This is a genomic window from Arthrobacter sp. ZGTC131 (genome assembly GCF_002929275.1).
Taxonomy (GTDB): domain Bacteria; phylum Actinomycetota; class Actinomycetes; order Actinomycetales; family Micrococcaceae; genus Arthrobacter.
Genome location: NZ_PJIK01000002.1, coordinates 1,958 through 439,610 on the forward strand (window position 1 = coordinate 1,958; position 437,653 = coordinate 439,610).

Genomic DNA, 437,653 nt, shown 5'->3' on the forward strand with positions numbered 1-437,653 from the left:
CCGGGCGGCACGCCGACTACGGGCGAGGATCGCCCAACGGACGGGGATCGCGCAACGGGCGCGGAGGACCCGGGCGGCACGCCGACTACGGCCGGGGATCGCCCACCGGGCCCGGAGGACCCTGACGGCACGCCGCCTATGGCCACGGCAGAAGAGCCGGCTGACAGGACGCCGGGCACGCGGGACTGAGCTCTCTACCGGCGAGCCGTTAGGTCCCAAAGGCTGATCCGCTAAGCCCTCGAAGGGCGTGCCGTCAGGCGCCAAGCACTGATGTGATAGGCCCTCGAAGGGCGTGCCCTCGCACGGCAAAGCCTTGGGCCGCAGCACAATGCACCCGGATGGCAGTCGTCCGGGATGCAGCCGGGAAGTGTGGATAGATGGATTTCGACGGTGTGCCCGCGCCGCACCTTGGCAGCGCGGGTACAGCGTCCTTCGTGGTTCTCTTCGGAATGTTATTGCTCTGCCTTGGTGTGGGTCGCCTAGGACCTCGCAGCCCGTCCGCGCTGGGCCATCGGGTCCGGCCAGTTGCCGATGATTCCCGACATGGGATCGGGCCAGTTGCCGATGTGGCCGCGCATGGGATCCGGCCAGTTGCCGATGCCCGACCGGGCCTGGGCTGAGTGGCCGCGAACGGCTCCGGATGATTGCAGGGCAGGACGCGGGGCAGTGGGCAGTTGGGTATGTGTAGACATGACATTTTCTCCTGACTGAACATTTGAGCCGTACGCCGATGGCGCACGTGGTCATTTCTGCTGTGATGAGGGCAGAGCTGACCTGTTCAGTCGGGGGAAGACCCCGGATCGAAGGTGGGGCTGGCAGGAACGGATTGGTTGGCGTCGTGCAGCCGTGCGCCGGTACCGAGGTGTAAGCCGCTCCAGGACCCGGCAAGATCCCCTGCCTGGGCGCCGGAGCCTTCGGATCCCGAGGCCGACGATCCGGACGGGCCCTTGGCAAGGACCGCGAGGCGTTCCTGATGCGGCACGGCGCCGGGCAGGCCGGCGGGCCCGGCCTGGACCGCCCCGGCTGTTTCGGGGCGGTGCGGCGTGGTCATCTGCAGCTGTGCCAGCGACGGGCCGGAAGCACCCAGTTGCTGTCCGTCTGCGGTTCGAGCGAGTGAGGTGCCCTGAGATTGGTTGCGTGCGCCACGGGATGGCGCGGCGTGTGACTTGTCCGCTGCGGCTTCGGGGGCATTGGCGGGCGGGGAGTTCACTACGGGAGTGGTCCCGACGGTGCCCGGATCTGCGCCCGGGACGATCACTCCCCGCCGCGGCTGCCACGGCGTGGGAACGGCCTGAGGCGCCACGCCCGACACTGAAACAACCGGGGGCACCGAGTGTACGGCGTCTTCTACGACGTCGATGACTTTGTGCATTTCGGCAAGTACCGGGGCTGCCGTCTCGGTCACCGGCGTGACTGCGGCGTCTGTGACGACGGCGGCCGCCTCGCCGACGACGGTGTTGGCGGTGCCGGTTACTGAGCGGAGTGTGGTGTTGGCGGCGCCGGACAGGGAGTCTGCAGTGCCGGCCGCGGTGCCAGCCACGGCTGTGACGGTGGTGGTGACGGCAGCCTTGAGTTTCGGGAGGCCCGGGACGCTCGGCGCGGCCCGCAGCGGACTTGCCGCTGGTGCGGGGACGTGCGCTGATACGGCGCTCGAAGTGCTGGCGGCCGGCGTGGTGCCGCCGATTACGGCGGGCCCGGCGTCCAGCGTCGATGCCTCGGCGGGGGCAGCCCCCCAGATGAGCCAAGCAAGGGTGACGATAGCCGGCACCACAACGGCGCGCACGGCAGCGGAGCAAACAAGAAGCATGCTGCTGCCCATCCGATACACCCCCCAGAGGCAATGGGAGACCAGAATATGCCCGGGCCCCGGTTCCGTCTAGGCCAAGAATGTTCGAACGCCGCTTGGGCACACTCATTTATGGCCGGCAGGCAGCGATCCGCCGGTTCCGCAGCCGTAAAATTAATGCAAGAGGTGTTGGAAAAATGTCGGGTTCGATCGTCGTCGTCCTGGTTATTCTGGCAGTCATCGCCGTTGTGGCAATCGCCGCCACGGTGCGGGAAGTCCTGCGCGAGGGACGCGGCCATATGCCTGAAGAACCGTCGCAGCGCCCGTGGACGGCGGGCAATCTGCCGAGCCAGCCGTACTCGTTGATCCGCTTCTAGGACGCATCGAGCGGGCATACCGGATCGCAGGCCCTCGCAGTCCACCCACACGGCCGGGTGGATGTACAACGAACGTTCGCACCGCCCCGAGGCCGTCGCCAGGAGGCGGCTTCCTCGGTCAGCGCGGCCAGGAAAGCGGATCGGACGCCGGGGGCACCGGGAGTCCTCCGGACACAGAGCTGGTGCAGCTGCCCACGAACTTGCGCGGGTCACCTGCACCAACCGGTAGTACGAATATTCAGATTAGATATCTACTCATTCGCGGCTCCTAGTTCCCGGCGTTCGCGTTCCGGGTTTATTTCCTGTCATCGGCCAGATGACGCGAGAACATCCAGCCGGCGGCAATCATCAGTACCCCCGCCACCAAGAGGGTCCAGTTGTCCGTCATGTTCAGCGACAGGAAATTGGCCGCCGAATCCACTCCGACACTGAGCCCGTAGATGCTGAGGATGATGTACAGTGCACCGGCGCCCAGGAGGAACCTGCGGGCACCCATTTCGCTGCGGGACATGGCCCAGCCGGTTCCGCCGATAACCAGCTGCACAATGTTGAGCAGGATGGATACCTGGAACAGGCCAAACAGCAGAGCGTGCGAATTAGGCCCAAGGAACATCAGTTCGCCATACCGTGCGGTGATTCCCGGGATAAACGCCAGGACACCACCCACCATCGCGACAATACCAACACCCATGCCGACGTTCTGGACATCTGTCCTGCCAAAGTGAACGCCGTGCGCATGTGGGGATGCGGTAGTCATTTTCTGCCTCCAACCACTGATTGCGGACAACCTAATTTTACGTCGGTCCTCTCGAAAAAGCGCCGGGAACAACCGCGGTGGGAGCCTTCCCGATCCTCCCGCCACGCCGCGTTCTCACGGGATTGAGCCTGTCGGAACGGCCGGGCGAGGCCGCCCGTGGCACGATGGAGCACGATGAAACTGCGCGCTGATCAGACCGGAGACCGTGGCCTTCCCATGCCCCTGTGGCTGCAGGGCGGGCTGGAGTCAGCCCAGGCGGCAATCATTTCGGCCCTGGCGGTCATCGCGCCCATCGCGGTGGTGTGGGCAACGTCCGGTTTCCGGGACACGCATCTCGACGTCCTGGCGCGCCTTGCCGGCCAGGCGTGGCTGGTCATCCACGGCGTTCCCCTGTACCTGACCACCGTTGGCGAAGGCGCCGCGGCCCGTCCGGAAACAGGCACGCTCTCGCTCATCCCGCTGGGCCTGACGCTCATCCCGTTCCTGCTCGCCTGGCGTGCCGGCCGGCGCCTGGCCCGTGCCTCCTATACGGACCAGCTGTGGCAGGCGCTGCTGGGTTCCTGGCTCGTCTATGCGGCCTTCGGCATCACCACCGGCTTCGTCTGCAGGACGGATGAGGTGGAGGTGTTCCTTTGGTGGGCGGCCCTGCTGCCCCTGGTCCCGTTTGCCCTGGGCATGGTGATCGGCGCCCGGCGCGAGGCCGGATCCTGGAGCCGGCTGATCGGCGTCGACGCCGTGGACTGGATTGCCCGCACCAGCCAGCACTCCCGCTGGGCGGGGTCCTATCTGGCCTCCGCCGCGAAGGCGGGGTCCGTGGCGGTCATGGCGGCGCTGGCGATGGCTTCGGCGCTGCTGGCCGCGGACCTCTTCATCCACTGGAACCTGGTGGTGGCGGTTTATGAAGGGCTCGACGCCGGGGCCTGGGGAGGCGCCGTCCTCACCATCGCCCAGCTCGGCTTCATCCCCAACCTGGCCGTGTTCGCGCTCGCCTGGGTGTCCGGCTCGGGCTTTGCGCTCGGCGCAGGATCGCAGGTGGGCCCACTCGGCACCGCTGTTGGGCCGCTGCCGTCGGTCCCGGTGTTTGCCGCCATCCCCGCCGGGCCGCTGGACTTCGGGTTCGTGGCCCTCGTGGTGCCCGTGCTCGCCGGAGTCCTGGCTGGCTGGTGGTTCCTGCGCGAAGGCGAAAACCACTTCGACGAATGGCTGTCCATCAAAGTCCGCACCCGCTGGTTCACGGCCGCCGTCTCCACCCTGGCCCTTGGCATCATCATCGGCGCGGTGGCAGGCCTGCTGGCGGGGGCACTGGCCTCGATCGCGCGGGGATCGGCCGGAATCGGACGACTCACGGACATCGGCCCCGACCCGTTGTGGACGGCAGTCTGGCTGGCAGCGGAAGTGGGCATCGGCGTCGTCGTCGGATACGCGGCGGGGCCGTGGCTGGAACGCCGGCAGCAGCGGGAAGCGGACCTCGGGGCTGCGCAGGGCAAGTAGCCCGGCGGGCGCCTCTGGAGTCTCGCCCGCTGAGAGGTTACGGGCGGAACTGGCCGGGCAACGAGTTCTCCAGCTGGACGCGGCAATCGGTGCTGGCCTTGCTGGTCAGGGCATGCCGGGCGCACTGCTGGTAGTCGCGGACCTGGTTGTAGAACAGCGCCGAGGTCAGCACGATCAGGACCATCACGGCGGACACCACCAGGCCGGAGATGGTGCCGAAGAGCACGAGCTTCGACTCCTTGAGCTTGATGGCGCGGATGAGCACCATGATCCCCAGCACGATCGCGGCCACTGTCAGGATGGCGGCGAGCCACAGGTACGCGATGTCCAGCTGGAAGACAAAGAACGAGCCCAGCACCGCCACAATGAACATGCGGAACAGGGTGTGCGTCTTCAGCAGCGATGATTTTGCGGCCTCGCTGAGCGGATGCCTGGTCCGCTGGGACCCGTTCGGGCCCGGGGTGGGGTTCATGTTTTCCAGCCTACGCGAGCAGCCGCCTAAGCTGGACCAATGCGCATCGTAGTCCTCGTTTCCGGAACCGGCTCCAATCTCCAGGCCGTCATCGACGCCGTGCAAGCCGGGGAACTGGACGTGGAGATCGCCGCGGTGGGCGCGGACCGGCCGGGGACGTTCGGCGTGGAGCGCTCCGCCGCCGCCGGAATCCCCACGTTCGTGGTGGACTTCAAGGCGTACGCGGACCGCGCGGAGTGGAACGCGGCACTGACCGAAGCGGTGGAGGCATACCAGCCGGACGTGGTGGTGTCCTCCGGCTTCATGCGGATCGTGAGCCCGGAATTCATCGATGCCTTCGACGGCAAATACCTCAACACCCACCCCGCCCTGCTGCCCTCCTTCCCCGGAGCACACGGCGTCCGCGATGCCATGGCCTACGGCGTGAAGGTCACCGGCTGCACAGTGCACTGGGCCGACGCCGGAGTGGACACCGGGCCCATCATCGCCCAGGAGGCGGTGGCCGTCGAGGACGGCGATACCGAGGAAAGCCTGCACGAACGGATCAAGGTGGTGGAGCGCCGGCTGCTGGTGTCCACCCTCGCGTCCCTGGCCGCGGCGCACTCTTCCAACTAGCAGTCGGCGCTACTCGAGGCGGCGCTGCCGGGTCTCGGGGGAGAAGAACATCATCCACAGCACGGCCAGCACCACCAGGCCGCCGGCCAGGGCGAACGACGTTGCCAGCCCCAGCTGGGGCCAGAAGTAATTCGCGAAGATCAGCGGGCCGAAGCCTGCCCCCAGCCGCGAGAACGTGGACGCCCAGCCAAAGCCCGATCCCCGCAGCTCGGTGGGGTAGAGCTCGGACACGTAGGTGTACAGAACGGGAATGGCCACCTGCACCACGAAGCCGAACACCAGCAGCCAGAACACGGCCGCCGTCGGAATGTCCACCACGAACGCCACGATCACCAGGATCAGGGCGGACGCCGGCCCGGTAATGGCCAGCAGCCACTTGCGGCCCACGCGCTCCACCAGGAGCGCTGCCGCCACCACGCCAAGAAGCCCGACGGCGGCCATTCCCGCCGTTGTCAGGAACGCCTTGTACTCGGCGAACCCGGCGCCGATAAGGATCCGGGGCATCCACGTGAGGGACAGGTAGTAGACCAGCAGGATGCTCAGGAACAGCGCCCAGGACGCCGCCGTGATTTTCCAGTTGAACTGCCAGACACCGCGCAGCGTCTGCCATGCGCTGCCGGGCGAAAGGCGGGGGACGGACTGCGGATCGGGCAGGCTGTAGGCACGCGGCTCGGCTCCGGTGGCCAGGACCAGATCGTCGATCACCTTGGCCGCTTCCTCGCGGCGGCCCTTGCGGATCAGGAACAGCGGCGACTCGGGCACGCTGCGGCGCACCCAGAACACGAGCAGGGCCGGCAGCACCATCACCAGCATGGTGAGGCGCCAGTCCGCGAAAGCCGCCACCAGCCCGGCGGACACGAAGCCGCACAGCGCCGCTCCCACCGGCCACCAGCCGTCCATCGCCGTGAGGACCTTGCCGCGCTGCTTCCGCGGCGTGAATTCACCAACCAGTGCATAGTCCACCGGAATGCAGCCGCCCAGGCCGACTCCGGCCATGAACCGGAACACGCAGAACCAGGTGAAATCGGGGGAGAAGGCGCCGAGCACAGTGAAGAGCGAGAAGATCAGCAGCGTCGCGGTGAAGGCCTTCTTGCGGCCGATCGTGTCCGCGATGGTGCCCCAGATGAATGCGCCGAGGGCCATGCCGATCAGGTTGGCGGTGCCGATCCAGCCCGCTTCGCCGGGCGTGAGCTGCCAGTGGTCGGACAACAGAGGGATCAGGATGCCGTTGAGGGTCACGTCCCAGGCATCGAACATGAAGCCCAGGCCGCCGATCACGAAGATCTTGCCCTGGACCTTCCAGCGCCACGGCAATTCCTGGACCACCTGTTCGCCGCTAGGCACAGTGGTGTAAATGTTCATCTCGGCCTCCTGTTAAAACCTTACGTTGCGCCGCACCCGGAGCGAGCCGCCTTCACACTCCGGCTTGCTGGAAGGGCACGTCCGGGGACGCGATAAACTGGCCCGTATCCCACCAGCCGCGGCCTCAACCGTGTACAACGACGGAGACTTTTGTGAGCTTGACTCAGCTTGACCGTGTTCCCATCCGCCGAGCCCTGATCTCGGTCTACGACAAAACCGGTCTGGAGGAGCTCGCGAAGGGCCTGCACGCAGCGGGCGTCAAGATCGTTTCCACCGGCTCCACGGCCAAGAAAATCGCCGCCGCCGGCATCCCGGTCCAGGAAGTCGAGGAAGTCACCGGCTCTCCGGAGATGCTGGACGGCCGCGTCAAGACCCTCCACCCGCGGGTCCACGGCGGCATCCTCGCGGACCGCCGCGTGCCGGCCCACATGGAAACCCTTGCCGGCATGGACATCGAGCCGTTCGACCTCGTCGTGGTGAACCTGTACCCGTTCGTGGAGACCGTGAAGTCCGGTGCCGCGCAGGATGACGTGGTGGAGCAGATCGACATCGGCGGCCCCGCGATGGTGCGGTCCGCCGCGAAGAACCACGCCGCCGTCGCGATTGTGGTTGACCCGAACTTCTACGGCGAGGTTGTCCGCGCCGCGGCGGAGGGCGGCTTCGACCTGAAGACCCGCCGCCGGCTCGCCGCCCGCGCCTTCGCGCACACGGCCACGTACGACAACGCCGTGGCCACATGGACCGCCAGCCAGTTCCTCGACGAAGACGGCGACGGCGTGATCGACTGGCCCGCTTACGCCGGCCTCGCCCTGGAACGCTCCGAGGTGCTCCGCTACGGCGAAAACCCGCACCAGCAGGCCGCCCTGTACGTGGACAAGGCCGCTCCCGCGGGCATCGCCCAGGCCGATCAGCTGCACGGCAAGGCCATGAGCTACAACAACTTCGTGGACGCAGACGCCGCCCTCCGCGCGGCCTACGACTTCGCGGAGCCGGCCGTCGCGATCATCAAGCACGCCAACCCGTGCGGCGTGGCCGTGGGCTCCGCCGATGCGGCGGATCCGATCGCGGACGCCCACGCCAAGGCGCACGCCTGCGACCCCGTCTCCGCTTTTGGCGGCGTCATCGCAGCCAACCGCACCGTCACGGCTGGCATGGCGCGCACCGTGGCCGGCATCTTCACCGAAGTGGTCATCGCGCCGGGCTTCGAGCCGGAGGCCGTGGAAATTCTCGCCAAGAAGAAGAACATCCGCCTGCTGGCGCTACCCGAAGGCTACGACCGCTACCCGGCGGAAATCCGCCAGGTTTCCGGCGGCGTGCTCGTCCAGATCTCCGACAAGGTGGACGCCGACGGCGACAACCCGGGCAACTGGACCCTCGCCGCCGGTGAGGCCGCCGACGACGCCACGCTGGCCGACCTCGCCTTCGCCTGGACCGCCTGCCGCGCCGCCAAGTCCAACGCCATCCTGCTGGCCGATCACGGTGCCGCAGTAGGCATCGGCATGGGCCAGGTCAACCGCCTGGACTCCTGCAAGCTTGCCGTCGAGCGCGCCAACACTCTCGGCGTGAACGTGGAATCCGACGTCGATGGCGCCGGCGGTGCGTCTAACGTCGGGACGACAGAATCAGGCGCGAGCGGCGCACCGGAGCGTGCCCGCGGTGCGGTCGCAGCCTCCGATGCGTTCTTCCCGTTCGCCGACGGCCTGCAGATCCTGATCGACGCCGGCGTCCGCGCCGTGGTCCAGCCCGGCGGTTCCGTCCGGGACGACGAAGTCATCGCGGCCGCTAACGCGGCGGGCATCACCATGTACTTCACGGGAGCACGCCACTTCTTCCACTAGTCCCCACCGCCTCCCTAACCTCGCTGCGCTCGGTCAGGGAACCCGGGCGGCGTGGGCCCAGCACCACGTAGGACGGCGGTCGCCCCTCAGGGGGACGGCCGCCGTCGGGCGTTAACTTTGATTCAGTTGTCCTCGGGCTCGGGCTCGGGCTCGGTGCCGGGTTCGTCATCCGCCACTGGGACCCGGATCTCCCGGGGCTGTGCCTGGGCCATCCGCTCCGGCGTCCAGTAAGCCAGGACCTCCTCCGGCGTCTCTACGACATCGGAGTGGCTCACGGCTTCATCCGGTACGTCACGGGACGGCGACTCCGCCGGCCCGATGCCGTCAGCCGGCGGACGAGGCATACTTGAAAACCTTCTCTATGGTCTGTCCCCAGTACGGTCCGAACATCGTGGTGGACCGCGTGCCGTAGCCGTAGCTGTTGACGGAGTTCTGGTAACCGCTGGACTCGGCGTCGGTGCCGCCCTGGATAAACCACGGGCCGCCTGAAGCGCCGCCAGTCATGTCACACGGAATGCCCTGGGTTTTGAACTGGGGATTGATGGCGTCAATGCCGGCCTTGCCCGTGCAGCTGACCAGGGTCTGGCCCGTGAACGGGACCGCAGCCGGATAGCCGTACGACGTATAGGTCATTCCGCGCGGCTGGCTGAACTGGACGCCTGATGCGCCTACGACGTCGGCCAGGCTCTCGCCGTTAAGCTGGGAGACCACGGCGAATCCCGTGTCGTACTGAATGTTCCCCAACTTGCTCCACTGCGACGGAGCGTACAGCTTCCTGGCAGGCCACTTCCCGAAGGGCGCCCTACCGTCGACGTAACCAGGAACAAAGACGAAGTTCTTGACGAAGGCGCCGGGGCCCTCGTTGACGCAGTGGCCGGCAGTCGAGACGGTGCTCTCGTTCTCGGAGATCACCGAATTGCCGGAGCACACGTAATTGGCGCCGGCCATGGTGAAGAAGACCTTCCCGATGTGCTTGATGGCGGGGACGTCGGCATGCAGCGCCTGCAGCGAGGGCTGCGCCGATGTGCCCGCAATCTTCGTGCTGGAGCCTCTTTCCACGTCGTCTGAAGCGCCAGACGGGCCCTGGTTGATCTGACGGGCAACTGCCCTGTCAGCCAGGACCTCGCCGGGGACGGCGGCCCGCATGCGCTCAGGCGTCCAGTATTGGTCCGTAGATGAATTGGAAACTGCGGTGCTGGTGACCTGCGGCTGGCCGGAGTCCTGCGTCTTTGCGGGAGCAGCCGTCGCGCCGACGGCCGTGGACAGAGCCAGCATCAAACCAGTTGACAGGCTCACAAGGCTGGTCGCCAGAGTCTTCTTGCGCGTCATTGCGGTCCTACCTATCGGGGTGGAGGGCGGGCGATGGTGCTGCCGGCCGAGTGTAGGGTGATGTCGATATTTCCCCGCCGCAAGGGGTTCACTGGTGCATTCAGCCGCCGGAGCGGATTTCCTTCATGAGCTAAAGATAGGGCTCCGCAGGGTTTCGGACAATGGATTCTGGCCACGGAACGCCCAGGGGCGCGGTCACGGAACCGCGTCCGGACCATCCGGTAGGGTTCAAAACGGTCTCCTCGGGTAAGTTAAAGGTTGGTGAAATAGACCGGATTTCCATATACAAGCCGACCTTCAGGGAGACGCCCGAGCATGGCCAAAATTATCTATACCCACACCGACGAAGCGCCGATGCTGGCCACATATTCGTTCCTGCCGATCGTTGAGGCGTTTGCCTCGACCGCAGGTGTGCAGGTGGAAACCCGCGACATTTCCCTGGCCGGCCGCATCATCGCCGTATTCGGCGACTACCTCACCGAAGAGCAGCGGATTAGCGACGCCCTTGCTGAACTTGGCGAACTGGCGAAGAAGCCGGAAGCCAACATCATCAAGCTGCCGAACATCAGCGCCTCCGTCCCGCAGCTGAAGGCAGCCATCGCGGAGCTCCAGGCCCAGGGCTACAAGCTGCCCGACTACCCGGACAACCCGTCGTCGGACGAAGAAACCGTCATCCGCTCCCGCTACGACAAGATCAAGGGCTCCGCCGTGAACCCCGTCCTGCGCGAGGGCAACTCGGACCGGCGCGCGCCGCTTTCCGTGAAGAACTACGCCCGCCAGAACCCGCATTCCATGGGCGCGTGGTCAGCAGACTCCAAGACCAACGTTGCGCACATGGACGCCAACGACTTCCGTTCCAACGAAAAGTCCGTGGTGGTCCCCGCCGACGGCACCATAGAAATCCAGCTGGTCCGCGAAGACGGCACCGTCAAGGTCCTGAAGAAGGCCTTCCCGGTTCTCGCCGGCGAAGTGATCGACGGCACCGTGATGCGCGCCGCCGCGCTGGACGAGTTCCTCGCCGCCCAGGTTGCCCGGGCGAAAAACGAGGGCGTGCTCTTCTCCGCGCACCTGAAGGCCACCATGATGAAGGTCTCGGACCCCATCATCTTCGGCCACGTGGTCAAGGCGTATTTCTCGGAACTGTTTGACACCTACGGCAAGCAGCTGGCCGCTGCCGGCATCAGCCCCAACAACGGCCTCGCCGCCATTCTGAGCGGACTGGATGACCTGCCGGAGGATGTCCGTGAAGGCGTCAAGGCCGCCATCAAGAAGGGCCTGGAAGAAGGCCCCGCCCTTGCCATGGTCGATTCGGACAAGGGCATCACCAGCCTGAACGTCCCGAGCGACATCATCGTGGATGCCTCCATGCCGGCCATGATCCGCTCCTCCGGCCACATGTGGGGCCCGGACGGCAAGGAAGCCGACACCCTGGCGGTTCTTCCGGACAGCTCCTACGCCGGTATCTACCAGGTGGTCATCGACGACTGCCGCGCCAACGGCGCCTTCGATCCCACCACCATGGGCACCGTGCCGAACGTCGGCCTCATGGCCCAGGCCGCGGAGGAGTACGGCAGCCACGACAAGACCTTCGAAATCCAGGCTCCCGGCAAGGTGCAGATCGTGGACGGCTCAGGGGCTGTCCTGATCAAACACGAGGTGACGCCCGGCGACATCTGGCGCGCCTGCCAGACCAAGGACCTGCCGATCCGCGACTGGGTCAAGCTGGCCGTCACCCGCGCCCGCGCCTCGCAGACGCCCGCGGTGTTCTGGCTTGACGAGGCCCGTGCGCACGACGCCAAGCTGATCGAAAAGGTCCGCGAATACCTCAAGGAACACGACACCGAGGGCCTGCAGATCGAAATCCTGTCCCCGGAGAAGGCCACGGCATTCACCCTGGAGCGCATCCGCAAGGGCGAGGACACCATCTCCGTCACCGGCAACGTGCTCCGCGACTACCTGACGGACCTGTTCCCGATCCTGGAACTCGGCACCAGCGCCAAGATGCTGTCCGTCGTTCCGCTGATCAATGGCGGAGGGCTCTTCGAGACCGGCGCCGGCGGATCCGCCCCCAAGCACGTCCAGCAGCTGCTGCAGGAAAACCACCTCCGCTGGGACAGCCTGGGTGAGTTCCTGGCCCTGGCCGTCAGCTTCGAGCACCTTGCCAACACCACGGACAACGCCCGGGCACAGGTCCTGGCCGACACCCTGGACCGCGCCACCGGTACTTTCCTGCTGGAAGACAAGTCCCCGAAGCGCAAGGTTGGCGAGCTCGACAACCGCGGCAGCCACTACTACCTGGCGCTGTACTGGGCCCAGGAGTTGGCCAAGCAGACCGAGGACGCAGAGCTGGCATCGTCCTTCGCCGAGGTCGCCGAGGCTCTGGCGTCCAATGAACAGGCCATCGTGTCCGAGCTGCTGGAGATCCAGGGCTCGCCCGTGGACGTCGGCGGCTACTACCGGCCGGACGCCGTCAAGGCTGCCGCTGTCATGCGGCCGTCGGCGACGCTCAATAAGGTTGTTTCCAGCCTGAGCTGATCCCCGGCAGCTTGCCGTGGATTGATCACTGAAGCGCCCCGCCACTCGAACGAGTGGCGGGGCGCTTCAGTCTATTCGGCGTCGGCCCGGAGCAGGTGGTTGCCGGCCCGGACGCTGTTCCTAGCGGTCGGGCGTCTCGTCGCGGCGGGTGTCCGTATGCCGCGTCTCTGTCCGCGGCTCACCTGTTTCCGTGTCCCCGTAGGGCGCGTCGACGGCGAGATCCGGGTCGGCGTCGACCGGCCGTTCGGTGGAGGCGGCGTCGTAGGCGTCGCCAGACTCGTACGTGCGGCCGGGGACCGCATCCATGCCGGCTCCGGAAGCGTAGCCCGTGCCGTCGTCGGCAGCACCGTAGCCGGCGTCCGTACCGGCACCGGCACCGGCACCGGCTCCCGCTGTGCCGGCCCCGGCGGCACCCAGTCCTGCTCCCGCAGTGCCGGCCCCGGCACCGGTACCGGCTCCCGCGGTTCCAGCCCCGGCGCCGGCGGCGCCCAGTCCTGCTCCGGCAGTGCCGGCCCCGGCGCCTGCGGCGCCCAGTCCTGCTCCCGCAGTGCCGGCCACGCCGGCTTGGCCCGGTGCTTCGCCCTCGTTGACGCTTTCACGCCAGGCGCCGGTTTCGGAATCACGGCCCTCAATGAATTGCTTGAACTTCCTCAGGTCAGACGCCACCTGGCGCGAGTCGAGGCCAACCGCGGCGCCGATTTTCTCCATCGCCGATTCCGGCTCCCAGGTCAGCTCCACGTTCACCTTGGTTTCGTCCGGCCCCAGCGACTCGAACCAGACGGTGCCGGAGTTACGGGGCTCGTTCAGGCTCTCCCAGGTAACGCGCTGATCGGGTTCCTGGACGGTGATCTGGGCATCGTATTCGCGCTTGACACCGGCGATGCTGGTCTCGAAATGGACAGTGGTGTCATCGATTTGGCGCACGGCGTCGACGCCGCTCATGAAATGTGGGAAGTCCTCGAACTGGGTCCATTGGTTGTAGGCCTGACGAACCGGGACATTTACGTCGATGGATTGCTGAACAGTTGCCATGCGTAGTTCACTCCTTCAGCGTGCGTGCGGTTTTCAGCGTGCGGGCGGTTGGCCCGCGGTCCTGATAGCTGGGTGATCGGATGGAACACCCCCAACGTATCGGGAACCGGACAGCAATTGAAGACTGCAAGGACGTTTGCTGACGAAAAGTAGCTGGTGCCCACATAGCGAATTCCGGTTGTGAACTTCGGCCGCCGTTCATTAGGGTACTAAGCAAGCTTAGCTTTTGGCCTGCGGGCCTTGCCCGGCTAGGCCGCCGCCCTCGGAAAGGACCTTTCCTGTGCCTGATGAAAATGCTGTGAACATTCCGGGAGCCCCCTCGGCTGAGCCGCCCGCCGTCGTCGAACCCACCGCGCCGCGGGAGCCGCTGCCGCCCAAACCTGACCAGCAGGGGCCGGAGGCAGTGTCGCCGACAGGCAGCCCCACGGGGGCTCCGGTCCATGCCCGGGCACAGTCCGGCCAGTATCTGACCACTGCGCAGGGACTCAGGCTGGGCGATACGGACCATTCACTCAAGTCGGGTCCGCGCGGGCCCATCCTGCTCCAGGACCACCATCTCCGCGAGAAGATCACCCACTTCGACCACGAGCGGATTCCGGAACGTGTTGTCCACGCGCGCGGGGCAGGCGCCCACGGCGTCTTCCGGTCTTACGGAACGGCAGCAAACGTCACCAAGGCCGGATTCCTGGCCAAGGATGTGGAAACTCCGGTGTTCGTCAGGTTCTCCACCGTCCTGGGCTCCAGGGGTTCCGCCGACACTGTGCGGGATACGCGGGGCTTCTCGACCAAGTTCTACACGGACGAAGGCACCTACGACCTGGTCGGCAACAACATTCCGGTGTTCTTCATCCAGGACGGCATCAAATTCCCGGATATCATCCACGCAGCCAAGCCGCATCCCGACCGGGAGATCCCGCAGGCCCAGAGCGCACACGACACGTTTTGGGATTTTGTGTCGCTCCACACCGAGGCCCAGGCCCACACCATGTGGAACATGTCCGACCGCGGCATTCCGCGCTCGTTCCGGACCATGGAGGGCTTCGGCGTCCACACGTTCCGGCTCGTCAACGCCGAGGGTGCCACCACCCTCGTGAAATTCCATTGGAAGCCCAAGCAGGGCGTGCACTCCCTGGTCTGGGAAGAAGCCCAGATCATCAACGGCATGGACCCGGATTTCCACCGGAGGGATCTGGCCGACGCCATTGAGGCCGGCGCCTACCCGGAGTGGGAGCTCGGAATCCAGACCTTCCCCGACACCGAGGACCAGATGTTCGAGGGGATTGACCTGCTGGATCCCACCAAGTTCGTGCCGGAGGAACTTGCCCCGGTGCAGCCCATCGGGCTTATGACGCTCAACGCTAATCCGATCAACTACTTCGCCGAGACTGAGCAGGTTGCCTTCCATCCGGGGCACCTGGTGCCGGGAATCGACGTCACCAACGATCCGCTGCTGCAGGTCCGCCTGTTCTCCTACCTCGACACGCAGATTTCCCGCCTCGGCGGGCCGAACTTCGCGCAGATCCCCATCAACCGGCCGCACGCTCCCGTGAACGACATGCTGCGCGAGGGCATGCACCAGTCGGCAGTCCACGGGGGAGTGGCGCCCTACCGCCCCAATTCGCTCGACGGCGGCTGCCCGTTCAAGGCAGGGCAGGACCTGGGGGCATTCGTGGACGTTCCGGAGGCGGTGGCGGAGGCCATCAAGCAGCGGAAGTCACCCGCCTCCTTCGAGGACCACTTCAGCCAGGTGCGGCTGTTCTTCCGCAGCCTCACCCCGGTGGAGCAGGACCACGTGATCCAGGCCTACACATTCGAACTCGGCAAGTGCTACGAGAAGCCGATCCGCGAGCGTCAGCTTCTGGCCCTGGCCAACATCGATTCCGAGCTCTGCGCTGCGGTAGCGAAGGGGCTGGGCATGCCGGTTCCGGAGGCCACGGAGGACGTCCCGGATTCCGAGCCCAGCCCGGCACTGTCCCAGCTGGGCCAGAACTGGCCGGTGGCCGGACGCGTTGTCGGCATCGTCGCGGACGAGTCCAGCGATCTGGACGCTGTGAATGCAGCTCGAAAAGCACTCGACGACGCGGGAATCGTTCCCTTGGTCATCGCCCCGGTGGGCGGGACGCTGGGGGCGGAGAACGACGGCGGGATCCCGGTCCAGCGCACCTATCTCACCGCACGCTCCACCGAGTTTGACGCCGTCATCGTGGCCGGATCCGGCGCACCCGCCGACGATGCTGAGCAGGGGCTCGACGCCAAAGCCGGGGAACCCGGTGCATCGCTTGATCCCCGGATCGTGCTCCTGCTGTCCGAGGCATTCCGTCACGCGAAGGCCATTGGAGCCTGGGGTTCAGGTTCCGCGGGCGTGGACGCGGCGAGCATCCCGGAGGACTCGGCCGGCGTAGTGCTCGGTGACGGTCCCGAAGCGGTGGTCCCGAAGATCCAGGAGCTACTCGCAGCGCACCGGGCGTGGGAGCGATTCCCGACGGTCTCCTGACCGGCAGTCCGGCTGACTAGAGCATTCCGGAAGTAAGGACGTAGGGGAGTAAGGGGAGCGCCGCCGTCGCGCTTCCCTTTTCCTTGCACTGTGGAGACTAGTCCTTGCCTTTGCCTGAGCCCTTGCCGTTCTCGCCGCCGGACCCGGATTTGTCATCCCCGGAACTGTCCTCTCCGGAGTTCCCGGGTGCCGGGGCCGGTGCCGGTTCCGGGGCAACAGCCTGCGGTGTGGTCGGGGTGGGGGTTGGCGTTGCCGGCTTCGCAGCGGCCGCCTTCTTGGCCGCAGCCGCTGCCGTGAGGTCGGCACGCACGGCGTCGATGGCTACGGTGATGCTCTGGTGCCGCCGGAAGGAAACCTGGCCGTCGGCGGCGGCGGCGTCGAGCTCCGAAGACAGTCCGTCCAGCGACTTGAGGGCCGCGGCGGGGTCACTGCCGGCAGCGGTGGTGACGGCGAGAACGCGCTGCTGGAGCTGGGCCGCGGCGTTGCCTTCCAGATCCCGGGCCGGCCCCGCGCAGCCGGCGAGCCCCACGGCGAGGAGGCAGCCCGCCAGAGTGGCTGACACGCGGACCCCGGGTGCCGGACGCCGCTGAAGGCCGGGGCGCGGAATCACGGCTCCACGCTTTTTTGCAGCTCCACGAGGTGGTCGCCCAGCGTGCCCGTCACGGTGGGGTACGTGACGACGTCGGGCGTTGTTGGCGACGACACGGCGGCGGTCACCGCGGCCACTCCGCCGAGCAGCGCTGCTCCAGCAAGGACAGAGGCCAGTAGAACGCGCGGGTTGCGCCACCGCGCGCCGGCGGGACGCGAGCGGCCAGCCATGTTTGCGGCGGCGGAGTCATCGGGCGGCTGTTGGGTCGCGTCATAACCGGCAGGAAGCATGGACGACGGCGGCCGCGACGGCGGGGCGGGAAGGACCCTCGTCGGTTCCTCCACCAGTTCCCCCGGAGCTGACTCCGGTGAAACCAGGGCCTGGCGAAGGGCTATCTCAAGCTCGGCCGCTGTCGGCCTGTCCGCCGGTTCGATGGCCGTCATGGCGGCCAGGAGATGCGCCCATTCCGCAGGGAGGTCCTCGGGAATTTCCGGCGCGCGGTGCAGCCGGGCCACTGCCGATTCCACAGCGCCGCCGGGGTATTCGACTTTTCCCTTGAGGCATTCCAGCAGCACGAGGCCAAGCGAGTAGATGTCCGTGGCCGGTGAGAGCGGCGAGCCCATGGCCTGTTCGGGGCTTAGGTACGCCGCGGTGCCCACCATGGTCCCGGTTGCCGTGAGCCGGGTGGCGTCGACGATGCGGGCGATGCCGAAGTCGGTCAGCTTGGGGCGGAGGGGTTCCCCGGGACGCACCTGGACGAGGAGGATGTTGGCTGGCTTGATGTCGCGGTGGATGATCCCCAGCCCGTGGACGTAGGCGAGGGCGTCTGCTATTCCGGCACCGATCACCGCAAGCTCGTCGAGAGGGACGCGGCTATGCCTCAGGCGGCCGCGCAGGTCCTGCCCCTCCACGAGTTCCATGGTGAGGAACGGCCTTGGCTGGTCCGGGATGCGTGTGTCGACGCCGGCGTCGAACAGCGTCACCAGGCTCGGGTGGTTGAGCGTGGCAAGCAGCTCAATCTCGGCTTCTTGCCGCTTGAGTTCGTCGGCGTCCGCCGCCTGTGGTGCGAACAGCTTCAGGGCGACATCCCTGCCGAGGTTCTCATCCCGGGCCGAGTAGACCGAGGACATGCCTCCGCGGCCAATGACGTCTCCGAGCCTGTAACGCCCGCCCAGTACTTCAACTGTCACCCCGCCGGGCGAATCTTCCAACACTATGCCGTCCTTATCCGCAGTGGCTCCGGTTAAGGGTAATACGCTGACGCAAGTCCGGGGACCGCAGGGCGGTTCCCAAGACGATTCGGACGAGGAGTCGCGGGGAACATGGCCGTGCCGGCGGCCCGGCTCCGGAGCGTCTAAAGACCAGTCGGAGCCGGACCGTCGGCTGCGGTCCTGTGTTCGCCCGGGCACGAAACCTGGGCTATTTCGGTGCGGCTACGCCTTCTTCCTCCGGAGAACCAGCAGCATGCCGGCGGCGAGGAGGACCAGTGCGAGGGGCAGCAGATCAGCGTTCGCACCCGTGTTGGCGAGCGACTGCTTGCTTGCGGCCGTCTGGGCCGAGGTGACAGCCGAGGCCGAGGCACCGGTTGTTACCGAACCTGCGGGCAGAATGGCGATTCCCGAGGCTGCCCCCGGGGCTGCATTGGTGCCGGTTCCGGCGCCGTCAGTGCCCGTGCTGGTCCCGTCGGTGGTGCCGGTTCCGTCCGTGGTGCCGGTTCCACCGGTGCCTGTTCCGTCCGTGGTGCCGGTTCCACCTGTGCCCGTTCCACCGGTGCCCGTTCCACCGGTGCCCGTTCCACCGGTGCCCGTTTCGTCGGTGCCGTCTGTGGTGCCGGTGCCGTCCGTGGTGCCGCTTCCGTCGGTGGTTCCGTCACCGGGATCCGTCCCCGATCCTGTCCCGTTACCGGGATCCGTTGCAGGAGGCGTAACTACGGACCCTGCGCCGAGACCGATTCCCAGGTCGATGCCGAGATTGACGGAAGAATCCGTGCCGGTGCCGAGCCCCAGATCGATTGCACCTTCGGCGGCCGTGCCTGCATCATCCAGCAGACCCGAACCTCCGAGGTTGACGTCAACGACGGCGGAGGCATCGGTTGCCGGTGTCGTGGTGGTGCCGTTGCCGAGGTTGATGTCGACAAGGGCGTCGGCGGTGGTGCCGGTTCCTGCGGTGTTGCCGAGGTTGACGTCCACAGTGGCGGCGGCGTTGGTGGCCGGTGCGATGGTGCCTGTGCCGGTGGTGTTGCCGAGGTGGACGTCGACGAGGGCGTCGGCGGTTGTACGGGTGGTGTTGCCGAGGTTGACGTCCACAGCGGCGGCGGCGTTGGTGGCCGGTGCGATGGTGCCGGTTCCTGCGGTGTTGCCGAGGTTGACGTCGACGAGGGCGGCCGCGTTGGTGGCCGGTGCCGTGGTGGTGCCGGTTCCTGCGGTGTTGCCGAGGTTGACGTCCACAGCGGCGGCGGCGTTGGTGGCCGGTGCGATGGTGCCTGCGCCCGCGGTGTTGCCGAGGTTGACGTCGACCAGGGCGGCCGCGTTGGCTGCCGGTGCCGTGGTGGTGCCGGTGGTGTTGCCGAGGTTGACGTCGACGAGGGCGGCCGCGTTGGTGACCGGTGCCGTGGTGGTGCCGGTGGTGTTGCCGAGGTTGACGTCGACAAGGGCGGCCGCATCAGCGCCGGTTAGGGCAGTATTCGACGGCGTTGAGCCACCCAGCAGGCCCAACGACGCCGAAGCAGTGAGGTCCGCCGTGGCGGATTCAGGCGCGACTGTGACCGCGCCGGTGATGGATGTGTCCGCGTTTGCGGCGGTTGCGCCTAGGGCCAGCAGCCCGCCCGCAAACAGGGTGCCCAGTAGGCCCCTGCGAAGATTCTGTTGCATTTTGATGTCTCCTGAAGAGTTGTTGTCAGGCGCTCAAGGCAGCCCGATTGGCCGTCTTTCTGCACAAAGAGAGGCAGAGAAGGCCCAACTAGTCAGGAGAAGAGCCGGGGTCGATGGCCACCGGCGAAGGGATGTGCTGAAGGGGTCCGCTCACCGGAACGTTGCCGGTCATCGGGAGGTACTCAAAAGGGCTGGACAGCCAGGCGGCGGAGGCCGCCGGGCCGCCCGAGGACTGTCCGCTGCCGGAACCCGAGGGCGAAGCCGGAAGGAGGGCTTCTGGAAGGTGCGTGCGTCCTCCTGCCGGCGATCCTCCGCCGGCAGGTAGGGCAGGGGAAGACCCCGGACTTTCACCGGAGCCTGAAGAACCCGAACCGGCAGGATTAGTCGAGGGCGCTCCGCTGGCACTCGTGGCCGCCACCAGGGAAACTGCCGGGAAGTATGCCGTGCCAGCACTTGTGCCGCCGACACTCGTGTCACCAGTTCTGGCGACCGGGGCATTCCCATGGGCAGGCAGTACCGCCGGAACCCGATCCGCAACTTCCTGAACGCCATCGACGACAACGTCGGTGATTGGCGTGACAACCGGCGTACTCAGAGCCGGTGTACCGGCCGTAAGGTCTGTAATCGGCTCGACGGGCAGGTCAACTGGCAGAGTGTCGGTCACGGGCACAGCAACGTTTTCCGCGATGTCCGCAACCGCGGTTTCAGCCACGGTAACCACCGGGTCAGTCACGGCGGCCACAGTGTCCACGGGAAGAATGTCCGCCACCGGCAACGCGCCGACGGCCGTGTCTACCGGTTTGGTGACCTCAGCGACGACGGGCACCCAGACCGTCCCAGCTACGGCTGTGACAGGCGTCGGCACGGGCACGGAAGAAATAGCGCCGGGTGCATCGGTGATGCGCTCCGTCATAGGAAGGCTTGCCGGATGCGGAGCGGCGGCAAAACGTTTCGGAGCATGAGCAGCGGGTGCTCCGCTGGCCGCGTTGCCAACGGCCTTGCCCACGCCGTTGCTGGCGGAAGACACCGTCGAGGTGATGCCGCCAAGTAAGGAAGGCTGTTCATGATGATTGTCAGCCTCGGCGGCAGGTGCTGAAAAGGCCATCCACGCCATGGCGGCGGCCCCAGCCAGCAAGACCGGACGCAGTGGGCGGAGCACAGACCAGGACAACCCAGCATTGGCCATGCTCAACACCCCCAAGTCACCGAATAAGTCGACGATACTCTACAGCCTAAGCCCGCCGCAAAGTGAGAGTCCAGAGCCAGAGGAATAAATCTTTCGATTCGATAAAGCCGTTTGAGAAGCCGCTGGCGGCCCTCAGTGGGCATCGTTCGGGTAGCTGACGCCGAGCTGCGCGCGCACGCCGTCGAACAGCCGCATGGTGTTGAGAGAGTCTTCCAGAGGCATGACCGGGCTCTCCGTCAAGCCCTGCTGGATGCACCTCGTTACCTCGCGAAGCTCGTAGGCGTAGCCCTGGCCGGCAACCTCGAAGTGCTCGGTTCGGGGAGCCTCCCGGCCGACCCCGATCACGAGCTGTTTGGGGTTGTTGATGGACCCCAGCGTCTGCAGATAGCCCAGGCTCCCGGCGACGGTGGCGGCTCGCGGTCCGTAGGCCAGTAAGGACGAGGTGAGCTGCGCCTGTGCTCCGTCGTGGTAGCCGAAAGTCAGCGCATTCTGGGCGTCGACGCCGTCGTCATTAACGGTGCCCATGGCACTGACCGCCTGCGGGAAGCCTAAGGTGCCCAGCGCCCACAGCAGCGGGTAGACGGTCAGATCGAGGAGTGCCCCGCCGCCGTCCTTGACCGCCCAGAGCCTGGCGGTGGGGGAGTACGGGGCGGGGAATCCCAGATCGGCGGTGACCCACTGCACGGTTCCGAGTTCGCCGGAACCGGCGATCTCGAATGCCCGCTGCATGCTGGGGAGAAAGCGACTCCACATGGCTTCCATCAGGAATAGGTTCTTTTCGCGGGCCACGGCAACAAGGTCCGCCGCCTCCCGGGCATTGATGGTGAAGGCCTTCTCGCAGAGGACATGCTTTCCGGCGTTCAGGGCGGCCAGCACCATCTGATGGTGCTGGGCGTGCGGCGTGGCCACGTAGACGACGTCCACCGAATCGTCGGCGAGGAGTCGCTCGTAACCTTCCTGTCCGCCGTCGGTCCCGTACGCCGTGGTGAAGCCGTACTCGGCGGCGAAGGTGTCAGCGGTGTGCTGCCTGCGCGAGCTGACGGCGTAAAGCTCGGCGTCGGCAAGCAGCGCAAGGTCCCGTGAAACGAGCGAGGCGATGCGCCCGGTGGCGATGAATCCCCACTTCAGCGGGTTTCCGGTGGCGGCTTGGGGATCCTGATTGCTCTGGCTGAACAGCCACGGCTTCGCGATAGGTGACGTCATGACGCCATCCTCTCATCCTGGTGGGAGAGAATTGGGGGTTTGCCGGTGGGAAGTGGGAGAGCGTTGGGGGTTTGCCGGTGGGAAGTGGGAGAGCGTTGGGGGTTTGCCGGTGGGAAGTGGGAGAGCGTTGGGGGTTTGGCGGTGGGAGGTGGGAGAGCGTTGGGGATTGCGGCCGGCGGTGCGGGGAAGTTGGACCTCCCGCACCGCCCGCCGCGAACTCACTTACGCCGCCCCGCGGATCATACCGCTGCCGGGACCGCAGCCCGGTTGCGGGCGGGCTCCTCGGTCAGTTTGCCCTGCTGCAGCCTGAACCTGCGGTCCGTCTTGTTGGCCAGGGAGCGGTCGTGCGTGACCACCAGGATGGTGGTGTTGTGGTCCCGGCTGAGCGAATTGAGCAGCTCGATGATGTGCTCGCCGGTCTGTTCGTCCAGGTTGCCCGTGGGCTCATCGGCCAGGATCAGCTTGGGTTCATTGGCCAGCGCCCGGGCAATGGCGACCCGCTGCTGCTCGCCGCCCGAGAGCCGGTTGATGCGCCGCACGTGCTTGTCCGGGTCGAGCTGCACCTGCTCGAGCAATTCGCGCGCCCGCTGGGACCGTGCTGCCTTGCGGACGCCGGCGAACTCCATGGGAAGCATCACGTTGTCCAGTCCGGACAAGTTGGGGATCAGGTTGAACTGCTGGGACACGAAGCCGATGTCCCGGCGCCGGTATTCCGTCAGCTTGCCGTCCGGCATGCCGGCGAGGCTGACGCCGTTGACGACGATGTCTCCGCTGGTGGGTTTGTCCAGCGCGCCCAGGAGGGACAACAGGGTGCTTTTGCCGCTGCCGCTTTTGCCCACGATGGACGCCAGCGTGCCCTGCTCCAGCTCGAAGCTGACGTCGTTGACGGGTTTGATGGTTCGGTCGCCGGACTTGAAGGCGCGGACGAGGTTCTTGACTTCAATCATGGCTATTCTCCTCGGAGGACTTCGATGGGTCGGATGCGGGCGGTCAGCAGGGCCGGAACCAGCGCGCCGATGATGGCGACGCCGAACACTGCGGCGATGCCCGCGGCGATGACGCCGGGGGACGCACTCGCCGTGACGGACGTGAGCAGCTGCGAGGCGCCGCCGAGGGGGCCGCCCTGGCCCGGAACGCCGCCCGGAAAGCCGCCGGCAGCGCCCGCGAACCCGGGGCCACGCTGGCCGGTGGTGGCCGTCGTCGTGCTCGTGCTGGAACTGACCAGCGCGGAGGCGACGCCGCCGCTGGCGAACGATGCGATGGCGGCACCCACGACGCTGCCGAGCGCCACCAGGACCAGCGCCTCGAGAACGAACTGCAGACCGATGGTCCGGTTGGGTGCGCCGATGGCCTTCAGCACGCCGATTTCGCGGCGGCGCTCGCGGACCAGCATGACCATGATCAGCAGGATGATGAGTCCGGCCGTGCCCAACGCCGCGATGAAGGCAACCAGGGAGATGTTCTTGACGCTGTCCAGCGAGCTGACCGCGGTTTCGAGGTTGCGCTGGCCCTGGGTGACATCGGCCTTGTCGGTGCCGAGGGCTGACTGCAGCGCGGTTTTGGTGGAGTCGACGTTCTCCATGCTGTTGACTGTGACGATCATGGTGGAGAGTTCCCCGGGCAGCCCGGCCAGCGTCTGGGCCGCCGGAAGCGTGACGTACAAGGCGTTGTTGCCGAACGTCGTGCCGGCGTCAAACAGGCCGGCCACCGTGAAGGTCTTGTTGTTGATGGTGAACGTGGCGCCCACCTTGAGGTTGTTCTTTTCGGCGAGCGTGGTGCCGAGCAGGGCCCTGGTGGAATCCGCGGTGTAGTCGCCGAGGCCGGTGCCTTCCGTCAGTTCGAGGGCCTTTCCGGTGCTGTCCACTTCGGCGCCGATGCCGGTGGCCGTGATCGGCAGGGACCGTGCCGGTTGCGTGGTTCCGGTTGTCCCGGTGGTTCCTTCGCTGGCCTGGTTGCGGTTGCCGAGGGTTCCGGCGTCGACGGCGGCCGTGAGGCTGGTGGTGAGCGTCGTGGTGGGCTGCCCGCCAGGACCGCCCTGGCCTCCCGGTCCACCTGCCTGGCCGGCGGCCGCCTGGGCAGCCGCTTCGGCGGCGTTGCGGAGGCGCAGGGCCTTCGTTCCTACGACGGCGGTCACGTTGGGTACGTCGGCGGCGGTGGCCGCCTGCTCGGCGGTCAGCGGCTCGCCGCCGCCTTCGAATCCCTGGCCGCCGGCCGGGTTGACCGTCAGCACGGTCCCCACCGAAGCGTTCAGCTCCTGGACTTTTGCATCCACGGCCTGATTGGCCACGAGCATAGCCAGGGCCAGCCCGATCGCTACGGCCAGCACAGCCACCACGGCCGCCGTTCTGACCTTGTTTCTAAAGGCATTGCCTACACTTCGGGCGAGGACGCTCACTGCACTCCTTGGGATCACGCGCCGGCGGATTGGCCGGCTTCTGATCCCACACTGGTCCCCGCTGCTGTGTGGGAAACCGGCCAAAGCTATGTTTGCGCTGTGAAGGGCCCCGCTCCGGAGAAACGGCCCGTCAAACGGGCCGCGAGAAGCGGACTCCAGACGCCAAGATCCCCGGCCCTCCCTCGCGGGGGAGCCGGGGATCTTGGATGTTAGCGTCCGGGACGTTACTTGGTGATCGGTCCGAGTACCGGATCGTCCACGTAAGCCGTCTTGACGTTTTCCTTGGTCACGATGACCGGCTCCAGCAAGAAGGCCGGAACGGTCTTGACCTTGTTGTTGTAGGACTTGTCGTCGTTGATCTCGGGCATCTTGCCGGCCTGGACGTCCTTGACCATGGTGATCGCGTGCTCAACCAGCTTGCGGGTGTCCTTGTTGATGGTGGAGTACTGCTCGCCCGCCATGATGGACTTCACCGATTGAACTTCCGAGTCCTGGCCGGTGATGACTGGCGTCGGCTTGCCGGCGGCCTTGACGGAGGTCAGGATGGCGCGGGCCAGGAGGTCGTTCGGGGAAAGAACGCCATCCAGCGGGGCGCTGCCGTAGGAGCCGCTCAGCAGCGTGTCAGCGCGGCGCTGGGCGTTTTCAGACTTCCAGGCCTGGGTGACGGCCTGTTCGAAGGAAGTCTGGCCGGAGAGCACCTTGAGCGTGCCGTCGTCGATCTTCGGCTTCAGGACGCTCATGGCGCCGTCGAAGAAGACCTTCGCGTTGGCGTCATCGGGGGAGCCTGCGAACAGTTCAATGTTGTACGGCCCGGACGGCTTTTTGGCCTTCAAGCCTTCCAGCAGGGCCTGGCCCTGAAGCTCGCCCACCTTGAAGTTGTCGTAGGCCACGTAGTAGTCGACGTCGTTGGTGTTCAGCAGCAGCCGGTCGTAGGCGATGATGGTCGCGCCGTTGTCCTTGGCCTGCTTGAGCTGGGTGCCGAGCTGGGCGCCGTCGATGGCACCCACAATGATGACCTTGGCGCCCTTGGTGATCATGGCGCTGATCTGGTTCTGCTGCTCCGAGACGCCGCCGTTGGCGAACTGAACGTCCGGCTTGAAGCCGGCCTCCTTGAGGCCGTCGTTGAACAGCTTCTCCGCCAGAACCCAGTTTTCGCTGGTCTTCTGGGGGAGTGCGACGCCGATCGAGGAGTCCTTGGGGAATGCCTCGCCGCCCGCGGTGCCACCGCCCGTTGTACCGGGGTCGGTACGGCCGCAGGCTGTCAGCGCCAGTGCCGCAATGGCGGCGATTGCTGCCGCCTTTCCTGCTTTACCAATCATTCGCATTGCTTGGTTCACTTTCTATAGGGGTGGGAAATGCATCCGGGGGAGGTGCGTGCTCAGGATTCCCGGGAGATGGTTTCTTTGGTCGAGGTGACTTCGTCCGGCTGGAGCGGTGTGCCTCCGCTGGGGCGGTTGAAGCTCTGGGTCAGCATGCCGATGATGGACCTCTTGCCCTGGGACTTGTTGTAGACGTCGAATGCCACGGCGATCAGCAGGACCAGGCCCTTGATGATCTGGGTGAGGTCGGCGCCGACGCCGAGCAGCTGCAGGCCGTTGTTCAGCACGGCCATCACCAGGCCGCCGACGATCGAGCCGATCACGGTGCCCACGCCGCCGGTCACGGCGGCGCCGCCGATGAACACGGCCGCGATGGCGTCCAGTTCCCAGCCGACGCCGTCGAACGGGCCAGAGGCCGTGGAACGGCCGACGAAGATCATGCCGGCCAGGCCGGAAAGGATGGCCATGTTCATCATGACCAGGAAGTTGACCTTCTTGGACTGGACGCCGGAGAGCTCTGCGGCGTGGCGGTTTCCGCCTACTGCATAGACGTGGCGGCCCACGACGGTTTTGGAGGAGATGAAGCCGTAGATGAGGACCAGGACGGCCAGGATCAGGCCGGGGATCGGGAAGGACGTTCCGGGGCGGCCCGTGGCGAACAGGTAGGTGGCGTAGAGGATGGCGCCGCAGATCAGCACCAGCTTGGTGACGACCACCCAGCCCTCGGGAACCTCGGCGCCGAGCGCCTTGGCGGTGCGGCGGGCGCGGAGTTCGCTGAAGACCACGAAGGCGACGCCGAGCAGGCCGAGCAGCAGTGTGAGGTTGTTAAAGCCGGTGTTCGGGCCGACTTCGGGAAGGTAGCCGGAGCCGATGTACTGGAAGTCCGCGGGGACGGGGATGGTGTTGGACTTGCCGACGAACTGGTTGAAACCGCGGAACAGCAGCATGCCGGCGAGCGTCACGATGAACGCAGGGATTCCCACGTACGCCGTCCAGAACCCTTGCCAGACGCCGATCAGGGCTCCGAGCCCAAGTCCGAGCAGGATGCCCGCCCACCAGGGGATGCCCCAGTCCCTGATGGCCAGCGCCACCGTCACGCCGACGAACGCCGCCACGGAACCGACCGAGAGGTCGATGTGCCCGGCGATGATGACCAGCACCATGCCGATGGCCAGGATCAGGATGTAGGAGTTGCCGTTGAAGAGGTTGATGACGTTGCCGGGGGTGAGGGTGCGGCCCTCGGTGGCAATTTGGAAGAAGACGATCAGTGCAACCAGGGCGAAGATCATGCCGAATTGGCGGGTGTTGCCGCCAAAGAGCTTCTTGAGCGCGTTCATTGTGTCAGTCCTTGTTCTGGAAGGTTCTGGAGGATTCCAGAGGGTCAGGCGGTTTTTCGTGCGGAAGTCATAAGTTTCATGAGGCTTTCCTGGCTGGCTTCGTCTTTGTCCACGACGCCCGTGATGGCGCCTTCGAAGATGGTGTAGATGCGGTCGGAAAGGCCGAGCAGCTCAGGGAGTTCGGAGGAGATGACGATGACTGCCTTGCCCTGGTTGGCCAGCTGCTGGATGATGCCGTAGATCTCGTACTTGGCGCCGACGTCGATGCCGCGGGTGGGTTCGTCCAGGATCAGCAGGTCAGGGTCGGTGAACATCCACTTGGCCAGAACCACCTTCTGCTGATTGCCGCCGGAGAGCTTGGCCACGCCTTCCTCCACGGAGGGCGTCTTGGTGCGCAGCGATTTGCGGTACTGCTCGGCCACGGTGAATTCCTTATTGGCATCCACCACGAAGTGCCTGCTGATCTTGTGCAGCGCCGCCGAAACGGTGGTGGTCTTGATGTCATCCAGGAGGTTCAGGCCCAGGGACTTCCGGTCCTCGGTGACGTAGCCGAGGCCGGCGTCGATGGCCTGCTTGACGCTCTTGAGCTGGAGTTCCTTGCCGTTCTTGTAGATGCTGCCGGTGATGAAGCGGCCGTAGGAACGGCCGAACACGGAGCGTGCCAGTTCGGTGCGACCGGCTCCCATGAGTCCGGCGAAGCCCACGATCTCGCCGCGGCGGACGAAGAAGTTGGAGCCTTTGCAGACCAGGCGGTCCTGCACCTGCGGATGCCCGACGGTCCAGTTCTTGACCTCGAACAGCACCTCGCCGATCTTCGGCACGTGGGCCGGGAAGCGGGACTCCAGCGTGCGCCCGACCATGCCCTTGATGATGCGGTCCTCGTCAACGCCGTCGGCCTTCACGTCGAGGGTCTCAATCGCCTTGCCGTCGCGGATGATGGTGATGGAATCCGCGATCTGCTCGATCTCGTTGAGCTTGTGAGAAATGATGATGGACGTGATGCCGCGGCCCTTCAGCCCCAGCATCAGGTCCAGCAGGTGCTGGGAGTCGGACTCATTCAGCGCCGCGGTGGGCTCGTCCAGGATCAGCAGTTTCACGGACTTGCTCAAGGCCTTGGCGATTTCCACGAGCTGCTGCTTGCCGACGCCGATTTCCTTCACGGGGGTATCCGGGTTCTCCCGCAGTCCCACGCGGGCGAGCAGCTCGCGGGTCCGTGTGCGGGCCTCGGCCCAGTCGATCACGCCCCGCTTGACGGGTTCGTTGCCCAGGAAGATGTTCTCGGTAATGGACAGTTCCGGGATCAGCGCCAGTTCCTGGTGGATGATCACGATGCCCGCATGCTCGCTGGCCCGGATGTCCTTGAACTGCTGGACCTCGGCCTGGTACACGATGTCGCCCGTGTAGGTGCCGTACGGATAGACACCGGAGAGCACCTTCATCAGGGTGGACTTTCCCGCGCCGTTCTCCCCGCAGATCGCGTGGATCTCGCCGGCCTTCACCCTGAGGCTCACATCGGCCAATGCTTTAACGCCGGGGAATTCCTTGGTGATGGAACGCATCTCGAGGATTACCGGATCGCCTTGCGTGTCGAGGGACGTCATTTGCCCTTACGCCTCCAATGCGTGACTTCGTTGTCTGCCCTGCAATCCGCAGGGCCGTCTGATGAAAAAGTAAACTGGATCACAGCCCTTGTCGTCAAGTCTTTAACGCAACAGGCAGATAACAAAAAGCTTACGAGCGCCGGATTCCGGCATGTTGGAAGACCAGGGCTGCGGCGCCCAAGGCCTCGGCGCGGTCGCCCAAAGAGGACATTGTCAGGGTGGTGGTTTCCCCGATGACGGGAACTGCATGCCGCACAAGGCCCCGCCGGACGGGGTCCAGCAGAAGCTCGCCCAGACCGGCAAGCGGTCCTCCCACCACAATCACTTCCGGGTTGATCAGGTTGGCCACATTGCCCAGCGCCCGGCCCACCGCCAGGCCGGCGTCATCCACGACACGTAGGGTCGCGGCGTCCCTTGCCAGCGCTTTGCGGACGATGTCCGCGGGTGCCAGCGGCCGTTCCTCGCCCCGGCTCAGCAGCTCGATCATGGTGGTGGTGGAGGCGATGGTCTCGAGGCAGCCCCGGTTGCCGCAGCGGCAGATCAGGCCGTGCTCATGGATGGTGGCGTGGCCGATTTCGCCGGTGATCCCCACGCTGCCGTAGTACGGGGCGCCGTTGAGGATCAGGCCGGCGCCGATGCCCGAACCGATCTTGAGGAACATCAGGTTGCTGACGCCGCTGTGCGGGCCCCACGTGACCTCGGACAGCGCTCCCAGATTGGCGTCGTTGTCAATGAATACCGGGAATTGCAGCGTGTTTTCGAGGTGCTGCAGGATGTTGATGCCCACCCATTCGGGGAGGATGGCGCCCTGCGCCACGGTGCCCGTCCGGCGGTCGATGGGCCCGGGAATTCCGACGCCGGCACCCACCACGGCGCTGCGCTCCACGCCGCTGTCGGCGAGCAGTTTGGCCAGCAGCGTGACGGCGGCCTCGATGCCTTGGTCGGCATGGTGCCCGAGGGGAAGCAGGACGGATTCCTCGGCGATGATGTGGTAGCTGAGCGAGGCGAGCACCACGCGGAGGTGCCTGCGGCCGAAGTCGATTCCCACGGCCACGGCGCCGTTGCTGTTAAGGCGGACGTTGAGCGCCCGCCGCCCCGAACTGGTGATCGGTTCAGTGGACGCCAGGCCGGAGTCCTGCATGATTTTGACGATGTTGGACACCGTCGCGGTGGACAAGCCGGTTTGCCGGGCGAGCTCCGCTTGGGTGGACGGGCCGTTGAGGAGGCATTCGATGATCCGCTGCTGGTTGAGGTGCCTAAGCGCGGACTGCGATCCGGGGTTTTTGGTTCGGCTCCTCGTTGAGCGCGATGTTGAGGGCATGCTATGAAGATTGCCCTATTGGCTCTTTGTAGTCAAGAAGTTAACGCAACGCTTGCGTCGCCGCGGTTTTGGGCTCTCTGGACGATCTGTCCCGCTGGCCGGGCCTTCAGGTGCAAATAGACCGGCGCGCGTGGCGGGCCCCGCGGATACGCTGAGGGGACGGCCCGGTGTTGGGCGGGCGTTCACGAAGATTCGAGGTGATCAAGGTGCTCCTGGCGCTGTTGCAGGCAAACGCCGCTGTTTTGGATATCGAACGGAACTGCCGGGCCATTGACGAGGCTGCCCGGAAAGCCGCGGAAGCCGGAGCCGGCGTGCTGCTGACTCCCGAACTCTTTCCCGTGGGGTATGCGCCGCTGCGGATCCGCACGGAGCTGAATCCGGCCGTTCTTCCGGCCATCCGCAGCATGTTGGCGGAGATCGCCGCCCGTCACCGGATCGCGCTGGTCTACAGCCTGCCGGCGGTCACGCCCGGAGGGCAGTGGCAGATCACCGCCACGCTACTCGGCGATCGGGGGGATGAACTACTCACCTACGCGAAGGTGCATTTGTTCGGGCCGGAGGAGCGCAACGCGTTCAGCCCCGCAGAAGCAGCCCCCGCCGTCGTCGATCTGGCCGGTATCAGGGCATCGCTGGCCATTTGCTATGACGTGGAATTTCCCGAGGTTGTGCGCGCAGCCGCCGCCCGCGGCGCCGAGCTGCTTCTGGCTCCCACCGCGCTGGCGCACGGATTCGACGCCGTTCCCCAGGTCCTGTTGCGCGCCCGGGCGCTGGAGAGCCAGCTGACCGTGGCCTACGCCAACCATTCGGGCGCGGAGGACGGCTGCGAGTTCCTGGGCGGAAGCGTCATCGCCGCGCCGGACGGGTCGCTGCTGGCGGCGGCGGGCACCGGTCCGGAGCTGCTGTTCGCCGAGGTCTGCGCGGACGCTGCCCGGAACGCGAGGGCGGTTGTGCCCTACCTCGAGGACCGGCGCCCCGCTGTTTACCGGTCCTGGGAAGACGGCCTGGCCGGGGACGGCTCCGCCGGGGGCTGAGCCGGCGAATGGGCGGTGCCGGAAGGGCCGGCCGGCGGCAGCTCATCCGCATACTGCAGCGCAATCCACAGTTCCGCCCGCACCTGTGCCTCGTTGAGGTCCATGTCCAACAGCTCCGCCACCGCGTTGACCTGGCGCCGGACGCTGTTGCGGTGCAGCCCGAGCACCTTGGCGGTGGCGTCCCAGTTACCGTTTTCGCCCAGCCAGGACTTCAGCACCGAGAGCTGGGCGCGGCGGCGGTCGGCGTCCTGGCTGAGCAGCGGCTCCAGGAGCCGGCCCGCCAGCATGGTGCCGGCCTCGCGCCCCAGCAGCCCCGTCACAGTCCAGCTGACTTCGCCCACCCGCGCACTCTTACCGGTGCTCTGGACCCGGGAGCGCAGTGACGTCACGCGCTGGTAGGCGCCGCTCAGGCCGGCCAGCTCGGTGGCATCGCCGATCACCAGGCGCCAGCCGAGCTTTTCTATCTCGGCCAGCAACGCGTCATCCACTTTCAGCCTGGTGATCGCCGCGAACCCGTAGTCGGTGATTTCCACGAGCTTGGTGTCGAACAGCCGCCGCCACTGCAGCAGTTCGCGCACCGGGCTGTCGCCGGCCGGCCACATCGCCTGGTCCGCCTTGACGCCCTGGACCACCCGAAGCGGGGCCGAGCGGGTGGACGAGGTGCTCTGGGCCAGCAGGTCCCGGAGCCCGTTGATGTGCCGCGTTCCGCCGCTGGCCACGCTGTCCGGGTGCAGCAGCAGCGCCGTGGCCAGCTGGCTTGGCGCCAGGGAACCGCTGGTCCGCTGCCGGACCAGGAGTTCCAAGAGGCCGACGGCGGATGACACCACGCTGTTCTGCGCCGGAGTCAGCGGCGCGTCGGTACCCAGGACCAGGGCCCCAAGGTTGGCGTCGCGGGTGCTGCGCAGCGGATGCCCGAAGACTAGCGCGGACCCCGCGACGTCGAAGGAGTCCATCTCCACCCGGGGCCCGCTCCCGCCCAGAAGGCGGTCCAGGATCGGCTGGAGCACGGGAAGCTCGACGCCGGAGCCCGCCCGGGCGCGGACCCGTCCGTCCGCGCCCACCAGCACCGCCCACACAGGCACCCGTTGGGTCAGCGCTGCCAGGAGTTCGTGCTCGGGCCGGGCGGACAGCACGGCACGCATCAGCTGCCTGTTGGTGTCGGCCAGGTGCCGGAACAATTTGGCGTTGTCCGACTCCAGGAGCTGGGAGAACTCGAGCCCGATCGCCGCGAACGGAACCGTGTTGGGCACCTCCACGAGGGTCAGGTTGTGCCTGACGCAGGCCTCCACCAGGGTGTCCGGCACGGCGTCGAAGTACGGGTCGAGCCCGAATCCTAGTGCCCCCACCCGGGCCTGGACGAGCCGCCGCACGTAGGCGTCAACCCGGTCCGCGTCGCCGGCCTCGCCCACGAATGGCAGCCCGGCCGTCAGGAGGAACTCGCCGTCGAGCAGGTAGGGGGTGGGGTCCTCCAGCTCGCTGGGCTCTACCCAGCGCAACAGGCCGGAACCGTTGCCGCCGTCGTGAATCACCTTCAACTCCGGCGGCAACTTCGCCAGGAACTGTTCCAGGGTGACGACGCTCAGGCGCTCGGCGCCGGTTGTGGCCTCAGCCGACATGCGGCACACCGTCCCGGGGATCCTCGTAATCCGGGCACTCGTAGGCCCGGGGGAGGCGCGGGGCAATCCTGTTGATGATTTCGTCGCCGTGGCTGCCGATCGCGGCGCCCCATTCGTCCGCGCTGGCCGCACCGGTGCCCGGATCGCCAAACAGCACAGCTGCGTCGCCCACGCAGACGCCGCCCGAGTCCGCTCGCAGGTCCACCATGAACTGGTCCATGCACACCTTGCCGATCACGGGAACCCGCCTGCCCCCGATCCGGACGATGCTCCTGCCGGAAATGCCCTTCGGAATGCCGTCCGCGTAGCCGAGCGGGATCAGCCCCAGGAAACGTGCCTCGTGGGTGATGGCCTGGTGCTCGTAGCTCACCCCGGTGCCCGCCGGGACTTTCTTCACCAGCACCACGGGCGCCGTCACGGTCAGGGCCGGGCGAAGCCCGTAATCCGCCGGGTCAAGGTGGTCAGCCGGGGCCAGTCCGTAGATGGCCAGGCCCGCCCGGACCATGTCGAACGCAAATTCTGGGCGGTCCAGGATGTTGGCGGAACTGGAAACATGCCTCAGCTGCGGGTCCAGTCCGGCCCGCCGGGCCTGGCGGACGGCTTCCTCAAAAACCGCCACGGCCGCGGCGTTGCCAGGGTGGGCGGGAACATCGGCCCAGGCCAGATGCGTCCAGACGCCTCTTACCGAAAGCGTTCCGGCAACCTCGGCGGCGCGTGCGGCGGCCACGAGGTCCGGCCAGTCCTCGGCCCGTGCGCCGCCCCGGCTCAGGCCGCTGTCCAATTCGAGGTGGACAGCGGCCGGCCGTCCCAGCGACCGGGCGATGCCCGCCACCACATCCAGCTGGGCGGTGCTGCCGAGCGACATGTCGACGTCGTTGTCTACCGCTTCGCGGATGATGTCGCTGGACGCCGAGGCGAGGTACAGCCATGAAAGAACCGGGGCTGTGATGCCGGCGCGGCGCAAGGCGAGGGCCTCGGTGAGCTGGGCCGTCCCGAGCCAGTCGGCGCCGGCCGCAAGGGCTGCCTGTGCCACGTCCACGAGCCCGTGGCCGTAGGCGTTGCCCTTCACCACCGCCATGAAATGCGCTGCGGAGGTGAGTGCCCGGAGGGCCCGGACATTGTCGGAAATCGCGGACAGATCAACGCTGACCTGGCCGGAAAGCACCATGTTCGGGGTGCCTGCCTGTTGTGCATTACGTCTCATGCCAGAACACTATAGGGCATTTTGCACAACCGTGAGAGGTGGCTCACACGCCTAGTCTGAGATGAGGGGAATCGCAACTACTCACGAACGGACGTCAACGATGACTGTGCCCACGTACACAGAACAGCGGCCGGCAGCGCCGGCCGGCCGGCCCGGCCTGGCCGCGCAGCTGCTGCGCCGCAAGCCGATCGGACAGATGGTCAATGAAGCCGAAACGGGCCACGGCGGAACCCGCCTGGTCCGCAGCTTCGGCGTCCTGCAGCTGACGATGATCAGCGTGGGCGCCACCCTGGGAACCGGCATCCTGGTGATCCTTGGCGAATCGGTTCCGCTGGCCGGGCCCGCCATCTGGATCTCCTTCGCCATTGCCGGCTTCGCGGCCCTGCTCTCCGCCGTGTCCTACGCCGAGATGGCCGGCCTGGTGCCGGTGGCGGGCTCCAGCTATTCCTACAGCTACGCCACCCTGGGTGAGGGCATGGCCTGGATCTGCGGCTGGTGCCTCGTGCTGGAGTACGCCGTCTCGGTGGCGGCCGTCGCCGTCGGGGCCGGACAGTACGTCAACGAGACGCTCGCGGTGTTCGGCCAGGTCCTGCCGGACTCCATCTCCCAGCCGCCCGGTGACGGCGGCGGCATCATGAACATCCCGGCCATGGTCATTGTGGTGCTGGCCATGATCCTGCTGGTGCGCGGTGCCAAGGAAAGCGCCTGGGTCAACACCGCCATCGTGGTGGTGAAGGTGGGAATCCTGATCTTCTTCTGCGCCGTGGCCTTCACTGCCTTCAACGCGGGCAACTTCGAGCCCCTCCTGCCCATGGGCGCTGCCGGCGTTTCCGCCGCCGCCTCCAGCGTCTTCTTCTCTTACATCGGCTTCGATGCCGCCTCCACCGCGGGCGAGGAAGCCCGCAACCCCAAGCGGGACCTGCCCCGGGCCATCATGCTCTCCATGCTGATCGTCACCACCATCTACGTCCTGGTAGCCGTCGCCGCTGTTGGTGCCCGTCCCTGGGGATGGTTCGACGGCAACGAGGCAGCCCTCGTCAAGATTCTCGAGGAAACCACCGGGCAGCCCTGGATCGCCCTGGTCTTCGCCGTCGGTGCAGTCCTTGCCATCGCCAGCATCGTGCTGACCGTCCTGTACGGGCAGACCCGCATCCTTCTCTCCATGGCCCGCGACGGACTCATTCCCAAGGTCTTCGGCCGCGTCTCCAAGAGGACCGGCACGCCCGTTGCCGGCACCCTGATTGTCGGCGTCCTTGTGGCGCTGACGGCCGGCCTGGTTCCCCTGGGCGCCCTGGCCGATGCAACGAGCATCGGCACACTCTTTGCTTTCGCCCTGGTGAACGTGGCCGTCATCTACCTGCGCCGCACCCGGCCTGAGCTCACGCGGACCTTCCGGGTGCCGCTGTTCCCGCTGACCCCGATCCTGGGCGCGCTGATGTGTGCGTACCTCATGGTCAACCTCGGTGCCGACACCTGGGTGACCTTCGGGATCTGGATGCTCGTGGGACTCGCCGCCTACTTCGGCTACGGCCGCCGCCATTCCAGGGTGGCCGCGCTCAGCCAGGAGGAATACCGTGAACTATCCAGCCGTGAACTTTCCAGCACTCCCTCAATCCCCGAACCCTCAAAGGCAGACCTTTCATGACCATCGCTACCGAACTGCCGGCCTTCGATCCGTCCAGCACCTCCACCGGACCGTCACGGGAGGCGGCCGCCAGGCAGGACCTTGCCCCCATCACCATGCTGAATCCGGACTTCCCGTTCAGCTATGACCATTACCTCTCCCACCCGGACGGGCTGGGTTCCCTTCCGCCGGAACTGTACGGAACAGAAGTCGCGGTGGTGGGCGCTGGGCTGTCCGGACTGGTCACCGCCTACGAGCTGATGAGGCTCGGGCTGCGGCCCGTCGTCTACGAGGCCGACCAGATCGGCGGCCGCCTGCGCACGGCCAGCTTCCCGTCGGCCCCCGGCGTGGTGGCAGACCTGGGCGGCATGCGTTTCCCGGTATCCGGCAAGGCGTTCTACCACTACGTGGACCTGCTGGGACTCGACACCCAGGAGTTCCCCAACCCGCTGGCGCCCGCAACCTCCAGCACCGTGATCGAGCTCGCCGGGCAGAAGCACTACGCAACCACCTCCGCCGACCTTCCGCCGTTCTTCCGCGAAGTGGCCGACGCCTGGAAAGCCGCCGTGAACGACGGCGCCCGGTTCAGCGAGATGCAGGACGCCATCCGGGCGCGGGACACCGCCCGGATCAAGGAACTCTGGAATGAGCTCCTGCCGCTGCTGGACGAGCAGACGTTCTACGGCTTCATCGCCGGCAGCGAGTCGTTCAAGGAGGCGGGCTTTGCCCACCGCGAGGCGTTCGGCCAGGTGGGCTTCGGCACCGGCGGCTGGGATACGGACTTCCCCAACTCCATCCTCGAGATCCTGCGCGTCGTATATACCGACGCCGATGACCAGCACCGACTCATCGCCGGCGGAGCGCAACGGCTCCCGGAGGCACTGTGGCACCACGCGCCGTCGGGCATGGCCCACTGGCCGGAAGGAACGTCGCTGGCGTCACTGCACTCCGGCTCCCCGCGGGGTGCAGTGGACCGGATCAGCCGGGACGCCAACGGAGACCTCCGCCTCCGTGAGCGGTGGGGCCGCGAATCGTCCTACCCGGCAGTGGTCACCACCTGCCAGTCGTGGCTGCTGTCCACGCGAATCCACACGGAGGAGGCGCTGTTCCCCGCGGAGCTCTGGACGGCGATCGAGCGCTCGCACTACATGCAGTCCTCGAAGACGTTCGTCATGGTGGACCGGCCGTTCTGGAAGGACATCGACCCGGAAACCGGCCGCGAGGTGCTGTCCATGACGCTGACCGACCGGCTCAACCGCGCCACCTACCTCCTGGATAACGGCCCGGACCAGCCCGCCGTGATCCTGCTGTCCTACACGTGGAACGATGACGCGCTGAAGTGGCTGTCCCTCGACGCCGACCAGCGGGTGGAGCTCATGCTGCACTCACTCGAGCAGATCTACCCCGGTGTGGACATCGCCAGTCACATCGTGGGCCAGCCCATCACGGTCTCCTGGGAGGCGGACCCCAACTTCATGGGCGCCTTCAAGGCAAACCTGCCCGGGCACTACCGCTACCAGCAGCGCCTCTTCACCCACTTCAAGCAGGACCGCCTGCCGGAAAGCCAGCGCGGGATCTTCCTCGCCGGCGACGATGTCTCCTTCACCGCCGGCTGGGCCGAGGGTGCCGTGACCACGGGCTTGAATGCGGTGTGGGGCGTGGTGAACCACCTCGGCGGATCGTCCGCCGCCGGAAACCCCGGCCCCGGCGACCTGCTCGACGCGCTGGGACCTATCAGCCTGGACTAGCCGAAGTTAGTCTGCGTGGACCTCGCGGTGCGCCTGCGCGAGCTCGCGGTAGCGCGCCGCGTTGCGCTTCACGCCGTCGAATTCCTCATCGGTGAGTTCCCGGCGCACCTTGGCGGGGACCCCGGCCACGAGGGAGCGCGGCGGAACCACCGTGCCTTCGAGGACCACAGCGCCCGCCGCCACGAGCGAGCCTGCGCCGATCACCGCGCCGTTGAGGATGGTGGCGCTCATGCCGATGAGGCAGTCATCCTCAACGGTGCAGCCGTGGACGACGGCGCTGTGCCCGACGCTGACCCTCGCCCCGACGCTGCACGGGAAGCCCGGGTCGGCATGCAGCACCACGTTGTCCTGCAGGTTGCTGCCTGCGCCGACGCTGATCGCGGCCGTGTCCGCCCGCACGGAGACACCGTAAAAGGCGCTCGCGTCCTCGGCGAGCGTGGCACAGCCGATGACGGACGCCGTCGGCGCCACGAAAACTGAAGGATGGATGTCCGGGGTGTCGCCGGCGAAGGAGTAGATGGGAGCCATTCCCCCAGCCTAGGACACCTCCACCCCGGGCGTCAGGGGAGGACGACGGCGATCGGCGCGCCTGGCGCCGCCACTCGCTCGAGTTCACGCACGACGTCGTCCGCCTCCGCTGCGGTGAGTCCGGCCAGAGCCTGCACCGCCCACACCGCCGGAAAGACCTTGTCCGCGAACGGCAGCCGTGCGGGGTCGGCCACCGAAACGCTCAGCCGGCGGGAAACGGCGTAGCGGACGTTCCCGTCAAACGGATCCACGCCTGTGTAATGGATGCCCGCCCGGACGAACCTGATTCCGTCGTCGCCCGGGCCGCAGCACACTTCCAGCACCGCGCGGCGGCCCTGCGCCTTGAGCAGCGCGATGAAAGGTTCCAGCGAGGTCTCCGTGAGCAAGGCCATGGTGTTAACCAGTCTCAGTTAAAACAGGCCGGGTTGGAAGGCTAGAGACGGCTCAGTTGAAGACGACGGTCCGGTTGCCGTCCAGCAGCACCCGGTGCTCGGCGTGCCACTGCACGGCCTGGGCGAGCGTGCGGCCTTCCACGTCGCGGCCCATCTGGACAAACTGCTCCGGGGTGCGCGCGTGGTCCACCCGGATCACTTCCTGCTCGATGATGGGGCCTTCGTCCAGCGCTGCGGTGACGTAGTGTGCCGTGGCGCCGATCAGCTTCACTCCGCGGGCGTGGGCCTGGTGGTAGGGCTTGGCGCCTTTAAAGGACGGGAGGAAGGAATGGTGGATGTTAATCGCCTTGCCGGTCAGTTCGGTGCACAGCTCGTCGGAGATGATCTGCATGTACCGCGCCAACACGGTCAGTTCGATGCCTTCCTCAGCGATGATCTTCCGCAACTCGTCCTCGGCCTGCACCTTCGTGTCGGCAGTTACCGGGATGTAGTGGAACGGAATGCCGTAGAACTCGGCCAATCCGGCGAGGTCACGGTGGTTGGAGACGATCGCGGGGACCTCGATGGGCAGCGTGCCGGAGCGCTGCAGGAATAGGAGGTCGTTCAGGCAGTGGGCGGATTTGCTGGCCATCAGGAGCGTGCGGACCTTCTGGCCTACCGGGTGCAGGGTCCACTGCATGCCGAAGGCATCGGCCACCGGTTCCAGGGCGGCCTGGACTTCAGCCCGGGAAGCGGCGGTGGTGGCTTCCACGCGCATGAAGAACGTGCCGGTGGACTGGCTGCCGTACTGCTGTGAGTCCGTAATATTGCAGCCGGCCACCAGCAGGGCGCCGGCCACGGCGTGGACGATCCCGGGGCGGTCGGGGCAGGACAGGGTTACTACGTACGCTTTGGCGAGCTGGTCATCAATCACGAAGAACAGCCTACCCGCGTGGACGCCCGGTATTTGGTAGTCTGAGGAGGTCGCAACTGGCGTTGGGTGGCTAACCACCAGGGAGCGGCATTCACGAAGACCACGGATCGTACGCCTGGGCCGAGGGTCATGTTTTGCCGGCAGAACGCAGCTTCCCGAAGTGCGCGTTTCCCGGTGCGCTGCAGCGCCCTTGCGGACTAGTGTCCGTGACCGGTCCTTTGGACTTGTCATCAAGGGGCGGAGCGACGCCCCCAGCCGGTAGCCTGACCTTAGCAGCGCCCATCCCTAGCCAGGAGTTCCTCGTGACTACATCACCGACTTCCGTCAGCACTTCCTCCACCGTCAGCAACCAGCCGCTGGCTGAGCTCGATCCCGAGATCGCCGCCGTCCTGGACCAGGAGCTCGGCCGCCAGCGCGGCACCCTGGAAATGATTGCCTCCGAAAACTTCGCGCCGCGCGCCGTGATGGAAGCCCAGGGCTCGGTCCTGACCAACAAGTACGCCGAGGGCTACCCGGGCCGCCGCTACTACGGCGGCTGCGAGTACGTCGACATCGCCGAGCAGCTCGCAATCGACCGCGTGAAGGCCCTGTTCGACGCGGAATACGCCAACGTCCAGCCGCACTCCGGCGCGCAGGCCAACGCCGCCGCACTCTCCGCCATGATCACCCCCGGTGACAAGATCCTGGGCCTGTCCCTCGCGCACGGCGGCCACCTCACCCACGGCATGAAGCTCAACTTCTCCGGCAAGCTCTACAACGTGGCTGCCTACCAGGTTGAGCAGCACGACTTCCGCATCGACATGGACAAGCTGCGCGAACAGGCCATCGCCGAAAAGCCGCAGGTGATCATTGCCGGCTGGTCCGCCTACCCGCGCCACCTCGACTTCGCCGCCTTCCGCTCCATCGCCGATGAAGTGGGCGCCCTCCTCTGGACGGACATGGCGCACTTCGCCGGCCTCGTGGCAGCAGGCCTGCACCCGAGCCCGGTGCCGCACTCCGACGTCGTCACCTCCACGGTGCACAAGACCCTCGCCGGCCCCCGCTCCGGCGTAATCCTGGCCAAGCAGGAGTGGGCCAAGAAGCTCAACTCCAACGTCTTCCCGGGACAGCAGGGCGGCCCGCTCATGCACGTCATCGCCGCGAAGGCCGTGGCCTTCAAGATCGCCGGCACCGCGGAGTTCAAGGAGCGCCAGGAGCGCGTCCTCGAAGGCGCCAAGATCATTGCCGACCGCCTCAACCAGTCCGACGTCGCTGAGGCCGGCGTGTCCGTCCTCACCGGCGGCACCGACGTGCACCTGGTCCTGGTGGACCTGCGCAACTCGCAGCTGGACGGCCAGCAGGCCGAAGACCTCCTGCACTCCGTGGGCATCACCGTCAACCGCAACGCCGTCCCGTTCGACCCCCGCCCGCCGATGGTCACCTCCGGCCTGCGCATCGGCACCCCGGCCCTGGCCACCCGTGGCTTCGGTGCCAAGGAATTCACCGAGGTTGCCGAGATCATCGCCACCGCCCTGAAGGCCGGCTCCGGCACCGACGTGGAGGCCCTGCAGGCCCGCGTGGACAAGCTCGCCGCCGACTTCCCCCTGTACCCGCAGCACGAGCAGTGGTGAACCCGTCCATGGCGCAGACCGCGAAGGTCCTTGACGGCAAGGCTGCCGCTGCCGCCATCAAATCCGAGCTGGCTGAGCGTGTCGCGGCCCTGAAGGCCCGCGGCGTCACCCCTGGCATTGCCACTGTCCTAGTGGGCGCGGACCCGGCCTCGCAGCTGTACGTGTCCATGAAGCACAAGCAGTCTGTGGAGATCGGGATGAACTCGATCCAGCGTGAGCTTCCGGCGGATGCCACCCAGGCCCAGGTTGAGGCCCTCATTGACGAACTCAATGCGGACCCCGCCTGCCACGGCTACATCGTGCAGCTGCCGCTGCCCAAGCACCTGGACACCGACGCCATCCTCGAGCGGATCGACCCCGCCAAGGATGCCGACGGCCTGCACCCGACCAACCTTGGCCGGTTGGTGCTCAACGTCAGCGGCGAGATCACCTCGCCGCTGCCGTGCACGCCCCGCGGCGTCATCGAGCTCCTGGAGCGCAACGGCTACAGCCTCGCGGGCAAGCACGTCGTGGTGGTCGGCCGCGGCGTCACGATCGGCCGCTCGATCGGCCTGCTGCTCACCCGGCGGGCCGTGAACGCCACCGTGACGCTGACGCACACCGGCACCGAGAACCTCTCGGAGCTGCTGCGGCAGGCGGACGTCATCGTGGGCGCGGCGGGTGCCAAGCACATCGTCAAGGCTGCGGACGTGAAGCCGGGCGCGGCCGTGCTCGACGTCGGTGTAACGCGTGAAACCGACCCCGAGACAGGCAAGAGCAGGGTCCACGGCGACATCGATCCCGCCGCTGCCGAGGTGGCCGGCTGGATTTCGCCGAACCCCGGCGGCGTCGGTCCCATGACCGTGGCGCTGCTCATGACCAACGTGGTCGAAGCCGCGGAGCGCAAAGCGGGCATTGCCTAACCGCTGATCGGGCTTGCCGGCCTTCGGGTTCCGCTCCCCAACCGCCCCTAACCTCGCAGGCTCGGCCAGGGAAACCGGCGGTTGTGGCCCCATGCTCAACAGCGGAACCGCGTAGGGCGCCTACTCCTCCGGGAGTAGGCGCCCTACGCCGTTAAGCAGACGACGACCGGTACCTCCGCGGCTAGGCTCGGACTATGCAGCGCCGTTTCCGTGGACCGCCCACCGCCGTCATCGTGATCGCGGTGGCCATGGTCCAGGTTGTCGGCACGGTGTTCGCCTCCGCGAGGCAGCCGGACCACCGGCCGCTGGACGCCTTGGCCTTCGCCCTGCTGCTGCTGGGGCCGGCCGCATTGTCGCTGCGGCGGCGTGCCCCGCTGGTCATGCTTCCCGCCGCGGCCGCCGCGGTGGCGGCGTACCTGGCGCTCGGCTACGCATGGGGTCCGGTGTTCCTGTCGCTGGCGCTGGCCATCGTGTTCTCCGCGGCAGCGGGCAAGCGCTGGCAAACCTGGGCCGTGGCGGGGGCATGCGGAGCCGCGCTGGTGACCGTGTCATTCTCACGCGGTGATGAGGCCGGGTTGCTCCGGGCCTTCGCCGGCACCGCGTGGCTGGCCATCCTGGTGCTCCTGGGGGAGGGCGCAAGGCTCCGCAGCGAACGCGTGGCTGAACGGCGACGGCAGCGGGAGGCGCGGGAGCAGGCAGCCCGCGACGAGTACCGCCTTACGCTCGCCCGCGACATCCATGACGTCGTGGCGCATTCGCTCTCCCTGATCAATGTCCGGGCATCGGTGGCACTCCATCTGGGCGAGAAGGATCCCGAGCAGTTCCGCCCGGCGCTGGAGGCCATCAAATCCGCGAGCAAGGATTCGCTCGCCGAGATCCGCCAGCTCCTCGGCGTCCTGCGCGACGATGCCCCGCTCAGCCCGGCGCCGCCGCGACGGCTGTCGCGGATCCCCGAGCTCGCGGACAACGCCCGGCGCGCGGGGCTGGAGGTCACCCTGAGCCTGCCGGATCCGGACGTCGCCGCGCAGCTGCCTGACGCTGTCCAGGAGGCCGCCTACCGGATTGTCCAGGAGGCGCTGACGAACGTGGTGCGGCACGCCGGAGCCCGGCAGGCCGCCGTCGTCCTCGCCGTGGAGGCAGCCGGTACGGCGCCGAGCACGGGCGCCGGGCTGCTCACCGTGACTATTGACGACGACGGCGCCGGCGCGGCCGGGGTGCCGGACGGCAACGGCGTGACGGGGATGCGCGAGCGGGCGGCAGCTTTGGGCGGCACGCTGGAACTGGCTCCGCTGGATCCGGGCTGGCGGGTCCGGGCAGTAATCCCGCTGCCGGACGCAAACACGCCCGCCTCCTCCCGGACTCGGGTCGGCCGGCCATGATCCGCATCCTGCTGGCCGACGACCAGACCCTTATCCGCGCCGGGTTCCGCGCCCTGCTCAACGCCGAACCGGACATGACCGTGGTGGCCGAGTGCGGCACCGGCCGTGATTCCGTGCGGCTCGCGTCCCGCGAACATCCCGACGTGGTGCTGATGGATATCCGCATGCCGGACGGCGACGGGCTCGAGGCCACCCGGCAGATCATGGCCGGCCAGGACCTTGCCGGCACGCGGATCATCATCCTGACCACCTTTGAACTGGACGAATACATCGCCGAGGCCGTGCGCGCCGGCGCGGCGGGGTTCCTGGTCAAGGACACCGAGCCGGAGGAGCTGCTCCGGGCCGTGCGCGTGGTGCACGACGGCGATGCGCTGCTGTCGCCGTCGGTCACCCGCCGCATCATGGCCCAGCTCGCGGTACAGTCCCGGGCGACGGCACCGCCTGCCTCCCTGGACCTGATCACGGAGCGCGAACGCGAGGTCCTTCGGCTAGTGGGCGAAGGTCTGAACAACGCCGAGATCGCCGAGCGGCTCTTCATCACACCGCTTACGGCCAAGACGCACGTCTCCCGGATCATGACCAAACTGCTGATCCGGGACCGGGCCCAGCTGGTGGTGCTGGCCTATGAATCCGGGCTGGTGCGTCCGGGCTGGGCCGGCTGACGGCCTGACCCGAGGCGGACGGCCGGACCTCCGGGCGGCGTAGGCGCAGGCCTCCCGCCGGAGTACGCCGACCGCCGAAGGTGACTCCCGACGGCGGACGCCTGGCGGGCGCAACGCGGCCAGACTCGATGCAGAGCCGAAATACGGCCCGCTATTGAGAGTTTGGATGATTGACATGCTGACCGACCTTGCCACCACCGTCACGGCAGCCGCCTCCCGGCTTCCTGCCGATCTCGCAGCCCACGGACCGTGGGGCGCCGGCGGTTTCTCGCCGTGGTTCCTGCTGTTCCCGCTGTTCTGGATTTTGGTCATCGGACTGTTCATCTTCTTCGCCCGGCGTACCTGGCGACGGAACCACGAATGGGCCACCGCCCGGGGCGGGGAAAGCGTCCTGCGGGAGCGCTACGCACGCGGCGAAATCAACGAATCCGAGTACAACGAACGTCTTCAGGTGCTGCGGGGCGACCAGAAATAGCACTGGTTAGGGGACGCCTGCCGGGGCTACGCACAACGAATGGATTTTTTGAGACCGGGCTATTCCGTTGACCCCCCGGGCGTACTAGCTTAGGGGGGTGCCCGAACTCCATTCCGCTCAAGAAACGTCCAAAAAACCTGTGTCCGCGAAAGCAGCCGGAGCCACCCCGCCGCAATACGTGATCACCGCGGAAGACCTGACCAAGACCTACGGCGACGTCACCGCCGTCGACGGTATTTCCTTCAGCGTCCCCGCGGGGGAGTCGTTCGGACTGCTCGGCCCCAACGGCGCCGGCAAGTCCACCACCATGAAGATGATCGGCGGAGTAGCCCAGCGGACGTCGGGCAGCCTGACGATCATGGGCCTGGATCCTGAACAGCACGGTCCGGAGGTCCGCGCCCACCTGGGCGTGGTGCCGCAGCAGGACAACCTGGACGAGGAGCTCAAGGTCCGGGACAACCTCTTGGTGTACGGGCGCTATTTCGGCCTGCCCATGAGCTACCTCCGGCCGAAAGCGGACGAGCTCCTGGAGTTCGCGCAGCTCACGGACAAAGCCAAGTCCAAGGTGGACGCGCTGTCTGGCGGCATGAAGCGCCGCCTGACCATCGCGCGTTCGCTCATCAACGAGCCCCGCATCCTCCTTCTCGACGAGCCCACCACGGGGCTGGATCCGCAGGCGCGGCACATCCTCTGGGACCGCCTGTTCAGGCTCAAGGAACAGGGCGTCACCCTGATCCTCACCACGCACTACATGGACGAAGCCGAGCAGCTCTGCGACCGGATCATCGTGGTGGACAAGGGCAGGATCATGGCGGAAGGATCGCCGGCCAGCCTGATCCGGGACTACTCCACCCGCGAGGTCCTCGAGCTGAGGTTCGGCTCCGAGCGGAACGCCAGCATCGCCGGGGAACTCGAAGGCATCGGCGAGCGGCTGGAGACCCTTCCGGACCGTGTCCTCATCTACACGCACGACGGCGAGGCGGCCCTGGAGGAAGTCTCCGCCCGCGGCCTGCGCCCGCTCACCTCACTGGTGCGCAGGTCCTCGCTGGAGGACGTGTTCCTCCGGCTTACCGGCAGGAGCCTCGTTGACTGAACCGTCTTTTGCCAAGGACCTGACGGCAGGTCCGACGGCGGCACCTCCTTTGCGTGCCCACTCGCCGGAGGTTTCCGCTGCCAAGGCCCGCCGGTGGGGCGCGTTCTACTACGCCGAGCAGGTCCTGCGCGTCATGAAGGGCTACGGCTGGTCCATCTTCCTCTACAGCGTGGGGCAGCCCGCGGCCTACCTGTTCGCCATGGGAGTCGGCCTGGCCACGCTGGTGGACACCAACACCGCCGAAGTCTTCGGCGGCGTGAGCTACATTGCCTTCATCGCCCCCGCACTGCTTATTTCCGCCGCCGTCATGACGGCGGCCACCGAGTTCACGTTCCCGGTGATGGACGGCTTTAAGTGGCGCCGGGTGTACTACGGTCCCCATGCCTCCCCGTTGACGCCGGAGCAAATAGCGGGCGGACAGATCATCGCAGTGACCATCCGATTCCTGCTGCAGTCCGTCATCTACTTCGTCATCGTGGCGATGTTCGGAGCGTCGCCGAGCGGCTGGGGCTGGGCATCCGTGGTGGTGGCAACACTCGCGGGGCTGTCGTTCGGGCTGCCGTTGATGGCGTACGCCGCCAGCATCAAGGAGGATAAAGGCCAGTTCGCGATGGTCATGAGGTTCATCGTGATGCCGCTGTTCCTGTTCTCCGGGACCTTTTTCCCGCTGGACACGCTGCCCGTGCTGGTCCGCTGGATCGGCTGGATCTCGCCCATCTGGCACGGCACCGAGCTGGGCCGGGTCATGACCTACGGCTACGACGAATCCCCGGTGCTGACCATCATCCACGTCGTGTTCCTGCTCGGGCTCGCCTGGCTGGGATGGGTACTCACCAAGCGTCAATTCGTCAGGAGGATGGGGCAGTGACAGTCCTGACCCAAGGCCACAGCGTTACCGAAGAAGCGCGGAACCGGCGCTTCGGCCCGTTATATTCGCGAAACGCCAAGGCTGTGATCGGGCGCGGGCTGATGGCCACCAAAAGCAGCAACTGGATGGTCATGCTGTCCGGGTTCTTCGAGCCCGTCCTGTTCCTGCTCTCCATGGGTGTGGGCATGGGCGCCGTGGTGGGCTCCGTCCAGGGCCCGGGTGGCCAGGAGATCAGCTACGCCGCGTACATCGCTCCAGCGCTGCTCGCCGTCTCCGCGATGAACGGTGCGGTGTACGACTCCACCTGGAACGTCTTCTTCAAGATGAACTTCGCCAAGCTCTACCAGGGCATGCTCTACACATCGTTGGGGCCGCTGGATGTGGCGATGGGGGAGATCTTCCTGGCGCTGCTTCGCGGGCTGTTGTACGCCACGGGGTTCACCGCCGTTATGGGCCTCATGGGACTGATCACCACGCCGTGGGCCCTCCTGATGGTTCCCGCCTCGGTCCTCATCGCCTTCGGCTTTGCCAGCTTCGGCATGGGCATCACCAGCTTCATGAAGACGTTCCAGCAGATGGACTGGATCAACTTCATCATGCTTCCCATGTTCCTGTTCAGCGCCACCTTCTACCCGCTCAGCGTCTACCCGGAGTACATCCAGTGGCTAATCCAGGCGATGCCGCTCTGGCACGGCGTTGAGCTGCTCCGGCAGATCAATGCGGCCACCTTCACCCCGGCCACCGCCGTCCACATCGGCTATTACCTGGTGATGATCGTGCTGGGGCTCATGCTGACTACGGGGAGGCTCAGGAGCCTGTTCCTGAAGTAGCTCCGCTCACTGCCTTCGGACTGTTGTTCGCCGGGGGTGGAAGCGTACGGGGCCGGGGCCGAGGGTTTGAGACAATAGCTGCATGCAATCTCTGGGCAGCCCCAAATCTTCGTCCAACCCGGCCAAGGGCGGATTCTCCATGTTCCGCATCAGCGGTCCCGGCCTGATGGTCCTGGTCACGGCGTTCGTGGTGGCCGTCATCTTCGCCGCCAACCAGAACGACGTCGTCGGCTGGGTCGTGGCCGTCATCGCACTGTTCTGGTTGCTGCTGGCATCCTTTGTGGTTTTCAGCATCCAGAAGGCCGCCAAGAAGGCAGGGGCGAAGCTCAACGAGGCGCAGAACGCCTTCAACGCCGCTGCCGGACGCGCGCCGTCACGGGTGTCCACGGACCACGGCGGAACCCGCCTGGTGGGCGAGCGCGGCGAAGCCGAGGAAATCCGGGACATGAAGCTGGACCACTCCTTCAAGATCGTGCAGGTCCAGGTGCGCGTCGTGGAGCAGGAACGTGCCAAGGGCGCCGCCGCTGACCCGGACACCATCCGCCGCGCCCTCGAGACCATCGAGATCACCGCCACCAATGCCCGCGACATGATCAACTCCTCCGGCGACTCCGGTGAGCCCGTGACCGGAACCATCATCGACTAGAGTGGAACGGGTGAGCTCGGCATTGAAGAAGGACCACCTTCGCATCGCAACAGTCAACGTGAACGGCCTTCGCGCTGCCTATAAGAAGGGCATGGCCGAGTGGCTAGCACCCCGCGAGGTGGACATCCTCACCCTTCAGGAGGTCCGCGCGCCTGACGCGATCGTCCGCCAACTCATCGGCGAAGGCTGGCACATCCTGCACGCGGAGGCCGAGGCCAAGGGCCGCGCCGGCGTCGCCATTGCCTCCCGGGCCGAGCCGGTCGCCACACGCACACACATCGGCGACGACTACTTCGCTACGGCCGGACGCTGGGTGGAAGCGGACTTCCGGGTCACGGACGCCGCCGGCAATCCTGCCCAGCTCACCGTGGTGAGCGCGTACGTGCACTCCGGCGAGGCAGACACTCCCAAGCAGGTGGACAAGTACCGCTTCCTGGACGTCATGACCACCCGGCTGACCGAGCTGTCCAAACACAGCGACCACGCACTGGTCACGGGCGACCTGAACGTGGGCCACACCGAGCTGGATATCAGGAACTGGAAAGGCAACGTCAAGCGTGCGGGCTTCCTTCCGGAGGAGCGTGCCTACTTTGACCGCTTCTTCAGTGAGGAAATCGGCTGGAAGGATGTTCACAGGGGCCTGGCGGGTAACGTCAACGGCCCCTACACTTGGTGGTCGCAGCGCGGCCAGGCCTTCGACAATGACTCGGGCTGGCGCATCGACTACCACATGGCGACCCCGGGCCTCGCCGCCGCAGCAGTTTCGGCCGTGGTTGACCGGGCTCCCTCGTGGGACACACGTTTCTCTGACCATGCACCGCTGGTAGTGGACTACCAGCTCTAGTCTTAAGGCCTCGACGAATGACCTCCACCCCCACCGTGACTGACGCCGCCGCTTCCGAGCAGCCCGTGGCCGGCGCCGGAACCCGGCAGGACGCCGGAATCCGGCACCGCATCCTGTCGGGAATGCAGCCTTCCGCGGACTCGCTGCACCTCGGCAACTACCTGGGCGCCCTCGTGAACTGGGTGCGGATGCAGGAGGAGTACGATGCCATCTTCTTCATCCCGGACCTGCACGCCATCACCGTCCCGCAGGATCCCCAGGAGCTTGCCCGCCGCACCCGCGTCACTGCGGCCCAGTACATTGCCGGCGGCGTGGACGTGGACAAGTGCACCTTGTTTGTCCAGTCCCAGGTGCCCGAGCACGCCCAGCTTGCCTGGGTCTTGAACTGCATCACGGGATTCGGCGAGGCCTCCCGCATGACGCAGTTCAAGGACAAGGCGCTCAAGCAGGGCTCGGATGCCGCGAGCGTGGGGCTCTTCACCTACCCCGTGCTCCAGGCAGCGGATATCCTGCTCTATCAGCCTCACGGCGTCCCGGTGGGCGAAGACCAGCGGCAGCACGTGGAGCTCAGCCGCGATCTTGCCGCCCGGTTCAACACCCGGTTTGGCAAGACGTTCACTGTTCCCGAGCCCTTCATCCAGAAGGAATCGGCGAAGATCTACGACCTGCAGCAGCCCACCGCCAAGATGTCGAAGTCCTCTGAGTCGCCGGCCGGCCTGATCAACCTGCTCGATGACCCCAAAGTCATCGCCAAGCGGATCAAATCGGCCGTGACGGATGCCGAGACGGAGATCCGGTTCGACCGCGAGGCCAAGCCGGGCGTCTCCAACCTGCTGACCATTTACTCCGCCATCACCGGCAAGAGCGTGGAGCAGTTGGTCAAGGACTACGAAGGCAAGATGTACGGCCATCTAAAGGTGGACCTGGCCGAGGTGGTGACCGAGCACCTCACGCCGATCCGCAGCCGCGCCAACGAACTGCTGGCAGACCCCGCAGAACTCGACCGTCTGCTTGCTCTCGGTGCGGACAAGGCACGCGGGATTGCGTCGGCCACCCTTCAGGACGTCTATGCCAAGGTCGGATTCCTTCCATACGCCGGAGCCCTCTAGACCGATGCCGGGCAACAGGAAAGTCAGCGACGGAATGAGCCTCGGGGTCATTCTGGGCTTCCCGCCTGAGATCGCGGAGGAACTGCAGCGATGGCGGGCGTCCTTCGGGGACCCCATGGCCACGGTCATTCCGGCGCACATCACCCTCGTCACCACCACGCCCACACAGGACTGGGAAACCGCCCGGGACCACGTCCGGGAAGTGGCCCGCACGCAGGCGCCGTTCATGGTCACCATCGCCGGAACCGGCTCCTTCAGGCCCGTATCGCCGGTGGTGTTCATCAATGTGGAGGAAGGCTTTGGCGCCTGCGTCGAACTCCACGAAAAACTGCAGACCGGTCCGCTGGCACGCGATCTGCCGTTTGCCTACCACCCGCATGTGACCATTGCCCACGACGTCGCTCCGGAGAGCCTCGATGAGGCCGAAACGGTGCTGAGTGACTACAGGGCGACCTTCCCCGTGGTTAGCATGGGACTTTACGAACACGACACAGACGGTATTTGGCAGCTACGGGAAGAGCTTGACTTTGGTACCGAATCAGACGGCGAACGGGACACCCTCCGAGCAGCAGACGCCGACGGAGCAACCGCTACCCACTGAACGTGCGCGCCTCAAGCTGGAGGTTAGCCGCAAGCAGATGGAGCTGGGCAAAGCGCGCAGGTCAGGCGCAGGGCCCGTGCCCCAGACCACGGCCCTGTTCCAATGGCTCCTGGCCCGGCTGAACGCATTCCGGCCCATGCGTGCGTGGCAGCACTACACCCGCCAGCACGGCCCGCTGATGAGCGCCGGCATCGGGTTCAACATGTTCTTCTCCATCACCGGCCTGCTGACCACCGGATTCTCCGTCGCCGGGCTCATGCTCCGCGGCCAGCCGGTGCTTTTGGACCGGATCATCGCCAGCGTCTCGGAAAGTGCCCCGGGCCTGCTCAAGGTCAACGGCGGCGACGGCCTGGTGGACCCGAAGGACCTCCTGAACCCTGATGGCCTCGGCTGGACCGCAGTCATCGCCGCCGTCGTCACCGTGGTCACGTCGCTGGGCTGGATCGCCGGCCTCCGCGAGGGTCTCCGCGGCGTCATGAGGCTGGGGCCGCGGAAACTGAACCCGGTGATCATGAAACTGCGCGACGCCGGAACCCTGCTGCTGCTCGGCGTCGCACTGGTCATCAGCTCCGGCGCATCGCTCGTGTTCGGAACCGCCGCCGGCTGGGTGATGGAGCAGCTCCGGATGGACCCCGCCGTGGCCGGGCCGCTGGCGGCTTCGATCAAGATCGCCGTGCCGCTGGTGCTGAACTGGGTCACGGCAATCATCATGTTCAGGCTGGCAGGGGGCCTTAAGCTGTCCCGCCGGGCACTTCTGGAGGGAACTATCCTCGCCGGAGTCGGCACCACAGTGCTCCAGGTGTTCAGCACCGAACTGCTGGCCGGCGCGGGACGGAACCCCATCCTGGCGCCGTTCGCGATCATCATCGGGCTGCTGATCTGGTTCAACCTCGTCAGCCAGGTATACCTCGTGTCCGCCGCCTGGTCCGCCGTCCGCGAGGAGGACCTGAAAGCAGCCCCGGCTGCCAAGACCACAGGCTGGGGCTCACGCCAGGTGCAGCCCGGAAAGACGCCCGTGGAGCGGCACCACCCGGCCGAGCACCCGCGCCCGGTGGGCGTTACCGCCCGGCGTCGAGGTACTGATCGGCCCACGCCGCGATAATCTTCGCTGCCCGGGCCGCCTGCCCCTTGCCGGTCAGGAGGTGGTCGCTGCCTTCGAGGGAGACGAAGCTGCGCGGGTGTCGTGCCGTCTGGAAGATGGTGCTGGCGTTCTCAATCCCCACCGTGTTGTCCGTGGGGGAGTGCAGCACGATCAGGGGCTTGTGCAGCCGTTTGATGCAGTCGGTGAGGTCGGCGTTTTCCAGGTCTTCCACGAAGTGCCGGCGGATTTCCACACGTTTGCCGCCGAGGTCCACTTCTGCGCTGCCGTCGCGCAGGATCTTGTCCAGCGCGGCGTCAAAGACGTGCGCCACATGCTTCGGCGAGAACGGGGCGGCCACGGTGGCCACGGCGTCCAGTTCAGGGATCGCCGACGCCGCCGCGAGGACCGCGGCGCCGCCGAACGAGTGGCCCACCAGCAGCGAAATCTGCCGGCCCTCCGCGCGCATGAATTCCGCGGCACGGACCGTGTCCGCCACCTTGTGGCTGAAGGAGCCCTCGGACCACAGGCCCGCGGAATCGCCGAGCCCCAGGTTGTCGAAGCGGAGCATGCCGATCCCGCTTTCAGCCAGTGCCTTGCACATGCGCGATGCCGCGGGGCTGTCCTTGCCCAGCGTGAAGCCGTGCGAGAACACGCCCCATCCCTTCACCGGCCCGTCGGGCAGGTCCAGGAGGCCAGAGAGAAGTTCCCCCGTGGAACCTTCGAAGGTGACTTTTTCGGAACGTGACATGACGCACCCTTTCGATAGACGGGCTCTCTTGCGCTGAGCCGGATACGACGACGGCGCCCCTCACCGTGCGCTGTCCGCACGTGGTGAGAGACGCCGTCGTCCGCGGTGTCTTTTGGTTATATCTTGCGGGCGAGGATCGCCTGCTTGACTTCAGCGATCGCCTGCGTGACCTGGATGCCTCGCGGGCATGCTTCAGAGCAGTTGAAGGTGGTGCGGCAACGCCACACACCTTCCTTGTCGTTGAGGATCTCCAGGCGCATGTCGCCGGCGTCATCACGGGAATCGAAGATGAAGCGGTGGGCGTTGACGATCGCGGCCGGGCCGAAGTACTGGCCGTCGGTCCAGAACACCGGGCAGGAGGACGTGCACGCGGCGCAGAGGATGCACTTGGTGGTGTCGTCGAACCGCTCACGGTCCTCCGCGGACTGGAGGCGCTCCTTGGTGGGCTCGTGGCCGCGGTTGATCAGGAACGGCATGACCTCACGGAAGGACTGGAAGAACGGTTCCATGTCCACGATCAGGTCCTTTTCCACCGGCAGGCCCTTGATGGGCTCAACGGTGATGGGCTTGGTGGTGTCCAGGTCCTTCAGGAGCGTCTTGCAGGCCAGGCGGTTGCGGCCGTTGATGCGCATGGCATCGGAGCCGCAGACGCCGTGGGCGCAGGAACGGCGGAAGGAGACGCTGCCGTCCACTTCCCACTTGATCTTGTGCAGGGCGTCCAGCACGCGGTCCGTGCCGTACATGGTCAGCTTGAAGTCATCCCAGCGGGCTTCTGAAGAGATCTCGGGGTCATAGCGGCGGACGCGCAGGGTGATGTCGAAGGTGGGGATTTCTCCGCCGCCTCCCACGTGGGCAGGCAGCTCGATCTTCGAGGCTGGCTCAGCAAGTTCAGCGGACATATTAGTACTTCCTCACCATCGGCTCGTAGCGCGTAAATACAACCGGCTTGGTGCCAAGCCGAATCCCGGCAATGCTTTCCGCGGACCCGTCCGCGGGAGCGTGCTCGTCCTTGTACGCCATGGAGTGCTTCATGAATTTTTCGTCGTCGCGTTCCGGGAAGTCCTCGCGGAAGTGGCCACCGCGCGATTCCTCGCGGTGCAGGGCAGCAACCGTCATGACCTTCGCCAGTTCCAGCAGGAAGCCGAGTTCAACGGCCTCAAGGAGATCCAGGTTGAAGCGCTTGCCCTTGTCCTGGACGTTGATGCGCTTGTAGCGCTCCTCGAAGGAGGCAATGTCCTTGAGGACCTGGTTGAGGGTTTCAGCCGTGCGGAACACCTGCATGTTGGCGTCCATGGTGTCCTGGAGTTCCTTGCGGATCTGGGCCACCTTCTCGTCACCGTTGCCGTTGCGGGCGATGTTGAGGAGCTCAATCGTGTAGGCCTCCGGATCCTCCGGGAGTTCCACGAAGTCGGCCGTCCTGGCGTACTCTGCGGCGGCGATGCCGGCGCGCTTGCCGAACACGTTGATGTCCAGCAGGGAGTTGGTGCCCAGGCGGTTGGAGCCGTGCACCGAAACACAGGCCACCTCGCCGGCTGCGTACAGGCCCGGCACCACGGTGTCGTTGTCCTGCAGCACTTCGGTGGTGATGTTCGTGGGGATGCCGCCCATAGCGTAGTGCGCCGTCGGGAACACTGGAACCGGCTCCGTGTACGGCTCAACGCCGAGGTAGGTACGGGCAAACTCGGTGATGTCCGGCAGCTTCGCGTCGATGTGCGCCGGCTCAAGGTGGGTCAGGTCCAGGAGGACGTAATCCTTGTTCGGTCCGCAGCCACGGCCCTCGCGGACTTCGTTGGCCATGGAGCGGGCCACGATGTCACGGGGAGCAAGGTCCTTGATGGTAGGGGCGTAGCGCTCCATGAAGCGCTCACCTTCGGAGTTGCGCAGGATGGCGCCCTCGCCGCGTGCGGCCTCGGACAGCAGGATGCCGAGCCCGGCAAGGCCGGTCGGGTGGAACTGGAAGAACTCCATGTCCTCCAGGGGGATGCCGCGGCGGAAGGCGATGCCCATGCCGTCGCCGGTCAGGGTGTGGGCGTTGGACGTGGTCTTGAAGACCTTGCCGGCGCCGCCGGAGGCGAACACCACGGACTTGGCCTGGAAAACGTGCAGTTCACCGGAGGCGAGGTCGTAGGAGACCACGCCGGCAACGCGCTTCTGCTTGTACGCCGTGCCGTCCTCGCGCACTGCGTCTTCCTCGACAGTGAGGAGGTCCAGGACGTAGTACTCGTTGTAGAACTCAACGTTGTGCTTGACGCAGTTTTGGTACAGCGTCTGCAGGATCATGTGGCCGGTGCGGTCTGCTGCATAGCAGGCGCGGCGGACGGGAGCCTTGCCGTGATCACGGGTGTGGCCGCCGAAGCGGCGCTGGTCGATGCGGCCCTCGGGCGTGCGGTTGAACGGAAGACCCATCTTCTCGAGGTCCAGCACCGCGTCGATGGCCTCCTTGGCCATGACCTCGGCGGCATCCTGGTCAACCAGGTAGTCGCCGCCTTTGATGGTGTCGAACGTGTGCCATTCCCAGTTGTCTTCTTCGACGTTGGCCAATGCCGCACACATGCCGCCCTGCGCCGCGCCCGTGTGGGAGCGGGTGGGGTAGAGCTTGGTCAGTACTGCTGTTCGTGCGCGCTGACCGGATTCGATCGCGGCGCGCATGCCAGCGCCACCGGCACCGACAATGACGACGTCGTACTTATGGACCTGCATACCAGACGCTCTTTCTCTCAAAATTCGCAATAAAACTACGGGCGGGCTGAAGCCGGCTCCGCAAAACGGATGCCCGCCAGACGGGGCGGGCAGCCGCGGTTTGCTACGCGGGGCAGAAGCCGCCGGGGAGCTGGACGCCGTCCACTACCGGGCACGGGTTGAAGGTGAAGATCACCAGGGTGCCGAGGATGATGATCACGGCAGCGGCGCTGAAGAGGACCATCTTGAGCCAGAAGCGGGTGGAGTCCTTCTCGGCGTAGTCGTTGATGATGGTGCGGACGCCGTTGGTGCCGTGGAGCATGGCAAGCCAGAGCATGGCGAGGTCCCAGAACTGCCAGAACGGGTCGGCCCACTTGCCGGCCACGAAGCCGAAGTCGATGGCATGAATGCCCTCGCCCACCAGGAGGTTCACGAAGAGGTGGCCGAAGATGAGGACAACCAGCACCACGCCGGAGAGCCGCATGAAGAGCCACGCCAGCATTTCGAAGTTGCCGCGGGAGCTGCCGCCGCGGCGGTACTTCGGAGCGACGGTGCTGCCGCTGCGCGGGGACTGGATCTGCGTTGCAGTCATGGCTTAGTGACCTCCGAGTGCGAGGGACAGGTGGCGGATGGCGAAGGCCACCATGGTGACGATCCAGAGGACCAGCACTACCCAGAGCATCTGGCGCTGGTATTTGGCACCCTTCTTCCAGAAGTCGACGGCGATAATCCGCAGGCCGTTAAAGGCGTGGAACACGATCGCTGCGACGAGGCCCGTTTCACCCAGGGCCATCAGCGGGTTCTTGTAGGCACCGATCACAGCGGTGTAGGCCTCCGGCGACACCCTCACGAGGGAGGTGTCCAGCACATGGACCAACAAGAAGAAAAAGATCACAACACCGGTAATGCGGTGTCCAACCCAGGACCACATGCCTTCACGGCCGCGGTACAAGGTGCCAGCTGGTTTCGTCGGCACTGAATAAACCTCCCTGCAACACAGCGGCGCTGGCGTGGGATCCACGCGGGGGGAACGCCTACTGCGAGAGCACTCGTAGCTCAGGCCTAAATCTAGGCTTCGCTCACAGCTTATTCAATTCAGGCGGTCCTTGGTGACCACGTACTGTACGGTTTTTCGCGGATTTTGAGACGAACACCACATCCGGTTACGACTGTGTCCATGCGGCCGGCGGCGTCACAGGGGGACAGGACGGGGTCGTCGGCTAAAGTAGGCCGTGATGAGTAAAGACAAAGTGACAAGCCAGGATTCACCTATCAGCCGCTTTATTGCTGTGATTCCTGCAGGCGGTGTGGGGACCCGCCTCTGGCCTCTGTCACGTGCAGCAGCTCCCAAATTCCTTCACGACCTCACCGGCTCGGGAAGCACGCTCCTGCGTGCCACCTACGACCGCCTCGAGCCCCTTGCGGGCAATCGCGTCCTGGTTGTCACCGGAACTGCGCACAGGGCGGCCGTCTGCCGTCAACTGCCGGAGGTCCAGGACGGCGACCTGGTGCTGGAAAGCGAGCCGAAAGACTCCGGAGCCGCAATCGGCCTGGCCGCGGCCATCCTGCACCAGCGGGATCCGGACATCATCATGGGCTCCTTCGCCGCCGATCACGTGATCAGCCCGGACGAGCTCTTCCAGGACGCCGTGCGCGAAGCGATTCACACGGCCGCGGCCGGCAAAATTGTCACCATCGGCATCAAGCCGACGCACCCGTCCACGGGATTCGGCTACATCCGCTCCGGCGCGTCGCTTCACATCCCCGGTGCGCCCAGCGCCCAGGCCGTGGTGGAGTTCGTCGAAAAACCGGACGAGGAAGTCGCCCAGGAGTACGTGGACAGCGGTGAATACGTATGGAACGCCGGCATGTTCGTGGCCCCCGTCGCACTCATGCTCAAGCACCTCGAAGCAAACCAGCCTGAACTGTTCATCGGCCTGCAGGAAATCGCCGAGGCCTGGGACACGCCGCATCGTGACGAAGTCACCGCGCGTATCTGGCCCACCCTGCCCAAGATCGCCATCGACTATGCGGTGGCCGAGCCCGCAGCGGCCGCCGGGGACGTCGCCGTCGTGCCCGGAACGTTCCGCTGGGACGACGTCGGCGACTTCGCCTCCGTTGGCCGGCTGAACAGCGCCAAGGAAGTGGACGAGGTGACTGTCCTCGGCGAAGGCGCGCGCGTCTTCACCGAAAACGCCAGCGGCGTGGTGGTCTCGGACACCAAGCGCGTCATCGCGCTGATCGGGATCAAGGACGTGGTCATCGTCGATACCCCGGATGCCCTGCTGGTCACCACCAAGCAGCATTCCCAGCGTGTGAAGCAGGCCGTGGACGCGCTGAAGGCCAGCGGCGACACCGACGTTCTCTAGCAATCCGTAACGCGGCGAAGGCGATGCCGCTATTCTTTCGGCCCTCGCTACAGTTGAGGTGTGCGCAATTACACTACTGAAGCTGAACCCACCGCGCTGGTGGGGCCGTGGCTCGAACCGCTACTGCCGGAACTGATCGACTTTCGCCGGGACCTGCATGCGCACCCCGAACTGTCATTCAAGGAGTTCCGGACCACCGACAAGCTCGTGGAACGGCTGGAGGCCGCCGGCCTGGAGCCCCGGCGGCTCGAGGGCACCGGCCTGACCGTGGATATCGGCGAGGGCCCCATCGCCACCGCGCTGCGCGGCGACATCGACGCCCTGCCCATCATCGAGGAGACGGGCCTGCCCTTCGCCTCGAAGAACCACGGCGTCACCCATGCCTGCGGCCACGACGTCCACACCACCACCATGCTGGGCATCGCCCTGGTGCTGCACCGCATGCATCAGGAAGTCCCCCTGGGCGGATCGGTCAGGATCATTTTCCAGCCGGCCGAGGAAACCATGCCGGGCGGCGCACACGCCTGCATCGAGCAGGGCGTCCTGGACGGCGTGCCGCGCATCCTGGCGCTGCACTGCGACCCGCGGATCGACGTTGGCAAGATCGGTACCCGCATCGGTGCCATCACCTCGGCGTCCGACACGATCAAGATCGAACTCAGCGGCCGCGGCGGCCACACCTCCCGGCCGCACCTGACCGAAGACCTGGTCTTCGCCCTCTCCCAGATCGCCGTGAACGTCCCGGCCGTCCTGTCCCGCCGGGTGGATGTCCGCAGCGGCGTGTCGGTCGTGTGGGGGCAGATCAACGCCGGCTCGGCGCCGAATGCTATTCCCGGGACCGGCTTCATGGCCGGAACCATGCGCTGCCTGGACCGCGACGCCTGGCACGGCGCCGGCGAGCTGCTCGACGAAGTGGTGCAGCAGGTGGCCGCGCACTACGGCGTGGATGTGCACCTGGAGCACACCCGCGGCGTGCCGCCGGTGGTCAACTCGGAGCACGAGACCGCGCTCATCGAGGCCGCGGCCCGCGCCGAGATCGGCGAAGGCGCCGTGGTCCTGACCCCGCAGTCCATGGGCGGGGAGGACTTCGCCTGGTTCCTTGCCGAGCTGCCCGGTGCCATGATGCGCCTGGGCACCAAGACCCCCGGCGGTGAGGAGTACGACCTCCACCGCGGCGACTACATTCTGGACGAGCGCGCCCTGGGCTACGGCATCCAGGTGCTCACAGCCGCGGCCCTCCGCACGATCCGCGACCTCTAAGCCCCTTCGGACGAGCGCGAACGAACACTTTAGCCCCCTTCGGACGAGCGCGAACTGGCAGCTAATTCCCTCAAACTCCAGATTTGAGGGCATCAGCTGCCAGTTCGCGCTTCTCTTTTACCAATGTGAGTTGTGCACAATTGAATTGTGGGCTAGCGTTATTGCCATGACCGACGCTCCCCGCCTTGACCGCCAGGTGTGCTTTGCGCTCTACGCAGCATCGCGGGCGGCCACTGCCGTCTACCGGCCGCTGCTGGACGAGCTTGGCCTGACGTATCCCCAGTACCTCGTGATGCTGGTGCTGTGGGAAAACGAACCGCGCGGCGTGCGGGAACTGGGGGAGGAGCTGGGACTCGATTCCGGCACCCTCTCACCCCTGCTCAAGCGGCTCGAAGCCATGGGCCTGGTGGAACGCCGCCGCTCCGCAGAGGATGAACGCCGGGTTGCCGTGCACCTGACAGCGGACGGAACGGCCCTCAGCAGCAAGGCGTCCGGCATTCCCCAGCGACTGGCTGACGCCGCCGGCCTGAGCCCCCGCGAACTGGACCAGCTCCGCGTAACCCTCGGCAAGCTCACGGCCGCCCTGCAAGATTCGCACTGAGCTCACTCCGGCCTCACGCCCGGACACCTACGCACGCCGCAGGCGGACATCCCCAACCATCAGAACGGAACCTAACTTGAAGACTCTCTACACTGCCGAGGCTCTCGCCTCAGGCGAAGGCCGCGACGGCTCCGCACGCACTAAGGACGGCAAGCTGGACGTAACCCTGGCCAGCCCCGTGGAACTCGGCGGAAGCGGCTTGGGCACCAACCCGGAACAGCTCTTCGCCGCCGGCTACGCCGCCTGCTTCCATTCCGCCCTGAGGGTGGTGGGCCGCAAGGAACGCGCCGACCTCACCGACTCCGCCGTGGCGGCGAAGGTCCACTTCGGCGCCCTCGACGGCGGTGAAGGCTACGGCCTTGCGGCCGAACTCGAGATCGCCCTGCCGGCACTGGGCCGGGCCGCCGCCGAGGCGCTCATGGCCAAGGCGCACCGGATCTGCCCCTACTCCAACGTGACCCGCGGCAACATGGATGTGGCCCTGACCCTCGTGGAGTTCGCGGCATGAGCGGCGGCCAGGACCCGGCGCTGCCCGTTGTAACACGCGAAATCCAGCTGGCGTCGCGCCCCGCGGGCCGCCCGGCACCGGGGAACTTCCGGCTCGCCGAAAGTCCGCTTCCGAAGCTCCGAGACGGGCAGGTGCTGGTCCGGAACCAGTTCATCTCGGTGGATCCGTACATGCGCGGCCGGATGAACGACGTCAAATCCTACTCAGCGCCGTTTGCGCTGGATACAGCGCTCGACGGCGGGGCCGTGGGTGAGGTGATCGCGTCCCGCGCTGCCGACCGCAAGGTGGGGGACGCCGTCGTACATCAATTCGGCTGGCGGGAGCACGCGGTGGTGGACGCCAGCGCAACGACGCCCGCGCGAACTGACCTTGCCCCGGCCTCCGCTTTCCTCGGCGCGCTGGGCATGACCGGGCTCACCGCCTATGCCGGCCTGCTGAAAGTGGCCGAGTTCAAGGCCGGGGACGCGGTGTTCATCTCGGGTGCCGCCGGGGCCGTCGGTTCGCTCGTGGGGCAGATCGCCAAGGCCATGGGCGCGTCCCGGGTGATCGGCAGTGCCGGCTCCGCGGAGAAGGTGGCCCGACTCCTGGAGCTCGGTTTTGACGCTGCCTTCAACTACCGCGACGCTCCTGTTCGGGACCAGCTCAAAGCTGCGGCCGGCGAACGCGGGATTGACGTCTACTTCGACAACGTGGGCGGCGACCATCTCGAGGCCGCGCTGTCCGTCCTGAATGTCGGCGGCCGGGTGGCCATGTGCGGCGCCATCGCGCAGTACAACTCGACGGAACCGCCGGCCGCTCCGCGCAACCTCGCCCTGGCCATCGGCAAGCAGCTGACGCTCAGGGGATTCCTCGTGAGCAGCTACCGGCAGTACGCCGGCGAGTTTGCTGAGCACATGGCCGGCTGGCTGGCCGGCGGCACGGTCGCCTACGACGAAACCGTGGTGGACGGCCTCGAGAACGCGCCCCAGGCCTTCATTGACCTCCTGGACGGTGCGAACACCGGAAAGATGCTGGTCCGCATCTAGCAGAACCAAAAGCGCGAACGAACACTTGAGGCCCCGGCGATCCGGGGTCTCAAGTGTTCGTTCGCGCAGTTTTTGGCGGGGCTGCTGCCGGTTCCGCGACCCGCCCGCAGGTGCCCCGCTACTGGTAGGTAACAAGTTCTCAACAATCTTCGTTTTCGGCCTCCGATGTGTTATCCGGACGTGGCGCAGCCCACTACAGTGGCTTTCATAAGTGCGCTTCGGCGCAGTGCTGCGAAACCATCAGTGAAAACAGAGTTTCTGTGTGGAGCATTAGAAACGGACACTCATTGAATCTCCGTCGCGGCGCCTATCTCTTTCTTCCTGGAGGAAATTTGAAGAACTCACTGCGTGCAAACGTCAAGCGCGGTTCGCTCGCCGGCGTGGCTTCCGTCGGCGCTGCAGCCCTGCTGCTGACCGGCTGCGGCCCTGCCCCCCAAGCAGGCACGCCGACCGCCACCGCCAGCGACTACTCCGGTTGCATCGTGTCCGACTCCGGCGGATTCGACGACCAGTCGTTCAACCAGTCCTCCTACGAGGGCCTCAAGAAGGTTGAGAAGGAGCTTGGCATCAAGGTCAACCAGGTCGAGTCCCAGACCAACAACGACTTCGAGCCGAACCTTCGGGCCATGGTGTCAGCGGGCTGCGACCTCACCGTGACGGTCGGTTTCCTCCTCGGTGACGCTACGAAGAAGCAGGCCGAGGCCAATCCGGACAGCCACTTCGCCATCATCGACTTTGGTTACGCCAAGCCGATTGCCAACGTCAAGCCGATCATCTACGACACGGCCCAGGCTGCCTTCATGGCAGGCTACCTGGCCGCCGCTTCGTCGAAGACCGGGACGGTGGCAACCTTCGGCGGCATCAAGATCCCCACGGTCACCATCTTCATGGACGGCTACGCGGACGGCGTGAAGTACTTCAACGAGAAGAAGGGCAAGAACGTCAAGCTCCTCGGCTGGGACAAGGCCAAGCAGGACGGCAGCTTCACCGGCGACTTCGTAAAGCAGGACAAGGGCAAGCAGTTGACCCAGAACTTCCTGGACCAGGGTGCTGACGTGGTCATGCCCGTTGCCGGCCCGGTGGGCAAGGGCGCCGGTGCGGCCCTCAAGGATGCCAAGGCCGCAGGCAAGGACGTCAAGCTCATCTGGGTCGACTCCGACGGCTTCCTCACCGCGCCCGACTACAAGGACATCATGCTGTCCTCGGTCATGAAGCAGATGGGCAACGCCGTTGAGACAGTGGTCAAGGAAGACAAGGACGGCAAGTTCACCAACGAGCCGTACGTCGGCACGCTCGCCAATGAAGGCGTCCAGCTGGCCCCGTTCCACGATCTTGATTCGGCTGTTCCTGCCGAGGTTAAGACGGAGCTGGACCAGATCAAGAAGGACATCGTCGACGGCAAGCTGAAGGTTGAGTCCGCAGCCAGCCCCAAGGCGTAACTTCCACCGCTAAGCGCCACCGCCCGGATGGTCATTGACTGCACGGGAGGTGGCGCTTTTCGTTGGGCGCTTCAGGCTCACGCATGACTGCAGGCACTAGGCTGGTCCTGCAGCCACATATCCCGTCCGGCCAGCAGTTCCGGACGCAACGAGATTGGTCAGAGTTTTGAAACTTGAACTCAAGGGGATCACCAAAAGCTTCGGCTCCCTGCTCGCCAATGATCACATAGACGTGGTTGTTGAACCCGGACAGATCCATTGTCTGCTGGGCGAAAACGGGGCCGGCAAGTCCACCCTGATGAATGTTCTTTACGGGCTGTATGAGCCCACCGACGGCGAAATCCTCATCGATGACGAACCGGTGAGCTTCCGGGGACCCGGTGACGCCATGGCTGCCGGCATCGGCATGGTGCACCAGCACTTCATGCTGGTGCCCGTGTTCACGGTGGCGGAAAACGTGGCGCTTGGCGCCGAGTCCACCAAGGCCGGCGGCTTCCTGAACCTGGATGACACCCGCCGCAAGATCCAGGAGATCTCGGACCGCTACGGGTTCGACGTCGATCCCGACGCCCTCGTGGAAGACCTCCCGGTGGGGGTCCAGCAGCGGGTTGAAATCATCAAGGCGCTGGTGCGCGACGCCAAGGTGCTCATCCTGGATGAGCCGACGGCGGTGCTGACGCCCCAGGAGACCGACGAACTGCTGGACATCATGCGCCAGCTCAAAAGCAGCGGGACGTCTATCGTTTTCATCTCCCACAAGCTGCGGGAAGTGAAGGCCGTCTCGGACATCATCACTGTCATCCGGCGCGGCAAAGTGGTGGGGAGCGCCCATCCCGGCGCCTCAACCACCGAACTGGCCTCGATGATGGTGGGCCGCGCCGTGAGCCTGACGCTGGACAAGGCACCGGCCCAGCCGCAGGAGACCACGTTCGAGGTCAAGGACCTTACCGTGATTGCGCCGAACGGCCACCACATCGTGGACGGCATCAGCTTCAGCATTGCCCGCGGTGAAATCCTCGCCGTCGCGGGGGTCCAGGGCAACGGGCAGACGGAACTCACCGAGGCAATCCTCGGCTTGCAGGAGCGCGTCAGCGGCTCCATCCTGCTCGACGGAAAGGAACTCCTGGGCCGAAGCGTCAAGCAGGTCCTGCACGCGGGTGTCGGCTTCGTGCCGGAGGACCGCAAAGTGGACGGGCTGGTGGGGACGTTCTCGGTGGCTGAAAACCTGGTGCTTGACCTCTACGACAAAGCTCCCTTCGCGAAGGGCATCGGCATGAGCCCGGCAAAGGTCCTGGAGAACGCCAACTCCAGGATCGGCGAGTTCGACGTCCGCACCCCGTCCGCTGCTGCCGCCGCCGGAACGCTCTCCGGCGGCAACCAGCAGAAGGTAGTGATGGCCCGGGAGCTCTCGCGGCCGCTGCGGCTGTTCATTGCATCCCAGCCTACCCGTGGCGTCGACGTCGGCTCCATCGAGTTCCTGCACCGCCGCATCGTGGCGGAACGGGACACCGGCACACCGGTCATGATCGTCTCCACGGAACTCGATGAGGTCATGGAACTGGCCGACCGCATTGCCGTGCTCTACAAGGGCAAGCTCGTCGGCATCGTGCCAGCCGGAACCGGCCGTGACGTGCTGGGCCTCATGATGGCAGGGCTTTCGCCCGACGATGCGCATGCGGACACCGTCCACCACCGCCCTGTCCACCGCGAGCAGGAACCGACGCCCACCTCCCACGCCGAAGGAGGCGACCATGACTGACCAGAACGAGCCGCAGCACCCCGGCAGGCCCGCAGGCCCCGACGCTGACAAGCACAACGCTGACAAGCACAACGCTGACAAGCACAACGCGGACAAGCACGATGCTGTGAAGCACCACGCCGACAAGCACCACCTGCCCAAACCCGCCGACGAGGAGACCGCGGCGGTGGTGTCCCTGGACACCGCCGGCGGAGCCATGGGACCCTCCGCGGTTCCGGCCACGGCCCAGAGCGGCAAGATCCCCGGCGGGCCGGAAACCCTGGTGCGCAGGATCTTCACCGGCAGCGGCATGGTGTCCGTCCTGGCCGTGCTGCTCGCACTGGTTCTCGGCGGCCTGCTGATCGCATTCACGGACAAGCAGGTCGGCGCCACGGCAACATACCTGCTTGCCCGCCCCACCGATTTCCTGTCCGCGGTCTGGACCGCCGCCACCCGCTCCTACGTGGCGCTGTTCCAGGGATCCGTCTTCAACCCGCGCGGCGCCGGCATCGCGGGGCAGTTCGCCCCGTTCATGGAAACACTGACCATCGCCACGCCGCTCATCACCGCCGGCCTCGGCGTCGCCCTGGCCTTCCGGGCCGGGCTGTTCAACATCGGCGCGCAGGGCCAGATCATCATGGCCGGCATCCTGGCCGCGTGGGCAGGTTTCGCCCTGCACCTGCCCCTGGGCCTGCACCTGCTGCTGGTCCTTTTGGCCGGAGTCATCGGCGGCGCCTTCTGGGGCGGCCTGGTGGGCTACCTCAAGGCCCGCACCGGAGCCCACGAGGTCATCCTCACCATCATGTTCAACTACATTGCGCTGTACCTGCTCAGGTATCTCCTGAACACTCCGGCGTTCCAGCGGCCGGGGGAGTCCAACCCGATCTCCCCGGTCCTTGACGCCAGCGCGGTCTACCCGCAGATTTTCGGCAGCCAGTACCGGCTCCACCTCGGATTCCTGCTGGCCATTGCCGCCACGGTCTTCGTCTGGTGGCTCCTCAACCGCTCCACGGTGGGCTTTGAGTTCCGGGCCGTCGGTGCGAACCCCAAGGCAGCCCAGACCGCCGGGATCAACGTCTCCCGGTCAACCATTCTGGTCATGGCCATCGCCGGTGCCCTCGCGGGCCTGTCCGGCGTGGCCCAGGTTGCGGGCACCGAGAAGGTCCTCACCGACGGCGTCGCCGCGACCTACGGCTTCGACGCCATCACCGTTGCCCTGCTGGGACGCTCGACGCCGTGGGGGACTTTCGCCGCCGGCCTCCTGTTTGGCGCCTTCCGCGCCGGTGCGGTCCAGATGCAGATCCAGACCGGAACACCGATCGACATCGTGCTGGTGGTCCAGTCGCTGATCGTGCTCTTCATCGCGGCTCCGCCGCTGGTCCGGGCGGTCTTCGGGCTCAACCCGCGGCGCAAGAAGCGGGCAACCGCCGGCAAGTCCAAGACGCCAGCAACCACCGGAGGTGCAGCATGAGCACAACATCAACGTCGCCCCTTCCGGGTAAGCCGGACGCCCCGCAGCAGGCTGGGGAGCGCGTGCAGGCAGCATCAGCGAAGCCCGTCACCTGGAAGACGCCCGTCCTCCTCACGGCCCTGGGCATTGTGGCCTTCATCTTCTTTGGCCTCATGGGGCCCAACCAGACTGCCCGGTTCGGCCTGTCGTCCAGCGGAGACTTCTTTCAGCTGCCTGCTCTGGAAGTCCCGGCGTTCCTGGGCGGGATCATCCTCTCTGTCCTCATGCTTGGCCTGGCCGGCTATGCCGTCTACCTCAAGACGAAGGACCAGGCCGCGCCCCGCTGGGTGCCTGTCACGTTCATCGTCCTTTTTGTAGCCGCCTTCCTCATCTGGGTGGTGGGCGGTGCCCGCACCCCGAGCATCTCCCTGGCCGGCCTCATCGCCGGTTCGGTGACGCTTGCCGTGCCGCTTGTCTTCGGCTCGCTTTCAGGCGTGCTGTGCGAGCGGGTGGGCGTCGTGAACATCGCCATCGAGGGCCAGCTGCTCGGCGGAGCCTTCACCGCGGCACTGGTTGCATCCATGACCAGGAGTCCTTTCCTCGGGCTGCTGGCGGCGGCCGTGGCGGGCGCCGTCGTCTCCATGGTGCTGGCGCTGTTCAGCATCAAGTACCTCGTCAACCAGATCATCGTCGGCGTGGTCCTGAACGTGCTGGTCTCCGGCCTGACCGGCTTCCTGTTCAACACGGTGATGCAGGCGGACAAGGCCACGTTCAACTCGCCGGACCAGCTGCCCATCATCGACATCCCGGTGCTGTCCAGCATCCCGGTCATAGGTCCCATCCTCTTCAAACAGTCCGTGGTGGGCTATCTCATGTACATCGCCGTCATCGTGGTGTGGGTGGGGCTGTTCAAGACGAAGTGGGGCCTCCGGGTCCGTGCCGTCGGCGAACACCCACAGGCGGCCGACACCATGGGCATCAAGGTGAACACCACCCGGTTCTGGAATGTCACCCTGGGCGGCGCCATCGCCGGCATCGGCGGATCGTTCTTCACGCTGGTGGCGATCGACAGCTTCACGGAGGAGATTTCCGGCGGACGCGGCTTCATCGCCCTGGCCGCCCTGATCTTCGGGCGCTGGAACCCCATCGGTGCGTTCTTCGCCTCCCTGCTGTTCGGCTTCGCGGACAATTTGCAGAGCATCGTGACCATCATCGGCACGCCGGTTCCGAGCCAGTTCATGGCCATGCTGCCGTATCTCGTGACTGTCCTGGCGGTGGCCGGCCTTGTCGGCAGATCACGTCCGCCGGCAGCCAGCGGCATCCCCTACGTCAAGGGCTGACGGCCGTGCACAGCCGGGCCCCAAGCTCCACCGCCGGGGGCGGAAAGTTCGACGTCGACTGGCAGGCACTGGAGGCTGCCGCCGTCAGCGCCATGAAGAATGCCTACGCCCCTTATTCCAAGTTCCCGGTGGGGGCGGCGGCCTTCACCGCTGACGGCCGGATCGTGAGCGGCTGCAACGTCGAGAACGCCAGCTACGGGCTGACCCTGTGCGCCGAGTGTGCGCTCGTGGGCAACCTGCAGATGACCGGCGGCGGGCTGCTGCGGGCCTTCTACTGCGTGGACGGCGGCGGCAACGTGCTAATGCCCTGCGGGCGCTGCCGCCAGTTGCTGTACGAATTCCGGGCTCCAGGCATGGAGCTCATGACCACTCAGGGAATCAAGACCATGGACCAGGTGCTGCCCGATGCATTTGGTCCCCAAGACCTGGAGGAAACCCGGTGACCAGCACCACACAGAAAACCGAAGCCTTCGACGCCGTCGACATCATTCGAACGAAGCGTGACAAGGGCGTCCTCAGCCCCGAACAGATCGACTGGACGATCGACGCCTACACGCGCGGCGTCATCGCCGACGAACAGATGGCGGCGCTGAATATGGCCATCCTGCTCAACGGGATGGACAGGTCGGAGATTTCCCGCTGGACCGCGGCCATGATTGCCTCCGGCGAGCGGATGGACTTCTCCGCCCTCCGGAGGCCCGACGGCGGAGTCAAGGCCACGAGTGACAAGCACTCCACGGGCGGCGTGGGGGACAAGATCACCCTCCCGCTGGCGCCCCTCGTGGCGGTCTTTGGCGTGGCGGTTCCGCAGCTTTCCGGGCGCGGGCTGGGCCACACCGGCGGCACGCTGGACAAGCTGGAGTCCATCCCGGGCTGGCGCGCCGCATTGAGCAACGACGAGATGATGGCCCAGCTCCAGGACGTCGGCGCCGTGATCTGTGCCGCCGGCGCCGGCCTCGCCCCGGCGGACAAGAAGCTCTACTCACTCCGCGACGTCACGGGGACCGTCGAGGCCATCCCGCTGATCGCCTCGTCCATCATGAGCAAGAAGATCGCCGAGGGCACGGGCTCGCTCGTGCTCGACGTCAAGGTGGGCAGCGGCGCCTTCATGAAGGACGAGGCCCGCGCACGGGAGCTGGCCGAGACCATGGTGGCCCTCGGCAAGGACGCCGGCGTGAACACGGTGGCGCTCCTGACCAACATGAACACGCCACTAGGCCTGACCGCGGGGAACGCCATCGAGGTGGAGGAGTCCGTCGAGGTCCTGGCCGGCGGCGGCCCCGAGGACGTCGTCGAACTGACTGTCCGGCTCGCGGAGGAGATGCTGGCGTGCGCCGGGATCCGCGACGCCGACCCGGCCGCCGCCCTGAGGGACGGCCGTGCCATGGATGTGTGGAACCGGATGATAGCGGCGCAGGGCGGAGATCCGCGGGCGAAGCTGCCGGTCGCGAAGGAATCGGAGACGATTTACGCGCCGGCTGACGGCGTCCTCGTGGAACTCGATGCGCTGGCAGTCGGCGTCGCCGCCTGGCGGCTGGGTGCCGGCCGTGCCCGCAAGGAGGACGCGGTGCAGGCAGGCGCAGGAGTCCGGTTGCATGCCAAGCCCGGAGCCGCCGTGCGCGCGGGGGAGCCGCTCATGACCCTGCTGACGGACACGCCCGAGAAGTTCGCCCGGGCCAAGGAGGCACTCGGCAACGCCGTCACCATCGCCCCGGAAGGCTCGCGCCCGGCGCAGCAGCTCATCATCGACCGTATCGCCTGACGCCGTGCAGGCCATCAACGACTTCATCCTTGCTGCCGCCGGGCAGCCGTGGGTCCTGTTGCTTGTCCTCGCCTGCTGCGTCATCGACGGCTTTTTTCCTCCCATTCCCAGCGAATCCGTGGTGGTGGGGCTGGCCGCGGTCGCTGCGACGGCGGACGTCCCCAACCCGTGGCTCCTCATGGCCGTTGCGGCCTTGGGGGCGTTCACGGGAGACAACACCGCCTACCTGATCGGACGCAGCGTCGGCACCAAACGGTGGCGCTGGATGCGGGGGCCGCGCATGCAGCGGGCGTTTCGGTGGGCCGGACGCGAACTCCGGAAGCGGCCGGCCTCACTGATCCTCGTGGCCCGGTTCGTTCCGATCGGCCGGGTTGCCGTCAACCTGACCGCGGGCGCCACGCATTACTCCCGTCCCCGGTTCGTCGGGATGACCGTGTTGTCCGCCACCTTGTGGGCCACGTACTCCGTGGCGATCGGGCTGTTTTTCGGGCAGTGGTTTGAGAACAATCACCTGCTGGGGGCCGTCATCGCCATCGTCTGCGCCATCGTGCTGGGAATCCTGGTGGACATTGCGATCGCGCGGCTGCGGGGCAGGATGCCGGACCCGTCCAGCGAGGCGTAATTTCGTGGACGGGGCGTAGCGGACTCTGCTGCGGCCATGGGACACTAAAGAGCGATTTGCGTCACTAATTGTTTTAGTTATTTTCCGCTAGGAGCAACACCAGCGTGGAGTTTATTAATGAGGCCGTGCTCCATGCAGCGGGTCAGTGGTGGATTTACCCTGTATTGCTCGTGTTCTTTTTTGTGGACGGCTTCGCAATGGTCGTTCCCAGCGAGACACTCATCGTCGCGCTGGCCGCCTTCTCACGCCACAGCGGTGAGCCCAATCTCCTGATCCTGGGGCTGACGGCGCTCGTGGGTGCCATGGCCGGCGACAACATGGCCTACCTGCTTGGGCGGAAGATCGGCCTGGACCGCTGGAAGTGGATGCGCCGGCCCAAAGTGCAGAAGGCCTTCGGCTGGGCGCGCTACGAGCTGGAGAAGCGCGGCGCCGTGCTGATCTTCACGGCGCGCTACATCCCCTGGGGGCGCGTGGCGGTCAACTATGTGGCGGGCACCACGGGTTACCCGCACCGCAGGTTCTTCCTGCTGGACGCGTTCGCGTGCCTCACCTGGGTTGGGTACTCGATCGGCATCGGCATCATCGCCAGCTCCTTTCCGTGGCTGCACCACAACCCGCTCCTTGGCGCGGGCATTGCCGTGGTCTTCGCCATCGTCCTGGGAATCTTCATCGACCACGTGCTCCGCTGGTGGCACAAGCGGCTCGGACGCAATGACGCGGTGGCACCGGAAGTCCTGGCGGATGAGCCCGAACGGGACGCTGAAAGGGCTGGCGATGGGTCAGGCGACGCCGGTCGACTAACGGGCGCCATGCCGCTGACGGCTGCGGCCGAGGCGGAATCCGGACGCTGAGCCGGGCGCCTCACCGGGACGCGGGAGGGCCGCTGGCATTTGAAGGCGGTCCAACCCTAGAGTTGGTACGTGACTGAGCCAATCGTTGACGCCGCCCCTGCCCTTGACTTCGACCTGAAGAGCCTTCCCAAGGTTTCCCTTCACGACCACCTGGACGGGGGACTCCGGCCCGCCACCATCATCGAGCTGGCGGGGGCCGCTGGCCACACCCTCCCATCGACGGATCCCATTGCGCTCGGCGAGTGGTTCCGCGAGTCGGCGGACTCGGGTTCCCTGGTCCGCTACCTCGAGACCTTCGACCACACCGTCGCCGTGATGCAGACCAAGGAAAACCTGGCCCGGGTGGCCAAGGAATTCGTGGAGGACCTTGCGGACGACGGCGTGGTGTACGGCGAGGTGCGCTGGGCGCCGGAGCAGCACCTGCAGAACGGATTGACCCTCGACGAAGCCGTCGAGGCCGTCCAGGAGGGCCTCGAGGCCGGAGTGGACGCCGTTGCCGAGACCGGACGTGAAATCCAGGTCGGCCAGCTGATCACCGCCATGCGCCATGCCGACCGCGGCCAGGAAATCGCCGAGCTCGCCGTCCGCCACCGCGACAAGGGCGCCGTCGGCTTTGACATCGCCGGTGCCGAAGACGGCTTCCTTCCCTCGCGCTTCCGCGAAGCCTTCACGTTCCTGGCGGAGAACAACTTCCCTGCCACCGTCCACGCAGGCGAGGCCGCCGGACTGGAGAGCATCCAGTCGGCACTCGTTGACGGCCGGGCACTGCGCCTTGGCCACGGCGTCCGCATCGCCGAGGACATCATGGTGGAGTTCGAGGACGAAGACGGCGTCGACGACGACGAAGCCGATGACAACATCGGCCTGGTGACGCTGGGCAACCTGTCCAGCTGGGTCCGCGACCGCGGCATCGCCCTGGAAATCTGCCCCTCCTCCAACCTGCAGACGGGCGCCACCGCGGGCTTCGGAGACGGCATCGAAAGCCACCCGCTGGACATGCTCTACCAGCTCGGCTTCAACGTCACCATCAACACGGACAACCGCCTGATGAGCGGTGTGACGCTCACCGACGAGTTCGAGCTGCTCGTGGAGACCTTCGACTACGACCTCGACGACCTGCTGGAGCTGACGCTCAACGCCGCTGAGGCCTCCTTCCTGCCCCTGGAGGAAAGGGAAGCCCTGGTGGAGTACATCAACGACGCCTACGCCAACCTTGGCTGAGACCCCTTCGCAGGTGTCCCCTGAGGAGCCGGTGGGGGAGTTGGTCGGCGTGATCGCGGCCCTCCGCGAACACTGCCCGTGGATGGGGGCGCTCACCCACGAATCGCTGGTTGAGTACCTCCTCGAGGAGGCGTATGAGGTGGCCGAGACCATCGAAACCGGCGCGGAAGAAGCGGAACTCAAAGGCGAGCTGGGTGACGTGCTGCTCCAGGTGGTGCTGCACGCCCGGCTCGCCGAGGAACGCGGCACCTTCGACTTCGGCGACGTCGCCCGCGGCATCACCGCGAAGATGATCCGCCGCAACCCCCACGTCTTCCGGCCGGACGGCTCCCTGCAGGATTCGTTCCCCGCCACGGTGGAGGAGATCGTGCTCAAGTGGGACGCGGTCAAGAAAGCCGAAAGGCCCGAACGCCTCGACCACTTCGAGGGCATCCCGGGCGCGCTGCCCGCGCTTGCCCGTGCCCAGAAGACCCTGGACCGGGCTGCCCGGGCCGGGCTTCCCGCGAACGTTGAGCCTGCCCATCCGCTGGTTGAGCTTGCCGAAACCTGTGACTCCGAGAACCAGCTCGGCGACCTCCTGCTCGCCGTCGTCGGCTCCGCCCGGAGCAGGGGATTCGACGCCGAACGCGCCCTCCGCGGGGCCGTGCGGCGGTACCAGAACACGGAATCACCGGGATCATGACGTCCGGGTGATGGATAGGTTTCCGTAACGTGCACCACTCTCGACTACGCTAGTCCCTGACGAGGACGTCGAGATTTTCCGCTAGTTTCCCAGTAAATCGCTTCACCATAAGGAGCATATTCATGGCGCTTATCGATGCCATCCACGCCCGCGAGATCCTCGATTCCCGTGGCAACCCGACCGTAGAAGTTGAAGTTCTGCTCTCCGACGGCCAGATCGGCCGCGCGGCAGTTCCTTCCGGCGCTTCCACCGGCGAGCACGAGGCTGTTGAACTGCGCGACGGAGACAAGGGCCGTTACCTCGGCAAGGGTGTCCAGAAGGCCGTTGACGCCGTCATCGACCAGATCGCACCTGCCCTGACCGGCTTCGACGCCACAGACCAGCGCAGCATCGACCAGGCCATGATCGACCTGGACGGCACCGCAAACAAGGGCAAGCTCGGCGCCAACGCCATCCTCGGTGTTTCGCTGGCCGTTGCGAACGCCGCCGCCGCGTCCGCCGATTTGCCGCTGTACAAGTACCTGGGCGGCCCGAACGCCCACGTCCTGCCCGTGCCGCTGATGAACATCCTCAACGGCGGCTCGCACGCCGACTCCGACGTCGACATCCAGGAATTCATGGTTGTTCCGCTGGGTGCCGAGACCTTCTCGGAGGGCCTGCGCTGGGGTGTTGAGGTCTACCACGCCCTCAAGGCCGTCCTCCAGGCCAAGGGGCTCGCCACGGGCCTCGGCGACGAAGGCGGCTTCGCGCCGAACCTGCCGTCCAACCGCGCTGCGCTTGACCTGATCCAGGAAGCCATCAAGAACGCCGGCTACACCCCGGGCACCGACATCGCCCTCGCACTGGACGTTGCCTCCTCCGAATTCTTCAAGGACGGCGCCTACCAGTTCGAAGGCAAGGCGCTGAGCTCGGCCGAGATGAGCTCCTACTACGCGGAACTCGTTGCCGACTACCCGCTGGTGTCCATCGAGGACCCGCTGGACGAGAACGACTGGGACGGCTGGAAGACCCTGACCGACGCCATCGGTGACAAGGTGCAGCTCGTGGGCGACGATCTGTTCGTCACCAACCCGGTCCGCCTGCAGCAGGGACTGGACAGCAGCACGGCCAACTCCCTCCTGGTGAAGGTCAACCAGATCGGTTCGCTGACGGAGACGCTCGACGCCGTGTCCCTCGCCCAGCGCGCCGGTTACACCACCATCACCTCGCACCGTTCCGGCGAGACCGAGGACACCACGATCGCCGACATCGCGGTCGCCACCAACGCCGGTCAGATCAAGACCGGCGCCCCGGCCCGTTCGGAGCGTGTGGCAAAGTACAACCAGCTGCTGCGCATCGAAGAGGAACTCGATGACGCCGCACGCTACGCCGGACGCAGCGCCTTCCCGCGTTTCAAGGCCTAGTAGCCCGACAAACAACTGACCGGTGGCTATGGTGGAAAGACCATAGCCACCGGTCGTCGTTTAAGGCGGCTGCCCGTCCAGGCCACAGACAAGCGCCACACGTTTACAGGAGTGTCATGGCTACCCGCCGTCCCAAAGTTCCCCGGGTGACCCCATCAGCACCGCAGTCCCACGCCGGTTCCGCCGGTGCGGACGTCATCCAGGCGGACTTCGGCGGCCACCGCCCGGGAGACGGGCACCGTCCGTCGGACGCTGCTCACGGTCCGGCGGAAGCAGCCCGGGACGCGGCCGCCGGCAGGAAATCTGCCGGCCCGGCGAACGCCAATGGCCCGAAGGCCAAGAGCGCGGCGGGGCGGGCCAAGGAGCCGGCGAAGGAAACCGCCGGGAGCAGCCGCGGCAAGTCCGGCCCTGCCGGGGCGGCCGCGGGGGACGAGACCCTGGATCCGGTCCCGGCAAAAGCCTTTTCCGGGCGCATGCTGGCGCTGGCCGTCGTCATGATTGCCATCACCATCATGCTGGCACCCACCGTGAAGATCTTCATTGACAAGCGCGCTGAGATTGCGGCGCTGGAAGCGGACATCGCCGCCAGCAAGGCGGACCAGGACAACCTCAAGCGGCAGGTCTCGCGGTGGCAGGATCCGAACTACGTCAAACAGCAGGCCCGGGACCGCATTAACATGGTTATGCCGGGAGAGACCGGTTACTGGGTGTTCGGCAGCGACCTGCCGGCCGGCGCGTCAGGCAGCCAGCCCGGTGCAGCAGCAGCACAAGACCCGGCCGACATGCCGTGGGTGGATTCCCTGTGGGAGTCCATCAGGCGTTCGGCAACAGACTAGGAGCGGCGCCCGCCGCGGGACTGCCTCACGGGAGACAGCCAGAACCGGGCAGGAAGGATGGCCGCGCCAGTGGACCACAACACGGCAACCGCGCCGGAGGAATCCCGCCAGCCATCGGCACACGACCTTGATGTGCTCAGCCGCCAGCTCGGGAGGCCGGTCCGCGACGTCGTTGAGATCCCGGCGCGCTGCGTCTGCGGCAACCCCCTCGTGGCCGCCACGGCTCCGCGCCTCAGCAACGGGACACCGTTCCCCACCACGTTCTACCTGACGCATCCCGTCATCACGTCTGCCGTGTCCCGGCTTGAAGCCGCCGGCCTCATGAACGAGATGAATGACCGGCTGACGGCTGACGAGTCGCTGGCAGCCGCCTACCGGGCGGCCCACGAGGCGTACCTGGCGGCCCGCGCTGAAATCGGGGCCCGCACCGGCATCGGTGGGGTTCCCGAGATCGACGGCGTCTCCGCCGGCGGGATGCCCACCCGCGTCAAGTGCCTGCACGTCCTCGTGGGGCACTCGCTCGCGGCCGGCCAGGGCGTCAACCCTCTCGGCGACGAGGCCATCGCCGCCATCGCCGAGTGGTGGACAGCCGACCGGTGCTACTGCGACGGCGCCTGGGACACCGGCGGCGAAGCGCCGTCCCGGGACCTCAGCCGCCACGGGCCCCAGGGGCTGCCGGCCATCGTTGGCCGGCCTGCACCTGTCCGGAAGACCACGACGGAGGCAGGCGAATGACCACCGTTGCAGCCATCGACTGCGGCACCAACTCCATCCGCCTGCTGATCGCCGACGTCGACCGCAGCAACGGGACGACCAAACTCACCGACCTCGTGCGGGAGATGCGCGTGGTGCGGCTGGGCCAGGGCGTGGACGCCACCGGCGAACTGGCGCCCGAGGCGCTGGAGCGCACGTTTGCGGCCACCGCAGAGTATGCGGAGCTGATCCGCCAGTACCGGGCAGTGAAAGTCCGCTTCGTGGCCACCTCCGCCAGCCGGGACGCCCGCAACCGCCAGGTCTTCGTCGACGGCATCCGCGGCCTTCTCGGCGTCGAGCCTGAAGTGATCTCCGGCGACGAGGAGGCCGCGCTGTCCTTTGCCGGAGCCAGCAGCGTCCTGCCGATCGCCGGCGATGACCGCGTGCTGGTTGTGGACCTCGGCGGCGGCAGCACGGAGTTCGTGCTGGGCGACGCCGGCGGCGTGCTGGCCGCAAGGTCCGTGGACATCGGCTGCGTCAGGCTGACCGAACGCCATCTCAAGTCCGATCCGCCCACCGCGGAGCAGGTCGCCGCAGCGGAGGCCGACGTCGACGCCGCCATCACCGAAGCGGGACTGGACGTTCCGCTGGAACGCAGCACCGCCGTCGTCGGGGTTGCAGGTTCCATCACCACCATCACCGCCCATGCGCTGAAGCTTCCCGAGTACCTGCCGGCGGCCATCCACGGAGCCGAACTGTCCATCGGAACCATCCAGGCGGCAGCCACGGACCTGCTGGAGATGACCAGGGCACAGCGCGCCGAACTGCCCTACATGCACCCCGGCCGGGTTGACGTGATCGGCGCCGGTGCCCTGGTCTGGCGCCGGATCCTCGCGAGGATGGGCGAGCTGAGCGGCGGCCGCATCATTACGGCCACGGCCAGCGAGCACGATATTCTTGACGGAATTGCCCTGAGTGTCAGCTAGCCAGGCACCAGCCAACCGAGTATGGGATCTTGAATGACCAGAGCAACAGCCCGGTTCCGCCGGACGGTCTCGGCTCTCCTGTCGGCGACGCTCGCCGGGGGCATCGCCGCCACGGCGATCGCAACAGCCCCCGCGGCGCGGGCCGACACCTGGCGCGACAAGCAGTATTGGCTCAAGGAAGCCGGCATCACCAAGGCGTGGGAGGTCTCCAAGGGAGCCAACGTCAAGGTGGCCGTGATCGACAGCGGCGTGGACGGCAACCATCCGGACCTCAAGGGCGTCCTGGCCGGCGGGCACGACGCCTCGGGCGCGGGAAGCAGCGACGGGCGGAAGAGCATCGGTTCCAAGCCCGAACACGGCACGCTCGTGGCCACGATGCTCGCGGGCCGCGGGCACCAGCCCAAGAAGGCCGCCAGCGCGAAGCCCAGCCCCAGCGCCACGCCGGCGAAGAACATGCCTGACGGGATCATGGGTGTGGCGCCTGAAGCCCAGATCCTCTCCGTTTCCACGTGGCTCGGCTCAGCCAATCCCGGCGGGAAAAGCGATCAGGACCAGATCCCCGAGGCTGTCCGGTGGGCGGTGGACAACGGCGCGAAGGTCATCAACATTTCGCTCGGCAGCACGTCGCCGGAATGGCCGCAGAGCTGGGACGCCGCTTTCCTGTACGCCGAACAGAAAGACGTGGTGATCGTTGCGGCGGCCGGCAACCGGGTGGGCGGAAACGCGCAGGTGGGGGCGCCTGCCACCATTCCCGGCGTGCTCACCGTGGCCGGTCTGGACCGCAGCGGAGCCGCCAGCACGGACTCCTCCTCCCAGGGCATCAGCATCGGGGTCGCGGCACCTGCGGAGAAACTGGTCGGAGGCCTTCCGGGCGGCAGCTACGCGGAGTGGGCCGGAACCTCGGGCGCCACCCCCATCGTCTCCGGCGTGGCAGCCCTGATCCGCTCCAAGTGGCCGCAGATGAGCGCCGAGCAGGTCATCAACAGGATCGTCTCCACTGCCAAGGACGCGGGCGCCGAGGGCAAGGATCCCCTCTACGGGTTCGGCGTGCTCAACGCAGAGGCCGCGCTGAAGGATGACGTCGCCGAGACCCAAAACAATCCGCTGGGGTCAATCTCAGACTGGATCCGCGTCCACCGCCGCGGAAACCTCGCCACGCCCACCCCTGTGCCTCCGGCCGAGGCGCCGAGCGCCCAGGCCACGCTTCCCGAGGCGACCGTGCCTGTGGCCGAGCCTCCGTCCCCGCTGGACGGCGCCCTCCCCGCCGCCGTGGTCATTGGTTTCGGCGGCCTTTTCCTGGCCATCATTGCGGCCGGCGCCATCCAGCTGCGCCGGGTGTACCGGGCCTCAGGGGGAAGCCCGGAAGATCCGGAAACCGGTGCGCTGGGCAAGGTGGAGCCGGGCGGACCGCCTAGTTAGTGAAGATTTTCACAAACTAATGTATCCTTGATGCATGGCAACCACCCCTCAGCTCCAGGACCGTCCCCGGGTGCTCGTCGTCGGCGGCGGGTACGTCGGCCTGTACGTAGCACTGAAACTGCAGAAGAAGATCGCGAACGCCGGTGGCATCGTCACCGTCGTCGATCCGCTGCCCTACATGACTTACCAGCCCTTCCTGCCGGAAGTTGCCGGCGGAAACATCGAGGCCCGCCACGCGGTGGTGTCCCACCGCCAGCACCTCAAGCAGACCGAGCTCATCCAGGGCCGCGTCACCTCGATCGACCACGCCAACCGCACGGCCGTGATTGCCCCGGCTGACGGCGGCGAAAACTTCGAGCTGCCGTACTTCGACGTCGTTCTTGCAGCAGGAGCCATCACCCGCACGTTCCCCATCAAGGGTCTGGCGGACAAGGGCATCGGCCTGAAGACCATTGAGGAAGCCGTTGCGCTGCGCAACAAGGTCCTCGAGCGCATCGAGGTCGGCTCCGTCATGACCGATCCCGTGGAACGTGCCAAGGCGCTGACCTTCGTGGTTGTCGGCGGCGGCTTCGCCGGCATCGAGTGCATCACGGAAATGGAAGACCTCGCCCGCGCGGCCGTCAAGAACAACCCGCGCGTCCAGCAGGAGGAAGTCCGCTTCGTCCTTGTCGAGGCCATGGGCCGCATCATGCCCGAGGTCACCGAGAAGCAGGCAGTCTGGGTCGTCGAACACCTCCGCAGCCGCGGCATCGAGGTCCTGCTCAACACCTCGCTGGACAACGCCGAGGGTGCCCTCAAGCTCATCAACCTGCCGGACAAGTCGCTGGCCCAGGAATTCGAAGCAGACACCCTGGTGTGGACTGCCGGTGTGCAGGCCAACCCGATGGTCCGTTCCACCGACTTCCCGCTCGAGCCGCGCGGACGCGTCCGTGTTCTTCCGGACCTGCGCATCGCCGGCGACGAAGGCATCGTCGAGAACGCCTGGGCCGCCGGTGACGTTGCCGCGGTCCCGGACCTCACGGGCAGTGGCCTGCCGGACGGCACCTGCGTCCCCAACGCCCAGCACGCGCTGCGCCAGGCCAAGCGCCTCGCCAAGAACCTGTGGGCCTCCCGCTGGGACAAGCCGCTGGTCGACTACAAGCACAAGAACCTTGGTGCCGTGGCCGGCTTCGGCGAGTGGAAGGGCGTTGCCAACATCAACCTCCTGGGCCGCATCGGCCTCAAGGGCGGTCTCGCATGGCTGGCCCACCGCGGCTATCACGGCATGGCCATCCCCACGGTGGAGCGTAAGGTCCGCGTGATCATGGGCTGGATCCTCGCCTTCTTCATGGGCCGCGACACCACGCAGCTCGAAGACCTGGACAACCCGCGCGGCGCGTTCGTGGCAGCTGCCACGCCGGCTCCCAAGCCGGCTGCCGCCCCCGTCGCTGCGGCGCCGGCGGACAAGCCCGCAGCCGCTCCGCAGGGCGGTTCGAAGGACGCTGTTGCGGCGGAAGCCAAGTAACGCGCACTGATTGACGACGGCGGCCGTTCCCTTACGGGGGAACGGCCGCTTCGTCGTTTGGCCGCCTTCCGCCAGAGCCTGCGGTCCGCCAGACCCCGCGTCGTGGCCGGGTCCCAGGCGGCGGCGGCCGGGAAGCTTAGACTGGCTGCATGACGGGCGAAAAGAACCTCCAGACCCTGCTGGCCGCAATGCATCCCGCCCTCCGCGAAGGAGAGTACGTTTACGTGCTCTGGCCGCACGGAAAGCCCTTGGCGGGCGGCATCGAGGCGGCTGTCCGGGAGGCCGAGGGGCTGACAGTGGTTCTGCCCCGCGCAGAGGCGGACAGGCTGGATCTCCCTTACGACTTCGTGGCCGCGTGGATCACCCTCGAGGTCCATTCGGAGCTGGAAGCGGTGGGCCTCACGGCGGCGGTCAGCAGGGCGCTGACGCAGGCCCGGATCAGCTGCAACGTCCTGGCGGGCTTCCACCACGATCACCTTCTCGTGCCGGTGGGTGACGCCGCGCGGGCCCTGGAGGTCCTGGCGGAGCTCTCGGCCGCCAACGCCCCGGAGCCGGAGCCTGTGCGCGAACTGGTGCTGCGGAACGAGAACCCACAAGACCGCGCAGCCATCCTCAGCCTGACGGCCGAAGCCTTCGCTGTGTCGCCGGTGACGGGACTTCCCGTGGAAGGCGAGCCGGTGGAGGTGGAGTTGCTGCGGCGGCTCTTCGACGCCGACGAGTACCTGCCGGAGTTCAGCGTCTTGGCGGAGCTTGACGGTGAAATCGTCGGGCACGCCATCAGCACGCGGGCCTGGGTGGATGACCTGGAACTGCTGGGACTCGGCCCTATCGGGGTTACGCCCAGGCTGCAGCGCCACGGCATTGGCTCTGCGCTGATGCGCGAAACTGTCGTCCGCGCGAACGCGGCGGGGGAGCGCGGCATCGCGCTGCTTGGCAGCGCCGACTACTATCAGCGCTTCGGCTTTGTGCCGGCGTCGTCGCTGGGCATCGAGGCCCCGGACAGGGACTGGGGGGACAACTTCCAGTTTCTTCCCCTCGCTCTATGGCCCGGCGGCGTCCACGGCATCTTCCGCTATGCCGCACCCTTTGCCGCCGTGGAAGGCGATACCATTGACCGGGCGCCCCAGTAGCCCAATTGGCAGAGGCAGCGGACTTAAAATCCGCGTGTTGTGGGTTCGAGTCCCACCTGGGGTACAAGTTGCCTGCACCGAAAGGTGCCGTGAGGCACCCGTTCGGGCCTTTAGCCTGCGCCGCATGTCCGGCGGCCAGCGCCATCATCGTCACCTTTCGAGCTGCGCTTCATCAGCCGTCTCCCGCCATCGCTGCCCCGGAATCCGCAGGTGTCCCATATGCAACGAGTGTTATAAGGATGTGACCTTACTCACTTATGTTCGGGCCTGATTTGCATTAGCTTGAAGTTAACTCAGGAACACCTGACCAATCGCATCAAAGGCCGTTCGCACCTTTCGATCGAGGAGACTCTCAATGATTTCACTCCCCCAGGCGGCGCCCCGAGTCGCTAAGCTCACAGCGCTTAGCATCGGCGTCGCCCTTCTGGCTTCGGCTTGTGGTGGCACCTCCACCCCAACCGCCACCACCTCCGCAGCCGGCGCGGCCGGCAGCATCGCATGTCCGGCACCCAGCGCGACTGCTGGTGCCACCAGCACCGCGACCGAGACCGGCGCCGTGCCGGAGTCGACGACCACCACGCCGACGCCACTGAAGATTGGATCGCTTCTGCCGACGACGGGGTCGCTGGCGTTCCTGGGCCCGCCCGAGATCGCCGGTGTTAACCTCGGCATCAAGGAAGTCAATGATGCAGGCGGCGTGCTCGGCAAGCCCGTCCAGGTGATTCACCGCGACTCCGGTGACACCAAGACGGACATTGCCACGCAGTCCACCACGGCACTGCTCGGCCAGGGGGTCAGCGCCATTGTCGGTGCCGCGTCCTCGGGCGTTTCCAAGACCGTGATCAACCAGATCACCGGTGCCGGTGTTGTCCAGTTCTCGCCTGCGAACACGTCACCGGACTTCACCACTTGGAACGACAAGAACCTCTACTGGCGTACCGCTCCGTCGGACGTCCTGCAGGGCAAGGTCCTGGGCAACTACATGGCCACCTGTGGCGCGCAGACCGTGGGCATGATCGTGCTCAACGACGCCTACGGGACCGGCCTGCAGAAGAACGTCAAGGAGGCCTTTGAGGCAGCCGGCGGCCAGGTTGTGGCCGAGGAACTCTTCAACGAGGGCGACTCCCAGTTCAGCAGCCAGGTGGACAAGGTCATCGCCGCCAAGCCGGACGCCATTGCCCTGATCACCTTCGACCAGGCCAAGAGCATTGTTCCGCTCCTGACCGGCAAGGGCGTCAAGCCCACGCAGCTGTTCATGGTGGACGGCAACACGTCCGACTACAGCAAGGACTTCAAGGCCGGAACGCTCAAGGGCGCCCAGGGAACCATCCCGGGCACCTTCGCCAAGGATGACTTCAAGAAGAAGCTGCTGGCGATCGACCCGGCCCTGAAGGACTACAGCTACGCAGGTGAATCCTACGACGCCGTCAACCTGATCGCGCTGGCTTCAGAGGCAGCCAAGAGCACCAAGGGCACCGAGATTGCCAAGCAGCTCAAGGCGGTCTCCGAAAGCGGCGAGAAGTGCAACACCTTCCCGTCCTGCGTGACCCTGCTCCGCAACGGCAAGGACATCGACTACGACGGCCAGTCCGGCCCGGTGACCTTCTCCGACGCCGGTGACCCGACAGAGGCCTTCATCGGCATCTACGAGTACCAGGACGACAACAAGTACCAGCCGTCCAAGGAAGAATTCGGCAAGCTGTAAAGCCGCCTTCTCCCAGCCACGCAAAAGCCCCCGTCCAACAGGACGGGGGCTTTTGCGTGCCCTCAGAGGGTTGTACCGACCCTGGGAGCGTCACGCGAAGCAGCTTTTTGATCACGGAGGGACGGCCCGACGGCGGGAATCCGGCAATGCACTTCTCGCATCATCGCAAAAGACCGCGCTGCGTGACGCCGTCGGGGAGGAAGAGGCCAGGCACGCAAAAGGGCCGCCACCGGATCGGTGACGGCCCTGGCGCAAGGTGCTTGCCCTGCGGGTTGCTACCTACTTTTCGTGTTCGTCGGCGAGCGTTCCCAGGTACAGCTGGATGACCTTGGGGTCCTTCATGAGTTCCCGTCCTGTGCCCGTGTACGCGTCCCTGCCCTGGTCCAGGACGTAGCCGCGATCGCAGATCTGCAAGCAGCGGCGCGCGTTCTGCTCCACCATGATGACGGACACGCCTGCCCGGTTGATCTCGTGCACGCGCAGGAAGGTTTCATCTTGCTTGACGGGGGAGAGGCCTGCCGAGGGCTCGTCCAGCAGCAGCACGGCGGGGTCCATCATCAGGGCCCGGCCCATTGCCACCATCTGGCGTTCACCGCCGGACAGCGACCCGGCACGCTGGGCACGGCGCTTGCCGAGCTCAGGGAAGAGGCTGGTGACAAAGTCGAACCGTTCGGCAAAGTCCTTGGGCCTCTGGAACATGCCCATCTGCATGTTCTCCTCGATGGTGAGGGTGGCGAACACGTTGTTATTCTGCGGGACGAAACCCACACCCTGCGTCACCAGCTTGTTGGCCTTGAGGCCGGTCAGGTCCTGGCCGCGGACGACAACCGAGCCTGAGTGGACCTTCACGAGGCCGAACATCGCCTTGAGGAGCGTCGATTTGCCCGCGCCGTTGGGCCCGATGATGCCGATCAGCTCGCCCTTGCGGGCCTCGATGCTGCAGCCGTTGAGGATGTTGACCCCGGGCAGGTAACCGGCAACAAGGTTGGTGACCTTGACGACCGAGTCATCCGATGCTGCGGTGCTTGCGGCCGGGGCCGCGCTGGTGGCACTCATTCTTTGTCCTTGTCTGTACGGACGTGTTCCGTGCCCGCCTGTTCTGTTCGGGCCTGACGTGTAGTCGCCTGTTCTGCACTGGTCTGGTCTGTGCGGGGAGCGTCATCGCTGTGGACCTCCCGCAGTTCCGGCGCCACGGCGTCCACGGAGATGATACCGGCGTTCTCCGTTCCGACGATCGATTCCTCGTCTGCGACCAATTCCTGCTCGAGCGCCTTGATGCCTTCGGAATCGCCAAGGTCGACGTCGTGGTGGGCGCCCAGATAGGCATCGATCACGGCCGGGTTCTTCATGACTTCACCGGGGGGTCCCTCGGCCACGATCTTTCCTTCGGCCATGACAACCACCCAGTCTGCGATGTGGCGCACCATGTTCATGTCGTGCTCCACGAAGAGGACCGTCATGCCTTCGGCCTTCAAGTTCTTGATGTGGTCCAGCAGCGACTGGGTCAGTGCAGGATTGACGCCGGCCATGGGTTCGTCCAGCATGACCAGCTTGGGGCTGACCATGAGGGAGCGGGCCATTTCGAGGAGCTTACGCTGGCCGCCGGAGAGCGATGCGGCGTAGTCGTCCTTCTTCGTGTCCAGTTTGAATTTCTCCAGCAGGACGTTTGCCTGGGCCGTGATTTCCTTTTCGCGGCCGCCCCAGATGCCCTTGAACAGTGCCTTGGACAGGCGTTCGCCGGGCTGGTTGGAGCCGCCGAGCCGCATGTTTTCCATCACCGTCAGCTTGCCCATGACCTTCGTGAGTTGGAAGGTGCGGACCATGCCCATGCGTGCCACCTTGTAGGAGGAGACGCCGGCGATGCTTTGCCCTTCGAACTGCCATTTGCCGGAGTTCGGAATGTCGAATCCCGTGAGCAGGTTGAAGAGCGTGGTTTTGCCGGCGCCGTTGGGGCCGATCAGGGCGGTGATCTTGTGCCGCGGAATTTCAAGGTACTCGACGTCGACGGCGTTGATGCCGCCGAAACTGCGGGTAACGTTTTCGGCGACGACGATGGGGTCCCGCTTCTTGCAGCCCGGGGTGTTCTCCCCGACGGCTATTGCGCGGGCGTCCGTCATGTAGTCGACGCCGTCTTCAGTGAATTCTTCGCTGTGCTTGCTCATGCGAACGCCAGCTCCTTCTTGTTGCCAAAGACGCCCTGCGGCCTGAAGATCATCAACAGCATCAGGGCGATGCCCACCAGGATGTAGCGCAGCTGGCCGGCCTGGACTGTGGTCAGCCAGGTCACCGCGCCGGATTCGATGAGCCCGTAAAGGATTCCCTGGGTGAGGGACAGGACCACCCAGAAGATCATGGCGCCGATCACCGGCCCCAGGACCGTGGCCATGCCGCCGAGCAGGAGGCAGGTCCACAGGAAGAACGTCAGTTCCGTGCCGTAGTTAGCGGGCTGGACCGCGCCGCGGGGGAGCGTAAACACCATGCCCGCCAGCGCCCCGACGATGCCGCCGATGACCAGTGCCTGCATCTTGTACGCGTACACGTTTTTGCCGAGCGAGCGCACCGCATTCTCATCCTCGCGGATGCCCTTCAGGACACGGCCCCAGGGGCTGCGCATCAGCAGCCAGACGATGACGCAGCAGACAACCACGAGGCCCCAGCCAATGACCCTGATGAAGAAGTCACGGTTGTTCATGCCGAAATAGGAACCCTCCGGGAAGGGGTTCATGCCGTAGAACCCTCCCTCGAAGGCTGCCAGGCCGTTGGCGGAACCGGTCACGGCAGTGAGCTGGTTGGTGGTGACAACGTAGCGGACAATTTCCGCCGCCGCGATGGTGACGATGGCCAGGTAGTCGGCCCGCAGGCGAAGGGTGGGAATGCCCAGGATCAGCGCAAAGAGCACGGAACTGACGACGGCGATCAGGAGCCCCACAAAGAAGGGAACGCCGAAGCTCAGGGTGGAGATGGCGAAGCCGTAGGCACCCACCGCCATGAAGCCGGCCTGGCCGAAGTTCAGCAGGCCGGAGTAGCCGAAGTGAACCGCCAGGCCGAGGGCGGCAAGCGCGTATGCAGCCGTCGTCGGGCTGAAGATTTCGCCGGCTGCGCTGGAAAGTATGAATCCGAAGTCCATGGCAGTCTCCTAACCCACGCGCTCGCGTCGGCCCAGGATGCCCTGGGGCCGGAACAAGAGGACAACAATCATGATGAACAGTGCTCCCACGTACTTGAGGTCGGCTGCGAGGCCGACAACGGTGGTCAGTTCGACGAAAATGCCGACGATGACGGATCCGATGAGGGCGCCGAAAACGGTGCCGAGGCCGCCGAGCGTGACGCCGGCGAAGATGAGCAGCAGAATCTGCGAGCCCATGTCGAACGTGACGCCGGGACGGTAGTAGGCCCAGAGGATGCCGCCCAGGGAGGCCAGGACGCCGCCGACGATCCAGACAATCCGGATGACGGAGTCGACGTCGATGCCGGAGGCTGCGGCCAGCGCCGGGTTGTCTGCCACCGCGCGGGTGGCCTTGCCCAGGCGGGTCTTCAGGAGCACGATCCCGATCAGCACGATCACGACTGCACTGATCACCAGCGACCACAGGTTGTTGGGGGAGATGGAGACCGGGCCGATTTGGATTTCCGCACTCTGGGCGAACGGCAGCTGCTGGGTGGCGCCGCCGAAGTAGAACTGGATGATGTAACGGACGGCGAGGGCCAGGCCGATGCTGACGATCATCATGGGCACCAGTCCGGTGCCGCGCCTGCGCAGGGGCCTCCAGAGGCCCGCATCCTGGGCATAGCCGAACAGTCCGCCGCCGAGGAGCGCCAGGATGATGGCCAGCCAGAACGGCAGGTTCATCGCGCTACAGGCAAACACGAGCACGGCGCCTAGCGTCACCATCTCGCCGTGGGCGAAGTTGGTGAGGCCCGTTGTGCCGAAAATCAGGGACAGGCCGACCGACGCGAGCGCCAGCAGGAGGCCGAAGCTGAGGCCTGCCACGAGCCTGTTAAGCAGGTTTTGGCCGAAGTCCTGCTGTTGGACGACGATGCCCTTGCCGAAGGCGAAAATGACGGAGAGATTGGAGGTCTGGCTAAACGTCACGGAACGGGGGTTTGCTTGCCCCTCGGCGAGCTTGATGCCCTCGGGCAACGTAGATTCGTCCAGCTCCACTTCGTAGGTGCCCTGCGTGGGAACCCCTATCCGCCAGGATCCGTTGGCACCCGAGGTTGCTGTTCCAGTGAAGTCGCCGCTTTTGGCAGTGATCTTCACACCTTCGAGCGGGGCGCGTGTGTCGTCGCGGAGGAAGCCGCTAATGCTGTTCTGGAACTGCTGGTTCGACGGGGGTTGTGTCGGAGAAGGAGTTGTAGCCTGCGATGCTGGTGCAGCGACAAGCAGGATGGCTACGACTGCGGAGGCAATTGCCCCCATGGCCTTAAGCAATCCGGCTGGCCGCCGGCGCGGCAGGCCTCTCGGTGTGCGTCTCAAATTGAAAACCTCCACATGGGGATGGTCTGGGTTGCGTCGTTGCAACCGCTGCGAACGGAGAAGGTGACGGATGGTGGTGCGGGTAGTGCGGTGGTGCGATGCGATACTGAATGGCTTGACTTCTTGTGATATCCGTCACCCTACTTCGCCCCATGTTACAGCGAGAGCAGTACAAACTTTGCCGGGGAAGCCGGCCGCCAGATAGCGATCCGGTAACAACTGTGAAGCTGGCTGCAACCATTAATTCAGCTGAGCTTATGAAAACTTTTGTTGTATGCGAGTATTCCTAAACAGTCTGCCGCGGCCGCTCTGACGAGGGCCGTCGTCGGATATCGCCCATGTCACGATTCCGTGTCGACGGGGAGGTTCGCGGAACTTTACCTGCCACTGACGCGTGGAAATTGGTAGTTTGAACTTAGGAATTCCCATCACCACCCATTATTTGGAGGAGACACCCGCAATGGCACTTGGCGGAAACCCGATCTTCAACGGAAAGAATTTCCGTGAAGCCACCCAGGCACCGCCTGTCCCGCAGGCGTACGGCCAGAACCAGTACGGACAGGGCGCCTACGGCCAGGCGCCCGTGATGGACGCACCCAGGGGCTGGGGCGCCCAGCAGCCGGGCATGACGGATGACCAGCTGCAGCAGATGTACAACCGGCCGGCCGCCGGACCGGTGGAAACCGGACGGATGTCCTACGACGACGTCATCGTCAGGACGGCGATCTGCCTCGGCGCCGTGATGGCCGGAGCTGCGGTCACGCTGTTCGTCAGCATGCCGCTGGCCAGCCTGCTGATGATCGTCGGCGCGCTGGGCGGGTTCGTCCTGGCCATGGTCAACACGTTCAAGAAGCAGCCTTCCCCGGCGCTCATCCTGGCCTACGCCGGACTCGAGGGGTTCTTCCTGGGCGGACTGACCCGCATCCTTGACGGCATGTACCCGGGTGTCGGGCTGCAGGCCGTGATCGGCACGCTGTCCGTCTTCGCAGTGACCCTCCTGCTCTTCAGGAGCGGCAAGGTCCGCGCCACCCCCAAGGCCATGCGGTTCTTCATGATCGCCATGATCGGCTACGCCGTGTTTGCCCTCGTCAACATGGTGATGGTCTGGACCGGAGCAGTGCAGTCCCCGTTCGGCCTCAGCACGAGCATCGAAATCATGGGCATTCCGCTGGGCGTCTTCATCGGAATCCTGGCCATTGGCCTGGCCGCTTTCTCGCTGATCATGGACTTCACCAGCATTGAAGCCGGCGTCCGTGCCGGTGCCCCTGAGCGCTTCGCCTGGACTGCGGCCTTCGGCCTCACTGTCACCCTGGTCTGGCTGTACGTGGAAATCATCCGCCTGCTGTCCATCCTCCGCGGCGAGGAATAAAACAAAAGCGGCTTACGCCGTCGTGATTGATCAGCCGTAAACTGATCGCAGGAGAGGGTCCCGCTTCCGGCGGGGCCCTTTTTTGCATGTCCATCCCGGGCCCGCTCAGGCGCTGGCCGGGCCCAGTCCTTAGCTGAGGCGTTCCAGAATCACGGCCATGCCCTGTCCGCCGCCCACGCACAGCGTTGCCAGGCCCAGCGATCCGTCGGTCTCGCGAAGCCCGTTGAGCAGCGTGGCGGTCAGGCGGGCCCCGGTCATGCCAAAGGGGTGGCCCAGGGCAATGGCGCCGCCGTGGACGTTGAGTTTTGCGGAGTCGATCCCCAGTTCGCGGGCGCTGGCCACCACCTGGACCGCGAAGGCCTCGTTGAGCTCCACGAGGTCGATGTCACCGATGCCCAGCCCGGCGGAGGCCAGTGCCCGCCGCGTGGACTCCACCGGGCCCATCCCCATCAGCTCGGGCGAGAGCGCACTGACACCGGTCGATACGATGCGGGCCAGCGGCTCGAGGCCCAGTTCTTTGGCCCGGGAGTCACTCATGATGACGACGGCGGCCGCGCCGTCGTTGAGGGGGCAGGCGTTTCCGGTGGTGACGGTGCCGTCCCGCCGGAAGACGGGCTCCAGGGCGCTGACGCCTTCGAGGGTCACGCCGGCGCGCGGCGAGTCGTCGCGGTCCACCACGGTGCCGTCCCGCCGCACATAGGGCGTGATTTCCCGGGCGTAAAAGCCTGAGGCGATGGCGGCCTCCGCGCGGTTCTGGCTCAGCACGGCCCACGCATCCTGGTCGGCGCGGCTGATGCCGTAGGACGTGGCCACGTTCTCCGCCGTCTGCCCCATGGCAATGTAGATGTCCGGCATGCGGCCGCCCAGCCTCGGGTCCGTCCAAGGGGTGTTGGAGGCAGCCCGCGCGGCGGTGCGCTGGCGTGCCGGTTCGAACAGCGGGTTGTGGTTGCCGGCATCGGTTTCGCCGGCCCCGGCCCAATCCCGGTACCGCGACACGGCTTCGACGCCGGCGGCCACGAACGCCTGCCCTTCGCCGGCCCGGATGGCGTGGAAGGCCATGCGGACGGTCTGCAGGCTCGAGGCACAGAACCTGTTGATGGTGGCGGCGGGCACATGGTCCAGACCGGCCAGGATGGTGACCACGCGGGCCATGTTGGAGCCGGCTTCGCCGCTGGGTTCGGCACACCCGAGGTAAAGGTCGTCGAGCCCGGGCCCGCCGTCCCCGGTGGGGTCGAAGGCCGGCAGCTTGGCCAGCGCCGCACTCACCATGGCGGCGGCGAGATCGTCCGGACGTTCGTCCTTCAGGGACCCCTTGAAGGCGCGCCCGATCGGACTCCTGGCGGTTGAAACAATGACTGCTTCCGGCATGCGCCCAGCCTACGCCCGGTGCTATGCCAGCCGCATCGCCCCGGCAGCCGGGGTGACGGTGAAGATGTCAGGCGCGGTGTAGCCCGCCCGGGCAAAGGCCTGTTCGACGGCGGCGCGCACCTGCTGCTCCGCCGTCGCCGGCGTCAGGGCGATTGCGGCCCCGCCGAAGCCGCCGCCGGTCATCCTGGCGCCGATGGCACCGTTTGCCCGGGAGGTTTCGACCGCAAGGTCCAGTTCCGCGCATGAGATTTCAAAGTCGTCGCGCATTGATGCGTGGCTGGCGTCCAGGAGCCCACCGATCGCGGCCGGGCCCTGCCGGCCGAGGAACTCCACGGTCTGCAGCACGCGGTCATTTTCCGTGACGATGTGCCGGACCCTGCGGAACGTGACTTCGTCCAGGAGCCCGCTGGCTTCTTCCAGGTCATCCGGTCCGACATCCCGCAGGGCCCTGACCCCGAGCACCTCGGCGCCCAGTTCGCACGATGCCCGGCGTGAGGCGTAACCGCCGTCGGCGTGCGAGTGGGACACCTTGGTGTCGATCACGAGCATGACCAGTCCCGCGCTCTCCGCCTCGAACGGCACCAGCTGCACGCTTTGGTCGCGGCAGTCCAGGAACACGGCATGGCCCTTCGACCCGCGCAGCGACGCGGACTGGTCCATGATGCCGGTGGGCGCGCCCACGAAATCATTCTCGGCCCGCTGGGTTGCGAGCACCATCTCCTCAGCACCCAGTCCGGCTCCGGTGAGGTCGTTCAGGGCGGAGATGACGGCGCATTCGATGGCGTGGGACGAGGAGAGCCCGGCGCCCAGCGGGACGTCGGAATCCAGCAACAGGTCCAGGCCCGGGACGTCGATTCCACGTTGCTGCAGGGACCAGATGACGCCGAGCGGGTACTTGGTCCACCCCTTGGCCGCCCGGCCGTCGAGTGAGGCGGTGTCCGCCGTCGTCATGCCTTGGTCTCCATAAGTGGACAGGAGCCTGACGGTGGAGTCGGGACGCACGCCGACGGCGACGCGCGCCGTCTTGTCGATGGCGAACGGGAGCACGAAGCCCTCGTTGTAGTCCGTGTGCTCGCCGATCAGGTTTACCCGGCCGGGCGCCTGCCAGACGCCGTCCGGCAGGCGGCCGAAGGCTGCCTTGAACTGTTCCGCGAGGTGGGTGGTGCTGACGGCGGCGGTCATGCTCGGGCTCCTTCGGTGAGGCTGCGGGCGGCGTTGACATCTGCCGCTGAGGCGGGAATGGTGACGGCGCGCAGGCGCTCCGCGACCAGCTCGGGAGTGGTGTCGTTGATGAAGGCTCCCATGGCCGCTTCCGATCCTGCCAGGTACTTCAGCTTGTCGGCGGCGCGGCGGGGGGAGGTGAGCTGCAGGTGCAGGTAGCCTGCGGGGCGGAGCAGCTGGTCCACCGGGGCCTGGTGCCAGGCGGAGATGTACGGAGTCGGCGTCGGATAGAGGGCGTCCAGGCGTTTGAGAAGGTTGAGGTACACGTGCGCCAGTTCATCCTTCTCCCCGCCGCTCAGGGCGGCGAGATCGGGGACCTGGCGGTTCGGGACCAGGTGGACTTCCAGCGGCCAGCGTGCGGCGAACGGTACGTAGGCGCTGAAGTTCTCGCTCTCCATGATCATGCGGCTGCCGTCCTCGCGTTCCGCGCGCAGCAGCGAGCCGGTCAGCGTCTCCCGGCCGCCGGCGTCGTCATAGAACCTGCGCGCGGCCGCCCCCATCACGGCTGCCCGCGGCGTGACGTAGGGGTAGGCATAGATCTGGCCGTGCGGGTGGTGCAGCGTGACGCCGATGTCGGCGCCGCGGTTTTCGAACGGGAAGACCTGCTTTATGCCGGGCAGTGCGCTGAGGGCGGCGGTGCGGTGTCCCCACGCCTCCACCACCGTGCGTGCCCGAGTTTCGCTCAGGCCGCTGAATGAGCCGGTGTGCTCGGGCGTGAACGTCACCACCTCGCACCGGCCGAAGGCGGGTCCGGTGGTTCCCCGGCCCGGGCTGTCCGGAACGGGACCCACTGCCGGTCCCAGGGAGGGGAAGCGGTTCTCGAACACGGCAACGTCGTAGTCCGGCGCCGGAATCTCCGAGGGGTTGGCGTCCGTGGTGGGGCAGATCGGGCACTGGTCTGCCGGCGGCAGGTGCGTGCGGCTCTGGCGGTGCGCCGCCACGGCCACCCATTCGCCCGTGAGGGCATCGAACCGGACCTCACCGGGTTCGCCGCGGGGCGGCAGGTCCCGGTGGTCCCGGGTGGTTTCCACGGACCGGGGCCGGGCGGAGCCGGCGTCGTCGAAATAGAGCAGTTCGCGGCCGTCGGCTAGCTGTGTGCTGGTGATGTGGGTCATGCGTCGTGTCCTTTGTGCGCGGTGACCTGCGGCGTCCGGCCGGCAGGGAGGTGGGAAGGGAGTTGTGCCTGTTCGGCGCGGGCAGGGACCGCCGCTATGCGCAGATGGCCGACAGCTTGTGCGAGCATTTCAGCGGCCGCGTGCCCGGCGCCGCGAGTAGTGATTCCGGAGTCGGTGATGAGGGTGCCGATTGACGACAGCGGCGCGATGCCGGCCAGGCCGACGACGCCGTACTTGGAGGCATCGGCGAGAACCACCAGCACTTCGGAGGCGGCAATCATTGCCGCGTTGACTTCGGCTTCCAGAAGATTCGGTGAGGTGATGCCGGCCTCGGGGTCAATGCCGTGGACGCCCATGAAGCAGAGGTCAGCATGGAGGTTTTCCATGGCGTGCATGGTGACCGGTCCCACGAGCGCCTCCGAGGGCGTCCGCTGCCCGCCCAGCACGAGCGTCCGGATGCCGCCGTGTGCGCCAGAGCCGTTCGCGCCGGGGCTCGGAGGGCCCGGGACAAGGGCGTTGGCCACCATGATGGAGTTCGTCGCCACGGTCAGGCCTAGGTCCCGGGGGAGGAGGCGGGCAAATTCGTAAGTGGTGGTGCCGCCGGAAATGAACAGGGTCATGTCCGGCCGGAGCAGGCTCAGTGCTTCCGCTGCGATGGCCCGCTTAGCGTCGGATTCCTGTGCAGACTTGCTCACAAATTCGGGTTCGATTGCGCTGAAGGTGCCGGTCCGGGTGGCCCCGCCATGGACGCGAAGCAGCTGGCCTTCGGCGTCGAGAGAGTCGATGTCACGCCGGACTGTCATTTCCGAGACGCCGAGCACGGCGGCAAGGTCCGCCACACGGACGGTGCCGCTGGCTTGGAGCTCCTGGAGGATCCGGTGCCTCCGCTGGGTGGCTAGCAAAAGGGTCCTCCTTCCTGACGTGTGGGTTCCTAATGTGGGGCGTATCACCATTGTGGCACAAAACGATCAAAAACAAATACTTTCTAACAAAAGATAACAATGAGTTCGCCGGGCCGGGACGCCCTCAGCGTTGTACGGTAGGTTCCATGACTGCCGCCGCCGCACCTGATGCCAACGAAATCCCTTCGGAACCCAGGCGTTATGCCTCCGGCCGGCAATACGAGCTGAGGCGCGGCGACGCGCTCGCGGTAGTGACCGAGCTCGCCGCGGGCCTGCGCTGGTACAGCCGCGGCGGCGTCCTGCTGACCGAGACATACGGCGACTCGGTCATCCCGCCCGGAGCCACCGGGATCACGCTGGCACCCTGGGCCAACAGGGTCGAGGACGGGGTCTGGCACCTCCACGGAAAGAAGCAACAGCTGGATATCACGGAGGTCTCCCGGAACAACGCCAGCCACGGGCTCCTGCGCAACGCGTCGTATGCGCTGGCTGCGGAATCGGAGTTCTCGGTGACCCTCGAGGCCCCCGTGTTCCCCCAGCACGGTTATCCGTTCCTGGTGCGGCACCGCGTGGAGTATTCGCTGGCAGATGACCTGGGGCTCGTGGTCCGGCAGACGCTGGTCAACGATTCGCAGGCCGACGCGCCGTTCGTGCTGGGCGCGCACCCGTACCTCCGCCTCGGTGAAACGCCCAGCGAGGAGCTCACCCTGACGGTCAGTGCCGGGACACGGCTGGTGGCGGACGACAGGCTCATTCCCCGCAGCTCCGAACCCGTCAGTGCCGATGCCGACCTGCGGCACGGGCGGAAAGTCGGGGACCTGGACGTCGACGTCGCCCTGACGGATCTGCAGTTCGACGGCGGGATCGCCCGCCACACGCTGGCGGCGGCGGACGGCCGTAGCGTCAGCCTGTGGCAAGACGAAACATGCCCGTTCGTCCATGTGTTTGTGACCCGTAAATTTCCGGGCCGCCCCAAGGCTGTGGCCCTCGAACCGATGACCGGTCCGGCGAACGCCTTCAACTCCGGCGACAGCCTGCGGTGGCTGCCGCCCGGCGAATCCTTCACCATGACGTGGGGGATCAGCGCCTCTGTGGATGCCGGGGCCTAGCGGTTCACTGAGCCAGTCGGTGCCGTGCCGGCGTCCGGGGGGCTAGGTTCCGCCGCCCTACCGTTTCCCATTGCCGCGTGGCTAGGGAATTATTGGGCTATGACGCCAGCTAAGGACGCCACACCAGAAGAATTCCCCACTGCAACGATCATTCCGCCGCCCGTTGGAGCGGGGCGGCCGGTCAAATCCGACCGGGACCTGGAGCAGGATATTCCGTACGGCGTCCGCATCGCGGCCGCATGGGCGTGGCGGCTTGGCTTGATCCTGCTGATCAGCGGGGCCCTGGTGTGGCTGCTCGCCAAGGTCAGCTTCCTTATCATCCCCGTTATGGTGGCGGCGCTGCTGGCCGGCCTGCTCAACCCGGTGACAGAGTGGCTGCGGAAGCGGCGCTTTCCGAACGGGGCGGCCGTTGCCCTGACAGTCCTGGGCTTCATCGGGCTCATCGCCGGGTCGCTGGCGCTCGTCGGGCGGCAGCTGGCGCTGGGCTTCCAGGCGCTGTGGAGCGAAGCCCTGACCGGAGTCCAGCAGGTCCAGGACTGGCTTGCCGAAGGGCCGCTGCACCTCACCGCCGCGCAAATCGACCAATACATCCAGGAAGCAACGGCTGCTCTGCAGAACAACAGCAGCAGCATCCTGAGCGGGGCGTTGTCGTTCGGAAGCACCGCCGGGCATTTCGCGGCCGGGCTGGTGTTGGCGCTCTTCATCCTGATCTTCTTCCTCCTGGAAGGGAGCCGCATCTGGGGCTTCCTGGTCCGGCTGCTGCCCAGGCGCGCGAGGATCCCCGCCGACGGCGCCGGCCGGCGCGGTTGGGCATCGATGGTTAGCTACGCCCGGATCCAGATGTTCGTGGCCTTCGTGGATGCTGTTGGCATCGGAGTGGGCGCGGCCATCATCGGCGTCCCCCTGGCGCTGCCCCTGGGTGTGCTGGTCTTCATCGGCTCGTTCATTCCGGTAGTCGGTGCCCTCTTAACCGGCGCCATTGCGGTGCTGCTGGCGCTGGTTGCCAACGGCCCCGTGAACGCGCTGATCATGCTGGGGATCGTCCTCCTGGTTCAGCAGCTCGAAAGCCACATCCTCCAGCCGTTGGTGATGGGCAAGGCCGTCGCGCTGCACCCTGTGGCGGTGATCCTGTCCGTCGCCGCGGGTTCCTACCTCGCCGGAATTCCCGGCGCGCTGTTCTCCGTCCCCATCCTGGCCGTAGCAAACTCGGCGATTCGGTATATTGCCGGCAGAACGTGGGAACATGAACTTGTGCCGGCAGCCGCCGATGGCAGCGCCATTGCAGGCTCCGCCGGCGCCGGGCTGGACAACACCTTCAAGGACGTCCGGCTGCCGGGCGTCCATCCCGGCCATGGCAAAGATGCAGATCGTACAAGGGCTCCGGGCCGCAGTGCCGCTCCGGACTCCGATGTCGAATTCCCCAAAGGAGAATAGTTCGTGAACACCCCTGAAAGCCTTCCCGTCACGCTGGACGATGTCCTTGAGGCGCAGAAGCTGCTTGACGGGATTATTACCCGGACTCCGGTGGAATCATCCAGGGCGCTGGGCAGCATGGTGGGCGGGGACGTCTTCTTCAAGTGCGAGAACCTCCAGCGCGCGGGTTCCTTCAAGGTGCGCGGTGCCTACGTCCGGATGGCGCGGCTCTCCGAGGCCGACAAGAAGCGCGGAGTAGTGGCCGCCTCGGCAGGCAACCACGCCCAGGGCGTGGCCGTCGCCGCCAAGAGCCTCGGCATCAAAGCGCGGATCTATATGCCGCTCGGTGTTGCACTTCCCAAGCTCGCTGCCACCCGGAGCCACGGCGCAGAGGTGGTTCTTCACGGTCACAACGTGGACGAGGCACTCGCGGAGGCCCAGCGGTACGCCGACGAAACCGGCGCCGTGTTCGTCCACCCGTTCGATAACGTCGACGTCGTGGCCGGCCAGGGGACGGTGGGCCTGGAAATCCTCGAACAGGTCCCGGACGTTGACACCGTCCTCATGGGCGTTGGCGGCGGCGGCCTGCTGGCGGGTGTTGCCGTTGCCATCAAGGCCAGGGCCAAGGAGCTGGGCCGGGAGATCCGGATTATCGGGGTCCAGGCCGAAAACGCAGCCGCATACCCGCCGTCGCTGGCTGCTGACGCGCTGGTGCCGTTGAAGAAGGTGTCCACCATGGCCGACGGCATCGCCGTCGGACGCCCCGGACAGCTGCCCTTCAGCATCATCCGCGAACTCGTGGATGATGTGGTCACGGTCAGCGAGGACTCCCTCGCCAGGGCACTCATCTTCCTGCTGGAGCGGGCCAAGATGGTAGTGGAGCCGGCCGGCGCCGTGGGCGTCGCCGCGCTCATGGACGGCAAGATCGAAAACCCGGGAACGACGGCGGTGGTCCTGTCGGGCGGCAACATCGACCCCATGCTGATGCTCAAGGTCATCCAGCGCGGCCTGTCCGCGGCCGGCCGCTACATGACTGTCCGCATGATGCTCGATGACCGGCCGGGCTCGCTGGCTACCATCGCCCGTATCATCGCCGAGAACGACGCCAACGTGACCGGCCTGGACCACACGCGCGTGGGGGGCTCGATCAGCATGGGCGATGTCTCCATCACGGTGAACCTGGAAACCAAGGGCCACGAACACTGCGAACAGGTCCTGGGCGCCCTGCGTGCCGAGGGATTCCAGCCGATCGTGGTGCACTAGGAGGCGGCATGCTGCATACCCCGGGAGACGCACCGGCCACGCGGGAAACTACTGCGGCGCGGGCCAAAGGCGGGTTGTTCGTCGTCGGGTCCTTCGTCGTGCTGCTGTTCGTCATTGAACTGGTGAACATGCTCACGCTGCACGCCCTGAACGGGGTATTCGGCCTCAGGCCGCGCAGCGCCGACGGCGTCCTGGACGTGTTCACTTTCCCCCTGCTGCACGCAAACCTGAACCATGTCCTCTCGAACGCGCTTCCGCTGATCATCTTCGGATTCCTGGTCTTCATGTCCGGACTGCGCGTCTTCCTCACCGCCGTGGCCTGCAGCTGGCTGGGTTCCGGTGTGGCCGTCTGGCTGATCGGCGCAGGGGGAGTCACAGTGGGCGCGTCCGGCCTGGTCTTCGGACTGTTCGCGTTCCTCCTGGTGCGGGGCTTCTTCAACCGTAGCTGGTGGCAGATTCTGCTGTCCGTGGTGCTCTTCATGGCCTACGGCAGCATCCTCTTTGGGCTGATTCCCAGCGTGGCAGGCTACGTTTCCTGGCAGGCACACCTCGGCGGCGCGGTCGGCGGCGTCCTCGCCGCGGTGGTGTTAAAGGCACGGGGAGCTGCCCGCGCGCGGTAGGCGCCCCAATGTCGGTCCACCAAAGAGATTAAAGCGCGACGCCGGCCGTCCCCGTGGAGGGGAGGCCGGCGTCGCGCGTTAGTCAGTACCGCCGGGAGAGGCGGCAGGGCCGCTTAGCCCGCGTACGGCTTGGCAGACATGATCTCCACGGTGATGTCTTTGCCATTGGGGGCGGTGTAGCTGAGCTTATCGCCCTCCTTGTGTCCCATGATGGCCGCACCGAGCGGGGACTTCTCGCTGAAAACGTCGAGATCGGAGTCTCCGGCGATTTCGCGTGAGCCGAGCAGGAAGGTTTCTTCGTCGCCCGCGATCCGGGCAACCACGACCATGCCAGGCTCCACGATTCCGTCATCGGCGGGGGCTTCGCCCACGTGGGCGTCGCGGAGCAGGGCGGTGAGCTGGCGGATACGGGCCTCGATCTTGCCCTGTTCCTCCTTGGCAGCGTGGTAACCGCCGTTTTCCTTGAGGTCTCCCTCTTGGCGCGCAGCTTCGATTTTCTGGACGATTTCCGCCCGGCCGGCGCTGGAAAGGTGGTCCAGCTCTGCCTTCAGGCGGTCAAAAGCTTCCTGGGTAAGCCAAGCTGTAGGCGCGCTGTTGGTGGTAGACACGGACTTCTCCTCTAGTGGTCAAAACAAGCAGTCATACAAGCAAAGACCCCGCCACGGTGGCCACTTGTGGAACTCAGCAACCAACTCAGCGGGGCAAAGGTATTGATCCATTGTAGTCAATCCTGTGGACAAAACCCAACGACCGAGCGGCGTGGGTCACATTCCTTCCCTACTGTGCCGCGTCCTTCGCGGCGTCGGGTATCCAGCAACTGTCCACAACTCCGGACACGGACAGCGATTCGGTGCGGAGGACCGCGCGCTGGGCCGTGGTGCGGCCGCCGTCGGCGCCCTGGTCCTGCTGGGATTCCGGCTGTACAGGAGGAATATCAATGACTTTCCAGCCGACGACGGCGAACTTGGAATCGAGGGCCTTGATGGCGCACTTCACGGCAGTTCCGGGTTCCCGGGTGACCTGGAAGTCCACCTCGGCCTGGGTGGCATCAACGGTGCTGTAACCGATGTCCTTAAACGTGACGGACGAGGTGGCCGAGGACGTGGAGACCCATGCCATGAAGCCGATCCCGGCCGCCAGGGCGGCAATTCCCGCCCGGCGTTTGGTTTTCGCGGACAGCCCGCGCTTTGGACGGCCATAGCGATTGGCTAGGCTAATGTCTGCAGGCTGGGGAGTGCCCGACTTGTCCTCGGTAGTCACCACTCCAGTTTAGTGGCGATCCGCAGGGGAATTATCCGGCCAACACCGCAACCGGCAACAGCAGAAAGAGGAGCAGTCCCAGATGACAGCGTCCACGAGCCAGTCACCTTCGCTTCGCCTTTTGTCCGTCCATGCCCACCCTGATGATGAATCCAGCAAGGGAGCAGCCACCATGGCCATGTACGCGGCCAACGGTGTGGAGGTCATGGTTGCGACCTGCACGGACGGCGCCCGCGGCGACATCCAGAATCCTGCGGTGGAAGGCGAGCCGCACCCGAAGCGGGACATGGCCGGTGCCCGCCGGCTCGAAATGAACAGGGCTGCCCAGATCCTGGGCGTCCGGCAACGCTGGTTGGGTTTCGTGGATTCCGGCCTGCCTGAGGGTGATCCGCTGCCGCCACTTCCGGCAGGATCTTTCGCCCTGCAGCCCTTGGAGCGGGCCGCCGCGCCCCTTGTTCGGCTGGTCCGTGACTTCAAGCCGCACGTGATCGTCAGCTATGACGAAAACGGCGGCTACCCGCATCCTGACCACATCATGGCCCACCGTGTTGCGGTGGAGGCCTTCGACGCGGCGGGGGACCCCGGCAGGTACCCCGGCACCGGGGAGGCCTGGGAGCCCAGCAAGCTCTACTACGACCGCGCCTTCAGCCCCGAGCGGTTCCGCGCCCTGCACTTCGCCCTCGAGGAGGCCGGCCTCCAGTCGCCCTATGCCGAGCGCCTGGCCGCGTGGCTCGAGACGGATGCCGAGGGGCATACCCCGCCCGCGCCGGCCCATGAGACTACGACCCAGGTTGACTGCGGCGACTACTTCGAAGCCCGCGACGACGCCCTCCGCGCCCACCGCACGCAGGTGGATCCGCTGGGGTTCTTTTTCGCGGTGTCGCCCGACATGCAGCGGCGCGCCTGGCCTTGGGAGGACTACACGCTCATCCGCTCCCGGGTGCCGGCCGAACTCCCTGAGAAGGACCTGTTCGCGGGGCTAAGATAGAGACAAGAGATCATTTCTATCCCGCGTAGAAATACATAGGGTAGAAAAGCGGGTAGAAGCTGCGGGCGCAGCAATGTGTTAGAGCAGGACGCGCCCGCCCAAAAATTCAGCCCCGTGCAGTCGTCGAATGACAGGCTGCGCGGCCAACAAGGCCAGGCGTCCTGTGCCCGGCCCCTGAGAAGGTTCCCACAGTGCATCACTTGCTCACCGTCCTTGCTTCGTCCCCGGCACCCTCGCCGTCGCTGCGCCCCGGCATTACCGAGGACCAGGTGACCCCCGGCCTGCTCGGATTCCTGCTGACGGCGTTCATTGTGGTGCTCACTGCGCTGCTGATCGTGGACATGGTGCGGCGCATCCGGCGCGTGCGCTACCGCGCCCAGGTAGAGGAAGAGCGCATGGCAGCGGCCGAGGCAGCCGACATCGCCCACGACGACGCCGCAAACGGCAATGCAGGCCGAACAGACACCTGACCCCGGCACGGGTGACAGCGGCCGGGAGACCAGCCAGCCCGGGGAAGCCCGACTGTCCGGCGAAACGCCGCCGCGCGGACACAACGCGCTGGCCGCGGAACCGTCGGCATATCTCCGCCAGCACGCCTCCAACCCGGTGCACTGGCAGCCGTTCGGCGACCACGCCTTCGCTGACGCCGCCGCCCGGGATGTTCCCGTGTTCCTCTCCGTCGGTTATGCCGCGTGCCACTGGTGCCACGTCATGGCCCACGAGTCCTTCGAGGACCAGGCAACGGCCGACTACCTGAACAGCCACTTTGTCGCGGTCAAGGTGGACCGCGAGGAGCGTCCGGACGTCGACGCCGTCTACATGGCTGCCACGCAGGCGATCAGCGGCCAGGGAGGCTGGCCCATGTCCGTGTTCCTGACCCCGGACGGGCTCGCGTTTTACGCCGGTACGTACTTCCCGCCTCGGCCGGTGCCCGGCCGCCCGTCGTTCCTCCAGGTACTCGAAGCCGTGCACGATGCGTGGACGGAGCGCCGGGACGCGGTGGAACAGAATGCCCGCTCACTCGCGCGCAACATGGGCCACGCGCAGGTGTCCGCTGCGGTGGACCTCTCCGGCCCGCCGGAGTTGATCGACGCTGGGCTGTTGTCTGCCGCTGTCCGCTCGCTGGCCGACGACGAGGATGCCGACGGCGGATTCGGCAACGCCCCCAAGTTCCCGCCGTCGGCCGTCCTGGAGTTCCTGACCAGGCACGCGGCGGTTCCCTCGGAAACGGCGGAGGAGGCCCGGGGCATGGCCGGCCGGACCCTCGCGGCGATGGCCCGTTCCGCGCTGTTCGACCAGCTCGACGGCGGGTTTGCACGGTATTCGGTGACCAGGGACTGGTCCGTTCCGCATTTCGAGAAGATGCTCTATGACAACGCGCAGCTGCTGCGGGTTTATGTGCACTGGATCCGGCTCGGCGGGACTGCAGGATTCCCTGCGGCCGAGGCGGCCGACGTCGCCGGGCGCACCGCCGACTGGATGCTGGCGTCACTGGGGCTGCCGCCCGCGGACCGCCACGAACCAGGCGTCGCCGGATCACGCACCCCGGCGTCAGCTGCCGCCGATACGGAGGCCGGCCTGACGGCGCAGGCAGAATGCGTTGCACTGGCGTCCTCGCTGGATGCTGATTCGGTGGTGAACGGGGAACACCACGAAGGTGCCAGCTACCTGTGGACGATCGGTGGCCTGGAGCAGGTGCTCGGCGCCGCCGACGCCGCCGAGGTTGCCTGGATCATGAACGTGGGCGCCGCCGGCACCGTCTCCGAACTGGGGTCGCCGCTGCATCCCGGACGGCCGCTGGCCGGAGAAGCGGCCGAGGCCTGGGCGCGCGCGCAGCCCCGGCTTCGGGAGGCCAGGGCATCCCGGCCCCAGCCGGCCCGCGACGACAAGGTGGTGGCCGGCTGGAACGGCCTGGCCGTGTCGGCACTCGCCGAAGCCGGGGCCGTTCTGGGCCGCCCGGACCTCGTGGCCGCCGCCGTGCGGATCGCGGCGTACCTCGAGCAGGTCCACTGGCGGGCTGGGGCCGGGAATGCAGCAGAGGGGGAGCTCATCCGCGTTTCACATGACGGTGAAGCCCGGGGGATCGGCGGCCTGCTCGAGGACTACGCGTTCTGCGCCGACGGCTTCCTCGCGCTGTACTCGGTGACGGGCGATGCCCACTGGTACGTGCTGTCAGAGGCGCTGATTTCCGCGGCCAGCATGCGGTTCGTGGCTGACGGCAGGCTTGCCGACTCAACCGGTGAATCGGAACAGGTTTCAAACGCCCAAGGCGGCCGGCCGGGCCTGGACCCCTTCGACAACGCCACGCCCAGCGGTTCCGCCGCCTTTGCCGGGGTGCTGCTCAGCTACGCCGCCCTGTCAGGGTCAGCCGAGCACCGGACCATGGCCGGAAACATCCTGTCGCTCCTGCCGCCCATCGCCGGCCGTGCGCCTCGGGTGGCCGGCTGGCTGCTGGCCACCGGGCAAGCGGCGCTGGCGGGCCCGGTGGAGGCCGCCGTCGTCGGTCCTTCCGGTCCCGAAAGGGACACCCTTCACCGGGCGCTGTTACTGGCCCCGAGCCCCGGGCTGGTGGTGGCGGTATCCGGCGCCGATGCGGCGGCAGCTGCCCCGGGGCTGCCGGAGGCCGTGCCGCTGTTGCGCGGCAGGACGGCAGGCCCCGACGGGACCCCGCTGGTGTATGTGTGCCGCAACATGGTCTGCGACAGGCCGGTGGCAACAGTGTCCGAGGTGCTGGAAGGGATCAGCTCAGCACGGCAATGACAATGGCCACGAAGTGGGCTGCGAAGGCGAGGACGGTGAAGGCGTGGAACAGCTCGTGGAAGCCGAAGTGCTCGTAGCTGATGTTCGGCTTCTTGAGGGCATAGAACACCGCGCCGGCGATGTACAGGGCCCCGCCGACGCAGATGAGCAGGGCCGCCGGGACGCTTGCGGCGAAGAAATCCGGCAGGTAGAAAAGCGAACCGCAGCCCAGGGCAATGTAGATGGGCACATAGAGCCAGCGCGGCGCATTGGTCCACAGGAGCCGGAACAGCACTCCCAGAATGGCGCCGGACCAGATCAGCCACAGCAGAAGCACCGCTGTGGGCCGCTCGAGCAGGCTCCAGGCCAGCGGCGTGTAGCTGCCGGCGATCACCAGCATGATGTTGGTGTGGTCCAGTCGTTTGAGGACGATCTTTACGCCAGGGGACCAGTTGCCGCGGTGGTACACGGCGCTGATGCCGAACAGCAGCACACCGGTGAGGGCGTAGATGGAGGACGTGACCTTGCGGTCCGGAGTGGGTGCCAGAACTACCAGGATGATCCCTGCGGCGAGGGCCAGCGGCGCTGTGACCGTGTGGATCCAGCCGCGCCATTTGGGCTTGATCATCAGCAGTTCGGCGATGCGGACCGCGGCGCCGTCTACGGCGCTCGGCTGTGGTTCCGGGGCGCCGGGGCTTCCGTCCGGGGCGTTGCTCTTCATGGCTCCAGAATAACCTACGCTCCAGTAAGTTACCCAGCGGTAACGTGTCGTTCCGGCCGGGCAGCCGTCCCGAAGCTGAGCTTGCTGTCCCGTTGTGTGCACGCTCCCGCGTCCTCCGGGCGGTAGCCTAGGATTTGCATTGAAGTCATTGAGCCAGGAAGTCAGGTGAATCTCCGGATGGAATTGCCCGGGTTCCTCTATGGCTTCTATGAGCGCCGGCTGCTCCGCTCGCTGGAACCGGAACGCATTCCCAGGCACATCGGCGTCATGGTGGACGGCAACCGGCGCTGGGCCCGGCAGTTCAACGCACCCACCAGCCAGGGCCACCAGGCCGGCGCGGACAAGATCCACGAATTCCTCGGCTGGTGCCAGGAACTGAGGGTCAGGGTGGTCACCCTCTACATGCTTTCGACCGACAACATGAACCGCTCCGGCGAAGAGCTGGACCTGCTCATGGGGATCATCGCGAACACGCTCGACCGATTGGACGAGGACGCCGACATCTCGGTCCATGCCATGGGGGCGCCGGAACTCCTGCCGGACTACCTCGCTGACAGGCTCACCTCGCTGACCGCCCGGACGCCAGTTCGTGAGAAGCTCCACGTCAACGTGGCAGTCGGTTACGGCGGCCGCCGTGAAATCGTGGATGCCGTGCGTGAGCTGCTGCATGATGCCGTCGCGCGCAAGGCTGATATCAGCGAACTCGCCGACTCCCTGTCGGTGGACGATATTTCCCGGTTCCTCTACACCCGGGGCCAGCCGGATCCGGACCTGGTGATCAGGACCTCCGGCGAACAACGGCTCTCCGGCTTCCTGATGTGGCAAAGCGCCTACAGCGAGTTCTACTTCTGCGAGGCCCTTTGGCCCGCGTTCCGGAAGGTCGATTTCCTCCGTGCCCTGCGGGACTACGCCGGCAGGCAGCGGCGGTTCGGAGCCTAGTATCCCGCGGTCCTCTGTGCCGGTGGGCCTGCCACGGCGCGCCGTCGCGGGGTGTGGCGGGGGTGCGGCGGGGGCGTGGCGGAGGCCGTGCGCGAGGGCATGGGTCCCGCCGTTAATCTTGAATTCACATGATGGCAACGGGAATCGCCGGACGAAGACTTTGGAAATTAGTTCGGGGAGATTTACGTTAAGACCATCAGCAGGCAAACCGCCGGCTGATCGGGGAGGCCAGTACATGGAGCGATTCTTCGCACCGGTTGTATGGGAGGCCGAGCCCGGCCTCCAGGCCGAGCCGCCTCACCAATAACAATTCCGGGCATGCGCCCCGGGGCTGGAGTCGATGTGGCTATTTCTGAACAACTGCCCGAAGTCATCACGGACAAGGGTGAGAAGGCTACCTCTCGCGCCAAGCGAGCTATCTCAAAGACCGGTGCGGCCACGAAATACGCCGCAGCCGGTCTTGCTGTTTCCGGCCCAACCGCTGAATCCCAGCCCGCCGTCTCCACCTTTGTCATTGATACCTCGGTGTTGCTCTCCGACCCCCGCGCACTGCTGCGCTTTGCAGAGCACGAGGTCATTGTGCCCATCGTGGTGATCACCGAACTTGAAGGCAAGAGGCACGACCCCGAACTGGGGTACTTCGCCCGGAAGGCACTCCGGCTCCTGGATGACCTGCGCATCCAGCACGGCGGCCTCAACCGGCCCATTTCACTCGGAGAAGCCGGCGGCACCCTCATGATAGAGATGAACCACATCTCGGCGGAGGTGCTACCGGCCGGGTTCCGGGCCGGCGACAATGACAGCCGCATCCTGGCCGTGGCGAAGAACCTCTCCAACGAGGGGCGTAACGTCACCGTGGTCTCCAAGGACCTTCCCATGCGGGTCAAGGCCTCGGCCATGGGCCTGCTCGCCGACGAATACCGCAACGAGCTCGTCAAGGACTCAGGCTGGACCGGCGTCGCGGAAATTGACGCCAGCGAGGAGGAGATCTCAACGCTCTACGGCCACGAGCCGGTCTTCATCCCGGCAGCTGCCGAGATGCCCGTCAACACCGGACTCGTGCTGCTCTCCAACCGGGGATCCGCCCTGGGACGCGTGGGCGCGGACAAGCAGGTGCGCCTGGTCAAGGGTGACCGTGATGTGTTCGGCCTCCACGGGCGTTCCGCCGAGCAGCGGCTCGCCATTGACCTGCTGATGGACCCGGCCGTGGGCATTGTGTCCATGGGCGGCCGGGCCGGCACCGGCAAGTCAGCCCTCGCTCTGTGCGCCGGGCTCGAAGCGGTGCTGGAACGGCGCGAACACCGCAAGGTGATCGTCTTCCGCCCGCTCTACGCCGTCGGCGGCCAGGAGTTGGGCTACCTGCCGGGCTCGGAGCAGGAGAAGATGAACCCCTGGGCGCAGGCCGTCTTCGACACCCTGGGCGCACTCGTGAGCCAGGAAGTCGTGGAAGAAGTCATGGACCGCGGAATGCTGGAAGTCATGCCGCTGACCCACATCCGCGGCCGCTCCCTGCACGACGCCTTCGTGATCGTGGACGAGGCCCAGTCGCTCGAGAAGAACGTCCTGCTCACCGTCATGAGCCGCATCGGACAGAACTCGAAGATCGTCCTCACCCACGACGTCGCCCAGCGGGACAACCTCCGGGTCGGCCGGCACGACGGCGTCGCAGCCGTCGTCGAGACCCTCAAGGGCCACCCGCTCTTCGGCCACATCACCCTCACACGCTCCGAGCGCTCGCCGATCGCCGCGCTGGTGACGGAACTGCTGGAGGGGGCGGAAATCTAACCTGCGTGTCGGAAGGGCCGTGGCCGGGTTCGCCGGGCCACGGCCCTTCGCCGTCGCTTAGACACGACGCATATGGGCCTGCTCCGGTCGCTGGGCGACCTCCGCAGGTCCGATGCGCCGCGATGCGCTCCTTTGCGAAGAACCGCGTCCCGGCTTGTTCGGCTGGTGGATGCTCGAAACCGCGTACCGGCTAGTTGCGCTGGTTGAGCTTGGCGGAACCTGGGTGGCCCGTCCGCTGGTTGAGCTCGTCGAAACTCCGCTAGATTCCCAGGAAAGTGGCTGTGGGTTCGTGGCCTTCGACGTTTAGGTGCCAGTCGGGGCGGTTGAAGGTTTCCGGGGTCAGGCGGACGCGCTGCACTGTCTCCATCTTGCCGCCCCACGACATGCGCGTTATGCCGTTCAATTCGTAGCCCAGGGACCGCGACACCCCCAGGGACGGGGCGTTCCAGGCCGCGGCTTCGGACTCCGCCACTTCTGCTTTGAGCCAGTCAAACGCATAAAGCGTGACGGCGGCGCGCATCTCCTTGCCGAACCCCCGGCCGTGCGCGCTGGTCCTCAGCCATGATCCCGTGGTCACTGTCCGGAGCGTTGCGAAGTCCTTGGCCTCCACGTCCTGGCAGCCAAGGAGCGTGTCCCCGTGCCAGATGCCGAAGATGAGCGTCCAGGCCTCCGGCGAGGTGTTGGCACGGCACCGCCAGTACCACCGGGCCATGTTGGGCCCAAGATCGCCGGCAACGGCCTCCGCCCATGGTGTGCTGAACGGGTTGCGGCCGCGCTCGTGGACTCCGCTCGCAGCAGCCTCCACCGCCGGGGGAATGTCGTCGTCGCGGAGCGGCCGCAGGATCAGCCGGGGCGTGGCCAAGGTGAGGGCGAAGGGAGGCCAAACGGAGAGCAGCTCAGTCATTCGGGAAGCCTAGCCGATAGCCGCGCGCGGATAATCCGGCGTGCCGTATAAGTGCTGACCTGCCGTTACCTTCCCGTGTGGTGCGCAACGCCCAGGGACAGCCGCGTATTGTCCGGGCCCTTCAGGACCAGGGCGATGGCCTTGTCCGGAAGTTCGAAGACCAAGGTGGCATCGAGCGATTCGCCGTGGCGGATCTCCGCAGTGAACGGGGACGCCCAGAGCGGCAGCAGCTCGCTGCCGCCCAAGCCGCTGACCACGAACCCGGACGTGTCCAGGAAGATTCCGCCGGCTTCGACGGCGCTGAACTGCACGAGTACGCGGACCCTGTGGGCGCCCGCGGCCGGGCCCTCTTCCAGGAGCTGCACATGCTCGGGAGGTAGCCAGCCGTCATTTTCCAGGGGAACGATTCCCTTGATCCTCGCCGTTCCGCCCGGGACCACGGCACTCGCCCCGAGCGGCGTACCGGGCTCGGGCTTGGCGCTGAGGAACAGATAGCCGAGAACCAGGCCCAATGCACAGATCAAGGCAACGGGGATCACCTTCAACCGGCGGCGCCTGTCCAGTGGGGAGGCCAGGGCCGCGGCCGCCGTCGGTTCCTCCGGGACAGTCGGGGACATGGCCCGAGTCTGCGCGCCACAGCTTGGGAAAAACCTGCACGGCGAGTTTTATCAGGCGGGGTTGGGCCGTAACGGCCACTGGATGTGGGAGCGCACATCCGTGAGGTTCATCGGCTCGGCCACGAACAGGTCATCCAGCATGTATTCGTCCACGGCCAAGATGCGGATCCAGTGCCCCGGGCGCCGCGCTTCGCCGTCGAGGGGTTCGCTTGCCACGCAGACCCCGGTTCCGGCGTCAACCCGGACCCGGGTCGGGCCGGGACCGCATAACGGGGCCTCGGGATCGAGCGGACGGTAGCTGAGGTTGGGTGAAACCACGGTCTCAAGCGCCCGCCTCCCCTCATGCTCGACGTCGTGCACCGGTTCGAGGATCTCCACCGCGTTGGCGTTGGGGAACTCCAGGGGCACGGGCGCGTTTCCTGCCAGTTCCACGGGGTCGAGGGCGGCGGCGAAGCGGCCGTTTCCGAACGACGGTTCGCCGTACGCAGCCTCCGGGCGGCGCCTGACCAGCCCGCCGTCGTCGTACACGGGCGTGACCAGGTGGGCGGGCAGGAGCCATGACTTCCTGGTGGCGCTGATGTACAGGCCGTCGCGGGAGTCGTTGATGCCGGTGGTGCTGTTGAGCAGCGTTCCGTCGGCGGACTCGAGGCGGAGAGCCCCGGGACGCCGCAGCCAGGCGCGTACAGGGCCCGTGCCGCTGGCTGAATCGGAGTATTCGAAGCGGAGGGACTGCCATTTCCACGGGGACGACCGGCAGAGGTTCCGGAAGGATGCGGCCGAGTCCGCGGGCGTGACGGCCCCGCCGTGTTCCTGCCGGTGTTTGGCGTCCCAGGTCCCCATATCCACAGTTTACGCGTGGGGCCAGCGGCGGGCCGGGCAAATCCAGTAGCATCCGAGAGTGATCCAACGACTTGGCGAACTATGGGAAGCAGTTCCGTTCGCGTTCTGGCTGGTGCTCGCGGCGTGCGCCTATTTTGTGGTGATGGCCGTCAGGCTCACGGTGATCGACGTGCGGCACCACCTCCTGCCGAACCGGATCGTGTTTCCGTCGTACGCCGTTGCCGGTGTGTTGTTGCTGGGCGCCGTGGTCAGCGTGGCTGTGTGGGGGACTGCCGGCGCGGGCGTGCCCGACGGCGGGGCGCAGCTGTTCGGGGTTCCTGCCCTGAGGATCGTGGCCGGGGGAGCTGCCCTGTGGCTTTTCTACTTTGTCCTACGGCTGGCCTATCCGCCGGGGATGGGTTTCGGCGACGTGAAACTGGCCGGGGTGCTGGGCATGTATCTGGGCTACCTGGGGTGGCCGCACGTTTTCGCCGGCACGTTTGCCGCCTTCCTGCTCGGCGGCATATGGAGCATCGGACTGCTGGCGCTGCGGCGCGGCACACTGAAATCGGCCATCCCGTTCGGGCCCTTTATGCTCGCCGGCGCCGCCGCGGCCATGACGCTGCTGCCAGCCTGAGCGCGAACGGGCAGTTAAGCCCCCTTCCGAGCGCGAACGGACACTTGCGGCCGCAGTCCGCCACGGCTCTCTTAAACGCAGCGGCCGCCCGCCTTCGCTGGGAAGGTGGGCGGCCGCCGTCGTACTTAAGCGGTGGGGACCTAGGCCTTGTGCGGCGGGCGGGTCATGGACATGACGTCCAGGGCGGTGTCGAGCTGCTCTTCGGTCAGGTCGCCGCGCTCCAGGAAGCCCATGGCGACGACGGTCTCACGGATGGTGAGGCCCTCGGCGACGGCCTTCTTGGCGATCTTCGCGGCGTTTTCGTAGCCGATGTACTTGTTCAGCGGGGTGACGATCGACGGTGACGCCTCGGCGAGGAAGCGGGCGCGCTCGACGTTGGCGGTGATGCCGTCGATCATCTTGTCCGCCATGACACGGCTGGTGTTGGCGAGCAGGCGCACGGACTCAAGCAGGTTCGCGGCCATGACCGGGATGCCGACGTTCAGTTCGAAGGCGCCGTTGGTGCCGGACCAGGCGATAGCGGTGTCGTTGCCGATCACCTGGGCGCAGACCATGATGGACGCTTCGCAGATGACGGGGTTGACCTTGCCCGGCATGATCGAGGAGCCCGGCTGCAGGTCCGGGATGGCGATTTCGCCGAGGCCGGTGTTGGGGCCGGAGCCCATCCAGCGGAGGTCATTGTTGATCTTCATGAAGGAGATGGCAATGTTGCGCAGCTGGCTGGAGGCTTCGATGAGGCCGTCGCGGTTGGCCTGAGCCTCGAAGTGGTCGCGCGCCTCGGTCAGCGGCAGGCCGGTGTCCGTGGCGAGGAGTTCGATGACGCGCTCCGGGAATCCGGCCGGGGTGTTGATGCCGGTGCCCACCGCGGTGCCGCCGAGGGGAACTTCGGCAACGCGGGGGAGGGCGGCGTTGATGCGCTCGATGCCGTAGCGGACCTGCGCGGCGTAGCCGCCGAACTCCTGGCCCAGGGTGACCGGAGTGGCGTCCATGAGGTGGGTGCGGCCGGACTTGACCACGTCCTTGAACTCGAGGGCCTTGCGCTCCAGCGATTCGGCGAGGTAGCCGAGGGCCGGGATGAGGTCGTTGATCAGGGCCGATGTGGCTGCAACGTGCACCGAGGTGGGGAACACATCGTTGGAGGACTGGGAGGCGTTGACGTGGTCGTTGGGGTGGACCACCTTGTCGCTGCCGGCGGCCTTCAGGGCACGCGAGGCAAGTTCGGCGAGGACCTCGTTGGTGTTCATGTTCGAGGACGTGCCGGAACCGGTCTGGAAGACATCGATGGGGAAGTCGCCGTCGTACTTGCCCGCGGCTACCTCGTCGGCAGCGTCTGCGATCGCCTTGGCCAGCTCGCCGTCGAGCACGCCCAGTTCTGCGTTGGCTTGGGCAGCGGCCTTCTTTACCCGCGCCAGGGCCTCAATGTGGGCACGCTCAAGGGTTTTGCCGGAGATGGGGAAGTTCTCGACTGCACGTTGCGTCTGCGCGCGGTACAGGGCGTTCACGGGGACGCGGACTTCGCCCATCGTGTCATGTTCAATGCGGAACTCTTCAGTGGAAGTCATGGGGCTAGCTTAGGGCGATCGGGCGCCCGACCGAAAACCGTGAACCGCTTGCTACGGGGCTCCTGGCGGGGCCTCGGTAACGCGGGACTAAAGCTCGCCGATTCCGGAAACCAAGTCCGCGCGGCCCTCTTTGAGGCTGTACGAGAGGCCGATCACCGCCGCGCGCCCGGATTCGATTGCGTCCGAAATCACACGGGAGCTGTCCACGAGCCGCTGCGACGTCTGCTTGACGTGCTCCACCACCATGTCATTGACTTCGGTTTGGTTATTGCGCAGCGAGGTCAGGACCGACGGGGTGATCCGCTCCACGAGATCACGGATGAATCCCACGGGCATCTGGCCCGTTTCCACGGCGGTTTTGGTGGCGCTGACCGCGCCGCAGCTGTCATGGCCCAGGACCACGATCAGCGGCACGGAGAGGACACCGATGCTGTATTCAAGGGAGCCCAGCACGGCGTCGTCGATCACCTGGCCGGCGGTGCGCACCACGAAGGCGTCGCCCAGGCCCAGGTCGAAGATGATCTCGGCGGCCAGCCGTGAGTCCGAGCAGCCAAAGATCACGGCGAACGGGTGTTGGTTTTCCACCAGGGAGGACCGTCGCGAGGCGTCCTGGTTGGGGTGTGAGGATTCGCCGTTGACGAAACGTTCGTTGCCTTCGCGCAGACGGCGCCAGGCCAGTGCAGGGGTCAGATAAGTTGCCACGGCCCCTACCTTACGGGGCGGGGCTCGCCGAAGGGGAAACCGTTACTGCCGGATTACTGTCCAGGGACTTGACGACGGCGGCGGCCAGGACCGCGAACTCGTCCAGTTGGGCGTCGCCGCTGAGGACGACGGTGGTGCCGCGGTGGTTCAGCACCATGCTCTTTTCACCCTTGCCGGTGTCGCGCAGTTCCCATTCCTGCCCGCCGGCGTTCCTGTTTCCGGTCACGGGCGCGTTCTTGGTCTGCTGCAGGAGCCACGTGGGATTGGCCTTCTGCGTCTGGACCAGACCGATGAAGGCGTCCTTCGGAGTGAGGTAGCCAACTTCCCACGTGGGCACCCCGGTCCCGGTGCCGGCTTCCCAGCGGGCGTAGTTGGGGCGGAATGTGTCGCCGGCTTGCGGGGTCACCGGTGTGAATCCTGCCACACCCGCGGCGTTGCGGGCCACGGTGCTTACATCGACGTTGGGACGGAAACCGTCGGACTTCGGGGCGGGGTTCATCAGGACAATCGGCAGGAAGGCGGCGATGCTGACCACCAGGGCGATGATCATGCCGAGCACGGAGGCGTTGGCCCGCTTGGCGGCAGCGGCGGGGATTACCGGCTTGACCGGCGGTGCTGCCATGGCGGGGGAGGCGGCATGGCCGGCTTCCGGGGTCGTGGGGGTGGACTTGTCCTGCGTTTCACTCACACCTCTATAGTCGCCCATGCGGGGGCCGAACTCACATTCCGTGCGTGCGGCGGTGAGGGAAATCGGTGCGTTACGCGGGCGGGTCATCCCATGACCTTGTTGGTCCGCCGCGACTATGATCAGTTACAGAGGAATCACCGCGATGGCCGCATCAGGCGTTGCGGGTCCAATGATCGCCACTCGAAGAAGAGGTTCACGTGTCACCAGCGTCCATGACCCAGAAGTATTCCACGCTTTCCCCATCGCTTGCCGTCGGCATCGACGAGCCGGACCGCAACCTTGCACTTGAGCTTGTCCGCGTCACCGAGGCAGCGGCGATTGCCGGCGGCCACTGGGTGGGCTTCGGTGACAAGAACAAGGCCGACGGCGCCGCCGTCGACGCCATGCGCTCATTCCTCCAAACCGTCCACTTCAATGGCGTTGTGGTCATCGGCGAAGGCGAAAAAGACGAAGCCCCCATGCTCTTCAACGGCGAGCAGGTCGGTGACGGCACCGGCCCCGAGTGCGACGTCGCCGTCGACCCGATCGACGGAACCCGCCTGACGGCCCTGGGCATCAACAACGCGCTGGCTGTCCTGGCCGTGGCCGAGCGCGGTTCCATGTTTGACCCCTCGGCAGTGTTCTACATGGAGAAGCTTGTTACCGGTCCCGAGGCCGCCGACATGGTGGACCTGCGCCTGCCCGTCAAGCAGAACCTGCACCTGATCGCCAAGGCCAAGGGCGTCAAGGTGAACCAGCTCAACGTGATGATCCTCGACCGTGACCGCCACCGCCCGCTGGTGGAGGAAATCCGCGAGGCCGGAGCGCGCACCAAGTTCATCATGGACGGTGACGTCGCCGGAGCCATCGCGGCAGCCCGCGCCGGCACTGGCGTGGACGCACTGATGGGCATCGGTGGAACGCCCGAAGGCATCGTCGCCGCATGCGCCATCAAGTCCCTCGGCGGCGTCATCCAGGGCCGTCTCTGGCCCACGAGCGACGACGAGAAGCAGAAGGCCATCGATGCAGGCCACGACCTCGAGCGGGTCCTCTCCACGAACGACCTCGTCAAGAGCGACAACTGCTACTTCGCCGCAACCGGCATCACCGACGGCGACCTCCTCAAGGGTGTGCGCTACGACAAGGACAAGGTGCTGACCCAGTCCATCGTCATGCGCTCCAAGTCCGGCACCATCCGGTTCGTGGACGGCGAGCACCAGGCCAGCAAGTGGGAAGGCTACGCCCGCCGCTAGCCCCACCCTCTTCACCGGCGCCCAGCGCCGGAGCCGAGCGCGAACGAACACTTGTGGCCCCTCATCCCGCCCGATGCGGGGCCACAAATGTTCGTTCGCGCTCTTCAGTTAACCGATGGACTCTGCAGCCGCAACGTCTAGCCGCCGCTGCCGTGCCTGAAGTACCGCCTTGACTTTCTCGATGACGAAGGGCTTGTCGCCTTCAAGGTCGTCCTTGAATACCCGGACTTCAGTCCAGCCCAGTCGCTGGGTGACGGCCCTCCGCTTGCTGTCCAGCTGGCGCTGGTGCGGATCCGAGTGGTGGGCGCCGTCGTACTGGAGTGCCAGCCGATGCTCGAGATAAGCGGCGTCAGGCCACACGGCAGGCTGTCCCCAGCTGGTCAGGATCACGTGGTTCAGAACTGGCTCGCCGACTCTTGTGCGGGAAAGCAAGAGGCGCATTTTCGTTTCCTGAGGTGAATCGGAGCCGACGCGGATCTCTGAGAGGGCAAGCCGCGCTGTTTTCATGCCGCGCATGCCCGGATGGGCCGCCACCATTCGCCGCAGGTCCTCGATTGTGGCCAGCGGAGTCTTCGGCCGCGGGAAGTCCGGACCGTGTGCCGCGACGATGGAGTCACCGGCGGAGATCAGTTCGTCGATAGTGAGCAGACTCGCGAGATCCAGCCACGTTCTGGCGGGCGAGGTGACCCGAACGCCGTCGTGCATTACAACCTCACCTGGTTTGAAGGTCATACGGTGTCCCACGACATTGCGGCGCCTGGGCTTGCTGGAGTTCCGGTCGCGCGCGATGTGAATTCTCCAGTCCTCCTGCATCCAGGCCGGCAGGCTGGCGGACCAGATTCGTGCTCCGGAGTGATGGGTCAGGACCGACGCGTCATCCAGTGCCGTGTAGGCGTGCAGGTTCGCAGGCGCGTTGGCGCTGTCAGCCAGGGGGATCCGGATGCCACGCGAGGGAATGGCGATGTCAGACTGCCGCTGCCGCTTGCGGGACATCCCGGCGGATGCCGCGGCAGCGGAGGTGAAGGATCCAGCGAGGCATTCTTCCGGGAGGGTTTTTCGGGCCATGATTCAGTGTGAATGGACTGAAAGGCTCCCAGGATGTTATCCACAGGTCAGATCCCTCCGGATAGCGCGAACGGACACTTGGGGCCCTTTTCACATGGCAGACGGGGGGCTTAAGTGTTCGTTCGCGCTCGGGGGGTGGGGCTTAAGTGTTCGTTCGCGCTGAGGAAGTGGGGCGTTTGAGGGCCGAGCGCAGGGCGTCGCGGAGTTTGCGGGCCACCTGGTACGCCGCGTAGCGGGGCTTATTCACCGGCAGGTCCCACGTTCCGGGGTAGGCGATTTCGCGGCCGCCGAAGGACTTCTTGAACGCCGTGAAGCCCGCCCACTTGTGATCGGGCTGGTCGGCGGGCGCCACGCCCCAGAGGTCCACATGCTTGAGGCCTTTGTCCCGGGCATCAGCCATCAGCGTCACCAGCAGCGGAATGCCGGCACTGAGCTTCCGGTGCGTGTCGTCCATGGCGGCGTGGGCGTAGGTCCGGGTGTCCGCGGAGTCGTAGGCCAGGGCAGCGGCGATGGGCCCGCCGTGGAGCTCGGCGATGAACAGCGTGGCCGCGCCGGCGGGCATCATGGCGGCGGCAACCTGGCTCAGGTACTCGTCACTCTGCGGCTTGAAGCCGTTGCGCCTGGCCGTCATATGCAGGAAGTTCAGGAGGACGCGGATGTCCTCCGGATCCTGCGACGAGCGGAAGGTGACGCCCTTCTTGTGGATATTCCGGTACAGGTTGCGGTTGACCGGTTTCATGTCGGCCAGGACGTCCTTGAAGTCCCGGTCGAGATCCACAATCCAGCTGAGCTCCGGCTGCTGGTTGACCGGGGCGGGCTGCAGGCCGCGGCTCCGCAGCTCCTCCGCCGCCTTGGAAGGGTCCAGCCCTGCCGCTGCCGGCTCGATGCGGATGAAGACGGCGCCACAGGACTTCGCCACTTCCCGAAGGGCTGCCAGCGCGGCATCGAACGCATCGACGGACTCGGCCACGGGACCGTACGGCGCGTACAACACCTTGCCCGCCGGGTTCTTTTCCTCGACCGCGAGGAAGCTCCACCCCGGGCCGGAGTCCCGGTGAACCGTCCGGCCCAGCGACTTCAGGAAATCAGCCCATGCCTGGGTCTGCAGGAAGTATTCCACCGGCTCAGGCCTTCATCGAGGTGGTCACGGCGAAGGCCACGGCCGTTTCTCCGGAACCGGAGACAGGGTGGACATTCACGGGGGCGTCAGCGGCAGGCAGGAAGGCGCTTCCGCCGCGGCCCAGCTGAAGGTCACCCTTGGGCGAATCAAGGTAGACCGACCCCTCAACCACGATGATCACCGCCGCGCCCGCCTGCGCGAGCGGCACGGGGGCGGCATCCGGCAGCAGCTCGATCCGCTGGAGCTGGAATTCGCGGAAGGGCGGCCGGTACAGCTCCTGGCCGAGGTCCGAGACCTCCGCCCGGAGCATGGGGACGCCCACCGATTCGAAGGCAATGGTGTTCAGCAGCTCGGGAACGTCGACGAACTTCGGCGTCAGGCCGCCCCTGAGCACGTTGTCCGAGGAGGCCATGACCTCGACGCCGAGGCCGTGCAGGTACGCGTGCACGTTGCCGGCGGGGAGATAGACGGCTTCGCCGGGCTCCAGCGAGAGCCGGTTCAGCAGCAGCGAAATGAGCACGCCCGGATCCCCGGGGTACTCGCTGTTGAGGCTGAGCACGGTGGACAGCTCCGGCTGGTGCGGGGCCATCGGCGCGCCGGACGTCAGCGCCTCAACAACCCTCGATGTCGCCTCGCGGACGCCCTCTCCGCCCGCGATCAGCCGCTGGAAAGCTGTCCGCAGGGCGGCGTCCTCCGCCGGCAGGGAAAGATCGTCGATCACCTGGGTAAGGACCTCCGGCACGCCGGAGCCGGAGAGCTCCAGGCAGCCCGCCAGGTGAAGGAAGACATCCCGTGACTTCGCCGGTTCACGGAAACCGCACAATGCATCGAACGGGGTGAGCGCGAAGATCATTTCCGGCTTGTGGTTGTCGTCGCGGTAGTTGCGGTGCGGGGCGCCGGCGGGGATGCCGTCGGCGTTCTCGCGGGCAAAGCCGGTCCTGGCCTGCTCAATGCTGGGATGGACCTGGAGCGAGAGCGGTTTGGCTGCGGCGAGGACCTTGGCAAGGAAAGGGAGGCGCGGGCCGAATTCCGCCACCGAGGCCTCGCCCAGGAAATGCTCCGGATCCTCGGTGATCAGCTCGTTCAGCGGCGCAGTTGTGCCGTCCGGGCGGGTGGCCACCGACGGGGAGCCAGGGTGCGCCCCGATCCACAGCTCCGCTTCCGGGCCGCCCGACTCAGGCCTGCCGAGCAGTCCGGCGATCGCCGTCGTCGATCCCCAGGCGTACGGCCTGAGGACATTGTCGATTTCGTACACGCCGGGTGTCCTTCTCTCTTAAAGCAGGTGTGACTTAAAGGGGAGCGCACTGGCCGTTGGTGGCCACGAGATCGCGGATGGCCTGCTCGTTTCCCTCGCGCTTGAGCTGGTTCAGCATCTCTTCAGTGATGGGTTCACCGGCCGGTGTCGTGGTCACCGGTGTGAAGTCCGACGACGACGACGGCGACGGCGCGGGGGTGGTGGCCGGTACGCCCAGCGGGGGACCGGCAGCCGTCAGCCCGCCGCCGCCTGCGCTCCGGGGCTCGAGGACGGAGTCGTCAGGACCGGCGGCGGCCGGTGACGAGGTGGAACTCTGGGACTCGAGGAGTTTGCGTACCCGTTCGTGGATGACGTCGAAGTCGGGCACTGTGGAGAACGACACATCGAAGTCCGGAGGCCCGATGGTGAGCCGGCCGATGTCTTTGCCCTTGGCCTTCATGGCCAAGTCGACGAAGCTTCCCAGCTGGCTGGCCGAGATGTTGGAGTCCACCACCTTGGTGCCGGCGTTGGCGATGTCCTCGAACTTCGAGAGGAGGGTCGCCGGGTCCAGCTGCCTCAGCATGGCCTGCTGGACGCACTGCTGCCGCTGGATCCGTGCGTAGTCGTCCACGAATTCCCGGGAACGTCCGTACCAGAGTGCATGGTAGCCATCCAGCTTCTGTTCGCCGGCGGGGATCCATCCGAGGGGCATGCCGTGGATGCCGTTGGCCTCGTCGATCATGTCGCCGCTGATGGGCACCCAGCCGCCGGCCTTGATCCGGATTCCGCCCATGGCGTCGATGAGTTTCGCGAAGCCGTCCATGTCCACCAGGACGTAGGCCTGGACGGTGATCCCCAGGGTTCCGGACACGGCTTCCAGCGTCGCCTGCGCGCCGGGATCGGCCACACCGGGGTAGAGGTCCTTGTGTTCGTTAGTGACCTCGGTGTTGATGGCGTTGATGAGGCAGTCATTGCCACAGTCGTAGCCGTCGGGATACACCTGCAGCATGGGCGAGCCCTCGCTGAACCGTGCGTTCTGCAGGTTGCGGGGGATCGAGATAATCGCTGTCTTGCCGCTCTCGGCGTCCACGCTGAGGACGGAGAGGCTGTCCGGTCGCCGGCCGGTGCGGTCGGCTCCGGCATCGCCGCCCATCATCAGGAAGTTATACCGGCCGTCCACAGGGTCGATCGCCGGACCGTTGGCATTGAAAATGCTGCCGATAGCATTGCGGCTCACGTTGAGCAGATAGGCCGCGTAGCCGAGCGAGCCGCTGCTGAGCACCATCGCGAGGGCCAGTGCGATGCCGACTGCGGGCCGCATGCGGGGTGCCAGCAGCACCGGCCGGATCAGCCGCAGGGTATTGACGAACAGCACCAGCCAGCCGACGGCCAGGGCGGCGAGGATGAGGACGATGAGCAGCGAGGCGGTCTGGTTGGTGACGACGCTGATGAGCAGGGTCCGGTTGGTGAACAGCAACACCAGGGCAAGGATCACCAGCACCCAGACGCTGAGCGTGATGCGCAGCGCAATGCGGCCAAGCCTGCGGTCTCCGGCCACGATCTGGGCGCTTCCCGGCACGAAAAGCGTCAGAAGGATCAGCAGGAAGGCGCGCTTCGTGCGGACGGGCTCCGGCGCGCTCGCCGGATTCCGGACCGGGTCGGTCAGCAGGCCCTTGGATGGCACTTCGGTGTTGGACATGACGGATCCCTAACGGCTACCCCGGATACCGACGTTGTTGTCGGAGAAGACTTCAGTGACTTTCTGCCGGAGGTTTGCGCCTTTCCGGCTGGCCACGTCGTTCAGTTCCTGCGCAAAGTCCAGGAGTTCGCCCCTGAGGCGCACGGCGAGGTCATCGGTGCCCGCGGCCAGCATCCGCACCGCCAGCAGGCCTGCGTTCCGGGCCCCGGCAATGGAAACCGTGGCCACAGGGACTCCGGCCGGCATCTGCACGATGGAGAGGAGCGAATCCATGCCGTCGAGGGTCTTGAGCGGGACAGGCACGCCGATGACGGGCAACGGCGTGACGGAAGCTAGCATGCCGGGCAGGTGGGCGGCGCCGCCGGCGCCGGCGATGATCACGCGCAGGCCGCGCTCATGGGCCGACTGTCCGTACTTGATCATCTCGGTGGGCATGCGGTGGGCCGAGACAACGTCGGCCTCGAACGGGATGCCGAACTCTGCCAGGGCGTCCGCAGCGGCCTCCATGACGGGCCAGTCCGAGTCGGACCCCATGACGAGGCCGACCAGTGGGGCCGCGGGTGTTTCGGGGCTCATGCGTTCTCCTCGGTTGTTGCGGCTCCAGGACCGGTAGGCAGCCTGCCGTCCCGGATGATGCTGGCCACGGCGGTGGCGCGTTCCCGCAGCGATCCGACATCCGCAACGGATGCGCCCACGAGGTTCACGTGACCTATCTTCCTGCCTGGCCGCACGGATTTCCCGTAACAGTGGACTTTCGCGGCGGGTTCAGCCGCCAGCGCCACCGGATAGGCGGAGAACAGATCCTGGTTGTCGCCGCCCAGGAAGTTCTTCATGACAACCACCTGGCCGAGAACGTCCGTGGCGCCCAGCGGCAGGTTGAGGACCGCCCGGAGATGCTGCTCGAACTGGCTCGTTACGGAGCCGTCCTGGGTCCAGTGCCCCGTGTTGTGCGGGCGCATCGCCAGTTCGTTGATGAGGAAGCCCGCCCCCTTTCCGGGCGTTTCGAAGAGCTCGACAGCCATGACTCCGGTGACACCGAGTTCGCTGGCGATCCGCAGGGCCGCCTCTTCGGCGGCCGCGGCCACCTCGAGGGGGATGTCCTGGGCGGGAGCAATCACTTCATCGCACACGCCGTCGACCTGGATGGTGTGGACCACAGGCCAGGCCCGGGAGGCGCCATCCGGGGTGCGTGCCACGAGGGCGGACAGCTCACGGCTGAACTCCACCTTGGCTTCGGCGAGGAGCGGGCTCATGGCGTCAAACCAGTCCGCGGTGGCTGCGGCGTCCTCGGCGGAGCCGACTATGCGGACGCCCTTGCCGTCGTAGCCGCCGCGCGGCATTTTGAGCACCACGGGCCAGCCGGTCTTGTCGCCGAAGGCAATGAGTCCGGCAACGTTGTCCACCGGGGCCCATGCAGGGTTGGGGAGCTCAAGGCTGTCGATGGCGGCACGCATGACGAGCTTGTCCTGGGCGTTAATGAGTGCGTCGGGCCCCGGCTGGACGTTGACTCCGGCCTCGATCAGGGCGTAGAGGTGCTCGCCGGGAACATGTTCGTGGTCAAAGGTCATCACGTCCAGGCCCTTGGAGAACTCCAAGAGTGCGTCGAGATCCCTGTAGTCGCCCACGGGTGCGTTCGCCACGGCTGAGACTGCGGAAACGTCGTCGCCTTCAGCGAGAACGCGGAGCTCGAAGCCCAATGCGGTGGCGGCTGGGGCCATCATGCGCGCAAGCTGGCCGCCGCCAACCACGCCGATTACTGGAAAAGTCACATATGCCAGCCTACAGAAAAGGATGGCCGTTACCGGCTTCCGCGGCGGCCAAGCTCCCTAAATCGCCCAATATCCGGGCTGCCGGCAGCCGCGGGGGCACCCAAGAGGGCGCCCCCTTTGAGGCTACTCACGGCAAACCGGGCTAAAATGGGAGCTTGGCCCAACGGCCCCCAGTATTCAGACGGCCACGGAGGGTCATGACTAACACACTTGCAGAGCGCATCCGGGGACTCGCCTCGCTGTTTTGGCGCGAGGTGGCGAAGTTCGGTGCCGTGGGCGGTGTGGCGTTCGTCATTGACAACGGACTGACCTACTACCTGATGCATGGACCCATGACGGACAGCGAGGCAAAGGCCCGGTTCGTGGGAGCCACCGTGGCCACCGTGTTTTCCTGGATCGCCAACCGCCTCTGGACCTTCCGCCACCGCCGGCAGGCCAACATTCTGCGTGAGTTCCTGATGTTCGTCCTGATCAATGGCATCGGAATTGGCATCTCCACCGGCTTTACCGCCCTGGCCAAGTACTCGATGGGCGTGACGGACAAGAACATGCTCTTCGCCGCCGGCATCGTGGGCATTCTGGTGGCTACAGTTGTCCGCTTCTTCGCGTACCGGTTCCTCGTGTTCAACCAGGAACTGGACCAGGAGCCGGAATTTTCGCACGACCACGAACTCATCGAGCACCACCACGTCGCCAGGCCGGCCGGCCGCGAGGCGCAGCCTGCGCCGGAGGATCCGGAAGTTCGCGCCCGCCAGGAGTGAAGCGGCCGCGGCGGGTGTCAGCCGCCGTGGACGCGTTCCGCCGCGAGCAGTTTGTCCGTGAGCTCCACGTCGCCGTGAACCAGCACCACCGACCCGTCGTTCTTCCACACACCGAGCGCGTCGGCCAGCGCCGCCTCAAGCCCGTCGTCCGCCTTGACCAGAAGCCGGGTGCCGCCGTCGTGCCCGGCTGCGAATCCGTCCAGCAGTTCCGCATGGCGCACTGCTGTCCCGCCGGAGCGTCGGACGGCCGACTGACCAGGATCCGGATCGCTGTGGGCCATGAACACGTCGCCGTGCGAGCGCACCTCGGCCGCGTAGTCGATGACGCCGGCGGGCAGTTCACCCGGCCACCGCATGGCAAGGGCCGGCAGCGGCACCGCAATGACGGCGTCGAATCCGCCCCCGGCCTGCGTTGGCTGGGACGTCGCCAGCAGGTCCGCGCCGTCCCCGTCCAGGATCACCTCCATGCCGAGCTGCCACGCCGCTAGGGCCCAAATGATGGATTTCCAGTGCGCCGGAAGATCAAGCCGGAGCCGCGTTCCGGGACCGGCGTCGAGTTCATCCTGAAGAAGGTTGCTAGTCTTCGCCACCCAATTGTCCAGAACCCGGCCGGACAGCTCCACGCGTTCCGAGTCGGGCCCATACCAGGTGAGGCGGGGCGACGTGGAGTGGCCCGAGCGCAGGGCCGTCATCAGATCAATGGCCGGGATATTCATGGCTACATCTTGCCACGCACGGCATTGGTGTCTACCGGGAGCCGGGCCGCCAAAGGCGGTGCGGGTGCGGAGGCGTGCACCCTCATTTCTGACGGCTACGGTAGGTCCCGCCCGGCGAGCCGGCCGGCTGGGGGCTGTGGGATCGCACACCCGAGAGGCAGTGATCTCCGCCACACCGTTTTTCTAACGTCATTTGCGTTAATGTGCCGTATTCCTGCCGTTTCCGCGGATTTGCGGTGCAATCCAAGCAAACACTAAGCTTGCTGTCAAATTTGTACTGCGTCTAAATCGCTTCGGGAAAAAATTCCCGGGCGTGGCGCGGCCGGCAATCAGCGCCGGCATTGATTATTATTCCGGCGACGGCTTGACTCCCCCTACTTACACGCGTGTAATTAGTAATCAAAGCCACCGCGAAGTCTCGGACACACAAACCTAGTGTCCCGAGTGTCCGGGCAAAAGGCTGCACTACTCGGGGAGGGGACGCCATGGGGCAAGCTGAGCGTATCCATGAAGAAGCCGTTGTGGCCGGCCAGGCCACGGCAAAATACCGCTCGCGCGGCGTGCCGAGTGACTGGTATGTAGATCCGGCCGATCCGGATGCCGCCGAGCGGTACAACCTGGACACGTCTGCGTCATTGCAGGACCAGGCCACCGCTTTCCTGGCAGAACACGAAGCGCTGGTGGGCGGCCAGCCGGAGCTGGACGAAGACGTTATTGACCCGCCGATGGAACTGCGAATCCCGGGTGCGGGCACGCTGGCCCAGCCGGTGTGGATCGGGTTGCCGCGGGAGCAGGACTTCGACGACGAAGGCGAGCTCGGCTGGCAGACTGACGCTTTGTGCGCGCAGACTGATCCCGAAGCATTTTTCCCCGAGAAGGGAGGCTCCACGCGGGACGCCAAGAAGGTCTGCGGAGCGTGCAACGTACGGTCGCAGTGCCTTGAGTATGCTTTGGCGAACGATGAGCGTTTCGGTATTTGGGGAGGCCTCTCCGAACGTGAGCGCCGTCGGCTGAGGAAGCGAGCAGTCTAATTCTTCAAGAAGTACACGTCACTGCCGTTGTGGTTGCCCATAACGGCAGTGACTATCTCCCCAGGACACTCGCGGCATTGGCGGGCCAGACCCGGCCGGCGGACATGGCGATCGGGGTGGATACAGGTTCACAGGACAATTCGGCTGCCCTCCTCGAGGATGCGCTCGGCAGAGCCAGCGTCACCCGCGTCAGCGGAGGTAAATCAGGGATGGGCGCGGCCGTAACCGCCGGACTTGCCGCCCTGGCCCCGTGGAATCCGAACGCCCAGGAGTCGGCCTCCGAGTGGATCTGGCTCCTCCACGATGATGCAGCCCCCGCCCCGGAAGCGCTGGCGGAGCTGCTGCAGGCTGTGGAGCGGGCGCCGTCGGTGACTGTGGCGGGCTGCAAGCAGCTGGACTGGGACGTCAAGCGGCGGCTCATCGACGTCGGACTTTCCACGAGCCGCTGGGCCGAGCGGCTTACCCTGATCGAGGCCGACGAGCTCGACCAGGGCCAGTATGACGGCCGCTCCGACACCTTCGCCGTCAACTCCGCAGGAATGCTGGTCAGGCGCGACGTCTGGGAGCACCTCAAGGGATTTGATCCGGCACTCCCCGGCACCGGAGACGACGTCGACTTCTGCTGGCGGAACCGGCTGGCCGGGCACCGCGTGGTAGTGGTGCCCAGCGCCAGAATGTTCCACGTCGCACACCGGCCGCATGCACTTGGCACCGCCACGGCCGCGCGCCGGGCCCAGGTCCACCTCCGGCTGAAGCATGCACCGCTGTGGGCAGTGCCCCTGCATGCCGCGGGAGCGCTGCTGGGGAGCATCTTCAAACTGGTTTTCAGCATCGCCGTGAAGGATCCGGGGCACGGTTTCTCCCAGCTTTTGGCCACACTGGCTGCCCTTGGCAGGCCCGCGGCGGTTTTCCGCGGGCGGCGGAGTGCCGCCCGCACCCGCCGCGTGCGGCGCTCCGTGGTCAACGCACTGCAGACCGAGCGGCGTGAAGTGTGGGGCCACCGGCGTTCCCTCATGGAATCCCTGGGCGCGGACGATGCAGAGGCCGGTGACGGCGAAACCGATTCGCTGGCGGACCAGCCCAGCGGCGACTCCACGAACGATTTCGCTGCGCTCACCACCAGCGAACGCGGCTGGGTGGGCAACGGCGCCATCGCCGCCGTGATTATTTCGGCGGTGGCTTCCTTCGCCGGCTTGGCTGCCCTCTTCCGGGCGGACGCCGCCGCCGGAGGCGCACTCCTGCCGGCTTCCGCGAGACTTGACGACATCTGGCATCATGCCTCCAGCTGGTGGATCGGGCTCGGCGCCGGGTTGCCGGGCCACGGCGATCCCTTCGGCTACGTCCTCTGGATTTTGGGCGTGCTGGGCGGCGGCAACGCGAACGGCGCCCTGATTTGGCTGCTCCTGCTTGCCATGCCGCTGGCCGGCCTGGCCGCCTGGTTCGCCTCAGGCGCCGTGACTTCTCTCCGCCGGCTCCGGTTCGCCGCAGCCGTGGTGTGGGCAGGTGCGCCCGCCTTGCAGATCGCCGTAAACCAAGGGCGCGTGGGGGCCCTGGTGGCACACGTCATGATGCCGCTCCTCGTGCTCGCGCTGCTGCGCGCCACGGGCTCGGCAATCGGACGCGGCCGCTTCGCCGTGCCCGCCCGTGGCGAACGGCATCGTTCCGTTGACGCCGGGCTGCCGGTAAAGCCCGGCGTCAACGGAACACCGTCATGGACGGCAGCAGCGGCGGCAGGGCTCGCGTTGGCCGTGATCACGGCCGCCGCCCCGTCGCTGCTGGTACCCGCCGCCGTCGTCGTAGTCCTTTTTTCCCTCCTGCTGCGGAGCAGGGGACGCACCCTGTGGTGGGCCCTGCTGCCGAGCGCCGCGCTGTTCGTGCCGTTCGCCCTGTCCACGCTGGACCGCCCCAGGGCTCTTCTCGCGGATCCAGGACTGCCACTGGACTTCGACGCCGCTCCGCTCTGGCAGCAGGTTCTGGGCCAGCCGCTCAGCTTCGATTCATTCGGCGGGCTCTCTGGCCTGGCACTTTTCGCCGGCGGTCCCGTGCCGTGGGCACTGGTGCTGGCGCTCCTGATCGGTGTGCCGGTGCTCGCACTGGCGGTGGCCGCGCTGTTGATTCCCGCACGGCGCGCCCGGGTTGCCCGCGCCCTGTGGGTGAGCGCGATCGCAGCGCTGGCCGGCGGCTGGCTGGCCGCGCACGTCGCCACGGGAACCACTGCGCAGGCGCTGGTGACGCCGTTCGCCGGGCCGGCGGTCTCCGCCGCCGTGTTCGCGCTGCTCGGCGCGGCACTCATCGGCGGAGACGGACTGCTTTCCCTCGCTGACGCCGACGCCGGCGCTTCAGTCGCGAAGTCACCTGATACTGAACGGCACGGCAGGCGCGCCGTCCTGATCCGTTCCACTGCGGCGCTGGCCACGGCGCTCCTCCTGGCTGGTCCGGTGGCGGGGCTCGCCTCCTGGGCGGCCCAAAACGTGCTCCAGCCTGCCGCCGCTGCACGGGCCGCTGCCGACACGCCTGCCCTCGGAACTCCGCGGCTGGTCGCTGCCACGAATCCGCGAAGCCTGCCCGCCACGGCAATAGACCGTGGCGAGGGTCCGGAGCAGTCGCGCACCCTGCTGATCGGCACCGGTGAGGACGGCACGTTCGATGCCTCGCTGATGCGTGGTGCCGGCACAACCCTTGACGGCCTTTCCGCCATCGCAGCGGCCCGCGACATCCGGGGAGATCCCGGCCGTGAATCCGTCCGCGAGGACGACGAAGTTACGGCAGCGCTTCGCACCACCGTGGCCACGCTCGTCGCCGGCCAGGGCGTCGATCCCCGGCCCGAACTCGAGAAGCTCGGGGCCGGTTTCGTGGTGCTCCGCGCGTCAGACACCGCGGCCCAGCTGACGGCGAGCCGCATGGACGCGGTTCCCGGACTCGTGGCGGTCGGCCAAACGGACTCAGGCTGGCTGTGGCGAGTCAGCCCGCTGAACCAGGCCGTCCTGCAGCCCGCCGATGTTGCCCACCGCGTGCGCATCACTGACAGCAAGGGAACCACGACCAACCTCCTTCCATCGGGTCTGACCGACGTCGAAGCGGCCGTTCCCAAGGGTCCCGAAGGCCGTCTCCTGGTGCTCGCAGAGCGCGCGGATCCGGGCTGGACCGCCTGGCTCGACGGCCGTAAGCTCACGTCCACCACCTCCGGCTGGTCCCAGGCATTCACGCTGCCCACGCAGGCGGGGCAGGTCACCGTCCGCTACGAGAGCCCTTGGGTGCCGTGGGCGGGAATCATCCAGGCCGCGGTGATCGGCCTGACAATCCTGCTGGCGCTGCCCATGCCGGCACGCCGCCCTAATACCGGCCTGTCCAGGGACGAAGGCTCCCTGCGTAAGGAATACCAGAATGCATAAGGAAGAGAACGACGGCGGGACGCCGGCGGCGCCTTCGCCCGCACCCGAGTTCCGCGCAGGGACCGCCATTCGGAACGAGGAACGGGCGAAGCCTGCGAAAACGGGCAGGCGCCCCGACCGCCGCGGCATGGTTACCGGCCTGCTGTCGGCGGCGGCGATCCTGGCCGCCGGGGGAGGGCTGGTGGGAGCTGCCTCCCTCGCTCCGCAGCCCTCGCCTGACCGGCAGCTCGAGATCCCGCTGGCCTCAGTCCCCGCAGGAAGCAGCCAGGGCGTGTGCCCCGGCCCGGCGAAATTGCTCGAAGGAACGCCGGTGGGGACGGACCCGCAGTTCAGCCCGGAATCGGCCACGGCCAGCACTTCGGTGTCGGCGGCCGTCGTCAGCGCGGCCGGCGGATCGCTGCCGGGCAGCAGGCTGTCCGCACTAGGCGGCTCGGAGCTGCTGCGCATCGCCGACGTTCCCGGCGCCGCAACGGCACCCGCCGGCGTTTCCAGCCAGCTTGCCGGGATCATCGCCCAGCGCAGCGTGAAGGACGTCAGCGTCCTTAGTGCCGACGCGCTGGGCAACCGGCAGCCGGCCGCAGCCGCCGTCATGAGCTACACGGCAACGGACGGGGATCTTCAAGGCCTGGCCGCCGCCGCCTGCCAGGCGCCCTCGAATGACCTTTGGCTCACGGGAGCCAACACGGCAGTGGGCCGCAGCAGCGTCCTGCACCTGACCAACGCCTCAACCACGCCCGCCACGGTGAACCTGGAGCTTTACGGCAAGAATGGCCAGATCCAGGCCCCCGGCAGCAGGGGGCTGCTGGTTGCCCCAAAATCCACACGGTCCATTGTGCTGGCAGGCCTGGCCCCCGGTGAAGAGCGGCTAAGCGTCCATGCCCGCAGCACGGGAGGGCCGGTGAGTGCCTTCATCCAGCAGAGCGTGTTGCGCGGGCTGACACCGGGCGGCGTCGATTTCATTGCTCCGGGGACCGCCCCCGCGCCCCGGCAGGTCATGACCGGAATCGACATCCAGGACCCGGAGGACGTGGCAGCACTCATCGCCGCGCCCGGCTACCTCGACGCCGCACCTTCCCTCCAGATCACCGTTCCGGGGCCGATCGATGCCGTGGTGGAGGTCAAACTGTTCGGAAGCGCGGGGCAGAAGGCGCTGCCCGGTGGGGGTGTCGTCACTGCCAAGGCCGGCACGGTCACAGAGGTTCCGCTGGCCGGCGTTCCAGCCGGCCAGTACACGGTGTCAGCGACGTCGGATGTGACGATCGTGGCCGGCGCCCGCGTGAGCCGCGGCCTGAAGGCCAGTCAAAGTTCGGACTTCGGCTGGGCGCCGTCCACTGCCCAGCTCGGCAGCCAGCACGTCGTGCCGGTTCCGCAGGGCGGCGAACGAATGATCGTCTTCGGGGCGCTGGATGACCGGGCCACCATTTCCTACACTCCCATCACGGCCGACGGGAAGCTCCGCCCGGCCGCCAGCGCGAACATCGCCGGGGGCACCACAACGTCCCTGAAGGTGCCGGCGGAAATCGGGAAGTCGCCGGTCGTCGCCTATCTGGTGTCCGCCTCCGGCGGCGCGGCCTACGGCACTGTGCTCCTTGAACGGGAGGGCCGCAGTGACGTCTCCACCGTCGCCATTGCGCCGGGCGCCGAGGGACAGGAAAAGGTGCCGGTGACGCTGGGTCAGTAGAGCGGGGCCGCGGGCATGCGGCACCGCTCAGTGGCGATGCCTCAGTAGCGACGCCGGTAAACAGGGTCCAGCGTCTCGGGCGCCACACCCAGCATTTCAGCGGTATGTTCCACCACGACGTCGTGCACCAGGTCCTGCAGCTCTTCCGGGACCGGGCACGCCTGTTCGACTACCCTGCGGTACAGCGTAATGACGGGTCCCTCGTCCTCGGTGGCCGGCGTGTAGGAGCCCAGGGGAGCGGGCGAGCGGTCAGCGACGAGCTGTTCCAGGTTCGGCGGAATCTCCTCGACGGCGAACCGCACGCCGTCGAGCGGCTTGCCCCAGATGTCGTGGAGGCGCTCGGCTGAGTCCATGACGAATTCGTCGAACCGGTCCGAGCGGGTGCGGTAAGCAGGCAGCGTGGGCAGCATCAGCTCGCCGCGCAGGCCGCGTCCGTGCCGGTTGCGCCTGCGCTGCACAAAGCTTCGCGCGGGGACCGAGCCGGTGACGTCCAGGGGAGCGTCGTGGTCAGCCAACCGGACCGTAAAACCCGAATCATGGTGCGATGACTGCATATACAGACTCTAAACCCGCCGGATGATTTGCGCGACATAATCGGCGCCGCGGCGCACGGGCGCGGCGTGAGCCGCCGTCAATGTCGGAAAATGTTCCCCACCCGGAGTAGTCTGTGATGTCGTGGGTGCTATCCGTCAATGTTCCAGGTCAGCCTGCCGCCAGTCCGCGGTGGCAACTTTGACGTACGTCTACGCTGATTCCACTGCGGTCCTCGGGCCACTGGCCACTTACGCCGAGCCGCATTGCTATGACCTCTGCGAACAGCATGCCGGCTCCCTGACTGTGCCGCGGGGCTGGGAAGTCCTGCGCCTGGCGATGCCCTCGCAGCCGCCGCAGCCGGGCCCGGATGACCTGCTCGCGCTGGCCGACGCCGTCCGTGAGGCGGCCTCCCGGCCGTCGTCGTCGGCGCCCGCCCCGGGGCAGCGCGGCACGCACTCGGCGCTTGAGGCGCCCGCCGGCACAGAGGGTGCCCGCCGAGGGCATTTGCGCGTCCTGCGCGAACCGTCCTGACACCCGAACTGGCGGTAGGCTGGGAGCTGCAAATCCGTCAGCCACGCGCGCCGCGCCCAGCAGGGAGCATCCACCATGCCAAAGATCAGTCCTGAACTGTTGTCCGTCCTGCGGTGCCCGGTCACCGGCTCAACCCTGACCCAGGAAGGCGAGGAGCTCGTCTCCACGGCCGCGGCAGAGGGCGGCGAACCGGTGCGGTACGGCATTGAAGACGGCATTCCGCTGCTCCTTCCCCCTGAGCTGCTCGCCGCAGCCAACGCTGCCCGTTCGGACCAGCACGACGGCCCCGCAGCGGCCGCGCCCACAGCCTAAACTCCAGCCCGCACCGCAGAACGCAAGACGCCGGATACAGCAAAGGATCCCCATGACTCTCGATTACAAGGTCGCCGACATCTCCCTCGCCGAGGCCGGTCGCCACCAGATCCGCCTCGCCGAGCACGAAATGCCTGGGCTGATGTCCCTGCGCCGGGAATTCGGGCCGAGCCAGCCGCTGAAGGGCGCACGCATCGCGGGTTCGCTGCACATGACCGTCCAGACGGCCGTCCTCATCGAGACCCTGACTGCGCTCGGGGCCGAGGTCCGCTGGGCATCGTGCAACATCTTCTCCACCCAGGACGAGGCCGCGGCCGCCGTCGTGGTCGGCGCGGGCACCGTAGAGGACCCGCAGGGTGTTCCGGTCTTTGCCTGGAAGGGCGAGACCCTCGAGGAATACTGGTGGACTGCCGAGCAGATCCTCACCTGGCCAGGCGCGGACACGAACCCCGAGCTGGGGCCGAACATGATTCTCGACGACGGCGGCGACGCCACGCTGCTGGTGCACCGCGGCGTCGAGTTCGAGGCCGCCGGGGCCGTTCCGGCCGCCGGGGCGAACGACCCCGAGGAATATGCCATCGTTCTTGACGTCCTCCGCCGGACCCTGGCCGAGGACCCGAAGAAGTGGACGCGCCTCGCCGCCGGAATCCACGGCGTCAGCGAGGAAACGACCACCGGCGTGCACCGCCTCTACCAGCTGGCGGAGCAGGGCAAGCTGCTCTTCCCCGCCATTAACGTCAACGACTCCGTGACCAAGAGCAAGTTCGACAACAAGTACGGGATCCGCCACTCCCTGCCGGACGGCCTCAACCGCGCCACCGACGTCCTGATCGGCGGCAAGGTCGCCGTCGTCTGCGGTTACGGCGACGTCGGAAAGGGTGCGGCCGAGGCGCTCCGCGGCCAGGGCGCCCGGGTGATCGTCACCGAGATCGATCCCATCTGCGCACTGCAGGCGGCCATGGACGGCTACCAGGTGGCAAAGCTTGAGTCGGTACTGGCGCAGGGCGACATCTTCATCACCACCACAGGCAACAAGGACGTCATCATGGCCGAGCACATGGTCGGGATGAAGAACAAGGCCATCGTGGGCAACATCGGCCACTTCGACAACGAGATCGACATGGCCGGCCTGGGCCGGGTTCCCGGCATCAGGAAGGTCGAAATCAAGCCGCAGGTCCACGAGTGGGTCTTCGAAGGCGACGTAGCGGACGGTGCGGATGCGCGGTCCATCATCGTTCTTTCCGAGGGACGGCTCCTGAACCTGGGCAACGCCACCGGCCACCCGTCGTTCGTCATGAGCAACTCCTTCGCGAACCAGACGATCGCGCAGATCGAGCTGTTCACGAAGAAGGACCAGCCCGAGGGCGCCAAGGAGTACGACAACCAGGTTTATGTCCTGCCGAAGATCCTGGACGAAAAGGTGGCTCGACTGCACCTCGGTGCGCTGGGCGTGGAACTGACCGAGCTGTCCAAGGACCAGGCTGACTACCTGGACGTGGACGTGGCAGGCCCCTACAAGCCGGAGCACTACCGCTACTAGGCTTCCGCACGCCGGGTGCCCCGGAGGGCGGCACACGGCGGATCTGGCGTCCGCCGCACGCCCCTCTTCATGGCCCGTCCGCAGCACCCCTCCGCACCGCGCGGGCGGGTGCTGCCCCGCCGTGCGATAAAATTGACTCGTCAGCGTTACTGCTGGGCACACGGACGGACGCCGACTGGCGGCCCGGCGGGGGACATGGAGAATCACTCATGACGGATAAAAGCACGCGGAAGATCGGCAAGATCCTCGCCGTCGTGGCGATCTGCGCTGCGGTCGCCGCAGGCGGAATCGGCGTAGCCACCGCACCCGGCTGGGCCAACCCCGCGCCTGAATCCGAGGCCTCCACGCCCGTCCGCAATGAACCCGGCCTGGCCGCCCCTGTGGTCAAGACCGTCGAACTGGGTGTCACGCCCACGGACGGCGCCAAGGGCGTCAACCCCGCTGTGGCACCGTCGGTCAAGGCGGTCAACGGCCTCCTCAAGGACGTCGTGCTGGTGCCGACGGCGGGCGGCGAGCCGGTCAAGGGCACGGTCAGCGCCGACGGCAGCACCTGGACCACCCTGGACCCGCTGCTCTTCAACACGGCCTACACCTACAGTTTCACGATTGTGGATGAGGCAGGCCGGGAAACCAAGAAGACACAGACCTTCACCACCGTGGAAAGCGCCAACGAGGCGGATGCCGCCGTCTATCCGGAGAACGGCTCCACCGTCGGCGCGGGGCAGCCTATCGAGATCGTGTTCAGCGAGCCTGTTGCCAACAAGGCGGCGGTGGAAAAGGCCGTCAAGATCACCGTTTCTTCCAAGCAGCCCGTGGCCTGGCACTGGTACTCGGACCAGCGCGTGCGCATCCGGCCGGAGAAGTTCTGGGCCTCCAACAGCCAGGTCACTGTGGACATGAAACTTTTCGGCGTCGACTTCGGCAACAAGATGATCGGCAACTTCAACGCCAAGGTGCAGTTCAAGGTCGGCACGCAGCGCTTGGCCGTCGTGGACGACATCACGAAGACCATGAAGGTTTATTTCGACGGCAAGCTCGTCAAGACGGCTCCCGTCACTCTCGGTGATCCCGAGTGGCTGTCGCCCACGGGCTACGCCGTGATCATGGAGCAGGAACGGCGCTCCAAGTTCAACGCCGGCAGCATCGGCCTCAAGCCGGGGGATAAGGGCTACTACCCGCCGCTCACCGTGGAGTACGCCAACAGGCTCACATCGTCCGGCGTGTACGTTCATCAGGCCCTGCAGTCGGCCTGGGGCGCCGTCGGTGTTTCCAACGTCTCCCACGGCTGTGTGGGCCTGCTGCCCGCGGATGCCGCCTGGTTCTTCAACAACATGAAGACCGGCGACGTCGTACAGACCCTGAACACCGGGGCGCCCGCCGTCGAACCGCTTGAAGGCTACGGCGACTGGAACATCCCCTGGGCCCAGTACGCCAAACGCTAGTCCGCGGAGGTTTCCCTGCCTGCGCTGAACGGAAGGCCGTGGAGGCGTTCGCCGATCCTGAGGCTCTGTTTCCGGGCTTCCTCGAGGCGCCGGAGTTCGCGGCTGCGGCGCTCGGCCAGGACCGCCGCAAGGTAATCGTCGGGAGTGGTCCCGGGCGGCGGGGCAGGGGCGACGAAGCCCGCCATTTCCGACGCCAGGGACGCGGCCATGCCGCTGCGTGACAGCGGGGACATCCGCGGTGCCTGCCGGATGAACTGCGCCGCGCGGCGGCCAAGGGAATCCGGCATCCGGCCGATGTCCGCCGCAGCCGCCCAGGCGTGAAGATACCGCGGCGTGACTGCCACCACCGGCGGTTCCACCGGGACCCGCCGGCGCAGGGAATACGTTCCGGCCACAATGTCACCAAGGCGCCGGGACTTGTCATCGAAAAGGGCGACGGCGATGGCGATGCCGCCGAAGGTGAGGTAGATCTCCAGGAAGCCAATCAACGCCCGGATGACGGCGTGGCGAAAACGGATGGCGCCGCCGTCGTCCCGCACGATCCGCAGCCCCGCGGCCAGCTTCCCGAGCGAGAGGCCCCGGGTCAGCGTTTCCACGGCCACGGGAATTATGACGAGACAGAACACCACGCTGACGAGGATGAGCGCCTGCACTGCAGCTTCGTCCAGTTCGTCGCCCGCGGCGGCCACTGCCATCAGAATGAGCACCAGTAGCGCGGCGTTTACCACCACGTCGAGCAGCAGTCCCAGAGCGCGGGCCGCAAACGACGCCGGGCGCAGTTCAAGGACAACTGCCTCGCCTGTGATGAGTGGACTCAATTCCTGCCCCGTACCTCGTGCGGCCTACCGGTCGACTAAAGTCTAGTTCGCGGCAGGCTAGGGTAGTGGCGTGGACATGGATGCCTTCTCCGCCGTCAACTCGGACACGTGGTCGAGACTGCATTTCCTGGCGCACAAGCGGCGGCTCAACGGGGCTGAAGCAGACGAACTGCTGCGCCTCTACCAGGCGGCCTCCGCGCATCTGTCCCTGCTGCGCTCCACCGGTCCCGAAAGCGGGCTCTCGGCGTCGCTGTCAGCCACGCTCGCGCAGGCGCGCACGCGATTCACCGGCGCACGGTCGAACTTCTTGGAGGACCTTGCGAAGTTCTTCGTTGTTGCGCTGCCAGCCGCACTGTTCCGTATCCGCTGGCTGACCCTGGCCTGCGGGATCGTGTTCTGCATCATCGGCTGCGCCTATGCCTGGTGGGTAGGAACGTCCCCCGAGGCCCTGCGCGCCGTGGCGTCGGAGGCAGAGGTCCGGCGGTACGTGGAGGAAGACTTCATCGACTACTACTCGGAGAACCCGGCAGCCTCGTTCGCGGGGGCGGTGTGGACCAACAACGCCTGGATCAGCGCCCAGGCCGTGGCGCTCGGCATCACCGGATTCTGGGTCCCCATGATCCTGCTCGCCAACGCGCAGGGGGTTGGCGTGGCAGCCGGAATATTCGCTGCCGTGGGAAAGGCTGACGTCTTCTTCAGCTACATCCTGCCGCACGGACTGATGGAGCTGACGGCGGTCTTCGTGGCGTGCGCCGCAGGGCTCAGGATCTTCTGGGCAATGGTATCGCCGGGGGCGCAGACCAGGTCCCGCGCGGTGGCGGCCGAGGGGCGGTCCATGATTACCGTTGCCTTGGGACTGGTCCTGGTGCTGTTCGTGTCAGGCCTGGTGGAGGGCTTTGTTACGCCCAGCGCGCTGCCCGTGTGGGCGAAAATCAGCATCGGCGGGACCGTGCTGGCCGCCTTCTGGATGTACGTGCTCGTCTGCGGCGGCAGGGCGTACCGTGCCGGGGCCCGGGGCGACCTTGACGCCCAGGACGCAGGCTACGGAGAAATAGCCGCGTGATTCCCGGCGGACGCGGGGTGGCATCTCGCGGTGCCGGAGGGCCTGACGGTAGGCTCTTCAGGAGATACACAGCGCTGCCTGGGCCCCAGACCCGGAGCGCGGACGCCTACGGAAGTGAAGCTGCAGTGAACGACAATACTCCGACCCCGTCCAGACGGCTCGATCCGCAGCTGGATCCGGCCAGCGAACCGGCCCTTGATCCTGCCCACGATTCAGACGAGCCTGCATTTGACTGGATGAAGCCGGCCCCCGCAACCCGGGAGACCACCGCAGGCACGGACGGCGCTTCTGTTGGCGGGGAGGATGCCACTGCCAGGACCGGCGGATCCAGGAACGGTGCTGCGACTGGTGCAGCAGCCGCTCCAGCCCAGCCCGGCAGCCGGGCCGACCGCAAGGCGGCGGAGGCGGCCGCTGCGGACACGGCAGAGGACTCGGATGCCGGATCGGCAGATGCCACAGCATCCTCCGGCCCAGCCCGCGGCACCCACTTCAGCGAACCGCTTCCCACCTCTGCCCTGCAGGTGCGTCCGCCGCGTGAGGACGTGGAGCGACGCAACGCTGAACGCGAACAGGCAGCGAACGCCAAGCCGGTGCTGCCGCGGATCCTGCAGGTCCTGCTGGCCGTTTTCTACCCGGTAATCCTCCTTGTCCTGGCCGTGCGCGCCGTGACCAGCCCCCTGTTCCTCTGGGTCGAATACCACCGGCCGGGCTTCCCCGGCGACGGCTACGGCTTCAACGCCGACGACCGCATGACCTACGGGTCCTACGCCGTGGACTACCTGAGCAACTGGTCAGGCTCGCGTTACTTGGGCGAACTGGTCAACCGCAGCGGCGACAAGCTGTTCAAGGACGGCGAAGTCAGCCACATGGCCGACGTCAAGCTCGTGATCCTCTCGGCCTTCGGCGCCGGAGCACTTCTGGCTCTCATCAGCATCGCGGCTGTCATCTACCTGCGCCGCCGCACCCCGGGCGGAGTCCGCCGGGGGCTGTTCGCCGGTTCCATTGTCACCCTGGTCATCATCCTCGGCCTCGGCACGCTGGCGGCGCTGGGCTGGCAGCAGTTCTTCACGGAATTCCACCGCATCTTCTTCGCCAGCGGCTCCTGGACGTTCGCGCTGGAAGACACCCTGATCCGTCTCTTCCCGGGGCAGTTCTGGATCGATGCCGGCATCGTCATCGCGGCCCTCGTGCTCCTCACGGCAATTGTGACCCTGGTTCTGACCTGGCCCACCCGCCGGCGCCGGGGACTGCCCAAAGCCGTCAAGAAGGACCGCAAGGGAGACACCGGAGAAGCCGGCACCGAAGCACCCACCGAAGTCGGCGCGGACCAGCCTTCCCGGATGTGAGCCGCCGCGGGCGAGCGGCCGTAAGCCGCTGAGCGGGAATCTGCTGGTGCCGGCGCGCGGTTGTCAGTAGTGTCCGCATATGGTCGGTGAAAGATGGGACGCGCTGCTGAAGGATCTTAGATCCTCCTTGCGTGATGTTGCGACCATCGTCATGTGCGCTGGCCGATTTTCATCCAAGGGATGACGCGGGAACACAAATGAGCCTGGCCTGCCTGGGCGCGAATGAGTTGTTGCTGTCTTACGGCGATGGGCGCGCCAGATGGGAGGTGGACTGGGCCGATGAGGACGTGCAGTCCGATGTGGTGCGGGCAGTTTGTACAGGGAATTCCAAAGCGGTTCATGGCCCCGGCCGCGTTCACGTCGTCGTGTCCTTGCCCGATGGATCTACAGTGAAGACCTCCACTTACGAATTTCCGTCCGGACTCATTCCCAGGCCCGGCTGGAAAAAGCGGGGACCAACAGGCCTAGGCCGCCTCTTCAGGAACGGCATCCGAGAACCGCCCTGTGGCGCACAGGTGCCGTGCGCCGGATCCTGCCTCAGATCCAGGAGGGCATCCACATCCTGACCCGCCACTCCTGGTACGGGATCATCTCGGCTGTCCAGACCGGATAGAAGAAGGCCGAGATCAGCACCGCCCCCACAACGAAGAGTGCAACGCCGTACAGCCCTGACCGCCTGCGCCACGGCGGATCCGTCCGCCGTCCCAGGACCAGGCCGAGGCAGTACACGAGGGCGAGAATCAGGTACGGCTCAAAGGACACGGTGTAGAAGTAGAACATGGTGCGTTCCGGATAGAGGAACCAAGGCAGGTAGCCTGCTCCGACGGCGGCCAGTACGGCACCGGCACGCCAGTCGCGGCGGCCCGCCCACCAGAACAGCAGGACCACCAGGGAGACTGCCGCGCCCCACCAGATCAGCGGATTGCCCACGGACAGGATGGCCGACGTGCAGCTGGAAAAGTCGCAGCCGGGGGTGCCCTGCTTCGGGGACTCGTAGAAGAAGGACGTGGGCCTGCCCATGACCAGCCAGCTCCACGCACTCGCCTCGTACGGGTGCTCCGAGCTCAACCCCTGATGGAACTTGAAGGCCTCGAGGTGGTAGTGCGCCAGGGACCGGACCGAATCCGGCAGCCAGCCCCATTCCGCGCTCGGAATCGAAGCGGCCCACTGCCGGTAGTAGGCATCCGTGGAGCGGAACCAGCCTGTCCAAGCGGCGGCATAGGTCAGGGCGGCGACGGGCACGATGCTCGCGAATGCCAGGAGGCCGTCCTTGATGATGCCGGCGCTGATCCAACCGCGGATTCCGGCGATCCGGCGGGCACTCAGGTCCCAGAAGACTGTCAGCAGACCGAAGCCCGCCACGAAGAAGAGGGCCGACCACTTGGTTCCCACCGCTAAGCCCAGACACACGCCCGCCACGATCCGCCACCACCGGATGCCAAGCCACGGGCCGGACAGGAGCTGGAGCGCCGACGGCCGCCCGGCCGGCATGGCGGCCGCCTGCCGGGCGAGCCGAAGCGCGAGCCGGCGCCGGCCGTCGTCGCGGTCCATCAGCAATGCCCCGAAGGCGGCCAGGACCCAGAACATCAGGAAGATATCCAGCAGCGAGGTGCGTGACATCACCAGGTGATGCCCGTCGACGGCGAGCAGCAGCCCCGCCAGCGCCCCGAGGATAAGGGAACTGAAGAGCTTCTGGGCGATCAGCGCGATCAGCGCGATGGACAGGACTCCGGTCATCGCCGCTCCAAACCGCCAGCCCACGGGGTTGTCCGGTCCGAACAGCCACATGCCGGCGGCGATCATCCATTTGCCCACGGGAGGGTGCACGACGTACTCGGGTGTGTCCAGCAACACTCCGGGGTTGCCCGCAATGAACGAGTCGTTCGCTTTCTCCGGCCAGTTCCGCTCATAGCCGCTCACTAGCAGGGAATAGGCGTCCTTGACGTAGTACGTTTCATCGAACACCAGGCTGCGGGGAACATCCAGGCGGACGAACCGGAGTACGCCCCCCACCGCGGCGGTCAGGGCGGGAACCAGCCAGAACCAGAGCCTGAGCGACGGCGGGTAGTCCCGCCAGCTGCGGATGTCGCCGAGTAGCCGGCGGGTAAGCGCCTCAGCAGTGAACGCTTCCGTGGGACGGCCGATCCAGCGGGCACCTTTTTCCGGCTTGCCGGCAGGGGCTGGTGCCGAGGCTGAAGCCGGCGTGCTGGGTGATCCGGCCCCGTCAGGCCGCACGGAGGTCTGCGTCACCTGCCCATGCTACCTTTTGCCCCCCGCAGTCATGTGACGTCGAGCCACGCGCCCCCGCTTTGAAGCGCGAACGAACACTTGAGGCCCTTCTCCTTGGGCCTCAAGTGTTCGTTGGCGCTGCCGCCCGTGCCGTCCGTTTCCCGTGAAGTCCTGTGCCGTGAGGGTTCCGGCCGGCAGTAGGCTGGACCTGTGGACCAAGACCCGAGCAACCCCCAGACCAGCAGTTCCGAACCGTCAGCAGGCTCGGGGCAGGCCGTCACCGCCGGCGGTCCCGGACGGATTGTCCTTGCGGCCACGCCCATCGGCAATGTGGGCGACGCGTCAGCGCGGCTCATCGAGCTGCTGTCCTCTGCGGACATCGTTGCCGCCGAGGACACCAGGCGCCTCCACCGGCTCGTGCAGAGCCTGGGCATCACCGTCGCTGGTCGCGTCATCAGCTACCACGAGCACAACGAGGCCACCAAGACAGCCGAGCTGCTGGACCAGGTCCGCGCGGGGAAAACGCTGGTCATGGTCACCGACGCGGGAATGCCATCGGTGTCCGATCCCGGCTTCCGGCTCGTTGAAGGAGCGGTCGCCGCGGGGCTCACCGTCACGGCCGTTCCCGGCCCCTCCGCGGTGCTCACGGCACTGGCTCTGTCCGGACTTCCCACCGACCGCTTCTGCTTCGAAGGATTCCTTCCCCGGAAGGCCGGTGAACGCGCCTCGCGCCTGGCGGACCTCGACGCCGAACGCCGCACCATGGTCTTCTTCGAGGCGCCGCACCGGCTCGAGGTCATGCTCCGGGCCCTGCACGAGCGCTTCGGGCCTGACCGCAACGCGGCCGTGTGCCGTGAGCTGACCAAGACCTATGAGGAGGTCATCCGCGGGACCCTGCGAGAACTGCTGCGGTGGGCGGAAAGCAACGAGGTCCGCGGCGAGATCGCCGTCGTGGTGGGAGGCGCGCCGGAACGGGCTCCGGGGACGCCCGAGGACAGCGTGGCCGCCGTCAACGAACTTGTCTCACAGGGCATCCGGCTCAAGGATGCGGTGGCGGCCGTCGCCGAAGAGGTGCGCGTAAGCAAGCGCGAGCTCTACGCGGCCGTGCTCGCTGCCCGGTAAATTCCGGCAAAGGCTTCGCCGGGATCCCGACGTCATGGGCTGTGCAGTTGCACAGCGGCTGCTGATTTCTGTAGTGCGTGCATGCGTAGACACTGGCGGAACCCGGGCAGTAGCGTGGCATTAAACCAGCCAAGCATGCGGGCGGCCCGAAGCCGGATGCAGGAGCTGCAGAATAACCCGCCAAACCCGAATTGCTGACGAGGGAGTCACCGTGTCTGCTACTACACAGTCCACTGTTACCGCGGAACGCGAAAGCGAACTGCTCGCATCTGTTCCCACCGGCCTGCTCATCAACGGTGAGTGGCGTCCGGCGGCGTCAGGCAAGACCTTCGACGTCGAAGACCCCTCCACCGGCAAAGTGCTCCTCAGCATCGCCGACGCCGGCGCCGAGGACGGCATGGCTGCCCTTGATGCCGCCGCGGCTGCCCAGGATTCCTGGGCCAAGGTGTCTCCGCGGGAGCGCGGCGAAATCCTGCGCCGGGCATTTGAACTGGTCACCGAGCGCGCGGAAGACTTCGCGCTGCTCATGACCCTCGAAATGGGCAAGCCGCTGGCCGAGGCCCGCGGCGAGGTCACCTACGGCGCCGAATTCCTGCGCTGGTTCTCCGAGGAAGCCGTCCGCGCATTCGGCCGTTACTCCGTTTCCCCGGAGGGCAAGACCCGCCTGCTCGTCCAGAAGAAGCCCGTTGGCCCGTCGCTGCTGATCACCCCGTGGAACTTCCCGCTGGCCATGGCCACGCGCAAGGTGGCCCCTGCTGTCGCGGCCGGCTGCACCATGGTGCTCAAGTCAGCCAACCTCACCCCGCTGACCTCCCAGCTGTTCGCGGCCGTGATGCAGGAAGCCGGCCTGCCCGCCGGCGTCCTGAACCTCATCCCCACGTCCACGGCCGGCGCCACCACAGGCCCGCTGGTCAAGGACGCCCGGCTGCGCAAACTGTCCTTTACCGGCTCCACCGAGGTCGGCCGCCGGCTGCTCTCGGACGCCTCCGAGAATGTCCTGCGGACCTCGATGGAGCTCGGCGGCAACGCCCCGTTCGTGGTGTTCGAGGATGCCGACGTCGACGCCGCCGTCGCCGGGGCCATGATCGCGAAGCTGCGAAACATGGGTGAGGCCTGCACGGCGGCCAACCGGTTCATCGTGCACGAGTCCGTCGCCGACGAGTTTGCCGAGAAGTTCGCCGCCAAGATGGCGGACATGACCACCGCCCGCGGCACCGAACCGGAGTCCAAGGTGGGCCCGCTGATCGATGCCAAGAGCCGGGACAAGGTCCACGAACTGGTCAGCGACGCCCTCGCCTCCGGCGCCACCGCCGTGGTGGGCGGCGCCCCTGTGGACGGACCGGGCTACTTCTACCAGCCCACCATCCTCAAGGGCGTCACCGAGGGTACCCGGATTCTGTCGGAGGAAATCTTCGGCCCGGTCGCACCGATCATCACCTTCTCCTCCGAAGACGAGGCCGTCCGCCTGGCCAACAACACCGAATACGGCCTGGTCGCCTACGTCTTCACGAGGGACCTGAACCGCGGCATCCGGATGGGCGAGCGGCTCGAGACCGGCATGCTCGGCCTGAACGCCGGCGTCGTCTCCAACGCCGCGGCACCGTTCGGCGGGGTCAAGCAGTCCGGCCTGGGACGTGAAGGCGGCCTCGAAGGCATCGAGGAATACCTCTACACCCAGTACATCGGCATCGCCGACCCCTACGCAGGTTAACCTTCGCGCAAGCGCCGCACGCCGTCGCGGGCTTTGTTCCAGAGCCCCGCGACGGCACGGCGGACGCGCGCAGCCACGCCACGCACCGCGCGGAAAGGCGTTCCGGCGATCCAGCCCCAGCGGGACATAACCGACGGCGGCAGCCAGTCCGCGCGGAGCCGCGCCATGAGCCCCGCATTTCGGTGCAGCGCCTTCCGCACCAGGGCGATCTGCTGGGCAGGTGTTTGGTTCCCGGTATTTTGGTCCCGCGCGCCGTTCCATTCAGACTCCCCGGCGTCTGGCCGGCCGTACTGGTGCCGCTCGAAATCACTGGTCAGGGCGGTCACCGCCCGGCGCCCGGCGTCGATAATCCCGGTGTCCGCGCCTCCGGTGGATGCGGTCCCCGCGGAAGCGGCACCTTGCGGCACGCCGCCGTCGTCCGTATTCAGGGCCGGCGCACTGCGGAGCCGTGCCGAGAAGTTCCGGGGCGTTTCACTGGCCACGGGCGGCACGCCGTAATCCGCGGCGAGGTCCAGCAACTCTGACCACGCAAGCGGCACCGCGTCCTGACCGTTCCTCCCCGAGGCCGGCCTCCGGAGCCGGCGGGCACGGATGCTGCCCCGGACAAGCCGCGGGGAAGCTGCAACCAAAACCAGCACGAGAGCCGCGGCAGCACCGAAGAGCAGGGGCGTTGGCTGGCTGCCGGCGTCGGCTTCCCCCGTTCCCGGCAGGGGGAGAGCCGGGGTTTCCGTCGCAGGAGGCGGCGTTGGGCCGCCGCTCGGCACGAGGCCGTCATTGTTCCCGTCGTTCGTGCTGGTGCCGCCCGAGGACGGATCCTGGGCGTAGGGCGGCACCCAGCCGCGTGAGGGCGTGGGCTCGAACGGTACCCAGCCCAGCCCCTGGAAGTACAGCTCCGGCCACGCGTGGGCATCCCTGGCATCGACCTCGAACTCGGGGAGTGCGCCCTGGCCCGCGACGGACACTGTTGCCCCGGTCAGCCGGCCCGGCGCGTAGCCCACGGCGATCCTGCTGGGAATGCCTTCGACCCGGGCCATGACCGCCATGGCAGAGGCAAAGTGGATGCAGTAGCCGCTCTTCTGCGTCAGGAAGTCGGCCAGCACGGACAGGCCGTTGCCGTCATAGCCGCCCTGAACCGGTGATTGCAGGGAATACGTGAAGTCGCCGGCGCGCAGGTACCGCTGGATGGCCATTGCCTTGGCGTAGGCCGTCCCGCTGTTCTGGGTCACGGAATCGGCCGTGGTGCGGACGATTTCCGGGAGGTTTGCCGGTGGCCTGATGAACTCTTCCGGAACGCCCTGCACCGGTGCGGAGGACTCGTTCAGTAGCTCCGTCGTCAGCTTCGGCGAGGATGACACGACAAGGTATTGCTGGTTCCGGGAGTTGGTGTCTGTCCCTTTGATGGACAGGGTGGCGGGGTCCCAGCTCCACCGGCCCGTGAGGCCGTTGACTGCTTCGGGCGCGTAGGGCGCGGGGAGATAGGGGCTGGTGAAATCTCCCGTGTTGACGGCCGTTATCTGCCGCACCTGCTCCGGAGCGAGGATCTGGTGCCCCACGTCCATCCGGCCAGGCCCGGCCCGGCGCGTGGAGTCGCGGTCGTCCGGGGACCAGGATTCGCCGTCGAACCGGTCCACCGTGACGGAACGCAGGTACAGGGGCGCGGTGGCATTCGTGGCATAGGTGATGCGGCCATCGCCTGACGGGCTGCGCAGGCTATTGCCCAGGCTGATCATGGGATTCAGCCCATTGGAAGAGCCCCAGGGATTCAGCCGGGAACCTTGGGGGAAAGTGCCCTGGTCGAAGCCCGGAATGACAAGCTGCAGCAGCAGGGTCCCCACCAAGGCCACCGATCCCGTGAGGGCCGCGCGTTTGACCTGTCCGGGATTCCGGGCCGTATCCGCCTGTGTGCGCGCATCGGGGGCGAACCACTGGCTGCACGCGAGAATGACGAGATATCCGGCCGCTGCCCCCAGGAATCCCGCCAGCCCCACGCTCTGCGGCTTGATCATGGCCGGCACCACGAGCACGGCCAGGAGGCCCAGGCCGCTCGTGGCAGGCATGCCCAGCGGCAGTGCCAGGGCGTCCACAAGGATGACGACGAGGCCAAGCGCGGCGCACGTGACCAGGACGATGCCGGCGTTCGGTGCCACCGGTGAGCTTTCAGCCAGCACCGTTTCGCTGGCACGCCGGAGAAGCCGGCCCAGCGCGGCGGGCGTCTTGTCGGAAGGAATGAACCAGGCGAAGCTGTCCCGCCGGAAGAAGGTGAAGGTCAGGATGAGCACCAGCGATGCCAGGCCACCCAGGGGCACCAGCACCGGCTGAGCCCTGACGGTGCGCAGCAGGGCCATGGCCAGGGACACCACCACGACGGTGGTGAGGACCGGCAGGTACCAGGCCCATCCCCGCAGGACGCCGTTCAGGGACAGCGCCGCGCCGCAGACCGAGACCGCTACGGCGCCCGCCATGACCCACGGATAGGCGCCGGCGCCGAAGCGTTTGGGGCCGCGGTAAGGCTCCGTTTGGGGCTGCCGTTGTTCGGCGCTGACCTGGCGTTGGGGCGTAAGCGTCACCGGGCCACCCCCGCACCGCGGCGAACATCGGCTGCCGCCGTCCAGAGCGTTGCATCGCCTTCATCGAAGTACGTCCAGGCGGCGGGCAGCGAGGTGGCGGCTTCCACCGCCACCGCACGCCAGCCGCCCAAACGCAGGGCCTCAAGGGCGTCATGGCACTCTGCGGGCCTGTCGGCGATCACCATGGCGAACGCGTTCGCTGCGTAACCGGCCGCCGGTGCCAGGGCCCGGGCCTCCGCCATGGAAATCTTTCCGAGGACGGCAACCACCGGACCGCGCATCCGGTGGGCCGCGAGTTTGTCCATGAGCCGGTCGTCGAACACGGACTGGCCGGAGTCAAAGCCGCCGGCATGCTCGCGGCGGGCGGTGTCGTGCTCCCGGCGCATGTGGTGGGGACCGGAAAGCTGGATGGCGGCCAGGCTCTCGGCAACGGACTGCAGGCCGCCTGTACCGCTGTACTCCTCGGAGTCAGGTTCCGGCGCGGACTGCGAGCGGTGAAAGGCGGGATCGCCCGCCGCGTCAAGGAACCTGAGGGAGTAGTTCCGTTCGGCGAGGTGGGCGCTGACGGACATGGCTGCCGTGACGGCCCACTCGAAGGTGTCGCTGGTGACAAGGTCTTCGCCGTCGTCGCTGCCGAAGACCGAGCCGAAGCCCGTGGCGAAGGAGACGAACCGCTGGTCCAGGATGATCGTGGCCTCCGGCGTGGTGACCGATTCCTCCTGCCTGACCATCAGCGCGCCGTGCCGGGCCGTGGCCGGCCAGTGCACCCGGCGCATCGGGTCGCCATGCCTGTACTCGCGCGTCATGACGTCGTCGTCGCTGGGATTCGCCCGGGTACGGGTCGCTGTGATTCCGTCATTTCCGCGCGCGCCGGCCAGTCCCGTAGCGGGCAGTTCGACGGCGGCCGGCGTCACGGTGAGCGTGTCGCCGTCGTCGATTGCGTGCCTGTGCAGCGAAAGCCCGAACGGATCAGTGAACTCAGCGGTAACGGGCCCTATGGTGAACTGTCCGCGTTTTCCGGAACGCAGATGGTACTCGTAGCGGCTGGTGCCGCCGGAGGCGGACCGTGCGGGAAAGCGGAACGCCGGGGACTCACCGAACCTCGGCGGCAGGCGCTCCTCCATGATGACCCTGCCGACGCCGGTCCCGGTCCGCGCGACAGCCAGCCGGACGGTGGTGATGGAGGCGGTTTCAACCGTGGAGGGGCTGAATTCGCGGTATACCCGGAACTTTGGCTTGACCAACCTGATGCTCGCCAGCGAAATGAGCGGGAGGACAATCAGCAGCACGCCGAGCGCCAGGAGGTCCCGGCGGCCCATGACCTGGGCGCATAGCAGCGAAAAGACACCGGCGGCCAGTAGGCCCCAGCCGCGTGTGCTGAAGAGGTGGCGGGGAAGGCTGTCCAGCAGGGCCACGGCAACGATCCTGACTAGCGGCTGTGGCGCAGTTCGGGCGCCTGCCGCCCGGTGCGGGGAGCCGGCTGCCCGGAGCCTGCTGGCTGCCGGTGGGCTTTGGCGGAATCAGCCGTTTCCTGGCTGACCGGCAGCTTGGCCAGCACGCCGCGGATCACGCTCTGCGGGGTCTCGCCGGTGCTGGCCGCCTTCCGGTCCAGGATGATCCGGTGCGCCAGCACCGATTCGGCCACGGCAACGACGTCGTCCGGCAGGACGAAATCCCTGCCGTCCAGCGCAGCCGTGGCTTTGGCCGCGCGGAGCAGCTGCAACATGGAGCGCGGGCTGGCGCCGAGGCGGAGCATAGCGCTGTCCCTGGTGGCCCGGCCGACGGCGACCGTGTACTCCTTGACGGACTGAGAGACGAACACCTGCTGGACCGTGGCGATCATTGCCGCCACGTCTGCCGAGGTGACCACAGCAGTGACCCGCTCCAAGGGCGAGGTGGCCTGGTGAGTTTCCAGCATCTCGATCTCCGAGTCCTTATCCGGGTAGCCCATGGAGATCCGGGCCATGAAGCGGTCCCGCTGCGCCTCGGGCAGCGGGTAGGTCCCTTCCATCTCGATGGGGTTCTGGGTGGCCACCACCATGAACGGCGCGGCGAGCCCGTAGGAGTGTCCGTCCACCGTCACCTGGTGCTCCTCCATGCATTCGAGCAGGGCGGACTGCGTCTTCGCCGAGGCGCGGTTGATTTCGTCCCCGATTACGATGTTCGCGAACACGGCACCGGGCCGGAACTCGAACTGGCGCGAGGACTGGTTGTAGATGGAGACGCCGGTGACGTCCGAGGGGAGCAGGTCAGGGGTGAACTGGATGCGGCTGACGGAACAGTCGATGGTTCGGGCCAGGGTCTTCGCAAGGAGCGTCTTGCCAACGCCGGGCACGTCTTCGAGGAGCAGATGGCCCTGGGCGAGCAGGACCGTCAGCGCCAGCTTCGCGGCTTCCGCCTTACCATCGATGACGGTATTGATGGCGGTCAGGATGCGTTCGCTCGCAGCGCGGAACGCCACGGCATCCAACGCAGTCGGCTTGTGGCCGTTGAGCTGGTGACCGCTGTGCGCAGCACCCCCCGCGAAGCCGTGCCCGCTCTGGAGTACTTCGTTGATCGCGGTGCGTCGGTGCGGTTCCATCGGCAACCTTTCAGCCCTGAGTGACGCCCGGAACGGTGCGGCGGAAATCTGCCGATGCCCGTTGGCGGGCGTTCACATCTTTCCGTACCAGCGTACTAAGATAACTGCCGTGGCTAACAGAGAGTTCCGGGTAATTCTCCGAGCCGTGCAAGGCCGGCCCGCCGCGCCGTCGGCCGGCGGTCCGCCGGGCCCTGTCCGCCCATGAGCGACGGCGGGGCTGCCGCCGCTAGGCTGGAGGGATGCGCCATTCCCTGACCCCCAGCCCCTACCGAGCGCCCGGAACCGACGGGTCCGGCAAGCACGGCTACCCGCCGGCGCCCCAGCCCCTGCCGGTGCCGGTGATGGACAACCACACGCACCTCGATTTCCCCGGCGACGACGTTCGCGTGGAGATTGCTGCTGCGCTGGACGCCGCGGAGGCCGTGGGCGTGCGCGGCGCAGTCCAGGTTGGCTGCGACCTCGAATCGTCCCGGTTCACGGTACGGGCCGTTGATTTGGACGCCCGGCTGCTCGGCGCGGTGGCAATCCACCCCAACGACGCACCCGCCTACGCCCAGCGCGGTGAGCTGGAGGCAGCCTTGACCGAAATAGAGGAGCTGGCCGCCCACCCCCGGATCCGCGCCATCGGCGAAACCGGCCTCGACTTCTTCCGCACCGAGGGCGACGGGCTGGCCCACCAGCGGTACTCCTTCCGTCGGCACATCGACATCGCGAAGCGGCTGGACCTGACCCTTCAGATCCACGACCGCGACGCCCACAGCGACGTCGTCCAGGTCCTGCGGGAGGAGGGCACCCCGGAACGGGTGGTGTTCCACTGCTTTTCCGGCGATGAGGACCTCGCCCGGATCTGCAACAGCGAAGGCTGGTTCATGTCGTTCGCCGGCACCCTCACGTTCAAGAACGCAGCCAACCTCCGTGCGGCGCTGGCCGTGGCGGACCCCGAACTGGTGCTGGTGGAAACCGACTCCCCGTTCCTGACCCCGCATCCGCACCGCGGCCGGCCCAATGCGAGCTACATGGTTCCCTACACAGTCCGGGCCATGGCCGAATTGACAGGGTCTGACCTCGCCGGCCTGTGCACCGCCATCAGCCGCAATACCGTGCGGGCGTACGGATCCTGGGACTGAAGGGTGAGGTGGCCCCCGTCCGGCGTGCATACCGCGTAGGTAATAATTTTGGTGGCTTTATAACGCTTCGGTTACAGTGAAAAACTATTAGCCGGGGTCGGGGAAGGCCTCCGGATGATGTCACTCACTTCTTTCAGGCAGGGCGCCTTCAGATGCCCTGCCATGTGAGTGTGGCGGCGCACATGCCTGCTGCAGGCTTCGGAACGGTCCGGAGCCCACCCTTAGGGTGACTGCCTCAGGTGCCTCTGTGCGTTTTTCCCCGTGCCCGGACAGCTCAACAGTTACGGGCAATCGTGGTCAACTTCTTCAAGTCGGACGGCAAGTTTAGTTTCGTCAAGGTCGGCACCCAGCTTGTTGTGCTCTCGGCACTCGTGCTCGGGCTCGTCGCCTTTGTGGGCAACAACAAGACAGTCACCCTGAATGTCGACGGCAAAGTGAGCTCCGTCCAGACGTTCGGCGGAACAGTGGGCCAAGTGGTCAAGAGCGCCAAGGTTGAGCTGCAGGCCGCCGACCGCGTCACGCCCTCGGTGGAGGCCCACGTTGAGAACGGCTCCGTCATCAACGTGAACCTGGCCAAGGCCGTGAAGGTGAGCCTGGACGGGGCGGAGAAGACCGTCAGCACCACGGCCCAGGACGTGGGCGGGCTCGTGACGCAGCTTGGCGTCGCCAGCGCTTCCGAGCTTTCCGTGCCGAAGGACGCCCGGCTGGCCGTCGATGGATCGTTCGTGGCGATCTCGACACCCAAGACCGTGAGCATTCTCGCCGACGGCAAGGCCGCCAAAACCACCACCACTGCCCGCAACGTCGGAGAGGTCCTCAAGGACGCCGGGGTCAAGCTGGGCGCGGCCGACCGGACCTCGCAGCCGGCGAACGCGCCGGTGGTCAACAACATGGTGATCAAGGTTTCCCGTGTTGTGACCGGCAAGACCGCAACCACCACTGAGGAAGTCCGGTACGAGACGCTGTCCACGGACAGTGACCAGATGCCCAAGGGCGAGGAAAAGGTCACCCAGGCCGGCGTCCCGGGTTCGGTGACCAAGACGTACAAGCTGGTGCTCGTTGATGGCCGCGAAGCCTCCCGAACGCTGGTCTCGACGAAGACCACGCGGGAACCGGTCACCGAGAAGATCACCGTGGGCACCAATGAAGCGCCGAAGGAAGAGCCGAAGGAAGCCGCGGCAGCGAACACCGGAGCAGCGGCCCCCGCCATGATGAACGTGGCCATGTGGGACAAGATCGCGCAGTGCGAATCGACCGGGAACTGGTCCATCAACAACGGCAACGGCTACTACGGCGGCCTGCAGTTCGACATCCAGACCTGGATCGGCGCCGGCGGCGGAGCTTACGCCCCCAACGCCAGCCTTGCCACGAAGGCACAGCAGATCGACATTGCCAACCGGGTCTATGCAGAGCGCGGCCTTCAGCCGTGGGGCTGCGGCTGGGCCGCAAGCAGCTAGCCACTAACACCAAAGCCGCGCCGCGGCAGCTGACCACAGCTGCGGAGCCGCGAATGGCCGGGTCCGGAACCTCCGGGCCCGGCCATTGCCGTGCCGCCGGGCGGTTCCCGCAGTGTCTGCCGTTGCCAACCGGTGGCGCCCGCCGGGATAGGATACCTAGGTGACTGACCCGACTCCCTCCACCTCCGGTACTGCGCCAGCCCCACTGTTTGGCGCCTCTGATATCCGCAGGCTGGCCGAGGAAATCGGCGTCCGCCCCACCAAGACCCTGGGCCAGAACTTCGTCATCGACGGCAACACCATCCGCCGGATCGTGGCTGCGGCCGGCATCGGCGCCGACGAAACCGTCCTCGAGATCGGCCCCGGCCTCGGTTCCCTCACGCTCGGCCTGCTGGACGCCGCGAAGTCCGTTGTCGCCGTCGAGATTGATCCCGTCTTGGCGGCCAAGCTGCCGGAAACTGTCCGGCAGTGGCGGCCCGACGCCGCGGCGGAGTTCCACCTGGTGCGCGCCGACGCCATGAAAGTGATGGAGCTGCCCGCCGAGCCAACCGCGCTCGTGGCAAACCTGCCCTATAACGTGGCTGTGCCCGTGGTCCTCCACCTCCTGCAGCACTTCCCGTCCATCCGGCACGGCCTGGTGATGGTGCAGGATGAAGTGGCGGACCGGCTCGCCGCCGGCCCCGGCTCCAAGATCTACGGCGTGCCCTCCGTCAAGGCCGCGTGGTACAGCAGCATGCGCAAGGCCGGGGTCATCGGAATGAACGTGTTCTGGCCGGCACCCAAGATCCAGTCCGGACTGGTGGCTTTTACGCGCCGCGAGCCGCCGGTCACCACGGCCAGCCGCGAGCAGGTTTTCGCCGTGATCGACGCCGCCTTTGCCCAGCGCCGGAAGACGCTCCGCGCCGCACTCGCAGGATGGGCGGGGAGCGCTGCCGAAGCGGAGCGCTGCCTCGTCGCGGCGGGCGTGGACCCCACCGCGCGCGGCGAGGTCATCGACATCACCGCGTTCGCCCGGATCGCCGAAGCCCGGCCCGCCGCAGGCGCCTGATGCGGCGGAGCCGGACGGCGGCAACAGTGTCCCCGGACGACGCCGCGCTGCCGGGCCTTTCTTGGAGCCCGGCACCACCATGCCCTAGCTTGGACTCATGAACGCAGTGAGAGGGCGCTTTGCGGCAAGGACCGTCCGGGTCAAGGCTCCGGGCAAAGTGAACGTCTCACTGGATGTAGGACCTTTGCGTCCGGACGGCTACCATTCCGTGGCCAGCGTGTACCTGGCCGTCTCCTTGTATGAGGAAGTGGCCGCCACCAGCACGGCGGGCGACGGCATCACTGTCAGTATCAGTCCCGCCAGCACGCTGGACCTCGACGGCGTGGACATTCCGCTGGACGAGCGGAACCTGGCCTACAAGGCGGCCGCCATCATGGCTGACGTTTCGGAACACTCCACCGGCGTGCATCTGGAAATCACCAAGCGGGTGCCGGTGGCCGGCGGCATGGGCGGGGGATCGGCGGACGCCGCCGCCACACTCCTGGCCTGCGACGCACTATGGAACAGCGGCCTGTCCCGGGACGAACTGGCCCACCTCGCCGCCGAGCTGGGTGCGGACGTGCCGTTTGCGCTGCTGGGCGGCACGGCAGTGGGGCTGGGCGTGGGCGATGACCTGTCGCCGGCCCTGGCCAAGGCGCAGATGGACTGGGTCCTGGTCACCGCCGAGTTTGGCCTCCCGACCCCCGAGGTGTTCCGGACGCTGGACAGGCTGCGCGATGCCGAGGGAATTGACGTTGCGGAGCCCACGGCGGTGGACCCGCAGATCCTGCAGGCACTCCGGAGCGGCGACGCCGACGCCCTGAGCCGCGTGCTCGTCAACGACCTTCAACGGGCTTCCATCGAGCTGGCCCCGAGCCTCCGGGACACCCTGGGCCTTGGCGAGTCATCCGGAGCCATTGCCGGGATCGTGTCCGGCTCTGGCCCCACCGTTGCCCTGCTGGCCCACAGCCCCGAGGCCGCGGAGGGACTTGCCGAGGAGCTGCAGCACAAGGGCCTCAGCGCCATTGCCGTCCATGGCCCGGTGCCCGGCGCCCGCATCATCTCCGATACCCTCCTTTAATACCCTTTCACGTTTCAGATTCCCCGTTTGCAGAAGAAAGCAGTTCCCCGTGGCACACCTGCTCGGCGGCGAGAACCTCTCGGTCTCGTACGCAACCCGCACCGTTCTCGATGGCATGACCCTCGGACTCGAAGAGGGCGACCGGATCGGCATGGTGGGCCGGAACGGCGACGGCAAGTCCACGCTGATGCGCCTGCTTGCACTGCGGTCCACCCCTGATTCCGGCCGGGTCACCAAGCGCGGGGACGTCAACATCGGTTACCTGGATCAAAGCGACGTGCTCGACGGCGATCTGACCGTCGGCGCCGCAATCGTCGGTGACCAGGCCGACTATGAATGGGCCCGCAATCCCCAGATCCGCGAAGTCATGGGCGGGCTCGTGTCCGATGTGGACTGGCACGCCAACGTGCATGCCCTGTCCGGCGGCCAGAAACGCCGTGTTGCGCTGGCGAAGCTCCTCATCGAAGACCACGACGTCATCATGCTCGATGAGCCCACCAACCACCTTGACGTCGAAGGCGTCGCGTGGCTGTCCCGGCACCTCAAGACCCGCTGGCGCGCCAACCAGGGCGCCTTCCTCGTGGTCACCCACGACCGCTGGTTCCTCGACGAAGTCTGCACCAAGACGTGGGAAATCCACGACGGCATCATGGACCCGTTCGACGGCGGCTACGCAGCCTACGTGCTGGCCCGCGCCGAGCGCGACCGCTCCGCATCCGTGGTGGAAAGCAAGCGTCAGCAGCTCGTGAAGAAGGAACTGGCCTGGCTGCGCCGCGGCGCCCCCGCCCGCACTGCCAAACCAAAATTCCGGATCGAGGCCGCGAATGCCCTGATCGCCGACGTTCCCGAGCCGCGAGATTCGACAGCCCTGAGCAAGATGGCCACCGCTCGCCTGGGCAAGGACGTCCTGGACCTGGAAAACGTGTCACTGGATTTCCTGGGCGGCGACGCCGGCCAGAAGCTGTTCGACAACATCACCCTCCGGCTCGCCCCGGGTGAGCGGCTGGGGCTCGTGGGCGTCAACGGCGCCGGCAAGACCACCCTGCTGAAACTGCTCAACGGCGAAATCACGCCGACGTCGGGCAAGGTCAAGCGCGGCAAGACCGTGGTCACCGCTGTGCTCACCCAGGAGGTCAAGGAGCTCGACGACGTCTCGGACCTGCGCGTGATCGAAGTGATCGAGCGCGAAAAGCGCTCCTTCAACGTCGGGGGCAAGGAATTTACCGCCGGACAACTGGTGGAGCAGCTCGGCTTCACGAACGAAAAGCAGTGGACGCCCGTCCGCGACCTCTCCGGCGGTGAGCGGCGCCGGCTGCAGCTGCTGCGCCTGCTGGTGGGCGAGCCCAACGTGCTGATGCTCGACGAACCGACCAACGACCTCGACACCGACACCCTCGCCGCCGTCGAAGATGTGCTCGACGGCTGGCCGGGCACCCTGGTGGTGGTCAGCCACGACCGCTACCTGCTCGAGCGCGTCACGGACCACCAGATGGCCCTGCTCGGCGACGGCAAGATCCGCGCCCTGCCTCGCGGCGTGGACCAGTACCTCGAACTCCGCGAATCCGCCCTGGCCGGTTCCACGGTCACCGGCGGCGGAAACCCGGTGACCTCCGCCAGCTCCGGCCCGGCACAGGCCGTATCCGGAGCGACCGAAGCGGAGAAGCGCGACGCCCGCAAGGCCAAGAACCGCATCGAGCGGCAACTCGGCAAGATCACCCAGCAAGAAGAAAAAATCCACGCCCGCATGACCACGGCCTCCGCCGACCCGTCCGCAGTCGGTGAGCTCGCCGAGCTCAACAAGAAGCTCAAAGACCTCGCCGGCGACCGCGAAGCCTTGGAGCTCGAATGGCTGGAGGCCCTCGAAGTTCTCGGCGAGTAAGCGTCGCGCCGGCGGGACTGGTTGGGTGCCGGAACCGGCCCTTCCGCGTCGCTTAGCGCGTAGGTCCCTTCCCAACACTCGCAAGCTCGCGTCGGGGCCCTCGGGACGACGCTTTACAGGGCAAAAGGGAGGCTCCGGTCGCCGGGCGACCTCCGCGCTCCGATGTGCTGCGATGCGCTCCTTTCGGAAGGACCGCCTCCGGCGCGGGAAGTCACCTTTCCGCTGTGGAACAGTGCGCGTCCCGGAACGGAACTATCGCAGTAGGGGCGCGGTGAGTCACGTCATCGCTGTGGAACAGTGGGCATTCCGGAACGGAACTTCCGCAATAGCGGTGGGGGGACCTTCGCGTAGGAGCGCATCGCGGCGCATCGGGCTCCGAAGGTCGCTCAGCGACCGTAGGGGCCCATTTGCGTCGTGTCTAAGCGACGGCGAAGGGCCGTTGCACCGCGGACGTGACCACGGTGGACGGCGAAGGGCCGTTGCGCCGCGTAGGTGACCACAGGCGGCGTTGACCGGAAGGCTAAGCGTCGGATCGCAGCTCGGGTTCCTTCTGGAGACCGGTCAGACCGTTCCAAGCTAGGTTGACGAGGTGGGCGGCAACGGCGCGTTTGTCGGGCTGGCGGCTGTCCTGCCACCACTGGCCGGTCATCGCCACCATCCCCACGAGCATCTGGGCGTACATGGCGCCGTCGGCGGAACTGAAGCCGCGGCGGGCGAATTCGTCGGACAGAATGTGTTCCACCCTGGCGGTAACGTGCGAGAGGAGGGTGGAAAAGGCGCCTTCGGGCTGGGACGGGGGAGCGTCGCGCATGAGGATCCGGAAGCCGTCGGTGCGGTCCTCGATGTACGTCAGCAGGGCCAGCGCGGCGCGTTCAACAAGGACCCTCGGTTTGGCTTCGTCGGTCAGGGCGTCGTTGATGGCGGCCAGCAGGATCTTGAACTCAAATTCCACCACCTGCGTGTACAGGCCCTCCTTCGAGCCGAAGTGCTCGTAGATCACCGGCTTTGAGACGCCAGCCGCTGCGGCGATCTCCTCGATGGTGGTGCCGTCCAGGCCGCGCATCGCAAAGAGGCCCCGCCCCACTTCCACCAGTTGGGAACGCCGCTGGGGCCCGGTCATCCGGGACCGCGGGATACGCGCGGGGACCGCCTCGGGCTTTGCTGTCCGGTTCCCCGTGCCGTCAGTAGTCCCTGTGCTGTTGCTCACGGTCCCATCATGCCTTACGCCAAGCGGTGCCCGGCGGTCCGTGGCCCGTCCCGGCGCGCTGCCCGGACGGGACCGGCGGCCGGGCGGGCCGAGTCGCACGACCCTCAACGTTCGTGGCAGAATTGGTTCTCGTGCCTCGGCCTCTGGGCCTTGGCGTGGTCCGCCCTGGTGTAATGGCAGCACCCCGGCCTTTGGAGCCGTGGAGTATAGGTTCGAATCCTATGGGCGGAACTGCTGCATCAGAGGTGTCCAGTAGGATAAGCCTGTTGCCCGCTCCGGGCACACGCTCGGACGCCGCGCATGTAGTACCGCGCAACCGAACAAGGAGAGCCCGTACGTGAGCCCCGAGAAGTCCGGCCCAGCCGCCGTAATCGTCCTAGCTGCAGGTGCCGGTACCCGGATGAAGTCCCGTACCCCTAAGATTCTCCACGAAATCGGTGGCCGCTCCATGGTCGGCCACGCCTTGCTGGCCGCGCGCAGCATTCACCCTCAGCGGCTCGCCCTCGTGGTCCGCCACGAGCGGGACCGCGTGGCAGCCCACCTCACGGAGCTCGATCCCGATGCCCTCATCGTGGACCAGGATGACGTTCCAGGTACCGGAAGGGCCGTTGAAGTGGCGCTCGAGGCACTCGACGCCGACGCCCCAGTGGCCGGTACCGTGGTGGTGACCTACGGCGATGTCCCGCTGCTCACCGGCGAGATGCTCGCCGAACTGGTCAACACTCACGAATTCGAGGGCAACGCCGTCACGGTGCTGACCGCGCTTCTCGAGGACGCCGCGGGCTACGGCCGCATCCTCCGCGGAGAAGACGGAACGGTCACCGGCATCCGCGAGCACAAGGACGCCACCGACGCCGAGCGGGAGATCCGCGAAATCAATTCCGGAATCTACGCATTCGACGCTGCCGTGCTGCGGGACGCGCTCCGGCACGTCACCACCGACAACTCGCAGGGCGAGAAGTACCTGACAGACGTTCTGGGGCTCGCCCGCGAAGCCGGCGGCCGGGTCGCCGCCGTCGTCACCGCGGACCGCTGGCAGGTCGAGGGCGCCAACGACCGCGTGCAGCTCGCCGCCCTCGGCGCCGAGCACAACCGCCGGGTCGTGGAGTCGTGGATGCGCGCAGGGGTCACCGTGGTGGATCCCGCCACCACCTGGATCGACTCCACCGTCACCCTGGCGGAGGACGTCCGGATCCTGCCCAACACCCAACTGCACGGCAGCACCGCAGTGGCGAGGGACGCCGTCGTCGGCCCCGACTCCACCCTGACCGATGTCCGCATCGGCGAGGGCGCGAAAGTGACCCGGACCCACGGTTCGGGTGCCGAAATCGGCGCGGGCGCGAGCGTCGGACCGTTCACCTACCTGCGCCCCGGCACCATCCTGGGGGAGACCGGCAAGATCGGCGCCTTCTACGAGACCAAGAACGTGAAAATCGGCCGGGGCTCCAAGCTCTCGCACCTCGGCTACGCCGGGGACGCCGAAATCGGCGAGGACACCAACATCGGCTGCGGCAACATCACGGCCAATTACGACGGCGAGAAGAAGCACCGCACGGTGATCGGCTCGGGCGTCCGCACCGGTTCCAACACAGTATTCGTCGCACCCGTCACGGTGGGGGACGGTGCCTACAGCGGCGCCGGAGCCGTGATCCGCAAGGACGTGCCCGCAGGCGCCCTGGCACTGTCAATGGCCGCGCAGCGCAACGCCGAGGGCTGGGTCAAAGCCAACCGCCCGGGCACGCTGTCCGCGGAGCTGGCAGAAGCCGCAGCGGCCCGCGAAGCCCGCACAGACTCCCCAAATTCCCCGGTATCTACAGAAGAGGGCATGCAACCATGACCGAAATTACGGCTCGCGGCGAGAAGAAGCTGGTGCTCGCCGCAGGGCGTGCCCACCCGGAGCTTGCCCGGGAAATCGCCAAGGAGCTGGGCACGGAACTGCTGCCTGTCGACGCCTATGATTTTGCCAACGGCGAGATCTACGTCCGCGCCGGCGAGAGCGTCCGGGGAACCGACGCGTTCGTCATCCAGGCCCACCCGGCACCGCTGAACAACTGGCTCATGGAACAGCTGATCATGATCGATTCGCTGAAGCGGGCCTCCGCAAAGCGGATCACCGTGGTCTCGCCGTTCTACCCCTATGCGCGCCAGGACAAGAAGGGACGCGGCCGCGAGCCCATCTCGGCCCGCCTCGTGGCGGACATGTACAAGACCGCCGGTGCCGACCGCATCATGAGCGTGGACCTGCACACCTCCCAGATCCAGGGCTTCTTCGACGGCCCCGTGGACCACCTCATGGCCATTCCGCTGCTCGCGGACTACATCCGCACCAGGGTCGAAGCCGAAAACATCACCGTGGTCTCCCCGGACACCGGCCGCGTCCGCGTCGCGGAGCAGTGGGCGGAGCGCCTCGGCGGCGCACCGCTGGCCTTCGTCCACAAGAGCCGTGACCTCACGGTCCCCAACCAGGCCGTCTCCAAGACGGTCGTGGGCCAGATCGAGGGACGAACCTGCGTCCTCATCGACGACATGATCGACACCGGCGGAACCATCTCCGGCGCAGTCCAGGTGCTCAAGAACGCCGGCGCGAAGGATGTCATCATCGCCGCCACCCACGCGGTCTTCTCCGATCCGGCCGCGCGCCGGCTCTCCGAGTCCGGTGCCCGTGAAGTGGTGGTCACCAACACGCTGCCCATCACGCCGGACAAGCGCTTCCCCGAACTCACGGTCCTCTCGATCGCACCGCTCATTGCGCGGGCCATCCGTGAAGTGTTCGACGACGGTTCGGTCACCAGCCTGTTCGACGGCAACGCCTGACGCACCTGCTGCCTGACCTGGCTGCCTGACCTGGCTGCCTGAATGTCGCCGGCCGGCGTTGTGCCCGTTTTCAGTAATGGGGCACAACGCTGGTAGGCTTTTCCCGATACCTTGGCGAGGGAGAGCACCTCCGGACATCCGGACTGCTGGTCTCCGTTATCGACTGGGTCTGCAACTCCCTTCTGGAAGGGCTGCCTGAGGCCGCCCGGCGTTGAAGGTCGCTACAGACCTCCGCCCTTGCTGACAGAGTCTTTGTTAAACGCAGTAAAGCCACCCCAGGAGAAACACATGTCTGAGCAGAAGCTCGCAGCAGAAGTACGCGCCGAATTCGGCAAGGGCTTCGCCCGCCGCGCACGTATGGCCGGTAAGATCCCGGCTGTCATCTACGGCCACGGTGCAGAGCCCATCCACATCACGCTCCCCGCCAAGGCCACCACCCTGGCCGTGCGCACCGCCAACGCCCTGCTGTCCCTGGACATCAACGGCGAGGCACACCTTGCCCTTGTCAAGGACATCCAGCGCAACCCGATCAAGCAGATCATCGAGCACATCGACCTCCTGACCGTCCGCCAGGGCGAGAAGGTCACCGTGGACGTTGCCGTCCACGTGACCGGCGAAACCGCCCCGGGCACCGTCCACAACCTCGAGCTCACCGTTGTCTCCCTCGAGGCCGAGGCAACCCACCTGCCCACCGCCGTCGAGGTCGACATCGAAGGCCGCACGGCCGGCGAGCACATCCACGCCTCCGACCTCGTCCTCCCGAAGGGATCGGTGCTGCTGACCGACGCCGAGGCACTGGTCATCAACATCTCCGAAGCCATCGAGGCTGAAGAAGAAGAAGGCGAAGCTGCTGCCTCAGTAGGAGCCCCCGCCGAAGCCTCCGCAGAGTAATTACCGCGCTTCACTACGCGGTGCGGTCACGCACCGCGCAGCAGTGGCCGGGTCCCGTTGGGGCCCGGCCACTGGCGTACCGCCCCTACTTCTGTTGGCGGCCCGGTTCCGTTGCCTGCCCGCTTCTGATGCCGGCGCTGCTCTCCCGGCCCGCCGGATGACCACTTTAGGATTGATGCATGACTGACACCTGGCTGATTGTAGGCCTCGGAAACCCCGGACCCGAGTACAGCCGCAACCGGCACAACGTGGGCCAGATGGTCCTCGACGAACTGGCCGCCCGCATGGGCGGGAATTTCAAGGCCCACAAATCCAGGGCCCAGGTTTTTGAAGGCCGGCTCGGCATCGGAGGCCCGCGCCTCGTGCTCGCGAAACCCAGCACCTACATGAACGTTTCCGGCGGCCCCGTGTCCGCCCTGGCCAAGTTCTACGACGTTGATCCGTCCCGGGTGGTGGCGGTCCACGACGAAATTGATATTCCCTTTAATACGGTGAAGCTCAAGATCGGCGGTGGTGAAGGTGGCCACAACGGCCTTCGGGACATTTCCAAGGCGCTTGCCACCAAGGACTACCTTCGTGTCCGGGTGGGTGTCGGCAGGCCGCCGGGCCGGATGGACACCGCAGACTACGTCCTGCGCGACTTCGCCCCTGCCGAGAAAAAGGAGCTGCCTTTCCTGCTGGACGACGCCTCAGACGCCGTCGAACTGCTCATCACCGAGGGCCTGACCGCTGCACAACAGAGGTTTCATCCCGCCAAAGTCTGAGTGTGCCGGCGCGGTGCTATTTGCCTGCCCGGAAGCCTGAGAATTCATATTCCGCATGCCGAATATCAAGGTCGCCTCAAGGTCTGCGAAATGTAATTCAATGCCCTGTTTTACTGCCGGGGTAACGGGGTAGTCTTCTTCTAAGCGGGGGAGGCGATGGGGCCTTTATCCTGCCAAGCGGGATGTAAGGAAAAGTTCATGTCAATTGAGCCACTGAGCTGGGGACGTGGGTCTACGGCGGGCGTGCTGGCCGGGCCAGCGGCTGCCGGCGGAACGGACCTTCAACGATGGTCGGTTCCGGCGCGCAGTGCAGACCTTGAAGCCATCCGCAATGCGCTGACGGATCCCGATTCCCTGGGGGTAGTCATCACGGGCGCCCGTGGCGTGGGCAAATCCTCACTGGCCCGCACCGCGGTCGCGGAACTCGGCCCGGACGTCTGGGCGCTTCAGCTCCGCAGCCCACTGACAGGTTCCCAGACATCCTACGGTTGCCTCGCTTTCCTGCTCGCCAGGCTTCCGCAATCCGCGATGGGTTCACCCACGGCCATCCTTCAGGGAATCACGTCCCTCATCCGCAGCGATGCCGCAGGCCGGGACTGCATCATCACCCTGGACACCACCGGCATGATCGACGACATGAGCGCCGGCGTCCTCCTGAACATCATGCTTACCCGCACCGCTAAGGTGATCGCCATTGCCCCGGGCACCAGCGACCTTCCGGCGGATTTCCACTGGCTGCTCACAGACCGCCGGCTCACCGAGGTGCGGCTGGAGAACCTCAACGAACTCCAGACCCGGCAGGTGCTGCTGACCCTGCTTGGCCACCGTGTGTCAGCGTCGCTCGTGAGCACCTATCACGCCATCGTCGGCGGCAACCCCTTGCTGCTCAAAGCGCTCGTCACGGAGCAGCAGCAGTCCGGCAACCTGGTCCTGTCCGATTCCGTGTGGACCCTGCGGGACAAGGTGGTGCTCGACGGCGCAACCGGCCTCGATGACATTGTCCGCTCCCGGTGGTCCCGTGAAACCCCGGAAACCCGCGAGGTCATCGAAATGCTGTCCTGCGCCCGCAGGGTGAGCCTGGCCAGGCTCACGGAAGTCTATGGCACCGCCACTGTGGCCGACATGGAGGACGCCGGCCTGCTCACCGTGGGGGACACCGAGGCCCGCTGGGTATCACTGCGGGAACAGTACCTCGGGGACGTCGTCCGGTCCTGGCTGAGCATTTCACGGCGTCGGGAGCTCCGGAACCAGCTGCTGAACGGGGCGGAACCCGAGCTGTCCAACCTGTCCATGGAAGAGCGCATCGAATTCGCCGCCTGGACGCGGGAATGCCAGGCAGAACTCAGTCCGGCCCTGGCAGTGGCCGCGGCCGAGGCCGCCGTGCAGCTGTTCGACCCGCGGTTTGCGCTCAGCTGCCTCGAAAGCCTCAAGAGGACCGACGCCGAATGGGTCGTGGGGCAGCAGCACAAGGCCTCCGCCTACCTGCTGCTCGATCTGCCGCTCCAGGCCATGGCCGCCCTCGATGACATTTCGCAGGCGCAGCTGGACCAGCTCGGCGTCGAGGATTTCGCCAACGCTGTGGCAGCCAAGTGCCGTGTCATGGTCTGGCTGCCGGAACTGAAGGAAAAAGTCCCGGCAGAGCTGGAAAAGGCACGCGCGCGGCTGGGTGTGTCTCCCGGCACGGCCACCATCTGGCCCGAACCCCTGGGCGCGGCCATGAACCGCCTCATGCTGACGGAGTTCGAATACAAGGCCTTCATCGGCGACTATGCCCCCATGATCGAGGCACTGGAGGAAGCCGCGGATCCGGCCGCCAACAGGGACACGGGGTTCCGCATCCAGGCCTCCATGATCCTCATGCAGGCCCTGTCCGCCGTCGGCAGGGAAATGGACGCCCTCCAGCTGATGAGGCGGATTGGCGGCCAGCTTTCGGACGCCGGCCCCATGACCGGGCTGCGCGAGAGGTTCGCCATGACGGCCTTCGGTGTGCTGTTGCAGGCAGGCCAGTGGCAGCGCTGCCTGGACCTGGTCGGTCCACCCAAGGGGCAGGCGGATCGCCGCCTCGCCCACCGGACGTCAGCCACCGAGCTGGCCACCGGAATCGCCTACGTATACTCCGGCCGTGGCGCTGTTGCGCTCGATTCGCTGTTGTCTGCTGTGGCCCAGCTGGAACTGCGCCCGGTCCTTAACCTGCTCCAGGCAGCCTATGCGGCGACGGCCTTTGCGTACGCACAGATCGGCAATGCCGGACAGTCCCGAAAGTATCTCGACAAATTGAGCGGGGCGAGGGGCCCGTGCGACTTCGGCACTCGGACCATCACCGATTTCTGCTCCGATATGGCCGGCAGGTGGCTTGGCGACACCGACGCCGTCAAGCGCCTGCTGGAGACAGCCCGGCGCGACATCGCCGCGGGCCGGTACACCCTCGCGGGAATCAGCCTGCTGGGCGCTACGGTCAACGGTACCGACGACGACTTCCGACTGCTGGAGGAGGTCGCCGGCCATCGCCAGGGAAAGCTGGCCGAGATCTCGCGCTTAATTGCCGTGGGCAGCCGCACCAAGGACGCCAAAGTGCTCCTGGAGGGCGCGCACCTCTCCGCCGAGCTGGAGTTGGATGCGGTGGAGGCCCGGTGCGTTGCGCTCGCAGTGGACTTTGCGCGGCACTCCGGGGACTCCGCCTCCGCCCGCATAGCGCAGGCCCGGCTAGACAACCTCACTGCCACAGTGCCCAGCCTGCCTATCGTCCCGAGCAGCGGCAGCCCACTCCTCACCGCCCGTGAGCGGCAGATTTCCCGGCTGGCAGGAAAGGGCGTCTCCAACCGGGACATTGCCCTGGAGATGGGCGTTTCCGTCCGCACCGTGGAAGGTCACCTGTACCAGGTCTTCACGAAGCTCGGCGTGACCTCCAGGGGTGATCTGCCTGGACTCGTCTAATGGCCGCGTGAAAGCGGAATCCGATCAGAGGCAGCTGACTGGCCGCCGGGAAGTGATTGAGCACGTCTGCACAATCATCCGCAGCCGGGCGAGCCAGGCTGTCTACCTTATGGCGGGGCCCGGCATCGGGAAGTCCTCGGTCACGGATGCCGTCAGCGAGCGGATGTCCGCGGAAATGACCATCCTGCGCATCCATGGCAGCTCGTCGCTCGCCAAGGTCCCTTACGGCGTGCTGGCTCCGTACACCGCGGAGCTCCCCGCAGAAGATGCGGACTCCCCGGTTGCCGTCCTCAGGGCGGTCTGGACCTATTTCCAGCAGCTCAAGGGGCTCAAAGATGTGCCCCTGCTCCTTGTAGTGGACGACGCACACCACCTCGACGATGCCACTGCAAGCCTTGTGGTGGACATGATGTCGGCGGGGTGGGCCAGCGTCCTGGCCGCAGGCCGTCCACGTCCCGGACTGCCGCAAGCCCTGAACCAGCTGTGGTACGACGGCCTCGCTGAGCGCGTGGACCTCAGGCCCCTCACCGGCGATCAGGTGACGGAGGTGGTGGAACACACCTTGCAGGGGACTGTCCCGGCCAGCACGGTGCAATCGCTGTGGTCCGCTTCGGGCGGCAACCCGCTGCTCCTGAACTGCCTGCTCAGTGATGCGGTCGCGGACGGGACCCTCGCCAAACGGAACGGAATCTGGCTGCTCCTGGGACCTTTGCCCGCCGATGGGCCCAGGCTCTCCGACGTCGTCGTCAAGGACCTCCTCCGCAGGACACAGGATGAACAGGATGCCCTGCGGGTCATCGCCCTCGCCGAACCCGTCCATCGCAGCCTTATCGAAGACGTGTGCGGGGCAGCTGTGGTGCGGTCCCTCCTGGACAACCAGATCGTGAGCGAATCCACCGGCCGGCAAAGCGAACTGCGGCTGTGGCATCCCATCCTGGGTCAGTCCATGCGGCACCAGGTGTCGGTCTCCAGGAGCCTGCAGCTGCGACAAAAACTGGACGAATTCCTTGACCCCCGGAATGCCGGAGCCGAGGGCAGGCTGAGGATGGTGGAGTGGTCACTGGAGTGCGGCATGGACGTGCCTGATCCGGACCTGCTGGACGCCGCGCTGCTGGCTGTGACGATGTTCAACAATGCCGGTGCCCGCCTCATGACGGCACACGTCCGCACCCCCGAGCTGCTGGCGCACGCGCAGTCCATCACCGCGAGGACACTCTTCAACGAAGGCAAATACCGGGAAGCCGCGGCGCTTCTGGACGGGTGCTGGCTTGAGTTGGCAGGGGATCCCGAAGCCCCGCACATTCTGATGCTCAGGGCGTCGGCCCATCTGGCGCTGGGCAAGTCCGCCCAGCTCCTTCGCGCCGAATCCCGTCACCAGCTCGAAAGCGCCGGACTCGAGGTGGCGGATTCCTGGCAGGACCGGATCCACGGGCTGCTCGAGCTGGCTGACGCCGGCGATCACGAAGGCATACGCAAGGTCATTGCCGCGCTCGGGTACGCGTCCGTTGCCGGCGGGTCCGCGGCAGCGGACGCTGGCGGTGGCACCACCACGGGGACGGAAGGCGAACGGTCCGGGACTGAGCTCCGCGGCGCGTCTGTCATTGAGACCACCCACGCGTTGGCCCAGACCCTGCTCGCCCAAACCCTGGTATCGGCCGGGCTGGCCCACCAGGCGCACGCTGCCGCCCTCGCCGCGGCACCTTCGTTGCCGGTGCTGCATGGCGGCCTGTACTTCTTCGATGAGTTTGTCCTGACCCGACTGGTGGCGGCATCGCTGGCCGCCGGCAACTGGGAATCGGCCGAGCATGAGCTGTCCACGTACCCGCCGGAGCGGGCCGAGGGGGCGGCCACGTTTGGCGGCGGAATCCAGGTGCTCCGCGGCTTGGCGTTCCTGCGGCAGGGCCAGCTGGAACGCGGCTACCAGGTTCTCCTGCCTGCTGTCGAAGCCCTTCGCGTCAACGATCCGCTCCAGGAGTTCAGGTTCGGCTCGGCGCTGGCCTTCTACGCGGCGGCGCGGCTGGGAGATGCCCCCCAGGCCAAGCGGCTCGAGCAGGACTTCATCGCCGCACGGCATGCCAGCGGCCCGGGCTGCGAGCTGTTGGCGGAGGCGTACGCGGCGGCAGCGGCGGAGTATCTGGACCGGAAGGGCAGCGGGCTGGATAAACTCCGGGAGCTGGCGGCGTCGGATCCTGTTGCCGCCCAGCCGGGCATCCGGATGGAATGCCTGATCCTGTGTTCCGATCTGGGGGACCGCTCGGTCATCGAGGAGCTTGCTTCGCTGGCCGGTGCCGTTGAAGGCCGGTGGGCGGCAGGGTGGAGGCAGCTCGCCCAGGCATGGGCCTCGGCGGACGCTGACCTCCTCATGGAGACCGCCGCGGGACTTGAAGAAGCCGGCCTGATCAACCTGGCGCGTGAGGGGTACGCCCGGGCAGGTGCTCTGCTGGACGGCGCCGGGGAGCGGCGGCGCGCCCGCCAGGCCGTGGCCCACCGGGAAAAGTGCGACGAAGAACTGGGCGAGCGGTTCAGGGAGAGCCCGTTCGTCGCCTCGGTCCCGAGTGTCCACCTGACCCGCCGCGAGCGGGACATCGTGGAGCTGGCCGTTCAGGGGCTGTCCGACCGCGAGATCGCCCAGCAGCTCATGGTGTCGGTCAGGACCGTTGAAGGCCACCTGTACAGAAGCTACGTCAAACTGGGCGTCCGCCGGCGGGACGAGCTGGCCCTCGCCCTGCCCAAGAAGTAGCCCGAGACGTAGCTCTCCCCGAAGAGGTAGCCGCCTGCCGATGTGGCTGCCTACCGATGCAGCGGGTCAGCCCGCCGCCTGCGCAGCCCCTCCATTCCCTCTGATGCCCCACCATCCTGCTGCCAGCCCGCGCGCAGACCTGCCAAATTTCCGCGCCATCCCGGTCCCGTCAGGGCCGCCTGCGCGAACCAGTAGTCGAGTACCTGAAAAAACGAGTACACAGTACTCGTGCCGGAAATGGTCGTGCGCGATTAACTGAGAGTGGCAGCAGAAGCGGTGTCCAGAACACCGCCAAAGCTGCCGCCAAGGCAGTGCAGGTCTCGATCCGCGTACTTCCGGCCCAAAGCGGTCCGGGTTCAGGCGGGGCCGGCGACGTCAGAGCCTTCTGAGACCGAGGCTCTCCCCCCAGCCGTCGCCGGCCCTTATAAGTGGTAGACGTGCCGGAAGATTCCGGCACAGTGCGGGCGGCCTTTCCCGGGGAAGGGCCGCCTTCACTGTGCTGTGGGACAATTGAGGGGTACCTCAAGGCACCCAAGGAGTCCCATTGGCCGTCGTATCAACGCCACCCACGCTCTCGCGTGCCCTCCCCGCCATGGACAACGCTGAGGTCCTGCGGATCCGGAACGACTTTCCCGTGCTGGACCAGCTGGTCAATGGCCGTCCGCTGGTCTATCTGGACTCCGGTGCCACGTCACAGAATCCGCTGAGCGTCATCGAGGCCGAACAGGAGTTCTACGAGCAGCGGAACGCAGCCGTGCACCGCGGCGCCCACCACCTTGCCGTCGAGGCGACGGAAGTGTTTGAGGACGCCCGGCAGACTGTCGCCGACTTCATCGGGGCGCAGTACGAGGAAATTGTCTGGACGTCTAACGCCACCGAGGGCCTGAACCTCATCAGCTATGCGCTTTCCAACGCCAGCCTGTGGGCCGCGCAGGGACGCGGGGACGCGCGGCTGCGGGACCTGGCACTTGGGCCGGGCGACGAGATCGTGGTCACCGAAATGGAGCACCACGCAAACCTGATTCCGTGGCAGGAACTGGCGTACCGGACCGGCGCCAGGCTGCGGCACATCCCAATCGACGACTCAGGGTCGCTGCGCATGGACCAGGCCGCGGAAATCGTGGGGGAGCGCACCCGGCTGCTGGCCTTCACCCACGCGTCCAACGTGCTCGGCACCATCAATCCGGTCAGCCACCTTGTGGCCTTGGCGCACCGCGTCGGTGCCTTGGTGGTGCTGGACGCCTGCCAGTCGGCGCCGCACCTGTCCCTTGACGTCAAGCAGCTCGACGTCGACTTTGCAGTGTTCTCCGGCCACAAGATGCTCGGCCCCACGGGAATCGGCGTGCTGTACGGCAAGCAGGAGCTCCTGGACGTGCTGCCGCCCTACCAGACCGGCGGTTCCATGATCACCACCGTGACCATGGAACGGGCCGAATATCTTCCCTCGCCCCAGAGGTTCGAGGCCGGGACGCAGAAAATCTCCCAGGCCGTGGCCCTCGCGGCAGCAGTCAACTACCTGACGGAGACCGGAATCGACCGCGTGCACCGCTGGGAGTCCGAACTTGGCCAGCGCATGGTGGCGGGCCTGGAAGGCATCGACGGTGTCCGGGTGCTGGGCCCCGCCGCCGGCATGGACCGCATCGGCCTGGCGGCGTTCGACGTTGCCGGTGTCCATGCCCACGACGTCGGCCAGTTCCTTGACGCACGCGGAATCGCCGTCCGCGTGGGCCACCACTGTGCCCAGCCGCTGCACCGGCGCCTTGGCCTGACGGCCACCACGCGGGCCAGCGCCTACTTGTACAACACCACCGACGACGTCGATGAATTCCTGGATGCGGTGTCCGGGGTCCGCGCCTACTTCCGGGCTTAGTGCCCGGCTATCAGAAGACAGGTACTTGAGCATGAGTCTCGACCAGCTTTACCAGCAGATCATCCTGGACCATTCCAAGGCCAGGCATGGCAGCGGCCTGTCGGAAACGGCGGCTCCCGACGGCGCCTCCACCGGGCAGTCGCACCAGCTGAATCCAGTCTGCGGCGACGAAGTCACCCTGCGGGTTGCCGTGGACCACGGGACCGTTGCCCAGCTGGCGTGGGACGGCGCCGGCTGCTCCATTTCCATGGCGTCAGCGTCCGTGCTGAGCGAGATGGCAGAAGGCATGTCCGTGGAGGAACTGCGCTCGGTGATCGGCAACTTCCGCGAAGTCCTGCGCTCGCGCGGAAAAGTCCACGCGGATCCCGAAGTCCTGGGCGATGCCGCAGCGTTTGAGGGCGTGGCCCGCTATGCAGCGCGGGTGAAGTGCGCCATGATCTCCTGGGTTGCCGCGGAGGACGCCCTGAACCAGGCCGCGTAGCAAGTTCCGGTCAGCTCTGTCCGGTCCGCTCGAAAACATCAGGCACGCCGTCGCCGTCGTCGTCCCGCTTTTCCTCGATTTCCACTTGGCGGTAGTGCCCGTTTCGGGCCCTCAGTACGACGGCGGCAATCACCGATGCGGTCAGCGAGCCGGCCAGGATGGCCACCTTCGCGTGGTTATCGTGCACTGAACCGGGGCCGAAGCTCAGTTCCGCGATGAGCAGGGACACCGTGAAGCCCACCCCCGCAAGGAGGGACAGGCCGGCGACGTCGATCCACTTCAGCCCCTCGTCGAGCTTTGCCCGGGTGGTTTTGGTGACTAGGAAGGTGGCACCGAAGACGCCGATCGCCTTGCCCGCGACCAAGGCAGCCATGATGCCCAGTGCCACGGGGTCGGCAAGGGCGGAGGCGATCCCGGCCGTTCCGCCGATCGCGACGCCGGCGGAGAAGAAGGCGAAGACGGGCACAGCGAAGCCGGCGGAGACCGGCCGCAGCGAGTGCTCCAGGCGTTCTGCCATGCCTGGCACGTGGCCGTCGCCATGGCCGGCGGCGGCCCCGGCTCCCGCCGGGAGGGGGTCCCGCCGTGAGACGAGCACCGGGACTGTGAACCCGAGCAGGACGCCGGCCACGGTGGCGTGGATCCCGGAGGCATGCACCAAGGCCCAGGTGGCCGCCGCCAGCGGCACCAGGATGTACCAATGGCTGATGCGTTTCCGGACCACCAAGGCAAAGAGCCCCAGCGGGACTAGGGCGGCCAGCAGGAAGACCGGCTGCAGGTCGGCGGAGTAGAAGAACGCGATGATGCCGATCGCGATCAGGTCATCCACCACGGCGAGGGTCAGCAGGAAGGTCCTGAGCGCCGCCGGGAGGTGGGTGTTGATGACGGCCAGCACGGCCAACGCAAACGCGATGTCCGTGGAGCCAGGGTGCCCAGCCCCTGAGGGCCTCGGCACCCTGGCTCCAGGTGACGGCGGCGTAAATGATGGCCGGTACGGCCACGCCGCCCATTGCCGCGGCGACCGGAACGATCGCCCTGGACGGCCTGCGGAGCTCGCCGGAAACAAACTCCCGCTTCAGTTCCAGTCCGGCAATGAAGAAGAAGATCGCCAGCAGGCCGTCCGAGGCCCAGTGGCCAACGCTCAGCCGGAGGTGCCACGGCTCGAACCCCAGTTCCAGGTCCCGCAGGCCGAAGTAGGCGCCCGCAGCCGGGGAGTTGGCCCAGACCAGGGCGGCTGCCGTGGCGGCGAGGAGCAGGGCCCCGCCCACCGTCTCCAGCCGAAGGATGGCGGCGATCCGGACGTATTCCTGATAGGTGGAGCGGCTAAACACCGGGCGCGCGCGGGACGGAAGGGGCGGTCTGGCCACTGGGGCTCCTTGCTCAGGGGTTGGCAAACGTATTGCCGACCAGACTTCCCGGCGCACCTTTTGTTGCCAGCTTAACCGAGTCAGCCCGGCCCCGCAGCCGGGCAGGGCCGCTCAGCCGAGCAGGGCCGCTCAGCCGAGCAGGGCCGCTCAGCCGAGCAGGGCCGCGATCCCGATTCCGGCCGTGGCGGCACCCAAGACCATGGATACCGCCACGAGCACCACGTGGACCGTGAGGAACTTCGTGGCCTTGCCGGCGGTGTCCCGCGCCCGCGGGTCCTTCATCACCCGGCGCAGGAACTGCGGCCACACGACGAGCGACCAAACGCCGGAGATGATCAGGATCCAGGCAAGTACGGCGGGGACGTCCACGGCCTTAGTGGCTTTCGAGCCAGGACTGGGCCTGCTGGGACTGGATGTTCAGCGCCTTGCCCACCATAGGCTCGGCTGCTTCGGCAATCTTTCCGCCCAGGAACGGGACGGAGGACGTGACGTTGCCCTCGAGCTCCACGCGGGTGCTGCCGCCGTCGGCCACGAGCCGCTGGACTGCCGTGACATCGATGGGGGCACCGGCGATCTTGAGGGAGATGTTGCTCCGGCGGGAGCCGTCGGCGCCCGGAGCCTCCCAGTTCTCCACCTGCGTCACCTTGAGCGTTTCACCCACGAACTTGCGGGCGATTTCCGGCAGGCGGGTGGTGGGCAGGGTGCGGACGGAAGTGGTGCTGAAGGCTCCCGCAACGTCACCGTCCACGGTGAAGGACTCGAGGTTGCCGCCCACGAGTTCGCTGGTGTGGCGCTGGAAATCCTCATTGACGAAGACTTCAGCGACCTTGTCGACGCCGTGGGGAAGGGTAGTGGATGCACTCAGTGCCATGGATCCTCCATTGTTGTGGGGTCAGAACGCTTTTTGCTCCCAACATCCTACGGGCTTGCCTGTGTCTCCTTGTCACCGGGCCGCCCGTCGCCGGACTTTTCCGCAGCGGCGATCTTCCTGGCCGCTGCGGTGATGTTGCGCGACATGGCCGGAAAGATGAGGCTGTGGAACGGCAGGACTGCCAGCCAGTAGAGCCGGCCGCTGAGTCCCTTGGGGAAGAAGATGGCCCGCTGACGGTACCGGCTACCGGCACCGTCGGGTTCCACTGACAGCTCAAGCCAGGCACGGCCCGGCGCGCGCATCTCGGCCCGCAACCGGAGCAGGTGGCCGCGCTCGATCCGCTCCACCCGCCACCAGTCCACCACTTCGCCGGAGACGAGGTGGTGGGGGTGCCGCCGGCCCCGAAGCAGGCCGGCGCCGCCCGAAAGCTTGTCGAGCCAGCCGCGGACGCTCCATGCGAGGGGCAGGGAATACCAGCCGTTCTTGCCGCCGATGCCCTCGATGACGGTCCACACATGCGCAGGGTCGACGTCGCCGTGGAAGGTCCGCTCATCCACGTAAACCTTGTGGCCGGCCCATTCGGGATCGCTCGGCAGCGGATCGGCATCCACGCCGGCGCTGGCCCAAGTGGTTTCCACCTGCGCGTCGCGTTCCTTGCCCAGCGCGAGGGCAACGGCCTTGCGGTAGCCGGTCAGGCCGCCGTCGGGCTGTTTGATGTAGTTGTCGATGTCGTGTTCGGCCGAGACGGCGTCGTGCTGCAGCGACTGCACCAGCGGGACGGACATGGACAGCGGAATCGGGGTGACCAGCGCCACCCACAGGCCGGCCAGCCGGGGCGCCGGGATGGGCAGCGCCAGGACCAGGCGGTGCGGCAGGCCGGCCTCGGCTGCGTACTCCTGCATCATGCCGGCGTAGCTCAGCACGTCCCTGGAACCGATATCGAAAGTCCGGTTGAGCCGCTCCTGCAGTGAGGCGGCTCCCACCAGGTAATGCAGCACGTCCCGGACGGCGATGGCCTCGATGCGGTTCCGCACCCAGCTGGGTGCGGGCATGAGGGGAAGCGTCTCGGCGAGGTGCCTGATCATCTCGAACGATGCCGAGCCCGAGCCGATTACCACGCCGGCTTGGAACACCACTGCGTCCACCGGGCCGGACAGGAACACCTTGCCCACCGCATCGCGGGAGCGCATGTGCGTGGACAGCTCGGTGTCGTGCGGGTGCAGGCCGCCGAGGTAGACGATCCGCTGCACATCGGCCGCAGCTGCGGCCTTCGCCACGAGCTCGGCCATGGATTTTTCCTTGGCCTCGAAGCCAGACCCGGCCGCCATCGAGTGGACCAGGTAATACAGGACGTCGACGCCCTTCAGGGCATCCTGCAGGGCAGCGGCGTCGTCGAGGCTGCTGCGCACCACCTCCACGTCGTCGAACCAGGGCACGCCGGCGATTTTCTCCGGGGACCGGACAAGCACTTTCACGCGGTGCCCCGCGTCGAGCAGCCGCGGGACCAGCCGACCGCCGATATATCCTGTGGCGCCTGTGACCAGCACCGTCCTGCTGTCATTTCCGGTGTGGTCGCTCATGGGAGTCTCCTTAGGATGGCTGCAGTGCCGGGCCAGCTTCATCTGCCAAGCAAGCTTAGCAACGGGGCGCCGTGACGCCGGCGGCCGCCTCTGACGCCCGGATGCCGCCCTGCGGCTGCGGGGGTAGGCTGGGAACTCCCGGTATTCTCGCGAATTTCGGGTTTTCGTGTTGCCTGCGTTCCAAGTGAATACCCCAGGAGATCCAGCCATGAGCCCCACCGGCCCGTCCCTCACCGGCCTGCGCCGCATCCTCGCCGCAGACAAGACTTTCGCCCGCGTTCAGGCCGAAGCGGCGAGGAGCTTCGGCGTTCGCAGCGAGGACTACCAGATCAGTGCCCCCGCGGGTCTGCGCGCGGTGCTGCTGGCGGAGATGGCGGACGGGCTGGCACAGGCACAGGGCGGGGATAGCGCGCCCGGCGTGGTCCTGGCCGTCACCGCCACCGGGCGCGAGGCGGAGGACCTGACGGCGGCCCTGCGGGCCTACCTGCCGGCCGACGCGGTGGCCGAGTTCCCCAGCTGGGAAACGCTGCCGCACGAGCGGTTGTCGCCGCGGTCGGACACCGTGGGCCGGCGTCTTTCGGTGCTGCGCCGGCTGGCGCATCCGGAAAGTACGACGGCGGGACCCCTGCGGGTGGTGGTGGCACCCGTTCGCGCCGTGGTCCAGCCGATCGTGGCCGGCCTGGGTGAACTGGTACCGGTCACCCTGAAAGTGGGCCAGGAGGCCCCCTTCAGCAGCGTGGTCAAGAGTCTCGCCGCCGCCGCCTACGCCCGGGTGGACATGGTGACCCGGCGGGGCGAGTTCGCCGTCCGCGGCGGCATGCTGGACGTCTTCCCGCCCACCGAGGACCACCCCATCCGGGTGGAATTCTTTGGCGACGAGGTGGACCAGATGCGCTGGTTCGCCGTCGCCGACCAGCGCTCGCTGGCCTCGCCCGGCCTGCACCACCCCACAGAACTCCACGCCCCGCCGTGCCGCGAAATCCTGATCACCCCCTCCGTGATGTCCCGGGCAGCCACGCTGAAATCGCAGCTACCGGCCGCCGCGGACATGCTGGAAAAGATCGCCGGCGGCATTGCCGTCGAAGGCATGGAATCGCTGGCCCCGGTGCTGGTGGACGCCATGGTGCCGTTCATGAAGCAGCTCCCCGCCGGGTCCGTTTCGGTGGTCATAGAACCGGAGAAGGTCCGGACCCGGGCGCACGACCTCGCCGCCACCAACGAGGAGTTCCTGGAAGCGGCATGGTCCACGGCGTCCGACGGCGGCACGGCACCTTTGGATCTCAGCTCCCAGGCCTCGGCGGCGCTGCACTCCGCCAGCTTCCGCTCGCTGACCGAGACCCGTTCCGCGGCCTTGGGCCATGAGGTGTCCTGGTGGTCCATCACCTCGCTGGCCACCGATGAGGAACTCACGCCGGACATCAACGTGCTTAACCTCCATGCCCGTGAACCCCGGGGCTACCAGGGCGACGTAGCCGAAATGATGGACTTCATCGGTTCCCACGTGCGGGACCAGTGGCGCATAGTGGTGGCCACGGAAGGGCCCGGGCCGGCGCAGCGCCTGGCTGAGCTCTTCCACGACGCCGATATCCCGTGCGCCCGCGTGGACTCCCTGGACCACGAACCCCAGGCGGGCATCATCGAGGTGACCACGGCCGCCGTCGGACGCGGTTTTGTCCTGGACGGGCTGAAAACCGGGCTGCTGACGGAGGCCGACCTGCTGGGACGCACCTCCGCGGGCTCCACGAAGGACATGCGCCGCATGCCGTCCAAGCGGCGGAACGCCGTGGACCCGCTGCAGCTGCTGGCGGGGGACCACGTCGTCCACGAACAGCACGGCATCGGCAGGTTCATCGAACTGATCCAGCGTAAGGTGGCCGGCGGCGGGGACGGCGTCCGCGAGTACCTGGTGCTGGAATACGCGCCCTCCAAGCGCGGAGCGCCCGGGGACAGGCTCTTCGTCCCCACCGACCAGCTGGACCAGGTGACGCGCTATGTGGGCGGCGACACCCCTGTGCTGAGCAAGATGGGAGGCTCTGACTGGGCCAGCACCAAGTCCAAGGCGCGCAAGGCGGTCAAGGAAATCGCCGGCGAGCTCATCCGGCTCTATTCGGCCAGGATGGCCTCCCGCGGCCACGCGTTCGGACCAGACACTCCCTGGCAGCGCGAGCTCGAGGAGGCATTCCCCTATGTGGAGACGCCGGACCAGCTCACCACCATCAACGAGGTAAAGGCTGACATGGAGCGGGAGATCCCCATGGACCGCCTCGTGTCCGGCGATGTTGGCTATGGCAAGACCGAAATCGCCGTGCGGGCCGCGTTCAAGGCCGTGCAGGACGGCAAGCAGGTGGCCGTGCTGGTGCCCACCACCCTGCTCGCACAGCAGCACTACGAGACGTTCACCGAGCGATTCTCCGGCTTCCCGCTGAAGGTGCGGCCGCTGTCCCGGTTCCAGGCGTCGAAGGAGGCGAAGGAAACGGCCGAGGGCGTGAAGAACGGGACCGTGGACGTGGTGATCGGCACGCACCGGCTGCTCTCCAAGGACTTCGCGTTCAAGGACCTGGGCCTGGTGATCGTGGACGAGGAGCAGCGCTTCGGCGTGGAGCACAAGGAAGCGCTGAAGAAGATGCGCACCAATGTGGACGTCCTTGCCATGAGCGCCACCCCGATTCCCCGGACCCTGGAGATGTCCCTGACGGGCATCCGGGAAACCTCCACCCTCGCCACGCCGCCGGAGGAACGGCACCCGGTGCTGACCTACGTGGGGCCCTACACGGACAAGCAGACCTCCGCCGCAGTACGCCGCGAACTCATGCGCGAGGGCCAGGTGTTCTTCGTGCACAACCGCGTTTCCACGATCGAGCGGACCGCCGCCAAGATCCGCGAGCTGGTGCCCGAGGCCAGGGTTGAGGTGGCGCACGGGCAGATGTCGGAGAGCCGGCTGGAGCAGATCATCGTGGACTTCTGGGAGAAGCGCTTCGATGTGCTGGTCTGCACCACCATCATCGAAACCGGGCTGGATATTTCCAACGCCAACACACTGATTGTGGACGGAGCGGACAAGTACGGGCTCTCGCAGCTCCACCAGCTGCGCGGCCGCGTGGGCCGCGGACGCGAGCGGGCCTACGCCTACTTCCTGTATCCGTCGGAAAAGCCCTTGGGTGAAGTGGCACTCGAACGCCTGAAGGCCGTGGCCACGCACAACGAGCTCGGTGCCGGCATGCAGCTGGCCATGAAGGACCTCGAAATCCGCGGCGCCGGCAACCTGCTGGGCGGCGAACAGTCCGGCCATATCCAGGGCGTGGGCTTCGACCTCTACATCCGGCTGGTGGGCGAGGCGGTGGCGGACTACCGCGGCGAGGCCGAGGAAAAGGCCGCGGAGATGAAGATCGAGCTTCCGGTCAACGCGCACCTGCCGCACGACTACGTTCCGGGTGAGCGCCTCCGGCTGGAGGCCTACCGCAAGCTGGCTGCGGCCATCACCCATGAAGCGATCGACGAAGTGCTGGCCGAGCTCGTGGACCGTTACGGGGAGCCGCCGCTGCCCGCGCAGAACCTGGTGGCAGTGGCACGGTTCCGGGTGGGTGCCCGGGAGGCCGGCCTGTCCGACGTCGCACTGCAGGGCAACTTCATCAAGTTCTCGCCCGCACAGCTTCCGGAGTCCAAGACCATGCGCCTGAACCGCATGTACCCGGGCGCCCAGTCGAAGCCGGCGCTCGACGCCGTGCTCATCCCCAAGCCGAAGACGGCGAAGATCGGCGGCCGGGACCTCCAGGACGCCGAGATCCTGGAGTGGGCCAACGGCGTGATCCGCAACATCTTCTCCGACGCGCCTCTATCCGTCTCACCGACGGGGAGCTAGCCGGATGATGGGAGGACACCACGCCGCGTCGGGAGCCGCGGCGTGGGTAGCCGTTGCCTCGACGGGGCCGTACACCCTGGGCTGGTATCCGCTGGACGCCACGGGCATCCTGATCGGCGGAATGGCGACGGCGGGCACCGCCTTGGTCTGCGACTGGGACCACCGCTCCAGCACCATCGCGCACTCGCTGCCGCCGCTGTCCAACGTGATTGCCGTGGGTATCGAGAACGCCAGCGGCGGTCACCGCCAGGGCACGCACTCGCTGCTCGGAGGCGCGTTTTTCGTGCTGCTGGCCACGATGGCCGGGCAGATCCAGGTGCAGACCGACTGGGGACTGCTGTCCGTGGGCGCCGGGCTGCTGTGCATGTTCATGATCAACATAGCCGCCAAGGCGCTCAAGCTGTTCCCGAAGTCGGGCTTCATCAGCAACTGGATCTTTGCCCTGACCATGGCCGGCCTGGTGACCTGGTTCGCGCCCGACCAGTGGACCTGGCTGCCCGTGTCCATGCTGATCGGCGTCGTGGTCCACATTGTGGGTGACCTGGTGACCACCGGGGGAGTGCCCCTCCTGTGGCCGCTGGTGATCAGGCCGCCCAAGTTCCTGCGCCGGCTGCCTGTGCTGAAGACGTTCTGGCGGCCCAACGGCGCGCTGTCCATTCCGATCCTGGGCCGGGCCGGCTCGCGGCGGGAATGGCTCGTGCTGATTCCGGTGAGCAGCTACGCCATGGTGGGCATGTGCATGGCTGCGTGGTCACTGGCAGGCGCCCACTTTCCGGCCGCTCTGGCGCTGGCTGCCAGGCTGGCCAACAGCCTGCTGGGCTTGCTGTAACGGGCTGACAGGACACGACGGGATGACCCCGCGGCGGCCTGACCGCCGTGCATACTTAAACAGCTGAAGCTCCGGACCGGGTCCGGAGCTTCAGCTGCTCTTACGCTTTGACTGCTCTAAGAATTTCGGCTGTGTACACAGCCGGCGGCTTAGTACTCGCCGGCGGAGTCCGAGCGGCCCAGGATGGTCTGCGGGATCCAGAACGCGAGGGCGAACAGGCCAAGGCAGACAGCCATCGGCCAGGGGTTCTCCAGCGTCAGGAAGGACAGCGAGTAGATGGAGCCCAGGAACAGGGCCATCATCACTGCGAAGAGAACAATGCTGGTGACCAGGCTGTTCTCATTCTGGGGTGTCTGCGTCTCGGACTTGCTGGACATTCGTTCCTCCTCGGCCCCGCGGGGCTCAAACTGTGGCGGCTTCGGCGGATCAGTATGCGGACGAACCCTGTTCGCCCTTGACGATCGCAATTCCGGAGCTGGCACCAATACGTGTTGCACCTGCAGCAATCATAGCCTGTGCGTCGGCCAGGGAACGCACCCCGCCAGAGGCCTTGACGCCCAGGTCCGGACCCACGGTCCGGCGCATGAGGGCGATGTCCTCGGCGGTGGCGCCGCCGCCGTTGAAGCCCGTTGACGTCTTGACGAAGTCGGCACCGGCCTCCACAGCCGCCTGGCACGCGAGGACCTTCTGGTCGTCGTTCAGGAGGGCGGTCTCGATGATGACCTTCAGGATTGCCTCCCCGCCGTGCACGGCGTCTGCCACAGCCTTGATGTCGTCCACGAGGGTGCCTTTGTCGGAGGCGCGGGCCGCGGCGATGTTGATGACCATGTCGACTTCGTCCGCGCCGTCGAGCACGGCGCCGCGGGCTTCGAAGGCCTTGACGTCGCTGGGCGTGGCGCCCAGGGGGAAACCGACCACGGAGCATGTCAGTACGCCCGAGCCCTTGAGCGCCTTTTTAACCGTCTTGACCCAGACGGGGTTCACGCACACCGATTTGAACTTGTATTCGGTGGCCTCGGCACAGACTTTGAGGATTTCCGCCTCGTTGGCCTCCGGCTTGAGCAGCGTGTGGTCGATGAAGGAGGCGATATTGGACGCTTGGGCACCGGTAGCGGGGGTCCCTGTGGGGCTTGTCGCGGTGCCCGCTCCGGGGCTGGCTTCGTTGCTCATGCTGGTCCTTTCCGTTGGCCTTGTGGGCCGCAGATGCCGCGGTGGTCGCGGTCCTTGCGTGACCATCTTGCCACAGCGCGGGGACCACAGCGTGGGTCACGGGGCGGTCACGGCACCGGGCTGCTGCCGCGGGTTAGGCGGCTGCAGCCAGCCTCGCGGCGGGAACCGCCATAAGCTGTGCAGCGCAGACTCCTGCAGCGGAACCGGAGGCCACCAGCAGCCCCAGTCGCACGCCGTCGAACGACGCCGCATCGCCGATGGCCCAGATACCCGGCACGGAAGAACGGAAGTCCCGGCCGACCACCACACCGCCGGACTCGGCGGTCCTTACCCCTGCGCTGGCGGCCAGGCTGTCCCGCGGGACCCTGTCCTCTGCGAGGACCACGAGGTCGCCGTTCATCCGGCTGCCGTCCTCGAATACGACTCCGGCGGCCGCAAGGACGGAGCCGGCCAGGGTGGGCACCACCGCTGCGGGGCGGGCCGTGGTGCGCACGGGGCGGACGCCCTTGGCACGCAGCACTGCCTCGGCCTGGCCGGCGGCGGGGCCGGTGCCAACGAGGATTCCCAGGGGCCGCCGCCCGAGGACACGGGTGACCTCCTTGACGGCGTCGCCGATCTTCGCGGCGTCATCGATCGTGGAATAGCTGAGGCAGCGGCCGGAGCCGGTGACGGGGGAGTGGACTGGGGCGGAGCCGGTGGCGATGACCAGCTGGTCGTAGCTGAACTCCATGCCGTCGGCCGTGGTCACCACGCGGGCTTCGGCGTCGATGTGGCTGGCAGGCTGGCCGAAGCGCACGGAGACGAACGGCAGTGCGGCGAGTTCGAGCAGCTCCTCCGGCGCGTCGTCCCGGCTGCTCAGGACGGTGACCGTTCCGGCGAACCGTGCGGCGGCGAGCTGGGTGACCAGGGCCTGGGCGGCGGGGCCTGCCCCGGCGATGAGGATCTTCGGTGCTGCCTCCGGTGCGGGGTCGGAGGTGCGTGCTGTGGGGATGACGGGAAGCTGTGCCGGAGCGGACATGTGCGGGCCCTTTCAAAAAGCTGCACCAGGCGGGCCGGATCTCGGGCCCTGTTGTGCTGATGGGACCACTGTAAGCGGGCGGCTTTACGCCCTTGTTTCCCGTCTGTTGCGGAAATGTCCCTGGCCGTTCGCCAGTTTTTACCCGCCGGTAATACAGCAAAACGCGGGGCCGTTCCGGTTCCATCCGCAGGCCGGGATGGAACCGGAAGACCCCGCGTTGCGCGGAGGACAGCCGTGGTGCTGCTTGCTGGTGGCGCTAGACGCGGATCCGGTAGCCGCGCTTGACCACGGTCTCCACCAGGCTGCCGTCCGGCAGGGAAGAACGCAGCCGGCTCACCGTCATGTCCAGGGCGTGCACTGAGCCGCGAAGTTCCAGGAGTTCGGAGAGCGACTCACGGGAGAGCACCGCCCCGCCGGCGCCCAGGAGCGCGCGCAGGAGCAGGAGCGGCGCCGGGGCCACTTCCACGAGCTCGCCGTCGATCCGCAGTGAACGGCCGCGCAGCTCCACACTGCCGGAGCGTGTTTCCAGCCGGCGGACGTGGTTGAGGGCGAGGTGTTCGCAGACGAGCCGGATCAGCGCACCCATCCGGAACCGCTCAGGAACCAGGGGATGGATCCCGGCATCCAGCAGCGGCTGCGCGGTCACAGGACCGACGACGGCGGTGGTGACGGTGGTCTGCAGGCTCTCCACGAGCTGCTTGTACAGTCCCATCTCGTGCGCCGTGCTCCACATGGCGTCCACTGCCGGGGCGCTGGTGAACGTCAGGACGTCCAGGTTGCCGCTGCAGGCGGCCTCGATCAGCCGCGGAAGGCGATCGGCGCCGTCGGGCTTGACCCACCGGTACGGGGTGACGGTCAGGACGGTGGCGCCGGACATCCGGAGGCGTTCGAGCTGGCGGACGTCCGTGTAACCGTGCAGCTGCACGGCCACGGTCTTGCCGCGCACCCCCTCGGCCAGCAGCATGTCCACCAGCGTCGCGGTGGTTTCGTCGCTGCTGATTCCGACGTCGGCAAGCCCGGCCGCGCGGACCGCGCCGCGGGCTTTGGGCCCGCGGACGAACATGCGGCAGGCGCCCAGGGTTTCCAGGAGCTCCTCGCCGATGCCGGAAGCGTCCGCCGCCTCGCACCAGCGGCGCATGCCGTACGCCGTGGTGGCGATGCACAGGTCGGGCTTGGCGGCGATGATCGCCTTGGTGTCCTCAATGAGGCTGATGTCCTCGTTCACCGGCGCAATCTTCAGCGCCGGCGCGTGCAGCACTTCAGCGCCGCGGCGTTCCAGTGCCTCGATGAGGTCGCGGGAACGGCGGTGCGAAGTGACGCCGATCCGGAAGCCTTCCAGGGGAGCCTCGGCCGTTTCCGGGGCGGCTGCCTCCCGCGGCTCCGAGCCGTCGGGTCCCGTCGCTGCGGTTGAGGAGCGGGCGGGTTTCGATGTTGGGCCCGTTGCGGGGGCCAGGGCGTTCAGTGCGCTCATGTCGGTCACGAACCCAGCAGCGAGGCCGCCAGGCGGTCAAGATCCGCGGCGGCCTCGGCATGCCCTCGGTTGGCCTCAGCCACGCGCACCACCTCGCCGATCACCAGGACGGCAGGGTTGCTGCAGCCGGCAGCGGCGCTGGCAATGGTGCCCAGCTCCGCGATGGTGGTCCGCTGCCCGGGACGGTAGCCCCGCTCCACCACGGCCATGGGCATGTCGGCGCGCATGCCGGCACGGCGCAGGCCTGCGGCAAGGTGGTGCAGAGTTCCGATGCCCATGAGGACCACGATGGTGCCGCCCAGGCCGGCCAGGTGGGTGAGTTCCTTCTCAGTCAGCGGTGCGTGGCCGGAGACCACGGTGAACATGTGGCTGACCTCGCGGTGCGTCACCGGGATGCCGGCCGCGGCCGGAACGGAGATGGCACTCGTGACGCCGGAAATCACCCGGACGGGAACGCCGGCGGCGACGCAGGAGGCAACTTCCTCGCCGCCGCGGCCGAAGACGTACGGGTCCCCGCCCTTGAGGCGGACCACGTTGTTTCCGGCGAGGGCGCTCTCCACCATGAGCTTCTCGATGTCGCCCTGGCTGACCTTGTGGTGCCCCGGGCGCTTGCCCACGTCAATGAGTTCGGCCGACGTCAGGGACGGCAACTCCTGGTAGGGGGCCAGACGGTCGTAGAACACGACGTCGGCATCCCGCAGGGCGTTGACGGCAGCAACTGTGAGCAGCTCGGTGGTGCCCGGGCCGCCGCCAACCAGCGTGACGTGGCCGATCGGGCCGGCTGCCGGTTCGGCGGCGACCGGAATGCCGGTTGCGCGGCACCTGTCCAGCAGGGCCTCCCAGCCGGGCTGGCCGTCGTCGATCGCGGCGACGAGGAACGGGCGCTCGGGCAGTGGGCCGTCGTGCCCGGCTCCCTGCGGAGCGCTGAGGCGGAAGACGACGGCGCCTGCGGCTTCGTAGCGGCGCACCGCCTGGCGCGCGGCGTGGTCGGAGCCGGTGACCAGGACGTCGCGTCCGGTGAGATCAATGCTGAGCTGCATGCCTATACCTCGTTCTCATCGCGGGGCCTCATCGGGATGGAGGCCCCGATCAGGACCTTTCCCTTTTCTTCTGCCGTGGCCGGGCGCATCTGGCCGCGCTCGTCGGGGACGAAGGTGATGGAGTCGTCCTTCTGGTCGGGAGCGTTGACGAAGGAGCGGAACCGGCGCAGGCGCTCGGGATCCTTCAGAGTATCTGCCCACTCGTCGACGTACGTGTCAACATGCTTGGCCATGGCCGCCTCGAGTTCCTCGGCGATGCCCAGGGTGTCCTTGACCACCACGTCTTCGACGTGCTTGATGCCGCCGTCGAGCTCTTCCTGCCACCGTGCGGTGCGCTGCAGGCGGTCGGCGGTGCGGATGTAGTACATGAAGTAGCGGTCGATGTACTTGATCAGTGTCTCGTCGTCGAGGTCCTTGGCCAGGAGCTGGGCGTGGGCCGGGGTGGCACCGCCGTTGCCGCCGACGTAGAGGTTCCAGCCGTCAGCGGTGGCGATCACGCCGACGTCCTTGCCGCGGGCCTCGGCGCATTCGCGGGCACAGCCGGAGACGCCCATCTTGAGCTTGTGCGGGCTGCGGAGGCCGCGGTAGCGCAGCTCCAGCTGGATGGCCATGGCCACCGAGTCCTGCACGCCGAACCGGCACCAGGTGGAACCGACGCAGGACTTCACCGTACGGAGGCTCTTGCCGTAGGCCTGGCCGGATTCGAAGCCGGCATCCACCAGTTGCTTCCAGATCTCCGGAAGCTGCTCCAGCCGGGCGCCGAACATGTCGATCCGCTGGCCGCCGGTGATCTTGGTGTACAGGCCGTACTGTTCGGCGACCGCAGCGATCACGCCGAGCTTCTTCGGCGTGATTTCACCGCCGGCGATGCGGGGAACCACCGAGTAGGTGCCGTCCTTCTGCATGTTGGCCAGCGCGCGGTCGTTGGTGTCCTGCAGGGTTCCGCGGCCGGCGTCGAGCACGTAGGCGCTGTTCTGGCTGGCAAGGATGTTGGCGATGGTGGGCTTGCAGATGTCGCAGCCTGCGCCGGTGCCGTACTTGGCCATGATCTCTTCGAAGGAGGTCAGTTCCAGGACGCGGATCGCGTCGAACAGTTCCTGGCGGGACAGCTCGATGTGCTCGCACAGCGCCTTCGAAACTTCGACGCCGGACTTGGTGAGCTCGGTTTCCAGCAGCTTCTTGAGCATCGGCACGCAGGAACCGCAGCTGGTTCCGGCTCGGGTGCAGCCCTTCAGCTCGCCCAGTTCCTGGACGGGGGCGTTGCCGTCGCAGGCGCCGCAGCCGTTGACGGTGTCGCGGATGGTTCCCGCTGACACGTTGTTGCAGGAACACAGGATGGCGTCGTCCGGCAGCTCGGTGTCCGGGGCGTCGCCGCCGCCGGCCGCGGTCAGGTACGCGCCGGGTTCTGCCGCGAGTTCACGGCCCAGGAGCGGGCGAAGGCTCGTGTACGGAGTGGCGTCGCCCACGAAGATGCCGCCGAGGAGGGTCTTGGCGTCGTCCGTGGTGACGATCTTCTGGTAGACGCCGCGGGCGGGGTCTGCGTAGACAATTTCGAGGGCGTGCTCGGTCCTGGCGAACGCATCGCCGAAGCTGGCCACGTCCACGCCGGACAGCTTGAGCTTGGTGGCGGTGTCAAAGCCCGGGAAGGTTGCCTGGCCGCCGTGCAGGCGGTCGGCCACGATCTCGGCCATGGTGTTTGCCGGAGCCACGAGGCCCAGGCACATGCCGCCGAAGTTGGCCACTTCACCGATGGCCCAAATGCCCGGCACCTGGGTGGAGCAGTCGTCGTTGATGACCACGCCGCCGCGGGGGCCCAGATCGAACTGGGGTTCCTCACCCGCGGCAGCGCGGAAGAGTTCGTCGCGGGGCTTGACGCCGATGGCAACAACCACGAGGTCGGCCGCGATGGTGCGGCCGTCGGCCATCAGCACACCGGTGACCTGGCCGTCGCCGTCCGCGAGGATTTCGGAGGGGAACACACCGCCGTGGACTTCGAAGCCCTTGGCCTCGATCAACCGGCCCAGCGCCTGGCCGGCGCCTTCGTCGAGCTGGGTGTTCATGAGCCAGGGGGCGCCGTTGATGACGACCGGGGTCGCGCCGAGCTGTTCGGTGCCGGCCGCGGATTCAAGGCCCAGGAGGCCGCCACCGATGGTGACGGCGTTGATCTTGCGGCCGAGCTTCTCGGTGAGCTCGGTGATCGACTTGTTGATCGCCCAGACGTCTTCGAGTGTGCGGTATACATGCACGTGCTCGGCGCCGGGGATCGGGAGCCTGGCTGCATCCGAACCGGTGGCAACCACCAGTTCGTCGTATTCGTACGTGCTGCCGGCTGCGGTTTCAACGGTCTTGCCCGCGGTGTCGATCTTCACCACGCGCTCGCCGGTCTTGAGGTTGAGTGCGTCGTGGTCCCACATGGACGCAGCGCCAAGCGTGAGGTCAACGGTGCTGTCCGTGAGGGCCTTGCTCAGGGCAACGCGGTCATAGGGCAGGTGCGCTTCCTCGGTGAGAACAGTTACCTGCCAGCCTTCGAGGCCACGTGCATGCATGGCGTCGGCAAAACGGTGGGCTGCGGGGCCGCCGCCGGCGACCACGATGCGGCGTGGTGTCTCTGTGCTTGAAGTCTGTTCGGTCACTGTGGGCCTTTCGCTGGGCCGCAGACGGTGCTCTGCAGCTTGTCCATCCAGACTAGGCAAAGGGAATTTCGCTTCAGTTTCCCTTATGTTTCGTGAACTTAACTTCTGCATCACGAACACATTTCGGGTCAGGTGAGGTGTCTTTTACGTTCCGGACACATTGACTGCACCCCTTTGAAACACCTGCCGCCTAGCTTGGATATACGGCCGCACTGGCGGCTGAAGCAGGCGGACATACGCCTCGCGGAACCGGCCTACCGCCGGGAAGCAGGAAAAAGGGAGAGGAGCCGACATGACGGCAACACTGGAACTTGAGGATCTGGCCACCGAGTACGCCGCGGGCTGGCACCAGGTCTGCGCCGTGGATGACCTGGAGATCGCCTGGGGCGAAGCGGCACTGATCGCCGGCCTTCAGGTGGCGCTTTTCCGCACCGGCGCCGGTGAGGTCTTCGCCGTGGCGCAGGAGGACCCGGCCACCGGTGCCTTCGTGATGGCCCGCGGCATCCTCGGATCCCGCGGCACGCGTCCCACCATTGCATCGCCGCTGCACAAGGAGGTCTACGACCTCGAGACCGGCGAGTGCTTCGGTAACCCCGGGCTGCGGCTGGCCACGTTCAACACGCGCGTCGCGGACGGCGTCCTCGAGGTTGAGCTGTAGGACTGCCCTGACTTACAGCCCCAAAGCCTCGCGGACATCGCTCAAGACGTGGTCCAGGGCGGTCCGCGCGGCCAGCCGGGCTTCGGGCAGTTCGGCAGCCGATCCCACGCTCCGGATCACCTCCAGGTAGCACTTGAGCTTCGGCTCGGTGCCGCTGGGCCGGATGATGACCCGGCTGAGGTCGCGGGTCAGGTAGAGCAGCCCGTCGGTCGGCGGCAGCTGTTCGCTGCCTTCCGCCAGGTCAATGGACGTCTCGACGCCGGAACCGCCGAATGATTCGGGCGGACTGACCCGCAGCCGGTTCATCATGGCATCCAGCAGGCCCAGGTCCGCCACTCGGATGCTCAGCTGGTCGCTGGCGTGCAGCCCGTGGACCAGGTACAGCTCGTCCAGGGTGTCGAAGATGGTTTTCCCGTCCGCCTTGGCCGTGGCGGCGAGTTCCGCGATCAGCACGGCAGCGGAGATGCCGTCCTTGTCCCGGACCAGGTCCGGGGCCACGCAGTAACCCAGCGCTTCCTCGTAGCCGTACAGCAGGCCCGGCACCCGGGAGATCCACTTGAAACCCGTCAGGGTTTCCTCGTGCGCATAGCCGGCCGCGGCTGCGATGCGTGAGAGCAGCCGCGACGACACGATCGAATTGGCGAGCACGCCGTCGGGCCTTTCCTCGCCGGTGGCAGAGAGCCGGGCCACAACATGTGCCCCCAGCAGGGCGCCCACTTCATCGCCCCGCAACATCCGCCATGCCCCCGTGTCCGGGTCCTTGGCGGCGACTGCGGCGCGGTCGGCGTCGGGGTCGTTGGCCAGGACGATGTCGGCGTCGGCCTGCATGGCCGCGCCGAGCGCGAGGTCCAGGGCCCCGGGCTCCTCGGGGTTGGGGAAACTGACGGTGGGGAAGTCCGGGTCCGGTTCGGCCTGCTCACTGACCAACGTGACGTCGGTGAAGCCGGCCGCGTTGAGGACGGACACGGCGGTTTCGCCGCCCACGCCGTGCATGGGCGTCAGCACGATCTTGAGGTCACGGGCCGGAAAGAGTCTGCGGTTGGCCAGCGCCGCAGTGGCGGACTCGTAGTCCCGCGCGATGCCGGCGTCGAGCACCGTCCATCCGCCGGCGGCCAGCGGGATGGAATCCAGGGCGCCCACTTTGGCGATCTCCGCTGCGATGAGGGCGTCGTACGGGGCCACGATCTGCGCGCCGCGACCGCTTTCCTCAACGGCGTGGCGGCCCAGGTAGACCTTGTAGCCGTTGTCCTGCGGCGGGTTGTGGCTGGCCGTGACCATCACGCCGCCGTCGCAGTCCAGTGCCCGCACGGCATACGCCAGCAGCGGGGTGGGCAGCGCGCCCGGCATCAGGAAGGTGTCGAACCCGGCCGCGGTGAAGATCGCGGCGGTCTCTTGGGCGAAGATATCGGAGTTGTAGCGGGCGTCATAGCCGACGACGGCGCGCGGCCGGGTCCCGGGGGAGGCCTGCGCCACCGCTCCGGCCAGGAAGCTTGCGAAGCCGGCCGCTGCGCGGCGGACCACCACCCGGTTCATCCGGTTGGGCCCGGGGCCGAGGGCGGCCCGGAGCCCGGCGGTGCCGAACTCCAGCGTTCCGTTGAAGCTGTCCGCCAGTTCCTGGCGCGCTGACGGCGTGCCGGCTTCGGTGAGCGTGACGAGTTCCGTCAGCGTGGTGGCGGTCACGGGATCCGGATCCTGCGCGGCCCAGGCGCGGGCGTCGTTGAGCAGCTGGAAGTCGGCATCGGAAGACGTCATAGGAACCAAACTATCGTCAAAGCGGCGGGGAGCGGTGCCGGACCAGCCATCGGCCAGGTCATATCTTGCCGGCCCCACCGCTCCATGACTGCGAGAATTCGTTCCTTGACATTGAAAATTCCGGACACGTACGGTCTCGGAATGAAGATGAACCAGGGCGTGGAGTGGGCGCTGCACTGCTGCGTGAACATGGCCTGGTTGCCCGGGGATGCGTCAATCAGCAGTGCTCGGCTGGCGGAGCTGTACAAGCTGCCGCCGGCCTACCTGAACAAGCAGCTCCAGGCGCTGGTGCGGGCAGGAATTCTGGTCTCGGTTTCCGGCCCCAAGGGCGGCTTCCAGCTGGCGCGCCGGCCGGACAGGATCACGGTGCTGGATGTGGTGGTGGCCATCGAAGGCCGGGAGATGGCGTTCCGCTGCGATGGCATCCTGAAGAACGGGCCGGGAGGGGAAATGGATGAGGACTACGCCCGGAGCTGCCTGATCTCACAGTCCATGCGCCACGCCGAGCTGGCCTGGCGGACTGAACTTGCCAGGCAGACCGTGGCGGGCATTGCACAGTCCATCGAGCGAAGGTTCCCCGAGGCGCGCCCCAACACCGTGGCGCACCTCCTGGGGACGGGCAGCGCGGGGTAGCCGCAGCTAGAGCTTGGCGATGATTTCCGCGAGGAGCTTCGAGATCCGCGGGCCGGCGGCCTGGCCGGACTCGATGACTTCCTGGTGGCTCAGCGGCATGGGGCTGATGCCGGCGGCGAGGTTGGTGACCAGCGAAATGCCGAACACCTCCATGCCCGCGTGGCGCGCTGCGATGGCCTCCAGCGCCGTGGACATGCCGACGAGGTCGGCGCCGATCCGCTTGGCGTACTGCACTTCGGCAGGGGTTTCGTAGTGGGGCCCGGTGAACTGGGCGTACACGCCCTCGTCCAGGGAAGGGTCAACCTCACGGGCCAGGCCGCGGATCCGGGACGAGTAGAGATCCGTCAGATCCACGAACGTGGCGCCTTCGAGCGGTGATGCCGCGGTGAGGTTGATGTGATCTTTGATGAGCACGGGCGTGCCCGGAGTCCAGTTTTCGTTGAGCCCGCCGCAGCCGTTGGTGACCACCAGGGTTTTGCAGCCGGCAGCGGCCGCCGTGCGCACCCCGTGGACAACCGCACGGACGTTTTTGCCCTCGTAGTAGTGCGTGCGGGCGCCGAGCACCAGCGCACGCTTGCCTTCCCGCGTCAGGACCGAGCGGATGGTGCCCACGTGGCCTTCCACCGCCGGTGCGGAAAAGCCCGGCACTTCCGATGCCGTCAGGGTGGCCGTGGTCTCGCCGATGAGTTCCGCGGCGTCGCCCCACCCGGAGCCCAGGACCAGGGCGATGTCGTGCGATTCGACGCCGGTCTCGGTTGCGATGTAGTCGGCGGCCGTGCGGGCTGCCTCGAAGGGGTCAGTGTTCAGGAATTCTGTGTTACTCACTGGTACAAGCTATCGTGCGGGCGCCGGTGTGCCCAGCGAAAGCGACTGTAGCGGGCACACCGCCGGGCTGCGGGAGCAGCCCGCGTCTGTTGGTGGTGGGGCGAGGGATGGGCGAGAATGGTTGATTGTGACTATGCATCCTGATTTCAGTGCCCCCCGAATCGCAATTCTCGGCGGAGGCCCGGGCGGCTACGAAGCCGCCATGGTGGCCGCCTCCCTGGGGGCGCAAGTCACCATCATTGAGCGCGCCGGCCTCGGCGGCTCCGCGGTGCTGACCGACGTCGTGCCTTCCAAGACCCTGATCGCGACGGCGGACCTGATGACCCGCGTCGGCGAAGCGGGGGAGCTGGGGGTCAAGTTCGACGTCGACGGCGGGGATTTCGTCCCGGTCATGCGCGCGGACCTGAAGCACATCAACGACCGCCTGCTGGGCCTCGCGCGCCAGCAGTCGAGGGACATCACGGCGGGCCTGGAGCACCAGAATGTCCGCATCCTCATCGGTTCCGGCAAGCTGGTGGACAACCACACCATCGAGGTCCTGACCGCCGACGGCACCGAAACCGTTGAGGCTGACGCCATCCTGCTCACCGTGGGCGCCCACCCGCGCGAACTGCCCACCGCCCGGCCCGACGGCCAGCGGATCCTGAATTGGGCCCAGATCTACAACCTGGACGAGCTGCCCGAGGAACTGATCGTGGTTGGCTCCGGCGTCACGGGTGCCGAGTTCGCCTCGGCGTACAACGGCCTGGGTTCCAAGGTCACCTTGATTTCCAGCCGCGACCGCGTCCTTCCCGGCTCGGACACCGACGCCGCGGAGGTGCTGGAGGAAGTCTTCGAACGCCGCGGCGTCAAGGTGCTTTCCCGCTCCCGGGCCGAGACCGTGGAGCGCACCGAGGACGGCGTGGTGGTCACCCTCGGTGACGGCTCCCAGGTGACCGGCAGCCACTGCCTGGTCTGCGTGGGCTCCATCCCCAACACCGCCGGGATCGGACTTGAGGAGGCGGGTGTTGCGCTGACCGAGAGCGGCCACATCAAGGTCGACGGCGTCTCCCGCACCACCGCCCCCAACATCTACGCCGCCGGCGACTGCACGGGCGTCCTGGCGCTCGCCTCCGTTGCGGCCATGCAGGGCAGGATCGCCATTGCGCACTTCCTCGGTGACGGCGTGACCCCCATCAAGCTGCACCAGGTGGCATCGAACATCTTCACGTCGCCGGAAATCGCGTCCGTGGGCGTCTCAGAGGCCGAGATCGACTCCGGCAAGTACCAGGGCGACATCGTGAAGCTCTCCCTGAAGAGCAATGCCCGCGCCAAGATGCGCAACCACAAGGACGGCTTCGTCAAGATCTTCGCGCGCAAGGGTTCGGGCACCGTGATCGGCGGCGTGGTGGTGGGCCCCAACGCGTCAGAACTGATTTTCGCGATCTCCATCGCGGTCAAGCAGAAACTGCACGTGGACGACGTCGCCAGCACCTTCACCGTGTACCCGTCGCTAAGCGGCTCCATCTCCGAAGCGGCAAGGCGCCTGCACGTTCACATGTAGCTGCTGCCGCTCAGCTGTTAGGCGGCTGCCGCCTGGAAGTGTTTTTCGATGAGCCCCTTGATGTCCTCGTGGCAGCCGCCGCAGCCGGTGCCGGCGCGGGTTGCCGAGGAGACTTCGGCCACGGTCGAGCAGCCGCCCGTCACAGCCTCCGTGATCTTGCCGCCGCTAACGCCGGCACACCGGCAGACCGTGCTTTCGGGGTCGTTGGAGGCGCCGGACGGGGCCAGCTGGTCCGGCCCGTCTAGACGCAGGAGCAGCGAACGGTCCGCGGGCAGTTCCGCGCCCCGCTCGAAGAGCTGCACCAGCTCGCCGGCGGTGCGGGGCATGCCCACGCTGACCAGGCCCTCGAGCACGCCGCCGCGGGTGGTCATCTTCACGTAGCGGCCATGCTCGGGATCGGCCCACTGGGCGATCTGGAGGCGGGGCCGGCCGTTGACCGCTCCGGCGGTCAGGGCTTCCTCGTCCCACGGATCCGCCGCGTTGTCCCCGGCCACGGCCATGTTCATGCCGCGGGCCTTGAGGACGATCACGCCGGGCTTCTCCTGGGGGAGCGCGGGCAGCGAATCCGCGTCCTCCTGCGAGCCCTCGTTCAGCAGCAGCAGGTACTCGGCGAGCCATTCGGCCTGCCGCCAGCCCGGACCCACCAGGCCGGACGGTCCGCGCGCGGTGCGGCATTCGACGCAGTCCGGTTCCGGGCAACGGACCTCGGCGCAGTCGCCGATGGCGAAGATGTGCGGTTCGTGGTGCGCGCGCAGCCGGTGGTCCACCAGGATGCCCGTCGACGTGGATAGCCCGCAGCCTTCGGCCAGTTCGGTCCTGGGGCGGACACCGCACGAGAGGACCAGGAGGTCGCCGTCGATCGCCGAACCGTCGTCGAGCAGCAGGGCCGAGAACCCGCCGTCGGGAGCGTTGTGTTCCACGCCCGTGGAACGGGCGTTGCCGGCGACGCGCACGCCGCAGTTGCGCAGGCTGGCGGCGAGCACCGCGCCGCCGCCGCGGTCGATATTCCGGCCCAGCGGGTGGGGTCCGTTGTGCACCACGGTGACGGTGGCGCCTTCTTCGGCGGCGGCCAGGGCCGTTTCCAGACCCAGCACGCCGCCGCCGAGCACCACCACGCGCTTGCGGCCGGCCACGGCCTTGCGGAGGACCTCGGCGTCGCGGAGGTCGCGCAGCGCGGTGACGCCGGCGGGCAGGACGGGTGCCGCGGGGTCCGGGTTGATCCCGGTGAGGTTGGGGATGACAGGACGGGAGCCCGTGGCGAAGACCAGCCGGTCGTAGTGGGCCGACGTGCCGTCGGCGAGGAGGACCTGCTGCCGGGCCCGGTCCACGCGCTTGACCTTGACGCCCAGCCGGACGTCGACGCCTTCCGCCATGAGGGCGGCGGCGTCGGCCAGGGCCAGGGCTTCGGCGGTGGTGCGGCCGACGCCCAGGTCGGCGACCAGCACACGGTTATAGGCGGCGTCGATTTCCTGGCCGATGACCGTCAGCCGGACCTGCCCGGCGCGCACCGCCGGCAGCAGTTCGTCGACCAGCCGCGCCGCCACCGGACCGAATCCCACAATTACAATCTGCTCGCTCATGAGGCCTCCGAGGTCTGAAGAACACTGTTGCTTGGTACGTTCGCGGCCAGCCGGACCCATACCTTGTTGAACTTGAATTCGGGCATCCCCGAGATGGGGTCCGTGGCTGCTTCCGTGAGACGGTTCGCGCTCTCCAACTCCGGGAAGTGGAAGGGCAGGAACACGGTTTCGGGGCGGATGGCGGTGCTGAGCTCCGCCCGGCAGACCACCTCGCCGCGCTCATTCGCCACCGATACCCGGGCACCGTCCGCGATGCCCATGGCAGCCGCGGCCGCGGGGTGGATCTGCAGCCTGGCTTCGGGCTGGGACGCGAGGAGTTCGGACACTCGCCGGGTCTGGGCTCCGGACTGGTAGTGCTCCAGCAGCCGGCCCGTGATGAGGGTCATCGGTTTCGCGGCCGGGGCTCCGACGTCCCGGCCGGGGTTAGCCATGGGAGTACGACGACGGCGGGGCGTCACCGGGGTCATGACGGCTTTGCCGTCGGCGTGCGCAAAGGCGTCCAGGAACATCCGGGGCGTGCCGGTGCTGCCCGTGGGGTACGGCCAGTAGGCGGCCTCGCCGCGGTCCAGCATGGCGTAGTCGATGCCGGAGTAGTCCGCCGCGCCGCCGGCGGACGCCAGGCGAAGCTCCTCGAAAACCGTCTCGGGGTCGTCGCTGTACGTGGACGGCGCCTCGAGTGCTTCGGCCAGGCGGGCCATGATCCACAGTTCGCTGCGGGCCCCGGCGGGTGGCTGGATGGCCTTGCGGCGGCGGAGGACGCGGCCTTCGAGGTTGGTCAGGGTGCCCTCCTCCTCGGCCCACTGCAGGACCGGCAGGACGAGGTCGGCCTCGGCGGCCGTTTCAGACATGAAGAAGTCGCAGACCACCAGGAAGTCCAGGCTGCGGAGTCCGGCGATGACGGAGTTCGCGTCGGGGGAGGCGACGGCGATATTGGAGGCGTGCACGAATAGGCAGCGGACGCCGTCGGGCTGGCCGAGCGATTTGAGCATTTGGACGGCCGGCAGGCCGGGCCCGGGGATCAGCGACTCGGGCACATCCCAGACTTTGGCCATGTGGGCGCGCGCCGCGGGATCCGTGATCTTGCGGTAGCCCGGCAGTTGGTCGGCCTTCTGGCCGTGTTCGCGCCCGCCCTGGCCGTTGCCCTGGCCGGTGAGCGTGCCGTAGCCGCTGCGGGCGGAGCCGGGCAGGCCGAGCAGAAGGCTGAGGTTGATGGCGGCCGTGGCGGTGTCGGTGCCGTCGACGTGCTGTTCTACGCCGCGGCCGGTCAGGATGTAGCTGCCGCCCTTGCGTGCGCCGTCGGCCAGCCTGCGGGCGGTCTCGCGGATGAGTTCGGCGGGCACTCCGGTGAGGGACTGGACGCGTTCCGGCCAGAACGCGTTGACGCTGCGGACCAGGGCGTCGTAGCCGGTGGTGCGCGCCTGGACGTAGCCGGCGTCGACGAGTCCTTCGTGGATGACCACGTGCGCCAGGCCGAGCAGGAGGGTGAGGTCGGTGCCCGGCAGGGGCTGCAGGTGGAGGCCGCCGCCGTCGGACGTGAAGTCCGCCGTGGCGGAACGGCGGGGGTCCACCACAATCAGGCCGCCGGCCGCGCGCACGCCTTGCAGGTGCTGGACGAACGGCGGCATGGTCTCGGCGACGTTGGAGCCGAGCATCAGAATGGTGCTGGCACTGTCCAGTGCCTCAAGCGGGAACGGCAGGCCGCGGTCCAGGCCGAAGGCCCGCATGCCCGCGGCGGCGGCCGATGACATGCAGAACCGGCCGTTGTAGTCGATGCGGGAGGTGCCCAGCGCGAGGCGGGCGAACTTTCCCAGCTGGTAGGCCTTCTCGTTGGTGAGCCCGCCACCGCCGAACACGCCGACGCCGTCAGCCCCGTACTTGGCTCGGGCGTCTTTGACTGCGGTGGTGATGCGGGCCAGTGCCTCGTCCCAGGTAATGGGGCGGTGGACGCCGTCGGACCCTTTCAGCAGGGGCTCGGTGACGCGGCCGGGGTGCTGCAGGAGCGAGGCCGAGGTCCACCCCTTGCGGCAGAGGCCGCCGCGGTTCGTGGGAAAGTCGCGGCCGCTGACCTCCAGGGCCGGCGCGGCCGGCACGGGGTCTGACCCCGGCTGGACAGCCGGGGTCAGAGCCGCTGGGGACTTGAGCGTCATGGCGCACTGCAAGGCGCAGTAAGGGCAGTGCGTGTCGGCGCTTTTGGTCATGTTAGACGTGTCCCATCGCATTTCGGTTGGCGTTGCGGATGTAGAAGAACCAGCAGACCGCCAGCATCACAACATAGGCTCCGACGAAGCCGTAGAACGCCGGGGTGTAGGAGCCGCTCGCCGAGTTGGAGGCGTTCAGCACCTGCGGGATCACGAACCCGCCGTAGGCGCCGATGGCCGAGATCAGGCCGAGGGCCGAGGAAGCCAGGCGCTGGGTGGTCACCGAGCTGGCACCCGAGCGGGCGGCCTTGCTGGAGATTGCAAAGATCACCGGGATCATCCGGTAGGTTGCCCCGTTTCCGAAGCCGCTGGCCGTGAAGAGCATCAGGAAGAGGGCCAGGAAGAGCCAGAAGTTCTTCAGCGGCAGGGTCCAGATCATGGTCAGCGTGATCACGGCCATGGCTGCGAACGCGGAGACTGTCATCCGGGCGCCGCCGAGGCGGTCAGCCATGCGTCCGCCGTAGGGGCGGGCCAGCGAGCCGACCAGCGGGCCGAGGAAGGCCAGTGAGAGGGCCACCGTGCCGACTCCGATGGAGGAGAAGGCGGGGAAGTAGTCCTTGATGAGCTTGGGGAAGACACCGGCGAAGCCGATGAAGGAGCCGAACGTGCCGATGTACAGCAGGGCCATGATCCACAGGTGCGGTTCCTTGAGCGCGGCCAGCGATCCGGCCACGTCACCCTTGGCGCTGGTGAGGTTGTCCATGTACTTCCAGGCGCCGAAGGCGGCGAGGAGGATCAGCGGTACCCACATGAGGCCGGCTACGGGCAGGTTGACGGTACCAGCGGCCAGCAGCGTGATGGCGATCGGAACGGCGAGCTGTGCGACGGCGGCACCCATGTTGCCGCCGGCCGCGTTCAGCCCCAGTGCCCAGCCCTTTTCGCGGGCCGGGTAGAAGAAGGTGATGTTGGCCATCGAGCTGGCGAAGTTGCCGCCGCCGAAGCCTGCCAGGGCCGCCACCAACAACATGACGCCGAACGGTGTTTCCGGGTTGGAGACGCACATGGCCAGCCCGACCGAAGGAATCAGGAGGAGCAGAGCCGAGACGATGGTCCAGTTCCGGCCGCCGAAGCGGGGGACCATGAACGTGTAGGGGATCCGGAGGGTGGCGCCGACGAGGCTCGGCATGGAGATGAGCCAGAAAATCTCCGAGGTGCTGAACGTGAACCCTGCGGCGGGCAGCTGGACCACCACGATGGACCAGAGCTGCCAGACGACGAAGCCGAGGAATTCGGCGAAGATGGACCAGTTGAGGTTCCGGCGCGCAATGGTGCGGCCCTGGGTTTCCCACTGGTGCTTGTTCTCAGCGTCCCAGTTGGCGATCCAGCGGCCCGGACGGACTTCAAGGGCGGGTGCGTCGGTGGCGGTGGCGGAAGCGGAGGCGCTCCCGTACCTCGGTTCGGCGGCAAGATCGAGGGAATTGCCGGTGCCGGATTCTGCGGGGCGGTCAGCAGTCACGGTGTACCTCCTTGGGGGATGTTGTCCTTCCAAGGTAGGGAACGCGCATTTCACGGACGGTCGCCGTTTGTTAACGTGCTGTGACATTTGCCTATCAGCGCGCTGGAGACGGCGTTAGGCTATGCGGAGGTGCTCATTTTGAGACGGCAGAAATTGCCCGCATTCTGGACCTTTTGTCCATTGAGTGGACTTTACTAAGTAGTATTGAAGTCTCTGTATTCTTCTGCCGGGCCGCCTTTTGGGGGCGCCGGCCCGGTTCTCACGAAAGCGTTACTACATGTCATCCACTGCCACAACACCGCAGCCGGGGTCAGCCAAGCAAGTGAACTCGCGCGGGCGCGTGATCGTCGCCAGCCTGATCGGCACCACTGTTGAGTTCTACGACTTCTACGTCTACGCCACCGCCGCGGTACTCGTTTTCCCCAGGCTGTTCTTCCCCGGCCAGAACGAAACCACCCAGCTGCTGAGCTCCTTCGCGGTCTTCGGCGTCGCTTTCATCGCCCGGCCGCTTGGGTCGATCGTCTTTGGACACTTCGGTGACAAATTCGGACGCAAGGGCACCTTGGTGGCATCGCTGCTGACCATGGGTATTGCCACCTTCCTCATCGGTTGCCTGCCCACCGCCCTCGTTCCGGGATGGGAATTCTGGGCCCCGGCACTGCTGGTGGTCATGCGGTTCGCCCAGGGCCTTGCCCTCGGCGGCGAATGGAGCGGTGCAGCCCTGCTGGCCACCGAGAATGCCCCGGCGAACAAGCGCGCCATCTACGGCACGTTCCCGCAGCTGGGTGCGCCGATCGGCTTCATCATCGCCAACGTGATCTTCCTGGTGGCCAGCTACATACTTTCCCCGGCCGCCTTCGAATCCTGGGGCTGGCGTGTGCCGTTCCTGCTCAGCGCCGTGATGGTCATCATCGGCCTCTATGTCCGCCTCAAGCTGATCGAAACGCCTGCGTTCACCAAGGTGCTCGAATCCAACGAGGTGGCCAAGCTGCCCCTCGCCCGGGTCTTCAAGACCAGCTGGCGTCCGCTGATCCTGGGCACGTTCATCATGCTCGCCACCTACGTGCTGTTCTACCTGATGACCACGTTCACGCTGACCTACGGCACCCGGGCCTCCAGCCTGGATGCGGCCAAGGCCGCCGCCGAGAAGGCCGGTAAGCCGATGACCGAGGCCGCCGCGGCCGCGTTCGTCCCCGGCCTGGGCTTCGCCCGGAACGACTTCCTCTGGATGCTGATCGCCGGCGTCGTGTTCTTCGGCATCTTCACCCTGGTCTCGGGTCCGCTCGCCGAGAAGTTCGGCCGCCGCAAGATGCTGATCGCCGTGACCACAGGCATCTTTGCCTTCGGCCTGCTGTTCGTCCCGCTGTTCAGCGGCGGCTTCGTCGGCACCATGGCGCTGCTGGTCATCGGCTTCTCGCTGATGGGCCTGACGTTCGGGCCCATGGGCGCGTTGCTCCCGGAGCTGTTCCCGACGAACGTCCGGTACACCGGATCGGCAGTCAGCTACAACGTGTCCAGCATCCTGGGTGCAGCAGTGGCGCCCTTCATCGCTGTGTGGCTTTGGGAAATGGCGAACGGCAGCCCGGTGCTGGTCGGCGTCTACCTCACCGTCATGTCGGTGCTGACGCTGATCGCGCTGTTCCTTAGCAAGGAAACCCGCGACCTGGACTACGAAAACAACGTGGCCTAATTCCCTGCCCCCGCCGGACCGCTGGTCCGGCAGATGAAAATGCCCGGTGTGATTCACACCGGGCATTTTCATGTGTTCCTACACCACCTAGTCCTCGATCGTTGCGATGACGGCGCCCGCGGCCACCGTCTGGCCGGCCGCGGCCGCCAGGCCGGTGACGGTGCCGGACCGGTGCGCGGTCAGCGGCTGCTCCATCTTCATCGCCTCCAGCACGACGACGAGATCGCCTTCAGCGACGACGTCGCCGTCGGCCACGGCAACCTTCACGATGGTGCCCTGCATGGGGGAGGTCAGCGCATTGCCGCCGACCGCCGCGGTGGCACCGCCCGAGCGGCTGCGCTTCTTGGACTTGGCAGGCTTCGCGCCGGCGCCGGAGGCTGCGCCGCTGAATCCGAGGGAGGCGGGAAGTGCCACTTCGAGGCGCTTGCCGCCCACCTCGACCACCACAGTGCGGCGTTCGCCGGCTTCCTCGGCGTCGGGAGCGGCGCCGTCGGGGGTCCACGCGGGCAAGTTGTTGACGAATTCCGTCTCGATCCAGCGCGTGTGGATGCTGAAAGGTCCTTCGGCGGGGGCGAAGGCGGGGTCGCTGACCACGGCCAGATCGAACGGGATGACGGTGGGGATGCCTTCCACCACCATCTCCTCGAGGGCGCGGCGCGAGCGCTCCAGGGCCTGGGGGCGGCTGGCTCCGGTGACGATCAGCTTGGACAGCATGGAGTCGAAGTTTCCGCTGATGACATCGCCCTGCTCCACGCCGGAATCTATGCGGATGCCGGGTCCGGTGGGGTTCTTCAGCGTGGTGATGGTGCCGGGGGCGGGCATGAAGTTGCGGCCCGGGTCCTCGCCCGTGATGCGGAATTCAATCGAGTGGCCGCGGACCTCGGGGTCGTCATATCCAAGTTTCTCGCCGCGGGCCAGCCGGAACTGTTCGCGGACGAGGTCGATTCCGGTGACTTCCTCGGAGACGCAGTGCTCCACCTGGAGACGGGTGTTGACCTCGAGGAAGGAGATGGTGCCGTCCTGGCCCACCAGGAATTCGCATGTTCCGGCGCCGAGGTATCCGGCTTCCTTGAGGATGGCCTTGGAGGACTCGTAAAGGCGGCGGTTCTGTTCTTCGGTGAGGAACGGTGCCGGTGCCTCTTCCACGAGCTTCTGGTTGCGCCGCTGCAGCGAGCAGTCACGGGTGGAAACCACCACGACGTTGCCGTAGGCATCAGCCAGGCATTGGGTTTCAACGTGCCGGGGCGCGTCCAGGAAGCGCTCGATGAAGCACTCGCCGCGGCCGAAGGCAGCGACAGCTTCGCGGACCGCGGACTCGTAGAGTTCCGGAATTTCCTCGCGGGTGCGCGCCACCTTGATGCCGCGTCCGCCGCCGCCAAAGGCAGCCTTGATGGCCACGGGCAGGCCGAACTTGTCCACGAATTCGAGAATTTCTTCGGCTGACTGCACCGGGTCCGCTGTGCCGGGAACCTGCGGCGCGCCCACCTTTTCGGCGATGTGGCGTGCCTGGACCTTGTCGCCGAGGGCGGTGATTGCCTCCGGGGACGGGCCGATCCACGTGATGCCGGCTTCGATGACCTTCGCAGCAAACTGGGCGTTTTCGGCCAGGAAGCCGTAGCCGGGGTGGATGGCGTCCGCTCCGGACTGGCGGGCCGCCTCGATCAGCTTGTCCATCACGAGGTACGACTCGGCGGCGGTGTTGCCGCCCAGGGAGTACGCCTCGTCGGCCAGCCGGACGTGGAGGGCGTCGCGGTCGGGATCGGCATAGACGGCGACGGAGGCGATGCCTTCGTCGCGCGCTGCGCGGATAATGCGTACGGCGATCTCACCGCGGTTCGCGATCAAAACCTTCGTGAGGTTTGCGTGCACTGGACCTGCGGACTGCTCCGGCTTAACTGACAAGGCGTCTCCTTCTTTCCTTCAGGGAGCCTAGCTTGATTTTGAGGATTCCGCCGATATTACTGGCGGAATCCGCGCGTAGGAAGCCTCTGCTTTGTAGGGTTGCTACAAGAAGCCGCCAGATGGCTTACTCGGCCCGGACCTCAGCGGGATCGACGGCGCCGGCCGTCCAAAGTTCGGTGACATCCACCTTCGCCTGGCCCAGCAGCCCGCGCAGGGTGGAGATGGAAAGCCCGACGACGGTGTGGGGGTCGCCGTCGACCTTGCGGATGAAGGCTCCGCCGTAGCCGTCGATGGTGAAGGAGCCGGCGCACTGGAGCGGCTCGCCGGTGGCGATGTACGTGTCGATCTCAGCTTCGCTCATATCCATGAAGTGGACCTCGGCGGAGGACACGGAACCGAGCGTCGCGCCGGAGCCGGCGCTGCCGCCGTCGGAGTCGTCTGTATCCCGGCAATCCACCAGCCAGTGGCCGGTGTGCAGGACGCCCATGCTGCCGCTCATCCGGAGCATCCGTTCCTTGGCCACCTCGGCGGTGTACGGCTTGCCGTGGGCCTCGCCGTCAAACTCGAAGACCGAATCGCAGCCGATCACCAGCGCGCCGTCGGCCTCGGGCAGGGAGGCCACGGCCTCAGCCTTGGCACGGGCCAGCAGGAGGGCGGTGTCATGCGGATCGGTCACGCCGTAGCGGGCCTGGACGGCGTCCTCGTCCACATCGGAGACGAGGACTTCGTGGGCGATGCCGGCGTTGCTGAGCAGTTTGGTGCGGGCGGGGGACTGGGAGGCAAGAATGAGGCGGGTCACCGCTCCAGACTAATCCCGGAAGCCGTTTCGGGTCCTCCGCAAAGCCCATCCTAAATTGTCAGTGCCCCCATGGACACTTGAGCTATGGACGGTAATGGGGGCTTCGAAGCGGTTCGTGTCGGGGGCGTGGACGAACAGGACGGTGCCCGCCTGATTGATGAGATCCGGGCACTGGAAGAGGAAAAGTCTGCCTTGGCTGCCCGTCAGGCCCGCCTGACCGTGGCATTTGATCAGCACCAGCGCCGGCAGCAGTCCGACCTCGGGATCCCGGCTGACCGGCCCGGGGCAGGCATCGGGGCGCAGATCGCCCTTGCACGTGGCGAATCCCCGGCCAAGGGCAACCGGTTGTTGGGCTTGGCCAAGGCCCTGGTGATCGAGATGCCGCACACGCTCGCCGCCTTGGAGGCGGGGCAACTGAACGAGTGGCAGGCCACGTTGCTGGTGCGCGAAACGGCATCCCTGTCCGCCTCGGACCGGTGCAGCGTCGATGAGGAACTCGCCCCCGACGCAGGAACGCTGACCGGAGCGGGAGACCGCGCCGTCGTGGCCGCGGCCCGGACCGCCGCCTACCGCCGCGACCCGCGCTCCGTCACCCAGCGCGCCGCCCATGCCGCCACCGAACGGCACGTCAGCCTCCGCCCGGCACCGGACACCATGTGCTACCTGACCGCCCTGCTCCCCGTCTCGGCAGGTGTCGCCGTGCACGCCGCGCTCAGCCGCCACGCCGACACCCTGCGCTCCTGCGGGGATGAACGTTCCCGCGGGCAGATCATGGCCGATGACCTGGTTGAATGCGTCACCGGGACGCCGGGCGGGATCACCGGCATCGAAATCCAGCTCATCATGACCGACCGGGCACTCTTCCAGGGTGACTCAGAGCCGGCCCGGCTCACCGGCTACGACGTGGTCCCGGCGGGCTGGGCACGCGATGCCCTCACCCAGGCACAGGCACAGGGCCAGGGCCGGGCCGGGGCCAGCAGGATGACGTCAGGACAACCGATGGCGGAAACGCAGACGGGCTGTGCGAAGCCTGCAACCACACCAAAGAAACCCCAGGCTGGAAAGCCCAGCCTAGGCCGGGCCCACGGCACACCATCGAAGTCCAGACACCCACCGGCCACAGCTACCACTCCGCAGCGCCGCCGCTGCCGGGGACGCAGCTTGACGTTTCGAACACGGAAGTATGCAGGCTCAGACGTGAACTACGGCGGTACGCAAAGGTTCGTATGCTCGGCCGAGGTTTGCTCGCGGCGGAAGGTACGCGCGCGGCCTGAGCCGGCCGCGCGTGGTCTGCCGGTCATGCAGCGGTGCAGCTCTACTGTTGCGGCACCTTTACTGTTGCGGCGCGCGTGTCCGCGTGCTCGGGCGGCCAGACCACTTCGAAGGCTACCCAATGGGTTCCGATGCGGGGCATCTGGTCGCCGCGGCCGATGAAGTCAGCGATGATTTCCGCCGTCGCGCGCTTTCTTCCGCTGAGGACAACGCCGAGGAGTTCGTTGGCGAGCCGTTTCGAATCACCGAGGTGTTCCACCGTGTAGTCGGGCGATGCGGCGACGGCCTCGGGATGCGCGGCGGCGTAGGCGTCCCACATTCGATCAGCTGCTTGAACATCAGGTGGGGCGACAGGATGGGAATTCACCCCTATATCGTCGCAGGAGCGGTGCGAAAACTGCCAGCAGCGGCAGAAGAGATCAGCCGGCCGGGACCTCGGCGGGTTCGGGTGCGGAGGTGACGGCCGCCGTCGTGCCTGGCTTGCGGAGCCTCGCGCCTTCCACGTCCACGTCGGGCAGGATGCGGTCCAGCCAGCGCGGCAGCCACCAGGCCTTGTCGCCGAGCAGGTACATCACGGCCGGGACAATTGTCATGCGCACCACGAACGCATCCACCAGCACGCCGAACGCCATGGCGAAGCCCAGCGGCCGGACCATGTTCAGGTGGGAGAAGATGAAGCCCGAGAACACGCTGACCATGATGATGGCGGCGGCTGTGACCACGGCAGCGGCATGGCTGAAGCCGGAGCGGACCGCGTGCCTTGCCGACTCGCCGTGCATGAAGGATTCGCGCATACCCGAGGCAATGAACACCTGGTAATCCATGGCCAGGCCGAACAGCACGCCGATCAGGATGATGGGCAGGAAGCTGAGCACGGCACCCGGGTTATCGACGCCGAAGATTGTCCCCAGCCAGCCCCACTGGTAGACCGCCACAACGGCGCCGAAGGCGGCAGCCAGCGAGAGCAGGAAGCCGCCTGTTGCCAGAAGCGGCACCACGATCGAGCGGAACACCAACAGCAGCAGGATCAGCGAGAGTCCCACCACGATCGCGAGGTACGGCGGCAGGGCATCGCCGAGCTTGGCGGAAACGTCGATGTTGCCGGCGGTCTGGCCGGTGAGCCCGATGCGCACGCCGGTGGATTCCTCGATTGCCGCCTTCTCGGCGCGGAGCTGGGAGACCACCTCAACCGTGCTGGCGCTGGCCGGTCCCTCCTTGGGAATGACCTGGAACACCGCCGTGCGGCGGTCCTCGCTCAGGGCTACAGGGACGGCGGCGGTCACATTCTCGGTGCTGCGGAGGACGTCCGCGACGTCGAGCTGCTTGGCCTGGGCATCGGTTTCGCTGAGGCCTTCGGGAAGGTCCCCGACGATGACGATGGGGCCCGTGGTGCCTTCGCCGAAGCTGCGGCTGGTCACGTCGTAGGCCTTGAATGCCTGGGAATCGACGGGCTCCGAACCGCCGTCCGGCAGGGCGAGCCGTAACTGGCCGGCCGGCAACGCGACGATGCCGAGCAGCAGGACGCCGGCCAGTGTGGCCATCACGGGGTGCTTGGTGACGAGTCCGCCCCAGCCGTGGCTGCTGCGGTGTTCGTCCTTGGCGCGGTCCGCGGCCTCGTGGTTGGGGTCGGCATTGTGCTTCTCGGCCTTGGCCCACGCCCGCTTTGAGATCAGCTTCCTGCCGACGAGCGACAGCACCGCGGGGGTCAGGGTCAGGGCCACGACGACGGCGACGGCCACCGTGGCGGCGGCGGACAGGCCCATCACGGCCAGGAACGGCAGGCCGGGAACGACGAGGGCTGCGAGGGCGATGATGACCGTCAGGCCCGCGAATAGCACGGCGTTGCCGGAGGTTCCGGTGGCAAGGGCCACGGATTCTTCGCCGTCCATGCCGGCCAGTAGCTGGCTGCGGTGGCGGTTGACGATGAACAGGCAGTAGTCGATTCCGACGGCGAGGCCGAGCATGAGCGCCAGCATCGGGGAGATGGAGCTCATATCGACCACCCCGCTCAGGGCAAAGGTGCCGCCAACGCCGGCGGCCACGCCCAGCAGTGCCATGAGGAGGGGCAGGCCGGCGGCAACCAGGGTGCCGAGCATGAGGATCAGGACGAGGGCCGCGACGGCGGTGCCGATGATCTCGGCTACGCCAAAGACCTCGGAGACGTCCTCGGTGATTTCCTTGCTGGGCAGGGCTGTCACCCCGGCAGAGGAAACCTCGTTGGCTATGTCCTGGACTTCCTGGCGGACCTCGGGGTCCACGCCGTTGATGGACGTCTTGAACTGGATCTGGGCGATCGCGGCCTTGCCGTCCTCGGATACGAAGCGCATGCCTTGGGAGGCCTCCAGCTGGCGCTTGCCGAGGGCGAGCTTCTGGTTGCCGGACTCGAGTTCCTTGGTTCCGGCGTCGAGCTTTTCCTGACCGGCGGCGAGGGCCGCCTTCTGCTGGCCGAGCTGGGCGTCAATGGCTTCCGGCGGAAGTCCCGCCGCGGCCATCTGCTGTTCGGCGGCCTCCAGCTGGGCTTTGCCGGCGGCGAGATCGGCGGCGGCTTTGTCCAGCTGTACCTTGCCTGCAGCCGCCTTCTGCTCGCCGGCCGCGACGTCCGCGGCGGCCTGGTCCAGCTGCGCCTGGGTGGCGAACGGATCTACTGTTCCCTGCACGTCCGGCAGGCTCGCGAGCTTTGTCAGCGTGGCGGACACCGCATCCTTGCCGGCCTGGGTGAACTGGGCATCGTTGGCTTCGAAGACAATTCCTGCGGAGCCGCCAGAGGCTGAGGGCAGTTCCTTCTTGAGCTTGTCCGCCATCTGCTGGGTTTCTGTGCCAGGGATCTGGAAGTTGTTGGACATGGTGCCGTGGAACGCCGCTGCGGAACCGCCGACGGCCATGAGGACCACGAGCCAGAGCGAGAGGACGAGCCACCGGTGGCGGTAGGAAAACTTGCCGAGGCGGTACAGGAGAAGTGCCATGTCAGGACCGTTCTGGTGAGTTCGGGACGGAGGAGGTGGACGCTTGCGGCTCTGTGGGCGGCGGCGGATCTTGGCGCGCCGCGGCCGGGCGGTTCTGCTGCGGGGCGGCGAAGCCAGATCCGAGCAGGCCCATCGAGTCGATCAGCAACTGCCGGAGGATGGACAGTGATTCCGCTGACAGGTCAGTGCCGCAACGGCTGAACCACACTTCCATGGCAGCCTTGCCGCAGGAGATGACAGAGCCGGCCAGGGCGCGGAGGTAGAGCTCGTCCATCTCCGCCGGAGGATTCTGGGCGGCGCGATTCTGGGTGGCGCGCTCGCGGGCGGCGGCGATGATCTGCTCCGTGCAGTGGTCCCAGGCCTCGAGTTCGGAGCGGGCCAGCAGGGGACTGGCCTGGGTCAGGCTGAAGAGCTCGGCCATCGGTGCGACCGTCATGGGGTCGGCCAGCTCAACCAGCGCAGCACGGGCGGACTCAAGGATGGGTTCATCCGCCGGGCGGCGGCGGAACTGCTCCAGTGCGGTGTCCAGGAAGCCGTGCGTGACTGACGCGATGGCGGCCTCAGTGCTGCCGAAGTAGTTGAAGAAGGTGCGTCGCGAGATGCCGGCCGATTCGGCTATGTCCTCGACCGTGAAATTGCCGGGCCCCTGGCTGCGCAGAAGTTCCAGGGTGGAGTCTGAGATGGCTTGCCGGGTGGCGGCTTTATTGAGTTCACGCCGGGACGGAGGATCGGCAGATGGCATGGCTAGTGGAGAACTGGAAGTTGGCACGCATTTACACTACGTGCATATTTGCACTCTGCGCAAGAATTTCCACGACATCTGGCTCACAGCTTCGCCGCGGGATTCACATGTGGTTCACAGCCCTCTCATAGGCCCGGTCTATGTCCGCAGTGCAAGCTGATCCCATGGCCGGCACGGCCAGCGAGGACAGCGCCGTCACGGTACGGCAGATCCAGGAGAAAGATCATGAAGCGTTCTAAGAAGCTGGCACTCAGCCTCAGCGCGGCGGCTGTGGCGCTCGGTGCCGGATTCGGTGTGACAGGAATGGCGGCGGCGACGACGGCCACCCCGACCCCCACCCCCAGTTCCAGCAGCCCGTCCGGCACTCCAGTTCCCGACCGGCATCTGCCGGGCGGCGGCCGGCATCACGGGCACGGCCACGGCCACGGTGATAGCGGCGCACACGCTGCTGCGCTCGCCGCCAAGCTGGGCGTTGACGAGGCCAAGGTGGCGGATGCCTTGCGCGCGTTCCGCGATGCCAACCGGCCCGCGGCGCCGCGAACGGACGGACAAAAGCCGGACCGCGCGGCGAGGGAGGCAGCCCTGGCCGCGTCCCTGGCACAGTCCCTCGGAATCGACGAGGCCAAGGTCAAGACCGCACTGGAAGAACTGCGCGCCGAGGCACAGAAGAGCCGGGCGGCAGCGCTGAAGCCGCGCCTCGATCAGGCAGTAAAGGACGGCACCCTCACGCAAGCCGAGGCGGACGCCGTGGCCAAGGCAGTGGAAAAGGGTGTGATCGGCGGGAGGCACTGACGTTGCGGCGGGCCAGCCGGCCTGCCGGCCTGCCGGCTGGCCGTGCGGCGTTCAGGCCGTGCGGTCCACTGCGGCAAGGATCGCCGCACCCAGCTCGGCCGGCTTGGTGAACTGCGGCCAGTGCCCGGTGGGGAGGTCCACGAACTCGACGTCGTTGATGCGCGCCAGTTCGGCCACGTACGGGTGGCCGGCATCGATCCATTCCGTGAGCAGGGAGGACGGGAACTCGCACGCGATCACCGTGGCCGGCACGTCGTAGCGGCGTGTGTCGTGCAGGCGCTGCTGATCCTGGGCCACGCCCCGCGGCTGGGGGATGGCCCGTGCACGGAACGCGGCCCGCAGCCCGTCATCGAGATCCACCAGGTCCGCATCCTCGAAACCGTTCCACGGCGGCAGCGGCACGTCATCGCCCTCGGCCGGCAGGTCGTCGTTGATCACTCCGCCTTCGCCGAGCGGGCCGCTGTCTACGTACACGGCGCGGGCAACACGGTCTGGGCGCGCGTCGACGGCACCATGGATGATGGCGCCTCCGCCGGAATGGCCAACAAGAACCACCTGGCCGTCGATGGCGTCGACCGCCTCCACGACGGCGTCAATGTGGCTGCGTAGTCCGATGCCCGCCCGCGGTGCATCGACGGACTCCAGTCCGGGCAGCGTGAGTGGGTGAACGCGATGTCCCGCTGCAACCAGCGGCGGCGTGACCTCCGACCACGACGATGCATCCAGCCAAAACCCGGGAACCAGAATGATGTCCATGGCGGTACCCTACCCCGGCCCGCCGACGATTTGGGGACGGCGATTTGGGTTTAACGAACTGTTCCCCGGGAATTCCCGGGGAACAGTTTTTTGAGGGCCGCCGTCGCTAGGCTTTGGAACCTGCCAGCTCCCGGCCTTCCCGTGCGGACTCTGAGCGTGGTGCTTCCGAGGCGTCGGCCGCGGGGGTGTCCGCCGTGGTGTCCTCCGCGAACGGGTCGCCGCTGCGGGGCGCGTTGTAGAGCGCCTCGTCGAGGATGCCCTGGCGCTTGGCCACGATGGTGGGGACCAGCGCCTGCCCGGCCACGTTGACCGCCGTGCGGCCCATGTCCAGGATGGGGTCGATGGCCAGCAGGAGTCCGACGCCGGCCAGCGGCAGTCCCAGCGTGGAGAGCGTCAGGGTGAGCATCACTACGGCACCGGTGGTTCCGGCCGTGGCTGCGGATCCGAGGACGGAGACGAGGGCGATGAGCAGGTACTGGCTGAAGTCCAGCTGGATGCCGAAGAACTGGGCCACGAAGATGGCGGCGATGGCCGGGTAGATCGCGGCGCAGCCGTCCATCTTGGTGGTGGCGCCCAGGGGAACGGCGAAGGAGGCGTAACCGCGAGGAACGCCGAGGTTCCGTTCGGTGACGCGCTGGGTCAGCGGCAGCGTGCCGATGGACGAGCGGGACACGAATGCGAGCTGCACGGCCGGCCACACGCCGGAGAAGTACTGCTTCACGGAGAGCCCGTGGGAGCGCACCAGGACGGGGTACACACCGAAGATCACCAGGGCCAGGCCGATGTAGATCGCGACGGTGAACTTGCCCAGGGAACCGATGGTGTCCCAGCCGTAGACCGCAACCGCGTTGCCGATCAGGCCCACGGTGCCCAGGGGTGCGATGCGGATGATCCACCACAGCACCTTCTGGATGACGGCCAGTGCCGAAGCGTTGAGTGCCAGGAACGGTTCTGCCTGCTTGCCCACCTTGAGGGCGGCGACGCCGACGGCGATCGCGATCACCAGGATCTGGAGCACGCTGAAGCTCACCGACGTGGTCACAGCGCCGGATTCAGCAACGGTGGAGCTTGCGCCGAGGCCCAGGAAGTTCTTGGGGAAGAGGCCGGTGAGGAACGCCCACCAGTCGCCGGACTTGCCGGCGTACTCCTTTGTCTCGCCGGAAATGCCGGTGTTGGCGCCCGGCTGCAGCAGCACGCCGAGTCCGATGCCGATCACCACGGAGACGAGCGCTGTAATGGCAAACCACAACAGGGTGTTCCAGGCCAGCCGCGCCGCGTTGGATACCTCACGGAGGTTGGAGATCGAGCTGACCACTGCGGTGAAGATCAGGGGGACCACGGCGGTCTGCAGCAGCGAGACGTAGCTCGATCCGATGGTCTGCAGCGTGGCGCCGAGCCCGTTCGGGCTGGCCTTGGTGCTGCCGGTGTACTTGGCCAGGAGGCCGAGTCCGAGCCCGACGATCAGGGCGGCGATGATCTGGAAGCCGAAAGAGCCTGCCCACCGGGGCAGCTGGAAGCCGGTCTGTCCGGCCGGGGAAGGAGTGCTGATTTGAGTGCTCACCGGAACACGCTAGGCGCGGGGTCCCTAGCACCACCAGCGCACGTTGAGAAATGTTACGGGAAGAAATCAATGACGCAGCTCGCAAGTCCCTGAAGCGCGGCGAAGTTAGGCGCTTTTGTGAAGTTATTCCCGTAGCAAGTGTGGCAAACGTCTCCCAGTCGCGGGAGCCGAGACCCGACGCAGCGGCCAAGCCGCTGCAGCCAGCCTCGAAACCTACCCCAGCATCGCGCGCTTCAACGTGTCGAGCCCCACGGAGCCGATGTTCAGGGCCTTGGTGTGGAACGCCTTGAGGTCGAAACCGGGGCGCACTTCGAGGTCGGCGCGGATCTGTTCCCAGAGCCGCTGGCCCACCTTGTAGGACGGAGCCTGGCCCGGCCAGCCCAGGTAGCGTGCGAATTCGAACTGGAGCTGCCCCTCGCTGATGTCCAGGTTGGCTTTGAGGAAGTCGAAGCCCTTCTCCGGCGTCCAGGTGCCCGACCCCCAGCGGTGCGGCATCTCGAGCTCGAGGTGGACGCCGATGTCGAACACCACCCGGGCCGCCCGCATCCGCTGCATGTCCAGCATCCCCATGTGGTCGCCGGGATCCTTGAGGTAGCCGAGTTCTTCCATAAGCTTCTCGGCGTACAGCGCCCAGCCTTCGCCGTGGCCGGAGGTCCAGCAGACATTGCGCCGCCAGCTGTTGAGGAGCTCGCGCCGGTAGACGGCGGTGGCGATCTGGAGGTGGTGCCCGGGCACCCCCTCGTGGAACACGGTGGTGGTCTCGGCCCAGGTGGTGAAGGTGTCCTCGCCGGCTGGCACTGACCACCACATGCGCCCGGGCCTGCTGAAATCGTCGGACGGGCCGGTGTAGTAGATGCCGCCGTCGTCGGTGGGGGCAATCCGGCATTCGAGGGTTTTCATGACGTCCGGGATCTCAAAGTGGACGCCGGCCAGCTCCGCGACGGCACGGTCGGAAAGCCCCTGCATCCAGGCTGTCAGGGCGTCGGTGCCCTTGAGCTGGCGCGAGGGATCGTTGTTCAGGATTTCCTTCGCCTCGGCAACGGTGGCTCCGGAGCGGATTTCCCCGGCCACGGCTTCCTGCGCGGCAATGATCCGGTCGAGTTCGCCCACGCCCCACGCGTATGTTTCCTCGAGATCCACCGTGGCTCCGAGGAAGGACCGCGACGCGAGGGCGTACCGTTCCCGGCCCACGGCATCCTTGTCCGGTGCCACCGGCAGCAGTTCATTCTCCAGGAACGCGGCAAACTCGGCGTATGCCGCCCGGGCGGCGGCCGTGCCGTCGTCGAGCTTTTTCTGCAGTTCCTCCGGCAGCGGGCCGTCCGCGGTCCTGGCGCCGGCCGCCAGCTTCGCGAAGAAGCCGTCCTCAGCGGCGTACCTGGTGGTCTGCTCAATCACGATGCCCACCTGGCGCCTGGCGGAGACCCGGCCAGCCGCCTTGGCCGCGCGGAGTGACTCGATGTAGCCGCTGAGCGCGCCCGGAACGTTGTTGGCGCGGCCGGCGATGTGCTCCCAGTGCTCCTGAGTGTCCGTCGGCATCAGGTCGAAGATGGAGCGGATGTTCTGCGCCGGGGATTCGATGTTGTTCAGCTCGGCGGCGTCCCAGCCTGTTTCGTGGATTTCCAGCTGCAGCCCGAGCCGCTCGCGCATGGCGTCCAGCGTGACGGCATCCACGTCGTCGGCGGGAGCCAGCCCCGCCAGTTCGTCGAGGGCTCCGCGCGCCGCCGCGGCGAATTCCGCGATTCCGGCAGGGGAGAAGTCCTGGAATTCCGTGTCGTGGCCCGGTACGCCCAAAATCGTGGCGAAGCTCGGATTGAGCCGGATGAGGGTGTCTGTGTAGGCGTCGGCGACGCCGTCAATGGGGGTCTTAGAGCGCACAGAGGCTGCGGTTTCACTAGTCACCCCACGAGACTAACGGCGCACGCCCAGTTATGAAAGACTTACTGAACTACTCCGAGGTGGTGGGGACGGGTTCAGCCGCGGCTGCGCTTCCACGAGCCGGGACCGGGCGTCGGCCCGAGCCGAAGCTGCTGCCGCCGGACCCAGTGGCGGACGCTGGGCTTCTGAAGCTCAGCCTCTTCGGCTGACCCCAGGGAAAGGACGACGGCGGTCAGTGCCGCCAGCTCCTCGGGCGTCGGTTCGCCCTTGACGACGGAGAAGAGCGGGGCTTCGGCGGGCTCAGCGGTTTCGGCAGGCTCAGCCGGCGGCGTCCCGGCGGGATCGGTTGCCGGGCTCACAGCGGGATGTTTCCGTGCTTCTTGGTGGGGAGGCTGGCGCGCTTGTCGCGCAGCGCCCGGAGCCCCTTGATGATCTGCAGCCTCGTGTCCGACGGGGCGATGACGGCGTCCACATAGCCAAGCTCCGCGGCCTGGTAGGGGTTCAGCAGCTCCTCCTCGTACTGGCGGATGACGTCGGCACGCTTGGCCTCGACGTCGCCGCCGGCCTCGGCGACGGCAGCCAGATCGCGGCGGTAGAGGATGTTGACGGCACCCTGCGCGCCCATGACGCCGATCTGCGCCGTGGGCCAGGCGAGGTTCAGGTCGGCGCCGAGCTTCTTGGAGCCCATGACGATGTAGGCGCCACCGTAGGCCTTCCGCGTGATCACGGTCACCTTGGGCACGGTGGCCTCGGCATATGCATAGAGGAGCTTGGCGCCGCGGCGGATGATGCCTTGGAACTCCTGGTCCTTGCCCGGCAGGAAACCGGGAACATCCACCAGCGTGATGATGGGAACGTTGAAGGCATCACAGTGCCGCACAAACCGGGCCGCCTTCTCGGAGGCCGAGATGTCCAGGGTGCCGGCAAACTGCATGGGCTGGTTGGCAACGATGCCCACCGTGTGGCCCTCGACCCTTCCGTAGCCGATGATCACGTTTGGGGCGTACAGCGACTGCATCTCCAGGAAGTGGGCATCGTCGACGATCTGCTCGATGACCTTGCGCATGTCGTACGGCTGGTTGGCGGAGTCCGGGATCAGCGAGTCCAGGGCGAGGTCGTCGTCATCGAGCTCCAGCTCCTGCTGGTGCTCCAGTACCGGCGCCTCGGAAAGGTTGTTGGAGGGGAGAAAGTCCAGCAGTTCCCGCACGAACTCGATCGCATCGGCTTCGTCCGACGCCAGGTAGGTGGAGGTTCCGGTGGTCGCGTTATGCTGCCGGGCACCGCCCAGGGTCTCCATGTCCACGTCCTCGCCCGTGACGGTCTTGATGACGTCAGGGCCGGTGATGAACATGTGGGAGGTCTTGTCCACCATCACCACGTAGTCGGTCAGGGCGGGGGAGTAGGCTGCGCCGCCGGCGCAGGGGCCCATGATGAGGGAGATCTGGGGGACGACGCCGGATGCGTGGACGTTGTTGCGGAAGATGTCCGCAAACATCGCGAGCGACGCCACGCCTTCCTGGATGCGCGCGCCGCCGCCGTCGTTGATGCCCACCACCGGGCAGCCGTTGCGCAGCGCGAATTCCTGGACCTTGACGATCTTTTCGCCGTTGACCTGGCTCAGCGAACCGCCGTAGACGCTGAAGTCCTGGCTGTAGAGCGCTACGAGCCGTCCGTCCACCGTGCCGTAGCCGGACACCACGCCGTCGCCCAGCGGCTTCTTCTTCTCCATGCCGAACGCCGTGGAGCGGTGCACCGCCAGGGCATCGAACTCCACGAAAGATCCCTCGTCCACGAGGAGCTCGATGCGCTCGCGGGCCGTGTTCTTGCCGCGGGCGTGCTGCTTCTCGATCGCTTCCGGGCCGGAGGGCTGCTCGGCACTGGCCTGGCGGTCGCGGAAATCGGCAATCTTTCCCGCCGTCGTGGTCAGATCGTGGCTCATGAATGTCTCCGGCTCTGTAGCTGATCGGTGCTGTAGCAGCGTAACGCGGGGCCCTTGGTGCAGGCTTAAGTAGCTTCCGCACAAAACCAAGGCCCCGATGGCTAGTCTAGTGACGCTTATTCCCCGCACCGCTGTAGGGTTCCTACAATTTTCGTCCGCGACGTCGGCCGGATGACCAATGTTACTCACCGGTAACATAAAGCGGCTAGAGTGTCCCTATGACTTCCAGCGACGATGCTTTCCGCGCCCCGGCAACCCCCTACCGCGCCGCCGGCTCCCTGCAGGGCCGCACCATCCTGATGTCCGGCGGGAGCCGCGGGATCGGCCTGGCCATCGCCCTGCGCGCTGCCCGCGATGGCGCCAACGTGGTGCTGCTCGCCAAGACGGGGCAGCCCCATGCCAAACTCCAGGGCACTGTCTTCAGCGCCGCTGAAGCCCTGGAAGCAGCCGGCGGCAGGGCGCTGCCGCTCGTCGGGGACGTCCGCAATGACGAGGACGTCGCGCACGCCGTGGCGGCCGCCGTTGAGCATTTCGGCGGGATCGACAGCGTCATCAACAACGCATCCGCGATCGACCTGTCCACCACGGACGCGGTGGACATGAAGCGGTACGACCTTATGCAGGACATCAATGTCCGGGGCACCTTCCTGCTGTCCAAGCTGGCCCTGCCGGCCCTGCGGAAATCCGGCGGCGGGCACATCCTCACGCTCTCGCCGCCGCTGAACCTGGATCCCAAATGGGCGGGCAAGCACCTGGCCTACACGATGGCCAAGTACGGCATGAGCCTGACCACGCTGGGCCTCGCCGAGGAACTCAAGACCGAGGGTATCCGTGTCAATTCGCTGTGGCCCTGCACCCTGATCGATACCGCGGCTATCAGGAACATGCCGGGAGGGGACGCCATTGTCCGGGCGGCCCGCGGGCCGGAAATCATGGCGGACGCGGCGCACGCCGTGCTCACCGGCAGCAACCTCGAGAAAGGGACGGGCAGCCCCACCGGAAACTTCTATACGGACGAACAGGTCCTGTCCGCGTCCGGAGTGACCGACTTCCGGCCCTACAGCCTGGGCGCGGCCGAGGACAGCCTCGTCCCTGACATCTTCCTCTGAATCCCCTGACCGCCTTCCGAATCAGGCCGCTCCTGCCCGGCAACTCGATAGGATTCAACTATGGAAGCCGCACGCCCTGACGATAGCCGTGAACCGCAGGAGAACCTGGCCGGAGCGAAGGGGCTGCCCGAGCGGCCGGCACTGGACCGGGACGCCCTGTCCAGCACCGAGTTCCTGTCCGCCAACGGGATCCCGCAGCTGACGGTGGTGGACACCACAGGTTCCACCAACGCCGACCTCCTGCGCGCGGTCACCGTGGAACCCAAGGCCTGGCCGGACCTTGCTGTCCTGACCGCTGAGCACCAGACGGCCGCCCGCGGACGGCTGGACCGGTCGTGGGAGGCGCCCGCCCGCAGTTCACTCCTGGTTTCCGTGGTGCTGCGGCCTGTGAACGCCGACGGCCGGCCACTGCCCACCCAGACCTACTCCTGGCTCTCATTACTGGCGGCGCTGGCGCTCCGCGATGCGCTGATGGAAACGGCGGGAATCCCTGCCGAGCTCAAGTGGCCGAACGACGTCCTGGTCCGCGGCAGGAAAGTCGCCGGCATCCTGGCCCAGCTGGGGCCGATGGGGGACGGCACCGTGCCGCCGGTCATCCTGGGCACGGGCCTGAACGTCACGCTCACGGACTCCGAGCTTCCGGTTCCCACGGCCACGTCCGTACAGCTTGAAGGTGCGGGGACCGTGGACCGCACCGTGCTCCTGAAGAGCTACCTCTCCCGCTTCTGCACGCTCTATCGCAGCTTCTGCAACGCCGACGGCGACCCCACGGCAGGGCTGGCCGGCGGACCGTCGCTCCACAAGCGGGTGGAAGCCGTCATGGTGACACTGGGCAAGCAGGTCCGTGCCCAGCTGCCGGGCGACCACGAAATCATCGGCCACGCCACGCGGCTGGATGATGCGGGCGCCCTGCTGGTGGTGGATGCCGCGTCCCACGAGCACGTGGTGACCGCCGGAGACGTGGTCCACCTGCGGGCCTGGACTCCGCCGGGGCAGTCCGCGGAAAGCGGCTATGCGTAAAGAGCTCCTGCCGGGCGAGCAGGTCATCGTGATGACCCGCCCGCAGCCCAGGATGCTGTTTGTCCCGGCGGTGGTGTTCGTTCTGATGCCTGCCCTGGCCGCCTTCGCCAGCGCCTGGATCATCCGCGGCGGACTCACCGCGCTGGTCCCGGCGGTCTCCGGCGAATGGACGTTCTGGATGGTTGCGGCCTGCGTGCTGACGGCCGCCTGGGTCCTGTGCGGATACTGCCTTCCGAGGCTGATGAGGTGGCACGCGACCCGCTACTTCCTGACCAGCCAGAGGATACTCGCCCGCTACGGCGTGCTGCGGCGGCGGGACCAGCAGCTGTTTCTGGCCTCAGTGCGTAATGTCACGGTGAGCCAGACGATGCTCCAGCGGATGTTGCGCTCCGGGAATATATCCTTGGATGCCGGGCACCAATTTAGCGCCGTGCTGCGGGACGTGCCGGAAGTTGCCACGTTCCACAGGTTCTTGCTGGATGCTATTGACGAGCTCCCGGATGAAGAAATTTTTGGAATGGGTCATGCGCCGGAGGATTTCGACGCCGGTTTTCCGAGGGACATGAGAGAAGGTGGAAGAGATGAACGATGATGATCCGCGCAGCAGCCAGGAGGCGGGCACCGGTGGGGTGAGCGACGCCGTCGTCGAACCTCCGCACACCGGAACCCTCTCTGCGGAACGGATCGCGGCCAAATCCCTGGAGGCGCGTCTTCTCGGCGGGGAGCGCAAGCTCCGCCGCCGTGAAGTGGCGGCCGGTGCCGGGCTATCGCTGCTGTCGGCCCGGAAATTGTGGCGCGCCCTGGGCTTCCCCAACCTGGGCGACGACGACGTTGCCTTCACTGAGCGCGACCAGGCCGCCCTGAACACCGTGGTGGACCTGGTCAGGTCAGGAAAGCTCACCGAAGATGCCGCCATTTCGGTGACCCGGGCCATCGGCCAGATGACGGACCGCATGGTGGTGTGGCAGATCGAGGCGCTCGTCGAGGACATGGTCCATGAGCAGGGCCTCACGGACGCCCAGGCCCGCAAGCGCCTGGTGCATGAACTTCCCGCGCTCGTGGATCCCCTCGAGGAGATGCTGGCCTACTCGTGGCGGCGCCAGCTCAACGCCGGTGTGCAGCGGCTGGCCGTCCGGGCCGAGGCCGGCCTGCAGGCCAGCGAGGAAGGCCGCGAAGGCGACGAGGACGACGCTCCGCTGCCCCTGGCGCGGGCCGTGGGCTTCGCAGATTTGGTGTCCTACACGAGCCTCTCCCGGCGGATGAACGAAAAGACCCTGGCAAAGCTGGTGCAGCGGTTCGAAAACAAATGCGCCGAGATCATCTCCGTGGGCGGCGGCCGCCTCGTGAAGACGGTGGGCGACGAAGTCCTCTACATCGCCGAGACCCCTGCTGCCGGCGCTGAGATTTCGCTGGCGCTGGCCGAGGCCTTCACCCGGGACGAAATCCTCCCCGAGGCCAGGGTTGCCATGGTCTGGGGGCGCATTCTGTCGCGCCTGGGCGACATCTACGGGCCGACCGTCAACCTTGCCGCCCGGCTCACCACGCTGGCCGACCCGGGCACCGTGCTGGTGGATTCGATGACCGCGGCGGCCCTGGACCAGGACGAGCGGTTCGTGCTGGTTCCCCAGGAAGTGGAGAACGTCCGCGGTTTCGGCGAGATCCAGCCCGTGGTGCTGGCCCGGGGCCAGGGCAAGGGCCTGGTCCTGGACTGAACTGGTCCTGGTCTGAACTGGTCCTGGACCAGGTGCTCGAACGGGGGAGTCCTCCCCATCGCGGATCACAACGGCCGTGGGTAGGCTTGCCCGGGTACGAGGGCCCGCGCCGGGCCTTCTTGGACAACCCGCCTGCGCCCATGTCATAGTCGAAACTCAGAATTGTTCCGGCGTCTCGATGGGGGAGTGGCGGAATGTCACGGCTTCTGATGAACATCAGGGGCCAGTAAGCCGCGCTCAGGCGGCTGTGATTTTCAGGGGAATAATAACGCTGTGTCAACTTTGTTCGGCAGGCTGGGGCTGAGGAAACGCCGCAACAAGCTCATCACTGGTACTGCGTTTTCGGCGGCAGCAGTAGCGCTCGTTGCCGGCGCCGTCATCTACCCGGGGTTCAAGACCACCGAGGTGGACCTGAACGACGGCGGCGTATGGGTGGTCAGCAAGGCACGCAACGCCGTGGGCCGGCTGAACTACCCCTCAAGGGTCCTCGACGGGGCAGTAACCCCGGCAAGCACCACCTTCGACGTCCTGCAGAACGCCAGCAAGGTGTTTGTCGATGATGAGTCAGGCTCCACCCTGAACCAGGTGTCGGCCGCCAACATGAGGCTCGGCGGGGACAAACAGCTCCCTGGCTCCGCACAGGTCAGCTTCGGCACCGAGGTCATTTCCGTCACCGACCCCGCCGCCGGCAAGATGTGGGCGTTGTCGCCCTCCACCGTCAATGCTTTCGACGAGGAATCCAGCGAACCGGCGGTGGCAGGCTCGCAGGGGCTGGTGTCCGCGGTAGGCAGCGATGACCGCATCTATTCGGCGGATCCGAAAACCGGGCAGGTGACTGTCACCTCCGTGGACGCCGACGGCGAGCCCACCGCCACGGAGTCCAGCACCTGGGAAGGACTGAAGGGCGCGGGCGACCTCCAGCTTGCCGTGGTCGGGGACCAGCCTGTTGTCCTGGACGCCGCCGCCGGCCGGCTGTTCCTTCCGGGCGGCCGCGAGCTGGCACTGGCGGACGCGGGGGAGGCGAAGCTCCAGCAATCAGGCCCGGCGTCGGACTCTGTGGCCCTGGCCACGCCCAATGCGCTCCTGAAGCAGCCGCTGGATGGCTCGACGGCGAAGTCAGTAACCACCGGCGGCCAGGGCGTACCGGCGGCGCCCGTGCAGCTGGGCGGCTGCGTTCACGCCGCCTGGTCCGGGGTGAACAAGTACGTCCGGGACTGCGCCAACGACGCGGACGACAAGAACGTCGCCGTTCCCAAGGCCAGTGCGTCACCGAACTACGTGTTCCGGGTCAACCGGGACCTCGTGGTGCTGAACGACGTGAATTCGGGGAACGTCTGGCTCGTCAACCAGAACATGCAGCTGGTCAACAACTGGGACGACGTGGTTCCGCCGAAGAACCAGGCCGATGACCAGGACGAGGAATCAGCGGACGACAACACCATCAACGTCCTGCCGGACCGCACCAAACCGAACCGCCCGCCGGAAACCAAGCCCGACGCCGTCGGCGTCCGGCCCGGCCGCACCACGGTCCTGAGCGTCCTGGACAACGACTCGGACCCCGACGGCGACGTCCTCACCGCTTCGGTGGGCAGCGAGGGCCCCGAGGCAGGCAGCCTTGAGAGCATCCACGGCGGATCGGCATTCCAGATCACTGTCCCCGCCGACGCCGCACCCGGAACCGAGACGTTCGACTACAGCGCGGCGGACGGCCGCGGCCTGTCCGCCGGCGGCAAGGTCACCCTGAACGTGGTGGGTCCCGACGAGAACAGGCCGCCCGCGTTCAAGCGGAGCGATCCCACCACCCTGCTCGTGGAGCAGGGGAAGACGGTCAGTCAGAACATCCTGACGGACTGGGCGGATCCCGACGGCGACGACCTCGTCCTCATGTCCGCCACCGCCGACAATGAACAGGACCAGGTCAAGGTCCGGCGGGACGGGCTGCTCACCTACCAGGACTCCGGCGCCTCGGCCGGCAAGAAAAGCGTCACAGTGTCCGTCTGGGACGGGCAGGCCACCTCCACCGGAAAAGTGGTGGTGAACGTGCAGCAGCCGGGCGCGCTGGCCCCGGTGGTCAACGCCGACCACGTGACCGCCGTCGTCGGCCAGGACCTGGTCATCGCACCGCTGAAGAACGACGTCGACCCCAACGGCGGCGCCCTGCGCCTGGCTCAGGTGGAAGCCGGCGGGCCCGCCGAGCTTGGTCCCATCACCGACGGCGGCACCTTCACCTTCCGGAGCCGGACGGCCGGGCCTGTTTACCTGACGTACCTTGCGAGCAACGGACCCCAGAGCAGCCAGGGCCTCATCCGGGTGGACGTCGAATCCGGCAAGGACACGGGAAAGCCCGTTGCAGTCCATGACGTGGCACTTCTGCCCGTGGGCGGCAGCGTGCTTCTGGACCCGCTGGCCAACGATTCCGACCCGTCCGGCGGTGTCCTGGTGCTCCAGTCCGTCTCGCTGCCGGAAAATGCCACGGCCTCTGTCAGCGTGATTGACCACAGCGTCCTGCGGATCACGGACATTGCGGGGACCAAGGACCCCTTCGTGTTCCGCTACACCATGTCCAACGGCAGGGATTCAGCCACCGGAAGCGTGTCCGTGGTGCCCGTGCCGGCCCCCGCGGTGGTGGAGGCTCCGCAGCCCAAACCCGATGAGGTCAACGTCCGCGTCAATGACGTGGTCACCATCCCCGTCCTGGACAACGACACCCACCCGCAGGGCGAGAAGCTGAGCGTCGATCCGGTCCTTCCGCAGGCTGTGCCCGCGGAGGACGGCAAGAGCTTCGTTTCCGAAAACACCCTCCGGTTCATCGCCGGCAGCCAGCCGAAGACCGTCCGCGCCATCTACAACGCCGTCGACACGCAGGGCCAGAAGAGCGCGGCCGCCGTCACCATCCACATCCTGCCGCTGGAGGGCGCCGAGAACTCGCGCCCGCAGCCCAGGAACCTCACGGCCAGGGTCGTTGCGGCCGGCACGGTCCGGATCCCGGTGCCGCTGGACGGCATTGACCCCGACGGCGACTCCGTCCAGCTGACCGGAATCGACAGCACTCCCGCCATGGGCACCGCGACGGCCGGCAGCAACTTCATCGACTTTGTCGCGGCGGGTGACGGAGCCGGAACGGATTCCTTCCGGTACAAGGTGGTGGACCGGCAGGGCGCCGTGAACACCGGTACGGTGACGGTGGGCATCGCGCCCCGCGGCGACACAAACCAGAAGCCCACGCCCGTGGATGACCAGGTCAAGGTGCGCCCCGGCCGGCAGATCGCCGTGGACGCGACCGGAAACGACACCGACCCCGACGGCGACCTGATCCGCATCCTCGGCGACGGCATCGAGGCGGACGCCGCGCTGAAGGCGGAGGTCAGCAAGCAAAGCGGGCGCATCATCCTGCAGGCCCCGGCCGCCGAAGGCACCGTCAACGTCCGGTACACCGTTGCCGACGAGCGGGGCGCCTCCGCGCAGGCGGCCATCCGGATGATGGTGGACAGCAAGGTCCCGCTGCAGGGGCCCATTGCCAGGGACGATCGCGTGACCTCGGCGCAGACGCTGGGCAAGACCGCCGTCGACGTCCCCGTCCTGAAGAACGACGAGGATCCTGACGGCGTCGGCGAGAACCTGAAGGTGACCAGCGGAACCGAAACGGCCCGCCCGGGACCGGACGGCAACATGATCGTCGAACTGACCGAGCAGCCGCAGCTCGTGCCCTACACCGTCGAGGACGTGGACGGCCAGACGTCCACGGCTATCATCTGGGTGCCGGGTGTCGGGCAGCAAGTGCCCACGCTCGCCAAGGACGATGTGCTCGAGGTCGTTGCCGGCCAGTCGGTCACCGCCGATTTGGCCGAATGGGTGAAAGTGCGCGGCGGCCGCTCGCCCCGCCTGACCCAGACTGACCGGATCAAGCTGATCGGAGCGGACGGCGCCGATCCTGTGGCGAACGGCGGCACAGCCATCAGGTACACCGCGGGCAAGGACTACGTGGGCCCGGGGTCCATCAGCTTTGAAGTGACGGACGGCGCCGGTCCCGATGACCCTGCCGGACTCAAGTCCACCCTGAGCATCCGCACCAGGGTCCTGCCGGATCCCAACCGGAACAATCCGCCAACGCTGCTGGGCGGCGCGGTGGACGTGCCGCTGGGAGACTCCGCCGCGACCGACCTGGCACAGCTGACATCCGACCCCGACGCCGACGACGTCCGGAACATGAAATACGAGGTGCTCGGCGCCGTGCCGCAGGGCTTCAACGTGGACATCGACGGCGCATCCCTCAGGGTCTCGGCGAAAGACGGCGTGCGTCCCGGCGAGGGCGGCGCTGTGCAGGTCAGGGCGAAGGACCCGCGCGGCCTGGAATCCGTCGCCACCTTTCGCCTCTCCGTGACTGCCTCCAACCGTGCCAAGCCGGTGGCCAACGACGACGTCGAGGCCGACGCTGCCGCCGGCAAGCCCGTGACGGTGAAGGTGTTGGCGAACGACTCCAACCCCTTTCCGGACGCGCCGCTCAAAATCGTCGGCGTGGCGACGGAAACAGGCCAGGGCTCGGCTGCCGTATCCGGGGATTCGGTGACGGTCACGCCGTCGGCCGGTTTTTCCGGAACGCTCATTGTGTCCTACACCGTGGCGGACAAGACCGACGAAGCGTCGCGCTACGCCACGGCCCGGATCCGGCTGACGGTCAAGGACAAGCCGCTGGCGCCCACCACCCCGCAGGCACAGAGCGTGGGCGACCAGACCGCCCTGCTGAACTGGACCGCGCCCGCGGACCGCGGCTCACCCATCACCAAGTACACGGTCTATGGCGAGGGCGGCTACCGGCAGGACTGCCCGGCCAATTCGTGCACCCTGAACAACCTGGTGAACAACACCAAATACCATTTCCAGGTGACGGCCACGAACAATCTTGGCGAGTCCGAACGTTCGCCGGTTTCAGCTGAGGTCCGCCCCGACGTCAAGCCCGATACCCCGCTTGCTCCGGCGATGAAGTTCGGCGACAAGCAGCTCGCCATCACGTGGAAGGCGCCGGCCAGCAAGGGCTCGCCCGTCAAGTCCTACGACCTTGAGATCTCGCCGGCGCCCGGCGGGCAGAACGCGCAGATCCAGAACCTCACGGCCGCCAGCTACGTCTGGAAGGGCCTCGAAAACGGCGTGGCCTACAAGGTCCGCGTCCTGGCCCGGAACGACGCCCGGGATCCCTCCGAATGGAGCCCCTACTCGGCAGCGGAAACTCCGGCCGGAGTTCCCGTGACACCGGCCGCGCCGACAGTTTCAGGTGCGGCACCGGTGGGCAACCAAAGCCAGTTGCAGGTGAACTGGACCGCACCCGACAACAACGGCGACGCCGTTTCCGCCTACACGCTGACAACGCTGCGCGGAGGGGCCGCGGTCAAGAGCCAGCAGGTGGCCTCCGGAACGTCCCTGAACGTGTCGGTGGCAAACTCAGAAACCGACTACACCTTCACCGTGTCGGCCACCAACAAGGCGGGAACATCCGGGACGAGCGCCCAGTCGGCGGCTATCCGTGCTGCCGGAAAGCCTGGGACGGTGAACGGCGGCACCGTGCGCGCGCCGGGCAACAGCGGGGAGCTGGATGTGACGTTCACGCCCCTGACCGAGGCCCAGCGCAACGGGTCCCAGGCCGATGAAATCCGCTACCGCTGGTCCACCGCGTACGGTTCGGGGCCGATCAGCGCGGGCGGGGGAACCATCACCAACCAGCCCAACGCCAGGGAGGTGACAGTCAACATCATCGCTACCTCGATCAAGAACAACGTGTCCGGTGACGCCAAGGCCATCGGTTCAAACGTTCCGTACGGTGCGCCTGGCACGCCGGCCGTCACCGGCGACACGTCCGCCAAGGGAGACCCGCAGGTGCACTGGACGTGGACCGCGCCCAACCCCAACGGGCGGCCCATCAACCGCTATGAGGTCAATGTTGACGGCACCGGCTTCAAATCCGTGGGCACGAACAGGCAGTACAGCCAGTCCGGCGGCGGCTGGAGCCAGCGGCACACCCTGGCGGTCCGCGCCTGCAACGGAACCGACGGGACCAAGGACTGCGGCGCGGCCGACTCCGCCACGGCCACGTCAGGTGCCGATCCCACGCCTCCGCTGACGGAAGTCAGAGTCAAGCGGAGCGACAACAACAGCTGCCCCGGGAAGCCCGGCGTCGCTGACCGGTACAACTCTGCAACGCGCAGCTGCGGCGGCAGCGACGCGAATTGGGTGTCCTATTCGGATGGCTGGATCCCCACGCCGTGCTGGGCGGACATCTACAACAACAACGGCCGCTGGTACCTGATGGACGGCGGGCCGCACCGGGGCTGGTACGTCAAAGCCGTCACGGTGGACGTCAGGGGCCCCGGCGTGGGCCAGTGCTGAATTTGGGACGCCGTCCCATGACGAACGAATGAACCGCCCCGGATTTGCCGGAAATATGTGCCACACAGAAGAGGAACCCATCTCATGACCATGACAACCGAGCAGGCCGACTGGTTTGCAGGCACGTTCGAAAAGCTCGTTGCCAACGTGGGCCAGGCCGTCCTGGGCAAGGCACACGTCATCCGCCTGACGTTCACCGCCATGCTGGCCGAGGGCCACGTGCTGTTCGAAGACGCACCGGGAACCGGCAAGACATCGCTGGCGCGCGCCCTCGCCGCCACCGTCCAGGGGTCCAACAACCGCATCCAGTTCACACCGGACCTGCTGCCCTCCGACGTCACCGGCGTGACCATCTATGACCAGAAGACCCAGAAGTTCGAATTCCACAAGGGCCCGATCTTCAACAACATCGTTCTCGCCGACGAAATCAACCGCGCCTCGCCCAAGACGCAGTCGGCGCTCCTGGAGGTCATGGAGGAATCCCGCGTCACCGTGGACGGAACCACCTACGAGGCGGGACGCCCCTTCATGGTGATGGCCACCCAGAACCCGATCGAGCAGGCCGGCACGTACCGGCTGCCCGAGGCCCAGCTGGACCGGTTCCTGATCAAGACGTCCATCGGCTACCCGGACCACGCCTCCACCGTCCAGTTGCTCGGCGGCAGCAACCTGAAGGACCGCTCCCGCGACCTGCGGCCTGTCATCACCACGCAGGCGGTGGCGGATATGGCCGATCTCGCCGCCACCACGCACGTGGACACCGCGGTGCTCGAATACATCTCCCGGCTCTGCGAGGAGACCCGAAACGCCCCCGAGACGCGGCTGGGCGTGTCCGTCCGCGGCGCCCTCGCCATGGTCCGGGCCGCCAAGGTGTGGGCAGCCAGCCAGGGGCGCAACTTCGTCCTGCCGGACGACATCAAGGACCTCGCGGGGGTTGTGTGGACCCACCGCTTCGTGATGGATCCCGAAGCCGAGTTCTCCGGTGCGACGCCGGAGGCCGTGCTCTCCCGGGTGCTGGCGGAGGTCGCCGCCCCGCAGCAGCGCGCGGCCGTCTGATACGCGGGCTCCGGCCCGCCCTGCCGATCCGATACCCACCGAAGCACTGCTAACAAAGGTTCCAACATGTCCACCGGCACTCCGCTCACCAGGCTTGCGGACCGCTTCCGGCCGCCCTTCCCGAAGGACGGCATGCCCTCATCCAAAAGCAGCCGCCTCCGCCGCCCGGCCGTGTGGCGCCTTGCCGGCAGCACCGCCGGCCAGGCGCTGGCACCGGCCTGGGGCGCCGTCCGCGGCATCTGGGCCCGCCGCGTCCGGCCGGTGCTGTCCGTGGTGAGCGTCCTGGGCTGGTCCGTGCTGGGGGCGTCGGCCTTCCTCTGGATTGCGGGACAGGCCTACGGCTGGCAGGAAGCAAAGGCCGCGGCGGTTGCTGCGTTGGTGCTCTTCCTGATCGCGGTCGGCTTCATCCTCGGCCGGTCCTCGTACGGCGTCCTGCTGGACCTGGCCCGGACCAGGGTGGCCGTGGGGGACAGCGCCGTGGGAAGCATCGCCGTCTCCAACACATCCGCACGGCCGCTCCTGCCCGCCGACCTGGAGCTGCCGGTGGGCGGTGCGACGGCCATCTTCCACCTGCCGCGCATGAAGCCGCAGCAGGTGCACGAGGACCTCTTCACCATCCCCACCGCCCGCCGGGCCGTCATCGCGGTGGGGCCGGTGCGTTCCGTCCGGGCCGACCCGCTGCATCTCCTGCGCCGCCAGGTGCTCTGGACCGAGCCTGAGGACCTTTATGTCCACCCCCGGACGGTGGCCCTGGCAGGTTCCGCCGCCGGATTCATTCGCGACCTGGAGGGCATGCCCACCACCGATCTTTCCAGCGCGGACGTCTCTTTCCACGCCCTGCGCGACTACGTGCCGGGTGACGACCGCCGGCACATCCACTGGAAAACCACGGCCCGGACCAACAAGCTCATGGTGCGCCAGTTCGAAGAAACCCGCCGGGCGCACCTGGCCATCTCGCTGTCCATCAACACGGACGAATACGCCAACGAGCACGAATTCGAGCTGGCCATCTCCGCGGCCGCCTCCATTGGCCGCCAGGCGATCCGCGAGCAGCGTGAACTGGACGTCCTGACCCAGGCGGGACCGCTCCGCTGTGAAACAGGCCGCAACATGCTCGACGGCATGACCCGGATCGTGGGCGCCCCGATGCGGAAGACCGCCGTCGACCTCGCCCGGACCCTGGCCGACACCGTCCCCAATGCCTCCGTCGTCTTTTTCGTGGTGGGCAGCCAGGTGATGCCCGCCCAGCTCCGCTCGGCCGCGGCCTCGGTGCCGCCCGGTGTGCGCAGCATCGCGGTGCGGCTCGACGCCGGTGCGGCGCCGGCGCGGGCCAACATCGCCGACCTCACGGTGCTGACCCTCGGCGACCTCTCCGACCTTCCCGCCGTCCTCCGAAAGGCTGCCGCATGAGCCAGGCAACCGGCCTCCGCCCGCGGCGGCAGGCTCCGTCCGCGGCGCCGTCCGCCTTCGCCACCGGCCAGCCGCGGTGGCATTTCCTGCTCGACGGCGGCGCACTCACCGTCCTGCTCGGGCTGGGCGTCCTCGGGTTCAGCCTCAGCTTCGGCGGCGACCCGTACTATCTGGTGGCGGGGTTCGGCGGGATCATCCTCGGCCTGGCCATCGCCGCCTGCAACGCGCAGTTCCGGCTTGGCCTCCTGATCACCACGGCCCTGGCCCTCGGTGCCTACCTGGTCCTCGGCACCGCCCTGGCCGTGCCCGGCGCCGCCATCGCCGGCGTCATCCCGAGCCTGGAATCGCTGCGCACCCTCCTCCTCGGGGTGGTCTTCGCCTGGAAGGACATGCTCACGGTCGGCGTCCCCGTGGGCACGGCCGGCGGGGTGCTGATTGTCCCCTTCCTGAGCTCGCTCATCGCGGCGGTGGCTGCGGGCGTGCTGACCTGGCGGCTCAGGAGCCCCTACTGGCCCCTCCTGCCGGTGCTGGCCCTGTTCGTCACCGGCATCGCCTTTAGCACCAACGCCGGGTTCCTCACCGTGGAACGCGGCATCGCCCTCACGGTGGTGGGCATTGCCTGGGCCACGTTCCGCCGGGACTGCCTGCGCCGCACGGACACCGCCAAGGTGTCGGTCAACCGTCCCCAGCACGACGCCGATACCGCCAGCCGGGCGCGGATGCGCCGCCTGGCGGCGGGGGCCGCCGTGATTGCCGCGACAGTGGCCGTCACCGCGGTCGTGTCGCCGCTGTTCGCCGCCGGTGACGAGCGCAAGGTCCTCCGGAACGTCGTCGTGCCGCCGTTTGATCCGAAGGATTACGTCACGCCGCTGGCCAGCTTCCGCAACTTCGTCAAGGACAAGAAGGACGACGCCCTGTTCGTCGTCAAGGGGCTCCCCAAGGACGCCCGGGTGAGGCTGGGGGCGCTGGACGCCTTCAACGGCACCAACTACACCATGGATCCCAACGGCTCCGGCAATTTCAGCAAGGTGGGCGACGCGAAGTCGATCAATACGCTCGCCGATTCCGCGGCATCAGTGCCGACGAACGACTACACGCTGGACATCACGGTCGAGGACTATCAGGGGTACTTCGCTCCGGGCGGCCGGAAGACCACCGGCCTCAGCTTTGCCCAGGGCTCGTCCAGCCCGGCCTCGGGACTGTACTTCAATTCCGGAACCGACACGGCCGTCACCACCAAGGGCCTGGCGAAAGGCGATTCCTACAGCGTCCAGGTCTCGGATCCGGTGAAACTGGAGCATGGCCAGCTGACGCAGTACGACTTTGCCAAGGTCACGCTCCCGGACACCGCCGAGGTCCCGCCGGTGGTGGGCGCCCAGGCCAACGACTTGTCGGCGGACGCGCCCACCGCCATAGACCGGGTCCGGCAGATCGAGGCCCATTTCCAGAAGAAGGGCGCCTTCAGCAACGGGCTCATTGCCGACGGCCAGCTGCCCAGCGTGTCCGGGCACGGCGCGGCGCGCATCCGTGACCTGCTGACCGCCAAGCAGATGCTCGGCGACGACGAACAGTATGCCGTGGCCATGTCCCTCATGCTCCGGCATCTGGGCATCCCCTCCCGGGTGGTCATGGGTTTCTATCCGGACCCGAAGAGCCCGGAGAACGGCGCCGGCGAAATCAAGATCATGGGCAAGGATGTCCACGCGTGGGTCGAAGTGGCCTTCGACCGGGTCGGCTGGGTCACGTTCGATCCCACGCCGCCCAAGGACAACATCCCCATTCCGCCGGACCCCGAAAGCAAATCCAAACCCAAGCCCCAGGTCCTGCAGCCGCCGCCCCCGCCGCAGGAACCTGCCGACCTGCCGCCGGACTCCTCTCCGGACGCACTGGACGCGGACGAGAAGAAGAACAATCCGTGGCTCTTCTGGGGTCCCATCCTCAGCGCCATCGGCATCGCCATGATCCCCATCGGAATTCTTGCCCTGCCGCTGCTGCTCATAGCCCTGCTCAAATCACGGCGAAGGAAGTCAAGATTCGCTGACGGGCAACCGTCCCAGCGCGTCGGCGGCGGATGGAATGAAGTCCTGAGCCTGGCCACCGATATGGGCGCGGCCGTTGACGGCCGTGCCACGCGGCGCGAGACGGCCGCCGTGGTGGCCGAGGCCTTTCCGGCCACCGGTGCCACCACCACACTGCTGGCACACCGGGCCGACGCCTCCATCTTCGGGGCAGGCCAGCCAAGCGAGGACGAGGTCCGGGAGTACTGGGAGATCGTGAACGGATCGCTCAAGGAAATGACCGGCACAGTCGGGTTCTGGCGGCGCCAGCAGGCACGGTTCTCGCCTCGGTCATTGCTGGCCGATGCACGGGCTGCCCTGAATTCGCGCGGCGCAGCCAAGCCACGGGCTGCCCTGGACGCACGGGCTGGCCTGCACGGACGAGCTGGCCTGCGGGAACGTTTCTTCGGCCGGAACGCGCCCAAGGACGGAACCGGCCATGAGTGACAGGGCGGAGCTGTGTGTGCACTGCCGGCAGCCGGTCCGTCCCGGGGCAACCTTCTGCGGTGCGTGCGGGGCGCCGCTGGCCAACCGGGCGGCCCGGTCCAGCCGCTCGGGCCGGCCCAGCCTGGCGGGCCGAGTCCCGGGGAGCGGAGCTTCGGCGAGCGGAGGCCCCGGAAGCCGGGGCGTGCCACATGCGGGTCCGATTCCCGGTAGCATCCCGGTAGGGCCGGGGGAAGGAACAGGAATGGGAGGCACACTCGCGCTGGTGCCGGCTGCGCCGGGCAAGCGTCTCGGCGCCGCCGTGCTTGACTGGCTGGGGCCGGCAGTGGTCCTGGTGGTCCTTCTCTCCGTCGGATTTGCGAGCGTCACCAGCACCCGGAGCTCCGGGTTCATCGTGTACGACACCGGCATGCTGGTTCTCCTCGGAAGCGTCGGTGTAGCCCTGACCCTCGTCTACACGTTCGTCGTTGCAGGAATCGAGGGGCGCACCGGCAACACCATCGGCAACCGCCTCATGGGCATCCGCAGCGCAGATAATGACGGCTATGCACCCGGCGCCGGTGCTGTTTTCCTGCGCGGCATCGTCACCGGAGCGGGAATGCTGCTGGCGGTCCTCGCCGCAGCGCTCGTGGCCATTTTCAAGTGGTTCGACGCTGCACCGTGGATCCTGGCGCCACTGGTGATCGTCGCGATTGCCTGGGCCTTCGTGGTGGTGCTGTCCAACACCTGGGACAGAAATGGCGGGCTCCGGGGATGGAATGACTTCGCTGCCAAGACCCTCGTGTTCGACGTGGGCGCCGGCCGCAATCCGGTGACCACCGGCGGTATCGAGGGCCCGTACAGCTTCGCGCCGCTGGACCTTCCGCCCGTGCAGCCGGTGGCCTCGCCGGTCGCCTCGCCAGTTCTTTCGCAGGCTGTCGCGCCGGCTGCCGCAGCGAGCAGCCCCGGCAACCATCCCGACGATGCCCTGGACCGTACCCAGTTGCGCGGCGACGCCGGCCGGCACGCACCTGTGGCAGTACTGCGGATACAGCTCGACGACGGCCGCGACTTCCGGCTGGACCGGAACGTGCTCATCGGGCGTAATCCCGCCGCCAACAGGGGCGAATCCCAGGCCCAGCTGCTGGCCGTTCCGGATCCCGGGCGGACCATTTCCAAGACCCACCTTCACCTGCTTACGGACGGCGCTGGCGTGTGGGTGACGGACCGGAACTCCACGAACGGCAGCGCCGTCACCACACCGGACGGCGTCCGCACCGCGCTGCAGCCCGGCGTGCCATCATTTGTCAGCCCCGGAACCACGGTTCATTTCGGGGACCGCACCTTCACCGTAGGACAGGCATGAACTCACAGCAGGCGGCCAGCACTCCAAAGGCCGGCCGCGAGCCGGGCCCCAGCCTGAGCTACGGCTACGGCACGGACCGCGGCCTTCGCCGCGAGCTCAACGAGGATTCCTTCATCGCCTCCGATCCCGTCTTCGCCGTTGCGGACGGCATGGGCGGCCATGAAGCCGGCGAAGTCGCGAGCGGCATGTGCGTCCGCGCACTGGCAGGCATGCCGCAGCTGGCCACGGGGCAGCGGACAGCCACGGCTTCCGTGGTGCAGCACTTCCTGGCATCCGCGGATGACTCCATCCGCGCCGCCACAGGCTCGCGTGCGGGCACCACGCTGAGCGGCGTGGTGGTGGTGGAGCAGATGGGCGTTCCTTACTGGCTGGTCATGAACATCGGCGACTCCCGGACCTACCGGCTGAGCCAAGGCCGGTTCGCCCAGGTCAGCGTGGACCACTCCGAAGTCCAGGAGCTCGTGGACACCGGGGAGATTACGGCCGAGCAGGCCACGGTCCACCCCCGCCGGCATGTCGTGACCCGCGCATTGGGCACGGGCGACGACACCGAAGCCGACTACTGGCTGCTCCCGATCGAGGAGGGCGACCGCGTCATGGTCTGCTCGGACGGGCTCAACGGCGAACTGACGGACGACCAGATCCTGGGCATTCTGGGCGCTGTGGGGGACCCGCAGGAGGCCGTGGATGCGCTTATCCAGGCAGCGCTGCGAAGCGGCGGCAGGGACAACATCACTGTGATCGTCATTGACGCCAGGAACGTCCTGAATGATGCAGGCGTGGCCACCACGGCGCCGAGGACTGTGTCCGCCGCCGAGGACGAGGACACCCTGCCGCGTGCAGCCGCGAGCGAGGAATCCCATGACCGCAGCTAGTTACATTCCGGGCGGTTGGTTGGGGCTGGTCCGCTCAGGAACCGCTGTCATCCTTGGCCCTGACACGCCGCCGCCACTGGTCAACACCGTGTGGAGCCTGCTGGGCGACGGGCCTGAAGTCCATGACGTGCTCCACGCCGTGACCACCGGGTTCGGCGTACCGCTGTCCCGTGCACCTTGGTTCGGCATTGTTGGTTTCGGGGAGTCGCTGAGGGTGTTCCTTCGGGGTGACCTCGACCTGATTGTTCAACTTCCGGGCGGGCCGGTGGAGCTCGACGGCCGAAATGTCACCACCTGGACCGAGCGGTGGCTGGACTCGCCGGAGTGGTTCAGCCTGGCGGTTCCGGGCCCGTCCTCAGCTTTGGAGCTGCCGGTGACGGAGGGTGCCGTACTGCTCCAGACCCTCCGTGTGGATGTCACCGGCGGTGGCAGCCTGGCAGCAAGACGCCACGAGACTGACCTTGCGAAGGAAGCGGCCGCCGAAGTCATAGCGGAACCCGTGCTGGAAGCCTCGGCCGAGATCATGGCGGAACCCGTGCTCGAAGCCTCATCCGAGACCGTGGTGGAACCCGTGCTGGAAGCCTCGGCCGAGATCATGGCGGAACCCGTGCTCGAGGCCTCATCCGAGACCGTGGTGGAACCCGTGCTGGAAGCCTCCGCCGAGACCGTGGGCGGGCCTGCCGAAGACGGGCCCAACGAGGAGAGGCCGGATGAAGGCGGGCTCGAAGAGACCCGCCTGCCCGAGACCGGGCTAACGGTCACCGGAGCCGCCGACCTGGCCGGCCGGCAGGAGGACGGCCAGCAGGTGCCTGCGGCGGCCACCGAACTCACCGGATCGTACGACCACCTCTGGGACAAGACCGTGATGCGCAGCATCGAGGATGCGGCCGTCCGGGACGGTGAGGACCACGACGGGGACCTGCCCGCAGCCAGCCTGGAGTCGGGCACCAGCCTGGCCATGGCAGGCCCTGCGACGGAAGCCGAACAAACCAACCAGGAACCCGATGGCCAGGCCGCACCCGGCCCGGATGCTGATAAGCACGGCAAGCCCGCCCGCGACGCCGCGGCCGCCGAGCCCGCCGAGCCGGCGGCTGCGCCGGCCAACCGTGCCCCCGTGTCCGGCGGGCTGATTGATTCCGTGCCGTGGGCCACCGGTGGTAACCGTGCGCCGCGCCCCGAGGCCCCGCCGTCGTTCGTTTCCCTGCCGGACGCCCGGCCGGCGGCGGAGTTGCCGGAACAGGAACTGCCCGCGCAGCTCCAGCCAGTGCAGATCGAGCCGGAGCGCCCCGGCTCGCCGTCGTCGTCCCCGTCCCCGTCGCCGTCGTTCGTGCCAGACGGCGACCACGACGGGCAGACCATTCTCAAGAGCGACCTGGCGCCGGCATCCGCGCAGCCTGCCTCAGCCCCTGCCTCGGGCCCGGTTCCGGGGGCCGGCCCGCTGGGCGCCGGTCCGCTGGTACTGGCCCGCGTGTGCGCTCGCGGCCACGCCAACCCGCCTACCAGCGCGCAGTGCCCTTCCTGCGGTTCCCCGCTCCCGGACGTCGCAGTGCAGGTGCCCCGCCCCCGGCTCGGCCGGCTGCGGCTGTCCACCGGCGAGCTGATTGACCTCGATGAGTCGCTGGTGATCGGCCGGCAGCCGTCGGTGTCGCGCGTCCAGGGCGGCGTCATGCCGCGGCTGATCCAGGTGGCGAGCCCCGGCGGCGACATTTCGCGGTCCCACGTCGAGGTGCGGCTGGAGGGCTGGCACGTGATGCTGTGCGACCTGAAGGCCACCAACGGCACCGTGCTGGTCCGGGAGGGGCAGCAGCCGCGGCGCCTGGCCCAGAACGAGATGGCCATTGTCCTGGACGGTGACATCGCCGAACTTGGCGATGACATTTCCTTGCGCTTTGAGGAGATCCTGTGAGTTCCAAGCGGCCAGTTGCACCGCCGCCCCGCATTCCCGGTTTCACATACGTCAGCCTGCTCGGATCGGGCGGGTTCTCCGATGTCTACCTCTATGAGCAGGACCGCCCGCGCCGCAAGGTGGCAGTGAAGGTGCTCCTCTCGGGGCTGAAAACGGAGGGCGCGCGGCGCCGGTTCGAGTCAGAGGCCAACCTCATGGCCCAGCTGTCGTCGCATCCGTTCATCGTCACCATCTTCGAGGCCGAGGTCACGGAGGACGGGCACTCCTACCTGGCCATGGAATACTGCTCCCGGCCCAGCCTGGACGTCAGGTACCGGCGGCAGCGCTTCAGCGTGGACGAGGTCCTGGCCGTGGGCATCCAGGTGGCCTCCGCCGTCGAAACGGCCCACCGCGCCGGCATTGCGCACCGCGACATCAAACCGGCCAACATCCTAGTCACGGACTACAACCGGCCGGCACTGACCGACTTCGGCATTTCCGGCACGCTCGGCGGCGATGCCGATGAAGACGCCGGAATGTCCATCCCGTGGTCCCCGCCCGAACAGTTCCGGGAAGGAAAGGTCGACGGCGTCATGGTGGACGTGTGGGCACTCGGCGCCACGCTATACACCCTGCTCGCCGGACGCTCGCCGTTCGTCCTGCCGGGGGCGGACAACTCCCAGCGGGAACTGATCTCCCGCATCACCGGCTCGCCCGTCCCGCGCCTCGGCAGAGCCGACGTCCCCGAATCGCTGGAACAGGCGCTGGCCACGGCCATGGCGAAGTCGGCGTCCTCCCGCTATTCATCGGCTCACGCCTTTGCGCTGGCACTTCAGCGCATCCAGGCCGAGCTCAACCTGTCGGTCACGCCCTTCGAGGTCCTGGAGGAGCGCCATCAGGAGGACGTCCACCCCGACGACGGGTTCGAGGAAACCCGCGTCCGGAGCATCGCCGCCATAGACCCCGACAGAACGGGCAGCGCGCCGACCTTCCCTGCGCGGACCTGGCCGCTGGACGGCGGACAGCCCGCTCCGGCGCCGGCGCCGGCTCCCTCGCCCTCCGCCGCCCAGACGGCAGCGCCCGGACCGCGCCCGGGCGGCCCGCTCGCGCCGTCCGGAGCGGCCGCCGCGCCTGCCGTAGCTGCCGCAACAGCGCCCGCCGCTACTGGCGCCGCCGGTGATGACTGGGCGCAGGCAACTGTCCTCCGCAGCAGTCAGCCCAAAGCCCCGGACCAGCCCGCGTCCGACGCGCTGCCGGTGGATCACGGCAAGCGCAACCTCTGGCTGGCCATCGCCGGCGGAACGCTCCTGGTGCTCGCCGTCATTGTGGGCATCGTGGTGGCGTCAGCAGCGCCGCAGCCCCAGGTGCAGCCCACCGAACAGGTCAGCAAGCCGCCGGCAGATGCCCTGGACGACGGCTCAGTGCCGGACGTCGCGAAGCTCGCGGGCGCGGCAGCAGCGGCCGGGAAGGTCAAGTTCACGTGGACCAACCCGCAGCCGAAGCCGGGAGACATGTACAAGTGGCGGGTCAAGACCGTCAAGGGCGGCGGGAGCTACCTCACCACGTCTGCGCCGCGCGTGGACGTGACCGCCAACCCCACCGAACCCACCTGCGTCCAGGTGATCATCGTCCGCAGCGACGGTTCCGCGTCCCCGGCGGGCGAGGACTCCATCGCGTGCGTCTGACAAAACAGCCCAACGAGGAGACACAAGATATGGGTGATTTGGCCATAGATTTCTGCGGCGAATGGTATGAGCCGACGGACGAGGACATCTTCAGCATCGGCCGCGAAGGCGACCTGGAAGTGGATGACAACCCGTACCTGCACCGGCGCTTCCTGCAGATCGCCCGCTACGACGGCATCTGGTGGCTCAGCAATGTGGGCAGCATGCTCTCGGCAACCGTGGCCGACGGCTCCGGCGGAATGCAGGCCTGGCTGTCCCCGGGCGCACGCCTGCCGCTGGTCTTCAGCCACACCACCATCATCTTCACGGCCGGGCCCACCACCTACGAATTCGCCGTCCACCTGAAGACGCCGTCGTTCCGGCAGGAGGCTCCCGGCGATTCGAGCGCCGGGGACACCACCATTGGGCCCGTGGTCTTCACGGACTCCCAAAAGGCGCTCATCGTGGCGCTGGCTGAGCCCATGCTCCGGCGTGACGGGACCGGATTCAGTGCGATTCCGTCCTCCGCGGCCGCCGCCAAGACCCTCGGCTGGGCGCTCACCCGGTTCAACCGGAAGCTGGACAACGTGTGCGACAAGCTGGACCGCGTAGGCGTGGCGGGCCTCCGGGGCGGCGGAGGAAAACTGGCCACCAATCGGCGTGCCCGGCTCGTGGAACATGCGGTCACGTCCCACCTGGTGACCGCCGATGACCTGTACCTGCTTGAAAAAATGAGAGGGACCGACGAAGGATGAGAATCCGACTGACGCTTCGCCGGGACCCCGCGGAGGCCAAGGACCTGGCCGTCACGGTGGACGGCCTCGCCACCGTGGCGGACATCGCCACGGAACTCTGGACAGCAGACCCCGGCCGGCGGGATGAGCCCGCGCCGGCCAACCTCTCGCTCCGGATCGACGAGGCGTTCGTTGCCGGCGGCATGCGCGGGATCGTCCTCAACCGCATGGACAACCTCCTGGAATCGGGCCTGCGGCCGGGATCGGTTGTTTCGCTGACGCAAGTCAGCGAGCAGTTCGGAGTTCCCGGAACCGGCGGCGGCACCGCCGCCGGCCGTGGACCCGCCGCCGCCACCCTCCGCATTCTTTCCGGGCCCGACGTCGGCCGGGAGTTTTCGCTGCCGTCCGGCACCAGCTACATCGGCCGGGACCCGGACGTTGACGTCAGGCTCACCGACCCGCTGACGTCGAAACGGCACGCACGCATCACCGTGGGGGAGAGCGTCGAGATCGTCGACACCAACTCGGCCAACGGCCTCCAGATGGACGGGCTGCCCGTCACCCGCGCCACCCTGAATTCTGCGGACACCGTGACGTTGGGCGACACCGAGCTCACCGTGGTGCCGCTGGCCCGCAGCGGTGCGGCCGCCCCGACGTCGCCCCTCGTTGACTTCAACCGGTCCCCGCGCGTGGTTCCCCGGTTCAACCCGTCAAAGCGGGTGCCGCCTGCGGGGCCGAAACGGCAGGACCACCACCCTTTCCCGTACATCATGCTGGTAGCCCCGCTGATGATGGGCGCCGTCCTCTTCGCCGTCACGCAAAGCCTGATTTCCATGCTGTTCATGCTCATGATGCCGCTGTTCATCGTGGGGCACTACGTGGACCAGAAACTGCAGTCCAAGCGGGAACGCAAGGAACAGCTCAAGCAGTTCCGCGAAGCGATGGCCGCGTTCCGGCAGGACATCACCGAGCTGCAGCGGGTGGAACGGGCGGTCCGGCTCCAGGAGGCGCCGTCCGTCAGCGACACCGTCGATTCGATCTACAAGCTCGGCCCGCTGCTCTGGACCCACCGGCCCGAGCATCAGGGGTTCCTGGGTCTCCGGTTCGGACTCGGCACGGTGCCGTCGCGGGTGCCGTTCGAGGAACCGAACTTCAGCGAAACCGAAACGGAGTACCGGCGCGAGATCGAGGACTGCCTGGCACAGTTCCGGGAGATTGAAGGCGTGCCCGTCGTCTCGCAGCTGCGGTCTTCCGGCTCGTTCGGCCTCGCGGGTTCCCGCGGGCTCGTCGACGACGTCGCCAGGGGCATGGTGCTGCAGCTCGTCGGCCTGCACTCGCCAGCCGAGGTTGCGGTAACAGCCATCACCTCCACCCGGTCGAGGGAGCGCTGGAACTGGCTGCAGTGGCTGCCGCACGTCGGGTCAAGCCACAGCCCGCTCACCGGCGACCACCTTGCGGCCGGCTCCGCCAGCGGTTCCAGCCTCCTGGCCCGGCTCGAGGACCTCCTGGAACTCCGCGAAGCCGGGCGGCAGCCGTCAGCGCCCGCCCACCGGCCAGGCATCCACGACGAAGCCGGGGACGTCCCCGCCCCGGTGCTGCCCGCGGTCCTGGTCATCATCGAGGACGACGCCCCGGTGGACCGCGGGAGGCTGACCCGCCTCGTGGAGCGCGGGCCCGACTCCGGCGTGCACGTTCTGTGGGTAGCCACCGGCGTTGAGGCCCTGCCGGCCGCGTGCCGCGACTTCATGGCGGTCGACGGCGAACACGGGACCACCACGGGGCAGGTCAGGCTGGGGCGGCACACCTACCCCGTGAGCTGCGAAAGCCTCGACGCCGAACTCGCCGGCCAGCTGGCGCGCATGCTTTCGCCCGTGGTGGACGCCGGAAAGCCGCTGGAAGACGAGTCGAACCTGCCCCGCGCCGTCTCCTACGCGGCGCTCATCGGCAAGGATTTCCTGGACAGTCCGCAGGCTGTCGCGGAACGGTGGCAGGAAAACAACTCCGTCCGCACCGCCGCCGTCGCGAACCGCAAGGACACCGGGTCGCTGCGGGCGCTGGTGGGATCCAAGGGCGTTGAGCCGCTGTACCTGGACCTCAAGAACGAGGGCCCCCACGCCCTGGTGGGCGGCACCACGGGTGCGGGCAAGTCCGAGTTCCTGCAGTCCTGGGTCATGGGCATGGCCACCGCCTACAGCCCGGACCGGGTCAGCTTTCTCTTCGTCGACTACAAGGGCGGTGCCGCATTTGCGGACTGCCTGCACCTGCCGCACACGGTGGGGCTCGTCACGGACCTCTCGCCGCACCTTGTCCGCCGCGCCCTGACCTCGCTGCGCGCCGAACTGCACTACCGGGAGCGCCTGCTGAACCGGAAGAAGGCCAAGGACCTGCTCGCCCTGCAGCGCGAGGCCGACCCCGACGCGCCGCCGTACCTGGTGATCGTGGTGGACGAGTTCGCCGCCCTCGCCACCGAGGTGCCCGAATTCGTGGACGGCGTGGTTGACGTCGCCGCCCGCGGCCGGTCGCTCGGGCTCCACCTCATCCTCGCCACGCAGCGGCCCGCCGGCGTCATCAAGGAGAGCCTTCGCGCCAACACCAACCTCCGCGTGGCGCTGCGCATGGCCGACGAGGACGACGCAACCGACATCCTCGGGGTGCCGGATGCCGCCTACTTCGACCCCTCCATTCCGGGCCGCGGCGCGGCAAAAACCGGACCGGGCCGCATCCAGGGATTCCAGACCGGCTACGCCGGCGGCTGGACCACCGAACGGCCGCAGCGCCCGCAGATCGACATCGTGGAAATGGCCTTCGGATCCGGTCCCGCGTGGGCCACACCTGCCCCGGAATCCCCGGTCAAGGACGAGCCGTCCGGTCCCAACGACATTGCGCGGATGACGGCCAACGTCATCCGCGCGGCGGACCTCCTGGCCATCAGACCGCCCCGCAAGCCGTGGCTGAACGAACTGGCCATGACCTACGACTTCTCCCTGCTGCCGAACCCGCGGACGGACGAGCGGCTGCTGCTCGGCGTCGCCGATGATCCCGCCCGCCAGGACCAGCCCACGGTCTTCTACGAGCCGGACCGGGACGGCAACATGGCCATCTACGGCACCGGAGGCTCGGGCAAGTCTGCCGCGCTCCGCGGGATCGCCATTGCCGCCGCTGTCACCCCCCGCGGCGGCCCGGTGCACGTCTACGGGATCGACTGCGGCTCCGCCGGGCTGAAAATGCTCGAAGAGCTCCCTCACGTCGGCGAGATCATCGACGGCGACGACGTCGAGCGGGTGGGCCGTCTCCTGCGCTGGCTCCGTGACCTGGCGGAGGACCGTTCGGCACGCTTCGCCGAGGTCCGGGCGTCCACCATCGTGGAGTACCGTAAGCTCGCCGCCATGCCCGACGAGAAACGCATCTTCGTGCTCGTGGACGGCATGTCCGCCTTCCGCGAGACGTACGAGTACAGCCGCCTGTCCTCCTTGTGGGACCTCTTCCTGCAGCTGGCGACCGACGGCCGTCCCCTGGGCATCCACCTCGTGGTCACCGGTGACCGCCCCAACTCCGTGCCGCCGTCGTTGCTTGCGTCCATCCAGCGCCGGCTGGTGCTGCGCCTGTCGTCCGAGGACGACTATATGGCCATGGACGTTCCGAAGGACGTCCTGGGCAAGGCCTCGCCTCCCGGGCGCGGCCTGCTGGGCAGCCATGAGGTGCAGCTCGCCGTCCTGGGCGGCAACTCCAACCTGGCGCTGCAGGCCCGGGAGGTCCACAAGCTCAGCGAGGCCATGCTGCGCCAGGGCGTCGAGAAGGCCCCGCAGATCGAGCGGCTGCCGGAACAGGTGGACCTGGACATCCTTCCGGCCGGCCTGCCGGACCTCCCCGTGATCGGCGTCGACGACGAAACCCTGCAGCCTGCCGCGATCATGGCCAAGGGCTCACTCCTGCTGGCCGGTCCGCCGGGCGCCGGCAGGACCGTGGCGCTGGTGACCCTCGCCTACGCGCTGCGCCGGTCCAGCCCCGAAACGGAGCTGGTCTACATCGCGTCGCGGAAGTCGGCTGTGGCGGGGCTGCCGGTCTGGGACCGTTCGCTCGTGGGCCCGGACGACGTCGAGGAAGCGGTCGGGGCGTTGACCGACCATTCCTCGGCCAACCCGGGGAAGCTCGCCATCTTCATCGAGGGCCTCACCGAATTCACGGGCACCCTTGCTGAGTCCGGCGTGGAGCGGCTGGTGGCGGCCTCCATTAAGGCCGATCAATGGGTGGTCGGGGAGTCCGAGACGTCCACGTGGTCCTCGGCCTGGTCACTGGCCCAGCCCTTCAAATCCGGGAGGCGCGGGCTGCTGATCAACCCGGGGGACATGGAGGGGGACAGCCTGCTCAACACCTCACTCGGCCGGGTCAGCACCGACTTCATTCCGGGCCGCGGCTACATCGTGGGCCGGGGCAAAGTGCGCAAACTGCAGGTCGCCCTGCCTCCGGAGAGCCGGCAGTGAGGGATTTGCTACGCCGCGCCGCCCTGTAGGAAGATACCCGGGACAAGACTCGGTGCGGGACTGTCCTGCGCAGCTGCAAAGGTAATCCATGATCCGAACCCATTTCCTGCGGACTACGCTGGTGCCCGGACTTGCTGCGACGGCGCTGGCCTTCGCCGCGGCGGCGGGCGCTGCGGGGGCCGCGCACGCCGGACCGTTGTGCCTGCCAACACAGCACTGCCCGTCCGGCTCGCCCACGCCGGCTCCGACGACCGAGCCTTCGAAAACACCGCCGGCGAAGAAGGCCCCGGCCCCGGCGCCCGCACCGCCGGCGGCTCCGGCCAAGCCTCCCGCGGCCCCTGCTCCTGCTGCGCCCACCACCGTTTCCGCTCCGACCGCGCCAGCCGCGCCGGCCGCGGAGAGGTCGACGGCGACGCCGTCACCGTCCGAGACTGCCGCCCGCAAGACGGCGGTCCCCGCCACTGCCAGCGGCTCGCCGAGCCGCTCGGATGCCAGCCCTACGGCCGAGTCCAACTGGAACAAGCCGATTGAAAAACCCGCCAAGGCGAGCCAGGCGGCCGCCGTCAGCACCGGCGACCGGGGCACCGGCGGATCCTCGGGTGTCTTCGCCATCATGGGAGGCGTCCTGCTGGTGGGCTTCGCCGGACTCGTGTTCGCCCTGTGGAGCAGGAACCGCCTCGCCGGCCACTGGTGAGCCGGCCACTGGTGAGCCGGGCGCGGGACCGCAGGTTCACAGCCTGCTTGGCCGGAAGCAAGCTGACTTAAGGCAAGATAGGTCTGTGAGCACAGCATCAGGCCCCGCAGACAATGCAGCTACCGGAACTGACCAGCTCGAGCCGGAAGTGATTCCGTCGGAGTCGGTCCGCGAAGAGTATGAGAACCTGGCGGACCTCGTCCGGAAATACCGGTTTGCGTACTACCAGGAAGCCGAGCCGCTGGTCTCGGATGCCGAGTTCGATACGCTCTTCCGCCGGCTGGAGGAACTCGAGGCGCTGCACCCCGAGCTGGTATCCAACGATTCGCCCACCCAGGAGGTGGGCGGGGAAGTGTCGGCGGCCTTTGCCGCCGTCGAACATCTCCAGCGCATGTACAGCCTCGAGGACGTGTTCTCCCTCGAGGAACTGGAAGCGTGGATCGCCAAGGCCGAGGCTAGCATCGCCAAAGTCGGGGACCACCAGGTGTCCTGGCTGACCGAACTGAAGATTGACGGCCTCGCAGTGAACCTGCTGTACCGGGACGGAAAGCTCGTCCGGGCAGCCACGCGCGGCGACGGCACCACCGGCGAGGACATCACCCACAATGTGCTCACCATCAAGGAAATCCCGCAGGAGCTCAGCGGCAGCGGATTTCCCGCCGAGATGGAGATCCGCGGCGAGGTGTTCATCCCGTCCAAGGCCTTCGCGGAGTTCAACGAGGCACTTATCGAGGCAGGAAAGGCGCCGCTGGCCAACCCGCGGAACGCCGCTGCGGGTTCGATTCGCCAGAAGGATCCTGCCGAGACCGCCAAGCGCCCCCTGAAGATGTTCGTCCACGGGATCGGCGCCCGCGAGGGTCTCGCAGTCGCCAGCCAGTCCGAAACGTACAGGCAGCTCGAGGAATGGGGGTTGCCTGTCAGCCCGTACTTCGAAGTGCTGGGTAGCCTGCCCGAGGTGCTGAAGTTCATCTCCCGCTACGGAGACAAGCGGCACAGCCTGCTGCACGAGATCGACGGCATCGTAGTGAAGGTGGACGATTTCGCCACCCAGCGCGCCCTCGGCTACACCACCCGCGTCCCGCGCTGGGCTGTCGCCTACAAGTACCCTCCCGAGGAAGTGCACACCAAACTGCTGGACATCGCGGTTAACGTCGGACGCACTGGACGGGTCACCCCGTTCGGGATCATGGAACCGGTCAAGGTGGCGGGCTCCACTGTGGGAATGGCCACGCTGCACAACCAGGACGTGGTCAAGGCCAAAGGCGTGAAGATCGGCGACATCGTGGTTCTGCGCAAAGCCGGCGACGTCATCCCGGAAATCGTGGGGCCCGTCCTGGCATTGCGCGACCACCAGGATCCGCCGGTGCGCGACTTCGTCATGCCCACCGAATGCCCGTCCTGCGGAACGCCGCTTGCTCCCGGGAAGGAAGGGGACGTGGACATCCGCTGCCCCAATGCGCGGTCCTGCCCCTCGCAGCTGCGTGAGCGGGTCTTCCACCTGGCCGGCCGGGGAGGTTTCGACATCGAAGCACTGGGCTGGGAGGCCGCCATTGCCCTCACCCAGCCGGCGGAACCGGAAGTTCCGCCGCTCACCACCGAAGCCGCCCTCTTCGACCTCACTCCGGAGGATCTCGCTCCGGTGAAGATCCGGCGCGAGAAGCGGTCCAAGGGGGTCGGCACCGGGGAGTACGAGCTCGTGCCGTACTTTTACAGCAAGGGCACCGCGAAGGCGCCGTCCAAACCGACGGCAACCACCGAGAAACTCTTCAAGGAACTCGAAAAGGCCAAGACCCAGCCGCTCTGGCGCGTGCTGGTGGCGCTCTCCATCCGGCACGTCGGGCCGCGGGCGTCGCGGGCACTGGCCAACCACTTCGGCACCATGGACGCGATCCGGCAGGCCTCCGAGGAGGAGCTCGCCGGCGTGGACGGCGTGGGCCCCACCATTGCCGCGGCGCTGAAGGAGTGGTTTGCCGAGGACTGGCACCGGGAAATCATCGACCGCTGGGCGGCGGCCGGGGTCCGGATGGCGGACGAGCGGGACGAATCCACGCCGCGCACCCTCGAAGGGCTGACCATCGTGGTGACGGGAACCCTGCCCGGCTTCAGCCGGGACGAGGCCAAGGAGGCCATCCTGATCCGCGGTGGCAAGGCTGCCGGTTCGGTGTCCAAGAACACCAGCTACCTGGTGGCCGGCGAGAATGCCGGCACCAAGCTGGACAAGGCTGAGCAGCTGGGCGTTCCGGTCCTCGATGAGGACGGGTTCCGGGAGCTGCTGGCCAGCGGGCCGGCTGCGGATGCTGCCGAGGAGGGGGCTGCTCCGCAGGCTCCGGACGACGACGCGAACGGCCCGAAATGAGCGCAGATCCCGCTGACCTGCTCGGCGTTGCCAAGGCAGCCGCCGCGGCCGGCGCCGCAGTGCTGTCCACCCGGAGCAGGGGTTCCCTGGCCGACGGTGCCGTCAGCAACAAGGGCGAAGCGGGGGACTGGGTCACCGCGTTCGACGTCGCTGCAGAGAACGCGGTCCGCAGCGCCATCCATGGCGCCTGCCCGCAGGACACCATCACCGGCGAGGAGCACGGGACCACCCGCCCGGAAAATCCCAGCGGGATCCGGTGGTCCATCGACCCGCTGGACGGCACCACCAACTTCATCCGCAACATCGTCTACTACGCCACCTCCGTGGCAGTTGCCGATGCCGACGGCGTATGGCTGGCCGGCGTCGTCAACGCCCCGGCGCTGAGGCGCGTCTATTACGCCGCCAGGGGCCACGGCGCCTGGCTCGAACAGGACGGCCACCGTGTTCAGCTCACCGGACCCGTGTCCGGCCGCGCCGGCCGGATCCTGGCCACCGGATTCAGCTACGACCCGGCCGTCCGGGCGGAGCAGGCGGCGGCGCTGGGCGGCTTCATGGAAGGGTTCGCTGACGTGCGGCGGCTCGGCTCAGCCGCCCTGGACCTTTGCCTCGTGGCCGACGGCACCCACGATGCCTTCGGCGAACGCGGCCTCAACGAACATGACTTTGCCGCCGGAGCCCTGATCGCTGAGGAAGCCGGCTGCTGGGTGCGCCGGCCCCGGCTCACCAGCCCGCTGGACGGCGGCCCTTCCCTTAACGAACGGCTCGCCGCATGGACGTGCGCGGGAACACTGGAGATGTCCGGCAAGTTTCCCCTCTGACGCGGCACACTTCTTACCCGGCCTGCCAGGCCGGCCCGGACAACTTCAGCCCGGGGGCCTCAGGTTGTAGCGCGAAATGATGTCCGGCAGCCAGGGTGCCTCGGCGAAGTACAGCCCGTAGTCGGACGCCAGTTTTTCGATGACCGCGGGGTCCGGCAGGCCTGCCTCAATTTGGTCCGCGATGCCCCAGAAGAAGTGCTCAAACCCGGCGGGGCTGATCACTTCGATCATGCGCGCAGGAATCTTGCCTGCGTTCCACATGGCGTGCAGTTCATTTCGGGGCTTGGTGATGTATCCGCCTGCACCGAGCACAGCTTCGCGGTCACCGGACCGGAAGCCTATTTCTCCCCCGATGACGATTGAGTACTCGTCTTCACGCGTGTGGATGTGTGGCTGTACGAGCGCCCCTACCGGAAACGGATGCTCCACTATAGAGAGCTGCTGGTTTGTGTCTTCCCCGAAAAGTTTGAAGACGACGCCGATGCTGCCCAGCGTCGCTTCGCGTCCCTCACCAGGCTGCACGACGGTTAGCCGCGGAGCCTCCTCTTGTCCCATGGTCCTTCCCTTCGTTTCGCCTTGCGGGTGACCACCGAATTATCTTGCTGGGACAACGCGGTGTACAGAGCATTCTGGCTGCCGGCCGACGAGTGATAGTTCAGTCACGGAAACAGCTGTTTCGCGCTGCGCATCCAGCCGCTGGAACTAGCATTGACGGGTGCAGCCGCAGATCATTGTCCGTCCAGCCGTCCCCGCCGATTACGAGGCGATAGCCCGGATCACCCGCGATTCCTATCTGGCGGCAGGATACTTCGACAGCGCCGACCACCCCTACATGAAGCAGATCCAGGACGTGGCCAGGCGGGCGGCGCAGGCCACCATCTGGGTGGCCGAACGGGATGCCCGGATTGTGGGGTCCGTGACGCTGGCGGTTGCCGGCGAGCCGTATGCGGACATCGCCCTCGACGACGAACTCGAATTCCGGATGCTCGTGGTGGACCCGGCCGTGCAGCGCAGCGGTGCCGGGCAGGCCCTGGTGGAAGCGATCATCGCGCACGCCAGGTCGCTCGACGGCATCCGCGCTGTGGCGCTGACCACCGGCGGAACGTGGGAGAGCGCCCACGGCCTCTACCGGAAGACCGGCTTCCGGCGGGTCCCTGAGCGCGACTGGTTCGTGCCGGACACCGACATAAAGCTGCTGGTTTTCCGGCTGGACGTCTAGCCGCCCTAGAGTGGTGCCGACTCATTTCCCTCCGCCCCATTCCCCGGCTGCCACAGCGCCGCTGGCATGCGGCCCCAGTGAAAGGCGCACCATGCGCAAGACATTCGGCACCGGTTCCGTCTGGGAACAGACCCTTGGCTACTCCCGCGCAGTCCAGGTGGACAACACGCTGTACATTTCCGCCACCGCCGCCAGCGGTGAGGACGGCATCGTCGGCAGCGACTTCTACGAGCAGACCAAGTACATCCTCCAAAAGCTGGAAGCAGTCCTGGCCGACGCCGGCTTCGGGTTCGCCGACGTCGTGCAGTCCAAGCTCTACCTGACGGACATCAGCAAGTGGGAAGACGCCGGCCGTGCCCACGGCGAAGTGTTCGGGGAGATCCGCCCCACGCTGTCCCTCGTGCACGTGCTGCCGTTCCTGGACCCGAAGATGCTCGTGGAGATCGAGCTCGTCGCCCAGAAGAGCGCCAGCTAAATAAGCGCGAACGTACACTTGAGGCCCCTTCCAGGCGCAGTTCAGGGGCCTCAAGTGTTCGTTCGTGCTCTTAGGAGGCTGGCAGGCCGTAGCGGTGTTCGGGCCGGCCCGTGGTTCCGTAGCGGAGCTGGATTTCGACGGCGCCGTCGTCCGCCAGCGAGGACAGGTACCGCTGGGCGGTGGCGCGGGAAACGCCCACCCGCCCGGCCACCTCGGCTGCGGAATACTGCTCGCCCGATTCCAGGGATTCCAGCACTGCCGCCTCCGTGGCGGACCGCGGTTTGGCCGACGGCGACACGTCGCCGGGGATGAGGGCACGCTTGGCCCGCTCCACGGTGTCCTGGTCCAGCGAACCCGGCTGGGCCAGGATCCGCCGGTACCGGGCATAGGAGCGCAGCTGCTGGGACAGGGACTCGGCGGTGAACGGCTTCAGCAAATAGCCCAGGGCGCCGCGCCGGAACGCCGTCCGCAGCGAGGCGGCATCGGAAGCCGCACTCAGGATCATGGTGTCCACGTCCAGCTGGTGTAGCAGATCCAGGCCGGAAGCGTCGGGCAGGTAGACATCCAGCAGGACCAGGTCCGGGCGCAGGCTGTGGATAGACTGCAGCGCCAGCGACGCCGAACCCGCCGGCGGCAGCGCCAGGAACCCCGCCACCGAGTCCACGTAGGCCGCGTGGAGCTTGGCCACGTGGAAATCGTCATCCACAATCAGCACCCTGAAGTCCTCAGACATCATCGTCCCATCCTCGTCTGTTCCTCAGTCTTTCCGCGCCGTGGTGGTACCCGGCAGCATGGCCATGAAAACGGCACCAGGCCCGCCCGCACCGCCGGGCTCCAGCACCCTGACATCGCCGCCGCGGCGCCGCGCCAGCTGCCGCGCCAGGGCTAGCCCCAGGCCCTGGCCGCCTGCGGAGCTGACGGAACCGCCCGCCGAGCGGACCGGGCCGGCCGCCGTCGTGAATCCTTCCGCGAACACCGCCTCCGGGTCCGCACCGTCCGGGAGCCCGTCACCGGAATCGGCGACGACGATGTGCAGGGTCCCGCCGTCGTCGGTCGGCTCGTCCAGCAGTTCCAGCTCCACCCAGCGCTCGCCGGCAGAGCCGGCCACGGCGGCGTTGACGGCGTTGTCGATCAGGTTTCCAAGGACCGTGGTGACGTCCTGCGGATCCTTCACCTGGCCGCGCACCAGGGTCTCGGGCCCGATCCGCAGGGTGACGCCGCGTTCGTCGGCCTCTACGCCCTTGGCTCCGATGAACGCCTGGAGGTAGGGGTCCTGCAGCAGTTCGGCCTGGTCCACCGGGAACTTCAGCGGTCCCGTGGCGGCGAGCTGCTCGAGGTACTCGCGTGCCTGCTGGTGCTGGCCGATGCTCATGAAACCCGCAATGGTGTGCAGCTGGTTGGCGAACTCGTGCCGCTGCGCGCGCAGGGCCGTGGACATGGTTCCGACGGCGTCGAGCTGGCGCGTCAGCTGCTGCAGCTCGGTGCGGTCCCGCAGCATGACCACCCAGCCAAGGTCCTCCTGGCGGTGCAGTGCCTTGCGGGCACTCGCCACCAGGACCTGTCCGCCCGCGATCAGCTCCACGGCCTCGCCTTCCCTCGCGTCAGCCTGGGTGAGTGCCTTCAGCTGGGGCGGGACCGGCGCCGCCTTCCAGAGGCTGCCGGACAGGTCGGGCTGGCCCAGGAGCCGCTGGGCTGCGGCGTTGAAAACGCTGATGCGGCCTTCCGCGGAGATGCCCACCACGCCCTCGTCCACGCCCTCCAGCACCGCCACCTGATCGTGGACCAAAGTGCTGATTTCCTCGGGTTCGAGGCCCAGGGTGAGCCGCTGCAGCCTGCGCCTGAGCAGGAACGAGGCCAGGACTCCCGCCAGCAGTGAACCGGCCGCCGTCAGGACGATTGGCCCGATGTCCCGGCGCAGGCTCTGGCCGATAGTCTCCGTGGAATAGCCCACGCTGACCTCGCCCACCACACTGGGGGAACCGCCGCCGCTGCCGGCGCCCGGCGCGAACACCGGCACCTTCGCGCCGGCCGACGGCCCCAGCGTTCCCGTGTTGCGGGTGGTGACTTCGCGGCCGGCCAGTGCCTCGGACGGATCCGTGCTGACCCGCTCGCCCAGCCGCTCGGCGTCGGGATGGGCCAGCCGGAGTCCCGTTTCGTCCGTGATCACCACGAAGAGGGCGCCGGTGCGCGTGCGCGCCCCCTCGGCGGCCGCCATGAGCGGGCCGGCCAGCAGTTCGGCCGGCGGGGGAGTGCCGGCCTGCCGGCTGATGGCCTGTACCTCTGCCCGGACGGACGGGTCCGAAGCCACCGTCCGTGCGAGCGTCAGCGCCTGGTTTTCCGCCTCGCGGCCCAGGCGTTCGTAGGTCAGCCAAGCATGCACCGCGCCGCTCAGGAGCACCACCAGCAGCACCACGCCGAGCTGCAGCAGCAGCGTCTGCGTGGAGAACCTGAGCGGCAGCCTGCGGGCGGGGCTCTTCATCGGACTCCTAGATCGGGATGTGGGCGGGCTTGTGTGCAGACCGCTGGCGGTGCGTGAGCAGAATGCGCAAAATGCTCCCAATAAGCAGTATGCCAATCAATTGGGCCAAAGGCACTGCCGTGACCGGCGCCACTCTAACGTCTGTAGTGCGCATCACATCGAGGTGGTGCCATTCATTAAGAAGGAGCCGGCTGTGCTGGTATTACTTGGATTCGCCATGATCGCGGTATTCATGGTGCTGATCATGACGAAGAAGTTGACGCCAGTGCTGGCGCTGATCATTGTCCCCACCGTTTTCGGACTCTTTGCAGGAGCCGGCCTCGGGATCGGTGACATGGTGATGGAGTCGATGAAGTCCATGACCTCCACCGCTGCGCTGCTGATGTTCGCCATCATTTACTTCGGCCTGATGATCGACGTCGGGCTGTTCGATCCGCTGGTCCGGTTCATCCTGCGGAAGCTCGGCAATGATCCCGCCAAGGTGGTCCTCGGCACCGCGATCCTGGCGGCGGCCGTGTCCCTCGACGGCGACGGCTCCACCACGTTCATCCTCACCACTGCCGCCATGCTGCCCATCTACCTCCGGCTGAAGATGAGCCCAGTGGTCCTCACCTGCGTCGCCGGCCTGGCCAACGGCACCATGAACATCCTGCCGTGGGGCGGCCCCACCGCCCGCGCCGCCACCGCGCTCAAGCTCGACGTCAACGACGTCTTCGTTCCCATGATCCCGTCACTGATCGCCGGCCTGGCCGTTGTCTTCGCCTTCTCCTGGCTGCTCGGCCTGCAGGAACGCAACCGCCTCCGCGCCACCGCGCCGGAAATCTGGGCCGTGCCGGATACTGCTGAAGCGTTCGACGGCGGAACTTCCGACGGCGGCACCGGCACCTCCCGCCGTGGTTCCGGCACCGGCGGTTCCGGAAGCGGCACCGCACCTGTTCCCGCAACGGGCGGCCCCGCCGTCGGCGGCTCTTCCGTGGCAGTCCTGGAGCGAACCGATGAGCTCGAGGACAGCGTCGACACCGGTCTCACGGACACCGCCCTGGACCCCAACCGCAAGACCCTCCGTCCCAAACTGCAGTGGTTCAACCTGGGCCTCACAATCGCTGTCATGGTCTTGCTGGTGGCCGACCTCGTGCCGCTGCCGTTCGTCTTCATGGTGGGCTCCGCGATCGCCCTGCTGGTGAACTTCCCCAATGTCAAAGACCAGGGCGCCCAGCTCGTGGCCCACGCTCCTTCCATCGTGGCCGTGGTCAGCATGGTCATGGCCGCCGCAGTCCTGACCGGCGTCCTCACGGGCACCGGCATGGTCGAGGCCATGTCAGCCTGGCTCGTGGCCATCATCCCCGCAAACATGGGCCCGTTCATGGCCGTCATCACCGGCGTCCTCAGCATCCCCATGACGTTCTTCATGAGCAACGACGCCTTCTACTTCGGCGTGCTGCCCGTCCTGAGCGAGACCGCCGCGCACTACGGCGTGAGCGCAGCGGAAATGGCCCGGGCCTCCATCACGGGCCAGCCGTTCCACCTGCAGAGCCCGCTGGTCCCCGCCATCCTGCTGCTGGTTTCGCTCGCCAAGGTTGACCTCGGCGACCACCACAAAAAGGTGCTGTGGCGGACGGCCGTCATCTCCCTGGTAATGCTCGGCGTAGGAATGCTGACCGGAGCCATCGGCATCGGGTAACCCTGGCGTATCTGCAGAACGGAGCTCTTCTCCGCGTGCTCGCTCGTACCTGACTTAGACGCACGCTTCCGAAGACCCCCGCCCTGCAGGCGGCATAGCTAACCCAACAACACAACGAGACAGCCGGGTCCGGAGATTTTCCGGGCTCGGCTGCCTTGTTGGTTGTCGATGGCTGCCCTTTCGGTTGGTGAGCGGGGCACATCGGCGACGGGACGGGCATCCGGAAGCGTGCGTCTAAGCGAGTACCCTGCCTTCAGGGTTCCCTGCCCGAGCTTGCGAGGGGAGGGGGCGGCGGGGTGTACGAGCGAGCACGCGGAAGATCGTCCGGCCTGGCGCCGGAAGGCGACCGCGGTTGCCGCACCAGTGCGGAGGGACAACACCAACCCACGTAGACTGGTTCGGAAAACAATCCGAACTTGCAGGGGAGATCCATGGCTGCGATCAACCGTGACGACGTCGCGCATCTCGCGCGGCTCGCTCACATTGAGATGAGTGCTGAAGAGCTGGACAGGATGGCCGGCGAACTTGCCGTCATCGTGGATGCGGTGAAATCCGTAAGTGAAGCCGCAGGCGATGATGTCCCTGCCACGTCGCACCCGATTCCGCTCAGCAACGTGTTCCGCGAAGACGTGGTGGGCCACGTTTTCACCGCCGAACAGGCACTGTCCGGCGCTCCGGATTCCGACTCAGACCGTTTCAAGGTCCCGGCCATCCTGGATGAGGCGTAGAACATGACTGATACCAATAGCAACCAGCTCATCCGCCTCTCCGCAGCCCGGCTGGCCCAGAAGCTCGCCGCCCGCGAAATCACCTCCGTCGAGGTTGTGCAGGCCCACCTGGACCGCATCGCCGCCGTAGACGGCGGGGACCGTGGCGTCCACGCCTTCCTGCACGTCAACGCCGAAGAAGCGCTCGCCGTCGCCGCCGAGGTTGACGCCATCCGCGCCGCCGGCGGGGCTGCCGCCGAGGAGCTGCACGAGCTCGCCGGCGTTCCCATCGCCGTCAAGGACCTCATCGTCACGGTCGGCCAGCCCACCACCGCAGGGTCGAAGATCCTCGAAGGCTGGCACAGCCCGTACGACGCCACTGTGGTGCAGAGGCTGCGCGCCGCGAGGATGCCCATCCTGGGCAAGACCAACCTGGACGAGTTCGCCATGGGCTCCTCCACGGAGCATTCCGCCTACGGCCCCACCCGCAACCCGTGGGACCTGGACCGCATCCCCGGCGGTTCCGGCGGCGGTTCGGCTGCCGCCGTCGCCGCTTTCGAGGCGCCGCTGGCCCTGGGCACGGACACCGGCGGATCCATCCGCCAGCCGGGCGCCGTCACCGGCACCGTGGGCGTCAAGCCCACCTACGGCAGCGTGTCCCGCTACGGTGCCATCGCCATGGCCTCCTCCCTGGACCAGATCGGTCCGGTGTCCCGCACCGTCCTGGACTCGGCCCTCCTGCACCAGGTGATCGGCGGCCACGACCCGTTCGATTCCACGTCACTGCCGGACCCGCTGGGCGACCTCGTGGCCGCCGCACGGCTGGGCAACGTCGACGGCATGAAGATCGGCATCGTGAAGGAACTCCACGGCGAGGGTTACCAGGCCGGCGTGGAAAACCGCTTCAACGAGGCCCTCGAGCTGCTCAAGGAGGCGGGCGCGGAAATCGTTGAGGTCTCCTGCCCCAACTTCCAGTACGCCCTGGGCGCCTACTACCTGATCATGCCGTCCGAGGCCTCCTCCAACCTGGCCAAGTTCGACGGCGTCCGGTACGGTCTGCGCGTCCTCCCCGAGGAGCCGCCGCTGACCATCGAACGCGTCATGGGGGCCACCCGCGCCGCCGGCTTCGGCGACGAAGTCAAGCGCCGCATCATCCTCGGCACCTATGCGCTGTCCGCAGGCTACTACGACGCTTACTACGGCTCCGCGCAGAAGGTCCGCACGCTCATCCAGCGTGACTTCGAGGCCGCCTTCGCGAAGGCCGACGTCCTGATTTCCCCGACGGCCCCCACCACGGCCTTCAAACTGGGCGAAAAGCTGGACGACCCCCTGGCCATGTACCTCAACGACGTCGCCACCATCCCGGCCAACATGGCCGGCGTTCCCGGCCTGTCCCTGCCGGGCGGCCTGGCCGACGAGGACGGACTGCCCGTGGGCATCCAGCTCCTGGCACCCGCCCGTGAGGACTCCCGCCTGTACCGCGTGGGCGCTGTGCTGGAATCGCTGCTCGAGGCGAAGTGGGGCGGACCGATCCTGGACCGTGCCCCCGAGTTGACCGCCTCACCGGTGGTCGAGCCTGTCGAGACCCTTGTCGACGCCCAGGAGGCAAAATAATGAGCACTGACGCAACCCTGAGCTTCGAAGAGGCCATGGAGAAGTACGATCCCGTCCTGGGGTTCGAGGTCCACGTTGAGCTGAACACGAAGACCAAGATGTTCTCCTCCGCGCCGAACGTTTTCGGCGACCAGCCGAACACCAACGTCAACGAGGTGGACCTCGGCATGCCCGGCGTCCTGCCAGTGCTGAACAAGACGGCCGTGGAATCGTCCATCAAGATCGGCCTGGCGCTGAACTGCAAGATCGCCGAGGCCTGCCGCTTCGCCCGGAAGAACTACTTCTACCCGGACACCCCGAAGAACTTCCAGACCTCCCAGTACGACGAGCCGATCGCCTACGACGGGTACCTGGACATCGAGCTCTCCGACGGCACCGTGTTCCGCGTCGAGATTGAACGCGCGCACATGGAAGAGGACGCCGGCAAGCTGACCCACCTCGGTGGCTCGGCCGGCCGCATCCAGGGCGCCGACTACTCGCTGGTGGACTACAACCGCGCCGGCGTTCCCCTTGTGGAGATCGTGACCAAGCCGATCGAGGGCGCCGGTTCCCGCGCTCCCGAACTGGCCAAGGCCTACGTCGCCGCAGTGCGGGAAATCGTCAAGAACCTCGGCGTGTCCGACGCCAAGATGGAACGCGGCAACGTCCGCTGCGACGCCAACGTCTCGCTGCGCCCGCACGGCCGCGAACGCTTCGGCATCCGTTCGGAGACGAAGAACGTGAACTCGCTGCGCGCCGTCGAACATGCCGTCCGCTACGAGATCCAGCGGCACGCCGCCGTCCTGGACTCCGGTGAGCCGGTCATCCAGGAAACCCGCCACTGGCACGAGGACACGCGCACCACGACGTCGGGCCGGGCCAAGTCCGACGCCGACGACTACCGCTACTTCCCGGAACCCGACCTTGTTCCCGTTGTCGCCTCCCGCGCATGGGTAGAGGAACTGCGCGCCACGCTGCCAGAACCGCCGGCCGCCCGCCGGAAGCGGCTCCAGTCCGACTGGGGCTATTCGGACCTGGAGTTCCGCGATGTGGTCAACGCCGGCGTCATGGACGAGATCGAGGAAACCATCGCCGCCGGCGCCACTGCCTCGGTGGCCCGCAAGTGGTGGATGGGCGAGATCGTCGGCCGCGCCAAGAACGCCGACGTCGATCCCGGCCAGCTGGGCGTCGAGCCGGCCACCATCGTTGAGCTCAACAAGATGGTGGAAGCCGGCAAGATCAACAACAAGATGGCCTCCGAGGTGCTGGACGGCGTGCTCGCCGGCGAAGGCACCCCGGCGGAAATCGTCGAGAAGCGCGGCTTGGCCGTGGTGTCCGACGACGGCCCGCTCTTGGAAGCCATCGACGCAGCGCTGGCCGCGCAGCCCGACGTCGCGGACAAGATCCGCGGCGGCAAGGTCCAGGCCATCGGCGCCATCGTGGGCGGCGTCATGAAGGCCACCCGCGGCCAGGCCGACGCCGGCCGCGTCCGCGAGCTGATCCTGGAGAAGCTGGGCGTCAACGCCTGACGCTCCCTCCGTCCCGACTGGGTCGCAGTTAACGCCGTTCTGATCTCTCAGAACGGCGTGAGCTGCGACCCAAATGGGTTAACCGGCAGGGCGCCGGCCCATGCTCTCCATAAGGTCCGAGCCATAAACTGCGGGTTCAGGCGCCGGAGTCCCGCCGGTGCGGCGGAAGGAAATGCCATGCCGGTCAAGGATCCGGGCTTGCGACGCAGCACCGCGCTGGCGGTCGCCATCGTCTTCGTACTCAGTGGAGCAGGGGTGGCCGTCGCCTGGGCAGCCAGCGCGCCGGCACAGGCACGGGACGCGAGTCCGCAGGTGGCCGCGGCGTCGCCCTCGCAGTCGGAGCCAGGCAAGCCTGACAAAGCCCAGGACAAGGGCAAGGCGCGTGAACTTCACAGCGAGAGCGTGGTGAAGAAGTCCGACGGCAGCCTTGAAAAGCGGGTGACGCAAATCGGCACTGTGGAGTCGGTCAGCGACCAATCCATCACGGTCAAGAGCGAGGACGGCTTCAGCCAGGAGTACGTCATCAACGCCGAGACCAGGATCAGGAAGGTCCCCAAGCCCGCAGCCGACGGCACCGCTCCAAAGGACGACGCCGGCAAGCGGCTTAAGCCGTCCGCGGCGACTGCCGCCGACCTCAAGCAGGGGGACACCGTGCGCATCGCAGGCGTCCGGGACGGCTCAGCGGTCACGGCGACGATGATCGTCGAGGGCGCCGCCGCCAACGGAAAGGGTCTGGGCAAGGGGTTCGGAAAAGGACTCGGCCAGGGCCAGGGTCTGGGCAAAGGCCTGGGCCGGGGTAAAGGTCTGGGGCAAGGGCAGGGCCAGGGTTAGTCGTGGGCGAGGCGGGCCATGATGTCCTGCAGCGCCTCGCAAACCACGCGGACCGACGCGCGTTTGAGGTTTTCGGGCCGCGCCAGGATGTCGATCCGGCGGCGTGTGCTGATGCCCTTCAGCGGGCGCAGCACGATGTCCGGGTTCAGCACAGGCCGCGCCGTGTGCCGGGGGAGCAGCCCGATCACGCCACCCGCCGCCACGAGGGCGGCCACGGTGGAGTAGTCGTTGATCCGGTGGACAATGTTCAGCTCGCGGCTGGAGACGGCGGCGACGGCGGACAGCACATCGGCGGGGGAGTAGCCGGTGCGGCTGGTCACCCACGGTTCCCCGACGACGTCGGCCGCTTCCAGCGTTGCCTGGGCGGCCAGCCGGTGCCCGGCGGGAAGCGCCACGTCCAGAGGTTCGTGCGCGAGCGGGATCACCGCCACCCGTTCCTCCGGCCAGCGCGGGCTGTGGTCCATCCGGTGTGCAATCACCAGGTCGTAGCGCGCGGTGAGCGCCGGAAAGTCCTGCTGCGCCACGTCCTCGTCGGAGAGCAGCACCTTGGGCTTGTCCGGCCCGTCCAGGAGCCGTGCCAGCGGCGCGAAGAGCGCCTGCCCGGCACTGTGGAACCCGCTCACGGTCACGGGCGCCACGGTTGAGCCGTGATAGGCGCCGATAGCCATGCGCGCATCGGCCATGGCACTGACGACGGCGGCACCCGCGTCCGCGAGCACCTGGCCGGCCTCCGTGAGGACCAGGTTCCGGCCCTCCTTGCGCGTGAGCGGAACCTCGACGCCCTTTTGCAGCTGGGCCAGTTGCTGGGACACGGCCGAGGGCGTGACGAGCAGGGTGTCGGCCACGGCCTTAACGCTTCCGAGCGCGCCGAGTTCGCGCAACATCTCGAGCTGGTGGATTTCCATGGCCACCATCTTATGCCTTAGCAACTGCTAAATCGTCGATTGAGAAAATCCCCCTTGTGCTAATGCGTTGGAGTGGCTCTAATGAAGGGAGATTCCCCCGCATGACGCTGCCGCTCATGCCCAAAAGTTAGGAAGCCAATGAAGGCCCTCTACAAGGCCGGCGCGCACGCCGGGTTCGAGCTGGTTGACCGTCCGGAGCCCCAGGCGGGCCCCGACGACGTCAAGATCCGCGTGATGACCACGGGCATCTGCGGCACGGACCTGCACATCCAGTCGTGGGACGCCTGGGCGCAGGGCATCATCCAGGCACCCCTGATCGCCGGCCATGAGTTCTACGGCGAGGTCGTCGAGACCGGCGCCGACGTGCGGGACGTCAAGGTGGGGGACCGCGTCTCCGGCGAGGGCCACATCGTGTGCGGCATCTGCCGCAACTGCCGCGCGGGCCGCCGCCAGATGTGCATCCACACCGTCAGCGTGGGCGTGCAGCGGGACGGCGCGTTCGCCGAATACGTGGTCATCCCGGAAACCAACGTCTGGGTCCACCAGGATCCCTCCGTCACCCCCGAGCTCGGCGCCATCTTCGATCCCTTCGGCAACGCCGTGCACACCGCCCTGAGCTTCCCGCTCGTGGGCGAGGACGTGCTCATCACCGGAGCCGGGCCCATCGGGCTCATGGCCATCGCCGTGGCCCGCCACGCCGGCGCACGCAAGATCGCCATCACCGACGTCTCGGCTCCCCGGCTCGAGCTGGCCCGCCAGCTCGGCGTGGACCTTGCCATCGACGTCTCCACAACGCGGGTCCGGGAAGCGCAACGGGAACTGGGCATGCGCGAAGGCTTCGACATCGGCCTGGAGATGTCCGGCCACCCCACGGCGCTGCCGGAAATGATCGACAACATGAACCATGGCGGCCGCATCGCCATGCTTGGCTTGCCCAGCCAGTCCATCGAGATCGACTGGGGCAAGGTGGTCACGCATATGCTGACCCTGAAGGGCATCTACGGCCGCGAAATGTTCGAGACCTGGTACGCCATGAGCGCCATGCTGTCCTCCAACCCGGCTGTGCACGCCAGCATCTCCGCCGTGGTCACGGACGTGCTGCCCGCCGCACAGTGGGAAAAGGGCTTCGAAATCGCCCGCGCGGGCGTCGGCGGCAAGGTTGTGCTCGACTGGGCGGACATCTAAGTAGCAGCCCGGACCCCGCCGAAGCCGCGCCTGACCCAAGCATCAAGAACCCAAGACTTTCCTAACCAAGGAGCATCCCATGTATTCAGCCATTAAGGACCAGCTGCGCAACGAACTGGACGAGATCCGAACCGCAGGCCTCTACAAGACCGAGCGGCACATCGACTCACCCCAGGCCAGCCACATCACGGCCGGCCAGATCGGGCAGTCCACGCAGCCCGTGCTGAACTTCTGTGCCAACAACTACCTGGGCCTTGCCGACCACCCGGACATCATCGCGGCGGCCAAGTCGGCCATGGATGAGCGCGGCTTCGGCATGGCCAGCGTCCGGTTCATCTGCGGCACGCAGGACCTGCACCTGGAGCTCGAAGCCCGGGTGTCGAAGTTCCTCGGCACAGAGGACACCATCCTGTTCTCCAGCTGTTTCGACGCCAACGGCGGCGTGTTCGAGTCCCTGTTCGGCCCGGAGGACGCCGTGATCTCCGACGCGCTGAACCACGCCTCCATCATCGACGGCATCCGGCTCTGCAAGGCCCAGCGGTTCCGCTACGCCAACCAGGACATGGCCGATCTCGAGGTGAAACTTCTCGAGGCCAAGAATGCCCGGCGCAAGATCATCGTCACGGACGGCGTCTTCTCCATGGACGGCTATCTCGCGCCGCTCGAGGCCATCTGCGACCTCGCCGAAAAGCACGACGCCCTGGTCATGGTGGATGACTCCCACGCCGTGGGCTTCATGGGCGCCACCGGCGCCGGAACCCCGGAACACGCCGGCGTGTCCTCCCGCGTGGACATCTACACCGGAACGTTCGGCAAGGCCCTCGGCGGGGCGTCCGGCGGCTACGTCTCGGGCCGCAGCGAGGTGGTGGCGATGCTCCGGCAGAAGGCCCGCCCCTACCTGTTCTCCAACTCCCTCGCCCCGGCCATCGTGGCGGCAACCATCAAGGCGCTGGACCTGGTGGAGACGTCCGGGGAGTTGCGGACGCGGCTGTTCGAGAACGCTGAACTGTTCCGCCGCCGGATGACCGAGGAAGGGTTCGAACTGCTCGGCGGCGAACACGCGATTGTTCCGGTGATGTTCGGGGACGCCGTGCTGGCCGCGAAGATCGCCGACCAGATGCTGCAGCACGGAGTCTTCGTGACGGCCTTCAGTTTCCCGGTGGTGCCGCGGGGCGCCGCCCGCATCCGCGTGCAGCTGTCCGCAGCGCACAGTGCCGACGACGTCGAAACGTGCGTCCAGGCGTTCGTCAAGAGCCGGAACGCAGTGGCGGGGTAGCCGTTCGCGTCAGCCCTGGGTGAGGGCGGCCGGAGCTGCACATCCGCAGGGCCCAGCACATCTGCAAGGATGGAGCCATGGCAGCAACTTATGACGTGGTGATTGTTGGCGGCGGAATCGCGGGCCTGTCCCTGGCGTCCGCGCTGGCCGGCCGGTGCAGCGTGGCACTCGTAGAAGCGGAACAGCAGCTGGCGTACCACACGTCCGGACGCTCAGCGCGGCAGCTCATTCCCAGCTTCGGTCCGTCGGTGGTCCAGGAACTCACCGTCCGAACGCTGGAGCTGATGGCGGCACGGGATGCCGAGCTGCCTGAGCCCGTGCTGACCCCGCGGAGCTTCATGCTGATCGGCGACGAGGAAACTGTGCGGGCGGAAGCCAGCGGCCACATGCGGGCTATCAGCCACGCCGAGGCCCTTGAGCTGTGCCCCGTCCTGGAACCGGGATCCTTCTCCGCCGCGGGCCTGGACACAGGGTCCTTCGGCTGCAACGCGGCGGTCCTGCTCGAAGACCACCGGGCGCGGGCCGAGGTTGCGGGCGTGGACATCATCACCGGCGCCAGGGTGCATTCGGCGCAGCGGCTCGGGGTGGGCTGGCAGCTGGGCGCCGGGCAGGAAGCTTTCCAGGCGGGCGTCGTCGTGAACGCCGCCGGCGCCTGGGCGGATGAACTGGCGGTCATCAGCGGCGTCGAGAAGCTCGGGCTGCAGCCGTACCGGCGGACGGCGGCGATTGTCGCCGTCGAACGCTCCCTTCCTGACGCGTGCCCCATGGTGGCTACCGCCGATGACTCCTTCTACTTCCGCAGGGACGGGGCCGACGTCCTGATCTCCCCGTCGGAACACGTCCCCAGCGGGGCGGGGGACGCGCGGCCGTTCCCGGGCGACGTGGAGCGGCTGATCGCCAGGCTCAACACCGTGACGTCACTCGGCATCGGCGCGGTCCGCTCGGCCTGGACCGGCCTGCGCACCGAAGCGGCCGACGGCGTCCCCGTGGTGGGGTTCGACGCCGAGGCCGCCGGATTCTTCTGGCTCGCCGGCCAGGGCGGTTACGGTTTCCAGACGTCCTCCGGGATCGCCGAGCTCGCTGCCGCCCAGATCCTCGCCGGGTCCGGCAATCCGCCCGCGGCGGGGATGAGTCCGGAATCCCGGACGGCGGATGCGCTTGCCGCGACGCGCTGGTCCATCCGGCGCTGAAGAATGGGTTCATGACTACCCTCATCACCAACCTTGGCGAGCTCATGACGCAGGACCACGAGCACCGGGTCCTCCGGGACGCCGCGGTGGTGGTCGAGGGTGAGCGGATTGCATGGATCGGGGCGGCGTCCGATGCCCCCGCCGCGGACGAGTCCGTGGACGCCGGCGGCCGGGCTCTGCTGCCCGGCTGGGTGGACTCGCACACACACCTGATTTTTGCCGGTGACCGGACTGCGGAGTTTGAAGCCCGGATGGCGGGGGAGGACTACAGTGCCGGCGGCATAGCCGTCACCACCGGGGCCACCCGGAGCACCTCGGACTACGACCTCACGCGGCTGGCGATGGGCCGGGTGGTGGAGGCCGTCTCGCAGGGCACCACGTACGTGGAGACCAAGACGGGCTACGGCCTGGACATGGAGCAGGAGGCGCGGAGCGCGCGGATCGCTGCCGGCGTGGCCGATGAAGTCACCTATCTGGGCGCCCACCTGGTCCCCGCGGGAATGGACGCCGACGACTACACCGCCCTGGTGTGCGGCCCGATGCTCGATGCCGTGCGCCCCTACGTGGCGTGGGCCGACGTGTTCTGCGAGCGCGGCGCCTTTTCCGAGGCGCAGTCCCGCCGGGTGCTGCAGGCCTGCCGCGACGCCGGACTCGGCCTGCGCGTCCACGGAAACCAGCTGGGCCACGGACCCGGCGTGCAGCTTGCCGTCGAATTCGGCGCCGCGAGCGTGGATCACGTGAACTACCTGGCCGGGGAGGACACCGACGCCCTGGCGTCCAGCTGGTCCGGCTGGGATCCCGTGGCGGGGACGGGGCGGGGGACGGTGGCCACCTGCCTCCCCGCGTGCGATCTCTCCACCCGCCAGCCGCTGGCACCGGCCCGCCAGCTCCTGGACGCCGGCGTGCCCGTTGCGCTCGCGTCCAACTGCAACCCTGGAACGTCCAACACCAGCTCCATGGCGTTCTGCGTCACCACCGCCGTGCTGCAGATGCACCTGAGCGTCCACGAGGCCGTCAGGGCGGCGACGTACGGCGGCGCCCTCGCGCTCGGGCGTGAGTCCGGGAACGACGTCGACGGCGAACGTGCGGTGGGGTCGATCGCCGTCGGGCACCGCGCGGACCTGCACCTGCTGAACGCGCCGTCCGCCACGCACCTGGCCTACCGCCCGGGTATGCCGTTGACGCATGCCGTATGGCGTGCCGGAGTGCGGGTACGGTAGTGGTCCGGGTGAACCAAAAGCCGGGAAGCGGATGACGAAAGATGATCGTTTGGCATCTGTTAGAATCAAGAAACGTCACTTTTCGGTGGCGCTTGGTTCCCTGAGAGGCTAGCATGACCCGCACCGACCGACTGACGGCAATCCTGGATCTCCTTGCCAAAACCGGGCAGGTGGAGGTGGATGAAATCGTCACCCGGCTGGGCGTCTCGCCCGCCACGGCGCGGCGTGACCTCGACAGCCTCGCGAAGCGCCGGCTGCTGAGCCGGACCCGCGGCGGGGCCACCACCGGCGCGCTCGCCTACGATCTCCCCGGCCGGTACAACCGGGACGACCACGCGGCAGCCAAGCAGCAGATCGCCCTGGCGGCCTCGGCCCTCATCGCTCCCGGCATGGTGATAGGACTCTGCGGGGGCACCACCAGCACCGCGCTGGCCCAAATCCTGGCAACCCGGGAAGACCTCAACTCGCCGTCAAACCAGCCCACGCTGACGGTGGTGACCAACGCGATCAACATCGCCTCGCAGCTGGCCGTGCGGCCCAACATCAAGGTCATGGTGACGGGCGGCATCCTCAACCCGCGGTCCTACGAGCTGGTGGGGCCGTACACGGACATCATCATGCAGAAGGTGGTGCTGGACATCGCGTTCATCGGCGTCAACGGCATTGATGCCGAGGTGGGCCCCACCAACACCGGCGAAGGCGAGGCCTCCGTCAATGCGCTGCTGGCCAGCCGCGCCAGCGAGTCCTACGTCATCGCGGACTCCTCCAAGGTGGGCCGCCGGGCCTTCGCCACCATGGACGGCTACGAGTTCACCCGGCTGATTACCGACTCCGGCATTTCCGCGGCGGACAAGGCGGCCTTCGAGGCCAGGGGCACCGAAGTGATCGTGGCTCCCGAGACGCCCAGGACCCGGGCGCTCTGACGGCGAGCCGGCGGCAGCCGGCGCCTAGAAGACCACGGGCGGCGCGTCGAGCACCGTCTCGTCCACCCGGCGCTCCACCCACTGGGTGAAGGGCTTGTCCAGCTCGTACTTGCCCAGCTCAGTGCGGACCAGCATGCGGACCTCCGCATTCTCCGGGTTGTTCAGCGACTCGAAGTATTCCACGGACCAGTGGAACCAGCGCATGCAGAACAGGCGCATGGTCAGGCCGTGCGTGACCAGGAGCGTGTTGGGGGAGTAGTTGGGCTTCGACCAGTGGCGGTAGAGCGTCTCCATGAACGACGAAATGCGGTCATAGACATCAGAGCCGGATTCGCCTTCCCGGAAACGGTAGAAGAAGTGCCCGTAGGCGTTGCGCAGCTCCTTCTGGTCTTCGATTTCGCCGGAGATCTGGAAGTTGGCCCAGTCCTGCTCGCGGAGTCGGGGCTCTTCGATCACCCGTTCGGTGAGGGAGCCCAGGTCCAGCGCCTCAAGGGTCTGGTACGCACGCAGATACGGCGACACGTAGACGGACACCTTGCGGCCGTCCAGTTCGCGCCGGATGCGCTCGCCCGCCGCCTTGGCCTGTTCCAGGCCGAGCTCCGTCAGCGGAATCCGGTAGTCGGGCACCCTGTTGTAAATGGAGGTGTCGGCATTGGCGGCGGACTGGCCGTGCCGGATCATGATGATTTTCCCGGGCGCACTCATAGTCTCCCAGCATAGGGCCAGTCTCCCGGCGCGGAGCCGGAGCCGCAGGCAAACAGGAAAGAACCAGCAACTGCAGGCAAGATAGGTGCATGTTGGTTCCTTCCCGCCGCCGCCTGCGGATCGAAGTCTGGATAGTCCTGGGGCTGTCCCTGGGGCAGTCAGCCGTATATTCGGTGGTCCAGTTGCTGGACAAGATGACGCGTGCGCCGCTGGCCCAGGGCACGTCCACGCTGAACCGTTCGCAAAGTACGCGCGAATACTTCGACCTGACGTACCAGCTGCTGGACATCATCTTTGCCCTGGTGCCGGTCCTGCTGGTCATCTACTTCATGACGGACCAGCGCCAGACGAAGGCCGGTGCGGGGTACGACACCGGCTCGGCGTTCCGGAAGCTCGGCTTCAACTTTGCGCGCCCGGGAAGGGACCTGCTGCAGGGCCTCGGCCTGGCCGCCCTGATCGGCATTCCCTCGCTGGGACTCTACGCTGCGGGACGGGCGCTGGGCATCACGACGGCGATCATCCCCAGTGCGCTCGACGCCTACTGGTGGACCATCCCCGTCCTGATCCTCTCCGCGATGCGCCACTCCATCGTGGAGGAAGTCATTGTGGTGGGCTACCTTCTTGACCGCTTCGGCAAGTTCGGCTGGTCCATGCCGCTGGCCATCTTTGCCAGTTCCATGCTCCGCGGCAGCTACCACCTGTACCAGGGGTTCGGGCCGTTCATCGGAAACGCCGTCATGGGCGTCGTGTTTGCCTGGGTCTACACCAAGACCCGCCGCGTGATGCCGCTGGTCATCGCCCACGCGCTGCTGGACATCGTGGCGTTCGTCGGATTCAGCCTATTCGGCAAGGCAGTGGGCCTGGGATAAAACAATTCGGCCGCCATCGGTGGGTGACGACGTTGGCACCCGCTGATGGCGGCCGAAGCTTTTGCAGCACGCTGCCTAGACCGGCTTCCTTGCCGGGCAGGGCTTGCTGCCGGGGGGGCTTAACGCCCGATCTAAAGGGCGTCAGATGGTGACGGCGCCCGCTGCGGTTTCGAAGGTGACGGACAGGATTCCCGGGGTTCCGTGCGGGGCCACCCAGTTGACGGCGACGTCCTCCAGGGGCTTTTCGACGGGCTCGCCGAGCCACTCGGTGACCCGTTCAGCGGATCCCGCGATGGTGAGGCTGGACATCTTGACATTGCTGTCATAGGCGTTGGACGGGTGAAGGGAGGGGTCGCCCTCCCACTTCAGCATGTACGGAACCTGGGGATCGGCGATGAGTCCGAGGATGCCGATCTGCTTCCATACCAGCTCGCGGCCGTCCGGGAACTTGCGGTTGCCGTTGACGGCAGACCGGCCCAGGCGGTCCTCGAACGGGGCGAGGTCGTCCACTTCGACGCACCAGCCCATCCAGCCGCCGCCGGCCGCGGACCGGGCACGGACAGCCTGTCCGAAGGGGGCCTTGTCCGACGCCGGGTGGTCCAGCACTTCCACAACTTCCAAATACTTGTGCCCCGCGAGCGGGATAATCATGTTCCGGGTTCCAAACCGGGGGTGCACTCCACCCTTAACGGCTTCGACGCCGAGGGCAGAGGAGATACGTTCGGTGGTGGCAGCCAGGCCATCGTGTTCACAGGCGTAAGAGACGTGATCCATGCGCATGCCATCATCTTGGCATTTTGTGATGGGGCTCTCAGCTAAGGCGACCCTTACCGTCATGGGATGTCTCGAATAGGCGCGAGCGTCGCCATGATTCCGGGCGCCTAGAGGGGGCCGGGGGCAGGTCATGAGCGCCAGCTCCCCGGAAGCCGCGAGTCACACAACCGTCACAATCTTCGCGCAGTCGGCGCCGTGTTTCGTAAACTTGGGCACTAGGTCATGAGTGCCAGCAACAGCCCCGGCTTGCTGGCCGGCAACCCTCCTTTCGCGGCGGGGTGCCCCGGGTGAAGACCTGGCCTGCCGGTCAGTTGCCGGCGGGCAAGCGCGTAGAAGAGGTATACCTATGACGATTTCCGTCACCCGCACCGAAGTTCCGGACGGGACTGTCCAGTACGTCAATATCGGCAGCCTTGGCCTTGAGGCCGGCGGGTTCCTTCCGGACGTGACCCTTGCCTACGAAACCTGGGGGACCCTCAACGACGACGGCTCCAATGCCATCCTCGTCCAGCATGCCCTCACGGGAAGCACGCACGTCACGCGGGGGCACGGGAATGAAGAAGGCTGGTGGGAGCAGCTGGCCGGGCCGGGGGCACCGGCTGACACGGACCGGTTCTTCGTGGTCTCCATCAACATCCTCGGCGGCTGCTACGGATCCACGGGACCCTCGACGGCCGCACCGGACGGCAGGCCGTGGGGATCCCGCTTCCCGCTTGTGACGCTGCGGGACACCACCGCCGCCGAAGCGCGCCTCGCAGACCAGCTGGGCATCAGCAGCTGGTTCGCGGTTCTGGGCGGTTCCATGGGCGGGGCCCGGGCGCTCGAGTGGGCCGTCAGCTACCCGGAGCGCGTGCGCCGCTGCGGCGTCATCTCCATCGGCGCCAGCAGCACAGCCGAACAGATCGCCTTCGCCCAGGCGCAGACACTCGCCATCAGGCAGGACCCCAACTTTAACGGCGGCGACTACTACGGCGGCCCGTTGCCCGAAGAGGGGCTGGCGCTGGCCCGGCGGATCGCCCACATCACGTACCGTTCCGCCTACGAATTCGATTTCAGGTTCGGCCGGAACGCCCAGGCTTCCGAAGCGCCGTTCGAGGCGGAGTCCCTTGGGGTCCGCGGCCGGTACCAGGTGGAAAGCTACCTGGACCACCAGGGGCGCAAGCTCGTCCGGCGGTTTGACGCCAACAGCTATATCGCCATCACGGAGGCCCTGATGAGCCATGACATCTGTCGGGGGCGCGGGACCCTAAGGGAAACGCTGTCCCGGACCTCGGCCGATTTCTTTATTGCAGCAGTGGACTCGGATCGGCTGTACTTCCCGGCGCAGTCCCGCGAGCTCGCTGAGGCGCTGCCCGGCGACGTGGACGTCCATGTGATTGAGGCGCCCATTGGCCATGACGGCTTCCTCACCGAGATCGGGCAGCTCAACGCCCAGCTCCGGGACCACTTCCTGGCATAGCCTTCCTCGGCTGCCCCCTGCTACCCGGCTGCCCCCTGCTACCGGCTGCGCGGCTGTTGCACAACGCACCGGCCACGCCTCCGGAATGTGCATTTATGCAGATGCCTTCTGCACTATTTGGCGTTGAGGTTGCAGCAATGGCAGACCATACTCGTTGGAACCGGCGATTCGTGGTGCGCATCACACACGTCCGCCACCTGACTGGTCCCATGGGCGTCGAAGAAGACCCCGAAGGAGTTCACTAATGAGTACGGATAACTCCGCCGCAAGGCGCGTAGAGGAAACCGATGTCAAGGCATCTGGCCTGAAGAAAGTCGTCACGGCCTCCATGGCCGGCACCGTGGTTGAGTGGTATGAGTTCTTCCTCTACGCCTCGGCAGCCACCCTGGTGTTCGGCAAGATGTTCTTCCCCAATTCAGGCACTGAGCTGGATGGCATCATTGCCGCGTTCGTCACGTACGCCGTCGGCTTCGTGGCGCGCCCGATCGGCGGCATCGTCTTTGGCCACTTCGGCGACAAGTTCGGCCGCAAGCAGCTCCTGCAGCTGAGCATCATCCTGGTGGGTGTGGCCACCTTCCTGATGGGCTGCCTGCCGACCTTCGCGCAGATCGGCTACTGGGCACCGGCCCTGCTGGTCTTCCTGCGCTTCGTCCAGGGCTTCGCCGTCGGCGGTGAATGGGGCGGCGCCGTCCTGCTCGTAGCCGAACACAGCCCGAACAAGTCGCGCGGATTCTGGTCCAGCTGGCCGCAGTCCGCCGTCCCGATGGGCAACCTGCTCGCCACCGGCGTCCTGTTCACGCTGTCCTCCACGTTGTCGCAGGAGGCCTTCCTCGGCTGGGGCTGGCGCGTCGCGTTCTGGCTGTCCGCCGTGATCGTCGTCATCGGCTACTACATCCGCACCAAGGTCCAGGATGCCCCGATCTTCCTGGAGGCGCGCAAGGAAGTCACGGTCGAGAAGAAGGGCTACGGCGTTGCCGAAGTCTTCCGCCGTTACCCCCGCGGCGTCTTCACCGCCATGGGCCTGCGCTTCGCGGAGAACATCCTCTACTACCTCGTGGTGACCTTCTCCATCACCTACCTGAAGGTCGTGGTCCAGACCGACACATCCCGGATCCTGCTGCTCCTGCTGGTGGCGCACTTCATCCACTTCTTGGCCGTGCCCATGGTCGGCAAGCTCTCCGACTCCCTGGGCCGCAAGCCGGTCTACATGGCAGGCGCCATCCTCGCCGGAACGTGGGGCTTCTTCGCCTTCCCGATGATGGACACCAAGAACGACCTGATCATCCTCGCTGCGATCACCATCGGGCTGCTGTTCCACGCCCTGATGTACGCGGGGCAGCCGTCGATCATGGCGGAAATGTTCCCCACCCGGATGCGCTACTCCGGCGTCTCCCTCGGTTACCAGGTGACGTCCATCGTTGCCGGTTCGCTGGCGCCGATCATCGCCACGGCGCTGCTGGGCCAGTTCAAGTCCTCCGTTCCGGTGGCCCTGTACCTGCTGGCAGCCTGCGTTGTGACCGCCATTTCGGTGTACTTCCTCAAGGAAACCCGCGGCATTTCGCTCCACGACGTTGACGCCGCGGACGCCCAGGGCACCGCCGATCTCCTGGCGGCCGGCAAGAAGTAGCGGCCGGAAGCAAGCAACATCAGCCAGGCAGCTGCCCGGACCCGCGGTCATCGCGGGCCCGGGCAGCTGCGTGTCAGCTTTTCACGCAAAGGCAGGATTTTTCATGCGAGCAGCAGTCCTTTATTCCACTGTCCCGTCCGGAACCAGCTACGCCGAAGCGCAGCCGCTGGTGGTGCAGGACCTGGAGCGGCCGGAGCCCCGCGCCGGTGAGCTGGGCATCGACATCACATACTCCAGCCTGTGCCACTCGGACCTCTCCGTGGTGGACGGCTCCCGGGTCCGGCCGCTCCCCATGGCGCTGGGCCACGAGGCCGTGGGTCGGGTCGCGGCGGTGGGGGAGGGCGTTGCTGACATTTCGGTCGGCGATCACGTGGTGCTGGTGTTCGTGCCGAGCTGCGGTGACTGCCGCGCTTGCAAGGGCGGCCGCCCCGCGCTCTGCCACCGGGCCGCGGAAGTCAACGGTTCGGGCGACCTCCTGCACGGGGAGGCGCTGCTGCGGACGCCGTCCGGCGAGCGGATCAACCACCACCTGGGTGTCTCGGCGTTTGCCGATTACGCCGTCGTGGCCCGTGAGTCCGTGGTGGCCATCGATGAGGACGTCCCGGACACCGTGGCGGCGATGTTCGGCTGCGCGGTGCTCACCGGCATGGGGGCCGTCCTCAATACTGCGGCGGTCGACGCCGGCCAGTCGGTCGCCGTCTTCGGGCTGGGGGCCGTCGGGCTCTCCGCCGTCATGGCTGCGTCGCTCGCCGGGGCTTCTGCCGTGATAGCCATCGACCCCAACACCAGCAAGCACCAACTTGCCCTCGACTGCGGCGCGACCGCGGTGGGCACCCCGGATGATGCCGCCAGGCTGATAGCGGAGGCCACCGGCGACGGCGTGGACGTCGCCGTCGAAGCTGTGGGTTCGGCAGGCGTGATCGCATCGTGCCTGGAGCGGGTGACGAGGGGCGGCGCGGTGGTGTCGGTAGGCCTGCCGAACCCGTCCGCCGAGCTGACCGTCCCGGCGCTGCAGTTCGCGGGCGCGGGCAAGCGGCTGCTGGGCTCCTACATGGGCGATGCCGTTCCCGGGCGCGACATTCCGCTCTATCTGGGGTACTGGCGCGACGGCCGGCTGCCGGTCGAGCTCCTGCATACGGACACCAGGCCGCTCGCCGAAATCAACGAGGGCCTGGACGCCCTGGCCTCCGGGCAGGTGGTCCGGCGGCTGTTCCAGGCGTGACGCCGTCCCGCCGCCGTGCCTGTCCCGCCGCTCAGCCACCCAGCGCCGTTCAGCCGGCCAGCAGCTCCTGGCGCGCGTGCACTTCCTCCTTGAGCGACGCGATCACGGCCTGCACCGGGGCTGAGCGCAGCGACTCGGGGCGGGCCACTGCCCAGATGGGCAGCTGGCGCTGGAAGTCGTCCGGGAGGACGGGCACGAACTCCGGGTTGCCCGCCACCATGAAGTTCGGCAGCAGGCCGATTCCGGCGCCCCGGCGCACCGCCTCCAGCTGGGCGAACACGCTGGTGGCCTGGAAGCTGGATTTCGGCATCGGCAGCTGCGCGGACCAGCGGTGTCCCAGCTCGGCCACCTGCAGGGCCGACTCGACGTAGGACACAAAGCTGTGCTGCCCTACGCCGTCGAGCGTTTCCGGGAGCCCGAACTCGCGGGCATACTCCGGGCTGGCGTAGAGCCGGAGATAGTAGTTGCTCAGGAAGATGGTCTGGGCGTTGCTGACGTCGGTCCGGCCCACCACGATTTCCAGGTCCACGCCGGAACGGTTCTGGCTGACCTTCCGCGTGGCGCTGAGCATCTCCACGTTCAGCAGGGGGTGCTGCCGCTGGAGGCGGACCAGGGCGGGGGTGACGAACTCGGACCCGAAGCCGTCCGATGTGCTGATCCGCACCAGCCCGGACAGGGCATGCTGGTCCTGGCTGATGAGTCCGGTCAGCGAGCCCAGGGTCGCCTCGATGGTTTCGGCGGCTGTCACGGCCGAGGCCCCGAGCTGCGTCAGTTCCCAGCCGTGCGGGCTGCGTTCCAGGGTCCTGCCGCCGAGCTGTTTGTCGAGGGCGAGAATCCTGCGGGAGATGGTGGTGTGGGTGGTGCCCAGCGTCTCCGCCACCGCGTTGAACCGGCCCAGGCGGGCCACGGTCAGCAGGATCAGCAGGTCATCGGGACTCGGAAGCCGCCGCAAGTCCACGGGTGTGCCTTTCGCTCGTATGTGCATCAGTGCACATACCGTCTGTGTTTTTTCCCCTTGATTGCACTGTATCAGGGTGTGATGGTTGACACAGAACCTTCGGCCCCAGCGGCCGGAACCAAAGCAAAGGAGCTTACGCCATGGCAGTAATCGGTTGGATCGGTCTGGGGAACATGGGTGGTTCCATGTCGGCAAACCTGGCGAAGGCCGGGCACGACGTGCGGGGCTTTGACCTCAACCCCGCAGCGGTCGCAGCCGCCGAGGCCGGCGGCGTGAAGCCGGTGGCGAGCATTGCGGAGGCCGTGGACGGCGCCGACGTCGTATTCACCATGCTTCCCAAGGGCGAGCACGCCAAGGCTGTTTACCTGGGCGAGGGCGGGGTCCTCGCCCACGCCAACACCCGCACACTGCTGGTGGACTCCTCCACGATCGACATTGCGTCCGCGCAGGAACTGCACGACGCCACCGCTGCCGCCGGCTTCCGCTTCGTCGACGCCCCCGTCTCGGGCGGCATGAGCGGTGCCAAGGCCGGGACGCTCACCTTCATGGTGGGCGGCGAGGCGGAAGCCGTGGCCGAGGCCACCGGCTACATCGAGCCCATGGCTTCCAACATCATTCCCACCGGCGGGGCAACCACCGGTCAGGCCGCCAAGATCTGCAACAACCTGATGCTCTTCATCAACCTGGCATCCACGGCTGAGGGAGCGGTGCTGGCGGACCGCCTGGGCCTGGACAAGCAGGTTTTCTGGGACATCGCGTCAGTCTCCTCGGGCGACAGCTGGGCGCTGCGCACCTGGTATCCCGTTCCGGGCGTGGTTTCCACCGCCGCCTCGAACAACGATTTTGCTCCCACCTTCACCACCGAACTGGCCAATAAGGACATCGGCCTGGCCATCAGCGCCGCCGAGGACACCGGAACGCCGCTGGAAATCGGCAAGCATGTCCAGCAGCTCTTCCAGCAGCTCATCGACGCCGGCGAATCGGGCAAGGACTGCTCCATGATCATCAAGCTCGTGGACGGGTCGCTGGACACCGCCAAGTAGCTCCGCCAAGTAGCCGCGCGCCCGCTTATCGCGCTCCCATTCACCCCGGCGGTCAACGCCGCCCGCCTCCGGAACAGTCTGTTCACGGACCCGCAAGAAAGAGACATCCATGGAAACCATTCCGCATTTCATCAACGGCAGCCGAGTCAGCGACGCCGACCGTTTCGGCCCGGTCTTCAACCCGGCCACCGGCGAGCAGGAGAAGCAGGTGACGCTCGCCTCAGCCGCCCGGGTCGAGGAAGCCATCGCCGCGGCCCGCGCCGCCCTTCCGGCCTGGCGTGCAACGAGCCTCGCCAAGCGCACCAACATCTTTTTCCGCGTCCGTGAAATCCTGACGCAGCGCAAGTCCGAGCTCGCCGCGATCCTCACCAGCGAACACGGCAAGGTCCTCTCCGACGCTGAAGGGGAAATCTCCCGCGGCCTCGAGAACATCGAGTTCGCCACCGGCCTTTCCCACATGCTCAAGGGCGAGAGGTCGGAACAGGTTTCCAGCGGCGTCGACGTCCACTCCGTCCGCCAGCCCGTGGGTGTGGTGGCATGTATTACGCCGTTCAACTTCCCGGCCATGGTGCCGCTCTGGATGATCGGCAGCGCCCTTGCCTGTGGCAACACCGTGCTGCTGAAGCCCAGCGAGAAGGACCCGTCCTCGGCCGTATTCATCGCCGAGGTCTTCGCCGAGGCGGGACTGCCGGCGGGCGTGCTGAACGTGGTCCAGGGCGACAAGGAGGCCGTGGACGTCCTGCTCGAACACCCTGACGTGAAGGCTGTCAGCTTCGTCGGGTCCACACCGATCGCCCAGTCCATCTACAAGCGGGCAGCGGACCACGGCAAGCGGGTCCAGGCCCTCGGCGGCGCCAAAAACCACATGGTGGTCCTGCCCGACGCCGATCTGGACATGGCTGCCGATGCCGCGATCTCCGCCGCCTACGGCTCGGCCGGTGAGCGCTGCATGGCGGTCAGCGTGCTCGTGGCCGTCGGCAACATCGCAGACGACCTTGTGTCGGCCATCAGTAGCCGCATGGCGACGCTGAAGATCGGCCCCGGCACCGACCCGTCCTCGCAGATGGGGCCGCTGATCACCGCTGAACACCGCGACAAAGTTGCGTCCTACGTAGCCGGCGCCGAAAACGAAGGCGCCACCGTCGTCGTCGATGGCCGTTCGCAGCAGTTCGATTCGAACGGCTTCTTCATCGGCGTCAGCCTGGTGGACCACGTCAAGCCCGGCATGAAGGTCTACGACGACGAAATCTTTGGCCCCGTCCTGTCCGTGGTGCGCGTTGACACCTACAACGACGCCGTCCGGCTGGTCAACGACAACGAGTTTGGCAACGGTGTTGCCATCTTCACCCGCGACGGCGGCGCCGCGCGGCAGTTCGAGTTCGACGTCGAGGTCGGGATGGTGGGCGTCAACGTGCCGATTCCCGTGCCGGTGGGCACGTTCTCGTTCGGCGGCTGGAAGAACTCCCTGTTCGGCGACACCCACATGTACGGGCCGGACAGCATCCGCTTCTACACGCGGGGCAAGGTCGTAACCACCCGCTGGCCCGATCCGTCCACGTCCGTCATTGACCTCGGGTTCCCGCAGGTCGACTAAGCGGTCGATTAAGCCTCAGGCCGTCCAAGCACCGGGCCTGCAGTAAGACAGCCCGTGTTCCTGCCGCCAAAAGCGGTGGGGACACGGGCTGTTGCAGTTCGTGCCGCGGATTGCTGGGCGGCGGGTTCTTGCTTCCGCGTTCGCTCACCGGATCGGCCAAGTTTGGGCCGGTTGTTGCGGACGGTCGACGGCGGTAGGGGAGTTGAGCAGGCAGAGCTCGCTCTGCATTCAGGGTTCGGGTTCGTAGCTTCTTGGAGCGTCTGAAAAATGTCAGTGGTCGCTGGCAGACTTCGGGTATGGAAGGCATGGGGGAGCCGGGACAGGTTCGAGAAGCGGCGGCGGGAGCCGGCACGACGGTGCGGGACCTGATCGGGTCCCTGGCCGCCATTCGCCCCTGTAACGGCGGTGCCGGGATGATTGATCAGTTGCGGGACCTGGAGGATCTGAAGTCCGCCGCGGCCGCGCTGCAGGCCCGGATCGCCGTGGCGTTCGACGCCGACCAGCGCCGCGCCCAGGCCGCGGCCGGGGTCCCGGCGGATGAACGCGGCAAGGGCGTGGGGGCGCAGATCGCGCTGGCCCGGCGCGAATCCCCGGCCCGCGGGTCCCGGCTGCTGGGCCTGGCCAAGGCCCTCGTGACGGAAATGCCCCGCACCCTGGCCGCCCTCCATACCGGGGAATTGAACGAATGGCGCGCCACCCTGCTGGTGCGGGAAACGGCCTGCCTGTCCGCCGCGGACCGCTGCGCCGTCGATGACCGGCTCGCCGCGGACACCGGAGCCCTGGCCTGCGCCGGTGACCGGGCCGTGATCGCCGCGGCCCGCGCCGCCGCGTACAGGCTGGACCCGGGCTCGGTGGCGAACCGGGCCCGGAACGCCGTCGCCGACCGGCACGTGAGTCTCCGCCCGGCCCCGGACACCATGACCTACCTGACCGCCCTGCTCCCGGTCACCGCCGGCGTCGCCGTACTCGCCGCCCTCACCCGGCACGCGGACACCCTCGCCGGGACCGCAGACGGCCGCTCCCGGGGGCAGATCATGGCCGATGACCTCGTCGAACGGATCACCGGCACCCCGGGCGGGATCACCGGCATCGAAATCCAGCTCGTCATGACCGACCGCACCCTCCTCCAGGGTGACTCCGAACCCGCCCGCCTCCCCGGCTATGGCATCGTCCCCGCCGCCTGGGCCCGGGCTGCCGTCACGGACGCCGCTGCAAGCGAGGGCGGGACCGCCGCTGCGGAAGCCGCCCACCTCGCGGACGCTGCTAGGGGGAACGCCGCTGTGAATGTCTGGCTGCGGCGGCTGTACACAGCCCCCGGCACCGGGGAACTGACCGCCATGGATTCGCGCGCCAGGCTCTTCCCGGCCGGGCTGCGCCGCCTCATCCGGGCCCGCGACCACACCTGCCGCACCCCCTACTGCGACGCACCCATCCGTCACCACGACCACATCATCCCGTGGCACCACGGCGGCACCACTACCCATGGCAACGCCGCCGGGCTCTGCGAAGCCTGCAACCACACTAAAGAAGCCCCCGGCTGGCGGGCAGAGCCGCGCCGCGGACCCGGTGAGGCTGCTCGAACGAGACACACCCTCGAGATCCGCACCCCCACCGGCCATAGCTACCACTCAACTGCGCCACCACTGCCCGGCACGCCACTCACCGCTGGCGCGGCGCTGCGCTGCACGGTGTGGACCTCGGGCCGCCGACGCAAGCGCGAACTACTGCACCAAGCCAAGACCCTCAAACGCGCACGGCTCAAGAAGGCACGCGCTAAGACCACGCTTGCCGCTTAATAGGCATGCGGGGGCAGTCCCGGTCGATGGAACGGGCGCACCCTTGAATTCTCGATCGGGTGAGGGCTGACATCGGGATGCCCCGTATGCCCTGCCCGATTTACCGCCCGGTGATGGTCCCCAAGCTGGAGCACGGGCCGTCTCATAACCCTAGAGTTTCGAGGCACAGTGGTTTCGAGACACCCAAATTGGGAACCTTTACAGGCACAAGAGTTATAGATGTCACCACGCCGGAGGTCGTTAGCCGGCTTCAGGGGACCCTAGGCATTGGTTCTGGTGACGCGCTTCTCATGCGTTCAGGGGTCCACTCTCGCTGCTCTCCCTCCTTCGGCGTCGTATAGCTGGATTGGAATGGGAGAGGCGAGCCTTGTTCGTATGGGACAACGCCTTGGTCCGGGGTCATGGTGAACCAATTGTCGGCCTGTTTGGTCGCATAGATGAGGACTCGTTGATCGGCGTCCAAGGGGTCACCGTCCGGGTAGGACTCCCCACCCGTGCAGGTCTGGGGCATTGACGAGACATGGATGGGGCCTGGGCCCGGCTCGCCCTTAAGGACGGTTTCAATTTCTATAAGGTGGGTTCTCGCTGCATAACTGTAGATGCTCGTCTCGCCGTCCGGCCGCAGGGGCTTTCCCACTGCAACAAGTTCGGCCTTGTCGAACTGATCTCGGGGGTCCTCAAAACGGACCCAGTCAACACATGCATCAGCAGCAGTTTGTCCGCTACCGCAGCCAGTTCCGAGTACCAAGAGAACAGTTACTGCAGCTGTCACCCTCGCTATTTTCCCCATGCTCAGAAGCTACGCTTGCTCAGCAAGTTGACCTACAGAAGCCAACAGGTTGGAACACCACCGTGACTGGCGGTAGGGGTTGACCAGGGACGAACCCTCTACGGGGTACCCCCGGATTGCCTTGAACTGTGCAACAGGAATGCTCATAGTTGTCTGCCCCGACGCTCCAAATCCGCCCGACGAAGATCTTCCTCGCCCCAGAATTGGGCATCATTTCGGCGTACGCGGAGCATGTAAAGGACTTGGCCAGCGCTGAGCAAAAACCACACCGTGAAAAGGCAGAAGAACCCAATATCCCAACCGTGGTCCAACCCCTTCGTGAATTCGTTGGCGGCGAGGAACGCACTCGCTACAACCTGGGCACCATAAGCCCACATACCGAACTGCCAACTTCCGCGTCCCATTTTCGGCCGCAGGCGCTTGGGACCTTCTGTCTCTGACATATCCGGAGCCTACAACCGCATGGAATACGTGTCATCGCGTCTTGCGCTGTTGTGAGTATGTGGCGCCCGGGAGGAACCTCCATAGGACTGTGCAAGTGAATTTCGCTGAGGCATCAGCTTTCTTGACGGAAAGTTCTCACGTCGTTGCTCGCTACGCTCCTCGGATCGTCAGAACTCCACCCCAAATAACCAAGAGCAGCCCAACCAAGGTTATGACCAAGGAGATTTTGCGCCTCGTGTCAAAAGGTTCCCCCTTCACCCGAGGCTTCCTCGCACCATATGTTGCAGCACCAACGCCGATTACGACACCAATGATCACCAGGACGAGATTCATGGTTCAAACCCTCCCACAGGTGCACCCACTAGCAGCGAGGTCACCAGTCACTATTTGAGGAACCGTCTACGGGACGTACTTCTGGTCGTCACCCATATCCGCCAGATCGGCCACGGAAAGGAGGTGGCTATCATCGGTGACGTGGATGAAATTTTGAGCAAGGGAACGGTGAAGACCTGGCACCGCGATGAAGGGTGGGGATCTATCCGGATCGAGGGAGTAGCCGCAGGATGCTTCGCTCATTTTTCCTGCATCGTCCAAAAGGCAAGTGAGTTTCTTGAGCTTGTCCCAGGCGAGGACGTTATGCTCACTTGGCACGAAGCCCAGCAGGACGAGTTCTCCTTAGTCGCCGACCGCGTGGAGCGTTTTTAAACGAACCCTAAACGGGAGCACGAAGGTCCAGATTGGGCAGGTTGCGGGCACGCCGGGGGCTAAGCAGGAAGCTCCATTGAGCTAGGTTGTAGCCGAGGGCTTCCGCACGCGAAGGTCGGTCTTATTCCCCTATCAGGAGGTTCCCAGGGCATGCCGAAATGGAGCGAACGCGTCGATTCCATGATCGACTATCTAAGAACCAGTCTTCCCAACCTGCAGGTCGATATTCGTCCCGTGACCACCGAGCAGCCTGGTCGGATCATAGCTCTACGCAAGAGTTCGGAACCGCTAGAAGTGATCGAGCTGATTGAAGGTAGGGAAGAACTTCTAATTCTGTTTGGCGTTAACTTGCGGCACGAACTCGATCTGACGGACGAATCCTCCGCCGAGGCATCGCTGAAGGAGGCCGCCCAACTTCTCCAAGCAATCATTTTCGATGGCTACAAGGAGTGCACTTGGGTTCGCAAGAATGGCGTAGTCCGCACGGAAGCGCGGATTAATTTTGCGGGTGAAGACCATAAGTTCGCAACAAGTACATTGACAGGCTTCTTCGGTGGTCGAAAGGAAGTCATTTGGCATTACCCATGGTGACCCGACGGCAATTGGTCTTGTCCATCGGTGGTGATTGAACAGGGCGTCTTTGTTGGAACCCTCTGCGGGCAGTTCTGTTAGCAGAGGATAAGCTCACCGACGACCAGATGTTCTTATAGACAAGCCCTCAGGACTATCGCAGTGTTAGATCGGTACCAGGAAGCATTACTAGTGACCTAAGGGGACGGTCAAAATGGCTGACACTGAAGCAGCGGCCAGATGGGCCAAGGTCACGCGGATTGCTGAGGGCATCACCGATTACGGTATCGGTAAGGCCGTGCGGTCGTACTTCCTGCTGTATCTGCCCGCCGGCGTAATCCTACTGACGGGCATAGGTTTCCTCCTATCAGTACTTATCTTCGGGAACATGCGGGAGGAGTGGTCCATGCACTTGGTCATGGGCCTTTTTCTAACTTCATTGGGCACCGGGGTCGGCGGCTTCATTTACGCGCGGAAAAAGGTCAACCCACAGGTACGCCCGCAGCGGTCAGGAGCCCTTATATGGCTGGACAAGCTCGAAAAGAAGAACATACAGAAGCAGATTTACTGCCGGATCCCCCCAGTACCTGAGCACCTCACCGTTGCCCGCGGCGCCGCCGTCCAGATCCGGCAAGGCCTGGCCCTGTATCTGCTCGTCGGGCCGGCATACCTGTTCCTTGCCCTAGCCCAGCTGTTGAACGCCCCAGGCAGCTTTCTGACCCTCATTGGGATTTTGCTTCTGGGACTCTACGTCGCCCTTTATGCCTTCGTCGCCTGGCAGTTTCATCAGACGGGCCGATTCCTGGAACGCACCGCACCCTGATAAGTCCTGCCGGAGGCAGCCTAACTTCACTCGATGAGGCTGCTCAGACTCTTATGCCGTGCCCGGTCTCAGCCGAACGGTGTCCGAGCAGGCTTGACCGCAAGTCGTCCCGTTAGCCGGTCGATGGAAGGGCGAACCCCCTTGAATTCGCGGCCCGGTGAGGGGCTGACATCCGGATGCTCCGTATGCCCTGTCCGATTTACCGCCCGGTACAGGTCCCCAAATTGGAGAACCGGCCGTCTCATAACCCTTGGGATACAAGGCGTCTCAGCTGAAGAGTAGTGGCTGCCGCTGCCTACGTTCAATTTTCGGGGAATCCTGCAAGTTCCATTGCAACCGGGAAATTCTCGTAACTATGTCTCGCAACCTTCTGGCGAAATCGGCGTGTTCGTTGTTGGTTATGAGACACGTGACAGCAGGCAGTCGAAGGAGCTAATCGGCGCGATGACCTCTAACGATGACGGTGTATCCGGGCGCGAGCTTCACGACGCCCAGCGAAGGCGCCGAGGACTTCTTCTCGCAGATGGCCACGGGTTGACAGTGTGCAGCGAAATGACCGCGCGGCGATCCGCTTGCCGACATCCACAGCAACAACCACGGGTGAAACAGCAGCCACTCCAGTCTGAACAGACATAACAACACACCCCCGAAGGTGCCGGGAGACCCGCGGATCAGCCCCAGGCCTCAACGGAATCTGATACATCCCGTCCTGACGTCTCCGGAGATGCCTGGGAAGGACTAACTCAACTCATATCAGCCGTTGGTGATGTCGTTCCGGCGGGTCATGTACTCCTCCATGGAGATTTCGCCGTTGCTGTACTGCTGGTCGAGTTCGGCCAGCTTGCGTGCGCGGAAACCCTGCGGGGCCGACGGCGGCGGGGGAGTCGACGGGGCAACGCCGCCCGGCGGGGGTCCGGGCTGTTGCGGCTGTTGCGGATGAGGCGGGTTGGCGCGGTACTCGGGGCTGTCCTCGTAAGGCACGGGTCCCTGGTGTCCGGACGGATTGCCACCAGCGCCCGGGGCCCCCGGGTAGGGGGGGTAACCGTAAGGCTGGTCCAGCGGGGGAAGCTCCTGCCGGCCACTTGCCGGCGGAAGCCCGAAGCCGCCGCTGAGGTAGTCCTGCTGTGTGTAGCCGTCCGCGGGCCCGTTGTCCCGCCGGCCCGGATTCGGGCCGCCGAACCGGCCATCAAACTGCCCGGAGAAGCCCTGCCCCTGGTCCCGGCGCTGTACGGACCGCCGGTACATCCGCATTCCCACGGGAATCAGGAGTGACAGAATAATGATCCAGAAAAACAAGTTGTTCACGGTGGAGGGCCTCTCATGAGTGTTATTCCAGCTTAGTCCTCTCCGGATCACCTGTTCAGGAGCGGTCTGCTGACCGAAGGGACGTCGGAATGCCAAGAAAATCCCCGTACCGCGCCACGCTCTGGTCGAGTGCTTGGTTCATCGCCTCTTCGCCGGATCCGGCGAGCGCCGTGGACAGGCGGACGTCGAGCTCGCAGCTCGGCCCGGCCGCCGGCCGTACCAGCCGATGCCGCCAGGCACCCGCCATGTACCCATTCAGCAGAAGCACGTGCATGGGAGCGTCGTTGAATGGAAATACCGGCGCCGTTCCGCCGAAGTATTGGCGGGAGACCGAGTACCCCATGATGTATTCGTCATAGCACTGGACCAGATCGATCCGCTGGATGTCGGGCGCCTGAGAAACAGATGAGTCCGGCGCGTGGAAATAGTAGGTGACGCCGTCGATCGTTGCAGTCTCCAGCGCCGCGGGATCGTCCTCCAGCCCCAGAGTCAACCCCAGCCGCACGTCCGCCATCGTCAGGCCGGACCAGTCCGCGCAGTCCTTTACGGTTGCGGGGCCGCGGCTCCGGAAGTACCGGACTGCCAACGCGGCCAGGGATTCCTCTTTGGACAGGACGGACATGCCGGGAGGCACCGCCTGGACGCGTTCATCGAAGGCCGCGTAGGTCTGACGGAGGGCGCCGCCGGCGCTCCGTATCGGCACACCGCTCGCCAGGACGCCGCTAACTTCGGCGTGCATGATCAGGTAGGCCAGTCCGAGCCCTTTGGCCTCGAAACCCGCTCGCTGCAGTTCGGCTGCCAGCTGCTCCCGCGTCCGGTGCGCACCGTCCGCCACCGCCGCGGCCAGCACCGCGGCGCTCTTCGCCGCAACCTCGGAGTCGATCCCGATCATCCGGTACGTCCCCGCGTTGGCCCGGTGCAGGCGCGGCGCTGACAGTGCCCGCAGCCACGGCAGGTCATCCCGGTGCACGAAGTGCCATGTAGGCCGCAGGATGTGGGTCCGGAGAATCCTGCCGTCAGCGACTGCCCGCTCCACGTCGTCCGCGGTGGCGCCCGCCGTCCGCTGCGCCAGGGACCAGCGGGCATAAGGAAATTCCTGGGCCTGGACGGCGAGCAGGCTTTTCAGGGCGTCGTCCACCGTGGCCGCCACGGGAGCACGGAGCTGCTGGCTTCGCAGCCGGATCCGCACCACATCATCCGGTTCCATCACCGCCGTCGCTCCTTCTACGCCCCAGCCCCCGCTACTGCCGGACCGCATCCTCCGAGCCCAAGGGGCCCTCGCCGGAACCAAGCGGTACACCGGGGCCAAACACCGGTCCCGGCATGGGGCGCTTCGGTGCGATGCCGTCGCCGGACGAACGGTGGCGCAGACGCCGGACCACCCACGGCACAAAGTACTCCCGGGCCCAGACGAGGTCCCCTGTGCGGGCCTCGCGCCAGCTGCGCGGGGGCAGCGGCTTGGGCGCCAGCGGTTCCAGGCTGTGCTGGACGTTCAAGGACTCGAGCACCATCGCCGCAATCGTGTGGTGGCCCAGGGGCGAAAAGTGCAGACGGTCCTCGTCCCACATCTGCGGACTCTTCAGTTGCCGGAGGGACCACATGTCGGCGATGATGGCGTCGTGCCGGGCGGCGATGGTGCGGAGGTTTTCGTTGTAGATGGCCACTTTGCTGCGAAGCCGGCCCAGCACGGACGATCCGGTGTCGGGACCGTTGAACAGCACCACCGTGGCGCCGCTCAATGTCAGGATCTGCACGACGGGGTCGAGCCGTTCGGCCAGGGCGTCGGGGTCCCCGCCGGGGCGGATGAGGTCGTTGCCTCCGGCGGAGAGCGTCACGAGATCCGGCTTGAGGGCCAGGCAGGGGGCGAGCTGCTGGTCGATGACCTGCTGGAGCAGCCGGCCCCGAACGGCCAGGTTGGCGTAGGCAAAGTCCTCGTGGCCGCGACCCAGTTCCTCCGCCACGCGGTCCGCCCAGCCCCGGTAGCCGCCCGGGCTGCTGGGTTCTGGATCGCCGATTCCTTCGGTGAAGGAGTCCCCCATTGCCACATAGCGGCTCCACGGGTGGCGGCCCGGAGGCGCTTGGGGATTCTGCATCGATTCGGCTCCGCTCACCTTCACATCCTGCACTCTCCCTGCCAAGGTACGCCACCGTAAGTTGTTACCGGCGGGTAACTGTAAGAATGGAGCCATGACTTTCGCCGACTCCTTTCCTGCCCCCGTCGTTCTGTGGTCCAAGCCCGAGGAAGCCCGGGCCGGCAAGCCGCTGCTCGTGCTGCTGCACGGCTACGGAGCGAACGAGCAGGACCTCCTCAGCCTGGCGGATATGCTCCCGGAGGACTTTGCAGTGGTTTCGGTCCGCGCACCCATCGCCATGGGGCCGGGCTTTTCCTGGTTCCCGCTGACCGGCACGGCCGATTACTCCCTCGACGCGGTCAAGGCCGCCTCGGGATACGTCCTCGACTGGCTCGACAGCGTCAAGGAAAACCACCCGTCCGTCACGCTCCTGGGCTTCTCCATGGGCATGGCCATGGCCACCACCCTCCTGCGGCAACGCCCCGCGGACTTCGCCGCCGTCGTCGGGCTTTCAGGCTTTGTGGTCAATGCGGGTGCCGACGGCGAGTTCCGTGACGCCGAGCTCGACGGCACCGTGCCCTTCTTCTGGGGCCGGGACCAGCAGGACCCGGTCATCACGCCGGACAAGATCGAGTACACGATGGGGTGGGTCCGGAACCACGTGAAGCTGACTAAGGTGCTCTACACCGGGATGTGGCACGGCATCAATGCCCAGGAGATCGGCCACGTGTCGGAGTTCCTTACGCACGAGGTGCTCAACAAGTAGGCCCGCGCCGGCCGCCCTGAGCCGGCGCAGCCCTCAACCCCGTGCCGCCGCCGCCTTAGGCCGCGGGCGCACTGACCCGGACGGTCCGGCCGTTGACGGTGACCGTGTCGCCGTCGTGAAGCTGCCGGCCGCGGCGGTCATCGATCTCGCCGTTGACCTTGACCAGGCCGTTCTTGATCAGCTCTGCGGCCTCCACGCCGTCCTCCACGAGGTTGGCGAGCTTCAGGAGCTGGCCCAGACGGATCATGGCGTCGCGGATGGGGATCTCTTCGATTTCCTGGTTGCTCATACCAGTAATGATGCCTGACGTAAGGTGAATCCAATGACCCATGCACCCCGGCTTCCGCTTGCCGCCGGCCTTCCCATGGCCGTGGCAGCCGGCTTGGCCATCCCCGTCCAGGGACGGATCAACGGAGCCCTGGGTGCCCGCCTCGGCGACGGTATCGCCGCGGCCGTGGTGAGTTTCAGCACCGGGCTGGTCCTGATGATCCTGGTGTCCCTGATCCTGCCGCGCGGACGGGCGGGCCTCAGCAGGATCCTGCCGGCCCTGCGCGAAAGGCGCTTTCCGCCCTACTACGCCCTGGCCGGAGGGATCGGCGCGTACTTCGTCTTCGCACAATCGTTCACGATCGGCCTGCTCGGCGTCGCGCTGTTCACCGTGTCCACAGTCACCGGGCAGACCGTCAGCGGCCTGCTGGTGGACAGGCTGGGAATCGGCCCGGGGGGCAAGAAGGCGGTGACGGGCATTCGCGTCATCGGCTGCATCCTCACCATTGCGGCCGTGGCGTGGGCGGTGTCGCCGCGTTTCGGCACCTCCGGCGGCGGGGCGGGCAGCGCGGGCGCGGGAGGCCCGGGCGCGGGAACAGGCGCCGCAGGCGACCCCGCCCAGCTCATCCTGCTGGTGCTCCTTCCCGTTCTGGCAGGCTTCCTCATGAGTTTCCAGCAGGCGATGAACGGGACTGCCACCGTGCACTACGGCACGCCGATCGCGGCAACCCTGGTCAACTTCATCGCCGGTGCCTGCGTGCTGTGGACGGCCTGGCTCGTCAAGCTGGCCGTCGCCGGTGCGGGCAATCCGCTGCCGGGGGAGTGGTGGTATTACCTGGGCGGCCCCATGGGCTGCGTCTTCATCGGACTCGGGGCGCTGCTGGTCCGCAGCCTCGGAGTGCTGGTGACCGGTCTCGGCATGATCGCCGGCCAGCTCCTGGGCTCGCTCGGCCTTGATCTGCTGGTTCCCGCCCCCGGCACCGTGGTGGAAGTGCCCACGGTGCTCGGGACACTGCTCACCCTGGCGGCCATCGTCGTCGCAACCCTGCCCTGGCCGCGGGGCGCCTTTCGGAGGTAGCGCCCGGTAGGCTAGGACTCGCAGCTTTCTGCACATTCTTCCCTTCGCATACCCCCGCCCGGCAACCAGCCGGGGTTCCGGGGCCAGAAACCGCGGACCGCACCCAGCGGCCCTGTAGAAATTGGAGTTCCCATGGCAGCAAAATCCGTCCTCGACCAGGTCATCTCCCTCTCCAAGCGGAGGGGCTTCGTTTTCCAGGCCGGCGAGATCTACGGAGGCTCGCGTTCCGCCTGGGACTACGGCCCCCTCGGTGCCGAACTGAAGGAAAACATCAAGCGCCAGTGGTGGCAGTCCGTGGTGCGCGGCCGCGAGGACGTGGTGGGCCTGGATTCCTCCGTCATCCTGCCCCGCCAGGTCTGGGAAGCATCAGGCCACGTCGAGGTCTTCTCTGACCCGCTGGTGGAGTGCCTCTCCTGCCACAAGCGCTACCGCGCCGACCACCTCGAAGAAGAGTACGAGGAAAAGAAGGGCCGTCCGGCCGAAAACGGCCTCAAGGACATCGCCTGCGCCAACTGCGGCACCCGCGGCGAGTGGACCGAGCCGCAGGAGTTCTCCGGGCTCCTGAAGACGTTCCTCGGCCCGGTGGCCAGCGAAGAGGGCCTGCACTACCTGCGCCCCGAGACGGCCCAGGGTATCTTCGTGAACTTCAACAACGTGCTGACCACGTCCCGCAAGAAGCCCCCGTTCGGCATCGGCCAGATCGGCAAGTCCTTCCGCAACGAGATCACACCGGGCAACTTCATCTTCCGCACCCGCGAGTTCGAGCAGATGGAGATGGAATTCTTCGTCGAGCCCGGCACGGACGAGCAGTGGCACCAGTACTGGATGAAGGAGCGCATGGACTGGTACACCGGCCTGGGCATCCGCGAGGAGAACCTGCGCTTCTTCGAGCACCCGCTGGACAAGCTCAGCCACTACTCCAAGGGCACCACGGACATCGAATACCGCTTCGGCTTCCAGGGCTCGGAGTGGGGCGAGCTCGAAGGCATCGCCAACCGCACGGACTTCGACCTCTCAACGCACGCCAAGGCATCGGGCACTGACCTGAGCTACTTCAACCAGGCCACCAACGAGCGCTACACCCCGTACGTGATCGAGCCCGCCGCAGGCCTGACCCGCTCGTTCATGGCCTTCCTGATCGACGCCTACACCGAGGACGAGGCCCCCAACGCCAAGGGCGGCGTGGACGTCCGCACCGTGCTCAAGCTGGACCCGCGGCTAGCACCGGTCAAGGCCGCCGTGCTTCCGCTGAGCCGCAACGAGGACCTCTCCCCGAAGGCCAAGGCCCTCGGCGCCCAGCTCCGCAAGAACTGGAACATCGACTTCGACGACGCCGGCGCCATCGGCCGCCGCTACCGCCGCCAGGACGAAATCGGCACCCCGTTCTGCATCACGGTGGACTTCGACACCCTCGACGACCAGGCCGTCACCATCCGCGAGCGCGACACCATGAGCCAGGAACGCGTCTCCCTGGACAAGGTGGAGGGCTACCTGGCCGCACGGCTGATCGGCGCCTAGCCGTGGCGATCCAATACCGCGAGTGGCGCGAGGGCGACGACCTCGCGCTGCTGGAGATCTGGGGAGACCCGGAAACCGTCCAGGCCGGGCAGTTCCGCGGAACGCTGGCACCGTCCGGCAACTCTCCGTGGCGGCGCTGCATCGTTGCCGAGGACGTCGTGGACGGCGTGGCGATTCCGGTGGCCGCGGGGGTGGTCCACGAGGCCTCCCTGCACCCGGAACGCCTCTGGGCCTACATCGAGGTGGCACGGGACCATCGCCGCTCCGGCGTCGGTTCCACTCTCCTGGTGATGCTCCGGCGCGAGGCTGAAGGGTCGCCGTCGGGCGTTTCCAAGCTGCGGTGCAAGGTGGAGCCGGGCACCCCCGGCGCGGCGTTCGCGGAGGCGGCCGGACTGGCTCCCATCCAGCGCTCGCAGCTCGTGGTGGTGGAGCCGGCAGCCCTGAAGCTCCCCGTCTTCGGGGACGGTTCCGAGGAAGCGGCATCGGAGCGCATCGAGGATCTAGCCACCGGCTCGGTGGAGCTTTCCGACGTGGTGGGCAGGTACTACACGGCCGTGCACGGCTGGGACAGCCCGGGCGAGCTGAGCGTCGCCACGGTGCAGCGGCTGTTCCTGGACGACCTCAGCGGCGCCCACGGCGCGATCGTGCTGCGGGCCCCGAAGGCCAGCGCTTTCGGCCAGGGCGTGCCGGCGTCGAAGAAAGGCCGGCTGCAGGCGTTCGCCGTCAGCTACGCGCAGGGCAGCTCGGACCATCCCTCGGACGTGTTCCTCGGCCATGAGCCCGAGCTGGACGCGGAGGAGGCCCAGGCCGCGGTCCGTGACCTCCTGGCCCTCATCGCGTACCAGTATCCGGTCCTCATGGAACTGGACGACTCCATGACAGCGGTGCGCGCCGTCGTCGAACCCCTGATGGAATCCGGCAAGGCCCGGCGTCAGGGATCCGAGACGTTCGTCGTAGCCGACCCGGCCTAGCCTTTAACCGGGCTGACCCGCAGCAGTTCCCGTTTCGAACGGGAACTGCTGCGGGTCAGCCCGGTTTAAGAGCTATCTACTTTCCGCTGGGGATCACCGGCGGAACGTAGTCGAACGTCATTCCCAGCAGCCACACCAGCAGGAGCACCACGGGCAGGTGGAACACGAACTGCAGGAACGTGAAGCCCACCAGGTCGCGGGCCCGCAGCCTCAGTACCGCCAGCAGCGGCAGCATGAAGAACGGGTTGATCAGGTTGGGCAGGGCCTCGGCGATGTTGTAGATCTGGACGGTCCAGCCCAGGTTCATGTTCACGTCCGTTGCCGCCTGCATCACGTACGGCGCCTCCACCAGCCATTTCCCGCCGCCGGAGGGAACGAACAGCCCCAGCACGGCGGTATAGAGGGCAATCACGACGGCGAACGCGCCGCCGCCGCCGATGTCAGAAAAGAATTCGGCCAGGTGTGCCGAGAGGGACATGCCGCCGTGGCCGGTGGCCTTCGTGAGGATGGCGGCCATGGCCGCGTAGAGCGGAAACTGGACGAGGATTCCGGCGGTCGCCGGCACGGCCTTGGTCACGGCCTGCAGGAAGTTCCGCGGCGTCCGGTGCAGCACGAGGCCTAGGATGAGGAACACCAGCAGGTAGCCGTTGAGGCTGCTCACCACGGTCAGGAAGGGCTTGGTGAGGAACTGGGACACCAGCCAGCCCAGGGTCAGGACCCCGGCGAGCACCGGCAGGATCATGCTGTATTCCAGCCATTCGCCAGGGCGGGAACGCGGCGCCGGTTCGCTGGGTTCGTCGTCGAGGTCCACACCCAGGTCCTCGGCCGTGCGCACGGCGGCACCGCGGGGTGCAGAGAAGTGCGCGATGACCGTGGTGAGCGCCATGAGGATGACAAGGGTGAGTAGCGACTGCCAGGTGAAAATGGTGGTGCCGAAATCCAGGACGCCGGTGATCTGCAGCAGCGCCGGCGGCAGCGATGCGGCCGTGGCCTGCAGTTGGGCGGCCGAGGATGACAGCCCTAAGGCCCAGACGGCGCCGAGGCCCATGAACGCCGCCGCGCCCAACGCGCGGTAGTCAACTGACAGGTCCGTGCGGCGCGCGATGGCGCGGGCCAGGAGGCCGCCGAAAATGAGGCTGAGGCCCCAGTTCAGGAAGGATACGGACATGGACAGCAGCGCCACGAAGCTCACGGCGGTCTGTGCAGTCGACGGGACCAGCGCGAGCCGGTTGATGAGCTTTGCCACCGGCGGGGACGTCGCCGCCACGTAGCCGGTGAGCACCACCATGGCCATCTGCAGGGTGAATGCGGTGAGGTCCCAGAAGCCGTTGCCGAACGAATCGGCGATGGACTGGGGCGAGGCGCCGATGCCGAGGGCGGCCACGGCAATGAGGACCACCCCGGCCAGCGCGAAGATGTAGGCGTCCGGGAACCACTTTTCCGTCCACGCGGCCAGCCGCTGGGCCAGGCGGGCCAGGCCGCGTTCGTCGATCTCGCTTCTTGTCAGGACTGTGTCTGCCACAGGAAGGATCCCTCTCCATTGAGCACGTGCGTACCCATGGAGCCTAGCCAAAGCGCCGGTAAGCCGGCCGAAGCGCGCCGCCGCGCGTGCCGCGAGTCAGTTGCGGCGCCGCCGGCGCCGCCGCGAGTCAGTGGCGCGGCGGTCAGTGGCACCGCGAGTCAGTGGCGCCGGGGCGGCCAGGGGATGAAGCCGCTCGTGGACTCCACATACTCGCGGTACCCCGGGCGGCCGGACATGGCTTTTTCCGTGAGCGGCTTTCCGGTCTTGCCTGCCAGAGTCCAGATCATCAGCGCGGGGGAGAGAACTGTCAGGGCCCCGGGCCAGGAATCCGCCGCGATGAGGAACAGCCCGGCCCACACGGCGGCGTCGCCGAAGTAATTCGGGTGGCGGGTGTAGCGCCACAGCCCGGTGTTCAGCACCGTTCCGCGCCGCGACGGGTCCGCCTTGAACCGCGCGAGCTGCCGGTCACCCACGGTCTCGAAGAAGAATCCGATCAGCCAGCACAACAGCCCGGCGACGGCCAGCGCCCCCACCGGTCCCGTGCTGAACATGCCCACCTGGACGGTCAAGGACACGAAGAACATCACCACGCCCTGGGGCAGGTACACCCGGCGGAGGGCGTAAACGTTCCGCGAGCCGGGCGCACCTTCAAGCATCGCGGCATAGCGCGGGTCCTCGTGGCCGCCGCGGGCCCGCCGGCCGATGTGCGTGCCGAGCCGGAGCCCCCAGATGCCCGTCAGCACGAGCAGCAGCAGCCGCCGAGTGTCATCTCCGGCGCCGGACGAGAGTACAAAGGAGACCGCTGCGACAGCGACGAAACCCGGCCCCCACGCCACGTCCATCACCGAGTGCCGGCCCTGGGCCACGGCCACCGCAAAAGTCACGCCAAGCACGACGAGAACGGCAAGCGCCGCCCACGGCAGGGCGGCCAGGAACGCGTCCAGCGGGAACGGGCTCACAGCACAACCGGGACGTTACCGGAGGGCGGCACCAGCCGGTCCAGCGCGGCAGCCGCTGAGGACGGCTTGGCCCCGACCGTGCCGGTCCTGTCGCTGAAGGCCTTCATCAGGAATCCGGTGGCCAGCGTGTGCCAGAGCCGCACGCGCCGGAACATGAAGTGGCCGGCACCGCGGAGCGAGACGTACTGCACCACATCGGCGTGCTGACCGGCACGCCGGGCGAACCGCAATGATGCGGCCGGACTTGTCCAGCGGTCCTGGTCGCCGTGCACGATCAGGAGCTTCCGCCCGGTCACCGGCGCGGCCGGTGTTGCGTCGGTCAGCCACGGAGCCAGTGCCACCACGGCGTCCACCTGGGGATCGTCCGCAACGCAGATGGCGGTGAGGCCGCCCATGGAGTGCCCCAGCAGGTACACGGGCAGCCCGGGGTGCGCTTCGCGGATCTTCGCCAGCGCCCAGCGGGCGTCCTTCAGGGGGGACATCTCGCCGCCGTTCCAGCCGCGCACCCGGTTCCGCAGGATCCACACCGCCAGGCCGCGCTTCTTCCCCGCCCGATGCAGATGCCGCGCAAACGGCACCATCCGGGCCGGGCTCAAATGCCGGGCCTCGACCGGCTCGAAACTGTGCGACCGGCCGCCGTGAAGGACCAGCGCCACGCCGCGCGTGGTTCCCGCCGGGCGCAGGATGGTCAGGACAGCTTCCGACGGCGATCCCTCCGGCAGCGCTGCGGGTTCCGTTTCGTGCCGGTCAGTTCTGCGCTGGCTCACTCCTGTGTCCTCCGACTTCCTAGGTCTATTTATCAACATTAAGGTGACCGCCGTAGAGTTCAAGCATGAGGTCTAACTGCTGATGGGTTCCGGTCACTCTCACGGCCACACAGAGCATTCGGAGCCAACGGCCCAAGCGATTGCCGCCCGCAGGAAAGCAAACAGGATTCTGGCCGCGGTGCTGATTCCGCTGACCCTGCTGACGCTCGCGGCCATGGCGGCGCTCTGGCCCTCCGGCAGCCGAGAGGGCCTGACGCTGGCCAACCCCTACGCCGCGGCCCCCGGTGTCACCTTCGATACGGGGCGGATCCAGCGAGTCGTCACGGAGAGTTGCAGTCCGGCGACCGGACAGGACCCGCCACAGGGTTCCCAGGGCGGCGCCCAGGACGGCGGCGGATCACAGTGCATGTTCGCTTTCACCGAGCCGGACAAGGGCGGAAACCCGGTCAAGGTGGTGATCAACCCGGACGTCGCCAAATCGCACGGCGTCCAGGTGGGCGACAACATCCGCTACCTCAACCTCTCCAACGCCCAAGGCGCGGCCGCCGCCCAGGGCACGCCGTCGTACATCTTCGTGGATTTTGTCCGGACCATGCCCATCATCCTGCTGGCCGTCCTTTACGCCCTGGTGGTGGTGGCCGTGGCGCGCTGGCGCGGGCTCCGCGCCCTGATCGGCCTCGTCGGCGCCTACTTTGTGCTGGTGAGCTTCATGCTTCCCGGACTCGTGGAGGGGAAACCGCCGCTGCTGCTGGCGCTCGTGGGATCCACGGTGATCATGATCGGGGTGCTGTACTTCGCGCACGGCTTCTCGGCGCGGACGTCCACCGCGCTGCTGGGAACCATGTTCGGGCTCGCCATCACGGCGCTGCTGGCCGCCTGGGCAACGGATGCGGCGAACCTCGCCGGCGTGGGCAGCCATGACGCCGCCACCCTGGTCAACATCTCGGGCAGCATCTCCATCTCCGGCATCATCCTGTGCGGGCTCATCATTTCCGGGCTCGGCGTGCTGAACGACGTCACCATCACCCAGTCGTCAGCGGTGTGGGAACTGTATGAACTGGCGCCGGCCACCAGCGCCCGCAAGCTGTTCACGTCGGCGATGAGGATCGGCCGGGACCACATCGCCTCCACTGTGTACACCATTGCCTTCGCGTACGCCGGCGCGGCGCTGCCCATCCTCATCATCGTGATGCTTTACGACCGCCAGCTCGGCGAAGCGCTCACCAGCGCCGAGCTCTCCGAGGAAGTCATCCGCACGCTGGTGGGGTCGATCGGCCTGGTCCTGGCCATTCCGGTCACCACGCTCATCGCCGTATTCGTGGTCAAGGCCACCGGCATCCGCACCGGCGGGCGGACCGCAGTGACGCCCGACGACGTCGACGACACCGGTGCCCTCGCTGCGGCGGCGGCAGTGGCCGGGGAAAGCCCGACGGCGGAAACCCAGCCAGCAGAAAGGCCGACGGCGGGAGCCCCGCCAGTGGAAGGCACGACGGCGGGCGAGGACCCCGCGCCGCAGGCCGAGACCCGGCGGGGAAGGCGGGCCGCCCCGCGCGGCTGAGCGCCGTCGTCGGGCGTTCTGTTCGATTTGCCCGGCTTTGAGACAATGGACAGGTGACTGTTGTAGCTACGCCTCCTGCCCCCAAGCTGGAACTTCCGCCGCTGAAACTCGGCCCCATCACCGTGGACACCCCGGTGGTGCTGGCACCCATGGCCGGAATCACCAACACCGCCTTCCGCAGGCTCTGCCGTGAATACGGCGGCGGCATGTACGTGGCGGAGATGGTCACCTCCCGCGCACTGGTCGAACGCACGCCGGAGTCGCTGCGCATCATCTCGCACGACGACGACGAGAAAGTCCGCTCCGTCCAGCTCTACGGCGTGGACCCCGTCACGGTGGGCCAGGCAGTGCGCATGCTCGTCGACGAGGACCGGGCGGACCACATCGACCTCAACTTCGGCTGCCCCGTGCCCAAGGTCACCAGACGCGGCGGCGGCTCGGCCCTGCCCTGGAAGATCGACCTCTTCACCGCCATCGTGCAGACCGCGGTCAGGGAAGCGTCCAAAGGCGGCATCCCGCTGACCATCAAGATGCGCAAGGGCATCGACGACGACCACCTGACGTACCTCGACGCCGGCCGCATCGCCCGCGATGCCGGTGTTGCCGCCGTCGCGCTCCACGGACGCACTGCCGCGCAGTTCTACTCCGGCCAGGCCGACTGGTCCGCGATCGCCCGCCTGCGGGAGGCCCTCCCTGACATCCCCCTGCTGGGCAACGGCGACATCTGGTCCGCGGAGGACGCCGTGCGCATGGTCCGCGAAACGGGCGTCGACGGCGTGGTGGTGGGCCGCGGCTGCCAGGGCCGTCCCTGGCTTTTCGGTGACCTGCAGGCCGCCTTCGAAGGAAGCGACAAGCGGCACCGCCCGGGCCTGCGCCAGGTGGCCGAAGGCGTCTACCGCCATGCCGAGCTCATGGTGGAAACCTTCGGCAACGACGAATACAAGGCCCTGCGCGAGATTCGCAAGCACATGGCCTGGTACTTCAAGGGCTACGTCGTGGGCGGCGAACTGCGCGCCAAGCTGGCCACAGTGCCCACTCTCGAGGTGCTGCGCGAACTGCTGGACCAGCTGGACATGGACCTGCCCTACCCGGGTGTCGATTCGGAAGGCCCGCGCGGCCGTGCCGGTTCGCCCAAGAAACCGGCCCTGCCCAAGGACTGGCTGCTGAGCAGGCAGATGGACGCGGACCAGACCCGCGACATCTCCGCGGCGGAACTGGATGTGTCCGGTGGGTGAAAGCCAGCTCGCCGAGAGCCAGCTGGTCCCCGCCCGGGGGCCGTCCCTGTCCCTGCCCGGTTACCGGCCGCATGACTCCGCCCGCTGGGTGGAGGAACCGCCCAAAAACACCTACCGGTCCGATTTCGAGCGTGACCGTGCCCGCGTGCTGCACTCCTCGGCCCTGCGCCGGCTTGGTGCCAAGACCCAGGTGGTGGCGCCGGACACGGATGACTTTGTCCGCACCCGGCTGACGCACAGCCTCGAGGTGGCGCAGGTGGGCCGTGAGCTCGGACGTGCCCTGGGCTGCGATCCGGATGTGGTGGACACTGCCTGCCTCAGCCACGACCTCGGGCACCCGCCGTTCGGCCATAACGGCGAGTCGGCGCTGAACGAGATGGCGCACGCAATCGGGGGCTTCGAAGGCAACGCGCAGACGCTCAGGCTGCTCACGCGGCTCGAGCCGAAGGTCCTGGACACCGAGGGCCGGCCGGCCGGCCTGAACCTGACGCGGGCCAGCCTCGACGCAGCGGCGAAGTACCCCTGGTCCGCCTTGGACGCCCCGGTGATCCACGGCCAGCGCACCAGCAAGTTCGGCGCCTACGAGGACGATCTGCCCATCTTCAAGTGGATCAGGGACGGCGCGCCGGAGCGGCGGTCGTGCCTCGAGGCCCAGGTCATGGACCTTGCGGACGACATTTCGTACTCCGTCCACGACGTCGAGGACGCGATCGTCGCCGGCCATTTCCAGCTGCGCTGGATGGACAACCCGGACCACCGGGCCCGGGTGGTGGGCTATGCCAAGCAGTGGTACCTGCCCCACAACGATCCCGCTGCCATCGATGCCGCCCTCGCCCGGCTGGAGGCCACGGACGTCTGGGTGCGCGAGGCCGACGGCAGCCGCAAGTCCATGGCGGCCCTGAAGGACATGACCAGCCAGTTGATCGGCCGGTTCTGTCAGAGCGCCCTCGAGACCACGCGCGCCGTCTACGGTCCGGAAAACCTGACACGCTACAGGGCCGAACTCATGGTCCCGGACGAGACCGTCATGGAAATCGCCGTGATGAAGGGCCTGGCCACCACGTTCGTGATGACCACGGACCACCGCCAGCCCATCTACGAGCGGCAGCGTGAGGTCCTCCATGCCCTCGTGACGTCCCTGAACGCCTCCGGGGACCGGCACCTGGAACCGATGTTCGCCGCCGACTGGCGCGACGCCGCCGACGACGGCGCCCGGCTCCGCGTGGTCATCGACCAGGTGGCCTCGCTGACGGACGGCTCCGCGCTGGCCATGTACGAACGGCTGGTCGGCAGCCTGCCGTCCCTGTGGTGATGGAGGCCATAATCTGCTCTTCGTTGTCCGTCCCCGGGGCTAGGATGGCTTCGTGGCTGGGCTGATCAAACGTGAAGATATCGACGAAGTACGCCAGCGCACGGACATCAAGGAAGTCGTCGACGGCTACGTCACGCTCAAGAGTGCCGGGCTGGGTTCTTTCAAAGGCCTGTGCCCCTTCCACGACGAGCGCTCGCCGTCGTTCACCGTCCGCCCCCAGGCGGGCCGGTACCACTGCTTCGGCTGCGGTGAGGACGGCGACGTCATCGCGTTCGTGCAGAAGCTGGACCACACCTCCTTCCACGAGGCCGTGGAGAAGCTCGCCGCCCGGATCGGCTACGAGCTGCGCTACGAAGACGGCGGCACCGGGCCCAACCGGGAAGAGGTGGGCAAACGCCAGCGCCTCCTGGACGCCCACAAGGTGGCCGATGAGTTCTTCCGCGCGCAGCTGCTGACGCCGGGCGCCGCCGAGGGCCGCAACTTCCTGCACGGGCGCGGCTTCGACCGCGCCGCCGCTGAGCAGTTCGGTGTGGGCTATGCACCGCAGGGCTGGGATGCGCTCCTCAAGCACCTCCGCGGACGCGGCTTTACCGATCAGGAGCTCAAACTGACCGGGATGTTTTCCGAGGGCAACCGGGGGATCTACGACCGGTTCCGCGGCCGCCTCATCTGGCCCATCCGCGACATCGCCGGTGACACCATCGGCTTCGGCGCGCGCAAGCTCTACGAGGACGACCAAGGCCCCAAATACCTCAACACCCCGGAGACCACCCTCTACAAGAAGTCCCAGGTGCTCTACGGGATCGACCTCGCCAAACGGAATATCGCCAGGGAGCGCCAGCTGGTGGTGGTGGAGGGCTACACGGACGTGATGGCGTGCCACCTCGCGGGAATCCCGACGGCGGTGGCCACCTGCGGTACGGCATTCGGTACCGAACACATCAAGATCGCCCGCCGGCTGCTGTCCGACGACGGCACCGGGGGAGAGGTCATCTTCACCTTCGACGGCGACGCCGCCGGCCAGAAAGCTGCCCTGCGGGCCTTCGAGGAGGACCAGCGCTTCACGGCGCAGACCTATGTCGCGGTGGAGCCCACCGGCGCCGACCCCTGCGACCTGCGCCAGACCCGGGGTGACGCCGCCGTCCGCGAGTTGATCGGCACTCGCCGGCCGCTCTTTGAATTCGCTATCCGGGCGGCCCTAAAGCGGCACGACCTGGACACCGTGGAGGGCCGTGTGGCCGCGCTGCGCGAGTCGGCCCCGGTGGTGGCCCAGATCCGCGACGCCGGCATCCGGCCTGCGTATACGCGGGAACTGGCCGGATGGCTGGGGATGTCCATCGAGGACGTGGGCGGCGCTGTCGCCGCCGCCGCCAAGCGCGGCGCACCGGGCCCTTCGCAAAACTCGGCTCCCGGCGTTACTGCGCTTCCACCGTCGGGCGTGCTGCCGTCCTTCAACCGTCCCGACCCGCGGGACCCTGTCGCGTCCATGGAGCGACAGGCGCTGGAGGTGGCCCTCCAGGAGCCGGCGATGCTGGGCGGCGGCATCTGGGAGCGGTTTGCTGCCGTCCGGTTCGCCACTCCCGCCTACCAGGCCGTCCAGGACGCCATGCGTGCGTCCGGACCGGGACTCATCGGGGACCCGGTGAGGTGGGTGGAACAGGTGATGCAGGAGGTGCCGGAGCCCCTCCGGCCGCTGGTTTCGGAGCTTGCAGTCGTGCCGCTGCCGGCGAGCAACGCCGAGGGCGTGCTCAAATACTGTCGTGACATCCTGGCCCGGCTTTTCGAACTGCAGATCACGCGAGTCAAGGCGGACAAGATGGGGCAGCTGCAGCGGCTGGACGCCTCCGCCCACCCGGAGGAATTCCAGCGGCTGAACCGCGAACTGATGATGCTGGAAATGGAGCGCCGCTCGCTGCGCTCCGACGCCTGACTCGCCTCTAGGCAACGCGCGGAGCAGCCCGTCCCGGCGCCGATTTCGTTTCCCGGCGGAGTCTTTGCTAGGCTTATACCCGCTTCATTCCTCCTTAGCTCAATTGGCAGAGCATTCGACTGTTAATCGAAGGGTTGCTGGTTCAAGTCCAGCAGGAGGAGCGCTCAGTCCCCGTTCCGGGCCTCCGGAACGGGGACTTTTTTATACCCTGGAAGGGTATCGCGGGGCCGTTGCTGCGCCGATTTCCCATAGCGGCAAGACCTTTGCTAATGTCATACCTGCTTCATTCCTCCTTAGCTCAATTGGCAGAGCATTCGACTGTTAATCGAAGGGTTGCTGGTTCAAGTCCAGCAGGAGGAGCAAGTTGCAGCCCCCGGTCTCCTAGAGGCCGGGGGCTGTTGTCTTTTGACCGCCCGAGCCTCGCTCAGACGAAGTCCATCTCCACTTGGAGGAACCTCTCGGCCTCGGCCACGGCCGCCTCGAAGGCCTCCCTTTCGGTGGGCGACTTCCGGGGCTCCCGGGGATGCCACTCGTGCGGAGAGGAATGGACGCGGGTGAACCCGCCGTCGGGCGGGGCGTAAAAGATGCCGAAGCGCTGCACCGGCCATTCCGGGGATGTTTCAGGGGCCACCAGCAGGGCCGCATTGAAGGCCGGGTTGAACCACTGGGCGATGGGCCGGCGTCGGTCTTCGGTGAAAAGTCCCGCCGCATAGAGAGCCGCCGACTGCGCACTGGTCTGTGTGCACAGCCGGTCCCACCACAACGGCAGTATGCCGGCGTCACACCGCTGCCACGTGGCCGGAAGTGGAGGATGATCCTGCCAGTGGGGCACGTATCAACTTTATCGCGCGCGGGGCCGCGCCGAACAGATGGGCGGCGGCTCTCAGGGCCGGTTCCACGGTCCCGGGTTGAGGCGGTACAGCAGCGCCGAACCCGCCACGGCGCCGAGGATCATGCCCAGCGCCGGGTATCCCATTGCCCGGCCTGCGAAGTACCCTGCCACCGCTCCGAGGACCGCTCCAACGAACAGCCCGCGGCCGTTGCGGTGGGGTTTGCGAGTCATGCTGCCAGACTACTGGCTGAGGGCAGCCCGGGGGCTAGTGGATGGATGGGACGGTCCGGGGCCTGACCACGAGCCACAGCGCTGCGGCGGCGAGGAAGATGCAGCATGCCTGCACGGCACCCATGGGAGTGGCGGAGCTGCCGCCCAGCCAGCCCACCACGGGCGAGATGAGGCCGGCCATCATGAAGGTGGAGGCGCCCAGCAGCGACGCCGCCGTGCCGGCCTGCGCGCCGTGGCTGGACAGTGCCAGGACCTGCACGCTCGGGAAGGTGAAGCCCGTGCCGAGGATGTAGAACCACAGCGGCACCATCACGCCCCAGAGCCCGAACCCCAGCTGGTCGAAGATGACGATCAGTACGGCCATCAGGAACATCCAGGCGGTGGAGCCGGCAAGAATCCACTGCGGAGGCACCCGCCGGATGAGCCTGGAGCTGGTCTGGACGCCGGCCACGATTCCCAGTGAGTTGATGCCGAACAGCAGGCCGTACTGCTGCGGCGTGAACCCGTAGATGTCCTGGAACAGGAACGGTGATGCGGACAGGTACGTGAACAGCCCCGCGAAGTTCATGCCGCCAAGCATCAGCAGGCCGACGAAGACCCGGTCGGAGAAGAGCGCACGGTACCGCTGCCCGGCCGTCAGCCCCGACAGTCCGCGCTTCTCACGCGGCAGCGTCTCGCGGACCAGGAACATCGCGGCAACAATGACCAGCGTGCCGTAGCACGCCAGGAACACGAAGATGCCCGGCCACGGCATGACCAGGAGCAGCTGTGATCCGATGACGGGCGCCAGGATCGGGGCCAGCCCGTTGACCAGGGCCATGCGTGAGAACATCCGGACCATGGCGTAGCCGCTGAAGAGGTCGCGCACCATGGCCATGGCCACCACACCGCCGCCGGCGGCGCCAATGCCCATCAGGACACGGAACACGCCCAGCGTGGCAATGTCCGTGGAAAGCGCGGCCCCGATCGAGGCGGCGATGTGCACGGCGGTGGCCAGGATGAGGGGCATCCTCCGGCCGAACTTGTCACTGAACGGGCCGACCACGAGTTGCCCCAGCGCAAAGCCGAGCGTTGTGCCGGTCAGCGTCAGCTGGACGGCGGCCTCCGATACGCCCAGGCTTGCCTCCAACGCGGGGAAGGCAGGTAGGTAGAGGTCCACGGTAAACGGACCCAGGGCCGTGAGGGCGCCGAGAAGAAGGATGTAGAGGAATTTCTGACGGCGGCTGAGCGCGTCGCCCGGGTTGATGGTGGTCACAGAGACCAATCCTAGGGCGCAAAGATCATACTTTTACAGCGTTGCAGGGCTCGCCGGAAAGTATTTCCAGAAGTTGTGGCTGACCCTGAATGATAGTTTTGTCAGCGGGGACGCGATGTGCCACAGTCCGCCCCGCAGAAGCGGAAGAAGAATCGACTATGGAACCAGTTAGGCGGAACCTATGAGCGGGCGTCACAGCGGGCGGGCCAACCAAGGATTGCGTATTACTGCGCTGCCAAAAACGTTGAAGCTCATCTTCCAACTGGCGCCGCGCCAGCTCAACGACGAGATCGCGCTGGCCAAGGTTGAAGTCAAGCGCAAAGGCAAGCAGCTCGGCGTTGCCGGAGCGTTCTTCGGAGTGGCCGCCGTGTTCGCCGCTTTCCTGCTGACCGGACTGATCGTCGCCGCCATCATGGGACTCGCCACCATCATGCCCGCCTGGCTCGCGGCACTGCTCGTATGCGCCGTGTTCCTGATCATTGCCCTCATCGGCGGGCTCATCGGCCTCCGGAAGTTCAAGAAGGCCATGCCGCTCGTCCCGGAGGACACCATCCGCGGCCTCAAGCACGATCTTGGCATCGCCAAGGAAGGCTCTGACTTCGACGCCGCCGTGCTGGACCCGAATTCGCCGCAGGCCAAGGCAGCCAAGGAAGCCAAGGAGGCGGCCAAGGCCAAGGAGAAGGCAGACAAGGAAGCCAAGGCAAAAGCCGAGGCGATTGACCTGCCTGCCCCTACCGAGCCTGAACTCCGCCGCCGCCTGCACCAGCGCCGCGAGCACCTCAAGGGCGCACGGGACGAGCTCGGTGAGGAGCTGGACGTCAAGCCCCAGGGCGAGGCCCTGCTTGCCGTTGCCCGGCACCGGCTGGACACGGGCAAGGACAGGTTCCGGGAGGGCAAGGAGAGGGCTGCCGAAAAGGTCGCAGCACTCTCGTCATCGGCCCGTTCCGGAGAGGCCTCCGGTACCCTTCCGGGGCAGCTGGAAGCCCGGTGGAAGCCGCTGCTCGCCTTCGCCGCATCCACTGCCGTCCTGCTCGCCCTGCTGCGCAAACTATTCAAGAGCTGAGCGCTGCCCTGATCTTTGACAGGAAGACGCCGCCCGCCATGGAGAGGGGGACCGGATGAGGTTCATCGGCGCTGGTTCCCGGCCCGGCCAGCCGCACGTCGACCGCGATCTGGTCTTCACCGTCCCTAACCTCCTCACCGTGCTGCGCTTTATGGGCGTGCCGCTCTTCATCTGGCTCGTGCTCGCGCAGAAGGAGTACGGCCTCGCCGTGCTGGTGCTGGCCATCATGGGAAGCACCGACTGGGTGGACGGGTACGTCGCGCGGCGGTTCAATCAGACCTCAAAGCTGGGCCGGGTCCTGGACCCCATCGCCGATCGGCTGGCGCTGATATCGGTGGCGGTCACGCTGGTGATAGCCGGAGTGGTCCAGTGGTGGTACCTGGCAGCCCTGGTGGTGCCGGATGCCGTGCTGCTCGCGATGTCGCTCTTCTATTTCCACGGCCATCCGGACCTGCCCGTCAGCCTGGTGGGCAAAGCCCGCACCGGACTGCTGCTGCTGGGAACTCCGCTCCTGGTGCTCTCGAAACTCCCCATCCCCTTTGCGGATGCCTACTTCGTCACGGCCTGGATCGTGCTCGGCCTGGGGCTGATCGGCCACTGGGTGGCCGCCTACAACTATTTCTGGGCCATCCGCCGGAAGGGCAAAACGCTCAAGGACGACGACGGCGGGCACAGCTGATGGTGTGGATTGCGGTTTTCCTTGCGGTACTGGGCGCATTTTTCCTGGCCTTCGGGGCCCAGCGCCAGGGGAGTGCAGTCAAAGCCGATACCGGTGGGCTGGCGCTCAGCTCCAACGGATTCCTGCGGCTCCTGCGGAATCCCCGGTGGGTCCTCGGGCTCCTGCTTTTGTGCATGGGCATGGCGATGAACGCCGTCGCCCTGGTGTCGGCCCCGCTGACGGTGGTGCAGCCCATCGGAGCCATTGCCCTGGTGATCACCACCGTGGTGAACGCCAAGGACCAGGGGCTGAGCATCAACCGGGCCACGGTGGTGGCGATCTCCGGGTGCGTCACTGGCTCGGCACTGTTCGTCCTGCTTGCCGTGAACGTTACGCAGGAAAACCACCACGTCAGTTTTGACGACGAACTCACTATTGTGCTGCTGCTCGCCCTGGCCGTGGGGATCTTCGGCACGCTGGCGGCCATGTTCAAGCACCGCATGAGCGCCTTCGTCTACATCCTTGGCGCCGGGGTTTTGTTCGGATTCGTGGCGGTGCTGACCCGGATCATCGGCAAGCACCTCCTCGATCCGAACGGCCTTGGCCTGCTGAATGTGCAGTGGTACTCGGTGCTCGCCATAGTAGCGGCCGGCGGCCTGGGATCTTGGTTCGTGCAGAGCGCGTACTCCACCGGTCCGCCCGACCTCGTGATTGCCGGGCTGACGGTGATCGACCCCATTGTGGGCATCGCTATCGGCATCGCCATCCTCGGCGAACTGCGTCCGGATGTCCACGCCGTCATGGCGATTGCCATGGGTACGGCAGCATCCCTTGCTATCGTGGGGGTGATAGCCCTCTCCAGGCACCACCCCGAGGTGACCAAGCGGAAGAAAGACGCTCGGAAGGCCGCGGGCAGGGCATCCCACTAGCCGATTTTCACTGCGGGCCAGGCGCCAACGCGCCAGCGGCCACCAGGCGCGGTCAGCCAAAGCCGACCGTACCGTGACCACCAGGAGCTCTCCACGTGACCATGCCCGATGCCCAGCGCCCACTGACCATTCTCATCGCGGCGGACACCTACCCACCCCACGTCAACGGCGCCGCACAGTTCGGCTACAGGCTGGCCAAGGGAATGACGGGCCGCGGACACGACGTCCACGTCCTTGCCTGCCGGCCGGACAAGGGCAAGAGCTTCACCGAGTTCCGCGCTGAGGGCACCGTGCACCGGATCCGTTCCCACTCCGTGCCCACGCACGAGTACTTCCGGATCACCTTCCCCTGGGAAATCAAGAAAGAGATCAGCCTGCTGTTCGACCGCGTCAAGCCCGACGTGGTGCACATCCAGAGCCATTACATGATCGGCGAGCACGTGCTGTACGAAGCCGAGAAGCGCGGCATCCGGATCGTTGCCACCAACCACTTCATGCCCGAGAACCTCAACCCGTTCCTGCCGTTCCCGCAGTGGTTCAAGGACATCATCGGGAAGATCTCCTGGAAGGACATGGGGAAGGTGATGGGCAAGGCGGACGTCGTGACCACGCCTACTCCGCTGGCTGCCAAGGCCATGCACCAGCACGCGTTCCTGCGCAAGGTCCTGCCGCTGTCCAACGGCATCGACTCCGCCGCCTACGAGCCCAGGCCGGACGAAGTCATAGAGCCTCACGCCTACCCCACTGTGCTTTTCGCGGGCCGGCTGGCGGAAGAGAAGCACGTTGATGTGCTGATCCGGGCCGTGGCGGCCAGCCCCGCGGACCTGAACGTGCACCTGGAAATCGTGGGCGGCGGGGAAGTCCGCCCCGCCCTGGAGTCGCTGGTGGAGCGGCTTGGGCTGCGGGACCGGGTGAAGTTCCTGGGAATGGCCAGCGACGAGGACTTGCGGCAGGCCTACATCAAGGCGGACATCTTCTGCATGCCGGGAACGGCGGAGCTGCAGTCGCTCGTGACCCTGGAGGCGATGTCCGCGTCCACGCCCGTGCTGCTGGCCGACGCCATGGCCCTTCCCCATCTGGTGCGGGACGGTGAGAACGGTTACCTGTTCACGCCCAATGACAGCGCCGACCTGGCGGCCAAGCTGACGCGGATCCTGCGCCTGCCGGCCGAGGAGCGGAAGGCCATGGGGCACGCCAGCCGCTGCATGGTGGAGCCCCACAGCATCCAGGGCACCCTTCAGACTTTCGAGGACCTGTACCGCGGCGCGAGCTACGACGACAAGGTGGTCTAAAGCGAAGGTGGTCTAAAGCGAAGGTGGCCTCAAGCCGGCTGCCAGTTTGCTAGAGTGTTTCTGCCCTGCAGATGGCGGGCCCTGGTGATGAACTGCACCCGGGCACGCCATAGCCGGGGCTGCAGTATCCATGGCGTGGGGCTATAGCTCAGCTGGTTAGAGCGCGGGACTCATAATCCTAAGGTCCTCGGTTCAAGTCCGAGTAGCCCTACCATCCTCCACGGGAGCCGCGGCCGACGTTTCGACGCCGGCCGCGGCTCCTTTGTTTTCCGGCGCTGCGGGACACTTTGTTTCCCTGCACATCTGCGGTAAGTTACTGACCAGTAACATACCGCAGACGCAAGGCGCCCGGCCCCTGGGCCGCTGCTGATCACCCGCGAAGGAACATCATGTCCACAGCTGCCACCGACATCAACAACCTGCCCTACGCCGACGGGGACTTCTTCGCCTTCGAGCAGATGCTCAGCAGCAAGGAGCAGGACAGGCTGGCCGAGATCCGCGTCTTCCTCGCCCGTGAAGTGAAGCCCATTGCGGTGGACTGCTGGAACCGGGGCGAGTTTCCGATGGAGCTGATCCCCAAGCTCGCCGAGCTCGACCTGGTCAGCCCGGTGCGGCGGCAGGGCCACTCCAACCTCTTCGCGGGCATTATGCACGCCGAGGTCACCCGCGCGGACACGTCCATCGCCACGTTCATGGGTGTGCATGACGGCCTCTTCACCGGGTCCATCGAGGCGCTCGCTTCCCGCGAGCAGCAGGACGCGTGGCTTCCGGACATCTACTCACTCCGGAAGATCGGCGCCTTCGGCCTCACGGAACCCCTGGGCGGTTCCGACGTCGCCGGCGGAACGCGCACCACGGCCCGACGCGAGGGTGACCACTGGATCCTCAACGGTGCCAAGCGCTGGATCGGGAACGCGACCTTTTCCGACTGGGTGGTCATCTATGCCAAGGACGTCGCCGACAACCAGGTGAAGGCATTCCTTGTGGACACCACGCTTCCCGGGTTCAGCTCGGCCAAGATCGAGAACAAGATATCGCTGCGGACAGTGCAGAACGCGGACATCACGCTCAAGGATGTGGCCGTTCCGGACTTCTTCAAACTCGCCCATGCCAACAGCTTCCGCGACACCAACAAGGTCCTGAAGGTCACCCGCCTCGCGGTTGCCTGGCAGGCCGTGGGCCAGCAGCTTGCTGCCTTCGACGTTGCCCGGCGCTATGCCGTGGAGCGCCACCAGTTCGGACGCCCGCTCGCGTCCTTCCAGCTGGTGCAGAGCCAGCTGGTCCAGATCCTGGGCAATGCCGTCAGCTCCATGGGCATGATGGTCCGGCTTGCCCAGCTCGAAGACGCAGGCCAGGCCAAGGACGAACAGTCCGCGCTTGCCAAGGCGTTCACGACCGCCCGGATGCGCGAGAGCGTGGCCATTGGCCGGAGCCTCCTCGGCGGAAACGGCATCGTGACCGACTTTGAGATGGCCAAGATCTTCGCCGATGCGGAGGCCATCTACTCCTATGAGGGCACCCATGAGATCAATACGCTGGTGACCGGACGGGCCATCACCGGCATCTCGGCCATCGTTTAGTTCAGGGGGTCGTCTAGTTCAGGGGCAGCAGGACCGACGGCCGCAGATCCAGGACGAACTCCAGCGGGTTGACGTACTCGTCTCCGCGGCGCACGCCCCAGTGGACGCAGGGCGCCGGGCCGCAGTGCCCGGTCAGCAGCGTGCCCAGGACCTCGCCTTTGGCTACGGCGTCGCCTTTCGTGAGGGTGCTCGCCACGGGCTCGAAGCTGCTGCGCAGGCCGTTGCCGTGGTCCACCGTGATGACGGGCCGGTCCACCACGATGCCCACAAAGCTCACGGTGCCGGACTCCGGCGAGGTGACCGGCCCGCCGTCGGACGCGGACTTCAGGTCCACGCCCCGGTGGCCGCTGAGCCACGGCTTGTCCGGCGGGTCGAAGGCCCGCAGGAGCGCCGGCCGGGGAGCTAGCGGCCAGCTCCATGAGCCCGCCGCGGCAGCCGGAGGGGCGCTGAAGCCGGTGCGGGCGCCGGGTGCGCCTGCGGTGGGGGAGGTTGAAGGGGCTGTCGAGGCGGTCGCCAGCAGAAGAAGCGCCACGAGCGCGGGAAGTTTCATTCACCCAGCTTGGCCGCCTCCGCCGGCGGCCGGAACGGCCTCCTGGGCGTATGTGGAAAACGCCGCCGGGGCCCCGGAACTGGTGCTTTTGCCGAGTGCCACTGTAGTACACTTGGTGGAGCAGTTTGCTGTGCCCTCAACGTATTCCAGTCTCATGGGTAGCGTCAGCACGCCCCATTCAGGAGTGCGGGGGAGCAGCAGCTGACTACGCGTATCCAGCCCTCCAAAACCGGAAGCGAATGCTTCCTGCCGAGGAGGATTGTGCCTCTTGCGGTCAGGTCCGGCAACGGTCCTGATGAGAAGCGCAATGGATGCCAGGAGCTTGGCCCGCCTGGGCGAAGCTAAATAACCGTCAACTATTGGCAGGGTAAGAGCGCCCGTGGGCTCTCTCATGAATGACCTGCCGGAAGGAGCGTCGGCATGCCCGTCGTAACTATGCGCCAGCTGCTTGACAGCGGCGTCCACTTTGGACACCAGACCCGTCGTTGGAACCCGAAGATGAAGCGCTTCATCTTCACGGAGCGCAACGGCATCTACATCATTGACCTTCAGCAGTCGCTGTCCTACATCGACCGCGCCTACGAGTTCGTGAAGGCCACCGTCGCGCACGGCGGAACCGTACTCTTCGTCGGCACCAAGAAGCAGGCTCAGGAAGCAATTGCCGAGCAGGCCACCCGTGTTGGCCAGCCGTACGTCAACCAGCGTTGGCTCGGCGGTATGCTGACCAACTTCCAGACGGTTGCCAAGCGTATCCAGCGCATGAAGGAACTCGAAGAGATCGACTTCGACGACGTCGCCGGTTCCGCTTACACCAAGAAGGAACTGCTGCTCCTTCGCCGCGAACTCACCAAGCTTGAGTCCAACCTTGGCGGTATCCGCAACCTGACCAAGGCACCCTCCGTGCTCTGGATCGTGGACACCAAGAAGGAACACCTGGCCGTAGACGAAGCCAAGAAGCTCAACATCCCCGTTGTTGCCATCCTGGACACCAACTGCGACCCGGATGAAGTCGACTTCCCGATCCCGGGCAACGACGACGCCATCCGCTCCGTGAACCTCCTCACCCGCGTTGTTGCTGACGCAGTTGCAGAGGGCCTCATCGCCCGCAACCAGCGCGCAACCGGCACTGCCGAGACCCCGGAAGAGCCGCTGGCCGAGTGGGAGCGCGAGCTCCTCGAAGGCAGCAAGTCCGAGGAAGCTCCGGCAGCCGCCGAAGCACCGGCAACCGAAGCTCCGGCAGCCGAGGCACCGGCCGCCGAAGCTGCTCCCGCTGCAGAGGAAGCCCCGGCCGCTGCCGAGGCTACCGACGCCGAGAAGTAAACAACTCCACCGGGATTTCCCGGCTCTGTCCGCAGCGCCGGGTAACTGACAGGATGGCGGCTCACCAGGTGAGCTGCCGTCCTGTCCGTCCGTAAACCACATAAATTTCTAGACAGAGGGGTTCACATGGCGAACTACACTGCCGCTGATATCAAGGCTCTGCGCGAGCGCACCGGCGCCGGCATGATGGATGTCAAGAAGGCTCTCGACGAAGCCAACGGCGACGCCGAGAAGGCCATCGAGATCATCCGCATCAAGGGCCTGAAGGGCGCTACCAAGCGTGAAGGCCGCTCGACCGCTGAAGGCCTGGTTGCTGCCAAGGTTGACGGCGGCGTCGGCGTAATGATCGAGGTCAACTGCGAGACCGACTTCGTCGCCAAAGCTGACAAGTTCATCCAGCTGGCCGACAAGGTCCTCGCCATCGCCGTCGAATCCGGCGCAGCCGACCTCGAGACCCTGCTCGCCACCGACGTCGACGGCAAGCCGCTGTCCGAGGTTGTTGTCGAAGAGGGCGCTGTCCTCGGCGAGAAGGTAGTGGTCCGCCGTATCTCCCGCATCGAGGGCGCCACGGTCGACGCTTACCTGCACAAGACCTCCAAGGACCTCCCGGCCCAGGTCGGCGTTCTGTTCGCTGTTGACGGCGAAGGCGAAACGGCTGTCACCGCAGCCCACGACGTTGCAGTCCACATCGCGGCCATGGCTCCGAACTACCTCTCCCGCGAGGATGTTCCGGCTGAGCTCGTTGAGTCCGAGCGCCGCATCGCCGAAGAGACCGCCAAGGCCGAGGGCAAGCCCGAAGCCGCCATGACCAAGATCGTGGAAGGCCGCGTTACGGGCTTCTACAAGGGTGAAGTCCTGGTTGACCAGGCTTTCGCCAAGGATGCCAAGAAGTCCGTGGCGCAGGTCCTCGCAGAGGCCGGCGTCAAGGGAACCGCCTTCACGCGTTTCCGCGTCGGCTCCTAGTCAGACACGCAAGGGGGGTGGTCACTTCGGTGGCCGCCCCTTTTGCATGCACCGGCCAAGCGGGAATATGAGCTTTGGCCGCGCAGCACGATAATCTAGCTCAGAGTTCACCAACGGGAAGGCACCATGGAAGCCAAAACTTCAGTCCAGTCAGAGAAGAACAGGCGCCGGGTCCTCCTGAAGCTGTCCGGCGAGGTCTTCGGAGGAGGCAAGCTGGGCGTTGACCCGGACACCGTCCGGGGAGTTGCCAAGCAGATCGCCGCCGCCGTTCCCGACGTCGAGGTTGCCATTGTGGTGGGTGGCGGCAACTTCTTCCGCGGAGCCGAACTGTCCCAGAGCGGCATGGACCGCTCCCGCGCCGACTACATGGGCATGCTGGGAACCGTCATGAACTGCCTCGCCCTGCAGGACTTCCTGGAGCAGGCAGGGGTCGAGACCCGGGTCCAGAGCGCCATCACCATGGGCCAGGTAGCCGAGGCGTACATTCCCCGCCGCGCCATCCGGCACATGGAGAAGAACCGGGTCGTGATCTTCGGCGCCGGGGCCGGCCTGCCGTACTTCTCGACCGACACCGTGGCCGCCCAGCGCGCCCTCGAGGTCCACGCAGACGTGGTGCTCATGGCTAAGAGCGGCGTGGACGGCGTCTACACCGCCGATCCCAAGAAGGACCCGGCCGCCGAGAAGCTGGAAAGGCTCAGCTACGACGACGCCCTCCGCCGCGACATCCGGGTCATGGACCAGACCGCGATGACCATGTGCAAGGACAACAACCTGTCCATGGTGGTCTTCGGCATGGAAGGCGAAGGCAACGTCACGCGCGCCATCCGCGGCGAACAGCTGGGAACCCTGGTCACCCCCTAGTTACAGCTAGGATATTTTAGGAAGGTTCCGTCCATCGGGCGGAACCCGGATTGTGAAATGCCCCCGGCCCGCCGGGAACCAATTTCTGAGGAGAGATCGTGATCGAAGAAACCTTGCTCGAAGCCGGGGACAAGATGGACAAGGCGGTTGAGGTAGCCAAGGAAGACTTCGCCTCGATCCGGACCGGCCGGGCAACCCCCGGCCTGTACAACAAGGTGATGGTGGAGTACTACGGCACCCCCACGCCGCTCCAGCAGCTGGCCTCCTTCGCGGTTCCCGATGCCCGCACCATCCTCATCACGCCTTACGACAAGACGGCGCTGCGCGACATCGAACGGGCACTCAGCGATTCGGAGGTCGGCGCCAACCCGTCTAATGACGGCAACGTCATCCGCATCACCATCCCGGATCTCACGCAGGAACGCCGCAAGGAATACGTCAAGATCGTGAAGTCCAAGGGTGAAGAGGCCAAAATCTCCATCCGCAACATCCGGCGCAAGGCCAAGGAAACCCTGGACAGGCTCGTCAAGGATGGCGAGGCAGGGGAGGACGAAGGCAGCCGCGGGGAAAAGGAACTCGACGCCATGACCAAGCAGCACGTCGACGGAATCGATGAGCTGCTTAAGCGCAAGGAAGCAGAGCTGCTCGAAGTCTGATGGGCCAGGCACAGCAGGCCCCCGGAGCGCGGGCCCGATCGCGGACCCGCCAGCCGAGGCCCAACCCGACCCCCGGAGCGGGGCGCAACCTTCCTGCGGCAACCGCCGTCGGATTGGCCATGCTCTTTGCCGTATTGGGCGGTCTGCTGTTCCTGCCGCTCGGCTTCGTCGCCGTCACCACCACCTTTGCCGTGTTCGGCGTGTGGGAAATCTTCCGTGCCCTCGAGGCCAACGGAACACGCCTGCCGATCGTCCCCGTCATGGTCGGCACTGTCGCCATGCCCTTCTCCGCCTACTTCGGCGGACCGGAAAGCCTGTTGTTCGCCATGCTGATCAGCAGCGTGGCCGTGCTCCTGTGGCGGTCTGTCGAGAACGCCACCGGCTCGGCCCGGAGCATCTTCGCCGGCGTCTTCACACTCGCCTGGGTTCCGTTCCTCATCAGTTTCGCCGCGCTGCCGCTCCACGTGGCGGGCGGCGTGACCCCGATCGGCCCCTGGCCCGGCGGAGTGGTGCCGGAGGGGGCATGGCAGGTCGTCATCCTGCTCCTCCTCGTGGTCTCCAATGACACTTTCGGCTACCTGGTGGGAGCGTCCCTGGGCAAGCACCCCATGGCTCCTAAGATCAGCCCCAAGAAATCATGGGAAGGCTTCGCCGGGTCCATCGCCGGCGCCATGCTGATCGGCGTCCTGGCCAGCATCTTCCTGCTGGGCAAGCCCTGGTGGGTGGGCGTGGTCCTGGCAGTGGGCATGGTGGCGTCCGCGACCGCCGGCGACTTCGCGGAGTCCATGGTGAAACGCGAACTGGGCATCAAGGACATGAGCAGCATCCTGCCCGGACACGGCGGGGTCATGGACAGGCTGGACTCTATCGTGTTCGCCTCTCCGGTGGCCTTCATGCTGTTCGTCCTGGTGTCCGGGGCCTGACGCCGGCGCCCGAGACTCCGGGCGTGAGATGCGGCGCCCGGGACTTCGGGCATGACATTCCTGCCCCGCTGCGCCCGCGGCGGCCAACGCGGCGCCCTACAATATTGCGGTTACTACTGAGCTGAAAAGCATTGAAGGAAACAAGGTGAGAGTGGACAGCAAGCGGCAGATTCCCGCGTCTTTTGAGCGTGTGGCACGGACCGACTACGGGTACAACGCCAAGCAGGTGGACCAGTTCCTGCAGCGGGCCCGTGTGTCCCTGGAGACGCCGGCCGCCGCCGTCCACCCCATCAGGAGCGCCGACGTCCGGTCGGTCTCTTTCGACCCCGTCAAGGGCGGATACTCCGCCACGGCGGTTGACGCGGCCCTCGACCGGCTCGAAGACGCCTTCGCCCGGCGGGAACGCGACGAACTCATCGCGGAGCAGGGGGAGGAGGCCTGGCTGCGGCAGATCGGGCAGCTTTCCGGAACGCTGCGGGGCCGCCTGCACAGGCCCGACGGCGACAGGTTCCGCCGCCCGGTCAAGAAGAAGGCACGGAGCTACAACACCAAAGACGTCGACAGGCTGTGCAGGGACCTGATCGGCTACCTCGAGGAGGACAAGCCGCTCAGTGTCGACAACGTCCGGCGGGCCGTCTTCCGCCCGGCGGTCGGCAGTGACGGCTACGAGGAAACCCAGGTGGACGCATTCCTGGACCGTGTGGTCGAACTGATGGCCGCCATCGACTGATCCGGTCACCCCGGAAACCACCCACGCCGGAAACCGCCGCTCCGCCGAAACCGCCCCAGCCGGAAACCGCCGCTCCGCCGAAACCGCCCCAGCCGGAAACCGCCGCTCAGCGTTCCGTGGCCAGTGGCCTTTCGGGCGTGTGGAGCCTGGTCATGACCTTGGTGATGGTCCGCGGCACGCGGGCACTCGTTGCCCGGGACGTCAGGATCATGACGGCAAAGGCGGCAGGCACCGTCCATGCCGCAGGCTGGGCCAGCCAGAACGGCGTCCCGGCCGCCCCGAGCACGGTCCCGGCCACCATGGCCCCGCCGCACAGCACACCTCCGGTCACCATGCCCGCAATGGCGCCGGCATCGGTAAGGCCCCGCCACCAGATCCCGAGCAGCAGCACGGGGCAAATGGTGGACGCCGTGAAGGCGAACACCAGGCCAACACTGCCGGCGAGGGCCAGTGAGTCCGTCATGAACGCCAGGCCCAGCGGCACCATCGCTGAAACCAGCGCTGCAAGCCTGAAGCCGCGGACGCTTCCCCCCAGCACATCCTGGCTGATCACGCCGGCCAGGGAAACCACCAGCCCGGACGTCGTGGACAGGAAGGCGGCGAACGCTCCTGCCACAACGAGGGCGGACAGCAGCTCGCCGGCCGGGCCGTCGATGAGCCGTCCCGGCAGCAGCAGCACCACGGCGTCGGCCTGCCCCGTGTGGGCTAGTCCCGGTGCGAAGACGCGCCCCAGCAGCCCGAACGCGGTGGGGAACAGGTAGAACACGGACAGCAGCCCCAGCACAATCAACGTGGTGCGCCGGGCGGAGTGCCCGTCCGGATTCGTGTAGAAGCGGACCAGGACGTGCGGCAGGCCCAGGGTTCCGAACAGCAATGCCACCAACAGCGAGATGTTTTGGTACGGGCCGGCCGGGGCCAGGCCCGTGGGGTTGGTGGCGGGCGCAGCCTCGCCGGGGAAGTCGTTTCCACCCAGGACGAGGACCATGAAGATGATGGGGACGGCCAGCGCGGTGAGCTTAAGCCAGTACTGGAATGCCTGGACAAAGGTGATCGAACGCATGCCGCCGGCCACCACGGTCAGGCACACCACCACAACCACGGCGGTGGACCCCACCCAGGGCGGCAGGCCCGTGGTGGTCCGGATCGTCAGGGCGGCGCCGTGCAGCTGGGGGACGATGTACAGCCAGCCCACAATGACCACTGCCAGGCTCGTCACCCGGCGCACGGCGAGGGAATCCAGCCTTGCCTCCGTGAAGTCAGGAATTGTGTAAGCCCCCGAGCGCCGGAGCGGGGCCGCCACGAACAGCAGGAGCATCAGGTAGCCGGCCGTGTAACCCACCGGGTACCAGAGGGCATCCGTGCCGGACAGCAGAATCAGGCCGGCCACGCCGAGGAAGCTCGCGGCAGAGAGGTACTCGCCGCCGATCGCCGAGGCATTCCACCAGGGCCGCACGGTGCGGGAGGCGACGTAGAAGTCTCCGGTGGTCCGGGAAATCCGGAGCCCGTAGAATCCGATCACCGCGGTGGCCACGGACACTGCGGTGATGGCGGCGATGCCTACGGCCGGACTCACCGGCTCACCGTCTGTCCTCGGCGAGGTCCCGGTAGCGGGCCTCGTTGCGCGTGGCGCTGCGGATGTACAGCCAGGCGCTGATCCCGGTCACGGGATAGATTCCGGCGCCGAGCAGGAGCCAGTCAAAAGGGATTCCCGCGATCCGGGTCTCCGCCAGCCCCGGGATGGCGCCGAGCAGCACGGGAAACGCGCCGAGGATCAGCAGGAAACCGCCGGCCACCACCAGGGCGAGCCGGAGCTGGGAGCGGATCAGGGACCGGACAAACACCTGCCCCATTGCCGATTCCTCGGCGGCCTCCCGCGGTTCGGCCGCCGGCCTGGCCGCCGAACGGGGAGCCGTCACCCTGACGCGTGTCATGCCTGCGGCCGGATCCGGGTCGCCTCGAGCTTCTCCCGGACGGCCGGCAGGTGGCGGCGGCTGATCGGCAGCTCGGCATCCTCCACGGTGACGCTGGGACGGACCGCGGCGAGCTTCAGGTGCGTGACGTGCGAGAGGGCAATGAGATACGAACGGTGGGTGCGGATGAAACCGGCGTCTGTCCACTGCTGTTCCAGGTCCGCCAGCGGAACGCGGATCAGGTAGCTGGCATCGGCCGTGTGCAGCCGCGCATAGTCTCCCTGCGCCTGGACGTACGTGACGTCGTCGCGCCGGATCATTTTGGTGGTGCCGCCCTGGTCAACGGTGATCATCTCGGGTGCGGCGCCGCCGCCGTCGCGGATCAGCTCGCTGATCCGGCCCACCGAACGGGCCAGCCGCTCCGCCCGGACGGGCTTCAGCAGGTAGTCCACCGCCGCCAGCTCGAATGCCTCGAGGGCGCAGTCCTCGTCAGCGGTGACAAATACGACGGCGGGCGGCCGGCTGCTGCGGGAAATGACCCTCGCGATGTCCAGTCCGGACACCGCCGGCATATGGATGTCCAGGAAGACGGCGTCCACGGACTCGGATTCGAGGGCCCGGAGCGCCTCGGCGCCGGAGGACGCGCGAAGTATGGTGCCGATCCTCTCATCCCTGCCCAAGAGGAAGGCGAGTTCTTCGATGGCGGGCAGCTCGTCGTCGGCGACGAGTACGTTAATCATGGTTCTAGGTTATCTTCCGGCCGGGGCCTGCCGTTCTCAGGCACAGTGCTCAGGCGTTGTGCCCCGGCTGGGACTTGGGGACCCGCATGGTGATCAGCGTCCCCTCGCCGGGCGCCGTCTCGATCACCAGGCCGTGGTCGTCGCCGTATACCTGGCGAAGCCGTGCGTCGACGTTCCGCAGCCCCACGTGCTCACCGTCCATGTGTCCGGCCAGCATGGACTGGAGCTGCACCGGATCCATCCCCACGCCGTCGTCCTCGATGGTGACCTCCGCGAACGCGCCGGAATCGTTGGCGGAGATGGTGATGTGCCCGGGGCCTTCCTTCGCCTCCAGGCCGTGCCGGACGGCATTTTCCACGAGCGGCTGCAGGCTCAGGAACGGTATCACCGTGCTCAACACCTCGGGCGCGATCCGGAGGCTCACCTGCACCCGCTCACCGAACCGGGCCCGCTCCAGCAAAAGGTACCGGTCGATGCACCGCAGCTCCTCGGCGAGGGTGGTGAAATCGCCGTGCCGCCGGAACGAGTAGCGGGTGAAATCCGCGAACTCCACCACCAGTTCGCGGGCCCGCGCCGGGTCCGTGTTGATGAAGGAGGCAATGGCGTTCAGCGAGTTGTAGATGAAGTGCGGGCTGATCTGTGCCCGCAGCGCCCGCACCTCCGCCTCCATCAGGAGGGTCCGGGAGGCATCCAGCTCGGCCAGCTCCACCTGGGCGGCCACCCAGTCGGCCACTTCCGTGGTGGCACGGACCAGGCCGGCGCCGGCCGAGGGGGCAAAGGCCGCAACGACACCCACCACGCGGGACCCTGCCCGGATGGGCGCGATCACGGCGGCCCCAATGGATCCGGACTTCCGGGCTGAGAGTTGCAGGTCGGCGGCGTTGAACACCTGGGTCCTCCCGCCGGAAAGCACGTCGGCGGCGAGCTCCATGAGCCGGGGCCTGAGTTCTTCGCCGGGCCCGTCCCACGCCAGCACGCCGGACACGTCGGTGATGGCGAGCGCGTCGCAGCCCAGCAGGGTCCGGAGCTGCCGGCTGGCCTTCGCGGCACCGGCCGGGTTCAGTCCCGTCCGCAGGTGCCGGCCGGCTTTCGATGCCGCGTGAAGGGTGGTGTAGGTGGCACGCTCGGCGTCGGTGCCCAGCTCGCGGAAGGAGCGGAGCACCTTGAGGCCAACCAGGACGACGACGGCAATCGCCAGGGCGATCACCGCGACGGCGGCTGCGGCGTAGAGCGGGGAGTCGGGCATGCTGCCCAGCGTAGCGCCTGCCGTTTGTCGCAGCATCGCGACCGCTAGGCGACCGGAATCCCGCAAAGACTGGAACCCTGCCCGGGAGCGGAGCACAGTGATGGGAGTCACACTGGTGCGGAGCGTGCGAGCCGGTGTGGGAGTCAGTCTCAATGAGGAGGAACGATGGGTAACAGTGCCCGAACTCCGGACGTCGCGGCGTCCGCGGACTTCGAGGAAGTCCAAGCCACCGAGCAGTTCAAGGAACTGCGCAGGCGCCACCGCAGCTTTGTCTTTCCCATGGCCGTGGCGTTCCTGCTGTGGTACTTCGCGTACGTCCTGCTGGCCGATTATGCGGTCGACTTCATGTCCAGCAAGGTGTGGGGCAACATCAACGTGGGGCTGATCATGGGCCTGCTCCAGTTTGTCACCACGTTTGCCATCACGGGCTGGTACGTCAGCTACTCCAACAGGAAGCTGGACCCCATCGCGGCGGAGATCCGCCACGGCATTGAAGGCCACGAATTCGACAAAGCGGGCAACCGCGTGGGCGGAGCAACCCCATGATCTACATTCCAGCAGCGGTGGACGTCGCCGCGCTCCAGGACACCACCCTCCTGAACATGGGCATCTTCGGCCTGTTCGTGGCGGTCACCATGGTGATCGTCCTGCGGGCGAGCCGGAACAACAAGACCGCGGCGGACTACTACGCGGCCGGCCGCTCCTTCTCCGGCTCGCAGAACGGCACCGCCATCGCCGGCGACTACCTGTCCGCGGCCTCCTTCCTGGGGATCACCGGTGCCATCGCCATCAACGGCTACGACGGCTTCATGTACTCCATCGGGTTCCTCGTTGCCTGGCTCGTGGCGCTCCTGCTCGTGGCCGAACTGCTGCGCAATACCGGCAAGTTCACCATGGCCGATGTCCTGTCCTTCCGCCTCAAGCAGCGTCCGGTCCGCATCGCCGCCGCCATCTCTACGCTTGCCGTCTGCTTCTTCTACCTGCTGGCCCAGATGGCCGGCGCGGGCAGCCTGATCTCGCTTCTGCTGGGCATCAGCGACTGGGGCGGCCAGGCCCTCGTGATCATGGTCGTGGGCGCGCTCATGATCATGTACGTCCTGATCGGCGGCATGAAGGGCACCACGTGGGTGCAGATCATCAAGGCCATCCTGCTCATTGCCGGCGCCGCAGTGATGACGCTCTGGGTCCTGGCCATCTACGGCTTCAACCTGTCCAGCCTGCTGGGCGCGGCCGTGGAGACGTCCAACAACCCGAACGTCCTGAACCCGGGCCTGCAGTACGGCAAGACGGAGACGTCCAAGCTGGACTTCATGTCGCTGGGCCTCGCCCTGGTCCTCGGCACGGCCGCCCTGCCCCACGTGCTGATGCGCTTCTACACGGTGCCCACCGCCAAGGAAGCCCGGAAGTCAGTGGTGTGGTCCATCTGGCTGATCGGCCTTTTCTACCTGTTCACGCTGGTCCTTGGTTACGGCGCAGCTGCCCTCGTCGGCGCGGAAACCATCAAGGGTGCTCCCGGCGGCGTCAACTCGGCCGCCCCTCTGCTGGCCTTCTACCTGGGCGGACCGCTGCTCCTGGGCTTCATCTCGGCGGTGGCGTTCGCCACCATCCTGGCCGTGGTGGCCGGACTGACTATAACCGCCGCGGCGTCCTTCGCCCATGACATTTACGCCAGCGTCATCGCCAAGGGAAAGGCCGACGCCGACACTGAAGTTAAGGTGGCCCGCCGCACCGTGGTGGTCATCGGAGTCATGGCCATCCTGGGCGGCATCTTCGCCAACGGGCAGAACGTCGCCTTCCTGGTGGCGCTCGCGTTCGCCGTTGCCGCCTCCGCCAACCTGCCCACCATCATCTACTCGCTGTTCTGGCGCAGGTTCACCACGCAGGGCGCGGTGTGGAGCATGTACGGCGGGCTGGCATCGGCCATCATCCTGATTGTGCTGTCGCCGGTGGTGTCCGGGGCGAAGACGTCGATGATGCCGGGAGCCAACTTTGCGATCTTCCCGCTCAGCAACCCGGGCATCGTGTCCATCCCGCTGGCCTTCCTCCTGGGCTGGCTGGGCACGGTCCTGGATAAGAAGCGCGAGGACCGCAGCAAGCAGGCCGAGATGGAGGTCCGTTCCCTGACCGGTGTCGGCGCAGAGAAGGCAGTTGACCACTGACGCTGGACATACGCTGTCTGTGACATGCGCCCGGGCCGCTGACCCGGCGGCACGGCAGAAGCCCCCGCGACGCGGGGGCTTCTGTGTGCCCGGCTACCTTTTACTGCTGTTCCGATCCTGCTGCCAGCTGCCTTCCGCTGCGACCGTGGATGGGTGGGTGTGTTCAGCCCTTCGGCTTGAGCCGGATGTTGACCATCTTCAGCTCATCCTTGCCGGCGAAGCGGTAGACGAGTTCGATGTCCTTGCCCTCGCATTTGATGAGCCCGGTCACGTCAGCGATGTTGGTTTCATTTTCGGTGCTGACTTTGAGGTCGTCGTACGCCGTGGAGCAGGACGGGTCCAGCTTCAGGCTCTCGACGCCGGACGCGAAATCCTCCTTTGTCAGCTGCTCTTTGAGCGCAGGGTCCATGAAGTCGTTGTAGGCCTTGTCCGTCTCCCCGGCGATGACCAGCCTGGTGAAGCCGTCCGCAAGGTCAGAGGCATTCCGAGTGGCTCCGCCCACGAGGTTCAGAATCAGCAGCACTCCGACGACTACCAGCAGCAGGACTCCTCCGACGATCCCCACAACGATCCAGAGGCCCTTCCGGCTCCTGGCAGGAGGCTGGCCCGGCAGCCCGAAGGGGGCGGGAGGGAGCGGCTGGCGGCTGCGGAACTGCCGGCCGTACGGCTGCTGGCCGTACGGAGCCCCGGAAGGGGGTTCGCCGGAGGGCTGACCGGGCTGGTACGGGTCCTGGGGGTTGCTCAAGTGGAGCCTTTCCGGCAACCGCCACACACCGGCGCGCCTGCCTACTGGGGCGTGTCGGCGCCCTTCATATCAAGTGGCAATATCCTATAGCGCGGCGGCCATCCTTTAGTGCAGTCCGGGGGGTCAGCGCGGGCGGACACCCGGCGTCATTCGGCCGCGGAACCGCGGTCCAGGAGGGGTTGGATCCGGAACGGAATCAGTTCGCCCATGGCCAGGGCGGTATCCGTCCGGTCCACGCCGTCGCATGCGAGGATCTTTCCGTTGATCCGGAAGAGGTCTTCGGCGTCCAGTGCCACCACGCGGAGCAGAAGGTCCGCGGAGCCTGTCAGCCCATAGCCCTCCAGGATCTCGGGCACGCTCGCCAGCTCTTCGGCGAGCCTGCCCAGTTTCTGCTGCTGGACGTGCACCGAGATGAAGGCCATCAACGGGTAGCCCAGCGACACCGGGTTGATGCGGCGTTCGAATGAGAGGAAGACGTGTTTCTTCTCGAGTTGGGCCATCCGCGCCTGGACGGTGTTCCGGGACAGTCCCAGCTTCTGCGCCAGTGCCACCACCGTCCTGCGCGGATCGCGGGCCAAGGCTGATAGCAGCCGTGTGTCAGTGCCATCCAAAGCTTGCATAATGCGCAAGGCTAGCACGGTCCAGGGGGGCCGAATGGTGCATTGTGCTCAGGTTCGGCGGCGGTGGTTGTACCCCTTGAGCATTGTGAGTATGGTCACAATTATCCGGGGCAACGGTGCCCCGCGGGCCGTAACGGGGCGGGATCACGAGTCCTTGCGCGGGACGGTCACACGACGTCAGAAGGTTGCGCAACGGTGTTGACAGACGAAGTGGGCCAGGGCGGTACAACCGCCAGCGGCCCGGGCAACAATGCAGGACATCGAGGAGGGGCCAGCCAGAACCTGGTCCAGTTGATTACGCCCCAGGGGGAGCGCGTCAGCCATCCGGAGTACGACCCCTGGGTCCGGGACATCTCGGACGAACAGCTCGGCTCCCTCTATGAGGACATGGTGGTCATCCGCCGGATTGACACCGAAGCCACGGCGCTCCAGCGCCAGGGCGAGTTGGCGCTCTGGCCGCCCCTGCTGGGCCAGGAAGCGTCGCAGATTGGCTCGGCACGGACGCTGCGCGAGGACGACTTCGTTTTTTCCAGCTACCGGGACAACGGCGTTGCCTATTGCCGCGGCGTAGACCTCACGGACATCGTGCGCGTCTGGCGGGGCAACGCGTCCAGCGGATGGGACCCCTACACGGTTAACATGGCCGTGCCCCAGATCATCATCGGGGCGCAGACCCTCCACGCCACCGGCTATGCCATGGGCATCCAGAATGACGGCGCGGATTCGGTGGCCTTTACGTACTTCGGCGACGGCGCCACAAGTGAAGGTGACGTCAACGAGGCCATGGTGTTTGCGGCCAGCTTCCAGGCTCCCGTGGTCTTCTTCTGCCAGAACAACCACTGGGCCATCTCCGAACCCGTGCGGCTCCAGTCCCATGTCCACATCGCCGACCGGCCCGCGGGCTTCGGCATCCCCAGCATGCGCGTGGACGGCAACGACGTCCTGGCCGTAATGGCCGCCACCCGGGTCGCCCTCGACCGCGCCCGGCGCGGCGGCGGCCCCACCTTCATTGAGGCCGTCACCTACCGCATGGGACCGCACACGACGGCGGATGACCCCACGCGGTACCGCGACGCCAACGAACTTGAGGACTGGGCCGCCAAGGATCCGATCCGCCGGGTCAAAGCCCTGCTGGACCGCAAGGGCCTGCTGACCGAGGAGTTTGAAGCCGCAGTGCAGCGCAAGGCCGACGCCGTGGCCCGCGAGATGCGTGCCGGCTGCACCGGTATGCCGGACCCGGAGCCGCTTGATATCTTCAAGCACGTCTACAGCACGCCGAACTCCTGGCTGGACCGCCAGCAGGACCACTACTCCCGTTACCTGGCCTCCTTCGGCGCTCCCACAGGAGCCGAGTCAGAAGAAGGTGGCTACTCCAGTTACGTGGCATCCTCCGGCGATCCCGAAGATGCCGACTCAGAAGAAGGTGCACGCTGATGACGCAGATGACCTTTGCCCGGGCAATCAATTCGGGCCTCCGTAAGTCTCTCGAGCACGATCCCAAGGTCATCCTCATGGGAGAGGACATCGGAACCCTGGGCGGTGTTTTCCGGGTGACCGACGGCCTGCAAAAGGACTTCGGCATGCACCGTGTAGTGGACACGCCCCTTGCCGAGTCCGGAATCATGGGCACGGCGGTGGGGCTGGCCTACCGCGGCTACCGTCCCGTGGTGGAAATCCAGTTCGACGGCTTCATCTACCCGGCCTTCGACCAGATCGTGTGCCAGGTGGCCAAGCTTCACTACCGCACCCAGGGCCACGTCAAAATGCCGATCACCATCCGCGTTCCGTTCGGCGGCGGAATCGGTTCGCCCGAGCACCACTCCGAGTCTCCCGAGGCCTACTTCACGCACACATCGGGCCTGCGGGTGGTCAGCCCGTCCAGCCCGCAGGACGCGTACACCATGATCCAGCAGGCCATCTCCTGCGATGACCCCGTGCTGTACTTCGAACCCAAACGCCGCTATCACGACAAAGGCGACGTCGATGAGACCCTTGACCTGGGCAGCGCGCTGCCCCTGGAAAAGGCCCGCGTCATCACCGACGGGCGGGATGTCACGCTGGTGGCGTACGGTCCGCTGGTCAAGACCGCCCGGGATGCCGCCATTGCCGCAGCGGATGAGGGAGTTTCCGTCGAAGTGATTGACCTCCGCTCCCTCGCGCCGGTGGACTACGCGGCCGTGGAGGCCTCGGTCCGTAAGACGGGCAGGCTTGTCATCACGCACGAGGCGGGGCAGTCAGGAGGCCTGGGGGCCGAAGTCGCCGCCAGTATCACCGAGCGCTGCTTCTACTACCTGGAGGCTGCTCCCGTGCGCGTCACGGGATTCGATGTGCCGTACCCGTACTCCAAGCTGGAGATGCACCACCTTCCCAGCCTGGACAGGATCCTCGACGGCGTTGACCGTGCGCTTGGGCGGCCGAACTCGCTGAGCGGGCTGGAAGGATGACCGCCACCATGATCAAGGAATTCCGGCTCCCCGATCTCGGCGAAGGCCTGACCGAATCCGAAATCGTCAGCTGGAAGGTGAATGTTGGCGACACCGTGAGCCTCAACCAGATCATCGCCGAAGTGGAAACGGCCAAAGCCGTCGTGGAGCTGCCCTCCCCGTTTGCCGGCGTGGTCACTGCCCTGCATGAGCAGCCGGGCACCGTGGTGGAGGTGGGCAAGCCGATCGTCTCCTTCGAAGTGGAGGGCGACGCCGGCGCGCAGGCCGCCGCCGGCGGTGCGGCTGAGGCGCCCGCCGCGAAGCGGGAGCCGAACCTCGTGGGGTATGGCGCCGTCGTCGAAACAACCGGGCGCCCTGCCCGCCGGCCGCGCAACTTTGCCGCCTCGCCGCCGGTTGAGACTGCCGAAGCCAGGCCTGCCGAAACCGACGCGCCGCTGGTTGAGCCTGTCGAAATCAAGCCTGCCGAAACAAGGCCTCTCGAAACCAAACCCGCGGCAACGGTAGCCGGCGAGCGCCCCCGCTCCACGCCGCCCGTGCGGAAGCTGGCCAAGGACCTCGGCGTGGACCTGGAGCATGTCACCGGCAGCGGCCCCGGCGGGCTGATTACCCGCGATGATGTGAGGAACTTCGTGGGCGGCGGCGACCTTCCGGCCGCGGCCCAGGAACTGGCGGGCGAGGCAGCCCGGACGCCGGAACCAGTTCCGTCCGCACAGGCGAGTGAACGCGAAGTGCGCACGCCCATCAAGGGGGTACGCAAGTTCACGGCGGCCGCCATGGTCTCCAGCGCGTTCACGGCGCCGCACGTCACGGAGTTCCTGACCGTGGACGTCACACCGGCCATGGAGCTCCTGGCCAGGCTGAAGGCCAGCAAGGCCTTTGCCGGCCTGAAGCTGACGCCGTTGACCCTCGTGGCCAAGGCTGCCCTGATCGCCCTGCGGCGCAATCCCACCCTCAATTCCAGGTGGGATGAAGCCAACCAGGAGATCGTGCAGTTCAACTACGTGAACCTCGGGATTGCGGCAGCCACGCCGCGCGGCCTGACAGTTCCCAACATCAAGGACGCGGACCGGATGACCCTGGCGGAGCTGTCCACGGCGCTGACCGGGCTGACCGAGACGGCCAGGGCCGGCAAGACCAGCCCGGCGGAGCTATCCGGTGGCACCATCTCCATCACCAACATCGGTGTCTTCGGGATCGACGCGGGCACGCCCATTCTCAATCCGGGCGAGGCCGCCATCCTGGCCATGGGTGCGGTGCGGAAGATGCCCTGGGAGTACCAGGACCAGATCGCGCTGAGGCAGGTCATGACCCTGAGCCTGTCCTTCGACCACCGGCTCGTCGACGGCGAGCAGGGGTCCCGGTTCCTTGCGGATGTCGGAGCCCTGTTGGCCGATCCCGGCATGGCGCTCGCAATGGTCTGAAGCACTATGACCGGCCCTGGCCCCCATGAACGTTGCTGTCCGGCGACGGCTGTGAGGGCCAGGGCCGTTCGTGCGGCCTAGCCGGGCGCGGTGAGGGCTGCCAGCGCCATGTTCTCCAGCAGCGGCCGTGCCGATTTGATGGCCATCCTCCGGCCGTGGTTGCGGACCGAATGCGGCGTGGAATTGATCAGTCCGAAGGTTGCATGGGCGCGCATCCGGAGGTCGGCCGTGTCCGTTTCAGCGTGAATCCCCGCCAGGACGTCCACCCAGAGCTCCACGTAGCTGCGCTGCAGCGCCCGGACGTGGGCCTGGTCCTCGTCCGTGAGGTTGCTGAAGTCCCTGTCCTGGACCCGGATCACGTCCGGATTGCTGAGCGCAAAGTCCACATGGAACTGGACCAGCCGGCCCAGCGCCGCCAGGGGGTCGGCGGCGTCGGCAACAACCCGCCGGCCGCCGTCGAGCAGGTCCTGGCTGACCGTCAGGAGGAGGGCGCCCAGCACGGCCTGCTTCCCCGGGAAGTGGCGGTACACGGCGGGGCCGCTCACCCCGGCAGCTGCACCCAGGTCCTCTAGCGAGACCCGGTTGAAACCGTTGGCAGAGAAGAGGGAGGCGGCGGCGGACAGGAGAGCCTGCCTGCGGGTCTCCTTGGCCCGGCTGCGCTGGGTGGCACGGCTGGGCGCCGCGTCCTGGTCCGGCGGGGCGGGCAGTGCGGCGTCGCTGCCCTCGGCAAGCTGGCCGTGCTCCGTGATCTGCACATTTCCTCCTCGAAACTGCAAACTCTAGCAACTCGTCCGTGTGTTGGACATCACAGTTAATAGAGACTAACCTAAATTTCAGTTACATGGCACTAACCGAAAGTGGCAGGGCCCGGCGGAAACCCGGGCCGGCCAGGGAAATGGAAGCGGTCAATGGAGACACTCGCCAGCAAGCTGGACGCCACCAGCGAGGCCTTTGCGGCCAACAGCCTCGCCCAGGAGGCGCTCGCCGGCGAACTGCGGAAGCGGCTCGCCACGGCGGCCCAGGGCGGGCCGGAGAAATCCCGCGAGCGCCACGTGGCACGGGGCAAGCTCCTGCCGAGGGAGCGGATCAACCAGCTCCTGGACGACGGCAGCCCCTTCCTTGAGATTGCCCCGCTGGCGGCCAACGGTATGTACAACGATGACTCGCCGGGCGCCGGTGTGATCGCGGGCATCGGGCTGGTCCACGGGCGCCAGGTCCTGGTCATCTCCAACGACGCCACGGTTAAGGGCGGCACCTACTATCCGATGACGGTGAAGAAGCACCTGCGGGCCCAGGAGATCGCGCTGGAAAACCGGCTGCCGTGCATCTACCTCGTGGATTCCGGCGGAGCCTTCCTGCCCAAGCAGGACGAGGTCTTCCCGGACAAGGAGCACTTCGGCCGGATCTTCTACAACCAGGCCCGGATGTCCGCGGCCAAGATTCCCCAGATTGCCTCCGTGATGGGCTCCTGCACGGCCGGCGGCGCCTACGTTCCGGCCATGAGCGACGAAACGGTCATTGTGCGCAACCAGGGAACGATCTTCCTGGGCGGGCCGCCGCTGGTGAAGGCCGCCATCGGGGAGATCGTCACGGCCGAGGAACTGGGCGGCGGCGATGTCCACTCCCGCATCTCCGGCGTCACGGACCATTTGGCGGAAAACGACGAACACGCCCTGCAGATCGTACGGGACATCGTCTCCACCCTGCCCAGGCCTGCTGCGCCCGCCTGGGACGTGGACACCACCGTCGAGCCCGCAGTGGACCCCGCCGAGCTCTATGGTGCCGTCCCCACGGACGTCAACGCGCAGTACGACGTGCGCGAGGTCATCGCCCGCCTGGTGGACGGCAGCCGGTTCCACGAGTTCAAGAAGAATTACGGCACCACCCTTGTCACGGGCTTTGCGAAGCTGCACGGGCACCCCGTGGGCATCGTGGCCAACAACGGCGTGCTCTTCAGCGAATCCTCGCTCAAGGGCGCCCACTTCATCGAGCTCTGCGACCAGCGCGGCATCCCGCTGATCTTCCTGCAGAACCTCTCCGGCTTCATGGTGGGCAAGGACTACGAACAGGGCGGCATCGCCAAGAACGGCGCCAAGATGGTCACGGCAGTCGCCACCGCCCGCGTGCCCAAGCTGACCGTGGTGATCGGCGGATCCTTCGGCGCCGGGAACTATTCGATGTGCGGACGGGCCTATTCCCCGAGGTTCCTCTGGATGTGGCCTGCGAGCCGCATCTCCGTCATGGGCGGCAACCAGGCCTCGAGCGTGCTGGCCACCGTGAAGCGTGACCAGTACGACGCCGCCGGGCAGGAATGGTCCGCCGAGGACGAGGAGGCCTTCAAGGCTCCCATCAGGCAGCAGTACGAGGACCAGGGGAGCCCCTACTATTCCACCGCCCGCCTCTGGGATGACGGCGTGATCGATCCCGCCGACACCCGCACCGTCCTGGGGCTGGCGCTCGACGTCGTCTCCCGCACCCCGCTGCCGGAGACCTCCTTCGGCCTCTTCCGGATGTGAGTCGGCTATGACAAATCCAGCAATGACGAATTCAACCAATACCCACCCTTTCCACACTGTCCTCGTGGCCAACCGCGGCGAGATCGCCTGCCGGGTGATCAGGACACTGCACGCCATGGGCATCCGTTCGGTCGCCGTCTACAGCGACGCCGACGCCGATGCCCGTCACGTGCGGGAAGCGGACGTCGCCGTGCGGATTGGTCCCGCCACCGCGGCCGAAAGCTACCTGAAGATCGAGGCGATCATCAGGGCCTGCAAGGATACGGGAGCCCAGGCGGTGCATCCCGGTTACGGTTTCCTGAGCGAGAACGTCGACTTCGCCCGTGCGCTGGAGGCCGCCGGCATCGCCTTCATCGGCCCCGGCGTCGAATCCCTGGAAGTCATGGGGGACAAGATCCGTTCCAAGAACCACGTGGCCGGATACGGCGTTCCGGTGGTCCCCGGCATTGCCGAACCGGGCCTGACGGACGAGGACCTGATCGGCGCGGCCCCGGCAGTGGGCTACCCGCTGCTCATCAAACCGTCCGCGGGCGGCGGCGGTAAGGGCATGCACGTGGTGGAACGGCCGGAGGACCTGCCGGCAACGCTGGCCACCGCCCGGCGCGTCGCGGCCAGTGCGTTCGGCGACGACACCCTCTTCCTGGAACGCCTGGTTATGGCGCCGCGGCACATCGAAGTGCAGGTGCTCGCGGACACGCACGGAAACGTCATCCACCTGGGGGAGCGCGAGTGCTCCCTGCAGCGCAGGCACCAGAAAGTGATCGAGGAAGCGCCGTCGCCGCTCCTGGAATCACTGGCCGACGGCGCAGCCACTCGGGCGCGCATCGGCGAGGCGGCATGCCAGGCGGCCCGCAGCGTCCACTACACGGGCGCCGGCACCGTGGAGTTCCTCGTCTCGGACAATGCCCCGGACGAGTTCTACTTCATGGAGATGAACACGCGCCTGCAGGTGGAGCATCCGGTCACTGAAATGGTCACCGGGGTGGACCTCGTGGAGTGGCAGGTGCGCATCGCCGCCGGCGAGGTGCTCACGGTGGCGCAGGACGATGTCGTGCTTAACGGCCACGCCGCAGAAGCGCGCGTTTACGCGGAGGTCCCGGAGCGGAACTTCCTGCCGTCCTCCGGCGAGGTGGTCCTGCTGGATGAGCGGGGCAGAACCTTTACGGCCCTGGCGGACCTGGATTCCTTCACCCCCGCCTCCGCGGACCCGCACATCCGCATCGACTCCTCGCTGCAGCCGGGGCTGGAAATTTCCAGCGACTACGATCCCATGCTCTCCAAGGTCATCGCCTGGGGCCCGGACCGGAAGGCGGCGCTCGACAAACTTGATACGGCGCTGGAGCGGTACGTCGTCCTGGGGGTCGGAACCAACGTGGAGTACCTGCGGCTCCTGATCAACGACGACGACGTCCGCGCCGGCCGCCTCGACACGACCCTGATTGACCGCAAGATGCCGGACCTCACGTTCCGGAGCATCGGCGACACCGAACTCATCGCCGCGGCCCTCCCGTTCTGGGTCACTGACGAGCCTCCCGCCGGAGTGACGTCACCGTGGAACACCGGCCGGGGCTGGCGGCTGGGCACTCCCGCTCCTTGGCGGATGAGCTTCGGCCTTCCCGGCGGGGCCATGGCCACCGTAGCCATCACGTGGTTGAGCGACCTGGACCTTGGCCACGCCCTGGTCCGTGTCAACAACGGGCCGGAGCACAAGGTCCTGGTCCTGGCGTTGAGCAGCGAGTCCGTCGACCTTGAGGTCGACGGGCAGGAACACACCTTCGCGCTCGGCTCCTACTGGGAAGACCACCCCCGGGAGGGGCGTCCACAGCAGGTCTTCGTGGGTAACGGCGGCTGGTCCGGCGGGCTCGACGTCCTCACCCGCGAATCCCGCCTCGCTCGCGTGCTCGCAGCCATGGAGCGTGAAGAAGGCGTGGCCGATCCGGAAGTCCGCTCACCCATGCCCGGGACCGTCGTGTCAGTCTCCGTGCACAACGGCGAAACCGTGGAAGCCGGGCAGGTGCTGCTCTCCGTGGAAGCGATGAAGATGGAGCACCAGCTCGTGGCCGAAGTGGCCGGGACGGTGAATGTCAGCGTAAAAACCGGAGACCTGGTGAAAGCGGACCAGGTGCTCGCCACGATCCACGCCGAGCCGGCCGCCGGCACGTCAAAACCCCTCATCCAAGACCCAACCAATGAACGTAAGGAAGCCTAGCTATGGCCGATTTTGAGCTCAGCGAGGAATACCAGGACCTCAGCAACACCGTCCGGGAGTTTGCCGACGAGGTCGTCGCGCCCGTCTCGGCCAAGCACGACGAAGAGCACAGCTTCCCCTACGAAGTTGTCTCCCAGATGGCGGACATGGGCCTGTTCGGCCTGCCATTCCCTGAGGAGTCCGGCGGCATGGGCGGCGACTACTTCGCCCTGGCCCTCGCGCTGGAACAGCTGGGAAGGGTGGACCAGTCCGTGGCCATCACGCTGGAAGCAGGCGTTTCCCTGGGCGCCATGCCCGTCCACCGCTTCGGAACCGATGCCCAGAAGGAGGAATGGCTCCCGCTGCTCGCGTCCGGAAAGGCGCTCGCCGGCTTCGGCCTGACCGAACCGGAGGCAGGCTCGGACGCCGGCGGCACCAAGACCACCGCCAGGCTGGAAGACGGGCACTGGGTCATCAACGGCAACAAGGAGTTCATCACCAACTCCGGGACCGACATCACCCGGCTGGTGACCGTGACCGCGGTGACCGGCCAGCACGAGCGCAAGGACGGCAGCGTCAAGAAGGAAATCTCCACCATCCTGGTGCCCACCGACACGCCCGGGTTCAAGGCCGAGAAGGCGTACAACAAGGTGGGCTGGAATGCCTCCGACACCCACCCTTTGACGCTGAAGGATGTCCGCGTTCCCGAGGCCAACCTCCTGGGTGAACAGGGACGCGGCTACGCCAACTTCCTGTCCATCCTGGACGAAGGCCGCATCGCCATCGCCGCTCTGGCCACGGGTGCGGCCCAGGGTTGTGTGGATCTCTCGGTCCGCTACGCCAAGGACCGCAGCGCCTTCGGCCACAACATCGGCAAGTACCAGGCCATCTCCTTCAAGATTGCCCGCATGCAGGCACGCGCCCACACCGCGCGGCTGGCCTACTACGACGCGGCCGCCAGGATGCTCGCGGGCAAGCCGTTCAAGACCCAGGCGGCCATCGCTAAGATGGTCGCAGGCGAGGCAGCCATGGACAACGCGCGGGACGCTACCCAGGTGTTCGGCGGCTATGGCTTCATCAACGAATTCACCGTGGCACGTCATTACCGCGACTCCAAGATTCTTGAGGTAGGCGAGGGCACCACGGAGGTCCAGCTGATGCTGATCGCCCGGGAACTCGGACTGTAGCCGGCCTGAAAGGATCAACGATGATTGACAAGGTTGTTGCCAGCGCTGCTGAAGCGGTCGCGGACATTCAGGACGGCGCGTCCCTCGCCGTCGGAGGGTTCGGCCTGTGCGGGATTCCGGTGGCCCTCATTGACGCCCTCCACGACCGCGGCGCCAAGGACCTGGAGACTGTGAGCAACAACTGCGGCGTGGACGACTGGGGCCTCGGCATCCTGCTCAAGGACGGCCGGATCCGCCGCACCGTCAGCTCGTACGTCGGGGAGAACAAGGAGTTCGCCCGGCAGTACCTCTCCGGCGAGCTCGAAGTGGTGCTTACCCCGCAGGGAACGCTGGCGGAGAAGCTGCGCGCCGGCGGTGCCGGCATCCCGGCGTTCTACACGAAGGCGGGCGTGGGCACCCAGGTGTCCGACGGCGGCCTGCCGCAGAAGTACGACGCCGACGGCAGTATCGCGATCGCCTCCGCTCCCAAGGAAGTGCGGAGCTTCGGCGGTGTGGAGTACGTCCTCGAAGAGTCCCTTACGCCCGACTTCGGCCTGGTCCACGCGTGGAAGGGAGACCGCCACGGCAACCTGGTCTTCCACGCCACGGCGATGAACTTCAACCCGCTCTGTGCTATGGCGGGCAGGGTCACCATCGCCGAGGTCGAGGAGCTGGTGGAGCCGGGGGAGCTGGATCCCGAACACGTCCACGTCCCCGGAATCTTCGTCCAGCGGATCGTCCTCGCGCCCGAGAGCGAGAAGCGCATCGAAAAGCGGACCGTGGCCCTCTCGGCACAGTCTGCAGCCGGCACCACCGACCAGGCAGGAGCGTAGCCATGGAGTCGAACAGCCCGCAGGAGGCCCCGCCCCGCCCCGAAGCCGTCCGTCACGAGTACCGGCGTGCCGCCGCGTCCCACCCGGAGGGCAAGGGATGGACGCGCAACGAACTCGCGGCCCGGGTGGCGCAGGAACTCAGCAACGGCCAGTACGTCAACCTGGGCATCGGCATGCCCACGCTGATTCCGAACTACATCCCCGCCGGCGTGGAGGTGGTCCTGCACTCGGAGAACGGCATCCTGGGCGTCGGCCCCTACCCCGGCGAAGACGAAGTGGACCCTGACCTGATCAATGCCGGCAAGGAAACCGTGACGGTCAACAAGGGCGCCGCCTTCTTCGACTCGTCGCTGTCCTTCGGCATGATCCGGGGCGGGCATGTGGACGTGGCCGTGCTCGGCGCCATGGAGGTTGCCGCCAACGGGGACCTGGCCAACTGGATGATCCCGGGCAAGATGGTCAAGGGCATGGGCGGCGCCATGGACCTGGTGTTCGGCGCCAAGAAGGTGATCGTGATGATGGAGCACGTGGACCGGAACGGCCGGCCCAAGATCGTGGAGCGGTGCACGCTGCCGCTCACCGGCAAGGCCTGTGTGGACCGCATCATCACCGACCTCGCCGTCATCGACGTGACGCCGGACGGGCTGGTGCTGCGCGAGCTGGCACCGAACGTCTCGGCGGAGGACGTCGCCGCGGCCACCGGCGTCGAACTCCTCGAGGAAGACCAGGAACTGACCGTATGACGGCGAACCCTGAACGGAGTGCTGAGGGGGTGTCGGCCGGCCCAGCCGCCGGCAGCCCCCGGGTGATCGAACAGCGCGGGCTCTACTTCGAGGAGCTCGAGGAAGGCGTGGTGTACGCGCACCGTCCGGGCCGGACGGTCACCGAAACCGACAACGTCCTGTTCACCACCATGACCATGAACACGCAGGGGCTGCACCTTGACGCGGCGTGGAGCGCGGGGCAGCCGTTCGGCCAGCGGCTGGTGAACTCCATGTTCACACTGGCCACCGTCGTCGGGCAGTCCGTTCCACAGCTGACGCAGGGCACCATCATCGCCCAGCTGGGACTGACCGACGTGTCCTTTCCCGGCCCGCTGTACCACGGCGACACGCTCTACACCGAGACCGTCATCACCGGCAAGCGGCTCTCCGGATCCCGGCCGGGCCAGGGGATCGTGACCATGAAGCACACCGGCCGCAATCAGGACGGCACCGTGGTGGCCCTCGCGACGCGCAGCTGCCTGATGTGGACGCGGGAGGCGCACATGCAGGCGCCGACGCAAAAATAATCGGACAATGACTGTATGACTTTCGTGATGGGCCCGGCCCTGCTCTTCTGCCCTGCTGACCGCCCCGAGCGTTTCCAAAAGGCCGCCGAGCGCTCGGACGCGGTGATCATCGATCTCGAGGACGCCGTGGCGGCCCCGGACAAGAAGCGGGCCCGGGGCGCCATCCTGGCCCAGCTCGGCAGCTCCGGGGAGGGGCCGGAGCTCGATCCCAGCCGGACCATCATCCGGATCAACCCGGCGGGCACGGAGGACTTCGAAAAAGACCTGCACTGCCTGGCCCACACGCCCTACCGGACCGTGATGCTCGCCAAGACCGAAAGCGCTGAGCAGCTCCGGGCGCTGGACGGCTTCCACGTGATTGCCCTGTGCGAGACGGCGGCCGGCATCGTGAACGCGCCGGCCATCGCCGCCGCCCCGAACGTCGTGGCGCTCATGTGGGGCGCCGAAGACCTGCTCGCGTCCCTCGGCGGGACGTCCAGCCGGAACGACGACGGCGGCTACCGCGCCGTGGCGCTGCACGCCCGTTCCTCGGTGCTCCTGGCTGCCGGCGCCTTCGGCAAGGAGGCGGTGGACGCCGTCTACGTCAACATCCCCGACCTTGACGGGCTGGCCGAGGAAGCGCGGGATGCCGTGGCGTCCGGCTTCGGCTCGAAGGCCTGCATCCATCCCAGCCAGGTGGCAGCAGTCCGCGCCGCCTATGCGCCGTCGGCGGACGAGGTGGCGGCGGCCAGGGAACTCCTGGAGGCCGCCCGCGCGGCCGGGACCGGCGTGTTCCAGTTCAACGGCAAGATGATCGACGGCCCCATCCTCAAGCACGCCGAGGCGACCCTCCGCAAGGCCCGCTGACCCGGCGTCGTTTCTCCAGCCGGCGGACCGTCTTCCTACCGGCGGACCGCGGCGGTGGTCAGCTCCCGCGCCGGAGGGAAAGGGGCGGGATGGCCTCGTACAGCGGCGTCCGGATCCAGCGCTGGCCTGTCTCACGGAATTCGGTGCGGCTGGAGAAGCGGTACAGGTAGGTCCGGGCGCGCACCCACCGGGGGCGCTCGCCGTCGAACGGGTCCTCGCGCAGCAGGCGCAGCACCGTCCTGTCCGCCTTCAGCAGTTTCTCCAGGAACGCGTAGAACCACTCCTCGTGCACGGTGCGCAGGGGCAGGAACCACATCAGCCAGTCGAGCCGCAGGTGGTACGGGGCCCACTGGCGGGACAGCCTCCGCACGTCCCCGGGCTTGCCCTTGAATTCGTACTCCCGCCAGTCCGCCGACTCGTCCGGATCCTCGTCCCTGGTGCCCTCCACGGCCACCTCGATCCGCTGCTTCGTGACCGTGCCGAACGCGCCGTAGGTGTTCACGAGCTGCCAGCGGTTGAAGCTGGCATTCATCAGCTGGTGGTGGGAGAACAGGTTGCGGGCCGGCCAGTAGCTGAGCACCAGGAGCAGCACCGTGACCGCGAGCGTGAGGATGAGCCACCACAGCGGCGTCTGCCCGCTGCCGGCCGCGTGCCAGTCCAGCGGAATGGCCGGCAGGACTGCGTGGGCAACGGGGTCGCTGACTGCCGCGAAGGCCAGCACAATTGCTATCCAGTTCAGCCAGGCGAAGTTGCCGCTGGCCACGAGCCACAGCTGGGTGAAGATGATGATGCCCGCTGCGGCGCTGGCCAGCGGCTGCGGGGCGAAGAGGAAGAACGGCACCACCAGCTGGGCGAAATGATTGCCCAAGACCTCCAGCCGGTGAAAGGGCTTCGGCAGGAGATGCGCCTGCCGGCTCAGGGGACCCGGCATGGGCTGGGTCTCGTGGTGGTAGTACAGGGCCGTGAGGTCCCGCCACTCCCGGCCGCCGCGGATCTTGATCATGCCCGCGCCGAACTCCAGCCGGAACACCAGCCAGGCCACGAGGAGCAGGATGGTCCGGGGCGGATCTGTCTGGTCGGACCCCAGGAACGCCACGGTGAAGCCCGCCTCGAGGATCAGCATCTCCCAGCCGAAGCCGTAAAACGTCTGCCCCACGTTGACGATGGACATGTACAGCAGCCACAGCGCGAGGAAAGCGATCATGGGCAGCCACGGCGGGCCCGTCTGCGGCAGCCCGGCAACCAGGAGGGCGGAGATGGCCAGCCCCGTCCCGCAGACGGCGCGGAGCAGCCGGTCCGAGTAACGCCAGCGGAAGAGCGTGGGGCGCCGCAGCCTGCTGAAACCCTCCAGATAGTCCGGAACGGGAAGGAGGCCGCGCTCGCCGAGCAGCGCAGGGAACTGGTTCAGGGTTGACAGGAACGCAACGAAATAGAGCGCGGCGATGCCACGCTGCAACACTTGCCGGGCGAATTCGTAGTCCGGCGCGTCGAACCAGGAAGCCCAGTCCACGGTTTCCACGTTACGCCTGACGCCAAACCCGTCAAGGCAGTCCAGGGGAGCCCCCGCACACCGTTGCGCGGGGTGTGCGGCGGGACGTGCGGTGGGCGTTGGCGCGGGCCACCGGTTCTGACCCCGGCGAGGGCGAAGTCCCGTGCGGCGTTAGGATCGAACCATGTTTGCTCTGGTGCTCATCGTGGTTGTCGCGGGGGCGTTGGCGCAAAGACTTGCCGGGCTGGGCTTCGGCCTCCTGGTCTCGCCGGTCCTGGTGGTGCTCCTGGGGCCGTTCGACGGCGTGATGATCATCAACCTCTGCGGCGCGGCCTCATCGCTGCTGATCCTGTCGCGGGTCTGGCGGCACGTCGACTGGCGGCGCTACTTCGGCCTCGCGGCTTCCGCGCTGACCGGCGTGGTTCCCGGCGCCTGGCTGGCCAGCCATGTCCCGGAGGCCCCGCTGGAGATCTGCATCGGAGTCCTGCTGATCCTGGGACTGCTGGCTTCCCAGCGGCTGAACCGCAGCTCATGGCAGGCCTCCGGCCCGGCCCCGATGATGACGCTGGGATTTTCCAGCGGGCTCATGAACGCGGCCGCCGGGGTCGGCGGTCCGGCCATCACCGCGTACGCCATCGTCACCCGCTGGGAGCAACGGAGCTTCGGCGCAACGCTGCAGCCCTACTTCATCACCACGGGGCTGTCCTCGCTGCTGAGCAAATACCTGTTCTCCGGCGGCCATCTTCCCGCCCTCGAAGGCTGGCAGTGGCTGGGCATCCTCGCCGCTATGATCGTCGGAATCGTCGCCGGTGACCTGCTCTCCGGCAGGGTGCAGCCGGGCTTCGTCCGGAAGATCGTCGTCGTGATCGCGTACGCCGGTGCGGTATCCACCGTGTCCAAGGGCGTGCTGGACCTCGCGCTCGGCTAATCAGCGTCTGTCCCCCGTCCGGAGGCGGCCCGCGGTGCGGGATACTTAAGCCATGCAGACTTCGGGTTCCGGCCGTCCGGCCGGCCAGCCAGTGACAGGGCAGCCGCGCAGGATCGTCCTCCTCGGATCCACCGGTTCCATCGGCACCCAGGCGATTGACGTCGTCAACGGCGCCCCGCACCTTTTCGAGGTGGTGGCACTGAGCGCCGGCGGAGGCAACCTGGAACTCCTCGCCCGGCAGGCCGTGCACACGAAGGCCGCCGCGGTGGGCATCGCCCAGGGGGATCCCCGCCGTCTCCAGGACCTGATCGACGACGCCGCCCGGGCGGCCGGGCTGGCAGGGTACCGTCCGGAGGTCATCACCGGCCCCGATGCCTCCACCCGGATCGCCGCGGTGGAGGCGGACGTGGTGCTCAACGGCATCACCGGATCCATCGGCCTGGCACCGACGCTGGCGGCGCTGGAATCCGGTGCAACGCTGGCACTGGCCAACAAGGAATCGCTCATCGTGGGCGGCTCCCTCGTCAAAGCCGCCGCCGCGGACGGACAGATTGTGCCCGTGGATTCGGAGCATTCGGCCATTGCCCAGTGCCTGCGTTCAGGGTCCGCCGCCGAAGTGGACAGGCTCATCCTGACGGCGTCGGGCGGCCCGTTCCGCGGCCGGACCCGCGAGCAGCTGTCCACCGTCACCCCGGCGGAAGCCCTGGCACACCCCACCTGGGACATGGGCCTGATGGTCACCACGAACTCCGCCAGCCTGGTTAACAAGGGACTCGAGGTGATCGAGGCGCACCTGCTCTTCGACATCCCGCTGGACAGAATCGACGTCGTGGTCCATCCGCAGTCCGTGGTCCACTCCATGGTCCAGTTCGTGGACGGCTCCATCATCGCCCAGGCCTCCCCGCCGGACATGCGGTTGCCCATCGCCCTCGGGCTGGGCTGGCCGGACCGTGTTCCCCAGGCGGCCACGCCCTGCGACTGGACACGGGCAACCAGCTGGACCTTCGAACCGCTGGATGTCACCGCCTTCCCGGCAGTGGGCCTGGCCATGGACGCAGCGAAACAGGGAAGCACCTACCCGGCCGTGTTCAATGCCGCCAACGAGGAGGCCGTGATGGCGTTCCATGCGGGCCGGATCCGGTTCACGGACATCGTGGACATCATCGAAGCCGTACTCAGCGAACACCCGGGTTCCTCCCTGCTAACGGTCGAGTCCGTGCTGGATGCTGAAAAGTGGGCACGTGCGCGCACGCACGAACGTTTAGCAGTGAGCAGTCTCTAGGAAGCAGCAGATCGAAAGCATGAGTCCCGTCATTCTCTTCATTATTGGTGTCGTCTTCGTGGCCGTCGGCATCGCGGCCTCCATCGCCTTGCACGAGGTGGGCCACCTTCTGCCCGCCAAGCTGTTCAAGGTGCGCGTCACCAAGTACATGATCGGCTTCGGCCCCACCATCTGGTCCACGAAAAAGGGCGAGACTGAATACGGCTTCAAGGCGCTGCCGCTCGGCGGCTACGTGTCCATGATCGGCATGTACCCGCCCAACAAGGACGACGGCTCCGTGCGTCCCTCCAGCACCGGCATGTTCCAGACGCTGGCCACCGAGGCCCGCTCCATGGCCCATGAGGAAGTGGGTCCCGGGGACGAGAACCGTGTGTTCTACCGGCTCCCGGTCTGGAAAAAGGTCATTGTCATGCTCGGCGGTCCGGCGATGAACCTCCTGATCGGCCTGGTGCTGACCGCGGTGATGCTCATGGGTTTCGGCCTGGCCGAGCCCACAACCACCATCGCTGATGTTTCCAAGTGCCAGGTGAAGGCGGGGGAGACCGTCGACCCTGACTCAGCCGACTGCAAGCTGACTCCCGCCGCCGCCGCGCAGCTCAAGCCCAACGACGTCATCACCTCCTTCGACGGCAAGGCCGTGACCAGTTGGGATGAGCTGACAGGATGGATCCGCGCGTCAGCCGGCAGGGAAGTCAGCATCACCGTGCAGCGGAACGGATCGACCGTCACCAGCACCGTCACCCCCGTGCTTTCGGCGCGGCCGGTGGTCGGCGCGGACGGACGCCAGGCGAAGGACGACGCCGGCAACCTGATGTACCAGGACGTTGGCTTCCTGGGCATCGGTGCGCAGACGGCGTTGGTGCCGCAGCCGGCGTCGACCGTCCTGCCCATGGCGGGGGAGAACATCAAGCAGGTGGCCGGCGTCATCCTCAACCTGCCCGCCCGAGTGGCCGGGGTGGCGAAGGCTGCCTTCAGCGAGGAGCCCCGGGACCCCAACGGTCCCATCAGCGTGGTTGGCGTGGGCCGGGTGGCCGGCGAGGTTGCCGCCATGGAGGAGGTTCCGGCGCAGTCCAGGCTCGCAGCCCTGGTGGGCCTGCTTGCCGGACTGAACTTCGCTCTGGCGGTCTTCAACCTGGTGCCTCTGCTGCCGCTCGACGGCGGGCACATCGCCGGAGCGCTTTACGAAGGCGTCCGGCGGCGCGTTGCCAAGCTCTTCGGCAAGCCGGATCCCGGCGCCTTTGACATCGCGAGACTGCTCCCGGTGACGTACGTGGTGGCCGCCCTCCTGATGGGCATGGGCGCGCTGCTGATCTATGCGGACATCGTGAAACCGGTGAACCTCTTCGGCTAGCACCCTCTTGGCGCTGATAGTGGCCTTTCACCTTTTTTCGACTGATTTTCAATAATCAGCTGAAAATGATTGAGGTTAGAAGTTGAGCCGCCTAAGGTTGATGCATGTACGTCATGACCATCGACCAGCGGGGAAGCAGCACTGACATCGACAGGGTGCCCGAATTGCTCGATGACTTGCGGCGGTTCACCAACGTCCGGTTCGAGCGCTCGGTGGGCGACGAAGTCCAAGGCGTTGTGGACGACCCCGCCGCCGTGGTGGAGGTGGCGTTGCATGCGCTCCGCAGCGGCCTTTGGTACGTGGGCATCGGCGTCGGGCCGGTGAACCTGCCGCAGCCGGCCAGCCCCCGCGAAGGATCCGGAACTGCCTTCGTTGCGGCACGCCGGGCCGTGGACCGGGCAAAGGCCGCCGCCAGCCACGTCCCCCTCGCCGTCGTCTCCGGAGGCGTCCAGCGCGGCCTGCCTGCACCCGCGGGCGGTGGCGCCCGGGGGAGTGATCCCGGCCGCGGTGATGACGGGGTCAGGGCCTGCGCCAACGCCGAGGCTGTGCTGCGCCTCATCGGACGGCTGGTCAGGGAGCGGACGGAAGCCCAATGGAGGGTGATCGATGCGCTCCGCGCCAAAAATGAGCGGGATCCAGGCAGGCACGGATTGCAGAAGCAGGTGGCCAGGGAACTGGGAATCAGTGACCAGTCGGTGAGCCGGGCCATCCTAAGGTCCGGATGGCAGGAAGAATGGGCGGCGAGGCCTGCGGCGGAAATGCTGCTGGCAACCGCCCATAGGCTGATTCCCGACACCGTCAGCCCCGACGCAAGCAACCGAGGAGAACGGTGAACGCACTCTGGATCGCCGCAGCACTGCTGACGGCCGGTTTCGTAGGCTGGCCCGTGACAGCGCTGGTGTTCAGGCTGGCCCGGACCATCGACGACAAAGCCGACGCCGTGGCCGGCGGGGACGCTGCGGACGATCCCTCAGCCGACGTCACCGTGGATCCCGAAAAGTTGCACCCCGAAAAGGTGGAGCCTGCAAAGGCGGGTCATGGAAACACCGTGAACGGCGATATTACTGTCGGCGGTGAGACGACCGCGGCGGTGCCCACGGTGCGGATCCTCCGGGGCGGGGCGATCATCGGAGTGCTGGAGCGCCTGGCTGTATGTCTCGCCATTCTTACCGGGCAGCCGGTCGCCATTGCCTACGTGGTGGCAATCAAGGGCCTTGGCCGCTTCGCCGAGCTGAAGGAAACCCCGGTGGCGGCCGAGCGCTTCATCATCGGGACCCTGGCCTCCATGCTGTGGGCGGCCGGAGTCGCGGCTTTCACGAAGGTCGTGCTCCTTGGGTAGGCCGGCTGCGGGATAGGGTATCTGTATGACTGTTTTTGCTGTTGAGTACGTATACGATGCCGAGTCCTCCGAAGCCCGCGACGCCAGCCGCCCGGCGCACCGGGAATGGACCGCAGGGCTGGCGGCGGACGGGACCATCCTGGCGAGCGGCCCTTACGGTGACGGCGCCGGCGCACTGCTCATCTTCAAGGCGGCCGACGAGAACGCGCTGAACGAGATCCTTCGGCAGGATCCGTTCGCGGCAGCCGGCGTCATTTCCGGCACACGCACCACTGTATGGGCGCCGCTGACCGGCCTCCTGGCCGAGCACGCAGCCTAGCCGCCCCCTACCGACCTTCAATACAAGGAGTCCATGTGACCTCGGTCAGCCTGGGAATGCCATCCGCACCGCCGCCCGTCCTTGCCCCCCGCCGCAAGACGCGCCAGATCAAAGTCGGCTCTGTGGGCGTCGGTTCCGATTCGCCCATCAGCGTGCAGTCGATGACCACCACCCCCACCACGGACATCAACGCCACCCTGCAGCAGATCGCGGAACTGACGGCGTCCGGCTGTGACATTGTCCGCGTGGCATGCCCCTCGGCAGATGACGCCGAGGCGCTTCCCATCATCGCCCGCAAATCGCAGATCCCGGTCATCGCGGACATCCACTTCCAGCCCAAGTACGTCTTCGCGGCGATCGAGGCCGGCTGCGCCGCAGTGCGCGTCAACCCCGGCAACATCCGCAAGTTCGATGACCAGGTCAAGGAAATCGCCCGGGCGGCCAAGGACCACGGCACCTCCATCCGCATCGGCGTCAATGCCGGCTCGCTGGAGCCGGGCATCATGAAGAAGTACGGCAAGGCGACGCCGGAAGCCCTGGTTGAATCGGCCGTGTGGGAAGCCTCCTTGTTCGAGGAGCACGGCTTCCACGACTTCAAGATCTCCGTTAAGCACAATGACCCCGTCATCATGGTGGCGGCCTACGAGATGCTTGCCGAGAAGGGTGACTGGCCGCTGCACCTCGGCGTGACCGAGGCCGGGCCCGCTTTCCAGGGCACCATCAAGTCCGCAACGGCTTTCGGCGCGCTGCTTTCACGCGGCATCGGCGATACCATCCGCGTCTCCCTCTCCGCGCCGCCGGTCGAGGAGATCAAGGTGGGCAACCAGATCCTCCAGTCGCTGAACCTGCGTCCGCGCAAACTCGAAATCGTCTCCTGCCCGTCGTGCGGGCGCGCGCAGGTGGATGTCTACACGCTGGCCGAGCAGGTGACCGCCGGACTCGAGGGGATGGAGATCCCGTTGCGCGTCGCCGTCATGGGTTGCGTCGTCAACGGCCCGGGCGAAGCGCGGGAAGCGGACCTGGGTGTTGCCTCCGGCAACGGCAAGGGCCAGATCTTTGTGAAGGGCGAGGTCATCAAGACTGTTCCCGAGAGCCAGATTGTTGAGACACTGATCGAAGAGGCCATGCGTATCGCGGAAGAGATGGGGGAGGCCGATGGCGAAGATGCTGTCAAGGGTAGCCCCGTGGTTAGCGTCTCATAAGGACGGAACCGGCCCGGACGGTGTGACCGTCCGGGTACTCGGCGCCACGGATACGGCCGGACTGCGCCAGCTGGCCGGCGCGGATCCCGTGGCGAATGTCTTCATCCTCGCGCATCTGGAGTCCACCGGAACGGCCGCGCCGACTCCCGGCGGCGCCAACGTCCTCGGGGTTTTTCACGACGGCTTGCTGGTAGGTGCCTGCTGGGCGGGCGCCAACCTGGTCCCCGTCCAGCTTGAGCCCGGGTTGACCGCGGCAGTGGCGGCTGCGGCCCACCGTTCCGGCCGACGGTATGCCTCCATCTTCGGCCCGGCAGACACAGTCCTTGCCTTGCACAGCCATCTGGAGCAGCTCGGCCACGCCGCGCACGAGGTGCGGCCGGACCAGCCGCTCATGACCATTGCCGGAGCGCCGGCCGTTGAACCGAACTGGCAGCTGGGGTTCGGGCAATATGCCGATTTCGACACCATCCTGCCCGCCTGCGCGGCGATGTTCGAAGAGGAAGTGGGCTACTCTCCATACCTCGGCGGACGCGACTTCTACAGCCGGAGGGTCGCCGGGCTCATCCGCCAAGGGCATTCCCTGGTCCACCTCAGCGACGGCGAGGTGGTGTTCAAGGCCGAGCTGGGCGCGGTGACGTCGGAAGTCACCCAGGTCCAGGGCGTGTGGATGAACCCCAGCTACCGCGGGCTCGGCCTGAGTGCCGGCTACATGGCCGCTGTAGTGCTGCTTGCCCGGAAGATAGCGCCCATCACCAGCCTCTACGTCAACGGCTACAATTCCCGCGCCCGGGCCACCTATGAGCGGGTTGGCTTCCGCCAGGTGGGGACATTCGCCACGGTTTTGTTCTGACGGCTGCCAGCGGGCCCGTTCGGGCACGCCCACTTGAATCGGTGACAGCCATCACATAGGTTCTACCTAACCGTGTCTTTTCCGGGCATGGATGGTCTCAGAGAATTAGCGGCATGACCGGCCGCGGAGCCACGCCACCACAGGGATGACCAGCCGGAGACGGCCAGGGGCTTCTTCTGTGGGGCGTGGCTCTTCTTGTAACGCGGCCCCACGGCCGGGAGGACCCGGGACGCGGAAGCCGCGGCGCGGCCTTGCCGGTAGATTAGTACCCAGACAATCAGCACTTTCCCCCAGAAACGGATACCGACCCGTGGTCCTTAGACTCTCCAAGCTGTTCCTGCGCACCCTGCGTGAAGATCCCGCCGACGCAGAGGTGGCCAGCCACAGGCTCCTCGTCCGCGCCGGTTACATCCGCCGCGCCGCGCCGGGCATCTACACATGGCTGCCCCTCGGCCTGAGCGTGCTGCGCAAGGTCGAACAGATTATCCGCGAGGAGATGGCGGCCATCGGCGCCCAGGAAGTGCACTTCCCTGCGCTGCTGCCGAAGGAGCCCTACGAGGCCACCAACCGCTGGACCGAGTACGGCGAAGGGCTCTTCCGGCTCAAGGACCGCAAGGGCGGGGACTACCTCCTGGCCCCAACCCACGAGGAAATGTTCACCCTCCTGGTCAAGGACCTGTACTCCTCCTACAAGGATCTGCCCCTGAGCATCTACCAGATCCAGAACAAGTACCGCGACGAGGCCCGCCCGCGTGCCGGCCTGCTGCGCGGCCGGGAGTTCATCATGAAGGACTCCTACTCCTTCGACGTCGATGACGCCGGGCTGGACGCCAGCTACGCCGCGCACCGCGCCGCGTACCTGAAGATCTTCGAGCGCCTGGGCCTGGAAGTCATCCCGGTGGCGGCCACGGCCGGGGCCATGGGCGGCTCAAGGAGCGAGGAATTCCTGCACCCCACCGAGATCGGCGAGGACACGTTCGTTCGTTCGGCCGGCGGCTACGCCGCCAACGTTGAGGCCGTCACCACCGTGGTGCCTGCCGAGATCGACTTCACGGACGCTCCCGCCGCGGAGATCCGCGACACCCCCAACACTCCCACCATTGAAACCCTGGTGGACGCCGCCAACCAGCTCGTTCCCCGGAGCGAGGCCGACGGCGGCGCCTGGACTGCCGCCGATACGCTCAAGAACGTTGTCCTCGCCGTGACGCTGCCCACCGGTGAGCGCCAGATCGTGGTCATCGGCGTGCCCGGTGACCGCGGAGTGGACCTCAAGCGCGTCGAGGCAAACATCGGCGCCTACCTGCCGGTCGCCGGCGAGATCACCGTGGAGGCCGCAGGCGACGAGGACCTCGCCAAGAATCCCCTCATCGTCAGGGGATACCTCGGCCCGGGCATGTCCCTCGGAGCGCCCCTGCTTGGCCAGGAGGGCGCCGCCAAGCTCCTCTACCTGGTGGATCCGCGCATCGTCAGCGGCACCGCCTGGGTGACCGGTGCCAACATGGCCGGCAAGCACGTGTTCGGGCTCGTGGCCGGGCGTGACTTCGGCTGGGACGGCGTCATCGAATGCACCGAAGTCCGCGCCGGGGACGAGGCCCCGGATGGCTCCGGCCCGCTGGAGACCGCCCGCGGCATCGAAATGGGCCACATCTTCCAGCTTGGCCGCAAGTACGCCGAGGCCCTGGAACTGAAGGTCCTGGACCAGAACGGCAAGCAGGTGGTGGTGACCATGGGCTCCTACGGCGTCGGTGTCACGCGCGCTGTCGCCGCCCTGGCTGAAGCCAACCACGACGGCAAGGGCCTGATCTGGCCCCGGTCCGTGGCCCCGGCAGACGTCCACGTCGTCGCCGTCGGCCGCGGTGAGGAGATCTTCGCCGCAGCGGAACAGCTCGCCCTCGAACTCGAAGCCGCCGGCCTGGACGTCATCTACGATGACCGCCCCAAGGTGTCCCCGGGCGTGAAGTTCGGCGACGCCGAACTCGTCGGCGTGCCCACCATCCTGGCCGTCGGCCGCGGACTCGTCGACGGCGTCGTTGAGGTCAAGGACCGCCGCACCGGCGAGGCGGAAAACGTGGCCGTGGACAAGGCCGTTGACTTCGTGGTCAACGCCGTCCGCAGCAACTGACGCCTAGCCGCCAGGGTGGTCTCGGGGTTCGAGTCGATCCAGCTCGCCACTCTCATCCTGATTGTGGTGGCCGGATTCGCTGCAGGCTGGGTGGACGCGGTGGTGGGCGGCGGAGGGCTGCTGCAGCTTCCGGCGCTGCTGCTCGTACCGGGCATCACCCCGGTGCAGGCGCTGGCCACCAACAAGATGGGATCCATCTTCGGCACCACCACCAGCGCGGTCACGTACTACGGCCGCGTCCGGCCTGACCTCAGGACGGCGCTGCCCATGGCCGTCATTGCCCTGGCCGGCAGCTTCGGCGGCGCCTTGCTGGCTGCCAGGCTGCCGGCCGAGGTATTCAAGCCGATCATCGTGGTGGCGCTGGTCGCCGTCGCGCTTTTCACCGCCCTCAAACCCGACGCCGGCCACCTGACGGTGCTCAGGCACGACGGCGGCACCCACTACGCGGTGGCCTGCACCATCGGCGCGGTGATCGGCTTCTACGACGGGCTGATCGGCCCCGGGACAGGTTCGTTCCTGGTGATCGCGCTGGTTTCGGCCATGGGCTATGCGTTCCTCGAGGCCAGCGCCAAGGCGAAGATCGTCAATATGGCCACCAACGCGGGCGCCCTGCTGTTCTTCCTGCCGAACGGGTCGCTGCTGTGGGGAGTGGGACTGGTGCTCGGGCTGGCGAACATGGCGGGAGGTTACCTGGGCGCGCGCACGGCGGTGAAGCAGGGGAGCCGGTTTGTGAGATTCGTGTTTCTGACGGTTGTCGCTGCCCTGATCATCAAACTCGGCGCCGACGTCTGGCAGGAAAACTTCGCCTGACTGCCAGTCCGTGCTGAGCCACGGGCGGGGACGGACGGACTCTCGCAGGCTGTCCGGGGAAGGCGTAGCATGCCCCTATGTCAGCCGGTGCGGAACCGTATGCGGAGGCCCTTGATGCGGCCGTCGGCCATGCCACGAGGTGGCTTGCAAGCCAGCCGGACCGCCGGGTGGGGCCTGTGCAGGCGGCCGGTGAGCTGGCGGCGGCCTTCGGCGGCGAACTTCCGCGCTCCGGCATGCCTGCGGCTGACGTCGTGGACTATCTTGCCCTGCACGCGGAGCCGGGTCTCATGGCCATGCCGTCGGGCCGCTTTTTCGGCTGGGTCATCGGGGGCACCCTGCCGGCAGCCATGGCGGCGGACTGGCTTGTCAGCGCCTGGGACCAGAACTCCGTGCTCCGCTACGCGACACCCGCCATTGCGGCCATCGAGGAAGCAGCCGGCCAGTGGCTGCTCGAGTTGCTGGGCCTGCCGCCGGAGTCCGACGTCGGCTTCGTCACCGGTGCCACCATGGCGAATTTCACGGGTCTGGCCGCTGCGCGCTGGCGCCTGCTGACGGACGCCGGGTGGGACGTGGACCGCGACGGACTTTCGGGAGCCCCGCGCATCCACTGCCTTGTCGGCGAGGAACGGCACGACACGATCGACCTCGCGCTGCGCTACCTGGGCCTGGGCAGCCCCACCGTGGTCCCTTCCGACGGCCAGGGACGCATCGACGCCGCGGAACTGGACTGTGCCCTTGACCGTGCCCTTGCTTCGGGCCCCGCCCCGATTCTGGTGTGCCTGCAGGCCGGAAACGTCCATTCCGGCGCCTTCGACCCCTTTGCCGCGGCCGTCGCAGTGTCGAAGGCCCACGGAGCCTGGGTGCACGTGGACGGGGCCTTCGGGCTCTGGGCCGCGGCCGTCCCGGAACTCGCCGGGCTGACCGCCGGACTCGGGCGGGCCGACTCGTGGGCCACGGACGCCCACAAGAGCCTCAACGTCCCGTACGACTGCGGCGTCGCCGTCGTGAAGGACATCCGGGCGATGCGGAGCGCCATGGGGGTCAGCGCGAGCTACCTGATCCAGGCTGCAGACGGCGCGGGTGATCCCAGCCAGAAAGTCCCGGAACTCTCACGCAGGGCGAGAGGGGTTCCGGTGTGGGCCGCCCTGAAATCGCTGGGCAGCGACGGCGTGGCCGCACAGATCCGCGGGCTCGCGGCCTCGGCGGCGTTGCTCGCGGACAAGCTCTCGGCCCTGGACGGTGCGGAGGTGCTGAACGACGTCGACTTCACCCAGATTTGCCTCGCCTTCGGCGACGACGCCACCACCCGGGACGTGACGGCGAGAATCCTGGCAGACGGAAAGGTCTGGATGTCCGGATCCCGATGGCACGGGCGGGACGTGCTGCGGATCTCGGTCAGCAACTGGACCACCGACGCGGACGACGTCGGCACGGCGGCCGAGGCGGTCAAACAGGCTCTTGAAGCGGTCCGGGCCCGGTGACGGCCGGACCACCTATGGGTGCCGTCACCGTCACCGTCTCCGCCGATCCCGCCGCCTGGCCCGGTTCGGGCAACGAGTGCGGGGCCGGAAGCCCGTCGAGTGTCCGGCCGGCCAGGGTGCTGGAGACCCAGAGGGAGCGGGCCAAGTCCCCGCCATGACCGGCCTTCGAGGCGTAGTGCAGGGCGTTGTCCACCTCCCGCGCAATGCTCCACTGGCGGGCGGCCTCGGGATCCAGTCCGGCAGCGAGGCTGAAGTCACGGCACCGCTCCAGCAGCCCTGCCGCGGGATCGGCCGCGGGAAGGTCCCGGATCCGGTTCCACAGCAGGGGCGCCACGGCGAACTCGGCCTCGCCCACCATCGGCTGCGGATCGATGGCCGCAAAACTTCCCGGCCCGGCCTGCTCCGGAGCGCCGGGGCGGGCCAGGATATTGAGGAAGTGGAAGTCCGTATTTGCCAGCACGTCGGAGCCGGAACGGCGGCCCACAGCACCCCTGGTCTGGCACACCTCAAGGGCCGCTTCCAGGAGCCACCGCGGGAACGGCCGGCCGAGCTGTTCCCAATCCGCGGGAAGGTCGTCGCTCCACTGTTCCGCGCGCGCCGCGACGTGGGCAAATTCCCGCCACTGGGGACGGCCGTCCGGCACCAGGCGCAGATCCCGCATGAGCCCGCCCCACACCTCAACGGCCCGGTCCATCGCCTCGGTCTGGAGCGACCTGCCGGCGTCCAGCCGCTCCAGCAGCATGGCGCAGGTTCCGGCGTCGGATGCGAGCAGGCGAACGGCGCCGTGCCCGTTCCAGAGGGCCAGCGCATGGCGCTCCACCAAGGCCTCGTCATGGGGGAAGGCAACCTTCAGCGCCGCGGCGGTCCCGGCTGACCGCACCGGCAGAACGATTCCGCCGTGACCGCTCCACGGAAGCGCACCGGGACTGAGATCCAGTTCCAGTTGCCACTGGTCCATGCGCCCGCGGATCATTTCGGGTAGGGACGCCAGCCAGGCGCGGCCGGCGCTGTTGCCGGCGTAGCGGCGCGCCAAGTCGGGTGGAATGGGGATGTCTCGTGGCTGGCTCATCGGTTCCAGCGTAGTTGGTCCAGAACCTCAGAACGCGTAGCGGATGCGGCAGTAAGGCGCGATCTCCTCAATAAGCGCGGTCAGCTGCCGCACGTAGCCTGCCTTGGACCCTGAACGGTAGCGGACGTTGGTGAAGCCGTTGGACGAGACCTTGGATTCCTGGAGGTCCGGACGCCACAGGACGTTCTCGGCCTGCGGATGCCACCCCAGGTTGACCTCGTGGAGCCGCTCGTTGTGGGTCAGAAAGATGACTTCCGCCGCCAGCTGGGCCTTGGCGGCGGCTGTCAGGGTGGCGTCGAGTTGGCGCAGCAGTTCCTCCCAATCCCTGAGCCAGGTGTCCGTGATGATGACGGGGGAGAAGTTCACATGCACCTCGTACCCTGCATCGACGAAGTCGTTGATTGCAGCCATGCGTTCAGCCACGGGCGAGGTCCGAACGTCAATTGACTTCGCCAGGTCCGCGGGCATGAGGGAAAACCGGATCCTGGTGTGACCGCCGTGGTCCCAGCCGAGCAGTGCGGGGTTCACGTACTTGGTGGCAAAGGACAGCTTGGCGTTGGGCAAGTCGCGGAACAGCGTGACCAGATCTTCCACGTTGTCGCTGATCAGCGCGTCGACGGAGCAGTCGCTATTTTCACCGATGTCGTAGACCCACAGTTCCGGGTCGCACTGGTTGGGCTCGAGCTTCATGCCCTGGCGAGTGGCGTGCCGCTCGAGCGCCCGGGCAATCTGGTCGATGTTCGCAAACACGGTCACCGGGTTGCTGTAGCCCTTATGCCGGGGCACGTAGCAGTAAGCGCATGCCATGGCGCAGCCGCTAGCGGTCGAGGGCGCAATAAAATCCGCGGACCGGCCGTTCGGCTTGACGGTTAGCGCCTTCTTGACGCCGAGGACCAGGGCCTCCGTCTTAATCCGGGACCAGCGCGGCACGTTCGTCTCGTCACCGTGCACGTCCGGGATGTTCCAGTGGTTGTCGACAAGCACGACGTCGGCCCCCGGCCAGCGTTCGACGATCGCCTGACCCCTGGGAAGCTCCAGCGCAGCAGGCTGGGCATAGATGCGCCTGATCTGGAGAAGCCGGTTGAAGTCCATGGTTCCATTCTCCCAAGACGCCGAAGATGCCCTGGGCGGTGAAGCCTGCGCATCGTACGCGAGCGGGGAACCCTCACCCCCAACTTGCACAGTGCAGGGAACGGGCTGACTGTCCTCCGGGAGTGCTGAGTCCAGGCGGACTAGACGATGCCGCTGGCCCCCAGCAGGTTGCCGATGGTGAACGTCGCGGCAAGGGCCAGCCCGCCTCCCACCACCACGCGCGCCGCTGCACGGATCCTGGATCCGCCGCCGATCCGCGCACCGAGGCCGCCGGTCAGCGCCAGCGCCAGCAGTACGGCCCCGAAGGTCACGGCGACCCTGAGGTTCTCCGGCGGCAACAGAATGGCCAGCAGGGGCAGGATCGCGCCCAGCGTGAAGGCGATCGCCGAGGCAAAGGCGGCGTGCCAGGGACTGACGATGTCCTCTTCATCGATATTCAGCTCGGCCGAAAGGTGCGCCGCCAGGGCATCGTGCTCAGTCAGTTCCCGGGCCACGTTCCTGGCCGTCTCTTCGCTCAGGCCTTTGCTCCGATAGATTGCCGCGAGCTCATGGAGCTCCTCCTCGGGTTCCTCGGCGAGCTCGCGGCGTTCCTTTTCGATCATCGCCTTCTGGCTGTCGCTTTGGCTGCTGACGGACACGTACTCGCCCAGGGCCATGGACACGGCGCCGCCCACCAGGCCCGCGGCGCCTGCCGCAAGGATGGGCCCGTGTTCGCTCGTGGCGCCGGCGACGCCCACCACGAGCGCCGCGACTGACACAATGCCGTCGTTCGCGCCGAGAACGCCTGCGCGCAGCCAGTTCAGGCGGTGGACGATGTCGTTGTTATGCGGCTCATTTTCGTGGTGCCCGTCAGGGGGCAATGCCGCATTGTCCGCTGAATCCATGCCTCCAGCAAACCACTCCGGACGCCAGCCTGCCAGAGCGCAGCCCTCGGCCCTGACGTGCGGGTTACTCCTCCGGAATCGTGGGCAACAGCGTGGTGTCCAGCACGATTCCTGGAACCGGTCCGGGGTCGGAGCCCCAGCTGATGGCCCGTTGCGCGGCAGTGAGGAGCGAGGAGATGGCCCAGTGCCGGGTCGGGCCGTCGCTCAGGGCCACAAGGTCGCCGTACACCGGCAGTGTTCCGGCCTCCAGGCTGGCCAGTCCAGCGGCGGGCTTTTTCAGGAACGAGGTGCCGAGCGTGTAGCCCGGGTCCCGCGGAGGGATGGGCACGCAATGGACACGGCTGTGCCCCTCGGCCTCAGCCACGAGCGCCTCGTGGCTGGCCAGCAGCTTCGAGGCCTGTTCGGCGGCGGCGCCTTGCAGCCTGGTGAGCGCCACCTGGTAGCCATAGACCGTCTCTACCTCGGTGCGGACCACCCTGTTAAGTGCGTCCGCCTGGGACGCTGCCCCCGGCTCGGCGGAGGCCGTCCCCGCGTCACCCGGTGCGGACTGGACCGTCTGCGAGGGCTGGGAGGCCGGTGCGGACTGGGTCGGTTGGGCGGGAATGGAGGCCGGCGCCGGGCACGAGTCCGCGGCTGTGCGTTGTGGCGCGGGTGCCTGCGGAAGAGCCGGGACCGGTGTCCCGGACGCCTGGGCGAGGGACCTCGCCTGAAGCAGCTGCGCCGTTCCCACCGCGGCCAGCAGGCGTGCCATCCCGCCGTCGGCCTTTTCCGCCTGGGCGAGGCGCTGTTTGCCGCTGGCGGACAGCCCGGCCACCAGGGCCGGAACGGTCACCGGTGCGGGGGTGGCCGTAGCCGTGCCCGTGGAACCTGCGGCCGGGCCTGTAGCCGAAGCTGTGGCCCTGCCCGGCGAAGAGGGGGCCGACGCGCCGGCGGGTCCGTTATCGGCCGGGAGGACCAGGGCCTTGGCCTGCGTAGTCAGCAAAGTCACAGTCCGCGAGAAAAGCTGCCGCTGAGCCCCGGACGCGTCCGCAGTAAGTTCGCGGCTGGCTGCCCTCAGCCGCATGGTGTCAGCCAGTGCCGAGGCCCGTGCCTGCTCGGAAAACGGCGGTACGGCGGGCTCCGGATCTTGGCGTGGAATCAGCGCAAAACCGAGGCTCAACACCAGGAACGCGGTGAAGGTCAGCAGGGCGTAACGGAAATAGTTCCGCGGCCTGCTTTTTTCCCTCGTGTCGTCTTTCACAACAGACCATGTTGTCACGGCGGGAAGGAACTCGGTGCACCAAGCCGGCCGGAAAATGGCTACGCTAGTAGTCACAACATCATCTATCGGGAGGCGGCCGGCATCGTGAGCAATGCAGAAGCCACGACTTCATCAGACCGGACCGACGCGGGAAGGGCTGAACCCGCGGCTGTCCACAATCCCGAGGCTGAACGCCTCCGGGCCTTGCTTGAGCCCGCGGTTTTGGCGCACCGGCTCTACCTGGAGGATGTTGCCATCAACATCGCAGGCTCCAACCGCGTGGTCAACGTGGTGGTGGACCTGCCGCAGGAAGAAACCGGCGGAGTGAGCCTTGATGTCATCGCCGACATCTCGAAGGAACTCTCCGACATCCTGGACGGCGACCCCAGCACAGACAGCCGCCCGTACGACCTCGAAGTCTCCTCGCCCGGCGTGGGCCGGCCCCTGACCGAGCCGCGGCACTGGCACCGCGCCCGCGGACGCATGGTGAGCGTCAAGGTCATCCAGGGCGAGAACGTCACGGGACGGATCCAGTCAGTGGATGAATCCGGCGTGACCCTCGTCCCTGAAATTGCCGTGAAAAAAGGCATGAAGCCGAAGCAGGGCGATCCCGTAAAACTTCCTTTCGACAAGATCCGCAGCGGAAAAGTCGAAATTGAGTTCAGCCACCTCGACGAGGCCGGTCTGGAAAATGAACACAATGGACCTTCTGAGGAGGCCTGATGGATATTGACATGAGCGCACTGAGACTCCTGGAGCGTGAGCGCGAAATCCCGCTGGATCTCCTCATCCCCACGATCGAGCAGGCACTGCTGGTTGCCTACCACAAGTCGCCGGGCGCCTTCGAGAAGGCCCGCGCCGAGCTGGACCGCAAGAGCGGCCATGTGACCATCTGGGCCACCGAAATCGACGACGACGGTGCCCCCATCGGCGAGTTCGAGGACACGCCGGCCGGCTTCGGCCGCATCGCCGCCAGCACCGCCCGCCAGATCATCCTCCAGCGCCTGCGCGATGTTGAGGACGACAACGTCTTGGGTGAATTCAAGGGCCGTGAGGGCGAGCTTGTGGCCGGCACCATCCAGCAGGGCAACAACCCCCACATGATCCAGGTCAACCTCGGAACGGTGGAAGCGCTGCTTCCGCCGCCCGAGCAGGTGCCGGGGGAGAAGTACGTCCACGGGAACCGGCTGCGCGCGTTTGTGATTGACGTGCACCGCGGCACCAAGGGTCCGTCCATCACGCTGTCCCGGTCGCATCCGGGGCTGGTGCGGAAGCTCTTCGAGCTGGAGGTTCCGGAGATCGCCGACCACTCGGTGGAGATCGTCGCCCTGGCCCGTGAGGCCGGGCACCGCACCAAGATCGCAGTGAAAGCCAACACGCCGGGCATCAACGCCAAGGGCGCGTGCATCGGTGAAATGGGTTCCCGCGTGCGGGCCGTCATGACCGAGCTGAACGATGAAAAGATCGACATCGTGGACTTCAGCGAGGATCCGGCGACGTTTATCGCCAGCGCGCTGTCGCCGTCGCGTGTGAATTCGGTCACCATCACCGACGAAGCGACGCGCTCGGCGCGCGTAGTGGTGCCGGACTACCAGCTCTCCCTGGCCATCGGCAAGGAGGGCCAGAACGCCCGCCTCGCTGCGAAGCTGACCGGCTGGCGGATCGACATCGTTTCCGACGCTGCCGCTCCCCGCAGCTAAAAGAACTCCTCCCGGGCCCGGCCAGCCCGGACCGGCACCGAAACTGCCCGCGATTGCAGCGGGCAGTTTCGGGTGACGGGCCCCTGAGGGGCTAGAATAGAATTTGACCGTGCCTCGCAGCCGGCATCAGTGTGCTTGTGTGCGCCCGCAAATTTGCCGAACGGCAGCAGCGGGCCCCCGGGCAGGCAGATATGTATAGGCAGGAAGATACTCGACAGTGGCACACGTGCAACACCTCGGGAATCAGCCGCAGCGTACCTGCATCGGATGCCGGAAAAAAGGGTCGCGGTCAGAGTTACTCCGGCTCGTCTCCGGCGCCGGCGGTTCATCCGCCGTCGTAGTGGATGAACGACGCCGGATGGCTGGCAGGGGTGCATGGCTGCACCCCAGCGAAGCGTGCCTTGCACTGGCGGTCAAACGTCGAGCGTTCGGACGCGCCCTCAACGGCGCAACCGGAACAGCCGACGTTGAACGCCGGATCACGGCAGGCACGCACGCCGTGGACACTCCGGTGGCCGCAGCAACAACCGTCCAACCTGAAAGCGGGTCAGAAAACTGATGGAAACCCGATGAGTTCCCAGCGATGAGTGCGCAACGATGACAACTTTGTTGCGCTCTGCAATGGGCCTTTCAGCCGCGACCGCGGCGGGGGCCCGCAGTAAGAAGTAGACGGTTCGTGCCTGGCTCGGTGCGGACCGAGACAGGAGAAATGTGGCCAAGGTCCGCGTACATGAGCTTGCAAAAGAGCTCGGTATCACTTCCAAAGATGCAGTAACCAAACTGCAGGAACTGGGCGAATTTGTTCGCTCCGCCTCTTCCACCATTGAGGCCCCCGTTGTGCGGAAACTCCGCAACGCCTTCCCCGGCGCAGCCGCTTCGAAGTCCGAAGCGCCAGCTGCCGCACCGAAAGCGCCCGCCAAGGCGGCAGAATCACGTCCCGCTCCGGCTCCCGGTCCCGCTGCCCCGAAGGCTGCGGCACCCGCTCCGGCACCGGCCGCCAAGGCCGAAGCCCCCGCCGCGCCAGCAACACCTGCTGCTCCCGCCCCCGCTGCTCCGGCAGCTCCTTCCGCCAGCGTTCCCGCGGCACCGTCGACCGGCGCCAAGCCCGGCGCGCGTCCGGCACCGAAGGCTGAAGCTCCGGCCGCACCGGCAGCACGCCAGGGTGGTTCGGCTCCCCGTCCGGGCGGTCCCCGCCCCGGCAACAACCCCTTCGCCACGTCCCAGGGCATGCCCCGCGGCCGTGGGGGCGACGGAGAACGTCCGCCGCGCCCGGGTAACAACCCGTTTGCAACATCCCAGGGCATGCCCCGTCCCGGCGGCAGTCGCACTGACGGAGACCGCCCCGGCGGCCCCCGTCCGGCAGCAGGCGCCGGCGGCCCGCGTCCCGGTGCTCCGCGCACCGGTGGTGCTCCGGGCGGTGCCCGTCCGGCAGCAGGCGCAGGCGGCCCCCGCCCCGGCGCTCCCCGTCCGGCAGGCGCAGGCGGAAACCGTCCTACGCCAGGCATGATGCCCAACCGCACCGAACGTCCCGCACCCGCTGGTGCAGGCCGTCCCGGCGGCGGAGGCCGCGGTCCCGGACGCCCAGGCGGCGCACCGGGTACCGGTGGCGCTCCGGGTGCCGGTGGCGGTGCTCCGGCCGGCGGTGGCTTTGGCAAGGGCGGCCGCGGTCGCGGCGGAACCCAGGGTGCCTTCGGTAAGGGCGGCGCAGGCCGTGGCAAGCAGCGCAAGTCGAAGCGCGCAAAGCGCCAGGAACTTGAGCAGATGAGCGCCCCGTCGCTGGGTGGCGTGAGCGTACCCCGCGGCGACGGCAACACCGTAGTCCGGCTTCGCCGAGGCTCGTCCATCACGGACTTCGCCGACAAGATCGAGGCGAACCCCGCGGCACTGGTGACCGTGCTCTTCCACCTTGGTGAGATGGCAACGGCTACCCAGTCGCTGGACGAGGAAACCTTCGCACTGCTGGGCGAGGAACTTGGCTACAAGCTTCAGGTCGTTTCGCCGGAGGATGAGGAGCGCGAGCTGCTCAGCACCTTCGACATCGACTTCGACGCCGAGCTCGAGGCTGAAGGCGACGAAGACCTCGAGGCCCGTCCTCCGGTCGTCACCGTCATGGGTCACGTTGACCACGGTAAGACCCGGCTTCTTGATGCCATCCGCAAGTCCGACGTCATGGCGGGCGAGCACGGCGGCATCACACAGCACATCGGTGCCTACCAGGTCACGCACAACCACGAAGAGCTTGATCGCAAGATCACCTTCATCGATACTCCGGGCCACGAGGCGTTCACCGCCATGCGTGCCCGTGGTGCGAAGGTCACCGACATCGCCATCCTGGTGGTCGCAGCGGACGACGGCGTTATGCCGCAGACCGTTGAAGCCCTCAACCACGCCCAGGCGGCCAACGTGCCGATCGTCGTGGCTGTGAACAAGATCGACAAGGAAGGCGCCAACCCGGACAAGGTCCGCGGCCAGCTGACCGAGTACGGCCTGGTTCCCGAAGAATACGGTGGCGACACCATGTTCGTTGAGGTCTCTGCCCGCCAGAACCTGAACATCGACGAGCTGCTCGGCGCGGTCCTGCTCACCGCAGACGCCGCCCTCGACATGCGCGCCAACCCGAACAAGGACGCCCGCGGTATTGCGATTGAAGCCAACCTGGACAAGGGCCGCGGTTCCGTGGCCACCGTCCTGGTGCAGTCCGGTACGCTGCGCGTCGGCGACACGATCGTTGCGGGAACGGCCCACGGCCGCGTCCGAGCGATGTTCGACGACGACGGCAGCGCCCTGACCGAGGCCGGCCCGTCCCGCCCCGTTCAGGTGCTGGGCCTGTCCAACGTGCCGCGCGCCGGTGACACCTTCTTCGTGACCGCTGACGAGCGCACCGCCCGCCAGATCGCCGAGAAGCGTGAAGCAGCCGACCGCAACGCCGCCCTGGCCAAGCGCCGCAAGCGCATCAGCCTGGAAGACTTCGACCAGGCCGTCGCCGAAGGCAAGATCGACACCCTCAACCTCATCCTCAAGGGTGACGTTTCCGGTGCCGTGGAAGCCCTCGAAGACGCGCTGCTCAAGATCGACGTCGGCGAAGGTGTCCAGCTCCGCGTTATCCACCGCGGTGTCGGTGCGATCACGCAGAACGACGTCAACCTGGCGACGGTCGACAGCGCCGTCATCATCGGCTTCAACGTCAAGCCCGCCGAGCGTGTTGCCGAACTGGCAGACCGCGAAGGCGTGGACATGCGCTTCTACTCCGTCATCTACGCAGCAATTGATGACATTGAGATGGCCCTCAAGGGCATGCTCAAGCCGGAGTACGAAGAGGTCCAGCTTGGTACCGCCGAGGTCCGCGAAGTGTTCCGTTCCTCCAAGTTCGGCAACATTGCAGGCTCGATCGTCCGCTCGGGTGTTATCCGACGCAACGCCAAGGCCCGCATCAGCCGCGACGGCAAGATCATCGGTGACAACCTCACCGTTGAGACGCTCAAGCGCTTCAAGGACGACGCCACCGAGGTCCGCACGGACTTCGAGTGTGGTATCGGTCTTGGCTCGTACAACGACATCAACGAGGGCGACATCATCGAGACCTTCGAGATGCGCGAGAAGCCGCGCGTCTAAGCTGGCTGAGCTGTAAAGGTGCGGGGCCGTTGGATTCTTTCCGGCGGCCCCGCACTTTCGCCCAATTCATAGACTCACCTCAGGTGCGTGGCATCAAAACCCAACGTGTGTACGGCAGCCGCTATGGCGCCGTCGTACATCCAAATATTTAGGAGTGGAAATGGCTGATCCGGCACGCGCTGCCAAGTTGGCGCAGCGGATTAAGGTTGTTGTTGCAGAGGCCCTGGGCCGGAAGGTCAAGGATCCGCGGCTTGAGGGCATTACTGTCACCGATGCCCGCGTGACCAATGACCTGCAGCATGCCACGATCTACTACACCGTGTTCGGCGACCAGGCCGTGCAGGCCGATGCCGCCAAAGGCCTGGAGAAGGCCAAGGGCGTGCTGCGGCAGGAAGTGGGCCGGAACATCACCGTCCGCCTGACTCCCACGCTGGAATTCGTGGCGGACCAGATCCCCGTGAACGCCTCCAACCTCGAGGAACTCCTCCGGGCCGCGAAGAAGCGTGACGCCGAGGTCGCGGCCCTGGCCGAGAACGCCAAGCACGCTGGCGACGCCGATCCGTATAAGAGCGACATCATCGAGGACGTGGAACTCGACGAAGACGACTTCGACGAAGAGGACATCGACCTCAGCGCCGACGACGCAATCGACGAGGACCGGAACAGGTAGCGTTCGGCTCGAGTTGCAGTGACTTAAATGGTGTGGCCGGATCCCTCGGATCCGGCCACACCATTTTTCTAATCGTTCTCCGCCGGTCCGGTCACAACGCGCCCGTCCGGAGCCTTGTTCGGTTCCGGCAGCGCATTGACCGTGGCGTACAGGGTTTCGCCCCTGAGATCCACGTCTGCCGTGAGCACACCGGGGAGGACGACGCTCTGCGTGCCCGAGTCGGCCGAAAGCCGGAGCACTCCCTCGCCGAAGAGCGATGCCACGTAGACGTTTCCGTCCTGGTCCATATCGAGGCCGGTGGGGGACATCACGTCGTCGGCAAACAGCCTCACCCGGCCGTCCTCCGGATCGACCTTGAACACCGCGCCGCGGGCGCCCAGGGCCGGATCTTCCGGTCCGCCGGGGAGCACCGACACATACAGCCAGCCGTCCGGTCCCCGCTTAACGTCGGTGGGCACGGGCTCGAACTCATATGTGTGGCCGACAATGCAGCCCGGGAGCTTCAGAGCTGTCGCTTCCTCCGCCGTGAAACGGTGGGGCCGCGACGGCAGCACGGCAACGGTCTCGGCCGCGCCCGTCTCCACGTCCACGGAAACGATGCTGTTGGCTCCCGCGTCCGCCACGTAGATGGTGCCGCCGTAGACGTCTATGCCATACGGATGCGAATCGACGTGGCCCTTGTATGAGACTTCCACTTCCGGGGGCAACTGGGCCGCGCAGGCGCCGGGAAGGTCCCGGAACCCGTAGAGGGTGCCGCCGTCGGCGTTTTCCTTGGTCTCCAGGGCGGCAAGGTCCCCGAAGGTGCGCTGTTTGCCGTCGGCATCAATGCTGCGGAGATGCCCGGCCAGCGCTCTCGGGTCCATGGGCCCGGCTCCCTGGCTCTCCGCCAGATAGATGGTCTCGTCCCGCCGGTCGGTGCCGGCAACGTTCCACGCCGAGTTCTCGTAAACCACGGATTTCGCACCGTCCCGGGCGACCTTCGTCAGCCTGCCGGCAAATTCTTCACTGACCAGGACGGAGCGGTCAGGTCCGTCGCTGAGGTGAAGCGGAGACAGCAGGCCTTGGGCGAGAACGGTTGCCGCGGCTGCGTTCGGGACGGCTGCGTTGGGGTCACCGGCGGCCTGGCCGGCCGGAGCGAAGGACACGAGAAGCGATGCGGCGGCCACGGCCGCCACAAATGATCGTTGATTTTTCATGTTGTCTCCAATGTCGGTGATCATCCAGAGCATTGAGACCGTTGGTTGGGCCCGCAATACGGGGTTCCCCCGACGCGCGCAGTTTAATCCCCTACGGCCCCGGCTGTCGATGGGGCGCAGCAAACCGGGTGGCACCGGGCCGCAGAGTACCCGGGTGCTGGCTATGATCCGGGTGCTGGCTATGATCAGATCATGCTTGCGCAACCTTCAGCTGCAGATGTCGTGGAGTACCTCAATGCGGCCGTGGCCCTGGCCGAACGGAATGTGGCCGCCGGCGGAGGGCCGTTCGGCGCCATTGTGGTCACCGCTGACGGCACCGTCCACGAAGGAGTCAACCGGGTCACCCGGGATAACGACCCCACCGCCCACGCCGAGGTGGTGGCCATCCGGACTGCGGCCGCCGAATCAGGCAATTTCGATCTGAGCGGTGCGGTCCTGTATGCCAGCTGTGAACCCTGCCCGCTTTGCCTGTCGGCGGCCCTGTGGGCACGCATCGGCCGTGTCTACTACGCGGCGGACAGGCACGGCGCGGCAGCTGCCGGGTTCGACGACGCCGTGTTCTACGAATACTTCGGCGGCGCCAGGCCGGAACTGCTACCTGTCAGCCACACTCCGGTTCCGACGTCGGACGCCCCCTTCGAAGCCTGGCGCAGCAACGCGGAACGCACCGATTACTGATCCGTCTCGCCGTCCGTACCGGTGACCGGCGCTACGCCGGCGGTCGCCGGCGCCCTGGCCGGGAGCCTGCCCACTCCCTCCACGAGATCGGCCTGGCCGGCGCACAGCGCTATCCGGATCCAGCCCTCGCCAATGGACCCGAAGGCCGTTCCCGGGGCAAACGAAACGCCGGACTCGGCGAGAAACTGCCGCACCCAAGCCCGGACATTTCCGCCGCTCACATGCGAGACGTCAGCCCACAGATAGAACGCCCCCTGCGCGCTGAGGAACGGGATGCCCTTGGACGCCAGGAGGGCAGACGCCGCGTCACGGTTGGCCCGGTAGTGCGAATGGGCATGCACCACGTAGTCCTGCGGTCCGGTCAGGGCCGCGATCGCCGCGTACTGGGACGGCGACGCCACACAGGAGACGATCGCCTCCATGACGTTGTTCATCCGCTGCTCGAGTCCGGGCGGGCAGACGAGGGCGCCGATCCGCAGCCCGGTCAGGCCGTAGGTCTTCGAGAGCGTCAGCGACGTGAACACCCGCGCTTCGCCCGGCACGGCGCTGTCGAAGCGGGCCGGACTCACGTGCGGAACGTCGTAAGTGAAAGCCTCGTAGCATTCGTCTGAAATGATCCACAGATCATGGCGCCGGGCCAGTTCCACGAGCCGGCGGGTCAGGTCCTCGCCCAGCACGGCGCCGAGCGGGTTGGACGGCGAATTCAGCATGAGGACCCGCGTCCGCTCCGTGATGAGCGCTTCGATGTCCTCGATCCTGGGCTGAAAGTCCTGTGCCGGATACAGGGGATACCGCACCGGCACGGCGTGAAGCAGCCGGCTGGTCATGGCGAACGTGGGATAGCCGGGATTGGGGATCAGGATCTCGTCGCCGGGAGCGAGCAGCAGGCTCATCGCAAGGTGCAGGCCCTGCTGGGCGCCGTCAACGACGTACACGCGGTCGGCTCCAATGTCAGCGCCGGACTGCTCACGGAACCTTGCCGCGAAGGCTTCGCGCAGTGCGGGGATCCCGGCGTTCGGTGTGTAGTTCGTCTCGTCGCGGTCCAGGCAGGCCATGCCTGCCTCCAGGACATGCCGCGGGAGGGGGAAGCCCGGTTCCCCGATGCTCAACACCACAGCGCCCGGAGTTCGCCAGGCGGCCTCGGTGATCTCGCGGATCTGGTTGACGGGGACTTCGGCGATGTGCGCTGCAAGCTCAGGCATGACTGCCATCCTAGTCCCGTCGCGGCTTCTGGCAACGGGGGCTGTGGCTGCTTCGGCTGGAGGATGGCCGGAGGCCGCGGAACCGGCCGCCCGGCTGGCCCCGATATACTGGGAGGCGTGCTTTCTGGACTGGTTATAGTGGACAAACCGCAGGGATGGACCAGCCACGATGTGGTTGGCCGGATGCGGCGGATCGCCGGTACCCGGAAAGTGGGCCACGCCGGAACGCTGGATCCCATGGCCACCGGCGTGCTCGTCGTCGGAATCAACAAAGCAACAAGGCTGCTCACCTACATCGTCGGCACCTCAAAGACTTACACAGCGACCATCCGGCTGGGTGAATCCACGGTCACGGACGACGCCGAGGGAGACATCGTCAGCAGCGCCAGCGCCGCGGAACTGACCGACGACGCCATCCGCACGGGAGTGACCGCGCTGACGGGCGAGATCCAGCAGGTGCCCAGCAGCGTCAGCGCCATCAAGGTCAACGGCGAACGCGCCTACGCCCGGGTCCGTTCCGGCGAGGACGTGAAGCTCGCGGCCAGGCCCGTGACCATCCACCGCTTCGACGTCCATGGCATCCAGCGGGAACAGGGCGGGAACGTGGTGGACGTGGAGGTGACGGTGGAGTGCTCCTCTGGTACCTACATCCGTGCGCTGGCCCGGGACCTGGGCGATTCCCTGGGGGTCGGCGGGCACCTGACGGCGCTGCGCCGGACCCATGTGGGGCCGTACTCGCTGGACCAGGCCCGCACGCTCGAGCAGCTTGCCGAAGAGCTTGAGGTCCTGGAAATGTCCCAGGCCGCCCGTGCCCTCATGCCCAACCGTGAGCTCAGCGCCGAGGAAACCACCGAGATCTCCTTCGGCCGCCGCATCGCCGCCGGCGCCCCGGCCGGCTCGGCGGGCGCAGCCACAGCGGAGCGCCCGGCGGCCGCGTTCGCGCCCGACGGTTCGCTCGTGGCGCTGCTGGCGGACGCCGGCAGTTTCGCGAAGCCCGTGCTCGTGTTCGCGCCGGGAACCGGTGGGCAAAACGCCGGCGGACCGGACACTGGCGGATCGGACGCTGGCGGACCAGGTACCGTCGGGCAGGCCGGATAGCCTTGGACGCATATTTTTACATCATTCTGGGCGTAGGACTCCTTTCCACCATCATCTGCATGGTGGCCGGCATCCTGAAGAAGGCCCCCAACGATGTCACCATCCTGTCGGTGGCCGCCGTCGAACTGGCCTTGCTGGTTTACCTCGTCGGTTCGATCGTCCGGGTGGTCGCCGGGGAACGCATCGCGGGGGAGGCCTGGGAATTCTGGGGCTATCTGGTCACCGCCCTCATGCTGCCCCTCGCCGCCGTCTACTGGTCCATCCTGGAACGGACCCGCTGGAGCAACTTTGTCCTGGCCGCCGTCGGAGTGACCGCCCTGGTGATGGCCGCCCGCATGAACCAGATCTGGTACTGAAGTGGAAGAAGCACGCAACGTGACAGCTACGTCCTCCGAACACACGGCCAAGAAGCCGGCCGACACCCGGAACACCGGGCCGGGCCGCCTCCTCATCGCCGTCTACGCCGTGTTCGCCATTTCGGCAACGGCCCGCGCCGGCTACCAGATTCTCACCAAGTTCTCCGAGGCGCCGCTGGCATACGTGCTGTCGGCTTTCGCCGCCCTCGTGTATGTCGTGGCGACGGTATCGCTGGCGAAGGCAGGGCGGACCTGGTTCAGGGTCTCCGTCATCGCCGTGCTGGTGGAACTGATCGGCGTGCTCGTCGTGGGCGCGCTCAGCGTTTTCGACGCCGTCCAGTTCCCGCACGAAACCGTGTGGTCCCTGTTCGGGCGCGGCTACGCCTTCATCCCGCTTATCCTGCCCGTGCTCGGCCTGATCTGGCTCTACCGCCGGCGGCCGGCCCCGCGGTCCGCCTAGTCACTGCCGCGTGCCTGGCTGATCTTCTTCGCCGGGCAGGTCGACGTCGACTAGCTCGCCCGGGACGGGCGCGCCGGGCTGCCGTGTGGGTTGCCCGAGAGGTTCTGCCGGCTGCTGTGATGCGGAATCGTTCACAGGTTCGGGAACCAGCGCATCCCGCGACTGCCCGCCCTGCGGCTGCCCGCCGCCCAGGATGCCGCCAAGAATGTCCCCGATGCCTCCCTGGCCATGCCCTCCGGCGCCCGCACCGGCACCGGCGGCGCCACCGAGGATGCCGCCCAGGATGCTGCCGAGATCGATGCCGCCGGCGCCTGTTCCACCGGCGCCCGTTCCGCCGGGCAGCTGCGACGCCGGCCCGCCACCCTGCTGCCCGCCGAGGATCTTCCTGGCCAGATAGGACATGATGATCGGGGCCAGAATCGGCAGAAGCCTGCGGACCAGGTCCCCGCCGGCGCCGCCCAAATTGGCCGTGCCAGCCAGTTGGCTCGCCACCTGGTCCTGCTGGCCGCCAAAGACGTGGCTCACGATCTTCTCGCCGTCGGCGGTGTCCACCTGGGTGGCGTCCACGCCGCCGTCGGTCAGGCCGTCCTGGTGCTGGGCCAGCGCGGACTCGAGGGACGCTGCGCCGTCCGGGGCCTGGGCGTTGTTCTGCAGGCCGGCAAGGAGGCTGGGCACCGCGGTCTCCACGGCTGCCTGTGCGGACGCCGTGTCGGTGCCGAGGAGGGCTGCGATCTGGTCAACCGGGATCTGGTCCAGGAGTTCATGGATGTCGGTCAAGGCGTACTCCTTCTGGTCCGCAGGGGGCGCGGATCTGTGGGGGAGCGGCGCAGGCTCGCGTCGCCGGACAGCTGCCCCTGCATCGTAGTCCGGGACTCCCGCCCACGGTAGATCACCGCGTGCACCGGCTCCGCGGCGGTCCGTGGCGCCGGACGAATGCGGGTAATCTTAGAGAGTTCCGGAGCCTGGAAGGGCACCCGGACGTGTTCCTGTTCAGGCAGTAAAAGGCGAGGTTGATGGTCCACATCTGGAACGATCCGACCGAGGTCCCCGACGACTTTGGTCCTTCCGTTGTCACTATCGGCAATTTCGACGGCGTCCACCGCGGCCACCAGCAGGTGCTGTCCCAGCTCATCCGGACCGCACGGATGAACCGCGCCCGGTCCGTCGCCGTGACGTTCGATCCCCATCCGGCGCAGGTCCACCGGCCCGAGAGCGCACCCGAGCTGATCATGGGGCTGGAGGACAAACTCCAGGCCCTCGGCGAGCTTGGCCTGGACGCCGTGCTCGTCATGAAGTACTCGCTCGAGCTTGCGAGCCTCACCCCCGAGGAGTTCGTCGGCTCGGTCCTGGTCGACAGCCTGCATGCCAGCCACGTGGTCATCGGCCACGACGCCCGTTTTGGCCGGGGCAACTCCGGGGACCTGAACACCATGAAGCAGCTCGGCGAGCAGTTCGGCTTCGAGGTTCTCGTCATCAGCGAATTCGGTTCCGAGGGTTTCCCGCTGCACGACGACGGCGGGACGGACCGCCGCTGCTCGTCCACCTGGGTGCGTGAAGCGCTGAACGACGGCGACGTCGCCACGGCCGCCGCGGTCCTGGGCCGTCCGCACCGGATGCGGGGGGAAGTGGTCCACGGGGCCGCCCGGGGCCGTGCTTTGGGATTCCCCACCGCCAACCTCGCGCATGAAGCGAGCGGCTTCATCCCCGCAGACGGCATCTACGCGGGCTGGCTCGTGGACCAGGCCGGCACGCGCTGGCCGGCCGCCATCTCCGTGGGGTCAAACCCGACGTTCGACGGCGTCAGCCGCCAGGTGGAGGCACACGTCATCGACCGCCCGGAAGAGACCATTGAAGACTTCGATCTGTACGGCCAGACAGTAGTCATCGAATTTGTTGCCAGGCTCCGCGGCATGGTGGCATACCGTGGGCCTGAAGCCCTCGTGGAGCAGATGCGCGAGGATGTGGTGCAAACGCACGGCATCCTCTTCAAGCGCTGAACCGTCCGCCCCACACAGTTCTTGGCAAGGAAGGCAACTCTGTGACCGTGGAGAAGAACACCCGAAAACTGGACAAGGGGATCGTCCGCGATTTCAGCTCCCGGATGAGCTACGCGTCCTATCTCCAGCTGCCCACGCTGCTCAGCGCCCAGCAGCCGGTCAGCGAGCCGGAACATCATGACGAACTGCTATTCATCATCCAGCACCAGACCACGGAGCTTTGGCTCAAGCTGGTGCTGCATGAGCTCCGTATGGCCGCGGAACGGCTGCGGTCGGATGACCTCGGCACGGCGCTCAAAGGCATCGCGCGGGTCAAGCACATTCAGAAGACGCTGACCGAACAGTGGTCGGTGCTCGCCACCCTGACGCCCACGGAGTACTCGGAATTCCGCGGCTTCCTCGGCAACTCCTCGGGGTTCCAGTCCAGCCAGTACCGGGCCGTGGAGTTCGTGCTGGGCAACAAGAACAAGAAGATGCTTCCCGTATTCGAATCGGATCCCGAGGCCCACGCACTGCTGCAGGAAGTCCTCGAAGCACCGAGCATCTACGACGAATTCCTGGCGTACCTCAAGCGTCAGGGCTTCGACGTTCCCGAATCCGTGCTCAACCGGGATGTGACCAAGGCCCATGAGTTCGCGCCCGAGCTCGTGCCGCTGTTCAAGCACATTTACGAAAACGCCTCCGCCAACTGGGGCGCCTATGAGGCATGCGAGGAACTCGTGGACCTGGAGGACAACTTCCAGCTGTGGCGCTTCCGGCACCTGCGCACCGTGCAGCGCACCATCGGCATGAAGTCGGGCACCGGCGGCTCCAGCGGTGCAGCCTTCCTGCAGAAGGCCCTCGAACTGACGTTCTTCCCGGAACTGTTCGCCGTCCGGACGGAGATCGGCCAGTGAGCGCCCCTCATCCCCAGGCGACCAACCCGCAGACGGCAGACACCACAGACCGGCTCCGGCAGCGCGCCGCCGAACTCGACGCCGCAGACCCGCTGGCTCCTTACCGAGGCCTCTTCATCGGCACGGAAACCGACCTGTCCTACCTGGACGGCAACTCCCTGGGCCGCCCGCTCAAGCGCACCCCCGCGGACATCAGCACGTTCATCACGGAGGGCTGGGGCGGGCGCCTGATCCGCGGCTGGGACGAAGAATGGCTGGACCTGCCCCAGGCCATCGGCGACCAGCTCGGCCGTGCGGTCCTCGGAGCAGCGCAGGGCCAGACCACCATCGCCGATTCCACCACGGTGGTCCTGTACAAGCTGATCCGCGCGGCACTGGCTGCCGTAAAGGATCCCGCGAGGACAGAAATCGTCCTGGATACGGACAATTTCCCCACCGACCGCTACCTCGTCGAGGGCATCGCCCGCGAAGAGGGCCTGACGCTGCGCTGGATCGAGGCTGATCCCGCCTCCGGGGTGACCCTTGACCAGGTGAGAGAGGCAGTGGGGCCGGCCACCGCCGTCGTGCTTCTCAGTCATGTGGCATACCGCTCGGGGTTCCTGGCCGACCTGCCCGGAATAACGGCGGCCGTGCACGACGCCGGCGGGCTGGTTGTGTGGGATCTGTGCCATTCCGCGGGGTCAGTGGAGCTGGAACTGGACGCCTGCGGCGTCGATTTCGCCGCCGGCTGCACCTACAAATACCTGAACGGCGGCCCCGGCTCGCCGGCCTTCGCCTACGTCAACGCCCGGCACCTTGGCGGGCTGTCGCAGCCCATCTGGGGATGGATGGGCAGGAAGGACGCCTTCGAAATGGGGCCCGGCTACGAGGCGGCCCCGGGCATCCGCGGTTTCCTCAGCGGCACGCCCGCCATCTTCGGAATGATCGCCATGCGGGGCACCCTGGACCTGATCGAGGAAACCGGCATGGCCGCCATCCGGGAGAAATCGCGCCTGCTCACGGCCTATGCGCTGGAACTGTACGACGCGTGGCTGGCACCGGCCGGGGTGAAGCTTGCGACGCCCCGGGATCCGGAACTGCGCGGCAGCCACATCACCATCGACCATCCGGCCTTCCGCGAGGTGACGGCGGCGCTCTGGGAACAGGACGTCATCCCGGATTTCCGCGCACCGCAGGGCATCAGGATCGGACTCTCCCCGCTGAGCACCGGCTTCGCGGAGCTGCACCGCGGAATGGACGCCATCCGGGCCCTGCTTCCGGCCGACTGACGGTGCCCAGCCGAGCATCGCCGCCGCGTTTCGACAAGATTGCAACAAGGCCGGTAAACTAAGCGGTGGATCCGGCTGCAGTCCGTGGTGGCTGGTTCTTGCTTTGTGCGGGACTTCCTCGTTAGAGGGGGCGATCCGCCGGGCACACCCGGCAGTGAAGTACTGACTCGGGCCTCACGGCACATCTCTAGGAGTTATTGTGGCACTTGACGCCGCTGTAAAGCAGTCCATCATCAAGGAATACGCAACATCCGAGGGCGACACCGGTTCGCCGGAGGTCCAGGTTGCGGTCCTGACTCAGCGGATCAAGGATCTCACTGAGCACATGAAGGAGCACAAGCACGACTTCCACACCCAGCGCGGTCTGCTGGCCATGGTTGGTCGTCGCAAGCGCATGCTCACCTACCTCAAGAACACGGACATCGCCCGCTACCGTGCGCTCATCGAGCGTCTCGGCCTGCGCCGCTAGTCTGAACCAGGGGGCGGCCCTTTCCTCGAATGGAACGGGCCGCCTTCTTCAGTAGAAAAACTAAACAGGAGGATCAACCGCATCACGCATTCGCGGTCCTCGGTAGTGATCCCCGGGAAGCTTCGTTGACTGAAGCCCGGCCCGTGGGTCTCGATCGATGACCGGGTGCAGTGCAGGCCAGTAGACAGATGCTGGACTGGGTTGATGCGGCTGGACTTCCGTTAAACAAGAAACGGAGGTGACTCTCTTGGAGGGTCCCGAAATCCAGTTCTCAGAAGCAGTCATTGACAATGGCCGCTTTGGCAAGCGTGTAATCCGCTTCGAAACCGGCCGCCTCGCCAAGCAGGCAGCCGGCGCAGCCATGGTGTACATCGACGAAGACACCGCGCTTCTGTCCGCCACCACGGCCGGCAAGCACCCGCGCGAAGGCTTCGACTTCTTCCCGCTGACGGTCGACGTCGAAGAGCGCATGTACGCCGCGGGCCGCATCCCGGGCTCGTTCTTCCGCCGCGAAGGCCGCCCGTCCACCGAGGCCATCCTGGCTTGCCGCCTCATGGACCGTCCGCTGCGTCCGGCCTTCGTCAAGGGCCTGCGCAACGAGGTCCAGATCGTCGTCACGGTCCTGGCCATCAACCCGGATGAGCTCTACGACGTCGTGGCCATCAACGCCTCCTCGATGTCCACCCAGCTGTCCGGACTTCCGTTCTCCGGCCCGATAGGCGGCGTCCGCGTTGCCCTCGTGGCGGACGAGCAGGGTTCCCAGTGGGTTGCCTTCCCGAAGCACTCCCAGCTGGAGAACTCCGTCTTCAACATGGTGGTTGCCGGCCGCGTAGCCGGTGACGACGTCGCGATCATGATGGTCGAGGCCGAAGCCACGGACAACTCCTGGAACCTCATCAAGGAACAGGGCGCCACCGCTCCCACCGAAGAGGTTGTATCCGAAGGCCTCGAGGCTGCAAAGCCGTTCATCAAGGCCCTCTGCGACGCCCAGCAGGACCTGGCATCCCGCGCAGCCAAGCCCACCGTTGAGTTCCCGGTCTTCCTGGACTACCAGGATGACGTGTACTCCGCCGTCGAGGCCGCTGCAGCCGAGAAGCTGACCGCCGTGTTCCAGATCGCTGACAAGCAGGACCGCGACAACGCCGCCGACGAGCTGAAGGAAGAAGTTGTTGCTTCGCTGTCCGGCCAGTTCGAAGGCCGCGAGAAGGAGCTGTCCGCAGCTTTCCGCTCTGTCACCAAGCACGTGGTGCGCCAGCGCATCCTGAAGGACCAGATCCGCATCGACGGCCGCGGCCTGACGGACATCCGCCAGCTCACCGCCGAGGTCGAGGTTCTGCCCCGCGTGCACGGCTCTGCAATCTTCGAGCGCGGCGAAACCCAGATCATGGGTGTCACCACGCTGAACATGCTCAAGATGGAACAGCAGATTGACTCGCTGTCGCCGGTAACGCGCAAGCGCTACATGCACAACTACAACTTCCCGCCGTACTCCACCGGTGAGACCGGCCGCGTCGGTTCGCCGAAGCGCCGCGAAATCGGCCACGGTGCCCTGGCTGAGCGCGCGCTCGTGCCGGTGCTCCCGTCCCGCGAGGAGTTCCCGTACGCCATCCGCCAGGTGTCCGAGGCCCTCAGCTCCAACGGTTCGACGTCGATGGGCTCGGTCTGCGCCTCCACGCTGTCCATGCTCAACGCCGGTGTGCCGCTGAAGGCTGCCGTTGCCGGCATCGCCATGGGCCTGGTCTCCGACCAGGTTGACGGCCAGACCCGCTACGCGGCCCTGACCGACATCCTTGGCGCGGAAGACGCCTTCGGCGACATGGACTTCAAGGTGGCCGGTACGTCCGAGTTCGTCACGGCCATCCAGCTGGACACCAAGCTCGACGGCATCCCCGCCTCCGTGCTGGCAGCAGCGCTGAAGCAGGCCCGCGAAGCACGCCTGCACATCCTCGAGGTCATCAACGCCGCGATCGACACCCCGGACGAGCTCTCCGAGTTCGCACCGCGCGTCATCGCGGTCAAGATCCCCGTGGACAAGATCGGCGAGGTCATCGGCCCCAAGGGCAAGATGATCAACCAGATCCAGGAAGACACAGGCGCGGACATCTCCATCGAGGACGACGGCACCGTTTACATCGGCGCCACCAACGGCCCGTCCGCCGACGCCGCACGCTCCGCGATCAACGCCATCGCCAACCCGCAGGTTCCGGAAATCGGAGAGCGCTACCTGGGCACGGTCGTCAAGACCACCACCTTCGGCGCCTTCATTTCCCTCACCCCGGGCAAGGACGGCCTGCTGCACATCTCCGAGCTGCGCAAGATCGCCGGCGGCAAGCGCGTTGACAACGTCGAAGACGTCGTCTCCGTGGGCCAGAAGATCCAGGTTGAAATCACCAAGATCGATGACCGCGGAAAGCTGTCCCTGTCTCCCGTGGTGGCCGAAGAAGAAGGCGCCGGCGAAGCCGAGCGCGTTCACGCCTCGGCAAACGCGGAGGGCTCTGACGCCGCCGAGTAGTTCCACGGTTCGGGCGGCGGCATACAGTCGTTGCTGAGCTGAAGACGGCGGGGCCGGTGGTGATCCACCGGTCCCGCCGCCGTTAACCCGGGCTCCCGGGGAGACGCCGACCGCGGGGCCTGCGCTGGTACGATTGCAGGCAGATTTGGCTCCGCTTCCTGAAAGGCCTTGATGACTGTCGTACCCCTGCCCCTGGCGCAGAACCTCACCGGCGACACCCTGATCCACGGAGCCGACGGCGGTTCCGAAGTGCGCCGCTCCGTTCTCCCGGGCGGGGTACGGGTGCTGACCGAGGCGATGCCGGGCCAGCGGTCCGCGACCATCGGTTTCTGGGTGGGCGTAGGCTCCCGCGATGAGGCCCCGGGCCAGCACGGTTCCACGCATTTCCTGGAGCACCTGCTCTTCAAGGGCACCAAACGGCGCACCGCACTCGAGATCGCGTCGGCATTTGACGAGGTCGGCGGGGAATCGAATGCCGCCACGGCCAAGGAGAGCACCTGCTACTTCGCCCGCGTCCTGGACACCGACCTGCCCATGGCCATTGACGTGATCGCGGACATGATCACCGGCGCCGTGCTCGATCCCGCTGAAATGGAGCAGGAACGCGACGTCATCCTGGAAGAAATCGCCATGGACAGCGACGACCCCACCGACGTCGCACACGAAAATTTCGTCGCCGCGGTGCTCGGTACGCACCCCCTCGGCCGGCCCATCGGCGGCACGCCGGACGCCATCCGGGCCGTGGCCCGCGATTCAGTGTGGGACCACTACCGGCGGTACTACCGTCCCGATGAGCTCGTGATCACCGCCGCCGGCGGCCTGGAGCACGACGTCGTCTGCCGCCTCGTGGTGGATGCCCTCCACGCTGCGGGCTGGCCGCTTGAGCCCGGCGCGGCACCGGTGGACCGCCGGTCCACGGTACGCGCCGACATCACCGGGACGGCGGGCCTCCACGTGGTCAAGCGCCCCGTGGAGCAGGCGAACATCATCATGGGCTGCCCCACGATCGTGGCCACGGACGACCGCCGCTACGTCATGAGCGTGCTAAACGCCGTGCTGGGCGGCGGGATGTCCTCCCGGCTGTTCCAGGAGATCCGCGAAAAGCGCGGGCTGGTCTACTCCACCTATTCCTTCGCATCCTCGTACGCCGACGCCGGCTATTTCGGGATGTACGCCGGCTGCACGCCCACCAAGGTCCGCCAAGTGGTGGAACTCCTCGGGGCGGAACTGGACAAGCTCGCAGACGGCGGCATTTCCGATGACGAACTCCGCAAAGCGGTCGGCCAGCTGTGTGGCGGAATCGTGCTGGCGTTGGAGGACACGGGGTCCCGCATGTCCCGGCTTGGCCGCGCGGAACTGGTGTCAGGCGAGTACCAGGACATCGATGAAACGCTCCGGCTCATCAAGGCCGTGACCGCAGGGCAGGTCCAGGAACTGGCCCGCGAGCTTGCCGCCGCGCCCCGCACGGTGACGGTGGTCGGACCCTTCGAGGAGAGCGAAACCTTCGGCCTCTGACGCCGGGGCCTGACCCTTGGCCTCTCACGCCGGGGCCGGTGGTCAGCCGGCGCTGCGCCGGCCGGCATGTCTCTGGACAGTCCCCGCAGGGCGGGCGATGATGGAGCCAACCCCACTCGGGAGGAAGAATGGACCGTCCGCATCCGGGGTCAGCACATGAGGCGCTCGAGATTTTCGTCGGGCACTGGCTGGGAACCACCGAGCTGGCCGCTTCCCACTGGGGGCCCGCCCGGACCGCCACCGCAGAGGTGACGTTTACCCGGGCCGCGGGAGGCTTCGCCGTGGTCCAGACCTACCGGCACGTCGAGGCAGACGGCACCCAGTTCGAGGGCCACGGCGTCTTCACCGTGGACCCTGACCACGAAGAAACACTCTGGTACTACGTGGACAGCATGGGCCGACCCCCGGCGGCGCCTTCGCGCGGCGTCTGGCATGATGCCACGCTCACGGTGGAGCGGCACAGCGACCGCGGAACGGCCAGGCATACTTTCCGGGTTGACCACGGGTCCCTGATCCACACCGCGGAACTCCGGCTGGGCGACGCCCAGGACTTCAACCCGTTCATGACGTCCATCTGCCACCGCGCCTAAGCCGCCCGGCGGTGTGGGGCAGCGACACAGCCTGACCCCCCATGGGTAGCAGCCCGCGTGTTTCCGGGCGCTGAGAACGGCGGGAGCCGCTACGTATTTGGGGTGATGAGCTGAGGAGATTATCCGCCGGCGAACGGCGGCAGAACGTCCACCACGTCGTCGTCGGACAGGACAACCGTCCGGTCCCGGACGGCCACTTCGTTCAGCAGGAAGCTGCTCCGGGCCAGGATCCGCTCCAGCGGAGGAGTGCCGGCCGGCGGCAGCGGACGTTCGACGTCGAGCACGGCGGCCAGCAGCGCTTCAACCGTAGCGCCGGGCGGAAGCTCGAAGCGTTCCTCGTCGACGCCTGCTGCCGCGCGCGCGGCAGCGAAGTACCTTACGTTCAACTGGTCAGCCTCCGATGGCGCTCATGCTGCGGTCCGGCTGGACGAAGTCCGGGGCATCGAGTCCCACGTGGTCCATCCCGTGGGCTTTGGGTTTGATCCACATGGCGTCCTGCCAGCGCCCGGCCAACTGCTGGTCGCTGGCGCCCTCCCGGAGCAGCCCGAGCAGGTCAAACTCCTCGCGGGAGAACAGGCAGCTCATGATCTTGCCCTCCGCCGTGATCCGGGTCCGGCGGCAGTCCGAGCAGAACGGTTCGGTGACCGAGGCGATGATGCCGACGGTTCCCAGCGCGGGGCCGGCTGCTTCAGCCGAACCGGCCGCCCGGCGTCGTACTTCAAAACGTTCGGCGGGGGCACCGTCGCGTTCGCGCGGATCCGGGCTGAGGACATACTCGGCCGAGAGCAGCTCCCGGATTTCGGACGCCGTGATCATGTTCCGGCGCGTCCAACCGTGGTCGGCGTCGAGCGGCATCTGCTCAATGAACCGGAGTTCGTAGCCTCGCGCCAGCGCCCAGGCCAGGAGCGACGGCGACTCGGCGTCATTGATGCCCCGCATGAGGACCGCATTGATCTTGACCGGGCCCAGGCCTGCGGCCCAGGCCGCATCCACGCCCGCCAGGACGCGGTCCAGGAACGGGCGCCGCGTCAGCTTGGTGAAGGTTTCCTCGTGCAGGGAATCGAGGGAGACATTGATGCGCGTCAGCCCTGCAGCCTTAAGCGCGGCAGCCTTTTTGTCCAGGCCCACGCCGTTGGTGGTCATGGAGATCGGGAGCCCGGGGTGGGCCTTCCGGAGGGCTGCAATGATGTCGATGAGGTCCGCCCGGACCAGCGGCTCACCGCCGGTGAGGCGAAGCTCGCGCACACCCAGCAGGTCCACGCCGATCCCTACGATCCGGATGATTTCAGCGGCGGACATGACGGCCTGCTTGGCCAGCCATTCCAGCCCCTCCGCCGGCATGCAGTAGGTGCACCGGAGGTTGCACTTGTCCGTGAGGGAAAGCCGCATGTCGGTGGCGCGGCGTCCGTAACGGTCCGCGAGGCCCTCGGGAGCATCGGCCGGGCGGGCAGCAGGAAGGGGCTGCGCGCCGGGAACCGGAAGGCTTCCTTCGCGGGGCTGCGGGATGCCAAGCTGAACACTCATGAATTCAGGCTACGCCACGCCGGGGCCATCCATCACGCCTGTGACTTCGCGCCCGGGCAGCAGCAGGCGGGGCTGAACGCTCCTTGCGGCCCGGCGCGGGTGTCAGCGCACACCATCGAAACTATGCTTGAAGTGTGAACGAGTCCCAGCCAGCCGGACCCGGGGCAGCAGCCGGACAGCAGGACCACCCCGACGCAAAAACGCGGCCGGCCGGCGCCGTACGCGGGGGACCGGACGAAGCAGGGGCAGCCCCCGTATCAGACGAAGTTCATGAAGCACGGGAAGTCCCTGAAACAGGCAAGGTCCAGGAAACAGGCCGACGGATGCCGCGCCTGTGGGCTGCGGCCGCGGGTGTCGTGGCGGCCGGCACGGGGCTCGTGGCGAGCGAGCTCATCGCCGGATTCGTCAGCCCCTCCCTGTCCACCGTGACCGCGTTGGGTGGTGCCGTCATCGATGCCGTTCCGCCGGGCGTCAAGGACTGGGCCGTTTCGCTGTTCGGCACCGCGGACAAGCTCGCGCTGCTGGCGGGCATGGCGCTGGTGATCTCTGCCCTCGCCGCGGTGTCAGGGGTGGTTGAACTGCGCCGACGGTTCGCGGGCGCCGCGATCTTCGCCGTCTTCGGCATGGTGGGACTGGCCGCGGTCCTGACGCGCGCCCAGGTGACTGTCAGCGCCGTCGTGCTTCCTGTTCTTGCGGCCGGCATCGCCGTGCTGGTGCTCCGGAGGCTGATCGGGCGGCTGGCCGCCTGGCAGCTCGTAGGCCGGCAAGCGGGCGTACAGAGCGAGGCAGCTGACCAGCCTGCGCGGCGCGGATTCTTCCAGCTGCTGGGCGGCACCGCCGCTGCTGTCCTCGGAGGAGGCGCCCTTGCCACTGCCTGGCGGGGCGGGGCCGCCGGTGTCAACGAACTCCGCAGGACCCTGCGGCTGCCAACGCCGACGCTCCCGGCGGCTGCCATTCCGCCCGGCGCCGACATCGGGCTCGCCGGGATGGAGCCGCTCGTGACGCCGAACCCCGAGTTTTACCGCATCGACACCGCGCTGTCCGTCCCGGTCATCGATCCGCGCGAGTGGCGGCTTAAAGTCACCGGCTTGGTGGAGCGTGAGGTCGAACTTGATTTCGCCGCGCTGCTGGCCAAACCGATGAGGGAACGCCATGTGACCATCGCCTGCGTGTCCAACGAGGTGGGCGGCGACCTGATCGGCAATGCGCTCTGGCTCGGCTGGCCCGTCCGGGAGCTGCTGGCCATGGCGGGGCCGAAGCCGGGCGCGGACATGGTGCTGTCCAGGAGCTCGGACGGCTGGACGGCGGGGACCCCGCTGGACGTTCTCACGGACAGCCGGGACGCCTTGCTCGCCGTGGGCATGAACGGCGAGCCGCTCCCGCTGGAGCACGGGTTTCCGGTCCGCATGGTCGTCCCCGGACTCTACGGGTTCGTGTCGGCCACGAAATGGCTCACTGAACTCAAAGTCACCCGGTTCGCGGACGACGTCGCCTACTGGACGCCGCGCGGCTGGTCCGCGCGCGGACCCATCAAGATCTCCTCGCGCATCGATGTCCCCCGGAACGGCAGGTCCGCGCCCCCGGGCCGCGTGGAGTTCGGCGGCGTGGCGTGGGCGCAGCACACCGGAATCGGGAAGGTGGAGCTGCGGGTCGACCGGGGGAGCTGGCAGCAGGCCGACCTTGCTCCCGGAATCTCGGTGGACACCTGGTACCAGTGGCGGCTCGGCATCGACCTGCAGCCGGGACAGCACGAAGTCCAGGTGCGCGCCACCGATCTTCGCGGTGCCGCCCAGACCGAGGAGCGCCGGTCCGTTGCCCCGGACGGCGCCACCGGCTTCCACACCATTAGAGTTGACGTAAACCTGTAGCCGCCGCACCGAAGGCAGGACCATGCACAGCCACCCGCAGCCGCACGTCACTGCCACCAGCGCCGACACTTCCGCCCCGCATACGCACGCAGACACGGGGACGCACACGCACACGCACCGCAGCGTGGCGGAACACCGGCAGGCCGTCAGGGAACTCCTGGTACCGCTCGCAGCCGGACGCGGCCAGCGGCTTCCCCTCGTCCAGGCCATGGGCCGCGGCCTGGCCGAGACCGTCACGGCACCGCTGAGCCTGCCTCCCTTTGCCAACTCCCAGATGGACGGCTTCGCGATCCGCTCGGCGGACGTGCCCGACGGCGGCAGGCAGCTGCGCGTGGTTGCCCCCGTTCCGGCCGGCGCCAGTCCTGCAGCCCTGCAACCGGACACGGCAGCACCGATTATGACGGGGGCCATGGTCCCCGCCGGGGCTGACGCCGTCGTACCCATCGAGCGGGCCGTTCCGGCCGCGTTCCCCGCCCCCGGCGAAGAGTCCACAGTGTGGTTGCCGCCGGCGGCTGCCGGAACGTTCATCCGTGATGCCGGCAGCGACATCGAGGCGGGCGAGCGCGCCCTCGGCGCGGGCACTTTCCTGGGGCCCGGGCAGCTGGGGCTGCTCGCCGCGCTGGGGCTCGCGGACGTCCTGGTCCACCGTCCGCTGACGGTTCTCCTCGTGACCACGGGCGATGAGGTGGTGGAACCCGGCGAACCGCTGGAGGATGGCAAGATCTACGATGCCAACGGCACGCTGCTGGAAACGGCGCTGCGGCAGGCCGGCCTAGCCGTGGTCCGGGCAGGCATCTCCACCGACAACCCTGTGGAGCTCCGAAGCCTCCTGCGCAGCCACACGGCCGCCGTGGACTTCATCGTCACTACCGGAGGAGTCAGCAAGGGCGCCTACGAGGTGGTGCGGCAGGCCATGGACGGCCAGGACGTGGCGTTTCAGCACGTGGCCATGCAGCCCGGCGGTCCGCAGGGACTCGGAACGTTCGACGGCGTACCCCTCCTGGGGTTCCCGGGGAACCCGGTCAGTTGCCTCGTCTCCTTCGAGATGTTCCTTCGTCCCGTCCTCAGCGAACTGTTCGGGTCCCCGCCCCCGAGGCCGGTGATCCGCGCCCGGCTCGCACAGCCGCTGACGTCCCCGGCGGGCAAGCACCAGATACGGCGAGGGACGCTGCTGCCGGACGGCACCGTTCGGCTGGAGGGCGGCGAAAGCTCCCACCTGGTCCGGGCGCTCGCGCAATCAAACGCCCTGGTCCACGTACCTGTCGGAGTCTCTGCACTCGCCAAGGGCGCCGAAGTGGAAGTATGGATGTTGTGACTGCAGAAAATGACAATGCCGAGCTGACGCACCTCCGCCGCGACGGTACGGCCCAGATGGTGGACGTCTCGGGAAAGCCGGAGACCACCCGCGAAGCCACGGCCACCGCAACGGTCCGAAGCACCCCCGAGGTCCTGGCACTGCTGGGCTCCGGCGGCCTGCCCAAGGGCGATGCGCTGGCCGTCGCCAGGGTCGCCGGAATCATGGCGGCCAAGAAAACCCCGGAACTCATCCCGCTGTGCCACCCACTGCCCATTTCGAAGGTTACGGTCGACTTCGCGCTGGGTGCGGAGGCCGTGGACATCCTGGCCACCGTGAAGACGAGGGGAGTCACCGGCGTCGAAATGGAGGCCCTGACCGCAGCGTCCGTCGCGGCGCTGAGCGTCTACGACATGATCAAGGCCGTGGACAAGCATGCCGTCCTGACGGACATCAAAGTGCTCGCCAAAAGCGGCGGCAAGAGCGGGGACTGGACACTGTGAGCAACGCCTCGGCTAATTCAAAGCCCCACGTCCACGGGGAGGTGCAGGGCCGGAAGGCCGGCGTCGTCATTGCCTCGACGCGCGCCGCCGCCGGCCTTTACCGCGACGAAACCGGCCCGGTCATCATCGACTGGCTCACCGAACACGGTTTCGAGCCGTTTCCCGCGATGGTGGTGCCCGACGGCGAGCCGGTGGGAGCCGCGATCCGCGCGCTCCTGACCCAGCAGCCCGCCGTCGTCATCACCAGCGGCGGCACCGGGCTGAGCCCCGATGACCGGACGCCGGAAATGACGCTTCCGCTGCTGGATCGCGAAATCCCCGGCATCATGGAGGGCATCCGGCAGGCCGGAATCGCCAAAACGCCGCATGCCATGCTCAGCAGGGGGCATGCCGGCGCGGCCGGACGGACATTCATCGTTAATCTGCCGGGATCACCGAAGGGCGTCATGGACGGACTGTCCGTGCTGGATCCGGTGATCGGGCACCTGTGCGACCAGTTGGAGGGCGGACATGGGCACTGAACCATCACTGACGGGAACATCCCCGGGAACATCAACTCCGGGGCCGTCATTCGAAGTTGTGCATGCGGTGCTGAGCGCGGAGCCCATCTCCGTGGACTGCGCCATCGCGGCCGTGGAGTCGGACACCGCCGGTGCGGTGGTCAGCTTCAGCGGCGTGGTGCGGAACCACGACGGCGGCAAGCCGGTTGACCGGCTCAGCTACAGCGCGCACCCCACGGCACATCAGGTGATGGCGGACGTCGTGGCGCAGCTGGTGGCGGAGCACGAGGGTTCCGGCGCGGCCACGCCGCCGGTCCGGATCTGGGCCGCGCACCGGGTGGGTCCCTTGGAAATCGGCGAACCTGCCCTGGTCTGCGCTGTGTCCGCGGCACACCGCGGCCAGGCCTTCGCCGTGTGTTCAGAACTCGTGGATCGCATCAAGGCACAGGTTCCCATCTGGAAGGAACAGTTCTTCAGTGACGGCACCGTGGAGTGGGTCGGGGCCGGGGAGTAGGTCAGGGTCCCTAGCGGGCGGGGTTCCGGGGCCCGGTCGCGAGGGAGGTAACGCAGGGCGCCCGGTTCCTGCCGCCGGGCGGGCGAAAGGTAGTGTTGAATCCATGACCGAACAACTCGCCGTCGCCGTCCTGGGCGCGAACGGGCGCATGGGCGCCGAGGCCGTCAAAGCTGTGGCAGCCGCCCGCGACATGAAGCTCGTCGCCGCGTTGGGCCGGGGTGACTCCCTGGACACATTGCTCAGCTCGGGCGCCCGGTACGTGGTGGATCTCACCGTTCCGGAGAGCACCGAGGAGAACGTGCGTTTCGCCGTCGAGAACGGCATGCACGCTGTAGTGGGCACCACCGGCTGGGATGCCGGCAAGCTGCAGGAGCTGGAGTCGCTGCTGGCAGGCCGCCCGGACGTCGGCGTCCTGATAGCGCCAAATTTTGCCCTCGGTTCCGTGCTGGCATCAGCCTTCGCTGCCAAGGCTTCGAAATACTTTGAATCCGTGGAAATCATCGAACTCCACCACCCTGACAAGGTCGATGCGCCGTCCGGTACGGCCGTCCGGACCGCCCAGCTGATAGCGGCGGAACGGGCAGCGGCCGGCCTGGAACCAAGCCCCGATGCAACCACCAGCGAACTTGCCGGTGCCCGCGGATGCGAAGTGGACGGCGTCCGGGTGCACAGCGTGCGGCTCCGCGGCCTGGTTGCGCATCAGGAGGTGCTCCTCGGCGGCCCGGGAGAGCAGCTGACGCTGCGGCATGATTCGTTCGACCGGGCATCCTTCATGCCCGGGGTTCTGCTGGGCGTCCGGAACGTCGCGGACCACCCCGGACTGACGGTGGGACTCGACGGCTACCTGGATCTGGGGCTGTAACTACCGTGAAACCGATCCTTGGCCAGCTGAAAAAGAACCGCACCAAGATCTGGGTGGGTGCCGTAACGCTCCTTCTGGTCTTCTACCTGGTGGTGTCTTTCCAGCGCTCGGTGCTCCTGCTGATGGATGCGGAACCAGTGGCCAAGGCCATTGGGGCTGCGTACCTGGTCCTGCCGGTCATCGGCGCGTGGGCGCTGATCCGCGAATTGCTGTTCGGCGCCCGCACCGAACAGATGGCCCGCGTGCTCGAAGCCGAAGGCGGCCTGCCGGTGGACAACCTTCCCCGCACCCCCGCCGGGCGGATTGTCCGTTCCGCGGCGGACCAGGAATTTGAGAAGTACCGCGCTGAGGCAGAAGCTGCCCCGGACGACTGGCGGTCATGGTTCAGGCTCAGCTGCGCCTACGACGCCGCTGGTGACCGCAAGCGCGCGCGTTCCTCCATGCGGGACGCGGTGCGGCTGTTCCAGGCCTCCAAGGGCGCCCTTACGCGGTAGCTCCTGACCTAGCTCCTGGTGCGGTAGCTCCTGGCGCGCTAGCGCAGGCGTTACCGGATCCCCGCCGGCTGGTGCCGTCCCACCTGGTTGGCGGCGTGTCCGAGCCATTCGAGCGGCCCGCGCCACTTCAGGACCGCGAAGACCATCCCGATCAGGACCGCCAAAGCGGCATGGGCGAAGTACATTCCGTCCTCGGTCCATCCGGCCGGCAGGGGCTTGAGGTGGAACGACGCCACGACGCACACGTGAACCGTGTACAGGGACAGCGTCATGGCCCCGGCGCCGCGCAGCGGAAGCAGCAGGTCCAAGGCCAGCCATTCGCCCAGGCGGCCCACCAGCAGGCACAGCCCGACGACGGCTGCCGCTACTCCGCTCGTATGCAGCAGGTCCAGGGTGGTCCCGGAGTGGGGTGCGCTGCTGGCCAGCCACCACCATGAACCTTCCTGCCGGACGCCGGCCAGGTTGACCTGGAGAAGGCTGTCCAGCGGGTAGTTCGGATCCGTCAGCATGGCCTGCAGGGCGTCCCGCCCGCCCCACGCTTCCATCGCCGCCGTACCCAGGACTTTTGAGAAGGCGGCCACCGCGGTGCCGCCGGCCAGCAGGAGTACCGGCACCGCCGCCGTCGCCAACGCCAACCGGCCAATGATGAGGCCCACCAGCAGATACGAAAGCCACTGGAACACCGGATAGTAGCCCGTCAGGAACAGGTCGCCCAGAAGTTGGCCGGGAGTGGACAGATCCTCCCAGCCAGGGTTGTGGTTCAGCTGCAGGGGCGGATCCGCGGCCATGAGCCAAGGCCGCAGCAGGAATGCGATCACGGGCGAGCCCAGGATCCAGCCGGCGGCCCAGGCACAGAGTGCTTTCAGCTGCAGCCCGATAAATGGCAGGACGCACAGGAAGAGAACGGCGTAATGGACCAGGATCACCGCCACGTTGACCTCAAGCCCGCCGAGTGCCAGGCCGACGACGGCAATGACCAGGGCGCGCAGGGCGATGCCCCGCCGTGCCGCCGCTAGGGCACTCCCCTCGAGGGGCCGCTGCTTGCCGGTGGACAGGGCAATCCCGATTCCCGCAAGAACGGCGAAGAGGGCCGCTGCCCGGCCGGAGAAGGTGAGGCCGATCCAGGTCGGTGTCAGCGCAGCGTCGGATTCGAACGTCGGAATAAGGTGGGTGGCCATCATTCCCAGGAGGGCGAGGCCGCGGGCGGCGTCTATGCCCGCAAGCCGGCCGGCTGCGGCGCCTTTCTTGGTTCCGGACGATGCAGCCGTGCTCCGCGAGGTCATAATGCGATCGTCTCACATCTGGCTATGACGCTTTTCCCACCTTCCCCGTTGGTCCGCCGGGACCGGATGAACGGTGGATCGAACCAGGCCTTGTATTCGAACATATGTTCGAATACTATCGGCTGCATGAACAACTCTTCCAGGCATACGTTAGGGCGCGGGTCCGACAATCGCGGGGACTCGGATAAGCCCGCGCACACCGCTGCGCACACCGCCCCGCCGGCGCATGGCAGGTCAGGGCACGGCACTGGGGGGCCGCTGAAGGCGATGAGCCCCGGCGTTGTGGACTACCTGTTCAGGCAACTCGTCGCCGGCGAGCCCGCCGAGGACTTGCAGTGGAGCAGCGAGGGAATCGAGCTCTCGGCCCAGGTTCCCGGGGCGGAGCTGGCGCGCCGGCTCGCCGAAACGGACCTTGACGCGCTGACGCCCACGGAACTGTTCCACTACGTCCGGGCCGCTCAGCGGCTCGCCAGCTGGGCGGAGTCCCTGCGGGAAGCGGCGGTCGAACGCTACTGCGCGGGGACGGACCCCGCCTAGGATGGAGGCGTGACCCCAGCACTGACCGTGACCGCCGTCCAGTACCGGGCCTTGGAGGGCGGTATTGCAGGCAACGTGCCCGAGCATGTCGGCCTTATCGAGGATGCCGATTCCCACGGTGCCAGGCTGGTGGTCTTCCCAGAACTTTCCCTCACGGGCTACAACCTGCCGCTCCTTGGCGACGGGGATCAGTGGCTGGCGCCGGGCGACGCCCGTTTGGGTCCCATCAGGGAGATCTGCCGGCGGACAGGAATTACCGCGGTGGTCGGCGCAGCCTTTCGCGAAGGGGACGGCACGCCGCGGCTGGCGTCTTTGGCCCTCCACCCCGACGGCACCGCCGACGTCGGCTTTAAGACGCATCTCCACGGAGACGAGGCGTCCCTGTTCTCCGCCGGGCCGGGGCCGGCCATCCTGGAGATCGACGGCTGGAAGATTGCCTTGGCCATTTGCTTCGACGCGGCCCATCCCGCCCACTCGGGCACGGCCGCGGACGCCGGCGCCGACGTCTACGCCGTATCGGCGCTCTATACAGAGGGGGAGGGGCACCGCTTGGGGCTGCACCTGGGTGCGCGGGCCATGGACAACCGGATATACACGCTGCTGGCCAACCTCGGAGGCCGGACAGCGTTGGGGCCGTCCTGCGGTCTCAGCGGTTTCTGGGGCCCGGACGGACTGCCAATGCAGCATGCCTCCGGGACCGGAACGGAAGTGGTCACTGCAGTGCTGCGGCGGGGTCCCCTCGAACGGTACCGGAACGAACCGTACCGGCACGCCGCAGGCTGACGCCGCGGGAGCGGGCCCGGCGTTTTCCGGAATTTGACGATCATCACGTGCCGGCCATTGTCCTAACTTGCAGGTGACAGGGTAACGTTTTTCCCATGGCTGACACTTCCGCGAACATTCCCGCTCTTGGTACCCTCGTGACCGCCATGGTCACGCCCTTCACCAAGGACGGCAAAGTGGACTACCAGCAGGCGGCGGAGCTCGCCAGCAAGCTCGTCGACGACGGCTGCGACGGCTTGGTGGTCACGGGGACCACCGGCGAAACCTCCACACTCACCGACGAGGAAAACCTCGGAATGTTCCGCGCCGTCAAGGATGCCGTCGGCGGACGGGCCAGCATCATCGCCGGCACCGGGACCAACGACACTGCCCACTCCGTGCACCTTTCCCAGCAGGCGGCCGCGCTCGGCGTTGACGGCCTCCTGCTCGTCACGCCGTACTACAACAAGCCCAGCCAGGCAGGCGTCCGCGCACACTTCGAGACCGTCGCGTCCTCAACGGACGTGCCCGTCATGCTCTATGACATCCCGGGACGCTCCTCCATCGCGATCGCGCCCGACACCATGATCCGTCTTGCGCAGCACCCCAACATCGTCGCCGTCAAGGACGCCAAGGCCGATTTCGCCGCCGCAACCCGCGTCATGGCCGAGACCGACCTCCTTTTCTACTCCGGCGACGACGGACTGACCCTTCCCTGGATGGCCCTGGGTGCGGTGGGACTGGTGGGCGTCACCACCCATGTCGCCACCCGCCGCTTCCGGGAACTGATCGACGCCGTCAATGCGAACGACCTCGGAACGGCCCGCAAGATCAACTTCGAACTTGAGCCCGTGGTCCGTGCCACCATGACCCGCGTCCAGGGCGCCGTTGCGGCCAAACAGATTCTTAAATGGCAGGGAGTCCTGCCCAACTCGGTTGTCCGTTTGCCCCTCGTGGAGCCGGACGAAGCCGAGATCGAAATCATCCGCGAGGATTTGGCGGAAGGAGGGCTGGTCTTTTCCTGACGGACTGAGACCGGCACTCTTCCGCCTGGAAAGAAGTGCATTATGACCCAAGTAGCCCTACCCGGCCTCGTCACGCCTCCCCGCCTTCCCCAAGGCACCCTGCGGATCGTTCCGCTCGGCGGGCTCGGCGAGATCGGCCGCAACATGGCTGTGTTCGAAATCGACGGCAAGCTGCTCATCGTCGACTGCGGCGTCCTCTTCCCTGAGGAAACGCAGCCCGGCGTCGACCTGATCCTGCCCGATTTCTCCTACATCGAGAACCGGCTGGACGACATTGTCGCCGTCGTCCTGACCCATGGCCACGAGGACCACATCGGCGCTGTGCCGTACCTGCTCCGGCTCCGCAATGACATCCCGCTGGTGGGATCGCAGCTGACGCTCGCCCTCATCGAGGCGAAGCTGCAGGAACACCGAATCAAGCCGTACACCCTTACCGTTGTCGAAGGACAAGTAGAGAAGTTCGGCCCGTTCGAATGCGAGTTCGTGGCCGTCAACCACTCGATTCCCGATGCCCTGGCCGTCTTCCTCCGCACTGCGGGCGGAACCGTCCTGCACACCGGCGACTTCAAGATGGATCAGCTGCCGCTGGACGGCCGGATTACTGACCTCCGCCACTTTGCCCGCCTCGGCGAAGAGGGCGTGGACCTGTTCATGTCCGACTCCACCAACGCCGACGTTCCCGGTTTCACCACCGCGGAAAAGGAAATCGGCCCCACCCTGGAACGGCTTTTCGGACAGGCCAGCAAGCGCATCATCGTGGCTTCGTTCTCGTCGCACGTGCACCGCGTCCAGCAGGTCCTGGATGCCGCCGGAAAGCACAACCGCAAAGTTGCCTTTGTGGGCCGCTCCATGGTCCGCAATATGGCCATCGCCGCGAAACTGGGCTACCTGGACGTGCCGGACGGCATCCTCGTGGACGTCAAGAACATCGGGAACCTTCCCGACAACCGCGTGGTGCTCATGTCCACCGGCTCCCAGGGTGAGCCGATGGCCGCGCTGTCCCGCATGGCCAACGGCGACCACCCGGTGGTGGTGGGCGAGGGCGACACCGTCATCCTGGCGTCAAGCCTCATCCCGGGCAACGAGAACGCTGTCTTCCGCATCATCAACGGCCTGTTGAAGCTGGGTGCGGACGTCATCCACAAGGGCAACGCCAAGGTGCACGTGTCCGGCCATGCCGCGGCGGGCGAGCTGCTCTACTGCTACAACATCCTCGAGCCGCTCAACGCCATGCCCGTGCACGGCGAGACCCGCCACCTGATCGCCAACGGAAAAATCGCCGAGGAGTCGGGCGTGCCGGAGGCGAGCATCCTGCTGGCGGACAACGGCACCGTAATTGACCTCAGGGACCACCAGGCCGACGTCGTGGGCCAGGTCGAGGTCGGGTTCGTCTACGTGGACGGCTCCAGCGTGGGCGAAATCACCGACGCCGACCTCAAGGACCGCCGCGTCCTGGGCGATGAAGGCTTCATCTCCATCATCACGGTCATCAACCGCGCCACCGGAAAAGTGGTCTCCGGGCCGGAAATCCACGCCCGCGGCGTCGCAGAAGATGACTCGGTTTTCGACGACATCATCCCCAAGATCAACGCTGCGCTGGAAGAAGCCGTCCTCAACCGCACGGACCACACCACGCATCAGCTGCAGCAGGTTGTCCGCCGAGTGGTGGGAACCTGGGTCAACCGCAAGCTCCGCCGCAAGCCGATGATCATCCCTGTGGTCCTGGAAGCCTAAACGGGCTTCGCGGGGCTGGCGGCGAAGGCGAACACAGCCCCGAAAGCCTGTAAATCCGCGGATCCGGGGCCCGGGTGGAGTACCGTGGCACATATGGCCACACGTACTTCCCCCGCGCCAAAACGTACTTCCGGCGGCAAAGCAGGCACGTCCGCAAGCCGCACCGGTTCCGCCGCGGCCAAATCCGGCCGGGCAGGAGCGTCGGCCGGCACCGCCCGTACTCGGCAGCTGCCCGCCGTCGAAACCCGGCAGCCCTGGCTGCTGAGGGTAATCGGCGGCGCGTGGCTCGGCGTCGGTCACTTGGTCGGCGGGGGAGTGCGGCGGATCGGCCACGACGTGAGCGACCTCGCACCGGAGGACCGCCGTGACGGTGCCGCCCTGTTCAACCTGGCGCTGGCGGTCTTCATTGCCACCTTTGCCTGGTGGGGCCTCCGGGGCTGGTTCCCGGACGCCGTCTACGCGGTGGTCAACGGCACATTCGGCTGGATGTCCCTTGTGCTGCCGCTCATGCTGTCGGCCTGCGCCTTCAGGCTGTTCCGCCAGCCGGCCGACGGCAGGGGAAACAACCGCGTTGGCATCGGCTTCCTCATCATGACGTTCGCGGGCTGCGGGCTCGCCCACATCGTGGGCGGCCAGCCGACCGTGAGCGAGGGCTTTGACGGACTGCGCCAGGCCGGGGGCATGCTGGGCTTCCTCGCGGCCACCCCGCTCGCGGCCATTCACGCCGCGGTGCCGGTGGTCCTCTACGCCCTGTTGGCATTCGTCTCGCTGCTCATTGTCACGGCCACCCCCTTCGGAGCCATTCCGCGGCGCCTGCGCGGCGCCTACGAGCACCTCATGGGCATCGACCTTCAGGACCACGGCGACGACGGCGGCGGACACGACCGCAGCTACCTCTACGACAGCGCCCCCGCAGAGCCGAAAAAGAAGCGCAAACGGCTCTTCGGCAAGGACCACGACGCCGAAGCCCGCCGCCTTGAGGGTTATGTCGGCGACGAGGCCTTCGAACATGCCGTCATCGATGACGACGCCGCACCCGACTCCGCAAAGGGCGCCAAAGGCTCCAGTGCCGTGGCGCCCGGCGTGCGCCGCCCCACCCAGGCGGAGATCGCCGTCGAAAAGATCAAGGCAGCCCAGGGGCTCGGCAGCGCCGCCGGAGCGGAAGCCGAGAACGCCACTGAAGCCATACCGCTCGTCACCCCCGGCATGGTGGCCGCAGGTTCGTTGAACCCGGCAGCCGGAGCCGCCGGTGCGGCGGCCGCCCAGGTCCCGTCGCGGCCCGTCGCCCCCGCGCCGCCGCCCACGCCCATTCCGCAGCGCACCGAGCAGCTCTCGCTGGCGGGCGATGTCACCTACACGCTGCCGTCGTCGGACGTCCTGACCCCCGGTTCCATCCCGAAGGAGCGCACGGAGGCCAACGACGCCATCGTTGCCTCCCTGACGGAGACACTGACGCAGTTCAACGTGGACGCCCAGGTGACCGGCTTCAGCCGCGGCCCCACCGTGACGCGCTACGAGATCGAGCTGTCACCGGGCACCAAGGTGGAACGCGTCACGGCACTGTCCAAGAACATCTCGTACGCCGTGGCATCGAGCGACGTCCGCATCCTGAGCCCCATCCCGGGCAAGTCGGCCATCGGCATCGAGATCCCCAACACGGACCGCGAGACCGTCTCGCTCGGCGACGTCCTCCGCAGCCAGAACGCCCGCCGCACGGACCACCCCATGGTGATGGGTGTCGGCAAGGACGTTGAGGGCGGCTACGTCGTGGCCAACCTGGCCAAAATGCCCCACCTCCTCGTGGCGGGCGCCACCGGTGCCGGTAAGTCATCGTTCGTGAATTCGATGATCACGTCCATCCTGATGCGCGCCACGCCGGACGAGGTCCGCATGGTCATGGTGGACCCCAAACGTGTGGAACTGACCGCCTACGAAGGCGTCCCGCACCTGATCACCCCCATCATCACCAACCCCAAGAAGGCGGCCGAGGCGCTGCAGTGGGTGGTCCGGGAAATGGACGCCCGCTACGACGACCTCGCCAACTACGGCTTCAAGCACATTGACGATTTCAACAAGGCAGTCCGCGCCGGCAAGGTCCATCCGCCCGTGGATTCCAAGCGCGTCATCCGCCCCTACCCGTACCTGCTGGTGATCGTGGACGAGCTCGCCGACCTCATGATGGTGGCGCCCCGGGACGTCGAAGATTCGATCGTCCGCATCACCCAGCTGGCCCGTGCGGCCGGCATCCACCTGGTCCTGGCCACTCAGCGCCCGTCGGTGGACGTCGTCACCGGCCTGATCAAGGCCAACGTGCCGTCCCGCATGGCGTTCGCGACCTCCTCCGTCACGGACTCCCGCGTGGTCCTTGACCAGCCGGGCGCCGAGAAACTCATCGGCCAGGGCGACGCACTCTTCCTGCCCATGGGCGCCTCGAAAGCCATGCGCGTCCAGGGCGCCTGGGTCACCGAGTCCGAAATCCACAAAGTGGTCGAACACGTCAAGGGCCAGCTCAAGGCGGTCTACCGTGACGACGTCGCCCCGGAGGCGCAGAAAAAGCAGATCGACGACGACATCGGCGACGACCTCGAGGTGCTGCTGCAGGCCACGGAACTGGTGGTCACCACGCAGTTCGGCTCGACGTCGATGCTGCAGCGCAAGCTCCGCGTCGGCTTTGCGAAGGCCGGCCGGCTCATGGACCTCCTCGAATCCAGGGGAGTGGTGGGCCCTTCCGAAGGCTCCAAGGCCCGCGACGTCTTGGTAAAGCCGGACGACCTCGCCACCGTGCTGGCCGCCATGAAGGGCCAGGAAGCTCCGGCAGCCCCTGACTCCCAAACCGCCGCCCTCAGTGACAACGCCAACGCCAACATCGCCCAAGGCGGGTACGCCGAGGACCTCGTGGCCTCCGACCTGGACAACCGCACCCAGAACGTCGAGTACTACGACGGCGCCGACGCCAGCTCCGGCGACGACGAGGACGGTTCCGAAGACGCCTGGTCCCTCACCGGACGGTAGCCCCTCAAGACGGCAGCCCGGAAGACGGTAGCCTAGAAGGGTGACTAGCACCGAAGCGACCGCGGCCGGCTCCAACAGCTCCGGGATCTGGAATCTTCCCAACATCCTCACCATGCTCCGCATAGTGCTGGTGCCGTTCTTTGTGTGGTTCCTTGTGGCCGATGCTCCGGGCCTCCGCAGCGAGTCCGGACTCTGGCGCTGGGCCGCCGTGGCGGCGTTCGCCGTCGCCATCTACACGGACAAGCTCGACGGCGACATCGCCCGGAGCAGGGGGCTGGTCACCGACTTCGGAAAGATCGCCGATCCGATTGCGGACAAGCTCCTCATCGGCTCCGCCCTGGTCATGCTGTCTGTCCTGAACGAGCTGCCCTGGTGGATCACGGTGGTCATCCTGGTCCGCGAATGGGGCATCACCGCCCTGAGGTTCTTCGTGATCCGCTACGGCGTGATCCCGGCCTCCCGCGGCGGCAAGCTGAAGACGGTGGTCCAGACTGCCGCTATTTTCCTCTACCTCCTCCCGCTGTCCGCCCTTGCACCGTGGTTGGTCTGGGTGGCCTTCGCCGTCATGCTCGTCGCCGTGCTGATTACAGTGTGGACCGGCGGCGAATACGTCATTGAAGCGATGAAGGTCCGGGCGCAGGGGCTGCGCCGGAGGGCCGAGGAACCCCACGAACCGGAACACCGTAATCCGGAAACCCGTAATCCGGAAACTCGGGCGGGATAACCATGACCAACCTGCACCGGATCGCCGGCGAGGCCGTCGCCGCAGCCGTGGGCCGGGGAATCACCGTCGCCACCGCCGAATCGCTGACGGCCGGCATGGTCACGGCCATGTTGGCTGACACGCCAGGTGCATCGGCCATGCTGCAGGGCGGCGTTGTTTCGTACCGGAACTCCGTCAAACGGGACGTCCTTGGCGTTCCGCAGGCGCTGCTGGACTCCGTCGGCTCCGTAGACGGCGCGGTGGCGGCAGCGATGGCCGACGGCGCGCGGCGAACCTGCGGCGCGGACCTCGGAGTGTCCACCACAGGCGTTGCCGGGCCGGACGATCACGATGGCAAGCCGGTAGGGACAGTGTTCATCGGCGTCGCGACGGCTGAAGGTTCGACGTCGTTTCCCTACAGCTTCGAAGGCACCCGGGCAGAGATCAGGGCACTGGCTTGCGGGGCCGCGCTGGAGCGGCTTCAGGAGGCGCTGGCTTCGCTAAGCTACCGGGAGTAAGGTTGCCGGGAACAAAAAGCGAATCCGAATAGTTGTTATTTTGTGTCGCCTCCGCATCGGAGAGGCGCCTAGGATGAAAAGACCAATAGCGGTTCGCTTCACGTGAACCGGACTAACGAGGGAGCAAGGCGATACAGATGGTAAAGCAGCCCGTATCCGTAAACGGCGTTGTCCGCTGGAAGGATGTGGGCCTCGCCGATCAGGCAAAGAGCGAACAGAAGGAGCGCAAGATGGTAGTACTTCGTCACGAAATCGGTGATGTTCTGCGCGACGTTCGCCAGCGTCAGGGCCGGACCCTCCGCGAAGTTTCACACAGTGCCCGGGTTTCCCTGGGTTACCTCAGTGAAGTGGAGCGCGGCCAGAAGGAAGCCTCTTCGGAGCTGCTGTCCTCGATCTGCTCGGCCCTTGACGTTCCGCTGTCCAGCATGCTCCGCGAGGTCAGCGACCGCGTGGCAGTGGCTGAGGGCGTTGCCGTTCCGGACACCGTGCCACAGGAATTCTCGCAGCGTTACGGCCGCGACCTTGACCGCGAACTCAATACTGACCTGTCCGACGAACTGGCCAAGGGACTGCTCTCGGGCGCCCGGTAACCAGCTCCAAGGAATAGACGTAAGGCCTTCGGCAGCAGCCGGAGGCCTTAGTCGTGCCATCCCAGGATGTAGGCGTCGTGCATGTGCGGTCTTAGGGGGCGTCGTCTTTCGGGAAGCCGTCACGCTCGTACGTGGCGTTGAGCTTGGCCATGTACGTGGCCAGCGCTTCGAGGTCCTCCACAGGCCACTCACCCAGCCTCTCCCGGAACACCTGCCGCCGGGCATCCTGCACCTGGTGCATTTTCTCTTCGCCCTCCGGCGTGAGCCTGATGGTCTGGGCCCGGCCGTCCAGCGGGTCCGCTTCCTTGACGACGAGGCCGATGCTCTCGAGGAACGCAATCTGGCGGCTGACTGACGGCTTGCCGACGCCGATGCAGGAAGCCAGCTCGGTCAGCCGGATGGGACCCTCTTTGCGTATCACCGTCAGCAGTCCGTAGGCCGCGGGCTCCATGTCCGGGTGCACCTGTCGCGACAGCTGCTGGGAGACCGACCGCGCCCGCCGCCAGAAGATGCTGATCTGATGCTCCACGGTCTTCAGCGCATCATCGAGGGTGTCCTCGGAGTGGGCGGAGACTCCGGGGACGTCAGGGGGGTTGCTCATGGCAACCATTCTAAGGTCAGCGCCCGTGAGAGACTCTATGTCGTGAGGATTAGTGATTTTTGGCGGCTCATGGACGACGAATTCGGCGCAGGCTACTCGCGCGTGCTCGGCGGTTCGCTGGTGCTCGCAGGGGTAGGCGGCCGGACGGCGGAGCAGGCCCTGGCCGCGGGCGTCAATCCGCGCGATGTCTGGCTCGCCGTCTGCGACGTCCAGGACGTCCCCGCGGAGCGCCGCCTGGGACGCGACATCAAGCCCAGCCGGAACTGACCGGAGTCCTGGCCTCCTGAAGACTCCTGACACGCCGACAGATTGTTCGAATATCTGTTCGGGTGCCGCTATGCTTTTTTTGAGCAGGTTATCCACATACGCACTCCCACCCGGCAACAATGTCAGAGGGTGGCGTTAGCGTCAGTGATGACAGAAAACGGGCCGTATAGGCCACTCCAAAGCGAGAAAGCATTAGAGGTGTGAACCATGGCCGCAGCCCCGGATCGTGAAAAGGCGCTTGAAGCAGCGCTTGCCCAGATTGACAAGCAGTTCGGCAAAGGCTCCGTCATGCGGCTGGGTGATGAAGTCCGGGCGCCCATCGAGGTTATCCCGACAGGATCCATCGCCCTGGACGTGGCGCTGGGAATTGGCGGACTGCCGCGCGGCCGGATCGTGGAGATCTATGGACCGGAATCGTCCGGTAAAACCACCGTTGCACTGCATGCTGTGGCGAACGCCCAGCGGCAGGGCGGCATCGCCGCCTTCATCGACGCCGAGCACGCCCTCGACCCCGAGTACGCGGCCAAGCTGGGTGTTGACACTGACGCACTGCTGGTCTCCCAGCCGGACACCGGTGAGCAGGCGCTGGAGATCATGGACATGCTGATCGGCTCCGGCTCTCTTGACGTCATCGTCATCGACTCCGTGGCCGCGCTGGTGCCGCGTGCGGAAATCGAAGGCGACATGGGAGACAGCCACGTCGGCCTGCAGGCGCGCCTCATGAGCCAGGCTCTGCGAAAGATCACGGGCCGGCTGAGCCAGACCAAGACCACCGCCATCTTCATCAACCAGCTCCGCGAAAAGATCGGTGTCTTCTTCGGCTCGCCGGAGACCACCACCGGTGGCAAGGCACTGAAGTTCTACGCCTCCATCCGAATCGACGTCCGCCGGATCCAGACGCTGAAGGAAGGCGCCGATTCCGTGGGTAACCGGACCAAGGCGAAGATCGTCAAGAACAAGATGGCCCCGCCCTTCAAGATTGCCGAGTTCGACATCATTTACGGTCAGGGCATCTCCCGCGAGGGCGGCATCATCGACATGGGCGTGGAGCACGGCATCATCAAGAAGTCGGGTTCCTGGTTCACCTACGACGGTGACCAGCTCGGCCAGGGCATGGAAAACTCCCGGCGCTTCCTTCGCGACAACCCTGAACTGGCGGCGGAACTGGAACGGCTCATTAAGGAAAAGCTGGGCGTCGGTGTGACCCCCGCGGCTGCCGACGCCGAGGCTTCCCCGAAGCTGAAGGCCGTTGACGGGTTCTAACCGCAACCGCCGCGCCGCGTCTGCCGCCCAGGAGTCTGCCCCGCCCTCCGCATTCGCGGAGGACGGGTCGGCGGAGGACAGGTTCGCGGGGGACAGGGAGCCAGACCCTGCGGCGGTGGCGCGCGCCATCGTGCTCCGCCAGCTGACCAGTTCGCCCAAGAGCAGGCTCCAGCTCGAGCGCAAGCTGGCGGAACGCAATGTTCCCGAGGACGTCGCCTCTGCAGTCTTGGACCGTTTTGAAGAGGTCCGGCTGGTTGACGACGCGGAGTTTGCCGACATGTGGGTGCGGAGCCGCTCGCAGACACGCAAGTTGGCCAAGGCTGCCCTCCGCAGGGAGCTGGCGGAAAAGGGCATCGAAGGGGACGTTGCGGTGTCGGCCCTGGCGCAGCTCAGCGACGAAGACGAGGAAGCGGCCGCCCGCCAGCTGGTGGAACGGCGCCTCCGGCCGGGGACTGACCTGTCAGACCGCTCTGAGCGTGACAAGGCCACGCGCCGTCTGGCGTCCATGCTTGCCCGTAAGGGGTACCAGCCGTCGCAGGCTTTCCGTATCGTCGGCGAGGTGCTCGACGCCGCATCAGGCGGCTAAGCGACATTCGGCTCAGGCCGCGGCCGCTCAGGCATCAGGCGGCCCAGGAGCCTGGCAACCCGGGCTGAGGGAGTTGGGTGCAGCCGGTACGCTTAACGGGTGAGTCTGACCTATCCTTCCCCCGCATCCGGCACCGTTCCAGCAACCGACGCCACCGCCGCGCCCCGCACCTACCAGGTGCGAACGTTCGGCTGCCAGATGAACGTCCACGACTCCGAGCGGATGGCGGGGATGCTCGAGGCCGCCGGCTACGTGCCTGCGGACGGCGCCCAGGCCGACGTCGTGGTGTTCAACACCTGCGCCGTCCGGGAAAACGCGGACAACAAGCTGTACGGCAACCTGGGCATGCTGGCGCCCATCAAGGAAGCCAACCCGGGCATGCAGATTGCCGTCGGCGGCTGCCTGGCCCAGAAGGACCGGGAAACCATCCTGAAGAAGGCGCCGTGGGTGGATGCCGTGTTCGGAACGCACAACGTGGGTGCCCTGCCGGCGCTCCTGGACCGGGCCCGCCACAACAACGAAGCACAGCTCGAGATCCTCGAGTCGCTGGACGTCTTTCCGTCGACCCTGCCCACCAAGCGCGACTCCGTGTACTCGGGTTGGGTGTCCATCTCCGTGGGCTGCAACAACACCTGCACGTTCTGCATCGTCCCCGCCCTGCGGGGCAAGGAGAAGGACCGCCGGCCCGGGGACATCCTCGCCGAGGTGCAGGCCCTGGTGGATGACGGCGCCATCGAGGTGACGCTCCTGGGCCAGAACGTCAACTCGTACGGCGTGGAATTCGGCGACCGCCAGGCGTTCTCCAAGCTGCTTCGCGCCTGCGGCGAGATCCCGGGACTGGAAAGGGTCCGTTTTACGAGCCCCCACCCGGCGGCGTTCACCGACGACGTCATCGACGCCATGGCCGAAACGAGCAACGTCATGCCCCAGCTGCACATGCCGCTCCAGTCGGGCTCGGACAAGGTCCTCCGCGACATGAAGCGGTCCTACCGCTCCGCGAAGTTCCTCGGAATCCTGGACAAGGTCAGGGCGAAGATTCCGCACGCGGCGATCTCGACCGACATCATCGTCGGCTTCCCGGGGGAGACGGAAGAGGACTTCCAAGCCACCCTTGACGTCGTCGAACAGTCACGTTTCGCCACGGCCTTCACTTTCCAGTACTCCAAGCGGCCCGGCACACCGGCCGCTGACCTGCCGGACCAGCTGCCCAAGGCTGTGGTGCAGGAACGCTTTGAACGGCTTACGGCCCTTCAGGACCGCATTGCCGCCGAGGAGAACGCGAAGCAGCTCGGACGCCGCCTCGAGGTCATGGTCACCGCCCAGTCCGGCCGCAAGGCGGAGGAGACCCACCGGCTCTCGGGGCGCTCCCAGGACCAGCGGCTCGTCCACTTCTCCGTCCCCGCCGGAGCCCCGGCGCCCCGCCCGGGCGACCTCGTGACAGTCACGGTGACGGAAGCAGCTGCATTCCACCTCGTCGCTGATCCGGCAACGCCCGCGGACTACTCCCTGCGGCGTTCACGCGCGGGCGACGCCTGGGACAGGGCCCAGGCTGACTCCTGCGGCGCCCCCGCACCGGGCTCCACCGGCACTACGGGGAAGACCGGCGTGTCGCTGGGCATGCCCTCCCTTCCGGTCCGGAGCCGCTAATTAACGTGGACGAAAGTTCCGGAGCCGTGGGCGTCCCGGCGGTCAGCCCGGAACGGCCGCCCGTCATAGCCGTCGTCGGGCCCACCGGCTCGGGAAAGTCCGACCTCGCCGTCGAACTCGCCCTGGCCCTGGACGGCGAAGTCATCAACGCCGATGCCATGCAGTTTTACCGGGGCATGGACATCGGCACGGCCAAGATCACCGATGCCGAGCGCAGGGGAGTCCCGCACCACCTGCTGGACATTATGGACGTCACCCAGGAAGCGTCGGTGTCCGATTTCCAGCGGCTGGCAAGGGACGCCGTCGCCGATATCCACAGCCGCGGCAAGCGGGCCATCCTGGCCGGCGGGTCCGGCCTGTACGTGCGGGCCGCCCTCGACGTCCTGGAGTTCCCCGGTACCGACCCCGAAATCCGCGGCCGGCTCGAGCAGGAGCACGCGTCCGTCGGGACGGCCCCACTGCTGGAGCGCCTGCGGGCCGTTGACCCGGTGTCCGCCGGGCGGCTCGGTGACGGCCGCCGAATCATTCGCGCGCTCGAGGTCTTCGAGCTGACAGGGCGGCCGTTCAGCTCCTTCATGCCGACCCGGGAGTACGTCCAGCCTGCGGTGCAGATCGGCCTTGAGGTGGACCGGGAGTTGCTCCGCGCGCGGCTGGCCGAACGCGTCCACCGGATGGTGGAGCGCGGACTGCTGGCGGAGGTTGAACGGCTCGATGCGGCCGGGCTGCGCCGGGGCAGGACCGCGCCCCGCGCCCTGGGCTACGCCCAGTTCCTCAAGGTCCTCGACGGCGAGGCGGACATCGCACAGGCCACCGAGGAGACCATAGTGGCCACGAGGCAGTTCGCCCGCCGCCAGCTCACCTGGTTCCGTGCCGACCCCCGCATCAGCTGGCTCGACTGGCAGGATCCCGCCCTCGCTGCCAAGGCCGCGGCGCTTTGCTCCTGAGGGCCCGTTTTCCGGACCCCGACGGCGTGCAGGTAACCTTGAGCCATGGATGAAACCCTTGCAGAAACAGCTGAGTCCGCCATCTCGGAACTGAGCGGCCTCCGCTTTTCCAAGGGCCACGGCACGGGTAACGACTTCGTCCTGATCGCCGACCCCGAGGGCCTGCACTCCATCTCCCCTGAGCAGGTTGCAGTGCTGTGCGACCGGCACCGCGGTATCGGCGGCGACGGGCTTATCCGTGCCGTCCCTTCCCGGCTTCTTGACGAAGGCCGGCAGCTGCTTACGTCCCACCCCGACGCCGAATGGTTCATGGACTACCGGAACGGGGACGGCTCACTGTCGGAGATGTGCGGCAACGGGGTCCGCGTGTTCGTCCACTTCCTCCTCGCCGAAGGCCTGGCAGAGCTCCCGGCCGGCGGTTCGCTCACCATCGGTACACGCGGAGGGGCCAAGACCATTGTCCGCACGCTGAACGGATACGCCGTCGACATGGGCCCGTGGGAGTTCATTTTCCCGGCTGAGGCAGCGGCGCGCGCCATGGATTCCCTCGTCGGCGCCGACGGCCTGGAAGTGCCGCGCCCGGCTCTGTCCGTCAGCATGGGCAACCCGCATACGGTCGTCGCGCTGGCTGAACTCTCCGAGCTGGAGGGCATGCGGCTTTTCACAGCGCCGCATGTCGACCCCACCCCGCCCCACGGAACCAACGTCGAGTTCGTCGTCCCGGCAGAGCCGCTGGTCCACGACGGCGTCGGCACAGTGACCATGCGGGTCCATGAGCGCGGCGTCGGCGAGACGCAGTCGTGCGGAACCGGAGCGTGTGCCGCGGCTGTGGCTATCCGTCACTGGGCCGGGCAGGGCGCACCGGACGCCTGGTACGTGAAGGTGCCGGGCGGCGTCGTCGGGGTTAAGTTTTTCACCGTGGCCGACGGCCGCGAGCACGTGGAGCTCAGCGGACCGGCAGCGATCGTTGCTACCGGGACGCTTTCCTGACGCGCAGGATCCGGAACGACTTCGACGTGCTCTCCCGGCTTACGGTGAACGAGTCATCGAGTGCTTCGGCCAGCCAGCGCTGCAGGGAATCCGAGCCGAGGTTCTTCTGAACCACGAGCCAGGCGGAGCCGCCCGGGGCCAGGCGAGGCAGCCAGAGCAGCAGCAGTGAATGCAGTTCGTCCTTGCCGATCCGGATGGGCGGATTGGACCAGATGGTGTCGAAGCGCAGCTCCGGATCAACATTTTCCGGGGTGCTGGCCGTGACGTTGTCCAGGCCAAGCAGGGCAGCGTTCCCGGTGGTGAGCGCGATGCATCGCTCGTTGACGTCCACGGCGTAAACCCGTGCATGCGGAGCGCGCAGCGCCATCGTCAATGCAATCGGACCCCACCCGCAGCCGATGTCCAGCAGGTTTCCCTGCGGAGCCGGCGCGGGAACTTCCGCCAGCAGAACAGCCGTGCCTTTGTCGATGCCGTCCGGGCTGAAGATGCCGGAGGAGGTCTGCAGATTCCGCGTTTCACCCGCCAGTTCCACCGTGAGGGGCTTGCGGGTGAAGGGCCCCGCGGGCGAGGCGCTGAAATAGTGGGCAGACTCCATAACTGGCCAGATTAGTGGGCCACCCGCCCACAAGGGAAACCGGGCCGGGACGTCTGCTAGTCTGTAAGGCATGTTCTTGATCTTTGAGTAGCCGGCCCCGTCAGGCTGGCCGAGCAGCCGCCGTCCCGGCGGTCGGCACGGGCAGTGACTTACCCTCCCGGTGCGATGCAGGCATTAGCCTTCCGCCCGGCGCGCCGCAACACCCCCACTCAGATCAATTGACCGGCCCAGGCCTATGCGCCGGGCCTCACAGGAGACTCTCCATGACCCCTCGCCGTCAGCCCAGCGCGAATACCGCGCCCAAGGGCAGCAATCAGCACTATTCTGAAGATGCAGAACCTTTTAAGGAGACCATGACCAGTCAGCAAAACCCCGGATCCGAACCGGCAGCCCAGGACATGAGTCCTGAGGAAATCCAAGCTGTCATCGACCGGATCCTCGCCAAGGACGTCCCGGCCAAGAACGCCGCCCCGGCGGACGGCTCCGGCGACAGGTCGGTATTCGGCAAGGCGCAGGCGATTTCCCGGCTCGACGAGGAACACAGCCTGTTCGACGGCGATCAGCAGGATCTCGAGGAACGCCGGGCACTGCGCCGCACGGCGGGGCTCTCCACCGAACTCGAAGACGTCACCGAAGTCGAGTACCGGCAGCTGCGGCTGGAGCGTGTGGTACTGGCCGGACTGTGGACGGAAGGCACCCTGGCCGACGCCGAGAACTCGCTGCGCGAACTTGCCGCGCTGGCGGAAACCGCAGGCTCCGAGGTGCTCGACGGGCTGGTCCAGCGCCGCGCCAAGCCCGACCCCGGCACATTCCTCGGCTCCGGCAAAGCCCTGGAACTCAAGGACATCGTGATGTCCACCGGTGCGGACACCGTGGTGGTGGACGCCGAACTGGCACCGTCCCAGCGCCGTGGACTCGAGGACATCGTCAAGGTCAAGGTCATCGACCGCACTGCGCTCATTCTCGACATCTTCGCCCAACACGCCAAGAGCCGCGAAGGCAAGGCCCAAGTGGAGCTGGCCCAGCTGGAATACCTCCTCCCGCGCCTCCGCGGCTGGGGCGAGTCCATGTCCCGCCAGGCCGGTGGCCAGGTGGGCGGCGCCGGCGCCGGCATGGGGTCACGTGGTCCGGGTGAAACCAAGATCGAACTGGACCGGCGGCGGATCCGGACGCGGATGGCCAAGCTGCGGCGTGAAATCGCCGCGATGAAGCCGGCCCGGGAAACCAAGCGGGCCAACCGCCGTCGCAATGCGGTGCCGTCGGTCGCTATCGCCGGGTACACCAACGCCGGAAAGTCCTCCCTGCTGAACCGGCTCACGGACGCCGGCGTCCTGGTGGAGAACGCCCTGTTCGCCACCTTGGACCCCACCGTCCGCAAGACCGAAACCGCTGACGGGCTGGGCTATACGCTGGCGGACACCGTGGGGTTCGTGCGTTCGCTTCCCACGCAGCTCGTGGAGGCGTTCCGTTCCACCCTCGAGGAAGTCGCGGATTCGGACCTGATCCTTCACGTCGTGGACGTCTCCCACCCCGATCCCGAGGGACAGATCGCCGCCGTGCGCTCTGTCTTTGCCGAGGTGGACGCCCGCAAGGTGCCCGAGATCATCGTGCTCAACAAGGCGGATGCAGCAGATCCGTTCGTCGTGGAGCGGCTGAAGCAGCGCGAGCCGCGCCACGTCGTGGTGTCCGCCCGCACCGGCCAAGGCATCCCGGAGCTGCTGAAGGCCATCAGCGAGTCCATCCCGCGGCCCAGCGTCAAGATGGAACTGCTCGTCCCGTACCACCGCGGCGACCTGATCAGTAAGCTCCACGACTCCGACGCGGAGATCCTGAGCCTGGAGCACGAAGAGGGCGGCACTCGCGCCGTGGTCATGGTCCGGGAAGGCCTCGCGGCTGAACTGGAATCCTTTATCAGCAATGACTGAGCGGGCGGCGGACCACGCCGATGCCAACGCCGGCGAGCAGTTCGTCATCGAACTGCTCGACCGCGCGGTGGCCGGCATGGGCGGTCAGAGCCGCAGCGGCCAGCATGAGATGGCCCGTCAGGTGGCCCGGGCGATCGAAACCGGGGATCACCTGCTGGTCCAGGCGGGTACAGGTACGGGTAAGTCGCTCGCGTACCTCATCCCGCTGATCGCCCACTCGCTGGAAAGCGACAAGCCCACCCTGGTGTCAACGGCCACCCTGGCGCTGCAGACCCAGATCGTGGGCCGGGACCTTCCCCGGCTGCTGAAGACCATCACCCCGGCCCTGGACCGGCCCGTCAAGATCGCGCTCGTCAAGGGCCGGTCCAACTACGTGTGCCGGCACAAGCTTGAGGGCGGCTTCCCCTCGGAGGAGCCTTCCGAAGGCCAGCTCTTCTCCCTGGGCGAGGACACCAGCGTGCCGCATTTCGCCGCGGCCATGGGCGGGCCGTCGTCGCAGCTCGGCAAGGAAGTGGTCCGGCTCCGCGAGTGGGCGGAAAAGACCGCCACGGGGGACCGCGACGAACTCCTCCCAGGCGTGACGGACCGGGCCTGGCGACAGGTCTCGGTCACTTCCATGGAATGCCTCGGGGCGCAGAAGTGCCCGCTGGCGGCGGAGTGTTTCAGTGAACTCGCGCGGCACAACGCCGCCGAGGCCGACGTCGTGGTCACCAACCACGCGATGCTCGCGGTCAGCGCCTTTGAGGGCCTGGCCGTACTGCCCGAATACGACGTCGTCGTGGTGGACGAAGCCCACGAACTCCAAGATAGGGTGACCGGAGCCGTCTCCGGGCAGCTGTCGGTGGCCATGGTCCACGCGGCCGCCTCGGGCGCGCGCAAGCACACCGGCATCACCGTGGATGCGCTCAACACCGCCGCCGCGAACCTCGAACTCGCCATCGCCGCGGTGCCCAGCGGCCTGCTCCCGAACGGGCTCAATGACGAACAGCTGGACTGCGTGGACCAGCTCCGCGAGGCGTGTCGGGCCGCTTTGTCCGATTCCAAGGGGGACAGCAACAACACGCCCGACGGCGGGCGGCAGCTCGCGCGCTCGCGCCTCCTGGTGATTCTGGAGCTGTGTGAACGGCTGCTGGCGTCGCGGGAAAACCGTGAGGTGGTGTGGTTCTCGCGGAACAGCACCTTCGATCCGCAGCAGGGCTATTCGGCGCCGGACGAATCGTCGCCCGCCCTCATCAATATCGCCCCGCTTAGCGTCGCGGGCAGGCTGCGGGAAGGCCTGTTCGCCGGCCACACCGTGGTGCTGACATCAGCCACCCTCGCTATTGGCTCCGCTTTCGAACCCGCGGCCGGCGGGCTCGGCCTCGTGGGCGAGGGCGCGCCGAGCTGGACCGGTGTGGACGTTGGCTCTCCCTTCGACTATCCGAAGCAGGGCATCCTGTATGTGGCCGGCCACCTGCCCAAGCCGGGCAGGGGAACCTCGCCTGAGGCCCTCGACGAGCTTGAATCGCTGATCCGCGCCTCCGGCGGCGGGGCCCTGTGCCTCTTTTCGTCGAGGCGTGCCGCCGAGGACGCGGCCGAGGCACTGCGCCCCCGGCTGGACCTCAGCATCCTGTGCCAGGGCGATTCGACCATGACGGCCCTCGTCAAGCAGTTCGCCGACGAGCCGGACACCTGCCTGTTCGGAACCATGTCCCTCTGGCAGGGCGTGGATGTCCCGGGCGGCTCGTGCCGGCTCGTGGTGATTGACAGGATCCCGTTCCCGCGGCCCGACGACCCGCTGATGACCGCACGCTCCCGGGCTGTTGCCCAGGCCGGCGGCAACGGGTTCATGTCGGTGTCGGCCACGCACGCGGCGATCAGGCTCGCCCAGGGCGCCGGACGACTGATCCGGTCCACTGACGACAAGGGCGTGGTGGCGGTACTGGATTCGAGGCTGTCCACCGAGCGCTATGGAGCTTTCCTCCGTGCCGCGCTTCCGCCGTTCTGGCCGACCACCGACCGAAAGATCGCCATGGCTGCCCTGGAGAGGCTGGCAGGCGCCCGGTCCTAGGCGCCGCGCGGTCCTAGGTACGGCGCGGTTCCAAGTACCTAGAGCGAACGCAGTACGGAGACCACTTTGCCCATGACCACGGCGTGGTCACCCAGAATGGGTTCGTACTGGGTGTTTTGCGGAAGCAGCCAGGTGTGCCCGTCCCGCTGGCGGAACGTTTTAACGGTCGCTTCGTCGTCGAGAAGGGCAGCGACGATGTCGCCGTTTGCGGCGTCGCTTTGCCGCCTGACCACCACCCAGTCGCCGTCGCAGATGGCGGCATCCACCATGGAATCGCCGGCTACCCTCAGCATGAACAGTTCGCCGTGGCCCACGAGCTGGCGCGGCAGCGGCATGAGGTCTTCCACCACCTGATCCGCGAGGATGGGCCCGCCCGCCGCGATCCGGCCGACCAGCGGCACCATGGCCGTGTCCATGGCGCTGGGCAGTTGCGAAACTGTTCCGTCTCCCGCGCTGTGGAGCGCGGCATCCTTCTCCGCGGCCGGGGCCTTCGCTCCGCCCGCGTCCAGGGTGAGCGGCATGAGCACTTCCATGGCCCGGGGGCGCTTGGGGTCGCGCCGCAGGTAACCGAGTTTCTCCAGCTGCGAGAGCTGGTGCGTGACGCTGGACAGGCTGGCTAGGCCAACGGTGTCGCCGATTTCCCGCATGGACGGCGGGTACCCGTTCTCATTGACCGACCGCTGGATTGTTTCCAGGATCCTCTTCTGCCGGACGGTGAGTCCCTTGGGTGTCCGCTGAGACCGCTGGCTGCGCTGGGGAGCCGTGCCGCCGGAGGCTTGTGCTGCCATGTTTGCCAACGCCTTTCATTCCACCCGGCATCCGTGGCTGCAGTTGCCGGGAACTTCCGGACTGAAATTGTCAGACCCTGCTGATCAACTGCAGATGTGGTTGTTCTTTGATTCCAAACGTAGGCCAGCCCTACGGGTTTTTCAAACATTTGTTCTAGCGAGTCTCGACTTAATTCGTTGATAAGTGCTAAAACTAAGGAAAGCAAAGTTCGAACATGTGTTCTAGTCCAGGTGCGGGGCCGCGGGGTTATTCGAATATCCCGGCGATCGGCCAGCGGACGGGCACAAACCGGGCAGCACAGATTGGTCCAGGAGGGCTCAGGTCATGTCAGCTTCAACAGTCATGTCAACGTCAACAACCGCTCGGCGCTCAGTTTCGCGGGGCATGAAAAAAGCGGAGCGGAAGAAGCTCCGGCAGGGTTCCCTGCCGGGTACGCCGGTGCGCGGTCAGGCCGTCAAGCCGCCGCGGCTGCGGCTCACGCGCCGCGGCCGGATCGTCCTGATTGGGCTGCCGCTGGTCCTGCTGGCCGCCATTCTGCTGTCCCTGGCCGGACTGCTGAACTCGCCGGCCAAGGCGGCCGACACCTCCAGCGGACTGGCAGTAACGCCGGCGGTGTCCGTCACGGTGCAGCCGGGGGAATCCCTGTGGGCCATCGCCGGAGCGGTGGACCCCGGCCGGGACCCGCGCGATGTCATCGCGGATATTGTCCAGCTGAACGATCTGGACGGCGGCCGGGTCATGCCGGGCCAGCAGCTCTTTGTTCCATCCAAGTAATCAGGGAACCTGCGGGGTTCGGACCCCGCCACATTTGTCACAGTTTCAGCCGCGCCGTCCGAGGCACTTAAACTGTTCAGGTGAGTGACCAGCTTGAGCGACTGAACCGATTGCCCCTCCGGACCAACCTGAGGGGGCTGACACCCTACGGTGCGCCGCAGCTTGACGTCCCCATTCTGCTCAACGTCAACGAGAACACGCACGGCGTGCCGGCTGATGTCAGGGCCGCCATCTCCGTAGCCGTGACCGAGGCCGCCGCGGGCCTGAACCGCTATCCGGACCGTGAATTCACCGAACTCCGGGAAGCCCTTGCCGAATACCTTGGCCACGGGCTTGGCGCCGAGAACATCTGGGCTGCCAACGGCTCCAACGAAGTCCTCCAGCAGATTCTCCAGGCCTTCGGCGGGCCAGGGCGCACGGCGCTCGGTTTCCCGCCCACGTACTCCATGTACCCGCTGCTCGCCAGCGGAACCGACACAGCCTACCTCGCCGGCAAGCGCGCCGGGGACTACGGCCTGAGCGCCGAGGACGCGGCCCGCCAGGTCCGTGAACTCCAGCCGAACATCGTGTTCCTCTGCTCACCCAACAACCCCACCGGCACCGGCCTCGGCCTGGATGTGGTGGGGGCGGTCTATGAAGCCGGCGAGGACAGCCAGACCGTCGTGATCGTGGACGAGGCGTACCACGAGTTTGCCCACGACGGCACCCCCAGCGCCCTCACCCTGCTGCCGGGCCGGGAGCGGCTCATCGTCTCCCGGACCATGAGCAAGGCGTTCGCTCTGGCCGGGGCCCGGCTCGGCTACATGGCGGCGGCGCCGGAAGTGACCGACGCCTTGCGCCTCGTCCGCCTGCCGTACCACCTGTCGGCCATTACCCAGGCGACGGCCCTCGCGGCACTCCACCACCGCGAGGCGCTCATGGCGGACGTCCAGGACATCAAGCGGCAACGCGACCGCATCGTCACTGAACTGACGCGGATGGGCCTGCGGCCGGCTGCATCGGATTCCAACTACGTCTTTTTCGGCGGCCTGGAAAACCCCCACGACGTCTGGCAGGCGCTGCTGGATGCGGGCGTGCTGATCAGGGACGTCGGCATCCCCGGGCACCTGCGGGTCACGGCCGGAACTGAGACGGAAACCACAGCATTCCTGGAGGCGCTGGAAAGCATCCTGGCCAGGCAGGCGGCGCTTCCGGCCTAAACTTGAGCGTAGACCAAGCAACGCCTGCACTCTCCTTCGTCAAAAAGGACACCTATCACCATGAGCGACACCGGAATCAAGGCTGCCGAGGCCCGCACTGCACGCCTGGAGCGTGCCACCAGCGAATCTTCGGTGCTGGTGGAGATCAACCTCGACGGCACCGGAGTGTCGGACATCAGCACCTCCGTCCCGTTCTACGACCACATGCTGACCGCGCTGTGCAAGCACTCACTCATCGACATGACCGTCAAGGCCACCGGCGACATCCACATTGACGTGCACCACACGGTCGAAGACGTTGCTATCACCTTCGGCGAGGTGCTGCGCATCGCCCTCGGAAACAAGGCTGGTATCCGCCGCTTCGGCGAGGCCACGGTGCCGCTGGACGAAGCCCTCGCGCACGCCGTTGTGGACGTTTCCGGCCGGCCGTACCTGGTGCACGGCGGTGAACCTGCGGGGCAGGAGTACCACCTGATCGGCGGCCACTTCACGGGATCACTCACCAGGCACGTCTTCGAGGCCATCACGCTGCACGCGGGCATCTGCCTGCACATGAACGTCATCGCCGGCCGCGATCCGCACCACATCGTCGAGGCCCAGTTCAAGGCCTTCGCCAGGGCACTGCGCGCGGCCGTGGAACCGGACCCCCGCGTTGAGGGCATTCCGTCCACCAAGGGTGCACTGTGACCGGCAAGGTGTTGCGGGAGGGCGCCATCATCGATCCTTCAGCCACCCTCAAGCCGGCGTCCCCGGAGGGCAAGCCGACGGTCACGGTGCTGGACTATGGTTCCGGCAATGTCCGTTCCGCCGTCCGTGCCCTTGAGCGCGCCGGCGCCGAGGTCATCCTGAGTTCCAAAGCCGAGGACGTTCTCAACGCGGACGGCCTGCTGGTTCCCGGCGTGGGCGCCTTCGAAACCGTAATGCGCGAGCTCAAAGCAGTGGACGCGATCCGGATGATCGGCCGCCGCGTCGCCGGTGGCCGTCCCGTCATGGCGATCTGCGTTGGCCTCCAGGTCCTGTTCGAGGCAGGCGTCGAACACGGAACCGAAGCTGAGGGCATGGGGGAGTGGCCGGGCAAGGTCGAACTCCTGCCCGCAGAGGTCGTTCCGCACATGGGCTGGAACACCGTCAAGGTCCCGGAAGGCTCCAGGCTTTTCGAAGGCGTGGAGTCCGAGCGCTTTTACTTCGTGCACTCTTACGGCGTCCAGGACTGGGACTTCGACGTCGTACAGCCCCGTATGGCTCCGCCGCTCGTGACGTGGTCGGAGCACGGCGCGCCCTTCATCGCCGCCGTCGAGAACGGACCGCTGTGCGCAACCCAGTTCCACCCGGAAAAGTCGGGGGATGCCGGCGCAAGGCTTTTGAAGAACTGGGTGGACGGGCTCCGGAGCCACCAGCACCGGCACGCAGCCCCCGCGGCGGGCGCCGCGCCGGCGGACACCACGCCGGCTGGCTCGGCAGCACCTGTGGCGGACGTCTAGATGTGGTCCATCGTGCTGATGGGCCTCGCCGGCCTGCTGGTCGGCGGCGCACTGTCCTTTCGGCAGCAGAAGAAGCCGCTCTGGACGCAGATCGGGTTCTACGTGCTGGCAGTCATGTCGCTGCTGGCCGCGTACCTGCTGACCCTGCCCGGCCAATAGCCCGCACCGGCCGGACTCTCCGGCGGCAAGGCGCTTGACGCAAACAACAGCGCTCCACGGAAACAACAGCAGCTTCATGGAAACAGCGCTACACGAGAACTGAGGACACGAGATGATCAGCCAAACCGAGCTTCCTGTACTGGAACTGCTCCCCGCAGTCGACGTCGTGAACGGCCAGGCTGTCCGCCTGGTGCAAGGTGAAGCCGGCAGCGAGACGAGCTACGGCACTCCGCTGGAGGCGGCCCTCAACTGGCAGGAGCAGGGCGCGGAATGGGTCCACCTGGTGGATCTGGACGCTGCGTTCGGCCGAGGCTCCAATGCCGAACTCCTGCGCGAAGTGGTGGGCCGGCTGGACATCAACGTTGAATTGTCCGGCGGGCTGCGCGACGACGAGTCGCTGGAAAAGGCGCTGGACCTGGGCGTGGCCCGTGTGAATCTCGGCACTGCCGCCCTGGAAAATCCGGACTGGACGGCGCGGGCCATCGAGCGCTTCGGCGACCGGATCGCCGTCGGACTGGATGTCCGCGGCACCACGCTCGCCGGCCGTGGCTGGACGAAAGAAGGCGGCGACCTCTGGGACGTCCTGGCCCGCCTCGAGGACGCCGGCTGCGCCCGTTACGTGGTCACCGATGTCACCAAGGACGGCACCCTCCAGGGACCCAACGTCGAACTGCTGCGGCAGATGGTCGAGAAGACCGGCAAGCCCGTGGTGGCCTCCGGGGGCATCTCCAGCCTTGATGACCTCAAGGTCCTCCGCTCACTGGTTCCGCTCGGCGTCGAGGGTGCCATCGTCGGCAAGGCCCTGTACGCCGGGGCATTCACCCTCCCGGAGGCCCTCGACGTCGCCGGCCGCCGCTAGGCAGCGCCTCCTCATGGCCGAGCACGGACGGACGCCCGAGGGAGCGGAAAGCGCAGAGGAACAGGCTCCGGTGCGCCGCCTTCCGGGGCATATCCAGGCTGCCCTTGCCGGTGCCGGCGGTGCAACCGATTCCGCCGGCCAGCCCTGGGCCGGCCGCAGCCTAGAGGGTGAGAACGCCAGCATCCACAACTTCGAGGACGACGACGGCACAGCGGACGCGGGGTACCTCGCCGCCGTCTCGGGTCTCCTCACGGGCGACGGCGACGAAGGCGCCGTCGTATTGTCGCTGGCCACAGCGCGCGTTTTCGTTCCGATCGTGGCCCAGCTGGCCGAGGAAGCCGAAGGCGTGGACGGGCTGCATGCGGACAAGCAGGCGGACATGGCACTGGTGACGCTGAAGGCGCCCGACGGCCGTCTGGCCATGCCGGTGTTCAGCTCAGCCGAGGCCCTGGCAGCGTGGCACCCCGAGGCGAGGCCGGTTGCGGTTTACGCGGCGCGGGCGGCGTTGTCCGCCGTGGCCGAAGGTGCTGAGCTGCTGGTGGTGGATCCGGGATCCGAGGTCACCTTCGTGGTGCGGCGTCCGGCTGTCTGGGCGCTGGCGCAGCAGAAGGTGTGGGTACCTGCCTACCGCGATGCCGAGCTGGCAGCAGTGCTGCGTTCCGCCGCGGAAGCCCGTCCGGCGGTCCGCGGCCTGGACGTCCTTCCCGGCGGAGGCGTGGCGGCAGCAACGGCCTCGGGTGCCCGGATGGACGGTGGCGGGCCGGGGCCGGAACTGCGCGTGGTGCTCTATCTTGAGGACGGGCTGGATGCCGCCGCGGTCCAGTCCCTCGTTGCCGGCCTCCAAAGCGACTGGAGCCGGAATGTATTGTTTGGTGAGCGTGTTGACTCGATCGAAGTCAAGCTAAGGCGCGCCACGCAGTAGCCGGCGGTCCCAGGTGGTCCGTCCCGCTGCTGCCCGGCGGCGGAACTAAGGACCTACCTGTGAATTTCACCCTGTACCGGGAGCTGCTGGCCATCAGGCCCATCCGGCGGCTCCTGGTCGTCGGCATGATCGCGCGGATACCGCATTCGGCGGCCGGCGTGCTCCTGACCCTGCATATCGTCCTGACCCTGGGAGAGGGCTACGCCGCCGCCGGAGCGGCAGCGGCGGTCATGACCATTGGCATTGCGCTGGGCGCCCCGTGGCGGGGGCGGCGCGTGGACACTGCCGGACTTCGGACGGCGCTCATACCGTCAGTCGTTTCCGAGACCGTCATCTGGTCCATAGTGCCGCACGTCTCCTACCAGTGGCTGCTGCCGCTTGTGTTCGTCGGGGGACTGCTCACACTGCCCATTTTCAGCGTCGTCCGCCAGTCCCTGGGCGTTCTCGCAGACGTTGACCAGCGCAGGACCGCCTTCGCACTCGATGCCATCAGTACCGAGGTGGTGTTCATGATCGGGCCGGCCGCCGGAGCGATCGTCGCCACGAGCGGGCATTCGGTTCTCGGCCTGACGATCGTCGGCGTCTCTACGTCCCTGGCCGGCCTGTTCCTGATGTGGTTCAACCCGCCCACCCGCAGTGCGGACCGCGATGCGACGTGCGAGGCCGACGAGCAGGAGGCAGCCGAAGTTGCCGTCGTGGCGGCTGCCCCCGCCCACCTTCAGGAAGCTGCCGCCGAGCTCCGGCCCGCCGCCGCGGGCAGCCGCCGCCGGGCGGGCCTCCGGAACAAAGTCGTGCACAACTTCGCCTGGTTCACGGCGGCCGTTGCCGCGGTCTTTGCCGTCGCCGCCGGGGCGGGCATGGTGCTGAGCGGCACCGATGTGGGCATCGTGGCGGCACTGGAGACCGGAGGGCACCAACGCGAAATCGGGATTGTGTTCGTCTTCTGGTGTGCGGCGTCGGTCCTCGGCGGCCTGGTCTACGGCGCCATGCACCGCCCCGTGTCGCCGTTCCTCCTGCTTCTGGGCATGGCCGCCCTGACCATTCCGATGGGGTTCGCCACAGACACGTTCACCCTGAGCCTGCTGTCCCTGCTGCCGGGTCTCCTTTGTGCTCCGGTGCTCTCCGCGGCGTCGGAAAAGGTCGCCGACCTCGTGGACGAGGGGCGCCGTGGCGAAGCGATGGGCTGGTACGGATCGGCGCTCACCGCCGGTGTGGCCTTGGGTGCGCCGCTGGCCGGTGTGTTCATCGACGGCGTTGGACCGTGGGGCGGCTTTGTTTCGGTGGGCGTCGCCGGCGTTCTGCTGTGCGTCGTCGGACTCACGCTGCAGCGCCGCCGGCGCCAGCGCGCGGCCAGGGCTTAACGGAACGACGGCGGGCCGACCTCCCCAGGTCAGCCCGCCGTCGTCGGGGTTCTTCGTGTGCGGGGCTTAGTTCACTGCCCCCGTGTACTTTTCGCCCGGACCCTTGCCGGGCGGATCGGGGATGATCGACTCTTCGCGGAAAGCGAGCTGCAGGGAGCGGAGGCCGTCACGCAACGGCCCGGCGTGTTGGGAACCGATCTCCGGAGCGGCTGCGGTCACGAGGCCGGCGAGGGCCGTGATGAGCTTGCGGGCCTCGTCCAGGTCCTTGAGCTCTTCCGCATTTTCTTCGGCAGCCAGGCCGAGCTTGACGGCAGCGGCGCTCATGAGGTGCACGGCGGCGGTGGTGATGACCTCGATGGCCGGAACTTCGGCGATGTCGCGGACCTGCTGTGAAACGTCGGCCTGCTCACCGGGGGCCTGGTAAACGTGTGAATTACTGTCTGGAGTGCTCATACGGTAAGCTTGTCACAGACCGACTGGATGTCGTTATTTTGCCGTGGATGAGACCCACTGACCGCAATGTGCGGGAAGCGGGTAGCTTTCTGTACAATTGACAATCAGTTTGCAAGCGGAGTTCTCTCCCACCCGCGTCAGCCGTTTTCCCGAGCATTTACGGGAAGCAAGGTTGCCGGGTAAAGGTCGGGCGGTTTCATCAGGCATGAGCCTGACAACCGCGTGCAGTCCCTGCGGGGCTTGCACATCCGATCCTCGAGGCCTTCGATTGCTCCGGCAATTGGGGGCCTTCTCTATTTTGCCGGTGGAATACCCATCACGAACACAGGAGCTTTAACATTAGCGAGCCAAGAATCAATGAGCGTATCCGCGTCCCTGAGGTGCGGCTGGTCGGCCCTGCCGGCGAACAGGTAGGAATCGTCCGTATTGAGGATGCCCTGCGTCTGGCTGCCGAGTCCGATCTTGATCTCGTTGAAGTCGCACCGCAGGCCAAGCCTCCGGTGTGCAAGCTGATGGACTTCGGTAAGTACAAGTACGAGGCCGCAGTCAAGGCCCGTGAGGCCCGCAAGAACCAGACCAACACGGTACTGAAGGAAATCCGGTTCCGCCTGAAGATCGACACCCACGACTACGAGACCAAGCGCGGCCACGCCCTTCGCTTCCTCGGAGCCGGGGACAAGGTCAAGGCCATGATCCAGTTCCGTGGCCGCGAACAGCAGCGCCCGGAAATGGGCCTGCGCCTGCTCCAGCGCTTCGCTGAAGACGTCAATGAAGTTGGTGTGGTGGAGTCAAGCCCCCGCATCGACGGCCGCAACATGGTCATGGTCATCGGCCCGCTGAAGAACAAGGCGGAAGCCAAGGCTGAAGCCCGCCGCGCAACGCAGCGTGCTGAAGCCAAGGCCGAGAACGAAGCCAAGGCAGCAGGCCGGGTCGACACTTCAGGTGACGATCAGGCACCCCTGACGCAGTCGCTCGCCGATCTCCTGCCTGAAGGCTTCCAGGTTTCCACCGAGGAAACGGTGCAGGACGCCCCGGCAGCAGCTGAAGCGGCCGCTCCGGAAGCCGCCGTCGAAGCGCCTTCGGCTCCGGTCGAAGCAGCTCCGGCTGCTGAAGCTCCCGCCGAGGAAGCACCCAAGGCTGTCAAGGAGGCCGAGCCGAAGCGCGAGGCACCCCGGGCTGCTGCACCGAAGGCAGAGCCTGCTGCGCCGAAGGCGGCTCCTGTTGCGCCGAAGGCAGCGACGGCTGCTCCGAAGGCCGCCGCGCCTGTTGCTCCCAAGGCGGCGGCCGCTCCGAAGGCCGCAGCGCCTGTTGCTCCGAAGGCGGCAGAAGCTGAGAAGGCTGCTCCGGCAGCGCCCAAGCCTGCAGCTGTTCCTGCTCCGCCGAAGCCGGTGGCCAGGCCGGCCGCGCCGAAGCCCGCTGCGCGCCCCGCGCCGCGTGCCACGCCGAAGCCGTCAGGTAAGAAGACCATTTAGTTCACAACTGCGGAAGGTATCGCCTTCAGGCAGTCAGCAACCAGCATGCCGTCCGCAGGGGCGGCTGCACGAAAGAACTGCGGACCTTGTCCGCGGATACGTTAGGAGATCGGTTCCCATGCCGAAGATGAAGACCCACAGTGGTGCTAAGAAGCGCTTCAAGCTGACCGGCAGCGGCAAGCTGCGCCGCCAGCAGGCCAACCGCCGCCACTACCTCGAGCACAAGTCCTCCAGGCTGACCCGCCGCCTCGCCGGCGACAAGATCGTCTTCAAGGGCGACGCCAAGGTCATCCGGAAGATGCTCGGCATCTAATTTCCAAGCACTCTGACTGAATGCCACCTGGCACCAGTCAACTACCAATAAGCCTTCTCAGGCCGGCCGGGTTACCGGCAGTAGACGCTTGGGATCAGATTTTTGAAGGAGTACGCACGTGGCACGTGTGAAGCGGGCGGTAAACGCCCACAAGAAGCGCCGGGTTATCCTCGAACGCGCCAAAGGTTACCGTGGACAGCGTTCACGCCTGTACCGCAAGGCCAAAGAGCAGCTGCTGCACTCGTTTGTGTACAGCTACGGCGACCGCAAGAAGAAGAAGGGCGACTTCCGCCGCCTGTGGATCCAGCGCATCAACGCTGCATCCCGCGCCAACGGCCTGACTTACAACCGCCTGATCCAGGGCCTGAAGGCCGCTGAGGTCGAGGTTGACCGCCGCATGCTGGCCGAGCTGGCCGTCTCCGACGCCAACGCCTTCGCAGCGCTGGTCAAGGTTGCCAAGGACTCCCTGCCTGCCGACACGTCAGCTCCCGCAGTCAAGGCTGAAGCGGCTGCGGCTCCCAAGGCAAAGGCTGCCAAGAAGCCTGCCGCCAAGAAGCCTGCTGCGAAGAAGCCGGCCGCTGCCGCTGCCGAGTAGTACAGCAACTGGTGGTTCAAGGACCGGTGGCAACTGCCACTAAGGTTCTTATATGAACGAAACCGGGCGCCCGCAAGACTTTCCACTCTCCAACACCCGAGCCGATCGGGTGAGGAAGGTGGCACAGCTTGCCGGGCGCCCGGCCCGTTTAAAGCGCCGCGAGTTCCTCGCGGAGGGGCCGCAGGCGGTGCGCGAGGCACTGACGCGGCATCAGAAGCGGGTGGCCGCGGGGGAGCCCGGCATCGTCTATGAGGTCTACGCGAGCGAGTCCTGCCTGGACCGGCACCCGGACCTGGAGACACTCGCGGAGGGCACCACGGCATACCTTGTCACCGACGAAGTGCTCGCCGCGATGGCGGATACCGTCACCCCGCAGGGCATTCTCGCGGTCTGCGCTTTCCTGGACGTGAGCCTTGAGCAGGTACTCGACGCCGGACCGCAGTTGATTGCCGTGCTCTGCCAGGTTCGAGACCCCGGAAATGCCGGCACTGTCCTCCGGGCCGCAGACGCCGCCGGTGCTGATGCGGTAGTCCTGACAGGCTCAAGCGTGGACATCTACAACCCTAAGGCGGTGCGGTCGACGGCCGGATCCCTGTTCCACCTGCCTGTGGTGCTGGCCGCCGACGTGGACGATCTGGCGGCGCAGTGCAGATCCCGCGGCATCGGCGTCCTGGCCGCGGACGGCTACGGCAAGCTCAACCTCGACAGCCTCCAGGACGAGAGCGCTGCACGGCGGCTCGGAGCGTCGACGGCCGGTTCCGAGTACGCGCTCGAGAGCCCCACTGCCTGGCTCTTCGGCAACGAAGCGCAGGGTCTGTCCGAGGCCGAGCTGGCACTGGCAGACCACCGGGTGGCCGTTCCCGTCTACGGCGCCGCCGAAAGCCTGAACCTCGGAACGGCGGCCACCGTGTGCCTGTACGCCAGTGCCCGTTCCCAGCGGCCGATCCAGTCCCAACAGCCAGCCTAGGCGCCGGCCGGTCTCGGGACAGTCTGCACCTGTTGGACAGACAAAAAGCGGGGACCCACCAACTGGTGGATCCCCGCTTTTCATGTGCAGCTGGTATGCCTAGCGGCTAACCAGCGCCTAGTAGTCTCAGGTGGTCCTGTTACGTCCGGTGATTGCCCCGTAGATACCGGCGACTACGAGGCCGCCGATGATGGCGAGGATCCAGGTGCCGAGGTCGAAGAACGCCAGGTCACCCTTGCCGAAGAGAAGGCTGCCGATCCAGCCACCAACGATGGCGCCCACGACGCCCAATACCAAGCTGGTGACCCAGCCGCCGCCAACCCTGCCGGGCATGACGGCTTTAACAATTGCGCCTACGATCAGGCCGAGAATAATCCAAGCAAGAAAACCCATTGTCTCCTCCTTCATATTCGTCGGGATCGATTAGTGTCAGTCCCGATATGGCTTCAAGCTAACACAGCGCGCGATTATTTGTCAGCACGCTTAGTTTCAAGGATTCGTGGCGTCGGAGCGCCATGTCTGGTGCTCTGCTTCGGGCCGTACGGGTACGGTATTTACCAGACGGCCCGGCATGCGGCCGTGTCCATTCCCTTGTAATCTTCCCGTAAAGAGGTGAAGCCCCTTGGCTGCAAGTGGCGGTACCAAGGCGATCGTCGCGGCTCTGGCTGCAAACCTGACCATCGCTGTCCTGAAGTTCGTCGCATTCATTCTGACCCTGTCATCTTCCATGCTGGCCGAGGCCATCCACTCCGTGGCCGACTCCGGAAACCAGATTCTCCTGCTGGTTGGTGGAAAACGTGCCCAGAAGGCCGCAAGCGAAGAACACCCCTTCGGCTACGGCCGCGAACGCTACATTTACGCGTTCATCGTGTCGATCGTGCTGTTCAGCGTCGGTGGACTGTTTGCCCTGTATGAGGCCTGGGACAAGATCCAGCACCCGCATGCCATCGAGGGGGACTTCTGGTGGGTACCGCTCGCCGTCCTTGTGGGCGCGATCATTGCCGAGTCCTTCTCGTTCCGCACGGCCATCATCGAATCCAACCACGTCCGCGGCTCGCAGTCGTGGGTTAACTTCGTGCGGAATGCCAAGCAGCCCGAGCTGCCGGTGATCCTGCTTGAGGACCTCGGCGCCCTGCTTGGCCTTGTGTTTGCCCTGTTCGGTGTAGGCCTGACCCTGCTCACGGGAGACGGCATCTGGGATGCCCTCGGCACTGCCATGATCGGCCTGCTGCTCGTGGCCATCGCCGTAGTTCTCGCGCTGGAAACGAAATCGCTGCTGCTCGGCGAATCCGCGACCCGGGACGACGTCGCCAAGATCAGGACAGCAATCGAGTCCGACGGCACGGGCATCATCCACCTCAAGACTCTCCACCTCGGGCCGGAAGAACTGCTCGTCGCCGCCAAGATCACGGTGGGCGCCGCGGAGTCCGGACTGGACATCGCCCGGCTCATTGACGCTGCGGAGGAGCGTGTCCGCACGGCCGTGCCGATGGCGCGGGTCATCTACCTTGAGCCTGACGTGCACCGTGCTGAACTGCCCAGCGGGCAGGCGATGGCGGGGGACACCGGGGCCTGACACCCCGGGCATTCGTCCGTCTTTCCGGCCGCTGGCCGCGTAGCCGTTGGTTACGCGGCCAGCGGCTTCTTGCGTTCCAGCATGCCGCTGAGAACTGCTACGCCGAGACCCAGGACCGCCAGCACTGCCCCCACGAGGGCGGGTGCGACGTAGCCCCAGCCCCAGGCGATCACCAGGCCGCCCAGGAACGCGCCCAGCGCGTTTGCCACGTTCAAGGCCGCGTGGTTCAGCGAGGACGCCAGCGACGGCGCATCCGGCGAAGCGTCCAGCAGGCGGGTCTGCAGCGCGGGGACCAGCATGGAGCCGGCGGCTCCCACAACGAAGACCATCACGAAGGCCGACCAGGGCCAGTGCACCGCGACGGCGTAAATGACCAGGGCAACGGCGATGGCAGGCAGGACCCGGTAGATGGTCCCCATGACGGACTTATCCGCGATCCTGCCACCTACAATGTTGCCTGCCACCATCCCGAGGCCATAGAGGGCCACAACGAAGGGCAGCAGAGCCGATGGAATGCCGGCTACCGACGTCATGGTGTGCGCAATGTACGTGTACGTGGCGAAGAATCCGCCGAAACCCACGATGCCGATCATGAGGGCGAGCCAGACCTGCGGGCGTTTGAGCGCACCCAGTTCCCGTCGGATGCTGGCGTCGGCGTGGACCGTCTGGAAAGGAACGAACCGCCAGATCAGCGCCAGGGTCACCAGGCCGAGAGCTCCCACCAGGACGAAAAGCAGCCGCCAGCCGAAGGTCTGGCCGAGCCAAGTGGCGAAGGGTACGCCGATGACATTCGAAACGGTGAGGCCGGCCATGACCATGGAGATGGCCCAGCCCCGCTTCGTGGGTGCCACGAGTGAGGCCGCAATCACGGCCGCCACGCCGAAGAACGCGCCGTGCGGCAGGCCGGCGGCGAAGCGCGACACCAGCATGCTGCCGTAATCGGGGGCGATGAAGGACGTCAGGTTGGCGATGCTGAAGAACAGCATGAGACCCAGGGCGAGGTGCTTGCGCGGAAGCTTCGCACCGACGGCGGCAAGCACCGGAGCGCCGATCACAACGCCCAGGGCGTAGGCAGAGATCAAGTGACCGGCCTCCGGCGTGCTGATGCCGAGTCCCAGCTCCACCTCTTTGAGCAGTCCCATCATGGCGAACTCCGTGACTCCGATGCCGAAGCCGCCCATGGCCAGCGCGAGGATGGCCAGTCCGAGGTGAGTGGGGCCGGACTTGGGCTTGCGGGGGGCTTGAACAGTTGTAGTCATGTGCCTTCATTTCGGGAACGGAAGGTGGTGAACGGCCGCAGGGGCCGGGCGGGGCCCGCGGAAGGCCGGGCAGGACCGGCAAAAGGGCGCAACAAATCGTATTTATTGAACTGAATTTTCAACGGCGAAGGCGCGGCCGGCATTCCCGCTCTTTCCATTCTGCCCCATGCTGCCCCATAGACTAGGGCCGTGACTGAACTTATCAAGGTGGTGGGCGGCGCCGTCCTCGATTCTCTGACGGGTCCCGGCCGGCTCCTCGCCGCCCGGAGGACAGCACCCCCACAGTTCGCCGGCATGTGGGAATTTCCCGGCGGCAAGGTAGAGCCGGGCGAGGCCCCCGAGGCCGCGCTGCACCGGGAGCTCGCGGAGGAGCTTGGCATCGGGGTCCGGCTCGGCGCTGAGCTGCAGGCTCCGAACGACGCCGGCTGGCCGCTCAATGAGCGCGCTTCCATGCGCGTCTGGTTCGCGGAGATCGCCGAGGGCGAGCCCCGGCCGCTCGAGGACCATGACGAACTCCGCTGGATCAGCCTTCGTGAATGTGACGAGGCTCTCGCCCTGCCGTGGATCCCGGCGGACCTCCCCATTGTCCGGGCGCTGCTGGAAATGCTGGCTGCCCCGGTGCGCGCCGCCTCCCTTCCGGGAAATTAAATAGCTCCCTGGCCTGATACTCGTGCGTATTGTTCGGATTTGGGGTGCCTAGGTGCGCCTTGGCAGAATCTATATGCTGGACGCCGCCGCTGCGTCCACCCCTTGGACATCTCCGACGGGGACTGCACGAACCCGTACAAGGAGCCCCATGATCTCGGTGAGCCGCGTCGTTAAGAGCTACGGCTCAGGGTCGGCGCAGGTCCGCGCCCTTGACGATGTGACGCTGACCGTGCAGCGGGGCGAGATTTTCGGCGTCGTGGGTCAAAGCGGTGCCGGAAAGAGCACACTGATCCGCACGATCAACTCGCTGGAGCAGCCTGACTCCGGAAGTGTCCATGTGGCGGGCCGGGACATGACGAGCCTCGCGGGCGCGGAGCTGCGGCAAGCACGCCACGACATCGGCATGATCTTCCAGCACTTTAACCTCCTGAGCAGCAGGACCGTCCGGGCCAACGTTGAACTCTCACTGGAGATCACGGGCGCGGGCCGCTCGGAACGTCGTCGGCGGGCTTTGGAAATCCTTGAACTGGTGGGGCTGCAGGGCAAGGCTGCTGCGTACCCTGCGCAGCTGTCCGGCGGACAGAAGCAGCGAGTCGGGATCGCCCGCGCACTGGCGTCCAACCCGAAGGTGCTGCTCAGCGACGAAGCTACGTCCGCACTGGACCCCGAAACCACGCGCCAGATCCTGGACCTTATCCGCCAGCTCAGCAAGGACCTCGGGCTGACGGTGCTCCTGATCACCCACGAGATGGACGTGGTCAAGAGAATCTGTGATTCCGCAGCCGTCATGAGCCAGGGCCGGATCCTTGAACAGGGGCCGGTCGAGAAACTCCTGACCACCGAAAAGTCGCTCCTCGGGCAGGCCCTGTTCCCGCTGGGGGAAATCCCCGAAACATCCGGCGCGGTGGTCGAGATCACCTTCACGGGAATCCCGACAGACCGCCCGGTGATCGCCCAGTTGGCGCGCGAGCACGGCCTCGACGTTGGAATCCTGGGTGCCGCGGTGGAAACGATCCACGGGCGACAGACCGGTCGGACCCGGCTGGAGCTGCCCGGTGACGAGGGAACCGTGGCCGCTGCCGTTGCTGACCTGCGTTCCCAGGGACTATTCGTGGAGGTAATCAAGTGATAGACCGCAACGACCCCTACTTCTGGGCCGACCTGCTGGACACCATCCTCAAGGGTGCCGGAGAGACGTCCTACACCGTGGGCGTGAGCCTGTTACTGACCATCGTCTTTGGCCTGGCAGTCGGCGTGCTGCTCGTCACGACGGAGGCGGGCGGGCTTCTCGCCAAGCCGTTCGGAAGCCGGCTCCTCGGCATTGCCCTCAACCGCGTCCTTGATGTCCTGGTGAACATGGGGCGCTCCATCCCCTTCATCATCCTGATGATCCTGCTCATCCCCTTTACCCGCCTTCTGGTGGGATCATTCATCGGCCCGACGGCGGCCATTGTGCCGCTCACGATCGCCGGCGTGCCCTTCTTTGCTAGGCTCGTCGAAATCGGCATCCGCGAGGTGCCCAAGGGCCTTGTCGAGGCCGCCCAGTCGCTGGGTGCCACGCGCTGGACCATCCTCACGAAGGTCCTGGTCGCCGAGGCCGTGCCCGCCCTGGCGCTTGGGCTGTCCACCACGGTGGTGGGTCTTATCGGATACTCGGCGATGGTCGGTGCCGTCGGCGGCGGTGGACTGGGCGACGTCGCCTTCCGTTACGGCTACCAGCGGTACAGCCCCGAGTACATGTTCGGCGTCGTCATCCTGCTGGTCCTTCTCGTCCAGCTGTTCCAGTCCCTGGGAAACTTCGCCGCGCGCAGGCTTTCCCACCGCTGACGTTTCCCGGTTTCATCCCCAACCGCTCCATCTTCGAAAGAAAAACCATGATCCGATCGAACATCCTCAAGGCAGCCGCGCTCGGTGCGGCCGCCATCCTCGCCCTCACCGCTTGCGGAGGTGGAAGCTCATCCGCAGCAACGGAAACAATCAAGGTCGGTGCCCTCGCGGTTCCCGCGGGCGACATGCTCAAGCACGTCCAGCGGGAGCTTGCCCCCAAGGAAGGCCTCGCGGTCGAATACAAGGAGTTCAGCGACTACAACACGCCGAACCCGGCGGTCAGCGACGGCGACATCGACGCCAACCTCTTCCAGAACACCACGTTCCTGGCCACGTACAACAAGGCCTCCGGCAAGGACCTGGTGAGCGTGGGCAAGGTGTACCTGCCGCCCATGGCCCTGTACTCCAATGGTGTGAAGAGCCTGGACGCCCTGCCGGACGGCGCATCAGTTGCGATCCCGAACGACCCCACGAACGAGTCCCGCGCGCTGAAGCTGCTGGCGTCCAAGGGGCTCATCGAGGTCACCGAGAACCCCATCACGCTCAAGGACGTCAAGGCGAACCCTAAGAACCTGAAGTTCACGGAGATTGAAAACGCCAGCCTTCCGCAGGCGCTCAACGACAAGGACGCCGCGATCGTCACGCTGGCTTTCGCCCTTCCGGCCGGCCTGACCGCCGACAAGCAGCTCCTCGTCGAAGGCAAGGACAGCGCCTACTACAACGTGCTCGCGGTCAAGGCTGACATGAAGGACGATCCCCGCGTGCAGAAGCTGTTCAAGATCCTCACGTCGCAGGACATGAAGGATTTCCTCCAGGAGGAGTTCAAGGGCCTGGTTATTCCGGCCAGCTAAATGCCGGCTGACTGAACGCGACTGAGGGCAGGACGGTTGACCGTCCTGCCCTCAGCCCTGTGTCAGTTCAGAAGAGCGTCGGCTGGGACGCCGCAGGCGCAGCACCGGCGTGTGCGGTCCCGCCGGCACCGCCCTGGGGCAGGCTGCCGGCCGGGTACTGGGCCTCCTCGTCCCGGGGGTCGTCGACGTCGCGGTGGCTGAACCCTTGCGAGCCGGAGAAACCGTGGCGGGCCTTGAAATAGCGAATCCTGCCGGCGAGCCACTCCCGGTATTCCTTTGAGGCGTACGACCCCGTGCCGTAGAGCCTGCGGTACCGGCCGGCCAGTTCCGGATGGCGCGCGGCAATCCACTGCATGAACCATTCGCGGGTGCCGGGCTTCAGATAGAGTGCTCCGGCGGTGACTCCGGTGGCGCCGGCTGAGGCCAGGGCGCCGAACAGCGAATCCAGGGCTTCGTCGCTGTCGGACAGCCAGGGCAGGATGGGCATGGCCATGACGCCGCACGGCAGCCCGGCGTCGCGAAGCCGCGAAACCAGCTTCAGCCGGGCCCGCGGGCCGGGGGTGCCAGGCTCCACGGCCTCCGAGAGTTGCGCGTCCATCATGGCCAGCGAGATCCCAATGCCCACCGGAACCTGAGCGGCGGCGTGCTTCAGCAGCGGAATGTCCCGGGCCAGCAGGGTCCCCTTGGTCAGGATGGACAGGGGAGTGCCGGAGTCGGCAAGTGCGCCGATAATTCCTGGCATGAGGCTGTAGCGGCCCTCGGCGCGCTGGTACGGATCGGTGTTGGTGCCGAGGGCTACCTGTTGCCGCCCCCACGAGGGTTTGGCCAGTTCCTTGCGCAGCACTTCAGCGGCGTTGATCTTGACCACCACCTGGCTGTCGAAGTCCAGGCCGGCGTCGAAGTCCAGATAGGTGTGGCTCTTGCGGGCGAAGCAGTAGACGCACGCGTGGCTGCAGCCGCGGTAGGGGTTGACGGTCCATTCAAAGGGCATCCGTGAACCGGCGGCCACCTTGTTGAGCACCGATTTGGCGGTGACCTCATGGAAGGTGACCCCGGCAAACTCAGGGGTGGAAACGGACCGTACGAGCCCGGCCAGTGGTAGCAGCGGTTCCGCGGCAAGGCCAGCGGTGCCCGTGCTGTTTCCGCCTTGCTCTCCTGGCTGTTCTCCGAGCTTTGGCTTGAGTGCCTGCGCGTCCCATCTCATGCACTCAATTCGAAGGTATGTTCGAATTTAAGTCAAGGCCTGCCGCCGGTGTTTCGCGGCCCGCTCGTCCGGCCCGCTCGTCCGGCCAGCAGGCCCGTCCCGCCGGACGGAAGGGACGCTACGCTTGGTCCATGATCCTCCTCACCGGGTTTGAACCGTTTGGCGGCCAGTCCGGGAACCCGTCGTGGGAGGCAGCAGTGCGTGCCCGGACCATACTCCGGGGAGAGGGCCTGGCCGTCGAGGCCGTTGAACTGCCGTGCGTCTTTGGCGAAGCAGCCACGGCGCTCGGCGAAGCCCTTGAGGCGCTCGAGCCGGAGCTGGTGGTGTGCGTGGGCCAGGCGGGAGGCCGTGACCGGGTGTCCCTGGAACGGATCGCCATCAATTGCGACGACGCTCCCATTCCAGACAACGCCGGGAACCAGCCGGTGGACTGCGATGTCGTTACGGACGGGCCGGCCGCGTATTTCAGTTCGCTGCCGGTGAAGGCGGCGCTCGGAGCCGTGACGATGGCCGGAATCCCTGCAGAGGTTTCGCAGACGGCAGGAACGTACGTCTGCAACCACACCTTCTATGCACTGATGCATGCGCTCGCGTCACGACCCGGCGCACGGGGCGGGTTCGTCCACGTCCCGTATGATCCCGGTCAGGTACCGGCGGGAAGCGCTGCCCCGTCCATGCCGGTGGCATCGATGGCCGAGGCGGTCGCCGTCGTCGTCCGTACATCACTGGCGCACAGTACGGACCTCAGGCTGGCTGCCGGCAGTACCCACTAAGCGAGCCAGCGCGCTATGGCGGCCGACTCCGCACGGCCCGCCCGGCCCGACTCTGTACGGTCAGCGCGCCTGGTCACCCGCCCGGTGGCGGAGCTCCCACTGCACGGTGATGGTGACGCTCACGCTGCACTCACCCGCCTCCACGGACACGGCCTCGGTGGCGAATGCGCGCTGCATCTTTGCCACGGGGACGGGGACGGAGGACGCCGGCTGCTCTGAGACGGTGAGGACGTCGCCCAGTTCAGCGTTGGCCAGCACGGCGAACTGCGCAGCCGAGGCTGCGGCGTCCTGCCAGGCCGCCTCCCGCGCCGCTGCCGTGACTGCCGCCGCGTCGGCGAAACTGAGCTGGAGTCCATCCAGCCTGACGTCGTTGCCTCCCGCCTCCACGGCCGCCGCAATGCTCTCGGCGGCGGCCGCCAGGTTGCGGAGACGCACGCCCAGCACGCTGGACGCCACGTAGCCAGTGACTTTCTGGCCCTGGCCCTCCTGCCAGATGACATCGGCGCGGACGTTCAGTCCGGACGTGCTGATATCGCGGCCGTCGGCACCATGGCTGCGCAGCGCCGCTGCCACCGCCGCGGAGGCAGCGCCTGCAGCCGTGAAAGCCTCGCCGGCGTTCTCCCTCCGGCACTCCACACCAATGGAGATGGTCAGCTGGTCCGGGACGGCCTCGGCCGTTCCGCTCCCCGTGACCGTGACGGTCCTGGATAACTCGCCCACTCAGGCCTCCGTTCCGCCGGCCGTTCCGCCGACCTTGCGGCCGGCCTTGCTACCCATCTTGCCGCGGGGCGTCCGCCGCGGCGGCCGGGGCCGCCTGCGGTCCACGTAGCCGCCGGCTGACAGCCCGGCCCTGCGCTCAAAAAGATTCCCCGACGCCGGATCGCCGGTCCGCAGCACGGACCAGGCTGCGGCGAGGAAGTAGAACACGAGGAAAGGAGCACCCAGGCACCATGCGTACTGGGTGCTGTGCCGTTCCTCATGCTGCAAGAGGACGGGGTTGGCGAAGACCGCATCCGGGCCGGCACGGTAGATGACCACGTTGCCCACTGTGAATGCCCCCGCGAACGGCAGCCGCCACGCGTAACCGGTGGCGATCACCAGGCCGCGCGGTCCGCCAACTGTCCTGGTTCCCGCGAGCTCGGCCAGCAGCAGCCCGAGCGGCGTGGAGCCGTTCAGCAGGTTCGCGATTTGCCTCAGCCGCTGTCCCGGGGTCATGAGGCCATGCTAACGGCAGGCGCCGGCCCTCAACACACCCGCACCAAATGCCGGCCGCTGCGCTCCGGCACCAGAAGCCGGCGCACCGCACCGGCACCACGCACCCGCGCTGCCGGCCCGCGCTGCCGGCCACCAAGCCAGTCAACCGGTGCAACGCAACGCCCGTGCAGTGGGCGATGCCCCGTTCAGGCAGTCCGGCCCGGTCAATTAGACTGGGAACAGTGCCCGCCGGAACCTCCGGCGAGCCTGCCCTTGTTCATTGGGTGACGTCATTGGATGACTTCATGCAATGACGTGCCAGTGACGGACGCACCGCCGGGGAACCGGCACAGCAGCACCGGCCATTGGCATCACCCGACTCGTAGCTAAGAACAGTAGATGACTGAAACTTTGCCGGGCGCTGCCATCCCGAACCCTCTGGATGAAGCCGCCATCGCCGCCGCCGTAGACCAGGCCATCACCGCCATTGCCGGTGCCTCCACGCTCGATGAGCTCAAGGCTGTCCGTCTGGCCCACACCGGGGAGAAATCGCCGCTGAGCCTGGCCAACCGGGAGATCGGCGGCCTGCCCAAGGACCAGAAGGCCGCCGCAGGGAAGCTCATGGGTTCCTCGCGCGGACGCGTCAGCAAGGCGCTCGCCGACCGCACGGCCGAGCTCGAGGCAGAAAACGATGCCCGCATCCTGGTCGAGGAAACCGTGGACGTTACGGCTGCTCCGCGCCGCCGCCGCACCGGAGCCCGCCACCCCCTCTCCACGCTCCAGGACCGCGTCGCGGACATCTTCGTGGGCATGGGTTGGGAAATCGCCGAGGGCCCGGAAGTCGAATCCGAATGGTTCAACTTCGACGCACTGAACTTCAAGCCGGATCACCCCGCCCGCGAAATGCAGGACACCTTCTTCGTGGAGCCGCCGGAGGCCCACCTGCTGATGCGCACCCACACCTCCCCGGTGCAGGTCCGCTCCATGCTGGAACGCGAGGTGCCGATCTACGTGCTGTGCCCGGGCAAGGTGTTCCGCACCGACGAGCTGGACGCCACGCACACCCCCGTGTTCCACCAGTTCGAGGGCCTGGCCATCGACAAGAAGCTCAGCATGGCTGACCTCCGCGGCACGCTGGAGCACTTTGCGCGCCAGATGTTCGGCGACGAAGCCCAGATCCGCCTGCGTCCCAACTATTTCCCGTTCACCGAGCCGTCCGCCGAGCTGGATATCTGGCACCCCGGGGCCAAGGGCGGGCCGCGCTGGATCGAGTGGGGCGGCTGCGGCATGGTCAACCCCAACGTGCTCCGCGCCGCCGGCATCGATCCGGACGTCTATTCAGGTTTTGCCTTCGGCATGGGCATCGAGCGCACGCTCATGTTCCGCAACGAGGTCGGCGACATGCGCGACATGATCGAAGGCGATGTACGTTTCAGCGAGCACTTCGGGATGGAGATCTAACAGTGCGTATTCCCCTTTCCTGGCTGCGCGAATTCGCGCAGGTACCGGCCGGAGCAACGGCCGAAGACCTCATGGCGGAGCTCGTCAAGGTCGGCTTTGAAGAAGAAGCGGTCCACCGTCCCACGGACGCGCTTAAAGGTCCCGTCGTGGTCGGCCAGGTCCTGAGCCTGGTCAAGGAACCCCAGACCAACGGCAAGACCATCAACTGGTGCCAGGTCCGCGTAGTCCCCGAAGGCCAGGAGCAGACCCTGACCGGCAAGGGCATCGACCCCTCCGGCGTGCAAGGCATCATCTGCGGAGCCCACAACTTCGTGGAAGGCGACAAGGTAGTCGTCACCCTTCCGGGTGCCGTCCTGCCCGGCGACTTCCACATCTCGGCGCGCAAGACCTACGGGCACCTATCCGCGGGCATGATCGCCTCCGTCCGCGAACTGGGTATCGGCGAGGACCATGACGGCATCCTGGTGCTCTCCCGGATCGGCCTGGATCCGGAAATCGGCACCGACGCCATGGAGCTGCTGGGCCTCCACGACCAGGCCGCCGAGATCAACGTCACGCCGGACCGCGGTTATGCCTTCTCGATCCGCGGCGTGGCCCGTGAGTACGCCCATGCCACCGGCACGGCGTTCACCGATCCCGCCTCGAAGGTCCAGGCGCCAGCCACGCTGTCCGGCGGCTACGGCGTCAAGATCAACGATGACGCGCCCATCTATGGCAAGCCCGGCTGCGACCGGTTCGTTGCCCGCACCGTCCGCGGCGTGGACGCCACGAGGCCCACTCCGCCGTGGATGTCCTCGCGTCTGCGTCTGGCCGGCATCCGCTCCATCTCGCTGCCCGTGGACATCTCCAACTACGTGATGCTGGAGCTCGGCCAGCCGCTGCACTTCTATGACCAGGACAAGCTGTCCGGCGACATCGTGGTCCGGCGCGCCGTGGCGGGGGAGACGCTCACCACCCTTGATGGCAAGGAGCGCGCGCTTGACCCCGAGGACCTGCTGATCACGGATGCTTCCGGACCCATCGGCGTCGCGGGCGTCATGGGCGGCGCGTCCACCGAGGTCTCGGACGCCACGTCCGCAGTCCTGATCGAGGCAGCCCACTTCGAGGAAGTCTCCATCGCCCGCTCCCGCCGCCGCCACAAGCTGCCGTCCGAGGCCTCCAAGCGCTTCGAACGCGGTGTGGACTGGCAGGTAGCAAACATCGCCGCGCAGCGCGCCGTCGACCTCCTGGTCGAGCTGGCCGGCGGGACGGCAGATGAGGCGGGGACCGACGTCGGAACCGCCCCTGACGCCGTCACGATCGACCTGCCGGCGGAGTTCCCCGCCGCGCGCATCGGGCTGGACTTCACCGAGGAGCAGATCGTCACCTGCCTTGAGGACCTCGGCGCCGCAGTCGAAAAGAACGACGCCGGCTGGAGAGTCTCTGCGCCGAGCTGGCGGAACGACCTGGAAACCAAGGAGGACCTCTCCGAGGAGATCGCCCGCCTGGTGGGGTACGACAAGATCCCGGCCACCCTGCCCGTGGCGCCCCCCGGCCGCGGCTTCACCCGTGTGCAGCAGCAGCGCCGCCGCCTGGTCCAGGCGCTGGCGGATGCCGGGCTGACCGAAGTCCTGGCCTATCCCTTCGTCTCGAAGGCCGCCAACGACACCTTCGGCGTGGCAGAGGCGGGTGCACCACGGAGGGCGCTCAAGCTCGCCAACCCGATCAGCGAGGAGCACGGCTACCTGCGCACCTCAGTGCTGCCGGGCCTCATCGAGGTGGCCAAGCGGAACCACTCCCGCGGTTTCCGCGACCTGGCGCTCTTCGAAGCCGGACTCGTCTTCCTGCCCGGCGACACGCTGGGCACGGAGTCCATTCCGCCGCTCGGCGCCAAGCCTTCCGATGAGGTGCTGGACGCACTGTACGACGGCGTTCCGAACCAGCCGCTGCACATCGCCGCCGTGCTGACCGGCCACGATTCGCCCGCTGCCGCGGGCCACACGCCCAGGGCGTGGGACTGGGCGGACGCGCTGGACATTGCGCGCCAGACAGGCGACGTCCTCGGCGTTGAGATTGTGGTCAGCCAAGGCCACCACCAGGCCTTCCATCCGGGCCGGGCCGCGCAGCTTTCACTGCGTACCGGCGAGGTGGTGGGCTACGCCGGCGAGCTGCATCCGAAGCTCCTGGCCGCCCACGACATGCCAGCCCGCTCCGTGGCGCTGGAGATCAACGCCGACGCACTGTTCGAAGCCGCGGCCGACGTCATCGTGGCCCGCCACATCTCCACCTTCCCCGTAGCTACCCAGGACGTGGCGCTCGTGGTGCCGCAGGATGTTCCCGCGGACGACGTCCTCGCGGCGCTGCGCGAGGGAGCCGGCGAGCTGCTGGAAGACGTGGCGCTCTTTGACGTGTACGCAGGCAAGGGCATCGAAGACGGCAAGAAGTCGCTGGCCTTCGGCCTCCGGTTCCGCGCTGCGGACCGAACGCTGACCGCCGACGAGGCCTCGGCCGCCCGCGAGAACGCCGTGGCCATGGCTGCCTCCCGGTTCGGCGCGGTACAGCGCTAGGACGGGCACAACCGGCCAGGGAACAGCCAGCTTGAGTAAGACACGGAAGACCACGCCAGCCGGCGTGGTCTTCCGTGCCTTCCCGGACGGTCCCGCAGACGATTCGCTGCTGGACCCCGCCGAGCTGGAGCGCGCAGGGGCCATGCAGCCGGCCGTGCGAACGTCGTTCGTGTCGGGCCGGGCGGCCCAGCGGCAGTTCGCCGCCGAGCTCCTCGGCGTACATGCCGCGGACCTGCGATGCGACTACAGCTGCCCGCGCTGCGGCACCGGCCCCGGCCTGTCCCACGGCCGGCCGGGATACGCGCGGTCCGGCGTGCGGCTGCCGCTGCTCCTCAGCCTTTCCCGTGCGGCCGGCTGGACGCTCGTGGCAGCAGTCGTCTCGCCCCCGCCCGGACTCCGGCTCGGCGTGGACATCGAGGATCCGTCCGCAACGGGCTTCCCCGGGTTCGGCGACATAGCGCTGACGGAGGCCGAGCGCCGGGCCCTGCTGGGCTGTCCGGATGAAGACTTGCCATTGGAACGTGCCCGCCTTTGGGCGCGGAAGGAGGCGTGGCTCAAGATGACCGGCGAAGGGCTGCTCGTCCCTCCCGGAACCGTGGACGTGCTGTCGCGTCCGGGGATTTCCGACCCCGGCGCCGCGGCAACGGGGTTGCCGTCCCGGCTCGTGGCGGCGGTGGCGCTCGGCTGACTAGGCGCTCGGCTGAATGCGCGCCGGCTGATCGGGCGCCATCTGGTTGGCTGCCGGTCCTCAGGCTCCCGGCATGGCCGGAAGTGCCTCTTCGTACAGCCACGGGTGCAGCACGGATTCCGAGTCCAGGCCGGTCACGCGGTCAGCTGTCAGGATGAATTCGGCGGTGGACACCGAGCCGTGGCTCCTGGTCCGGGTCCATTCCTGGAGCAGCGTGAAGAAAGCCATGTCCCCGCAGGCCATGCGGAGCGCATGAAGCGCCAGCGCACCGCGCTTGTAGACTCTGTCATCGAACATGAGCCGGGGCCCCGGGTCTCCGACCAGCAGGTTCTGGAGGCTCGAGCGAAGCCGCCGCCAGGCCGCCGCGGCGCGGGCCTGCACGCTCATGATCCCGGCCTCCTCGGACCAGATCCATTCCGCATAGCAGGCAAATCCCTCATGCAGCCAGATGTCGCTCCACGTGCTGGCCGTCAGCGAGTTACCAAACCACTGGTGGGACAGTTCGTGCGCGATGAGGCGCTGGGACTCCCAATCCGGGCGGAGATGGTTGCGGCCCAGGATGGACAGCGACTGCGCCTCGAGGGGAATTTCGAGTTCGTCCTCCGTCACCACCACCGTGTACTCCTGAAACGGATAGGGACCAAAGCAACTGACGAAGGTGCGCATCATGTCGGCCTGGCGGGTCAGCCCGGCCAGCGCTGAATGCGTGAGCGTTGCCGGGACGGCGGCGAACTGGGCCACTCCGCCGGACGCAGGCAGGGTCAGGAGTTCGTACCGTCCGATTTGGACCGTGGCCAGGTACGTGGCCATGGGTTCGGCCTGTTCATAGACCCAGGTCTGCCGGCTCGACCTCGTGGTGTGCTCCACGAGCAGGCCGTTGCACACGGCCCGGTACCCGGCGTCGGTGGTGACGGAGATGCGGTAGCTCGCCTTGTTCCGCGGGTGGTCGTTGCAGGGAAACCACGACGGCGCGCCGTTGGGCTGGCCCGCGACGAGCACGCCGTCGGTGAGTTCCTCCCAGCCCACATCTCCCCAGAGCCCCCTGCGGGGTGACGGGTTTCCTTCGTAGCGGATGTCCAGGGTGAATTCAGTTCCCGCTTCCAGGTCCTGCTCACAGTGCACCACGAGCTGCTCCGCGCGCTGGGTGAATCTGCGCACCCGGGAGCCGTTCAACTGGATTTTCAGGGCCCGGAGCCCGGTCATGTCAAGGACGACGGCGGACGTCCTGCGGGCGGCCACGGCGTGCAGCACCGCGCGGCCGTTCAGGCGGTTGCTGGCGAGTTTGTAGTCGAGGTCCAGTTCATAGCGCACCACCCTGTACGCATCCGTCCCGTGCCCGGGGACGTAGGGGTCGGTGGTGCCGGCGGAGCCGGGCACGGGCAGGACCGCCGCCGGGCCGGGGGAATCTGCGGAACTCATAAAACGTGTGCCTCACTCAAGGTGTCGTCGGACCCGTCCGGGCCTGCCGGGCTGGCCATTACTTCAGGCGGGGAGCCGGAACAGACGGCCCCGTCCAGGGGCTCACCGGGTTGCCCATCCAGTACGTCCCCGCCGGAACGGTCTCGCCCCGCATCACCAGGGATGCCGGACCCACGGTCGCGCCCTTGTCGATCCGTGCCTGCGGCAGGATGACACCGTGCGGGCCCATCGTTGCCCCGTCTTCGAGCGTAACAGTGTCGATGCTCATGATCCGGTCGTGGAAGAGGTGGGTCTGGACCACGCACCCGCGGTTAACCGTGGAGCTGGCACCGAGAGTTACAAGGTCGGCCTCCGGCAGCCAATAGCTTTCGCACCACGTCCCGCGGCCGATCCTGGCGCCGAGGGCCCGCAGCCACCATACGAGGGCGGGGGTTCCGCTGGCAGACCTGGCGAACCAGGGCGCGCTGACCATTTCAATGAACGTGTCCACCACCTCATTGCGCCAGATGAACGAGCTCCACAACGGGTGCTCGCCTGTTTTGATTCTCCCCACCAGCAGCCATTTGGCGGCCACGGCGCTTGCGGCGGCGACGCCACCGGCGAGCAGCATAACCAGCCCGCCGAGTGCCGCCGCGGCACCGTAGTTGAACAGGGCTGCCAGCCAATCAAACGTGACCATGACCCCAAGGGCCAGGCCGACGGTCAGCATCACCGGCACGAAGCGGCACAGCTCCCAGAGGGTCCTGGCCACCTTGAGCCCGAACCGCGGCTGGAATGTCCGGGTGTCATCGGACGCCACAGCTGTCCGCCGAAGCCTGACCGGCGGGCTGCCGAGCCACGAGGTGCCGGACTTCGCTTTGCTGGGCGTTGCGGACAGTACCGCAACCAGGGAGTTCTTCGGGACATTGCGTCCAGCCGCGGTCATTCCCGAGTTGCCCAGGAACGAACGCTTTCCGATCTTGGCCGGAGCGATCCGCATCCAGCCGCCGCCCAGCTCGTATGATGCCACCATCGTGTCATCGGCCAGGAAGGCGCCCTCGCCAACCGTGGTCATCTTCGGCAGCAGCAGGACGGTGGAGGCCTCGACATTCTTGCCGATCTTGGCCCCCAGCAGCCTCAGCCAGACCGGAGTGAAGAGGCTGGCGTAGACCGGAAACAGCAGGTCGCGTGCCATGTCCAGGACGCGTTCGGTGGCCCACACCTGCCAGCCGATGCGGCTCCGGACGCGGTAGTAGCCTTCCTTGAGGCCCACGCCCAGCAGGCGCGTGGTGCCCAGAAGAAGCAGGGCGTTGACCAGGAACCAGGTGAGGGAAGCCAGCGGCAGCGATGCCAGCAGCAGCGGCCACGCGCTCACCAGGGATTCGCTTCCCCTGATGAACAGGAAGACCACGAGGGCAGCCGAAATCGCTGACGCGTAGGGGATCATGGCCAGGACCGCGGAGGCGGCAGCGAAGGCTGCGAACCAGAGCCTGCCCATGAGCGAGCTGACCGGCTCGACGGACGGCCAGTCCTGCTTGGCCTTGCCGCGCCGTTCAGCGGGGGAGCCGGCCACAACCTGCCCGGCCTTGACCTTGCCGAGGACGGCCGAGCCCGGTTCCACCTGGGCGCCGGCGCCGATGCTCGTTGCCGGCATCAGTGTGCTGCGGGCGCCGATGGTGGCCCCGGGACCGACGTGTACGCGGCCGATGTGCACAATGTCGCCGTCGATCCACCACCCGGACAGGTCCACCTCGGGCTCGATGTTGCTGCCGCTGCCCAGCGAGAGGAATCCGGTGACGGGAGGCAGCGAGTGCAGGTGGACGTCGGTGCCGATCTTGGCCCCCAGCGCCCTTGCGTAATAGGGAACCCACGGGGCGCTGGCCAGGCTGATGGCGCTGGCGAGGTCCTGGATCTGCTCGGCCAGCCAGAGCCGCAGGTGCACCTTGCCGGAACGCGAATAGGTCCCGGGCACCACGCCCCGGAGCAACGCCCGCGCCGCGGCCACCGAGATGGCCATCCGGCCAGGCGGGCTCACAAAGACCAGCCAGGACACCGCAATCCACAACCAGGACACCGTGGGAGCGGCGGCAAAGCCTGCAAACGCGGCCAGCAGGTTGTTGGCAGCCATCAGGTAGGTGAGCCAGCGCATGCCAACGAGTATGTGCAGCGGAATGCCCATGAGGGTCTGGAAGATCTGGGATTTGAGCGCCGTGGGCCGCACCGGCCGGTCCGGTGCCGGACCGGCGGCGGCGCCTTCGGGCAGGGACTGCCGGGCGGCGTCGATCAGGGCGCCGACGCGCGGCGTCGCGTAGATGTCCGCCACCGTAATGGTGGGGTAGCGCAGACGGAGGGCGGAGACGAGTTGGGCCGCTGCCAGCGAACCGCCGCCATGGGCGAAGAAGTCTGCGTCGAGGTTTGCCACGTTGCTGCCCAGGACTGACCTCCACTGGTCAACAATCCATTGGGCGTCGTCCGGCAGGTTCAGCGGGGCAGCCGCGGCGTCCGCAGCCCCGGCCCCTTCGAGCAGCCACGGGAGGGCATGCCTGTCCACCTTTCCGCTGGTCTTCGTCGGCAGGCTTTCGACGACGGTCAGCATCGGGATGAGCGGTGCAGGGAGGGTGGCGAGAAGCTGCTCCCTGGCGGCCGCCAGGTCCAGTTCGGCGTCCCCTGCCGGAGCGAGGTAGCCCACCAGGACCTGGTTGCCTGCCGCAGTGGTGCGGACCGCTGCGGCGGCGCCAGCCACGCGCGGAAGGGACTGCAGGGCGGCATCGATCTCGCCGAGCTCAATCCGGCGGCCGCCGAGCTTGACCTGTTCGTCGGCGCGGCCCATGAAGATCAGGCCCGCCTGTTCGTAGCGCACGAGGTCGCCGGAGCGGTAGGCGCGGCGCCAGCCCAGCGAGGGCATGGGGGCATACTTCTCCGCGTCCTTCAGCGGGTCGAGGTAGCGGGCCAGGCCGACGCCGCCGATGATGAGTTCGCCGATTTCCCCTTCGGCCACGGGAACGTCGTCGGAATCCACCACCGCGAGGTCCCAGCCGTCGAGGGGCAGGCCAATCCTGACCGGCCCGCCACCGCCCAGGGGCGCGGCACAGGCAACGACCGTAGCCTCGGTCGGACCGTAGGTGTTCCACACCTCACGGCCCTCCACGGCAAGGCGTTCGGCGAGTTCCGGCGGGCACGCTTCGCCGCCGAAAATGAGCAGCCGGACACTCTCGAGGGACTCAACCGGCCACAGGGCTGCGAGCGTGGGGACGGTAGAGACAACGGTGATGCCGTGGCTGATGAGCCACGGCCCGAGGTCCATGCCGGTCCGGACCAGGGCGCGGGGAGCCGGCACGAGGCACGCGCCGTGGCGCCAGGCCAGCCACATCTCTTCGCAGGACGCGTCAAAGGCCACCGACAGGCCGGCGAGCACACGGTCCTGCGGCCCCACGGGTTCATCCCGCAGGAAGATCCTGGCCTCGGCGTCCACGAAGGCCGCCGCGGACCGGTGCGGGACGGCCACTCCCTTGGGCGTACCCGTGGAACCGGACGTGAAGATGATCCAGGCGTCGTCGTCGGGCTCTGCCGTCCGCGGCTCGGGAAAAGGCTGCGGGCGTTTCTTGTCGGTGACGATGTCTCCGTGGGCCCGCAGGATCCCGGCCACCCCGGCCTCACCGAACACCAGCCTGGCGCGCTCGTCGGGATCGTCAGCGTCGACCGGAACATACGCCCCGCCGATCAGCAGGATGGCGAGGATGGAGATGTAGAGCTCGTTCGTGCCGGACGGGATCCTGACGCCGATCCTGTCACCCGCGCCGAGGCCGGCCAGGTGGAGGCGGCGGCCGGCAGCCCGCACCTCGGCCATGAGCTGCGCGTAGCTCAGGGACCGGTGGCCGTCGTCCAGCGCCGAGGCGTCCGGAAAACGGGCCGCGGAATCGGACAGGATGTCCAGCAGCGTCCGCTCCGGCGGCGCCGCGGCGGCACCCGGCAGTTGGGGGACGTGCACGACGTCGGGCGTCAGTTCGCCCGTGAGGGCGGCGCCGGCGGTACCGGTGGTCTGCGGTAGCTGCTCATTCACAGTTGGATTCTTTCCCGGCAAGATGAACGGAAGGTGTAACGGTTTGCCCGGTGTTCACCGGGCGTCGGCGCAGGGTCTGTCTGATTAAGGAACCAGCAGCACTTTGCCCGTGGTGCGGCGGCCTTCGAGGTCCTCATGGGCCCGCCGGGCCTCGGCCAGCGGATACGTCGCGCCGATCCGGATGTTGAGCTCCCCGCTGGCTGCGGCCGCGAAGACCTCTCCGGCGCGCCAGTGCCGCTCCTGCTCATTTAGCAGGAAATGCGCGAGCGACGGCCGTGTCAGCGTCAGCGATCCGCCCGCATTGAGCCGCTGGGGCTCGAAAGCCGGCACGGGACCGGAGGCGGCGCCGAACAGGACGAGGGAACCCCTGGTGCGCAGGCAGGACAGTGAACCGTCGAAAGTGTCCCTTCCGACGCCGTCGTACACCACGTGCACGCCTGCCCCGTCTGTCAGCTCCCGGACGTGGTGCGGGAAGCCGTGGTAGCGGAGCACGTGGTCCGCGCCGGCTTCGCGAGCCAGTGCTTCCTTCTCGTCAGTGGAAACAGTGGTGATGACGCGGGCACCCTTGGCCTTGAGTAGCTGGATCAGGAGGAGGCCGACTCCGCCGGCACCGGCATGCGTCAGGACCGTGTGGCCGGGTTCCACGCGGAAGGAGGAGTTGATCAGGTAGTGGGCGGTCATGCCCTGCAGCGGCAGTGCAGCCGCCGTGAGGTCGTCCAGCCCGTCCGGCACGGGAAGCGCTTTGCTGGCATCCAGGACGGTATAGCCGGCGTAGCACCGCGAACCTTCAGCCGTGGCCACCCTGTCTCCGACCTTGACGGTGGTGACGCCCTCGCCGACTTCTTCGACCGTTCCCGAAGCCTCGGAGCCCGGAGTGAACGGGAAGGGCACCTTGTACGTGCCGTTCCGCTGGTAGGTGTCAATGAAGTTGACGCCGGCTGCCGCGACCTTGACTAGGAGCTGGCCAGGGCCCGGAACGGGGCGTTCCACCTCCGCGAAATCCAGGACTTCGGGTCCGCCGGGCTGCGGGGCAACGATGGCGTGGGTCATTGAGTTTCTCCTTCTCCGGCCCGGGACCTCCGGCACCTGATCCTCATCTCATCCTAGGGACCGGGGCGCCGTAGGGCGAAGTCAGACTTTGGCTCAGTAACGCCGGGTGACAGTGGCCATGGGGCATTCGAAGTGGCGACCGGCGGAGAGCCCTACGTCATTGAGGTAGCGGACGATGATGCCGTAGGACTGCAGCAGCGTGGTCTCCGTGTACGGGACCTGGTGCTTGGCGCAGAACTCCCGGACGATCACGGAGGCCCTGTCCAGCTGCGGGCGGGCCATGTCCGGGAAGAGGTGATGCTCGGCCTGGCGGTTGAGGCCGCCAAGCAGGATGTCCATGAAACGGCCGCCGGAGATGTTCCGGGACGTCAGGACCTGGCGGCTGAAGAAGTCCACGCGGCTGTCCGCGGGCAGGACAGGCATGCCCTTGTGGTTCGGGGCGAAGGAAGCGCCCATGTAGAAACCGAAGACGGCGAGCTGGACGCCGATGAAGGCGAAGGCCATGCCGACCGGAAGGAACGTGAATGCGAGGACCGGCAGCACGCTGAGCCTGGCCAGAAGGATGGGCAGTTCAACCCAGCGGTGCGTGACCTTGGCGCGGCGGAAGATGAACTTGACCGAATCGATCTGGAGGCCGAGGCCGACCAGGAACAGCAGCGGAAAGAAAAACCAGCCCTGCTTTCGCGTGAGGAAGGAGAACCGTCCCTGCCGGGCTTCAACCGCTTCGGTGTGGAAAGCGATCGGTCCGGGGGCGATGTCAGGGTCCTTGGAAATGACGTTCGGGTGGTTGTGGTGGGCGCCATGCTTCTGCTCCCACCAGGAATAGCTCATGCCGGCCACGGAAGTGGCGAGCAGCCTGGCGGCCCAGTCGTTGGCACGGCGGGAGGCGAAGATCTGGCGGTGCCCGGCCTCGTGGGCCAGGAAGCTCAGCTGGGTGCACAGGATGCCCAGGGCGGCGGCGATGAGGAGCTGGAACCAGCTGTCACCGATGAGCGCGAAACCGAACCAGGTGGCGGTCATCAGGAGCACCAGCACGGAGAATATCGTGATGTAGAAACCGACGCGTCGCTCGAGGAGGCCCTCGGCCTTAACGGTCTTGAGGAGTTCTGAGTAGCTCAAGACAACCGCATTGGATTGCCGGACCCGGGACTGTGGGCGCTCTGAAGTAAGGGAGGGGGTCATGTACTGCGTGCCTCGTAACGTTAACGGGCAACGCTGCAGCCGACATTCGGCCTGCGCGGTCTGGATTACCCTATGCCAAGGATACCGGGACTGCGTGTCCAATTGTTTCGGAAGCTCCCGCGGCGGGACGGCGACGATTCAGGGCGCACCGAGTTAGTGCATAAATATCGGAACCTATGCATAGTCTTGCTGTATAGTCGTTGCCATGACTATTTCTGTAGCCGTTTCCGGCGCTAGCGGTTATGCCGGCGGCGAAGTGCTCCGCCTCCTGGCCGGTCATCCGGACGTCACCATCGGTGCCATCACCGCTCACAGCAACGCCGGTTCCAGACTAGGCGAACTGCAGCCCCATCTCCATGGCCTGGCAAGCAGGATTCTGGAAGACACCACGGTGGACAACCTGGCCGGGCACGACGTCGTGTTCCTGGCGCTGCCCCACGGCGCCTCGGCGGAAATAGCCGCGCAGCTGCCTGAAGGCACCGTGGTGATCGACGCCGGAGCGGACCACCGCTTGGAAGACGCCGCAGCGTGGGAGAAGTTCTACGGCTCCGCGCACGCCGGCACCTGGCCGTACGGGCTGCCGGAGCTCCCCGGCCAGCGGGAGAAACTCAAGGGCGCCACGCGGATCGCAGTGCCCGGCTGCTATCCGACGTCGGCCCTACTGGCGCTCACACCCGGCTTCGCCGCAGGCCTGCTCCAAGGGGAGGACGTCGTCATCGTTGCGGCTTCGGGCACGTCCGGGGCCGGAAAGGCCGCCAAAGTGAACCTGATCGGCGCCGAGGTCATGGGGTCCATGAGTCCTTACGGCGTGGGAGGCGGCCACCGCCACACGCCCGAAATCGAGCAGGGCCTCGGCAACGCCGCGGGGGAGCCCGTCACCGTCTCCTTCACGCCCACGCTGGCGCCCATGAGCCGCGGCATCCTCACTACCGCCACGGCCCGGGTCAAGCCCGGAGTGACGGCCGAACAACTGCGCACCGCCTGGGCCGAGGCCTACGAAGACGAACCCTTCGTGCACCTGCTTCCGGAAGGCCAGTGGCCCGCCACGAAGGCTGTCCAAGGTTCCAACCACGCGGCCATTCAGCTGGCCTTCGACGAACACGTGGGCCGCGTCGTCGTCACCTGCGCCATCGACAACCTCACCAAGGGGACCGCAGGCGGCGCCGTGCAGTCCATGAACATTGCCCTCGGCCTGGCGGAGACCGCCGGCCTCAATCTGCAGGGAGTTGCCCCGTGACCATCACCGCACCCCAGGGATTCCGCGCCGCGGGCGTCAAAGCCGGCCTTAAGGCATCCGGAAACCCTGATCTCGCCCTCGTGGTCAACGACGGCCCGTCGAAGGCAGCCGCAGCCGTCTTCACGTCCAACCGCGTGGCCGCCGCCCCCGTCCACTGGTCCCGCCAGGTCGTGTCGGACGGCCGGGTCGACGCCGTTATCCTGAACTCCGGCGGAGCCAACGCCTGCACCGGACCTCAGGGCTTCCAGAACACCCACACCACGGCAGAGAAAACGGCCGAGGTCCTCGGCATTTCAGCCACGGACGTCTTCGTCTGCTCCACCGGACTGATCGGCGAGCAGCTGCCCATGGACAAGATCGTCCCGGGGATCGACGCCGCCGCTGCCGCCCTTAGCGCGGACGGCGGAACGGACGCCGCGACGGCCATCATGACCACGGACACGGTGCCGAAGCAGGCGGTTTTCACCGGAGTGGACGCCGAGGGCAATGAATTCACCATCGGCGGCATCGCCAAAGGCGCCGGCATGCTCGCGCCCGGCCTGGCCACCATGCTGGTGGTCCTCACCACCGACGCCGACGTCCAGCCGGAAATGCTCGACGTCGTCCTCCGCGACGCCACCCGCGTCACTTTCGACCGGGCGGACTCCGACGGCTGCATGTCCACCAATGACACAGTGGTCCTGATGGCCTCCGGCGCGTCCGGGACCGTGCCGTCAGCCGAAGCATTCGGCGAAGGCCTTACCAGCGTTTGCGCCGAGCTGGCCCGCAAACTGATCGGCGATGCCGAGGGCGCGAGCCACGACATCGCCATCCGCACGTTCAACGCGGCCAGCGAACGCGACGCCGAAATCGTCAGCCGTGCCGTGGCGCGGTCCAACCTCTTCAAGGCCGCCATCTTTGGCAAGGACCCGAACTGGGGACGCGTCCTGTCCGCGGTCGGAACAACGGACGCCACCTTCGAACCGGACGAGCTGAACGTCTCCATGAACGGCATCCAGATCTGCCAGAACGGCAGCATCGGCCAGGACCGCAAGCTCGTGGACCTGGAACCGAGGGAGGTGCTGGTGGAGATCGACCTGCAGGCCGGCAGCGAGGAAGCCACCATCTGGACCAACGATCTCACCCACGATTACGTCCACGAGAACAGCGCCTATTCAAGCTAGATCCACCAGCACCTGGAGAACAGCAGCATGAACACCCAGACCCGCGAGACCACGTCCATGAGCGATGCCCAGGACAAGGCCGGCACGCTGATCGAGGCCCTGCCGTGGATCCAGCGCTTCGCCGGCACCACCATGGTGATCAAGTACGGCGGCAACGCCATGGTCAACGACGACCTCCGCCGCGCGTTCGCTGAAGACGTCGTGTTCCTCCACCACGTGGGGATCCACCCCGTGGTGGTCCACGGCGGCGGCCCGCAGATCAACGCCATGCTGAGCCGGCTAGGCATCGAATCAGAGTTCAAGGGCGGCCTGCGCGTCACCACCCCCGAGGCGATGGACGTGGTGCGCATGGTCCTCACCGGCCAGGTGGGCCGCGAGCTCGTGGGCCTGATCAACTCCCACGGTCCCTACGCCGTCGGCATGTCCGGCGAGGACGGCGGCCTGCTCCGCGCGGTCCGCACCGGCACTGTCGTCGACGGCGAAGAAGTGGACCTTGGCCTGGTGGGTGAGGTTGTGGGCGTTAATCCGGAAGGAATCGTCGACATCCTGGCCGCCGGCCGGATTCCGGTGATCTCCACCGTGGCCCCGGAGATTTTCGATGGCGGCACGGCCGACGGCGGAGCGCAGCGGGCCCAGACCACCGGGCAGGTCCTCAATGTCAATGCGGACACCGCCGCTGCCGCGCTGGCCGAAGCGTTGGGGGCCTCCAAACTGGTGATCCTGACCGACGTCGAAGGCTTGTACGCGAACTGGCCAGACCGCTCGTCGCTGATCTCGTCGCTGACCGCTTCCGAACTCCGGGACCTGCTGCCGTCGCTCGAATCCGGCATGATCCCCAAGATGGAGGCCTGCCTCAAGGCAGTCGACGGCGGGGTGGAGCGCGCGCACATCGTGGACGGGCGCCTGGCCCACTCCATGCTGCTTGAAACATTTACGACGGCGGGGATCGGCACCCAAGTGGTCCCGGACGAGGAGACGGACGCATGAGCAACTTTGAACAATCAGCAGTGGTTGAGCAGTCGCCGGTGGCTGAGCTGGTGGAAACCCGCGGCCATGCCGGCGCCGAATGGCTGGCGCGCTACTCGTCATCGCTCATGGGCGTCTTCGGCACGCCGCAGCGCGTCCTGGTCCGCGGAGCCGGCTGCCTGGTCTGGGACGCCGACGGCAAGGAATACCTGGACCTGCTCGGCGGCATCGCCGTGAACGCCCTGGGCCACGCACACCCGTTCGTGACCTCGGTGATCGCCAGCCAGCTGGCCACGCTGGGGCACGTTTCCAACTTTTTCACCAGCCCCACGCAGATCGCCCTGGCCGAGAAGCTGCTGGCACTGAGCAAGGCGCCGGCGGGTTCGAAAATCTTCTTCACCAACTCCGGCACCGAGGCCAACGAGGCCGCCTTCAAGCTGGCCCGCCGGAATTCCGCCGGCCCCGACGGCAAACCCAGGACCAAAATCATCGCACTGGAGGGCGCCTTCCACGGCCGGACCATGGGGGCTCTGGCCCTCACGGCGAAGGAAGCCTACCGGGCGCCCTTCGAACCGATGCCCGGCGGTGTGGTGCACATTCCGTTCGGCGACATTGAGGCCCTCCGCAATGCAGTGGACGACACCGTCGCCGCCGTCTTCCTGGAACCCATCCAGGGGGAAGCGGGCGTGCGGCCCCTTCCGGCCGGCTACCTGCAGGCGGCCCGCGAGCTCACGTCGCAGGCCGGTGCCCTGCTGATCCTGGATGAGGTCCAGACCGGCATCGGCCGCACCGGAAAATGGCTGGCGAGCGAGGACGCCGGAATTGTTCCCGACGCCGTCACCCTTGCCAAGGGGCTCGGCGGCGGTTTCCCGATCGGAGCCTTGGTCACGTTCGGCGAAAAGACTTCATCCCTCCTGACGGCAGGACAGCACGGCACCACCTTCGGCGGAAACCCGGTGGCCACGGCCGCCGCCCTGGCCACGCTTCACACCGTCGAAAGCCAGCACGTGCTGGAGAACGTCCGGGCGGTGGGGGAGCACCTCCGCGCCGCCCTGGCGGCCGTCGACGGTGTCACGGCGGTCCGCGGGGAGGGACTCCTGATCGGCTTCGACCTCGACGCCGACGTTGCCCCCGCCGCCGTGACGGCCGCGCTCGACGCCGGCTACATCATCAACAGCCCAGGGCCGCGGACCATCCGCCTGGCCCCGCCGCTGATCCTCACGGAAGATCAGGCGGACCGTTTTCTGGCCGCCCTTCCGGCCATCCTGCAAACCGCAAAGGAAGCACAGTGACAGCAGCAGTGACTCCCAAACCCCTGATCCGGCACTTCCTCAAGGACACCGACCTCAGCCCGGCCGAGCAGGCCGAAGTCCTCGAACTGGCAGTCCGCATGAAAGCGGCGCCATACAGTGTCCAGCCCTTTGCCGCGGACGGCAACGGCCGCAAGACCGTGGCCGTGATCTTCGACAAGACTTCCACCCGGACCCGGGTGTCCTTCGCCACCGGGGTGGCCGACATGGGCGGCAACGCCCTGATCATCAACCCGGGCGAGGCGCAGATCGGCCACAAGGAATCGGTGGAGGACACGGCCAAGGTGCTCGAGCGCATGGTCTCCACCATTGTGTGGCGGACCGGCGCGCACTCGGGCCTGGTGGCGATGGCGGAAAACTCCCGGGTTCCCGTCATCAACGCCCTCTGCGATGACTACCACCCCTGCCAGCTGCTGGCGGACCTGCTGGCCGTCAAGGAGCACAAGGGCGAACTCAAGGGGCTCACCATGGCCTACCTGGGGGATGCCGCCAACAACATGGCCAACTCCTACCTCCTGGCCGGTGTCACGGCCGGAATGCACGTCCGGATCGCCGGGCCCGACGGCTACCTGCCGGCGGCCGGCATCGTGGCGGCAGCCCAGGAGCGCGCCACCGAAACCGGCGGCTCCGTCCTCATCACCACGGACGCCGCGGAAGCGCTCAAGGGCGCTGACGTCGTGGCCACCGACACCTGGGTGTCCATGGGCCAGGAATCGGAAAAGGAAGCCCGGCTGCAGCTGTTCCGGGAGTACGCCGTCGACGAGGCCGCCATGGCGCAGGCGGCGGAAGACGCCGTCGTGCTTCACTGCCTTCCCGCTTACCGGGGCTACGAGATCTCGGCGGGCGTCATTGACGGCCCGCAGTCCATCGTCTGGGACGAGGCCGAGAACCGCCTGCACGCGCAGAAGGCCCTGATGGCCTGGCTCATGCACCGGTCGGGGCTGGCCTTCGTCGACGGTCTCTCGCCCGTTGAAGGAACTGGGGAGAGCACGTTCTAGTGTCCACCAACCCGTCGGTACCGGGCGCGAGCCCGGCCACCAAGACAGCCCGCCAGGCGCGGATCACCGCGATCCTGACGGGCGAGTCGGTGCGCTCCCAGGCGGAGCTCGCGGCGCTGCTCGCGGACGACGGCGTGCAGGTCACGCAGGCCACACTGTCCCGCGACCTCGTGGAGCTCGGCGCCGTCCGCGTCCGCGGCAAGGAGGGCGTCCTGGTCTACGCCGTCCCCGGTGAGGGCGGGGAACGGGCTGCCAAGAGCGGAGTCAGCCAGGAAATCCTGGATGCGCGGCTGGCCCGGCTGTGCGGGGAACTGCTGGTGACGGCCGAGGCATCCGCGAACATCGCGGTGCTCCGGACGCCTCCCGGGGCCGCGAACTTCCTGGCCCTCGCGATCGACCATTCCGTGATGCCGTCCATCCTGGGCACCATTGCGGGCGACGACACCGTGCTGCTGGTGGCCCGGGATCCGCTGGGCGGACCCGAGCTCGCGGCGCGGTTCCTGCAGCTCGCCGAGGAAGCCGGCACCAGCCAGTAGCGGTCCAGCACGCGGCCGGGTGCGGCGGTGTGGCACGCTTTACCGAACGAATTTTTGCGGCGACTTTTTCAGACAAGCATGATCTACAAACAACAAAGGAGCGTTTCAAGTGACTGAGCGTATTGTTCTGGCCTACTCCGGTGGCCTGGATACTTCCGTAGCCATCGGCTGGATCGGTGAAGCCACCGGCGCCGAGGTCATCGCAGTGGCGGTCGACGTCGGGCAGGGCGGCGAATCGCTGGAGACCATCCGGCAGCGCGCGCTGGGCTGTGGCGCCGTGGAGGCCTACGTGGCCGATGCGAGCGATGAATTCGCCAACGAATACTGCGTGCCCACGCTGAAGGCCAACGCCCTCTACCAGGGCCACTACCCGCTGGTGTCCGCCATCTCCCGTCCCGTGATCGTCAAGCACCTGGTCAAGGCCGCCCGCGAATTCGGTGCCACCACCGTGGCCCACGGCTGCACCGGCAAGGGCAACGACCAGGTCCGCTTCGAGGTGGGCATCCAGACCCTCGGCCCGGACCTGAAGTGCATCGCCCCGGTCCGCGACCTCGCCCTGACCCGCGACAAGGCCATTGCCTTCGCCGAGGAAAAGGGACTGCCGATCGAGACCACGAAGAAGAACCCGTACTCGATCGACCAGAACGTCTGGGGCCGCGCCGTCGAGACCGGCTACCTCGAGGACATCTGGAACGCCCCCACGAAGGACATCTACGACTACACCGCCGCCCCGGAATTCCCGCCGGCACCGGATGAAGTCACCATCTCCTTCGAAGCCGGCGTGCCGGTAGCGATCGACGGCGTCAAGGTCACGCCGCTGCAGGCCATCAAGGAACTGAACCGCCGCGCCGGTGCGCAGGGCGTGGGACGGATCGACGTTGTCGAAGACCGCCTTGTGGGCATCAAGTCCCGCGAAATCTATGAGGCACCGGGTGCCATGGCGCTGATCACCGCGCACAAGCACCTTGAGGACATCACCATCGAGCGCGAGCAGGCCCGCTTCAAGGCCACTGTTGGCCAGCGCTGGGCCGAGCTGGTGTACGACGGCCAGTGGTTCTCCCCGCTCAAGCGCTCCCTGGACGCCTTCATCGAGGACACCCAGAAGTACGTCTCCGGCGACATCCGCATGGTGCTGCACGGCGGCCAGGCAATCGTCAACGGGCGCCGCTCCGAAACCTCGCTGTACGACTTCGACCTCGCCACCTACGACACCGGCGACACGTTCGACCAGTCCATGGCCCGCGGCTTCATCGAGCTGTGGGGCATGTCCGCCAAGGTTGCCTCCGGCCGCGACATCCGCGTCGCAGGGCAGTAGGCCCCGTGGCTAGCGATAGCACCAAGTCTGAGGCCACGAACACCGGCGCGCTGTGGGGCGGCCGGTTCGCCGGCGGTCCCGCGGACGCCCTCGCGGCACTGAGCAAGTCCACGCACTTTGACTGGCGGCTGGCCCGCTACGACATCGCCGGCTCCACGGCGCACGCCCGCGTGCTGCACAAGGCCGGCCTGCTGGACGACGCCGAGCTCGAAGGCATGCTCGCTGCCCTGACGCAGCTGGATGAGGACGTCGCCTCCGGCGCCTACCTGCCGGCGGAGTCCGACGAGGATGTGCACGGCTCGCTGGAGCGCGGCCTGATCGAGCGCGCCGGCACCCAGCTCGGCGGCAAGCTCCGCGCCGGGCGGTCCCGCAACGACCAGGTGGCCACCCTTGGCCGCATGTTCCTGCGCGACCACGCCCGGATCATTGCCCGCGGCGTGCTGGCCACCATCGAGGCACTCGTGGACCAGGCCAAGGCGCACCAGGGAGTGGCCATGCCCGGCCGCACCCACCTGCAGCACGCGCAGCCGGTCCTGCTCAGCCACCACCTGCTGGCCCACGCGTGGGCGCTGCTCCGCGATGTGCAGCGGCTGCAGGACTGGGACAAGCGCGCCGGGGTTTCGCCCTATGGTTCCGGTGCACTGGCCGGCTCCTCACTGGGCCTTGACCCGGAGGCCGTGGCAGCTGACCTGGGCTTCTTCTCTGCCACGCACAACTCGATCGACGGCACCGCCTCCCGCGATGTCTTCGCCGAGTTTGCCTGGGTCACGGCCATGATAGGCGTGGACCTCTCCCGCGTCTCGGAGGAAGTGATCCTGTGGGCCACCAAGGAGTTCTCCTTCGTGACCCTGCACGATTCCTACTCCACCGGCTCCTCGATCATGCCGCAGAAGAAGAATCCGGACGTCGCGGAGCTGGCGCGCGGCAAGGCAGGCCGGCTGATCGGCAACCTCACCGGCCTGCTGGCCACATTGAAGGGACTGCCGCTCGCGTACAACCGCGACCTGCAGGAGGACAAGGAACCGGTGTTCGACGCCGCCGACACGCTGGAACTGCTGCTCCCGGCCGTCTCCGGCATGATCGCCACCCTGAAGTTCAACACCGAACGGATGGAATCGCTCGCTCCGCAGGGCTTCGCACTGGCCACGGACATCGCCGAATGGCTGGTCCGCCAGGGTGTTCCGTTCCGCGAGGCGCACGAGCTCTCCGGTGCCGCCGTGAAGCAGGCGGAAAGCCGCGACGTCGAGCTCTGGGACCTGACCGACGCCGAGTACGCGGCCATCTCGGAGCACCTCACGCCCGAGGTCCGCACGGTCCTCAGCACGGAAGGCTCGCTCAACAGCCGGAACTCGCAGGGCGGGACGGCGCCGGCCGCCGTCGAACGCCAGCTCGCCGCGCTGGAAGCCGAGCTCGCCGGCGTCCGCGAGTACGCAGGCTAACAGCCACACGCTCTCTCACTTCCTGCAGCGTTTCCGCCGACGCTCCTGCATCACTTGCAGGAGGGTCGGCGGATTTCCTGCCAAAGGTGAGAGAGCGTTGTGCGTTCACTGCCGAACATCGATCCCGACGGCTGGCACATCGCCACCTCCAGGACCTCGCGTAAGGGCAGGGAGCTGGCCGCCAACCACAAGGCCGCGCTGAACTTCTACTGGCCGTTACAGGGCCGCCAAGGTCCGCGTGGCGGGGCCCGGCACTTCTACGGCCCCGGCCCGGTGCGGGGCCCGCGTTAAGGCTCATTAACTGTCCGCTACCATTGCCGTATGACCGCAATCACACCGGACACGTTGCTGGCCGAACTCCACAAAGCTGCCGACGTCGTTGCCTCCCAGGCCGGCAAACTCACCGCAGAAGATATCCCGGCACCCTCAACATTGCCGGGATGGACCCGCGGCCATGTGCTGGCGCACATCGCCGGCATCTCGAACGCCATGGCGCGGCAGCTTGAATTCGCCGCCCGCGGTGAAACGGTGGAGCTTTACGACGGCGGTTACGAGGGCCGCACGAGTGCCATCGAGGCGGCCGCCGGCCATGGCATCGACGAACACCGCCGCGATCTCGCCGCTGCGATCGAACGGGCCCTGCACGCGTTCGACTCGCTTGCACCTGGCATCTGGCAGGTTCCCATTTCCTACCGCGGGGGAGTGGTGTTCGACGGCGGACTGGCCCTGTGGCGCGAGCTCGTGATCCATGCGTCCGACCTCGGCACCGGGCGGGGGCCGGAGACCTGGAGCCGGCTGTTCTGCGAACACCTCTTCGATTTCCTGTCCGCCCGCGTGCCGGAAGGACAGAAGTTCGTGCTCCAGCCGCTGGGGCTGCCGCCCGTGGCAATCGGTGCCGGCGGGCGTTCCACGGTCATCAGCGGAATGGTTACCGACATTGCGGCCTGGCTCGCTGGCCGCGAACCTTCACTTGGCAGCCTGCGCGCCTCCGCCGCTGCCGACGGTGTGGACCTGCCGGAGCTGCTGCCGTGGCCGTCGGGAGTTCCGGCGTCCAAGTAGGGGCCCGGCATCGCGCCGCCTGCCTAGCGCGCCTGGGCCGTAAATGCATTGGCGGCGAGAGCGTCCGCCGTGAATGATTCCACTGTAAGAGACTCCGCTGCGAGCGATTCCCTTTCGCGGGCCAGCAGGCTTTCCTTGACGCGGAGCCCCCACCGGAAGCCGCCGAGGGTGCCGTCCGTTCGGACCACCCGGTGGCACGGCACGAAAAGGGCCGCGGCGTTGAAAGCGCACGCGCTGGCGGCAGCGCGCACTGCCTTCGCATTGCCTGACAGTACGGCGTACTCGGTGTAGGTGACGGGGGCTCCCGGGCTGACGGTCCGCAGCACATCCCAGGCGTGGGCACGGAACGGTCCCGATTTCTGCAGCACGGGCACGCTCATTGCCGGTGCCGGGTTGCCGGCGTAGAAGGCCTGCACGGCGGCGGAAATGGGGCCGAGATCGTCCACGGCATCGTAGGCCTCGGGCCGCAGCTCGGGGTGTATCTGGCCGGTGAGTTCGCCGGCGTCCGCGGTCCAGCCCGACGCCAGCACCACGCCGTCCCTTGCAATGATCGTGAACGGGCCGTCCGGGGTGGCCATGGTGAGTAGCTGGGCTTTCATATCGTCGCCTTCGTTGGTTGGGCCGTCCGGGCAGTCTGTGCTGCAGTGGTGGCAGTGGTCTTGGGGGTGGTCTTGGGTGCGGCCGCGGCCGCGCGCCAGAGGTGCATCGTGGCATAGGACCGCCACGGGCTGACCTCGCTGAAATCCGATGTCCGGGCCACCCTGTTTGCGCCGGGGCCGGACCCAGCGCCCTCCGCGCCGGAAAGGGCCCGGATTCCGTTGCGCACGGCGGCGTCGTTGGCCAGGAACACGTCCGGGGCTCCGATGACCCGCATTGCGACATAGCCCACCGTCCAGGGTCCCACCCCCGGCACGGGCAGCAGCTTTGCGCGCAGCCCGGGCAGGTCATCCCCGTACCCCAGCTCCAGGTCCCCGTCGGCAAGGGCCCGGGCGGCTGCCACCAGTGATTCTATTCTGCGCCGCGGCCCGCGCAGCAGCTCCCCGCCCGCCGCGGCGATCTGTGCCGGCGTGGGGAACAGCCGGTCGAGCCCGTCCCCGGCCGCCATGCTGGGGCTGCCGGCGACGGACAGCTGCGTGAGTGCCGTCCGCGCCGCGGCAACCGTGATCTGCTGGCCGGTCATCGCGCGGATCAGGAGTTCCTGCGGGTCTAAGGCCCCGGGCATGCGGATGCCGGGAGCGGAGGCGACAGCCGCCGCGAGCCGTGGGTCAGCGCCGAGCGCACTGTCGATGGCCACCGGATCGGCGTCAAGGTCGAAAAGCCGCCGGACCCGGCTCAGCAGCGCCGGGAGATCCCGCAGGTCCACCGCGCCAATGGTGAGGACCAGCGGCCGGCCGGGAGCGCCGGCGTCGTAATCCACCCGAAAGCGGGCGTCGCCGTGCGGGAGCCTGAGTGAGCGCGCGTAGGAAGCCGGCGTTCCGGTTTCGATCCCCGGGATGGCCCGGACGGCCAGGAAACTGAAGACGCCGGGATCGAACGGTTCGCGGTAGGGAAGATTCAGGGTGAGGGCTGTGCTGGCCGCCGGGGTCGGGTGGTGGCGGGCGGTGCCGCGCAGGGCGGTCGGCGTCATATCGAACACCTCGCCCACCGTCTCGTTGAACTGGCGCACACTGCTGAATCCGGCGGCAAAGGCGATGTCGGCGAGTTTCATGGGCGTGGAGACCAGCAGCGTGCGGGCGGTCTGCGCCCTGCTGGCCCGGGCAAGGGACAGGGGGCCCGCGCCGAGTTCATGGCTGAGGATCCGGTTCAGCTGGCGGGACGAATATCCCAGGCACGCGGCCAGGCCCTCGACACCGTCGCGGTTGATGACGCCGTCGTTAATGAGCCGCATGGCCCGGCCGGCAACGTCGGAGCGGATGTTCCAGGCTGGCGTTCCCGGCACTGCCTCGGGCAGGCACCGCTTGCAGGCGCGGTAGCCGGCGTCGTGGGCCGCAGCCGAGGTTTCGTAGAAGGTGACGTTCTCGGCTTTCGGCGTCCTGGCCGGGCACGACGGCCGGCAGTAGATGCCCGTGGTCCGCACCGCCGTGTAGAACTGCCCGTCGAAACGGGTGTCCCGCGCATCGATTGCGCGGTAGCGCTGCCAAAAGTCCATGAACCCATCCTGCCAGCCGGCACGGGGCAGGGCTAGCGGAAATCGGACATGGGCGTGGGCGGGGTGACGCGTTGCCTCGCGGGCCGTTCGGTAGAGTCTGAGCATGACCGTCAGCAGCAGGCCCTTGGTGCCGGAGGACCGTGTGCGGGAAGTGCTGTCCGGCGATGCCCGGGAGATCGCCCCGCTGCTCTTGGGCGCGATCCTTACCCACGAAACCCCCGACGGCCCGGTCTCCGTGCGGCTCACCGAGGTGGAGGCCTACATGGGACCCGGCGACTCCCAGCATCCGGACCCCGGGTCCCATACCTTCCGCGGCCCCACACGCCGGAACGCGCCGATGTTCGGCCCGGCGGGACACCTTTACGTGTACTTCACCTACGGCATGCATTACTGCGCCAACATCGTCTGCGGACCGGCCGGGCACGCGTCCGCCGTTTTGCTCCGCGCCGGCGAGGTGGTGGCGGGCCGGGAGGCGGCGCTGGTGCGGCGGCCGACGTCGAAATCGGCCCGGGACCTGGCCAGCGGTCCGGCGAGGCTTGCCCTGGCCCTGGGCCTGACCACGGCGGACAGCGGGCGCGACGCGCTGAGCGCCCCCTTCGGGCTGCAGCTTCCGCCGGTTCCCGCGGCGGACATCAGCTCCGGCCCCAGGGTCGGCGTCTCCGGCGACGGCGGATCCCACGACTACCCCTGGCGGTTTTGGCTGACCGGTGACCCCACCGTTTCCCGTTATAAGGCGGCAAAGGTCCGTTCGGCGCCGTAAGTTGCCGCGCAGTAGGCTTGACGCGTGAACCAGCGCGAACCAGCCCCCGCCCCCAGATCCGTCCCCGTGGACGAGCTGATCAGCAGCCTCTGCGCCACCGTGCCAGACTACCCGAAGCCGGGAATCATGTTCAGGGACCTGACGCCCGTATTCGCCGACGGCGGGGCGCTGCGGGCCATTGTGGACGCACTTGTGGAACCCTTCAAGGGACAGTTCGACGCCGTGGCCGGCGTGGAGGCCCGCGGCTTCCTGCTCGCGGCCGCGGCAGCCTATGCCACCGGAACGGGCGTGATCACCGTGCGGAAGGCCGGCAAGCTGCCCCGCGAGGTGTTTTCAGAGGACTACGCCCTGGAATACGGCACTTCCACGCTCGAGCTGCACACCACGGACCTGGCCCGCGGAAGCCGTGTGCTGATCCTGGACGACGTCTTGGCCACGGGCGGCACCCTCGGCGCGGCGGCGCGGCTGTTCGAGCGCTGCGGAGTCCACGTCTCCGGGGTGGGCGTGGTCATGGAACTCGGCGAACTGCGCGGGCGTTCGGCCCTCGCCGGGCACCGAGTGCGCTCCCTGCTGCGCCTCTAGGATCCGCCATGCGGCCGCCAGCTCACTCCGGCCGGCCGCCAGTCCGGCCGCCGCCGCCATGTTCTCCAAAATGGTTGTAGAATGGACGGTCTGTCTTTTGCGATAGGGGAACGTCTAGATGCACGACGCCGATTTGGCCCACGAACGGGACTATGTTGCCGGTTTGTACGCACGGCTTGATGAACTGCGCGCGGAAAAGCGCGCCCAGCTGGCGCAGGTCCGCCGGGCGGGTGCCGTTGGCACCATGCAGAATGTTTCCGAACGCGACGCCTTCGCCGCCCTCTACGAGGACCGCCTGGCACAGCTCGACGCCGTCGACGACCGCCTGGTCTTCGGGCGGCTTGACCTCGACTCCGGTGAGGCGCAGTACATCGGCCGCATCGGGCTCACAACCGAGGACCTGGTCCGGCTCATGGTGGACTGGCGCGCGCCTGAGGCCGGGCACTTCTACCAGGCCACCGCGTTCGACCGCCAAGGCGTGCGCCGGCGCCGGCACCTGATCCTGCAGGGCCGCGAGGTCAAGGCCATTGAGGACGACGTCCTCGACGCCGACATGCTGGCCGACTCGGATTCCCTGCAGGGCGAGGGCGCGCTGCTGGCCGCCCTGAACTCCAAGCGCACCGGCCGGATGTCGGACATCGTCGGCACCATCCAGTCCGAGCAGGACCGCATCATCCGCTCCTCCATCTCCGGGGCCCTCGTGGTCCAGGGCGGGCCGGGCACCGGAAAGACCGCCGTCGCACTCCACCGCGCCGCGTATCTGCTGTATACCCACCGGGACCGGCTCAAGACCGCCGGAGTCCTGCTGGTGGGGCCGTCGTCGTCTTTCATGAAATACATCGAACGGGTCCTCCCGTCGCTGGGCGAAACAGGCGTGGTGATGGCGAGCCTTGGCAGGCTGATGCCGGGCATCAATGCCGTGCCCGAGCCCGAGGCGGACGTTGCTGCCATCAAGGGGCGGCTGGACATGGCCGAGGTCATCGCCAATGCCGTGGCCAACCGGCAGCGCATCCCCGCTGAGAACCGCATTCTGGAAGTCGACGGGCGCAAGCTCGTCCTCACACCGCGCCAGGTCCGCCGCGCCCGGGAACGTGCCCGCTCCACGGGAAAGCCCCACAACGAGGCCCGCGTCACCTTCGTCAAAATCCTCCTGCGGGAACTGACGGAGCAGATGACGGAACTCGTTGAAGCCGGCAGCATCGGCAACAATGCCGACCGCTCCTACCTCGCCGAGGACGTCCGGACAGCCCGGGACGTGCGCATCGCGTTGAACCTTTGCTGGATGCCGATGACACCGGAAAAGCTGGTCAGCGAACTGCTGAGCAAGCCCGCGATCCTGGAAGCCTGCACGCCCAAGCTCACCGCACAGGAGCGCGAGCAGCTGCTGCGCGCCCCTGACGCGCCGTGGACCGAGTCCGACGTTCCGCTGCTCGACGAGGCGGCAGAGCTCCTCGGCGAGCTCGATGCCGCCGCGGGCCGCGGACTCGCCCAGCAGGAGCACGACCGCGCCCGCGACCTGGCCAATGCCCGGCAGACGCTGGTCAACATGGAGACCGCCGGCGTCGATGTCCTGATGTCGGCCGAGGAACTAGTTGAGCAGAACCAGGAGCGCGAGGCCCGGCTGACGGCCGCAGAGCGCGCCACCAGCGACCGCACGTGGGCCTTCGGCCACATCGTGGTCGACGAGGCGCAGGAGCTGTCACCCATGCAGTGGCGCCTCCTGGTCCGCCGCTGCCCGATGAAATCCTTCACCATCGTGGGGGACATCGCCCAGACCAGCTCCGTGGCGGGTGCAAACTCATGGCAGGGCGCCCTTTCGCCGCTGTTCGGCGACCGCTGGCAGCTCGAGGAACTTACGGTCAACTACCGGACGCCGTCGCAGGTCGCGGAGGCCGCTGCCCGCATGGCCAACGCCGCCGGCCTCGTGGTGTCCGCGCCCAAGGCCGTCCGGGAAGGCCGCTGGTCGCCCATCATTGACCGGGTGGAGCCGGGCAGCCTGGTGAGCCGGCTCGTGGAGGTCATCCCGGACGAGCTCGCCGCGCTCGACGGCGGCCTGCTCGCCGTGATTGCCGACGGCGACCTTCTCAACGAGGCCACCACCGCGCTGCGCGCCGTATACGGCCGCCGGATCGGCACCGGGGCAGGCAGTTACGAACAGGACGTCGTGGTGATCAGCCCCCGCGAAGCGAAGGGACTGGAATTCGACGGCGTGGTGGTCCTGGAACCGTCCGCGATGCTGAACCACGAACATGGCAGGGTGGGCGACCTTTACGTGGCCATGACCCGGCCCACACAGCGGCTCCGGCTGATCGCGGGCGCGGGCATACCTGCCGGCATCGAACGCTGAGGTTGTTCGGGAGTGGTTCAGGGCGTCCGTTGCCGGCCCTGATGACGGGCGCCCGGTGAACTGACGCCGGGTGCCGCCGATCCTGCTAACTTAGAAGGCGTGTCACACCTAAACGACCTCGAATCCCAGCAGAACGATCCCAGCTTCGCCAACGTATGGCAGGAGCTCAAATGGCGCGGGCTTGTCCACGTGTCCACCGATGAGGTGGAACTGGAGAAACTCCTCGCGGGGGAGCCGGTCACGTATTACTGCGGGTTCGATCCCACGGCCCCGAGCCTTCACCTGGGGAACCTGGTCCAGCTCCTCCTCATGAGGCGCCTGCAGCTGGCGGGCCACAAGCCCCTTGGACTCGTGGGAGGCTCCACCGGCCTGATCGGTGATCCGCGGCCGACGGCGGAGCGCACCTTGAACACGAAGGACACAGTTTCGGAGTGGGTGGGCTACCTGCAGGCCCAGGTACGGCGATTCCTCAGCTTTGAGGGCGCCAACGCCGCCCGCATGGTGAACAACCTCGACTGGACGGCGCCGCTGAGTGCAATCGACTTCCTGCGCGAGATCGGAAAGCACTTCCGCGTGAGCACAATGCTGCGCAAGGACGCCGTGGCGTCCCGGCTCAGCTCCGACGAGGGCATCAGCTACACGGAGTTCAGCTACCAGATCCTGCAGGGCATGGACTACCTGCAGCTCTACCGCGACTACGGCTGCGTGCTGCAGACCGGCGGCTCCGATCAGTGGGGAAACCTGACCAGCGGCACGGAACTCATCCGCAAGGTGGAAGGCAACACCGTCCACGCGCTCGGCACCCCGCTCATCACCAACGCCGACGGGACCAAGTTCGGTAAGAGCGAAGGCAACGCCATCTGGCTGGATCCGGCCATGTGCAGCCCCTACGCGTTCTACCAGTTCTGGCTGAACACCGCCGATGCCGATGTTGTTGACCGGCTCAAGGTCTTCACCTTCCTTAGCCGCGCCGAGATCGAGGCGATCGGGCTGTCGGTTGCCGAACGTCCCTTTGCCCGCGAGGGCCAGCGCAAGCTCGCGTACGAGGTGACCTCGCTGGTTCACGGCGTCGAAGCGACTGAAAAGGTCATCGCGGCGTCGGCTGCGGTCTTCGGCAACGGGGACCTGTCGGGGCTGGACGAGCAGACTCTCGCCGCGGCCACGTCCGAGCTTCCGTCGGCCGCAGTCGACGGCGCCGGCCTGGGGATCATCGATCTGCTGGTTGCGTCAGGGTTGTCGGAGAGCAAGTCGGCCGCGCGCAGGATCGTTGGCGAAGGCGGCGCGTACGTCAACAACGCCAAGGTGTCCGATCCCGACGCCGTGATACCCAGGTCCGAACTGCTGCACGGCAAATACCTGCTGTTGCGCAGGGGTAAAAAGAACCTGGCCACTGTGCGGGTATCGGGCAGCTAGCACCACAAACTCTCCCTCGCACGCTTCCCCGCAGCCGATTTGCACGGCTGCGGGGGAGCGTGTAATGTCTTCTGAGTCGCCGCCGCTGAGTGGCGACAAACCCCCCAACACTGAGAAGCAATTCTTCAGGTGCAAAGCACTGAATGAAGAAAAGCTTCCCATGGTGCTGGGCGGATTCGTTTCACTGAAGTGAATAACGGGAAAACAACCCGGATTTGCAAAGTGAAAATGAATGAAATAAGCTATAAACATCGCAGCGAAGAAATGCGAAACAAAATAAATTAGCGAATTGAATCGCGAATTGTTTCGAGAAGTATCCGAATGTGTCTGTTGTTTGAGAACTCAATAGTGTGCCAAGTTTGTTGATACCGGTTTATTTTATATGAATTGGTTGAATTT

The 437,653-nt window shown here is 67.0% G+C and carries 380 protein-coding genes, 5 tRNA genes, 2 pseudogenes and 1 riboswitch (1 of these 388 only partly in view); of the genes and pseudogenes, 251 read left to right on the forward strand and 136 right to left on the reverse strand.

Annotated features, from left to right (window positions below; all coding sequences use genetic code 11):
- Window positions 1-189, forward strand: partial view of a MarR family winged helix-turn-helix transcriptional regulator gene (locus tag CXQ90_RS22800; RefSeq protein ID WP_104136921.1) — the 3' end only. Its footprint begins 579 nt before the window's first position; the window shows 189 of its 768 coding nt (coding positions 580-768); the start codon falls outside the window, past its left edge; the stop codon is at window positions 187-189.
- A 290-nt stretch (window positions 190-479) separates the two neighbouring features.
- Here the strand turns inward: CXQ90_RS22800 and CXQ90_RS03125 are convergent, their stop codons facing one another.
- Both CXQ90_RS03125 and CXQ90_RS03130 read right to left on the reverse strand, forming a co-directional pair.
- Window positions 480-692 (reverse strand): hypothetical protein, encoded by a 213-nt coding sequence (locus CXQ90_RS03125; RefSeq protein ID WP_104136922.1) that lies wholly within the window; start codon window positions 690-692, stop codon window positions 480-482.
- An 86-nt stretch (window positions 693-778) separates the two neighbouring features.
- Complete coding sequence (locus tag CXQ90_RS03130; RefSeq protein ID WP_146068842.1) at window positions 779-1,819, reverse strand: hypothetical protein; 1,041 nt, start codon at window positions 1,817-1,819, stop codon at window positions 779-781.
- An 83-nt stretch (window positions 1,820-1,902) separates the two neighbouring features.
- Between CXQ90_RS03130 and CXQ90_RS03135 the strand changes: the two genes are divergently transcribed.
- Window positions 1,903-2,163 (forward strand): hypothetical protein, encoded by a 261-nt coding sequence (locus CXQ90_RS03135; RefSeq protein WP_258064345.1) that lies wholly within the window; start codon window positions 1,903-1,905, stop codon window positions 2,161-2,163.
- A gap of 295 nt (window positions 2,164-2,458) precedes the next feature.
- On the opposite strand, the gene CXQ90_RS03140 is transcribed toward CXQ90_RS03135, so the two are convergent.
- Window positions 2,459-2,920: a DUF4383 domain-containing protein gene (locus CXQ90_RS03140; RefSeq protein ID WP_181038405.1), complete on the reverse strand. Its 462-nt coding sequence runs from the start codon at window positions 2,918-2,920 to the stop codon at window positions 2,459-2,461.
- Window positions 2,921-3,094: 174 nt separating this feature from the next.
- On the opposite strand from CXQ90_RS03140, the gene CXQ90_RS03145 reads away from it, so the two are divergent.
- A complete protein-coding gene (locus CXQ90_RS03145; RefSeq protein ID WP_104136929.1) occupies window positions 3,095-4,411 on the forward strand; it encodes a DUF6350 family protein in 1,317 nt (438 codons plus the stop codon).
- A gap of 37 nt (window positions 4,412-4,448) precedes the next feature.
- Here the strand turns inward: CXQ90_RS03145 and CXQ90_RS03150 are convergent, their stop codons facing one another.
- Complete coding sequence (locus CXQ90_RS03150) at window positions 4,449-4,883, reverse strand: hypothetical protein (protein ID WP_104136931.1); 435 nt, start codon at window positions 4,881-4,883, stop codon at window positions 4,449-4,451.
- Between the two features lie 39 nt (window positions 4,884-4,922).
- On the opposite strand from CXQ90_RS03150, the gene purN reads away from it, so the two are divergent.
- Window positions 4,923-5,498 carry a phosphoribosylglycinamide formyltransferase gene (gene purN, locus CXQ90_RS03155; RefSeq protein ID WP_104136932.1) on the forward strand — a complete coding sequence of 192 codons (576 nt, stop codon included), beginning with the start codon at window positions 4,923-4,925 and terminating at the stop codon, window positions 5,496-5,498.
- Window positions 5,499-5,507: 9 nt separating this feature from the next.
- Here the strand turns inward: purN and CXQ90_RS03160 are convergent, their stop codons facing one another.
- On the reverse strand, window positions 5,508-6,860 hold the full coding sequence (locus CXQ90_RS03160) for an MFS transporter (RefSeq protein ID WP_104136934.1): 1,353 nt from the start codon (window positions 6,858-6,860) through the stop codon (window positions 5,508-5,510).
- A gap of 152 nt (window positions 6,861-7,012) precedes the next feature.
- Between CXQ90_RS03160 and purH the strand changes: the two genes are divergently transcribed.
- Window positions 7,013-8,698: a bifunctional phosphoribosylaminoimidazolecarboxamide formyltransferase/IMP cyclohydrolase gene (purH, locus tag CXQ90_RS03165; protein ID WP_104136935.1), complete on the forward strand. Its 1,686-nt coding sequence runs from the start codon at window positions 7,013-7,015 to the stop codon at window positions 8,696-8,698.
- A gap of 122 nt (window positions 8,699-8,820) precedes the next feature.
- On the opposite strand, the gene CXQ90_RS03170 is transcribed toward purH, so the two are convergent.
- Both CXQ90_RS03170 and CXQ90_RS03175 read right to left on the reverse strand, forming a co-directional pair.
- Complete coding sequence (locus CXQ90_RS03170; protein ID WP_104136937.1) at window positions 8,821-9,042, reverse strand: hypothetical protein; 222 nt, start codon at window positions 9,040-9,042, stop codon at window positions 8,821-8,823.
- Complete coding sequence (locus CXQ90_RS03175) at window positions 9,023-9,973, reverse strand: hypothetical protein (RefSeq protein WP_308470538.1); 951 nt, start codon at window positions 9,971-9,973, stop codon at window positions 9,023-9,025. Before CXQ90_RS03175 ends, CXQ90_RS03170 begins: the two co-directional genes overlap by 20 nt.
- 369 nt (window positions 9,974-10,342) lie before the next feature.
- Between CXQ90_RS03175 and CXQ90_RS03180 the strand changes: the two genes are divergently transcribed.
- On the forward strand, window positions 10,343-12,562 hold the full coding sequence (locus tag CXQ90_RS03180) for an NADP-dependent isocitrate dehydrogenase (protein WP_104136940.1): 2,220 nt from the start codon (window positions 10,343-10,345) through the stop codon (window positions 12,560-12,562).
- Window positions 12,563-12,682: 120 nt separating this feature from the next.
- Here CXQ90_RS03180 and CXQ90_RS03185 read toward each other — a convergent pair whose 3' ends face one another.
- Window positions 12,683-13,594, reverse strand: coding sequence for an SRPBCC family protein (locus CXQ90_RS03185; protein WP_104136941.1), 912 nt, complete (start codon window positions 13,592-13,594; stop codon window positions 12,683-12,685).
- 280 nt (window positions 13,595-13,874) lie between these two features.
- On the opposite strand from CXQ90_RS03185, the gene CXQ90_RS03190 reads away from it, so the two are divergent.
- On the forward strand, window positions 13,875-16,088 hold the full coding sequence (locus CXQ90_RS03190; RefSeq protein WP_104136943.1) for a catalase: 2,214 nt from the start codon (window positions 13,875-13,877) through the stop codon (window positions 16,086-16,088).
- Window positions 16,089-16,185: 97 nt separating this feature from the next.
- Here the strand turns inward: CXQ90_RS03190 and CXQ90_RS03195 are convergent, their stop codons facing one another.
- The 11 genes from CXQ90_RS03195 to CXQ90_RS03245 form a co-directional block, all read right to left on the reverse strand.
- Window positions 16,186-16,698, reverse strand: coding sequence for a hypothetical protein (locus CXQ90_RS03195; protein WP_258064346.1), 513 nt, complete (start codon window positions 16,696-16,698; stop codon window positions 16,186-16,188).
- A complete protein-coding gene (locus tag CXQ90_RS03200) occupies window positions 16,695-17,891 on the reverse strand; it encodes a serine/threonine-protein kinase (protein ID WP_104136944.1) in 1,197 nt (398 codons plus the stop codon). Before CXQ90_RS03200 ends, CXQ90_RS03195 begins: the two co-directional genes overlap by 4 nt.
- A 219-nt stretch (window positions 17,892-18,110) precedes the next feature.
- The gene (locus CXQ90_RS22020) at window positions 18,111-19,547 is read right to left on the reverse strand and encodes a hypothetical protein (protein WP_146068843.1); all 1,437 of its coding nucleotides are present in this window, start codon (window positions 19,545-19,547) and stop codon (window positions 18,111-18,113) included.
- An 88-nt stretch (window positions 19,548-19,635) separates the two neighbouring features.
- Complete coding sequence (locus tag CXQ90_RS03210; RefSeq protein WP_146068844.1) at window positions 19,636-20,460, reverse strand: hypothetical protein; 825 nt, start codon at window positions 20,458-20,460, stop codon at window positions 19,636-19,638.
- Window positions 20,461-20,865: 405 nt separating this feature from the next.
- Window positions 20,866-21,936, reverse strand: a complete 1,071-nt coding sequence (locus CXQ90_RS03215; protein WP_104136947.1) for a Gfo/Idh/MocA family protein — start codon at window positions 21,934-21,936, stop codon at window positions 20,866-20,868.
- 239 nt (window positions 21,937-22,175) lie between these two features.
- On the reverse strand, window positions 22,176-22,883 hold the full coding sequence (locus CXQ90_RS03220; protein ID WP_104136948.1) for an ABC transporter ATP-binding protein: 708 nt from the start codon (window positions 22,881-22,883) through the stop codon (window positions 22,176-22,178).
- Between the two features lie 2 nt (window positions 22,884-22,885).
- Window positions 22,886-24,331 carry an ABC transporter permease gene (locus CXQ90_RS03225; RefSeq protein ID WP_104136950.1) on the reverse strand — a complete coding sequence of 482 codons (1,446 nt, stop codon included), beginning with the start codon at window positions 24,329-24,331 and terminating at the stop codon, window positions 22,886-22,888.
- 224 nt (window positions 24,332-24,555) lie between these two features.
- Entirely contained in the window at window positions 24,556-25,656 is a 1,101-nt protein-coding gene (locus tag CXQ90_RS03230) for a sugar-binding protein (protein WP_104136951.1), read from the reverse strand.
- 53 nt (window positions 25,657-25,709) lie between these two features.
- Window positions 25,710-26,987 (reverse strand): multiple monosaccharide ABC transporter permease, encoded by a 1,278-nt coding sequence (mmsB, locus tag CXQ90_RS03235; RefSeq protein ID WP_104136953.1) that lies wholly within the window; start codon window positions 26,985-26,987, stop codon window positions 25,710-25,712.
- 44 nt (window positions 26,988-27,031) lie between these two features.
- Window positions 27,032-28,588 (reverse strand): multiple monosaccharide ABC transporter ATP-binding protein, encoded by a 1,557-nt coding sequence (gene mmsA, locus CXQ90_RS03240; protein ID WP_104136955.1) that lies wholly within the window; start codon window positions 28,586-28,588, stop codon window positions 27,032-27,034.
- Window positions 28,589-28,718: 130 nt separating this feature from the next.
- Entirely contained in the window at window positions 28,719-29,909 is a 1,191-nt protein-coding gene (locus CXQ90_RS03245) for an ROK family transcriptional regulator (RefSeq protein ID WP_104136956.1), read from the reverse strand.
- Between the two features lie 197 nt (window positions 29,910-30,106).
- Between CXQ90_RS03245 and CXQ90_RS03250 the strand changes: the two genes are divergently transcribed.
- A complete protein-coding gene (locus CXQ90_RS03250) occupies window positions 30,107-30,940 on the forward strand; it encodes a nitrilase-related carbon-nitrogen hydrolase (RefSeq protein ID WP_308470539.1) in 834 nt (277 codons plus the stop codon).
- On the opposite strand, the gene CXQ90_RS03255 is transcribed toward CXQ90_RS03250, so the two are convergent.
- Together CXQ90_RS03255 and alr are read right to left on the reverse strand one after the other, a co-directional pair.
- On the reverse strand, window positions 30,889-32,556 hold the full coding sequence (locus CXQ90_RS03255) for a PucR family transcriptional regulator (protein ID WP_104136958.1): 1,668 nt from the start codon (window positions 32,554-32,556) through the stop codon (window positions 30,889-30,891). The two genes, CXQ90_RS03250 and CXQ90_RS03255, sit on opposite strands and share 52 nt — an antisense overlap.
- Complete coding sequence (gene alr, locus CXQ90_RS03260) at window positions 32,546-33,760, reverse strand: alanine racemase (protein WP_258064347.1); 1,215 nt, start codon at window positions 33,758-33,760, stop codon at window positions 32,546-32,548. Before alr ends, CXQ90_RS03255 begins: the two co-directional genes overlap by 11 nt.
- A gap of 100 nt (window positions 33,761-33,860) precedes the next feature.
- On the opposite strand from alr, the gene CXQ90_RS03265 reads away from it, so the two are divergent.
- Entirely contained in the window at window positions 33,861-35,405 is a 1,545-nt protein-coding gene (locus tag CXQ90_RS03265) for an amino acid permease (protein WP_104136961.1), read from the forward strand.
- Entirely contained in the window at window positions 35,402-37,132 is a 1,731-nt protein-coding gene (locus CXQ90_RS03270; protein WP_181038406.1) for an NAD(P)/FAD-dependent oxidoreductase, read from the forward strand. The genes CXQ90_RS03265 and CXQ90_RS03270 overlap by 4 nt, the downstream gene beginning before the upstream one ends.
- Window positions 37,133-37,138: 6 nt before the next feature.
- On the opposite strand, the gene CXQ90_RS03275 is transcribed toward CXQ90_RS03270, so the two are convergent.
- From CXQ90_RS03275 to purU, 3 genes are read right to left on the reverse strand one after another with little or no spacing between them, the layout of a single operon-like run.
- Entirely contained in the window at window positions 37,139-37,660 is a 522-nt protein-coding gene (locus CXQ90_RS03275) for a gamma carbonic anhydrase family protein (RefSeq protein WP_104136962.1), read from the reverse strand.
- A 32-nt stretch (window positions 37,661-37,692) separates the two neighbouring features.
- Window positions 37,693-38,052, reverse strand: coding sequence for a class I SAM-dependent methyltransferase (locus CXQ90_RS03280; protein WP_104136964.1), 360 nt, complete (start codon window positions 38,050-38,052; stop codon window positions 37,693-37,695).
- Between the two features lie 52 nt (window positions 38,053-38,104).
- Window positions 38,105-38,965, reverse strand: a complete 861-nt coding sequence (purU, locus tag CXQ90_RS03285) for a formyltetrahydrofolate deformylase (RefSeq protein ID WP_104136965.1) — start codon at window positions 38,963-38,965, stop codon at window positions 38,105-38,107.
- Window positions 38,966-39,267: 302 nt separating this feature from the next.
- Here purU and glyA point away from each other — a divergent pair, with 302 nt between their 5' ends.
- The 13 genes from glyA (at window position 39,268) to CXQ90_RS03350 (ending at window position 51,086) form a co-directional block, all read left to right on the forward strand.
- Complete coding sequence (gene glyA / locus CXQ90_RS03290) at window positions 39,268-40,575, forward strand: serine hydroxymethyltransferase (protein WP_104136967.1); 1,308 nt, start codon at window positions 39,268-39,270, stop codon at window positions 40,573-40,575.
- An 8-nt stretch (window positions 40,576-40,583) separates the two neighbouring features.
- On the forward strand, window positions 40,584-41,477 hold the full coding sequence (locus tag CXQ90_RS03295; protein WP_104136968.1) for a bifunctional methylenetetrahydrofolate dehydrogenase/methenyltetrahydrofolate cyclohydrolase: 894 nt from the start codon (window positions 40,584-40,586) through the stop codon (window positions 41,475-41,477).
- Window positions 41,478-41,671: 194 nt separating this feature from the next.
- Window positions 41,672-42,856, forward strand: a complete 1,185-nt coding sequence (locus CXQ90_RS03300) for a sensor histidine kinase (protein ID WP_104136969.1) — start codon at window positions 41,672-41,674, stop codon at window positions 42,854-42,856.
- A complete protein-coding gene (locus CXQ90_RS03305; RefSeq protein WP_104136970.1) occupies window positions 42,853-43,518 on the forward strand; it encodes a response regulator transcription factor in 666 nt (221 codons plus the stop codon). Before CXQ90_RS03300 ends, CXQ90_RS03305 begins: the two co-directional genes overlap by 4 nt.
- 175 nt (window positions 43,519-43,693) lie before the next feature.
- Window positions 43,694-43,993 carry an SHOCT domain-containing protein gene (locus tag CXQ90_RS03310; RefSeq protein ID WP_104137417.1) on the forward strand — a complete coding sequence of 100 codons (300 nt, stop codon included), beginning with the start codon at window positions 43,694-43,696 and terminating at the stop codon, window positions 43,991-43,993.
- A 139-nt stretch (window positions 43,994-44,132) separates the two neighbouring features.
- The gene (locus tag CXQ90_RS03315; protein ID WP_181038407.1) at window positions 44,133-45,086 is read left to right on the forward strand and encodes an ABC transporter ATP-binding protein; all 954 of its coding nucleotides are present in this window, start codon (window positions 44,133-44,135) and stop codon (window positions 45,084-45,086) included.
- Window positions 45,079-45,954, forward strand: a complete 876-nt coding sequence (locus CXQ90_RS03320) for an ABC transporter permease (RefSeq protein WP_258064348.1) — start codon at window positions 45,079-45,081, stop codon at window positions 45,952-45,954. The genes CXQ90_RS03315 and CXQ90_RS03320 overlap by 8 nt, the downstream gene beginning before the upstream one ends.
- The gene (locus CXQ90_RS03325) at window positions 45,951-46,784 is read left to right on the forward strand and encodes an ABC transporter permease (protein ID WP_104136972.1); all 834 of its coding nucleotides are present in this window, start codon (window positions 45,951-45,953) and stop codon (window positions 46,782-46,784) included. The genes CXQ90_RS03320 and CXQ90_RS03325 overlap by 4 nt, the downstream gene beginning before the upstream one ends.
- Window positions 46,785-46,866: 82 nt before the next feature.
- Complete coding sequence (locus tag CXQ90_RS03330; RefSeq protein WP_104136974.1) at window positions 46,867-47,430, forward strand: hypothetical protein; 564 nt, start codon at window positions 46,867-46,869, stop codon at window positions 47,428-47,430.
- Window positions 47,431-47,440: 10 nt separating this feature from the next.
- Complete coding sequence (locus CXQ90_RS03335) at window positions 47,441-48,274, forward strand: exodeoxyribonuclease III (RefSeq protein WP_104137421.1); 834 nt, start codon at window positions 47,441-47,443, stop codon at window positions 48,272-48,274.
- A 17-nt stretch (window positions 48,275-48,291) separates the two neighbouring features.
- Window positions 48,292-49,383: a tryptophan--tRNA ligase gene (gene trpS, locus CXQ90_RS03340; RefSeq protein ID WP_104136975.1), complete on the forward strand. Its 1,092-nt coding sequence runs from the start codon at window positions 48,292-48,294 to the stop codon at window positions 49,381-49,383.
- A 4-nt stretch (window positions 49,384-49,387) separates the two neighbouring features.
- Window positions 49,388-49,984, forward strand: a complete 597-nt coding sequence (locus tag CXQ90_RS03345; RefSeq protein WP_258064349.1) for a 2'-5' RNA ligase family protein — start codon at window positions 49,388-49,390, stop codon at window positions 49,982-49,984.
- 37 nt (window positions 49,985-50,021) lie between these two features.
- On the forward strand, window positions 50,022-51,086 hold the full coding sequence (locus CXQ90_RS03350; RefSeq protein WP_104136978.1) for a YihY/virulence factor BrkB family protein: 1,065 nt from the start codon (window positions 50,022-50,024) through the stop codon (window positions 51,084-51,086).
- Here CXQ90_RS03350 and CXQ90_RS03355 read toward each other — a convergent pair.
- The 5 genes from CXQ90_RS03355 to sdhC all read right to left on the reverse strand — a co-directional run bounded on the left by CXQ90_RS03355 (window position 51,043) and on the right by sdhC (window position 55,468).
- The gene (locus tag CXQ90_RS03355) at window positions 51,043-51,813 is read right to left on the reverse strand and encodes a S9 family peptidase (RefSeq protein ID WP_104136980.1); all 771 of its coding nucleotides are present in this window, start codon (window positions 51,811-51,813) and stop codon (window positions 51,043-51,045) included. The two genes, CXQ90_RS03350 and CXQ90_RS03355, sit on opposite strands and share 44 nt — an antisense overlap.
- Before the next feature lie 116 nt (window positions 51,814-51,929).
- Entirely contained in the window at window positions 51,930-52,712 is a 783-nt protein-coding gene (locus CXQ90_RS03360) for a succinate dehydrogenase iron-sulfur subunit (RefSeq protein ID WP_104136981.1), read from the reverse strand.
- Between the two features lies 1 nt (window position 52,713).
- Complete coding sequence (gene sdhA / locus CXQ90_RS03365; RefSeq protein WP_104136983.1) at window positions 52,714-54,513, reverse strand: succinate dehydrogenase flavoprotein subunit; 1,800 nt, start codon at window positions 54,511-54,513, stop codon at window positions 52,714-52,716.
- A gap of 103 nt (window positions 54,514-54,616) precedes the next feature.
- Window positions 54,617-55,084: a succinate dehydrogenase hydrophobic membrane anchor subunit gene (locus tag CXQ90_RS03370; protein ID WP_104136984.1), complete on the reverse strand. Its 468-nt coding sequence runs from the start codon at window positions 55,082-55,084 to the stop codon at window positions 54,617-54,619.
- A 3-nt stretch (window positions 55,085-55,087) separates the two neighbouring features.
- Entirely contained in the window at window positions 55,088-55,468 is a 381-nt protein-coding gene (sdhC, locus tag CXQ90_RS03375) for a succinate dehydrogenase, cytochrome b556 subunit (protein ID WP_104136986.1), read from the reverse strand.
- 259 nt (window positions 55,469-55,727) lie between these two features.
- Between sdhC and CXQ90_RS03380 the strand changes: the two genes are divergently transcribed.
- The 24 genes from CXQ90_RS03380 to CXQ90_RS03495 all read left to right on the forward strand — a co-directional run bounded on the left by CXQ90_RS03380 (window position 55,728) and on the right by CXQ90_RS03495 (window position 81,036).
- Entirely contained in the window at window positions 55,728-56,861 is a 1,134-nt protein-coding gene (locus tag CXQ90_RS03380; RefSeq protein WP_104136988.1) for a mannose-1-phosphate guanylyltransferase, read from the forward strand.
- Between the two features lie 60 nt (window positions 56,862-56,921).
- Window positions 56,922-58,121: an amidohydrolase gene (locus CXQ90_RS03385; protein WP_104136989.1), complete on the forward strand. Its 1,200-nt coding sequence runs from the start codon at window positions 56,922-56,924 to the stop codon at window positions 58,119-58,121.
- Window positions 58,122-58,287: 166 nt separating this feature from the next.
- Window positions 58,288-58,722: a MarR family winged helix-turn-helix transcriptional regulator gene (locus CXQ90_RS03390; RefSeq protein ID WP_104136991.1), complete on the forward strand. Its 435-nt coding sequence runs from the start codon at window positions 58,288-58,290 to the stop codon at window positions 58,720-58,722.
- A gap of 76 nt (window positions 58,723-58,798) precedes the next feature.
- Window positions 58,799-59,230 carry an organic hydroperoxide resistance protein gene (locus tag CXQ90_RS03395; protein WP_104136992.1) on the forward strand — a complete coding sequence of 144 codons (432 nt, stop codon included), beginning with the start codon at window positions 58,799-58,801 and terminating at the stop codon, window positions 59,228-59,230.
- Window positions 59,227-60,255 carry an NADP-dependent oxidoreductase gene (locus CXQ90_RS03400; RefSeq protein WP_104136994.1) on the forward strand — a complete coding sequence of 343 codons (1,029 nt, stop codon included), beginning with the start codon at window positions 59,227-59,229 and terminating at the stop codon, window positions 60,253-60,255. The genes CXQ90_RS03395 and CXQ90_RS03400 overlap by 4 nt, the downstream gene beginning before the upstream one ends.
- A 332-nt stretch (window positions 60,256-60,587) precedes the next feature.
- Complete coding sequence (locus tag CXQ90_RS03405; protein WP_181038408.1) at window positions 60,588-61,694, forward strand: BMP family protein; 1,107 nt, start codon at window positions 60,588-60,590, stop codon at window positions 61,692-61,694.
- A gap of 166 nt (window positions 61,695-61,860) precedes the next feature.
- On the forward strand, window positions 61,861-63,453 hold the full coding sequence (locus CXQ90_RS03410; RefSeq protein WP_258064350.1) for an ABC transporter ATP-binding protein: 1,593 nt from the start codon (window positions 61,861-61,863) through the stop codon (window positions 63,451-63,453).
- Window positions 63,446-64,903, forward strand: a complete 1,458-nt coding sequence (locus CXQ90_RS03415; protein ID WP_258064351.1) for an ABC transporter permease — start codon at window positions 63,446-63,448, stop codon at window positions 64,901-64,903. Before CXQ90_RS03410 ends, CXQ90_RS03415 begins: the two co-directional genes overlap by 8 nt.
- Window positions 64,900-66,222 carry an ABC transporter permease gene (locus tag CXQ90_RS03420; protein ID WP_104136995.1) on the forward strand — a complete coding sequence of 441 codons (1,323 nt, stop codon included), beginning with the start codon at window positions 64,900-64,902 and terminating at the stop codon, window positions 66,220-66,222. Before CXQ90_RS03415 ends, CXQ90_RS03420 begins: the two co-directional genes overlap by 4 nt.
- Before the next feature lie 5 nt (window positions 66,223-66,227).
- A complete protein-coding gene (locus CXQ90_RS03425) occupies window positions 66,228-66,665 on the forward strand; it encodes a cytidine deaminase (protein ID WP_104136997.1) in 438 nt (145 codons plus the stop codon).
- Entirely contained in the window at window positions 66,662-67,984 is a 1,323-nt protein-coding gene (locus CXQ90_RS03430; RefSeq protein ID WP_104136998.1) for a thymidine phosphorylase, read from the forward strand. Before CXQ90_RS03425 ends, CXQ90_RS03430 begins: the two co-directional genes overlap by 4 nt.
- Window positions 67,985-67,988: 4 nt before the next feature.
- Window positions 67,989-68,606: a DedA family protein gene (locus CXQ90_RS03435; RefSeq protein ID WP_104137000.1), complete on the forward strand. Its 618-nt coding sequence runs from the start codon at window positions 67,989-67,991 to the stop codon at window positions 68,604-68,606.
- A gap of 104 nt (window positions 68,607-68,710) precedes the next feature.
- Window positions 68,711-69,457 (forward strand): DedA family protein, encoded by a 747-nt coding sequence (locus tag CXQ90_RS03440; RefSeq protein ID WP_104137001.1) that lies wholly within the window; start codon window positions 68,711-68,713, stop codon window positions 69,455-69,457.
- Window positions 69,458-69,526: 69 nt separating this feature from the next.
- Window positions 69,527-70,678: an adenosine deaminase gene (locus tag CXQ90_RS03445; protein ID WP_104137003.1), complete on the forward strand. Its 1,152-nt coding sequence runs from the start codon at window positions 69,527-69,529 to the stop codon at window positions 70,676-70,678.
- 82 nt (window positions 70,679-70,760) lie between these two features.
- Complete coding sequence (locus CXQ90_RS03450) at window positions 70,761-71,360, forward strand: MazG nucleotide pyrophosphohydrolase domain-containing protein (RefSeq protein WP_104137426.1); 600 nt, start codon at window positions 70,761-70,763, stop codon at window positions 71,358-71,360.
- Window positions 71,361-71,482: 122 nt separating this feature from the next.
- On the forward strand, window positions 71,483-72,763 hold the full coding sequence (eno, locus tag CXQ90_RS03455; protein WP_104137005.1) for a phosphopyruvate hydratase: 1,281 nt from the start codon (window positions 71,483-71,485) through the stop codon (window positions 72,761-72,763).
- 116 nt (window positions 72,764-72,879) lie between these two features.
- The gene (locus CXQ90_RS03460; RefSeq protein ID WP_104137006.1) at window positions 72,880-73,599 is read left to right on the forward strand and encodes a septum formation initiator family protein; all 720 of its coding nucleotides are present in this window, start codon (window positions 72,880-72,882) and stop codon (window positions 73,597-73,599) included.
- Window positions 73,600-73,668: 69 nt separating this feature from the next.
- On the forward strand, window positions 73,669-74,334 hold the full coding sequence (locus CXQ90_RS03465; RefSeq protein ID WP_181038409.1) for a DUF501 domain-containing protein: 666 nt from the start codon (window positions 73,669-73,671) through the stop codon (window positions 74,332-74,334).
- Window positions 74,331-75,278 carry a Ppx/GppA phosphatase family protein gene (locus tag CXQ90_RS03470; protein WP_104137009.1) on the forward strand — a complete coding sequence of 316 codons (948 nt, stop codon included), beginning with the start codon at window positions 74,331-74,333 and terminating at the stop codon, window positions 75,276-75,278. The genes CXQ90_RS03465 and CXQ90_RS03470 overlap by 4 nt, the downstream gene beginning before the upstream one ends.
- 33 nt (window positions 75,279-75,311) lie before the next feature.
- Window positions 75,312-76,697, forward strand: a complete 1,386-nt coding sequence (locus tag CXQ90_RS03475; RefSeq protein WP_104137011.1) for a S8 family serine peptidase — start codon at window positions 75,312-75,314, stop codon at window positions 76,695-76,697.
- Window positions 76,698-76,731: 34 nt separating this feature from the next.
- Window positions 76,732-78,201, forward strand: a complete 1,470-nt coding sequence (locus CXQ90_RS03480) for an NAD(P)/FAD-dependent oxidoreductase (protein WP_104137012.1) — start codon at window positions 76,732-76,734, stop codon at window positions 78,199-78,201.
- Between the two features lie 149 nt (window positions 78,202-78,350).
- Window positions 78,351-79,331 carry an N-acetyltransferase gene (locus CXQ90_RS03485; protein ID WP_104137014.1) on the forward strand — a complete coding sequence of 327 codons (981 nt, stop codon included), beginning with the start codon at window positions 78,351-78,353 and terminating at the stop codon, window positions 79,329-79,331.
- Window positions 79,322-79,395: transfer RNA gene (locus tag CXQ90_RS03490), tRNA-Leu, on the forward strand. The genes CXQ90_RS03485 and CXQ90_RS03490 overlap by 10 nt, the downstream gene beginning before the upstream one ends.
- A 291-nt stretch (window positions 79,396-79,686) precedes the next feature.
- On the forward strand, window positions 79,687-81,036 hold the full coding sequence (locus tag CXQ90_RS03495) for an ABC transporter substrate-binding protein (protein ID WP_104137015.1): 1,350 nt from the start codon (window positions 79,687-79,689) through the stop codon (window positions 81,034-81,036).
- A 279-nt stretch (window positions 81,037-81,315) separates the two neighbouring features.
- On the opposite strand, the gene CXQ90_RS03500 is transcribed toward CXQ90_RS03495, so the two are convergent.
- The 4 genes from CXQ90_RS03500 to CXQ90_RS03515 are packed head-to-tail and all read right to left on the reverse strand — an operon-like array spanning window position 81,316 to window position 85,456.
- The gene (locus CXQ90_RS03500; RefSeq protein WP_104137017.1) at window positions 81,316-82,092 is read right to left on the reverse strand and encodes an ABC transporter ATP-binding protein; all 777 of its coding nucleotides are present in this window, start codon (window positions 82,090-82,092) and stop codon (window positions 81,316-81,318) included.
- Entirely contained in the window at window positions 82,089-83,198 is a 1,110-nt protein-coding gene (locus CXQ90_RS03505; protein WP_258064352.1) for an ABC transporter ATP-binding protein, read from the reverse strand. The genes CXQ90_RS03500 and CXQ90_RS03505 overlap by 4 nt, the downstream gene beginning before the upstream one ends.
- Window positions 83,195-84,163, reverse strand: a complete 969-nt coding sequence (locus CXQ90_RS03510) for a branched-chain amino acid ABC transporter permease (protein WP_104137018.1) — start codon at window positions 84,161-84,163, stop codon at window positions 83,195-83,197. The genes CXQ90_RS03505 and CXQ90_RS03510 overlap by 4 nt, the downstream gene beginning before the upstream one ends.
- A 9-nt stretch (window positions 84,164-84,172) precedes the next feature.
- On the reverse strand, window positions 84,173-85,456 hold the full coding sequence (locus tag CXQ90_RS03515) for a branched-chain amino acid ABC transporter permease (protein ID WP_104137020.1): 1,284 nt from the start codon (window positions 85,454-85,456) through the stop codon (window positions 84,173-84,175).
- A gap of 517 nt (window positions 85,457-85,973) precedes the next feature.
- Between CXQ90_RS03515 and CXQ90_RS03520 the strand changes: the two genes are divergently transcribed.
- Window positions 85,974-86,882, forward strand: a complete 909-nt coding sequence (locus tag CXQ90_RS03520) for a Bax inhibitor-1/YccA family protein (RefSeq protein ID WP_104137021.1) — start codon at window positions 85,974-85,976, stop codon at window positions 86,880-86,882.
- A 129-nt stretch (window positions 86,883-87,011) separates the two neighbouring features.
- Here the strand turns inward: CXQ90_RS03520 and CXQ90_RS03525 are convergent, their stop codons facing one another.
- The 4 genes from CXQ90_RS03525 to CXQ90_RS03540 are packed head-to-tail and all read right to left on the reverse strand — an operon-like array spanning window position 87,012 to window position 91,488.
- The gene (locus tag CXQ90_RS03525) at window positions 87,012-88,250 is read right to left on the reverse strand and encodes an acetyl-CoA C-acetyltransferase (protein ID WP_104137023.1); all 1,239 of its coding nucleotides are present in this window, start codon (window positions 88,248-88,250) and stop codon (window positions 87,012-87,014) included.
- Window positions 88,251-88,271: 21 nt separating this feature from the next.
- A complete protein-coding gene (gene galK / locus CXQ90_RS03530; RefSeq protein ID WP_104137024.1) occupies window positions 88,272-89,432 on the reverse strand; it encodes a galactokinase in 1,161 nt (386 codons plus the stop codon).
- Window positions 89,429-90,586: a galactose-1-phosphate uridylyltransferase gene (galT, locus tag CXQ90_RS03535; protein WP_104137026.1), complete on the reverse strand. Its 1,158-nt coding sequence runs from the start codon at window positions 90,584-90,586 to the stop codon at window positions 89,429-89,431. The genes galK and galT overlap by 4 nt, the downstream gene beginning before the upstream one ends.
- On the reverse strand, window positions 90,583-91,488 hold the full coding sequence (locus CXQ90_RS03540) for a DeoR/GlpR family DNA-binding transcription regulator (protein WP_104137027.1): 906 nt from the start codon (window positions 91,486-91,488) through the stop codon (window positions 90,583-90,585). Before CXQ90_RS03540 ends, galT begins: the two co-directional genes overlap by 4 nt.
- A gap of 146 nt (window positions 91,489-91,634) precedes the next feature.
- Here CXQ90_RS03540 and CXQ90_RS03545 point away from each other — a divergent pair, with 146 nt between their 5' ends.
- The 4 genes from CXQ90_RS03545 (at window position 91,635) to CXQ90_RS03560 (ending at window position 95,893) form a co-directional block, all read left to right on the forward strand.
- On the forward strand, window positions 91,635-92,597 hold the full coding sequence (locus tag CXQ90_RS03545) for an aldose 1-epimerase family protein (RefSeq protein ID WP_104137029.1): 963 nt from the start codon (window positions 91,635-91,637) through the stop codon (window positions 92,595-92,597).
- Between the two features lie 99 nt (window positions 92,598-92,696).
- Window positions 92,697-94,031, forward strand: a complete 1,335-nt coding sequence (locus tag CXQ90_RS03550; protein ID WP_104137030.1) for an AI-2E family transporter — start codon at window positions 92,697-92,699, stop codon at window positions 94,029-94,031.
- A 3-nt stretch (window positions 94,032-94,034) separates the two neighbouring features.
- Window positions 94,035-95,273, forward strand: coding sequence for a threonine ammonia-lyase (gene ilvA, locus CXQ90_RS03555; RefSeq protein ID WP_104137031.1), 1,239 nt, complete (start codon window positions 94,035-94,037; stop codon window positions 95,271-95,273).
- An 8-nt stretch (window positions 95,274-95,281) separates the two neighbouring features.
- Entirely contained in the window at window positions 95,282-95,893 is a 612-nt protein-coding gene (locus CXQ90_RS03560) for a rhomboid family intramembrane serine protease (RefSeq protein WP_104137032.1), read from the forward strand.
- A gap of 113 nt (window positions 95,894-96,006) precedes the next feature.
- Here the strand turns inward: CXQ90_RS03560 and greA are convergent, their stop codons facing one another.
- Together greA and CXQ90_RS03570 are read right to left on the reverse strand one after the other, a co-directional pair.
- Entirely contained in the window at window positions 96,007-96,501 is a 495-nt protein-coding gene (gene greA, locus CXQ90_RS03565) for a transcription elongation factor GreA (protein ID WP_104137033.1), read from the reverse strand.
- A gap of 169 nt (window positions 96,502-96,670) precedes the next feature.
- On the reverse strand, window positions 96,671-97,153 hold the full coding sequence (locus CXQ90_RS03570) for a DUF4307 domain-containing protein (RefSeq protein WP_104137427.1): 483 nt from the start codon (window positions 97,151-97,153) through the stop codon (window positions 96,671-96,673).
- Between the two features lie 82 nt (window positions 97,154-97,235).
- Here CXQ90_RS03570 and mca point away from each other — a divergent pair, with 82 nt between their 5' ends.
- From mca to CXQ90_RS03585, 3 genes are all read left to right on the forward strand, one after another.
- The gene (gene mca, locus CXQ90_RS03575; protein ID WP_104137034.1) at window positions 97,236-98,141 is read left to right on the forward strand and encodes a mycothiol conjugate amidase Mca; all 906 of its coding nucleotides are present in this window, start codon (window positions 97,236-97,238) and stop codon (window positions 98,139-98,141) included.
- Between the two features lie 191 nt (window positions 98,142-98,332).
- Window positions 98,333-98,611 carry a hypothetical protein gene (locus CXQ90_RS03580; RefSeq protein ID WP_104137035.1) on the forward strand — a complete coding sequence of 93 codons (279 nt, stop codon included), beginning with the start codon at window positions 98,333-98,335 and terminating at the stop codon, window positions 98,609-98,611.
- Window positions 98,589-100,901 (forward strand): thioredoxin domain-containing protein, encoded by a 2,313-nt coding sequence (locus CXQ90_RS03585; protein ID WP_104137037.1) that lies wholly within the window; start codon window positions 98,589-98,591, stop codon window positions 100,899-100,901. Before CXQ90_RS03580 ends, CXQ90_RS03585 begins: the two co-directional genes overlap by 23 nt.
- Here CXQ90_RS03585 and CXQ90_RS03590 read toward each other — a convergent pair.
- On the reverse strand, window positions 100,882-101,523 hold the full coding sequence (locus CXQ90_RS03590) for a hemolysin III family protein (protein ID WP_104137429.1): 642 nt from the start codon (window positions 101,521-101,523) through the stop codon (window positions 100,882-100,884). The two genes, CXQ90_RS03585 and CXQ90_RS03590, sit on opposite strands and share 20 nt — an antisense overlap.
- A gap of 255 nt (window positions 101,524-101,778) precedes the next feature.
- Between CXQ90_RS03590 and CXQ90_RS03595 the strand changes: the two genes are divergently transcribed.
- Both CXQ90_RS03595 and CXQ90_RS03600 read left to right on the forward strand, forming a co-directional pair.
- Entirely contained in the window at window positions 101,779-102,540 is a 762-nt protein-coding gene (locus CXQ90_RS03595) for an isoprenyl transferase (protein ID WP_104137430.1), read from the forward strand.
- A gap of 342 nt (window positions 102,541-102,882) precedes the next feature.
- Entirely contained in the window at window positions 102,883-104,325 is a 1,443-nt protein-coding gene (locus CXQ90_RS03600; RefSeq protein WP_104137038.1) for a PhoH family protein, read from the forward strand.
- A 259-nt stretch (window positions 104,326-104,584) separates the two neighbouring features.
- Here CXQ90_RS03600 and CXQ90_RS03605 read toward each other — a convergent pair whose 3' ends face one another.
- The 3 genes from CXQ90_RS03605 to CXQ90_RS03615 all read right to left on the reverse strand — a co-directional run bounded on the left by CXQ90_RS03605 (window position 104,585) and on the right by CXQ90_RS03615 (window position 106,686).
- Window positions 104,585-105,229: a GNAT family N-acetyltransferase gene (locus CXQ90_RS03605; protein ID WP_104137040.1), complete on the reverse strand. Its 645-nt coding sequence runs from the start codon at window positions 105,227-105,229 to the stop codon at window positions 104,585-104,587.
- 65 nt (window positions 105,230-105,294) lie between these two features.
- Window positions 105,295-105,846, reverse strand: coding sequence for a hypothetical protein (locus CXQ90_RS03610; RefSeq protein WP_258064353.1), 552 nt, complete (start codon window positions 105,844-105,846; stop codon window positions 105,295-105,297).
- A gap of 51 nt (window positions 105,847-105,897) precedes the next feature.
- Entirely contained in the window at window positions 105,898-106,686 is a 789-nt protein-coding gene (locus tag CXQ90_RS03615; protein ID WP_104137433.1) for a hypothetical protein, read from the reverse strand.
- A gap of 58 nt (window positions 106,687-106,744) precedes the next feature.
- On the opposite strand from CXQ90_RS03615, the gene CXQ90_RS03620 reads away from it, so the two are divergent.
- A complete protein-coding gene (locus CXQ90_RS03620; RefSeq protein ID WP_104137041.1) occupies window positions 106,745-107,302 on the forward strand; it encodes an A24 family peptidase in 558 nt (185 codons plus the stop codon).
- A gap of 140 nt (window positions 107,303-107,442) precedes the next feature.
- Here the strand turns inward: CXQ90_RS03620 and CXQ90_RS03625 are convergent, their stop codons facing one another.
- From CXQ90_RS03625 to CXQ90_RS03635, 3 genes are all read right to left on the reverse strand, one after another.
- Window positions 107,443-108,864, reverse strand: coding sequence for a class II fumarate hydratase (locus CXQ90_RS03625; protein ID WP_104137043.1), 1,422 nt, complete (start codon window positions 108,862-108,864; stop codon window positions 107,443-107,445).
- An 87-nt stretch (window positions 108,865-108,951) separates the two neighbouring features.
- The gene (locus tag CXQ90_RS03630) at window positions 108,952-109,566 is read right to left on the reverse strand and encodes a carbonic anhydrase (RefSeq protein WP_104137044.1); all 615 of its coding nucleotides are present in this window, start codon (window positions 109,564-109,566) and stop codon (window positions 108,952-108,954) included.
- A gap of 10 nt (window positions 109,567-109,576) precedes the next feature.
- On the reverse strand, window positions 109,577-110,272 hold the full coding sequence (locus CXQ90_RS03635; RefSeq protein ID WP_104137046.1) for a DUF4245 domain-containing protein: 696 nt from the start codon (window positions 110,270-110,272) through the stop codon (window positions 109,577-109,579).
- Between the two features lie 194 nt (window positions 110,273-110,466).
- On the opposite strand from CXQ90_RS03635, the gene glpX reads away from it, so the two are divergent.
- Complete coding sequence (gene glpX / locus CXQ90_RS03640; RefSeq protein ID WP_181038411.1) at window positions 110,467-111,486, forward strand: class II fructose-bisphosphatase; 1,020 nt, start codon at window positions 110,467-110,469, stop codon at window positions 111,484-111,486.
- Window positions 111,487-111,594: 108 nt separating this feature from the next.
- Here glpX and CXQ90_RS03645 read toward each other — a convergent pair whose 3' ends face one another.
- The 6 genes from CXQ90_RS03645 to CXQ90_RS03670 form a co-directional block, all read right to left on the reverse strand.
- A complete protein-coding gene (locus tag CXQ90_RS03645) occupies window positions 111,595-112,551 on the reverse strand; it encodes an endonuclease domain-containing protein (protein ID WP_104137049.1) in 957 nt (318 codons plus the stop codon).
- Window positions 112,552-112,693: 142 nt separating this feature from the next.
- Window positions 112,694-113,671, reverse strand: coding sequence for a peptidoglycan bridge formation glycyltransferase FemA/FemB family protein (locus tag CXQ90_RS03650; protein WP_104137050.1), 978 nt, complete (start codon window positions 113,669-113,671; stop codon window positions 112,694-112,696).
- Between the two features lie 4 nt (window positions 113,672-113,675).
- Complete coding sequence (gene manA, locus CXQ90_RS03655; RefSeq protein ID WP_104137051.1) at window positions 113,676-114,926, reverse strand: mannose-6-phosphate isomerase, class I; 1,251 nt, start codon at window positions 114,924-114,926, stop codon at window positions 113,676-113,678.
- Between the two features lie 34 nt (window positions 114,927-114,960).
- On the reverse strand, window positions 114,961-116,604 hold the full coding sequence (locus CXQ90_RS03660) for an LCP family protein (RefSeq protein WP_104137053.1): 1,644 nt from the start codon (window positions 116,602-116,604) through the stop codon (window positions 114,961-114,963).
- A 9-nt stretch (window positions 116,605-116,613) separates the two neighbouring features.
- The gene (gene purE / locus CXQ90_RS03665; RefSeq protein WP_104137054.1) at window positions 116,614-117,180 is read right to left on the reverse strand and encodes a 5-(carboxyamino)imidazole ribonucleotide mutase; all 567 of its coding nucleotides are present in this window, start codon (window positions 117,178-117,180) and stop codon (window positions 116,614-116,616) included.
- Window positions 117,177-118,373 carry a 5-(carboxyamino)imidazole ribonucleotide synthase gene (locus CXQ90_RS03670; protein ID WP_104137055.1) on the reverse strand — a complete coding sequence of 399 codons (1,197 nt, stop codon included), beginning with the start codon at window positions 118,371-118,373 and terminating at the stop codon, window positions 117,177-117,179. Before CXQ90_RS03670 ends, purE begins: the two co-directional genes overlap by 4 nt.
- A 197-nt stretch (window positions 118,374-118,570) precedes the next feature.
- Between CXQ90_RS03670 and CXQ90_RS03675 the strand changes: the two genes are divergently transcribed.
- Window positions 118,571-119,134, forward strand: coding sequence for a GtrA family protein (locus tag CXQ90_RS03675; protein ID WP_104137057.1), 564 nt, complete (start codon window positions 118,571-118,573; stop codon window positions 119,132-119,134).
- A gap of 17 nt (window positions 119,135-119,151) precedes the next feature.
- On the opposite strand, the gene CXQ90_RS03680 is transcribed toward CXQ90_RS03675, so the two are convergent.
- A complete protein-coding gene (locus CXQ90_RS03680) occupies window positions 119,152-119,850 on the reverse strand; it encodes a TIGR03089 family protein (protein ID WP_104137058.1) in 699 nt (232 codons plus the stop codon).
- Window positions 119,851-120,335: 485 nt separating this feature from the next.
- On the opposite strand from CXQ90_RS03680, the gene CXQ90_RS22805 reads away from it, so the two are divergent.
- The 3 genes from CXQ90_RS22805 to CXQ90_RS03695 are packed head-to-tail and all read left to right on the forward strand — an operon-like array spanning window position 120,336 to window position 125,954.
- Complete coding sequence (locus CXQ90_RS22805) at window positions 120,336-120,881, forward strand: WhiB family transcriptional regulator (RefSeq protein WP_104137060.1); 546 nt, start codon at window positions 120,336-120,338, stop codon at window positions 120,879-120,881.
- Window positions 120,881-124,273: a glycosyltransferase gene (locus CXQ90_RS03690; RefSeq protein WP_258064365.1), complete on the forward strand. Its 3,393-nt coding sequence runs from the start codon at window positions 120,881-120,883 to the stop codon at window positions 124,271-124,273. Before CXQ90_RS22805 ends, CXQ90_RS03690 begins: the two co-directional genes overlap by 1 nt.
- On the forward strand, window positions 124,266-125,954 hold the full coding sequence (locus tag CXQ90_RS03695) for a DUF5719 family protein (protein WP_104137063.1): 1,689 nt from the start codon (window positions 124,266-124,268) through the stop codon (window positions 125,952-125,954). The genes CXQ90_RS03690 and CXQ90_RS03695 overlap by 8 nt, the downstream gene beginning before the upstream one ends.
- Window positions 125,955-125,995: 41 nt before the next feature.
- Here CXQ90_RS03695 and CXQ90_RS03700 read toward each other — a convergent pair whose 3' ends face one another.
- Window positions 125,996-126,508: a metallopeptidase family protein gene (locus CXQ90_RS03700; protein WP_104137065.1), complete on the reverse strand. Its 513-nt coding sequence runs from the start codon at window positions 126,506-126,508 to the stop codon at window positions 125,996-125,998.
- Between the two features lie 121 nt (window positions 126,509-126,629).
- Here CXQ90_RS03700 and CXQ90_RS03705 point away from each other — a divergent pair, with 121 nt between their 5' ends.
- From CXQ90_RS03705 to CXQ90_RS03720, 4 genes are all read left to right on the forward strand, one after another.
- A complete protein-coding gene (locus CXQ90_RS03705) occupies window positions 126,630-127,019 on the forward strand; it encodes a DUF3499 domain-containing protein (RefSeq protein WP_104137066.1) in 390 nt (129 codons plus the stop codon).
- Between the two features lie 75 nt (window positions 127,020-127,094).
- Window positions 127,095-127,331, forward strand: a complete 237-nt coding sequence (locus CXQ90_RS03710) for a hypothetical protein (protein ID WP_104137067.1) — start codon at window positions 127,095-127,097, stop codon at window positions 127,329-127,331.
- A gap of 52 nt (window positions 127,332-127,383) precedes the next feature.
- Window positions 127,384-128,871: an adenosylhomocysteinase gene (ahcY, locus tag CXQ90_RS03715; RefSeq protein WP_104137069.1), complete on the forward strand. Its 1,488-nt coding sequence runs from the start codon at window positions 127,384-127,386 to the stop codon at window positions 128,869-128,871.
- Between the two features lie 209 nt (window positions 128,872-129,080).
- On the forward strand, window positions 129,081-130,313 hold the full coding sequence (locus CXQ90_RS03720; protein WP_104137070.1) for an Ig-like domain-containing protein: 1,233 nt from the start codon (window positions 129,081-129,083) through the stop codon (window positions 130,311-130,313).
- Here CXQ90_RS03720 and CXQ90_RS03725 read toward each other — a convergent pair.
- A complete protein-coding gene (locus tag CXQ90_RS03725; RefSeq protein WP_104137072.1) occupies window positions 130,310-131,131 on the reverse strand; it encodes an RDD family protein in 822 nt (273 codons plus the stop codon). The two genes, CXQ90_RS03720 and CXQ90_RS03725, sit on opposite strands and share 4 nt — an antisense overlap.
- A gap of 70 nt (window positions 131,132-131,201) precedes the next feature.
- Here CXQ90_RS03725 and CXQ90_RS03730 point away from each other — a divergent pair, with 70 nt between their 5' ends.
- Together CXQ90_RS03730 and CXQ90_RS03735 are read left to right on the forward strand one after the other, a co-directional pair.
- Window positions 131,202-132,194, forward strand: coding sequence for a stage II sporulation protein M (locus CXQ90_RS03730; protein ID WP_181038412.1), 993 nt, complete (start codon window positions 131,202-131,204; stop codon window positions 132,192-132,194).
- 125 nt (window positions 132,195-132,319) lie between these two features.
- Window positions 132,320-133,540, forward strand: a complete 1,221-nt coding sequence (locus CXQ90_RS03735; protein ID WP_104137073.1) for a TIGR01906 family membrane protein — start codon at window positions 132,320-132,322, stop codon at window positions 133,538-133,540.
- 537 nt (window positions 133,541-134,077) lie between these two features.
- Here CXQ90_RS03735 and CXQ90_RS03740 read toward each other — a convergent pair.
- Window positions 134,078-135,790, reverse strand: coding sequence for a dolichyl-phosphate-mannose--protein mannosyltransferase (locus CXQ90_RS03740; RefSeq protein ID WP_104137075.1), 1,713 nt, complete (start codon window positions 135,788-135,790; stop codon window positions 134,078-134,080).
- Window positions 135,791-136,069: 279 nt separating this feature from the next.
- Here CXQ90_RS03740 and rsmI point away from each other — a divergent pair, with 279 nt between their 5' ends.
- Window positions 136,070-136,891 (forward strand): 16S rRNA (cytidine(1402)-2'-O)-methyltransferase, encoded by an 822-nt coding sequence (rsmI, locus tag CXQ90_RS03745; RefSeq protein WP_104137436.1) that lies wholly within the window; start codon window positions 136,070-136,072, stop codon window positions 136,889-136,891.
- A gap of 211 nt (window positions 136,892-137,102) precedes the next feature.
- Entirely contained in the window at window positions 137,103-138,602 is a 1,500-nt protein-coding gene (locus CXQ90_RS03750) for an NAD-dependent succinate-semialdehyde dehydrogenase (protein WP_104137076.1), read from the forward strand.
- Here CXQ90_RS03750 and CXQ90_RS03755 read toward each other — a convergent pair.
- The 3 genes from CXQ90_RS03755 to CXQ90_RS03765 are packed head-to-tail and all read right to left on the reverse strand — an operon-like array spanning window position 138,599 to window position 143,750.
- A complete protein-coding gene (locus CXQ90_RS03755) occupies window positions 138,599-141,169 on the reverse strand; it encodes a DUF3488 and transglutaminase-like domain-containing protein (protein WP_258064354.1) in 2,571 nt (856 codons plus the stop codon). The genes CXQ90_RS03750 and CXQ90_RS03755 overlap by 4 nt on opposite strands.
- Window positions 141,166-142,584: a DUF58 domain-containing protein gene (locus tag CXQ90_RS03760; protein WP_104137078.1), complete on the reverse strand. Its 1,419-nt coding sequence runs from the start codon at window positions 142,582-142,584 to the stop codon at window positions 141,166-141,168. The genes CXQ90_RS03755 and CXQ90_RS03760 overlap by 4 nt, the downstream gene beginning before the upstream one ends.
- 14 nt (window positions 142,585-142,598) lie before the next feature.
- Complete coding sequence (locus CXQ90_RS03765; RefSeq protein WP_104137079.1) at window positions 142,599-143,750, reverse strand: MoxR family ATPase; 1,152 nt, start codon at window positions 143,748-143,750, stop codon at window positions 142,599-142,601.
- A gap of 239 nt (window positions 143,751-143,989) precedes the next feature.
- On the opposite strand from CXQ90_RS03765, the gene CXQ90_RS03770 reads away from it, so the two are divergent.
- The 5 genes from CXQ90_RS03770 (at window position 143,990) to CXQ90_RS03790 (ending at window position 150,321) form a co-directional block, all read left to right on the forward strand.
- Window positions 143,990-144,877, forward strand: a complete 888-nt coding sequence (locus CXQ90_RS03770; RefSeq protein WP_104137081.1) for a TatD family hydrolase — start codon at window positions 143,990-143,992, stop codon at window positions 144,875-144,877.
- Window positions 144,878-145,170: 293 nt separating this feature from the next.
- Window positions 145,171-146,334 (forward strand): resuscitation-promoting factor, encoded by a 1,164-nt coding sequence (locus CXQ90_RS03775; RefSeq protein WP_104137082.1) that lies wholly within the window; start codon window positions 145,171-145,173, stop codon window positions 146,332-146,334.
- 160 nt (window positions 146,335-146,494) lie between these two features.
- Entirely contained in the window at window positions 146,495-147,382 is an 888-nt protein-coding gene (gene rsmA, locus CXQ90_RS03780; protein ID WP_104137084.1) for a 16S rRNA (adenine(1518)-N(6)/adenine(1519)-N(6))-dimethyltransferase RsmA, read from the forward strand.
- 97 nt (window positions 147,383-147,479) lie between these two features.
- Window positions 147,480-148,442, forward strand: a complete 963-nt coding sequence (locus tag CXQ90_RS03785; protein WP_104137085.1) for a 4-(cytidine 5'-diphospho)-2-C-methyl-D-erythritol kinase — start codon at window positions 147,480-147,482, stop codon at window positions 148,440-148,442.
- 49 nt (window positions 148,443-148,491) lie between these two features.
- A complete protein-coding gene (locus CXQ90_RS03790) occupies window positions 148,492-150,321 on the forward strand; it encodes an ABC-F family ATP-binding cassette domain-containing protein (protein WP_104137087.1) in 1,830 nt (609 codons plus the stop codon).
- Between the two features lie 520 nt (window positions 150,322-150,841).
- On the opposite strand, the gene CXQ90_RS03795 is transcribed toward CXQ90_RS03790, so the two are convergent.
- Complete coding sequence (locus tag CXQ90_RS03795) at window positions 150,842-151,441, reverse strand: TetR/AcrR family transcriptional regulator (protein ID WP_104137088.1); 600 nt, start codon at window positions 151,439-151,441, stop codon at window positions 150,842-150,844.
- 246 nt (window positions 151,442-151,687) lie between these two features.
- Between CXQ90_RS03795 and CXQ90_RS03800 the strand changes: the two genes are divergently transcribed.
- The 9 genes from CXQ90_RS03800 (at window position 151,688) to sufU (ending at window position 164,022) form a co-directional block, all read left to right on the forward strand.
- Window positions 151,688-151,759 (forward strand) — tRNA-Gln (locus CXQ90_RS03800).
- Between the two features lie 106 nt (window positions 151,760-151,865).
- Window positions 151,866-153,365 carry a bifunctional UDP-N-acetylglucosamine diphosphorylase/glucosamine-1-phosphate N-acetyltransferase GlmU gene (gene glmU, locus CXQ90_RS03805; RefSeq protein WP_104137090.1) on the forward strand — a complete coding sequence of 500 codons (1,500 nt, stop codon included), beginning with the start codon at window positions 151,866-151,868 and terminating at the stop codon, window positions 153,363-153,365.
- Window positions 153,362-154,342, forward strand: coding sequence for a ribose-phosphate diphosphokinase (locus CXQ90_RS03810; RefSeq protein WP_056629328.1), 981 nt, complete (start codon window positions 153,362-153,364; stop codon window positions 154,340-154,342). The genes glmU and CXQ90_RS03810 overlap by 4 nt, the downstream gene beginning before the upstream one ends.
- A gap of 288 nt (window positions 154,343-154,630) precedes the next feature.
- Complete coding sequence (locus CXQ90_RS03815; protein WP_104137091.1) at window positions 154,631-155,233, forward strand: 50S ribosomal protein L25/general stress protein Ctc; 603 nt, start codon at window positions 154,631-154,633, stop codon at window positions 155,231-155,233.
- 179 nt (window positions 155,234-155,412) lie between these two features.
- Window positions 155,413-155,997 carry an aminoacyl-tRNA hydrolase gene (gene pth / locus CXQ90_RS03820; RefSeq protein ID WP_104137093.1) on the forward strand — a complete coding sequence of 195 codons (585 nt, stop codon included), beginning with the start codon at window positions 155,413-155,415 and terminating at the stop codon, window positions 155,995-155,997.
- A 198-nt stretch (window positions 155,998-156,195) separates the two neighbouring features.
- Window positions 156,196-158,931: a LuxR C-terminal-related transcriptional regulator gene (locus CXQ90_RS03825; protein ID WP_104137094.1), complete on the forward strand. Its 2,736-nt coding sequence runs from the start codon at window positions 156,196-156,198 to the stop codon at window positions 158,929-158,931.
- Between the two features lie 7 nt (window positions 158,932-158,938).
- Entirely contained in the window at window positions 158,939-161,671 is a 2,733-nt protein-coding gene (locus CXQ90_RS03830; protein ID WP_258064355.1) for a LuxR C-terminal-related transcriptional regulator, read from the forward strand.
- Window positions 161,672-162,215: 544 nt separating this feature from the next.
- Entirely contained in the window at window positions 162,216-163,541 is a 1,326-nt protein-coding gene (locus tag CXQ90_RS03835; RefSeq protein ID WP_104137097.1) for a cysteine desulfurase, read from the forward strand.
- A 31-nt stretch (window positions 163,542-163,572) separates the two neighbouring features.
- A complete protein-coding gene (gene sufU, locus CXQ90_RS03840) occupies window positions 163,573-164,022 on the forward strand; it encodes a Fe-S cluster assembly sulfur transfer protein SufU (RefSeq protein ID WP_104137099.1) in 450 nt (149 codons plus the stop codon).
- Between the two features lie 10 nt (window positions 164,023-164,032).
- On the opposite strand, the pseudogene nhaA reads toward sufU, so the two are convergent.
- The 4 genes and pseudogenes from nhaA to CXQ90_RS03860 form a co-directional block, all read right to left on the reverse strand.
- Window positions 164,033-165,386 (reverse strand): annotated as a pseudogene (gene nhaA / locus CXQ90_RS03845) (Na+/H+ antiporter NhaA).
- A 147-nt stretch (window positions 165,387-165,533) separates the two neighbouring features.
- Complete coding sequence (locus CXQ90_RS03850; RefSeq protein ID WP_104137100.1) at window positions 165,534-165,755, reverse strand: SCO4848 family membrane protein; 222 nt, start codon at window positions 165,753-165,755, stop codon at window positions 165,534-165,536.
- A 4-nt stretch (window positions 165,756-165,759) separates the two neighbouring features.
- Complete coding sequence (locus tag CXQ90_RS03855; RefSeq protein WP_104137102.1) at window positions 165,760-166,257, reverse strand: DUF2505 domain-containing protein; 498 nt, start codon at window positions 166,255-166,257, stop codon at window positions 165,760-165,762.
- 47 nt (window positions 166,258-166,304) lie between these two features.
- Window positions 166,305-167,837 carry an SDR family oxidoreductase gene (locus tag CXQ90_RS03860; protein ID WP_181038413.1) on the reverse strand — a complete coding sequence of 511 codons (1,533 nt, stop codon included), beginning with the start codon at window positions 167,835-167,837 and terminating at the stop codon, window positions 166,305-166,307.
- Window positions 167,838-168,045: 208 nt separating this feature from the next.
- Between CXQ90_RS03860 and mfd the strand changes: the two genes are divergently transcribed.
- Together mfd and CXQ90_RS03870 are read left to right on the forward strand one after the other, a co-directional pair.
- Complete coding sequence (gene mfd, locus CXQ90_RS03865; protein WP_104137105.1) at window positions 168,046-171,696, forward strand: transcription-repair coupling factor; 3,651 nt, start codon at window positions 168,046-168,048, stop codon at window positions 171,694-171,696.
- Window positions 171,697-171,700: 4 nt separating this feature from the next.
- A complete protein-coding gene (locus CXQ90_RS03870) occupies window positions 171,701-172,525 on the forward strand; it encodes a metal-dependent hydrolase (protein ID WP_181038414.1) in 825 nt (274 codons plus the stop codon).
- Window positions 172,526-172,674: 149 nt separating this feature from the next.
- Here CXQ90_RS03870 and CXQ90_RS03875 read toward each other — a convergent pair whose 3' ends face one another.
- From CXQ90_RS03875 to nirB, 6 genes are all read right to left on the reverse strand, one after another.
- Window positions 172,675-172,902 carry a hypothetical protein gene (locus CXQ90_RS03875; protein ID WP_104137106.1) on the reverse strand — a complete coding sequence of 76 codons (228 nt, stop codon included), beginning with the start codon at window positions 172,900-172,902 and terminating at the stop codon, window positions 172,675-172,677.
- Window positions 172,903-172,951: 49 nt separating this feature from the next.
- On the reverse strand, window positions 172,952-173,695 hold the full coding sequence (gene deoC / locus CXQ90_RS03880) for a deoxyribose-phosphate aldolase (protein ID WP_181038415.1): 744 nt from the start codon (window positions 173,693-173,695) through the stop codon (window positions 172,952-172,954).
- A 133-nt stretch (window positions 173,696-173,828) separates the two neighbouring features.
- Window positions 173,829-174,713: an FAD-dependent oxidoreductase gene (locus CXQ90_RS03885; RefSeq protein ID WP_104137108.1), complete on the reverse strand. Its 885-nt coding sequence runs from the start codon at window positions 174,711-174,713 to the stop codon at window positions 173,829-173,831.
- A gap of 256 nt (window positions 174,714-174,969) precedes the next feature.
- Window positions 174,970-176,184 (reverse strand): uroporphyrinogen-III synthase, encoded by a 1,215-nt coding sequence (locus tag CXQ90_RS03890; protein ID WP_258064356.1) that lies wholly within the window; start codon window positions 176,182-176,184, stop codon window positions 174,970-174,972.
- Window positions 176,185-176,189: 5 nt separating this feature from the next.
- On the reverse strand, window positions 176,190-177,224 hold the full coding sequence (gene cobA, locus CXQ90_RS03895; RefSeq protein WP_104137109.1) for a uroporphyrinogen-III C-methyltransferase: 1,035 nt from the start codon (window positions 177,222-177,224) through the stop codon (window positions 176,190-176,192).
- Window positions 177,225-177,226: 2 nt separating this feature from the next.
- On the reverse strand, window positions 177,227-179,857 hold the full coding sequence (gene nirB / locus CXQ90_RS03900; RefSeq protein WP_104137111.1) for a nitrite reductase large subunit NirB: 2,631 nt from the start codon (window positions 179,855-179,857) through the stop codon (window positions 177,227-177,229).
- Window positions 179,858-180,149: 292 nt separating this feature from the next.
- Here nirB and nirD point away from each other — a divergent pair, with 292 nt between their 5' ends.
- Window positions 180,150-180,515 carry a nitrite reductase small subunit NirD gene (nirD, locus tag CXQ90_RS03905; RefSeq protein ID WP_104137112.1) on the forward strand — a complete coding sequence of 122 codons (366 nt, stop codon included), beginning with the start codon at window positions 180,150-180,152 and terminating at the stop codon, window positions 180,513-180,515.
- Window positions 180,516-180,527: 12 nt separating this feature from the next.
- Here the strand turns inward: nirD and CXQ90_RS03910 are convergent, their stop codons facing one another.
- On the reverse strand, window positions 180,528-182,267 hold the full coding sequence (locus CXQ90_RS03910) for a phospho-sugar mutase (protein ID WP_104137114.1): 1,740 nt from the start codon (window positions 182,265-182,267) through the stop codon (window positions 180,528-180,530).
- A 141-nt stretch (window positions 182,268-182,408) separates the two neighbouring features.
- On the opposite strand from CXQ90_RS03910, the gene CXQ90_RS03915 reads away from it, so the two are divergent.
- Complete coding sequence (locus CXQ90_RS03915; protein ID WP_104137115.1) at window positions 182,409-182,900, forward strand: Rrf2 family transcriptional regulator; 492 nt, start codon at window positions 182,409-182,411, stop codon at window positions 182,898-182,900.
- A 6-nt stretch (window positions 182,901-182,906) separates the two neighbouring features.
- Here the strand turns inward: CXQ90_RS03915 and CXQ90_RS03920 are convergent, their stop codons facing one another.
- Window positions 182,907-183,725, reverse strand: a complete 819-nt coding sequence (locus tag CXQ90_RS03920) for a purine-nucleoside phosphorylase (protein WP_104137117.1) — start codon at window positions 183,723-183,725, stop codon at window positions 182,907-182,909.
- A 127-nt stretch (window positions 183,726-183,852) separates the two neighbouring features.
- Between CXQ90_RS03920 and CXQ90_RS03925 the strand changes: the two genes are divergently transcribed.
- Window positions 183,853-185,268 carry an NAD(P)H-quinone dehydrogenase gene (locus tag CXQ90_RS03925; protein ID WP_104137118.1) on the forward strand — a complete coding sequence of 472 codons (1,416 nt, stop codon included), beginning with the start codon at window positions 183,853-183,855 and terminating at the stop codon, window positions 185,266-185,268.
- 17 nt (window positions 185,269-185,285) lie between these two features.
- On the opposite strand, the gene CXQ90_RS03930 is transcribed toward CXQ90_RS03925, so the two are convergent.
- From CXQ90_RS03930 to CXQ90_RS03940, 3 genes are read right to left on the reverse strand one after another with little or no spacing between them, the layout of a single operon-like run.
- On the reverse strand, window positions 185,286-186,848 hold the full coding sequence (locus CXQ90_RS03930) for an FAD-dependent oxidoreductase (RefSeq protein WP_104137120.1): 1,563 nt from the start codon (window positions 186,846-186,848) through the stop codon (window positions 185,286-185,288).
- Window positions 186,845-189,046: a molybdopterin oxidoreductase family protein gene (locus CXQ90_RS03935; protein ID WP_104137121.1), complete on the reverse strand. Its 2,202-nt coding sequence runs from the start codon at window positions 189,044-189,046 to the stop codon at window positions 186,845-186,847. Before CXQ90_RS03935 ends, CXQ90_RS03930 begins: the two co-directional genes overlap by 4 nt.
- A gap of 1 nt (window position 189,047) precedes the next feature.
- Window positions 189,048-190,502, reverse strand: a complete 1,455-nt coding sequence (locus CXQ90_RS03940) for an MFS transporter (protein WP_104137123.1) — start codon at window positions 190,500-190,502, stop codon at window positions 189,048-189,050.
- 277 nt (window positions 190,503-190,779) lie between these two features.
- On the opposite strand from CXQ90_RS03940, the gene CXQ90_RS03945 reads away from it, so the two are divergent.
- Window positions 190,780-192,192: an MFS transporter gene (locus tag CXQ90_RS03945; RefSeq protein WP_104137124.1), complete on the forward strand. Its 1,413-nt coding sequence runs from the start codon at window positions 190,780-190,782 to the stop codon at window positions 192,190-192,192.
- Window positions 192,193-192,279: 87 nt separating this feature from the next.
- Here CXQ90_RS03945 and CXQ90_RS03950 read toward each other — a convergent pair whose 3' ends face one another.
- Both CXQ90_RS03950 and CXQ90_RS03955 read right to left on the reverse strand, forming a co-directional pair.
- On the reverse strand, window positions 192,280-194,094 hold the full coding sequence (locus CXQ90_RS03950) for a biotin carboxylase N-terminal domain-containing protein (protein ID WP_104137125.1): 1,815 nt from the start codon (window positions 194,092-194,094) through the stop codon (window positions 192,280-192,282).
- 124 nt (window positions 194,095-194,218) lie between these two features.
- Window positions 194,219-194,893, reverse strand: a complete 675-nt coding sequence (locus tag CXQ90_RS03955) for a nucleoside triphosphate pyrophosphatase (RefSeq protein WP_104137127.1) — start codon at window positions 194,891-194,893, stop codon at window positions 194,219-194,221.
- Between the two features lie 84 nt (window positions 194,894-194,977).
- Between CXQ90_RS03955 and CXQ90_RS03960 the strand changes: the two are divergent.
- Window positions 194,978-196,167, forward strand: a pseudogene (locus tag CXQ90_RS03960) (DUF222 domain-containing protein).
- Window positions 196,168-196,208: 41 nt separating this feature from the next.
- Here the strand turns inward: CXQ90_RS03960 and CXQ90_RS03965 are convergent.
- The 3 genes from CXQ90_RS03965 to CXQ90_RS03975 all read right to left on the reverse strand — a co-directional run bounded on the left by CXQ90_RS03965 (window position 196,209) and on the right by CXQ90_RS03975 (window position 199,870).
- Window positions 196,209-196,484, reverse strand: a complete 276-nt coding sequence (locus CXQ90_RS03965) for a hypothetical protein (RefSeq protein ID WP_181038416.1) — start codon at window positions 196,482-196,484, stop codon at window positions 196,209-196,211.
- A 100-nt stretch (window positions 196,485-196,584) separates the two neighbouring features.
- Window positions 196,585-199,128 carry an MMPL family transporter gene (locus CXQ90_RS03970; protein WP_104137130.1) on the reverse strand — a complete coding sequence of 848 codons (2,544 nt, stop codon included), beginning with the start codon at window positions 199,126-199,128 and terminating at the stop codon, window positions 196,585-196,587.
- A 1-nt stretch (window position 199,129) separates the two neighbouring features.
- Window positions 199,130-199,870, reverse strand: a complete 741-nt coding sequence (locus tag CXQ90_RS03975) for a TetR/AcrR family transcriptional regulator (protein WP_104137132.1) — start codon at window positions 199,868-199,870, stop codon at window positions 199,130-199,132.
- A 225-nt stretch (window positions 199,871-200,095) separates the two neighbouring features.
- Between CXQ90_RS03975 and CXQ90_RS03980 the strand changes: the two genes are divergently transcribed.
- Window positions 200,096-200,662, forward strand: a complete 567-nt coding sequence (locus tag CXQ90_RS03980; protein WP_104137133.1) for a hypothetical protein — start codon at window positions 200,096-200,098, stop codon at window positions 200,660-200,662.
- Between the two features lie 51 nt (window positions 200,663-200,713).
- On the opposite strand, the gene CXQ90_RS03985 is transcribed toward CXQ90_RS03980, so the two are convergent.
- The 5 genes from CXQ90_RS03985 to CXQ90_RS04005 all read right to left on the reverse strand — a co-directional run bounded on the left by CXQ90_RS03985 (window position 200,714) and on the right by CXQ90_RS04005 (window position 206,793).
- Window positions 200,714-201,418 carry an alpha/beta fold hydrolase gene (locus tag CXQ90_RS03985; protein ID WP_104137135.1) on the reverse strand — a complete coding sequence of 235 codons (705 nt, stop codon included), beginning with the start codon at window positions 201,416-201,418 and terminating at the stop codon, window positions 200,714-200,716.
- Window positions 201,419-201,524: 106 nt separating this feature from the next.
- Window positions 201,525-202,979 carry a dicarboxylate/amino acid:cation symporter gene (locus tag CXQ90_RS03990; protein WP_104137136.1) on the reverse strand — a complete coding sequence of 485 codons (1,455 nt, stop codon included), beginning with the start codon at window positions 202,977-202,979 and terminating at the stop codon, window positions 201,525-201,527.
- Window positions 202,980-203,192: 213 nt separating this feature from the next.
- Window positions 203,193-204,878 (reverse strand): DUF885 domain-containing protein, encoded by a 1,686-nt coding sequence (locus CXQ90_RS03995; protein ID WP_104137138.1) that lies wholly within the window; start codon window positions 204,876-204,878, stop codon window positions 203,193-203,195.
- A 71-nt stretch (window positions 204,879-204,949) separates the two neighbouring features.
- On the reverse strand, window positions 204,950-205,213 hold the full coding sequence (locus CXQ90_RS04000; protein WP_104137140.1) for an acyl-CoA carboxylase subunit epsilon: 264 nt from the start codon (window positions 205,211-205,213) through the stop codon (window positions 204,950-204,952).
- Window positions 205,210-206,793 carry an acyl-CoA carboxylase subunit beta gene (locus tag CXQ90_RS04005; RefSeq protein WP_104137141.1) on the reverse strand — a complete coding sequence of 528 codons (1,584 nt, stop codon included), beginning with the start codon at window positions 206,791-206,793 and terminating at the stop codon, window positions 205,210-205,212. The genes CXQ90_RS04000 and CXQ90_RS04005 overlap by 4 nt, the downstream gene beginning before the upstream one ends.
- A 218-nt stretch (window positions 206,794-207,011) precedes the next feature.
- On the opposite strand from CXQ90_RS04005, the gene CXQ90_RS04010 reads away from it, so the two are divergent.
- From CXQ90_RS04010 to CXQ90_RS04090, 17 genes are all read left to right on the forward strand, one after another.
- Window positions 207,012-207,902 carry an NAD(P)-dependent oxidoreductase gene (locus CXQ90_RS04010; RefSeq protein WP_104137143.1) on the forward strand — a complete coding sequence of 297 codons (891 nt, stop codon included), beginning with the start codon at window positions 207,012-207,014 and terminating at the stop codon, window positions 207,900-207,902.
- Window positions 207,903-207,962: 60 nt separating this feature from the next.
- The gene (locus tag CXQ90_RS04015) at window positions 207,963-208,922 is read left to right on the forward strand and encodes a biotin--[acetyl-CoA-carboxylase] ligase (protein WP_104137144.1); all 960 of its coding nucleotides are present in this window, start codon (window positions 207,963-207,965) and stop codon (window positions 208,920-208,922) included.
- Window positions 208,915-209,514, forward strand: coding sequence for a PH domain-containing protein (locus tag CXQ90_RS04020; protein WP_104137146.1), 600 nt, complete (start codon window positions 208,915-208,917; stop codon window positions 209,512-209,514). Before CXQ90_RS04015 ends, CXQ90_RS04020 begins: the two co-directional genes overlap by 8 nt.
- The gene (locus CXQ90_RS04025; protein WP_104137147.1) at window positions 209,504-210,634 is read left to right on the forward strand and encodes an adenylate/guanylate cyclase domain-containing protein; all 1,131 of its coding nucleotides are present in this window, start codon (window positions 209,504-209,506) and stop codon (window positions 210,632-210,634) included. Before CXQ90_RS04020 ends, CXQ90_RS04025 begins: the two co-directional genes overlap by 11 nt.
- Before the next feature lie 273 nt (window positions 210,635-210,907).
- Window positions 210,908-217,012 (forward strand): Ig-like domain-containing protein, encoded by a 6,105-nt coding sequence (locus CXQ90_RS04030; protein ID WP_104137149.1) that lies wholly within the window; start codon window positions 210,908-210,910, stop codon window positions 217,010-217,012.
- Window positions 217,013-217,096: 84 nt separating this feature from the next.
- A complete protein-coding gene (locus tag CXQ90_RS04035; RefSeq protein ID WP_104137150.1) occupies window positions 217,097-218,068 on the forward strand; it encodes a MoxR family ATPase in 972 nt (323 codons plus the stop codon).
- A gap of 66 nt (window positions 218,069-218,134) precedes the next feature.
- Entirely contained in the window at window positions 218,135-219,478 is a 1,344-nt protein-coding gene (locus tag CXQ90_RS04040; protein ID WP_104137152.1) for a DUF58 domain-containing protein, read from the forward strand.
- Window positions 219,475-221,982 carry a transglutaminase domain-containing protein gene (locus CXQ90_RS04045; RefSeq protein ID WP_104137153.1) on the forward strand — a complete coding sequence of 836 codons (2,508 nt, stop codon included), beginning with the start codon at window positions 219,475-219,477 and terminating at the stop codon, window positions 221,980-221,982. The genes CXQ90_RS04040 and CXQ90_RS04045 overlap by 4 nt, the downstream gene beginning before the upstream one ends.
- Window positions 221,975-223,324: an RDD family protein gene (locus tag CXQ90_RS04050; protein WP_181038417.1), complete on the forward strand. Its 1,350-nt coding sequence runs from the start codon at window positions 221,975-221,977 to the stop codon at window positions 223,322-223,324. Before CXQ90_RS04045 ends, CXQ90_RS04050 begins: the two co-directional genes overlap by 8 nt.
- Complete coding sequence (locus CXQ90_RS04055) at window positions 223,321-224,199, forward strand: PP2C family serine/threonine-protein phosphatase (RefSeq protein ID WP_104137156.1); 879 nt, start codon at window positions 223,321-223,323, stop codon at window positions 224,197-224,199. The genes CXQ90_RS04050 and CXQ90_RS04055 overlap by 4 nt, the downstream gene beginning before the upstream one ends.
- Entirely contained in the window at window positions 224,186-226,105 is a 1,920-nt protein-coding gene (locus tag CXQ90_RS22260) for an FHA domain-containing protein (RefSeq protein WP_181038418.1), read from the forward strand. The genes CXQ90_RS04055 and CXQ90_RS22260 overlap by 14 nt, the downstream gene beginning before the upstream one ends.
- Entirely contained in the window at window positions 226,102-227,769 is a 1,668-nt protein-coding gene (locus CXQ90_RS04065; protein ID WP_104137158.1) for a serine/threonine-protein kinase, read from the forward strand. Before CXQ90_RS22260 ends, CXQ90_RS04065 begins: the two co-directional genes overlap by 4 nt.
- Before the next feature lie 29 nt (window positions 227,770-227,798).
- Complete coding sequence (locus tag CXQ90_RS04070) at window positions 227,799-228,503, forward strand: hypothetical protein (protein WP_104137159.1); 705 nt, start codon at window positions 227,799-227,801, stop codon at window positions 228,501-228,503.
- On the forward strand, window positions 228,500-232,963 hold the full coding sequence (locus CXQ90_RS04075; protein WP_104137161.1) for an FtsK/SpoIIIE domain-containing protein: 4,464 nt from the start codon (window positions 228,500-228,502) through the stop codon (window positions 232,961-232,963). The genes CXQ90_RS04070 and CXQ90_RS04075 overlap by 4 nt, the downstream gene beginning before the upstream one ends.
- An 88-nt stretch (window positions 232,964-233,051) precedes the next feature.
- Window positions 233,052-233,657 carry a hypothetical protein gene (locus tag CXQ90_RS04080; RefSeq protein ID WP_104137162.1) on the forward strand — a complete coding sequence of 202 codons (606 nt, stop codon included), beginning with the start codon at window positions 233,052-233,054 and terminating at the stop codon, window positions 233,655-233,657.
- 148 nt (window positions 233,658-233,805) lie between these two features.
- Window positions 233,806-236,013 (forward strand): NAD-dependent DNA ligase LigA, encoded by a 2,208-nt coding sequence (ligA, locus tag CXQ90_RS04085; protein ID WP_308470542.1) that lies wholly within the window; start codon window positions 233,806-233,808, stop codon window positions 236,011-236,013.
- Complete coding sequence (locus tag CXQ90_RS04090; protein ID WP_104137165.1) at window positions 236,010-236,831, forward strand: inositol monophosphatase family protein; 822 nt, start codon at window positions 236,010-236,012, stop codon at window positions 236,829-236,831. Before ligA ends, CXQ90_RS04090 begins: the two co-directional genes overlap by 4 nt.
- A gap of 45 nt (window positions 236,832-236,876) precedes the next feature.
- Here CXQ90_RS04090 and CXQ90_RS04095 read toward each other — a convergent pair whose 3' ends face one another.
- Window positions 236,877-237,386: a cupin domain-containing protein gene (locus CXQ90_RS04095; RefSeq protein ID WP_104137167.1), complete on the reverse strand. Its 510-nt coding sequence runs from the start codon at window positions 237,384-237,386 to the stop codon at window positions 236,877-236,879.
- A 160-nt stretch (window positions 237,387-237,546) separates the two neighbouring features.
- On the opposite strand from CXQ90_RS04095, the gene CXQ90_RS04100 reads away from it, so the two are divergent.
- Window positions 237,547-238,050 carry a GNAT family N-acetyltransferase gene (locus CXQ90_RS04100; protein ID WP_104137168.1) on the forward strand — a complete coding sequence of 168 codons (504 nt, stop codon included), beginning with the start codon at window positions 237,547-237,549 and terminating at the stop codon, window positions 238,048-238,050.
- 91 nt (window positions 238,051-238,141) lie between these two features.
- Complete coding sequence (locus CXQ90_RS04105; protein WP_104137170.1) at window positions 238,142-238,525, forward strand: RidA family protein; 384 nt, start codon at window positions 238,142-238,144, stop codon at window positions 238,523-238,525.
- A gap of 70 nt (window positions 238,526-238,595) precedes the next feature.
- Here the strand turns inward: CXQ90_RS04105 and CXQ90_RS04110 are convergent, their stop codons facing one another.
- Entirely contained in the window at window positions 238,596-239,258 is a 663-nt protein-coding gene (locus tag CXQ90_RS04110; protein WP_104137443.1) for a response regulator, read from the reverse strand.
- Window positions 239,259-239,282: 24 nt separating this feature from the next.
- Window positions 239,283-241,004, reverse strand: a complete 1,722-nt coding sequence (locus CXQ90_RS04115) for an ATP-binding protein (RefSeq protein WP_104137171.1) — start codon at window positions 241,002-241,004, stop codon at window positions 239,283-239,285.
- A 193-nt stretch (window positions 241,005-241,197) separates the two neighbouring features.
- Between CXQ90_RS04115 and CXQ90_RS04120 the strand changes: the two genes are divergently transcribed.
- The 5 genes from CXQ90_RS04120 (at window position 241,198) to CXQ90_RS04140 (ending at window position 247,345) form a co-directional block, all read left to right on the forward strand.
- Window positions 241,198-242,685 (forward strand): CitMHS family transporter, encoded by a 1,488-nt coding sequence (locus tag CXQ90_RS04120; protein WP_104137173.1) that lies wholly within the window; start codon window positions 241,198-241,200, stop codon window positions 242,683-242,685.
- 431 nt (window positions 242,686-243,116) lie between these two features.
- On the forward strand, window positions 243,117-243,413 hold the full coding sequence (gene gatC, locus CXQ90_RS04125; protein WP_104137174.1) for an Asp-tRNA(Asn)/Glu-tRNA(Gln) amidotransferase subunit GatC: 297 nt from the start codon (window positions 243,117-243,119) through the stop codon (window positions 243,411-243,413).
- A 3-nt stretch (window positions 243,414-243,416) separates the two neighbouring features.
- Window positions 243,417-245,006 (forward strand): Asp-tRNA(Asn)/Glu-tRNA(Gln) amidotransferase subunit GatA, encoded by a 1,590-nt coding sequence (gene gatA, locus CXQ90_RS04130; RefSeq protein ID WP_104137175.1) that lies wholly within the window; start codon window positions 243,417-243,419, stop codon window positions 245,004-245,006.
- Window positions 245,006-246,514 (forward strand): Asp-tRNA(Asn)/Glu-tRNA(Gln) amidotransferase subunit GatB, encoded by a 1,509-nt coding sequence (gene gatB, locus CXQ90_RS04135; protein WP_104137177.1) that lies wholly within the window; start codon window positions 245,006-245,008, stop codon window positions 246,512-246,514. Before gatA ends, gatB begins: the two co-directional genes overlap by 1 nt.
- Before the next feature lie 177 nt (window positions 246,515-246,691).
- Window positions 246,692-247,345 (forward strand): hypothetical protein, encoded by a 654-nt coding sequence (locus tag CXQ90_RS04140; protein ID WP_104137178.1) that lies wholly within the window; start codon window positions 246,692-246,694, stop codon window positions 247,343-247,345.
- On the opposite strand, the gene CXQ90_RS04145 is transcribed toward CXQ90_RS04140, so the two are convergent.
- Window positions 247,342-248,250, reverse strand: a complete 909-nt coding sequence (locus tag CXQ90_RS04145) for a LysR family transcriptional regulator (RefSeq protein WP_104137445.1) — start codon at window positions 248,248-248,250, stop codon at window positions 247,342-247,344. The genes CXQ90_RS04140 and CXQ90_RS04145 overlap by 4 nt on opposite strands.
- A 138-nt stretch (window positions 248,251-248,388) precedes the next feature.
- Here CXQ90_RS04145 and tdh point away from each other — a divergent pair, with 138 nt between their 5' ends.
- The 5 genes from tdh to CXQ90_RS04170 all read left to right on the forward strand — a co-directional run bounded on the left by tdh (window position 248,389) and on the right by CXQ90_RS04170 (window position 254,044).
- Entirely contained in the window at window positions 248,389-249,435 is a 1,047-nt protein-coding gene (gene tdh, locus CXQ90_RS04150; protein WP_104137180.1) for an L-threonine 3-dehydrogenase, read from the forward strand.
- A gap of 79 nt (window positions 249,436-249,514) precedes the next feature.
- The gene (locus CXQ90_RS04155) at window positions 249,515-250,711 is read left to right on the forward strand and encodes a glycine C-acetyltransferase (RefSeq protein WP_104137181.1); all 1,197 of its coding nucleotides are present in this window, start codon (window positions 249,515-249,517) and stop codon (window positions 250,709-250,711) included.
- 77 nt (window positions 250,712-250,788) lie between these two features.
- The gene (locus tag CXQ90_RS04160; RefSeq protein ID WP_104137183.1) at window positions 250,789-251,901 is read left to right on the forward strand and encodes an FAD-binding oxidoreductase; all 1,113 of its coding nucleotides are present in this window, start codon (window positions 250,789-250,791) and stop codon (window positions 251,899-251,901) included.
- 11 nt (window positions 251,902-251,912) lie between these two features.
- A complete protein-coding gene (gene hutI, locus CXQ90_RS04165) occupies window positions 251,913-253,121 on the forward strand; it encodes an imidazolonepropionase (protein ID WP_104137184.1) in 1,209 nt (402 codons plus the stop codon).
- 113 nt (window positions 253,122-253,234) lie between these two features.
- Entirely contained in the window at window positions 253,235-254,044 is an 810-nt protein-coding gene (locus tag CXQ90_RS04170) for a DeoR/GlpR family DNA-binding transcription regulator (protein ID WP_104137186.1), read from the forward strand.
- 24 nt (window positions 254,045-254,068) lie between these two features.
- Here CXQ90_RS04170 and CXQ90_RS04175 read toward each other — a convergent pair whose 3' ends face one another.
- A complete protein-coding gene (locus CXQ90_RS04175) occupies window positions 254,069-254,749 on the reverse strand; it encodes a histidine phosphatase family protein (protein ID WP_104137187.1) in 681 nt (226 codons plus the stop codon).
- Between the two features lie 89 nt (window positions 254,750-254,838).
- Here CXQ90_RS04175 and CXQ90_RS04180 point away from each other — a divergent pair, with 89 nt between their 5' ends.
- Window positions 254,839-255,618 carry a CPBP family intramembrane glutamic endopeptidase gene (locus CXQ90_RS04180; RefSeq protein ID WP_104137189.1) on the forward strand — a complete coding sequence of 260 codons (780 nt, stop codon included), beginning with the start codon at window positions 254,839-254,841 and terminating at the stop codon, window positions 255,616-255,618.
- Window positions 255,619-255,759: 141 nt separating this feature from the next.
- Here CXQ90_RS04180 and CXQ90_RS04185 read toward each other — a convergent pair whose 3' ends face one another.
- Window positions 255,760-256,398 (reverse strand): VOC family protein, encoded by a 639-nt coding sequence (locus CXQ90_RS04185; RefSeq protein WP_104137190.1) that lies wholly within the window; start codon window positions 256,396-256,398, stop codon window positions 255,760-255,762.
- A 212-nt stretch (window positions 256,399-256,610) separates the two neighbouring features.
- Window positions 256,611-256,726, forward strand: a riboswitch (SAM riboswitch).
- A 12-nt stretch (window positions 256,727-256,738) separates the two neighbouring features.
- Here CXQ90_RS04185 and CXQ90_RS04190 point away from each other — a divergent pair.
- The 3 genes from CXQ90_RS04190 (at window position 256,739) to CXQ90_RS04200 (ending at window position 260,700) form a co-directional block, all read left to right on the forward strand.
- Window positions 256,739-257,851 (forward strand): homoserine O-acetyltransferase, encoded by a 1,113-nt coding sequence (locus tag CXQ90_RS04190; protein WP_181038419.1) that lies wholly within the window; start codon window positions 256,739-256,741, stop codon window positions 257,849-257,851.
- Between the two features lie 244 nt (window positions 257,852-258,095).
- Window positions 258,096-259,478 carry an MFS transporter gene (locus CXQ90_RS04195; RefSeq protein WP_104137192.1) on the forward strand — a complete coding sequence of 461 codons (1,383 nt, stop codon included), beginning with the start codon at window positions 258,096-258,098 and terminating at the stop codon, window positions 259,476-259,478.
- 103 nt (window positions 259,479-259,581) lie between these two features.
- Window positions 259,582-260,700: a zinc-dependent alcohol dehydrogenase family protein gene (locus CXQ90_RS04200; RefSeq protein ID WP_104137193.1), complete on the forward strand. Its 1,119-nt coding sequence runs from the start codon at window positions 259,582-259,584 to the stop codon at window positions 260,698-260,700.
- A 49-nt stretch (window positions 260,701-260,749) separates the two neighbouring features.
- Here the strand turns inward: CXQ90_RS04200 and CXQ90_RS04205 are convergent, their stop codons facing one another.
- Entirely contained in the window at window positions 260,750-261,652 is a 903-nt protein-coding gene (locus CXQ90_RS04205; protein ID WP_219816633.1) for a LysR family transcriptional regulator, read from the reverse strand.
- A 146-nt stretch (window positions 261,653-261,798) separates the two neighbouring features.
- On the opposite strand from CXQ90_RS04205, the gene mmsB (CXQ90_RS04210) reads away from it, so the two are divergent.
- The 6 genes from mmsB (CXQ90_RS04210) (at window position 261,799) to CXQ90_RS04240 (ending at window position 269,423) form a co-directional block, all read left to right on the forward strand.
- Window positions 261,799-262,701, forward strand: coding sequence for a 3-hydroxyisobutyrate dehydrogenase (gene mmsB / locus CXQ90_RS04210; protein WP_104137196.1), 903 nt, complete (start codon window positions 261,799-261,801; stop codon window positions 262,699-262,701).
- Window positions 262,702-262,810: 109 nt separating this feature from the next.
- Window positions 262,811-264,295: a CoA-acylating methylmalonate-semialdehyde dehydrogenase gene (locus tag CXQ90_RS04215; protein ID WP_104137198.1), complete on the forward strand. Its 1,485-nt coding sequence runs from the start codon at window positions 262,811-262,813 to the stop codon at window positions 264,293-264,295.
- 296 nt (window positions 264,296-264,591) lie between these two features.
- Window positions 264,592-266,091, forward strand: coding sequence for an HNH endonuclease signature motif containing protein (locus tag CXQ90_RS04220; protein WP_104137199.1), 1,500 nt, complete (start codon window positions 264,592-264,594; stop codon window positions 266,089-266,091).
- A 1,690-nt stretch (window positions 266,092-267,781) separates the two neighbouring features.
- Complete coding sequence (locus tag CXQ90_RS04230; RefSeq protein ID WP_104137202.1) at window positions 267,782-268,030, forward strand: cold shock domain-containing protein; 249 nt, start codon at window positions 267,782-267,784, stop codon at window positions 268,028-268,030.
- 150 nt (window positions 268,031-268,180) lie between these two features.
- On the forward strand, window positions 268,181-268,621 hold the full coding sequence (locus CXQ90_RS04235) for a hypothetical protein (RefSeq protein ID WP_104137203.1): 441 nt from the start codon (window positions 268,181-268,183) through the stop codon (window positions 268,619-268,621).
- Window positions 268,622-268,814: 193 nt separating this feature from the next.
- Window positions 268,815-269,423, forward strand: a complete 609-nt coding sequence (locus CXQ90_RS04240) for a hypothetical protein (RefSeq protein WP_104137205.1) — start codon at window positions 268,815-268,817, stop codon at window positions 269,421-269,423.
- Window positions 269,424-270,176: 753 nt separating this feature from the next.
- Here the strand turns inward: CXQ90_RS04240 and CXQ90_RS04245 are convergent.
- Genes CXQ90_RS04245 through CXQ90_RS04255 form a run of 3 tightly spaced genes read right to left on the reverse strand, consistent with a single transcriptional unit; the run spans window position 270,177 to window position 272,839 of the window.
- Entirely contained in the window at window positions 270,177-270,728 is a 552-nt protein-coding gene (locus CXQ90_RS04245) for a hypothetical protein (protein ID WP_104137206.1), read from the reverse strand.
- Window positions 270,729-270,783: 55 nt separating this feature from the next.
- On the reverse strand, window positions 270,784-271,935 hold the full coding sequence (locus CXQ90_RS04250) for a winged helix DNA-binding domain-containing protein (protein ID WP_104137208.1): 1,152 nt from the start codon (window positions 271,933-271,935) through the stop codon (window positions 270,784-270,786).
- A gap of 34 nt (window positions 271,936-271,969) precedes the next feature.
- Entirely contained in the window at window positions 271,970-272,839 is an 870-nt protein-coding gene (locus CXQ90_RS04255) for an SGNH/GDSL hydrolase family protein (protein WP_104137448.1), read from the reverse strand.
- A 76-nt stretch (window positions 272,840-272,915) separates the two neighbouring features.
- Between CXQ90_RS04255 and CXQ90_RS04260 the strand changes: the two genes are divergently transcribed.
- Window positions 272,916-273,566 (forward strand): alpha/beta hydrolase, encoded by a 651-nt coding sequence (locus CXQ90_RS04260; RefSeq protein WP_104137209.1) that lies wholly within the window; start codon window positions 272,916-272,918, stop codon window positions 273,564-273,566.
- A 55-nt stretch (window positions 273,567-273,621) separates the two neighbouring features.
- On the opposite strand, the gene CXQ90_RS04265 is transcribed toward CXQ90_RS04260, so the two are convergent.
- A complete protein-coding gene (locus CXQ90_RS04265) occupies window positions 273,622-273,855 on the reverse strand; it encodes an RNA-binding S4 domain-containing protein (RefSeq protein WP_056629475.1) in 234 nt (77 codons plus the stop codon).
- Between the two features lie 33 nt (window positions 273,856-273,888).
- Here CXQ90_RS04265 and CXQ90_RS04270 point away from each other — a divergent pair, with 33 nt between their 5' ends.
- The 3 genes from CXQ90_RS04270 (at window position 273,889) to CXQ90_RS04280 (ending at window position 277,400) form a co-directional block, all read left to right on the forward strand.
- Complete coding sequence (locus CXQ90_RS04270; protein WP_104137211.1) at window positions 273,889-274,911, forward strand: DMT family transporter; 1,023 nt, start codon at window positions 273,889-273,891, stop codon at window positions 274,909-274,911.
- Window positions 274,912-275,043: 132 nt separating this feature from the next.
- Window positions 275,044-276,429, forward strand: a complete 1,386-nt coding sequence (locus tag CXQ90_RS04275; protein WP_104137212.1) for a glycine--tRNA ligase — start codon at window positions 275,044-275,046, stop codon at window positions 276,427-276,429.
- A 2-nt stretch (window positions 276,430-276,431) separates the two neighbouring features.
- Window positions 276,432-277,400 carry a GNAT family N-acetyltransferase gene (locus CXQ90_RS04280; protein WP_104137214.1) on the forward strand — a complete coding sequence of 323 codons (969 nt, stop codon included), beginning with the start codon at window positions 276,432-276,434 and terminating at the stop codon, window positions 277,398-277,400.
- A gap of 76 nt (window positions 277,401-277,476) precedes the next feature.
- Here the strand turns inward: CXQ90_RS04280 and CXQ90_RS04285 are convergent, their stop codons facing one another.
- The 3 genes from CXQ90_RS04285 to CXQ90_RS04295 all read right to left on the reverse strand — a co-directional run bounded on the left by CXQ90_RS04285 (window position 277,477) and on the right by CXQ90_RS04295 (window position 280,603).
- Window positions 277,477-278,922, reverse strand: a complete 1,446-nt coding sequence (locus tag CXQ90_RS04285) for a short-chain fatty acid transporter (RefSeq protein WP_219816631.1) — start codon at window positions 278,920-278,922, stop codon at window positions 277,477-277,479.
- Between the two features lie 158 nt (window positions 278,923-279,080).
- Window positions 279,081-279,881 carry a DUF1295 domain-containing protein gene (locus CXQ90_RS04290; RefSeq protein ID WP_104137215.1) on the reverse strand — a complete coding sequence of 267 codons (801 nt, stop codon included), beginning with the start codon at window positions 279,879-279,881 and terminating at the stop codon, window positions 279,081-279,083.
- Window positions 279,878-280,603 (reverse strand): alpha/beta hydrolase, encoded by a 726-nt coding sequence (locus tag CXQ90_RS04295; RefSeq protein WP_258064366.1) that lies wholly within the window; start codon window positions 280,601-280,603, stop codon window positions 279,878-279,880. Before CXQ90_RS04295 ends, CXQ90_RS04290 begins: the two co-directional genes overlap by 4 nt.
- A gap of 127 nt (window positions 280,604-280,730) precedes the next feature.
- On the opposite strand from CXQ90_RS04295, the gene CXQ90_RS04300 reads away from it, so the two are divergent.
- The 6 genes from CXQ90_RS04300 (at window position 280,731) to CXQ90_RS04325 (ending at window position 287,043) form a co-directional block, all read left to right on the forward strand.
- The gene (locus CXQ90_RS04300; RefSeq protein ID WP_104137218.1) at window positions 280,731-282,206 is read left to right on the forward strand and encodes a YibE/F family protein; all 1,476 of its coding nucleotides are present in this window, start codon (window positions 280,731-280,733) and stop codon (window positions 282,204-282,206) included.
- Window positions 282,207-282,259: 53 nt separating this feature from the next.
- Window positions 282,260-283,441 (forward strand): tRNA dihydrouridine synthase DusB, encoded by a 1,182-nt coding sequence (dusB, locus tag CXQ90_RS04305; RefSeq protein ID WP_104137220.1) that lies wholly within the window; start codon window positions 282,260-282,262, stop codon window positions 283,439-283,441.
- A 22-nt stretch (window positions 283,442-283,463) separates the two neighbouring features.
- Window positions 283,464-284,753, forward strand: a complete 1,290-nt coding sequence (locus CXQ90_RS04310) for a deoxyguanosinetriphosphate triphosphohydrolase (protein ID WP_104137451.1) — start codon at window positions 283,464-283,466, stop codon at window positions 284,751-284,753.
- Window positions 284,754-284,805: 52 nt separating this feature from the next.
- Window positions 284,806-286,683, forward strand: a complete 1,878-nt coding sequence (gene dnaG, locus CXQ90_RS04315; protein WP_104137221.1) for a DNA primase — start codon at window positions 284,806-284,808, stop codon at window positions 286,681-286,683.
- An 88-nt stretch (window positions 286,684-286,771) separates the two neighbouring features.
- A tRNA-Asn gene (locus CXQ90_RS04320) sits at window positions 286,772-286,844 on the forward strand.
- Between the two features lie 126 nt (window positions 286,845-286,970).
- Window positions 286,971-287,043, forward strand: a tRNA-Asn gene (locus CXQ90_RS04325).
- A 64-nt stretch (window positions 287,044-287,107) separates the two neighbouring features.
- On the opposite strand, the gene CXQ90_RS04330 is transcribed toward CXQ90_RS04325, so the two are convergent.
- The 3 genes from CXQ90_RS04330 to CXQ90_RS04340 are packed head-to-tail and all read right to left on the reverse strand — an operon-like array spanning window position 287,108 to window position 289,010.
- Window positions 287,108-287,515 (reverse strand): hypothetical protein, encoded by a 408-nt coding sequence (locus CXQ90_RS04330; RefSeq protein WP_104137223.1) that lies wholly within the window; start codon window positions 287,513-287,515, stop codon window positions 287,108-287,110.
- Between the two features lie 51 nt (window positions 287,516-287,566).
- Complete coding sequence (locus CXQ90_RS04335; RefSeq protein WP_104137224.1) at window positions 287,567-287,746, reverse strand: hypothetical protein; 180 nt, start codon at window positions 287,744-287,746, stop codon at window positions 287,567-287,569.
- Between the two features lie 34 nt (window positions 287,747-287,780).
- A complete protein-coding gene (locus CXQ90_RS04340; RefSeq protein ID WP_104137225.1) occupies window positions 287,781-289,010 on the reverse strand; it encodes a multidrug effflux MFS transporter in 1,230 nt (409 codons plus the stop codon).
- A 172-nt stretch (window positions 289,011-289,182) separates the two neighbouring features.
- Between CXQ90_RS04340 and CXQ90_RS04345 the strand changes: the two genes are divergently transcribed.
- From CXQ90_RS04345 to CXQ90_RS04370, 6 genes are all read left to right on the forward strand, one after another.
- Entirely contained in the window at window positions 289,183-290,064 is an 882-nt protein-coding gene (locus tag CXQ90_RS04345; RefSeq protein WP_104137227.1) for a phage holin family protein, read from the forward strand.
- Between the two features lie 55 nt (window positions 290,065-290,119).
- The gene (locus tag CXQ90_RS04350) at window positions 290,120-290,743 is read left to right on the forward strand and encodes a CDP-alcohol phosphatidyltransferase family protein (protein WP_104137228.1); all 624 of its coding nucleotides are present in this window, start codon (window positions 290,120-290,122) and stop codon (window positions 290,741-290,743) included.
- Window positions 290,743-291,651: a DMT family transporter gene (locus CXQ90_RS04355; protein WP_104137230.1), complete on the forward strand. Its 909-nt coding sequence runs from the start codon at window positions 290,743-290,745 to the stop codon at window positions 291,649-291,651. The genes CXQ90_RS04350 and CXQ90_RS04355 overlap by 1 nt, the downstream gene beginning before the upstream one ends.
- Window positions 291,652-291,746: 95 nt before the next feature.
- On the forward strand, window positions 291,747-292,943 hold the full coding sequence (locus CXQ90_RS04360) for a glycosyltransferase (RefSeq protein ID WP_104137231.1): 1,197 nt from the start codon (window positions 291,747-291,749) through the stop codon (window positions 292,941-292,943).
- Between the two features lie 137 nt (window positions 292,944-293,080).
- Window positions 293,081-293,157 (forward strand) — tRNA-Ile (locus CXQ90_RS04365).
- 175 nt (window positions 293,158-293,332) lie between these two features.
- A complete protein-coding gene (locus tag CXQ90_RS04370; RefSeq protein WP_104137233.1) occupies window positions 293,333-294,523 on the forward strand; it encodes an acyl-CoA dehydrogenase family protein in 1,191 nt (396 codons plus the stop codon).
- Between the two features lie 13 nt (window positions 294,524-294,536).
- On the opposite strand, the gene CXQ90_RS04375 is transcribed toward CXQ90_RS04370, so the two are convergent.
- Window positions 294,537-295,073 (reverse strand): M23 family metallopeptidase, encoded by a 537-nt coding sequence (locus tag CXQ90_RS04375; protein WP_104137234.1) that lies wholly within the window; start codon window positions 295,071-295,073, stop codon window positions 294,537-294,539.
- 420 nt (window positions 295,074-295,493) lie between these two features.
- Here CXQ90_RS04375 and rpsB point away from each other — a divergent pair, with 420 nt between their 5' ends.
- The 6 genes from rpsB (at window position 295,494) to CXQ90_RS04405 (ending at window position 300,526) form a co-directional block, all read left to right on the forward strand.
- Window positions 295,494-296,393: a 30S ribosomal protein S2 gene (rpsB, locus tag CXQ90_RS04380; RefSeq protein ID WP_104137236.1), complete on the forward strand. Its 900-nt coding sequence runs from the start codon at window positions 295,494-295,496 to the stop codon at window positions 296,391-296,393.
- A gap of 126 nt (window positions 296,394-296,519) precedes the next feature.
- Window positions 296,520-297,356, forward strand: a complete 837-nt coding sequence (tsf, locus tag CXQ90_RS04385) for a translation elongation factor Ts (protein WP_104137237.1) — start codon at window positions 296,520-296,522, stop codon at window positions 297,354-297,356.
- A gap of 126 nt (window positions 297,357-297,482) precedes the next feature.
- A complete protein-coding gene (gene pyrH / locus CXQ90_RS04390) occupies window positions 297,483-298,217 on the forward strand; it encodes a UMP kinase (protein WP_104137239.1) in 735 nt (244 codons plus the stop codon).
- A 98-nt stretch (window positions 298,218-298,315) separates the two neighbouring features.
- The gene (gene frr, locus CXQ90_RS04395; RefSeq protein WP_104137240.1) at window positions 298,316-298,873 is read left to right on the forward strand and encodes a ribosome recycling factor; all 558 of its coding nucleotides are present in this window, start codon (window positions 298,316-298,318) and stop codon (window positions 298,871-298,873) included.
- Window positions 298,873-299,796: a phosphatidate cytidylyltransferase gene (locus tag CXQ90_RS04400; protein ID WP_104137242.1), complete on the forward strand. Its 924-nt coding sequence runs from the start codon at window positions 298,873-298,875 to the stop codon at window positions 299,794-299,796. Before frr ends, CXQ90_RS04400 begins: the two co-directional genes overlap by 1 nt.
- Window positions 299,797-299,941: 145 nt before the next feature.
- Window positions 299,942-300,526, forward strand: coding sequence for a DivIVA domain-containing protein (locus CXQ90_RS04405; protein ID WP_104137243.1), 585 nt, complete (start codon window positions 299,942-299,944; stop codon window positions 300,524-300,526).
- Window positions 300,527-300,632: 106 nt separating this feature from the next.
- On the opposite strand, the gene CXQ90_RS04410 is transcribed toward CXQ90_RS04405, so the two are convergent.
- Genes CXQ90_RS04410 through CXQ90_RS04425 form a run of 4 tightly spaced genes read right to left on the reverse strand, consistent with a single transcriptional unit; the run spans window position 300,633 to window position 304,422 of the window.
- A complete protein-coding gene (locus CXQ90_RS04410; protein WP_104137245.1) occupies window positions 300,633-302,099 on the reverse strand; it encodes a cation acetate symporter in 1,467 nt (488 codons plus the stop codon).
- 4 nt (window positions 302,100-302,103) lie between these two features.
- On the reverse strand, window positions 302,104-302,457 hold the full coding sequence (locus CXQ90_RS04415; RefSeq protein WP_104137247.1) for a hypothetical protein: 354 nt from the start codon (window positions 302,455-302,457) through the stop codon (window positions 302,104-302,106).
- A complete protein-coding gene (locus CXQ90_RS04420) occupies window positions 302,454-303,176 on the reverse strand; it encodes a LytTR family DNA-binding domain-containing protein (RefSeq protein WP_104137249.1) in 723 nt (240 codons plus the stop codon). Before CXQ90_RS04420 ends, CXQ90_RS04415 begins: the two co-directional genes overlap by 4 nt.
- 49 nt (window positions 303,177-303,225) lie before the next feature.
- The gene (locus CXQ90_RS04425; RefSeq protein WP_104137251.1) at window positions 303,226-304,422 is read right to left on the reverse strand and encodes a sensor histidine kinase; all 1,197 of its coding nucleotides are present in this window, start codon (window positions 304,420-304,422) and stop codon (window positions 303,226-303,228) included.
- Between the two features lie 165 nt (window positions 304,423-304,587).
- Here CXQ90_RS04425 and CXQ90_RS04430 point away from each other — a divergent pair, with 165 nt between their 5' ends.
- Both CXQ90_RS04430 and CXQ90_RS04435 read left to right on the forward strand, forming a co-directional pair.
- Window positions 304,588-304,968, forward strand: coding sequence for a DUF485 domain-containing protein (locus CXQ90_RS04430; RefSeq protein WP_104137253.1), 381 nt, complete (start codon window positions 304,588-304,590; stop codon window positions 304,966-304,968).
- Complete coding sequence (locus tag CXQ90_RS04435) at window positions 304,965-306,581, forward strand: cation acetate symporter (RefSeq protein ID WP_104137255.1); 1,617 nt, start codon at window positions 304,965-304,967, stop codon at window positions 306,579-306,581. Before CXQ90_RS04430 ends, CXQ90_RS04435 begins: the two co-directional genes overlap by 4 nt.
- 163 nt (window positions 306,582-306,744) lie before the next feature.
- On the opposite strand, the gene CXQ90_RS04440 is transcribed toward CXQ90_RS04435, so the two are convergent.
- Both CXQ90_RS04440 and CXQ90_RS04445 read right to left on the reverse strand, forming a co-directional pair.
- The gene (locus CXQ90_RS04440; RefSeq protein WP_258064357.1) at window positions 306,745-307,326 is read right to left on the reverse strand and encodes a hypothetical protein; all 582 of its coding nucleotides are present in this window, start codon (window positions 307,324-307,326) and stop codon (window positions 306,745-306,747) included.
- Window positions 307,327-307,472: 146 nt separating this feature from the next.
- A complete protein-coding gene (locus tag CXQ90_RS04445) occupies window positions 307,473-307,946 on the reverse strand; it encodes an Lrp/AsnC family transcriptional regulator (protein WP_078026386.1) in 474 nt (157 codons plus the stop codon).
- A gap of 282 nt (window positions 307,947-308,228) precedes the next feature.
- On the opposite strand from CXQ90_RS04445, the gene pdhA reads away from it, so the two are divergent.
- Genes pdhA through CXQ90_RS04460 form a run of 3 tightly spaced genes read left to right on the forward strand, consistent with a single transcriptional unit; the run spans window position 308,229 to window position 311,811 of the window.
- Entirely contained in the window at window positions 308,229-309,380 is a 1,152-nt protein-coding gene (gene pdhA, locus CXQ90_RS04450) for a pyruvate dehydrogenase (acetyl-transferring) E1 component subunit alpha (protein ID WP_258064367.1), read from the forward strand.
- Complete coding sequence (locus CXQ90_RS04455) at window positions 309,380-310,390, forward strand: alpha-ketoacid dehydrogenase subunit beta (protein WP_104137256.1); 1,011 nt, start codon at window positions 309,380-309,382, stop codon at window positions 310,388-310,390. Before pdhA ends, CXQ90_RS04455 begins: the two co-directional genes overlap by 1 nt.
- 8 nt (window positions 310,391-310,398) lie before the next feature.
- A complete protein-coding gene (locus tag CXQ90_RS04460) occupies window positions 310,399-311,811 on the forward strand; it encodes a dihydrolipoamide acetyltransferase family protein (RefSeq protein WP_258064358.1) in 1,413 nt (470 codons plus the stop codon).
- A 77-nt stretch (window positions 311,812-311,888) separates the two neighbouring features.
- Here the strand turns inward: CXQ90_RS04460 and CXQ90_RS04465 are convergent, their stop codons facing one another.
- Window positions 311,889-312,518: a TetR/AcrR family transcriptional regulator gene (locus CXQ90_RS04465; RefSeq protein WP_104137455.1), complete on the reverse strand. Its 630-nt coding sequence runs from the start codon at window positions 312,516-312,518 to the stop codon at window positions 311,889-311,891.
- Between the two features lie 201 nt (window positions 312,519-312,719).
- Between CXQ90_RS04465 and CXQ90_RS04470 the strand changes: the two genes are divergently transcribed.
- From CXQ90_RS04470 to CXQ90_RS04500, 7 genes are read left to right on the forward strand one after another with little or no spacing between them, the layout of a single operon-like run.
- Window positions 312,720-314,327: a carboxyl transferase domain-containing protein gene (locus tag CXQ90_RS04470; protein ID WP_104137259.1), complete on the forward strand. Its 1,608-nt coding sequence runs from the start codon at window positions 312,720-312,722 to the stop codon at window positions 314,325-314,327.
- A gap of 22 nt (window positions 314,328-314,349) precedes the next feature.
- Entirely contained in the window at window positions 314,350-316,536 is a 2,187-nt protein-coding gene (locus CXQ90_RS04475; RefSeq protein ID WP_258064359.1) for a biotin carboxylase N-terminal domain-containing protein, read from the forward strand.
- A 2-nt stretch (window positions 316,537-316,538) separates the two neighbouring features.
- A complete protein-coding gene (locus tag CXQ90_RS04480) occupies window positions 316,539-317,702 on the forward strand; it encodes an acyl-CoA dehydrogenase family protein (RefSeq protein WP_104137262.1) in 1,164 nt (387 codons plus the stop codon).
- Window positions 317,703-317,722: 20 nt separating this feature from the next.
- Window positions 317,723-318,514 (forward strand): CoA transferase subunit A, encoded by a 792-nt coding sequence (locus CXQ90_RS04485; RefSeq protein WP_104137264.1) that lies wholly within the window; start codon window positions 317,723-317,725, stop codon window positions 318,512-318,514.
- 2 nt (window positions 318,515-318,516) lie between these two features.
- Complete coding sequence (locus tag CXQ90_RS04490) at window positions 318,517-319,257, forward strand: CoA transferase subunit B (protein ID WP_104137265.1); 741 nt, start codon at window positions 318,517-318,519, stop codon at window positions 319,255-319,257.
- Window positions 319,254-319,805 (forward strand): MaoC family dehydratase, encoded by a 552-nt coding sequence (locus tag CXQ90_RS04495; protein ID WP_258064360.1) that lies wholly within the window; start codon window positions 319,254-319,256, stop codon window positions 319,803-319,805. Before CXQ90_RS04490 ends, CXQ90_RS04495 begins: the two co-directional genes overlap by 4 nt.
- Window positions 319,806-319,820: 15 nt before the next feature.
- Window positions 319,821-320,651 (forward strand): CoA ester lyase, encoded by an 831-nt coding sequence (locus CXQ90_RS04500; RefSeq protein WP_104137267.1) that lies wholly within the window; start codon window positions 319,821-319,823, stop codon window positions 320,649-320,651.
- A gap of 58 nt (window positions 320,652-320,709) precedes the next feature.
- On the opposite strand, the gene CXQ90_RS04505 is transcribed toward CXQ90_RS04500, so the two are convergent.
- Window positions 320,710-322,161: a lipase maturation factor family protein gene (locus tag CXQ90_RS04505; RefSeq protein WP_104137458.1), complete on the reverse strand. Its 1,452-nt coding sequence runs from the start codon at window positions 322,159-322,161 to the stop codon at window positions 320,710-320,712.
- A gap of 163 nt (window positions 322,162-322,324) precedes the next feature.
- Between CXQ90_RS04505 and CXQ90_RS04510 the strand changes: the two genes are divergently transcribed.
- The 11 genes from CXQ90_RS04510 (at window position 322,325) to CXQ90_RS04560 (ending at window position 333,824) form a co-directional block, all read left to right on the forward strand.
- Window positions 322,325-323,068: a sulfite exporter TauE/SafE family protein gene (locus tag CXQ90_RS04510; protein ID WP_104137268.1), complete on the forward strand. Its 744-nt coding sequence runs from the start codon at window positions 322,325-322,327 to the stop codon at window positions 323,066-323,068.
- A 52-nt stretch (window positions 323,069-323,120) separates the two neighbouring features.
- Window positions 323,121-324,350, forward strand: a complete 1,230-nt coding sequence (gene dxr, locus CXQ90_RS04515; protein ID WP_104137270.1) for a 1-deoxy-D-xylulose-5-phosphate reductoisomerase — start codon at window positions 323,121-323,123, stop codon at window positions 324,348-324,350.
- Between the two features lie 19 nt (window positions 324,351-324,369).
- Complete coding sequence (locus tag CXQ90_RS04520; RefSeq protein ID WP_104137271.1) at window positions 324,370-325,701, forward strand: RIP metalloprotease; 1,332 nt, start codon at window positions 324,370-324,372, stop codon at window positions 325,699-325,701.
- A 104-nt stretch (window positions 325,702-325,805) separates the two neighbouring features.
- Window positions 325,806-326,534, forward strand: coding sequence for a MarR family transcriptional regulator (locus CXQ90_RS04525; RefSeq protein ID WP_104137273.1), 729 nt, complete (start codon window positions 325,806-325,808; stop codon window positions 326,532-326,534).
- Complete coding sequence (locus CXQ90_RS04530; protein WP_104137274.1) at window positions 326,531-327,040, forward strand: hypothetical protein; 510 nt, start codon at window positions 326,531-326,533, stop codon at window positions 327,038-327,040. The genes CXQ90_RS04525 and CXQ90_RS04530 overlap by 4 nt, the downstream gene beginning before the upstream one ends.
- Window positions 327,041-327,065: 25 nt before the next feature.
- On the forward strand, window positions 327,066-327,359 hold the full coding sequence (locus tag CXQ90_RS04535) for a YciI family protein (protein ID WP_104137276.1): 294 nt from the start codon (window positions 327,066-327,068) through the stop codon (window positions 327,357-327,359).
- 35 nt (window positions 327,360-327,394) lie between these two features.
- The gene (ispG, locus tag CXQ90_RS04540) at window positions 327,395-328,561 is read left to right on the forward strand and encodes a flavodoxin-dependent (E)-4-hydroxy-3-methylbut-2-enyl-diphosphate synthase (RefSeq protein ID WP_104137277.1); all 1,167 of its coding nucleotides are present in this window, start codon (window positions 327,395-327,397) and stop codon (window positions 328,559-328,561) included.
- On the forward strand, window positions 328,524-329,411 hold the full coding sequence (locus CXQ90_RS04545; protein WP_104137279.1) for a GNAT family N-acetyltransferase: 888 nt from the start codon (window positions 328,524-328,526) through the stop codon (window positions 329,409-329,411). Before ispG ends, CXQ90_RS04545 begins: the two co-directional genes overlap by 38 nt.
- Before the next feature lie 310 nt (window positions 329,412-329,721).
- Window positions 329,722-331,533, forward strand: coding sequence for a proline--tRNA ligase (locus tag CXQ90_RS04550; protein ID WP_104137280.1), 1,812 nt, complete (start codon window positions 329,722-329,724; stop codon window positions 331,531-331,533).
- A gap of 15 nt (window positions 331,534-331,548) precedes the next feature.
- Complete coding sequence (locus CXQ90_RS04555) at window positions 331,549-332,343, forward strand: TSUP family transporter (protein WP_104137282.1); 795 nt, start codon at window positions 331,549-331,551, stop codon at window positions 332,341-332,343.
- A 77-nt stretch (window positions 332,344-332,420) separates the two neighbouring features.
- A complete protein-coding gene (locus CXQ90_RS04560) occupies window positions 332,421-333,824 on the forward strand; it encodes a pyridoxal-dependent decarboxylase (RefSeq protein ID WP_104137283.1) in 1,404 nt (467 codons plus the stop codon).
- Here CXQ90_RS04560 and CXQ90_RS04565 read toward each other — a convergent pair.
- The 4 genes from CXQ90_RS04565 to CXQ90_RS04580 form a co-directional block, all read right to left on the reverse strand.
- Window positions 333,790-334,893 (reverse strand): aminoglycoside phosphotransferase family protein, encoded by a 1,104-nt coding sequence (locus CXQ90_RS04565; protein ID WP_104137285.1) that lies wholly within the window; start codon window positions 334,891-334,893, stop codon window positions 333,790-333,792. The genes CXQ90_RS04560 and CXQ90_RS04565 overlap by 35 nt on opposite strands.
- 27 nt (window positions 334,894-334,920) lie before the next feature.
- Window positions 334,921-335,985, reverse strand: coding sequence for a spore photoproduct lyase family protein (locus CXQ90_RS04570; RefSeq protein WP_104137286.1), 1,065 nt, complete (start codon window positions 335,983-335,985; stop codon window positions 334,921-334,923).
- Window positions 335,986-336,125: 140 nt separating this feature from the next.
- A complete protein-coding gene (locus CXQ90_RS04575; RefSeq protein ID WP_104137288.1) occupies window positions 336,126-336,869 on the reverse strand; it encodes a VIT1/CCC1 transporter family protein in 744 nt (247 codons plus the stop codon).
- 64 nt (window positions 336,870-336,933) lie between these two features.
- The gene (locus CXQ90_RS04580; protein ID WP_104137289.1) at window positions 336,934-338,109 is read right to left on the reverse strand and encodes a DUF4439 domain-containing protein; all 1,176 of its coding nucleotides are present in this window, start codon (window positions 338,107-338,109) and stop codon (window positions 336,934-336,936) included.
- A gap of 105 nt (window positions 338,110-338,214) precedes the next feature.
- Between CXQ90_RS04580 and rimP the strand changes: the two genes are divergently transcribed.
- The 5 genes from rimP (at window position 338,215) to rbfA (ending at window position 344,091) form a co-directional block, all read left to right on the forward strand.
- Window positions 338,215-338,832 (forward strand): ribosome maturation factor RimP, encoded by a 618-nt coding sequence (rimP, locus tag CXQ90_RS04585; protein WP_104137291.1) that lies wholly within the window; start codon window positions 338,215-338,217, stop codon window positions 338,830-338,832.
- Window positions 338,832-339,809 (forward strand): transcription termination factor NusA, encoded by a 978-nt coding sequence (nusA, locus tag CXQ90_RS04590; protein WP_104137292.1) that lies wholly within the window; start codon window positions 338,832-338,834, stop codon window positions 339,807-339,809. Before rimP ends, nusA begins: the two co-directional genes overlap by 1 nt.
- A 226-nt stretch (window positions 339,810-340,035) precedes the next feature.
- On the forward strand, window positions 340,036-340,368 hold the full coding sequence (locus CXQ90_RS04595; RefSeq protein WP_308470540.1) for a YlxR family protein: 333 nt from the start codon (window positions 340,036-340,038) through the stop codon (window positions 340,366-340,368).
- Between the two features lie 152 nt (window positions 340,369-340,520).
- A complete protein-coding gene (infB, locus tag CXQ90_RS04600) occupies window positions 340,521-343,421 on the forward strand; it encodes a translation initiation factor IF-2 (protein WP_104137295.1) in 2,901 nt (966 codons plus the stop codon).
- Window positions 343,422-343,581: 160 nt separating this feature from the next.
- Window positions 343,582-344,091, forward strand: coding sequence for a 30S ribosome-binding factor RbfA (rbfA, locus tag CXQ90_RS04605; RefSeq protein ID WP_104137297.1), 510 nt, complete (start codon window positions 343,582-343,584; stop codon window positions 344,089-344,091).
- Window positions 344,092-344,159: 68 nt separating this feature from the next.
- On the opposite strand, the gene CXQ90_RS04610 is transcribed toward rbfA, so the two are convergent.
- Window positions 344,160-345,287 (reverse strand): ScyD/ScyE family protein, encoded by a 1,128-nt coding sequence (locus tag CXQ90_RS04610; RefSeq protein WP_104137460.1) that lies wholly within the window; start codon window positions 345,285-345,287, stop codon window positions 344,160-344,162.
- Between the two features lie 192 nt (window positions 345,288-345,479).
- On the opposite strand from CXQ90_RS04610, the gene CXQ90_RS04615 reads away from it, so the two are divergent.
- On the forward strand, window positions 345,480-345,965 hold the full coding sequence (locus CXQ90_RS04615; RefSeq protein ID WP_104137298.1) for a nucleoside deaminase: 486 nt from the start codon (window positions 345,480-345,482) through the stop codon (window positions 345,963-345,965).
- Here the strand turns inward: CXQ90_RS04615 and CXQ90_RS04620 are convergent.
- A complete protein-coding gene (locus CXQ90_RS04620) occupies window positions 345,959-347,167 on the reverse strand; it encodes a pyridoxal phosphate-dependent aminotransferase (protein WP_181038421.1) in 1,209 nt (402 codons plus the stop codon). The two genes, CXQ90_RS04615 and CXQ90_RS04620, sit on opposite strands and share 7 nt — an antisense overlap.
- Before the next feature lie 117 nt (window positions 347,168-347,284).
- Between CXQ90_RS04620 and truB the strand changes: the two genes are divergently transcribed.
- Genes truB through CXQ90_RS04635 form a run of 3 tightly spaced genes read left to right on the forward strand, consistent with a single transcriptional unit; the run spans window position 347,285 to window position 349,081 of the window.
- Window positions 347,285-348,265: a tRNA pseudouridine(55) synthase TruB gene (gene truB, locus CXQ90_RS04625; RefSeq protein WP_181038422.1), complete on the forward strand. Its 981-nt coding sequence runs from the start codon at window positions 347,285-347,287 to the stop codon at window positions 348,263-348,265.
- 2 nt (window positions 348,266-348,267) lie between these two features.
- A complete protein-coding gene (locus CXQ90_RS04630; RefSeq protein ID WP_104137302.1) occupies window positions 348,268-348,621 on the forward strand; it encodes a hypothetical protein in 354 nt (117 codons plus the stop codon).
- A 1-nt stretch (window position 348,622) separates the two neighbouring features.
- The gene (locus CXQ90_RS04635; protein ID WP_104137304.1) at window positions 348,623-349,081 is read left to right on the forward strand and encodes a hypothetical protein; all 459 of its coding nucleotides are present in this window, start codon (window positions 348,623-348,625) and stop codon (window positions 349,079-349,081) included.
- Here the strand turns inward: CXQ90_RS04635 and CXQ90_RS04640 are convergent, their stop codons facing one another.
- Complete coding sequence (locus tag CXQ90_RS04640; RefSeq protein WP_104137305.1) at window positions 349,082-349,858, reverse strand: DUF937 domain-containing protein; 777 nt, start codon at window positions 349,856-349,858, stop codon at window positions 349,082-349,084.
- A gap of 236 nt (window positions 349,859-350,094) precedes the next feature.
- On the opposite strand from CXQ90_RS04640, the gene CXQ90_RS04645 reads away from it, so the two are divergent.
- The 7 genes from CXQ90_RS04645 to CXQ90_RS04675 all read left to right on the forward strand — a co-directional run bounded on the left by CXQ90_RS04645 (window position 350,095) and on the right by CXQ90_RS04675 (window position 358,328).
- On the forward strand, window positions 350,095-351,078 hold the full coding sequence (locus CXQ90_RS04645; protein ID WP_104137307.1) for a bifunctional riboflavin kinase/FAD synthetase: 984 nt from the start codon (window positions 350,095-350,097) through the stop codon (window positions 351,076-351,078).
- A gap of 41 nt (window positions 351,079-351,119) precedes the next feature.
- Window positions 351,120-351,974 (forward strand): tryptophan 2,3-dioxygenase, encoded by an 855-nt coding sequence (kynA, locus tag CXQ90_RS04650; protein ID WP_104137309.1) that lies wholly within the window; start codon window positions 351,120-351,122, stop codon window positions 351,972-351,974.
- Window positions 351,971-353,242 carry a kynureninase gene (locus tag CXQ90_RS04655; RefSeq protein ID WP_104137310.1) on the forward strand — a complete coding sequence of 424 codons (1,272 nt, stop codon included), beginning with the start codon at window positions 351,971-351,973 and terminating at the stop codon, window positions 353,240-353,242. The genes kynA and CXQ90_RS04655 overlap by 4 nt, the downstream gene beginning before the upstream one ends.
- A 199-nt stretch (window positions 353,243-353,441) precedes the next feature.
- Window positions 353,442-353,711 (forward strand): 30S ribosomal protein S15, encoded by a 270-nt coding sequence (rpsO, locus tag CXQ90_RS04660; protein ID WP_104137311.1) that lies wholly within the window; start codon window positions 353,442-353,444, stop codon window positions 353,709-353,711.
- 247 nt (window positions 353,712-353,958) lie between these two features.
- Complete coding sequence (locus CXQ90_RS04665) at window positions 353,959-356,223, forward strand: polyribonucleotide nucleotidyltransferase (protein ID WP_104137313.1); 2,265 nt, start codon at window positions 353,959-353,961, stop codon at window positions 356,221-356,223.
- A gap of 171 nt (window positions 356,224-356,394) precedes the next feature.
- Complete coding sequence (locus CXQ90_RS04670; RefSeq protein ID WP_104137314.1) at window positions 356,395-357,738, forward strand: pitrilysin family protein; 1,344 nt, start codon at window positions 356,395-356,397, stop codon at window positions 357,736-357,738.
- A 128-nt stretch (window positions 357,739-357,866) separates the two neighbouring features.
- Window positions 357,867-358,328 carry a DUF1579 family protein gene (locus CXQ90_RS04675; RefSeq protein ID WP_104137316.1) on the forward strand — a complete coding sequence of 154 codons (462 nt, stop codon included), beginning with the start codon at window positions 357,867-357,869 and terminating at the stop codon, window positions 358,326-358,328.
- Window positions 358,329-358,447: 119 nt separating this feature from the next.
- On the opposite strand, the gene CXQ90_RS04680 is transcribed toward CXQ90_RS04675, so the two are convergent.
- Together CXQ90_RS04680 and moaA are read right to left on the reverse strand one after the other, a co-directional pair.
- Window positions 358,448-358,714, reverse strand: a complete 267-nt coding sequence (locus CXQ90_RS04680; protein ID WP_104137317.1) for a MoaD/ThiS family protein — start codon at window positions 358,712-358,714, stop codon at window positions 358,448-358,450.
- Window positions 358,715-358,718: 4 nt separating this feature from the next.
- Window positions 358,719-359,852 carry a GTP 3',8-cyclase MoaA gene (gene moaA, locus CXQ90_RS04685; protein WP_181038423.1) on the reverse strand — a complete coding sequence of 378 codons (1,134 nt, stop codon included), beginning with the start codon at window positions 359,850-359,852 and terminating at the stop codon, window positions 358,719-358,721.
- A 323-nt stretch (window positions 359,853-360,175) separates the two neighbouring features.
- On the opposite strand from moaA, the gene CXQ90_RS04690 reads away from it, so the two are divergent.
- From CXQ90_RS04690 to CXQ90_RS04720, 7 genes are all read left to right on the forward strand, one after another.
- Window positions 360,176-361,720, forward strand: a complete 1,545-nt coding sequence (locus CXQ90_RS04690; protein ID WP_104137319.1) for a molybdopterin-dependent oxidoreductase — start codon at window positions 360,176-360,178, stop codon at window positions 361,718-361,720.
- A gap of 22 nt (window positions 361,721-361,742) precedes the next feature.
- On the forward strand, window positions 361,743-363,035 hold the full coding sequence (gene glp / locus CXQ90_RS04695) for a gephyrin-like molybdotransferase Glp (protein WP_104137320.1): 1,293 nt from the start codon (window positions 361,743-361,745) through the stop codon (window positions 363,033-363,035).
- Window positions 363,023-363,517, forward strand: coding sequence for a cyclic pyranopterin monophosphate synthase MoaC (gene moaC / locus CXQ90_RS04700; protein WP_104137322.1), 495 nt, complete (start codon window positions 363,023-363,025; stop codon window positions 363,515-363,517). The genes glp and moaC overlap by 13 nt, the downstream gene beginning before the upstream one ends.
- Entirely contained in the window at window positions 363,514-364,038 is a 525-nt protein-coding gene (locus CXQ90_RS04705; protein WP_104137323.1) for a MogA/MoaB family molybdenum cofactor biosynthesis protein, read from the forward strand. Before moaC ends, CXQ90_RS04705 begins: the two co-directional genes overlap by 4 nt.
- Window positions 364,028-364,531 (forward strand): molybdenum cofactor biosynthesis protein MoaE, encoded by a 504-nt coding sequence (locus tag CXQ90_RS04710; protein ID WP_104137325.1) that lies wholly within the window; start codon window positions 364,028-364,030, stop codon window positions 364,529-364,531. The genes CXQ90_RS04705 and CXQ90_RS04710 overlap by 11 nt, the downstream gene beginning before the upstream one ends.
- 103 nt (window positions 364,532-364,634) lie before the next feature.
- A complete protein-coding gene (dapB, locus tag CXQ90_RS04715) occupies window positions 364,635-365,393 on the forward strand; it encodes a 4-hydroxy-tetrahydrodipicolinate reductase (protein WP_104137326.1) in 759 nt (252 codons plus the stop codon).
- Window positions 365,394-365,398: 5 nt separating this feature from the next.
- A complete protein-coding gene (locus CXQ90_RS04720) occupies window positions 365,399-365,887 on the forward strand; it encodes a hypothetical protein (protein WP_104137328.1) in 489 nt (162 codons plus the stop codon).
- Window positions 365,888-365,937: 50 nt separating this feature from the next.
- Here CXQ90_RS04720 and CXQ90_RS04725 read toward each other — a convergent pair whose 3' ends face one another.
- The gene (locus tag CXQ90_RS04725) at window positions 365,938-367,170 is read right to left on the reverse strand and encodes a heparan-alpha-glucosaminide N-acetyltransferase domain-containing protein (protein WP_104137329.1); all 1,233 of its coding nucleotides are present in this window, start codon (window positions 367,168-367,170) and stop codon (window positions 365,938-365,940) included.
- Window positions 367,171-367,437: 267 nt separating this feature from the next.
- Between CXQ90_RS04725 and CXQ90_RS04730 the strand changes: the two genes are divergently transcribed.
- From CXQ90_RS04730 to CXQ90_RS04765, 8 genes are all read left to right on the forward strand, one after another.
- Complete coding sequence (locus tag CXQ90_RS04730; RefSeq protein ID WP_104137331.1) at window positions 367,438-367,707, forward strand: hypothetical protein; 270 nt, start codon at window positions 367,438-367,440, stop codon at window positions 367,705-367,707.
- Window positions 367,708-367,716: 9 nt separating this feature from the next.
- Entirely contained in the window at window positions 367,717-368,490 is a 774-nt protein-coding gene (locus tag CXQ90_RS04735; protein WP_104137332.1) for a carbon-nitrogen hydrolase family protein, read from the forward strand.
- Between the two features lie 95 nt (window positions 368,491-368,585).
- A complete protein-coding gene (dapA, locus tag CXQ90_RS04740; RefSeq protein ID WP_104137334.1) occupies window positions 368,586-369,494 on the forward strand; it encodes a 4-hydroxy-tetrahydrodipicolinate synthase in 909 nt (302 codons plus the stop codon).
- Between the two features lie 42 nt (window positions 369,495-369,536).
- Window positions 369,537-371,228 carry a ribonuclease J gene (locus CXQ90_RS04745; protein ID WP_104137335.1) on the forward strand — a complete coding sequence of 564 codons (1,692 nt, stop codon included), beginning with the start codon at window positions 369,537-369,539 and terminating at the stop codon, window positions 371,226-371,228.
- Between the two features lie 93 nt (window positions 371,229-371,321).
- A complete protein-coding gene (locus CXQ90_RS04750; RefSeq protein ID WP_104137337.1) occupies window positions 371,322-374,240 on the forward strand; it encodes a DNA translocase FtsK in 2,919 nt (972 codons plus the stop codon).
- A gap of 40 nt (window positions 374,241-374,280) precedes the next feature.
- A complete protein-coding gene (pgsA, locus tag CXQ90_RS04755; protein ID WP_104137338.1) occupies window positions 374,281-374,964 on the forward strand; it encodes a CDP-diacylglycerol--glycerol-3-phosphate 3-phosphatidyltransferase in 684 nt (227 codons plus the stop codon).
- A gap of 2 nt (window positions 374,965-374,966) precedes the next feature.
- The gene (locus tag CXQ90_RS04760) at window positions 374,967-375,461 is read left to right on the forward strand and encodes a CinA family protein (protein ID WP_104137340.1); all 495 of its coding nucleotides are present in this window, start codon (window positions 374,967-374,969) and stop codon (window positions 375,459-375,461) included.
- Window positions 375,462-375,598: 137 nt separating this feature from the next.
- Window positions 375,599-376,051 carry a helix-turn-helix domain-containing protein gene (locus CXQ90_RS04765; protein ID WP_055798349.1) on the forward strand — a complete coding sequence of 151 codons (453 nt, stop codon included), beginning with the start codon at window positions 375,599-375,601 and terminating at the stop codon, window positions 376,049-376,051.
- Window positions 376,052-376,142: 91 nt separating this feature from the next.
- On the opposite strand, the gene CXQ90_RS04770 is transcribed toward CXQ90_RS04765, so the two are convergent.
- On the reverse strand, window positions 376,143-376,652 hold the full coding sequence (locus tag CXQ90_RS04770; protein WP_104137342.1) for a MarR family winged helix-turn-helix transcriptional regulator: 510 nt from the start codon (window positions 376,650-376,652) through the stop codon (window positions 376,143-376,145).
- A 42-nt stretch (window positions 376,653-376,694) separates the two neighbouring features.
- On the opposite strand from CXQ90_RS04770, the gene CXQ90_RS04775 reads away from it, so the two are divergent.
- The 6 genes from CXQ90_RS04775 to dapF all read left to right on the forward strand — a co-directional run bounded on the left by CXQ90_RS04775 (window position 376,695) and on the right by dapF (window position 382,349).
- On the forward strand, window positions 376,695-376,919 hold the full coding sequence (locus CXQ90_RS04775) for a DUF3046 domain-containing protein (RefSeq protein WP_104137343.1): 225 nt from the start codon (window positions 376,695-376,697) through the stop codon (window positions 376,917-376,919).
- Window positions 376,920-377,126: 207 nt separating this feature from the next.
- On the forward strand, window positions 377,127-378,182 hold the full coding sequence (gene recA, locus CXQ90_RS04780; protein ID WP_104137345.1) for a recombinase RecA: 1,056 nt from the start codon (window positions 377,127-377,129) through the stop codon (window positions 378,180-378,182).
- A gap of 115 nt (window positions 378,183-378,297) precedes the next feature.
- The gene (locus CXQ90_RS04785) at window positions 378,298-378,768 is read left to right on the forward strand and encodes a regulatory protein RecX (RefSeq protein WP_104137463.1); all 471 of its coding nucleotides are present in this window, start codon (window positions 378,298-378,300) and stop codon (window positions 378,766-378,768) included.
- A gap of 99 nt (window positions 378,769-378,867) precedes the next feature.
- The gene (gene miaB, locus CXQ90_RS04790; protein ID WP_104137346.1) at window positions 378,868-380,415 is read left to right on the forward strand and encodes a tRNA (N6-isopentenyl adenosine(37)-C2)-methylthiotransferase MiaB; all 1,548 of its coding nucleotides are present in this window, start codon (window positions 378,868-378,870) and stop codon (window positions 380,413-380,415) included.
- A 5-nt stretch (window positions 380,416-380,420) separates the two neighbouring features.
- Window positions 380,421-381,359, forward strand: a complete 939-nt coding sequence (gene miaA / locus CXQ90_RS04795) for a tRNA (adenosine(37)-N6)-dimethylallyltransferase MiaA (RefSeq protein ID WP_258064361.1) — start codon at window positions 380,421-380,423, stop codon at window positions 381,357-381,359.
- A 45-nt stretch (window positions 381,360-381,404) separates the two neighbouring features.
- Window positions 381,405-382,349 (forward strand): diaminopimelate epimerase, encoded by a 945-nt coding sequence (gene dapF, locus CXQ90_RS04800; protein WP_104137348.1) that lies wholly within the window; start codon window positions 381,405-381,407, stop codon window positions 382,347-382,349.
- On the opposite strand, the gene CXQ90_RS04805 is transcribed toward dapF, so the two are convergent.
- The gene (locus CXQ90_RS04805) at window positions 382,330-382,944 is read right to left on the reverse strand and encodes a class I SAM-dependent methyltransferase (protein WP_104137349.1); all 615 of its coding nucleotides are present in this window, start codon (window positions 382,942-382,944) and stop codon (window positions 382,330-382,332) included. The genes dapF and CXQ90_RS04805 overlap by 20 nt on opposite strands.
- Before the next feature lie 353 nt (window positions 382,945-383,297).
- Between CXQ90_RS04805 and hflX the strand changes: the two genes are divergently transcribed.
- Both hflX and CXQ90_RS04815 read left to right on the forward strand, forming a co-directional pair.
- Window positions 383,298-384,869 (forward strand): GTPase HflX, encoded by a 1,572-nt coding sequence (gene hflX, locus CXQ90_RS04810; RefSeq protein ID WP_104137351.1) that lies wholly within the window; start codon window positions 383,298-383,300, stop codon window positions 384,867-384,869.
- Window positions 384,862-386,919: an ATP-dependent DNA helicase gene (locus CXQ90_RS04815; protein ID WP_104137352.1), complete on the forward strand. Its 2,058-nt coding sequence runs from the start codon at window positions 384,862-384,864 to the stop codon at window positions 386,917-386,919. Before hflX ends, CXQ90_RS04815 begins: the two co-directional genes overlap by 8 nt.
- A 38-nt stretch (window positions 386,920-386,957) precedes the next feature.
- On the opposite strand, the gene lexA is transcribed toward CXQ90_RS04815, so the two are convergent.
- Window positions 386,958-387,707, reverse strand: a complete 750-nt coding sequence (gene lexA, locus CXQ90_RS04820; RefSeq protein ID WP_104137353.1) for a transcriptional repressor LexA — start codon at window positions 387,705-387,707, stop codon at window positions 386,958-386,960.
- A 385-nt stretch (window positions 387,708-388,092) separates the two neighbouring features.
- Here lexA and CXQ90_RS04825 point away from each other — a divergent pair, with 385 nt between their 5' ends.
- The 8 genes from CXQ90_RS04825 (at window position 388,093) to CXQ90_RS04855 (ending at window position 394,463) form a co-directional block, all read left to right on the forward strand.
- Window positions 388,093-388,482 carry a LysM peptidoglycan-binding domain-containing protein gene (locus CXQ90_RS04825; protein ID WP_104137355.1) on the forward strand — a complete coding sequence of 130 codons (390 nt, stop codon included), beginning with the start codon at window positions 388,093-388,095 and terminating at the stop codon, window positions 388,480-388,482.
- A gap of 80 nt (window positions 388,483-388,562) precedes the next feature.
- Entirely contained in the window at window positions 388,563-389,681 is a 1,119-nt protein-coding gene (locus tag CXQ90_RS04830) for a histidinol-phosphate transaminase (RefSeq protein WP_104137356.1), read from the forward strand.
- Between the two features lie 60 nt (window positions 389,682-389,741).
- Window positions 389,742-390,368, forward strand: a complete 627-nt coding sequence (gene hisB / locus CXQ90_RS04835; protein ID WP_104137358.1) for an imidazoleglycerol-phosphate dehydratase HisB — start codon at window positions 389,742-389,744, stop codon at window positions 390,366-390,368.
- A complete protein-coding gene (hisH, locus tag CXQ90_RS04840) occupies window positions 390,365-391,162 on the forward strand; it encodes an imidazole glycerol phosphate synthase subunit HisH (RefSeq protein WP_104137359.1) in 798 nt (265 codons plus the stop codon). The genes hisB and hisH overlap by 4 nt, the downstream gene beginning before the upstream one ends.
- A complete protein-coding gene (locus CXQ90_RS22265; protein ID WP_181038424.1) occupies window positions 391,163-391,321 on the forward strand; it encodes a hypothetical protein in 159 nt (52 codons plus the stop codon).
- Window positions 391,322-391,433: 112 nt separating this feature from the next.
- Window positions 391,434-392,180: a bifunctional 1-(5-phosphoribosyl)-5-((5-phosphoribosylamino)methylideneamino)imidazole-4-carboxamide isomerase/phosphoribosylanthranilate isomerase PriA gene (gene priA / locus CXQ90_RS04845; protein WP_104137360.1), complete on the forward strand. Its 747-nt coding sequence runs from the start codon at window positions 391,434-391,436 to the stop codon at window positions 392,178-392,180.
- 13 nt (window positions 392,181-392,193) lie between these two features.
- Complete coding sequence (locus CXQ90_RS04850) at window positions 392,194-393,102, forward strand: SseB family protein (protein ID WP_104137362.1); 909 nt, start codon at window positions 392,194-392,196, stop codon at window positions 393,100-393,102.
- A 59-nt stretch (window positions 393,103-393,161) separates the two neighbouring features.
- Window positions 393,162-394,463 carry an MFS transporter gene (locus CXQ90_RS04855; protein ID WP_104137363.1) on the forward strand — a complete coding sequence of 434 codons (1,302 nt, stop codon included), beginning with the start codon at window positions 393,162-393,164 and terminating at the stop codon, window positions 394,461-394,463.
- A gap of 66 nt (window positions 394,464-394,529) precedes the next feature.
- Here CXQ90_RS04855 and CXQ90_RS04860 read toward each other — a convergent pair whose 3' ends face one another.
- Entirely contained in the window at window positions 394,530-394,916 is a 387-nt protein-coding gene (locus tag CXQ90_RS04860; protein WP_104137365.1) for a DUF1844 domain-containing protein, read from the reverse strand.
- Window positions 394,917-395,296: 380 nt separating this feature from the next.
- On the opposite strand from CXQ90_RS04860, the gene infC reads away from it, so the two are divergent.
- The 4 genes from infC to CXQ90_RS04880 all read left to right on the forward strand — a co-directional run bounded on the left by infC (window position 395,297) and on the right by CXQ90_RS04880 (window position 398,263).
- Window positions 395,297-396,388 carry a translation initiation factor IF-3 gene (gene infC, locus CXQ90_RS04865; protein WP_258064362.1) on the forward strand — a complete coding sequence of 364 codons (1,092 nt, stop codon included), beginning with the start codon at window positions 395,297-395,299 and terminating at the stop codon, window positions 396,386-396,388.
- Window positions 396,389-396,506: 118 nt separating this feature from the next.
- On the forward strand, window positions 396,507-396,701 hold the full coding sequence (gene rpmI, locus CXQ90_RS04870) for a 50S ribosomal protein L35 (protein ID WP_009358635.1): 195 nt from the start codon (window positions 396,507-396,509) through the stop codon (window positions 396,699-396,701).
- 118 nt (window positions 396,702-396,819) lie between these two features.
- Window positions 396,820-397,296 (forward strand): 50S ribosomal protein L20, encoded by a 477-nt coding sequence (gene rplT / locus CXQ90_RS04875; protein ID WP_104137368.1) that lies wholly within the window; start codon window positions 396,820-396,822, stop codon window positions 397,294-397,296.
- A 52-nt stretch (window positions 397,297-397,348) separates the two neighbouring features.
- A complete protein-coding gene (locus CXQ90_RS04880; protein WP_104137370.1) occupies window positions 397,349-398,263 on the forward strand; it encodes an RNA methyltransferase in 915 nt (304 codons plus the stop codon).
- 126 nt (window positions 398,264-398,389) lie between these two features.
- Here the strand turns inward: CXQ90_RS04880 and CXQ90_RS04885 are convergent, their stop codons facing one another.
- Window positions 398,390-398,656 (reverse strand): GlsB/YeaQ/YmgE family stress response membrane protein, encoded by a 267-nt coding sequence (locus CXQ90_RS04885; protein ID WP_104137371.1) that lies wholly within the window; start codon window positions 398,654-398,656, stop codon window positions 398,390-398,392.
- Between the two features lie 229 nt (window positions 398,657-398,885).
- On the opposite strand from CXQ90_RS04885, the gene CXQ90_RS04890 reads away from it, so the two are divergent.
- Window positions 398,886-399,839 carry a cation diffusion facilitator family transporter gene (locus CXQ90_RS04890; RefSeq protein ID WP_104137373.1) on the forward strand — a complete coding sequence of 318 codons (954 nt, stop codon included), beginning with the start codon at window positions 398,886-398,888 and terminating at the stop codon, window positions 399,837-399,839.
- Window positions 399,840-399,889: 50 nt separating this feature from the next.
- Here CXQ90_RS04890 and CXQ90_RS04895 read toward each other — a convergent pair whose 3' ends face one another.
- On the reverse strand, window positions 399,890-401,098 hold the full coding sequence (locus CXQ90_RS04895) for an MFS transporter (protein ID WP_104137374.1): 1,209 nt from the start codon (window positions 401,096-401,098) through the stop codon (window positions 399,890-399,892).
- A 189-nt stretch (window positions 401,099-401,287) separates the two neighbouring features.
- On the opposite strand from CXQ90_RS04895, the gene CXQ90_RS04900 reads away from it, so the two are divergent.
- The 4 genes from CXQ90_RS04900 (at window position 401,288) to CXQ90_RS04915 (ending at window position 404,424) form a co-directional block, all read left to right on the forward strand.
- Window positions 401,288-401,746 (forward strand): (deoxy)nucleoside triphosphate pyrophosphohydrolase, encoded by a 459-nt coding sequence (locus CXQ90_RS04900; protein ID WP_104137376.1) that lies wholly within the window; start codon window positions 401,288-401,290, stop codon window positions 401,744-401,746.
- 148 nt (window positions 401,747-401,894) lie between these two features.
- Window positions 401,895-402,875, forward strand: a complete 981-nt coding sequence (locus tag CXQ90_RS04905; RefSeq protein WP_104137377.1) for a methionine ABC transporter ATP-binding protein — start codon at window positions 401,895-401,897, stop codon at window positions 402,873-402,875.
- Window positions 402,872-403,573 (forward strand): methionine ABC transporter permease, encoded by a 702-nt coding sequence (locus CXQ90_RS04910; RefSeq protein ID WP_104137379.1) that lies wholly within the window; start codon window positions 402,872-402,874, stop codon window positions 403,571-403,573. The genes CXQ90_RS04905 and CXQ90_RS04910 overlap by 4 nt, the downstream gene beginning before the upstream one ends.
- Window positions 403,574-403,620: 47 nt before the next feature.
- Window positions 403,621-404,424 carry a MetQ/NlpA family ABC transporter substrate-binding protein gene (locus CXQ90_RS04915; RefSeq protein WP_104137380.1) on the forward strand — a complete coding sequence of 268 codons (804 nt, stop codon included), beginning with the start codon at window positions 403,621-403,623 and terminating at the stop codon, window positions 404,422-404,424.
- Between the two features lie 67 nt (window positions 404,425-404,491).
- Here CXQ90_RS04915 and CXQ90_RS04920 read toward each other — a convergent pair whose 3' ends face one another.
- Entirely contained in the window at window positions 404,492-405,628 is a 1,137-nt protein-coding gene (locus tag CXQ90_RS04920) for an Rv2578c family radical SAM protein (protein WP_104137382.1), read from the reverse strand.
- Between the two features lie 131 nt (window positions 405,629-405,759).
- On the opposite strand from CXQ90_RS04920, the gene pcp reads away from it, so the two are divergent.
- Window positions 405,760-406,401, forward strand: a complete 642-nt coding sequence (gene pcp / locus CXQ90_RS04925) for a pyroglutamyl-peptidase I (RefSeq protein ID WP_104137383.1) — start codon at window positions 405,760-405,762, stop codon at window positions 406,399-406,401.
- A gap of 60 nt (window positions 406,402-406,461) precedes the next feature.
- On the opposite strand, the gene CXQ90_RS04930 is transcribed toward pcp, so the two are convergent.
- Both CXQ90_RS04930 and CXQ90_RS04935 read right to left on the reverse strand, forming a co-directional pair.
- A complete protein-coding gene (locus CXQ90_RS04930; RefSeq protein WP_104137385.1) occupies window positions 406,462-407,121 on the reverse strand; it encodes an SIMPL domain-containing protein in 660 nt (219 codons plus the stop codon).
- Window positions 407,122-407,616 (reverse strand): hypothetical protein, encoded by a 495-nt coding sequence (locus tag CXQ90_RS04935; RefSeq protein WP_258064363.1) that lies wholly within the window; start codon window positions 407,614-407,616, stop codon window positions 407,122-407,124.
- 378 nt (window positions 407,617-407,994) lie between these two features.
- On the opposite strand from CXQ90_RS04935, the gene pheS reads away from it, so the two are divergent.
- From pheS to CXQ90_RS04950, 3 genes are read left to right on the forward strand one after another with little or no spacing between them, the layout of a single operon-like run.
- Window positions 407,995-409,056: a phenylalanine--tRNA ligase subunit alpha gene (gene pheS, locus CXQ90_RS04940; RefSeq protein ID WP_104137386.1), complete on the forward strand. Its 1,062-nt coding sequence runs from the start codon at window positions 407,995-407,997 to the stop codon at window positions 409,054-409,056.
- A gap of 2 nt (window positions 409,057-409,058) precedes the next feature.
- Window positions 409,059-411,602, forward strand: coding sequence for a phenylalanine--tRNA ligase subunit beta (pheT, locus tag CXQ90_RS04945; RefSeq protein ID WP_104137387.1), 2,544 nt, complete (start codon window positions 409,059-409,061; stop codon window positions 411,600-411,602).
- A gap of 31 nt (window positions 411,603-411,633) precedes the next feature.
- Window positions 411,634-412,290, forward strand: coding sequence for a 4'-phosphopantetheinyl transferase superfamily protein (locus CXQ90_RS04950; RefSeq protein WP_258064364.1), 657 nt, complete (start codon window positions 411,634-411,636; stop codon window positions 412,288-412,290).
- Window positions 412,291-412,350: 60 nt separating this feature from the next.
- Here the strand turns inward: CXQ90_RS04950 and CXQ90_RS04955 are convergent, their stop codons facing one another.
- The 4 genes from CXQ90_RS04955 to CXQ90_RS04970 form a co-directional block, all read right to left on the reverse strand.
- Window positions 412,351-413,709 (reverse strand): M1 family metallopeptidase, encoded by a 1,359-nt coding sequence (locus tag CXQ90_RS04955; protein ID WP_104137388.1) that lies wholly within the window; start codon window positions 413,707-413,709, stop codon window positions 412,351-412,353.
- Window positions 413,710-413,767: 58 nt separating this feature from the next.
- Complete coding sequence (locus tag CXQ90_RS04960) at window positions 413,768-417,691, reverse strand: Pls/PosA family non-ribosomal peptide synthetase (RefSeq protein WP_104137467.1); 3,924 nt, start codon at window positions 417,689-417,691, stop codon at window positions 413,768-413,770.
- A 141-nt stretch (window positions 417,692-417,832) separates the two neighbouring features.
- Window positions 417,833-418,798, reverse strand: coding sequence for a quinone oxidoreductase (locus CXQ90_RS04965; RefSeq protein ID WP_104137389.1), 966 nt, complete (start codon window positions 418,796-418,798; stop codon window positions 417,833-417,835).
- Window positions 418,799-418,891: 93 nt separating this feature from the next.
- Window positions 418,892-419,980, reverse strand: a complete 1,089-nt coding sequence (locus CXQ90_RS04970; RefSeq protein WP_104137391.1) for an acyl-CoA desaturase — start codon at window positions 419,978-419,980, stop codon at window positions 418,892-418,894.
- Between the two features lie 205 nt (window positions 419,981-420,185).
- Here CXQ90_RS04970 and argC point away from each other — a divergent pair, with 205 nt between their 5' ends.
- The 10 genes from argC (at window position 420,186) to CXQ90_RS05020 (ending at window position 430,003) form a co-directional block, all read left to right on the forward strand.
- Window positions 420,186-421,217: an N-acetyl-gamma-glutamyl-phosphate reductase gene (argC, locus tag CXQ90_RS04975; RefSeq protein ID WP_104137393.1), complete on the forward strand. Its 1,032-nt coding sequence runs from the start codon at window positions 420,186-420,188 to the stop codon at window positions 421,215-421,217.
- Window positions 421,214-422,380 (forward strand): bifunctional glutamate N-acetyltransferase/amino-acid acetyltransferase ArgJ, encoded by a 1,167-nt coding sequence (gene argJ / locus CXQ90_RS04980; protein WP_104137394.1) that lies wholly within the window; start codon window positions 421,214-421,216, stop codon window positions 422,378-422,380. The genes argC and argJ overlap by 4 nt, the downstream gene beginning before the upstream one ends.
- A gap of 27 nt (window positions 422,381-422,407) precedes the next feature.
- Window positions 422,408-423,367, forward strand: coding sequence for an acetylglutamate kinase (gene argB, locus CXQ90_RS04985; protein ID WP_104137396.1), 960 nt, complete (start codon window positions 422,408-422,410; stop codon window positions 423,365-423,367).
- Window positions 423,364-424,638 carry an acetylornithine transaminase gene (locus tag CXQ90_RS04990; protein WP_104137397.1) on the forward strand — a complete coding sequence of 425 codons (1,275 nt, stop codon included), beginning with the start codon at window positions 423,364-423,366 and terminating at the stop codon, window positions 424,636-424,638. Before argB ends, CXQ90_RS04990 begins: the two co-directional genes overlap by 4 nt.
- On the forward strand, window positions 424,635-425,654 hold the full coding sequence (gene argF / locus CXQ90_RS04995; RefSeq protein ID WP_181038426.1) for an ornithine carbamoyltransferase: 1,020 nt from the start codon (window positions 424,635-424,637) through the stop codon (window positions 425,652-425,654). Before CXQ90_RS04990 ends, argF begins: the two co-directional genes overlap by 4 nt.
- Window positions 425,654-426,190, forward strand: coding sequence for an arginine repressor (locus CXQ90_RS05000; protein WP_104137399.1), 537 nt, complete (start codon window positions 425,654-425,656; stop codon window positions 426,188-426,190). Before argF ends, CXQ90_RS05000 begins: the two co-directional genes overlap by 1 nt.
- A 109-nt stretch (window positions 426,191-426,299) precedes the next feature.
- Complete coding sequence (locus tag CXQ90_RS05005) at window positions 426,300-427,505, forward strand: argininosuccinate synthase (protein WP_078026484.1); 1,206 nt, start codon at window positions 426,300-426,302, stop codon at window positions 427,503-427,505.
- Between the two features lie 5 nt (window positions 427,506-427,510).
- Entirely contained in the window at window positions 427,511-428,944 is a 1,434-nt protein-coding gene (argH, locus tag CXQ90_RS05010) for an argininosuccinate lyase (RefSeq protein WP_104137400.1), read from the forward strand.
- A 99-nt stretch (window positions 428,945-429,043) separates the two neighbouring features.
- Window positions 429,044-429,235 (forward strand): pyridoxamine 5'-phosphate oxidase family protein, encoded by a 192-nt coding sequence (locus CXQ90_RS05015; protein WP_308470541.1) that lies wholly within the window; start codon window positions 429,044-429,046, stop codon window positions 429,233-429,235.
- Window positions 429,236-429,265: 30 nt separating this feature from the next.
- A complete protein-coding gene (locus CXQ90_RS05020; protein WP_104137402.1) occupies window positions 429,266-430,003 on the forward strand; it encodes a maleylpyruvate isomerase family mycothiol-dependent enzyme in 738 nt (245 codons plus the stop codon).
- 23 nt (window positions 430,004-430,026) lie between these two features.
- On the opposite strand, the gene CXQ90_RS05025 is transcribed toward CXQ90_RS05020, so the two are convergent.
- Together CXQ90_RS05025 and CXQ90_RS05030 are read right to left on the reverse strand one after the other, a co-directional pair.
- Window positions 430,027-430,602, reverse strand: a complete 576-nt coding sequence (locus CXQ90_RS05025; RefSeq protein ID WP_104137403.1) for a methylated-DNA--[protein]-cysteine S-methyltransferase — start codon at window positions 430,600-430,602, stop codon at window positions 430,027-430,029.
- A complete protein-coding gene (locus CXQ90_RS05030; protein ID WP_104137405.1) occupies window positions 430,599-432,152 on the reverse strand; it encodes a DNA-3-methyladenine glycosylase 2 family protein in 1,554 nt (517 codons plus the stop codon). The genes CXQ90_RS05025 and CXQ90_RS05030 overlap by 4 nt, the downstream gene beginning before the upstream one ends.
- 103 nt (window positions 432,153-432,255) lie before the next feature.
- On the opposite strand from CXQ90_RS05030, the gene CXQ90_RS05035 reads away from it, so the two are divergent.
- The 4 genes from CXQ90_RS05035 (at window position 432,256) to tyrS (ending at window position 437,254) form a co-directional block, all read left to right on the forward strand.
- Window positions 432,256-432,912 (forward strand): DNA-3-methyladenine glycosylase, encoded by a 657-nt coding sequence (locus CXQ90_RS05035; protein ID WP_104137406.1) that lies wholly within the window; start codon window positions 432,256-432,258, stop codon window positions 432,910-432,912.
- 24 nt (window positions 432,913-432,936) lie between these two features.
- Window positions 432,937-433,494: an adenine phosphoribosyltransferase gene (locus CXQ90_RS05040; protein ID WP_104137408.1), complete on the forward strand. Its 558-nt coding sequence runs from the start codon at window positions 432,937-432,939 to the stop codon at window positions 433,492-433,494.
- 118 nt (window positions 433,495-433,612) lie between these two features.
- Window positions 433,613-435,841, forward strand: coding sequence for an AAA family ATPase (locus tag CXQ90_RS05045; protein ID WP_104137409.1), 2,229 nt, complete (start codon window positions 433,613-433,615; stop codon window positions 435,839-435,841).
- 99 nt (window positions 435,842-435,940) lie between these two features.
- On the forward strand, window positions 435,941-437,254 hold the full coding sequence (tyrS, locus tag CXQ90_RS05050; RefSeq protein WP_104137411.1) for a tyrosine--tRNA ligase: 1,314 nt from the start codon (window positions 435,941-435,943) through the stop codon (window positions 437,252-437,254).
- Window positions 437,255-437,653: the final 399 nt, after the last annotated feature.

Bases quoted from the DNA above. Each gene is read 5' to 3' on its own strand.
- CXQ90_RS04805 (WP_104137349.1), bottom strand. From the start codon at position 382,944: ATGGAGTCTGCCCACTATTTCAGCGCCTCGCCCGCGGGGCCCTTCACC.
- CXQ90_RS04915 (WP_104137380.1), top strand. From the start codon at position 403,621: ATGATCCGATCGAACATCCTCAAGGCAGCCGCGCTCGGTGCGGCCGCC.
- sufU (WP_104137099.1), top strand. From the start codon at position 163,573: ATGAGTCTCGACCAGCTTTACCAGCAGATCATCCTGGACCATTCCAAG.
- CXQ90_RS03230 (WP_104136951.1), bottom strand. From the start codon at position 25,656: ATGCGAATGATTGGTAAAGCAGGAAAGGCGGCAGCAATCGCCGCCATT.
- nusA (WP_104137292.1), top strand. From the start codon at position 338,832: ATGGATATTGACATGAGCGCACTGAGACTCCTGGAGCGTGAGCGCGAA.
- CXQ90_RS04095 (WP_104137167.1), bottom strand. From the start codon at position 237,386: ATGGGACAAGAGGAGGCTCCGCGGCTAACCGTCGTGCAGCCTGGTGAG.
- CXQ90_RS04265 (WP_056629475.1), bottom strand. From the start codon at position 273,855: ATGAGCAACCAGGAAATCGAAGAGATCCCCATCCGCGACGCCATGATC.
- CXQ90_RS04620 (WP_181038421.1), bottom strand. From the start codon at position 347,167: ATGCCTGAGCTTGCAGCGCACATCGCCGAAGTCCCCGTCAACCAGATC.
- CXQ90_RS03140 (WP_181038405.1), bottom strand. From the start codon at position 2,920: ATGACTACCGCATCCCCACATGCGCACGGCGTTCACTTTGGCAGGACA.
- CXQ90_RS03295 (WP_104136968.1), top strand. From the start codon at position 40,584: ATGGCGCAGACCGCGAAGGTCCTTGACGGCAAGGCTGCCGCTGCCGCC.
- trpS (WP_104136975.1), top strand. From the start codon at position 48,292: ATGACCTCCACCCCCACCGTGACTGACGCCGCCGCTTCCGAGCAGCCC.
- mmsB (WP_104137196.1), top strand. From the start codon at position 261,799: ATGGCAGTAATCGGTTGGATCGGTCTGGGGAACATGGGTGGTTCCATG.
- galK (WP_104137024.1), bottom strand. From the start codon at position 89,432: ATGACCGCCGCCGTCAGCACCACCCACCTCGCGGAACAGTTCAAGGCA.
- glp (WP_104137320.1), top strand. From the start codon at position 361,743: ATGCACAGCCACCCGCAGCCGCACGTCACTGCCACCAGCGCCGACACT.
- hisB (WP_104137358.1), top strand. From the start codon at position 389,742: ATGAGCGACACCGGAATCAAGGCTGCCGAGGCCCGCACTGCACGCCTG.
- CXQ90_RS04140 (WP_104137178.1), top strand. From the start codon at position 246,692: ATGCCGGTCAAGGATCCGGGCTTGCGACGCAGCACCGCGCTGGCGGTC.
- CXQ90_RS04070 (WP_104137159.1), top strand. From the start codon at position 227,799: ATGGGTGATTTGGCCATAGATTTCTGCGGCGAATGGTATGAGCCGACG.
- dxr (WP_104137270.1), top strand. From the start codon at position 323,121: ATGCAGACTTCGGGTTCCGGCCGTCCGGCCGGCCAGCCAGTGACAGGG.
- CXQ90_RS04480 (WP_104137262.1), top strand. From the start codon at position 316,539: ATGGCCGATTTTGAGCTCAGCGAGGAATACCAGGACCTCAGCAACACC.
- CXQ90_RS03550 (WP_104137030.1), top strand. From the start codon at position 92,697: ATGACGCCAGCTAAGGACGCCACACCAGAAGAATTCCCCACTGCAACG.
- CXQ90_RS03130 (WP_146068842.1), bottom strand. From the start codon at position 1,819: ATGGGCAGCAGCATGCTTCTTGTTTGCTCCGCTGCCGTGCGCGCCGTT.
- CXQ90_RS03345 (WP_258064349.1), top strand. From the start codon at position 49,388: ATGCCGGGCAACAGGAAAGTCAGCGACGGAATGAGCCTCGGGGTCATT.
- CXQ90_RS04905 (WP_104137377.1), top strand. From the start codon at position 401,895: ATGATCTCGGTGAGCCGCGTCGTTAAGAGCTACGGCTCAGGGTCGGCG.
- moaC (WP_104137322.1), top strand. From the start codon at position 363,023: ATGGATGTTGTGACTGCAGAAAATGACAATGCCGAGCTGACGCACCTC.
- CXQ90_RS04475 (WP_258064359.1), top strand. From the start codon at position 314,350: ATGACGAATTCAACCAATACCCACCCTTTCCACACTGTCCTCGTGGCC.
- CXQ90_RS03510 (WP_104137018.1), bottom strand. From the start codon at position 84,163: ATGGACTTCGGATTCATACTTTCCAGCGCAGCCGGCGAAATCTTCAGC.
- CXQ90_RS03145 (WP_104136929.1), top strand. From the start codon at position 3,095: ATGAAACTGCGCGCTGATCAGACCGGAGACCGTGGCCTTCCCATGCCC.
- gatC (WP_104137174.1), top strand. From the start codon at position 243,117: ATGGCTGCGATCAACCGTGACGACGTCGCGCATCTCGCGCGGCTCGCT.
- CXQ90_RS04535 (WP_104137276.1), top strand. From the start codon at position 327,066: ATGACTGTTTTTGCTGTTGAGTACGTATACGATGCCGAGTCCTCCGAA.
- dapF (WP_104137348.1), top strand. From the start codon at position 381,405: ATGGATGAAACCCTTGCAGAAACAGCTGAGTCCGCCATCTCGGAACTG.
- CXQ90_RS03815 (WP_104137091.1), top strand. From the start codon at position 154,631: ATGTCTGAGCAGAAGCTCGCAGCAGAAGTACGCGCCGAATTCGGCAAG.
- alr (WP_258064347.1), bottom strand. From the start codon at position 33,760: ATGAGACGTAATGCACAACAGGCAGGCACCCCGAACATGGTGCTTTCC.
- CXQ90_RS03270 (WP_181038406.1), top strand. From the start codon at position 35,402: ATGACCATCGCTACCGAACTGCCGGCCTTCGATCCGTCCAGCACCTCC.
- CXQ90_RS04155 (WP_104137181.1), top strand. From the start codon at position 249,515: ATGTATTCAGCCATTAAGGACCAGCTGCGCAACGAACTGGACGAGATC.
- CXQ90_RS03710 (WP_104137067.1), top strand. From the start codon at position 127,095: ATGCCAAAGATCAGTCCTGAACTGTTGTCCGTCCTGCGGTGCCCGGTC.
- mmsA (WP_104136955.1), bottom strand. From the start codon at position 28,588: ATGACGTCCCTCGACACGCAAGGCGATCCGGTAATCCTCGAGATGCGT.
- CXQ90_RS03255 (WP_104136958.1), bottom strand. From the start codon at position 32,556: ATGTCGGCTGAGGCCACAACCGGCGCCGAGCGCCTGAGCGTCGTCACC.
- CXQ90_RS05025 (WP_104137403.1), bottom strand. From the start codon at position 430,602: ATGAAAGCCCAGCTACTCACCATGGCCACCCCGGACGGCCCGTTCACG.
- CXQ90_RS04850 (WP_104137362.1), top strand. From the start codon at position 392,194: ATGGCCGAGCACGGACGGACGCCCGAGGGAGCGGAAAGCGCAGAGGAA.
- CXQ90_RS03505 (WP_258064352.1), bottom strand. From the start codon at position 83,198: ATGAGCAAGCACAGCGAAGAATTCACTGAAGACGGCGTCGACTACATG.
- CXQ90_RS05035 (WP_104137406.1), top strand. From the start codon at position 432,256: ATGACCGTCAGCAGCAGGCCCTTGGTGCCGGAGGACCGTGTGCGGGAA.
- CXQ90_RS04235 (WP_104137203.1), top strand. From the start codon at position 268,181: ATGCCGAAATGGAGCGAACGCGTCGATTCCATGATCGACTATCTAAGA.
- cobA (WP_104137109.1), bottom strand. From the start codon at position 177,224: ATGCAGCTCAGCATTGATCTCACCGGACGCGACGTCCTGGTCACCGGC.
- argC (WP_104137393.1), top strand. From the start codon at position 420,186: ATGACTATTTCTGTAGCCGTTTCCGGCGCTAGCGGTTATGCCGGCGGC.
- CXQ90_RS03415 (WP_258064351.1), top strand. From the start codon at position 63,446: ATGACTGACCAGAACGAGCCGCAGCACCCCGGCAGGCCCGCAGGCCCC.
- CXQ90_RS04400 (WP_104137242.1), top strand. From the start codon at position 298,873: ATGGGCCAGGCACAGCAGGCCCCCGGAGCGCGGGCCCGATCGCGGACC.
- CXQ90_RS03910 (WP_104137114.1), bottom strand. From the start codon at position 182,267: ATGACGTCTTCCGATGCCGACTTCCAGCTGCTCAACGACGCCCGCGCC.
- argB (WP_104137396.1), top strand. From the start codon at position 422,408: ATGAACACCCAGACCCGCGAGACCACGTCCATGAGCGATGCCCAGGAC.
- CXQ90_RS04275 (WP_104137212.1), top strand. From the start codon at position 275,044: ATGGCAGCAAAATCCGTCCTCGACCAGGTCATCTCCCTCTCCAAGCGG.
- CXQ90_RS03645 (WP_104137049.1), bottom strand. From the start codon at position 112,551: ATGGCCCGAAAAACCCTCCCGGAAGAATGCCTCGCTGGATCCTTCACC.
- CXQ90_RS04080 (WP_104137162.1), top strand. From the start codon at position 233,052: ATGATCCGAACCCATTTCCTGCGGACTACGCTGGTGCCCGGACTTGCT.
- moaA (WP_181038423.1), bottom strand. From the start codon at position 359,852: ATGAGTGTTCAGCTTGGCATCCCGCAGCCCCGCGAAGGAAGCCTTCCG.
- CXQ90_RS04935 (WP_258064363.1), bottom strand. From the start codon at position 407,616: ATGACCCCGGGACAGCGGCTGAGGCAAATCGCGAACCTGCTGAACGGC.
- CXQ90_RS03210 (WP_146068844.1), bottom strand. From the start codon at position 20,460: ATGACGGAGCGCATCACCGATGCACCCGGCGCTATTTCTTCCGTGCCC.
- CXQ90_RS04175 (WP_104137187.1), bottom strand. From the start codon at position 254,749: ATGAGTGCGCCCGGGAAAATCATCATGATCCGGCACGGCCAGTCCGCC.
- CXQ90_RS04055 (WP_104137156.1), top strand. From the start codon at position 223,321: ATGAACTCACAGCAGGCGGCCAGCACTCCAAAGGCCGGCCGCGAGCCG.
- CXQ90_RS03175 (WP_308470538.1), bottom strand. From the start codon at position 9,973: ATGCTGGCTCTGTCCACGGCCGTCGGCGCGACGGCTGCTCCCGCAAAG.
- CXQ90_RS04050 (WP_181038417.1), top strand. From the start codon at position 221,975: ATGAGTGACAGGGCGGAGCTGTGTGTGCACTGCCGGCAGCCGGTCCGT.
- CXQ90_RS04920 (WP_104137382.1), bottom strand. From the start codon at position 405,628: ATGAGATGGGACGCGCAGGCACTCAAGCCAAAGCTCGGAGAACAGCCA.
- CXQ90_RS03695 (WP_104137063.1), top strand. From the start codon at position 124,266: ATGCATAAGGAAGAGAACGACGGCGGGACGCCGGCGGCGCCTTCGCCC.
- CXQ90_RS04485 (WP_104137264.1), top strand. From the start codon at position 317,723: ATGATTGACAAGGTTGTTGCCAGCGCTGCTGAAGCGGTCGCGGACATT.
- CXQ90_RS04565 (WP_104137285.1), bottom strand. From the start codon at position 334,893: ATGAGCCAGCCACGAGACATCCCCATTCCACCCGACTTGGCGCGCCGC.
- CXQ90_RS04420 (WP_104137249.1), bottom strand. From the start codon at position 303,176: ATGATTAACGTACTCGTCGCCGACGACGAGCTGCCCGCCATCGAAGAA.
- CXQ90_RS04645 (WP_104137307.1), top strand. From the start codon at position 350,095: ATGGTCCACATCTGGAACGATCCGACCGAGGTCCCCGACGACTTTGGT.
- CXQ90_RS03450 (WP_104137426.1), top strand. From the start codon at position 70,761: ATGGGGGCGCTCACCCACGAATCGCTGGTTGAGTACCTCCTCGAGGAG.
- CXQ90_RS03660 (WP_104137053.1), bottom strand. From the start codon at position 116,604: ATGTCCAACACCGAAGTGCCATCCAAGGGCCTGCTGACCGACCCGGTC.
- pcp (WP_104137383.1), top strand. From the start codon at position 405,760: ATGATCCTCCTCACCGGGTTTGAACCGTTTGGCGGCCAGTCCGGGAAC.
- CXQ90_RS03150 (WP_104136931.1), bottom strand. From the start codon at position 4,883: ATGAACCCCACCCCGGGCCCGAACGGGTCCCAGCGGACCAGGCATCCG.
- CXQ90_RS04160 (WP_104137183.1), top strand. From the start codon at position 250,789: ATGGCAGCAACTTATGACGTGGTGATTGTTGGCGGCGGAATCGCGGGC.
- eno (WP_104137005.1), top strand. From the start codon at position 71,483: ATGGCGCTTATCGATGCCATCCACGCCCGCGAGATCCTCGATTCCCGT.
- CXQ90_RS03420 (WP_104136995.1), top strand. From the start codon at position 64,900: ATGAGCACAACATCAACGTCGCCCCTTCCGGGTAAGCCGGACGCCCCG.
- CXQ90_RS03215 (WP_104136947.1), bottom strand. From the start codon at position 21,936: ATGACGTCACCTATCGCGAAGCCGTGGCTGTTCAGCCAGAGCAATCAG.
- CXQ90_RS04355 (WP_104137230.1), top strand. From the start codon at position 290,743: ATGGTGTGGATTGCGGTTTTCCTTGCGGTACTGGGCGCATTTTTCCTG.
- CXQ90_RS03980 (WP_104137133.1), top strand. From the start codon at position 200,096: ATGAAGCGTTCTAAGAAGCTGGCACTCAGCCTCAGCGCGGCGGCTGTG.
- CXQ90_RS04460 (WP_258064358.1), top strand. From the start codon at position 310,399: ATGATCAAGGAATTCCGGCTCCCCGATCTCGGCGAAGGCCTGACCGAA.
- CXQ90_RS04675 (WP_104137316.1), top strand. From the start codon at position 357,867: ATGGACCGTCCGCATCCGGGGTCAGCACATGAGGCGCTCGAGATTTTC.
- CXQ90_RS03560 (WP_104137032.1), top strand. From the start codon at position 95,282: ATGCTGCATACCCCGGGAGACGCACCGGCCACGCGGGAAACTACTGCG.
- pth (WP_104137093.1), top strand. From the start codon at position 155,413: ATGACTGACACCTGGCTGATTGTAGGCCTCGGAAACCCCGGACCCGAG.
- rpmI (WP_009358635.1), top strand. From the start codon at position 396,507: ATGCCGAAGATGAAGACCCACAGTGGTGCTAAGAAGCGCTTCAAGCTG.
- CXQ90_RS04105 (WP_104137170.1), top strand. From the start codon at position 238,142: ATGCGCAAGACATTCGGCACCGGTTCCGTCTGGGAACAGACCCTTGGC.
- CXQ90_RS03785 (WP_104137085.1), top strand. From the start codon at position 147,480: ATGAACGCAGTGAGAGGGCGCTTTGCGGCAAGGACCGTCCGGGTCAAG.
- CXQ90_RS04110 (WP_104137443.1), bottom strand. From the start codon at position 239,258: ATGTCTGAGGACTTCAGGGTGCTGATTGTGGATGACGATTTCCACGTG.
- CXQ90_RS03675 (WP_104137057.1), top strand. From the start codon at position 118,571: ATGACTAACACACTTGCAGAGCGCATCCGGGGACTCGCCTCGCTGTTT.
- CXQ90_RS03595 (WP_104137430.1), top strand. From the start codon at position 101,779: ATGGAATTGCCCGGGTTCCTCTATGGCTTCTATGAGCGCCGGCTGCTC.
- CXQ90_RS04145 (WP_104137445.1), bottom strand. From the start codon at position 248,250: ATGGAAATCCACCAGCTCGAGATGTTGCGCGAACTCGGCGCGCTCGGA.
- purN (WP_104136932.1), top strand. From the start codon at position 4,923: ATGCGCATCGTAGTCCTCGTTTCCGGAACCGGCTCCAATCTCCAGGCC.
- hflX (WP_104137351.1), top strand. From the start codon at position 383,298: ATGACCAGTCAGCAAAACCCCGGATCCGAACCGGCAGCCCAGGACATG.
- nirD (WP_104137112.1), top strand. From the start codon at position 180,150: ATGACGGCAACACTGGAACTTGAGGATCTGGCCACCGAGTACGCCGCG.
- CXQ90_RS05020 (WP_104137402.1), top strand. From the start codon at position 429,266: ATGACCGCAATCACACCGGACACGTTGCTGGCCGAACTCCACAAAGCT.
- CXQ90_RS03485 (WP_104137014.1), top strand. From the start codon at position 78,351: ATGACGGGCGAAAAGAACCTCCAGACCCTGCTGGCCGCAATGCATCCC.
- ahcY (WP_104137069.1), top strand. From the start codon at position 127,384: ATGACTCTCGATTACAAGGTCGCCGACATCTCCCTCGCCGAGGCCGGT.
- deoC (WP_181038415.1), bottom strand. From the start codon at position 173,695: ATGAGCAACGAAGCCAGCCCCGGAGCGGGCACCGCGACAAGCCCCACA.
- CXQ90_RS04970 (WP_104137391.1), bottom strand. From the start codon at position 419,980: ATGACCCCCTCCCTTACTTCAGAGCGCCCACAGTCCCGGGTCCGGCAA.
- CXQ90_RS04765 (WP_055798349.1), top strand. From the start codon at position 375,599: ATGGTAAAGCAGCCCGTATCCGTAAACGGCGTTGTCCGCTGGAAGGAT.
- CXQ90_RS03265 (WP_104136961.1), top strand. From the start codon at position 33,861: ATGACTGTGCCCACGTACACAGAACAGCGGCCGGCAGCGCCGGCCGGC.
- CXQ90_RS04610 (WP_104137460.1), bottom strand. From the start codon at position 345,287: ATGAAAAATCAACGATCATTTGTGGCGGCCGTGGCCGCCGCATCGCTT.
- CXQ90_RS04545 (WP_104137279.1), top strand. From the start codon at position 328,524: ATGCTGTCAAGGGTAGCCCCGTGGTTAGCGTCTCATAAGGACGGAACC.
- CXQ90_RS04965 (WP_104137389.1), bottom strand. From the start codon at position 418,798: ATGACCCACGCCATCGTTGCCCCGCAGCCCGGCGGACCCGAAGTCCTG.
- CXQ90_RS03305 (WP_104136970.1), top strand. From the start codon at position 42,853: ATGATCCGCATCCTGCTGGCCGACGACCAGACCCTTATCCGCGCCGGG.
- mmsB (WP_104136953.1), bottom strand. From the start codon at position 26,987: ATGAACGCGCTCAAGAAGCTCTTTGGCGGCAACACCCGCCAATTCGGC.
- CXQ90_RS04240 (WP_104137205.1), top strand. From the start codon at position 268,815: ATGGCTGACACTGAAGCAGCGGCCAGATGGGCCAAGGTCACGCGGATT.
- CXQ90_RS03370 (WP_104136984.1), bottom strand. From the start codon at position 55,084: ATGACTGCAACGCAGATCCAGTCCCCGCGCAGCGGCAGCACCGTCGCT.
- CXQ90_RS04750 (WP_104137337.1), top strand. From the start codon at position 371,322: ATGGCCACACGTACTTCCCCCGCGCCAAAACGTACTTCCGGCGGCAAA.
- CXQ90_RS03770 (WP_104137081.1), top strand. From the start codon at position 143,990: ATGCGCCATTCCCTGACCCCCAGCCCCTACCGAGCGCCCGGAACCGAC.
- CXQ90_RS04195 (WP_104137192.1), top strand. From the start codon at position 258,096: ATGAGTACGGATAACTCCGCCGCAAGGCGCGTAGAGGAAACCGATGTC.
- recA (WP_104137345.1), top strand. From the start codon at position 377,127: ATGGCCGCAGCCCCGGATCGTGAAAAGGCGCTTGAAGCAGCGCTTGCC.
- dapA (WP_104137334.1), top strand. From the start codon at position 368,586: ATGGCTGACACTTCCGCGAACATTCCCGCTCTTGGTACCCTCGTGACC.
- CXQ90_RS04990 (WP_104137397.1), top strand. From the start codon at position 423,364: ATGAGCAACTTTGAACAATCAGCAGTGGTTGAGCAGTCGCCGGTGGCT.
- CXQ90_RS05030 (WP_104137405.1), bottom strand. From the start codon at position 432,152: ATGGACTTTTGGCAGCGCTACCGCGCAATCGATGCGCGGGACACCCGT.
- pyrH (WP_104137239.1), top strand. From the start codon at position 297,483: ATGGAAGCCAAAACTTCAGTCCAGTCAGAGAAGAACAGGCGCCGGGTC.
- CXQ90_RS22265 (WP_181038424.1), top strand. From the start codon at position 391,163: ATGTGGTCCATCGTGCTGATGGGCCTCGCCGGCCTGCTGGTCGGCGGC.
- CXQ90_RS04745 (WP_104137335.1), top strand. From the start codon at position 369,537: ATGACCCAAGTAGCCCTACCCGGCCTCGTCACGCCTCCCCGCCTTCCC.
- CXQ90_RS03610 (WP_258064353.1), bottom strand. From the start codon at position 105,846: ATGTCCCCGACTGTCCCGGAGGAACCGACGGCGGCCGCGGCCCTGGCC.
- CXQ90_RS03615 (WP_104137433.1), bottom strand. From the start codon at position 106,686: ATGGGGACCTGGGACGCCAAACACCGGCAGGAACACGGCGGGGCCGTC.
- CXQ90_RS03390 (WP_104136991.1), top strand. From the start codon at position 58,288: ATGACCGACGCTCCCCGCCTTGACCGCCAGGTGTGCTTTGCGCTCTAC.
- CXQ90_RS04760 (WP_104137340.1), top strand. From the start codon at position 374,967: ATGACCAACCTGCACCGGATCGCCGGCGAGGCCGTCGCCGCAGCCGTG.
- CXQ90_RS03280 (WP_104136964.1), bottom strand. From the start codon at position 38,052: ATGGCCTTGCTCACGGAGACCTCGCTGGAACCTTTCATCGCGCTGCTC.
- priA (WP_104137360.1), top strand. From the start codon at position 391,434: ATGATCAGCCAAACCGAGCTTCCTGTACTGGAACTGCTCCCCGCAGTC.
- CXQ90_RS04170 (WP_104137186.1), top strand. From the start codon at position 253,235: ATGACCCGCACCGACCGACTGACGGCAATCCTGGATCTCCTTGCCAAA.
- hutI (WP_104137184.1), top strand. From the start codon at position 251,913: ATGACTACCCTCATCACCAACCTTGGCGAGCTCATGACGCAGGACCAC.
- CXQ90_RS03965 (WP_181038416.1), bottom strand. From the start codon at position 196,484: ATGTGGGACGCCTACGCCGCCGCGCATCCCGAGGCCGTCGCCGCATCG.
- CXQ90_RS03795 (WP_104137088.1), bottom strand. From the start codon at position 151,441: ATGACCGGGCCCCAGCGGCGTTCCCAACTGGTGGAAGTGGGGCGGGGC.
- CXQ90_RS03185 (WP_104136941.1), bottom strand. From the start codon at position 13,594: ATGGCAACTGTTCAGCAATCCATCGACGTAAATGTCCCGGTTCGTCAG.
- CXQ90_RS04270 (WP_104137211.1), top strand. From the start codon at position 273,889: ATGACCCATGCACCCCGGCTTCCGCTTGCCGCCGGCCTTCCCATGGCC.
- CXQ90_RS04690 (WP_104137319.1), top strand. From the start codon at position 360,176: ATGCCGCGCCTGTGGGCTGCGGCCGCGGGTGTCGTGGCGGCCGGCACG.
- CXQ90_RS03380 (WP_104136988.1), top strand. From the start codon at position 55,728: ATGAGTAAAGACAAAGTGACAAGCCAGGATTCACCTATCAGCCGCTTT.
- CXQ90_RS04725 (WP_104137329.1), bottom strand. From the start codon at position 367,170: ATGACCTCGCGGAGCACGGCTGCATCGTCCGGAACCAAGAAAGGCGCC.
- CXQ90_RS03605 (WP_104137040.1), bottom strand. From the start codon at position 105,229: ATGACTGAGCTGCTCTCCGTTTGGCCTCCCTTCGCCCTCACCTTGGCC.
- CXQ90_RS03275 (WP_104136962.1), bottom strand. From the start codon at position 37,660: ATGGCTCCCATCTACTCCTTCGCCGGCGACACCCCGGACATCCATCCT.
- CXQ90_RS03475 (WP_104137011.1), top strand. From the start codon at position 75,312: ATGACCAGAGCAACAGCCCGGTTCCGCCGGACGGTCTCGGCTCTCCTG.
- CXQ90_RS03890 (WP_258064356.1), bottom strand. From the start codon at position 176,184: ATGAGCGCACTGAACGCCCTGGCCCCCGCAACGGGCCCAACATCGAAA.
- rpsB (WP_104137236.1), top strand. From the start codon at position 295,494: ATGCCCGTCGTAACTATGCGCCAGCTGCTTGACAGCGGCGTCCACTTT.
- CXQ90_RS04495 (WP_258064360.1), top strand. From the start codon at position 319,254: ATGACGGCGAACCCTGAACGGAGTGCTGAGGGGGTGTCGGCCGGCCCA.
- CXQ90_RS03700 (WP_104137065.1), bottom strand. From the start codon at position 126,508: ATGCAGTCATCGCACCATGATTCGGGTTTTACGGTCCGGTTGGCTGAC.
- CXQ90_RS22805 (WP_104137060.1), top strand. From the start codon at position 120,336: ATGGGGCAAGCTGAGCGTATCCATGAAGAAGCCGTTGTGGCCGGCCAG.
- CXQ90_RS04350 (WP_104137228.1), top strand. From the start codon at position 290,120: ATGAGGTTCATCGGCGCTGGTTCCCGGCCCGGCCAGCCGCACGTCGAC.
- CXQ90_RS04185 (WP_104137190.1), bottom strand. From the start codon at position 256,398: ATGCGCATGGATCACGTCTCTTACGCCTGTGAACACGATGGCCTGGCT.
- CXQ90_RS22020 (WP_146068843.1), bottom strand. From the start codon at position 19,547: ATGCAACAGAATCTTCGCAGGGGCCTACTGGGCACCCTGTTTGCGGGC.
- CXQ90_RS04575 (WP_104137288.1), bottom strand. From the start codon at position 336,869: ATGGATTCAGCGGACAATGCGGCATTGCCCCCTGACGGGCACCACGAA.
- CXQ90_RS03350 (WP_104136978.1), top strand. From the start codon at position 50,022: ATGGAGCTGGGCAAAGCGCGCAGGTCAGGCGCAGGGCCCGTGCCCCAG.
- CXQ90_RS03480 (WP_104137012.1), top strand. From the start codon at position 76,732: ATGGCAACCACCCCTCAGCTCCAGGACCGTCCCCGGGTGCTCGTCGTC.
- CXQ90_RS03855 (WP_104137102.1), bottom strand. From the start codon at position 166,257: ATGGCACTGAGTGCATCCACTACCCTTCCCCACGGCGTCGACAAGGTC.
- CXQ90_RS04560 (WP_104137283.1), top strand. From the start codon at position 332,421: ATGTCAGCCGGTGCGGAACCGTATGCGGAGGCCCTTGATGCGGCCGTC.
- CXQ90_RS03460 (WP_104137006.1), top strand. From the start codon at position 72,880: ATGGCTACCCGCCGTCCCAAAGTTCCCCGGGTGACCCCATCAGCACCG.
- CXQ90_RS03635 (WP_104137046.1), bottom strand. From the start codon at position 110,272: ATGGGCGACTATAGAGGTGTGAGTGAAACGCAGGACAAGTCCACCCCC.
- CXQ90_RS04190 (WP_181038419.1), top strand. From the start codon at position 256,739: ATGACGATTTCCGTCACCCGCACCGAAGTTCCGGACGGGACTGTCCAG.
- CXQ90_RS04370 (WP_104137233.1), top strand. From the start codon at position 293,333: ATGTCCACAGCTGCCACCGACATCAACAACCTGCCCTACGCCGACGGG.
- galT (WP_104137026.1), bottom strand. From the start codon at position 90,586: ATGACCCACATCACCAGCACACAGCTAGCCGACGGCCGCGAACTGCTC.
- CXQ90_RS03355 (WP_104136980.1), bottom strand. From the start codon at position 51,813: ATGTCACGTTCCGAAAAAGTCACCTTCGAAGGTTCCACGGGGGAACTT.
- mfd (WP_104137105.1), top strand. From the start codon at position 168,046: ATGAGCCCCACCGGCCCGTCCCTCACCGGCCTGCGCCGCATCCTCGCC.
- CXQ90_RS04880 (WP_104137370.1), top strand. From the start codon at position 397,349: ATGAACGAAACCGGGCGCCCGCAAGACTTTCCACTCTCCAACACCCGA.
- CXQ90_RS04435 (WP_104137255.1), top strand. From the start codon at position 304,965: ATGATCTACATTCCAGCAGCGGTGGACGTCGCCGCGCTCCAGGACACC.
- CXQ90_RS04415 (WP_104137247.1), bottom strand. From the start codon at position 302,457: ATGACACGCGTCAGGGTGACGGCTCCCCGTTCGGCGGCCAGGCCGGCG.
- CXQ90_RS04885 (WP_104137371.1), bottom strand. From the start codon at position 398,656: ATGGGTTTTCTTGCTTGGATTATTCTCGGCCTGATCGTAGGCGCAATT.
- CXQ90_RS04430 (WP_104137253.1), top strand. From the start codon at position 304,588: ATGGGTAACAGTGCCCGAACTCCGGACGTCGCGGCGTCCGCGGACTTC.
- CXQ90_RS03125 (WP_104136922.1), bottom strand. From the start codon at position 692: ATGTCTACACATACCCAACTGCCCACTGCCCCGCGTCCTGCCCTGCAA.
- CXQ90_RS03160 (WP_104136934.1), bottom strand. From the start codon at position 6,860: ATGAACATTTACACCACTGTGCCTAGCGGCGAACAGGTGGTCCAGGAA.
- CXQ90_RS03360 (WP_104136981.1), bottom strand. From the start codon at position 52,712: ATGTCCGCTGAACTTGCTGAGCCAGCCTCGAAGATCGAGCTGCCTGCC.
- gatB (WP_104137177.1), top strand. From the start codon at position 245,006: ATGAGCACTGACGCAACCCTGAGCTTCGAAGAGGCCATGGAGAAGTAC.
- CXQ90_RS03975 (WP_104137132.1), bottom strand. From the start codon at position 199,870: ATGCCATCTGCCGATCCTCCGTCCCGGCGTGAACTCAATAAAGCCGCC.
- CXQ90_RS03300 (WP_104136969.1), top strand. From the start codon at position 41,672: ATGCAGCGCCGTTTCCGTGGACCGCCCACCGCCGTCATCGTGATCGCG.
- CXQ90_RS03180 (WP_104136940.1), top strand. From the start codon at position 10,343: ATGGCCAAAATTATCTATACCCACACCGACGAAGCGCCGATGCTGGCC.
- CXQ90_RS04020 (WP_104137146.1), top strand. From the start codon at position 208,915: ATGCGTAAAGAGCTCCTGCCGGGCGAGCAGGTCATCGTGATGACCCGC.
- CXQ90_RS04710 (WP_104137325.1), top strand. From the start codon at position 364,028: ATGGGCACTGAACCATCACTGACGGGAACATCCCCGGGAACATCAACT.
- CXQ90_RS04345 (WP_104137227.1), top strand. From the start codon at position 289,183: ATGAGCGGGCGTCACAGCGGGCGGGCCAACCAAGGATTGCGTATTACT.
- CXQ90_RS04010 (WP_104137143.1), top strand. From the start codon at position 207,012: ATGACTTCCAGCGACGATGCTTTCCGCGCCCCGGCAACCCCCTACCGC.
- CXQ90_RS04040 (WP_104137152.1), top strand. From the start codon at position 218,135: ATGTCCACCGGCACTCCGCTCACCAGGCTTGCGGACCGCTTCCGGCCG.
- CXQ90_RS03885 (WP_104137108.1), bottom strand. From the start codon at position 174,713: ATGTCCGCTCCGGCACAGCTTCCCGTCATCCCCACAGCACGCACCTCC.
- lexA (WP_104137353.1), bottom strand. From the start codon at position 387,707: ATGGCAGCACAAGCCTCCGGCGGCACGGCTCCCCAGCGCAGCCAGCGG.
- CXQ90_RS04425 (WP_104137251.1), bottom strand. From the start codon at position 304,422: ATGCCCGACTCCCCGCTCTACGCCGCAGCCGCCGTCGCGGTGATCGCC.
- CXQ90_RS03330 (WP_104136974.1), top strand. From the start codon at position 46,867: ATGCAATCTCTGGGCAGCCCCAAATCTTCGTCCAACCCGGCCAAGGGC.
- CXQ90_RS03400 (WP_104136994.1), top strand. From the start codon at position 59,227: ATGAGCGGCGGCCAGGACCCGGCGCTGCCCGTTGTAACACGCGAAATC.
- CXQ90_RS03860 (WP_181038413.1), bottom strand. From the start codon at position 167,837: ATGAGCGACCACACCGGAAATGACAGCAGGACGGTGCTGGTCACAGGC.
- tsf (WP_104137237.1), top strand. From the start codon at position 296,520: ATGGCGAACTACACTGCCGCTGATATCAAGGCTCTGCGCGAGCGCACC.
- CXQ90_RS04180 (WP_104137189.1), top strand. From the start codon at position 254,839: ATGTTGGTTCCTTCCCGCCGCCGCCTGCGGATCGAAGTCTGGATAGTC.
- pheS (WP_104137386.1), top strand. From the start codon at position 407,995: ATGACTGAAACTTTGCCGGGCGCTGCCATCCCGAACCCTCTGGATGAA.
- CXQ90_RS04510 (WP_104137268.1), top strand. From the start codon at position 322,325: ATGTTTGCTCTGGTGCTCATCGTGGTTGTCGCGGGGGCGTTGGCGCAA.
- CXQ90_RS04090 (WP_104137165.1), top strand. From the start codon at position 236,010: ATGAGCGCAGATCCCGCTGACCTGCTCGGCGTTGCCAAGGCAGCCGCC.
- CXQ90_RS03720 (WP_104137070.1), top strand. From the start codon at position 129,081: ATGACGGATAAAAGCACGCGGAAGATCGGCAAGATCCTCGCCGTCGTG.
- CXQ90_RS04115 (WP_104137171.1), bottom strand. From the start codon at position 241,004: ATGAAGAGCCCCGCCCGCAGGCTGCCGCTCAGGTTCTCCACGCAGACG.
- CXQ90_RS03825 (WP_104137094.1), top strand. From the start codon at position 156,196: ATGTCAATTGAGCCACTGAGCTGGGGACGTGGGTCTACGGCGGGCGTG.
- CXQ90_RS04015 (WP_104137144.1), top strand. From the start codon at position 207,963: ATGGAAGCCGCACGCCCTGACGATAGCCGTGAACCGCAGGAGAACCTG.
- CXQ90_RS03585 (WP_104137037.1), top strand. From the start codon at position 98,589: ATGCAGGCCGAACAGACACCTGACCCCGGCACGGGTGACAGCGGCCGG.
- CXQ90_RS04200 (WP_104137193.1), top strand. From the start codon at position 259,582: ATGCGAGCAGCAGTCCTTTATTCCACTGTCCCGTCCGGAACCAGCTAC.
- CXQ90_RS03810 (WP_056629328.1), top strand. From the start codon at position 153,362: ATGACCGAAATTACGGCTCGCGGCGAGAAGAAGCTGGTGCTCGCCGCA.
- CXQ90_RS04035 (WP_104137150.1), top strand. From the start codon at position 217,097: ATGACCATGACAACCGAGCAGGCCGACTGGTTTGCAGGCACGTTCGAA.
- CXQ90_RS03545 (WP_104137029.1), top strand. From the start codon at position 91,635: ATGACTGCCGCCGCCGCACCTGATGCCAACGAAATCCCTTCGGAACCC.
- CXQ90_RS04470 (WP_104137259.1), top strand. From the start codon at position 312,720: ATGGAGACACTCGCCAGCAAGCTGGACGCCACCAGCGAGGCCTTTGCG.
- CXQ90_RS03500 (WP_104137017.1), bottom strand. From the start codon at position 82,092: ATGAGTGCCACCAGCGCGGCCCCGGCCGCAAGCACCGCAGCATCGGAT.
- CXQ90_RS04215 (WP_104137198.1), top strand. From the start codon at position 262,811: ATGGAAACCATTCCGCATTTCATCAACGGCAGCCGAGTCAGCGACGCC.
- CXQ90_RS03875 (WP_104137106.1), bottom strand. From the start codon at position 172,902: ATGTCCAGCAAGTCCGAGACGCAGACACCCCAGAATGAGAACAGCCTG.
- CXQ90_RS04520 (WP_104137271.1), top strand. From the start codon at position 324,370: ATGAGTCCCGTCATTCTCTTCATTATTGGTGTCGTCTTCGTGGCCGTC.
- CXQ90_RS04375 (WP_104137234.1), bottom strand. From the start codon at position 295,073: ATGAAACTTCCCGCGCTCGTGGCGCTTCTTCTGCTGGCGACCGCCTCG.
- CXQ90_RS03945 (WP_104137124.1), top strand. From the start codon at position 190,780: ATGTCATCCACTGCCACAACACCGCAGCCGGGGTCAGCCAAGCAAGTG.
- CXQ90_RS04490 (WP_104137265.1), top strand. From the start codon at position 318,517: ATGGAGTCGAACAGCCCGCAGGAGGCCCCGCCCCGCCCCGAAGCCGTC.
- CXQ90_RS04955 (WP_104137388.1), bottom strand. From the start codon at position 413,709: ATGAGTTCCGCAGATTCCCCCGGCCCGGCGGCGGTCCTGCCCGTGCCC.
- CXQ90_RS03310 (WP_104137417.1), top strand. From the start codon at position 43,694: ATGCTGACCGACCTTGCCACCACCGTCACGGCAGCCGCCTCCCGGCTT.
- CXQ90_RS03915 (WP_104137115.1), top strand. From the start codon at position 182,409: ATGAAGATGAACCAGGGCGTGGAGTGGGCGCTGCACTGCTGCGTGAAC.
- CXQ90_RS03515 (WP_104137020.1), bottom strand. From the start codon at position 85,456: ATGGGGGCAATTGCCTCCGCAGTCGTAGCCATCCTGCTTGTCGCTGCA.
- CXQ90_RS04335 (WP_104137224.1), bottom strand. From the start codon at position 287,746: ATGACTCGCAAACCCCACCGCAACGGCCGCGGGCTGTTCGTTGGAGCG.
- glpX (WP_181038411.1), top strand. From the start codon at position 110,467: ATGACCCAGAAGTATTCCACGCTTTCCCCATCGCTTGCCGTCGGCATC.
- CXQ90_RS04500 (WP_104137267.1), top strand. From the start codon at position 319,821: ATGACTTTCGTGATGGGCCCGGCCCTGCTCTTCTGCCCTGCTGACCGC.
- CXQ90_RS04525 (WP_104137273.1), top strand. From the start codon at position 325,806: ATGTACGTCATGACCATCGACCAGCGGGGAAGCAGCACTGACATCGAC.
- CXQ90_RS04025 (WP_104137147.1), top strand. From the start codon at position 209,504: ATGAACGATGATGATCCGCGCAGCAGCCAGGAGGCGGGCACCGGTGGG.
- CXQ90_RS22260 (WP_181038418.1), top strand. From the start codon at position 224,186: ATGACCGCAGCTAGTTACATTCCGGGCGGTTGGTTGGGGCTGGTCCGC.
- CXQ90_RS03470 (WP_104137009.1), top strand. From the start codon at position 74,331: ATGACCACCGTTGCAGCCATCGACTGCGGCACCAACTCCATCCGCCTG.
- CXQ90_RS03245 (WP_104136956.1), bottom strand. From the start codon at position 29,909: ATGCCCTCAACATCGCGCTCAACGAGGAGCCGAACCAAAAACCCCGGA.
- CXQ90_RS04860 (WP_104137365.1), bottom strand. From the start codon at position 394,916: ATGAGCACTCCAGACAGTAATTCACACGTTTACCAGGCCCCCGGTGAG.
- dapB (WP_104137326.1), top strand. From the start codon at position 364,635: ATGACCGAACAACTCGCCGTCGCCGTCCTGGGCGCGAACGGGCGCATG.
- CXQ90_RS03870 (WP_181038414.1), top strand. From the start codon at position 171,701: ATGATGGGAGGACACCACGCCGCGTCGGGAGCCGCGGCGTGGGTAGCC.
- CXQ90_RS04220 (WP_104137199.1), top strand. From the start codon at position 264,592: ATGGAAGGCATGGGGGAGCCGGGACAGGTTCGAGAAGCGGCGGCGGGA.
- CXQ90_RS03930 (WP_104137120.1), bottom strand. From the start codon at position 186,848: ATGAGCGAGCAGATTGTAATTGTGGGATTCGGTCCGGTGGCGGCGCGG.
- CXQ90_RS03170 (WP_104136937.1), bottom strand. From the start codon at position 9,042: ATGCCTCGTCCGCCGGCTGACGGCATCGGGCCGGCGGAGTCGCCGTCC.
- mca (WP_104137034.1), top strand. From the start codon at position 97,236: ATGACAGCGTCCACGAGCCAGTCACCTTCGCTTCGCCTTTTGTCCGTC.
- CXQ90_RS03985 (WP_104137135.1), bottom strand. From the start codon at position 201,418: ATGGACATCATTCTGGTTCCCGGGTTTTGGCTGGATGCATCGTCGTGG.
- rbfA (WP_104137297.1), top strand. From the start codon at position 343,582: ATGGCTGATCCGGCACGCGCTGCCAAGTTGGCGCAGCGGATTAAGGTT.
- CXQ90_RS04730 (WP_104137331.1), top strand. From the start codon at position 367,438: ATGAGCCCCGGCGTTGTGGACTACCTGTTCAGGCAACTCGTCGCCGGC.
- CXQ90_RS04250 (WP_104137208.1), bottom strand. From the start codon at position 271,935: ATGGAACCGGATGATGTGGTGCGGATCCGGCTGCGAAGCCAGCAGCTC.
- CXQ90_RS04300 (WP_104137218.1), top strand. From the start codon at position 280,731: ATGGGTTCCGGTCACTCTCACGGCCACACAGAGCATTCGGAGCCAACG.
- CXQ90_RS04045 (WP_104137153.1), top strand. From the start codon at position 219,475: ATGAGCCAGGCAACCGGCCTCCGCCCGCGGCGGCAGGCTCCGTCCGCG.
- CXQ90_RS04770 (WP_104137342.1), bottom strand. From the start codon at position 376,652: ATGAGCAACCCCCCTGACGTCCCCGGAGTCTCCGCCCACTCCGAGGAC.
- CXQ90_RS03220 (WP_104136948.1), bottom strand. From the start codon at position 22,883: ATGATTGAAGTCAAGAACCTCGTCCGCGCCTTCAAGTCCGGCGACCGA.
- CXQ90_RS04615 (WP_104137298.1), top strand. From the start codon at position 345,480: ATGCTTGCGCAACCTTCAGCTGCAGATGTCGTGGAGTACCTCAATGCG.
- CXQ90_RS04895 (WP_104137374.1), bottom strand. From the start codon at position 401,098: ATGACTACAACTGTTCAAGCCCCCCGCAAGCCCAAGTCCGGCCCCACT.
- CXQ90_RS04005 (WP_104137141.1), bottom strand. From the start codon at position 206,793: ATGAGCCACGATCTGACCACGACGGCGGGAAAGATTGCCGATTTCCGC.
- CXQ90_RS04455 (WP_104137256.1), top strand. From the start codon at position 309,380: ATGACGCAGATGACCTTTGCCCGGGCAATCAATTCGGGCCTCCGTAAG.
- CXQ90_RS04825 (WP_104137355.1), top strand. From the start codon at position 388,093: ATGAAAAAAGCGGAGCGGAAGAAGCTCCGGCAGGGTTCCCTGCCGGGT.
- tdh (WP_104137180.1), top strand. From the start codon at position 248,389: ATGAAGGCCCTCTACAAGGCCGGCGCGCACGCCGGGTTCGAGCTGGTT.
- CXQ90_RS03765 (WP_104137079.1), bottom strand. From the start codon at position 143,750: ATGGAACCGCACCGACGCACCGCGATCAACGAAGTACTCCAGAGCGGG.
- purE (WP_104137054.1), bottom strand. From the start codon at position 117,180: ATGAGCCCCGAAACACCCGCGGCCCCACTGGTCGGCCTCGTCATGGGG.
- CXQ90_RS05045 (WP_104137409.1), top strand. From the start codon at position 433,613: ATGCACGACGCCGATTTGGCCCACGAACGGGACTATGTTGCCGGTTTG.
- CXQ90_RS04670 (WP_104137314.1), top strand. From the start codon at position 356,395: ATGACTGTCGTACCCCTGCCCCTGGCGCAGAACCTCACCGGCGACACC.
- CXQ90_RS04075 (WP_104137161.1), top strand. From the start codon at position 228,500: ATGAGAATCCGACTGACGCTTCGCCGGGACCCCGCGGAGGCCAAGGAC.
- CXQ90_RS04570 (WP_104137286.1), bottom strand. From the start codon at position 335,985: ATGGACTTCAACCGGCTTCTCCAGATCAGGCGCATCTATGCCCAGCCT.
- CXQ90_RS04445 (WP_078026386.1), bottom strand. From the start codon at position 307,946: ATGCAAGCTTTGGATGGCACTGACACACGGCTGCTATCAGCCTTGGCC.
- CXQ90_RS03525 (WP_104137023.1), bottom strand. From the start codon at position 88,250: ATGCCGGAAGCAGTCATTGTTTCAACCGCCAGGAGTCCGATCGGGCGC.
- CXQ90_RS03495 (WP_104137015.1), top strand. From the start codon at position 79,687: ATGATTTCACTCCCCCAGGCGGCGCCCCGAGTCGCTAAGCTCACAGCG.
- CXQ90_RS03970 (WP_104137130.1), bottom strand. From the start codon at position 199,128: ATGGCACTTCTCCTGTACCGCCTCGGCAAGTTTTCCTACCGCCACCGG.
- CXQ90_RS03625 (WP_104137043.1), bottom strand. From the start codon at position 108,864: ATGACTTCCACTGAAGAGTTCCGCATTGAACATGACACGATGGGCGAA.
- CXQ90_RS04260 (WP_104137209.1), top strand. From the start codon at position 272,916: ATGACTTTCGCCGACTCCTTTCCTGCCCCCGTCGTTCTGTGGTCCAAG.
- CXQ90_RS03520 (WP_104137021.1), top strand. From the start codon at position 85,974: ATGGCACTTGGCGGAAACCCGATCTTCAACGGAAAGAATTTCCGTGAA.
- CXQ90_RS03935 (WP_104137121.1), bottom strand. From the start codon at position 189,046: ATGACCAAAAGCGCCGACACGCACTGCCCTTACTGCGCCTTGCAGTGC.
- CXQ90_RS03680 (WP_104137058.1), bottom strand. From the start codon at position 119,850: ATGAATATCCCGGCCATTGATCTGATGACGGCCCTGCGCTCGGGCCAC.
- gatA (WP_104137175.1), top strand. From the start codon at position 243,417: ATGACTGATACCAATAGCAACCAGCTCATCCGCCTCTCCGCAGCCCGG.
- CXQ90_RS04815 (WP_104137352.1), top strand. From the start codon at position 384,862: ATGACTGAGCGGGCGGCGGACCACGCCGATGCCAACGCCGGCGAGCAG.
- sdhA (WP_104136983.1), bottom strand. From the start codon at position 54,513: ATGCAGGTCCATAAGTACGACGTCGTCATTGTCGGTGCCGGTGGCGCT.